The organism is Demetria terragena DSM 11295, from assembly GCF_000376825.1.
In the GTDB taxonomy this organism is placed as follows: Bacteria; Actinomycetota; Actinomycetes; order Actinomycetales; family Dermatophilaceae; genus Demetria; species Demetria terragena.
In genome coordinates, this window is the sequence record NZ_AQXW01000004.1 from 2,400,503 (window position 1) to 2,734,271 (window position 333,769).

311 protein-coding genes, 9 tRNA genes, 3 rRNA genes, 1 pseudogene and 1 riboswitch (1 of these 325 only partly in view) are annotated in these 333,769 nt (G+C 64.7%); of the genes and pseudogenes, 171 read left to right on the forward strand and 153 right to left on the reverse strand.

Features of this window, described 5'->3' with window-relative positions:
- The 4 genes from F562_RS0115830 to F562_RS19600 all read left to right on the forward strand — a co-directional run.
- A protein-coding gene (locus tag F562_RS0115830) for an alpha/beta fold hydrolase (RefSeq protein WP_018157951.1) crosses the window boundary here: on the forward strand, positions 1-799 show its end. The gene continues 881 nt to the left of window position 1, outside the view; the window shows 799 of its 1,680 coding nt (coding positions 882-1,680); its start codon lies off the left edge, out of view; its stop codon occupies positions 797-799.
- Between the two features lie 125 nt (positions 800-924).
- Entirely contained in the window at positions 925-2,622 is a 1,698-nt protein-coding gene (locus F562_RS20405) for an alpha/beta fold hydrolase (protein ID WP_018157952.1), read from the forward strand.
- A 133-nt stretch (positions 2,623-2,755) separates the two neighbouring features.
- Complete coding sequence (locus F562_RS0115840) at positions 2,756-3,505, forward strand: LppX_LprAFG lipoprotein (protein WP_018157953.1); 750 nt, start codon at positions 2,756-2,758, stop codon at positions 3,503-3,505.
- Positions 3,465-5,180: an MFS transporter gene (locus F562_RS19600; RefSeq protein ID WP_040385371.1), complete on the forward strand. Its 1,716-nt coding sequence runs from the start codon at positions 3,465-3,467 to the stop codon at positions 5,178-5,180. The genes F562_RS0115840 and F562_RS19600 overlap by 41 nt, the downstream gene beginning before the upstream one ends.
- On the opposite strand, the gene F562_RS0115850 is transcribed toward F562_RS19600, so the two are convergent.
- Complete coding sequence (locus F562_RS0115850) at positions 5,165-6,637, reverse strand: flavin-containing monooxygenase (protein ID WP_018157955.1); 1,473 nt, start codon at positions 6,635-6,637, stop codon at positions 5,165-5,167. The genes F562_RS19600 and F562_RS0115850 overlap by 16 nt on opposite strands.
- 188 nt (positions 6,638-6,825) lie before the next feature.
- Here F562_RS0115850 and F562_RS19605 point away from each other — a divergent pair, with 188 nt between their 5' ends.
- Complete coding sequence (locus F562_RS19605) at positions 6,826-7,182, forward strand: hypothetical protein (RefSeq protein WP_018157956.1); 357 nt, start codon at positions 6,826-6,828, stop codon at positions 7,180-7,182.
- A gap of 126 nt (positions 7,183-7,308) precedes the next feature.
- On the opposite strand, the gene F562_RS0115860 is transcribed toward F562_RS19605, so the two are convergent.
- Positions 7,309-8,097: an exodeoxyribonuclease III gene (locus tag F562_RS0115860; protein WP_018157957.1), complete on the reverse strand. Its 789-nt coding sequence runs from the start codon at positions 8,095-8,097 to the stop codon at positions 7,309-7,311.
- Between the two features lie 57 nt (positions 8,098-8,154).
- On the opposite strand from F562_RS0115860, the gene F562_RS0115865 reads away from it, so the two are divergent.
- Positions 8,155-8,925, forward strand: a complete 771-nt coding sequence (locus F562_RS0115865; RefSeq protein WP_018157958.1) for an SDR family NAD(P)-dependent oxidoreductase — start codon at positions 8,155-8,157, stop codon at positions 8,923-8,925.
- 39 nt (positions 8,926-8,964) lie between these two features.
- Entirely contained in the window at positions 8,965-9,525 is a 561-nt protein-coding gene (gene pyrE, locus F562_RS0115870; protein ID WP_018157959.1) for an orotate phosphoribosyltransferase, read from the forward strand.
- Positions 9,526-9,689: 164 nt separating this feature from the next.
- Here pyrE and F562_RS0115875 read toward each other — a convergent pair whose 3' ends face one another.
- The gene (locus F562_RS0115875) at positions 9,690-10,382 is read right to left on the reverse strand and encodes a DedA family protein (RefSeq protein ID WP_018157960.1); all 693 of its coding nucleotides are present in this window, start codon (positions 10,380-10,382) and stop codon (positions 9,690-9,692) included.
- 37 nt (positions 10,383-10,419) lie between these two features.
- Between F562_RS0115875 and F562_RS19610 the strand changes: the two genes are divergently transcribed.
- The 8 genes from F562_RS19610 (at position 10,420) to F562_RS0115915 (ending at position 17,772) form a co-directional block, all read left to right on the forward strand.
- On the forward strand, positions 10,420-11,367 hold the full coding sequence (locus F562_RS19610) for an ABC transporter substrate-binding protein (protein WP_018157961.1): 948 nt from the start codon (positions 10,420-10,422) through the stop codon (positions 11,365-11,367).
- 30 nt (positions 11,368-11,397) lie between these two features.
- Positions 11,398-12,357, forward strand: coding sequence for a helix-turn-helix transcriptional regulator (locus tag F562_RS19615; protein WP_018157962.1), 960 nt, complete (start codon positions 11,398-11,400; stop codon positions 12,355-12,357).
- Positions 12,354-13,001: a TrmH family RNA methyltransferase gene (locus tag F562_RS0115890; protein ID WP_018157963.1), complete on the forward strand. Its 648-nt coding sequence runs from the start codon at positions 12,354-12,356 to the stop codon at positions 12,999-13,001. Before F562_RS19615 ends, F562_RS0115890 begins: the two co-directional genes overlap by 4 nt.
- A gap of 18 nt (positions 13,002-13,019) precedes the next feature.
- Positions 13,020-14,486: an alanine/glycine:cation symporter family protein gene (locus tag F562_RS0115895; RefSeq protein ID WP_018157964.1), complete on the forward strand. Its 1,467-nt coding sequence runs from the start codon at positions 13,020-13,022 to the stop codon at positions 14,484-14,486.
- A 9-nt stretch (positions 14,487-14,495) separates the two neighbouring features.
- On the forward strand, positions 14,496-15,881 hold the full coding sequence (locus F562_RS0115900) for a DUF2252 domain-containing protein (RefSeq protein ID WP_018157965.1): 1,386 nt from the start codon (positions 14,496-14,498) through the stop codon (positions 15,879-15,881).
- 84 nt (positions 15,882-15,965) lie between these two features.
- Positions 15,966-16,148, forward strand: coding sequence for a hypothetical protein (locus F562_RS0115905; protein ID WP_018157966.1), 183 nt, complete (start codon positions 15,966-15,968; stop codon positions 16,146-16,148).
- Positions 16,145-16,510, forward strand: a complete 366-nt coding sequence (locus tag F562_RS0115910) for a YciI family protein (RefSeq protein ID WP_018157967.1) — start codon at positions 16,145-16,147, stop codon at positions 16,508-16,510. The genes F562_RS0115905 and F562_RS0115910 overlap by 4 nt, the downstream gene beginning before the upstream one ends.
- Positions 16,507-17,772 (forward strand): RNA polymerase sigma factor, encoded by a 1,266-nt coding sequence (locus tag F562_RS0115915; RefSeq protein WP_018157968.1) that lies wholly within the window; start codon positions 16,507-16,509, stop codon positions 17,770-17,772. Before F562_RS0115910 ends, F562_RS0115915 begins: the two co-directional genes overlap by 4 nt.
- A 305-nt stretch (positions 17,773-18,077) precedes the next feature.
- Here the strand turns inward: F562_RS0115915 and F562_RS0115920 are convergent, their stop codons facing one another.
- Positions 18,078-18,659, reverse strand: coding sequence for a CGNR zinc finger domain-containing protein (locus F562_RS0115920; protein ID WP_018157970.1), 582 nt, complete (start codon positions 18,657-18,659; stop codon positions 18,078-18,080).
- 36 nt (positions 18,660-18,695) lie between these two features.
- On the opposite strand from F562_RS0115920, the gene F562_RS19620 reads away from it, so the two are divergent.
- The 3 genes from F562_RS19620 to F562_RS0115935 all read left to right on the forward strand — a co-directional run bounded on the left by F562_RS19620 (position 18,696) and on the right by F562_RS0115935 (position 22,169).
- Positions 18,696-19,895, forward strand: a complete 1,200-nt coding sequence (locus tag F562_RS19620) for an MFS transporter (protein ID WP_245553669.1) — start codon at positions 18,696-18,698, stop codon at positions 19,893-19,895.
- Positions 19,896-20,115: 220 nt separating this feature from the next.
- Complete coding sequence (gene fbaA / locus F562_RS0115930) at positions 20,116-21,144, forward strand: class II fructose-bisphosphate aldolase (RefSeq protein ID WP_018157973.1); 1,029 nt, start codon at positions 20,116-20,118, stop codon at positions 21,142-21,144.
- 2 nt (positions 21,145-21,146) lie between these two features.
- The gene (locus tag F562_RS0115935) at positions 21,147-22,169 is read left to right on the forward strand and encodes a LacI family DNA-binding transcriptional regulator (protein WP_018157974.1); all 1,023 of its coding nucleotides are present in this window, start codon (positions 21,147-21,149) and stop codon (positions 22,167-22,169) included.
- Here the strand turns inward: F562_RS0115935 and F562_RS19625 are convergent.
- Genes F562_RS19625 through F562_RS0115955 form a run of 4 tightly spaced genes read right to left on the reverse strand, consistent with a single transcriptional unit; the run spans position 22,093 to position 26,595 of the window.
- A complete protein-coding gene (locus tag F562_RS19625; RefSeq protein ID WP_018157975.1) occupies positions 22,093-23,361 on the reverse strand; it encodes a glycoside hydrolase family 32 protein in 1,269 nt (422 codons plus the stop codon). The genes F562_RS0115935 and F562_RS19625 overlap by 77 nt on opposite strands.
- A 38-nt stretch (positions 23,362-23,399) precedes the next feature.
- Entirely contained in the window at positions 23,400-24,242 is an 843-nt protein-coding gene (locus tag F562_RS0115945; RefSeq protein WP_018157976.1) for a carbohydrate ABC transporter permease, read from the reverse strand.
- Positions 24,243-24,253: 11 nt separating this feature from the next.
- Positions 24,254-25,201 (reverse strand): carbohydrate ABC transporter permease, encoded by a 948-nt coding sequence (locus F562_RS0115950; protein WP_018157977.1) that lies wholly within the window; start codon positions 25,199-25,201, stop codon positions 24,254-24,256.
- Positions 25,198-26,595 carry an extracellular solute-binding protein gene (locus tag F562_RS0115955; protein ID WP_018157978.1) on the reverse strand — a complete coding sequence of 466 codons (1,398 nt, stop codon included), beginning with the start codon at positions 26,593-26,595 and terminating at the stop codon, positions 25,198-25,200. The genes F562_RS0115950 and F562_RS0115955 overlap by 4 nt, the downstream gene beginning before the upstream one ends.
- Positions 26,596-26,749: 154 nt before the next feature.
- On the opposite strand from F562_RS0115955, the gene F562_RS0115960 reads away from it, so the two are divergent.
- The gene (locus F562_RS0115960; protein ID WP_018157979.1) at positions 26,750-27,160 is read left to right on the forward strand and encodes a DUF3151 domain-containing protein; all 411 of its coding nucleotides are present in this window, start codon (positions 26,750-26,752) and stop codon (positions 27,158-27,160) included.
- 19 nt (positions 27,161-27,179) lie between these two features.
- Here the strand turns inward: F562_RS0115960 and F562_RS0115965 are convergent, their stop codons facing one another.
- From F562_RS0115965 to F562_RS0115990, 6 genes are read right to left on the reverse strand one after another with little or no spacing between them, the layout of a single operon-like run.
- Complete coding sequence (locus F562_RS0115965; RefSeq protein WP_018157980.1) at positions 27,180-28,136, reverse strand: helix-turn-helix domain-containing protein; 957 nt, start codon at positions 28,134-28,136, stop codon at positions 27,180-27,182.
- A 31-nt stretch (positions 28,137-28,167) separates the two neighbouring features.
- Positions 28,168-28,902 carry a GolD/DthD family dehydrogenase gene (locus F562_RS0115970; protein ID WP_018157981.1) on the reverse strand — a complete coding sequence of 245 codons (735 nt, stop codon included), beginning with the start codon at positions 28,900-28,902 and terminating at the stop codon, positions 28,168-28,170.
- Positions 28,895-29,350, reverse strand: coding sequence for a ribose-5-phosphate isomerase (locus tag F562_RS0115975; protein ID WP_018157982.1), 456 nt, complete (start codon positions 29,348-29,350; stop codon positions 28,895-28,897). Before F562_RS0115975 ends, F562_RS0115970 begins: the two co-directional genes overlap by 8 nt.
- Positions 29,347-31,083: a dihydroxyacetone kinase family protein gene (locus F562_RS0115980; RefSeq protein WP_018157983.1), complete on the reverse strand. Its 1,737-nt coding sequence runs from the start codon at positions 31,081-31,083 to the stop codon at positions 29,347-29,349. Before F562_RS0115980 ends, F562_RS0115975 begins: the two co-directional genes overlap by 4 nt.
- 26 nt (positions 31,084-31,109) lie before the next feature.
- On the reverse strand, positions 31,110-32,456 hold the full coding sequence (locus F562_RS0115985) for an RbtT/DalT/CsbX family MFS transporter (protein ID WP_018157984.1): 1,347 nt from the start codon (positions 32,454-32,456) through the stop codon (positions 31,110-31,112).
- Positions 32,453-33,547, reverse strand: coding sequence for an erythritol/L-threitol dehydrogenase (locus F562_RS0115990; protein WP_018157985.1), 1,095 nt, complete (start codon positions 33,545-33,547; stop codon positions 32,453-32,455). The genes F562_RS0115985 and F562_RS0115990 overlap by 4 nt, the downstream gene beginning before the upstream one ends.
- 161 nt (positions 33,548-33,708) lie before the next feature.
- On the opposite strand from F562_RS0115990, the gene F562_RS0115995 reads away from it, so the two are divergent.
- The 6 genes from F562_RS0115995 (at position 33,709) to F562_RS0116020 (ending at position 41,724) form a co-directional block, all read left to right on the forward strand.
- On the forward strand, positions 33,709-34,680 hold the full coding sequence (locus F562_RS0115995) for a sugar-binding transcriptional regulator (protein ID WP_211206467.1): 972 nt from the start codon (positions 33,709-33,711) through the stop codon (positions 34,678-34,680).
- A gap of 75 nt (positions 34,681-34,755) precedes the next feature.
- Entirely contained in the window at positions 34,756-35,964 is a 1,209-nt protein-coding gene (locus F562_RS0116000) for an MFS transporter (RefSeq protein ID WP_018157987.1), read from the forward strand.
- Between the two features lie 110 nt (positions 35,965-36,074).
- On the forward strand, positions 36,075-37,376 hold the full coding sequence (locus F562_RS0116005) for an adenylosuccinate synthase (RefSeq protein ID WP_018157988.1): 1,302 nt from the start codon (positions 36,075-36,077) through the stop codon (positions 37,374-37,376).
- A gap of 175 nt (positions 37,377-37,551) precedes the next feature.
- Positions 37,552-38,949 (forward strand): Gfo/Idh/MocA family protein, encoded by a 1,398-nt coding sequence (locus F562_RS0116010; protein ID WP_018157989.1) that lies wholly within the window; start codon positions 37,552-37,554, stop codon positions 38,947-38,949.
- 56 nt (positions 38,950-39,005) lie between these two features.
- Entirely contained in the window at positions 39,006-39,965 is a 960-nt protein-coding gene (locus F562_RS19630; RefSeq protein WP_018157990.1) for a phosphotransferase family protein, read from the forward strand.
- Entirely contained in the window at positions 39,958-41,724 is a 1,767-nt protein-coding gene (locus F562_RS0116020; protein WP_018157991.1) for a lysine--tRNA ligase, read from the forward strand. Before F562_RS19630 ends, F562_RS0116020 begins: the two co-directional genes overlap by 8 nt.
- Here F562_RS0116020 and F562_RS0116025 read toward each other — a convergent pair.
- On the reverse strand, positions 41,716-42,033 hold the full coding sequence (locus F562_RS0116025; protein ID WP_018157992.1) for a helix-turn-helix domain-containing protein: 318 nt from the start codon (positions 42,031-42,033) through the stop codon (positions 41,716-41,718). The two genes, F562_RS0116020 and F562_RS0116025, sit on opposite strands and share 9 nt — an antisense overlap.
- Positions 42,034-42,423: 390 nt before the next feature.
- On the opposite strand from F562_RS0116025, the gene F562_RS0116030 reads away from it, so the two are divergent.
- On the forward strand, positions 42,424-43,443 hold the full coding sequence (locus tag F562_RS0116030; protein WP_018157993.1) for a DUF2382 domain-containing protein: 1,020 nt from the start codon (positions 42,424-42,426) through the stop codon (positions 43,441-43,443).
- Positions 43,444-43,543: 100 nt separating this feature from the next.
- On the opposite strand, the gene F562_RS0116035 is transcribed toward F562_RS0116030, so the two are convergent.
- On the reverse strand, positions 43,544-43,852 hold the full coding sequence (locus F562_RS0116035; RefSeq protein WP_018157994.1) for a helix-turn-helix domain-containing protein: 309 nt from the start codon (positions 43,850-43,852) through the stop codon (positions 43,544-43,546).
- 41 nt (positions 43,853-43,893) lie between these two features.
- Between F562_RS0116035 and F562_RS20845 the strand changes: the two genes are divergently transcribed.
- Positions 43,894-44,046 (forward strand): hypothetical protein, encoded by a 153-nt coding sequence (locus F562_RS20845; RefSeq protein ID WP_018157995.1) that lies wholly within the window; start codon positions 43,894-43,896, stop codon positions 44,044-44,046.
- Between the two features lie 37 nt (positions 44,047-44,083).
- Here F562_RS20845 and F562_RS0116045 read toward each other — a convergent pair whose 3' ends face one another.
- The 8 genes from F562_RS0116045 to F562_RS19635 form a co-directional block, all read right to left on the reverse strand.
- The gene (locus tag F562_RS0116045; protein WP_018157996.1) at positions 44,084-44,269 is read right to left on the reverse strand and encodes a hypothetical protein; all 186 of its coding nucleotides are present in this window, start codon (positions 44,267-44,269) and stop codon (positions 44,084-44,086) included.
- 20 nt (positions 44,270-44,289) lie between these two features.
- A complete protein-coding gene (locus F562_RS0116050; protein ID WP_026181335.1) occupies positions 44,290-44,682 on the reverse strand; it encodes a VOC family protein in 393 nt (130 codons plus the stop codon).
- Between the two features lie 43 nt (positions 44,683-44,725).
- Positions 44,726-45,481 carry an isocitrate lyase/PEP mutase family protein gene (locus F562_RS0116055; protein WP_018157998.1) on the reverse strand — a complete coding sequence of 252 codons (756 nt, stop codon included), beginning with the start codon at positions 45,479-45,481 and terminating at the stop codon, positions 44,726-44,728.
- A gap of 3 nt (positions 45,482-45,484) precedes the next feature.
- Complete coding sequence (locus tag F562_RS0116060) at positions 45,485-45,919, reverse strand: GNAT family N-acetyltransferase (RefSeq protein WP_018157999.1); 435 nt, start codon at positions 45,917-45,919, stop codon at positions 45,485-45,487.
- Positions 45,919-46,251 carry a chorismate mutase gene (locus F562_RS0116065; protein WP_018158000.1) on the reverse strand — a complete coding sequence of 111 codons (333 nt, stop codon included), beginning with the start codon at positions 46,249-46,251 and terminating at the stop codon, positions 45,919-45,921. The genes F562_RS0116060 and F562_RS0116065 overlap by 1 nt, the downstream gene beginning before the upstream one ends.
- Positions 46,244-48,490, reverse strand: a complete 2,247-nt coding sequence (locus tag F562_RS0116070) for a HelD family protein (protein ID WP_018158001.1) — start codon at positions 48,488-48,490, stop codon at positions 46,244-46,246. Before F562_RS0116070 ends, F562_RS0116065 begins: the two co-directional genes overlap by 8 nt.
- Positions 48,491-48,596: 106 nt before the next feature.
- Positions 48,597-49,646 (reverse strand): LuxR C-terminal-related transcriptional regulator, encoded by a 1,050-nt coding sequence (locus F562_RS20850; protein WP_018158002.1) that lies wholly within the window; start codon positions 49,644-49,646, stop codon positions 48,597-48,599.
- Positions 49,647-49,878: 232 nt separating this feature from the next.
- Positions 49,879-50,322, reverse strand: a complete 444-nt coding sequence (locus F562_RS19635; RefSeq protein ID WP_018158003.1) for a variant leucine-rich repeat-containing protein — start codon at positions 50,320-50,322, stop codon at positions 49,879-49,881.
- A gap of 104 nt (positions 50,323-50,426) precedes the next feature.
- On the opposite strand from F562_RS19635, the gene purD reads away from it, so the two are divergent.
- The 3 genes from purD to F562_RS0116095 are packed head-to-tail and all read left to right on the forward strand — an operon-like array spanning position 50,427 to position 53,409.
- On the forward strand, positions 50,427-51,710 hold the full coding sequence (gene purD, locus F562_RS0116085; RefSeq protein WP_018158004.1) for a phosphoribosylamine--glycine ligase: 1,284 nt from the start codon (positions 50,427-50,429) through the stop codon (positions 51,708-51,710).
- Between the two features lie 19 nt (positions 51,711-51,729).
- Positions 51,730-52,626: a phosphoribosylaminoimidazolesuccinocarboxamide synthase gene (locus F562_RS0116090; RefSeq protein WP_040386113.1), complete on the forward strand. Its 897-nt coding sequence runs from the start codon at positions 51,730-51,732 to the stop codon at positions 52,624-52,626.
- A gap of 21 nt (positions 52,627-52,647) precedes the next feature.
- On the forward strand, positions 52,648-53,409 hold the full coding sequence (locus F562_RS0116095; protein WP_018158006.1) for an ABC transporter permease: 762 nt from the start codon (positions 52,648-52,650) through the stop codon (positions 53,407-53,409).
- Positions 53,410-53,472: 63 nt separating this feature from the next.
- Here F562_RS0116095 and purL read toward each other — a convergent pair whose 3' ends face one another.
- The 3 genes from purL to F562_RS19640 form a co-directional block, all read right to left on the reverse strand.
- Positions 53,473-57,351 (reverse strand): phosphoribosylformylglycinamidine synthase, encoded by a 3,879-nt coding sequence (purL, locus tag F562_RS0116100; protein WP_018158007.1) that lies wholly within the window; start codon positions 57,349-57,351, stop codon positions 53,473-53,475.
- Positions 57,352-57,418: 67 nt separating this feature from the next.
- Entirely contained in the window at positions 57,419-58,219 is an 801-nt protein-coding gene (locus F562_RS0116105; protein ID WP_018158008.1) for a spermidine synthase, read from the reverse strand.
- 10 nt (positions 58,220-58,229) lie between these two features.
- Entirely contained in the window at positions 58,230-59,684 is a 1,455-nt protein-coding gene (locus F562_RS19640) for an aromatic amino acid lyase (protein WP_018158009.1), read from the reverse strand.
- Between the two features lie 107 nt (positions 59,685-59,791).
- Between F562_RS19640 and F562_RS0116115 the strand changes: the two genes are divergently transcribed.
- Entirely contained in the window at positions 59,792-60,163 is a 372-nt protein-coding gene (locus F562_RS0116115; RefSeq protein WP_018158010.1) for a sterol carrier family protein, read from the forward strand.
- A 20-nt stretch (positions 60,164-60,183) separates the two neighbouring features.
- Entirely contained in the window at positions 60,184-61,047 is an 864-nt protein-coding gene (locus F562_RS0116120; protein ID WP_018158011.1) for an LLM class flavin-dependent oxidoreductase, read from the forward strand.
- 19 nt (positions 61,048-61,066) lie between these two features.
- Here F562_RS0116120 and F562_RS0116125 read toward each other — a convergent pair whose 3' ends face one another.
- The 5 genes from F562_RS0116125 to F562_RS0116145 all read right to left on the reverse strand — a co-directional run bounded on the left by F562_RS0116125 (position 61,067) and on the right by F562_RS0116145 (position 67,419).
- Complete coding sequence (locus tag F562_RS0116125) at positions 61,067-62,356, reverse strand: lanthionine synthetase LanC family protein (protein ID WP_018158012.1); 1,290 nt, start codon at positions 62,354-62,356, stop codon at positions 61,067-61,069.
- Positions 62,353-65,268: a lantibiotic dehydratase gene (locus F562_RS0116130; protein WP_083915585.1), complete on the reverse strand. Its 2,916-nt coding sequence runs from the start codon at positions 65,266-65,268 to the stop codon at positions 62,353-62,355. The genes F562_RS0116125 and F562_RS0116130 overlap by 4 nt, the downstream gene beginning before the upstream one ends.
- A gap of 32 nt (positions 65,269-65,300) precedes the next feature.
- Positions 65,301-65,474, reverse strand: a complete 174-nt coding sequence (locus F562_RS20975) for a hypothetical protein (RefSeq protein WP_018158014.1) — start codon at positions 65,472-65,474, stop codon at positions 65,301-65,303.
- Between the two features lie 126 nt (positions 65,475-65,600).
- Positions 65,601-65,774, reverse strand: a complete 174-nt coding sequence (locus tag F562_RS20855) for a hypothetical protein (RefSeq protein ID WP_018158015.1) — start codon at positions 65,772-65,774, stop codon at positions 65,601-65,603.
- Between the two features lie 46 nt (positions 65,775-65,820).
- Positions 65,821-67,419 (reverse strand): sunset domain-containing protein, encoded by a 1,599-nt coding sequence (locus F562_RS0116145; RefSeq protein ID WP_156822690.1) that lies wholly within the window; start codon positions 67,417-67,419, stop codon positions 65,821-65,823.
- A gap of 93 nt (positions 67,420-67,512) precedes the next feature.
- On the opposite strand from F562_RS0116145, the gene F562_RS20860 reads away from it, so the two are divergent.
- From F562_RS20860 to purM, 3 genes are read left to right on the forward strand one after another with little or no spacing between them, the layout of a single operon-like run.
- Complete coding sequence (locus F562_RS20860; protein WP_156822691.1) at positions 67,513-67,764, forward strand: hypothetical protein; 252 nt, start codon at positions 67,513-67,515, stop codon at positions 67,762-67,764.
- 36 nt (positions 67,765-67,800) lie between these two features.
- Complete coding sequence (gene purF, locus F562_RS0116155) at positions 67,801-69,390, forward strand: amidophosphoribosyltransferase (protein WP_018158017.1); 1,590 nt, start codon at positions 67,801-67,803, stop codon at positions 69,388-69,390.
- 51 nt (positions 69,391-69,441) lie between these two features.
- Complete coding sequence (gene purM / locus F562_RS19645; protein WP_018158018.1) at positions 69,442-70,557, forward strand: phosphoribosylformylglycinamidine cyclo-ligase; 1,116 nt, start codon at positions 69,442-69,444, stop codon at positions 70,555-70,557.
- Between the two features lie 67 nt (positions 70,558-70,624).
- Here the strand turns inward: purM and F562_RS0116180 are convergent, their stop codons facing one another.
- From F562_RS0116180 to F562_RS0116205, 6 genes are all read right to left on the reverse strand, one after another.
- Positions 70,625-70,813 carry a DUF3073 domain-containing protein gene (locus tag F562_RS0116180; protein ID WP_018158019.1) on the reverse strand — a complete coding sequence of 63 codons (189 nt, stop codon included), beginning with the start codon at positions 70,811-70,813 and terminating at the stop codon, positions 70,625-70,627.
- Between the two features lie 168 nt (positions 70,814-70,981).
- Positions 70,982-71,632: a copper resistance CopC family protein gene (locus tag F562_RS20410; protein ID WP_018158020.1), complete on the reverse strand. Its 651-nt coding sequence runs from the start codon at positions 71,630-71,632 to the stop codon at positions 70,982-70,984.
- Positions 71,633-71,740: 108 nt separating this feature from the next.
- Positions 71,741-71,816: transfer RNA gene (locus tag F562_RS0116190), tRNA-Phe, on the reverse strand.
- A 55-nt stretch (positions 71,817-71,871) separates the two neighbouring features.
- Positions 71,872-71,948: transfer RNA gene (locus F562_RS0116195), tRNA-Asp, on the reverse strand.
- Between the two features lie 23 nt (positions 71,949-71,971).
- Positions 71,972-72,044: transfer RNA gene (locus tag F562_RS0116200), tRNA-Glu, on the reverse strand.
- A 109-nt stretch (positions 72,045-72,153) separates the two neighbouring features.
- Positions 72,154-73,173 (reverse strand): PHP domain-containing protein, encoded by a 1,020-nt coding sequence (locus F562_RS0116205; protein ID WP_026181340.1) that lies wholly within the window; start codon positions 73,171-73,173, stop codon positions 72,154-72,156.
- A gap of 660 nt (positions 73,174-73,833) precedes the next feature.
- On the opposite strand from F562_RS0116205, the gene F562_RS0116210 reads away from it, so the two are divergent.
- Positions 73,834-74,310, forward strand: a complete 477-nt coding sequence (locus tag F562_RS0116210) for a hypothetical protein (protein ID WP_018158022.1) — start codon at positions 73,834-73,836, stop codon at positions 74,308-74,310.
- Here the strand turns inward: F562_RS0116210 and F562_RS0116215 are convergent.
- The 3 genes from F562_RS0116215 to F562_RS19655 all read right to left on the reverse strand — a co-directional run bounded on the left by F562_RS0116215 (position 74,284) and on the right by F562_RS19655 (position 76,857).
- Complete coding sequence (locus tag F562_RS0116215) at positions 74,284-74,802, reverse strand: hypothetical protein (protein WP_018158023.1); 519 nt, start codon at positions 74,800-74,802, stop codon at positions 74,284-74,286. The genes F562_RS0116210 and F562_RS0116215 overlap by 27 nt on opposite strands.
- Before the next feature lie 4 nt (positions 74,803-74,806).
- The gene (locus F562_RS0116220) at positions 74,807-76,048 is read right to left on the reverse strand and encodes an MFS transporter (RefSeq protein ID WP_018158024.1); all 1,242 of its coding nucleotides are present in this window, start codon (positions 76,046-76,048) and stop codon (positions 74,807-74,809) included.
- Positions 76,049-76,125: 77 nt separating this feature from the next.
- A complete protein-coding gene (locus tag F562_RS19655) occupies positions 76,126-76,857 on the reverse strand; it encodes a DUF305 domain-containing protein (protein ID WP_040385377.1) in 732 nt (243 codons plus the stop codon).
- Between the two features lie 130 nt (positions 76,858-76,987).
- Between F562_RS19655 and F562_RS0116230 the strand changes: the two genes are divergently transcribed.
- The 4 genes from F562_RS0116230 (at position 76,988) to F562_RS19660 (ending at position 84,588) form a co-directional block, all read left to right on the forward strand.
- Positions 76,988-78,469, forward strand: coding sequence for an LVIVD repeat-containing protein (locus F562_RS0116230; RefSeq protein WP_018158026.1), 1,482 nt, complete (start codon positions 76,988-76,990; stop codon positions 78,467-78,469).
- A 290-nt stretch (positions 78,470-78,759) separates the two neighbouring features.
- Positions 78,760-79,794, forward strand: coding sequence for a polysaccharide deacetylase family protein (locus F562_RS0116235; protein ID WP_245553670.1), 1,035 nt, complete (start codon positions 78,760-78,762; stop codon positions 79,792-79,794).
- A gap of 9 nt (positions 79,795-79,803) precedes the next feature.
- Positions 79,804-81,555: an alpha-amylase family glycosyl hydrolase gene (locus F562_RS0116240; protein ID WP_026181341.1), complete on the forward strand. Its 1,752-nt coding sequence runs from the start codon at positions 79,804-79,806 to the stop codon at positions 81,553-81,555.
- Between the two features lie 60 nt (positions 81,556-81,615).
- Positions 81,616-84,588, forward strand: a complete 2,973-nt coding sequence (locus F562_RS19660) for an AfsR/SARP family transcriptional regulator (protein ID WP_156822693.1) — start codon at positions 81,616-81,618, stop codon at positions 84,586-84,588.
- A gap of 36 nt (positions 84,589-84,624) precedes the next feature.
- Here the strand turns inward: F562_RS19660 and F562_RS0116250 are convergent, their stop codons facing one another.
- From F562_RS0116250 to F562_RS0116260, 3 genes are all read right to left on the reverse strand, one after another.
- Positions 84,625-85,488, reverse strand: coding sequence for a phage tail tip lysozyme (locus tag F562_RS0116250; RefSeq protein ID WP_018158030.1), 864 nt, complete (start codon positions 85,486-85,488; stop codon positions 84,625-84,627).
- A gap of 23 nt (positions 85,489-85,511) precedes the next feature.
- A complete protein-coding gene (locus tag F562_RS0116255) occupies positions 85,512-86,342 on the reverse strand; it encodes a hypothetical protein (protein WP_040386125.1) in 831 nt (276 codons plus the stop codon).
- A gap of 93 nt (positions 86,343-86,435) precedes the next feature.
- A complete protein-coding gene (locus tag F562_RS0116260; RefSeq protein ID WP_018158032.1) occupies positions 86,436-87,047 on the reverse strand; it encodes a hypothetical protein in 612 nt (203 codons plus the stop codon).
- A gap of 88 nt (positions 87,048-87,135) precedes the next feature.
- Between F562_RS0116260 and F562_RS19665 the strand changes: the two genes are divergently transcribed.
- Both F562_RS19665 and F562_RS19670 read left to right on the forward strand, forming a co-directional pair.
- Positions 87,136-88,938, forward strand: a complete 1,803-nt coding sequence (locus F562_RS19665; RefSeq protein WP_156822694.1) for an ATP-binding cassette domain-containing protein — start codon at positions 87,136-87,138, stop codon at positions 88,936-88,938.
- Positions 88,935-90,737 (forward strand): ABC transporter ATP-binding protein, encoded by a 1,803-nt coding sequence (locus F562_RS19670; protein ID WP_018158034.1) that lies wholly within the window; start codon positions 88,935-88,937, stop codon positions 90,735-90,737. Before F562_RS19665 ends, F562_RS19670 begins: the two co-directional genes overlap by 4 nt.
- Positions 90,738-90,759: 22 nt before the next feature.
- Here the strand turns inward: F562_RS19670 and gdhA are convergent, their stop codons facing one another.
- A complete protein-coding gene (gene gdhA, locus F562_RS0116275; protein ID WP_245553706.1) occupies positions 90,760-92,100 on the reverse strand; it encodes an NADP-specific glutamate dehydrogenase in 1,341 nt (446 codons plus the stop codon).
- Positions 92,101-92,120: 20 nt separating this feature from the next.
- Entirely contained in the window at positions 92,121-93,362 is a 1,242-nt protein-coding gene (locus tag F562_RS0116280) for a geranylgeranyl reductase family protein (protein ID WP_026181343.1), read from the reverse strand.
- Positions 93,363-93,415: 53 nt separating this feature from the next.
- On the opposite strand from F562_RS0116280, the gene F562_RS19675 reads away from it, so the two are divergent.
- Positions 93,416-94,327 carry a phosphotransferase enzyme family protein gene (locus F562_RS19675; RefSeq protein WP_018158037.1) on the forward strand — a complete coding sequence of 304 codons (912 nt, stop codon included), beginning with the start codon at positions 93,416-93,418 and terminating at the stop codon, positions 94,325-94,327.
- 54 nt (positions 94,328-94,381) lie between these two features.
- On the opposite strand, the gene F562_RS20415 is transcribed toward F562_RS19675, so the two are convergent.
- Positions 94,382-95,827 (reverse strand): HNH endonuclease signature motif containing protein, encoded by a 1,446-nt coding sequence (locus F562_RS20415; protein WP_018158038.1) that lies wholly within the window; start codon positions 95,825-95,827, stop codon positions 94,382-94,384.
- A gap of 298 nt (positions 95,828-96,125) precedes the next feature.
- On the opposite strand from F562_RS20415, the gene F562_RS0116295 reads away from it, so the two are divergent.
- Positions 96,126-97,319 (forward strand): zinc metalloprotease, encoded by a 1,194-nt coding sequence (locus F562_RS0116295; protein ID WP_018158039.1) that lies wholly within the window; start codon positions 96,126-96,128, stop codon positions 97,317-97,319.
- A gap of 62 nt (positions 97,320-97,381) precedes the next feature.
- Here F562_RS0116295 and F562_RS0116300 read toward each other — a convergent pair.
- From F562_RS0116300 to F562_RS0116310, 3 genes are all read right to left on the reverse strand, one after another.
- A tRNA-Lys gene (locus F562_RS0116300) sits at positions 97,382-97,454 on the reverse strand.
- Between the two features lie 70 nt (positions 97,455-97,524).
- Positions 97,525-99,084: an acetolactate synthase large subunit gene (locus F562_RS0116305; protein ID WP_018158040.1), complete on the reverse strand. Its 1,560-nt coding sequence runs from the start codon at positions 99,082-99,084 to the stop codon at positions 97,525-97,527.
- Positions 99,084-99,413: a nuclear transport factor 2 family protein gene (locus F562_RS0116310; protein WP_018158041.1), complete on the reverse strand. Its 330-nt coding sequence runs from the start codon at positions 99,411-99,413 to the stop codon at positions 99,084-99,086. Before F562_RS0116310 ends, F562_RS0116305 begins: the two co-directional genes overlap by 1 nt.
- Positions 99,414-99,490: 77 nt before the next feature.
- Between F562_RS0116310 and F562_RS0116315 the strand changes: the two genes are divergently transcribed.
- The 8 genes from F562_RS0116315 (at position 99,491) to pstB (ending at position 111,116) form a co-directional block, all read left to right on the forward strand.
- Complete coding sequence (locus F562_RS0116315; RefSeq protein ID WP_018158042.1) at positions 99,491-102,031, forward strand: DEAD/DEAH box helicase; 2,541 nt, start codon at positions 99,491-99,493, stop codon at positions 102,029-102,031.
- 17 nt (positions 102,032-102,048) lie between these two features.
- Positions 102,049-104,469 carry a malto-oligosyltrehalose synthase gene (gene treY / locus F562_RS0116320; RefSeq protein ID WP_018158043.1) on the forward strand — a complete coding sequence of 807 codons (2,421 nt, stop codon included), beginning with the start codon at positions 102,049-102,051 and terminating at the stop codon, positions 104,467-104,469.
- Positions 104,466-106,232, forward strand: a complete 1,767-nt coding sequence (gene treZ, locus F562_RS19685; protein ID WP_018158044.1) for a malto-oligosyltrehalose trehalohydrolase — start codon at positions 104,466-104,468, stop codon at positions 106,230-106,232. Before treY ends, treZ begins: the two co-directional genes overlap by 4 nt.
- Positions 106,225-106,857, forward strand: a complete 633-nt coding sequence (locus tag F562_RS0116330) for a hypothetical protein (protein ID WP_018158045.1) — start codon at positions 106,225-106,227, stop codon at positions 106,855-106,857. Before treZ ends, F562_RS0116330 begins: the two co-directional genes overlap by 8 nt.
- Positions 106,858-107,179: 322 nt before the next feature.
- Positions 107,180-108,283, forward strand: coding sequence for a phosphate ABC transporter substrate-binding protein PstS (gene pstS, locus F562_RS0116335; RefSeq protein ID WP_018158046.1), 1,104 nt, complete (start codon positions 107,180-107,182; stop codon positions 108,281-108,283).
- A gap of 80 nt (positions 108,284-108,363) precedes the next feature.
- A complete protein-coding gene (gene pstC, locus F562_RS0116340) occupies positions 108,364-109,365 on the forward strand; it encodes a phosphate ABC transporter permease subunit PstC (RefSeq protein ID WP_018158047.1) in 1,002 nt (333 codons plus the stop codon).
- Complete coding sequence (gene pstA, locus F562_RS0116345; RefSeq protein ID WP_018158048.1) at positions 109,362-110,291, forward strand: phosphate ABC transporter permease PstA; 930 nt, start codon at positions 109,362-109,364, stop codon at positions 110,289-110,291. Before pstC ends, pstA begins: the two co-directional genes overlap by 4 nt.
- A gap of 48 nt (positions 110,292-110,339) precedes the next feature.
- Positions 110,340-111,116 carry a phosphate ABC transporter ATP-binding protein PstB gene (pstB, locus tag F562_RS0116350; protein WP_018158049.1) on the forward strand — a complete coding sequence of 259 codons (777 nt, stop codon included), beginning with the start codon at positions 110,340-110,342 and terminating at the stop codon, positions 111,114-111,116.
- 16 nt (positions 111,117-111,132) lie between these two features.
- Here the strand turns inward: pstB and F562_RS0116355 are convergent, their stop codons facing one another.
- The gene (locus F562_RS0116355) at positions 111,133-111,363 is read right to left on the reverse strand and encodes a hypothetical protein (protein WP_018158050.1); all 231 of its coding nucleotides are present in this window, start codon (positions 111,361-111,363) and stop codon (positions 111,133-111,135) included.
- Positions 111,364-111,609: 246 nt separating this feature from the next.
- On the opposite strand from F562_RS0116355, the gene F562_RS20865 reads away from it, so the two are divergent.
- Positions 111,610-111,873 (forward strand): hypothetical protein, encoded by a 264-nt coding sequence (locus F562_RS20865; protein ID WP_211206469.1) that lies wholly within the window; start codon positions 111,610-111,612, stop codon positions 111,871-111,873.
- Here the strand turns inward: F562_RS20865 and F562_RS0116365 are convergent.
- From F562_RS0116365 to F562_RS19700, 4 genes are all read right to left on the reverse strand, one after another.
- Entirely contained in the window at positions 111,870-112,841 is a 972-nt protein-coding gene (locus tag F562_RS0116365; RefSeq protein ID WP_245553671.1) for an NUDIX hydrolase, read from the reverse strand. The genes F562_RS20865 and F562_RS0116365 overlap by 4 nt on opposite strands.
- On the reverse strand, positions 112,838-115,123 hold the full coding sequence (locus tag F562_RS0116370) for an RNA degradosome polyphosphate kinase (protein ID WP_018158053.1): 2,286 nt from the start codon (positions 115,121-115,123) through the stop codon (positions 112,838-112,840). The genes F562_RS0116365 and F562_RS0116370 overlap by 4 nt, the downstream gene beginning before the upstream one ends.
- A 93-nt stretch (positions 115,124-115,216) precedes the next feature.
- Positions 115,217-116,086 (reverse strand): mycothiol synthase, encoded by an 870-nt coding sequence (gene mshD, locus F562_RS19695; protein ID WP_018158055.1) that lies wholly within the window; start codon positions 116,084-116,086, stop codon positions 115,217-115,219.
- Between the two features lie 6 nt (positions 116,087-116,092).
- The gene (locus F562_RS19700) at positions 116,093-116,803 is read right to left on the reverse strand and encodes a winged helix-turn-helix transcriptional regulator (protein WP_018158056.1); all 711 of its coding nucleotides are present in this window, start codon (positions 116,801-116,803) and stop codon (positions 116,093-116,095) included.
- A gap of 96 nt (positions 116,804-116,899) precedes the next feature.
- Here F562_RS19700 and F562_RS0116390 point away from each other — a divergent pair, with 96 nt between their 5' ends.
- Together F562_RS0116390 and F562_RS0116395 are read left to right on the forward strand one after the other, a co-directional pair.
- Positions 116,900-117,139 (forward strand): MoaD/ThiS family protein, encoded by a 240-nt coding sequence (locus tag F562_RS0116390; RefSeq protein WP_018158057.1) that lies wholly within the window; start codon positions 116,900-116,902, stop codon positions 117,137-117,139.
- Positions 117,140-117,202: 63 nt separating this feature from the next.
- On the forward strand, positions 117,203-117,973 hold the full coding sequence (locus tag F562_RS0116395; protein ID WP_018158058.1) for a hypothetical protein: 771 nt from the start codon (positions 117,203-117,205) through the stop codon (positions 117,971-117,973).
- A gap of 3 nt (positions 117,974-117,976) precedes the next feature.
- Here the strand turns inward: F562_RS0116395 and F562_RS0116400 are convergent, their stop codons facing one another.
- Both F562_RS0116400 and F562_RS21260 read right to left on the reverse strand, forming a co-directional pair.
- Complete coding sequence (locus tag F562_RS0116400; protein WP_018158059.1) at positions 117,977-118,474, reverse strand: heme-binding beta-barrel domain-containing protein; 498 nt, start codon at positions 118,472-118,474, stop codon at positions 117,977-117,979.
- A gap of 9 nt (positions 118,475-118,483) precedes the next feature.
- The gene (locus F562_RS21260) at positions 118,484-118,822 is read right to left on the reverse strand and encodes a hypothetical protein (RefSeq protein ID WP_018158060.1); all 339 of its coding nucleotides are present in this window, start codon (positions 118,820-118,822) and stop codon (positions 118,484-118,486) included.
- A gap of 57 nt (positions 118,823-118,879) precedes the next feature.
- On the opposite strand from F562_RS21260, the gene ygfZ reads away from it, so the two are divergent.
- The 9 genes from ygfZ to manA all read left to right on the forward strand — a co-directional run bounded on the left by ygfZ (position 118,880) and on the right by manA (position 125,391).
- The gene (gene ygfZ / locus F562_RS0116410; protein WP_245553672.1) at positions 118,880-119,929 is read left to right on the forward strand and encodes a CAF17-like 4Fe-4S cluster assembly/insertion protein YgfZ; all 1,050 of its coding nucleotides are present in this window, start codon (positions 118,880-118,882) and stop codon (positions 119,927-119,929) included.
- A gap of 80 nt (positions 119,930-120,009) precedes the next feature.
- Positions 120,010-120,369, forward strand: coding sequence for a helix-turn-helix domain-containing protein (locus F562_RS19705; RefSeq protein WP_018158062.1), 360 nt, complete (start codon positions 120,010-120,012; stop codon positions 120,367-120,369).
- Positions 120,370-120,415: 46 nt separating this feature from the next.
- Positions 120,416-121,219, forward strand: a complete 804-nt coding sequence (locus tag F562_RS20870) for a hypothetical protein (RefSeq protein ID WP_156822696.1) — start codon at positions 120,416-120,418, stop codon at positions 121,217-121,219.
- A 111-nt stretch (positions 121,220-121,330) separates the two neighbouring features.
- Positions 121,331-121,642: a PRC-barrel domain-containing protein gene (locus tag F562_RS19715; protein WP_018158064.1), complete on the forward strand. Its 312-nt coding sequence runs from the start codon at positions 121,331-121,333 to the stop codon at positions 121,640-121,642.
- A 23-nt stretch (positions 121,643-121,665) separates the two neighbouring features.
- On the forward strand, positions 121,666-122,652 hold the full coding sequence (locus tag F562_RS19720; RefSeq protein ID WP_018158065.1) for an asparaginase: 987 nt from the start codon (positions 121,666-121,668) through the stop codon (positions 122,650-122,652).
- A 3-nt stretch (positions 122,653-122,655) separates the two neighbouring features.
- The gene (dtd, locus tag F562_RS0116435) at positions 122,656-123,081 is read left to right on the forward strand and encodes a D-aminoacyl-tRNA deacylase (RefSeq protein WP_018158066.1); all 426 of its coding nucleotides are present in this window, start codon (positions 122,656-122,658) and stop codon (positions 123,079-123,081) included.
- A 21-nt stretch (positions 123,082-123,102) separates the two neighbouring features.
- The gene (locus tag F562_RS0116440) at positions 123,103-123,423 is read left to right on the forward strand and encodes a DUF2516 family protein (protein ID WP_018158067.1); all 321 of its coding nucleotides are present in this window, start codon (positions 123,103-123,105) and stop codon (positions 123,421-123,423) included.
- Entirely contained in the window at positions 123,420-124,247 is an 828-nt protein-coding gene (locus F562_RS0116445) for an alpha/beta fold hydrolase (RefSeq protein WP_156822697.1), read from the forward strand. The genes F562_RS0116440 and F562_RS0116445 overlap by 4 nt, the downstream gene beginning before the upstream one ends.
- A 1-nt stretch (position 124,248) precedes the next feature.
- Positions 124,249-125,391: a mannose-6-phosphate isomerase, class I gene (manA, locus tag F562_RS19725; RefSeq protein WP_018158069.1), complete on the forward strand. Its 1,143-nt coding sequence runs from the start codon at positions 124,249-124,251 to the stop codon at positions 125,389-125,391.
- On the opposite strand, the gene F562_RS0116455 is transcribed toward manA, so the two are convergent.
- Complete coding sequence (locus F562_RS0116455; RefSeq protein WP_018158070.1) at positions 125,388-126,173, reverse strand: hypothetical protein; 786 nt, start codon at positions 126,171-126,173, stop codon at positions 125,388-125,390. The two genes, manA and F562_RS0116455, sit on opposite strands and share 4 nt — an antisense overlap.
- A gap of 56 nt (positions 126,174-126,229) precedes the next feature.
- On the opposite strand from F562_RS0116455, the gene F562_RS0116460 reads away from it, so the two are divergent.
- From F562_RS0116460 to F562_RS0116475, 4 genes are read left to right on the forward strand one after another with little or no spacing between them, the layout of a single operon-like run.
- Positions 126,230-126,751: a DinB family protein gene (locus F562_RS0116460; protein WP_018158071.1), complete on the forward strand. Its 522-nt coding sequence runs from the start codon at positions 126,230-126,232 to the stop codon at positions 126,749-126,751.
- Positions 126,752-126,811: 60 nt separating this feature from the next.
- Positions 126,812-128,086: a D-inositol-3-phosphate glycosyltransferase gene (mshA, locus tag F562_RS0116465; RefSeq protein ID WP_018158072.1), complete on the forward strand. Its 1,275-nt coding sequence runs from the start codon at positions 126,812-126,814 to the stop codon at positions 128,084-128,086.
- A gap of 16 nt (positions 128,087-128,102) precedes the next feature.
- A complete protein-coding gene (locus F562_RS0116470; RefSeq protein ID WP_018158073.1) occupies positions 128,103-128,624 on the forward strand; it encodes a YbjN domain-containing protein in 522 nt (173 codons plus the stop codon).
- 21 nt (positions 128,625-128,645) lie between these two features.
- Positions 128,646-129,389, forward strand: a complete 744-nt coding sequence (locus F562_RS0116475) for a phosphoglyceromutase (protein ID WP_018158074.1) — start codon at positions 128,646-128,648, stop codon at positions 129,387-129,389.
- 57 nt (positions 129,390-129,446) lie between these two features.
- On the opposite strand, the gene F562_RS0116480 is transcribed toward F562_RS0116475, so the two are convergent.
- The 3 genes from F562_RS0116480 to phoU all read right to left on the reverse strand — a co-directional run bounded on the left by F562_RS0116480 (position 129,447) and on the right by phoU (position 136,523).
- Complete coding sequence (locus F562_RS0116480) at positions 129,447-132,428, reverse strand: M36 family metallopeptidase (RefSeq protein ID WP_018158075.1); 2,982 nt, start codon at positions 132,426-132,428, stop codon at positions 129,447-129,449.
- Between the two features lie 253 nt (positions 132,429-132,681).
- Entirely contained in the window at positions 132,682-135,678 is a 2,997-nt protein-coding gene (locus F562_RS0116485; RefSeq protein ID WP_018158076.1) for a M36 family metallopeptidase, read from the reverse strand.
- Positions 135,679-135,842: 164 nt separating this feature from the next.
- Positions 135,843-136,523 (reverse strand): phosphate signaling complex protein PhoU, encoded by a 681-nt coding sequence (gene phoU / locus F562_RS0116490; protein ID WP_018158077.1) that lies wholly within the window; start codon positions 136,521-136,523, stop codon positions 135,843-135,845.
- Positions 136,524-136,713: 190 nt separating this feature from the next.
- Here phoU and F562_RS0116495 point away from each other — a divergent pair, with 190 nt between their 5' ends.
- Positions 136,714-137,901, forward strand: a complete 1,188-nt coding sequence (locus F562_RS0116495; protein WP_018158078.1) for a sensor histidine kinase — start codon at positions 136,714-136,716, stop codon at positions 137,899-137,901.
- Positions 137,898-138,581, forward strand: a complete 684-nt coding sequence (locus tag F562_RS0116500; RefSeq protein ID WP_018158079.1) for a response regulator transcription factor — start codon at positions 137,898-137,900, stop codon at positions 138,579-138,581. Before F562_RS0116495 ends, F562_RS0116500 begins: the two co-directional genes overlap by 4 nt.
- 15 nt (positions 138,582-138,596) lie before the next feature.
- On the opposite strand, the gene F562_RS20425 is transcribed toward F562_RS0116500, so the two are convergent.
- On the reverse strand, positions 138,597-139,145 hold the full coding sequence (locus tag F562_RS20425; protein WP_018158080.1) for a hypothetical protein: 549 nt from the start codon (positions 139,143-139,145) through the stop codon (positions 138,597-138,599).
- Between the two features lie 211 nt (positions 139,146-139,356).
- Here F562_RS20425 and F562_RS0116510 point away from each other — a divergent pair, with 211 nt between their 5' ends.
- From F562_RS0116510 to ispF, 3 genes are read left to right on the forward strand one after another with little or no spacing between them, the layout of a single operon-like run.
- Positions 139,357-139,839, forward strand: coding sequence for a CarD family transcriptional regulator (locus tag F562_RS0116510; protein WP_018158081.1), 483 nt, complete (start codon positions 139,357-139,359; stop codon positions 139,837-139,839).
- 25 nt (positions 139,840-139,864) lie between these two features.
- Entirely contained in the window at positions 139,865-140,545 is a 681-nt protein-coding gene (gene ispD / locus F562_RS0116515) for a 2-C-methyl-D-erythritol 4-phosphate cytidylyltransferase (protein ID WP_018158082.1), read from the forward strand.
- 12 nt (positions 140,546-140,557) lie between these two features.
- Positions 140,558-141,037, forward strand: a complete 480-nt coding sequence (gene ispF / locus F562_RS0116520; protein WP_018158083.1) for a 2-C-methyl-D-erythritol 2,4-cyclodiphosphate synthase — start codon at positions 140,558-140,560, stop codon at positions 141,035-141,037.
- A gap of 81 nt (positions 141,038-141,118) precedes the next feature.
- On the opposite strand, the gene F562_RS19735 is transcribed toward ispF, so the two are convergent.
- On the reverse strand, positions 141,119-141,448 hold the full coding sequence (locus F562_RS19735) for a transcriptional regulator (RefSeq protein ID WP_051080181.1): 330 nt from the start codon (positions 141,446-141,448) through the stop codon (positions 141,119-141,121).
- A 149-nt stretch (positions 141,449-141,597) separates the two neighbouring features.
- Here F562_RS19735 and F562_RS0116530 point away from each other — a divergent pair, with 149 nt between their 5' ends.
- From F562_RS0116530 to F562_RS21090, 5 genes are all read left to right on the forward strand, one after another.
- On the forward strand, positions 141,598-142,686 hold the full coding sequence (locus F562_RS0116530) for an S-(hydroxymethyl)mycothiol dehydrogenase (RefSeq protein WP_018158085.1): 1,089 nt from the start codon (positions 141,598-141,600) through the stop codon (positions 142,684-142,686).
- Positions 142,686-143,336 (forward strand): MBL fold metallo-hydrolase, encoded by a 651-nt coding sequence (locus F562_RS0116535; RefSeq protein WP_018158086.1) that lies wholly within the window; start codon positions 142,686-142,688, stop codon positions 143,334-143,336. Before F562_RS0116530 ends, F562_RS0116535 begins: the two co-directional genes overlap by 1 nt.
- A gap of 144 nt (positions 143,337-143,480) precedes the next feature.
- Positions 143,481-144,902 carry a cysteine--tRNA ligase gene (gene cysS, locus F562_RS0116540; protein ID WP_018158087.1) on the forward strand — a complete coding sequence of 474 codons (1,422 nt, stop codon included), beginning with the start codon at positions 143,481-143,483 and terminating at the stop codon, positions 144,900-144,902.
- A gap of 1 nt (position 144,903) precedes the next feature.
- A complete protein-coding gene (rlmB, locus tag F562_RS0116545; protein WP_018158088.1) occupies positions 144,904-145,869 on the forward strand; it encodes a 23S rRNA (guanosine(2251)-2'-O)-methyltransferase RlmB in 966 nt (321 codons plus the stop codon).
- Positions 145,870-145,921: 52 nt separating this feature from the next.
- Positions 145,922-146,389, forward strand: coding sequence for a hypothetical protein (locus tag F562_RS21090; RefSeq protein WP_211206471.1), 468 nt, complete (start codon positions 145,922-145,924; stop codon positions 146,387-146,389).
- A gap of 69 nt (positions 146,390-146,458) precedes the next feature.
- On the opposite strand, the gene F562_RS0116555 is transcribed toward F562_RS21090, so the two are convergent.
- Positions 146,459-147,121, reverse strand: coding sequence for an RDD family protein (locus F562_RS0116555; RefSeq protein ID WP_018158090.1), 663 nt, complete (start codon positions 147,119-147,121; stop codon positions 146,459-146,461).
- 145 nt (positions 147,122-147,266) lie between these two features.
- Here F562_RS0116555 and F562_RS21095 point away from each other — a divergent pair, with 145 nt between their 5' ends.
- Positions 147,267-147,671, forward strand: a complete 405-nt coding sequence (locus F562_RS21095) for a DUF2752 domain-containing protein (protein WP_211206472.1) — start codon at positions 147,267-147,269, stop codon at positions 147,669-147,671.
- A gap of 78 nt (positions 147,672-147,749) precedes the next feature.
- Here the strand turns inward: F562_RS21095 and F562_RS0116565 are convergent, their stop codons facing one another.
- Together F562_RS0116565 and F562_RS0116570 are read right to left on the reverse strand one after the other, a co-directional pair.
- Entirely contained in the window at positions 147,750-148,448 is a 699-nt protein-coding gene (locus F562_RS0116565) for a DUF7847 domain-containing protein (protein ID WP_018158092.1), read from the reverse strand.
- Positions 148,449-148,778: 330 nt separating this feature from the next.
- Positions 148,779-150,023, reverse strand: coding sequence for a DUF4032 domain-containing protein (locus F562_RS0116570; RefSeq protein WP_018158093.1), 1,245 nt, complete (start codon positions 150,021-150,023; stop codon positions 148,779-148,781).
- A gap of 202 nt (positions 150,024-150,225) precedes the next feature.
- On the opposite strand from F562_RS0116570, the gene F562_RS0116575 reads away from it, so the two are divergent.
- Complete coding sequence (locus tag F562_RS0116575; protein ID WP_018158094.1) at positions 150,226-151,164, forward strand: type IV toxin-antitoxin system AbiEi family antitoxin domain-containing protein; 939 nt, start codon at positions 150,226-150,228, stop codon at positions 151,162-151,164.
- Between the two features lie 110 nt (positions 151,165-151,274).
- Here F562_RS0116575 and F562_RS0116580 read toward each other — a convergent pair whose 3' ends face one another.
- Positions 151,275-152,357 (reverse strand): ABC transporter ATP-binding protein, encoded by a 1,083-nt coding sequence (locus F562_RS0116580; protein ID WP_026181349.1) that lies wholly within the window; start codon positions 152,355-152,357, stop codon positions 151,275-151,277.
- Between the two features lie 223 nt (positions 152,358-152,580).
- Between F562_RS0116580 and F562_RS0116585 the strand changes: the two genes are divergently transcribed.
- The 5 genes from F562_RS0116585 (at position 152,581) to F562_RS19760 (ending at position 158,242) form a co-directional block, all read left to right on the forward strand.
- Positions 152,581-153,009, forward strand: a complete 429-nt coding sequence (locus F562_RS0116585) for a CBS domain-containing protein (RefSeq protein WP_018158096.1) — start codon at positions 152,581-152,583, stop codon at positions 153,007-153,009.
- 78 nt (positions 153,010-153,087) lie between these two features.
- Positions 153,088-154,956, forward strand: a complete 1,869-nt coding sequence (locus F562_RS19750; RefSeq protein ID WP_083915590.1) for a protein kinase domain-containing protein — start codon at positions 153,088-153,090, stop codon at positions 154,954-154,956.
- A 9-nt stretch (positions 154,957-154,965) separates the two neighbouring features.
- Complete coding sequence (locus tag F562_RS0116595) at positions 154,966-156,498, forward strand: threonine/serine exporter family protein (protein WP_018158098.1); 1,533 nt, start codon at positions 154,966-154,968, stop codon at positions 156,496-156,498.
- Positions 156,499-156,654: 156 nt separating this feature from the next.
- Positions 156,655-156,820: riboswitch (cyclic di-AMP (ydaO/yuaA leader) on the forward strand.
- Positions 156,821-156,871: 51 nt separating this feature from the next.
- Entirely contained in the window at positions 156,872-157,546 is a 675-nt protein-coding gene (locus F562_RS21330) for a transglycosylase family protein (protein WP_281164113.1), read from the forward strand.
- Between the two features lie 60 nt (positions 157,547-157,606).
- Positions 157,607-158,242 (forward strand): prepilin peptidase, encoded by a 636-nt coding sequence (locus tag F562_RS19760; RefSeq protein WP_018158100.1) that lies wholly within the window; start codon positions 157,607-157,609, stop codon positions 158,240-158,242.
- Here F562_RS19760 and F562_RS0116610 read toward each other — a convergent pair.
- The 6 genes from F562_RS0116610 to F562_RS0116635 all read right to left on the reverse strand — a co-directional run bounded on the left by F562_RS0116610 (position 158,185) and on the right by F562_RS0116635 (position 163,298).
- Positions 158,185-159,231 (reverse strand): helix-turn-helix domain-containing protein, encoded by a 1,047-nt coding sequence (locus F562_RS0116610; RefSeq protein WP_018158101.1) that lies wholly within the window; start codon positions 159,229-159,231, stop codon positions 158,185-158,187. The genes F562_RS19760 and F562_RS0116610 overlap by 58 nt on opposite strands.
- Before the next feature lie 5 nt (positions 159,232-159,236).
- A complete protein-coding gene (locus F562_RS0116615; RefSeq protein WP_018158102.1) occupies positions 159,237-160,019 on the reverse strand; it encodes a helix-turn-helix domain-containing protein in 783 nt (260 codons plus the stop codon).
- Positions 160,020-160,450: 431 nt separating this feature from the next.
- A tRNA-Thr gene (locus F562_RS0116620) sits at positions 160,451-160,523 on the reverse strand.
- Positions 160,524-160,565: 42 nt separating this feature from the next.
- Positions 160,566-161,255 carry a helix-turn-helix domain-containing protein gene (locus tag F562_RS0116625; RefSeq protein ID WP_018158103.1) on the reverse strand — a complete coding sequence of 230 codons (690 nt, stop codon included), beginning with the start codon at positions 161,253-161,255 and terminating at the stop codon, positions 160,566-160,568.
- A gap of 114 nt (positions 161,256-161,369) precedes the next feature.
- Positions 161,370-162,134, reverse strand: a complete 765-nt coding sequence (locus F562_RS0116630) for an SDR family NAD(P)-dependent oxidoreductase (protein WP_018158104.1) — start codon at positions 162,132-162,134, stop codon at positions 161,370-161,372.
- 12 nt (positions 162,135-162,146) lie between these two features.
- A complete protein-coding gene (locus tag F562_RS0116635) occupies positions 162,147-163,298 on the reverse strand; it encodes an acyl-CoA dehydrogenase family protein (RefSeq protein ID WP_018158105.1) in 1,152 nt (383 codons plus the stop codon).
- A 141-nt stretch (positions 163,299-163,439) separates the two neighbouring features.
- Between F562_RS0116635 and F562_RS0116640 the strand changes: the two genes are divergently transcribed.
- From F562_RS0116640 to F562_RS19775, 13 genes are all read left to right on the forward strand, one after another.
- Positions 163,440-165,563: a DUF6421 family protein gene (locus F562_RS0116640; RefSeq protein ID WP_018158106.1), complete on the forward strand. Its 2,124-nt coding sequence runs from the start codon at positions 163,440-163,442 to the stop codon at positions 165,561-165,563.
- Positions 165,560-166,366, forward strand: coding sequence for an SDR family NAD(P)-dependent oxidoreductase (locus F562_RS0116645; RefSeq protein WP_018158107.1), 807 nt, complete (start codon positions 165,560-165,562; stop codon positions 166,364-166,366). The genes F562_RS0116640 and F562_RS0116645 overlap by 4 nt, the downstream gene beginning before the upstream one ends.
- Positions 166,367-166,518: 152 nt before the next feature.
- Positions 166,519-166,845 carry a hypothetical protein gene (locus F562_RS0116650; protein ID WP_018158108.1) on the forward strand — a complete coding sequence of 109 codons (327 nt, stop codon included), beginning with the start codon at positions 166,519-166,521 and terminating at the stop codon, positions 166,843-166,845.
- A gap of 107 nt (positions 166,846-166,952) precedes the next feature.
- Positions 166,953-167,501, forward strand: coding sequence for a DinB family protein (locus tag F562_RS0116655; protein WP_156822700.1), 549 nt, complete (start codon positions 166,953-166,955; stop codon positions 167,499-167,501).
- Complete coding sequence (locus F562_RS0116660) at positions 167,446-168,579, forward strand: threonine aldolase family protein (RefSeq protein WP_018158110.1); 1,134 nt, start codon at positions 167,446-167,448, stop codon at positions 168,577-168,579. Before F562_RS0116655 ends, F562_RS0116660 begins: the two co-directional genes overlap by 56 nt.
- Position 168,580: 1 nt before the next feature.
- Complete coding sequence (locus F562_RS20435) at positions 168,581-169,036, forward strand: hypothetical protein (protein ID WP_018158111.1); 456 nt, start codon at positions 168,581-168,583, stop codon at positions 169,034-169,036.
- Entirely contained in the window at positions 169,036-169,851 is an 816-nt protein-coding gene (locus tag F562_RS19770) for an HTTM domain-containing protein (protein ID WP_018158112.1), read from the forward strand. The genes F562_RS20435 and F562_RS19770 overlap by 1 nt, the downstream gene beginning before the upstream one ends.
- Positions 169,852-169,931: 80 nt before the next feature.
- Positions 169,932-171,551, forward strand: a complete 1,620-nt coding sequence (locus tag F562_RS0116675) for an ABC transporter substrate-binding protein (protein WP_211206473.1) — start codon at positions 169,932-169,934, stop codon at positions 171,549-171,551.
- Positions 171,551-172,507, forward strand: coding sequence for an ABC transporter permease (locus F562_RS0116680; RefSeq protein ID WP_018158114.1), 957 nt, complete (start codon positions 171,551-171,553; stop codon positions 172,505-172,507). Before F562_RS0116675 ends, F562_RS0116680 begins: the two co-directional genes overlap by 1 nt.
- The gene (locus F562_RS0116685; protein WP_018158115.1) at positions 172,504-173,388 is read left to right on the forward strand and encodes an ABC transporter permease; all 885 of its coding nucleotides are present in this window, start codon (positions 172,504-172,506) and stop codon (positions 173,386-173,388) included. Before F562_RS0116680 ends, F562_RS0116685 begins: the two co-directional genes overlap by 4 nt.
- A gap of 7 nt (positions 173,389-173,395) precedes the next feature.
- Complete coding sequence (locus F562_RS0116690) at positions 173,396-175,204, forward strand: gamma-glutamyltransferase family protein (RefSeq protein WP_018158116.1); 1,809 nt, start codon at positions 173,396-173,398, stop codon at positions 175,202-175,204.
- Positions 175,188-176,855 carry a dipeptide ABC transporter ATP-binding protein gene (locus F562_RS0116695; RefSeq protein ID WP_018158117.1) on the forward strand — a complete coding sequence of 556 codons (1,668 nt, stop codon included), beginning with the start codon at positions 175,188-175,190 and terminating at the stop codon, positions 176,853-176,855. Before F562_RS0116690 ends, F562_RS0116695 begins: the two co-directional genes overlap by 17 nt.
- The gene (locus F562_RS19775) at positions 176,849-177,508 is read left to right on the forward strand and encodes a GntR family transcriptional regulator (protein WP_040385384.1); all 660 of its coding nucleotides are present in this window, start codon (positions 176,849-176,851) and stop codon (positions 177,506-177,508) included. The genes F562_RS0116695 and F562_RS19775 overlap by 7 nt, the downstream gene beginning before the upstream one ends.
- A 49-nt stretch (positions 177,509-177,557) precedes the next feature.
- On the opposite strand, the gene F562_RS0116705 is transcribed toward F562_RS19775, so the two are convergent.
- The 3 genes from F562_RS0116705 to F562_RS0116715 form a co-directional block, all read right to left on the reverse strand.
- Complete coding sequence (locus F562_RS0116705) at positions 177,558-178,847, reverse strand: hydroxyacid-oxoacid transhydrogenase (RefSeq protein ID WP_026181350.1); 1,290 nt, start codon at positions 178,845-178,847, stop codon at positions 177,558-177,560.
- Positions 178,848-178,949: 102 nt separating this feature from the next.
- Entirely contained in the window at positions 178,950-179,738 is a 789-nt protein-coding gene (locus F562_RS0116710; RefSeq protein WP_018158120.1) for an SGNH/GDSL hydrolase family protein, read from the reverse strand.
- Positions 179,735-180,412, reverse strand: coding sequence for a uracil-DNA glycosylase (locus F562_RS0116715; RefSeq protein ID WP_018158121.1), 678 nt, complete (start codon positions 180,410-180,412; stop codon positions 179,735-179,737). Before F562_RS0116715 ends, F562_RS0116710 begins: the two co-directional genes overlap by 4 nt.
- A gap of 32 nt (positions 180,413-180,444) precedes the next feature.
- Here F562_RS0116715 and F562_RS0116720 point away from each other — a divergent pair, with 32 nt between their 5' ends.
- The 3 genes from F562_RS0116720 to zwf all read left to right on the forward strand — a co-directional run bounded on the left by F562_RS0116720 (position 180,445) and on the right by zwf (position 183,897).
- Positions 180,445-181,809 carry a pyridoxal phosphate-dependent decarboxylase family protein gene (locus F562_RS0116720; RefSeq protein WP_018158122.1) on the forward strand — a complete coding sequence of 455 codons (1,365 nt, stop codon included), beginning with the start codon at positions 180,445-180,447 and terminating at the stop codon, positions 181,807-181,809.
- 229 nt (positions 181,810-182,038) lie between these two features.
- Positions 182,039-182,323, forward strand: coding sequence for a DUF3263 domain-containing protein (locus F562_RS0116725; RefSeq protein WP_018158123.1), 285 nt, complete (start codon positions 182,039-182,041; stop codon positions 182,321-182,323).
- 56 nt (positions 182,324-182,379) lie between these two features.
- Positions 182,380-183,897, forward strand: coding sequence for a glucose-6-phosphate dehydrogenase (zwf, locus tag F562_RS0116730; protein ID WP_018158124.1), 1,518 nt, complete (start codon positions 182,380-182,382; stop codon positions 183,895-183,897).
- 161 nt (positions 183,898-184,058) lie between these two features.
- On the opposite strand, the gene F562_RS0116735 is transcribed toward zwf, so the two are convergent.
- Positions 184,059-184,814 carry an SDR family NAD(P)-dependent oxidoreductase gene (locus F562_RS0116735; RefSeq protein WP_018158125.1) on the reverse strand — a complete coding sequence of 252 codons (756 nt, stop codon included), beginning with the start codon at positions 184,812-184,814 and terminating at the stop codon, positions 184,059-184,061.
- An 8-nt stretch (positions 184,815-184,822) separates the two neighbouring features.
- Positions 184,823-185,686 carry a fumarylacetoacetate hydrolase family protein gene (locus F562_RS0116740; RefSeq protein WP_018158126.1) on the reverse strand — a complete coding sequence of 288 codons (864 nt, stop codon included), beginning with the start codon at positions 185,684-185,686 and terminating at the stop codon, positions 184,823-184,825.
- A 209-nt stretch (positions 185,687-185,895) separates the two neighbouring features.
- Between F562_RS0116740 and F562_RS19780 the strand changes: the two genes are divergently transcribed.
- Positions 185,896-186,603, forward strand: coding sequence for a FadR/GntR family transcriptional regulator (locus tag F562_RS19780; RefSeq protein WP_040386149.1), 708 nt, complete (start codon positions 185,896-185,898; stop codon positions 186,601-186,603).
- A gap of 68 nt (positions 186,604-186,671) precedes the next feature.
- Here the strand turns inward: F562_RS19780 and F562_RS0116750 are convergent, their stop codons facing one another.
- From F562_RS0116750 to F562_RS21395, 9 genes and pseudogenes are all read right to left on the reverse strand, one after another.
- Positions 186,672-187,538, reverse strand: a complete 867-nt coding sequence (locus F562_RS0116750) for an endonuclease/exonuclease/phosphatase family protein (protein WP_169333395.1) — start codon at positions 187,536-187,538, stop codon at positions 186,672-186,674.
- Positions 187,531-188,307 (reverse strand): MgtC/SapB family protein, encoded by a 777-nt coding sequence (locus F562_RS19785; protein WP_211206474.1) that lies wholly within the window; start codon positions 188,305-188,307, stop codon positions 187,531-187,533. The genes F562_RS0116750 and F562_RS19785 overlap by 8 nt, the downstream gene beginning before the upstream one ends.
- A gap of 5 nt (positions 188,308-188,312) precedes the next feature.
- Positions 188,313-189,356, reverse strand: a complete 1,044-nt coding sequence (locus F562_RS0116760; RefSeq protein WP_018158130.1) for a LacI family DNA-binding transcriptional regulator — start codon at positions 189,354-189,356, stop codon at positions 188,313-188,315.
- 31 nt (positions 189,357-189,387) lie between these two features.
- A complete protein-coding gene (locus F562_RS0116765) occupies positions 189,388-190,239 on the reverse strand; it encodes an endonuclease/exonuclease/phosphatase family protein (protein WP_018158131.1) in 852 nt (283 codons plus the stop codon).
- Positions 190,236-191,120 carry a hypothetical protein gene (locus F562_RS0116770; protein WP_156822701.1) on the reverse strand — a complete coding sequence of 295 codons (885 nt, stop codon included), beginning with the start codon at positions 191,118-191,120 and terminating at the stop codon, positions 190,236-190,238. The genes F562_RS0116765 and F562_RS0116770 overlap by 4 nt, the downstream gene beginning before the upstream one ends.
- The gene (locus tag F562_RS0116775) at positions 191,117-192,844 is read right to left on the reverse strand and encodes an ABC transporter permease (RefSeq protein ID WP_018158133.1); all 1,728 of its coding nucleotides are present in this window, start codon (positions 192,842-192,844) and stop codon (positions 191,117-191,119) included. The genes F562_RS0116770 and F562_RS0116775 overlap by 4 nt, the downstream gene beginning before the upstream one ends.
- A complete protein-coding gene (locus F562_RS0116780; RefSeq protein WP_026181352.1) occupies positions 192,841-193,830 on the reverse strand; it encodes an ABC transporter ATP-binding protein in 990 nt (329 codons plus the stop codon). Before F562_RS0116780 ends, F562_RS0116775 begins: the two co-directional genes overlap by 4 nt.
- 92 nt (positions 193,831-193,922) lie before the next feature.
- Entirely contained in the window at positions 193,923-194,831 is a 909-nt protein-coding gene (locus F562_RS0116785; protein ID WP_018158135.1) for an extracellular solute-binding protein, read from the reverse strand.
- A 48-nt stretch (positions 194,832-194,879) separates the two neighbouring features.
- Positions 194,880-194,948 (reverse strand): annotated as a pseudogene (locus F562_RS21395) (twin-arginine translocation signal domain-containing protein); the annotation flags it as partial.
- A 278-nt stretch (positions 194,949-195,226) separates the two neighbouring features.
- Between F562_RS21395 and F562_RS0116790 the strand changes: the two are divergent.
- The 3 genes from F562_RS0116790 to F562_RS0116800 are packed head-to-tail and all read left to right on the forward strand — an operon-like array spanning position 195,227 to position 198,334.
- Complete coding sequence (locus tag F562_RS0116790; protein ID WP_018158136.1) at positions 195,227-196,525, forward strand: enolase C-terminal domain-like protein; 1,299 nt, start codon at positions 195,227-195,229, stop codon at positions 196,523-196,525.
- Positions 196,526-196,529: 4 nt separating this feature from the next.
- A complete protein-coding gene (locus tag F562_RS0116795) occupies positions 196,530-197,483 on the forward strand; it encodes an aldo/keto reductase (protein ID WP_018158137.1) in 954 nt (317 codons plus the stop codon).
- Entirely contained in the window at positions 197,483-198,334 is an 852-nt protein-coding gene (locus F562_RS0116800) for an amidohydrolase family protein (protein WP_018158138.1), read from the forward strand. The genes F562_RS0116795 and F562_RS0116800 overlap by 1 nt, the downstream gene beginning before the upstream one ends.
- 173 nt (positions 198,335-198,507) lie before the next feature.
- Here the strand turns inward: F562_RS0116800 and F562_RS0116805 are convergent, their stop codons facing one another.
- From F562_RS0116805 to F562_RS0116825, 5 genes are read right to left on the reverse strand one after another with little or no spacing between them, the layout of a single operon-like run.
- On the reverse strand, positions 198,508-199,401 hold the full coding sequence (locus F562_RS0116805) for a hydroxymethylglutaryl-CoA lyase (protein ID WP_018158139.1): 894 nt from the start codon (positions 199,399-199,401) through the stop codon (positions 198,508-198,510).
- Positions 199,402-200,601, reverse strand: a complete 1,200-nt coding sequence (locus F562_RS0116810; protein WP_018158140.1) for a CaiB/BaiF CoA transferase family protein — start codon at positions 200,599-200,601, stop codon at positions 199,402-199,404.
- Positions 200,598-201,248 (reverse strand): GntR family transcriptional regulator, encoded by a 651-nt coding sequence (locus tag F562_RS0116815; RefSeq protein ID WP_018158141.1) that lies wholly within the window; start codon positions 201,246-201,248, stop codon positions 200,598-200,600. Before F562_RS0116815 ends, F562_RS0116810 begins: the two co-directional genes overlap by 4 nt.
- The gene (locus F562_RS0116820) at positions 201,245-202,783 is read right to left on the reverse strand and encodes a sodium:solute symporter family protein (RefSeq protein WP_018158142.1); all 1,539 of its coding nucleotides are present in this window, start codon (positions 202,781-202,783) and stop codon (positions 201,245-201,247) included. Before F562_RS0116820 ends, F562_RS0116815 begins: the two co-directional genes overlap by 4 nt.
- On the reverse strand, positions 202,783-203,058 hold the full coding sequence (locus F562_RS0116825) for a hypothetical protein (RefSeq protein WP_018158143.1): 276 nt from the start codon (positions 203,056-203,058) through the stop codon (positions 202,783-202,785). The genes F562_RS0116820 and F562_RS0116825 overlap by 1 nt, the downstream gene beginning before the upstream one ends.
- A gap of 292 nt (positions 203,059-203,350) precedes the next feature.
- Here F562_RS0116825 and F562_RS0116830 point away from each other — a divergent pair, with 292 nt between their 5' ends.
- The 3 genes from F562_RS0116830 (at position 203,351) to F562_RS0116840 (ending at position 206,646) form a co-directional block, all read left to right on the forward strand.
- The gene (locus tag F562_RS0116830; protein ID WP_245553673.1) at positions 203,351-204,379 is read left to right on the forward strand and encodes an LLM class F420-dependent oxidoreductase; all 1,029 of its coding nucleotides are present in this window, start codon (positions 203,351-203,353) and stop codon (positions 204,377-204,379) included.
- Between the two features lie 226 nt (positions 204,380-204,605).
- Positions 204,606-206,246, forward strand: coding sequence for a chaperonin GroEL (groL, locus tag F562_RS0116835; RefSeq protein ID WP_018158145.1), 1,641 nt, complete (start codon positions 204,606-204,608; stop codon positions 206,244-206,246).
- A 172-nt stretch (positions 206,247-206,418) separates the two neighbouring features.
- Positions 206,419-206,646 carry a hypothetical protein gene (locus F562_RS0116840; protein WP_018158146.1) on the forward strand — a complete coding sequence of 76 codons (228 nt, stop codon included), beginning with the start codon at positions 206,419-206,421 and terminating at the stop codon, positions 206,644-206,646.
- A gap of 192 nt (positions 206,647-206,838) precedes the next feature.
- Here F562_RS0116840 and F562_RS0116850 read toward each other — a convergent pair whose 3' ends face one another.
- Positions 206,839-208,092, reverse strand: a complete 1,254-nt coding sequence (locus F562_RS0116850) for a helix-turn-helix domain-containing protein (protein WP_018158148.1) — start codon at positions 208,090-208,092, stop codon at positions 206,839-206,841.
- Between the two features lie 106 nt (positions 208,093-208,198).
- Between F562_RS0116850 and F562_RS0116855 the strand changes: the two genes are divergently transcribed.
- Positions 208,199-210,019, forward strand: coding sequence for an NAD(P)/FAD-dependent oxidoreductase (locus F562_RS0116855; RefSeq protein WP_026181355.1), 1,821 nt, complete (start codon positions 208,199-208,201; stop codon positions 210,017-210,019).
- A gap of 29 nt (positions 210,020-210,048) precedes the next feature.
- Here the strand turns inward: F562_RS0116855 and F562_RS0116860 are convergent, their stop codons facing one another.
- Positions 210,049-210,717 (reverse strand): 4a-hydroxytetrahydrobiopterin dehydratase, encoded by a 669-nt coding sequence (locus F562_RS0116860; protein ID WP_018158150.1) that lies wholly within the window; start codon positions 210,715-210,717, stop codon positions 210,049-210,051.
- A gap of 159 nt (positions 210,718-210,876) precedes the next feature.
- On the opposite strand from F562_RS0116860, the gene F562_RS0116865 reads away from it, so the two are divergent.
- Together F562_RS0116865 and F562_RS0116870 are read left to right on the forward strand one after the other, a co-directional pair.
- Positions 210,877-211,422, forward strand: coding sequence for a PadR family transcriptional regulator (locus F562_RS0116865; protein ID WP_018158151.1), 546 nt, complete (start codon positions 210,877-210,879; stop codon positions 211,420-211,422).
- Positions 211,419-213,428: an NADPH-dependent 2,4-dienoyl-CoA reductase gene (locus tag F562_RS0116870; protein WP_018158152.1), complete on the forward strand. Its 2,010-nt coding sequence runs from the start codon at positions 211,419-211,421 to the stop codon at positions 213,426-213,428. The genes F562_RS0116865 and F562_RS0116870 overlap by 4 nt, the downstream gene beginning before the upstream one ends.
- 7 nt (positions 213,429-213,435) lie before the next feature.
- On the opposite strand, the gene F562_RS0116875 is transcribed toward F562_RS0116870, so the two are convergent.
- Entirely contained in the window at positions 213,436-213,759 is a 324-nt protein-coding gene (locus tag F562_RS0116875; RefSeq protein ID WP_018158153.1) for a WXG100 family type VII secretion target, read from the reverse strand.
- 162 nt (positions 213,760-213,921) lie between these two features.
- Here F562_RS0116875 and F562_RS19790 point away from each other — a divergent pair, with 162 nt between their 5' ends.
- Positions 213,922-214,674 carry an ABC transporter ATP-binding protein gene (locus tag F562_RS19790; protein ID WP_040385388.1) on the forward strand — a complete coding sequence of 251 codons (753 nt, stop codon included), beginning with the start codon at positions 213,922-213,924 and terminating at the stop codon, positions 214,672-214,674.
- A 3-nt stretch (positions 214,675-214,677) separates the two neighbouring features.
- A complete protein-coding gene (locus tag F562_RS0116885) occupies positions 214,678-217,221 on the forward strand; it encodes an ABC transporter permease (protein WP_018158155.1) in 2,544 nt (847 codons plus the stop codon).
- Here the strand turns inward: F562_RS0116885 and F562_RS0116890 are convergent.
- The 4 genes from F562_RS0116890 to F562_RS0116905 form a co-directional block, all read right to left on the reverse strand.
- Positions 217,218-219,257 (reverse strand): HelD family protein, encoded by a 2,040-nt coding sequence (locus F562_RS0116890; protein ID WP_040386155.1) that lies wholly within the window; start codon positions 219,255-219,257, stop codon positions 217,218-217,220. The two genes, F562_RS0116885 and F562_RS0116890, sit on opposite strands and share 4 nt — an antisense overlap.
- A 302-nt stretch (positions 219,258-219,559) precedes the next feature.
- Positions 219,560-221,020, reverse strand: coding sequence for a S1C family serine protease (locus F562_RS19795; RefSeq protein ID WP_018158157.1), 1,461 nt, complete (start codon positions 221,018-221,020; stop codon positions 219,560-219,562).
- Between the two features lie 54 nt (positions 221,021-221,074).
- A complete protein-coding gene (locus tag F562_RS19800; RefSeq protein ID WP_018158158.1) occupies positions 221,075-222,547 on the reverse strand; it encodes a sensor histidine kinase in 1,473 nt (490 codons plus the stop codon).
- An 8-nt stretch (positions 222,548-222,555) separates the two neighbouring features.
- The gene (locus F562_RS0116905) at positions 222,556-223,260 is read right to left on the reverse strand and encodes a response regulator transcription factor (protein WP_018158159.1); all 705 of its coding nucleotides are present in this window, start codon (positions 223,258-223,260) and stop codon (positions 222,556-222,558) included.
- Positions 223,261-223,442: 182 nt separating this feature from the next.
- On the opposite strand from F562_RS0116905, the gene F562_RS0116910 reads away from it, so the two are divergent.
- Together F562_RS0116910 and F562_RS0116915 are read left to right on the forward strand one after the other, a co-directional pair.
- Entirely contained in the window at positions 223,443-223,814 is a 372-nt protein-coding gene (locus F562_RS0116910; RefSeq protein ID WP_156822703.1) for a MarR family winged helix-turn-helix transcriptional regulator, read from the forward strand.
- Complete coding sequence (locus tag F562_RS0116915) at positions 223,811-225,094, forward strand: MFS transporter (RefSeq protein ID WP_018158161.1); 1,284 nt, start codon at positions 223,811-223,813, stop codon at positions 225,092-225,094. Before F562_RS0116910 ends, F562_RS0116915 begins: the two co-directional genes overlap by 4 nt.
- 57 nt (positions 225,095-225,151) lie before the next feature.
- Here F562_RS0116915 and pepN read toward each other — a convergent pair whose 3' ends face one another.
- The 4 genes from pepN to F562_RS0116935 all read right to left on the reverse strand — a co-directional run bounded on the left by pepN (position 225,152) and on the right by F562_RS0116935 (position 229,953).
- Positions 225,152-227,791: an aminopeptidase N gene (gene pepN, locus F562_RS0116920; protein ID WP_018158162.1), complete on the reverse strand. Its 2,640-nt coding sequence runs from the start codon at positions 227,789-227,791 to the stop codon at positions 225,152-225,154.
- Between the two features lie 67 nt (positions 227,792-227,858).
- Positions 227,859-228,974 carry a phosphoserine transaminase gene (serC, locus tag F562_RS0116925; RefSeq protein ID WP_040386161.1) on the reverse strand — a complete coding sequence of 372 codons (1,116 nt, stop codon included), beginning with the start codon at positions 228,972-228,974 and terminating at the stop codon, positions 227,859-227,861.
- 74 nt (positions 228,975-229,048) lie between these two features.
- Positions 229,049-229,792 (reverse strand): hypothetical protein, encoded by a 744-nt coding sequence (locus F562_RS20440; protein ID WP_018158164.1) that lies wholly within the window; start codon positions 229,790-229,792, stop codon positions 229,049-229,051.
- Positions 229,789-229,953 (reverse strand): ribbon-helix-helix domain-containing protein, encoded by a 165-nt coding sequence (locus F562_RS0116935; protein WP_018158165.1) that lies wholly within the window; start codon positions 229,951-229,953, stop codon positions 229,789-229,791. Before F562_RS0116935 ends, F562_RS20440 begins: the two co-directional genes overlap by 4 nt.
- 40 nt (positions 229,954-229,993) lie before the next feature.
- Between F562_RS0116935 and pdxH the strand changes: the two genes are divergently transcribed.
- A complete protein-coding gene (gene pdxH, locus F562_RS0116940) occupies positions 229,994-230,674 on the forward strand; it encodes a pyridoxamine 5'-phosphate oxidase (RefSeq protein WP_018158166.1) in 681 nt (226 codons plus the stop codon).
- Positions 230,675-231,119: 445 nt separating this feature from the next.
- On the opposite strand, the gene F562_RS19810 is transcribed toward pdxH, so the two are convergent.
- Both F562_RS19810 and F562_RS19815 read right to left on the reverse strand, forming a co-directional pair.
- On the reverse strand, positions 231,120-231,833 hold the full coding sequence (locus F562_RS19810; RefSeq protein ID WP_018158167.1) for a DUF305 domain-containing protein: 714 nt from the start codon (positions 231,831-231,833) through the stop codon (positions 231,120-231,122).
- Entirely contained in the window at positions 231,830-232,489 is a 660-nt protein-coding gene (locus F562_RS19815; RefSeq protein ID WP_018158168.1) for a thioredoxin-like domain-containing protein, read from the reverse strand. The genes F562_RS19810 and F562_RS19815 overlap by 4 nt, the downstream gene beginning before the upstream one ends.
- A gap of 100 nt (positions 232,490-232,589) precedes the next feature.
- On the opposite strand from F562_RS19815, the gene F562_RS0116955 reads away from it, so the two are divergent.
- Positions 232,590-233,291 carry an iron-dependent transcriptional repressor DtxR gene (locus F562_RS0116955; protein WP_018158169.1) on the forward strand — a complete coding sequence of 234 codons (702 nt, stop codon included), beginning with the start codon at positions 232,590-232,592 and terminating at the stop codon, positions 233,289-233,291.
- A gap of 121 nt (positions 233,292-233,412) precedes the next feature.
- Complete coding sequence (locus F562_RS0116960; protein WP_026181359.1) at positions 233,413-234,147, forward strand: C40 family peptidase; 735 nt, start codon at positions 233,413-233,415, stop codon at positions 234,145-234,147.
- Between the two features lie 10 nt (positions 234,148-234,157).
- Here the strand turns inward: F562_RS0116960 and F562_RS0116965 are convergent, their stop codons facing one another.
- The 4 genes from F562_RS0116965 to F562_RS0116980 all read right to left on the reverse strand — a co-directional run bounded on the left by F562_RS0116965 (position 234,158) and on the right by F562_RS0116980 (position 238,601).
- Complete coding sequence (locus tag F562_RS0116965; protein ID WP_018158171.1) at positions 234,158-234,904, reverse strand: SDR family NAD(P)-dependent oxidoreductase; 747 nt, start codon at positions 234,902-234,904, stop codon at positions 234,158-234,160.
- Positions 234,905-235,023: 119 nt separating this feature from the next.
- A complete protein-coding gene (locus tag F562_RS0116970; RefSeq protein WP_018158172.1) occupies positions 235,024-235,944 on the reverse strand; it encodes a VOC family protein in 921 nt (306 codons plus the stop codon).
- A 7-nt stretch (positions 235,945-235,951) separates the two neighbouring features.
- Positions 235,952-236,809 (reverse strand): fumarylacetoacetate hydrolase family protein, encoded by an 858-nt coding sequence (locus tag F562_RS0116975; protein WP_018158173.1) that lies wholly within the window; start codon positions 236,807-236,809, stop codon positions 235,952-235,954.
- Positions 236,810-236,834: 25 nt separating this feature from the next.
- A complete protein-coding gene (locus F562_RS0116980; RefSeq protein ID WP_018158174.1) occupies positions 236,835-238,601 on the reverse strand; it encodes an FAD-dependent oxidoreductase in 1,767 nt (588 codons plus the stop codon).
- 130 nt (positions 238,602-238,731) lie between these two features.
- On the opposite strand from F562_RS0116980, the gene F562_RS0116985 reads away from it, so the two are divergent.
- The 4 genes from F562_RS0116985 to F562_RS0117000 are packed head-to-tail and all read left to right on the forward strand — an operon-like array spanning position 238,732 to position 240,709.
- On the forward strand, positions 238,732-239,418 hold the full coding sequence (locus F562_RS0116985; RefSeq protein ID WP_026181360.1) for a GntR family transcriptional regulator: 687 nt from the start codon (positions 238,732-238,734) through the stop codon (positions 239,416-239,418).
- A gap of 29 nt (positions 239,419-239,447) precedes the next feature.
- The gene (locus tag F562_RS0116990) at positions 239,448-240,107 is read left to right on the forward strand and encodes an isochorismatase family protein (RefSeq protein ID WP_018158176.1); all 660 of its coding nucleotides are present in this window, start codon (positions 239,448-239,450) and stop codon (positions 240,105-240,107) included.
- Complete coding sequence (locus F562_RS0116995; RefSeq protein ID WP_018158177.1) at positions 240,104-240,406, forward strand: GNAT family N-acetyltransferase; 303 nt, start codon at positions 240,104-240,106, stop codon at positions 240,404-240,406. The genes F562_RS0116990 and F562_RS0116995 overlap by 4 nt, the downstream gene beginning before the upstream one ends.
- A 51-nt stretch (positions 240,407-240,457) precedes the next feature.
- Positions 240,458-240,709 carry a hypothetical protein gene (locus tag F562_RS0117000; RefSeq protein ID WP_018158178.1) on the forward strand — a complete coding sequence of 84 codons (252 nt, stop codon included), beginning with the start codon at positions 240,458-240,460 and terminating at the stop codon, positions 240,707-240,709.
- Positions 240,710-240,805: 96 nt separating this feature from the next.
- Here F562_RS0117000 and F562_RS0117005 read toward each other — a convergent pair.
- Positions 240,806-240,881: transfer RNA gene (locus F562_RS0117005), tRNA-Arg, on the reverse strand.
- A 72-nt stretch (positions 240,882-240,953) separates the two neighbouring features.
- Positions 240,954-242,261: an AI-2E family transporter gene (locus F562_RS0117010; RefSeq protein WP_018158179.1), complete on the reverse strand. Its 1,308-nt coding sequence runs from the start codon at positions 242,259-242,261 to the stop codon at positions 240,954-240,956.
- 171 nt (positions 242,262-242,432) lie between these two features.
- On the opposite strand from F562_RS0117010, the gene F562_RS19820 reads away from it, so the two are divergent.
- Together F562_RS19820 and F562_RS0117020 are read left to right on the forward strand one after the other, a co-directional pair.
- Positions 242,433-246,212 carry an AAA domain-containing protein gene (locus F562_RS19820; RefSeq protein ID WP_018158180.1) on the forward strand — a complete coding sequence of 1,260 codons (3,780 nt, stop codon included), beginning with the start codon at positions 242,433-242,435 and terminating at the stop codon, positions 246,210-246,212.
- The gene (locus tag F562_RS0117020; RefSeq protein WP_018158181.1) at positions 246,209-246,391 is read left to right on the forward strand and encodes a hypothetical protein; all 183 of its coding nucleotides are present in this window, start codon (positions 246,209-246,211) and stop codon (positions 246,389-246,391) included. Before F562_RS19820 ends, F562_RS0117020 begins: the two co-directional genes overlap by 4 nt.
- A gap of 87 nt (positions 246,392-246,478) precedes the next feature.
- Here the strand turns inward: F562_RS0117020 and mscL are convergent, their stop codons facing one another.
- The 6 genes from mscL to F562_RS19830 all read right to left on the reverse strand — a co-directional run bounded on the left by mscL (position 246,479) and on the right by F562_RS19830 (position 251,161).
- A complete protein-coding gene (gene mscL / locus F562_RS0117025; protein WP_018158182.1) occupies positions 246,479-246,868 on the reverse strand; it encodes a large conductance mechanosensitive channel protein MscL in 390 nt (129 codons plus the stop codon).
- Between the two features lie 121 nt (positions 246,869-246,989).
- On the reverse strand, positions 246,990-247,619 hold the full coding sequence (locus F562_RS20445) for an SAF domain-containing protein (protein WP_018158183.1): 630 nt from the start codon (positions 247,617-247,619) through the stop codon (positions 246,990-246,992).
- A complete protein-coding gene (locus F562_RS0117035; protein ID WP_026181361.1) occupies positions 247,616-248,452 on the reverse strand; it encodes an S-methyl-5'-thioadenosine phosphorylase in 837 nt (278 codons plus the stop codon). The genes F562_RS20445 and F562_RS0117035 overlap by 4 nt, the downstream gene beginning before the upstream one ends.
- Positions 248,453-248,563: 111 nt before the next feature.
- The gene (locus tag F562_RS0117040; RefSeq protein WP_026181362.1) at positions 248,564-248,947 is read right to left on the reverse strand and encodes an FmdB family zinc ribbon protein; all 384 of its coding nucleotides are present in this window, start codon (positions 248,945-248,947) and stop codon (positions 248,564-248,566) included.
- A 58-nt stretch (positions 248,948-249,005) separates the two neighbouring features.
- A complete protein-coding gene (locus F562_RS0117045; RefSeq protein WP_018158186.1) occupies positions 249,006-250,535 on the reverse strand; it encodes a potassium/proton antiporter in 1,530 nt (509 codons plus the stop codon).
- A 41-nt stretch (positions 250,536-250,576) separates the two neighbouring features.
- Positions 250,577-251,161 carry a 5-formyltetrahydrofolate cyclo-ligase gene (locus F562_RS19830; RefSeq protein ID WP_018158187.1) on the reverse strand — a complete coding sequence of 195 codons (585 nt, stop codon included), beginning with the start codon at positions 251,159-251,161 and terminating at the stop codon, positions 250,577-250,579.
- Positions 251,162-251,217: 56 nt separating this feature from the next.
- Here F562_RS19830 and galU point away from each other — a divergent pair, with 56 nt between their 5' ends.
- The 6 genes from galU to F562_RS0117080 are packed head-to-tail and all read left to right on the forward strand — an operon-like array spanning position 251,218 to position 256,006.
- Positions 251,218-252,150, forward strand: coding sequence for a UTP--glucose-1-phosphate uridylyltransferase GalU (galU, locus tag F562_RS0117055; protein WP_018158188.1), 933 nt, complete (start codon positions 251,218-251,220; stop codon positions 252,148-252,150).
- 5 nt (positions 252,151-252,155) lie between these two features.
- Positions 252,156-253,361 (forward strand): molybdopterin molybdotransferase MoeA, encoded by a 1,206-nt coding sequence (locus tag F562_RS0117060; protein WP_026181364.1) that lies wholly within the window; start codon positions 252,156-252,158, stop codon positions 253,359-253,361.
- Positions 253,358-253,846, forward strand: a complete 489-nt coding sequence (gene moaC, locus F562_RS0117065) for a cyclic pyranopterin monophosphate synthase MoaC (protein WP_018158190.1) — start codon at positions 253,358-253,360, stop codon at positions 253,844-253,846. The genes F562_RS0117060 and moaC overlap by 4 nt, the downstream gene beginning before the upstream one ends.
- Positions 253,839-254,312 (forward strand): molybdenum cofactor synthesis domain-containing protein, encoded by a 474-nt coding sequence (locus F562_RS0117070; protein ID WP_040385391.1) that lies wholly within the window; start codon positions 253,839-253,841, stop codon positions 254,310-254,312. Before moaC ends, F562_RS0117070 begins: the two co-directional genes overlap by 8 nt.
- A gap of 15 nt (positions 254,313-254,327) precedes the next feature.
- Entirely contained in the window at positions 254,328-254,960 is a 633-nt protein-coding gene (locus F562_RS0117075) for a GNAT family N-acetyltransferase (protein WP_018158192.1), read from the forward strand.
- A 56-nt stretch (positions 254,961-255,016) separates the two neighbouring features.
- A complete protein-coding gene (locus F562_RS0117080; protein ID WP_156822704.1) occupies positions 255,017-256,006 on the forward strand; it encodes a hypothetical protein in 990 nt (329 codons plus the stop codon).
- 8 nt (positions 256,007-256,014) lie between these two features.
- Here F562_RS0117080 and F562_RS0117085 read toward each other — a convergent pair whose 3' ends face one another.
- Both F562_RS0117085 and F562_RS0117090 read right to left on the reverse strand, forming a co-directional pair.
- On the reverse strand, positions 256,015-257,484 hold the full coding sequence (locus F562_RS0117085) for a protein adenylyltransferase SelO (RefSeq protein WP_018158194.1): 1,470 nt from the start codon (positions 257,482-257,484) through the stop codon (positions 256,015-256,017).
- 57 nt (positions 257,485-257,541) lie between these two features.
- Complete coding sequence (locus tag F562_RS0117090; RefSeq protein WP_018158195.1) at positions 257,542-258,468, reverse strand: LysR family transcriptional regulator; 927 nt, start codon at positions 258,466-258,468, stop codon at positions 257,542-257,544.
- Between the two features lie 93 nt (positions 258,469-258,561).
- Here F562_RS0117090 and F562_RS19835 point away from each other — a divergent pair, with 93 nt between their 5' ends.
- Positions 258,562-259,932, forward strand: a complete 1,371-nt coding sequence (locus F562_RS19835) for a TDT family transporter (RefSeq protein WP_018158196.1) — start codon at positions 258,562-258,564, stop codon at positions 259,930-259,932.
- Here F562_RS19835 and F562_RS0117100 read toward each other — a convergent pair.
- The 4 genes from F562_RS0117100 to F562_RS0117115 all read right to left on the reverse strand — a co-directional run bounded on the left by F562_RS0117100 (position 259,907) and on the right by F562_RS0117115 (position 264,264).
- Positions 259,907-260,629 carry a VOC family protein gene (locus F562_RS0117100; RefSeq protein WP_018158197.1) on the reverse strand — a complete coding sequence of 241 codons (723 nt, stop codon included), beginning with the start codon at positions 260,627-260,629 and terminating at the stop codon, positions 259,907-259,909. The genes F562_RS19835 and F562_RS0117100 overlap by 26 nt on opposite strands.
- A 51-nt stretch (positions 260,630-260,680) precedes the next feature.
- Positions 260,681-262,000, reverse strand: coding sequence for a DUF1254 domain-containing protein (locus tag F562_RS0117105; RefSeq protein ID WP_018158198.1), 1,320 nt, complete (start codon positions 261,998-262,000; stop codon positions 260,681-260,683).
- Positions 261,997-263,250 carry a hypothetical protein gene (locus tag F562_RS19840; protein ID WP_018158199.1) on the reverse strand — a complete coding sequence of 418 codons (1,254 nt, stop codon included), beginning with the start codon at positions 263,248-263,250 and terminating at the stop codon, positions 261,997-261,999. The genes F562_RS0117105 and F562_RS19840 overlap by 4 nt, the downstream gene beginning before the upstream one ends.
- Positions 263,251-263,361: 111 nt before the next feature.
- A complete protein-coding gene (locus F562_RS0117115) occupies positions 263,362-264,264 on the reverse strand; it encodes a LysR family transcriptional regulator (RefSeq protein WP_018158200.1) in 903 nt (300 codons plus the stop codon).
- Between the two features lie 157 nt (positions 264,265-264,421).
- On the opposite strand from F562_RS0117115, the gene F562_RS19845 reads away from it, so the two are divergent.
- A complete protein-coding gene (locus F562_RS19845; protein ID WP_018158201.1) occupies positions 264,422-265,801 on the forward strand; it encodes an MFS transporter in 1,380 nt (459 codons plus the stop codon).
- Between the two features lie 107 nt (positions 265,802-265,908).
- The gene (locus F562_RS0117125) at positions 265,909-267,648 is read left to right on the forward strand and encodes an alkyl sulfatase dimerization domain-containing protein (RefSeq protein ID WP_018158202.1); all 1,740 of its coding nucleotides are present in this window, start codon (positions 265,909-265,911) and stop codon (positions 267,646-267,648) included.
- Between the two features lie 66 nt (positions 267,649-267,714).
- On the opposite strand, the gene F562_RS0117130 is transcribed toward F562_RS0117125, so the two are convergent.
- The 6 genes from F562_RS0117130 to F562_RS0117155 all read right to left on the reverse strand — a co-directional run bounded on the left by F562_RS0117130 (position 267,715) and on the right by F562_RS0117155 (position 273,106).
- Positions 267,715-268,179, reverse strand: a complete 465-nt coding sequence (locus tag F562_RS0117130) for an SRPBCC family protein (RefSeq protein WP_018158203.1) — start codon at positions 268,177-268,179, stop codon at positions 267,715-267,717.
- Positions 268,180-268,599: 420 nt separating this feature from the next.
- On the reverse strand, positions 268,600-268,839 hold the full coding sequence (locus F562_RS0117135) for a hypothetical protein (RefSeq protein WP_018158204.1): 240 nt from the start codon (positions 268,837-268,839) through the stop codon (positions 268,600-268,602).
- Positions 268,840-268,865: 26 nt separating this feature from the next.
- Positions 268,866-269,093 carry a hypothetical protein gene (locus F562_RS0117140; protein ID WP_018158205.1) on the reverse strand — a complete coding sequence of 76 codons (228 nt, stop codon included), beginning with the start codon at positions 269,091-269,093 and terminating at the stop codon, positions 268,866-268,868.
- Between the two features lie 234 nt (positions 269,094-269,327).
- Positions 269,328-269,400: transfer RNA gene (locus F562_RS0117145), tRNA-Ala, on the reverse strand.
- A gap of 65 nt (positions 269,401-269,465) precedes the next feature.
- The gene (locus tag F562_RS0117150) at positions 269,466-270,860 is read right to left on the reverse strand and encodes a hypothetical protein (protein ID WP_026181367.1); all 1,395 of its coding nucleotides are present in this window, start codon (positions 270,858-270,860) and stop codon (positions 269,466-269,468) included.
- 110 nt (positions 270,861-270,970) lie between these two features.
- Positions 270,971-273,106, reverse strand: coding sequence for an alkaline phosphatase family protein (locus F562_RS0117155; protein WP_018158206.1), 2,136 nt, complete (start codon positions 273,104-273,106; stop codon positions 270,971-270,973).
- Between the two features lie 67 nt (positions 273,107-273,173).
- On the opposite strand from F562_RS0117155, the gene F562_RS0117160 reads away from it, so the two are divergent.
- Entirely contained in the window at positions 273,174-273,656 is a 483-nt protein-coding gene (locus F562_RS0117160) for a PH domain-containing protein (RefSeq protein ID WP_018158207.1), read from the forward strand.
- Complete coding sequence (locus F562_RS19850; protein WP_018158208.1) at positions 273,653-275,209, forward strand: PH domain-containing protein; 1,557 nt, start codon at positions 273,653-273,655, stop codon at positions 275,207-275,209. Before F562_RS0117160 ends, F562_RS19850 begins: the two co-directional genes overlap by 4 nt.
- Before the next feature lie 23 nt (positions 275,210-275,232).
- Here F562_RS19850 and F562_RS0117170 read toward each other — a convergent pair whose 3' ends face one another.
- Positions 275,233-276,903: a dolichyl-phosphate-mannose--protein mannosyltransferase gene (locus F562_RS0117170; RefSeq protein WP_018158209.1), complete on the reverse strand. Its 1,671-nt coding sequence runs from the start codon at positions 276,901-276,903 to the stop codon at positions 275,233-275,235.
- 155 nt (positions 276,904-277,058) lie between these two features.
- Here F562_RS0117170 and rsmI point away from each other — a divergent pair, with 155 nt between their 5' ends.
- The 6 genes from rsmI to F562_RS0117200 all read left to right on the forward strand — a co-directional run bounded on the left by rsmI (position 277,059) and on the right by F562_RS0117200 (position 282,205).
- Positions 277,059-277,883 carry a 16S rRNA (cytidine(1402)-2'-O)-methyltransferase gene (gene rsmI, locus F562_RS0117175; protein ID WP_018158210.1) on the forward strand — a complete coding sequence of 275 codons (825 nt, stop codon included), beginning with the start codon at positions 277,059-277,061 and terminating at the stop codon, positions 277,881-277,883.
- Positions 277,884-277,967: 84 nt separating this feature from the next.
- Positions 277,968-278,639, forward strand: coding sequence for a hypothetical protein (locus tag F562_RS0117180; protein WP_018158211.1), 672 nt, complete (start codon positions 277,968-277,970; stop codon positions 278,637-278,639).
- 180 nt (positions 278,640-278,819) lie between these two features.
- Entirely contained in the window at positions 278,820-279,830 is a 1,011-nt protein-coding gene (locus tag F562_RS0117185) for a Bug family tripartite tricarboxylate transporter substrate binding protein (protein WP_040385395.1), read from the forward strand.
- On the forward strand, positions 279,827-280,330 hold the full coding sequence (locus F562_RS0117190) for a tripartite tricarboxylate transporter TctB family protein (protein ID WP_018158213.1): 504 nt from the start codon (positions 279,827-279,829) through the stop codon (positions 280,328-280,330). The genes F562_RS0117185 and F562_RS0117190 overlap by 4 nt, the downstream gene beginning before the upstream one ends.
- A gap of 1 nt (position 280,331) precedes the next feature.
- The gene (locus F562_RS0117195; RefSeq protein ID WP_018158214.1) at positions 280,332-281,840 is read left to right on the forward strand and encodes a tripartite tricarboxylate transporter permease; all 1,509 of its coding nucleotides are present in this window, start codon (positions 280,332-280,334) and stop codon (positions 281,838-281,840) included.
- A gap of 2 nt (positions 281,841-281,842) precedes the next feature.
- Positions 281,843-282,205, forward strand: a complete 363-nt coding sequence (locus F562_RS0117200) for a universal stress protein (RefSeq protein WP_018158215.1) — start codon at positions 281,843-281,845, stop codon at positions 282,203-282,205.
- Here F562_RS0117200 and mnhG read toward each other — a convergent pair.
- From mnhG to F562_RS0117240, 8 genes are all read right to left on the reverse strand, one after another.
- Positions 282,200-282,529 carry a monovalent cation/H(+) antiporter subunit G gene (mnhG, locus tag F562_RS0117205; protein ID WP_026181368.1) on the reverse strand — a complete coding sequence of 110 codons (330 nt, stop codon included), beginning with the start codon at positions 282,527-282,529 and terminating at the stop codon, positions 282,200-282,202. The two genes, F562_RS0117200 and mnhG, sit on opposite strands and share 6 nt — an antisense overlap.
- Entirely contained in the window at positions 282,526-282,837 is a 312-nt protein-coding gene (locus tag F562_RS0117210; protein WP_018158217.1) for an MrpF/PhaF family protein, read from the reverse strand. The genes mnhG and F562_RS0117210 overlap by 4 nt, the downstream gene beginning before the upstream one ends.
- Complete coding sequence (locus F562_RS19855) at positions 282,834-283,373, reverse strand: Na+/H+ antiporter subunit E (RefSeq protein ID WP_018158218.1); 540 nt, start codon at positions 283,371-283,373, stop codon at positions 282,834-282,836. Before F562_RS19855 ends, F562_RS0117210 begins: the two co-directional genes overlap by 4 nt.
- On the reverse strand, positions 283,363-284,919 hold the full coding sequence (locus F562_RS0117220; RefSeq protein WP_018158219.1) for a Na+/H+ antiporter subunit D: 1,557 nt from the start codon (positions 284,917-284,919) through the stop codon (positions 283,363-283,365). Before F562_RS0117220 ends, F562_RS19855 begins: the two co-directional genes overlap by 11 nt.
- Positions 284,916-285,440 (reverse strand): Na(+)/H(+) antiporter subunit C, encoded by a 525-nt coding sequence (locus F562_RS19860; RefSeq protein ID WP_018158220.1) that lies wholly within the window; start codon positions 285,438-285,440, stop codon positions 284,916-284,918. Before F562_RS19860 ends, F562_RS0117220 begins: the two co-directional genes overlap by 4 nt.
- Positions 285,437-288,340 (reverse strand): Na+/H+ antiporter subunit A, encoded by a 2,904-nt coding sequence (locus F562_RS0117230; RefSeq protein ID WP_018158221.1) that lies wholly within the window; start codon positions 288,338-288,340, stop codon positions 285,437-285,439. Before F562_RS0117230 ends, F562_RS19860 begins: the two co-directional genes overlap by 4 nt.
- A gap of 134 nt (positions 288,341-288,474) precedes the next feature.
- Positions 288,475-289,074, reverse strand: a complete 600-nt coding sequence (locus F562_RS0117235) for a DUF4126 domain-containing protein (RefSeq protein ID WP_018158222.1) — start codon at positions 289,072-289,074, stop codon at positions 288,475-288,477.
- 21 nt (positions 289,075-289,095) lie between these two features.
- Positions 289,096-289,854, reverse strand: a complete 759-nt coding sequence (locus tag F562_RS0117240) for an alpha/beta hydrolase family protein (protein WP_018158223.1) — start codon at positions 289,852-289,854, stop codon at positions 289,096-289,098.
- A 20-nt stretch (positions 289,855-289,874) separates the two neighbouring features.
- Between F562_RS0117240 and metG the strand changes: the two genes are divergently transcribed.
- The gene (gene metG, locus F562_RS0117245; RefSeq protein WP_018158224.1) at positions 289,875-291,677 is read left to right on the forward strand and encodes a methionine--tRNA ligase; all 1,803 of its coding nucleotides are present in this window, start codon (positions 289,875-289,877) and stop codon (positions 291,675-291,677) included.
- Complete coding sequence (locus tag F562_RS0117250) at positions 291,667-292,521, forward strand: TatD family hydrolase (protein ID WP_026181369.1); 855 nt, start codon at positions 291,667-291,669, stop codon at positions 292,519-292,521. Before metG ends, F562_RS0117250 begins: the two co-directional genes overlap by 11 nt.
- Positions 292,522-292,732: 211 nt before the next feature.
- Here F562_RS0117250 and F562_RS20980 read toward each other — a convergent pair whose 3' ends face one another.
- Positions 292,733-292,915 carry a hypothetical protein gene (locus F562_RS20980; protein ID WP_169333396.1) on the reverse strand — a complete coding sequence of 61 codons (183 nt, stop codon included), beginning with the start codon at positions 292,913-292,915 and terminating at the stop codon, positions 292,733-292,735.
- A gap of 25 nt (positions 292,916-292,940) precedes the next feature.
- Between F562_RS20980 and F562_RS20685 the strand changes: the two genes are divergently transcribed.
- Genes F562_RS20685 through F562_RS0117275 form a run of 4 tightly spaced genes read left to right on the forward strand, consistent with a single transcriptional unit; the run spans position 292,941 to position 297,163 of the window.
- Positions 292,941-293,492, forward strand: coding sequence for a resuscitation-promoting factor (locus F562_RS20685; RefSeq protein ID WP_169333397.1), 552 nt, complete (start codon positions 292,941-292,943; stop codon positions 293,490-293,492).
- A 35-nt stretch (positions 293,493-293,527) separates the two neighbouring features.
- Complete coding sequence (rsmA, locus tag F562_RS0117265) at positions 293,528-294,388, forward strand: 16S rRNA (adenine(1518)-N(6)/adenine(1519)-N(6))-dimethyltransferase RsmA (RefSeq protein ID WP_018158228.1); 861 nt, start codon at positions 293,528-293,530, stop codon at positions 294,386-294,388.
- Positions 294,389-294,397: 9 nt separating this feature from the next.
- Positions 294,398-295,333 (forward strand): 4-(cytidine 5'-diphospho)-2-C-methyl-D-erythritol kinase, encoded by a 936-nt coding sequence (locus tag F562_RS0117270; RefSeq protein ID WP_018158229.1) that lies wholly within the window; start codon positions 294,398-294,400, stop codon positions 295,331-295,333.
- Positions 295,334-295,384: 51 nt separating this feature from the next.
- Entirely contained in the window at positions 295,385-297,163 is a 1,779-nt protein-coding gene (locus tag F562_RS0117275; protein WP_156822706.1) for an ABC-F family ATP-binding cassette domain-containing protein, read from the forward strand.
- Between the two features lie 25 nt (positions 297,164-297,188).
- Here F562_RS0117275 and F562_RS0117280 read toward each other — a convergent pair whose 3' ends face one another.
- The gene (locus F562_RS0117280; protein ID WP_018158231.1) at positions 297,189-297,692 is read right to left on the reverse strand and encodes a MarR family winged helix-turn-helix transcriptional regulator; all 504 of its coding nucleotides are present in this window, start codon (positions 297,690-297,692) and stop codon (positions 297,189-297,191) included.
- A gap of 103 nt (positions 297,693-297,795) precedes the next feature.
- On the opposite strand from F562_RS0117280, the gene F562_RS0117285 reads away from it, so the two are divergent.
- Positions 297,796-298,599 (forward strand): methyltransferase domain-containing protein, encoded by an 804-nt coding sequence (locus tag F562_RS0117285; protein ID WP_018158232.1) that lies wholly within the window; start codon positions 297,796-297,798, stop codon positions 298,597-298,599.
- A complete protein-coding gene (locus F562_RS0117290) occupies positions 298,596-298,955 on the forward strand; it encodes a VOC family protein (protein WP_018158233.1) in 360 nt (119 codons plus the stop codon). Before F562_RS0117285 ends, F562_RS0117290 begins: the two co-directional genes overlap by 4 nt.
- 15 nt (positions 298,956-298,970) lie before the next feature.
- Here the strand turns inward: F562_RS0117290 and F562_RS0117295 are convergent, their stop codons facing one another.
- Positions 298,971-299,606: a TetR/AcrR family transcriptional regulator gene (locus F562_RS0117295; RefSeq protein WP_018158234.1), complete on the reverse strand. Its 636-nt coding sequence runs from the start codon at positions 299,604-299,606 to the stop codon at positions 298,971-298,973.
- 139 nt (positions 299,607-299,745) lie between these two features.
- Here F562_RS0117295 and F562_RS0117300 point away from each other — a divergent pair.
- The 3 genes from F562_RS0117300 (at position 299,746) to F562_RS0117310 (ending at position 302,399) form a co-directional block, all read left to right on the forward strand.
- A tRNA-Gln gene (locus F562_RS0117300) sits at positions 299,746-299,824 on the forward strand.
- 77 nt (positions 299,825-299,901) lie between these two features.
- Positions 299,902-301,419, forward strand: a complete 1,518-nt coding sequence (glmU, locus tag F562_RS19875) for a bifunctional UDP-N-acetylglucosamine diphosphorylase/glucosamine-1-phosphate N-acetyltransferase GlmU (RefSeq protein WP_083915599.1) — start codon at positions 299,902-299,904, stop codon at positions 301,417-301,419.
- A complete protein-coding gene (locus F562_RS0117310) occupies positions 301,416-302,399 on the forward strand; it encodes a ribose-phosphate diphosphokinase (protein WP_018158235.1) in 984 nt (327 codons plus the stop codon). The genes glmU and F562_RS0117310 overlap by 4 nt, the downstream gene beginning before the upstream one ends.
- 11 nt (positions 302,400-302,410) lie before the next feature.
- Here F562_RS0117310 and F562_RS21335 read toward each other — a convergent pair whose 3' ends face one another.
- Both F562_RS21335 and F562_RS19880 read right to left on the reverse strand, forming a co-directional pair.
- Positions 302,411-302,545, reverse strand: coding sequence for a hypothetical protein (locus F562_RS21335; protein WP_281164166.1), 135 nt, complete (start codon positions 302,543-302,545; stop codon positions 302,411-302,413).
- A complete protein-coding gene (locus F562_RS19880; RefSeq protein WP_156822707.1) occupies positions 302,521-303,042 on the reverse strand; it encodes a hypothetical protein in 522 nt (173 codons plus the stop codon). Before F562_RS19880 ends, F562_RS21335 begins: the two co-directional genes overlap by 25 nt.
- A gap of 257 nt (positions 303,043-303,299) precedes the next feature.
- Between F562_RS19880 and F562_RS0117325 the strand changes: the two genes are divergently transcribed.
- From F562_RS0117325 to pth, 3 genes are all read left to right on the forward strand, one after another.
- The gene (locus F562_RS0117325) at positions 303,300-303,992 is read left to right on the forward strand and encodes a 50S ribosomal protein L25/general stress protein Ctc (protein WP_040385398.1); all 693 of its coding nucleotides are present in this window, start codon (positions 303,300-303,302) and stop codon (positions 303,990-303,992) included.
- 75 nt (positions 303,993-304,067) lie between these two features.
- A complete protein-coding gene (locus F562_RS0117330) occupies positions 304,068-304,895 on the forward strand; it encodes a ribokinase (protein WP_018158239.1) in 828 nt (275 codons plus the stop codon).
- A gap of 31 nt (positions 304,896-304,926) precedes the next feature.
- Positions 304,927-305,526: an aminoacyl-tRNA hydrolase gene (gene pth, locus F562_RS0117335; RefSeq protein ID WP_040386197.1), complete on the forward strand. Its 600-nt coding sequence runs from the start codon at positions 304,927-304,929 to the stop codon at positions 305,524-305,526.
- A gap of 42 nt (positions 305,527-305,568) precedes the next feature.
- Here pth and F562_RS0117340 read toward each other — a convergent pair whose 3' ends face one another.
- Positions 305,569-306,993 carry an inorganic phosphate transporter gene (locus F562_RS0117340; RefSeq protein ID WP_018158241.1) on the reverse strand — a complete coding sequence of 475 codons (1,425 nt, stop codon included), beginning with the start codon at positions 306,991-306,993 and terminating at the stop codon, positions 305,569-305,571.
- 143 nt (positions 306,994-307,136) lie between these two features.
- Positions 307,137-308,486, reverse strand: coding sequence for a YibE/F family protein (locus tag F562_RS0117345; RefSeq protein WP_018158242.1), 1,350 nt, complete (start codon positions 308,484-308,486; stop codon positions 307,137-307,139).
- Positions 308,487-308,662: 176 nt separating this feature from the next.
- On the opposite strand from F562_RS0117345, the gene mfd reads away from it, so the two are divergent.
- The 6 genes from mfd to F562_RS19895 all read left to right on the forward strand — a co-directional run bounded on the left by mfd (position 308,663) and on the right by F562_RS19895 (position 316,437).
- Positions 308,663-312,259, forward strand: coding sequence for a transcription-repair coupling factor (mfd, locus tag F562_RS0117350; protein WP_040386199.1), 3,597 nt, complete (start codon positions 308,663-308,665; stop codon positions 312,257-312,259).
- 91 nt (positions 312,260-312,350) lie between these two features.
- Positions 312,351-312,896, forward strand: a complete 546-nt coding sequence (locus F562_RS0117355; RefSeq protein ID WP_018158244.1) for a hypothetical protein — start codon at positions 312,351-312,353, stop codon at positions 312,894-312,896.
- Positions 312,893-313,819, forward strand: a complete 927-nt coding sequence (locus F562_RS19885) for a nucleoside triphosphate pyrophosphohydrolase (RefSeq protein WP_018158245.1) — start codon at positions 312,893-312,895, stop codon at positions 313,817-313,819. Before F562_RS0117355 ends, F562_RS19885 begins: the two co-directional genes overlap by 4 nt.
- A 97-nt stretch (positions 313,820-313,916) precedes the next feature.
- The gene (gene eno / locus F562_RS0117365) at positions 313,917-315,197 is read left to right on the forward strand and encodes a phosphopyruvate hydratase (protein WP_018158246.1); all 1,281 of its coding nucleotides are present in this window, start codon (positions 313,917-313,919) and stop codon (positions 315,195-315,197) included.
- A gap of 179 nt (positions 315,198-315,376) precedes the next feature.
- Positions 315,377-315,757, forward strand: a complete 381-nt coding sequence (locus tag F562_RS19890; RefSeq protein ID WP_018158247.1) for an FtsB family cell division protein — start codon at positions 315,377-315,379, stop codon at positions 315,755-315,757.
- Positions 315,754-316,437, forward strand: coding sequence for a DUF501 domain-containing protein (locus F562_RS19895; protein WP_018158248.1), 684 nt, complete (start codon positions 315,754-315,756; stop codon positions 316,435-316,437). Before F562_RS19890 ends, F562_RS19895 begins: the two co-directional genes overlap by 4 nt.
- Here F562_RS19895 and F562_RS0117380 read toward each other — a convergent pair.
- A complete protein-coding gene (locus F562_RS0117380) occupies positions 316,423-317,163 on the reverse strand; it encodes a class I SAM-dependent DNA methyltransferase (RefSeq protein WP_026181371.1) in 741 nt (246 codons plus the stop codon). The genes F562_RS19895 and F562_RS0117380 overlap by 15 nt on opposite strands.
- A 123-nt stretch (positions 317,164-317,286) precedes the next feature.
- Between F562_RS0117380 and F562_RS0117385 the strand changes: the two genes are divergently transcribed.
- From F562_RS0117385 to F562_RS0117395, 3 genes are all read left to right on the forward strand, one after another.
- On the forward strand, positions 317,287-318,231 hold the full coding sequence (locus F562_RS0117385; protein ID WP_018158250.1) for a Ppx/GppA phosphatase family protein: 945 nt from the start codon (positions 317,287-317,289) through the stop codon (positions 318,229-318,231).
- Positions 318,232-318,348: 117 nt separating this feature from the next.
- Positions 318,349-318,423, forward strand: a tRNA-Leu gene (locus F562_RS0117390).
- A gap of 111 nt (positions 318,424-318,534) precedes the next feature.
- Complete coding sequence (locus F562_RS0117395) at positions 318,535-319,077, forward strand: type II toxin-antitoxin system PemK/MazF family toxin (protein WP_211206476.1); 543 nt, start codon at positions 318,535-318,537, stop codon at positions 319,075-319,077.
- On the opposite strand, the gene F562_RS0117400 is transcribed toward F562_RS0117395, so the two are convergent.
- The 4 genes from F562_RS0117400 to F562_RS0117415 all read right to left on the reverse strand — a co-directional run bounded on the left by F562_RS0117400 (position 319,071) and on the right by F562_RS0117415 (position 322,157).
- Entirely contained in the window at positions 319,071-319,703 is a 633-nt protein-coding gene (locus tag F562_RS0117400; protein ID WP_018158252.1) for an alpha/beta hydrolase, read from the reverse strand. The genes F562_RS0117395 and F562_RS0117400 overlap by 7 nt on opposite strands.
- Before the next feature lie 45 nt (positions 319,704-319,748).
- Positions 319,749-320,984: an RNA polymerase sigma factor gene (locus F562_RS0117405; protein ID WP_018158253.1), complete on the reverse strand. Its 1,236-nt coding sequence runs from the start codon at positions 320,982-320,984 to the stop codon at positions 319,749-319,751.
- Positions 320,984-321,679: an alpha/beta fold hydrolase gene (locus F562_RS0117410; RefSeq protein WP_018158254.1), complete on the reverse strand. Its 696-nt coding sequence runs from the start codon at positions 321,677-321,679 to the stop codon at positions 320,984-320,986. Before F562_RS0117410 ends, F562_RS0117405 begins: the two co-directional genes overlap by 1 nt.
- 106 nt (positions 321,680-321,785) lie before the next feature.
- Positions 321,786-322,157: a YciI family protein gene (locus F562_RS0117415; protein ID WP_026181373.1), complete on the reverse strand. Its 372-nt coding sequence runs from the start codon at positions 322,155-322,157 to the stop codon at positions 321,786-321,788.
- Positions 322,158-322,324: 167 nt separating this feature from the next.
- On the opposite strand from F562_RS0117415, the gene F562_RS19900 reads away from it, so the two are divergent.
- The 3 genes from F562_RS19900 (at position 322,325) to F562_RS0117430 (ending at position 324,195) form a co-directional block, all read left to right on the forward strand.
- On the forward strand, positions 322,325-322,879 hold the full coding sequence (locus tag F562_RS19900) for a mycothiol transferase (RefSeq protein ID WP_018158256.1): 555 nt from the start codon (positions 322,325-322,327) through the stop codon (positions 322,877-322,879).
- 96 nt (positions 322,880-322,975) lie between these two features.
- Positions 322,976-323,902 (forward strand): Bax inhibitor-1/YccA family protein, encoded by a 927-nt coding sequence (locus F562_RS0117425; protein WP_018158257.1) that lies wholly within the window; start codon positions 322,976-322,978, stop codon positions 323,900-323,902.
- A gap of 2 nt (positions 323,903-323,904) precedes the next feature.
- Positions 323,905-324,195 (forward strand): hypothetical protein, encoded by a 291-nt coding sequence (locus F562_RS0117430; protein WP_040385401.1) that lies wholly within the window; start codon positions 323,905-323,907, stop codon positions 324,193-324,195.
- A 13-nt stretch (positions 324,196-324,208) separates the two neighbouring features.
- Here F562_RS0117430 and F562_RS0117435 read toward each other — a convergent pair whose 3' ends face one another.
- Entirely contained in the window at positions 324,209-325,432 is a 1,224-nt protein-coding gene (locus tag F562_RS0117435) for an acetyl-CoA C-acetyltransferase (RefSeq protein WP_018158259.1), read from the reverse strand.
- A gap of 74 nt (positions 325,433-325,506) precedes the next feature.
- Positions 325,507-326,532 (reverse strand): SGNH/GDSL hydrolase family protein, encoded by a 1,026-nt coding sequence (locus F562_RS0117440; protein ID WP_018158260.1) that lies wholly within the window; start codon positions 326,530-326,532, stop codon positions 325,507-325,509.
- Between the two features lie 116 nt (positions 326,533-326,648).
- Between F562_RS0117440 and F562_RS0117445 the strand changes: the two genes are divergently transcribed.
- Positions 326,649-328,025, forward strand: coding sequence for a cystathionine beta-synthase (locus F562_RS0117445; protein WP_026181375.1), 1,377 nt, complete (start codon positions 326,649-326,651; stop codon positions 328,023-328,025).
- A gap of 111 nt (positions 328,026-328,136) precedes the next feature.
- Here the strand turns inward: F562_RS0117445 and F562_RS0117450 are convergent, their stop codons facing one another.
- Positions 328,137-328,319, reverse strand: coding sequence for a hypothetical protein (locus tag F562_RS0117450; protein WP_018158262.1), 183 nt, complete (start codon positions 328,317-328,319; stop codon positions 328,137-328,139).
- 122 nt (positions 328,320-328,441) lie between these two features.
- Between F562_RS0117450 and F562_RS0117455 the strand changes: the two genes are divergently transcribed.
- The 3 genes from F562_RS0117455 (at position 328,442) to rrf (ending at position 333,761) form a co-directional block, all read left to right on the forward strand.
- Positions 328,442-329,969, forward strand: a 16S ribosomal RNA gene (locus F562_RS0117455).
- Positions 329,970-330,388: 419 nt separating this feature from the next.
- A 23S ribosomal RNA gene (locus tag F562_RS0117460) occupies positions 330,389-333,506 on the forward strand.
- A 137-nt stretch (positions 333,507-333,643) separates the two neighbouring features.
- Positions 333,644-333,761: ribosomal RNA gene (gene rrf / locus F562_RS0117465) — 5S ribosomal RNA — on the forward strand.
- The 16S, 23S and 5S rRNA genes sit together here, the layout of an rRNA operon.
- The last annotated feature ends 8 nt before the right edge of the window (positions 333,762-333,769 follow it).

Here is a 333,769-nt window from a genome sequence, read left to right on the forward strand (position 1 = left end):
CACCTTCCTCAAGGCGCAGGCAAAGTCGTCCTCCCCGATCGTGCGCAAGGGCGCGGAGCGTCGCCTCAAGGACCTGTCAAAGTTGACCAGCACCATGACCAAGACCCCGAGCGCTCGCGCCAGAGCGGGCAAGTCGACGGCGGAGGCCTCGACCTTCGTCGACATGTCGTCGATGATCCGGTGTGGCGACGGGCAATACACCCAAGGCGAGGCGTACTGGAAAGCCTGGTACGACAAGGTGGTCCGGGAAATCGGACCGCAGGCAGACAACGGAACCCTGGTGGGCTTCGAGTGCTTGGCCTGGCGGACCCAGAACAAGATGCCCGTAGCCGACCCGAAGACGTATCCCAAGACGATCGTGGTCCACTCGGAATTGGACGCAAACACCGTCTGGGAGCACGGCAGCGCGAGTGGTTTGGGATTGCCCAACACGAAGTTCATTGCGGTGGACAACGAATCGCAGCACGGAGTGTTCCCCTACGGCACCGAAGAAGTTGACCGTCCAGTTCTGAACTTCTTCCTCGAGGGCAAGCTTCCCAAGCCCAATGTGTCCGTGTCTCAGGGCCTCCCACGCTTCGGCGAGACGGAGACCTACGAGTACTGGAAGCCGATCAACAAGAAGGGCAAGCACTACGGCGAGCTTGTCACCGACCCGTGGCAGAAAGCAGGGACGCCGACGATTGTGCCGACCCCGGTGACCGGAGCTGAGATTGTCCGCGAAGGCGAGATCCAGGCTGGCTTCCACAGTTGGGTGCTGCAGAACTACGGCATCGAAGGGTGGAACCTGGTGAAGCGCTGAGGATGCGACCAGGTTGTTGATTGTTCACAGGCGCCGAGACCGACCGACTGGTCGCTCTCGGCGCCTGGTGTCAACGCAGATCGGTGATGGCCTCGCACCAGGCGGGCCCCACGAAAGGAAGCGCGATGAAGAAACCTCGTAAGGTCACCGCAGTCGTTGCGGTCAGTGCAGGGGCGGCTCTTGGTGCTGGCGCATTAGGCCCCGTTGGTCCAGCAACGGCGGCCGACGACGTCCCTAATGTGGCCAAGTTGGCCGGCAAGCTCGCCAAGCAGAAGATCAAGTGGAGCGATTGCACGTGGGAAGATCCTGCGCCTGTCGCCACGGTGCAATGCGCGACCATCTCGGTCCCACGCGACTGGCACGATTCTCAGAACGGTAAGACCCTCAAGGTCGAGATCTCCTATAACAAGATCAATGAGCACGACGAGGATCGCTTCAAGGGCGCCATCATGGGAAATCCCGGTGGTCCGGGCGGGTCCGGCCTGAAGATGGCCGAAACTCTGGCCGAGAGAGCCTTCCCGGATCTGAAGCCCTACTACAACTTCATCGGCTTCGACCCGCGCGGAACAGGAGCCAGCGAGCACGTTTCGTGCGACTACACCGTTGACCCGCAGGACAAGAGCGCGTTCGCGAAGAACAAGGCGATGGGCGAGCAATGCGCCGATGACCCGGATGCAAAAGTCATCACGACCGAGCAGACGACCTATGACATGGACTTCATCCGGCACCTTCTAGGACTGCCCAAACTCAACTACTTCGGCTACTCCTATGGCAGTTGGCTCGGCTCGTGGTACTCCAAGGTCTTCTGGTCCAAGGCAGACCTCATGGTGCTTGACTCCGCTCTCGATGTGACGGAGGCGGCCTACCAGCATGACAAGGAGTTCCAGCCGTGGGCGGGGGCGCGGCAGCAGGACCTCTTCTGGAAGTCGGTCAACAAACGCAAGGCCGAGCCCAGCCCGTCGCGCTCGGGCCAACAGATTGACCAGGGCTCAGTTCCAGCGCCGACAGCGACGACGCAGGCTCAACGCGACTTCTTGAATAAGGCAACCAACTCCCGGTCTGCGCTGGTCCGCAAGACTGCGTCAGCCAAGATCAATCAACTGGACAAACTGACGCGCTCATCTCTGAAGAGGAGCCCCGGCCGAACCGCGACAGCGGATGGGCAGACTCTGACCGATATGGGCACGATGATCCGTTGTGGTGACGGGCAATACACCCAAGGTGAGGGCTTCTGGCAGGCGTGGATTGACAAGCTGGCCCGCGAGTTGAACGACGGCAAGATCACGGCGGGAATGTACCGGGAGCAGGCCGTGCAATGCCTGACCTGGAAGACGCAAAACCAGATGCCGGTGGCCGACCCGAAGACGTACCCGAAGACCATCGTCATCCAGTCCGAGCTCGACGCGCAGACGGTGTGGGAGCATGGACGGGCTAGCGGTCTTGGTCTGCCCAACACGTCTTTCATCGCCGTTGACAACGAGGCTGAGCACGGCCTCTTCCCTTATGGCACCGAGGAAGTCGACCGACCGGTCATCAACTTCTTCCTTCAAGGGAAGTTGCCCAAGGCGGATATCACGGTTGCCCAGGGCCGGCCGTTGGATGGTGAGACCCAGACGTACGAATACTGGAAGCCACTCAACAAGAAGGCCAAGCACTACGGCGAGTTGGTGAGCGACCCGTGGCAGCCGGCCGGTACGCCGACCATTGTCCCCGTACCGGTCAGGGGCGCTGAGATCGTGGAGCAGTCGCAGATCGAGGGTGGATTCGAGGCCTGGGTGCTGGAGAACTACGGCATCAAGGGTTGGAACTACGTCACGCGCTGACGCAGATCATCGAGCGGGTCGCCCTCTGGGTGGCCCGCTCGATTCTGCTCGATGGGGGCGATTCGGATGGAACGCATCAGGTGGCGGGTGCGTCGGACCTATCCACGTCCCGTTGTCCAGATAGGTTCTGCGTATGGTCCACAGTCCTGACTCCACACCGCCGATCTCTCGCCGCGCAGCGCTGGCGGCACTTCCATTCCTGGGCGTCGTCAGCCTCGGCGCATGCAGTTCTGGTGCGGATTCCCGTAAGGACGAGGCCAAGCCCTCCGGCTCGAAGGCGCCAACCCCCAAGCAGCGACTCCAAGCCACGAAGAAGGTAATGGACGCCTCCAGCGGGATGCATCTGACCTTGACGTCAAAGGGCGTCCCGGATTCTGCGACGGGTGTCATCAAGGGTGAGGGAGATGGCGGTCCTGCGCCGGCGTTCAAGGGCACGTTGACCGCAGCAATTGCCGGGACACAGGCCGATGTTCCGGTGGTCGCGGTGGACGGAAAGGTCTGGGCAAAACTCCCGATCTGGCCCGACATGCGCACGGTGCAGCCGAAAGACTACGGAGCACCAGACCCGGCCTTGTTGTTCTCCAGGGAGAAGGGCATCTCGTCGCTTCTCCCGAAGACCAAGAACCCCAAGTTCGGTGCTGAGCGGCGCGACGGCAACGACGTGGTGCGGGTGATCACCGGTGAACTGATCGGCACCGATGTCGTGGCCACCTTCTCCTTGGGAAACCCGGGCCTGAAGTACGACGTCACCTATTTGGTGACCAGCAAGAACGAGTTGCGCTCGGCGGCCCTTCGAGGAGTGTTCTTCAACGACGCCACCACGACGTACACGCTGCGTCTGGATGAGTACGGCAAGAAGATTGACGTCCAACCCCCGGCCTAAGGCGCTCCTGGCCACGGCATCCATTGCGGTCGCGCTCGCGGCCGCAGACACCTACGTCGTGGTGTTGGCGCTGGAAGACATGATGTCCGGCGTCGGCCTCGGACTCAACGCGCTTCAGAAGGCGACGCCGATCGTTTCCGGCTTCCTTCTCGGGTACATCGCCACCCTCCCACTGATCGGGCGGCTCGCTGACCTGGTGTCGCGCCAGCGAGTGCTCCTGGTGTGCCTGGGGCTGTTCGTCCTGGGCTCGGTCATCACGGCGCTCGCGGTCGAATTGCCGATTTTGGTCGGCGGTCGAGTCCTGCAAGGGGTCGGCGGCGGTGGCCTGGTCCCGGCGACGTTGGCGCTGGTCGCGCAACTGTGGCCCGCAGGGGAGCGGGGCACACCCTTAGGTGTGGTTGGTGCCGTCCAAGAGATCGGCAGCGTGCTCGGACCCCTGTTCGGCGCCGCGATTCTCGCGGTGTGGGACTGGCGAATGATCTTCTGGATCAACGCGATTGCCGGAGTGGTGCTTGCGCTGATGGTCCGGATGTTTGGCGGCTCGGGCGAGCGCGCTGATCCTGTGCGGGTGCCATACCCACGCGTGTGGCGCTCGGCGACCGCGGTCGCGTCGGTCGCGACACTGGGTTTGTTGGGGCTCGCGCTGTGGGCGCCAGAACGGCTGACTCAGGACATCACCTGGGGTGAACCGTTCGTTCCCTATGCTGGCCACGAATCACGCCTGATGACTCAGATCGGGTTGTGGGGTGCTATCGCGCTGGCCATCACCCTGGTGCTGCTGGCGCCCCTGATGTGGTCGGCGCTGCGAAAGGTCGACCTGGTTGGTGCCCTGCTGATCACGGTGGCTCTTGGCGCGCTCGTCCTCGCCTTCGCCTCGGCGAACCCCGAGAAGGAAGTGATCGGTCCGCAGGGCGCGGTGCTTCTGCCCATTGCCGCGGTCGCTGCCATCCTTTACCTCATTCGCCATCGGATGGCGGAGCGTCCGCTCATCAACCGCGGTGTCATACGCAAGCGCGTGGCGCCCGCCTTGGTTGCCTCCGGGATGGTGGGGACGGCCCTGGTTGCTGTCGTGGTGGACGTACCCATCTTGGCGCGCCTGACTGTCACCGAAGATCAAACGGCGGCTGCCCTCATCCTGGTGCGCTTCCTGCTCGCGGTCCCTGTCGGAGCCTTGCTCGGTGGGTGGGCGCTGCGCCGCTTTGGGCCCGGCTTGGTCGCGGCGCCGGGGCTCGCGCTCGCTGCGGTTGGCATGCTGGTGATGTCGGGTTGGGGACCCGGCTCGCTTGATGCGGTGTCTTCGACCGTGGTGCTGGCGCTGGTCGGCCTTGGCGTGGGTTTGTCCATTGCGCCGATCAACGACGCGGCGCTCGCCGATGCGCCGGAGAGTGATCACGGGGTCGCGGCGGCACTGGTGGTGGTGGCCCGCATGATTGGCATGGTGGTCGGGCTCGGCGTGCTCACGGCGATTGGTTTGAACCGCTTCTATGCGACCGTGCAGGCGCTGGAGAATCCGACGGTGCAGCAGGTGAAGGACGCCGGTGTGGTGCAGGTCCAGACGGTGTTCTTGGGCGCGGCAGTGGCCTGCGCGTTGGCGGCGGTGGTAGCGCTTGCCCTAGGCGTGAATCGCCTTGACAGGGAAGAGGCTTCAGCCCGCGTGAGTCAGGCGAACACGTAGTCCACGAACTCCGGCTTGGTCGCGCGCTTCTCGTATTCGCGGACGGAGCCCGGCCAGAGGGTTCGATTGTGGCCCTGCGCGTTGAGATACCAACTGGTGCAGCCGGACCGCCATGCGGAGCGCGCGCTACGGCGATCGATGTCGGCCAGGAATCCCGGGACGATCTCGGGGCGTACGGCCACTGAGGTTGCGCCGCGGCGCTCGCGTTCCGCGAGCAGGCTTGTGACGAGCGCGACTTGGGCCTCGACCATGAGCACCTCGGAGCTGTGCCCGAGCAAGGTGTTGGGGCCGAGCAGCATGAACAGGTTGGGAAAGTGTGGGGCGCTCACTCCCAGGTAGGTTTCGGCATCGCGGGCGAACTCTCGCCCGAGAACTCGTCCCCTGAGGCCGGCGATGCTCAGGTCCCGATAGGACCCGACGGGATCGAAACCGGTAGCGAGTACGAGCACGTCCACGTGGTGTCGTTGTCCGGAGGCGGTGACGATGGCATCCGGTTCGATGTGATCGATGGCGTCCGTGACGACCTCGACGGTGTCCCGCATGAGCGCCGGGTAGTAGGCATCGGACATGAGGAATCGCTTGCAGCCCAGCGCATCTGAGGGCGTGAGTTTGGCGCGCAACGCTTTGTCGGCGACCGACTTCTGTAGGTGACGCTTGGCCTGCGCGGTGAGCACTTTGCGGAGGGCTGGCTGGGTCGTCAATGCCAGGCTGCGTGCCTCAAGTTGAGTGCGTTGAATGGCGCGCAGGGCTTGGGCGCTGCTGGGGTGTCGCTCGAATCGGTCTACCTGCTCCTCGGTGTATTCCTCGTTCCCCCGCGGAAGTACCCAGGCTGGTGAGCGCTGGAACACTGAGAGCTGTTCGGCATCCTCCGCCAGTGGTGGAATCACTTGCACCCCACTGGAACCCGTACCGATGACGCCGACCCTCCGGCTGAGCACCGACATGCCCGGGTCCCAGGCGGCGGTGTGTCGAACTTCGCCGGCGAAATCCGGCAGCCCGGGAATCTCGGGAATGACCGGCTCGTGTAGCGCGCCGATTCCGAGGATGAGGGCGTCGGTGGTGACCTGGCGGGTGCTACCCCAGGCGGATGCCACGGTCAGGGTCCAGCGGCCGGTGGCCTCGTTGTAGATCGCCTGCTGCACGGTCGACCCGGTGTGGATGTGCTGCCGCAGGTGGTACTTCTCGACGCAGAACAACAGGTAGTCCTGGATCTCGTCGGACGGTGCATAGGTCTGGGACCAATAGGGATTGGGCTCAAAGGAGTAGGAGTAGAGATGCGCTGGAACATCGCTCGCACACCCGGGGTAGCGGTTGTCGCGCCATACCCCGCCGACCTCGGCCGCCTTCTCCAGCATGACGAACTCCCGGCCCGCGGCCCGAAGCGCGATGCCCATCGCGATCCCGGAGAAACCGGTGCCGACGATGACGGCTTCGTGATGCTCGCTGTCCCAGGCCATGACCCCAGCCTAAGGAGGGAATGGAGTCCGGCGGTCAGGAGAGGGCAACGATGGCGAGCGCGCGTTCGGTCAGACCATCCGTGCGCTGGTGCTCACGGATGGTCTGACCGAAGCTCCAGGCGGACGCTGTGTGGAGAAGAAGGAGGAAGTTGATGGCAGCAGTTATTCTTAACTATGTGCGGTAGCCCGTGAACTCGGTTGCGCTGAACCTCATTCTCATCGGTTTAGTCGTGGGGTTGCTCGCAACGCTGCATGTCCTTTACCACTCGGTGCGGGGAAATGTCTGCCACCGTGACATCGGTGAAAAAATCCCGGAGCGGGTGCGATCCGACCCAGGACTTGCTCGTCGTGCCAATGAGGAAATCGGACGGCACGCGGCCTGGTGCGCAGTGCTGGTCGCCGGGCCAATCGGCTATCTGGGCTGGATGTCGCTGCGTGGCGGAAGTCACGAGGTCCCGATGCACATCCTGGTGGTGCTGGCGGTCTACATCGTCGGGGTTAGCGCGCTCTTCCAGCGGCCCTTTGAGATGTTCAAGCGCTGGTGAGTCCCGGATGTTGAGGAACGTTGGTTGTCTTGCCTGCCACCCGCCACGTTCGATCGGACCGATGGTGCGCTGGAGCGCACCATCGGTCCGATCGAATTGCGCTCAGGAGCGACCCGCTGCGTCGGCTCAGCCCAGGTCGACGATGACCGGTGCGTGGTCGGAGGCGCCTTTGCCCTTGCGCTCTTCGCGGTCGATCTCGGCGCCAGTGACTCGTGCCGCCAGCGCGGGGGAACCGAGGAGGAAGTCGATCCGCATTCCGCGCCGCTTCTGGAAGCTGAGTTGGGTGTAGTCCCAATAGGTGTACGTGCCCGGGCCGGGCGTGTGGGGACGGGCAAGGTCGGCGTACCCGCTGTCGAGGAAGGCGCGGAAGGCCGCCCGCTCCGGGTCGCTCGTATGGGTCTTGTCGGCGTAGTAGTCGACGCTCCACACGTCCTCGTCGGTCGGGGCGATATTCCAGTCGCCGGCGAGCACGACCTCCGCTGCTGAGTCGTCGGCCAGCCAACCGGCTGCCTCATCACGCAACCTGCCTAGCCAGTCGAGCTTGTAGTGATAGTGCTCGTGCTCCAATTCGCGACCGTTGGGGACGTAGAGCGACCAGAATCGCACGCCACCACAGGTCGCTCCGAGTGCGCGCGCCTCAGCGATGGGCGGGTCGCCGTACGTCGGCATATCGGCAAACCCTTGGTGGACAGCCGCCAGGCCGACGCGGGAGATGATGGCCACGCCGTTCCACTGGTTCAGCCCAAAATGTGCGTACTCATAGCCCGCCGATTCGAGGGGCAGCGCAGGGAATTGGTCGTCTCGGCACTTGGTCTCCTGAATCATCAGGACGTCGAGGTCGTGGCGTTCTAGGACACCGACGACGCGGTCGATTCGGCTGCGGATGCTGTTGACGTTCCAGGTTGCGATGCGCACCCGCCGAGCCTAGACGCGACCGGCGTCGCGCCGCCCGCCCATGTCAGACTCGGCACCATGACGACGGCACTGGTGACCGGCGCGACCGCCGGAATCGGCAAGACCTTCAGCGAGCAGCTCGCCCAGCGCGGTGACGATCTGATCTTGGTCGCGCGGGATGAGGCTCGACTGGGCGCGCTCAAGACAACGCTGGAGGACTCGTATGGAATCTCCGTCGAGGTCATTCCAGCTGATCTCGCCGACCGTGCCCAGGTGCAGCGAGTCGCGGACCGCCTTGCTGAGGCATCTCGTCCCGTAGACCTGCTCGTGAACAACGCGGGATTCGGGTTGCGGAAGGCGTTCCTGCGCAATCCGGTGGAGGACGAAGAGCGCATGCTCGCGGTGCTGGTTCAGGCGCCGGTCGTGCTCAGCCACGCGGCCGCCGGCGCGATGCGTGAACGGGGCCACGGCACGATCATCAATGTCGCCTCGGTCGCTGGTCACCTCACCAGCGGGACGTATGCGGCCGCCAAGTCCTATCTCATCGCCTTCTCCCAGGGGCTGGCCTCAGAAGTCGAGAGCAGCGGTGTACTCGTCACGGTGCTGTGCCCAGGCTTCACTCGTACCGAGTTCCATGAGCGTGCTGAGATCAAGGGCGAGGCCATCCCGAAATTCATGTGGCTGCAGGCGGACGCCCTGGTCCGTGACTGCCTGCGTGATGTGGCAAGACGCAAGACCATCTCGGTGCCTGGCGCGCAGTACAAGGCGATCGTGCCGCTGCTACGGATCGCTCCGCGTCGGTTGCTGCGCAACGGCAAGATCGTCGCGAAGCATCGACCCAACAAGTAGTCGGGCGGCGGCAGTTCGACTCTCGTACACTCGCTGACTGTGACTACCAGCACTAGCCCACACGACCGCGAGGCCCTGCAACAGATCATCCGTGACCAGGCCGTGGTGCATGGCAAGGTGACGCTGTCCTCCGGCGCGGAGGGCGACTACTACGTCGATCTGCGCCGAGTGACGCTCTCCGGAGCCGCGGCCCCATTGGTGGGTCGCGTCATGCGGGAGGTCACGGACGGCCTGGAATTCGACGCGGTCGGTGGCCTCACGATGGGTGCCGATCCGGTCGCAACGGCCATCCTGCACGCCTCGGCCGCCGACGGTCACGCACTCGACGCCTTCGTGGTCCGCAAAGCAGGAAAGGCTCACGGCTTGCAGCAGCGAATCGAAGGCCCCTCGATCAAGGGTCGGCGGGTGCTTGTGGTGGAGGACACCTCAACCACGGGCGCGTCCGCGCTGGAGGCTGTTGCGGCCTGCCGCGAAGCCGGGGCTGAGGTGGTCGGCGTCGCCGTCATCGTCGACCGCGACACAGGTGCGCGGGAGCGGGTCGAGCAGGACGTCCCGACCTATGTGTCGGCGTACGGACTCGGCGACCTGGGGCTCGACTGACCGCAAGTTCTATAGCAGGTAAAAAAAGCGCGCTCCCGGTGCAACCGGGGGCGCGCTTCGCGCGTCTATCCGTTGAATGCAGCGCCGCGGGTCTGGGCGTTTCTGGAGGGGGTCCAGGCCCGAGGCTGCGCATCACATCTCATCGATGAGGTTTGGGAGAGTGGTCAGTCGTGCGGGTCGGGGTCGACAACATCATGGGCAGCGTCGCCGACCTCTTCGAGGATCGCCTTCGACTGCCGCCGGTGCTTGAGGTATTCGTAGACCATCGGCAGCACCGACAGGAGCACGATAAGGATGATCAACTTGTCGATGTTCTCCCCGAGCCCGGGGAAGGACTTGCCGAGGAAGTACCCGGCCAACGTTACCGAAAACACCCACAGCACCGCGCCGACGGCCGACCAGGTGAAGAACCGAGCCCGCTCCATCCGGCTGGCGCCGGCCACCACCGTGATGAAGGTGCGCACGATGGGGACAAAACGACCAATGACGAGGGCCTTGTTGCCATGCTTGTCGAAGAACGCCGTCGTCTGATCGAAGTACTTCTTCTTGAGGATCTTGCCGTCTCGTTCGTAGAGCGGTGTCCCGACAGCCCGGCCGATCTCATAGCCCGCGACATTGCCACCGAACGCGGCCAGGGTCAGCAAGGGCAGCGAGGTCCACAGCGGAACACTGAAACCGCTGGTCTCTGCAGTCGCGGTGAACAGGCCGATCGCAAAGAGCAGCGAGTCGCCCGGAAGGATCGGGAACAGCAGACCGCACTCGATGAACACGATGGCGATGGACAGCCAGAAGAAGGCGCCGCCGAACTCGGTCAGCAGATAATTCGGGTCCATCCATTGGGGACCGAGCGTGTGCATCACAATGCGTAAGGGTACGCGGGCTATCGTCGCCTCCATGACCTCGGCTCGACGACTCGCACTGGTGTGCAGCGCCCTCCTCGTGACCGCGACGGGTTGTACGACCTCGAGTAGCAGTACGGGCACATCGCAAGAGAGTTCCTCGTCTGCGGCCCCCTGCAAGGGCCAGGCGATCGACCTGGTGAAGGACGACCGCCTGACCATCGCGACCTATGACCCGGTGTTTGCGCCTTGGTTTGTCAGCAATGACCCGGGGAACGGTCAGGGCTTCGAGTCGGCGCTGGGGTTCCAGGCGGCGAAAAAGATGGGCTTCGACCCACACCGGGTCAAGTGGATCCGGTTGCCCTTCGAAGACATCGCCAAACCCAGCGGCAAGACGTTCGACCTGGCGCTCGCCGAGGTGTCCATCACCCGCGAGCGAGCCAAACAGGTCGACTTCTCCACGCCGTACGCCAGCACTCGCCAGGCGGTCCTGTCGACGGGGGACGGCCCGTTGGCGAAGGCGCGGACGGTCAGCGATATGCGAACCGCCACGTTGGGCGCGTCGGTGCAAACCACCTCGCTCGCGGCGATCGGCAAGGTCCTCAAGCCAGCGACGAAGGCGACCTCATTCCCGACCATCGCCGCAGCCACCCAGGCGTTGAACAACAAGAAGGTCGACGGCGTTGTTGTCGATGTCCCCACCGCTGAGTACCTCGCGGGAACTCAACTCAAAGATGGCCGACTGATCGGCACGCTCCCCGGCACTGACGAACAACTTGGTGCTGTCCTGCCGAAGGGCTCCAAACTCACGCCGTGTCTCAACCGAGCGTTGGCCACGCTGTCCTCTGACGGCACGATCTCGGACCTGAAAAAGGAATGGCTCCCGCGGCGCGGCAAGATTGAAGAACTGCCGCAAGGCAGTCCGAGCACGTCCGCGAAGCCATCCCCGAAGTCGACGTCCGCGCCCAAGCCATCCGCGAAGTCCTCCTCAAAACCGGACTAAAACTGTCCGGGTCGCGCCCACAATGGCGTTATGTCCGACACGACAGCGCGCGTCCTTCAACTTCTTGGCCTGCTGCAATCTCGTCCGGTGTGGACCGGGCCGGAACTCGCCGATCGCTTAGGGGTGACCACCCGCAGCATCCGGCGCGATGTCGACCGGCTGCGCGAACTCGGGTACCCGGTGCTGGCCACGCACGGAACCCATGGCGGCTATCAGTTGGGGGCGGGCAAAGCCCTGCCGCCGCTGCTATTGGACAGTGAAGAGGCCGTCGCGGTCGCCGTATGCCTGCGGTTGGCAGCAGGTGGCACGGTGGCGGGCGTCGGTGAGGCCGCGCTGCGCACCATGACCAAACTCGATCAGGTTCTCCCAGCAACATTGCGGGCCCAGGTCGCCGCGGTTCAGGAGGCGACGGTCACCCTCGACTTCCGCCCGATCGAGGTCGACCCGGACATCCTGCTCGTGCTGGCTCGGGCCGTCCGCGACTCTGTGCAGGCGAGGTTTGCCTACACCGCCCGCGATGGCGTATCCACCGACCGGCGCATCGAGCCCTATCGCCTTGTCGCCACCGGGCGGCGCTGGTACCTCATGGCATACGACCTGGATCGGGACGACTGGCGCACCTTCCGGCTCGACCGGATGAGCGACGCGCGTGCGAGCACCTTCACCTTCAGACCCCGGGAGTCGCCCGACCCAGAGGAATACATCCGGCAGTCGATGGGTGCGTCCTGGCCGATCAGCGCGAGCGTGCTGATTCATGCCCCGCTAGAGGAGGTACGCACCCAGGTCGGCTCGTATGTCGAGGCCGAAGAGGTCGAGGCTTCGGTGACGAGGGTGCTCGCTCGAAGTCACCATCTCCAGGACATCGCCTGGTGGCTGCTTCGCCTGCCCTTCGATCTGGAGGTGGAGAGGCCTACAGAATTGCGCGCGGCGTTTGCCACATTGGGGGAGCGCGCTGCTCACGCGGCGCGCGGTGGGACAGTGGGCGCGTGACTGAACAGATCGGGGTCCCGCCCTGGGAAGGGCCGCGGCCGACGTTGCCGGACGGCACGCCTGACCCGACCTACGACCCGGAGCTGTTGAGCGAGGGCGACCGGCGCAATGTGGCCGACCACTATCGCTACTGGACCCACGAGGCGATCGTGGCCGACTTGGACAGGACTCGCCACCCGCTGCACATCGCGGTGGAGAACTGGCAGCACGATTTCAATATCGGCTCGATCATCCGTACCGCAAATGCCTTCAACGTCAAGGCGTTTCACATTGTCGGCAAGCGGCGATGGAACCGACGCGGTGCGATGGTGACCGACCGCTACCAACACGAACGCCACCACCCCACCGTCCATGATTTGGCGCAGTGGGCGAGCGCTGAGGGGCTTGTTCTCATCGGCATAGATAACGTGCCCGGCTCGGTGTCGCTGGAGACCTATGACCTACCCCGTGGGTGCGTACTGGTCTTCGGGCAGGAAGGCCCAGGCCTGTCAGAAGAAATGCGGGCACAGTGCCGCGACATCCTGCACATCGAGCAGTTCGGGTCGACTCGGTCGATCAACGCCGGAGCCGCGGGGGCCATCGCGATGCATGCGTGGATCCGGCAGCACCATTTCGGCCAGTCTCCGCTCACCGGACCGCGGTGAGCGAGTAGCGTCCCGCCAGTGAACGCAGTCAACGATTTCCTGGCCGATAAAGGCGACCTTTTCTGGACCTGGGCCGTGCTGCCCGTGGTCGTCGTGCTCGGGCTCTATTTCACGGTGCGTACGGGCGTGGTGCAGATTCGGCTACTGCCGTCGATGGTACGTGTTCTGCGGGATCCGACCCCCCGCAATGCCGATGGAGAAGCACAGTCGATTTCAGCCTTCCAAGCCTTCACGGTCTCGGCAGCCTCGCGAGTCGGCGTGGGCAATATTGCCGGTGTCGGGACAGCCATCGTGTTGGGCGGCCCCGGCGCTGTTTTCTGGATGTGGTTGATGGCCATCGTCGGGGGCGCCTCGAGCTTTGTGGAATCTACGCTCGGGCAGTTGTACAAGGTTCGGGACAAGGACGGCTTTCGGGGCGGTCCGGCCTACTACATGCAGCATGGGCTAGGTCGACGCTGGGTGGGCGTGCTGTTTGCGGTCGTACTCATTGTCTGCTTTCCCCTGGCCTTCTCCTCGCTGCAGGCGAACACGATCGTGGCGACTTTGGAGTCGACATCCGGGCACGGTGGCAACGCGATGGCCTGGGGCTTGGGCCTTGCCGTGGCAGGTCTGACCGCCCTGGTGATCTTTGGTGGCATTCGCCGCATTGCGCAGGTCACCGAGTCCGTGGTGCCCCTGATGGCGTTGCTCTATCTCGTGGTCGGCGTGGTGATCGTGGCGCAGAACATCGGGGAGGTCCCGGGCATGATTCAGACCATCGTGAGTGACGCCTTCACTGCTAACTCAGCCACGGGGGCTGCCGTGGGATCGGTCATCTTGGCCGGTGTCAAGCGCGGCATGTTCTCCAACGAGGCCGGGCTGGGTTCGGCCCCGAACGCAGGTGCCTCGGCAGCGGTCACCCACCCGGTGAAGCAGGGATTGGTGCAGACCTTGGGGGTCTACTTCGACACGCTCATCGTGTGCTCGATCACAGCGTTCATCATTCTGGCTTCACAACAGGATTACACCGATGCCGCTAAAGGCATCGACCTGACCTATGGCGCGGTCACTGGCGGGCTTGGGGAGTGGGCCGGCTGGCTGCTTGCCGTCATCATCTTCTTGTTGGCGTTCAGTTCGATCATCGGCAACTACTACTACGGCCAAGCCAACGTAGAGTTCATCAGCGACAATCCGATGGTCCTCACCGGGTTCCGAGCATTGGCGTGCGCAGCCGTGCTCGTCGGTGCGGTGCTGTCGGCGGATGTGGTGTGGACATTCGCCGACGGGATTATGGGCGTGATGGCCCTCATCAACCTGATCTCGATAGCCGTACTGTCCGGGATCGCATTCCGGCTGTTGAAGGACTACCGAGAGCAGAGCGCTCGTGGCGAGGATCCGGTCTTTATCCGCGGAACGGTGGAGGTTCCTGGGCACGTGGAGACCTGGGCCTCCCGCGAGGACGTGGTCGGTCCAGAAACCGCCGCGCGCCGACCACGCGACGATTAGCGTGACCCCATGAACCCGGCCGAGCATGTACCTGTCATTCCGTCCGGGTATGCCCCGCCCGCTGAACTCTTCGAGCGGGGCCGGGCACTCGCGCAGCAGACCCCACCGAGCGCGCACGCCGACCATCCGGTCGTGGCCGACGACCGTCCCGGCGTCGTCGACTTCGTCGAGGAGACCCACGCCGACCGCCTCCCCGAACTGCTCCCGTTGCGGATGGAGCGGATGGCGCAAACGCCGTACTCCTTCTTCCGTGGCGCTGCGGGGATGCAGGCGGCCGACTTGGTCGGTAGCCCGTCGTCCGGTCTGTCGGCCCAGCTATGCGGTGACGCACACGCGGCGAACTTCGGGCTCTACGGAACGTCCGATGGCGATGTCGTGATGGACATCAACGACTTCGACGAGACCGTGCCCGGGCCGTGGGAATGGGACCTCAAGCGCCTGGCCACCAGCCTTGTCTTAGCCGGTCGGGTCGGCGGTGTCTCAGAAAAGAAGAGCCAGAATGCGGCCCAAGATGCGGTGAAGGCGTATCGGCGGACCGTGCGGCGGCTCGCTGGAGCGCCGCATCTGCGGACCTGGACCGCGCTCGCCGATGAGAGCACGCTGGGCGAGCACCAGGTGGAGCACCTCAGCGAGCATTTGTCCACGGCCGTCGACAAAGCGCGACGCAACACCAGTGACCGGGTGGTGTCCAAAGCCGTTCAGCACATTGACGACCACGAGACCGGCATACGCCGCCAGCAGTTTGTCGAAGAACCACCCGTGCTGTGGCACCTGCCCGATGACCATGAGCAGGCGGTGATGGCCGGCGTTCAGGACTACGTCTCCACTCTGCGGGAGTCTCGGGCGCGGCTGCTTGAGCGCTACGCAATGGTCGACGCGGCCTTCCGGGTCGTTGGCACCGGGAGCGTCGGAATGCGTAGTTATGTCGTCTTGCTCGACGGCAACGCAGACGAAAACCTCGTGCTGCACGTGAAGCAGGCGGGGCCGAGTTCGTTGGCGCCCTACCTTCCGGATCTGCCGGAGGCGGCGCATCAAGGGCAGCGCATCGTGCAAGGGGCGCGCCTGGTGCAGGTGTCGACCGACATCCTGCTCGGCTGGACCACGATCGACGGTCGGCCCTACATCGTGCGGCAGTTCCGCAACAGGAAAGGCAGCCTGGACCCGACCGATATGCCTGGCAAGGCCTTGGATGACTACGGCAGATTGTGCGGCGGGCTGTTGGCGCGGGCGCATTGCCGGTCGTTGCGCCCCCGCCTGCTTGAGGGCTACCTCGATGATGACAGCGAGCTCGATAATGCGATCTGCGCTTACGCCGTGAAGTACGCCGACCAGACGGAGGCCGACCACGAGACGTTGGTGAAGGCAATCGCGAGCGGGCGGTTGCCGAAAAGATAGCGCGCGTCTGTCGATGCGGAACCGGCTCGATCGTCATGGGGGTGGGACCGGATACGCGGTCGCCCTGAGACAGAGGAGAACATCGTGACCGAGTACGTCATTCTGCTGACTGGTGACCCAGATCGTTGGTGGCGCCGAATTGCACCACCCGCGGAGGGCCAAACGCATCCCCGGCGGCGGTGGGCCGGTGACCGATGGGCGCTCGCGCAGGTCGGCGACACCGTGACCGTGGTTCCGGTCGTCACCGCCGAGGAACGCCCGTCATGAGGTACGTCATCCTGATCGCGTTCGATCCGCAGACCTGGGACGAGGCAGCCCCGCAGCAGCAGAGTTCTTGGATGGACGATCACGGGCGGTTCGAGGCCTACGTCGCCGAGCACGGTCGATGCATCGCCACCGCACCGCTCTCGGGTGCCGACACCGCCACGACCGTCCGGCACCGCGACGGGAACGTGGTGGTGACCGACGGCCCGTACGTCGAGTTGGTCGAGCAACTCGCTGGGTATTACGACGTGGAGTTACCGGACCTCGACACCGCGATCGAGGCAGCGCAGTTGTTGCCGGCGGCCTTCGCGATCGAGATTCGCCCAGTGGAGCGAGTCGAAGCCGGAGGCGTGTCGATCACGTGACCGACGCGGTGGAGGCCGCCCTCGCGGCAATCGTGCGCGAGGAGTGGGGGCGGCTGACGTCCCTGCTCCTCGCCCGCTTCCGCAGGCTTGACCTGGTCGAGGACGCGCTCGCAGATGCGGTGGAGCGCGCGGCGCAGCGCTGGCCGCGTGACGGGGTGCCGGACAACCCGTCGGCATGGGTACACACCGTCGCCAGACGCCGGGTGCTGGATCGCGTGCGTGCGGAGGCCATGCAGCAGCGCAAGATGCCGCTTTTGGTGGTCGAACGCCACCAGACTGAGCCGGCTGTCCGGGCAGACCCCGGTGACCTGATCGAAGACGATCTGCTCCGACTGGTGCTGATGTGTTCCCACCCGGCGCTCGATCCGGCGGCTGCAAGCGCCCTCACCTTGCGTCTGGTCCTCGGTGTGCGTACGGCCGATGTCGCGCGGTTGTTTCTCGTGACGGAATCGACCATGGCGGCGCGGCTTACCCGCGCGAAGAAGAAGATCATCTCGGCCGGTATCCCGTTCTCGATCCCGATATCCGACGAGATACCGGACCGATTGGCGGTGGTGGCGCAGACCGCCTATCTCGCTTTCACCGCGGGGTATGCACCCGGTAGCGGACCGGACGCGCTACGTGTCGAACTGGCGGGTGAGGCGATCCGGCTGGTACGGGTGGTGTTGGCACTGCGACCGACCGAACCCGTGCTGGTCGCGCTCCTGTCGTTGATGCTCCTGCAGCACTCCAGACGTGACGCGCGGGTCGACGCGGCCGGAAGTATCGTGCTGCTCCCAGACCAGGCTCGAGAGCGATGGCATCACGATGAGATTGCCGAGGCATTGGAGTTGTTGCGCTCGCCGTCGTTGGTTGGACCAATCCCGCGCCAAGCCGCCATCTATGTCGTCCAGGCGCAGATCGCTGCCGAGCACGCCTGTGCCGCAACGGCTTCCGAGACGAATTGGCGCCAAGTGGTTGAGCACTACGACAGACTCCTCGCGTTGCAATCGGGTCCCAGTGCGCGCCTGGCGCGCGCCGTCGCGGTGGGGGAGGCGTTCGGCCCTCCTGCCGGGCTGGACGCCCTCGCTGGTCTGGACGCCGACCTGCCGCACAGTCATCGGGTGCCGACGGTGCGTGCGGTGCTGCTCACCCAGGCAGGCGAGTATGAGGCGGCGCGGATCGCGTACGACCTCGCGATCGAGCGCTGCGACAACGACGCCGAGCGTCATACGCTGCTGCAGCGCCGTGCGGCCCTCGACTCGGCACGCTTGCGATTCTGACGTCGCGTAGGGCAAGGCCGTCGACCGGTTCCAGCAGCGACCAGCCAAGGCGGCAAAGTCGATCGAGCACGGTCGCGATCAGAACGTCCCGCTGCGGCACTCGTGAGCGCCAGCGCGCGGCCGTGCGGTATCTCGGTTTCGGTGCTGACCCGGGCTTATCCGGAGGAGTCGTATGTACCAGGGTGCTCAATCGGGGTTCGTCACCGCAATACGGAGGGTTCCCGTCGTGGGCGACCTCGGGGGCGCTGATGCTTCTCTCGGCTATGCAGAGTTGTCGGGTTTGGCCGTCCCCCTTTGGTGAGGGTCTATTGACGAAGGCGATCCGCACTTCGGGTTCGGCGGTGATGGGCGTTCTTGACACGGTTCTGACACGAGGCCCCACAGAATCGCCGGGTTCCGTTCTTGGAGCGGTCGACGTATACCCGGTCGCACTTAGGGGCTTCGCAGACGCCAAGTCGCCCGGCGTCTGCGCTCCCAATGGCTATCGTCAACGCTGCGGCGCAGCCGGCGACCCAACCTTGCCCGAGGCGGTCGGTCGGCCCGTGGAAGTGCATGTGCCAGGTTCCCTCAAACTGGTCGAGTTGCGGTTGGGGGCGAGTCCAACGCAGCACCTCGTTAGTGCTCGCGGCAGCCAGGTCGAAGTTCTCGTCGGCTACTGCCTCGAATATCGCTCGGGCTGCGTGTGCGAACCGGCGCAGTAGCTCAGCGTCCTCGTCCGCAACGGTCGGCAACTGGCCGTCGCGCACCAGAATCCGACTCAGCGCCTTGCACAGGTCGTTTCCGGTTGGCGGGGTCGACGCACGACCTCCAGCCTCCTCACAGGTCAACAGATTCACTACGTCCGTCGAGACGCGCAAGAGGTCAATGACATGACTGTCAAAACGCATTTGAACAGTGTATGCGCCCCGGCCTACGCTCGCCGCGTGACTATCAAACACAAGATAGACGGTGGAACTAGGCGAGGGTCTGAGGCGCGGTTGCCGCAGCCCGTGAAGGTCCTACTGTTGGCCCGATTCGTCAATCGCCTGGGGGCATTCTCGATGCCGTTCCTAGCCGCCCTGCTCGTGCACGAGCGGGGGGCCAGCGTCACCCTCGCGGGCGCTGTGATGGGGATATTCGGGATCGCAACCATCCCGTCTCGGCTGATCGGCGGTCGGCTCGCAACGCGGGTAGGCACTAAAAACGCAGTGATCCTGGGACTCGCGGGGACGGCTGGATCGCAACTGATCATTGCGTGGGCGCCATCTCTCGCTGTAGCTGTGATTGGCGCGGCCCTGCTCGGTCTCTGTTTCGAGATCTACGAGCCTGCAAGCCAGGGTCTCGTAGCTGACGTGACTCCTGAGAACCTGCTTCCACGCGCCTACGGCCTGTTGGGGGCTGCTCTGTCCGCGGCAGGACTCGCGGCTGGACTGTTCGCGGCGACCATCGGCCGACTTGGGCTGTCCTGGCTCTTCGTCTTCGATGCGGCCACTGCGATCGCCGGCATGGTCGTGGTCGCATTGTTGCTACATCCAGCCCGCCAGCGGGCCAACCTCGAAGAGAACCACGGGCCTGCCCCGTCACCGTGGCGAGACCACAAGCTCTGGTTGCTCATGGTCACTGGCACCGGTTTCGCAATGATCTACCTGGTCGTTCCGATGGTTATGCCACTTGCCCTGGGGCTAGCTGGTTGGCAAGCCTCTGACGCCGGGCTCCTCAACGCGCTGTCAGCCCTTGTTGTCATCGCTGCCCAACCCGTTCTACGCAAGACGGGCAACCTCAGGGTCCGGTCGAGCGCCGGATATGGACTCCTCGCCATCGGTCTCGCAATGGCCGGGTCGATGCCAAATCCGACCGGGTACGTCATCGCTGTAGTTGTCATGGCGCTAGGGGACGTACTACTCCTCGGCTACTCATACGCCCTGGTCGCACGCATCGCACCGACGGGCGCGAAAGCCCAGTACTTCGCGGTGTACGGCATTACCTGGGGAGTCGCACTCACACTTGGCCCGCCACTGATGGGCTTCCTACTCCACATGGGACCGAGCGCAATGTGGTTCACCTGCGCCGGCGCCATGACCGCTACCGGTCTGGCACAGTTACGGATCACCCGGCACATCGCACGCCCCATCGAGAACAACTAGATCGGATGGTTCGCGAGCAGGTCGTCGCCCGATCGGGTGGCAGTTGGCTGATTGCCGGGTGCACGAGGTGCGGAATTGCGGATACTTGCATCGTGTCGAACGGCGAACTGCCACCCGATATGTCCTGACAGCCGTCCGACGTGCGGACCTCGCCCGGTGGCTGCGCGCGTCATGGAAGACTTGACCCGACGTCGCACCCGAGCCATGAGGAAGTCTGACCATGCCGATCGCCACACCCGATGCCTACGCCGAGATGCTCGACCGCGCCAAGAAGGACGGATTCGCCTACCCGGCCATCAACGTCACGAGCAGCCAGACGCTGAATGCAGCCATCCGCGGGTTCGCCGAGGCGCAGAGCGACGGCATCATCCAGGTGTCGACAGGTGGCGCGGAATATTGGTCAGGCCCGACGGTCAAAAACATGGTGACCGGCTCGCTCGCGATGGCGGCTTTCGCCGAGCAGGTGGCCAAGTCCTACGACGTCAATATCGCGCTGCACACCGATCACTGCCCCAAGGACAAGTTGGACGGATTCGTCCGTCCGCTGTTGGACGCCTCGGCCGAGCGGGTCAAAAACGGTGGCTTGCCGTATTTCCAGTCGCACATGTGGGACGGGTCGGCCGTGCCGCTGGACGAGAACCTGCAGATCGCTGAGGAACTGCTTGCCAAGGCGGCTGCCGCAAAGATCATTCTTGAGATCGAAGTGGGTGTCGTGGGCGGCGAAGAAGACGGTGTCGCCAACGAGATCAACGACCAGCTCTACACCACTCCTGAAGACGCCATCGCGACCGTGAAGGCCCTCGGCGCGGGCGAGAACGGGCGTTATTTGACGGCCCTCACCTTCGGCAACGTGCACGGTGTCTACAAGCCGGGCAACGTCAAGCTCCGCCCAGAGATCCTCAAGGCCGCACAGGACGCCGCGGCCAGTGAATTGGGCGGGGAAGCCAGCGCGCGTCCCTTCGACCTGGTCTTCCACGGTGGCTCAGGCTCGACCGCAGAAGAGATCGCCGAAGCCGTGTCCTACGGCGTGATCAAGATGAACGTCGACACCGACACGCAGTATGCCTACACCCGGCCGGTCGCCGACTGGATGCTGGCCAACTACGCCGGGGTCCTCAAGGTCGACGGTGAGGTCGGCAATAAGAAGCAGTACGACCCCCGAGCCTGGGGTAAGGCCGCCGAGGCCGGCCTGACAGCTCGCGTGGTCGAGGCGTGTCAGCACCTAGGCTCCACGGGAACCAAGATCTGACGATGGCGCGGGCGGAGGCCACAGCAGCGGACGTCGCTGCCCGCGCGGGGGTCTCGCGTACCGCCGTGTCCTTTGTGCTCAACGGCAAGGCGTCGGGCAACATCGCTCCTGCGACCCGCGACCGAATCCTCGCCGTGGCAACAGAATTGGGCTACACGCCGCACCCAGTGGCGCGGAGCCTACGGACCCGACGCACTCAGGTGCTCGGGGTGGTCACCAATGCCGTTGCCTCCAGCCCGTTCGCGGGCCGCATCCTCAGCGGCGCAACTGACCGGGCGCACGCGCGGGGTTATCTCCTGACAGTTTTCGATTCTCAGAATCGCCCGGAGTTGGAGCAGCAGGGTGCCGAAGAACTCCACCGGCGGCGAGTTGATGGTCTGCTCTACGCCTCCATGGGCTTGGAGGAAGTCGAGTCGGTGCCGGACGTCGGCCTCCCGATTGCCCTTGCCAATTGCTATCGACCCGACGACCGGTCGCCGGCTGCAATCCCAGACGAGGTTCGTGCCGGACGGGCGGCAGCCGAACACTTGGTCTCCCTCGGCCACCGGGACATCGCGATGATCGTAGGTTCGGCCAATCTGGCAGGTCCGTTGCGGCTCAAGGGTTTTCGTGCGGCGTTAGCGAAGGCCGGAGTGAAGCCCGTGGTCCAAAGAGTCAAGGCCGACTGGACTATTGACGTGGGCTACGCCGCGACCCGTCGAATCATTGACCAGCACCCTCAGATCACCGCGATCTTCTGCGTGACCGACCGCATCGCAACCGGATCCCTGCTCGCCGCCGCGCATCAGGGGCTGTCGGTTCCGGAGGACCTGTCCATCATGGGTTTTGACGACCAGGAGCAACTTGCGGCCAACCTGGTCCCGGCGCTGACAACGATGGCCTTGCCGCATCAGGAGATGGGCCAGACGGCAGTCGACCTCCTGCTCGACGAGATCGAGGGCGTGGAGTTCAGTGGCCCCCGACGGCGACTGCTCGAGGTGCCCCTGGTCGTACGTGACTCGGTGGCTCCACCGCAACGACGGTGACCTCGGCGGACGCGGTCAGGGTCCACAGTTCGGTGCCCGGTTGCCGGAGGGTGTATGGCGAGTCGTCGCGACGATAGACCTCGACCACTTCACCATCGCTCCAAACCTCGAATTCTCCTGTGGGGCACGGAATTTCATGGATGACACCCTGGCCGGTGAGAGTGATTGAAGTGGCTTGGCCGCTGGTTCGGCCGCAGTTTGGCAGAGGCAGTCCGCCCGTGGCCGAACGGCGTACTGCGGGGAAGGTGTCCGCATAGTCGGCAATCCTCGGGTCGGTGACGCTCACCAGGCGATCACCGACCAGGGCAAGCCGGCGCGGAAGGGTCATGCATCCGCTGACCGAGGTGACGGGTGCGTTGGGCTGACTGTCCTGAAGGATCCACCCGAGCAGCCAGGGACCGTCATCGTCGAGCGCGAGTTGCGGTGCGTAGCAGTCCGGTCCGGCGTCCACAGGGCCGTGAGCTGTGGGCGCCAACTGGGGTAGACCATCACGGTCGAGGATGGTGCCGATCAGATACTCCACCGATGACAATCGACCATCCTGCTGGAGCGAAAGCAGCAGCGTCCACTGGCCGTCAACCTCGACGAGTTGCGGGCACTCCCAGATGTCGGCAGGCGTGAGTTCCCTTGCAACCGGGGCATCCCCATTGAGCCACACGCCTTCGTACGTCCATCTGCGAGGGTCGTCACAGGAGTAGAGCAGCACGGCCGGTGTCGCCTCACCGATGCGGGCGCCAAGGAGCGCGAATTGACGCCCACGCCACTCGAAACAGAACGGGTCACGCATCTGGGTGACCTCGGGCGGTGTCTCGGCGGCGACGTACGGATCGGACCAGACATCGAGGGAGTCATCGAGGGCCTCTCGGATGCAGACCGTGCTGGTCAGAGTGTCGTCGACGACTCCGCTGTAGGCCATCGCTGGCCGGTCTAACCAGGGCAGATAGACCCCGCTCCAGCAGCCGGCGCGGTCGGGGCCCACCGGCGTGGGAAAGAAGGCCACTGGATGGTTGTCCCACCTGACCAGGTCGGGAGAACTGGTGTGGCCCCAGGCAATGTGTTCGTGCACCGGCCTCGCCGGGTTGTGCTGAAAGAACACGTGCCACCGGCCGCCATGGCGGACCATGCCGTTCGGGTCGTTCAGCCAGCCCTGCTCGGGGCGAATATGTATCTGCGGCAGGGCGTTTCGCGACACCGGTGGTTCTCCTAGCGTTGGGTATGAGTTGCTCTCGTTCATCGACTGCTGCCCGTCGTGAGGCCCTCGCGGAGCGTGCGTTGGCCGAAGGCGAACACCAGCAGGGCGGGGATCATCGAGAGCACGACTCCGGCAAGCACCGTCGCGACCGAACCGGTGCCCTTGTTTCCCTGCAACGAGACGAGCCCGAGCGGGAGGGTGAAGTTCTCCTCGCTGATCGTCATGATCAGCGGCCTGAAGAACTCGTTCCAGTGAAAGTTGAACGCGAGGATGCCGACGATTGCCAATCCTGGCGCGGCAAGCGGTGCGTAGATCGAGAAGAAGGTGCGAAGCGGCGAGGCGCCGTCGATCGACGCGGCCTCTCCCAGTTCATCCGGCAACGTCATGAAGTGCTGACGCATGAGGAAGGTTCCGAACGCAGTGGGCAATGCAGGAAGGATGAGTGCCAGGAGCGTATCTGACAGGTTCATCCCGCGGATCAGCATGAAGACGGGCACGATCGTCACCTGCATAGGGACCATCATCGTCGCAAGGAGCACGCCGAAGAGGGCGTTGCTGCCACGGAAGGGCACGCGCGCGAAGACATAGCCAGCGAGCCCGGCTGAGATCATCTGCCCGACGGCGATGAGGCCGGTGACCAGGGCGCTATTGATGATGAGCAGCCACATATCGACCTGCTCGAAGACCGCGCGATATGAGTCAAAGGACAGATTGCTGAGGCTGAAATCATTGCCGCTGAGCGCCTGGTCCGGTGGCCGCAGTGACGTCAGGACCGTCCAGAGTACGGGGCCGAGCGTGAGTCCAAGGGCGGCCAACAAGAAGGCGGCCTTGGGCACTGATCGCAGGCGGGGACGAAGAGTCGTCATGGTGACTGTGGTCATGATGGTTCCGCTCAGGAGTAGAAGACGAAGCGACGGGAGAGTCGGAACTGCACTGCGGTCACCGCCATGATGACCAGGGTCAGGACGATTCCCAGCGCCGATGCGCGGCCGAAGTTCAGTTGTTGGAAGGCGTTTTCGTAGATGACCATGACCACCGTGCGCGTCGAGTCGCCGGGCCCACCGCGGGTCAGAACGTACGGCTGGTCAAAGATCTGCAGTGCCGCAATGATCGCCATGACAGAGGCCACCAGAGTGGTGGGTGACAGCAGCGGGAGCGTGATTTGCCGGAACCGACGCCAGCCCGTCGCACCGTCAATGGCTGCAGCCTCATAGACATCGCGGGGGATGGCCGCCAGTCCGCCGAGGAAGAGTAGAAACGAGAAGCCGAAGTTCTGCCAGACATAGACCAGGACGACGACAATCGGGGCAGCCCAGTCGGAGGTCAGCCACGGGACCGATTCAACGCCGATGCCGTTGAGCACCTTGTTGACCAGGCCGAAGTCCTGGTTGAACAGGTAGGCCATGACAATCGACACCGAGGACGCGGACAGCACGAGTGGGAAGAAGAGTGCCGACCGCAGGAACGACCGCAACCAGTTGGGCATCTTGCTCATCACCATGACTGCGAGGGCGAGAGCGACGGCGAGCTGGAGGACGACGGCGATGACGACGAACAGCACCGTGTTGGTGAACGCCACGCGCAGGGTGGGGTCGGAGCCCAGTGAGGCGAAGTTGTCGAGGCCGACGAACTCGGGATCACCGATGACGTCCCATCGGAAGAACGCGAGGAGCAGTGAAGCCACGATGGGTACGACGGTGAATAGGGCGAGACCGATAACGGTTGGAGCTAGAAAGAGTATTTGCAGCCAACGCTTCTGGCGGTGACTGCGGGAGTCTTCTGTCCCCTGGCGGACCGTGGGGAGCGAATCGTGTTGGGCCGGAGGAGTTGTCGTGGTCACGTCGTGCTCCTGAGGGCGCGGTCAAGGTCGGCATCTAGGCGTCGTAACGCCGGCTCGACGCCTTTGGCGGGACCAGTCACGGCGCCCAACGTGTTCTTGATGAGGGCGGTCTCGACGGCTGCCTGCTGAGGTGGGGCGGGGATCGGGCCTGTAGTGGGGAACTTGTCGAGAGTGTCGTAGAAGACCTTCCAATGGGCCGGTCCGGTGCCGCGGTAAAGGGCCTCGTTGACCATCGACCGGCGCACCGGCGTGGTGTTCGGCGTCGGGATCGACAGGCGCAGTCCTTCACGGGAGGCGCAGAACTTGATCCACTCCCACGCCTGGTCCTTGCGCTGCGAGGTTTTCATCATGGCGTAACCCGCCGCGCCAAATTGATGGCGCTGAGTGCGCCACCGAGGGAAGAACTGCACGTCGAAGGCGGACCCAGGCATCTTTGCCTCGTGAAGTCCTTGAACCCAGTAGCCGCCGGCAGGAGTGAATCCGATTTTGCCCGAGGCGAATTGGCCCACCAACTGATTGCCGCCACCTTGCGAAGGGCTGGACCCGAGACCCTCGGCGACGATCCGCCGGAGGAACTCATAGACCTCGGTCACCTTTGGGTCGGTGGCATTAGAACCTCGCCAGCGGTAGCCGCCGCCGCGCTCCTGACCGGACTTAGCGTCGGCGTAGTAACGCGACCACAGCCAGTCGCCGCCAGGAGCTTTCTCCTCCGTGAGGAAGGAGGTGTCGTTGGCATAGAGCCACGGCACAACCCCGCCCCAGAGGCGGTTGTTCCAATAGAACGGAACCTGACCGCCTTTCCCGGACTTCCTCAGGCCGCGCAGCATTCGCACGAAATCTTCGTTGGTCCAGTCCTCTGCAGGTCGTTCGAGCCCTGCACTGCGCAGGGTGTTGAGATTCATGTACATGTTCGCTGCGTTGAAGTCGACCGGCAGTTGATACAGGCTGCCTTCGTACATGAATGACTCGATCAGCGCGGGATGGACGTCGTCGAAGAAGTCCTTCATCTCGACGTCGTCGCGCTTCACGAACCGGTCGAGGGGCTCCGCGAGGCGGCTGGCGAACAACTGGGTTCCCTCGGTCGCGACCATGACGACGTCGGGCGGCGTCCCGGCTGCGACGAGAGTAAGAATCTTGGCGAAGAAGTCGCTCCAGTCAGCACCCTGAATGGCCTGAACTCGGACGGGGATGTCTGGGTGAAGTCGACTGAACGCCGCCACGAGTTTCTGCCGCGCGGCAGCATCCTGTGCCGAGCCGAGAAGTGCGACCTTGAGTTCATCCTTGCCGCGACCGGGGATGTCGCGACCCGTCAGCCGAGGCCAACCTGCCGTGAGAGCGGTCGCTACGGCAAGGCCGCTACCGCCGAGGACGGCACGCCGGGGAAAATCGGACATCTGCTGCTCCGCTGATCTTGGGGGCATCACGCTCACAAACTGGCCGCTGACCTGCTCCGTGGGGAGAGCCCAAACCCAAAGGCTAAATCGAATTAGGTAAGTGAAGCGTGAACTGGGTCACCTGTCAACAAGTCGACCGTGGGCGTCCTGGACAATGGGCATCATGGACAACCTTTTGGGCATCCCGCCTACCGAACTTCCGATCGATCCCGCCGCCGCACGCCTTGCGGAGGGGCACGACCCGAGGCAGGTCGCGGCCGGCCTGCCCGAGTCCTCGCTCGCGTGGGCAACCCTCGCTGAAGACGCCCACGAGGACGGCCTGACGATTGAGGCGTACGCCTTCGCTCGCACCGGCTACCACCGCGGCTTGGACGCGCTGCGTAAATCTGGGTGGCGTGGGCAGGGGCCAGTGCCTTGGGAGCATGAGCCCAACCGCGGATTCCTTCGCGCGCTTGCGGTGCTCTCGAAGGCGGCAGGCGACATCGGCGAGACCGCTGAACAGCGTCGCTGCGCCGACTTTTTGAGGGACTCCTCTGCCACCGGAGCGCGCGAACTCGGACTGTGAGTCCGGTCGCGTCACGACCTCACGTGTCGCCAGGCGATCGTCGATCGGCGATGCGGAGCGCGAGTTGGAAACGCGTGCCGACGCTGTAGTCGTCCATCAAACGCGCCACGCGGCGCCGGACCGTGCGTAGGGAGATGCCGAGCAGCCTGGCGATGGCCTCATCCTTGAGGCCTTGGCGCATGAGCTCCACGAGTTGATCATCGCCATGATCGGACCGGTCGACGGGAGAGCCCGCAGCCCAAAGTCGTTCAAACAGTTCAACGAAGGCGCGCACGGCGACGGGGTCGCGCAGGATGACGTGCTCGTCAGTCGTCTTGCCCCAGCCGGTGCTGGCGAGCGCCGCCTGGGTTCCAAAGCACACAAACGGCGACGGGAATGGGGGTGAAAGTCGTTGTGACTCACCGGAATCAGCCCACGCCTGGACGTAATCAGACGCATCCTGAGCAACGTCGCCGAGGAAGACACCGCGCTGTTCGCGACCTTCCTCAAGCAGTCGGCGGACAACAGGCAGGTCCTCCGGCAGCAAGCCGTCGGCGTGATGCGCGACCAGGATCGGACCGTCGGTGCTCACCGCGAGTTGCTCGTGGACGGTGGCCAAGGACGCGGGGTCAATACGCTCACGTGCTGGCTCATCCGCGGCGGCTCCCTGCTGTCCGACACGATGGTCTGCGGCATATCCGTCGATGGCGTCCCGGAGCCGGGCGAGGTCCTGGCGGCGGGTGGCGAGCTGAGCTTCCTCGGCGCTGACGACGCGCTCCAGCGCCGCGCGAGGGTGATCGACTCGGACCTCGCCTAGGTCGTTTGCGCGCACCAGCCGCCGCCGGCGGAGTTGTTCGAGAGCGCGGTCGGCCTCAGCGTCAGACCACCCCAAGCGATTGGCGTACGTCGTGAGGAGAAGACCCGGGGAGCGCAGCACCTGGCGGTAGAGGGTCTCTCCTTCTGGTCCGATCCCAAGGACGTGCAGCCGGTTGATCACACACCCAGGGTAGGTGTTGGTGCAGACCAGTTCAGACGGCTGTGAAACCTCCGTCGACGCGGAGGTCGGCGCCGTTGACCATTGCTGCCTCCGGTGAGCACAGGTAGAGCACGGAGGCGGCGATCTCGTGCGGTTCGGCGAAGCGGCCGGTCGGGATCTGCTCGCGGTGTGCCTCCCCAGCGGGGTTGTCCCACGCGGCGCGGCCTAGCTCGGTGAGCACGACCGTCGGCGAGACGGTGTTGACCGTGATTCCGTCACGTCCCCACTCCAGAGCCAGAGCGCGAGTCAGTCCGAGGACGCCCGCCTTGGAAGCGCAGTATGCGGCGTGCTGATCGAGTCCGACGTGTGCCGCCTGCGAAGCGAGCGTGACGATGCGTCCACCGCGCTGCGCCAGCAGCGGATATGCCGCCTGGGCTACGAGGAACGCTCCCGTCAGGTTGACTTCTAGCGTGGCGCGAAATGTCTCGGCGGACAACGATTTTGCCTCGTCCAGGAGGGCGATTCCGGCGCTGTTCACGACGATGTCTAGACGCTCCAGCCCACCAACGGCTGAATGCACCTGCGCGGCGTCGACGACGTCGAGGCTGAGGGCTCGAGCGTCGGGGAGGCGGGCAGCCTGGGCCTGGGCGGCCTCGTTGTCTCGGTCGGCGACGACCACGTGAATGCCTGCGGCGCAGAGCGCCTCGGCCACGGCGGCGCCGATGCCGTTGGCGCCGCCGGTCACCAACGCGACCCGACTCTCTTCGGTTCGGATGTGCTCAGCCATAGCTCTTGATCGCCTCCACCTTGTCAGCCGAGCGACCTTCGCTGTCGAAGGTGTAGCTGAGCCACTCGCTGGCGAGCCGTCGCGCCAGCTCGACCCCGATGACCCGTTGCCCCATGCACAGAATCTGGGCGTCGTTGGAGAGCACGGACCGCTCGACTGAGAAGGAGTCGTGTGCCGTCACCGCCCGGATGCCGTTGACCTTGTTTGCGCTGATGGCTACACCGAGGCCGGTGCCGCAGATCAGGATGGCGCGATCGGCGCTGCCGGCGGCGACCAACTGAGCGGCGCGTACGGCTACGTGGGGATAAGCCTCGTGCCCATCAGACCGGACGCCGACGTCAGTCACCTTGGCGACTCGGTTGTCTTCCTCGAGGTCCTTCTTGATGATCTCCTTGTAGTCGAATCCGGCGTCGTCGCTGCCGACGACAAGATGCAACGGGCTGCTCACGATGTCTCCTCGGTGGTGGTGAGCCAGTCGCCGAGCTCGGTGACCAGCAGGGCGAAGGACGTGGCACCCGCATCGGGGTGCCCAAGACTCTTCTCGGCAAGCGGACGAGCGCGTCCGACTTTGGGTCGAAGATCCGCGGTCGCTGTGGCCGCTTGGGTTGATTCGGCGGCCGCCTCGACCCAGGCCGGGGCCAATCCGACTTCGCCAACTCGCTTCTTCAGGGTCGACACGAATGGCGTCATGGAGTCGAGCATCGTTTTGTCACCGACCTCCGCCCGTCCGAGCTCGCTGATCGCGTCGGTGAAGGCTGCGATGGAGTCGGCAATATCGTTGTCGGAGTGCGACTCTCGGTCGTCTGTGAGTGACCGTCCCATTGCCTCAAGTGCGCTGCCCCAGAGCACACCGGAGGTGCCCCCGGCGCGCTCGGCCCACGCCCTACCGGCGCTCGATAGCACCCTGGCCGCGCCGCTGCCATCGGGAAGCGCGCAGGCCGCCTCGACAGCTGCGCGAATTCCCTTGACCATGCCGCGGCCGTGGTCGCCGTCTCCCGCGATGGCATCAATCCTGGCCAGTTCGTCCTCATGCTCGACGAGCGTGCTCTGCATGCGCTGGAGGCCGGTTCGTACTCGAGCTCCGAGCGCGATGGCGGCGTCTGTGGCGAGGTACTCGGCGTCATCTGCGGTCGCGACCTGAGCGTTGTCTTTGCTTGCCGCGCGCAGGCCTGCCGTCGCAGCGGAGACCTTGCGATAGGCGGGGGTATAGGCATCCGCCCGCCAGTAGCGCTCAAGTTCCTCGTCCAACCACATCAGCGTCAAGGAACATCCACCCATGTCCAGGCTGGTGACGAGTTCGCCGACCTCCGGCTCGATAAGCTCGAAGCCGGCGTCCAACAGCCGACGCGAGACGTGCGCCCACAGCAAGAAGAGCTCTTCATATTTCGTGGTTCCGAGACCGTTGAGAATGGGTGCGACACGTTTCCCCACCGGCTTGCCGCCCAGCACCGTGGGCGCGCTATCCAGCAACCGATCGACCAGGAGTTCCGCAAGCTCGTCTGCTGGCAAGAGCGGTACGTCCTTGATGCCAGGCTCTCCGTGGATGCCCAAGCCGAGACCGAGGTGGCCCTCGGGAACGCTGAACAACGGGTCCGTCGAACCTGGCATGGTGCATCCGGAGAACGCGACACCAAGGCTGCGCGTCGCGTCGTTGGCCAGGTTTCCCGCACGCTCGACAGCGTCGAGATCCTGGCCCTCCGCGGACGCTGCGCCCATCACCTTGAAGACCGTGAAATCGCCTGCGATTCCTCGACGTTTGCTGACCTCGTCGGCCGATGCCACGTCGTCGGTCACCACGACGATGCGAGTATCGATGCCTTCATCGCGAAGGCGCTGCGCGGCGAGCCCGAAATTCATGTTGTCGCCGGCATAGTTGCCAAACGAGAACACGACACCCTTGCCTTGGTTGGCGGCTTTGGCCACCGAGTAGGCCTGTGCGGTCGATGGCGAAGTGAAGATGTTGCCGACGACTGCACCGGTGGCAAAACCGGGTCCGACGGTGCCGCAGAACGCGGGGTAGTGCCCGGAGCCTCCCCCGATCACCACGCCGACTTGGTCGGTGTCGGTGCGGTGGCTCACCACTCCGCCGGGGACCGCGCGCAGACGATCGGAATACAGCGAGACGAAGCCCTCGAGTTGGTCCTCGGCGAAGCTTGCTGGATCGTTGAAGATCTTGGTCATGAGATGTCCTCTGTGGTCGTGGTGAGTCAGCGGGCCGCTGCGGCACGGGCGCGGCGGTCGGCGGTCTTCTTCTCGTCTTCAGGTACGCGCAGTTGGCCGACCATGACGAACGCGACGCTGTAGAGCGCGACAAAGGTCCACACGACGGCGCTATTGGCGGCGAAGCTTGACGCGTCGAAGAGGTCAGCAATGTTGAGCACGATGGCGACCACGGCCGACCCGAGGAAGGTCGCACCGCCAGCGGCGGTGGTGTACATCGCCATGGCAGCGCCTTTGTGGTCCGGGGCGAGCGCCGGCATGATCGCGCCCATCGGAACGAATCCGGCAAGCATGATGCCGAAGGTGACGCCGGCCATGACCGAGACCACGAATCCCCATGTCGAGCCCGCCGGAACCAGGTGCGGTACGTACCACCACAGCAGGAGGCCAACCGCAGAGCCGGCGACACCCATCCAGCGGACGGTCTGGCGCCACCCGAATCGATCTCCGACTCCGCCGAAGAAGGCGTTGAACAGGATGTTGCCGGCGTACACGCATACGGTCATCGTCAGCCAGCGCGACTGGCCCCACTCGAGCTCGGTCGCGATGACCGTCGGAAGGATGATGAACATTCCGAACTCGGGCGCCGTATTGATCAGACGGACCAGGAAACCCATGAGCACCTTGGGATTGCGTGCCGTCAGTCGCAGACCGGCGGTGATGACTTCGACGTCGGTCTCACCCGCTGGGGCGATGCGTCCGTAGCCATTGCGGGCGCGAACTCCCCACCAGGCACAGGCGAATCCGGCGGTGACCAGGATCAGCGAGGTCCACATGGCACCGGTCTCGCCGCCGGTTCCGCCGCCGAAGGCCGGGATGGCGCCGATCGCCCACAGCGAGCCGAGTGTCGGCAGGCCGCCGGTGAACATGACGTAGAACCATCCAACGGCGGTCGCGCGCCGTTCGACCGGCGCGGTGATGTTGATCCATACCAAGAAGGAGAAGGCAAAGAACGGGAATCCGAACCCGCGCAGGAAGTAAGCCACGGCGGCCAGCGGCACGCTGCCCATTCCCAGCGCTAGAAGGAACAGGACCTCGAAGACCATCCAGATCACGAACCCCATCAGCATCACGCGACGGGGGCCCCACAGATCTGCGAGGGCTCCCGACAGATAGCTCGCGACGAGGACTGCGCCACTGTAGAAAGCGACGATGACCGACACGGTGGATGCCGTGCTATCGAGCACGCTTTCCAAGTGCGGGGCAAGGAAGTTGGACTCCACGCCTGTCCCGGTCATGAACAACAAGACTCCGAGGAATCCCCACCGCAGGACATAAGGGATGCCGAGCCGGTCGAGTTTTGTCTCGGTGGCGTCCACCGCTGCGGCGCTCACTTGTTGCCGCCCGGAAGGATGGACACCTTCACCGAACCGCCGGCCGAGTCGCCGACCAGGTCGAGGGCGGCCTGGAAGTCAGCGAGTTCGAATTGATGGGTGCAGATCTCGTCCATCGGAAGGGCGCCGCTCTCCAGCAACTTGATAGCGGCCGGCCAGCAGTGCGGTCCGAGATGGGCTCCCAGGACGTCGAGCTCCTTGTCGTCGGAAATGATCGACCAGTCGACGGTGACGTTGTCCTTGAAGACTGAGTACTCCACGAATCGGCCGAGCTTGCGTAGCAGGTTGATGCCCTGCGAGACCGCGGACGGGTGCCCGGTGGCTTCGATATAGACGTCGGCGCCGTATCCGTCGGTCATGTCCTTGATCTGCTGGACGGCATCACCCGCAGTGATGTTGATGACCTCGTCGGCACCGCATTTCTTGGCGAGCTCAAGTTTGGAATCCACTGCGTCCAGGGCAACGATCTTCAGCGGGTTCTTTTGGCGGGCGCCGGCGATGGCGCCCAGTCCGATCGGTCCGGCTCCGGCGATGACGACCACATCGTTGAAGGTGATCTGTGCGCGCTCGACGGCATGGAACGAGCACGACAGCGGCTCGGCGAAGGCCGCGTGCTGCGGCGGCAAGTCCTTGCTGACCTTGTGGGGCAACGCGCGGGCCGGGACGATCATGTATTCGGCCATGGCACCGCTGAAGTTGCGGAAGCCAAACATGTCGTGCGGTCCACACATCCAGTACGCGCCCATCTTGCAGTAGCGGCACTCCCAGCACGGAACGATCTGTTCGACGGCAATCCGGTCTCCGAGCGCGAGGCCGTGGCGGGTGGACGCCTCTTCGTCGGTGGCGACAATCTCGCCCACGATCTCGTGACCAGGGGAGACGCCGGTCTGGGCCCAGGACGGTCGGTTCTCGTCGCCCCAGAATTTGGCGGCGCCGTGGTAGCACTTCAGATCGCTGGCGCAGACGCCGACGGCCTCCACGCGCATCAGCATGTCGCCTGGGCCCGGGGTGGGAACCTCGATGGTCTCGAGGCGGTAGTCCTCAGGGCCGTGGACCACCACGGCCTGCATCTGCGTCGGCAGCGTCGTCATCGCACTTCTCCTTGATGTGTTGTCGGTCACAGAACATCAATGTGCCGCAGCAAGGAACATCTGTCAAGAACGAATGTTCAGCATGAGAACTTATGTTCTGCGCGTTGGTTGGGATAGATTCGCCGCAGGCCGATGCTGCTAATAGAGGAGGTGAGGTGGCCGTGTCAACGCCAGAACCAACTGGTCCGGGTCGTTTCGACCCGCTGACGGCATACCGCGCCGCTCGCCTTTATTACGGCGACAATGCGACCCAGGCTGACATCGCCAAAGCGCTCTCCGTGTCGCGTCCGACGGTGAGTCGCCTGCTGGCCGAGGCGCGGCGAATTGGCTTGGTGAGCATAGACATTCGCCATCCGGACGAGGTGCGTGCAGCGGAGACAGGGGTGCAGGGCGAGTTGCAGGAGCGGCTTGGACTGCGACAGGTCTACATCGCACCCAGAACCCAGGGTGGCGCCGAGATTGAAGGCTTGCGGTATTCGGTTGAGCAGGCATTGGCGGACGCCAGTCTGCGTCCCGGGGATGCCTTGCTTGTGGCTTCGGGGGAGACGACCTACAAACTCACGCGTAGTGGGCTTGGCGTCCCGCCTGGCCTGGACATCGTTCCGACAGTCGGGGGCGTCGCGGAACCAGAGGCCTGGCATCAGGCAAACGAAACGGTGCGGTCGTTCGCCGAGTTGGCCTACGGCCGGGCCCGCCCGATTTTTGCGACGGCGATGCCGACCGAGGCCATGATTCGCACGCTTCGTGAGGACCCTGGCTTCCGCTCGATCACAGCGCTCTGGGACGCAGCGACGGTAGCCCTGGTCGGAGTGGGCGCGCCTCCAGGGGCGCGGTCGTCGATTTCGACGTATGTCCCGACGCACGCTGATGAGTTGCGGCGATCGGTTGGCGACGTGTGCCTCAACTTCTTCGACGTTGACGGGCAGGCCATCGAGTTCGAGGGCAGTGACCGCATGGTGCGGATCAGTGCCGATCAGTTGCGGGCGGTCCCGACCACGATCGCTGCGGCAGTTGGCGCCGCAAAGGCGGTCAGCATCATCGGAGCTGCCAAGGCGGGGTTGCTCGACGTGCTCGTGACTGACTCGGCCACCGCGAGCGCCATCTCTGAGCAACTGGACCGCTGGAGCCGGTGACTTCAAGGGGCCGATAGTTGGGTGGCAGACTGGACACGTCGAGCCGACCCTCCCCGTTCATAGGCGCTCCTTTTCATGTCTGCACTCGCGAATACCGCGACCCCCGACGCGGTACGCCGCGCCAAGTACGCCGTCTTCGCGGCATTCGTCTCAAGCGGCGGACTGTTCGCGACGTGGGCCTCCCGCATCCCTGAATCCATCAGAGAACTCGACGTCAGTACGTCGCGCTTCGGCGTGCTGTTGTTGTTCATGTCGATCGGTGCGCTCGCCGCGATGCCGTTGCTGGGATGGATCGTCGCCCAGGTGGGTGTCGTCCGCGCGATCGCCGGCGCGGCCGTGGTCGGCGCCGCGGGCATCATCCTGGCCGGAATCGGCGTCAGCGTATTGGCCGAGCAGTGGGTCGTCGGCCTGGGTTTGATGGTGGGCGGTCTCGGCGTCGGGACATGGGATGCGGCGATGAATCTCGCGGGTGCCGAAGTGGAGCAGCAACTGGGCACCACTGTCATGCCGCATTTCCACGCGGCATTTAGTGGCGGCACCGTCGTGTCTGCGCTCATCGGTGCCGGCGCATCGGCGGCCGGGGTTTCTATCGCGCTGCACCTCACGGTGATGTCAGCGCTCATGGCTCTCGCCGTCCTGGTGACCGTCCGCCCCATTGGGTCCGTCACGCAACATTCCGCACCGACGTCGGAAGCGCCGCAACCCAAGAAAACTGCACGCTCGGCGTGGGGCGAACGCCGCACGCTGCTCATCGGCGTGGTCACGATGGTCGCGGCGTTCACCGAAGGCACGGCGAACGACTGGATTGCCGAAGCGTTTGTCTCCGGGCATGACGTTCCGGTCTGGGCGGGCACCCTCGCCTTTGCGATGTTCCTGAGTTTCATGACCGCTGGGCGACTGATCGGCACCTCGTTGCTGGACAGGTACGGGCGGGTTCCGGTGCTGCGCATCGCCTTTGGCGGTGCGGTCGTGGGCTCGCTGATGGTGGTATTTGGGACGACGGCGATTGCGTACGCCGGAGTTGCGGTGTGGGGAGTCGGTGTTTCGTTGGGATTCCCGGTCGGGATGAGTGCCGCCGCCGACGATCCGGAGCGCGCGCCAGCGCGAGTGGCGGTGGTCTCCACGATTGGCTACACGGCGTTCCTCGCAGGGCCGCCGCTCCTGGGCTTCCTGGGCGACCACTACGGCATTCTGCGGGCCCTGCTCGTGGTGGGCGCGGCCGTTCTCCTGGCGCTGGTTTGCCTTCCCGCCGTGCGCGAGCCCGAGCGGAACGAACTGCGTTAGGTGCCCTTGACTGGGAAATTTCCCAGTCAAGGGCACCTAACGCAGTAAGGGACCGGAGTGGTCTGCGAGACTGTCGCCGGTTCTTCACCGCCAAGACAAAGGAACGACGGATGCCAGCGATCGTGCTCGTGGGGGCCCAATGGGGCGATGAGGGCAAGGGTAAGGCGACCGATCTGCTCGGCGACCGCGTCGACTATGTCGTCAAGTTCAACGGCGGTAACAACGCTGGTCACACGGTCGTCATCGGCAGCGGTGACAACGCTGAGAAGTATGCGCTGCACCTGCTGCCGAGCGGAATCCTGAGTCCCGACGTCATCCCGGTCATCGGCAATGGCGTCGTCGTCGATATCGGGGTGCTCTTCGAGGAGCTGGACGGGCTAGAAGCTCGCGGCGTCGATACCTCGAAGTTGCGGTTGAGCGCCAGCGCTCACGTCATCACGAGCTATCACACCACCATGGACAAGGTGACCGAGCGGTTCCTGGGCAATCGCAAGATCGGTACGACGGGTCGCGGGATCGGGCCTGCGTACTCGGACAAGATGAATCGGGTTGGCATCCGTATTCAGGACCTCTACGACGAGTCCATCCTGCGGCAGAAGGTCGAGGCCGCGCTCGACGTGAAAAACCAGATGCTGCTCAAGATGTATAACCGTCGCGCGATTGATGCCGACGACATCGTGCAGGAGTTGCTGGGCTATGCCGAGCGGCTGCGCCCGATGGTGGCCGACACGTCCCTTGAACTGGGCAAGGCACTCGATGACGACAAGGTCGTGCTGTTCGAGGCCGGCCAGGCAACCTTGCTCGACGTCGATCACGGCACCTATCCCTATGTCACCTCCTCGAACGCCACCGCAGGCGGGGCCTGCACTGGTTCTGGGGTCCCACCGACCCGGATCGATCGGGTCATCACGATCCTGAAGGCGTATTCCACCCGCGTGGGTGAGGGGCCGTTCCCGACCGAGCTCAATGACGACAAGGGTGAGTTCCTGCGCAAGACCGGCGCCGAGTTCGGTGTCACGACCGGCCGTCCGCGTCGATGCGGCTGGTTGGACACCGTCGTCGGGCGGTACGCGACCCGCATCAACGGCACGACCGACTACGTGCTCACCAAACTGGACATCCTGGGTGGACTCGACAAGGTGCCGGTGTGTGTGGCGTACGACATCGACGGCGTTCGGTACGACGAAATGCCCGTCAATCAATCTGATTACCACCACGCCAGCCCGATCTATGAAGAGCTCGATGGCTGGTGGGAGGACATTTCAGAATGCCGGACCTACGACGACCTGCCCGAAAACGCCCGTCGCTACGTCGAGTTCGTCGAGCAGCAGATCGGTGCGCGGATCTCGGTGATCGGAGTCGGCCCCGGCCGGGCCGAAGTGATCGTGAGGCATGACCTGCTGAACGGCTGAGGGGACAACAGCGACGCTCAAGCGCGCCCGCACGGCTCACGCCGTGCGGGCGCGCTCTGCTGTTCCGGGCTGATCAGAAATTCTTCACCTCGTCACGCCCAAACATGATCAATTGTTAGTGATACTGAGCAGGTTCGATCATCCCTGAATCGCCTCGTGGCGAAGGAGTCAGCACATGGACAGCACGCAACAGCACGTCGGGACCGCCTCACGACGGACCCTGCTGGGAGGAGCGGCAGCCGCAGGAGCCGCGTTCACCTTTGCCCGGCGCGCCGAGGCCGACGAGAGTGAAGGGCCCTCGCGGCGAAAGGGTCAACGCTCGATGATTGGGGTGCCGTATGAGCGCCACGACGCGGTACGCGTCGGCGTCATCGGACTGGGAAACCGCGGTGCCTCGATGGCGCCGCTCTGGGCCGCAGTCCCGGGCTGCACCGTGACCGCGGTGTGCGACATCCGTAAAGATCGCAGCCGCAAGGTCGCCGCAGCGCTGGAGAAGGAGGGGCACAAGCGTCCGGCGGTGCTGGGCGGAAGCCAGGCTTCCTATCTCAACCTGGTCAAGCGGGACGACGTCGACTTCGTCTACATCGCCAGCCCTTGGGAGTTCCACTTCGAGCAGGCGCGTGCGGGCCTTGAGCACGGCAAGCACGTTGGTGTCGAATTGCCGATCGCCACCGAGTTGCATGAACTGTGGTCATTGGTCGATATCTCCGAGCGGACGAAGAAACACCTGCTCCTGATGGAGAACTGCAACTACGACCGCAACGAGACCGCGATGATCCGGATGGCGCACGCCGGTTTGCTCGGCGATATCACCAGTGGCGCGGGCGGCTACCTCCACGACCTGCGCGAACTGCTTTTCAGCGACACGTACTACACCGATTCGTGGCGCCGCCTCTGGCACACCCGGTCCACGGCATCGTTCTACGCGATGCACGGCCTGGCGCCGATCTCCAACTGTATGGACATCAACCGCGGCGACCGTTACCTCACGCTCGAGGCCACGGCGAGCCCGGCCAAAGGCCTGGCCGAATATCGTGAACGCCACGTGCCGAAGGGGCACAAGAGTTGGAATGAGAACTACATCAATGGCGATCGCATCACCTGCATGATCAACACGCAGCAGGGCAAGATGATCCGGGCCGAGCACGCGGTGTCCTCCCCGATGCCGTACAGCCGGATCAACACGCTGGAGGGCAGCCTCGGGATCATCGAGGACTATCCGAGCCGGGTTTACCTCGAGCCGGAGCACTCCGGGCACGCGTGGAAGGACTTCAAGCCGTTCGGCGAAAAGTGGGAGCACTGGTTGTGGCGCAAGGTGGGCGACGACGCCGCAGCGAACGGTGGCCATGGCGGCATGGACTACATCATGTGCTGGCGCATCGTGCAGCAGATGCGTACGGGGCAGGTGCCTGACTGGGATGTGTATGACTCCGCGGCGTGGTGCTCACCGGTGCCGTTGTCGGTGCAGTCGCTGAAGAAGCAGAAGGCCGTCAAGGTGCCGGACTTCACTCGTGGCGAGTGGAAGAAGGCTCGCCCAGGAGTGGACTCGACCGAGACGGACATGCCTGCGTGACGAGAACGCGCGAATCTCGATGGAGTTCGGGCGGGCCGACATCTAGCGTCTGAACCATGCGTATCGCGCCCGCTGACTTGCCGGAAGACCTCGTCTTCCGGCAAGTCCGTGCGGCGTGGGGGTTCGACATTCACCGGGTCGAGCACCTGCCGTGGGGATTTGGCGCGTGGCACTGGGGCGCTGAGGACTCCGGGGGCATCCGGCGGTGGTTCATTACGGCGGATCGGTTGGAGTCTGCGGACCGGCTCGCCGAGCTGGAGCGGGTGTATGCCATCGCCCGTGGTTTGAGTGAGACGCACCCCGTCGTGGCTTGCCTCCCGAATCGATCTGGGCACATGTGTTGGCGGACAGGAGAATTCGCGCTCTCAGTGACTTCGTGGACGGACGGTAGTAGGCCGGGCGGTGACAGTCTCGACAGCGACACTGCCGTGTCGACTGCTCGCTTCCTCGCCGACCTGCACGCCGTGCCCATTCCGCCGGGCTTGCCGGTATGGGATCCCAACTATCCGTCCCATCGCGTGCTGGACGATCTCCCGGACTTGGTCGCGAGCCGCTGGGACGGCGGGCCATACGGAGAGGAAGTACGCGCCCTCGTCCGGACGCATCTGGATGACCTGACGAACTGGCGACAGCGCTACGCGAAGTGCGCGGATCACGCGATGGCCCATCGAAACGAGTGGGTGCTCACCCATGGTGAGCCAGGCCCGCACAACCAACTGCTCACGTCGAAGGGGCGCCGCTGGGTCGATTGGGAGTCGGCGCGGACTGCGCCTCGTGAGCGTGATCTGATGGACCTTGCCTCGAGAACAGATCAGCGGCGGCAACGTTTCTATCCCCATGCGCTGGACCCCATCAATCAGGAACTGTTCGATCTTGCCTGGCGACTCGATGAGATCGGGCAATACACCGACCGGTTTCGAGACTCACATGCCGGTACCGCGGACGACCGCATCGCGCTCGATGGTCTGCGGCAGGAGTTCACCCGGCCGGACCGTAGAATCGACTCCCGTGACTGAAGTGCAGCTGGATGACTGGGTAGCGCGCCTTGCCGATGACGTGATCGCAGAAGCGAAACGGCGTGGGACAAAACCGGTGTGCGCCTCCGGCATCAGCCCGTCGGGGCCGATCCACCTTGGCAACCTGCGGGAGGTGATGGTCCCGCACCTGGTGTGCGACGAGATCCGGCGCCGCGGACACGACGCCGAGCACCTCATCTCCTGGGACGACTTCGACCGTTTTCGCAAAGTTCCCAAGGGAATTGAGGGGGTCGACGAGTCCTGGGAGCAGCACATCGGCAAGCCGTTGACGTCGGTTCCGCCGCCCAGCGGTTCGGCCGCGACGTCCTGGGCCGAGCATTTCCGCAGCGAGCTCGAAGTCGCGCTCGACGACCTTGGGGTGGAGTACCGCGGCATTAGCCAGACCGAGAAGTACACCGCCGGCGACTATGTCGACCAGGTGCTGTTTGCAATGGGCCACCGCGGTCAGATCGACAAGGTGCTGGACCAGTACCGCACCCTCGCCAAGGCGCAGCCCAAGAAAGATCAGAAGCTCGACGCCGACCAGCAGGCGGCCGCTGAAGCCGCAGCCGAAGGTTCGGGCGCGGCTGGGGAAGACGACGGTTCAGGAGACGGTAACTACTACCCGTACAAGCCCTACTGCAGCCAATGCGGCACCGACTTCACGACGGTCACTGGTTACGACGACGATTCGACGGAGCTGACCTATACCTGCCGTTGCGGGCATACCGAAACGGTGCTGTTGCGCGACTTCCACCACGGCAAGTTGGTGTGGAAGGTCGACTGGCCGATGCGCTGGGCCTACGAGCAGGTGGTGTTCGAGCCGTCCGGCGTCGATCACCAAAGCCCGGGCAGCTCATTCGTGGTCGGCAAGGAGATCGTCCCGCTGTTTGGATGGGAACGGCCGCTCGGTCCGATGTACGCCTTCGTGGGCATTCGGGGCATGGCCAAGATGTCCTCATCTAAGGGTGGCGTGCCGACCCCAAGCATGGCGTTGCGCTACATGGAACCGCCGCTGCTGCGCTGGTTGTATGCCCGCAAGAAGCCCAACCAGGCGTTCGACGTCGCCCTCGACTCCGAGATTCAGCGGATGTACGACGAGTGGGATGGCTTGCTGCGCAAGGTTTCTGGCGAAAAGGGTCAACCGGGCGACATCGCCGCGCTGGCCCGGGCCACCTCAACCGCCGCCGGGGAACTGCCGCAGACACCTGTGACATTGCCCTACCGCACGATTGCCTCGGTTCTCGACATCACCACGGGTGACGATGCTCAGGCGCAGCGAATCCTGACTGAGGTCGACCCGAGAACCCCCGTGAGCGGCCTGGAGGTGCTGCGTCCACGGCTAGATCGGGCTCAGGCCTGGGTGGCCGAGCAGATGCCCGAAGATGATCGTACGGTCGTTCGTGCGGAGCCGAATCGTGCAGCGCTGCAAGGACTTTCGGACGAATCGTCGCATGCGTTAACCCTGCTTCTCGACGGCAACAGCGATGATCTGACGCGGATCGAGGACGCGTGGTCGATCGATGGTCTGAGCCATCAGGTCTATGGCGTACCGAAGGTGCTGCAAGGTAAGGCCGCCGACTTTCGGCCCGACCGCAAGGCCGACCCAGAGACGGCTGCCGCTCTCGGAGCACGGCAGCGCGAGTTCTTTAAGCTGCTGTACACGTTGCTCATCGACAAGGAGACCGGGCCGCGGTTGCCGACCCTGCTTCTTGCCATTGGGCCAGAGCGCCTTCGAGGGCTGCTCTCGCTACGGTGACGAGTGGTCCGGTCGACGTGCGGCCGGGGTGGCAGGGCTCTGCTCGGCCGTGCTCGCCGCATGCTCCTCGAGGGCAGCGATGCTCTCGACCGCACGAAACATCTTGGGTGCGAGTTCCTCGGCCTCGGGCGTGAGCAGTTGGTCCGGCCGCTTCCGGTCGACCAGTGTGACTCGTAGTTGATGCTCCAAGTCGCGTACATGCGCGCGCACCGTCGAGGGGGAGTAGTGCAACCGCCGGGCCGCTCGGTGGATCGATCCAGCCCGTACGAGCGTGACGAAACTGCGGAGCGTCTGGAGGTTTGTCAGCATCGAGGCGTCCCCTGGCGGTCGGCGAATGGTGATGGGCTCGGTGAATGCTCAGGAGACGATGATGCCCCATATAGGCAAACTTTCACCAAAACACGCGCCGAGGGGAAAAGGCAAGAGTGTGCGCGAAAGTCGCGCACACTCGTCGCCAGGAAGTCTTCGACCGCGGAGCCTTGCCATTGCTCGCTGAAGGCGAGGCTGGTCAAAATTCCTTGCAAATAGGGGGATCTGCGACCTACGCGCAGCCGTGAGGTGCGGGCTTTCGACGCTTGACAGGCGAGATATGCCCCAGATCGTCGCCATCGACCCGTAATAGCGTTTAGTCATGGCCGCAGACTGTGGCCGCGTGCGATCTTCGGACCGTGCTGTACAGATGAGAAGGGAACGGACACCATGACGCTTGATGTTGCCTCGTTGCACGGCGCTGACCTGATTGACCAGGACGGCAGCAAGATCGGTTCGATTGGCCAGGTTTACTTGGACGACCGCACCAATGAGCCCACTTTTGCAACGGTCAAGACGGGACTGTTCGGGACCAAAGAGACTTTTGTGCCACTGGGCGCAGCGCGTTCAGGAGCTGACGGAGTTCAGGTTCCCTACACCAAGGACTACGTCAAGGATGCCCCGAGCATTGACGCCGAGGGTCACCTGGAAGAGAACCAGCAGGACGAGATCTATCGCTACTACCAGTTGGATGGCTCCGCCACGGGCCAGGGCGCGGGCGGAGCGCCCGGTCACTCCGACGAGGCCGGCCTAGCCGCGGGGGACCGCCGTGACGGCGACGCTGACCGGAACGCGACTGTCGGGACCGATGGCACCGCAGATGCCGCTGGTACCCCTGGTGCCGTCGGCACCCCTGGTGACTCCGCTGCCCTTGGTGCGGACGACCGCGCACGTGAGGGCGCCGTCGGTGACGACGCTGCTGGTCGGGGCCAGACCGCCGGAACCGCTGCGCCTGGTGCGGCCGATGACCGCAGCGGCGTTGCTGGCCAGGCCACCCGCGAAGGCGCTGGCGATGATGCCTCCGTGACGCTTCGTGGCGAGGAATTGAAGGTAGGCAAGGAGCGCGTTCAAACCGGTCAGGCACGCCTGCGCAAGTACGTCGTGACCGAGCACCAGACGATCACTGTTCCGGTGGAGCGGGAAGAGGTCGAGGTGATTCGTGAGCCGATCGAAGGTCACCACGTCACCGACGGTGAGCTCGGCGAGGAAGAAGTGTCCGTCACCCTCAGCGAGGAGCGGGCCGTGGTGGAGAAGGAGGTCGTCGACCGGGAGCGTGTCGGTCTGCGGACCACGACCGTCACTGGCGAGCAGGCCGTCGAGGCCGACGTACGCCACGAGGAGGTTGACGTCGACCAGCAGCCCTCAGACGCTGAGGGCCGCCGAGACGGCGACACCCCGCGCACGACCTGATAAGTAGTTCTGACACCGAGCGGGCTTGTGGAGGGAACCTTCCGCGGGCCCGCTCGGCGTTCGGCCACCGACTCGGCTGCTTGCCACCGGCCTAGAACGGCTACGCGCGCCGCTCGTGGCGGCGCCAGGAGGTCGGCGACAGGCCAGCGAATCGTCGCCATTCACGGGTGAGGTGAGCTTGGTCGCTATAGCCGTGTGCGGCGGCCACGGCGGCCAGTGGACGTGCGGCACGCACCTCTTCGACGGTGGATGAAAATCGCTTGAGAGACAAGAGCATTCGAGGGGAGTGCCCGAGTTCTTTGTGCAATTCGCCGTGCAGGCGACGCTGCGACCACCCAGTGCCGACTTCGAGGTCGGTCACGCGGGAGGCCGCGCCGGCCATGACGTTGTCCCAGGCCGTGAGCCCCACCGAATCAGGGCGATGTTGGGAAGTCGTCGGAGCAGCCAAGCGTGGAGAAGCGCCCGACGATCTTCATCGCCCGCTTCCACCATTTGTTCACGGAGGCGGAGCGCCTCAGTGCCACCCAGACCGTCGAACTCGACGACTTGGCCGGCGAGTCCGGCCTCGGGGAGCCCGAGGAGGACGCGGGCACCCAGCGGTGAGAGATACAGCATCACTCCGTGTGCAACCCGGCGACGCTCACCCCGAATCGCGTCGGGCCGCGTTGCCCAACCCACTCACTCGCACACAGTCGGCGAGGTCAATCACGACCACCACAGTCGGTCCCGGCAGGCCAATGTGGTCATACTTCGGTACGCCCTCGGCTCGGTAACCGAAGCACTCAGTGACATAAGACGCGAGCGCCTGCGGCAGCGGACGGATCACATCCTCACGGTACGCCCGGATTAGCCCGCGTACGTGCCGAACGAGATGCTGTGGCCTTCTGGGGTGCGCAGGCTGAAACCACGCGATTCATAGGACGAGGCGTTCTCGAGCGGACGGGTGATTTCGGCGCCGATCGCCAGGGCGCGCGCGTGCACCGCCTCGACGTCTCGGAGCACGACATAACACCCGGCCTGCCCTGGGGGCTTGAGGTGGCCATTCGTGTCGGCGGCAGTGCACACCATGAGCCGACCACCATCGGGCCAGAGCATCTCCGAGTGCATCACCGAGTCTTCCTGGTCGCCGGGGACGCAGACGCCCTCTTCGAACCCCAGGCCGGCTAGCCACGCTCGTAGCGCCAGGGCATCGGACGAGGTGAGTAGGGGCCAGATGTTGGTGTCAGCGCGTTGACTCATGGGTTCAGCCTGAACCATCGATCGGATGGCCGTCTTGAACGAATCAGCGCCAGGGCCTAACCAGGTCGGTGAGCCGGGGAGCCAGTTGCTTCATCAGGAGCGGTCCAAAGGTCACCCGGCGCACACCCATCGCGCCGAGGTCCTGGAGGGAGCCGGCCGCGGAACCGTCGACCGGGTCGGCAATGACGTTGACCGGCAGCGTGACCTCGGCCAGCAGCGATTGCAGGCTGTTCGCATCGGGGATGCCGACCGGGTAGAGACACCGGGCGCCCGCGTCTTGGCACGCCCGCATCCGCTCGATTCCCTCAGCGAGTGGGTCAGCCACGTCGTGCTTGAGGAAGACGTCGGTGCGGGCATTGACGACCACGTCGACCCCGGCTTTGTCAGCCGCCGCGCGCAGCCCGCCAATATAGTCGGCGTGTTCCGCCACCGAGCGCAGTCGTCCGCCCTCAGAGTGGACCGTGTCCTCGACATTAAGCCCGACGCCGCCAGCCTCCAGCAGCCGATCAATGAGCTCGGAAGGTGTTGCGCCATAACCGCTTTCGAGATCGGCGGTCACTGGCACATCCACCGCACCGCAGATCCGGCGGACGCCATCCATCGCGTCGTCCAGCGTCATCGCTTCGCCGTCGCCCTGGCCACGGGAGTCCGCAAGCGGGTGGCTACCGATGGAGAGAGCGGGAAAGCCGGCGGCGGCGACAACGGTGGCTGACCAGGCGTCCCAGACATTGGGGAGGACCACCGGCGCGTCGCGGTGGTGCAGGTCGAGGAGGGTGGTGGCCTTGGCTGAGAGGGTCATGGGTCAAGTGTGACCCAAACGTAGGCTCATGCCCTCGGTTGGTGTGGAGCGTACGAAGCCGTGGCGCAGGTATAAGCCTTGACCAGGGGGATCGGCCATCAGGCTGATGTAGGCCCCGCTCGGTGCCTTGGCGCGTAGTTCGCCCATCAGCGCCGTCAGGATCGCATCGCCTAGGCCCCGGCGCTGGTGCGCGGGGTCGACCGCCATGTCGGTCACATGAAACGCGGTGCCGCCATCACCGAGGACTCGGCCCATCGCCACCGTCGTGGTGGACTCGGTGTGCAGCACGTGGACGGCATACCAGGCTCCGTTGATGCCGAGCTCGGCTTGCTCCCTGCTGGGTGGAGTGAGCCCAGCATCACGACGCAATCGGATGAAGTCGTCGACGGTCGGCGGCCCAGCATGCAGCGTGTAGCCGGGAGGCAGATCCGCGCCCACTAGGCCTCGTCGCGGATCTGCTCGTGGTGGTGGATCACTTCGTCAATCACGAAGCGCAGGAACTTCTCGCTGAACTCCGGGTCGAGCTGAGATGCCGTCGCCAACTGCCGCAGCCGCTCGATCTGCCGGTCCTCCCGCGCCGGATCGGCGGGCGGGAGGTCGTGCTCGGCCTTGTAGCGTCCAACGGCTTGGGTGACCTTGAAGCGCTCGGCCAACAGGTGAATCAACGCCGCGTCGATGTTGTCGATCGACTGCCGGAACGCGAGGAGTTGAGCGTCGACTTCGCCTGAGGTCGGCTCGGGACTGGCGTGGGCGTTGGATGGTTCACTCATGGTGGGCAACCTCAATCACAGACATGCGGTGTGCGGCTCGGGTGAGCGCGACGTACAGAACGCGGATGCCACCGGGCGATTCACGGGTGATCTCAGCGGGGTCGACAATCACGGTCGCGTCATATTCAAGACCCTTGGTCGACATGGGATCAATGACGAGAAGCCGCCCGGGGGCGAGTTCAGTCAGAGACTCAAGGGCCGCCCGCCACTTCTCGGGTGCGACCACGGCCAGCGCGCCGTTGACCTCGTCGAGCAGCGCCTTGCTGGTTGTCCTGGCTGCCTGCACCACGTCCGCCGCGGGCGTCTCGATAACCTCTGGCTCGTGGCCGGTTTCGCGGACCGCTGCGGGGATATCGGCGTCGGGCACCTCGCGTCGGACCACCTCTGCGGCGTAGTCGAAGATCTCGCGGGCATTCCGATAGTTGGTGTCCATGTGGAAGTGCTGGCGTTTCTTGCTTCCGAACGCCTCCTCTCGGGCGGCGTTGGCCTCCTCGGGATCCGGCCAGGATGCCTGGGCGGCGTCGCCGACCACGGTCCAGGAGCCGTAGCGCCCACGTCGGCCGATCATCCGCCATTGCATCGGGGAGAGGTCTTGAGCTTCGTCGACCAGGACGTGCGCGTATTCGGATCGTCGGTCGATCCGCCCGGCAAGGAGACGCGCTCGAGCGTCCGCGGGATTGCGCTCGTAGGACGGGCTGACCGCGCTGCTGCGCTCGCGCGCGACCTGAACGTCGGTCACGCCATACTCCGCAAGGCTGTCGAGCTCTTCGACCTGGTAGAACGAGGCTTCCCGGACCTGCTCCGGCACCAGCCCCAGCCGCGCGGACAAGTCATCGATCAGCGCGGCATCTGCGGCACTCCAGGTGCCCGTACGCAGCGCCTCGGCCATGGAGTCGCGCAGGACGTCGGCCTGTTCAGGGGTCAGCACGCCCGCGGTGTAGGCGGCGCATCGATCGGCATCCGCACACCACAACAGCACCTCGCGCGGGTCTAGCGGCCGCCACCACGCGCGCACGAAGGAGTCGACCTCCAGGTGATCGTGGAAGCGATCCAGGAAGTCCGATTTTTCCATCGTGCCGATGTGCGGTCGGACCTGCTTCCACGCCGCCTCGGCGAGCAGGTCTGCTGCCTTGGCCGCGGCGCGGTTGTGTTGCTGGTGCCGAAGGACTTGGCGGCGGATCGTGCCCAAGGTGTCGCCCGTGAGGTGCACCGGATGGCCAGCCACCATGGTGCGCAGAACGGTCGGCGCCTCCGGCGGCACGTCGCGCGCCGCAGCTGCCAGGACCCGGCGAATCTTCACGCTGCCCTTGATCCGCGCCGCGGGCGGTGGGTCGAGCCGCATCGCCGTGATGCCTTCCACCACGTCGCCCAGCGAGCGCAGGGTCACGCTGTCTTCGCCGAGGCTGGGCAGCACCCGTTCGATGTAGGCGGTATAGGCCGCCGACGGGCCGACCACCAGGATGCCGCCAGATTCATAGCGCCGGCGGTCGCTGTAGAGCAGGTACGCCGCGCGGTGCAGTGCCACCACCGTCTTGCCGGTTCCTGGTCCACCGGTGATCTCGGTGACGCCACGCGAATCGGCGCGGATGGCCTCGTCCTGATGGCGCTGAATCGTGGCAACGATGTCGCGCATCTGACCCCCGCGACTGCGCGTCAACGCCGCCATGAGGGCGCCGTCGCCGACCACCACCATGCCGTCGGGAGGTTCAGCGACCATGAGGTCGTCTTCGACCCCAAGGACGGTGGTGTCGCGCGAGCGCAGCACGCGGCGGCGTACGACATCCATCGGCTCGACCGGAGTGGCCTGATAAAAAGCAGACGCAGCAGGGGCGCGCCAATCGATGACGAGCGGTTCGTAGTCGTCGTCCCGCACTCCGAGCCGTCCGACATAGCGCACTTCGTGCTGGTCTTTGGGTCCATGGCCGCCGGACCCGGAATGATCGAGATCGAGGCGCCCGAAGACGAGGCCTTCGTATTGCTGGTCCAGGGTGGCGCGGCGGCGTCCCGCGCTGTACAACAAGGCATCCCGCATAAACAGCCCGGCTGCTGCTTCATCCTGCTGGATATCGCCGGTCCGTTCGTGGCGACCGTGCTGCTGGCCCTCGGCTTCGACGGCGTGAGTGCGCGCGCTTGCCTTGGCTAATTCGGCATGTACGAGGTCGACATGCGCCTGCTCCTGAGCGACCTCGGCCGCGACATCCGGTGGGGGAGATGCGGCAGCGGTGGGTGAACCAGTCACGTGAGTGTTTTCTCCCGAGATTCGGTGAGACAGAGGAGCAAAAGTCTACCGAGCCCGGCGGCGTCGCGTTGCCGTGTTCCGCCGGGCGCTCCGTGTGATGTTGCGCTCAGATCCAACCGCGCCGACCGGCGAGCACGCCGGCTTGGAATCGGGTGGTGGCATGAAGCCGTTCTAGAAGTCTGCGTACGCGTCGTTCGACGGTGCGTTGCGAGATGCCGACCTGCCGGGCAATGGCTGCATCGGTGGCGCCGCTGACCAGCAGGGTGAGGATCTTCTCGTCGCGGGTATCGAGCACGCCCGAGTCGCCTTGGCTGGTCGATCGGGAGCCAGCCCACGTCCAACCGTGGACCCAGGCCGACTCGATGACGGTACGGATCGCGGCGCTGACGTCGGGGTGAGTTATCCGAACGCCGACCGCTTTAGTTCGCTCATTTTGGAGGTCCATCACCGTGATGCCGGTGTCAGAGGTTGTCGCGGTGAACGGGATGTTGTTGCTGAATCGAAGTTCGTCGACACGAGCCCGATGCATGATGGCCGGCGGTAGCGCGCCATCTTCAAGCAGACTGGTGTCGAACGTCACGCGCAGGTTCAACGGATCTCCGACGCTATTCCGCACAGGCTCGGGGGACGGGTCGGAGCCTTGCATCATCCAGCGCACCCTGGGCGAATCGGTGCGCATCGACACCACAGCCTTGCGGGCGCTGGCAAACATCTCTGCCATGGCGACGTTGACCTCTTCCAGGCTGTCGAGCAACTCGACACCCACATCGCGGTCGCCGTTGTGCTCTGAGGCGCGCGCCTCATAGAACGACCGGGCCAAGCCCGGTGTTGCAGCGCGGATGGTTGCGGCCTGCTCCTCCAGTCGGGTCGCCTGATCCGACAGTGCCTGGTCCGGCGGGTGGGTAAGCCAAGTGTCCTCATCGAGGCGCGCTACCAATCCCCGTGCGGTGAGCACCTCTAGCGCATTCCGAATCTTCTCCTCGGACGCGGCGATGGTGTCCAAATCCTCGATTGTGAAGCGGGTGAACCGGGCGCACTGCAGATAGACAGAAGTGACCAGATGCTGCCGAAACAGCGCCTGCATCGCGCGCTCGGAGTACTCAGGAGTGAAGGCGCCATCCTGGTCCGCGGCGCCGGCTGACTCTGTCGATGGCATGACGATCCCTCCCGCGTGGCCTCCGCGAAAAATGGCGGACTTCCGACGTTGACTCTATTCCGACATATTGAAGTCGCCAAGAGCACGCAATGTATTGCAGTATTGAACTTGTCAGCCCTTGCGGGTTGGCCGAGCACCTCGAAGAGTCGTCGACCCCCCTTGATTGACCTCGGTGTTCGAGAGCGGGTCCTCCGGGTGACCCTCCCCCCTGACTCCCGGAGGCCCCGCTCACTTATGTCCGCGGCCAGTCGCGGGCCCAACTCACGACCTGGCGCACCGTCGGATCCGAATCCTCTGCCAGCCTTGAGAGCAGGTCGACGCTGACATTGGGGTTGCTGGCCACCCAGGCTCGCACCTGGGGGATCGGGTCGTTGGCCAGCTCAGCCAACACCTCGCCAGGAGCGCCGGGTGTGCGAGCGACGCAACCACGGACGCCAATCTGGGCATCCTGGGCTAACTCGGCTAAGACGTCCGGTGGGCAGTGCGCATTGAGCGCGGCACTCTCGCGAATGCGCGGGTCGTCGCTGCGCGCCAGCGCGCGGATGCGACGCAACTTGCCCTCAGTCACCGGCGGCGGCGGGTGCAGCGCCTGAGACTCCTCCGGGGTGATCCGCTCGCCCGCCGAACTGCGGAGCGCGGCGCGCTGGTTGTCACTGAGGAAGCTGACGCACGACATCGGACTCTCCTAGGGCTACTTGCGGGACCACCAACGTACGAGCCGGCACCGACAGCCCGTGAACGGGGCTCGGCCCTGGGGGAGCGCCGCACTACGCTGAGCGGGTGAAAATTCTCGTCATCGGAACCGGCGGGCGCGAGCACGCTATCGTCCGAGCCCTGCTGGCCGATCCTGACGTCGACACGGTCATCGCGGCCCCGGGAAACCCGGGAATCGACCTCGTCGCAGACTGTCGAGCGCTGCCTGGCGGAATCCTCGATGGGGTCGGCATCGCCGACCTCGCGGAAGAGGTCAGCGCCGACTTGGTCGTCGTCGGACCCGAAGCGCCGCTGGTTGCGGGGGTTGCCGACGTCGTCCGTGAGCGCGGCATCGCCTGCTTCGGGCCCTCGCAACAGGCTGCGCAACTCGAGGGCTCCAAGGCCTTCGCCAAAGAAGTCATGGCGCAGGCCGATGTTCCCACCGCGCGAGCCTATGTCTGCGACCACGAAGAACAGTTGCGCGAAGCCCTCGACGCCACGAGCGCGCCCTATGTCGTCAAGGACGATGGACTCGCGGCGGGCAAGGGCGTCGTGGTCACCGAGGATCTGGATGAAGCCATCGCGCACGGCGTGGGGTGTTTCGGGGCCGGCGCATCCGTTGTGGTTGAGGAATATCTCAACGGCCCAGAGTTTTCCGTGTTCTGCCTGACCGACGGTGTGACCGTCGTGCCGTTGACTCCGGCCCAGGACTTCAAGCGGGCACATGACGGGGGTGAAGGGCCGAATACCGGTGGCATGGGGGCATATTCGCCACTACCGTGGGCGTCCGACGACATTCTTGACGCGGTGGTCGATCGCATCGCGCAGCCGACGATCGACGTGATGCTCAGGCGTGGAACGCCGTTCGTTGGCGTCCTCTACGTCGGTCTTGCGCTCACGAGCCAAGGCCCGCGTGTCGTCGAGTTCAATGCTCGTTTCGGGGACCCAGACATCCAGCCGGTTCTTGCGCGGCTCATGACGCCGCTCGGGTCGCTTCTCCTCGCCGCAGCCAAGGGCGAGCTCGACGAGGTCGAGTCGCTGGCGTGGCGGTCAGAGGCCGCGGTCTCTGTTGTGCTTGCCGCCCAGGGATACCCGGGTACGCCCCGAAAGGGTGATCCCATCAGCGGTGTGCAGGACGCGGAGTCCGATCACAGTTACGTCCTGCACGCTGGCACGGCCCGCGATCAGGACGGTGCACTAGTCACCTCTGGCGGCCGGGTGCTCTCCGTCGTTGCGCTTGGCGACGACCTGGGCTCGGCGCGCGGGCGCGCGTACGATGCTCTTGGCAGGATTGATGTGCCCGACGCGCACTTCCGCACTGACATCGCGCTCGCGGCTCACCGCGGCGAGGTGTCCATTCCGACTGATTGACAGACAGGATCCGGTGTCCATGACCGAACGCCCGCTGGAGTTGCCCGGGTTCGCCCACCTCTATTCGGGGAAGGTCCGAGACCTCTACTCCCCGCTGGGGAGCGATGGTCAACCTCGTCAGGACCAGGTGCTGCTGGTCGCCTCAGATCGCTTGTCCGCCTTTGACTTCGTGTTGCAGACGCCAATCCCGGACAAAGGCGCCGTGCTTACCCAACTGTCGCTGTGGTGGTTCGAGCGTCTCGAGGATCTGATTCCGCACCACGTGGTGTCCACTGAGGTTCCGGACGCTGTGGCTGGCCGCGCGGTGCTGGTTGAACGACTCGACATGCTGCCGGTCGAATGCGTGGCCCGGGCCTATCTCACCGGCGGGGGCCTGCGCGAATACCAAACCGACGGATTGGTCTCTGGCGTACGACTGCCGGACGGGTTGGTGGACGGTTCCCGCCTTCCTGAGCCAGTGTTCACCCCGTCCACCAAGGCGCCCGGCGGAGAACACGACCAGCCGATGTCCTACGAACAGGTGGTCGCGGAGATTGGCGCCGACCGAGCGGCGGATGTCGCCGACCTCACTCGTCGAATTCTGCAGCGCGGCAACGACATTGCGGTAGATCGCGGCGTCATCATCGCCGATACTAAGGTCGAGTTCGGGATGCGAGCTGACGGTCATGTAGTCCTCGCCGACGAAGTCCTGACGCCTGATTCCTCACGTTTCTGGCCTGCCGATCAATGGCAGCCCGGCCGGACGCAGCCCTCCTTCGACAAGGAGTTCGTCCGTGAGTGGTTGACGTCCTCGGAAAGCGGTTGGGACAAGGCTTCCGGGCAGGAGCCTCCGGCGCTGCCCGAGCACGTGGTCGAGAAGACGCGCGCGAAGTATGTCGAAGCGTACGAAAGGCTCACCGGTCGCTCGTTCGGCTGAGCGAGGTGAGGTGGCGACCCGGTGACGATCGAGCCCTCCTGGCGGGTGGGTCTCGCGCTGGCGATTCTGCTCTGCCTCGGATTGCTGGTTCACCGTAGGGCTCATACCGGGCTGGCCCGAGATGCCCTGGTCGCCTCTCTGCGGGCGATCGCGCAGCTGAGTTTCGCCGCGCTGGTCATCGCCGTGGCGCTGGAGTATTTGTGGAGTTCGCTGCTGGTCATTGCCGTGATGTTCGCGATGGCGGCGGTGACGACCACACGGCGCATTGGCGTGCCGCTTGGCTCGGCTGGATGGTCGGCATTCGCGCTCGGCTGTGGTCTCTTGCCGGTGTTGGCGGTGCTTCTGATCTCCGGAGCCGTCCCACTCAAGGGGATCGCGTTGATCCCGGTCACTGGCATCTTGCTCGGCAACACGATGACTGCGCACACACTGTTCGGCCGCCGTGCGTTCGCGGCACTGACCGAAGAACGCGGTGCCTATGAGGCCATGCTGGCGTTGGGTATGCCGCCCGACGCCGCGGTGACTGAGGTGATCCACAGATACCTGCCGGAAGGACTGGTTGCCGGGCTCGATCAGATTCGCACGGCCGGGGTTGTCACCCTTCCGGGTGCTTTCATCGGAGTGATGTTGGGTGGAGGTAGTCCGGTCCAAGCGGCGACCGCACAGGTCCTGGTGTTGCTGGGGTTGCAGCTTGCTCAGTCTGTTGCAGTCGTCGCACAGGCCAGATTGATCGCGTCCCGCCGCGTGCTGACTGCGCGCCTGCGCGCAGACCTGGCAACGTAATTCGCGCTGACCATAGCCGAACTCGGGAGCGTGTGACCGAGACCCGGTGGCTAGGCTGGTGGGTCAGCCCAACCAAACCCGAGTGTTGCGGAACATGCGCAGCCACGGGCTCTCTTGCTCCACCGGGCCGTCGGTCCAGGACAGTTGCGCATTGCGCTGCACACGCTCCGGGTGCGGCATCATCGCGGTGAACCGACCGTCTGCGGTGGTCACTGCGGTGAGTCCGTCCGGTGAACCGTTGGGATTGGCTGGATATGTCGATGCGGCCTTGCCGGCCGTATCGACGAAGCGCATTGAGCGATGGACCGTGGCCAGGTCGCCCTGCTCCGAAAAATCGGCGTAACCCTCGCCGTGCGCGACCGCAATGGGGAGAAGACTTCCGGCCATGTCCGAGAAGAAGACGGATGGGCTACGAAGCACCTCGACGAGGGACAGACGCGCTTCGTACTGCTCGGACTGGTTGCGCGTGAACCGTGGCCAGGCCTCGGCGCCCGGAATCATCGTCGCCAGGGCACCAAACATCTGGCACCCGTTGCAGATGCCAAGGCCGAACGTGCTTGGCCTGCCGAAGAACTCGGCGAATTGGTCGGTCAGGCGTGAGTCGAACTGCACCGACCGCGCCCAGCCTTCGCCGGCGCCCAAGGTATCGCCATACGAAAACCCTCCTGCTGCAACCAATCCCGCGAAATCGGCCAAGGACGTTCGCCCTGATTGCAGGTCGGTCATGTGCACGTCGTAGGAGTCGAAGCCTGCCTGGTGGAAGGCCCAGGCCGTCTCAATGTGGGAGTTGACGCCCTGCTCGCGCAGGATGGCGACGCGAGGGCGGACCATCCCGCTCAGATATGGCGCAGCAATGTCGTCGGTCGGGTCAAATGTCGGACGTACCGTCAACACGGGCCGTTCGGCCCCTACGGCAGCATGCTCCTCATCTGCCGTTTCCGGATTGTCGCGCAGACGGCTAATGCGCCAGGAGACGTCGTCCCATGCCTGCGCGAGGTCAACGACAGATTCGTCGATAGTCTGCTGGCCCGCGATGTCGACCGTGACGCGCCGCTCAACGCTTGGGCGGCCTACGACACGCGAGACCTCACCGAGGCCGGCAGACGACAGAACCGACAGGACGCCCTCGACCCGGCTGGCCGGGATCTCGAGCACAACGCCTAACTCTTCGCTGAAGAGGTCTGCAACTGAGGCACATTCGATCGCCGCACCACAGCCGCCGGCAAAGGCCATCTCGCACACCGCAGCCCACAGGCCACCGTCGGAACGATCGTGAAAAGCTCTCAAGATCCCGCGGTCGCGCAGCCGGTTCACTGCTGACACCATCGCGACCAGGCGCGTCGGATCATCCAGATCGGGGACCGAGCCACCGAAGCTATCGAGGGTCTGAGCGAATATCGACCCGCCCAGCCGGTTGGCTCCCGCGCCCAGGTCGATCAGCACCAGAGCGGTGTCGTCATGCGGGTGAAGCTGTGGGGTGCTCGTGCGGCGCACATCAGGTAGCGAGGCGAACGCCGTGACCACCAACGAGACTGGCGAAATGACTTCGCGTTCCTCACGATCCGACGTCCACCGGGTGCGCATCGACAGTGAGTCCTTGCCGACAGGGACACTCACGCCGAGGGCTGGACAGAGTTCCATTGCGACGGCTTGCACGGTGTCGAACAGCGCTGCGTCCTCGCCTTCCTCACCACATGCCGCCATCCAGTTACAGGACAGCTTGACTCCGGACAGCGTAATCGGCGCCGCGAGCAGGTTGGTGATCGCTTCGCCTACGGCCATGCGTCCCGATGCGGGTGCATCGATCGCGGCAATCGGCATCCGTTCACCTGAGGACATGGCCTGCCCGGCAAGGCCATCCAGGTCCGAAAGGGTGACGGCGACATCCGCCACCGGGACCTGCCATGGGCCGACCATCTGGTCGCGGTGGGTGAGTCCGCCGACCGTACGATCGGCGATCGTCACCAAGAACCGTTTGCTGGCCACCGTGGGGTGACGTAGCACTGCGTAGGCCGCCTCGCGGATGTCGACCTGGTCGGTGTCGAACAGCTCCGCGGAGCGCTCAACGCGGGTGACGTCGCGCGTCATCCGAGGAGGCTTGCCAAGCAACACCTCCATCGGCATATCGACGGCCTGCGTCTCATCCGAAAGCTCTTCGCCAAGGGAAAGGTGGCCGTCGGCCTTGGCGACGCCGACGACGTTGAAGGGGCACCGCTCCCGGTCCGCTAGTGCAGCAAAGGAATCCAGCGAATGCGGTGCGATAGCCAACACGTAGCGTTCCTGGCTCTCGTTGCACCAGATCTCCTTGGGTGCCAGCCCCGACTCCTCCAACGGCACTCGCGAAAGGTCGAAGGCGGCACCGAGACCGGCATCATCAACCAACTCGGGAAAGGCGTTGGAAAGACCACCCGCACCAACGTCATGGATCGCCAAGACTGGGTTAGCGGCGCCAAGACTCCAGCAGTGGTTGATCAACTCCTGCGCGCGGCGTTCCATTTCGGGGTTGCCACGCTGGACCGAGTCGAAGTCGAGTTCAGCGGCGTTAGCACCCGACGCCATGGACGAGGCGGCGCTGCCGCCCATACCGATGCGCATGCCCGGGCCACCGATCTGCACCAGCAGTGTCCCGTCGGGAAAGAGCACCTTCTCCGTCTGGCTGGCGTCGATGCTGCCAACGCCGCCCGCGCTCATGATTGGCTTGTGGTAACCCCGGCGCACGCCGTCGACGGTTTGCTCATAGACGCGGAAGAACCCACCGAGACCGGGGCGTCCGAACTCGTTGTTGAAGGCCGCCGCGCCGATCGGCCCATCAACCATGATCTCCAACGGGGAGGCGATGTGATCGGGGCGGCCGTACTGTTCCTGCTCCCAAGGTTCTTGAGTATCAGGCAGATTCAGGTTCGAGACCACGAACCCCGTCAGGCCAGCCTTTGGCTGAGAGCCTCGCCCGGTCGCCCCCTCGTCACGAATCTCGCCACCGGCACCGGTGGCAGCGCCGGGGAATGGGCTGATCGCCGTCGGGTGGTTGTGAGTCTCGACCTTCATCAGCACGTGCGCATCAGTGCGGCGAGGCACGTAGCGGTTTGGGCCGTCGGGCGACTCGGGCAGGAAGCGGGTGATCGGACCACCTGCCATGATCGAGGCGTTGTCCTTGTAGGCCACGATGGTGCCTTCGCCCGCGACCTTTTCCGTATGCCGGATCATCCCGAACAGGCTGGAAGTCTGGGCCTCTCCGTCGATGACGAAGTCCGCATTGAAGATCTTGTGCCGGCAATGCTCAGAGTTGGCCTGAGCAAACATCATGAGTTCGACGTCTGTCGGATTGCGTTGCAGCGACGAGAAATTCGCGGCGAGATAGTCGATTTCATCGTCTGAGAGAGCGAGTCCAAACTCAGCGTTGGCCGACACCAAAGCACCGCGACCTTCGCCCAAGAGGTCGACGTACGCCATGGGCTCAGGTTCGCGCGTGTCAAAGAGGTGACGAGCATCATCCGGCGAGGGCAGCACAGATTCGGTCATCCGGTCGTGCAATAGGCCCGCGACGGCAGCGGTCTCTTCGGTCGTCAGCGGTGCGTCGTCAGGATGCGCGACGGTGTACTCCGTCACTCGCTCGACACGATGTAGGTCCACCCCGCAGTTGCGCAGGATGTCGGTCGCCTTGGAAGCCCAAGGCGAGATCGTGCCCAACCGTGGTCCCACCACGACGGAGGTGCCTTGCGGCATGCGCGCTGCTGGCGGGCCGTAGGTCAACAACCGCCGAATGCGCTCGTCCGCAGCGCCATCCAGCGAGGTTTCCGTCGCCACCCAGTGGACATAGCGTGCGGTGACGTCAGTGATCTGCGGTGCGACGGTCTGAATCCGCGCCAGAAGTGCTCGGACGCGGAACGCGGACAACGCGGAGCCGCCCAAATGAGCGGTCAGCACGAGAGCGTGCGATGGCATGCAGTGGACTCCGAGGGAGGCGGTGAGTAGGGCGTGTCCAGGATACCGAGGCTGGGCGGGCCTGCGCTCAGCGCAGCCGCCAGCGCCCGGGGTCTGGCGGAACCGGGCTGGGGTCGCCGATCTCGTCGAAGGGTCGGGCCGTGCGAGTCAACGCGGCAAGCGCGTCAGCGCCTCGCACGCCGGTGGGTATCGCCGCACTGGCCGCCCGGCGACGGAGCTCGCGCTCGTCCAAGGGCTGCCTGCTGGCGAGCAGCACCAGGTTGCCGTAGCGCTTGCCCTTCAGCACTTCATGCGTTGAGATCAGCGCGGTGTGCGGCAGCGACTGGCGCACGGTAGCCGCAACGCGCGCAAGGTGGTGGAGCCCGGGCTCATCGGCAAGGTTCAGCAGGAGCAAGCCGCTGCCCAGAACGCGGGCATAGTCAGCACATGCCCGTGATCCCACGAGGTCTCCTGGGACCTGACCGCCGTCATAGGCGTCCACCACGATGGCTTCAGCACTATCGTCTTTAAGCCCGCTGATCCCGCCCGCGCCATCGATGGCGCGAACCCTGATGCGATGGCCCCTAGGCAGCGGCAGTTCGCGGCGGATTCGCTCGGTCAACGCGGCATCTGGTTCGAGCACGATCTGTGGTGAGCCGGGGCGGGTGTGATGGACGTATCGGGCAAGAGTGAGCCCCGCGCCGCCGATGTGAGTGACGCCAATTCGTCCTGGCGGCAACAGGTCTAAGCCGATCGCGAGATGTTGGACGTACTCGAACACCAACAACTCGGGGTCCTCGAGATCGACGTACGACTGTGGGTGACCGTCGCGGAGCACCGTCGCGCCGCCACGCTCGTCCACGCGTATCTCGATCTGGTCGCTCGGCATCGCTTCGAGGTTACTCGGGCGCCCGCGGTGCAGGCGGTGCTGGCTCCTGCACATCAAGCGGTGCGAGGTTCAGGAGTCGCTCGGCGGCGCGTACCTCGTTGGTCAATGGCCGGTCGGCAAGCGATGCCAGGAGGGGCGTGCCTCGCAGGTAACCGGCGAGTGGGGTGTCAGCGGGGATCTTGTCCGGACCCGTGGTGACCGCACGGTGCGCGGCGAGCAGCTCGCAGGCCAGGACGGTCCGCGCTTCGTTGGTGGCTGCCACGGCCTGCTCTACTGCCGTCGAGGCGAAACTCGCATGTTCCTCAGCGCCGCGGGAAACCACCGTGAGTCCCAAACTGGCGGGGGATGCCTGCCCGCGCAAGCGGGAGAGCGCAGCAGCGGCGACGTACTCCAAGACCATCACACCGCTGCTTCCCGGTTCGCTGTCGGAGAGGAAAGGCTCGGCTCCCGACATCGTCGGATCGCACATGCTGCTCAGCCGCAACAGCGACAGTTGAGCTGCCCCGGCCAGCGCTATCGCGACCTGGTCAGCGGCAAGCGAGAGTACGTGCGCGTGGAAGTTGCCATGGTGGAATATCTCTCCGGTCGCCGCGTCATAGAGCGGGTTCTCCGGAGTGGAATTGATCTCGGTCTCCACGACCGTCCGCAGGTGATCGACCGTAGACCGCAGTGGCGCGACGACCTGCGGCATGGTCCGCAAACCGAAGGAGTCCTGGACGCGAGCAGAGGTGACATTGACACCCTCCAGGGCGGCGCGTACCGCCGAGGCGACGTCGTGCTGGCCCGCGTGTGGGCGGGCATCCTGGACTTGCGGTGCGTAGGCCTCGCGGTTGCCGTTCAGGGCGACAAGCGAGGCGGCGGTGACGAAGGCATAGTGATCGAGCCAGCGGTCGAGGGCGACTACGGCGAACGCTGCCTGGGCCAGCGTGAGTGCGTTGCTGGAGATGAATGGGAGTGCGTCTCCGCCCAAGGGATGCCATTGCTGCTGTGTCCGGCCGCTCTGTCGGGGGCTTTCGCCGGTGAGCGCGAGGCCGGCTTCGGCGAGCGCGCTGAGGTCGCCGGTCCCGATGGAGCCGTACGCGTGTACCCGCGGCAGGTCGCCTTGATGGAGGCATTCGGTGATGGCGCGTGCGGCGGCCGCGCCGAGCCCGGAGCCGCCGCCTGTCATCTGTTGGCGACGGACGAGCAACATGGCGCGCACGATGTGCGCGGGGAGTTCGAGACCGGAAGCGGACGCGTGACTGCGCAACAGCCGCATGTCCTGGTCGCGGCGCCGCTCGGGATAGATCGTCACCGACCTGTTGGCGCCGACGCCTGTGGTGCGGCCATAGACGGCGCGCTGCTCTGCGATGGCGTTGACGGCGTCCCTGGAGTCGTCCATGCGCTGGATCGCTTCCGGGTCGAGATCGGGAGTGATCGCCTCCCACGACTGGTGGATGAGATCTTCGATGGTCAGGCGGGTCACCAAGCCTCCTTGAGCGTGGCCGGACGGTCTGATCCGAACGTTAGACCTGGTTTCTTTCGAGAGGTACCGGCGCGCACGCGGGGACGCCACCGCGCGATGATGTGCCTATGCCAGCGCGTCGACGCATTGATCCCGCCCAAGGGCGAGCGGCGGTCGTGGCGTGGCATACCGATCCGGCTGTGGTTGACCGCGCAACGATCGCGACGGCGGTTCGCTACACCCTGGAGGAACTCGGTCAGTTGGCTCCGGGGCGTTCGGTGGAGGTTCGGGTGCCGCCGTTTGGGGCCGTGCAGGTCATTGAGGGTCCCCGGCATACGCGCGGAACACCCACGAATGTGGTGGAAATGGAGCCGGCGACCTGGCTGCTACTGGCGACTGGGTCGATGGCGTGGGCGGCTGCCGAGGAGAGCGGTGCGGTACGCGCATCAGGGCAACGTGCCGACCTTGCCGGTTATCTGCCGTTAGTGCCGTTGTCGTAGCGCGACCCTAGGATCGCGGCATGCGCTTCGGCATCACGATTCTTCCCGAGTTCGGCTGGTCAGAGGCAGCGCCGTTGTGGCGTGGGGCCGAGGAAATGGGTTTCGACCACGCGTGGACGTACGACCACCTGGTGTGGGCGGGCCTGCCCGATGCGCCGTGGTTCGGCACCACTCCGACCCTGATCGCGGCGGCGATGGTGACCTCGAAGATTGGGCTGGGGACCTTCGTGACGTCGCCGAACTTCCGCCACCCGGTGACATTCATGCGCGAGGTGCTGAGCCTGGACGATGTGTCCGGCGGGCGCTTTCTGTGTGCGGCTGGGTCCGGGGGCAACCTGGATTCGAATCTGCTGGGCGGCGAAGAGCTGTCGATGAAGCAGCGCATGGACCGTTTCGTGGAGTGGAGCGAGCTGCTCGATCGCCTGCTGCGGGAGGACCACGTCACCGCCTCCGGGACGTATTTCGAGGCTCGTGATGCACGGACGCTCCCCGGCCCGATCCGTGACCGCGTTCCGTACCTTGTCGCGGCCAACGGACGCCGAGGTATGCGCCTCGCGGCCAGGCTCGGCGATGGCTGGGTCACCATGGGGCAGGGCAGCGCTGAGGAGGAGCGGTGGGCGAGTCTGCCGGCGCTTGTCGAACAACTTGAGGTGGCTCTTCAGGCCGCCGGGCGCGACCCGGACACCTTCCCGCGCTACCTCAGCATCGATGCATCTGGCTATGCCTTGCGCAGCGTGGACTTCTTCGAGGACCGGGTGGGCCGCGCGGCCGAACTCGGCTTCACGGACGTGGTGACCCACTGGCCGCGCCCGAGCGACCCATACGCCGGGGATCGTGCGACCGTGGAGCGAGTCGCGTCCGAGGTTCTCCCGCGCTGGCGCTGACGCGAGTGGTCGTGATGCGTTAGCGCAGCAAGAGCAGGGTGTCCCAGTCGGTGGCGGGCGGGCAGTCCCGTCCGTACATCAGAAGCGCGAGGGCTACTCCGGCTGCTCCCTCAAGCAGCCCGGGTAGGTCGAGAGTTGCCCCTGACTCCGGATGTGGCATCTGCACACCGAATTGGGTTGACGGATCGACCTGGCGAAGAGTGTTCTGGGCCGCGTGCCTCAGGGCTGCCTCAACGTCCGCCTCGTGGGGGTCGAGCACACCCCGATGGGCCAGGGTTGTGAGGAGCACGAGGTGGCTCGCCCAGCCGTGACATAAGCCGACATCTTGGATTCCCCACTCCGGAGCAGGCCGGGCCAGTTGAGCTAACGCGACGTCGCGGGCTCGTGCTCTCCACGTCGGTTGCGCGTGTGCGCGACCCACCTGGTCGAGGACCTGAGCGATTCCTAGCGAGCCATAACACCAGGAGGCCCGGGCGGGGTCAGGCGACGGGGTGGCATCGGGATGGGCGATTCGCGTGAGAGGCAGGTAGGGCGTCCAGAACGGTCCGTGCTGATCGTGCTGGCGCCACGACCACAGTTCGTCGGCGAGAGACAACGTCGCCGCGTCAGTCTCAGCGGACTGAATTCCCTGTTCGTGCGCGAGGGCCAGGAACATCAGCGGTCCGGCGATGCCATGTGCGAGCCCGAAGCACAGGCGCCCATCCTGGAATTCGGGCGCCACGACTGTGCGTTCAGTTGGAGCCGACCACCAGCCAGGAACAACCACACCGCGGACGCTGAGCGGACGGGCGAGAGTCGCTAGGGCTGTGGCCACGTCAGCAGCGCCCGGATGACCACGTGCCAGCAGGTGCCTGCCCTCTCCCGCCAGGCCGCCAAGGGTGTCAATCGTTCCGACATAGGCAGGCTCGCCGCGGCCGAGTTGAGCGTCCAGGGCCGTGCCCAGCCAGCGGGCATGCTCGGCGATGCGGGCGTCGAGGCGTGCCTGGACTTCGTCGGAGGCATTGACACAGCGCGCGAGAGAGGCGAGTGCTCCGAGACCACCGAAGGGGCCGTTGACCGCCGAGTGAGAGGTTGCCGACGCAGTGAGCCGCCAGGCGGTCGACAGCGTGGCGGCACTTCGTTCGCGGCCGTCTTCGGCCGCGAGGAGGGCGAGGGCCGCGGGTCCGCGCGTCAGCGAACTGGGGTCCCAGGCTGCGGGTCCATTTGACGGGATGGATGCCGTACGTCGACCGACTTCGAGGGGGTCGCTGAGCCGGTCTGCCATGAGCGCGGCCGCTTCGCGCGCACGGCGGCGAAGTTCTTCGCTCACGATGTTGCTTGTCGTCGGCTACTTCGCGCGCTCACGGCGCTCCGCAGAAGGCCGTAGGCCAGGTGCTCCTGTGCCTGCGAAAGTCCGAGATAACGGTTGCAGTGCAGATGCATCAGACTGATGGCGGCGCTGTGGCCAGTGCCAGTAATCGGTCCGGCTAACCTCCCGTGCGCGGTCGCTGCATGCCGTCGGGCCTGGACCAAGTCGGCTCCGTCCTTGCCGACGAGTTCGGCGAAGTCGGCCAGGACATGGCGATGCGCTGCCCGGCGAGTTTGGGTGGGCACCGCGTGCGACAGGCCAACCGGTAGGACGGCAAGGATCCAGTCGGTTACGTCGGTCTCAGCGAATGATTGGAGCAAGTCGAGACAGCTAGCAGCGGCGATAACCGCGCGCTCGCTGCCGAGTTTCGTCTCGGGCGTTGTTGCCAGTAGGTGGCGCGCAAGCGCGGTGTCCTTTGCGAACACCGTCTCAGCGGCAGGCATTGCGTCAGCACCGCCGTAGCGGTCGATTTCTGGTGCGTATTCGTCGATGGCGACGGTACGGATGAGATGAGAGGCGGTGGCCGCGTTGGACCACGTGTTCACAGTCTTCAGAACCGTGGCATGCGAGTCATCGGCGACGGGTATGCGCACTCGGATGTGCGGGTCGGGGTCGGCGTAGCGCAGGACATACGTGGCATCGGAGATCTGCTCCAGCAGTCCGTCGAGGCCGGTTGAGATGAGTCGGTCATGAGCGTTGGCATCGGCGTAAACCTTTGCGGATAGCCACGACCCGCCGGGCAGGTGCCGCACAGTGGTCGTCGAAAGTGATGACCAAGGGACGGCTACGGGGCCGAGCCTATCGGCGTGGCCCGGCGTCAGAATGGGGAACACGACCTCAGCCGCGTGACCGTCCATAAGCCCGTGCGGTTCCGTCACGCCGTGCGCCGCGCACCAGCCGTCAGGCGCCTCTTCGAGAACGGATTCTGGATGGCGTCGTAGATGTTCTCGAAGAAGCGCTCGATGCAGCGGATGGTCCAGGTCGAGGTCGAGGCGTTGATCGCCCGTAGCAACTCGGACGTTTGGCGGCACCTCGTACGTGCCGCACCAGCGTTCAACGGCCTGGTCGAAGGTTCGGCTATTCGCGTGGTCGAGGAGTGAGGTTGGCGGGCGCCACTGCCGACCCGCGAGGATGACTTTCCCGACGCGTACCCGCGGCCGAGAAGGCAGCACGGCCAGCCGCCCCCAATCCCATGGACTCCACATTTTGCGACCGCCTAGGGACAGCGCGCTGAGGAACCGGGTGACGTGGGGCAACGCGGTTGACGGGTTGACCATGTTGAGACGCGCCAGGTCGATAACCCGCCGCTGGTGCATGTCCACGGCGTAGAGAGCATGGCCATCGGAGCCAATAGCGATGTCACGTAAGGCAATTCGATCCACGGGTTCGACTTCGGACGACAGGCCCAACTCGACTACCGCGTCGAGTGCTGCTACCTGCGACACGACATTGCCCTGTCGGGGCGTCGTCGTGGGAGAGCGAAGCTCCGCCGTGACGTCAGCCTGTCCGCGGTCGACGAGCGCGCGCAGGTCTGAGTGGACTCCAAGAAGGTCCGCGAACCGACCAATGGTGGCTCCTGCGCTGACCGATCCGTTCGTGCAGGCCAGGAGATAGTCACCACGGGCCAGGGCGTCAGCGTTGTCTGCGTGGAGCGACACTCCCAGGTCGAATGTCCGTGGCGGTCGGCGCTCGCTCCCGATCGTGAGTGACTCGACGGCCTCCTGGTCGAGGTTGAGCTCGGGTGCGCCGGCGGCGACTAGGTCGGCAAGGAGGTTGTCTCGCTCGATGGGGTGACTGGGCGAAGGCGCCGCGCCGCCAGTGCGAGTTGGGTGGGCATCCTGGTAGCCATCTGGCAGGCCAAGCCCGCGATGGCTATCCAGCAGATCGAGAACCGGGACGAGTTGGGCGCTGCCATAGCGGTGCAAGAACCGCTGGTGGTAGGCGTCGAGGGGCTTCGAGGCGGGCTCATCTGGAGCGAGTTTCCACAGCACCTCGGCGGCGGTCGCTACCTCACGGGCGACGGTGGTGGGCAGTGTCAGCCGTGCGTCCATCACGAGGTTCACCAGGAGCGGGGTGCGGTTCGTGTCCGCGACGCGATCGCAGGCAGCGTCCCACCGCTCGCGTCGATCTGTGGGTGGGGCGTCCAGATACTCCGTGATGGCCTCCGGAAGCCCGCCGACGGTGGTCACCGAGGTCGACGGGCGCTCGCCGTCGAGCAGAAATTCTTCGACGCGGAGTGCGTCGAGGTAGGTGTGAGCGTTGGAAAGTGTCGCCTGTGGGAGCAGCGTGCAGACCAGCGCGGCGAGGTCGTCGACGGAGACTGGGTGCGCAGCGCGGTCGATCACGGCCTGGAGAATGGGCGACATCGCCACGGATTTCTCTTGGTGGGCGACCGCGAGATTGACCAGGCGGTTGCCGCGGGTCGTCAGGAGCGGCTGAGCGACCAACAACGTGCTCGGAGATTCTCGCCGAAGTCGGTCGACGACGCCGCGGTCTAGCCGCACATGACGGCGGTGGTCAGTACCCACGGCGGCCTCGACATGAGATCCGAGACGTGCGGTGCTGACTCCGGCGAAGGTGCCAAAAGGAGTGGGCCGAAGGTGGAGGCGAAGGGCGTAACGCAGCGTCGCCAGAAGGGCGCGGCGCACTTTGGCGTGGTCAACCGGCTCCTTGCCAGCACAGATCGCATCGATCTGTGCACTTAAGGAGGGAGAGGAAATCGCGATGGCCTCGCGTAGTTGAGGATCAGCGGTAAGTCGCTCTATTGCGTGCGAAAGGGCCGTCGCCTCGTCCTGGTCCGGATCTACTTGGGGGACAGTTCTGAGGCCCGCGGCTGGTGCAGCCGCGAGCCTCAGAAGGAGTGGACCCGACACCCGAAAAATGGGCTGGGTCCATGCGCGCTCCGTCAGCAGCAGGGGATGCAGGCGCCGATGCCTACTGCATAGGTGTTGACGGTTCCCGGCGTCAGAGCCTGCTTCTCGTCGGCGCGACGGGCCTCTTCTGGGGAGGCGAACTCCGTCAGCGTGGAGTCCGTTGCCGGAATGGTCTCGACGTCAAGCTCAAGAACTGCAGGTGTCACGGTGACATCCTTCCGATTCGTCAATTTCAGGTCTGGTTGACCTGCGATTTTAGTCAAGCACCACGCCTTCGCTCGGTGGGAAATCTGCGGGGGTCAATCCAAAGCGCCTCAGACGGGGACCGTGGCTCAGGGGCGCACGGAACGTAAGGGAAGCGCCACCGTGACAGCCCACCCGAGCGCACCGATCACCGCTGCGCCCAGGCCGCCGACCAGCATGGCAGCCGACGGGTCGCGCGCCTGACGAGTCATGTCGTCAATGAGGAGGATGTATGGCACTGCAGCCAGGGGCAAGGAGCCCATCACCGCGCATTTTCTGAGACGTCGTCACCACGGTGCGCCTTGGGATCTACTCGGAGGGCTGGAAGCCAGCGCTCGCTGCTTCTTCAGCGGTACTGAAGTACACCTCTGCTTCGACGCTGGCATAGCCCGCGGCGTTCGGCGCATGGAACAGCATCGTGTCCGCATTGCCCTTGACCCAACCTGCTGGCCCGGAGCCATCGGAAGCGGGCAGGACTGATCCCGCGAACGGGCCGTCGTCGAATCCGTCGGCTGAACCGGACTCACCTGACGGGGCCGGTGCTGCGGTGGCATCCTCGGGTGCACTATCGGGCTCGGCTGCCTCAGTGACCTCAGGCGTTGGGCTCTGCGGGCCATCAAGATCATCGATCGGTAGCGGGGGAGTGGCCCAGTCGTCGCCGCTGGAGGCGGCGGGTTCCGGTGTGTCCGCGGGTGCCGCCTTGGGCTCTGACGCGGCATTGGTGGGTTCTGTCTCTCCTTGGGGTGCTTCGTCAGCGGGTGTCTCGGTGGCCGCTTCATCGGTGATCGCGTCGTCGGCTGCGGGCGTTGCGGCGGGCGCAGCGTCGAGGGGTGGTGGGGGTGTGCCCCAGTCATCGTCGCTGGAGGCGGCGGGTTCCGGTGTGTCCGCGGGTGCCGCCTTGGGTTCGGACGCGGCCGTGGGTGCTTCGTCAGCGGCTGTCTCGGTGGCCGCTTCATCGGTGATCGCGTCGCCGGCTGCGGGCGTTGCGGCGGGTGCGGTGTCGAGGGGTGGTGGGGGTGTGCCCCAGTCATCGCCGCTGGAGGCAGCCGGCGCGGCGGCTTCTGGTTCAGCAGGCGCGGCGGAGGCCTCACCGGTGGACTCGTCGGTGGATTCTTCGGGCGCCGAGTCGTCGGCTTCTGGAGCTGCGGCAGGCGCTTCGTCCAGTGCCGGTGGGGGCGCGTCCCAGTCGTCGCCGCTGGATGTGGCTGGTGCTGGGGCTTCTTCGGTTGCCTTGGGTTCGGCAGCTGCTTCGTCCAGTGGGGGTGGCGCGGCGTCCCAGTCGTCCCCGCTCGATGCTGCCGCCGCGGGCGCTTCGTCGGCTGGATTGGCCTCAGTGCTGCTTTCTGGGGTGGCGGTGTCGTCGCCATCGAGTGCGGGCGGCGCGGCGTCCCAGTCGTCGTCGCCGCTAGGCGTCGCTGATTCGTCGGGTGCTGAGCTGTCCTCAACTGCTGGGGGTGCGGCGTCCCAGTCGTCTTCTGCTGAGGCTTCGTCAACCGCCGCAGGTGCGGCGTCCCAGTCGTCCCCTGTATCTGTCGCCGCGGCGGTATCCGCGGGCTCGTCGTCATCACTCGTGCTCGCAGCGACTGCCGCGCCGCCCGCTACGGCTGCACCAGCAGCGCCGGCCGCCGCACCCTTGGCCACGCCAGAAGGCTCGTCCTGGTGCTCGGGTTCACCGGCCGCGGGCTTGTCACTTGCTGGCTTTTCGGGCTCGCTCGCGTCCGCTGGCTCGGCTTCGACCTCAGCCTCAGCGGGGCTCTCTTCAGGACTCTCGGCGGGGGCAACCCGGCCGCTTCGATCGACGCCCTGAGTGCCGACGGTGCCGCCGACGCCCTTCTTCGGGTCGCGGACATACCACCACGCGACCAGCGCGAGCACGAGCAGAACGAGGATGAGAACAAGCCACTTCATGGCCATGACCCTAGTGATCCGCGCACGCAGGAGCCACATGGGCAGGAGTACGCCGATGACCTCCTGCTCATCTCCACCACTTACCGTGTCGTTGTGCCAGATCCGTCATCCGACCCAAGCCCACGCGTAGGACGCCGGGTCCGTCGCGCGCCAAAGTTCCCCGTTTTTATGGTGGGCGGCGGAGTGATCGGGCTCATCTTCGGCATTGTGATGGCGCTGCGAGGCGAGTCTGGCGGCTACTCAGACGCGGCAACCCTGGGCCTCTTCGCCCTGACGTTTACCTGTGTAGGAGTCCTCATCGGCACCGCGGTCGCGCTGTTCTTCGACCGTCGATCGTTGCGCTGAATTCGGCGTACGCGCCGCACGTGTCAGACTGGGACTGTGTCTGGTGATGGACGGCTCTCGCACGACCTCTTACCCGGGGAGAAGGCACCCCAAGACGCCTGCGGCGTCTTCGGTGTCTGGGCTCCCGGAGAAGACGTCGCCAAACTGACCTACTTCGGCCTCTATGCGCTGCAACACCGCGGCCAGGAATCAGCCGGAATCGCGACCAGCGACGGACGCAGCATCCTGGTCTACAAGGACATGGGCCTGGTCAGCCAGGTCTTCGATGAATCCAGCCTCAACTCCCTCCGCGGTCACCTCGCCGTGGGCCACACGCGCTACTCGACCACCGGTGGCAGCACCTGGGAGAACGCCCAGCCCACTCTCGGCGGGCACGAAGGCGGCACCGTCGCGCTGACCCACAACGGCAACCTCGTCAACACCGTCGAACTGCGCGAGTTGGTCAACGAACGCACCGACCCCAGGCGTCGCGGGGAGCTGGGCCGTGGGAACACCAGCGACACCGCGCTGATTACGGCGCTCCTGACCGCCAACCCGGACCAAACGGTCACCGACGCGGCCATGGAAATCCTTCCCAAGGTGCGCGGCGCGTACTGCTTGGCGTTCATGGACGAAAGCACGCTGTATGCCGCGCGCGACCCGCAAGGCGTCCGTCCGCTCGCGCTTGGCCGGCTCGAACGAGGCTGGGCTGTCGCCTCAGAGACCGCGGCACTGCAGACCATCGGCGCCAGTGTCGTTCGTGAGGTCGAACCCGGCGAACTCATCTGCATCGATGAGGACGGGCTGCGGAGCTACAAATTCGCCGAACCGCAGCCAAAGGGTTGCGTCTTCGAATACGTCTACCTCGCCCGACCCGATGCCGTCATCCGCGGTCGAGTCGTGCACGAGGCCCGCGTCGACATGGGGCGCCAACTCGCCCGCGAGCACCCCGTCGAAGCCGACATGGTCATCGGTGTCCCAGAGTCTGGTGTCCCCGCCGCGACCGGGTATGCCCAAGAAAGCGGCCTCCCGTTTGGTCAGGGCTTCGTGAAGAACGCCTACGTCGGTCGTACCTTCATTCAGCCCAGCCAGACACTTCGACAACTCGGCATCCGGTTGAAGCTCAACCCGCTTGAGCACGCCATCAAGGGCAAACGGCTTGTCGTGATTGATGACTCAATTGTCCGAGGCAACACCCAGCGCGCCCAGATCCGGATGCTTCGCGAGGCAGGTGCGGCCGAGGTGCACGTACGCATCTCCTCACCGCCGGTGAAGTGGCCCTGCTTCTACGGCATCGACTTCGCGACCCGTGCCGAGCTCGTTGCCAACGGTCTCGACACCGACGCGATCTGCGCCTCGATCGGTGCTGACTCCCTGGGATACATCTCCGAGGAGGGCATGATCGAGGCGACCGACCAGCCCGCGGAAACCCTCTGCGCCGCGTGCTTTAACGGGACCTACCCCATTGGTCTGCCCGAGGAGAGCGCCATCGGCAAGCACGTGCTCGAGACCCTGCCGATGGACGTTCAGACCGGGCACGACCGGTCAATCCAGCACCGACCGGAGGATTCCGTCTCGCGCGCGGACGCCGAAGGTGTCTCCACGGGAGTGGGCGCCGGCGCGTCAAACGCCCTTCTTCACCCCTGAAACCAAGCGCGACAAAGCCCCCAGCACGACACATAGGAGCCCGCACATCCCATGAGCCAGACGCCGATCACGTACGCATCCGCCGGAGTCGACGTCGAGGCGGGCGACAAGGCTGTGGAGCTCATGAAAGACGCGGTACGCCGCGCCCAGCGCCCCGAGGTGCTCGGCGGGCTTGGCGGTTTCGCGGGCCTATTCGACGCCTCCGCGCTCGCCAAGATGTCCCAGCCGGTGCTCGCGACCTCGACCGACGGGGTGGGCACCAAGGTGGCCATCGCTCAAGCGATGGACCGGCACGACACCATCGGGTACGACCTCGTAGGCATGGTCGTTGACGACATCGTGTGTTGCGGCGCCGAACCGCTGTTCATGACCGACTACATCGCCACCGGCAAGGTCGTCCCCGAGCGCATCGCCGCCATCGTGTCCGGCATCGCTGCCGCCTGTGAACAGGCAGGGGTCGCCTTGATCGGCGGAGAGACGGCCGAGCACCCCGGGCTCCTGGAGCCGGAAGAATACGACGTCGCAGGCGCCGCCACGGGCGTTGTAGAGCGGGCAGACCTGCTCACGGCCGACCGCGTCCAGGTCGGGGACGCTGTCTTGGCGCTGGGCTCATCCGGCCTGCATTCCAACGGTTACAGCCTCGTACGGCGGGTATTCGCCGCCGCCGGATGGGCGCTGGATCGGGACGTACCCGAACTGGGCGGCACCTTGGGCGACGCGCTCATGACACCCACCACGGTCTACACCAGCGACCTGCTCAACCTCATCCGTACCGATGGGGTCGACATTCACGCACTGTCACACGTCACAGGCGGAGGGTTGGCTGCCAACCTGGCGCGCGTCCTGCCGGAGGGTGTTCTCGCCCGAGTTGATCGCAGCACTTGGGCGCCTGCGCCGATCTTTGACCTCGTGCAGCGACTAGGCAACGTGCCACAGTCCGATATCGAGCGCACGCTCAACCAGGGCGTCGGGTTCTGTGTCGTGCTCCCGTCCGACCAGGCCGACCGCGCCGCCGACATCGCACGGCAGCGCGGACTTGAGGCATGGGTGATGGGAGAAGTCCTGGATCGCTCAGCTGGTGACGGCGCACAGGACCGCGGCGAGATCGTCGCCGGCGCTAAGGGTGCTGCTGGCGGCGCCTGCCAACTCGTGGGCTCTCATTCGTGAGACAAGCATCAGCGCATCGAGCCCGAAGGCTCGATGCGGTGAAAGCTCACATCAGGAGTGGCGACCGTTAGCGGTCGCCTGCGGTCCATTTTTCATAGTCGTCACCCTCATCGCTCTGGGTGTCACGGGGCTCTTCAGCCCTAGGTGACGAAGCGCGAAGCTCGCGCTCGAGAGCGTTCAGGTCGGTATCGGGGGAGAAATACTTCAACTCCCGAGCAACCTTGGTCTGTTTTGCCTTGGCCCGGCCGCGCCCCATGGCGAGACCCCCTCTGTGTGTTGCCCAGAGCGGTTGCAATACCGGCACTACGCAGTGCCAGCATCACTCACGGCTCCTGGGGATCCTGAGTTCCTGTCGTAGCACAAACCGTACATCAGTCCGTGCCGTGACCTGACATCGGACTCACCGACCGGCCGCCGCCCGAAACTACTCGTCGTCGCGGAGGCGCCGCCGCGCGAACATCCCAGCGCCCACTAGGCCCAACGCGGCGACTACAGCGAGACCAATGACGATGACAGGGCGGTTGCTGGTCGCGTCGGTATCGACGGTGGTGGTGGGTGCCATCGTCGGCTCGGAGGTGCCTTCTGAGGCCGCATTGTCCGAAGCGCTAGGAGTCTCTGCGCCGCCTCCGACGCCACCGGAGGACTTCTCCGCTGCTGAACTGGCCGTGGACGGTGCGGCGCTGCTCGTGGCGGAACTCGTGGTGCTTTTCCCGCGCACCGTAAAGGACAAGGTGCCTGAGATGGGGTGTCCGTCGCTGGAGGTGACCCGCCAGGTGACGGCGTACTTTCCCGGGCTTGAGGCATCCAGCGCCTGGACGACCTTGGCGCCATCGGCCTTGGGCTCACCCGAGGAAGCGGGGGAACCATCGGGCCCCTTGACCTCGACCCTCGACCCAGTAGGCAAGATCTCTGCGCTGTAGGTCAGCGTGAGGTTCTTCGGCGCCGACACGGTGGCGCCGTCCGCCGGGTCGGAGGAGAGGAGTCGGTCATGCGCGGCGGCGGTGCCCGCCATCGCGAACGAGAGGCCGCAGGTGGCCAGAACCAGGACGATGAGGGCGCGGATATGTTTCAGCACGACGTCATTGTGGCTGGTTGACCTGGGAGGAGACTCTTGGGCCCATGCGGACCGTCCGGGCAAAGACGAGCGGCTCGCAACCTGTGGGCTGCGAGCCGCTCGTGTGGGTGGTGGCCAGGGACGGGGTCGAACCGCCGACCTAACGATTTTCAGTCGTTCGCTCTACCAACTGAGCTACCTGGCCAGGTGGTGCCCTTCGGCGCGCCCTTCGCAAGCTTAAGGCTTGCTCAGGACGGCGCTGGCGACCCCGACGGGACTCGAACCCGCGACCTCCGCCGTGACAGGGCGGCGCGCTAACCAACTGCGCTACGGGGCCTTGCGTGCAAGGCCGTTCTTGCGTATCCCCAACGGGATTCGAACCCGTGCTACCGCCGTGAAAGGGCGGGGTCCTAGGCCGCTAGACGATGGGGACCTTGTCCAACTTCGGTCCCAATCCGCCAAGCCGGGCCTGGTTCCGTCGAGGACTTGCGAAAGCATACGGGGTAGTTTGCCCAACCGCCAAAACGGCTCCTACGGCCCTGTTATGACGCCTTTGCCCACGCGAGAAGTTGGTCCCTCTCCCACGTGTTGATGATGCGGTCGATGGGTACGCCGAGCCGCTCAGCCCGCTCGCAGCCGTACTGCAGGAAGTCCAGTTGTCCGGGGGCGTGGGCGTCGCTGTCGATGCTGAAAAGGCAACCGCTCTCGATGGCCAATGACAGCAGGTCATCGGGCGGGTCGCAGCGTTCCGGGCGGCTGTTGATCTCGACGGCCGTGTGGTGCTCAGCGCACGCCGCAAACACCGCACTGGCATCAAATTGCGACTGCGGACGGGTCCCGCGTTCTCCGGTGACGAGGCGACCGGTGCAGTGGCCAAGGATGTTGACGCGCGGGTTTGATGCCGCTGCGACCATTCGCTGAGTCATGGCAGCGGGGCCCATCTTGAGTTTGGAATGCACAGAGGCGACCCGCACGTCCAGCCGGTCCAACATGGCGTCGCTCTGGTCCAGGTCACCTTCGTCGAGGATGTCGACCTCAATCCCCTTGAGGAGAGTGAAGTTGTCGCCCAGGTGCTCGTTGATCCGGTCGATCACGCCGAGTTGGCGAGTTAACCGCTCCTTCGAGAGCCCATTGGCGACCCGAAGTCGAGGCGAGTGGTCGGTGAGCACGAGATAGTCGTGCCCCAACTCCATTGCGGTAGCAACCATTTCCTCGATCGGAGATCCACCATCGCTCCAGTCGGAGTGCGAATGGCAGTCCCCGCGCAGCGCCTCGTGGTACGCCTCGCCGCCCTCGACAAGACGACCGAGGTTCTTTGCCTCCAGGTCGGACAGATAACTCGGGATGTCTCCGGCAAGCGCCTGCCGAACGACGGACTCGGTCGACTTCCCGATGCCGGGCAGTTCGGACAGAGTGTTGTTCGCCGCGCGGGCCTCCAAGTCGGGCCGGGGCGTACGTACGACCGTGTCCGCCGCAGACCGGAAGGCTTTGACCCGATAGGACCCGGCGCGAGATCGCTCCAGCAGAAAAGCGATCCGACGAAGCGCATCCAGAGGTTCCATGCCGTCGAGCCTCCCACGTCGGTCGAGCGTTGAAACGTCGGTCGAGCGTTGAAACGTCGGTCGAGCGTTGAAACGCCGGTCGAGCGTTGAAACGCCGGTCGAGCTTGTCGAGACCCCATACCCCCGCGCTCCGCCGGGAATACGAGCGCGACGCAACCATCCGCCCTCCTCGGCTAGCGCCTCGGCGGGCTCCCGCCAGACCCAGCCAGCGCCGCGCTCGTCCTCCCGCCTCCGCGCTCGTGCGCCCCCAACGCCGGTCGAGCAGGTGGGAACGCAGTGATCCACCGTGTCGAGACCACTCACCGGGGGTCTCGACACGGCTCGCGCTAGGGCGCTCGCCTGCTCGACCGGCGTTGGGTGGGTCTCGACACGGCTCGCGCTAGGGCGCTCGCCTGCTCGACCGGCGTTGGGTGGGTCTCGACACGGCTCGCGCTAGGGCGCTCGCCTGCTCGACCGGCGTTGGGTGGGTCTCGACACGGCTCGACCGGCGTGAGTTGGCGCTCGCCTGCTCGACCGGCGTTGGGGGTCTCGACACGGCTCGCGCTAGGGCGCTCGCCTGCTCGACCAGCGTTGGGTTGGTCTCGACGCGGCTCGACCGGCGGGGGTTGGTCTCGACCAGCGGGGAGAGGGCGACACTCGACGCGGCTAGAGTCGGGCAGCATGCGAACCTGGTTGGCACCTCTCGTGATGGTGCTCGTGCTGCTGTGGGTGTGGTGGATGCGCCGGCAGTTGCGCACTGCCTACCTCGGTCGGCTCGTGGCCGCAGCCCGTGGACGCGAGGGGCGGGCGCGACGAATCACCACCCTTTGGCAACTTTCGGTCGCCGGAGTGGGTGCGGTCCTCATCGTCTTGGCCGGGCTTGCTGAGTGGGTTTGGGAAATGCCCGTATTGCGAATTGTGCTGGCGCTGTTCGTGATTGCGGTCGTAGTTCCGTTGGGGAGCATCGTCGCTGGGCGCGACGACTCACAGGGGCGACAGCGCAAGGTGCGCGTACGCCGCAGTGCCCAAGAGCGTCTAGCCGAGGTTGGAGCGAGTCGCGAGGTCGCGCTCGCCGTGGTGCACGCGAGTCGGCCGTTTGCCTACGTCAGTTTTGTCATGGGCATGGTCGCCTCAGTGGTGCTGGTCTGGCACGACTGAGCGCTTGGCCGGCTTCTGTTCGGCTTCCTGAAGCTCGGCGACCTTGCGCTCGGCGGCCTTGGTGATGCGGTCGGTGACTGCTCCGATGACCACCACGACACCGGCGGCGCCAAGGGCCATGACAAGCCGCGGCCGACCGACTCCGCGGCGGGTCAAGGACTTCTCGACCCGGCGGTCGAGTTTGAGGGCCGGCTTTGAGGTGAGGAGAGTCGCGCTGCTGGCCACCGAGGCCAGCAGGAGTGCGGTGTCACCCAACGAATCGGACTTGGCCCCCGCGCGGTGCGCCAGCGGGGCTGGTTGCTTGCCGCTCGCGGGCGTCCGGCTGGAGCCCACCAACATGGCGGCGGCGGAGCCGCCGGTGTTGGTGGCGAGCAGCACCCGGCGCAGCGTACGGGGCACCCTGGCCGGCTTGAGATAGACGACCGCGCCCGCGATGGCGGCGGACGACAGGTGTTGAACGATCGGGGAACTCAACAGATTGCGGCTCGTCATGTGATCACTCTACGAGCGCGCTGTCCGGTGCTGCGCTCGCCGTCGCGGGCGGCTCGCGTAGTGCGTGCCGCCAGATCAGAACGGTGCCGAGCATGAGAACTCCGGCGCCCACCGTGACAGCAAAGGCAGGGGTATGCCCGCCCCAGTCCGCGAGCCGCCCGGCCAGCGCGGCGCCGACGGCGTAGCCCAACCCGGTAGCCCCCGCGAGCAAGGTCATTGCCGCGCCGGTACGCCCCATCGGCGTCAGTTTCTCTGCCAGCGTGAAGGTCGTGATCATGTATGGCGCAACGGTCAGTCCAAGGATGAAAAGGACCGGCGCGAGGGCGGCGAGCGACCCGACCGCCAGCAAGGGCAGCGAGAGTAAAAGGAAGGCCAGCGCGAACCATCGGAGTCGGGAGGCGAGCGACCAGCGCGTCGGCAGGTAGGCCAGCGAGAGACCAGCGATGACACTGCCGACCCCGAGGAGTGCGTGAAACAAACCGGTCAGGCCCGGTTGCCCGACGGCGGTCGCCAGCACGTTCGTCCCGTTCTGAATTGATCCGAAAACCGAGCCAATCGCGAACTGCGCAAAGCTTAGCGTGATGATCGCGGGGGTCCACAGCGACGCGGTGCTGGCGGTGCTGCGTTCCCGCGCCGCGAAGGCCGTACGCGCGGTCGGGTGTAGCGCGAACCAACTGCCGAACACGGCCAGCAGCACGCCGGCGGCGCATACGCTGACGGTCGAGTTGGCCGTAGCGGCGATGACGCCGACGATTGCTGGGCCGAGGACGAAGCTGGCCTCGTCGGCGGCCCCTTCATAGGAGAACGCGACATCCATCAAGGTGTCCGACTCGCCCACTCCGGAGGTCACGGGCCGCCAGCGCGCGCGAGCCAGCGGCCCGACCTGGGGGATGAAGAGTCCGGCGCCCGCGGCGACTGCGGCAGCCCATCCCCACGCGAGGTCGGTATGGACGATGAAAACGACAGCGAGCAGTCCGGACCCGGCAATCAGTGACTGAACGAGCACGACGGTGCGTTGCCCGAGGCGGTCGGCCAGATTCCCCCAGAACATCGCACCGATGGCGTTCGCAATGGCGAGCGCGCCAGCAGTGGCACCACCTGCTCCGTAACTGCCGGTGTCCTCAGCGACGAGCAACAGCACGCCCAATTGGCTCATCGCGAGCGGGATTCGGGCCAGGAAGGCCACGAAAATGTACGCAGGGCCCGTGAGGCCGAACAAAGCGCGGTAACGACGCAGGGGGGACATGCACACTCCGGGCAGGAAACAGCGGTGGCGTGTCCACCCACCTCCAGGAGACGCCGAAGCCCTTTGCGTGCTCCAGTCTACGGCGTGCTGACCGGCGCGCCACCGAGCCGCTTGCGCATGGCCGCCATGCTCTTGATCTGTGCTGTCTGTCCAGCCCCAATGTCGTTGGCGAGCCTGCCGGTCTCGATGTCTGTGCCGCCCGCCTTGTATCGGTCGTCGATCATGGTCAGCGCGCCACCGTGATGGGTGATCATCAGACCGAGGAAGGTGATGTCCTTTTGTTTGCCCTTGGCCTTGCTGAGCTTTTTCAACTCGGCGGCGGATGCCATGCCGGGCATGTCGGAATGGTCGGTCTTTCCGGTGGCGGAGTGCGTGCCGCCGTGGTCGTGGCCGGAAGATTTCGAGCCTGCGTTGTCTTTGAGCCACTTTTTCATATAGGTGATCTCGGGTGTTTGCTCTGCCTTGATCCGCGAGGCCATTCGCTTCACCTCGGGGTCGGTGAGTTTTCCGTCCACCATGTTGACCATCACGACAGCCTGGGCATGGTGATGAATCATGTCGCTCATGAAGGTCACGTCGGCCTGAGTCGCCGGCGTGGAACTCGGCGACAACGCCGGTCCCGTCAGCGTCTTGTTGGGCTCGCCGGGGCGGCCGGGCTGCAAGACCGGAACAGAGTCGGTCGGTGCCGGTGTTCCAGTCGCCCCGCTGCGGTCGGCGCTGGAGTCGTCAGAGCAGCCGGTCAGGAGTGCGCCGCTGAGGGCCAGGATCGTGCAGAGGGCTGGCATACGGAATCGGGAAGACGCGGGCATAGGACGCATCATGACATTGCCCAAAACCTGATGGGTGCAAACGCCCACGTTACTGATCAGTCTGCGCCACACTGAGCAGGCTAAGGGAGAAAGCCCCGGAAACACCGGGCACTGCAATGGAGGTCCGACGATGGGTTCGAGGCGGTCGCGCTCGAAGGTAGCGCTGCTCACCACGGGGTTACTGACCACCACGATGGGCGTGGGCGTGGGCAGTGCACTCGCCGATCCCGGTGATGGCTCGGGTGCTGTAGGAAACGACAAAGTAGTCAATCGAGGTCTGGCCAAGACGCCGAGCAGTAACAAGTCGGAGATCGGTCGCTCTGGTACGGACCTGGGCCCCGGCGAGATCGGCCGAAGCAAAAACATGAAGCACTTGGCCAACGTGCGACCAGACGGTCCGCTGGCCACCGACACTGGAACTGACATTGCGTTCCAGGACGACAAGGCCTTCGTTGGCAACTACTCAGGCTTCTCGATCTGGGACATCAAAACCCCGAGTAAGCCCCGCAAGATTGCGCAGGTCTCCTGCCCCGGATCGCAAAATGACATCTCAGTGTCAGGCGACCGCCTTTACCTCTCCACGGACGTGGCGCGTAGCGACGACTCGTGTGCATCCACGGGCGGTTCCGGCACCGATAAGGCGAGTTGGGAGGGAATCAAAATCTTCGATATCAGCGACCTGAAGAAGCCGCGCTACGTTCAGGCTGTTGAGACGGCGTGTGGTTCCCACACCCACACCCTCGTTCCTGGCGGCAAGTCGAAGGAGTACCTCTACGTCTCGAGTTATAGCCCGTCTAAGTCGTTGCCCGACTGCCAGCCGCCGCACGACTCCATCTCGATCATTGAGGTGCCCAAGAAGCGGCCTGCGGCAGCGAAGGTCGTCGCCGAGCCCAACCTGTTCCCCGATGGCGGGACAGAGAGTCCTGACCTGCTCGCGGGTGGCACCAGCGGCTGCCACGACATCACGGTCTACCCGGCGAAAAACCTGGCGGCCGGGGCATGCATGGGCGACGGCATCATCATGAGCATCGCCGACCCGAAGAACCCGAAGGTGATTGAGCGGGTCTCTGACCGCAACTTCGATTTCTGGCACTCGGCCACGTTCACCAATGACGGAAGCAAGGTGCTGTTCACCGACGAGTTGGGTGGCGGTAACACCGCGACCTGCGATGAGACGACCGCGCCGTTCCGTGGCGCCAACGCCATCTATAACCTCAACGGCCGAAACAAGTTGAAGTTCCAGTCGTACTTCAAGATTGACCGCCACCAGCACCCATCAGAGAACTGTGTGTCGCACAACGGGTCGCTGATTCCGGTCAAGGGCAAGAACATCATGGTTCAGTCCTGGTACATGGGCGGCACCAATGTGTGGGACTTCACCAACCCGACCAAGCCTCGGGAAATCGGCTACTTCGAGCGTGGCCCGGAGAAGGTCAAGGGTGACGGCGGCGGAACCTGGTCGTCCTACTACTACAACGGGCACATCTACTCTTCTGACCTGGGCATGGGCCTCGATGTCTTGAAGATCACCGGCAAGGATTTCAAGAGCGCCGCGAAGGTGAAGATGGGCGAGTTCAACCCGCAGTCTCAGCCGTTCATTCAGAACCGGTAAGCACGCGAGTTCACCGAAGTGGCCCGTAGGGGATCCCTACGGGCCACTTCACGTGTGTGGGGTTTTCCTCAGGCCCGCCGTGCGGCATCCTGAAAGACGACGGATGTGTTGAAGCGGTGGGTGGTGTGGCACAGATAAGTCGACGGACGGCAGTTGGTGGCGCACTAGCGGGGGCGATGGGTGCCGCGTCGGGTTGTGCGTTTGACGGGTCTGATGAGAAGTCATCGTCCTCGAGTACGTCGGCGAAGTCGTCGAAAACCCGGCATGCACGGCCCATCGGCGACGGGTCGATGTCCGATTCCGGCCCGCAACCGAAGCAGCGTCGCTGGCGCCGACTGAAGCCCGGTCAGGAGCCGCCGCAGTTCGTGGTGATCTCGTGGGACGGGGGCGGCGAGTCGAGCCTGAAGCTCAACAGCCATTTCCAGCGGGTAGCCCGTGAATGCGGTGCGTCGATGACGATCTTCCTCACGGGGATCTATTTCGTACCGGAAAGCAAGCGCACGATTTATCACCCCCCTGGTCGGGAGCCGGGAGAGTCCGATCTCGGTTTTTATCCGGAGCGATTCGTGCGGGACACGATCGAACAGACGGGAAAGGCGTGGTGGGGAGGCCACGAGATCGGTACGCACTTCAACGGTCACTTCTGCGGGCCCAAAGGTGTCTCGACCTGGACGCCGGAGCAGTGGAAGGACGAAATTTCCCAAGCCCACACGTTTGTGGCGTCCTGGAAGACCACGACCGGGTTCACCGACCTTCCCGCCCTACCCTTCGACTATCGGAAGGAACTGGTCGGCGGGCGCACCCCGTGCCTGGAGGGCACCGACAACCTGCGCAAGGCGGCTGCCGATCTCGGCTGGCGGTATGACTCCAGCGGCGCCCGCTACGCCACCTGGCCGCACAAAGTCGAGGGCCTGTGGGATCTGTCGATGCAGTCCGTGCCCTACCCCGGCTCACGATCGGGGATCGTCGCGATGGACTACAACTTCCTCTACCAACAATCCGCGGGCAAGGTCAACGGCGACCCGGGTCAGCGCACTCAATGGCTGCGGCAAACCGTCGACTCGTTGATGGCGGGCTTCCGGCAAGCACGCGACGGCAACCGGGCGCCGTTCGTCATCGGCAATCACTTCGAGCACTGGAACGGCGGGATCTATATGAAGGCGGTCGAAGAGGTGATGCGCAACCTGTCGGGAGAGCCCGATACTCACATGGTCTCCTTTCGGCAGTTATGCGATTGGTTGGACGCCCAGGATCCAGAGGTCTTGGGACGACTTCAGCGCTTGGGCAGCGCGCCGCAGAAGGGCTGGGCGAGGTACCTCGCCTAGGGTCGGGTCATGTCGGACAGGTATCAGATGGGCGCGACCGTCCATGACGGTGGAGTGTCATTTCGGGTGTGGGCGCCCTTCGCGCAGCAGGTTGCGGTCGTCGGTGACTTCAATGACTGGGATGCCAGCGCGCATCCACTGCAACGGACGCGCAACGGGCGATGGTCAGGCGAGGTGCCGGGCGCCGGCGTCGGGCAGGAATACCGCTTCCATCTCGTCGCCTCAGACGGCAGCGAGCTGTCGCGGATTGACCCGTACGCCCGCCAGGTCACCAACTCGGTCGGGAACGGCGTCATCTACGACCACGGTGATTTCGACTGGCAGGGCGATGACTATGGGTGCCCGCCCCGAGATGACCTGGTGATCTACGAACTGCACATCGGGTCCTTCTACGCCGAGGATCCCAGCCGTCCTGGCACCTTCGAGATGGCGTACAGCCGCCTCGACCACCTGGTGGCGCTCGGCATCAACGCGATCGAGATTATGCCGGTGATGGAGTTCGCGGGAGACCGCTCATGGGGGTATAACCCAGCGCACCCGTTTGCCGTGGAGTCGGTCTATGGCGGTCCGGACGCGCTGAAGACGCTGGTGCGGGAAGCGCACCGGCGTGGCCTGGCCGTGATTGTCGACGTCGTCTACAACCACTTTGGGCCCAGCGACCTCGATCTGTGGCAGTTCGACGGCTGGAGCGAAAACGGCAAGGGCGGAATCTACTTCTACAACGACGACCGGTCGCAGACCCCATGGGGTGACACCCGCCCCGATTACGGTCGGCCCGAGGTGCGGCAATACATCTATGACAACGCGGTGTCGTGGCTGCGCGACTTTCATGCCGACGGGTTGCGCTGGGATATGACGCCGTACGTCCGCAGTGTCGATGGCGGCGGGCAGAACCTCCCCGACGGCTGGTCCCTGATGCAGGAGGTCAACGAACACCTGAGCGCCGACTGGCCCGATGTGGTGCTCCTCGCCGAGGACATGCAGGGCAAGCCAGAGATCACCTCGGTGGCGAAGTTCCATGCGCAGTGGGATGGTGCGTTCGTGCACCCGGTTCGTGCGGCGATGATCGCGATGGATGACGGTTCGCGCTCGATGCCAGCGCTCGCGCAGGCGGTCGCCACGCGCTACAACGACGATGCCTTCCAGCGGGTGGTCTACACCGAATCGCACGACGAGGTGGCCAATGGTCGCGCTCGCCTCCCCGAGGAGATCGATGGCGAGAATCCGCGAGCGTGGCACGCCCGGAAGCGTTCGATGCTGGGCGCCGCGATCACCCTCACCAGTCCCGGGATCCCCATGCTCTTCCAGGGCCAGGAGTTCTTGGAGGACGAGTGGTTCCGTGACGATGTGCCGTTGGAATGGCACCTGTCTGAGGAGTTCCATGGTGTGGTGCGGGCGTACGCCGACCTGATCCAGTTGCGCCGCAACGTGTCTGGCGGGATCCCAGGTTTGCGCGGACAGCACGTCGGCGTCACTCACGTTGATGACCAGGCCAAGGTGCTCGCCTATGTGCGCAGCAGCGCGCCGAGCGCTGCGCCGGGTGATGCGCTGGTCGTCGTCAACGCTTCCCATCAGGAGTATCGGGACTATTACCTCGGGACATCCGTTCCGGGGCGGTGGGAACTGGTCTTCAACGGCGACGCGCGTGCGTACTCGGATGACTTTGGTGATGTCAGTTCCGGCGACCTGTATGCCGGCCCGGACGCCCGCGGTGCGATCACGATTGCGCCCTACACGGCGCAGGTTTTCCGCCTGGCTTAATCCGGGGCTGAAGTTCGCCGTCGCGTAACCCCGTCGAGTGGCACCAGACCAACTAGCGTCGTGATTCAACGGCATGTTCGGTGGATGGTGCGGGAGGGCACGGTGCTGCGGATCCGAGTTCTCGGAACGCTAGAGGTCTTTGACGGAGCGGGCTGGGCCACAGTCAGTGCGGGAAAGCCGCGTGCGCTGCTGGCGGTGTTGATCGCCCAGGCGCCAGGAACCGTGTCAGTCGACGCCCTGATCGACGAGGTCTGGGGCGAACGACCCCCGAAATCGGCGCAGACCCAGATCCACGGATATGTGATGCGGCTGCGGCGGCTACTCCACGATGAAGCTGGCGACTTCCTCGTCACCAGCCCGCCGGGGTATCGACTGGCCCTAGAGCCGGGGGATCTCGATTCTGACGAAGCCGAACGACGGCTTGCGCAGGCCAGCGAAGCGCAGCGAGCTGGGCATCCCGACCAGGCCGCGACGGCCGCCGAGGATGCGATTCGATGCTGGCGGGGCGAGGCCTTCGCCGACGTCGAACTCACGACGTTGATCGGTCCGCGTGCCGAACGGCTCCGTGAGTTGCGACTGACGGCCAGGGAGGAGTTGATCACGGCCGACCTGGCGCGGGCACATTTCGACTCGGCGATCAGCCACGCCCGCGAGCACCTCGCGCGACATCCGCTGCGCGAGAACGTTTGGCAGCAGTTGATGATCGCGCTGTGGTCGTCTGGTCGCCAGGCCGAAGCGTTGGCGGCGTATCGCCAATTGCGGGAGCAGTTAGCAGATGACCTCGGGGTGGATCCCTGCGTAGAGGCCCGGGACCTGCATGCGCGGATTCTGGCCGGCGAGCCGCCTCCAGTAGCCGAAGCACTGCGTGCGCCTGTCCCGGAATCTGCCGACGACGAGTCTGCGGTCGCTGTCCCGGGGCCTGTGGCTCAGTTGCCGGCGGATATTTCGGATTTCACCGGGCGGGATGCTGAGATCGAGCGGATCCTCGCGGCGGTCACCGCTGCGGGGGAAGACCAGCCACCGAGCTTGGTGGTGGTCCACGGTCCGCCGGGTGCGGGGAAATCCAGTGTCGCCCTACACGCGGCACGGCAACTGGGGGAGCGATTTCCCGACGGCCAGTTGTACCTCGATGCCGCGGGCACCTCGGAGTCAGCGAGAGAACCGAGGGACCTGGTAGCGGAGGCCCTGATGGCTCTCGGTATCAGTAGTCGGGACCTGCCCGAGGAGCTTGCTGCGCGTGCTGCGCTGCTTCGTTCGGTGCTCGCCGCTCGCCGAATCTTGATCCTGGTCGACGACGCTGGGTCCTCTGACCAAGTCCGCGCGCTGCTTCCACCCAATGCCCGCAGCGCGATCATCGTCAGCAGCAGACGGCTACTCACCGACCTTTCGGGAAGCGTCCATGTCGAACTTGGGCCGCTCGGTCCGCAGGAGGCATACGACCTGCTCGCCAGGATCGTCGGAACGGCCCGTGTAAGTGCGGAATCGGCTGTGGCACACCAGATCACGCGTGCCTGCGGGATGCTGCCCCTCTCGATTCGAATCGCTGGGGGAAAGTTGCTCGGCCGCCCCAGTTGGTCGCTGCAGGTGCTGCTGTCCAGGTTGGAGGACGAGGGTCGTCGGCTGAGCGAGCTGCGCCTCGGTGATCTGGATGTGCGTTCGAGCGTTGACCTTTCGCTGGGCTCCCTTGAGCCGGAGACGCGGCGGGCGTTCGGGCTGATGGGTCTACTTGGCGCCCAGGACCTACCGGGGTGGGTGGTCGGACCGCTCCTGGATCGACGGGATGCTGACGGCGTGCTGGACAGCCTGGTCGACGCCAGTCTGGTGGCGTTGTCGGGTTCCGGCACAGATGGACAACCGCGTTATCGCATCCATGACTTGCTCCGGGTGCAGGCCGTCGAAAGCTGTCAATCCATACCTGTCGAAGAGCAGCGCGCCGCCGTCGCCCGGGTCCTGGCATCGTGGCTTGATGTCGTCGAAAACGTCACACGGCGACTGCCGCCCAACCCGTTGCAGCCACCGCGCGGCGAGGCGCCACGTCGCCCGTTGCCTGACTACCAGACGCGGCCTGCACTCTCTGAACCATTCGCCTGGTTCGACGCGCAGCGGACCGCGCTGGTCGGCGCTGTGCGTCTTGCCGCCGAGTGGGAACTCCCGGCGTTGTGCTGGGAACTTGCCGCCGCACTCGGCCCCTACTTCGACGATCGTGCGAGATTCGATGATTGGCGACGTACGCACGAACTTGCGCTCACTCTGCCCGTGGGTGATCTGGGACAGGCGGTGCTCCTGCGTGGCTTGGCCCAGGTTCATGTCTATGGCAGCGACCTTGAGGGAGCCGAGGAACTGGCCAAGCGCTCGCTGAGCCTGTTTCGCCTGGTGGGTCACCAGCACGGGGAAGTGACGGCGCTGTCAGCGCTGGTGACCTGCGACAGGTTGTCGGAACGATGGGAATTGGCCCTCGAAAAGGTCCACCACGCACTCAAACTGGTGACGGCGCTGGAGAACAGAACGTTCGAGGCGCAGCTGAGATGCTCCGCTGGCATCATTCTGGTCGCGCAGCGACGGCCGCAGGAGGCGCACGTCTGGTTCCGCCAGTCGCTGCGCCTCGCCCGGGAAAGCGGCGACGCGCACCGCGAGGCTGTCGTGCTGCGCGAGCTCAGCCAGCTTCAGCTTCAGGTGGGTGACCCGCAAGCAGCGCTCGTCGGACTCCGTCGGGCTGAGGAGATTCTGGCCACTCTTCAGGACGAACGGTGCATCGCCTTCACGCTGACCCGGCGGGCAGAGCTGCACCGGGACGCCGGTGACTTTGATGCCGCTCGGACGGCGTGGTCCAAGGCAGCGGCCACCTTCCGAAACAACGGCACACTGGCCGATGAAGCCATGTGTTATCGCGCCCTGGCCGAGTTGGAGGTGCAGCGGGGCCATCCGGCCGACGCCGGTGAGTACCTGCACCGCGCGAAGACCTTGTGGAAGGCCGTTGGACACGACGACAAAGCCGACGCGTTGGAGTCCGTGCTCCTCGGACTGCCCGCCTAAGCCAGGCCCCGTCAGGCAGGCAGTCCGTGGCGCGGATCAGCCGTATTGGTTGAAGACCTGGTTGGCGTAGGAAACCCGAGTCTCGGTGTGGCAGGTGCCGCAGCCTTCGTACTTGTCCTGGAAGGCGATGGTGGCCGCTCGGACGGTCGTGGCCGCCTTCAGCGAAGACTTGCCGTAGTAGCTGAACGTGTTCAGTTCATAGGTGACGAACTTGAGTTGCAGGTTGAGTGACCAGCGGTCCTGGCCCTGCTGGCCGGCATACCAGACGACGTTGTCTTTAGAGTCCTTGTCCCAGCGACCGCCGACACTCCACTGTGCGATCCCGCGACCGAGGCCTGGGCTCTGAACTGCGTTGGGGTTGACGCTAATACCGGACTCCTGCATGAGGTTGCCCACGATGCCGGCCGCCTGCTGCTTGGTATAGCCGGCGTTAACGAAGAAGGTGAACGCTGCCTTCTGGTTGTTGCTGCCCTGGTTACCACCGCCGATGGAGTGGGAGGCGTTGTTGTTGTAGACCGCGCTGTTGAGTTGGGCCTTCTGGCCGGGTTCGATCTTCTGAAAGGCGCCACCGTAGTTGCTGTTGAAATAGACGAAGACCGCTTTGCTTGACCGGTTCCAGGCAGACGCGGCGTTGTTCTTGATGCACTGGCCCTTCCCGTTGCCCGGGCCCTTGAACTCATAGCAGTCGGGTTGCTTGGTTTCATAGTTGCCGACGGACTTGGTGAAGTCGGAGACCGAGCCCTTTTGGTCGGAGTTGAAGTAGTAGCAGAACTCGCCGGTGTCGCAGACACCGTTGCGGTCTGCGGCCTGGGCGGCGGGGATGGTGGTGACGACAATTCCGGCACTGAGGGTCGCGGCGGACGCCACGGCGTAAAGGGCACGTCGGTTGATGCGAGGCATGGTGATTCCTTGAAGGTAGTGAGTCAGGAAGTGCTGCGTAGGTGTTCTTCCCAGGTGCCTTTCGTGACCTGAGGTCCGTCGTCAGGGGCCTTGTTGGCGAGGCCATTTCGGCCGAGGTAGTAGTCGCCGACCTGGTTCTGTGCGGTGACGTGCAGATCGAGGTCGTTGATCGCGATGCCGTGGATGTGCAGCGGCCAATCCGCTTGGTCAGGAGTGCGCAGCCACGCTGCAAAACCGACTTGCCGCATGGCGCGGACGAGCCGGGTGGCCTCCTCGCCCGAGAGCTCTTCGGCGTCCAGGTCGACCGCGCCACCGCCGTCATGCGTACCGGCGGACGTCGGGTCGACGCCAGCGGAGTAGGAACCCTGCTCGACGGCAGGCGACACGTCCGCGAGGGTGAAGGCAGCCTTCAGCATCATCACGGTGCGTGAGTTGAAGGGGAAGCCTTGGAGTTTTGTGCGGTCGCCGACGGACACGGGGCGCGTGAGAGTGAACTGCCCCTTGCCAAGCGCTGTCAGTGAGGACTTGCCGGGGAGGCCGTTGGCTGCGAGTCCAGAATGCCCCAGCGAACGTTGCCAGGCGGCGTACGCATCCTTGGTGGCAGTGCCGAAGTGGCCATCGACATGCCGCTCGGCGAGGAGTGCCTTGGCGGCGAGGGCTCGCTCCACGAGCAGGACGCTGGCCTTGGCGCCCGCAGTGATGCCGGTGCCGGTTTTGACGGGGTCCAGTTGGGCAGCCAGGACGAGCAATTCCATGTTGACCGAGTCGGCACCGGAGGCCCGCGGAATCGCGGTGGCGGTGGCGGTAGCGGCTAGGCCGGTGGCGAGGACGGTGCGCCGGCTGGGGTGCGTCATGAGTGCTCCGTAGGTCACGGGATGGAATGACCTCACCGTGACGGCAGCCGCTACATCGGTGCTATGTCCTTGCTATATCGGTGTCGCGCATGCTCACTCTTGGCGCGGAACCATGGCGAGATTGACTATGAAGGGCCGGGTGCCCACAGTTGCCGGGTCACTGGCGTCAAGGAGCCGATCACGCAACTCGAACAGCTCCTCCTGGAACGCTTCTGCCTGGGCTCTCGTGAGGTGTACATCACCGAGCCCCCACTGCACTGCGAGGATCTTCTTGGCTACCTGTAAGTCGGAGATGCGGTCGACCGTGGCATTGCCGTTGATGCTGGGCGACACGGTCAGGTCATGCTGCTGAATCTCACCCGCCGCCGCCAGCGCGCTGGTCACCTCGGCGCTGATCTGGCTCATTGTCCGCTCAAAGTGATTCACCGGGACCAGGTGTGCGGGAACGCGAAAGTGACTCGCAATGGCTCGATAGTGCTTGATGGGTCGCCCCGCGCGCGGCACTTCGGTGGTGATCTCAAGCAGCCCGGCATCGTAGAGTCGGCGCACCCAGTAGTGCACCCGGCCGATGGGCTTGCGCATCTGGCCGGCAACCTCGCGAATGGACCGCTCCCGCTCTAGGAAAGGGCCAAGGTAGTGGGGGGCATCGCGATGAGTGAGCAGGCTCGCCATCGCCGGATCCGACACGACGAGCTCCCTGGCCATTCCTTCAGCCTAGGGCGGTAGGAGCGTTGGCGCACCTACTCAGAAATCTGGCTTGTTGTGAGAGTAGGGGCCTTCCTATCGTCGCGGCGTGCAGATCATCAGGGGGAACGCGCTTCGGCGCGAGAGGACCTTCTGGCGTCATATGTGGCGGGCCAGCAGGGCGGCAACCGTGAGCGCGCCGTTGCTCATCGTGCTTTCGGCGGGGGCATCGTGGCTCACGATGAATGCGACTGGCCGAGTGGTCACTGGGGCGATTGATCGTGATGATGCTGTCTGGCGCTGGTTGGTGCTTGCGTTCGTCGGCCTCGTTGGTCAACCGCTGGCGCTCGCTGCCGTGGATGCCGTGAGTGCCATGCACCAGGCCAGGATGACCGCTCAACGCCACCGGATGCTGGCCGAAGCCGCGCTGGCGCCTCATGGAGTTGGGCATCTCGAGGATCCAAAGACGGCTGGCGCCTATGCCGCGGTGTCCGAGCATGCACGAACTGCGCTGGGACTGAACGAGATTCCGGCAGTGTGGAAGGTGATCTCGACCCGGGCGTTGGGGCTTGCCGCACTCAGCGTGGTCTGGTCGTGGTCGTGGTGGGCTGCCCTACTTCTTGTGTTTCTCAATGGGCTAACTGGTGTTGCCTTCTCGCACTACCTCAGGACCGTACTGTCCGAGCTGTTTTCTGGACAGTCAATCGAACGGCGCCGCGCGCGTTATCTCCTCGGGTTGCTGGTCACGCGGCAGCCGGCCAAAGAAGTACGTCTGTTTGGTCTGACTCCACGCCTCGTGGACTCCTTCGCCCAGGTCATGCAACGAGCAATGACCACGACCGCAGCGCGTCGACGGGCCCACCTGCGGCCTAGCCTGGCTGCTGCTGCGCTGTTCGCCGTGGGTTTGAGTGTGGTCATGGGACTACTGGTCCGCGACGTGTGGGTGGGTGCGGTGGGCGCCGGGCTCATAGTGACGGTGGCCCAGGGGATCAAGAGCATGGCTGCACTCGGCCCACTGGGAGACAAGAGTGTGGATGCTGCACGTGCTCGCGCCACGGAAATGCGGCTGGATGACTTGATTTCCGCCAGGGCCGAACGCTTTTCCGACGTTGACGGATCCGATGCACAGCCACGCAGGGTGTCGACGCGGGGCGCTGCGGAGATTGAATTTCGAGATGTCTCTTTCACCTATCCGTCGCGGTCTAAGCCCACGTTGCGCGAGCTGAACCTGCACGTTCAAGCGGGCCAGTCCGTTGCGGTTGTCGGGGTCAACGGGGTGGGAAAGTCGACTCTCATCAAGTTGCTGTGCGGTCTGTATCCCCCCGATTCCGGCGAGGTTCGGGTGGACGGAGGCGACCCGGCGGTCGATGATGGCGTGCGTCGCCGTGTTGCGGTGATCTTCCAGGATTTCGTCCGCTATCAACTCTCGCTACGAGACAACATTGCGATGGCGGGGAAACACTCGGACGAAGAGGTGACGAACGCACTTGTCGACGCGGCCGGGACCGATGTCCTCACGCGCGTGGAGGGCGACCTGTCGGTGATGCTCGATCCCGGATATGTCGGTGGCACAGACCTATCCGGCGGTCAGTGGCAGCGAGTTGCGCTGGCCCGGGCGCTGGCAGCAGTGCGCCGCGGCGCTGGCGTCCTGGTGCTGGACGAACCAACCGCTGCACTCGACGTCCGAGCCGAAGCCGAGATTTTCGACCGTTTTCTCGACGTGACGCAAGGGGTGACCACGATCCTGGTGAGCCATCGCCTGTCGAGCGTGCGGCACGCGGAGCGCATTGTCGTGCTGGGGCCTGAAGGAGTGGTCGAGGACGGCACTCACGCAGAACTTTTGAGCGCGGGTGGCGAATATTCCGAAATGTTCAGGCTCCAGGCGTCGCGCTTTGAGGCGGCTGGGGGATGAGCACCACCCGTGAGGGATTCGCCTCTGCGGCCCTGATCGCGCGCGCTGTCTGGGCGCAAGGGAGCGGGCACGGCGCCCTTGCCTTGATGGAGATGACTGGCCGGGTCCTGGAGTATCTGCTGCCGCTGTTTGCCGGGCTCATCGTCAGCGGGGTGACAGATCGCAATCTGTCGCTAGCAGTCATAGGAGGTGTCGGCCTATCCCTCTCACAGGGCTTCACATTTGTTCTCACGCTCGTCGGTGTCGAGTCTCGGCTGGAGTTACAGGAGCGAGTCGGACATCACTTTGACCAGCGCACCGGAACACTCTCGGGCGAGTCGCCAACACTTGATCACCTCGAGCATCCTGGCCACCAGGACCAGATGCAGGCGCTCGGAGAGCGACTTGGCGTCCTTGGCAACGCGTACAACATGCTGGTCAATGTCCTGAACAATCTCGCGGGTCCGATTGTCACGCTGATCATCGCGGTGTACGTCGACTGGCGGCTTTTGCTCCTGATGCTGATCGCGCTCCCGACCATCTTTGTCACCCGCGCATCGATCCGATGGGAGGGCCAGGCGGAGCAGGTCGGAGCCGCCGCGGGACGACGTAGCGCCCACCTCATGAAGATCGCCATATCGCCAGTTCCTGCGTCCGAGCTCCGCGTGCTTGGTGCGCGCGCGTGGGCCACGAATCAGCTAGTGGCGCAGGTGGTTAAGTGGCGGCAGCCGCATATCGGTAGCGAAGTGCGCACCACCATCTGGTCAAGTGTGGTGTCGGTGGTCTACCTCGGCTGCGCGGCAGGCCTGCTGGTCTCGATGGTTCGGGACACTTTTGCCGGTCGTCTCGACCCCGGCAAACTCGTCACCAGCGTCCTGGTCATCACCCAGATCCAAGAAGCGGTACTACAACTTCAGTATGCGCTGCGTGGCCTGGCCGAGGCGCTGCGTGCCGTCGGGCGGTATCGCTGGTTAGAGCAATACACCAACGAGGTCGCGGCGTCGCACACCGGAACAGAAAGCGCGCCGAAACGTCTGAGCCAGGGAATTCGACTGGAAGGTGTGCGTTTTCGCTATCCCGGTGCAGAGCGAGATGCACTCGGTCCGGTCGACGTGGAGTTGCCGGCGGGTGCCGTCGTCGCGGTAGTGGGGGAGAACGGCGCTGGAAAGTCCACGTTGATCAAAGCTCTCACCGGGATGTACGACCTCGACGAAGGCCGGGTGCTGGTCGACGGCCAAGATCTGCGCGAGCTCGATCTAGCGCAATGGCGTTCTCGATGTTCCGGCGCGTTCCAAGATCATGCCCGGCTTGAGGTCACCGCCAGGGAAGCTGTCGCGCTGGGTGAGCCTGACATTCTGCGCGAGGCTACGACAGTCGATCAACGGGTGCACACAGCGCTCGAAAGCGCGTCGGCGAGCGACCTGATGACTTCTTTGCCCGACGGGCTCGACACGATGCTCGGCCCAAGTTGGCCCGGTGGTGTCGATCTGTCAGGTGGGCAATGGCAGCGGCTGGCCGTCGCGCGCGGGATGGTGCGTGAGAACCCGTTGCTCCTCGTGCTTGATGAGCCGACCTCCGCGCTTGACCCCGCTACCGAGCACGCGCTGTTTGAACGCTATGCCGCCGCCGCGCACTCAACAGGCCGACGCGGCGGAGTGACACTCCTGGTCACCCACCGGTTCTCGACGGTTGCCGCAGCCGATCTGGTCGTGGTGCTCGCTGAAGGCAAGGTTGTCGAGGTCGGAACCCACACCGAACTCTCCGCCGCTGGCGGTCGGTATGCCGAGTTGTATGCCTTGCAGGCCGCGGGGTACCGCTGACGCCAGGTCAGATCACACGCGGTCAGATCACACCCTGGGCGAGCATCGCGTCGGCGACCTGGATGAACCCGGAGATATTGGCGCCGGCGACGTAGTTGCCGGGCGAGCCGTATTCGTCGGCGGTTTCCAAGCAGCGCTGGTGAATGTGGCTCATGATCTCGGCGAGGCGTTCTTCGGTGTGCTGGAAGGTCCAGGAGTCGCGCGAGGCATTTTGCTGCATCTCCAAGGCACTGGTCGCGACTCCACCGGCGTTGGCGGCCTTGCCGGGGGCGAAAGTGATGCCCGCGTCAGCGAGCGTGCGAATAGCGTCCGGGGTGCAGGGCATGTTGGCGCCTTCGGAGACCACCGAACAACCATTGCTGGCAAGCGTTTTCGCGTCGCTTCCGTTGAGTTCGTTCTGAGTCGCGCAGGGGAGAGCGATGTCGCATTTCACGTCCCAGACCGACCCCCGGGTGCCCATCTGAGCAGAGGCGCCCCGGGTTTCGACGTAGTCGGTGATGCGGCCCCGACGTTCGAGTTTGACCTGCTTCAGCAGCTCGAGGTCGATGCCTTTCTCGTCGACGATGTACCCGCTGGAGTCGGAGCAGGCGATCACTTTGCCGCCAAGCTCGTGGACCTTCTCGATGGCGTAGATCGCGACATTGCCCGACCCGGAGACCACGACCGTGCGCCCATCGAGGGATTCGCCGCGGGCGCGCAAGATCTCCTCGGTGAAGAAGACGGTGCCGTAGCCGGTCGCCTCGGTGCGTACCTGAGAGCCGCCCCACGACAGACCCTTGCCGGTGAGAACGCCGGACTCGTAGCGGTTGGTGATGCGCTTGTATTGGCCGAAGAGATAGCCCAACTCGCGTCCGCCGACACCGATGTCGCCGGCTGGGACGTCGGTGTATTCGCCGATGTGCCGGTACAACTCGGTCATGAACGCCTGACAGAAACGCATGATTTCCGCGTCCGAGCGGCCCTTGGGGTCGAAGTCGGACCCGCCCTTGCCGCCACCGATCGGCAGGCCGGTGAGGGAGTTCTTGAAGATCTGCTCGAAGCCGAGGAACTTCACGATCCCCAGATAGACCGAGGGGTGAAAGCGCAGCCCGCCCTTGAACGGTCCGAGCGCGGAGTTGAACTCGACGCGGAACCCTCGGTTGATCTCGACATTGCCATCGTCGTCGACCCAAGGAACCCGGAAGATGATCTGCCGCTCCGGCTCGCACATGCGGCGGATGATCGCGCGGTCGGTGTATTCCGGGTGTTTGGCCACCACCGGCCCGAGACTGTCGAGTACCTCCAACACCGCCTGATGAAACTCGGTCTCACCGGGATTGCGGGCCAGCACTTCGTCGTACGTCTCGTGCAGTTGCTCGTCCAGTCGTGTCACAGAGTGTCTCCTTAGGTGAATGGCGGGCGCGCGTCGACCTTGATGGATCGTTGGCCTGCCCAGCGCCAGACTCTCGCGGCGCGGTCGCGGTCTTCGTCGGTGACCAAGTTGCCCATCCAGCGCAGCGCAAGGGTCATCAACCAGTCGGTACGCATCCCCACCGGCCCGAGCGCTGACAGCACCTTGGGAACCACCGCAACACCAGCGAGACGGCGCGCGATCGAGAACGCCTCGCCGTAATGCTCGGACAGGATGGCTTGCCACCGGGTGGAGAGGTCGACCTCAGGGTCGCTGTGCAGCAGCTCCGCAATGAACCGACCGGATTCCAGGCCGTAGTCGATGCCTTCACCGTTGAGTGGATTGACGCAGGCCGCAGCGTCACCGATGAGGGCCCAATTCCGGCCGGCCACGTTGGAAACCGCGCCGCCCATCGGCAAGAGCGCCGAGGTGGGGAGGCGCAATTCGTCGCCGAGCCCAAACTCCGCGCGTCGCTGCTTGGCGTAGTGCGCCATCAGCGGCTTCACCGCAATGTCGGCCGGACGCTTAGAGGTGGCGAGGGTTCCGACGCCGAGATTGATCTCACCGGAGCCAGCTCCGAGCGGGAAAATCCAGCCGTAGCCGGACAGAATCTTGTCGTCCTCGTCGCGCAACTCCAGGTGGGAACTGATCCACGGGTCGTCGGCTTTGGTCGACGTGAGGTACGAGCGGCCTGCGACGGCATACACGGTGTCACGGTGCCACTCACGGCCGAGCTTCTTGCCCAAGGTAGAGCGCACCCCATCGGCGACGATGAGAGTGCGGCACTCGATTTCGCGTCCGTCCTTGAAGATGACGGCGCTCACCCGGTCGCCGTCCATGCGTACGTCGGTGGCGCGTGCGCCGTCGATCGCGGTAGCGCCCGCCTTGATTGCGGTGGTGCGCAGGTGGTCGTCCAGCTCGGTACGCGGAACGGCGCTGCCCCAGTCGGGAAGGGTTCCGCCGGGCCACGGCAGCTGGAGCGTTTGGCCAAAACCGTGCGCCCGCAGGCCTTGACTGGTGGTGTGGGCGCGCAGCCAGTCCTCCAGGCCGAGCGCCTGCAGTTCGCCGATCGCGCGAGGAGTCAATCCATCGCCGCAGGTCTTGTCGCGGGGAAAGACCGCAGCGTCGGCGAGGATGACCTCAAGGCCCAAGCGTGCCGCCCAGGCTGCCGCCGCTGATCCGGCGGGGCCTGCGCCGATGACCAGGATGTCGGTACGCATGGGGGTTTCACTCACCCCGGCATTCTGCCAAGCCGGTGCTCCGGACCTGATTGGGGTTGGATTGCGAGATGGAACCGGAGATGTTGTGGGAGGACGCCGAGCCGAAGAGCGCGTTGACGGAGCGCTTTGGCTTTGCGTCCGCAAGGGACGCGACGCGTTGGGCGCAGGGGCTGCTCGCGATGGGCTATGGGCTGGAGCTTCGGTCCGCGGAGCGGCTGGTGATCAGTCAGCACAACCTCATGGTGTGGGTGACGACGAGCGGCGGCGCGCGGCTGATCGTCAAGATCTGTGGCGAGCTCTCCCAACACGCCAGTCTGTATGCCAGCGGCGGCCTCGTGCGTTGGCTTGCCGACCGCGGACAGCCCGTGGCCGCACCCGTGCTCGCCCACGGCGAGCATCAGGTTGAGCGCGACGGCTTCTCGGTTGGCGTGCATCCGGTGTTGCCCGGTCGATTGCTCGACGCGAGCGATCCGGCGCAGGTGCGGGCTGCAGGGAAGGCGCTCGCCTCACTCCACCTGATGCTTGCGCAATGGACCGACACGGAGGCTTTCCGGACCGCTGGTGCGCAGCGGCCGATAACGTTCGCGGTTCCGGACCAGGTGGCGCAGGCTAAACCCGACCTGGTCGCACGGGTACGTGACCTGAGCGCCGACGTGCCCGACCTTCCGAAGCAGCTGGTACACGGCGACTTCCGTGCCGCGAACCTCTTGGTCGAGGGCGGCCAGATCAGTGGGATTCTCGACTTCGAGGACGCCCGACTCGATGCCGCAGCGGTCGACCTCGCCCAGTCGATGTGCACCATCGGGACGTGGTTTCACGACTGGGCGCCGGTTCCTCAGGACGTGCGAGTTGCGTATCTGCAGGCCTATGAGTCGGTACGCCCACTCACCGACGCCGAACGCCAGTGGCTGACGCCGTTGGTCGGCTGGATGATGCTCGGTCTTGGCTGGCCAGATGAGGCGGCGATCGTGATGGCGTAGAAAACGGTCGCGTGCTGCGCCAGTCGGATAGCACGTGACGAGACCGGTTCTTGGCTAGGCGGCGTGGGTGTCGCGGGTGGTTTTGGTCATTTGGCTGGGGGTGAGGTTCCAGGTGATGTGGGTGTTGTTGTTGGTCGCGGTGTAGCCGTTGCGGTGGACGATGGTGTGGTGTCGGGGACAGAGCAGGGCCGAGTTGTGGAGTGATGTTTTTCCGCCGGCGTGCCAGGGTGTGAGGTGGTGGACTTGGCACCAGGTGGGTGGCCGATCACATCCGGGGAAGGTGCAATGTTGGTCGCGTTGGATGACGGCGGCGCGTTGGCCGGGGGTGACTAGTCGGCGTTCTCGGCCGAGGTCCAGGGGTTGGCTTTCGGATCCCAGGATCATGGGCAGGATGGTCGCGTCGCACGCGATTTGTCGGATGGTGTGCGCTTCCAGGGCCTGACCGGTGTGGGTGGTGCCGAATCCTTGGAGTGTTCCGGCGAGTTCGTCATATCCGATGGTGATGGTCAGGCGGGTGGTGCCGCTGGTGGGCACGGTCGGGTCGGTGTCGATGAGTTCTGTTGCGCGGGTGATGAGCAGCATGAGGGCGTCCGCGCGGCGTTTGGCTGGGGTCCGGTGATCGGGGGTCCTGGTTGTTTCGCTGGTGTGGCGGTGGTGCACGTTGTCGCAGCAGGTGTTCCCCGGGGCTGGTGCGGACAGCGCGTCGATCGCGTGCCGGACTTGTGCGGCGTGCAGCGGGGTGAGGTCAGCGGTCAGGCGGGTCATGCCGTGGGGCAGGTGACTCCAGGTCACGGTTTCGACTGATTCCAGCCGTTCGTCCGCCTCGCGTAGGAACGTTTCATCGGCGTAGGTCGCGATGACACGGGTGGTGAGTTCGCGGATGTGGCGGGCCCCGGCACCAGGGTCCAGGGCCAGGAAGTGTTCGAACACCTCATCGCGGGTGCCGGCGGGCAGCACCGGCATGATTTTGTCGATTTCCCGGAGTGCGGTCCGCGCGGCGGGAACGCCGACTCTGCCGGTCATCAATGCTTCGGCCAGGACGGTGTTGCGTGGTTGGGTGCAGGCGGTCGCAACGGTAGCGATCCGGCTGGCGTGTGTGGGTTCCAGACCCGGCACGGCAGGGCGAGGACCCTGCTCACCACTGGTGGCCACGGCCATCTCAGTGCCCGTGGTGTCCACGTCGGGTTCATCGAATGGCGTCAGCGGGCCGGATCGCTGCCGAGCCTGGCCTAAGAGAGCTCCGACGGGTTCACCGGCGGCCAGACGCGAAACCCATTGAGTGGGGTTGCCAGCGGTGGATTCATTGATCAGACCGCGGGTGAGTGCGTCAGCGACCGCAGCAATGACCGCGGCCTCGCACAGTTGCATCGTCGCTAACAGGTCACGGACCAGCGAGGTTAACTCTGGGCCGTGGAGTTGATGAACATGCTCGGGAAGGGCCGCGACATCGGGCAACACCCGAGCAAGATCAGCAGCGACCGCGTGCGCGTCATGGACCATTCCCAACCACCCCCTATTCTCGCCCTCTCAGGACCTCCACCGGATACTCACATCGTACACCTGTTCGAATGCGAATGACAGGGGTTGTGGATAATCGAGCCCCCGAATCAATGCGGCGACAGTGCTGGCGTATATCCGCCATGTCATATTTCCGCCGCGTTCGATCCGCGCGTGACCGCGACGGATGGCCCTAATTTTCAAGAGTCCACGACGTCCGGGAACGTCCATGGCTTCCGGCGTCTCGGTGCCGGCCCCACGCAGGGGCAGGCCCCGTCCTTTAATCGGTGAGGAGATCACCATGAAGACCCGGATCTATAGTGCGGCGGCCGTGAGTTTGCTGGCCGCAGCGGCGTTGAGCACCACGAATTTGACGGCGAGCGCGGGTGAGCGGGCAGCGATCACGCCAGTCTCATCCAGCGCCGTCGAAGTCGACACCGACGGAGACAGCCTTCCAGACAGTTGGGAGACCAACGGCTACGACGCGGACGGTGACGGCGACATCGACGTCGATCTGCCCGCGATGGGCGCGACTCCAGATAAGAAGGACCTCTTCGTCGAAATGGACTACATGTCCGGTCTCCTCGCCAGCACTAACGCGCTGGACCGCATCGTGACCTCGTTCGCTGAGGCACCGGTCGCTAACCCCGACGGCACCACGGGCGTACGCATCCACCTCGACGCAGGCAGCGCGCGGGGCGAGGCATATGACCTTGGTGGCGGCAACGAAGTGCCCTACGACAGTGTGTTGAGCCCGTACGCGACGGAGACTGCGGCTATCAAGGCCAAGCACTTTGACCCGAAGCGTAAGCCGATCTTCCACTACATGATCTGGGCGGATTCCTACCAGTTCGTGAGCGACTGCTCGAGTGGTGTTTCTTTCGGCATTCCCGCTGACACCTTCCTGGTGACCGTCGGGCCGAAGTGCGGCTGGAAGGCCAACGACAACATTAATGCGGGGACCTTCGTCCATGAGTTGGGGCACAACCTCGGCCTGACTCACGGCGGCACGTCTAATGAGAACTACAAGCCGAACTACCTCAGCGTCATGAACTACCGATTCCAATTCACTGGGGTTCCCAGGGCTGATGGCAACGCGCACTGGGGCTATTCGACCGTGGCCCCAGCACCACTGAACGAGTCGCAACTGAACGAGCGAGCTGGCATGGGAGCCGAGGCGGCGGACTTCAAGACGCAATGGGCCTGCCCCAACGGCACAGTGCGGACCACCGCAGGTGCCGCAAGCGGTCCGATCGACTGGAACTGTGATGGCGACGTCGCTGACACCAGCTCAGTGGACACGAATGCGGACCGCAGGCGGTCCGTTCTGACATCGCAGGACAACTGGGAGAACGTGGTGTTTGGCGGCGGCGCCGTTGGTCAGTCATCGGCAGCCGAACGAAACCGGACGAGGACCGCAACGCCCCCAGAGGAACTGACGGTGCACGACTGGCGTGAGATGCAGAAGGATCACGATCACGATCACCAGCACTGAAGACAGAGGTGGTGGTGTGAGCGCGTTGTATGGAGCTCGCTCACACCACCACTTTCACAAAGTGGGCCCCGTGGGACTCGAACCCACAACCTACGGATTAAAAGTCCGCAGCTCTGCCAATTGAGCTAGGGGCCCAGATTGGTGCGGCGCCCACTGTATCCGCGCGAGCGGCTGCCGACCCAACCGGTCCGGGTTGAGCGCCGGATCAGAGGACCGCCTCAATGAGGTGCGGGCCCGGCTCCGCTAGTGCGCGTTCGAGCTCAGTGGTGAATTCCTCTGCGGTCGTAGGGCGTACGGCGGGCACGCCAAACCCCTGTGCGATCGAGACGAAGTCGAGGTCAGGCCGACTCAGATCGAGTTGGGAGAGTGCCTTCGGGCCAGACCCATCAGCACCGACGCGCTGCAGCTCCATGTTGAGGATGGCGTAGGACCGGTTGTTGAAGATCACCGTGACGACGTCGAGCTCTTCGCGGGCCATGGTCCATAGCGCTTGAATCGTGTAAAGGGCCGATCCGTCGGCCTGCAACGCCAACACCTTTCGATCAGGACAGGCCACGGCCGCGCCCACCGCAACAGGCAGACCCTGTCCGATGGCGCCGCCGGTCAGGGTGAGCCAGTCGTGCCGCGGGGCGCCGACGGTCATCTGGGGCAGTCCGAAGCCCGCCGTATTTGCTTCGTCCGACACGATCGCGTTTTTCGGGAGCAACGCCCCGATCGCCTGGGACACCGATTCGGCCGTCAGATCGCCGCTTGGGCGCTCGGGACGAGACGCCTCCTGAGCGGTGTAGGTCTCCGGCGCCTCGATGGCGTCCACCACTGAGGTGAGCGCGGCGACCGCGTCGGCGTCCGGCGGCGCGAGGTGATGAACGGTGCAGCCCTCAGACACTAGGTCGCTGGGCAGGTCTGGGTAGGCAAAGAACGACGCCGGGTGCGGGGCATCCACGAGCACGAGGTGGCGCACCTCGGCGAGCGCACCGGCAGCCGCCTCAGCGAGGTACGGCAACCGCCCGACCGCAGGCAACCCCGCGCCCCGGGCGATCCGGGTGGGGAACGTCTGGGCCAACAGGCGCGCACCGGTCGCCTCGCGGAGGCGACCGGCGAGGATGAGTGGCGCCTCGAGCGTCGCGGTGCCACCTAGCAAGAACATTGTCGGCTCGCCTGAGCGCAGCGCCGCGGCAACCGCGTCAACCACTCTCGAGTCGGGCGCGGCAGCGTTCGTGGGCTCCTTCGGCGGGGCAGGCGTGCCGCCCTCGGTCCAGGACACATCGGCGGGCAGGATCAGGGTCGCCACCTGACCGGGCGGGCCCGACGCAGCAGCGACGGCCTCAGCGGCGTCCGTGCACAGTTCGGCGGTCGAAGCGCTTGTACGCACCCAGGGCGACACATTCGCCGCGACCGTCTCGATGTCGGACTGCAGCGGGGCGTTGTACTGCCGGTGGTAGGTCGCGTGGTCGCCGACGATGTTGACGACGGGGGACTGTCCCTTGCGCGCGTTGTGCAGGTTGGCCAGGCCGTTCCCGAGGCCAGGCCCGAGGTGCAACAGGGTGGCGGCGGGCTTCCCGGCCATCCGGGCATACCCATCGGCGGCGCCGGTGGCCACGCCTTCAAAGAGGGCCAACACCGCACGCATCTCGGGCGCGGAGTCGAGGGCGGCGACGAAGTGCATCTCCGAGGTCCCCGGGTTGCTGAAGCAGGTCGTGACTCCGGAGTCGACCAAGGTGCGCATCAAGGCCTGCGCCCCATTCAGGTCCTCACCTGTGCCCATTAGCCCTCCCGAATCGTCATGCGGGCGATCTTGCCCTCGTCGATGCGGAAGGTGAACGCCGATCGCCCGTTGGCGTGTGTGCTGCGCCAGTCACCGATCACCGTGACCTCGACACCGTTGTCGGTGACTTCCTCGGGGGTGAGAGTTCCGGTCGCGCCGATGAACTCGCCGTCGCTCCAGCCCTTAATGGCCTCACGCCCCGAAAAGACCCGCCCCCAGTCGTCCACGGCGCCGCGGTCGGTGAAGGCGTCAAGGAAGCCTTGTTCGTCATGGCGGTTGACCGTCTCAATGAACGACAACACCGGCTCAGGGATGGTCAGGTCGGCCACAGCAACTCCTCAGGTGAAATGCACCATGTCTGGACGATCAGTCCATCACGGGACAGGTGCGAGACAATGGGCGGGCCATGACCTCACTTGCTGCCCGGATCCCCAGCCCGCCCGATGCCGATTCCCTCTATGAGGCTTTCGGAGAATGGGCCGCTGACACGGGCCTGACGTTGTACCCGCATCAGGACGACGCGATCATCGAACTGGTCGGCGGCGCGAACGTCATTCTGGCCACACCGACGGGCAGCGGGAAGTCGCTGGTGGCGACGGCCGCACACTTCGCGGCGCTCGCCCACGACACCGTGTCGTTCTACACCGCGCCTATCAAGGCGTTGGTCAGTGAGAAATTCTTCGCCCTGTGCGAACAGTTCGGTGCCGACAACGTCGGAATGCTCACCGGCGACGCTGCCGTCAACGCCGATGCACCGATCATCTGTTGTACGGCCGAGGTCCTGGCCAATATTGCCCTCCGCGAGGGACGGTCGGCCGATATTGGGCTGGTCGTCATGGACGAGTTCCACTTCTACTCCGAGCCCGACCGTGGGTGGGCCTGGCAGGTGCCGCTGCTGGAACTACCGCAGGCGCAGTTCTTGCTGATGTCAGCGACACTCGGCGACGTCAAGAGGTTCGAGGAAGACCTCACCCGGCGCACCGGCCGCCCCACTGCGACGGTGGCAACCGCCGAACGTCCGGTCCCGCTGTCTTTCACCTACGCGATGACACCGCTGCACGAGACGCTGGAAGAGTTGCTCACCACCCACCAGGCGCCAGTCTACGTCGTCCACTTCACCCAGGCCGCCGCGCTGGAACGCGCCCAAGCACTGATGAGCCTCAACGTGACCTCGAAGGACGAAAAGGCGAAGATCGCTGAGCTGATCTCCGAGTTCCGATTCTCTGCCGGCTTTGGCAAGACCCTCAATCGCTTGGTACGACACGGGATTGGCGTCCATCACGCGGGAATGCTGCCCAAATACAGACGCCTGGTCGAGACCCTCGCGCAAGCCGGGCTGCTCAAGGTGGTGTGCGGTACGGACACCCTGGGCGTCGGCATCAACGTGCCGATCCGCACGGTGGTGTTCACCGGGCTCACGAAGTTCGACGGATCACGCCAGCGTCTACTCAAGGCGCGCGAGTTTCACCAGATTGCGGGTCGGGCGGGGCGAGCTGGCTACGACACCAGCGGTTCGGTCGTGGTGCAGGCGCCCGAATACGCCATCGAAAACGCCCGCGCGTTGGCCAAGGCGGGCGACGACCCGAAGAAGCAGCGCAAGGTGCAACGCAAGAAGGCACCCGAAGGCTTCGTGAACTGGTCCGAGGACACCTTCGAGAGGTTGGTCTCCGCTCAGCCTGAGGCGCTGCAGTCACGCATGCGAGTAACGCACTCCATTTTGCTCAATGTCATTGCCCGCGAAGGCGATCCATTCGCTGCGATGCGCAGTCTCCTCCGCGACAACCATGAGGACGCCCGCCGTCAGGCGCGACTCGCGCGCAAGGCGATCACCCTGTTCCGCGAACTGCTGGCTGCGGGCGTGGTGGAGAAATTGCCGGTGCCCGAAGCCAACGGACGACAGATCCGCCTGACGGTCGACCTGCAGGACAACTTCGCGCTAAACCAGCCACTCGCCCCCTTTGCCTTGGCCGTTCTCGATGTCCTTGACCCGGAGTCGGAGACTTTTGCTAGGGACGTGGTCTCGGTGATCGAAGCAATCCTCGATGACCCGCGCCCTGTTCTCATGGCGCAGCGACACAAGGCCCGTGGTATCGCCATCGGTGAGATGAAGACCGACGGGATGGAGTACGAGGACCGGATGGAGGCCCTCGAAGAAATCACCTGGCCGCAGCCTTTGGCTGAGTTGCTCGAGGCGACCTTCGAGACCTACCGCAGCGGGCAGCCGTGGGTGGCTGACAACGATCTTTCGCCCAAGACCGTCGTCCGCGAGATGTATGAAAACGCTTGGACCTTCGGCGATCTCATCAAACAGTACGAGTTGGCCCGCTCTGAGGGCATTGTTCTGCGCTATCTCACGGATGCGTACCGCACGCTGCGGCAGACCGTGCCAGATCGCCACCGCACCGAAGAACTCGACGACCTCATCGAATGGCTAGGGGAAACCGTTCGACAGACTGACTCCAGCTTGCTCGATGAGTGGGAGGCGCTGTCCCACCCTGGCGAAGCTGACGACCAGACGCGGATCGAGCCGAAGAAGGGACCCGCGTACAGCTCGACCGCCGGATTCCGAGTTCAGGTGCGCAACGCCATGTTTCGCCGGGTCCAGTTGGCGGCACGCCACGACATCCACGAACTCGCAGCGCTCGATCGATCGGCCGCGACAGCGACGGATCCGCCCACCGAGATCGTCATGGACGAGTCTGCCTGGCATGAAGACATTTCCGCTTACGAAGCCGAGCACGACGAGATGGGTACGGGATCCTCGGCCCGTGGCCCAGCGCTGTTGCGCATCGACAAGAAACCCGACGTGTGGGAGATCCGACAAGTCATCGAGGACCCCGAAGGCGATGGCGACTGGGGCATCGATGCTCAAGTTCCCCTGGCCGCTAGCGACGAGGTCGGCACCGCCATCGTGGTGGTGCTGGGCCTCAACCGACTCGACGCCTGACGTGATGAGGTAGACGAATGAACTTCGCGAGCACCTACCGCCTGCAACTGCATGGTGGCTTTACCTTCGCGGACGCCCAAGCACAGGTGCCCTACCTCGCCGACCTCGGAGCGAGCCATCTCTACCTCTCGCCCATTTTGCAGGCCGTGCCTGGATCGCAGCATTGCTATGACGTGCTCGACCACACGCGCATCAATGAGGAGCTCGGCGGCGAGGTCGGATTCCGGGCACTGGTCGCGGCGGCTCGGCAGCACGATCTGGGCGTTGTGGTGGACGTCGTACCCAACCACATGGCGTTCGTTGCCCCCGAGTCAGGCAATCGGCAGGTATGGGAGGTGCTGCGCGACGGACGAGACGCCTCGACCGCGACCTGGTTCGACATTGACTGGAAGGCCGGTGGCGGACGAATTGGCCTGCCCGTGCTGGGAGAACCACTGGCTGACGTTTTGGCTCAAGGGCAGATCACCCGAGGCGAGCTTGATGGTGAGCCCGTCGTGCGGTATTTCGATCACGTCTTTCCCCTGGCGCTCGGAAGCGAGTCCACGACGGAGATCTCTGAGATTCTCAACCGGCAGCACTATCGGCTGACCTCGTGGCGTGAGAAGGATGACGTTCTCAACTACCGGCGCTTCTTCGAGGTCGATGGTCTGATCGCCGTCCGCGTAGAGCGTCCCGAGGTCTTCGAGCAGACGCACGCCCTCCTGCTCGCGCTCCACCGCGAAGGTCTGATCGATGGTTTCCGCATCGATCACCCCGACGGTTTGGCTGACCCGACGGGCTACTTGGAGCAACTCACGGCCGCGTGCGAGCCAGAGACGCCGATCTGGGTTGAGAAGATTCTGGAAGGTCAGGAGCGACTACCCCGTCGCTGGCAGACCAGCGGGACGACCGGATACGACGCTCTCCGAGTCGTTCAAGCGGCCCTCACCGATCCAGAGAGCGCAGACGTCTTGGATGAGACCTGGGCTGCTACCGGTGGCGAGCCCGACTTCTCGGTGGTGGTGGCCGAGGCCAAACGGCAGGTCGTCGAACAGTCACTGGCGCCAGAAGTCGAACGGTTGACCCGTCGTGCACGCGAAGCACTTCCTGACCTCGACCCGGAGCGGTTGCACGACGCGGTGGTCGAGGTGCTCCTCGGAGGCGAGGTCTATCGGGCGTACGTACGCCCGGAGCACCATGTCGGAGCGACCGCGCGCAAACGTCTGGCAGAAGCGTTTGGCGCGGCTTTTGACTCCCGTCCGGACCTCATCGCGGAGATCGACGCGCTCCTCCCGCTGGCGATCATGGCCGAGGACGCGGACCAAGTCGATGGGGGTGAGGCTGCGGCCACCGACTTCGGCATTCGTATGCAGCAGACGTGGGGACCGGTCATGGCCAAGGGAATTGAGGACACCTCGTTCTATCGCTGGCATCGACTGACCGCGCTCAACGAAGTCGGAAGCGACCCGACCGTGGTGGCTGACGCCTCACCGAATCTCATGCATGACTGGGCCCGTGCCAATGCCGAGTCCTGGCCGCGCACGATGACCACACTGTCAACCCACGACACCAAACGCAGTGAGGATGTGCGCGCCCGCATCCTTGCCCTTGCCGGCGATCCGCAGGCGTGGCAACGAGTTTCACAGGTTGCGCGAGAGCAGGCAATGGAGGCGGGTGTCGACCTACCCACCGCGCATCTGATCTGGCAGACCCTCGCCGGTGTCGGACCGATCGACGAGGAGCGACTGCGTACCTATCTTGAGAAGGCCTTGCGCGAAGCGAAGCAGCACACCGCGTGGGTCGATGGTGACTCGGACTATGAGCGCAGCGTCATTGATTTTGCGGTGCAGCACTCGGGTAGCGGCCCGCTTCGAGATGTGATCGACGAGGCAATACTTAATAATCACAGCGAGATTCGAGCGTTCACATTGGCAGCCAAAGCGCTGCAACTCACCCTGCCCGGGGTGCCGGACAACTATCAAGGCACCGAGTCAGAGGTGCTGGCGCTGGTCGATCCCGACAACCGACGACCCGTTGACTATGGGCGGCTGCGGGAGTCGCTCGACGCGGGCGGCGACACTCTCGCCGATGAAAAACTGCGGTTGACGACCACCATCCTGCAGTTGCGGCAGAACCGGCCTGATGTTTTTGGCGAGGGCGGCGCCTACACCCCCTGGGATACCGGCTCCGACCACGTAGCGGGCTTCTTCCGTGGCAGGCCAGCTGGGAGGGTGGCCGGGGCGCTCGGCCGAGGTGCGTCGACTGACATCGCCGTGGCCGCTATCCGCGCACCCGGACGCCTCCGACGAGCTGGCGGCTGGGGTGGCTCATCAGTGCCACTTCCTGCTGGCGAATGGCGTGATGTGTTGAGCGCACGAACCCTCCACGTTGAGGGAACGGTCGCGTGCGAAACCTTGTTCGAGCATGGCCCAGTCGTCGTTTTGGAGCAGCAGTCGTGACAGAGAATTTTCACGTGTGGGCACCTATCGCGGAGGAGGGTGTCGACCTCATTCTTGACGGCGGCCGCCACCCCATGACGTCGACACCTGGCGGGTGGTGGGTGAGTGATCAGAAGGCTCAACCCGGAGCCCGATACGCCTTCTCCGTAGATGGGGGCGAGCCCCGACCTGACCCACGGTCCCTCGCCCAACCAGATGGGCCGCACGCCGCCAGCGCGGTTGTCGACCGCGCGGCGCATGTCTGGGGCGACGCGGGTTGGCCAGGAGTGGATCTCGAGCGGACGGTCATCTACGAACTCCACATAGGCACCTTCACCCCGGAGGGGACCTTCGAGGCCGCTGCTCAACACCTCGATCACCTGGTCGACCTAGGCATCACCATGGTCGAGGTCATGCCCGTTGCCGCCTTTCCAGGCGAACGAGGGTGGGGCTATGACGGAGTGAATCTCTTTGCCACGCATGGGTCTTACGGAGGCCTAAGCGGCTTCCAGGCGTTTGTCGATGCCTGTCATCAGCGCGGCCTGGCGGTATGCCTCGACGTGGTCTACAACCACCTCGGGCCAGACGGAAACTACCTGGCTGAGTTCGCGCCGTACTTCACCGACAGGCACCACACCCCCTGGGGGTGGGCCGTCAATCTCGACGGCCCAGGAAGCGATGAGGTTCGCCGCTATCTGCTCGACAACGCCGCGATGTGGTTCCGGGACGTCCATCTTGATGCCCTGCGGCTCGATGCGGTTCATGCCCTGATCGACGATCGAGCGGTGCACTTCCTAGAGGAGCTGGCGGCCGAAACCGATTCGCTGGCAGGCGAACTCGGGCGCCCACTACACCTCATCGCGGAGTCTGATCGCAACGACCCGGCGACGGTGACGCGCCGAGACGTGGCTGGCGGCGGTGGGCTTGGCCTGCACGCACAGTGGGTCGACGATGTCCACCACACGCTTCATGTGCTGCTCACGGGCGAGACGCAGGGCTACTACGCCGACTTCGCTGACCCTGCGGCAGTGAGCAAGGCCTTGGGAGTGACGCCGTTCTTCCACGACGGCACCCAGTCGACTTTCCGCGGTCGTGTCCACGGTCGCCCCATCGACCCGGCGCAGACTCCAGGACACCGCTTCGTTGCGTCCCTGCAAACTCACGATCAGGTCGGCAATCGTGCTGTGGGAGAACGTCTCTCGCAGTTGGTCAGTCCCGGACGTCTCGCGGCCGGTGCGGCGCTCTTGCTCACCGCGCCCTACATCCCCATGCTGTTTATGGGCGAGGAGTGGGCCGCGAGCACGCCATGGCAGTACTTCACCGATCACCAAGACGCTGACCTCGCGGTGGCGGTCTCGCAGGGCAGGCAACACGAGTTCGCCGAACACGGCTGGGGCGACAAGGTCCCCGACCCACAGGATCCGTCGACGGCCCAGGCTTCGACGTTGCGGTGGGACGAGGTCGGTGAGCCAGGCCATCGACGCATGCTGGAGTGGTACCGCCTGCTTCTCAAACTGCGATACCTGGAACCGGACCTCAGAGAGGGCTCTCTTGGGCAGGCGTCCGTCCACCGGGAGAGCGATGTCATCTGGGTGCGACGGGGAGGGTTCCGGCTGGTCGTGAACCTTGGAACCGAGAGCTATGAGGAGTCCGCCGCGGGCGCCACCATGGAGGCAGGTTGGGACGCCGAGATCGACGAAGATGACGACATTCTTCGCCTCGGACCCGACGGCACCGCATTGTTGAGGTTGCCGATCGCTGACCAGGGGTCACGCCGTGGCTGACCACCGGCCACGGCGCCCGCAGTTCCGTTCTCCTGCCGAGATGGAAGCGTCGGCGGGTTCCATTGCAGGGCCGGCCGAAACCAGCGAGGCTGCTCACGAGACGGCAGCGGTGCTCGTCGGCCGCGGCCGGGCTAGCCAGGACCCGCAGGTCCGAGAACGGTTGGTTCGTCTCGTCGATGAGGTGGGCGTCGCGACCGTGGCCGAACTGTGGTCCGAGCAACCCGCCAACTCTCTGCCTGGCGCGCTCTGGAGGATCTACCTGATTCGGGAGTGGGTGCAACGCGATCCAGCAGGGGTCTCGGCCGACTACACAGAAGGCGTTCGCCATGCCGATGTCGCGCACGCGGTCGCCGGTGCCGCTGAACCGCCGGGGCCGGAGGAGATCCGTGAGTTGGGCGATGCCATTGTGCGCGGCGTCTATGGGGGCGACCTCGCTGTCGCTCTCGAACGCGCGGCCGCGTTCTGTCAGGTGGTCTCGGTTGGTCGGGCCCACCGCGCAGACGACCGGGACGGACACGACGACCTGGGTGCTGCGTACGCCACCCGCACCGCAGGGTCGCTAGTAACTACTGCCGGAGACCTCCGGCGGGCCGCCGGTCTGTGGCGCCAGGGCAAACTCACCTAGTCGGTGGGGAATGAACGATCGACGGTCTGTCGTTACGCTGTAGCGTGCGTCGGGCCGCGGTAGCCCCGGGTCCCAATATTCGCCGCCACGAGCGGCCGTGCGCCGTGAGGCGCTTCCCGGTCCGGCGCACCCCATCTGTCACGACTGCTCGTCGTGTTCACCAGCCGCTTCCTTCCCGGCTACCGACCTGTAGACACTTTCTCGCCAGGCGTTCACGCGCAGTTCACCCGCGGAGAGACGGTAAGTCACCCACGTTCCCTACCGTCCTCGACGGTGGCACCCGCCGCCGGATCAGTGAACTCATTCCCGAGAGGTATCTGACGTGAATTTCACGCGTAAGGGCCGTGTGTCCAGCATCGCCCTGGTTGGAGCGCTCGCGTTGTCCGCCTGCGGCTCCGATAACAATGCCGGCGGCACCGGAGGGGACACCGCCGCCAGCGACGCCGACTGCGGATCGACGGCACTCAAAGCCGAAGGCTCGTCGGCACAGGACAACGCGATTCAGGACGCGATTGCCAACTTCAAGGAACAGTGCCCAGAGCAGACCGTCACGTACAACGCGACCGGGTCAGGCTCAGGAATCAAGAATTTCATCGCTGGTCAGGTCAACTTCGCCGGCTCCGACTCGGCGCTGAAGACAGAGGACGGCGAGACCGAGCAGGCCGACGCCGACAAGAAGTGCGGGTCACCCGCCTGGAACCTGCCGATGGTGACCGGCCCCATCGCAGTGTCCTACAACCTGAAGGGTGTCGATGACCTGGTGCTGACGCCGAGCGTCATCGCCGGGATCTTCCAGGGCAAGATCGCCAAGTGGAACGACCCCAAGATCGCCAAGATCAACGATGGTGTCGACCTTCCCGCCACGCAGATCAAGCCGTTCTTCCGCTCTGACGAGTCGGGAACGACCGAGAACTTCACCAGTTACCTCAAGCAGTCTGCACCCAAGGACTGGACGGCTGAGCCCTCCAAGAAGTGGCCGGGCAAGGGCCAGGGCAAGGCCAAGACCGCGGGTGTCGCGGCGGCCGTACAGCAGACGGACGGCGGAATCACCTACGCCGAGTGGTCGGGAGCCAAGGACAACAAACTCGGTATCGCCAAGGTTGACAACGGCGCTGGTCCGGTCGAGTTGACCGGCGAAAGCGCCGGTAAGGCCGTGTCGGCAGCGAAGTCCGTCGGCAAGGGCAACAACCTCAAGCTTGAGCTCGACTACGCGACCAAGACCAAGGGCGCCTACCCGATCATTCTGGTGACCTACGAAGTGGTGTGCTCGGAATACTCCGACCCCGCGGTCGGCAAGAGCGTGAAGTCGTTCCTGAAGTACTTCGGGTCGAAGGAGCAGCAGAAGAACCTTGAGGAGATTGGGTACGCCCCGCTTCCCAGCGAGGTTCAGAGCAACGTAGAGACTGCTATCAGCGCGATCAAGTGATCCACTGGGGTGGTGGAACCTTTGGTAGGACTGGGTTCCACCACCCCTTCACCCCGTTAGCACGCAGGAACAGGTAACTCATGGCGTCCATCAGCGGAGTCTCGACGAGCGACGAGACACCCCCATCTGACGACCCGATCGGTGGGTCAGAGCCGAAGGGTCAGCTCGGCGATCGCCTGTTCGGGGGAGCGGCCATGGGGGCCGGGATCGTGGTGATCGCCCTGGTGACGCTGATTGGCGTCTTCCTGGTCATCACCGCGCTCCCGGCGCTGACCCAAAATGACGCGAACTTCTTCACCTCCACCGAGTGGCAGGTCTCCGGAGACACGCTCTCCTTCGGTATTGCTCGGCTGCTCTGGGTGACCGTCATCTCCTCGCTGCTGGCCTTGGGCATCGCCGTTCCACTGGCCGTGGCCATCGCGCTGTTCTTGACGCATTACGCGCCCCGGCCGGTGGCTAAGCCAGCGGCAGCGTTGGTGGATTTGTTGGCCGCAGTGCCCTCCATCGTCTACGGCCTGTGGGGCGGATATATCGTCGGGCAGCACTTCGAGCCGGTCAACGACGCGATCACCGCCACGCTGGGGTGGTTCCCGCTCTTCAAGGACGAGGGGTCCAGTCCGGGGAGCACGATCCTGTTCGTATCGATCATCTTGGCGATCATGATCCTGCCGATCATCACGGCGCTGTCGCGTGAGGTGTTTGCACAGACGCCGACGACGCACATGGAAGGCGCCCTGGCCCTGGGCGCGACCAAGTGGGAGATGATCCGCACCGCCGTCCTGCCCTTCGGTAAGCCGGGTGTGATCTCAGCGGCGATGCTCGGCTTGGGCCGCGCACTCGGCGAAACGGTCGCGGTCATGATCATCGTGTCGGCGCTCTTCGAAGGCGCGCCGTGGTCCTGGTCGGTCCTGTACGGCGGCGAGACCTTCGCCTCCAAGATCGCAAACAACGCCGGTGAGATGGACACGGCGACCAAGACGGGGGCGTACATCGCCGCCGGTCTGGTGTTGTTCTTGCTGACGTTCATCGTCAACGCGATTGCCCGCATCATCATCGAGCGGCGGAAGGCCTTCACCGAATGAGCGCCAGCACCACGAACGCGCCTCCGCAGGCGCCGCACAACTCACGCCCGGCGATCGGACTGCCCGAGGGCAAGTCGGGATCCCGCGCGTTCAAGAACTCGCTCGCTACCGTCTTGGTGTGGATGGCGTTCTTCATCGCGATGATCCCGCTGGTCTGGATCCTCTTCACCGTCATCAGCAAGGGCGGTCAGGCCATGCTGGATTCGCAGTGGTGGACGCACAGCCAAAGCGGGGTGAATCCCCGCGAGGATGGTGGCGGCGCCGCGCACGCCATCCAAGGAACGTTGATCCAAGGTTTGGTGACCTCGCTCATCGCGGTGCCGATCGGCGTCCTGACCGCGATCTACCTGGTCGAATACGGTCGCGGGAAACTTGCCCGCGTCGTCAGTTTCATGGTCGACATCCTGACCGGCGTGCCCTCGATCGTGGCCGCGTTGTTTGTCTTTGCGATCTGGGTGACGACGTTCGGTTGGCAGAAAGTGCCGTTCGCGGTGTGCCTGGCTCTCGTGCTGCTCATGATCCCGGTGATCGTGCGCTCGACCGAGGAGATGCTCAAGTTGGTGCCGAACGAGTTGCGTGAGGCATCGTTGGCGCTGGGGGTGCCCAAGTGGAAGACCGTGCTGAAGGTGGTGCTGCCCACCGCGTTCTCCGGGATCGTCACCGGTGTGCTGCTCGGTTTGGCGCGGGTCATGGGCGAGACGGCTCCGCTGATCATTCTCGGCCCGTACTTCAAGTCCATGTCCGGTGACCTTTTCACCGGCCTGATGGGCACCCTGCCGACCATGATGAACTCGGGGCGGGACACCATGGCTGTCGGGCCGAACGCGGCCCGCGTGTGGGGTGCTGCGTGCACCTTGATCGCCCTAATCTTGCTCCTCAACCTGTTGGGTCGCCTCATCGGACGCCTCAACAAGGTCTCGAAATAATCGCTGACTTCACCCTCGACATACTCTGAGAATCAAGGAACCCCTGACATGGCCAAGCGGATCGACGTTCAGGACCTGAACGTCTACTACAGCGACTTCAAGGCCGTTGAAGACGTGTCGATGACGGTGGAGCCGCGCTCCGTGACGGCGTTCATCGGCCCGTCCGGATGTGGAAAGTCCACCTTCCTGCGGACGTTGAACCGCATGCACGAGGTGATTCCTGGAGGGCGCGTCGAGGGCAAGGTGTTGCTCGACGATCAGGACCTGTACGCCTCGGGCGTCGACCCGGTGGGCGTACGCCGCACGGTGGGCATGGTCTTTCAGCGACCTAACCCGTTCCCGACCATGACGGTGCGTGACAACGTCATCGCCGGACTCAGGCTCAACGGCGTCAAGAGCAAGAGCAAACTCGATGAAGTCGCCGAGGAGTCGTTGCGCGGCGCCAACCTCTGGAATGAGGTCAAGGACCGGCTGGATAAGCCCGGCGCGGGTCTGTCCGGCGGTCAGCAGCAGCGGCTGTGCATCGCGCGGGCGATCGCCGTCGAACCACAGGTTCTCCTGATGGATGAGCCGTGCTCGGCCTTGGACCCCATCTCGACCCTGGCGATTGAAGACCTGATTTCCGAGCTCAAACAGCAGTTCACGATCGTGATCGTGACGCACAACATGCAGCAGGCGGCCCGCGTCTCGGATCGCACGGCCTTCTTCAATCTCGCAGCCACCGGCAAGCCGGGGCGGCTGATCGAGATGGATAACACCCAGAAGATGTTCAGTAACCCCGTCGAGAAGGCCACGGAGGACTACATCTCTGGTCGCTTCGGCTGATCTCGGGCAGCCGGCGTTACGACCGCGCGTCCTCACGGCTCGAATCTTCGGAGCCGCTTGACTCCCACGGGTTCGTGAACCGCAGAGCGACCATCGCGGCCAAGGCGATCGGCACCAGCATCAGGAGGCGCAGAACAAGAGGTGCGTCGGAGATCGCCGGGAATACGCTTCCTAACACCGGAAGCGCCACGAGCATCGTGGGAATGAGAAGCGCGTACCACGCTTGACGTTTAAATTCGTGACTCATGATGCTTGAACCTGCCTATTGGCTCGGCTGTGTGACTCCTGAACGGTTTCCGATAAGTTAACTCTCTCCGAGCGGAGTACCCCTCACCCAGTGCGCTGGGTCACCGGTGCCTGGGAGGCCGGTCACTGCAGATTGGTGACCCGCATGTGACACGTGCGAGCCGTGCGGTGTGGTACCCGAGTGCGCCGTCCTGGCGTCGTCGGGCGCCACTGGCGCGGCTGGCCGCGCAAGGCGCACAATGGTGCGATGGGCGAGCGGCGCAAAGTGCGGGAGCGGCTGAAGAAGCTCAGCCACAAGGAACTCAAGGCGCAGGTGCCGCGGGAGGAGCCCGATACTGGCGACACCCGCGAGAAGGGCAGTTTTGCCTACGGGTACTGCAAAAAGTGTGACTGGGAGGGCACCGGAAGGCGCGCTCGAGATAAGGCCCGGCGGGACGCCCTAGAGCACACCGAACTCTGCTCGGGCAAGCACAAGCCGCGTATCGCGACGACAGACGTCAAGAAGAGTTAGCCCACGCCTGGCTGGTGGCGTTCGACCGCCACCACGCGTGCGTCCTCGCCCACGCCAGACATGTGGCAGACCAGCACTTCGCCCTTGTCCAGGGGTGAGGCCCCGACCTTCTCGAGCGCCTTGACCGCGACGGAGTCGGCGCGTTTCTCCAGGTGCTGAAGCATGGCCGGCACCAACGGGCGGTGCGTGCACAGAGCAGTCGGTATGCCGCGCTGCAGTGCGCGGTCGGTGTGCTTGATGACCTTGTCTGGCTCCTCGGCGTAGCGCTCCTCAGAAAGACCTTTTTTGGAGTCAATGCGCACCCGGCGGTGCCGGACGTACGGCTCCATGGTCTCCAGGCATCGCGTCGAGGGCGAACTGATAATCCGCTCGACGCCGTATGAGCCGAGCAGCGGCACCAGCCATTCGGCCTGGCGTGAGCCATCGTCGTCAAGCGGACGCAACCAGTCATCGAGCTGCCATTGTGAGCGCGCGACGCTGTGGCCATGACGCACGACCAGCAAGGGCCACGTGGCCAGGGCCTTGCGTTCGTGCGCGTCGGTGAGAGCCTGCACTTGGAGCACGTCGCGAGGGTGCGTGAGTCGGCGACGTGCCGCCCCTGGTGTAAGCCAGGCGACCTCGTCGACCTCGTGCAAAAGGGCGCCGTCGCCACCGGTCACGGAGGCTGCCCAATAGCGGACCTCCTTGAGGTCGCCGCGCGGCATCGCATACAGCGAGCGCGGCAACGGTGGACCCAGGCGCACCTCCAGCCCGGTCTCTTCGGCGACCTCTCGCACCGCGGTTGCCGGTGCCTGCTCGCCCGGGTCGATCTTGCCTTTGGGCCAGGACCAGTCGTCGTAACGCGGACGGTGGATGAGCGCGACTTCGATCTTGCGTCCACGCAGGCGCCACACCAATGCTCCCGCGGTCAGGAGCGGCCGATCGGTGGGCATCAGGACATTGCTCGGTGCGGGCTTTGTCCCGCTCATGGGCGCCGCGCCTTCCGTCCGCGCTTGCTATGCACTGCAATCAACTCGGCTTGAGCATCCTTCAGAGGTTCACCATCCTTACCCAGATGATGTCGAGCCCACGATCCGTCGGATTCCAAGTGCCACGAAGAGGTTTCGTCGCTCATGCCAAGATCCATCAACTCGGTCATCGACCGAACATGGCGCGGGTCGGTGAGACGAACTAGCGCCTCCACCCGACGATCCAAGTTGCGGTGCATAAGGTCGGCACTGCCCATGTAGCACACCGTGTCCTTGCCTTCGACCTCGAACAAGAACAGCCGGGAGTGTTCCAGATAGCGTCCCAGCACCGAGCGGACCCGGATGTTCTCCGAGAGATCCGGCACCCCTGGCTTGAGGCTGCAGATACCGCGGACCCAAACATCGACCTTTGCTCCGGCCTGAGAAGCGCGGTACAGCGCATCGATGGTCTGCTCATCAACCAACGAGTTGGCCTTGACCGCGATGCGCACCTCTTTGCCGTTCCGGGCCGCGTTGGCCGCGCGTTCCACCTGTTCTAGCAAACCGGTCCGGACCGTACGCGGCGCCACCAGCAATCTCTTGAACTTCGAGCGCGGGGCCATCCCCGACAGTTGGTTGAACAGTCGAGTGAGATCCTCGCCCACCTCTGGGTCGGTGGTAAGGAGACCGAAATCCTCGTAGAGGCGGGCGGTCTTGGGGTTGTAGTTCCCGGTTCCCACATGGCCGTAGCGACGCATTTTGCCGTCTTCCTCGCGGACGACAAGGCACAGTTTGGCGTGGGTTTTCAGGCCGACCATGCCATAGACAACGTGCACCCCGGCGCGCTCCAACTTTCGCGCCCAGGTGATGTTGTTTTCCTCATCGAAGCGGGCCTTAATTTCGACGACGGCCAGCACTTGCTTACCCGCCTCGGCGGCGTCGATGAGGGCATCAATGATCGGGCTGTCACCGCTAGTGCGGTAGAGCGTTTGCTTGATGGCGAGAACGTTGGGGTCCTCGGCGGCCTGCTCGATGAACGACACGAACGAGGTCGAGAACGAGTCGTACGGGTGATGCAAGAGGATGTCGCGCTCGCGCATCGCTTCGAGGATGTTGGCCCGCCCGGCGCGTTCGACAGGGGCCAGATCAGGATGGGTGCGCGAGGCATAGGCCGGCCAGCGCATCTCCGAACGGTCAAGATCTGCAACGATATTCAGGCCCGTAAGGTCGAGCGGCTCGGGAAGCGCATAGACCTCATCCGGCCGAACGCGCAACTCCTGCCGGAGCATGTCCAAGACGTGCGGGTCAATGGTGTCGGCGACTTCTAGCCGGACGGGTGGTCCGAATCGGCGACGGGTGAGTTCTTTTTCCAACGCCGTGAGGATGTTCTCGGCGTCGTCTTCCTCCACCTCGAGGTCTTCGTTGCGGGTGACCCGGAAGGAGAAGTGCTCGCGCACGTCCATGCCCGGGAACAGGTGCTGCAGATGCTCGGCGATGATGTCTTCGAGCGGGACGAACCGGTGGTCATAGAGCTCGTCGGCGTCCGGTGGTGCGGGCAGCGTCACCAAGCGCGGCAGCGATGGCGGCACCTTGACTCGCGCGAAATGCTCCCGCCCTGTCTTGGGGTTGACCAGCAGCACCGCCAGGTTGAGGGAGAGCCCAGAGATATACGGGAACGGGTGCGCAGGGTCGACCGCCAGTGGCGTGAGCACCGGATAGACCGACTCTCGGAAGAAGGTGTCGAGGAAAGCTCGGTCTTCGCCCGTGAGTTGGTCCGCACGAACGATGCGAATGCCTTCTTCTTCCAACGCCGGCCGGATGTGGTTCTGGAAGACACGGGCATGCACGTTCATCAGTTCGTGCGCACTCTGCGAGATCTCATCGAGCACCTCGCGCGGCTCGAGCCCGGAGGCTGCGCGTACTGCGATGCCGGTGGCGATGCGGCGCTTGAGGCCAGCGACCCGGACCATGAAGAACTCGTCGAGGTTGCTGGCAAAGATCGCCAGGAAGCGGGCTTGCTCCAGCAGGGGGACCGAGTCGTCGCTGGCGAGCTGCAGCACCCGCTCGTTGAACTGCAGCCATGACATTTCGCGGTCGAGGAATCGACCGGAGGGCAGCTCGCCGGGGGCCGGGTCGGCTTCCTCCTCGGCCACTCGGATGAACCGTCCGTTGGCTGCGCGCGGTCGCGGCTGACGTTGTTTCAGCCGGACGACGGACTCACCATCGGCAACCTTCTGGATCGCCGCTTCGACCTCATCCTCAGACTGAGTCGGGACGTCGGGGCGGGTGTCGATGACGCTCATGGACATATCGTTCCACTTTTGGGTGAACGGACCACTGCTGCGTTCTGAAATCGGACGACGAGGTGCGGGCGAAAAGATCGAAAAGATAGAGATCTAGGCGCTCGTCGGGGCAAACATCGCGTCCACGGCGGCCGGCTCAAACCCGATTTTTCGGTATGTCGCGACCGCAGGGTCGTTGTCCGCTTCGACATAGAGCTCGACGGTGCTGACTCCGCGACCGGCGAGGTGAGCCAGGCCCAATGCCGTGAGTGGTCTCGCCAAGCCCCGGCCTTGAAAGTCCGGGTCGACGGCCACGACATACACCTCGCCAGTCGCGGGTGAATCGGCCGGAATCTTGGTCCAGTGCGATGCCGCGAGGGACCCGGTGGCGGCATCCTCGATCAGGATGAGCCCGTCCGGGTCGAACCAGTCCTCGCCCATACGCGCCTCCAGGTCGGCCCGGTTCATCCGGCCTTGTTCGGGGTGGTTCACGAAGGCCCGCGCGTTGACCCGCAACCACGCGTCTTCGTCCTGTCCGGCCTGAAACGCGCGCGCCACGAATCCGGTGGGTAGGGCTGGCTCTGCGTTGAATCCGGCCGCGAGTGGCCGCTCCATCCGCCAGAGCTCGCGTACGACCTCCAGTCCGGCACCCTCGGCTAATGACTGTGCGGCGGGGAGTTTGCCGTGTGCCCAGAATCGCGCGGCTGGTCGCTCTTGCAGAATCTCGCGGACCAGCGAGCCACCGAAACCCTGCCGGCGGTGATCCGGATGGACGGCGACCTCCACACTGTCCGGGTCGTCGTCTGGCCAGATCGCGGCGGCCACGAGCACTGCATCGGTCGACCGCGTACGCATGACCGCTTCGGGGTGGTCGAGGTTGCGGCGCAACGCCAACAGTGGTTGTTCTCCGAAGGCGGCGACTCCGTCGACGGCGTGGACCGCGGCGGCCAGTGCTTCGACCTGCTGGGGGAGCGTGTCAGACATGGGTCATCATCCTGCCTCGGAGGGTTCGGGGCTCTCGGCGGTTTCGCGGGGCCCGCTGACAAATCGGTAGCCGACATTGCGGACGGTGCCGATCATGGTTTCGTGCTCGGGACCGAGCTTGGCACGCAACCGACGCACGTGAACGTCCACGGTTCGCGTACCGCCGAAGTAGTCGTAGCCCCACACTTCCTGCAGCAGTTGCGCGCGGGAGAAAACGCGTCCGGGATGCTGCGCGAGGTACTTCAGGAGCTCGAACTCCTTGTAGGTCAGGTCGAGTTGCTCCCGGTGAAGTTTGACCGAGTACGCCTCCTCGTCAATCTCCAGCCCGCCCGCGTTGATCGTGCTCGGCCCGTCGTCCTGCTCGGCTCCAGCGCGCTGGGTGGCCAACTGGATGCGCGCCTGGACTTCGGCAGGTCCGGCCGTATTGAGAACGACGTCGTCAACCTGCCACTCCCCGGTCAAGGCGACCAGCCCACCCTCGGTGAAGATTGCGAGCAGTGGCATTGAGATCCCAGTGGATCGCAGCATCCGCGACAGGCTCTTAGCGCCCACCAGATCGCGCGTCGCGTCCACGAGCACGACGTCGACCTCGGGCGGGTGTACGAGAGCGCTCGGCTCAGGTGGGAGCACCTTGACTCGGTGGGACAGCAGACCCAGCGCAGGCAGCAACTCGACACTCGCGCCGGGCGAGTCAGTGAGCAGGAGCAGCCGGGCCATTCACCCGAGGATAGAAGGCAAAGGGGAACCTCGCGTGCGTTGTTCACCGCTAAGGGCCTTACTGTGGGCCGCGCCACATCGATTCGGGAGGTTCCCATGACGACCGTGACCGTGCGCTACTGGGCTGGTGCCCGCGCTGCCGCGGGGATTGATCACGAGCGGGTCGAGGCCGATTCCGTGGTGGCTCTCCGCGAGGCCATCATGCGGGAGCACCCTGCCATGACTTCGGTGCTCGACGTGGCATCGGTGCTTATTGATGGCCGCGCCGTGCAGGGTGATGCACCACTGGCAGATGCCGAGACCGTCGAGATCTTGCCGCCCTTCGCTGGCGGATAGTCGGACAGCAGGTGTCGGCTCGTCGACGAGCAGGGAACCTGCCGGACGTGGAAGGATCGCGGGGTGCCTGACGTCCAACAGCGAGCCCTCAGCCCGTGGTGTCTGCTGGCGACCGCACTTGCTGGCGCGGCACTGGCCGGGGCCACCTTCGCCGGTGAGGTTGCGACGGCCATGGTTCTGGCGCTCACGGGCTTGGTGGCGGCTTATGGCTGGCCCAGGATTCTAGACCTCCCCAGCCCTCGGGGAGTTCAGGCGGTCCTGGCCTTCGCCGCGGTGGCCGGTGCGGGGGCCGCGCTGATTGGGGATGGACGCGACTTGCGGTGGCTGGCCGTTGCTCTCGCCGCCACCCTGGTGGGGTCGTTCATGCACCAACTCCTGCGCAAGGACGGGCGTGCACGGCTGGTCTCCACCCTGGGTGGCACGGTGCTAGGCGCCGGTCTCATCGCGAGCGGAGCCTGTTTTATCGGGGCGAGAAACCAAGACGACGGAGCACTGCTGGCCACCGCGGCCTTGGTAGGCGTGGTCGTCTTGACTCTCGTCGACGGCCTTCTAGCGCCGCGCCGTGGCGTGGAATGGGTGCTTCCGCTCGCCGCGGGAGTGTCCTCGGCCATCTCGGCGGGAGCCATGGTGCTTGCCGACGGCCCAGTCCTGGGCGCGTTCGCCGTGTCCTTCGCGGCATGCGTGGTCGCCCACGCATGCCGTCGCCTCCTGACCGTGTCGCCGACCGCGTCGCGTGCGGTGGCTCAGGCCGCGATCGGTGCGGTAACCGTCCTCAGTGTCGGCGCCGTGCCGTATGTCGGTGCCTGGCTGGTGGAGTGGTTCACCGCGCGGTGAACCTCAGCCCGTGCGCTTGAGCTCGGCGGACATGTGGCTTTGCATCTCGTGGCCCTCGGCGGCCATGTCGAGAACCCACATCAGATTGCCGCCGACCAGGCCATACATACGCTGCGCGGCGCTGTAGTCCGAGGCGTCCGGGCTGCGGACCACGGCGTCGGTGTGGAGCTCGATCTTGGCGGGTTCGGTGGAGCCGACGTACATCTCCAACAGTCCCGTGGGGTGGGCGAGGAGGAGTTCGACGGTGTTCTCCGCGGCGGGGCGCCAGAAGCCAGACTCCGTGGCGAGAGGCTCGGTCTTTTCCCCGTCGTCGTTGAGGACCCAGGTGCGGCTCTGCCAGTTGAGATATGGCCGACCGTCATGCCAGCACTCGACCTCCTGGCCGAAGTTGGCGGACTCCATGGTCGGGTAGCCGACGACTCCGGCACCTTCCCACGTGCCAACGAGCCAGGCGAGGGGTGCGAGTTCGGGGGGCAGATTCGGATCAAGTTCGAAGGGCACGAAACCAGCCTAGTTTGCTTCGGTGGACGGCGGCGCGGGTGCCGGGCGATGCAGGATGGCGTGGGTGGCGACGATGTGCACATCGTCGCCGTCGACCTCCGCCGTGCCATCGACGAGAAGGGTGAGGCCGGGGGATTCGGTGGGGGGAAAGATCACCGTCACAGTGGCGTTGGCGCCGACGTTGGCCAGCGTGCCCGGACCAGGTTGGTGGACGCGCAGGCTCCCCTCCGTGGCGACCGGGGAGACCGCAATGACCTTGACGGCGCCGTCGGTCGTCGTGAGGAGATATCCGCTGCCATAGGTCGCCACCGTGCGGGCGAGGTCGTCGAGGGCCACATCGATGCTCATCTGGTCACCGTAGACCTGGAGTGCGGGGTCCGGGTGGTTGCGACGTACGCTCGTAGCGTGACTGAGATTTCGGCTCCTGTGCAGCGATCGCCCTTGCTGGAACGCGCTGGCGCGGTGGCGGGCGATGGCATCGATGCTGGCGTCGCAGCCCACTACGGAGACCCGATGCGCGAACAGCGTCGATTGGTGGCGGGGGAAGCCGTGGTGGACCTGAGCCATCGCGGAGTCGTGCGCCTCAGCGGCCCAGATCGGTTGTCCTGGCTGCACTCCATCTCAACCGCACAGTTGACAAACCTGCCGCCACTCACCTCAACGGAGACGCTGATTCTCAGCCCTAAGGGGCGTATCGAGCACGACCTCCACCTGGTCGACGATGGCGAGCATCTCTGGGTCACGGTCGAGCCGGGGACTGCTCCGGCGCTGACGGCGTGGTTGAACTCGATGAAGTTCATGCTGCGCGTCGAGATCGTTGACGTGAGCGAGACCTATGCCGTGGTCGGTGAACCTGTGGTTCATGAATGGACGACCGAAGACGCGCCGGCCGTCATGGCCTGGGTCGATCAGTGGCCACGACTCGGCGAAGACTCCGTGTCCTACAGCGGTACGGGCGCCCACCCCGCTGAAGGTCGAGCCTGGCGCGAAGTCATCGTGCCGCGCGAAGAACTTCTCGCCTACGTTGGTGAGCGGGCCCTCTCGGGTACCTGGGCTGCCGAGGCGGAGCGAGTGGCCGCCTGGCGTCCCCGACTTGGCGTTGACACCGACCACAAGAGCATTGCGCACGAACTCGATTGGCTGCGTACGGCCGTTCACTTGCACAAGGGTTGCTATCGCGGGCAGGAGACCATTGCGCGCGTGCACAACCTGGGTCGACCGCCGCGGCGACTGGTGTTCCTGCATCTCGACGGCTCGGGGCACGCGCTTCCAGAGCCGGGTGCCTCGATTGAAGTTCCGGGACAGCCACGCCCGGTCGGGCAGCTCACCTCGGTCGCACGTCACTACGTCGATGGGCCGATCGGTTTGGCTGTGATCAAGCGCAATACCCCTACCGACATTGATCTTTCGGTGGGCGGAATCTCCGCTGCACAGACGGTCGTCGTCGAGCCGTAGAGCTCCTCCCAGGAGCGTGTGATCAGGCTCACGCTGCCCTCGGCTTGCAATTTGCTAACTACAGCAAGCATGATGGGGGCATGAGTTCGCGACTACCCGTACCGGAGCTGCCCGACCTGGGCGCATACCTTCGCGAGCAGCGCCAGTCCGCTCAGTTGTCCTTGCGCCAACTGGCCGACCGTACGGGCATCAGCAACCCCTATCTCTCCCAGATCGAGCGTGGACTCAAGAAGCCGAGCGCAGAGATTCTGCAGTCTCTTGCGAAGGGTCTGCAGATCTCAGCGGAACAGCTCTACGTCCACGCTGGCTTCCTCGATGCCGACACACAGCCGGTCACCCCGGATGTGCGAGTCGCAATCAACGCCGACTCGAGACTGACGCCGAAGCAGCGCAAGGTGCTGCTGGACGTCTACGCCTCACTCGTCGGTGACAACGACTGATCACCCGATCAACCAGACCTCGTACGACTACATGAAAGGCATTGCCATGAGCACGCTTCAGGACATCCGCAAGAACGTCATCTACCCCACCCCGTTCTACGCATGGGTTGGCTTGGTCGACAAGGCTGTTGACCAGGTTCGCGTCGCCACCGATGAGGCCAGCAAGAAGGTTGGCGAACTGCGCGAGCAGCTCAGCGCCGAGTCCATCGTCGGCCGCACCCAAGAGGTTGCGACCGAGCGTGTAGAGCGCGTTCAGCAGCTTCCGAAGCGCGTTGAGGAGTCGAGCAAGGCCGCTTTCGCCCAGGCAGAGCAGTCCTACGCCGGCCTCAGCAAGCGCGGCGCGGCCGTAATCGCCGAGCTGCGCAAGCAGCAGGACGCCCAGGCCCAGCAGGTCATCAACCAGGGCAAGGCATCAGCTGCCTCGGCTCGTAAGGTCGCCGAAGACGCTCAGGCGCTCGCCGCCAAGGCCGTGCTGACGGGTCGTAAGGAAGCCGCCAAGCAGGTGGAGGCCGTCGCCGGCACCGTCGAGACCGCCGCCGACAAGCTCGGTGACGAGGCGCGTACCGAGGTTCGCTCCACCGCCGCTCGGGTCGGCTCGGTCGACAAGGCCACGCCGAAGGCAAAGCCCGCCGCGAAGAAGCCGGCCGTCAAGAAGCCCGCTGCGAAGAAGGCCCCGGCCAAGCGCCCAGCCGCCAAGCCGGCCGCTAAGAAGACCGCGCCCAAGACGGCAGCGGCCAAGTCGTCCGCGCCGAAGACCACCGCTCCGAAGACCACCGAGGTGAAGTCCACCGCGCCGAAGGCGACCGAGGCGAAGACCACCGAGGCGAAGACCACGAGCCCCAAGGCCTGATCGTTCGACCATGATCATGCGGCGCGTCTCCCATTGGGGGGCGCGCCGCAGTCATGGGTGTGCCTACCTACGCTGGGGCCGACCGGGCCCACCACGACGAAGGACATCAGAGTGCTCACCCCCGACCAGATCCCCGATCTGCGGCGCGCCACCGCGCGAGACCAGGACGGCCACCGATTCGGGCGCGTGGTCGAGGTTTTCGTCGATGACGACTCCGACCAGGTGACCTGGGTGACGGTGTCGACCGGGCTCTTTGGCACGTCGCATTCGTTCGTGCCCGTCAAGGATGCCGACTTGGCCGATGGTGACCTCGTGGTCCCGTTCGGTCAAAACCTGGTCAAGAACTCACCCTCCGTCGATGCCGAAGACCATCTCGATGCCGATCACGAACAGCGTCTGTATGTCCACTACGGCCTCGCCTAGGGTCTGACCTACCCTCGGACACTGTGACTACCTCACGTGCTGCCCTGTCCGATGCTCCCGTTCTTGCCTGCGTGGAGCGCTCCGGTTTCGTCGAATCCGTTCATCGCGCCGTAGCGGTCGAGGTGGACCAAGACGGTGCGGTGACTCAGGCCTACGGCGCCGTCGACGCTCCGCACTTTCCGCGCTCGTCCAATAAACCCATGCAAGCCCTCGGTATGGTCCGTGCCGGACTCGACCTACCACCCGACCTGCTCGCGCTCGGGTGCGCCAGCCACTCAGGTGAGGACATTCATCTTGACGGTGTGCGCCGCATCCTGGCCGGCGTTGGTCTGAGCGAGTCCGACCTGCAGAACACCCCTGACCTTCCGTATGACGACGTCGAACGGCGGGCGTGGCTCCGCGCTGGATCTGCCGAGAGCTCCATCGCACAGAACTGTTCCGGCAAGCACGCCGCCATGCTGGCGACCTGCGTGGCGAATGACTGGGACCGCAGCACGTACCTGGACCAGGCGCATCCCCTGCAGCGCGCCATTGCCGACAGCCTTGCGGATCTGGCGGGCGAACCGATCTCAGCGACCGGTGTCGACGGATGCGGCGCCCCGGTCATGGCGATCAGTCTGGCTGGGCTCGCGCGCGCGTTCGGACGGATCGCCTCCGCAGCCCCTGCAACGCCAGAAGGCTTGGTACGAGGCGCCATTCGGTCCCACCCTGAGATGCTCGGCGGGTCGCGGCGCGATGTCACGGCGCTCATCCGCGGAGTGGATGGGTTGATTGCCAAAGATGGCGCGGAAGCGGTTTATGCGGTCGGTTTGTCCGATGGTCGAGGGTTTGCCCTCAAGGTGGCCGATGGTGCGCAGCGAGCGCGTACGCCCATCATGGCCGCGTTGCTTCGCCGGGGTGGTGTCGAGGCTCCGGTACTCGAGGAACTCGCGGACGTGCCGATTCTTGGGCACGGCAAGGTCGTCGGGCAGGTTGTCGCTCACTTGCCTGACGCTGCGCCAGAGCGCTGATCGATGCGAGCGGTCCTTCAGCGCGCAACCCGGGCCAGTGTGACGGTCGAAGGCGAGGTCGTCGGCCGTATTGACCGGCCAGGGCTCGTAGCGCTCGTGGCGGCGACCCACGACGATGGTCCCGATCAGGTGGCGCGGATGGCACGAAAGATCAGCGAGCAGCGCATCCTTCGCGATGAACGATCTGTCCTCGATGAGGCTGCCCCGGTGTTGGTGATCTCGCAGTTCACCTTGTACGGCGACACCCGCAAAGGTCGACGTCCGTCCTGGTCCGCCGCGGCGCCTGGCGCAATAGCCGAACCACTGGTGGATGCCGTGGTGGAAGCGTTGCGCGCCATGGGAATAGAGGTCGCCACCGGTCGGTTCGGGGCGATGATGTCGGTCGAGTTGGTGAACGACGGACCCTTCACCGTGATCGTGGACGTCTAGCACCGCATTACGCTGGGCATCATGGACGCCTTCTTCAAGGTCCAGGGCGGCATCGCGCTCATCCTGAGTATCGGGGTTATCGCGGTTGTGCTCGTGGCCTTTCTCGACTCCCTGCGCCACCGGGTGGATGCCTTTCCCGCCGCGGGCAAACTCACCAAGCCCATCTGGTGCGGCATCCTCGGTGTTGGAGTGTTGCTCTCGCTGTTGACCTTCGGGAATCCGCTCAACATCTTCACCTTGCTGGTCGTTGTGGCCTCCGCGGTCTACCTCGCAGACGTGCGTCCAGCGCTGCAGCGGGTCGTTGGTGGCGGTCGGTCGAATGGCCCGTACGGCCCGTGGTGACCGCACGCCCTACGTCCCGTACCTCGCTCCTCGCGACCCGTCAGGGTGGGATTGAATACCTCCTCACGGGATCCGGCTCGCCGGCCACCGTTTTCGCCCACGGTCTGGCCGGTTCGATTGACACGACGCGCCCATTCGGTGGCGGCGTGCCCGGGACCAAGGCTTTTTTCCATTTCCGCGGACACGGCGCATCAGCCTCTCCCGAAACGGATTGGACCTACACGGCGCTCGCGGGCGAACTCGACGCCGTGGCACGGCATGTGGGGGCGACTCGGGCGCTCGGGGTCAGTATGGGCGCCGGGGCGATTTGTCGTTTGCTCGAGGATGACCCCGATCGTTTTGAGCGCATCGTTCTGGTGATTCCGGCGGTGCTTGACTCACCGCGGAAGGACGCCGCGATGCAGCGCATGAGGCACCTAGCCCAGCTCGCCGAGGAACGTGATGTCGACGCGGTCCAGGAGGCACTCCTGCGTGACCAGCCGAGCGGGGTGCGCACGCGGCCCGACGTGGTGGCGTGGTGCCAGCGGCAGGCGCAAGTGGTGGTCGCGACCGACGTACGCCGCGCGCTGCGAACCATTCCGCGCGCGACGTCAATGTCGGACCGCACTGCCTTGCAACGGGTCTCGGCACCCATTCTCGTGATTGCCCAGGAAGCTGACCCGGGGCATCCGGTGTCGGTGGCCCACGAGATCGGAGCACAGGCCCCGCACGCCCGCGTCGAGATTCTGCCGCCGGGCGGAGTTCTCTGGGAGCACCGCGACCGGGTACGTCGTCTCATCGGCGAGTTCCTGGATCCAGCTGACACGGGCGTAGACAAGGATTGATATGTGGCGCCTGACACCTCGGATTCAGCACTATGCGTGGGGATCGCGCGAGGCCATCGCCCAGATCACCGGCAGACCGTTTCCTACCGACCAACCCGAAGCTGAGCTCTGGATGGGCGCGCACCCGGCCGCGCCAAGCGCGGTCCCGACAGCCGCAGGCGAACGAGCGCTGAGCGAATTCTTCGCCGACGACCCCATCGACACTCTGGGCTCCGTGGTGGCACGTGAGTTCGAGGGGCGACTGCCTTTCCTGCTCAAGGTGCTCGCACCAGTGCAGGCGCTTTCGATCCAGGTGCATCCCAGCCTGGCGCAGGTGAGGGACGCAGCGCCAGGGACCTATGCGGACGACTGGCCCAAACCTGAAGCCTTCTATGCGCTCACTGACTTCCAGGTCTTTGCCGGTGCGCGTCCGTTTGTGGAGACGGCCCAGGTCTGCGCCGAGTTGGGCCTTCCGGAGCTCGATGAGCTCCTTGACGATGCCGCGGCGGAGGAGCACCCAACCCGTGCGCTCCTTGAGTCGCTGTTACATCTCGAAAGCAGCGCGCAGGCAGCGCTAGCGGACCAGGTGGTGGCGGCCTGCTCGAACAGTTCGGATCCGTCCTTGGCAGCCATCGTCCGGGTAGCCCAGCACCACCCGCGCGACATCGGGCTGGTCGTCCTCCTCGCAATGCGCTACCAGGTCGTCCCGCCGGGTGGGTATGCCTTTCTGCCCGCCGGGGTTCTGCACGCCTACGTCGAGGGTGTCGCGATCGAGATCATGGCGAACTCGGACAACGTCGTCCGCGCGGGCTTGACCGCGAAGACCATCGACGTCGATGAACTGATGCGGATCGTGGACCTTGAGCCGGCCGTGACCCCGCAGCACGGTTCCGTGCTCGACGGGTGGACTGAGTTCCCGGCAGAGTCGCCATATTTCGAGCTGAGATGCGCGTCGGTGTCCGGCGCGTTGACCGTCCCGGGCGACGGGCTCCCACGGATCCTGCTGGCGGTGCACGGCAGCATCGAGGTCTCAGACAGCAGCGATTCGGTGCGCCTGCAGCCGGGGGAATCCTGCTTCCTGTCCGCCCGCGACACCGCAATCACGGTGCGTGGTGACGCGACGGTGTTTCTTGCTTCACCTGGCTCGATTGACGCGCAGGCTTAGCGCGCTGGAGCCACAGCACTCCAGTCGACAGTGGCTTCGCCAAGGCGCCAGCGGCGGGCGTCGTCCAGGAGCGGCCAACCATCCGCGCGTAGTGCCTGCGCCGACGCGATAAAGCGCTGGCGGGCGCCATACGAGGCCAGCGGGTTGGCACGCCGCCAGGCGACCTGCCACGCCTGTAGGTATTGGTGGATGGGTTCGCCAGGAATGTTGCGATGGATCAGGGCTTTGGGAAGACGCTCGGCCACCGTGGCGGGGTCTTCCAGGGACCCCAGATGAAACGCCATGGTCAGGGATCGTGGACCGGACCGGTCGAGAGCGACCCAGGAGGCGAGTCGGCCAATCTCATCGCAGGTGCCGTCCACAACCAGACCTTGCGGGCTGATTCGGCTGGTGAGTCGGGCCCACGCGTCAGCGACCTGACCTTCGTCGTACTGCCGCAAGACGTTGAATGCCCGGATGATGGTGGCGTCGTCGCCTCCAAGCGGCACCTCGAATCCTCCGCGCTTGAACCGAACTCCTTCTCGTTCAAAGGGTTTGCCGGCCGCAACGCGCTCGGGTGAGATCTCGATACCGACGACCTGCACGTCGCTGCGCACCCGGTGGAGGCGGTCGTGAAGTTCGAGCGCGGTGATGGGCGATGCGCCATATCCGAGGTCGACGGCGATGGGGCGGGGACACGCGCGCAGACGCCAGCCTTGGGTGCCGGCGATCCACCGGTCGCATCGACGAAGCCGGTTCGGTGCCGTCGTTCCTCGGGTGATGTTCCCGACTGGCTTGTCCACCACGACCAGAAACGTTAGCCCCGAGCCATCTGGTGTTCGCGAGTAGTGTCGGGCCTGTGCGCACTGACCCCACACCTACCGCCGATGAGATCACGACCCTCCGGGGCTTCTTGGACTTTCATCGGGACACCCTTCGGCTGAAGTGCGAGGGTCTTAACGCCACGCAGCTCGCGACGACGCACCCGCCGTCGGCACTGACGCTCGGCGGCCTGCTCAAGCACCTCGCGCTCGTGGAGTCGCACTGGCTGCGTTGGGTATGGGCGGAGCGCCCGCTGCATCCGCCCTTTGATACTGCGCCGTGGGATGACGACGAAGACTGGGAACTCCACTCTGCTCGGCACGATTCGCCGGAAGAACTGCGCGCCATATTCGATGCCTGTGCTGCCGATTCCGACGCCATCATTGAGCAGTCCTATGCCGTGACCGGCCTTGAAGGTCGCTCGGCTCGTCCGGATCGGGAGACCGGCGATCCATTTAACCTCCGGTGGATCCTGGTTCACCTCATTGAGGAGTACGCCCGGCACAACGGCCATGCCGACATCATCCGGGAGTCTCTCGACGGCGTCACCGGAGAGTGAACAACGTGCTGATGGAGTTCGGCTGACCACGTCCCAACGGGCGCGTGTCAGACTGCCGGAGTGAACGTCAATGACGCTGCTGAGTGCATCGTGCGCCGGGTCGCGATGGTCAGCGTGCACACCTCACCTCTGGATCAGCCCGGACAGGGTGACGCCGGAGGGATGAACGTCTACGTGCTGGAAACGGCGCGCGAGCTCGCCCGCCAGGGCGTCGAGATTGAGATCTTCACCCGACGCACGTCCTCCGCCCAGCCGGACGTCGTCCAGGCTGCGCCGGGGGTGCTCGTACGCCACATCGACGCTGGACCCTATGAGGGTCTGGGCAAGGACGACTTGCCCGGGCAGTTGTGTGCCTTCACTGCTGGGGTCATGCAGCTCATCGCCGGTCTTCCAGAGGGCTACTTCGATCTGGTGCATTCTCACTATTGGCTATCTGGACAGGTGGCCTGGCTCATCGCAAACCGCTGGCAGATCCCGGTCGTGCACTCTATGCACACGATGGCAAAGGTGAAGAATCAGTATCTCGCGCAAGGGGATTCGCCGGAGCCGCAGGGACGAATCATCGGTGAAGAACAAGTCGTCCGAGCCGCTTCCTTCCTCGTCGCGAATACCGAACAGGAGCGCCAGGAGCTGCTGGATCTCTACGCCGCAGACAGCGATCGTGTGCACGTTGTCACCCCAGGCGTCGACCTTGAGACCTTCACGCCGGGTGACCGCGCCAAGGCTCGTTCGAGGGTAGGTCTAGATCCGGACGATCAGGTCATGCTCTTCGTCGGTCGGATCCAGGCCCTGAAGGCGCCAGATGTGCTGCTGCGCGCAGCGGCCCGGATGCTCGATGAACAACCCTCCCGGCGCGACCACCTCGTCATCGCCATCCTCGGAGCCCCGAGCGGCTCGGGTGTTCACCGGCCCCGGTGGCTCACCGATCTCATTCGGGATCTAGGCCTGGCCGATGTGGTGCGCATCGTGCCTCCCGTGGAGCGGAAGGTGCTCGCGGACTGGATGCGTACAGCCGACCTGCTGACGGTGCCGTCGTACAGCGAGTCATTCGGTCTGGTCGCGTTGGAGGGCGAAGCGTGTGGCACCCCGGTGGTGGCCGCTCGGGTCGGTGGGCTTCCGGACGCCGTGGGCGATGGTGGTGTCCTGGTCGAAGGGCACGACCCCACGGTGTGGGCAGCCACTCTGATCGAGTTGATCGATGATCCGCTTCGCCGTAAGACGTTGGGGGAGAACGGCATTCGACATGCACAGTGCTTTGCCTGGAAAAAGACCGCAGCACGATTGCTCGAGCTATACCGCACGGCTTGCCGTGAAGCAGCCGTCGGACTGCGCTGAAACCGGAGGTTCCGCGATGCCGTTAGACGAAGCCGTTCGCGTCCTGGAGGCGACCCTTGAGGATGCCGAACTGGACTGGGAGGCGGGGGCCAAAAAACGTGAATACGTCGTGACGCTTCCGGGTGACAAGAAACTCCGAACGGTCGCGTCGCTGCTTCTGCGCGAGCGCGGAATGTCGGTATCCGCATTCGTGATTCGGGCGCCCGACGAAAACCACGACCAGTTCTATCGACATCTCCTCCGACGCAACCTGCGCCTTCCTGGAATGGCCTACGCGATCGATCACCTGGGCGACGTCTATGTCATGGGCGAGGTGCCTGCCGAAGCGGTGACGGAGCACTATCTCGACCAACTCTTCGGAGTCCTCCTGGAGGCGTGCGACCAACCGTTCAACGATCTGTTGCTCTTGGGGTTTCGGACCTCGATGCAGAAGGAATGGGACTGGCGGGTCGATCGTGGCGAATCGCTGCGCAATCTGGAGGCCTTTCGTTCGGTACTTCAGCGTTCAGACGGCGAGAAGGCACCGCCAGCCGAGTAGGCGTCTCTTTACACTGGCGGTATGACCTACACGCTTGTCCTGCTGCGTCACGGCGAGTCCGACTGGAACGCCAAAAACCTCTTCACCGGATGGGTCGATGTCGACCTCACCGACAAGGGGCGGGCCGAAGCCGCCCGCGGAGGTGAACTGATCCGCGACGCCGGTCTTGAGCCCGATGTGTTGCATACCAGTTTGCTACGCCGAGCCATCAGCACGGCCAACCTCGCCCTCGATGCTGCCGACCGACACTGGATCCCGGTGAAGCGCCACTGGCGCCTCAACGAACGCCACTACGGCGCCCTTCAGGGGAAGAACAAGAAGGAGACCCTCGACCAATACGGCGAGGAGCAGTTCATGACGTGGCGGCGTTCGTACGACACCCCGCCGCCGGAGATCGAGCTCGGCACCGAATGGAGCCAGGATGGCGACCCGCGCTACGCCGACTTGGGCGGCGACATGCCGCGCACCGAGTGCCTCAAAGACGTCATCGAACGATTCCTGCCGTATTGGGAGGACGAGATCGTGCCCGACCTTACGGCGGGAAAGACGGTGCTGGTCGCGGCACACGGCAACTCACTGCGAGCCATGGTGAAACATCTGGACGGCATCTCTGATGAAGACATCGTGGGCTTGAACATTCCCACCGGCATGCCGTTGGTCTACGAATTGGACGACGACTTCAAGCCGACCGTGGCCGGGGGCACTTACCTCGACCCGGAGGCCGCGGCCGAGGCTGCAGCCGCTGTCGCCAACCAGGGCCGCTGACACGATCGTCCCCGCCCGCTGACCGCGGACGGGGACGATGCCTCCGTGGAATCTTCGCTACTTCGTGAAGACCTGTACTTCGGCGATGCCGTGCGACTTGGCGTTGAAATACGCCGTGGTGCAGTCGGTGTCGTTCTCTGGGTCGTTGTCTTGCTCTCCGGCGTAGCGCGGATTGCCCGTGCAGTGACTTTCCACGGTCTGAACCTTCACGTGCGTGGCGTTCACCTTGGGGAAGGAGAACGACCGCATGGTCATGTTCGGTGCGATGGGCCAGAGGGTGCCGCCGGGGAAGGCATCTTGCGGCGAGGTGTAAACCTTCCGGAAGTCGCGGTCCTCGGTGCAGGTGACCTTGCCGCGCGCGTCACAGGTCCAGATCGCAAACTGGCGCAACGACTCATAGAGGCCGGAGTCGAGCGCACTGACTTGGGCCCTCCCGATCGACTGGCGACCGCCAGCAAGGTCGATGACATACGACGGCTTGACGCCTTCGTCGTCGGCGGATGCCCGGTTCGCGGTTCCTTCATCCTCGTCGATGACCGATCCGGCTCTGCTGCCCGGACCATCGATCGAAGCCCCTGCCGTGGCGCTGGCCAGGTTGGGAGTCGGCTTGACCCGCAGGTCCTTTGACTTGCCCTCGACCAGGGTGCCCGCCATTTCCTTCTGGCCATAACCGGGCGCGGTCACCTGATAGGTGAACTGGCCCGGCACCGTCGTGTATGTGTCGCCCAACGGAGTCGTGGGATCGGTGTCGGCAACGGGCCGGGTGCGAGCGGTGTAGTCGCCGACATAAAGTCGGGCGCCCTCGATCAACCGACCGTCGGCATCAAGGGGGCTGAACCGCACCGTCGCGTTCTTGGCGCGCGGCGAGTCGAAGCCAGGAGTCGGCTTCTCATCGTCCGTTGAGGTGACCGATGCCGATTCTCCGAATCCGCGGGCGGCAAACGCGTCCCAGAGGATCTTCTGGTTGGCGCCGCCGAAGCGGAGCAGGTCGGCGGCGAGCATGGCGTCCCGCATGTCCAGCATGGACACGTCGCCGGTTGGCTTGAGCAGCCAGGAGTCGAAGATGAGTTGCATCCATTGGCGGTTGCCCGGGCATTCCTCGACCTTGGTTGCGCCGGTCGCGCAGGAGCGCTGCGTTGCCGCGTTCCCCTTCCCATGAGTCTTCATCATCGCCGTGCGGATGTCCCACATGGTGGCCGACCAGATCTCACCGTCGGAGTGCACGCCTGTCCCGAAGATGTCGTATCCCACGTTGGAGAAGTTCAGCGGCGAGTCGTTGAAGTTGTAGTTGCGAATGCCACGCACGGGGTCGCCACTCACGAAAGCTCCCATGGGGGTCGATTCGCTGCCCACAGGTGCGTAGCCCCACTCCTGGGCGTATTCGGTGGCCATGAGGTCTGACCAACTCTCGCCCATCGCGCCTCCATGGAAGGAGTCCAGACTGTTGTCGGGTCCGCCGATCATGCGGTTGCTGATGGCGTGGCCGTATTCGTGGCCGATGACCGACATGTCGAAGGAGCCGTCGGCGCACTGGGGATAGCCGGCTCCCGCGAGCGGCTGCCAGAGATACATGTTGGTGTAGACGTCGCCGCCGTCGGCGCTGGCGAACTGACCCGCGTTGTTGCGCCAGCCGCTCTTGGCTTTGTCTTGTGCGTAGCCGGCTTCGGCATCGTTGCCTAGGCCGCCTTTGTCGCCGTTGTCTTTTTGCATGTTCCAGGCGGTCTCGGTGAATCCGAGTTGGTAGGACCAGTCGTGCATCCGGTTGTGCATCGCGAACAGGTTGCCCGTGGCGGCGTCGGCGTCGTGTTTGGTCGGTGAGTCGAATCCAGCCGGGTCGCACTTGCTCTTGGCCCATTGGTTGGTGAACTCGTATGTGTAGTTGCGGTCGGAGCGCTTCTCAGCGGGGACCTCTGGGTCCCCTTCGCCCCAGGAATAGACCGTCGTGGCGTTGTTGCCATCGGTGGTGCCGGTGGGCTTCTTGGTGGCAGGGTCAATGTCCCAGGCATTAGGTGAGATTCCGGATTGGGTTTCATCGCAGCCGGCCCTCTCGGTCCAGCACCACAGGCTGCGTTCTCCTGGGTCGTCTCCGGCTTTGGGCGTCGAGGGGTAGACCTTCCAGGTCGGGTTGTCCGAATCGGCGTGCATCAGGTTGGTCCGTGCGATGGCTTCGCCGGTCGTTGCGTCGATATAGACGGCGTAGCCGCCTTCGTCGCCGGGCAGGATGGTCTCGACGTGGTAGGCGACTTGGGGGGCTTTGCCCGGAATCGGAATGACGACTTTGGTCACGCGTTGGTCCCGCTTGGACAGGCCGGTCGCAGAGAACCGTTTCCACGCGGTGACGCCTTCAACGGCCTGTGCCCGTTTGGCGGTCGCGCCGATCGAGCGTTCGGTGACTTTGCCGGCCTTGTGGCCCACGTTTTTGGCGGCGGCCGTCAGCGCATCGGCGGCGTCGAGGGTGGCGCCGGCGGGCGTGCGCCGCGCAGCCGCGGAGTCGGTGGGAGCCAGGGAAGATCCGGCGTAGAGAACCTTTCCGTTATGGATCCCGATGGTGGCCATACCGTCCAGGCCCGCTGGGATTCCGTTGAAGGTTTGACGCAGCAGGACGACGCTGACTTTTCCGACCTTGTTGATGCTGACCAGTTCCATGGTCTTCACGGCGGCGGCGTTGAGCCCGTAGGTGTCTGCTTCCTGGGTGAGGTAGGCGCGAGCTGCTTTCTCCGGGTTTGTGCTGAGGCCACTCGCGAGGGTTTTTCCGTTGGCGGCAACGACGGCGGCGGGAGTTCCGAACCGGCTGGTCCGGGCTGCTAGGGCTGATTTAGCGGTGACCGATCGTGCCTTTGAGGCGCGCGCTGACGAGGGCTTCGCTGTGGGGCGGCTGTCGAAGTTGGGCAGCCCATGGTCGTGTTTGTGGCTGGCCGCGGACGGTTTGGATTCCTGGGGCGCAGCGTCGGCGGTGAGCTGGGGCAGGCCCAGGGTCGCTGCGAGGCTGGCCGAACTGACGCCTACGAGGGCGCCGCGAACGACGCGGGATCTTTTCATGGCAGGTTCCTCCTTTGTGGCTTCGTCGCGTTGACGGAGTCAATGCCTGAGTGAAGCGCTTAGGAGGCAGGAATAAGTAGCGTCTTTACCAAAGCCGAACCAAACACAAACGTTTCTATTCGGTAAGTTTTGTTACCTATGTCACATCGCGGGGTATGGGGAACTCCGGGGCTCAAGGGGTCAGGTCTGAACGCAGGTCGTCCCCGTCAGCGCATGTGCTGACGGGGACGACGTGTGGAGTTCGTGCGTGGGCTTACTTAGTGAAGAGTTGCACCTCCGTGAGCAAGTGGTTCCCCGCGCTGGGGGATGCCGTCTCACAGTCGGTGTCGTTCTCTGGGTCGTTGTCCTGCTCACCGGCGTAGAGCGGGTTGCCTGTGCACTGGCTCTCCAAGACGTCGACCTTCACGTGCGTTGCGTTGACCTTCGAGAAGGAGAACGACCGCAGGTTCAGTTCGGGAGCGACCGGACGGAAAGCGCCTCCCGGGAAGGCGTTTTTCGGGGACGTGTACACCTTCCGGAAGTCCGCCGGTTCAGAGCACGTGATCTTGCCTCTGGCGTCGCACGTCGAGATGGCGAACTGCCGAGGGGCTTCGTAGCGGTGGACTGGAGCTCCCGGCCTGTCTGCGAGGCCGCTCAGTTGAGCACGGCTCACCGCTTGGCGGCCGCCTGCGAGGTCGATGACGAAGGACGGCCTGGATGCTCCGTCGGTCGTCACCATGCTCCACGTGGCCTCGCTATCGTCGATCAGTGCCTCAGGCTTGTCACCCGGACCATCTATCGCAGCCCCCGCAGCGGCGCTAGACAGGTTGCGTGGGAGGCGAACGTTGAGGTCTCGGGTCTGGCCCGCCTTGATGGTCGAACTGGACTCGTGCTGGCCGTACCCGGGGGCGACCACCTGATACGTCACCTCACCCGGAGCAGCGGTATAGGTGTCACCGAGTGCTGTCTTCGGGTCGGTGTCAGCAACCGGCGTGGTGCGCGCGGTGTAGTCGCCGACAAAGAGTTGCGCGCCTTCGATCAGGCGACCATCAGAGTCCAGCGGACTGAAGCGCAGGGTCGCGTTCTTGGCGTGCGGTGAGTCGAAGCCGGGACGTGGCTGGTCATCATCCGTGTTGGCCACCGATGCGGACTCCCCAAAACCTCTCGCCGCGAAGGCGGTCCAGAGCAACTTCTGGTTTGCTCCACCGAAGCGGAGCATGTCAGCTGCCAGCATGGCGTCCCTCATGTCCAGCATGGACACGTCGCCGGTTGGCTTGAGCAGCCAGGCGTCGAAGATGAGTTGCATCCACTGGCGGTTTCCCGGGCATTCCTCGACCTTGGTTGCGCCCGTCGCGCAGGAGCGCTGCGTCGTCGCGTTCCCCGTGCCGTGAGCCTTCATCATCGCGGTGCGGATATCCCACATCGTCGCCGACCAGATCTCGCCGTCGGAGTGGGTACTCACACCCGCGAGGTCATAGCCGATATTGGAGAAGTTCAGCGGAGACTTGCTGAAGTTGTAGTTGCGGATGCCGCGCTGAGCGTTGTTGGTCACGAACGACCCCATCGGGGTGGAGGCCGATCCCAACTTCGAGTAGCCGAATTCCTGGAGGTATTCGGTGGCCATCAGGTCAGACCAACTCTCGCCCATCATGCTCCCGTGCAGCGAGGACAGCCCCTCGTTTGGTCCGCCAATCATGCGGTTGCTGATGGCGTGTCCATATTCGTGGCCGATGACCGACATGTCATAGGAACCGTCCGAGCACTTGGAGTAGGACACTCCGGCAATCGGCTGCCACATGTACATGTTCGACCCTGGCGATCCGCCGTCAGCGCCGGTGCCCTGGTTTGCGTTATTCCGCAAGCCAGACTTGGCGCCAGCTTGCGCGACTCCGCCCTCCGGGTCGCCGCCAAGGCCGCCCTTGTCGCCGTTGTCCTTTTGCATGTTCCACGCGGTCTCGGTAAAGCCCAACTTGTAGGACCAGTCGTGCATCCGGTTGTGCATGGCGAAGAGGTTGCCTGCGGCGGCGTCCTTGTCGTGCTTGGTGGGACTGTCATAACCCGCTGGGTCGCATTTGCTCTTGGTCCACTGGTTGGTGAACTCATAGGTGTAGTTCCGGTCGGACCGCTTCTCGGCTGGCCCTACCTCCGAGTCGCCGCCCCAGTCGACTTCCGTTTCGGCGTTGTTCCCCATGGTGGTGCTGGTCGACTTTCCGGTCGCGGGGTCAACGTCCCAGGCCTCGGGTGAGATGCCCGACTGAGTCTCGTCACACCCTTCCTTTTCGGTCCAACACCAGAGTTTGCGTTCGCCAGCGTCATCGCCCGTGTTCGGAGTTCCGGTGAACACCTTCCACGTCGGGTTATCGGAGTCAGAGCTGACGAGATTGTCCCGTGCGATCGCCTCACCGGTGACAGCGTCGATGTAGACGGCGTACCCGCCTTCGTCGCCGGGAAGGCTTGTCTCAACGTGATACGCCATCCGGGGGGCCTGGCCGGGCACCGGGATGGCGACCTTGGCGACGCGCTGGTCGCGTGCTGAGAGTTTCTTAGCGCTGAAGTGCTTCCAGGTGGTGACTCCAGGTTTGGCCTGTGCTCGTGTGGCGGCTGCGCCCACAGAGCGCTCAGTGACCTTGCCGGCAGCGTGACCGACATTCTTGGCTGCCGCGGCCAGCGCATCAGCATGCGACAGACTTGCGGCGGCGGGGGCGCGCTTGGCCTTCGTAGAGTCCGTAGGAGCAAGAGTCGAGCCGACATACACCACGCTGCCGTCGCGAACGCCGACCGTGACCATTCCATCGCGTCCGGCAGGAACCCCGTCAAAGGTCTGTCGAAGGAGGACGACCTTGGTGTCGCCGACCGGGTTGATATTGACCAGTTCCATGGTCTCGACGTCGGACGCGCGCAGGCCGTACGTGTCTGCTGCCTTGGTCAGGTAGGCCCGGGCGGCTTTCTCCGGGTTGGCGCTCAGACCACTGGCGAGAGACTTTCCGCTGGGGGCGACCACGGCGGCGGGAGTTCCGAATCGGCTCCACCGGGCGTCCAGGGCTGATTTGGCGGTGACTGACCGCGCCTGCGCTGTGCGGGCAGCGGACGGTTTGACCGTGGGGCGCTTGTCGAAGTTGGGCAGCCCATGGTCGTGCTCATGGCTGGCCTTAGCTGGCTTGGACTCCGGCGGGGCAGCGTCGGCGGTGAGCTGTGGCAGGCCCAACGTCGCGACGAGACTGGCCGAACTGGCGCCCACGAGGGCACCGCGAACGACGCGGGATCTCTTCATGGCAACTTCCTCCCTTTGGGTTCCATCGCGATAACGGAACCTGTGGGCTGAGTGAAGCGCTCAGGAGGAAGAGTTGAGATCTCTATTTACCAAACCCGAACCAAGTAAAAACGTTTCTTTTCGGTAGGTTTGGATATCTATATCGCCCCGTTGGGCGTCGGAGGTCAGACTCGTTTGGGGTTGCTGACGACGCCCTCGTCCTCGGTGCCGTAGCGCCCAGTGACGAGGTAGACGACTCGGTTCGCGATGGCTACGGCATGGTCGCCGAAGCGCTCGAAGTAGCGCGACAGCAAGGTGGCGTCAACCGCTGCGGCCGTGGAGTCAGCCCAACTGGGATCGAGGAGTGTCGCGAAGACTTGACGGTGCAACTCATCCATCCGGTCATCGGTCGTCTCGATATCCGCAGCCGCCCGAATGTCCTTGTTGGCAATGGCTTTTCCGGTTTTGATGGCGAGTTCTTCGGCGACGAGCTCCATCTCCTGCACGATGGGCCGAAGCTGCTCCGGTACGGCATTGTCCGGGTACCGCCGTCTGGCGGCCTTGGCGATGTGCCGAGCCAAGTCACCCATCCGCTCGATGTCCGATGCCATGTGCATCGCGGTGACGACCATCCGCAAGTCTGTTGCCACCGGTTGCTGCAGGGCGAGGAGATCAACGGCCCTGTCGTCAACAGAGCGGCGGATTTCATCGATGTCGTCATCCCCGGCAATCACGCTCTCGGCCAGGCTCAGATCGGCGTGGAGCAGTGCGGACGTGGCGCGGGCCATGGCCTGTTGCACCAGAGCGGTCATGTGGACCAGTTCGTCGGAGATCCGGTCGAGATCCTCGTGGAACGCATCGCGCATGTCGGGTGTCTTCCCTCAAAGTTTGCACCCTGGGCGGGCGCACGTGAGTCGGGCGAGGCTACGCCCAACGGTCGGAGGTTCGCAGCATGCCGTAAACGCGCGCCAGACTCCAGGTGAACACTCAGCATTAGGGGCCGCAGAGGCGCCTCCTGGCTCGGAGCATTGAGGTGACGGCCGTACATTGGACGCCGTGTCAGACCTCGTTCTCGCCTTCCTGTGCGTGCTGTTGGGCCTGGCCGTCGGTGTCGGCATCACCTGGGGGGTGCTGCGAACCCGTCAGGCGGCTGCATCCGACGAATTTGACCGCGGTGGCTTGCGCCCCGGCGCCGAAGACGTCATCCACGCCTTGAAGTCCATGACGATCGTGCTCAACCCGTCCGACCTGGTCCTTGTCGCTTCAACCTCGGTGCAGGCTCTTGGTCTGGTGCGTGGCCAGCACGTGGCGCATGAGGAACTGCGCTATCTCGTGCGCGAGGTGCGTCGCGATCGGGTCGTACGCGAGGTCGAACTCGAACTTCGCCGTGGGCCGATGGGACAGGGCCGGCTGACCCTGGCCGTTCGCGTGGCGGCGCTGCCGGGCGACATGGTGCTGATGCTCATCGAGGACCGTACTCATGCGCGCCGCGTCGAGGAGACCAGGCGTGACTTCGTGGTCAACGTGAGTCACGAACTCAAGACGCCGGTGGGTGGCCTCGCGCTCTTGGCTGAGGCAGTCGAGGGCGCCCGTGACGACCCAGAAGCCGTCCGGCGTTTCGCGAGTCGGATGCACATCGAGGCTGACCGACTCGGACGGCTTGTGCAGGAGATCGTTGAACTGTCCCGCCTTCAGGTCGCCGACACACTCCACGCGCCGTCCCTGGTGGACGTGAACGCCTGCATCACCGACGCCATTGACTATGTCGGCGTGGTGGCCTCTGACCGGGGCATCGACGTGGTCCCGGCACTGGCTGAAGGATCTCCTCAGGTCTACGGCGACGCCGAACTGCTCACCACTGCGGTACGCAATCTGGTGTCCAATGCCGTCAACTACTCCGAGCCGCGTACCCGAGTCTCGGTGACGGCGCACCACAGCGATGAGGTCGTGGAGATTAAAGTCTCCGACCAGGGCCTGGGAATTCCGGCGGCTGAGCAAGAGCGGATCTTCGAACGGTTCTACCGTGTCGACGCAGCCCGCTCCCGCGCAACCGGCGGCACCGGCCTTGGCCTGGCTATCGTCAAGCATGTGTGCCTCAACCATGGCGGCGAAGTGAGTGTGTGGAGCGAGGAGGGCCTCGGTTCGACCTTCACCATGCGCCTGCCGCTCGCCGTCCCAGACGACGCTGATCTGGCGTCCATCGACCCCCCGCTGAGCAACACCCCCCGGAAGGACATGTCATGACCCGCATCTTGGTCGTCGAGGACGAGGAGTCCTACAGCGACCCGTTGTCCTATCTCCTCCAAAAGGAGGGCTACGACGTCATCGTCGCCGAGACGGGGCCGGACGCCTTGACGGCGTTCGATCAAAATGGAGCCGATCTCGTGCTTCTCGATCTCATGCTCCCCGGTATGCCCGGCGTCGAGGTGTGCCGCAATCTCCGCCAACGCTCCAACGTCCCGGTGATCATGCTGACGGCGAAGGATAGCGAGGTCGACAAGGTCGTGGGCCTGGAGTTGGGAGCCGATGACTACATCACCAAGCCGTACTCCACGCGGGAGCTTTTGGCGCGGGTCAAGGCTGTCCTGCGGCGCGGCCAGGAGGCCGACGAGTTGATGCCCGTGACTCTGGAGAGTGGGCCCGTACGCATGGACGTCGAGCGGCACACCGTGTCGGTTGCAGGAGAGCCAGTTTCGATGCCGCTCAAGGAGTTTGAGCTGCTCGAGACCCTGCTACGCAACTCAGGAATCGTCATGACGCGGATGCAGCTGATCGACCGCGTTTGGGGAAGCGACTACGTCGGTGACACCAAGACCTTGGACGTCCACGTCAAGCGCCTGCGCGCAAAGATCGAACCCGATCCGGGCGCACCGAAGTACATCGTCACGGTGCGTGGACTGGGCTACAAGTTTGAGGCGGCCTAGGCCGCGGGCTGTGGCCTAGTGGCCGCCGGCCCCCTCCTCGCCCTCGGCATGGTCGTGCTTGGCCGTATGCGTGCCGTAGGGGAATTGGTTCAGGAGCACCGGGGTGTTCACCACTATCTGTCCAGCGGACGGGGTGGTGAAGGCTAGGCCGGCGGATTCGCCCGGCTCGCCGCTGATCTTGGGGAACGTGATGGCCTTGATCCGGTCGCTTGATGGACCGCCGGCCTTGCCGTCGAGTCGCACCGTGCTGCGGGCCGGAACGGTGAATGCTGTTCCACCTTCGGCGCTGGTGCCGACCGTGATCTTGACCGGCTTGCCGGTGGGGTTTGCGGCCAGGCCCGCGAGTTTCGCGGGCTCCTTGCCATCCTCGGACGCGATGAGCAGGACGTCTTGGAGCAGCACACCGCCGACCTTCGCAGAGACTCCGTCGGCGGGTTCGTAGGCCAGGTCGGTGGTCTGCTCCGACAATTCGGCGCAGCCACTGAGGCCGATGGCGACGGCGGTCGCGGCGATGGCAGCACCCGTCCGGGTGGCAGAGGTCGAGATGGCTGGTCGGCGGATCACGAGCGTCAGAGTATCGCGGACAGTGCGGGCGGTTGTGTCGTGTCTCCGAATTCGCTTAGCCACCAAGGCGAGCGCTCGTGTCGATGCACGCGATGGTGGTCATTGTCAACCTCTCGAGGCATGCGCGTTCATGGCTCTGACCTGCGCAGACATGACTGTGGCCTGGGCCACGCCGTGGTATTCTTGGGGTCGCGAAAGGGGCTTTACACATATGGCATTCAAGGTCGGCGAAACCGTGGTCTATCCGCACCACGGCGCGGCACTCATCGAAGAGATCAACGTCCGAAAGGTCAAGGGGGAGGACAAGCAATACCTCAAGCTCAAGGTTGCTCAGGGTGATCTGACGATTGAAGTTCCTGCAGAGAACTGCGACCTGGTAGGGGTACGCGACGTCGTGGGCAAGGAAGGCCTCGACAAGGTCTTCGCTGTCCTTCGGGCTGAATATGTTGAGGAGCCGACCAACTGGTCGCGCCGCTACAAGGCCAACCTCGAGAAGCTCGCTTCGGGCGACGTGATCAAGGTCGCCGAGGTCGTCCGCGACCTGTGGCGTCGGGACCAGGACCGGGGCCTGTCCGCGGGCGAGAAGCGCATGCTCGCCAAGGCGCGCCAGATCCTCGTCTCTGAACTGGCACTAGCCGAGCACACCAATGAGGACAAGGCCGAAGCCACCCTCGACGAGGTTCTCGCGTCTTGACGCCTGACCGCAGTTAGACATCTTTATGACCGACGCCCGTGACAGCCATGTCACGGGCGTCGTCGTCGTTGCGGGGGGAATGGGCACTCGCCTAGGCGCCGACCGACCTAAGGCGCTCGTTGAGGCCGGCGGCGAAGCGTTGGTGGTGCATGCCGTACGTCGGGCTCAAGCGGTCCGAGGCGTGCAGCAGATCGTGGTCGTGGCCCCACGGACCCAGCTCGATGAGTTTGCGCGTCTCCTCAGTGACTCCGCAGAGGTCGTTGCTGGCGGCGCGGAGCGTACCGACTCCGTTGCCGCGGGACTGCGGCGCCTTCGACCCGAAGTCGAGATTGTTCTCGTGCATGACGCCGCCCGCGCCTTGGCGCCACCCGAGTTGTTTGAGCGGGTCGCGGCCGCCGTCGCCGAAGGATTCGACGCCGTGGTGCCCGGGGTCGCGGTAACCGACACGATCAAACAGGTCGGCCCCGATGGCGAGGTCGTCGCAACTCTCGACCGAGCCGCGCTGCGTGCGGTGCAGACACCGCAAGGTTTCGCGCGCGAGGCCTTGGTGCGTGCCCATGCGCTCGGCGTGCAAGCGACCGACGACGCGGCCTTGGTCGAGCGTTTGGGTGGCCGAGTGCGCGTTGTGGAAGGTGACCCGATGGCGTTGAAGGTGACCACACCGTCCGACCTGGCTCAGGTCGTGAGGCTGCTCGCTTCCGGATGACATCATGAACGTATGACTCTGCCGCGCACCGGAATTGGCGTTGATGTCCATGGCTATGCCAGCGACGACCGCATGTTGCACCTCGCCGGTCTGGAGTGGCCGGGCGAGCGGGGCATCGAGGGCCATTCAGATGGGGATGTCGTCGCGCACGCGATGTGCGATGCGTTGTTCTCCGCCGCCGGCTTAGGAGACCTGGGTCAACACTTCGGTACCGATCGGCCCGAGCTCGCGCGAGCCAGCGGCGCACGGCTGCTGAAGGAGGCACGCGAGATCCTCGACGGTGCCGGTTTCACGATCGGAAACGTGGCCGTACAAGTCGTGGGCAATCGGCCCAAACTCGGCCCTCGGCGCGAGGAGGCTCAAGCAGCGTTGAGCGAAGCTCTCGGTGGAGTACCCGTCTCGGTCAGTGCGACGACGACGGAGGGATTGGGGCTGACAGGCCGGGGTGAGGGTGTCGCGGCACTTGCGACGGCCCTCGTCGTGGCCCGTTGATGGTGTAACCCGCGTCGATCGGCGGCGAATACCTAGTGTCGGGGTGACCGGACCCCTCATATGCCGCCGGTCGATGGCCTGTCAGGTGGTGATGTGCGGAAAGCGCCGCTCGGACCCGCGTACGACCCTTGCCATGCGTTGGATCTCACTCACGTGTCCGCACAAGGCTTCGCGCCCAGCAGGGGTCAGTGCGACCCGGGTGTGGACGTGCCCGTCCTTGGTCTGTTTGGTGAGCCGGACGTAGTCGGCCTCGGCCAAGGCGCGGAGGTGCTTGCTCAGGGTGGGAGCGGTCAGCGCCAGAACTTCTTGAAGCCGGCCGTAGTCCATCTCGGGCATGGGCGTCAGGATGGTGCAGATTTTCAGCCGGGTCGGCTCATGCACCAGCGGGTCGAACTGTGGTCGGGGGCTCACCTGCTCAGGGTACGACTGGCTTGCCGCTGCGGAAACCGGGCCACACGCGCCCTTGCCGTGTTTGGCTGAGGTATGGGCCCAAACCACTTGCCGAAAGCCGCTGTGACGGGTTGGCTTTGGGGGTCGTACCGCACCATCAAGGAGAACCCATGCCACAAACCGTCAAGGGCGTTATCGCTCGCGCCAAAGGCGAGCCCGTCGAGCTCACCGACATCGTCATTCCCGACCCCGGGCCCGGCGAGGCGGTCGTCAAGATCGACGCCTGCGGGGTGTGTCACACCGACTTGCATTACCGCGAGGGTGGAATCAACGACGAGTTCCCGTTCCTCTTGGGCCACGAGGCCGCCGGAACGGTTGAGGCGGTGGGTGACGGCGTCACCGACGTCGCACCCGGTGACTTCGTCATCCTCAACTGGCGGGCCGTGTGCGGCCAGTGCCGCGCGTGCGCAAAAGGCAAGCCGTGGTACTGCTTCGCCACGCACAACGCCACACAGAAAATGACGCTCACGGATGGCACTGAGCTGTCCCCGGCGCTGGGCATCGGCGCCTTCGCCGAGAAGACGCTGGTCGCCGCAGGCCAATGCACGAAGGTCGACCCGGACGCTGAGGCCGCGGCGGTGGGTCTCCTCGGATGCGGGGTGATGGCAGGCTTCGGAGCCTCGGTCAACACCGGCGGCGTCGGTCGGGGTGACTCGGTCGCCGTGATCGGGTGTGGCGGTGTCGGTAACGCTGCGATCGCCGGAGCCGCGATCGCAGGCGCCACGACAGTCATTGCGGTGGATGTTGACGACCGCAAACTCGAAGGTGCGAAGAAGTTCGGCGCGACGCATACGGTCAACAGCAAGAACGTTGACCCGATCGAGGCGATCCGTGAGCTCACCGGTGGCAACGGCGCGGACGTCGTCGTCGAGGCCGTCGGTCGCCCAGAGACCTACGAACAGGCTTTCTACGCAAGGGATCTCGCCGGTACGGTCGTGCTGGTCGGAGTGCCAACTCCCGACTTGAAGGTGCCCGAGTTGCCGTTGATTGAGGTCTTCGGTCGCGGCGGCGCACTCAAGTCGAGTTGGTACGGCGATTGCTTGCCTAGCCGCGACTTCCCGATGCTGGTCGACCTCTACCGTCAGGGCCGGTTCGACCTCGATGCCTTCGTCACCGAGAAGATCGGTATCGGCGACGTCGAGGCTGCCTTCGATGCGATGCACGGTGGCGACGTGCTGCGTTCAGTGGTGGTCCTCTGATGGCGGAGACGGTGCGTGAGCAGGATGGCGTTCGGGTCGACCGTGTCGTGACCTCGGGGACGTTCAGCCTCGATGGTGGGACCTGGGAGGTCGACAACAACGTCTGGGTGATCGGCAACGACACCGAGTGCCTGGTGATCGATGCGGCGCACGACGCCGAGGCGATCATGGCCGCTGTCGGAGACCGATCGTTGGTCGCGGTGGTGTGCACCCATGCCCACGACGACCACATCAACCAGGTGGGAGCGCTGAAGGAAGCCGCAGGAGCGCCGACGTACCTCCACCCCGAAGACCGGGTGCTGTGGGACCAGTTCTATGCCGAGGCGGCACCCGACCAGGATCTGTCCGACGGGCAGGAGATCGAGGTCGCGGGCACCCGCCTGCGCGTGTTGCACACACCCGGACACGCTCCGGGCGCCTGCTGCCTGTATGCGCCCGACCTCGGCGCGGTCTTCACCGGCGACACCCTGTTCCAGGGCGGGCCAGGTGCGACCGGGCGGTCCTTTAGCGACTACCCGACGATCGTCGACTCCATTGACGCGAAGTTGTTGGCACTCCCGGAGGAGACCGTGGTTTTCACCGGCCACGGCGATGCCACCAGCATTGGCGCCGAGGCTGCCGGTCGTGCCGGATGGAGCGCCCCGGATTAGCCGCCACGCCGAGTCAGCGGACGGTCAACGACGGTCTACTGACTCGTGGCTGCTGGAACAGAGGTCGTCGTCGACCGACGCGGCTAGTGCGCAAGCCGGTGTGCATGGTGGGGCGCGACCCTTATCGCCGGTAAACTCGGGCGAGTGAGTCTGCAGATCTATGACACCGCCACCCGCGAGTTGCGTGAGTTCGTCCCCCAGCAGGAGGGGCGCGTCGGGATCTACATCTGTGGGCTGACGACGCAGGGCTCGCCCCACATTGGGCACCTGCGCTTCGCGGTCGCCTTCGACATCTTGCGGCGGTGGTTCACTGAAGGCCACGGTTATGACGTACGTCTCGTGCGTAACGTCACCGATATCGACGACAAGATTCTTGCCAAATCCGCTGAAGCACAAGCGGATTGGGCCGCATGGTCCTACCGGCATGAGCGCGAGACTTCAGATGCGCTGGACATTCTTGGGGTGCTGCGACCGACGTACGAACCGCGCGCCACCGGCCACGTGCCAGACATGGTCGAGTTGATGAACGTGCTGATCGAACGCGGACATGCCTATCCGGCCCCGGACGGCAGTGGCGATGTCTACTTCGACGTGAGGTCCTTCCCGGACTACGGGCGCCTCACGCGGCAGGGCCTGGAGGACATGGAGCCTGCCGCCGACGCAGACCCGCGCGGTAAGCGTGATCCGCGCGACTTTGCGCTCTGGAAGGGCCGTAAAGACCACGAGCCTGAGTCGGCGAGTTGGACGACGCCGTACGGTGCGGGTCGCCCCGGATGGCACCTGGAGTGCTCGGCGATGGCTCGGCGCTGGTTGGGCGACAGCTTCGATATCCATGGCGGCGGGCTTGACCTGCGGTTCCCGCACCACGAGAACGAGCAGGCGCAGTCGCGCGCAGCGGGATTGGGCTTCGCCGAGTATTGGATGCATAACGGCCTGCTCACGTATGACGGCGACAAAATGAGCAAGTCGCTCGGCAACGTGCTGACCGTCGGTGACCTGACCAAGACCGTTCGGCCACTCGTCCTGCGCTACTACCTCGGATCCGTGCACTACCGGTCACGGATGGACTATCACGAAGGCTCGCTGGATGAAGCCGCGGCAGCGGTCGAGCGCATCGAGAGCTTTGTGCAGCGCGCGGGTGCGACCGGCGAGGGGGATGTGCCCTTCCCCGAGGCATTCTGCGCCGCAATGGATGACGACATCAATGTGTCCGGCGCGCTTGCTGTGGTCTTCGACACGATTCGCGAAGGCAACACCGCGCTGGATGACGGCTCGGCGGAGCGGGCGCGCCACCTGGGCGAACAGGTGGTCCTGATGACGTCTGTCCTGGGTGTGAACCCGCTTGACCCGCAATGGGATTCGAGTGAGGGTGGCCGAGCGATGGGCGCGGTCGGCGCATTGGTGGCAACTCTCATTGAGCAGCGCAAACAGGCTCGTGCAGACAAGGACTTCGCGACGGCCGACCGGCTTCGCGATCAACTCGTGGCCGCGGGCATCCACGTGGAGGACACCGCTGACGGTGCCCGCTGGAGCCTGACGACTTCAACCTCGACGGACGGTAACTGACATGGCTAAGGCACGGCGACCGGGCGTACGCAAGCCCGGCTCTAAGAAGGGTGCCGTCGTCGGCAGCGGTGGGCAGCGCCGGCGCGGACTCGAAGGCAAAGGCCCGACGCCCAAGGCCGCCAGTCGGCCCAATCACAAGGCCTACAAGTCCGCCAAGGCTGGAGAGAAGGCCGGTGGGGCGGCCCCGTCCAAGCCGTCGCCACGCCGTGGTGGCGGCAAGGCGACCTTCGAGGTGATTGCCGGGCGCAATGCCGTTCTGGAGGCGCTGCGCGCTGGCGTTCCAGCCACGCACCTCTATGTCGTGGGGCGTCTCGACAGCGACGACCGGGTTCGCGAGACCCTCAAGATCGCCGCCGATGAGGGCATCCCGATCTTGGAGGCAACCCGGACCGACTTGGAGACTCTCGCGGATGGCACCGCCCACCAGGGTGTCGCACTGCAGGTGCCGCCGTACGAATACGCACACCCGGGCGACCTCATGGACCCGGAGGCGCCTGGCGCGCCGCTGATCGTGGCGCTCGACGGCATCACCGATCCACGCAACCTGGGTGCCATCGTGCGCTCAGTCGCGGCCTTCGGCGGACACGGGGTAGTCGTGACCGAGCGGCGTTCAGCCGGGATGACCGCAGCGGCCTGGAAGACGTCGGCTGGTGCGGCGGCTCGGGTACCTGTCGCGCAGGCCACTAACCTCACTCGAGCGCTCCAGGACTACCGCAAGGCCGGGTTCTTCGTGCTCGGCCTCGACATGGACGGCGATGTGCTCTTGCCACAGCTCACTCTCGCCGCAGAACCGTTGGTCATCGTGGTGGGCTCGGAGGGCAAGGGCCTCTCGCGCCTCGTGGGGGAGACCTGCGATCAGATCGTGTCTGTTCCCATGAGCTCGGCGGTCGAGTCCCTCAACGCCGGGATCGCGACGTCGGTGACGCTCTATGAGATCGCGCGCCAGCGGGGCCTCGGATTGTCCTGACCCGATCCACCCCGACAACTAGGCTGCGGGTACATCACGCCGAGGGGAATCCATGTCGAACGATCAGCCAGAAGGTAAAGAACCTACCCAGCCGCTGCCGCCTCCGGGACCGGACGCGAGTGGCTATGCCCCAGGTCCGTACCAACCGCCGCCGTCAGGGCAGCCTGGATACGGCCCGCCGCCTGGGTATGGCCCGCAGCCTGGGTGCGGTCCACCGCCTGGGTATGGCCCGCCGCCTGGGTACGGCCCGCAGATTTCGTACGGCTACGGCCCGCCTGCCGTTCCACGCAAGGAGCCTGCGCTCAGCCTGATCCTTTCGTTCTTCATCCCAGGCGTCGGCACGATGATTAACGGTGAAGTCGGTAAAGGAATCGGCATCCTGATCGGCTACTTCGTGAGCTGGATCCTCATCATCGTCCTGATCGGGATCGTCGGCGTCTTTGGCTTCTGGATCTGGGGGATGGTCGACGCCTACCAAGGTGCAGTGGCGTACAACAGGCGGCACGGCTATCCCGGCTGATCGGCTACACCACAAGGCGCCCCGGACCAGGAGGTCGGGGGCGCCTTCAGATGGCGGACGTCATCAACCTCAACGTGGCCCGGTAGGTGGAGTGCCCTGCACGACGATGGTGCTCATGACCTTGTCGGAGAACGTCTGACGCTTGTCGTCCCACAACGGCCAGAGGAAGCCGATGTAGCAGGGAAAACTATCCAGGAAGTGTGCAATGTCGCGGATAAAGGCGCTCATGCCGCCGATGGGTTGACGGGTGGCCTCGCCAAGCAGCGTGATACCCAGGGCCTTCTTCCCGATGGTCTGGCCTTGCCCGCCTTTGTAGCAGCGGTTCCATATTTGGATAGCAACGGTGAGGGCAAATCCGACGAGGAGCAGGATAAGGCCTATCGCGCTGACGCCCGCTTCGGCGCCGGGGTCGTACTCGCCAGTCGTGGCGTTGTACGTCGAGCCCTCGAACGCTTCGTTGGCGACCAGGGCATATCCGACCAAGAGCGCGATCCATGCGGGCACCAGGACCAACTGATCAATGAGGTAGGCGCCCACGCGCTGCCCCCAGTTCGCCAGCGGTGGCATTCCGGCGCCGTACGGACCGGGGTGCCCTGGCATCTGGCCATAGGACGGCGGTTGGCCGCCAACGCCATACTGCGGCGGCTGGCCATACTGCGGCGGCTGACCGCCAACGCCATACTGCGGCGGTTGGCCACCGGGCGGTGGCGGGCCGTACGGATTGTTGCTCAATGTGTGCCCCTCAAATGGTCTGTGTGTAATTCCTGCGGGGACTCTAATGGCTGGGCTCCTTCTGCGCACTCAACGGAGACCGGCGTGACGGATCCTCCACCTACTTCCCATAGAGGCTGCGCGACCGAGGCGGCATGATGGACACGTGAGTGTCCTTGAACCAGTCCGCCCTCGTCACGATGGGAGATCCCGGCCGCATGCTGCCCTAGGGGTTGGACTGGCCAGCGCACTTCTGCTCGCATTGCTGCTCCCCACGGGGCGAATCGAATCAGGGCCGGTGCTGTGCCCGTTCCGCTTGATGACCGGACTTCCCTGTCCCGCCTGCGGATTGACGCGCGCCTGGGTATACACCGCGCACGGTGATGTGGGTAGTGCTTTCACCGCTCACCCGGTTGGGCCGTTGGTGTTGGCGCTTGCGGTCCTCACCTTTGGCTGGCTGGTTGCGACGAAGATGCGAGGGGCTTACCCCACGTGGCTGCGGCGGCTCTCGCTCATGACGGCGCTCTTGACGCTCGGTGTAGGTCTAGTCCGACTTGCGGTGCTTCTCTGACTTCGGGAGTTTTGACGACGAGAATGCCCCCGGACCGCGCTGGTCCGGGGGCATTCATCTGCGTGCAGTCGACCTAGTTCAGGGTGCGACCGGCTCGCCCTGGAGGTGACGGTATGTGTAGGCCATGCCGATGTAGACAACCGGGTAGGCCACGAGAAGGCCGATCCCGCACAGCAGTGCGCCGACGATAAAGGCCACCAGGCTGAGAAGGGCAAAGATGACGACTGATCCGAGGTTGTTCTTGACCAGCGAAACGCTCGCCTTGATGGCGTCGATGGGACTCATGCCCTTGTCGATGACGAAGTGCAAGGAGAACATCGTCAAGACCGCCGCGATCAGACCCGGAATAACGCACAGGACCAGACCGATGGTGATCATGACTGTCGTCAGAATGGACGTGATCAGGACCGCGCCGATGTTTTTCAGGTTGAACACCGTTGACATTTCAACGGGACGCCCACGGGTGATCTCAAGAGTGGCTCGAATGATTCCGGCCGTGATCACCAGGCTGAACAACACGGCGAGCAGGCTGAAGACCAATGAGCCTAGTGACCCCGTGACGTTGAAACTCGTGCTGACGGAACCGTCGGCTTTGGTGGTCGTCGAAGAACCGCTGCCAAACAGCGCGAAGCCGATTCCGTTGATGATGACCGAGCCCAAGATTGCGACCAACGTCGCGAGCACGATAGGCCCCAGGTTGGCAACGAACTTCTTCCAGCCGTAACTGAACGCGTCGCCGACGCTGTAGGGCTGCTGATAGCCGCCACCGCCAGGCATGGGCGCCTGCGAATATCCAGGCGGGCCCTGAGGTGGGCCGTACCCGGGTGGGCCGCCGGGGGAAGATCCCTGCGGTGGGCCACCACCGGGCGGTCCCTGGGGAGGCGGTCCCTGCTGGTGTGGAGGCTGGCCTTGGCCGCCCTGGTGGGGCGGCTGGTTGCCGGGCGGGGGAGGTCCGTACGGATTGTCGCTCAACTGTCGTCCTCTGAAGTCGGTGACGGAAGTGGTGCGGCTGGGTTCAAGTCCCCACCTAGTCATTCCCTGACGTCGGCAAGTTTAGAACATGACGGCGCCAGGTGACGGCCTTCAGCAGGGTGTTGTGATGACGATTTAGTCCCGTCGAGCGCGTACCGGCACCTCGTCGGTGTCGACGCCGACGACGGCATCTTCGTCCGGACGGTTCGGCAAGACGTTGGCGAGAAAGTCCCGTAGCGCCTCTGGCGTCTGGACGTCGCGACCCGCGCGCTCGGACAGGTACCACCGGTGTTCAAGGACCTCGTGGAAGAGTTCGGCTGGCTCCAGCTTGCCGCGCAACTCGAGCGGGATCGCTCGGGTGGTGGGCTCGTAGTGCTGCGACAGCCAGTCGTGGGCCACCATCGATTCATCGTCGTTCTGACGATCGGTCGCGGCCCGAAAGGAATCCAGGTCATTGAGTAGCCGCCGGGCTTGGTTGTCCTCAACGTCCAGGCCGGTGAGATGCATGAGGCGCCGGCAGTAGTGCCCCGGGTCGACCACCTTGGGCTGGATGTGGATCTCACGGCCGCCGACGTCTGTGGTGATGTCCAGCTCGCCGACATCGAAGCCCAACTCGTTGAGCCGGCGGATGCGGGCGTCTACTCGCCACCGCTCGCCGGTGTCGAAGGACTCTCCGTCGGTCAACTCCGACCACAGTGTCCGGTAGCGGGTCATGATCGACTCGCTGGTCTCAAGTGGGTCTGCCTCGGGGTCAAAGAATCCGCCAGCCTGCAGATCCATGAGCTCACCCGCAATGTTGACCCGCGCGATTTCGAGGTCATGTTCGCGCTGACCGTTGCTGAGCTTGTTCCGAAGTTCACCGGTCTCGGCATCGACGAGATAGGCCGCGAATTCCCCTGCATTTCGTTTGAATAGCGTGTTCGACAAGGAAACGTCACCCCACCAGAAACCGGTGAGATGTAGGCGTACGAGTAGCACCGCCAAGGCATCAATCAACCGACTGGCGGTGTCGGGCTGGAGCGTCTGGCTGAGCATGGCGCGGTAGGGAAGAGAAAACTGCAGGTGACGCGTGAGGAGGCAGGCGTCCAGCGGAGTGCCATCCTCTGTCGTCCGTCCGCTGACCACGCCGACCGGCTCGACGGTCGGTTCCCCGAGGCGTACCAGGTCACGCAGGAGGGAGTACTCCCGGCGGGCGATGTCGGCCTTGATCTCTTTGACGGCGATGACTTGGCCGTCGACGCGTACGAACCGCACGACGTGCCGGGATATCCCGCGGGGGAGCGCGGCGAGGATCTCCTCCGGCCATTCCTCCAGCGGACTATGCCAAGGCAGGTCCAACAACGCCGGGTACGGCCGCGCCGCCGTGAGTTCTAGAGCCACGTTCCAACTATCTCACCGACCCACCCCGCCCTAACTGCGTTAGGTGCCCTTGACTGGGAAATTTCCCGGTCACGAGGCACGTAACGCAGTAAGTGCTAGGTGGGTTTGGGCGTTATCCACAAGCGCGGCCGGGCAGGGAGCGCTACCCACAGGACCTCGGCCGCGGGTGTTGCCGTGCTGCCGCTGCCGTCACGCTCCGCCTATGACCTTCGACATGGAACTACTGGCCGTCGTCACGCGCCGCAGCGACCTGTTCACGGCCAGGGAAGCGTACGCAACGGGTACCTCACCGAAGATGCTTCACCGTGCCCATCGCGCTGGTCAGTGCCGGCAGGTCCTTCGAGGGATTTACAGCACCATGCCTGAGCCAGGCCGTCGGGAGGAACGCCTTCGCGAACTGACGATGGCGATGATGCTGAGCAACGACAACGCAGCGGCAACTGGACGGAGCGCTGCAGCGATGTATGAATGGCCCTTGTTTGGAGTGAACTTCAAGCGCGCGCAGGGTGTGTGGCTCAACGACAACGCGACCAGGTCGAACTCCTCGCTCATCATTCGTCGGCCACTCGTCCCCATGGGTGTCGACGATGTCGATGGCTGGCCGGTTGCCCGGCCCGAGTGGGCGCTCATCGACCTTGCTCGCGATGCGGGAATCGTCCCGGGAGTCGTCGCCATGGATGCAGCCCTCCATGCAGGCATGGTGACGTGCGCTGCCGTGGAGGAATCACTCGATCAACTTCGAGGTAGCCATCGCCTTAATCGAGCACGTCGGATGATCGACCTGGCCGACAGTGCACGAGAGTCCGCTGGGGAGTCGCGGCTCGGAATCATCCTTCAACAGGCTGGCTTCGAGGTGGAGTCGCAGTTCGCGCTGCACAGATTCTGGTCCGGTCGGCGCGCGTTCGCCGACTTCCGGATCAACGGAACCCGCGTGCTGATCGAGTTCGATGGGCTCACCAAGTATCGCGGCGATGAGGGTGCAGAGGCGCTCGCGCAAGAAAAGGCGCGAGAAGACGAATTACGCAGTCAGGGCTGGGTATTCGTACGGGTGGTGTGGTCCGACCTAGCCCACCCTCAGGACATCATCGGCCGGGTACGCCGGGCCCTTGAGATGGCGCACCGCACACCGAGTGCACTCTGAGCCCCGCCCCCTGCCCTGGGAACTAACCGAGTTAGGTGCCCTTGACCGGGAAATTTCCCAGTCAAGGGCACCTAACGCAGTTAAGGCCGGGGTATGTGCGCGGGCGCTGCTCAGTCGCCGATGCGTTCGCCGGACCCGGCACTGAACAGGTGCACGTGGCCCTGCTTCGGCGTGAACCACACGTGCGCGCCCTTTTCCGGTGGCGTACGGCCATCGACGCGGGCGACGACGGTCTGGTCGTTGCCCTCGATGTTGGTGCGCCCGTGTACGTAGGCGTCCGCGCCAAGTTCCTCCACGACGTCGACCTCGACCGGGATGCCCTTCCCCTCGTCGTTCAGGGCGAGGTCCTCAGGGCGTACGCCAAGTGTGACCTTGCTGTCGTCAGCCTGTTGGATCGCCGAGCGCTCGACCGGGTGGACGTAGTCGCCGATCTTTACGCCGTTGTCGGCCACCGGAAGGTTGAGGAGGTTCATCGCCGGTGAGCCAATGAATCCGGCCACGAACACGTTGTCGGGGTGGTCGTACATGCGACGAGGCGTGTCGCACTGCTGGAGCAGACCGTCCTTCAGGACCGCGACTCGATCGCCCATCGTCATCGCCTCGGTCTGGTCGTGGGTGACATACACCGTGGTCACGCCGAGTCGGCGCTGCAGCGACGCAATCTGCGCGCGGGTCTGCACGCGAAGCTTGGCGTCAAGGTTGGACAGCGGCTCGTCCATGAGGAAGACCTGCGGGGAGCGCACAATCGCACGACCCATCGCCACGCGCTGACGCTGACCACCAGAGAGCGCCTTGGGCTTGCGGTCGAGGAACTCCGAGAGGTCGAGGATTTTGGCGGCTTCCTCGACGCGAGAACGGATTTCGGACTTGTCGACCCCGGCGATCTTGAGTGCGAAGCCCATGTTGTCGGCGACGGACATGTGCGGGTAGAGCGCGTAGTTCTGGAACACCATCGCCACGTCGCGGTCCTTGGGCGACAGGTTGGTGACGTCCTTGTCGCCGATCAAGATCCGGCCGCCATTGACCTCTTCTAGGCCCGCGAGCATGCGCAGCGAGGTGGATTTTCCGCATCCAGAGGGACCGACCAAGACGAGGAACTCGCCGTCCTGGATTTCGATGTTCAGGGAGTCCACCGAGGGCTTGTCAGCTCCGGGGTAAACGCGAGTTGCGCTGTCGTATGTGACTGTTGCCATGACTGTGTTGCCTTCCCACCGGCAGGCACGTGCCGGACGATCCGTTGTGAGAAACCTCACCCGCAGAGTGCGGGCGGGCTGAATCTAACCCGTGTGGCTCGCACCCGCAATGGCATGTCCACCGCCGATTGGCTGACGGATAGCAACCGCGGCACATTAACTGTGTGCCAGACCGTGATGTGTGAACGATGACGCGACCCCCGGTGTGGCGATAGCCTGAAATATGCGTATCAAAGAGGTGCTCCGCCACAAGGGAAGTGACGTCGTCACGATCCGCCCAGACGCGACAGTTGGCGAGCTCGTTCGGTTGCTGGCGCAGCACCGCATTGGTGCTGTTGTGGTGCTTGGCGAGGCGTCGGCTCCGGCCGGAATCGTGAGTGAGCGAGACATCGTGCGCCATCTGCACGATGCTGGCGCTGACTATCTGAGTTCACCGGTGAGCGGGATTATGACCGCTGAGGTCTATACCTGCGATCCCGAAGATGAGATTGAGTCGGTCGCCGAGTCGTTGACCGAGCAACGGATTCGGCACCTTCCGGTCGTGGTTGATGGTGCGCTCGTTGGCATCGTCAGCATCGGCGACGTGGTCAAGCAGCGAATGGACGAACTGCGGGTCGAGCGGGATCACCTGACGAACTACCTGCAGAGCTGAACCTCGGGGTCGTGTTCCTCACAGCCTCCACCGGGACGCCTCCCAGGAACTGTCAGATTCTCGGCCTACGGTAGGAGCATGGCCTCTGATGCGCGCTCGACGGGACCGCTACCCGAGCCTGCCACGGAGACTTCGGTTACTCGAGGGCACCGGCTCCCCGCATCCGGCGCGGTGCTCGGCGGGCGCTCGGGCTCCGCGGGTGCAGTCCGCGCGGACCCGACCCGTGAAGACCCGACCGAAGATCTCACGCCCGGCGCCGAGATGCTCGGGCCGTATCTCCTGATGGAGCAGGTCGGTCAGGGGGGTATGGGCGTCGTCTACCGGGCAGTCGACCGCGACGGCGCCGAGGTTGCCGTCAAGGTGCTGCGCCCGCATATCGCCCACGATGACGGCGCCCGCGACCGGCTCCGGCGTGAGGTGAGCACCTTGTCGCGCGTGCGCGATGACCGGGTGGCGCCGGTTCTCGATGCTGACATCGATGGGCCGACTCCCTACCTGGTGACCCGATTTGTCCCGGGTTCACCACTGGACGACGTGGTTGCTGAGCGGGGCGCGTTGTCGCCCGATCAACTCGTACGACTAGGCCGTGGCCTCGCGGAGGCCCTGGGTGCAATCCACGCGGCGGGTGTCGTCCATCGCGATCTCAAGCCGGGCAACGTCTTGATGGTCGGCGACGAGCCGGTTCTCATCGACTTTGGCATCGCGCACGTCGCCGACGACATCAGGCTCACCATGACCGGAATGGTCATGGGAACTCCCGGCTATCTCTCGCCCGAGGTGGTCGATGGCGGCTCAGTGACCGAGGCGACCGACTGGTGGGGATGGGCGGCGACACTGGCGTACGCCGCGTCCGGCCAGGCTCCCTTTGGTCGTGGTCCGATGCCCGTTGTCCTCGACCGGGTGGGCCGTGGCCAGTCTGACCTTTCGGGCGTCGACGAGCGGTTGCGACCGTTGCTCGAAAGCGCGCTCTCGCCGGTCCCGGGCCAGCGCCCCTCGGCGACGACGGTCCTGAGTGAGATGGAGCAGTACGCCGCCGGTCGGCATACGACGAGTGTGCCGCTTCGAAGTCCTAGCGGCGCGACCCCGTCGACGCAATCATGGGTGGCTCAGCCGACATCGGGCGTCGAGGCGACCCCGCAGACCCGAGCGCAACCGGTGCAGCAAGCAGATCCGACGGCACATCTCCCGGCCGCGCATGCGACGTCAGTTCAGCCCGTTTCCCCTCAGCCGGTCGCGCCTGAGCCAGACCCCTACGCTCGGGGCCCGCAACTCCAGCCACCCCCGCCGCGCAACCAGCCGCCGCAGCAATGGCAGTCAGGACAGCCCGATCCGCGCATCGGGCGACCGGCGCGTACCTGGTCGCTGGCCATGTTGCTCGTGGCGCTGCTGGGGCTGACTGCGCTGGCGCCGGCTGTGGCGCTGATGGTGCTGATGGTGTGGTCGCTGACCGCGCGATGGGTCGATCGGGCGATGACGGCGATGGTTTTCCGGCGCTACAACCAGGGCGTTCGCCGCTCCGATGGTGTGGTGGCAGTGCTGTCTTCGCCATGGCACGGCATCCGAGCGTTAGTGGCAGCGGTGTTCACGGCGCTCCTGCCCGCTTTCCTCGGCGCCATCACTGCGGTCACGGTCGCCTTGTTGGGGTCGTTGGTGAATGGCTCGTCGCCACAACTCGACGTGGCGCCGCCATGGATGGCAGGCACTGTGGTGGCGGCGTTGGTCATGTGGTGGGGGCCCGGCGGGACGTCCATGCGCCGAGGTTCGCGGAGCATGGTGCGCGGTGCCTTGCGGACGCAGCCGGTCACCGTGATCGGGTTGGCGGTGTGCGCGATGGTTGGCCTCGGGGGCCTCCTCATTTCCCTGCAAAACGGCTTCACCGTGGACTGGTGGCCAATGAACGCTGATTCCAGTTGGTTGCGTGGGGACTGGATCCCCTCGCTGTCCTAGTAGCCCTGAGTGACCGACTCCGAGGTGCCCAAGCGGCCGGCCAGTCCGACCTCATGGCGGCGCGTGCTGCCCGTCAAGGCTCCGCGCAAACTGACGGCACAGAACATCCTGCAGGGCGAACCGGTCACCGATCCGATGCCGGTCCGGGATTCGTTACGCCATTCGCCCTACCGTCACCACACGGTGCGGGACGAGCCGAGCGAGGCCGCTGAACGACGCCGCCGCCTGGAGTTGTCTGTCCGTGCCGGCGAATTGTTGATGCGGTGCGGTGCGAGCACCCGGGACGTCGAACACGCCATTGTCGCGGTGGCTGCGACGGTCGGTCTGCGCCGTCTCGAAGTCGATGTCACAGCTCAGTCGTTGTTGTTGCAGAGCCCCGCGCCGAACGGCGAACCCCTGACGGTGCTGCGGGTCGTACGCTCCTCCACCCGAGATTTCGCCCGATTGGCATCGGTGCACGAGGCGATTGAGCGGGTGGTGTCGGGAGAGACCAACATCGATGAGTTCTCCCACGACCTCAAAGAACTGCAGCGCAGGCCCCGTCTCTATCCGCGGTGGTTGGTCACCGCTGGCCATGGCGCGCTCGCCGGTTCGGTGGCCGCGCTGCTCGGCGCGGGCCTGGTCGCTGTCGTGGTCAGCGTTTTCTCGGCGATTCTCATTGATCGGGTCGGGCGACGACTAGCCCGGATCGGCATCCCGCATTTCTATCTCGCGGCGATCGGAGGCGGCATCTCCACCGTGCTCACCTGGGGTGCGCTCAACCTCAGTCGAGTCGGCGATACGAGTTGGGCGATGACGACAGCAGACTTCGCGTACGCCGTCGCGGGTGGGATCGTCGTCCAGTTGCCAGGTCGCGCGATGACCTCGGCGGTCGAAGACGCCATCACGGGGTATCCCGTGACGGGCGCCGCCCGAATGTTGACCGCGGCCTTGGACGGCGTCGGCATCATCATCGGGGTCGCCGCGGGGCTTTCTTTGACGCTGCGCGTGGGTGCTGCACTCGATCTCGACCTGACCTCGCCAGGTGCGCTGAGGTTTAGCGACAACCCGACGCTGCTATGGCTTGTTCTGCTGTGCGGCGGTATCGGTGCAGTGGGGTCGGCGATCACGATGCGTAGTCGGCCGCGGTTCCTCTTTGCTACCGGCGCGCTCGGCCTCCTCGGCGTGCTGGTGTGGCAGGTGCTGATTCGCTACTTCGGTATCGGTGAAACCTCTGCCGTAGCGGTCTCGGCGATCACGGTGGGCCTGCTGGGTCGGGTCGTCGGGTTGCGGCTTGGCGCGCCAGGCATGGTCCTGGTGATGCCTGCCGTGACACCGATGCTTCCAGGTCTGCGGATCTTCCGGGGAATGTACGAAACCATCGCCGGAACAGTGGTCGGTGAGGCCACTACCCTGTCCGATGCAGGCGTTGCGACCTTGCTGGGCGCGGCCGGCGTCGCGCTAGCGATCAGCACTGGATTGGTGTTGGGCGACTTGCTCTCAACACCACTCGACCGGTCGGCGAGCCGGCGGAGCGCCCGTCGTCGGGCGCGGAGGCGCTAACCGGCCCAATGTCATCAAAATCGGGAGTGTTCGGCGTGTCCCCTTGCGTTCGGACCTTTCGTAGTGGCTCGAGATGCCGTAGTGTTCCTGGCGGCCCACTGGGGCGGAAGTGACAATTGAATAGTTCTGATGCGCGCGCCCGAACGCCGAACCTCGTCATAAAGGGCGCTACAACCTGGACCGTCCAGGGCGCAGACGAGGGCGGGGAACCCACCGCGGTGCGACAGATACGCATCGCCGGGGTGAAGCCAGGTCCCACCTGGCCGAGCACCTGACAGCTCGAACCCGACAGCTAACTTCGTAGGCGTTGGTCAGGAAGGAAATGACCTTGCGTTCAACTCCCAAACACGCGGCACCTCGTGTCGCGTCCCCTGTGAAGCGCCGCGCGGCTGGGGTCGTCGTGCTGTCTGCTGCCACGATCGGTGCTGGCTTGGCCACCTCCGGCAGCGCTGAAGCTCACGACGTTCGCGGCGTCTGGGATGACGTCGCCGATTGTGAGTCTGGCGAAAACTGGTCCATCAACACAGGCAACGGCTACTACGGCGGCCTGCAGTTCTCCGCCAGCACATGGAGTGGCTTTGGCGGCAAGACGTACGGCACCACGGCGAATAAGGCCACTCGCTCCGAGCAGATCATCATCGCCAAGAAGGTCCTCGAGAAGCAGGGCCCGGGCGCGTGGCCGACCTGCTCCAAGCGCGCGGGCTTGACTCGCGAAAATGGCGCGGCTGCGCACGCGCACACTGGTTCAGATTCCGACACAGGTAACTCCACACCGAGCGCTGGCAAGTTGGCGGTGGATGGTTCATTCGGCCCGCTCACCGTCAAGGGTGTGCAGAAGTGGGTCGGGACGACCCAGGACGGTTCGTTCGGACCGGGCACCAAGAAGGCACTGCAACGCAAGGTTGGCGTTGCACAGGACGGCGACATCGGTCCGGCCACGGTCGCCGCACTGCAGACCAAGGTGGGGATTAGCCGGGATGGCGCCGCGTCTCTGAACTCGCGCACCGTGCGCGGACTGCAGACCTATCTGAACGCCAACGTCCTCTAGCCGCCGTGGTTGTCCACAGGGCCGCTCACGCGACGGCTCTGTGGACAGCACAATGGGCTCATGCTCATCATGGCGGCGGTCGCTGGCGCGCTAGCCGGGTGGGCTGTACGCCGCTGGGTTGAGCGCGGCACGTGGCGCCTCCCCGGTGAGCAGAAACCTATGGTGTTGCCACCCTGGTGGGCGCCCATCGCTGTTGCGGGCATGTGGCCATTGCTCTTGGCGCGGCTGGACGCTGTCGATCATCGCGCCGCGTGGCCGGCAGTGGCGGTGCTCGCGGTGGTCGCTGTGGCGCTCACCGATATTGATGTGGTCGTGCACCGGCTGCCTGACCCATTGACCCTGGGTTCGTTGCCCGCGGTCGGTCTTTTGCTGGTGATGGCGTCCGCAGTGGAGGGCGACTGGAGCGGGTGGTTGACCGCAGCCTGGGCGGTCGGCGTCGGTGCGCCGGTCCTGCTGATCTTGGGGCTCGGCGGACTCGGCCTCGGCGACGTAAAACTCGGGGTCCTGCTGTCAATGGCCCTGGGATGGTTCGGAATCGGCCCTGCATTCCTCGGCATCATGCTCGGCTTCGTTCTCGGCGGCCTCTGGGCCGCGGTGCTCATGGTGAGCAGGCGGGCGACCCGGGCGACGAGGTTTGCTTACGGCCCGTGGATGATGTTGGGCGCCTTCGCCGCGTTGGTCATCACGCCGACTTGAGGAGCGGCAGCCTGTCGCTCGGACTGGGCCCTGCGGCGGTAGTCGGTGGGGGTCAGTCCCTCGGACTCGCGGAAGCGTCGCGCGAATGTTGATGCGTCGGCAAAGCCGCACGAGGTGGCGATATCAATGATCTTGTTGACGTCGTAGGCCGGGTCTTGGAGGCGACTCCTCGCGCGCTCCAACCTCAGGTCTCGCATGCGTTGGGCCACGGTCGTTCCTGTTTCGGCCATGAGCGCACTGGCATATCGGGGGCTCATCGCCGCCTCGTGGGCGACGGAGGCGACGCTGGCATCGGTACGGTGAAGTTGATTCAACATGGCTTGGACGAGCCGGGTATGCGCGGTGTCGGCATGGGCCTGCAGAGTGGGAGTGGTAGCGGTGACCTGGCTAAATGCCATCGCCGCTAAGTCGAGCGCAACGTCCTGCATGCGCCAACTTTGGTTCTGGGCAAGCTGATCGGTGTCGGCAGCGGCCAGGGCGCGAAGGTGCCTGACGAGCATGGTGCCGATGCGGTCATCCTGACGGATGACCGCGCCGCTTAATCGACCCAGGGAGCCCACTCGCTGGGTCAGTAACTCCACCGGCACGGCAAAACCCATGGCCTTGGCGTGAGTGGAGAAGTACAGATCGAAGGGATATCGCGTGTCTTCGACGTAGAGATCCCCCGGCCCGACCGTCACCGTGTTGCCGTGCTGGACGAAGGAGAATGTTCCCCGCAGCGGTGTCACGATGTAGATGATGTCGCTGTCGCCGCGGAGGATGTCCTTGCGTGAGCGCTCAAGTCGGCCAGCGTTCATTTCGAGCGTGGTGAGCCCGCTCTCGCCGACGGGCGCGAAGGTGCCTTCTACGAAGAACGCCGAGCGGTCCAGCACATGCCCTCGGGTGAGGAGGTTGGTGATGTGGGGGCAGTACGCGTCCGCCCCCTTGTCTAAGAAGCGGGCAACCGCATCAGCCGGGGATAACCCCGCGGTGCTGAACGTCGTTTTCATCGGATTTACCTTGTCTCCTGGCGGTGGCAGATGGTGGTGCGGTGCTGCAGGGGGGTCTTGCCGTACTGCGCTTTGAATGTCGAGGAGAACCGGCCCATGTGCCGGAATCCCCAGGACTGCGCGATGTCTGAGATCGAGCGCACTTCGTTGATGGGCTGGGAGAAGTCATGAGCGACGCGGTCGATGCGCCGCTTGGTCAGCTCGCGGATGAGTGAGGTGTCGCGTTCGGCCAGGATGGTGTTGGCCCGTCGGACGCTGAGTCCAGCGTCGGCGGCGATCAGCCCGGCGGTGGTGTCGCCATCGCGTAGGTGTCGGTCGATCGCCTGCTCGATACGAAGGAGCGCGGCAGTTTTTGGTGGGATGGGCAGCGACACCTGAACCATGGCTTCGTTGAGCGCTTGCACCAGGAGGTCAATGGCGATTCGGACGAGGTCCGTCTCCAGGGTGCCTTCCGCCGGCTGATCGAGCCCCGTCAGGTAACACACCGCCACTTGGGTGCCAATCAGGTGGCGTGGCAACACCACGCCCTCGAGGTCCATGACTGGGCCGACCCGATCCTCAAGGGGCTCGCGGGGGAGGGATCTGGTCCAAATTCCCACGTCACCAGGGTTGGTACTGCACGGTTCTTGGTGATCGTCGAAGGACAGATCGCCGTTACTGAGGACGCTGGTTCGGTGGGAGATTTTGTCGCCGGTGCCAATGACCACCGTGGGGTCTACGCAATCGGGAGTGATTTGTGGCGCGGCGGTGGCAGCGCGAGCCGAGTTGGTGCCGCCGCTGCTCCACATCCGACCGACCTTGACCCCTCTCCTCAGATGGGTGACGTCAAGGCGCACCGACCTGTGATCCCACACTAGCGCGCGGATCTCGCCGTTCAACGGAAAGCGCGGAAACAGTCGGGCGGCTTGTCAAGCGATCCTGTCGTATTCGGCTAATTTCGGATAGGAACTGTACGCAAATGGGGGAGCCGAAATCGGACAATCATCCTGCCGTTATGTCCGAGAACCTCAACGGTGGGTGTTTTAATCTTTTCGAGAAGCGTCGTTGACGGGCAGGTGAACGGCCTTCGCACCACTGATCCGGGCGTCAGGTTTTGACTCCTTTCCCCCTGATGATCGGATCGAGGTCGTGGTGCGCTTCGCAGGCTCGGTAACGCCCTGGATCGAGCACGCGGAGCGCGCCACGCCTACCTCGCCGTGACGGTTGAGCGGCTCCAAGGAGCCGGTGACAGGAGTCGAACCCGCGACATCTTCATTACAAGTGAAGCGCTCTACCAACTGAGCTACACCGGCGTCGCGCCCGCCGAGATCGGTCTCAGCGAGCGCCGGTTAAGGCTACACCGACTCGCCGTTAAGGATCATCGCCGCCTCCTGGCGGTTCTGTGCGCCGACCAGCTCGACGATGGCAGCGACTTCACGTTCGACGGTGCGCACTGAGGCGCCGAGCCTGCGGGCGGTGGCGACATCCTTGTCGCGGCGGGCGAGGCCTCGAGCAACCTCAAGTTGCCGAGTGGTTGGCGCCGCGAACAGCGCGTCGATGTCATCGCTCATGGCGAGCAAGTCGTCGCGGAGGTCGCGCAGCGGTCGCACGACGTCATCCGACGTCGAAGCAAACAGCACTGGGACGCCGTCCTGATTGGCCGGGCCCTCGATCATCGCGACATGGTCATCGACCAACGTCACGTCAAAAGGTACTGGTGCCAACCGAATTCCCAACTCAGGGGCAGCGAGTAGTGGGCAGCGGCGTACAGCGTTCTCCGGGACCACCACGTGCCGTTGTATGGCAACCGGACGGTCGGGTCGCGGCGGCGGGAGACGCCATCCTGTCTGCAACTGGGAGACGCTGGCACGAGCCATGGTCTCGATGAGTCCTGCCTGATGACGCATGGCCGCTCGACCGGCTGCGACGGGACGCAGTCGGTGGTCGGAACTGTCGAGCGCCATAGCAAACAGGCGGGAGCGCATGGCGTGGCCATGACGGCGGAGCTGAATCTCCGCGGGCGGTATCGACTGAATAGTGGTCACGAGACGTCCTTCCGTTGTCCTCGTGACCTCAGACGTCAGCCGCGCCCGTTTCGGTTCCGCGCTTCCTCAACCCGCCTGGTTCGTATCGCCTTCCTAGACCGGCCTGGCTGTTGCCTAGCGGGGCGGCATCCGAAGTGAGCCGTCGAGGCGGATGGCCTCGCCGTTCAACATCGGGTTATCCACGATGTGCGCGGCGAGGTCGGCGAACTCCGCCGGGCGGCCCAGCCGAGCAGGGTGCGGTGTCTGCGCTTCCAGCACGGTGCGCGCCTCTTCGGGGAGGCCTGCCAGCATCGGGGTCTCAAAGGTTCCCGGTGCGATGGTCATCACGCGAATCTTCTTGTCTGCCAAGTCCCTTGCCGAGGAAAGGGTCAAACCGACAACGCCGCTCTTGGAGGATGCGTAGGCCGCTTGGCCGATCTGGCCATCGAAGGCCGCGACCGAGGCGGTCAGGATGACCACGCCGCGCTCGCCTTCAACGGGCTCGAGGCCGGTCATGGCCAGGGCCGCAAGCCGCATCACGTTGAACGTCCCGATCAGATTGATCTCGACCACCTGGCGGAAGGTCTCAAGTTCGAGGACGCCGCGCTTGCCGATAATGCGCCCAGGTGTCCCGATTCCGGCGCAGCACACCGCGATTCGGAGCTCGCCCAGCTCGCCCGCGGCGTCAACAGCAGCCTGGACCTGAGTCTCATCGCGTACGTCGGCCGCGACAAAGCGCGCGCGGTCCCCGAGGTCCTCGGCCACGGCAGCACCCCGTGAACCCTCCAAATCGAGGATGACGATGGCGGCGCCGGCGGCGTGAAGGCGGCGGGCGGTGGCCTCACCGAGACCGGAGCCACCGCCGGTCACGACGGCGACAGTCTTGTCAGATATCTGCACGAGTTGAACCTCTCAGGAAGGGGAGCGAAGCAGCTGGCGTGAGATCACCAGCCGCTGAATCTGGTTGGTGCCTTCGAAGATCTGGGTGACTTTCGCGTCACGGAAATAGCGCTCGGCCGGGAAGTCCTTGGTATATCCAGCGCCACCGAGCACTTGCACGGCGTCTGTCGTCACCTTCATGGCCGCGTCGGTTGCGACGAGCTTGGCTGTTGCGGCTTCCTTGCTAAACGGTCGGCCCGCGTCGCGCAGCCTGGCGGCGTAGAGGTAGGCACTGCGCGCTGAGGATGTTGCGGCTTCGAGGTCGGCCAGGATGAAGGCCAAGCCCTGGTTGTCGGCAATAGCTCGCCCGAACTGCCGCCGCTCCTGGGCATAAGAGACGGCTAGGTCGAGCGCTGCCTGCGCGAGGCCGGTGGCGGCAGCGGCGATGCCGAGGCGTCCGGAGTCCAACGCGGCGAGCGCAAGGGACATCCCTTGCCCTTCCTCGCCGATGAGTCGACCAGCGTCGACGAGGGCATCATCGAAGATGACCTCTCGCACGGGGTCGCTGGCCAGGCCCATCTTGTTCTCCGGAGCGGCGAATGACAGCCCGTCCGTCTCGGCAGGAATGAGGAAGCACGAAAGACCTTTGGTGGGGTGGTCGCCGGTCCGCACGAAGGTTGTGTAGAAATCGGCGTGACCGGCGTTGGAAATCCACGCCTTGCGTCCACGGATGCGGTAGCCGCCATCGGTCTGCATCGCGCGCGTAGAAATCGCCGAGACATCTGAGCCAGCACCCTGCTCCGACAGGCAGTACGCACCCAGAAGGTCGCCGCCCAACATGTCCGGCAAGAACTGAGCCCGCTGTTCGGACGAACCCGCCGTGCTGAGCGCATAACAACTCAGGCTGTGGACCGACGTCCCGACGGCGACACTCATCCAGGTCGAGGCAATTTCCTCGACGACCTGGAGGTAGACCTCGTAGGGCTGGCCCGCGCCGCCGTAGTCCTCGTCATAGGGCAGGGACAGCAAACCCGCGCGGCCCAGGGTGCGGTAGACCTCGCGAGGCATCTCGGCCGCGGACTCGGCCGCGTCAACGGCCGGAGCGAGCGTGCCTCGGCACACCTCACGTGTCAGGTCGATGAGATCTTCCGACTCTGGCGTGGGCATCAGGCGATCGACGGGCATAGCCCTGAGGCTAACGGCTCTGTCGCGAGAGGGCGTCTGGGTGGTGGGTCCAAAGAGGTGGGGCGCCATGAGTGGACGACGTGAGAATCTGTCGCGTACGCTCGACATCAACGCAAAATTTGCAGTCGAAAGGGGTTTTTCATGGGTGTCTTCCCGAACGTGCTGGTCGATCAGGCGCACAGCAGCGCGTGGTCGCTCCACCGTGAGGTTGCGGCCAGGATGAACCCGGCCAACCCTGCGGATGCCAGCCTGGCCCGCTCAGCAGAGATTCTGCGGGCGGCCGGCTTCGCCGTCCTCGGGCATGCCGATGGTCCGTTGACCCCTGCGGCATTGGAAGTTGCCGACGTCTTCGTGTTGGCGCATCCGGCCGAAGCCAGGTCCGAGCGAGTGGTGGGCGACCTGCCGCCGGTCCTCACCGGATCAGAGATCGATGCGCTGGAGGGATTCGTCCGGTCCGGTGGCGGGCTTGTTGTCCTGGGGGAGTGTGACCAGGAGACATACGGCAACAGCGTCAACGAACTTCTCTTGCGCTTTGGCCTTGCGGTACGCAGCACTCTGGTTCACGAGTCAGCCGACGGCGGACGTCGCCATCAAGGCAACGCCACGTGGGTGCGCGGCGAAGGGATCAGCGGCGCGGGTCAGGGCCTCCTCGCGGGCGTTGACGACGTCGCCTTCTATCGCGCGGGGACTGTCGATGTGTCCAGGGCCCCCGACGCGCTGGTGCTGCAGAGCACCAGTCGTTCGGCAGACCCGGCAGGAGAGCCGCTGGCCGTGGCCTTGCCATACGGCGCAGGTCGAGTCGTTGTCCTTGCCGACTCAGACCTGGTCGGGGACGACTCGATCGAGGAACTCGACAACGCGCGATTCTGGTCGAACCTGGTGACCTGGGCCAGCGGCGGTAAGAATGCCGCGACCGTCGTCGCCGAATCATCGGCGCTAGCCAATCTTCCTGAGTGGCTCCGACTGAAGGCCGCTGTCAGCGAACTGCGCGTGATGCAAGCCAAGGACGGCTCGATCGATGGCGCCGAGCACGACCATCAGCGTGCCCGCGAACTCGTCGCCACGATGTCGACCGAGATTGCGGCGCTCGCACCACATTTTCCGCACGACGAGGCATACCTGCAGGCACTGCCGCTGGACTTGAACGCGTGGGTTGAATCGGGTTTCGGCACACCGGATTTCCTCGACTCGCTCATGGCATTTCGACCAGATGAGTGCCGCGAGGATGGCATCGAGCATCTGGTGGTGTTCCCGATGTACACCCAGAACGGAAACCCCAACCGGGTTTTTGAAGCGCTTCTGATCTCGGTGCAGTGGCCGGACTGGCTCGCCGAGGTGGAGGCGACCTACGACAACCCGATGTTCCTCGCCGTCAATTTCATCGACTTCACTGACGGCTACGACACCAACTCGGCGGTGCTCTTCCCGGAAACCGTTGCGGTGCGGGAGGTTCCGAAGTTCAGCTGGGGTGCGATCTTCTGTGACCGCGAGGGCGCACGCTTCCGTCGCGTCGTGTCCTCCGCGGCTGAGTTGTTGCGTCTGCAGTTGCCGCCGGACGCCGAACGGCTCGTGGGCTCCCAGGGGCTTGCTCAGTCGACCTTCGCGATGTGGGACCTCATTCACGACCGCACACACAGCCACGGCGACCTGCCGTTCGATCCCTTCATGATCAAACAGCGGATGCCGTTCTGGATGTATGCCCTCGAAGAGTTGCGGTGCGATCTCAACACCTTCCGCCAGGCGGTTGAGTTGGAGAAGGCTGGCCAGCCCTATGCGAAGTTCGTTCAATACGCGATCCTGTTCGACCGACTGTTCCGTTTCCCGATCACTGGTGATCGGGTGCGCAACTACGACGGGCTCGGGGGCCAGTTGCTCTTCGCCTACCTGCACAAGCACGACGCGCTGCGCTGGACGGACAACAAGCTCTCCTTCGATTGGCGGCGCGTGCCGGACGTGGTGGTGGCGCTCTGCGATGACGTCGAAGTGCTGTACCGCTCCGGAATTGACCGCTCCCGAGTGGGTCACTGGCTGGCGTCCTATGAGTTCGTGACCCGGTATGTGAACCCGCACCCCGCCTCGACGTGGGCCAAGGGCGCTGAGGCTCTGCCGCTGGATGGTCCTGTCAAGGACCTCACCAATCTGGTACAACCGGACGAGTTCCCGCTCAACGTGTTCTATGAGGCGCTGCGCAAAAAGCTTGCGGATGTGATTGCCTCGACGTCGGGAATTACCGCGACATCAGGTGATCATCTGGAGGCTGCATGAGTGACCCACTGCACGGAGCTGTCGTGGTGGTGACCGGCGCGACCGGCGCGGCTGGTCCGGCAACCGTTGAGGCGCTGGCGAAGGCGGGCGCGACGGTGGTCGTCGCCGGTCGCGACCAAGCGCGGCTAGATCATCTCGCCGACAACGCCGGTCGAATAGGCGACAACGCCGCTCGAGAACTAGACAACGATGGTCGAGAACTAGACAACGATGGTCGAGTAGGCGAGCGCCCCAGCGCGAGCCGTATCGAGACCACTGTCGTCGACCTTCTCGATGAGGACGCGACCAGAACCTGGGGCGCCGGGCTGGTGGAGACGTACGGCCGCGTCGATGGCCTGATCCACCTTGTCGGCGGCTGGCGGGGTGGGCAGGGAATCGTCGAGGCCGACCTGGCCGACTACGCCTGGTTGCACGACAACCTGGTCCGCACCCTCCAGCACACGACCCGCGCCCTGCACGACGCGATCGTGGCGTCACCGGTAGGACGAGTTGCGATCGTGTCGACGACGATGTTGGAGCGTCCCACTGCCAAGAACGCGGCGTACCTGACCTCTAAGGCAGCGGCCGAGACTTGGATGCGCGCACTGGGCCATTCTTTCGAGGCGGCCGACGCCGATGCGGCTTCGGTGATTCTGCGGATCAAGGCGCTCCTGACGCCCCAGATGCGCGCCGATAAGCCTGAGGCGAAGTTCGCCGGCTTTACCCCGGTCGACCTGATTGCCGAGGAGGTCGTGAGCCTCTTCGACCAGCCGGTGCAAGAGATCAACCGCGAGATCCTGGACGTGCTCCCTGCCCCGTCGTAGGGAGGGCCTTCCCAACGATGGTCGAGTAGGTCGGAACGCGGTGATCCGCCGTATCGAGACCTGGGGTATAGGGGAAATTTAGGGGCAACTACTCATGGTGCTGCGGGTGTTCTACGGATTCGCGGGGGCCCCGACTTGGCGAGGGTGGTGCCATGGAAACCAACACCAACACCAACTCAGCCCCGACCAAGCTCACCTCGACGATCGCCGATCAGCCGGGCTCCGCCATAGGGCGTCTGATCGGTCAAGTCCTTGGTGCGTTGCTCCTGGTCGCGCTCTGGTCGGCCACCCCCATGGTGTACTTCATGCTCGGGCTGATCGGTGCGTACGACGTGCCGGATGCTCCGTACGCACCAGTAGTCATCGGCATGCCCATGTGGGTCGGGTTCCTGATCTGGAGCACGTGGCGCTTCATACGGGCCTGCGAAAAGACTTCACGTCCCCCAACCCAGGATCGACTTGGGACAAAGTGTGGGTGAGTCGACGTCCACACCCGCAGATTTTCCCCACTCGATGCGGGCCGCCGCCGAAACTGCCGCAGGTGAATTCGCTTGCGCGCAGAGACGAGACGGGCTGAGGTAGGCGCATGACACGTGCGCACCCCGACATGTGGGTCGACCCCGAGGACGACCCACGAGACAGTGGCGAAACGACCCGCGGTGAGCAGGCGTGCGTCCTGGACTACCTGCAGGCCTATCGCCTCACAATCGAGCTCAAGTGCCAGGACCTGACGGTCGAGCAGATGGCTGCGCGGTCCGTACCGCCCTCGACGATGTCACTCCTGGGCATGATTCGGCACCTAGCCAGGGTCGAGCACCATTGGGCGCGAAGGGTTCTCGAAGGTCACGCTGAATTGCCGCGGCTGTATCGAACCGACGAACAGCCAGACCTCGACTTTGACGGTGTCCAGGCTGACTCTGCCCAGATTCAGGACGCTTGGGAGTCCTGGAAGCGGGAGGTCGCCCACGCCGAGGACGTTGCCTCACGCCTGACTGATTGGTCGGTCTTGGTGCGTTCGGGCAGCGATGAGATCGAGATTCGGGACGTCTATGTCCACCTTGTGGAGGAGTATGCGCGTCATGCCGGGCACGCGGACCTCCTACGGGAGTGCATCGACGGCCGCACCGGGCAGTGATGAGCGGGCTGGCGTAGGGCACGATGGCCTGGTGACTGTGCACGACACCGAGAGCCGCGGCTTCGCGAGCGATAACTACGCCGGAATCCACCCCGAGATCCTGACTGCTATTGAGCGCGCCAACGGTGGCCACCAGGTCGCCTATGGCGGCGATGACTACACCGCCGCACTGCAGGACGTGATCCGTTCGCACTTTGGCGAGGCCGCCCAAGCGTTCCCGGTCTTCAACGGCACCGGTGCGAATGTGGTGGCGCTGCAGGCGGTTACGGATCGCTGGGATGGCGTGGTCTGCACGACCGCAGCGCACATCAATGTCGACGAATGTGCCGCCCCGGAGCGAATGGGCGGGCTCAAGTTGCTCCAGGTCGAGACCAGCGATGGCAAGCTCCGGCCTGACCAGCTCGACGCCTTCGCGCTCAAGCACGACGACGAGCACGCGGCGCAGGCCCGCGTGGTCTCCATCACCCAGACGACCGAACTGGGCACCTGCTATTCCGTCGAGGAGATCGCCGCCGTGTCCCGGCGCGCGCATGACCTCGGGATGGTGGTCCACGTCGACGGGTCCCGCCTGTCCAATGCCGCGGCCTCGCTCGGGGTCGGCTTCCGCGAGATGGTGACCGATACCGGGGTCGACCTTCTCTCCTTCGGGGGTACCAAGAACGGGCTGATGGTCGGCGAGGCCGTCATCGTGCTCAACCCCGATGCGGTGCGCGGGATGAAGTTCCTGCGCAAGCAGACGATGCAACTCGCCTCCAAGATGCGGTTCATCTCGGCGCAACTCATGGCGCTCCTCAGCGACGATCTTTACCTGCGCAACGCATCCCATGCGAATGCGATGGCTCAGCGGCTGGCCGAGGGCGTACGCGACCTGCCGGGAGTCTCGATCGCCCGCCCGGTCCAGTCGAACTCAGTGTTTCCCGTTCTGCCGCACGAGGTTTCGCGGCGCTTGATGGAATCCTTCCTGTTCTATTTCTGGGACGAGACCGCTGGCGAGGTTCGGTGGATGTGTGCCTTCGACACCACCGAGGCCGACGTGGATGCCTTCGTCGCGGCCGTCCGCCAGGAGATCGACTGCTGACGTGACGCGGTTCGGTCGGGCCTGGCGGGTGTGCGTCGTGCTGCTGGTTGCTGCGGGAATCACGGCGGGAACACTCGGGGAGGACGATCGGACCTGGCCCTTCGCCCCGATGGTGCAGTTCGCTTTCAAGGTCGACATCAACGGCGAGATCCATTCGCTCGGCCTCGAAGGAGTCGACACGCAGGGTCGGCGAGTGGACATCCCGTTGGGTTACGGCGGGATTGGTCTGGAGCGTGCCGAGATCGAAGGTCAGCGTGAGCGGATCGTCCGCGAGCCGAATCGATTACAGGCGGTCGCGGTGATGTGGGCTGCGTACGCTCCCGACCGGCCACGCCTCGCCCGAGTCGACATGGTCGACACCGTGAGTACCTTGCGGGATTCGCGGGTTGCGGGCAGGCAGCGAGTGACTGTTGCGACGTGGTCTGTGCCTGACCCGGCGAATCCCGGGGAGCGCTAATGGTGTGGTTTTTTCCGCGGATTGCGATGGCCCGGGTCGCGTGGCTGCGGGTCTTCGTGTACGCCGTCGTCATCCTGGACGTCCTCGTGTTCACTGCCTTCCCCATTGGCCACGGCGGAGTTCCACACGACCTTTATCAACCGCTGCCGTTCCGCGAGATTTTGTATCTCCCGCAGCCATCTCCAACCTATGTGCAGGTGCTGCGGATCGTCATCATTGCCTCAGCGCTGGTTGCGATGAGTGGACGCGCACCTCGGCTAGCCGGATTCGTCTGCGCCGCAGGGATGCTCGACTGGCTCAGTAACGCGTTCTCCTACTCCAAGATCAACCATGACCACTTCGCGTTGATCGTCGCGCTGTGTGTTTTGCCGCTGGTGGGTCACGCGCTGTTCGGCGACAAGAGCAAGAGCGAAGAGGCGGGTTGGGCGCTACGGGTGATCCAGGTCGCGGTCATCTCGACGTACTTCCTCGCAGCGGTCGCGAAGGTTCTCGACGCAGGGTGGGGTTGGGCCTCGTCCGCTGTCTTGGTCTGGGCGATGTCGCGCCGCGGAACCTTCCTCTCTGACTGGCTTGTCGGGGTGCCCTGGTTGACGTACGTCATGCAGTGGGTGGTGTTCATCGCCGAGCTTCTTTCACCCGTCATGCTGTGGCTGCGCGGGCGAGTGCTCTATCTGTCCGTTGCCTTCTGGATCGGCTTCCATGCGGTGACCTACCTGCTGCTGTCGATCCATTTCGTCCCGACTGCAGTGTGCCTGCTGGCCTTTCTTCCCCTGGAACGACTTTCTCGCCGAAGGAAAGTGCCGAGAACCTCTTGACGAGTGGGTCGGCGCATGTCAACCTATCGCCATTCGGGAAATTGTATACAAACTGAAGGTGTGGCTTCGTGGCGAACTGCGTGCGCAGGCTCGTAGCACTACGCGCTGGAACCACCGCCGTGACGGTCGCCATGCTGTTGGTCGCGTGCTCGCCGGTGCAACAGCGTTCCGAGCCGCCTGATCGAGCCGACCTCACGGAGGTTTCCGCCGACGGCGTCTCGGTTCGCAAGGGCGGCGATCTAGCGATTGCTCTCGCCGGTGATGCGGACGTCCTCGACCCGACAACCTCGAGCTCGCTTAATACCCGAAACATCATGAGTTCGTTCTGCGAAAAGCTCTACGACATCGATGCCAAGGGCCGGATTGTTCCTCAGCTCGCGACCGCACTCCCCGCGATGTCTGAGCAGGGGCGCGTCCTGCGGATATCGCTACGCAAGGGCGTGAAGTTCGCGGATGGCACAACGTTCAACGCGCAGGCCGTACGCACGTCGCTGAACCGGCATCTCACCAAGAAGGACTCGGCGCGTGCCGGCGAGATCGGGCCGGTGACGTCCGTAAAGGTCGTGAATACCCACACCATCGAGATGCGCTTCGAGAAGCCGTTTGCGCCGACGGTCGCGGCGCTCGCGGACCGGGCCGGAATGATCATGAGCCCCAAAGCACTGGCCCGCCTTGGCGACAACTTTGGAGACGCTCCGGTGTGCGTCGGCGCGTTCAAATTCAAGAAGCGCGTCCCGGCGACCTCGGTGGTCGTCACCAAGGACCCGAACTATTACGCGGCCGACCAGATCCACCTCGACTCCATTACCTATCGCGTGATGGTGGACGCCAACATCCGCGCGGCGAACCTGCAATCGGGCGACGTGCAGGTGGTCGACACCACCTCGACGGCCTCCGTGGACTGGCTCCGCAAGCGACCCGGGACCGGACTCCTGCAGGTGGGATCGCTCGGATATCAGTCGGTGATCCTCAACTCCGCCAGTAAGAAGCCGGCGTACGCCAAATCTCCCTTACGCGACTCCAGAGTGCGCCAAGCGTTGGAGCTGAGCTTGGACCGAAAGGCCTTGGTCAACTCGGTCTTTGACAACTGGTACGAGCCGGCCTGCTCGCCGATATCCCCAGATTCTCCGTACGCCACCCCTGCGAGCAACGCTTGTTCCACCCCCGACCCGAAGAAGTCGCGAGCGCTCTTGAAAGACGCTGGATTCAAGACCCCTGTCAAGGTGTCCATGAAGGTCACCAATAGTCCAGATGTCCTACGCCTGGCCCAGGCGATTCAGGGCAGCGTCTCCAAGGGAGGCTTCGAGCTCACGATTGAGCCGGTCGAGTTCACGACCCTGTTGGATGACACCTCCACCGGAAACTTCGAGATCGCTCAACTTGGGTGGTCCGGGCGCGTCGATCCACACGGCAACATGGCCGCATTCTTGACGACGAAAGCGCCGAATAACTATGGCAGTTATAGCAATAAGGACGTCGATGCGCTGATGGTGAAGGCTGCGCAGGCCACCACCACGAGCAAGAGGTCGAAAATCTATGGACGGATCGTGCAGCAGGTTCAGAAAGACGATCCGCTGATCTACCTCTACCGACAGCGGAGCCTGACGACCTACTCGACCAAGGTGGTCGGAATCCGCGCCTATGCCGATGGAGTTATCCGGCTGGATCGAGCCGGATACCGGGCAGGAGCGGCGGACTAATGGGCCGGTATGTGCTCAGTCGGCTGGGCCAAGCCCTGGTCACCCTGGTCCTCGCCTCGATCATCGTCTTCCTCGGCGTACGGGCGTTGCCTGGCGATCCCGCGCTAGCGCTTGCGGGCGAGCAGGCCGACCCCGAAACCCTGGCCGCGGTGCGGGCCGACCTTGGCCTCGATCAACCTGTGCCAGTGCAGTATTGGGCCTTCGTCAAAAGCCTGGCTCAAGGCGATCTAGGAACCTCGATCGCTACCGGGCTTCCGGTATCCGACCTCATTACGACCACTCTTCCGGTGACCCTCTGGCTCAGCCTGTACGCCCTCTTGGTGGCGGTCATCATTGGCATCGGTGCGGGTGTGGTCGCAGCGGTCTACCGCGGTCGTTGGCCGGAGTGGATCGCCAACGGATTTACGTTGGTCGCGCTATCAGTCCCGAGCTTCTGGTTGGGACTGCTTGCCATCGTCTATCTGGCGATCGGGCTGAACTGGTTCCCCGCCTCTGGGTACGTGCCTGTCACCGAAGAACCGCTGCGCGCTCTCTACTACCTCACGCTTCCCGCAGTCGTTCTCGGCACTGGATTAGCGGCGGTCATCATGCGGCAGACCCGATCATCGATGCTCGATACGTTGTCGGCGGATTACGTACGGACCGCGCGGGCCAAGGGGTTGCCCAATCGGCAGGTCATCGGTCGGTTCGCTTTGCGCAACTCGTTGATCGTGGTGGTCACCATCATCGGGTTGCAACTAGGTGGGCTGATTTCGGGCGCCGTCGTGACCGAGCGGATCTTCGGACTGCCGGGCTTCGGCAAACTCACGCTCGACAGTGTCTTTACTCGTGACTACCCGGTGATCCAGGCGGTTGTCATCATCACCACCTTTGGATACATCTTTATCAACTTGGCGATCGACTTGCTCTACTCGCTCATCGATCCCCGAATCCGCGTTTCGGGGAGTAGCCAATGACGACCTCAAGTCCGGCTGAGCACAACCTCCCAGAGGTCAAGCGTTCAGGACGCAGCGCGCTGAGGCAGCTGATGCGCAATCCGATGGGTGCTGTGGGTGGTGGGCTGCTTCTTGTCCTCGTGACGGTGGCGATCTTCGCACCTCTGATTGCGCCGTACGCGCCCGAGACAGTTCACTTCGATACGCCATTCCAACGACCATTCACTGAGGGATTCCCCCTCGGCACTGACGACCTCGGCCGGGATGTGCTGTCCCGCATCGTGTTTGGGATCCGGGTATCGCTTCTGGTCGGCGCGATGTCGGTACTGTTCGCCATCGTGGTGGGGACCCCGTTGGGTCTGGTGGCGGGGTACATCCGGTGGGTCGACGTGATTGTGTCCCGGCTGACCGACGTCACCCTGGCGTTCCCGTTCTTGATCATCGCGGTTGGTCTCGCGGCCATCAACGGCCCGAGCGTCACCAATGCCGCTGTCGCTCTGGGAATTGCCCAGACACCCAACGTTATTCGTGTCATCCGTGCCGAAACGCTGCGGCTCAAGAGCCTGGACTTCGTCCTCGCGGCGCGCAGCCTGGATGCTGGAACCTTGCGGATCCTGACCCACCACATCTTGCCGAACACGTTGTCTGCGTTGATTGTTCAGGCGACCGTGATCATGCCTGTTGCCGTCATCGGCGAGGCACTCCTCTCTTTCCTTGGTCTAGGGATCCAGCCCCCAACTCCAAGCCTGGGCATCATGCTGTCCGATGCCCAGCAGTACATCTTCCGAGCGCCGAGCGCTGCCGTCATTCCCGGTCTTGCGATTGCGGCGATCTGTTTGGCCTTCAACCTTTTCGGAGACGCCCTCCGGGATGCCCTCGACCCCACGAGCAGGAAGCGCTGACTCTCTGATGTCCACCTTTGTTCCACCTACCGAGACCACCACGCGCCCCACGCTGCGAGGGCACTTTGGAATGTCGGCCTCAACGCACTGGATCGCCAGCGCGACCATGCAAGCGGTGCTCGAGCGGGACGGCAATGCCTTTGATGCCGCCGTCGCTGGTGCGTTCGTCTTGCACGTCGTCGAGCCACATCTGAACGGCATCGGCGGAGATATGACGGGCCTGTTCGCAACGGCTGAGGACCCCACACCACGTGTCCTGGTGGGACAAGGGCCGGCGCCCGTCGGCGCGACGATCGAGCACTACGTGTCAGAAGGCCTCGACCAGGTACCAGGCTCAGGAGCGTTGGCCGCCGCCGTACCAGGGTCGTTTGACGCGTGGATGTTGTTGCTGCGCGACCACGGCACGTGGGAACTCGCCGACGTGTTGAGCTTCGCTATCGACTACGCCGAGCGTGGTCACCAGATCATTGGGCGGGCGGCAGCGACGATCGCGCAGATGGCGGACACGTTCCGAGAGCACTGGCCTTCTTCAGCCGCTGTCTGGATGCCGGACGGGAAGGCCCCTGCCGAGGGTGAGGTCCTGCGTTTGCCCGCCTACGCCAAAACGTTGCGTCGCCTGCTGGACGCTGGTGACAGCGCCTCCGACCGGGTGGGGCGGATCGACGCGGCACGCGATGAGTGGGCCAGCGGCTTCGTTGCTTCGGCTATAGAGAAGTTCGTACGCACCCCACACCGGCACTCCACTGGCGCCGACCATGCCGGCGTGATCACCGTGTCCGACATGGCGAATTGGCGCGCAGGATATGAGGATCCGGTCACGGTAGACCTCTTCGGTGTCACTGTGTGCAAGACCGGCGCTTGGGGCCAGGGGCCGGTGCTGTTGCAAGCACTGTCGATCCTTGCTGAATTCGAGCCACATGAGATCGACCCCGCCACGGCTGACGGCGCCCACCGTATCCTGGAGGCGCTCAAGCTCGCGCTCGCCGACCGGGATACCTACTACGGAGATCCTGGGGGCGAAGCCTCGGCGGTGCCCATCTCGACGCTGTTGTCCCAGGACTACGCCGCGTCCCGGTGCGCCATGATTGGTGAGACCGCCTCGCATGAGTTCCGCCCCGGGCAGATCGACGGCGCGGAGCGGCACCTCCCCCCGCTGGAGTTGGAGGACGCGGATCAGGTTGAGGGTGCAGGCGCCGGTGAGCCGACGGTGTCGGTATCGGGACGCACGCGGGGCGACACCTGCCACCTCGACGTTGTGGATCGGTGGGGCAACATGATCGCGGCCACGCCATCAGGCGGCTGGCTGCAGTCCAACCCGGTGATTCCCGAGCTTGGCTTCTGTCTGGGCACGCGGCTACAGATGACGTGGCTCGATGAACGGTCACCGTCCGCACTGCGACCCGGGCAGCGTCCGCGGACCACCCTGTCGCCCACACTGCTCCTCAAGGACGGGGTCCCGTGGTGCGCGATGGGGACACCCGGCGGAGACCAGCAGGATCAGTGGCAACTCAGCACCATGTTGCGTCTGCTCGTAGGGGGTTATACCCCGCAGCAAGCGATCGACGCGCCGTCTCTGCATACGACGTCAATGCCCGGATCGTTCTGGCCGAGGACCTGGACCCCCGGAGGCGCGGTGGTGGAGGACCGGATAGGCGAGGACGTCATCGCTGACTTGGAAAGGCGTGGTCACGTGGTGACCCGTGCGGGGGACTGGGCGCTGGGGCGCGTGTCGATCGTGACCCGCGACGCCGAGACCGGGCTCATGGCGGCCGCCGCCAACCCCAGAGGGGCGCAAGGGTATGCCGTCGGACGCTGAACCGGTTGCCGCGCCATTGCTGCGCCTCACCGATCTTGAGGTGAGTTATCACCAGAAGCGGGTGGTCCACGGCGTCAGCCTGACCATAGCGCCGGGTGAGCGCGTTGCCGTCGTGGGCGAGTCCGGTTCAGGCAAGTCGACGATGGCCGCCTCAATCATGAATGTGCTGCCTGCCGGCGGTGCAGTGACGAGCGGGGTGATCGAGTACGACGGCGAAGACATCACACACCCGACCAAGCGCAGGCTGCTGCACCTTCGCGGACGCCAGGTTGGCCTTGTCCCTCAGGACCCGATGTCCAACCTGAATCCGTCGGCGCGGGTGGGTCGTCAAGTCGCCGAAACGTTGGAGGCCCACGGGCTGGCTTCCGGGCGGCGGGCCAAGGAACGGGCCATCGAGTTGCTTGCGGAGACCGGCATCCCGGATGCGCCGCGACGCAGCAGGCAGTATCCCCACGAGTTCTCGGGCGGCATGCGTCAACGAGTCCTCATCGCGATGGCGCTCGCCTGCGAACCGCAGCTCCTGATCGCGGATGAGCCGACCTCGGCGCTCGACGTCACCATGCAGCGCCGCGTTCTGGATCTACTGGAGACCCTGCGGAGCCGCAAGGGAATGGCCATGCTGCTGGTCACTCACGACCTTGGACTTGCGGCAGACCGCGCCGATCGGGTGGTGGTCATGTGGAAGGGACGCATTGTCGAGGACGGGCCAGCTCGAGAGGTGCTGCGCGATCCCCAGCACGAATACACGCAACGGCTCGTGGCTGCAGCGCCGTCGGTGGCGGTCACCGTGGCGCGATCCACCGGCCTGGAAATGGCCGACCGCGAACGTGACGACGCAGCCGAGCCCGAAACCGGGGCCGACGACGAACCGATCCTGGTCGCCAACCACCTCACCAAGGTCTTTTCTGGACGCGGGCGGAAGGGCCCGGTCACTGCGGTTGATGATGTGTCGTTCGAGGTCCATCGCGGCAGGACGACGGCGGTCGTGGGTGAGTCGGGCTCGGGCAAGACCACCGTGGCCAGGATGGCGCTCGGTCTCGAGGTCCCGACTGAAGGCTCCGTGCGGGTGTGTGGGGACGCGGTTGCACAGGCCAAAGGCACTCAGCGCCGGGCGATCCGGCGCGCGATGCAGCCGGTGTTCCAGGATCCGTACGCGTCGTTGAATCCCATGTTCAGCATCGAGCGGATCATCGATGAACCGCTGCGTGTCTTCAAGGTTGGCGATCGTCAGAGCCGCAAGGCGAGGGTTGCGGAGCTGCTCGATCAGGTGGCGCTACCGCAAGAAGTCGCCGACCGCTATCCGAGCCAGCTGTCGGGCGGGCAGCGCCAGCGGGTCGCCATCGCGCGCGCTTTGGCGCTGGATCCGCGACTGGTGATTTGTGACGAGGCGGTGTCGGCCCTGGATGTCCTGGTTCAGGACCAGATCCTTCAGTTGCTTGGCAACCTGCAGCGCGACCTTGGGCTGTCCCTGCTGTTCATTACGCACGACCTCGCTGTCGTGCGTTTGATTGCCCACGATGTCGTGGTCATGCAGAACGGAAAAGTCGTCGAAACCGGTTCAGTTGATGAGGTATTCGCTCAACCGGATGCCGAGTACACCCGAGAATTGCTGAGCGCCATCCCCGGTACGGCGGCGAGCGCTGCATGGTGAGACGCGCGGATCAGGTCCTTATGGCCCTGCGCGGCGACATCATGAGCGGCGTCCACCCGCCGGGAACGCGCATCACCGAATCTGCGCTGTGCGAGACCTATGAGGTATCGCGGGTGCCGATTCGTGAAGCGCTCAAGCAACTGGAAGTTGAGGGTTTCGTGACCAGCGTGGCGTACGCGGGGATGCGGGTTGCGTCGCTGGACCGGACGGAGGCGGCAGACCTTTTCGCCGTTCGACGGACGATGGAGGAACTGACGACGCGACGAAGCGCAGAGCGCTTTCAGAGGAACCCTGACGATCCGACCGTGATGGCCTTTGGTGAGCAGTTAGACCGGCTGGTGCGCACAGGCCAAGGTCTCTTGGACGAGCCAAGTCGTGCTGACCTACCGCCGCTCAACACCCAGTTTCATTTGGGCATAGCGGAGTTCAGCGAGAGTGTCTCCCTGCACCGGCTCTTGCGACAGATCTCAGGAAAAGTCGAGTGGCTTTACCGGATGGACGTCCGCGCGCGAGGCGAGCACTCGTGGGGTGAGCATGCGCAGATTGCTCGAGCTGTCCGGTCAGGCGATCCTGACCTGGCCGCCGACCTGATGGGTCGGCATGTGCAGAACTCGCTGGAGGGCTATCTGCGCCGGCATGCTCGTCCGGTCTAGAGGATGAGTCGGGTATGCGCAGTCACTCGACAGTTTCAGTAGCACTGCATCACCAAAGGCTCATCGAATCGGCAAGCACACGACGTACGGCCGCCCTGTCGATGGGAAGAGGTGCTGTCGTCAGGAGCCGTTCCTGTTTCAGGGTGCCCTCGGTGAGTGCGTCAAGGTCGGTGTCAGTAAACCCCACTCCACTGAGGCCGTTGGGGATTCCAATGTCCTGGAAAAGTCGGACGAGGATAGACGGCAACTGATTTGCGGGGTCGCTCGTGCGAGGTGCCTGCGCGTCTAGGAGTTGTGCCGCACGAAGGTGGCGTTCAGGTGCGGCAGCATACGTGAGGCGGAAAGCCGCTGGGGCCGTAAGGGATACGGCCATTCCGTGGGGAACCATAGCCTCGTCGCCAGGGTAACCTTCGGGGTGAAAACCCTTGACCTGACCCGCAATCGGGTACGCGTTGGCGTGCGGAAGGTGGACTCCGGCATTGCCGAAGCCCATGCCTGCAAAGGTTGCGGCCATGGCCATGTCACCGCGTGCGCTGCGGTCCGAGCCGTCGGCGACCGCCCTGCGGAAACTGCCCGCCATGAGCTGGAGAGCTTTTTCGCTCCACATGTCGGCGATCGGGTTTGAGCCGCAGTAGGGCACTCGTTCGTGTGCTTGTTTGTGCTCGTAGGACGTGTAGGGCCGAGCGGTGTAGCTCTCCAGCGCATGGCACAGGATGTCCATCCCGGCGCAGGCGGTCACCATCGCTGGTTGGGACATCGTCAGGTCTGGGTCGATGACAGCCATCGTCGGGCGTAGCCACGCGTGGCTGATCCCGCTTTTGACGTGCTGGTCAAGCACGTCCAGGACACAGATGGTGGTGCTTTCTGAACCGGTGCCCGTTGTCGTCGGGACGGCGATGAGTGGCTTGAGTGGCACAGAGGGAGCCTTGCCGCCACCGACGGGGGCATTGACGTAGTCCAGGAGCGCTCCGTCGTTGGTCATCAGCAGATTGATGGCCTTTGCGGTGTCGATGCTCGACCCGCCGCCCACCGCCACATAGGCGTCGAACGGTCCGTGTTCGCGGGCGAACGCGATCGCATCGTCCAGAGAGGCGTCAGTTGGCTCGACCCGGCTGCCGTCGAAAATGACTGTCTCAATGTCGAACTCGCGCATCTGGTCGGCAACCTGAGCCGGTCCACCCGAGGCCGCGATGCCTGCGTCGGTGACGATCAGGGCGCGGCGGGCACCCGTGCGGCTGAGGTCGTACCCGATCTCCGCGCTGGCACCGGGTCCGAACTTCAACTGCGGCGTGCCATAGGTGTAGACCTGCTCGGGGTGCCTGGGTGTGGGGTGGCTCATGGGTCGATCCTCTCGCATCGGGTGGTCTCGATACGGCAGATCACTGCGTTCCTGCCTACTCGACCAGCGTTGGTGGTCGGCCAACGCCGGTCGAGACCCCGCCTACTGAACCGGCGTAACGGTCGGGCGCTTTGCGGTCACCGTGTCGCCGGAGCTGCGTCCTTGGATGCGTCGCTGGACCCACGGAGCCAGGTGAGTACGTGCCCAGGCCGCGTGTTTTTGCGTGCTGGTCCAGCGGCCGAGTTGGGGTGCAGGTGGCAGGGGCGTCTGCCAGTCCTCATCTGGTGTGAGGCCGAGTGTCCAGGCGGCCTGAGCGGCGACCCGCTGATGGCCGATCGTCGACAGGTGAATGCGGTCAGTGGCCCACATCGCCGGGTGGCGTAAGGCGCGCAAAGACCATTGGTCGATGACGAAACAGTCATGACGCTGCGCAATGCCCCACACGTTGGCGGTATGCGCCGCGAACCGGGACTGAAGTCGCCGGAACAAGGGAGCCCAACCGGGGTGTGCGGTTGTTGCCATGAGCACGTCGGCGCCAGTGGCACGAATGCGGGCTACGGCATCCTCGAGTTGCTGCGCGACGTGGTCCAGGTCGACTTTCGGCCGAAGACAATCGTTGGCGCCACCGACGATGCTGACGAGGTCAGGTGTCAGTACGAGCGCCTCGTCGACCTGACGACTGGTGATGTCGGCCACGAGTCTGCCGCGGATGGCCAGGTTGGCGTACCCGAACTCCACGCCGTCGGCGGCATTGCGCGCCGCGAGGCTCGCTGCGAGCCGATCCGCCCAGCCGACAAAGGAATTCGGGTCGCCAGGGGAAGGGTCGCTCATGCCCTCGGTGAAGGAATCGCCGAGCGCGACGTACCGCCGCCAGTGTCGTTGTTCGCTCATGTCAGGCTCCAATCGATTGGTGCCGAACCTTGTTCTTCGAGAAGCGCGTTGACCCGGCTAAATGGGCGCGACCCGAAGAACCCCGCTCGTGCAGAGAGTGGCGAGGGGTGCGAGCTTTCGACATAGGGAACCGCGCCCAAGTGCGGCGCAAGGCTGCGCGCGTCTCGGCCCCACAGGATCGCGACCAAGGGGCCTCCGCGGGCGACCAGTCCCTGAATTGCCGCGGCCGTAACGTGCTCCCATCCGTGCTGGCGGTGGCTCCCAGGAGAGCCAGCGCGAACGGTGAGGACTCGGTTCAGCAGAAGCACGCCCTGATCGACCCACGGGCTCAGGTCGCCTGAGTCGGGTTTCATCAGACCGAGGTCGGACTCCAGCTCGGCGTAGATGTTCTGCAGGCTGCGTGGCACCGGACGGACCTCGGGAGCGACCGAGAAGCACAATCCGACGGCGTGACCCGGTGTCGGGTAGGGATCCTGGCCGACGATGAGGACTCGTACGTCCGGTAGCGGCATCTGGAAGGCCCGTAATACGTGGTCGGCCGCGGGGAGATAGCCACGCCCCTCGGCGAGTTCGGTCCGCAGAAAATCTCCGGCCTCGGTCAGGTGTTCTCGGGCGGGGTCCAGCACCGGCACCCAACTGGCATGGACGAGCTCTTCAAGCGGTCGCGCGGGCATACCGCCAACCTATCGAGCCGGATCTAGACTCAATGACTGTGCACCAGTTCACCGATGAAACCCAAGCCCTGGCCGCTGAGATCCTGCGCTACTCCGAGGAGCGCCTGCGGATGGACCCGGTGCCGTTGGACAGCCCCCTGACCCGCGCTGAGCTGGATGACGTGGCGGGCGCAGCGATTCAGTCTGAGGGCCGTGGCGGGCTCGCCGCGCTTGACCTTTTCGCGCAGAAGTTGGCCCCTGCGTGCCTGTCGATCGACCACCCGCGCTATCTCTCGTTCATTCCGTGCGCGCCCACGCGGGAGGCGGCCATGTTCGACCTGGTGGTCGGGGCGTCCTCGATCTATGCCGGATCGTGGCTGGAGGGCTCCGGCGCGGTCTACGCCGAAAACCAGGCACTGCGCTGGATTGCTGACCTCGCTGGGCTTCCAGCAGAGGCGGGCGGCTCGTTTGTCCAGGGCGGCACCATCGGCAATCTCTCCGCGCTCGTGGCTGCGCGCACCACCGCGCGCGAAGTCGCCGAGCGCGCGGGGACCGGGGCTCGGCCATACCGCATTGCCGCCACGGTCGGCTCGCACTCCTCGATCGCAACCGCCTGCCGGGTGATGGACGCTGACGAGGTGCAGGTGCCGGTCAACGACCGAATGCAGTTGACGGGGGAGCGGCTACGGGAGGTCCTCCTCGAAAACGGCCCCGAGACCTTCTTCGCGGTGGTGGCGACCGCAGGCAGCACCAACTTCGGCATCATCGACGATCTGGAGTCGATAGCCGACGTGTGTGAAGAGTTTGGGATCTGGTTCCACGTCGACGGGGCGTACGGCGGCGCGGGCCTGGCCGCACCCAGCGTCCGGGAGAAATATGTGGGCGTGGAGCGAGCTGATTCCTTCATCGTCGACCCGCACAAGTGGCTGTTTGCGCCGTTTGACTGTTGCGCGCTGCTCTATCGCGACCCCAACCTGGCGCGGGTCGCGCATACCCAGCACGCCACCTATCTCGACGTGCTCAATGACTCCCCGGAGTGGAATCCCACCGACTATTCGGTGGGCCTGACGCGGCGCGCGCGCGGATTGCCGTTCTGGTTCTCCTTGGTAGCCAACGGAACTGACGCGTATACCCAGGCCATCGAGCACACCCTCGATGTGACGCGGTTCGCGCAGGCAGAGGTCGAGCGCCGTGACTACGTCGAGGTCGTACGCGACGCTGACCTGAGCGTGTTGGTGTTTCGTCGCCTCGGGTGGAAGTCCGAGGACTACCACGCGTGGTCCGACCAGTTGCTCGCTGACCAAACCGGGTTCGTCGTGCCGACCTCCCACGACGGGGAGACCCTCGCGCGGTTTGCGATCGTCAACCCGCTGACCACCGAGGACGACATCCGGATCCTGCTCGATTCGATGGCCTAACCCGTCGGAACTAACTGCGTTAGGTGCCCTTGACTGGGAAATTTCCCAGTCAAGGGCACCTAACGCAGTTAGGGCGCGGGGCGCGGCCCCGAGGCGCGTCACATCAACCCCGTTCGTCACAGGTGTCACACGCGTCAACTCGCCACGCCGTTCGGAATGACACTGGTGTAGTTCCGGCATAGGATTGGGCCTGTACGCCAGCACCTCACGTCCCGGAGGGAACCACCGCATGAGCGCCGCCGAGCAGGCCCAACAGCAGGTCACGTCGTTGAGTGACCGCGATCGGGACATCTTGGCGTTTGAACGTCAGTGGTGGAAGTTTGCTGGATCCAAGGAGCAAATGATCCGTGAGCGCTTCGACATGGGATCGACGCGCTACTACCAGGTTCTCAATGCGCTCATCGACACCCAAGTAGCGCTGGAGCACGACCCCATGCTGGTCAAGCGCCTGCGTCGGCTCCGTGCCTCGCGTATGAAGCAGCGCTCAGCGCGTCGCCTCGGTTTCGACACCTGAGGCGATTCCTGGCCGAAGGTCTTCCGTCTCGGCGCGCGCATGGAAGTATCGGGGGCGTGACTGGCACACCCAACGCGGACTCTTCGCGTACTGACCCACAGACCATTGCCTATCCCAGCGCGCATGGGCAGCCGCGCGCTCGACGCCTCACCGCGGATGATGCGCCGCATGTGATCGTCCTCTTCGGCGCGACCGGCGACCTGGCACGGCGCAAGTTGCTCTCCGGCATGGCGCATTTGGCCTTGTCCGGACTGACGCCCGACATCCGGATCGTGGGGTCGAGTCTGGATGAGATGACCGACGAGGAGTTCCGCGCGTTCGCGCGAAAGTCCATCGAAGAAGTCGGCGTGCGCAAGTTGAGCGCGAAGGAGTGGGAGAAGTTCGAGCCGCTGCTGTCTTTCGTTCCGACGTCGGCTGGTCCTAAAGCCCTGGCTGACAAAGTCGCGGAAGAGCGTGCCGAACTCGGCGAGGGTTCCCGCATCCTGCACTACCTGAGTGTGCCGCCCAAGGCCGCGACCAAGGTGATCGAGACCCTGCGCGAAGCCGAACTCGTCGAAGACTCGCGGGTCGTGATGGAGAAGCCGTTCGGTGAAGATCTTGAGTCGGCGCTCGCGCTGAATGCCGAAGTGCACGAGACCTACCGCGAGGACCAGATCTTCCGGATCGACCACTTCCTGGGCAAGGAAGCGGCCCAGAACATCTTGGCCTTCCGCTTCGCCAACGGTCTATTCGAGCCGATCTGGAACCGCAACTTCATTGACCATATTCAGATCGACATCCCCGAGTCGCTCGGACTCGATGCACGGGCGGCGTTCTACGAGCCGACGGGTGCCTACAAAGACATGGTCGTCACGCACCTGTTCCAGGTGATGGCGTTCGTCGCGATGGAACCCCCAACCGCACTCGAACCGCGGGCGATCTCGGAAGAGAAGAACAAGGTCTTCCGATCGCTGGAGCCGGTACGCCCCGCTGACGTCGTGCGCGGCCAGTACGTCGGCTACCGCGCTGAGGAAGGCGTACACCCCGAATCCGACACCGAGACCTTCATCGCGCTGCGGGCTTCCATCGACAACTGGCGGTGGGCAGGGGTGCCGTTCTACCTGCGGACCGGCAAGAAGATGGCCGAGGGCCAGCGGATCATCTCGATCGCCTTCAAGGAAGCGCCGAAGTCGATGTTCCCGGCCGGTTCAGGGATCGGGGCGCACGGGCCCGACCACCTCACCTTCGATCTTGCCGATGAGTCAAAGGTCTCGCTGTCCTACTACGGCAAGCGGCCCGGCCCCGGTATGCGTCTGGAAAAGCTCTCGATGCAGTTCTCCACGGAGGAGATGGCGCAGAAGGGCGACGTGCTGGAGGCATACGAGCGCCTCATCCTGGACGCCATGCACGGCGACCACACGTTGTTCACGACGGCCGAAGGCATCGAATCGCTCTGGGAGCGCTCGGAGCCGCTGCTGAACGACCCGCCGCCGGTGAAGTCCTACCCGCCGGGTACGTGGGGACCGAACTCCATCCACCAACTGATCGCGCCTAACGCGTGGCGGCTGCCCTTCGAGCGTCAGTGGCGCGCATAGGCGCGAATCAGTCGCGCGTATCGCGGTCGAAGGTTTATGCGCGTTGGTCGGCCGGGAAGCGGCCAGCGCGGTGGACTAGCCCGGCGAGAAGATAGACCAGATCGCTCGGTAGCGATGTTGCCGGTCGCGTTGTCGTCAAGATCGTGCGCCGCAAACTGCGCCTACCGGCGTGCCACAACGTTGTCCATGCCGCCATCGACTGCGAGACACACTCCGTTGGTTGACCCCGCCTCGGGCGAAGCGAGGTACGTGGCGGCGGCGGCCACCTCGTCGGCGGTGACAAGACGTCCGTGAGGCTGACGAGCATCGAGGGCGGCGCGTTCAGCCGCGGGGTCGTCGGCACGGTCTAGGAGTCGCCCGACCCAGGGTGTGTCTGCGGTCCCGGGCGCTACGGCGTTGACTCGGATTCCATCGGCCAGATGGTCGCAGGCCATGGCGCGGGTGAGTGCGTGCACGGCACCCTTAGCGGCGGAATACGCCGCGCGCTGCGGGAGTCCTTGGGTGGCGGCGATCGAACCAATGTTGACGACGGCGGCGTGCTCGGAGCGGCGAAGGTGCGGAAGAGCGGCCCTGGTCACTCGGACGACCCCAAGGACGTTGACGTCGTAAACGCGCAACCACTCGTCTGTGCTGTTATCGGCGATGGATCCCTGCGCCCCTATGCCAGCACTGTTGATCACGACATCGATGCCGCCGAATCGCTCCGCCGTGTGCGCGACCGCAGCGACCACCGAGTCGTCGTCGGCAACATTGCAACGAGTGCCTGCCAGACGTGCGCCCTCAGTCACCGGCACGGGGTTAATGTCGAGAATAGCGACCGCGGCACCCTGATCATGTAGTCGGTCGGCGATGGCGGCGCCGAGGCCAGAAGCGCCGCCGGTCACGAGTGCGGTAAGCCCATTGAATGGGGGATTCACGGTTGCTCCTACAGTCCGTCGCGGGTTGTGGTGCCGGAGGTGAGGCGGTGCCTGGCTCGGCCCAGCCCCTCGATCTCGACCTCGCAGACATCGCCAGCTGTGAGGTAGGGGAACCGTCCTGAGAGTGCGACTCCCTCGGGTGTGCCGGTCAGGACCAGGTCGCCAGGTTCCAGGACGAGATATTGGCTCAGGTGGTGGATGATAGTGCCAACATCGAAGATCATGTCGGCGGTGGAGGAGTCCTGCCGCGGTTCGCCATTGATCCAACTCCGCAATCTAAGATCGGATGATTCGATCTCATCGGCGGTCGCCAACCATGGGCCGACCGGGCTGAAGCCAGCGCAGCACTTGCCCTTACTCCACTGTCCACCAGAGTCCTTAAGTTGGAAGTCGCGCTCAGAAAGGTCGTTCGCCGTGACATACCCGGCCACGTGCTGCATCGCTTGCTCTGGTGAGTCGAGGTAGGCGGCTCGCCGACCGATCACTACGCCCAACTCGACTTCCCAGTCGGTTTTTGTGCTGCCGCGCGGGATCTCGACATCGTCGTTAGGACCTACGACTGTGTTTGGCAATTTTAGAAATATGGGCGGGAGCTCTGGTGGGGCTGAGTTAGATTCGGCAGCATGTGCGGCGTAGTTCATGCCGATGCAGATCACAGCGCTTGGCCGCGCGAACGGCGCGCCCACCCGGAGGTTGGCGATGTCGGCTAGTTCCGGAAGGCCAGCAACTGCCCGCTCTAAGCGGGACCTGCCGTCCCCGGCAAAGAAGGCTGAGTCGAAGTCCTCGGTGACCGAGCGGGCGTCGCGCCAGACCCCCTCGTGTTCAACGGCGGGCACCTCGCCCCCAGCAGGCCCAAAGCGTGCGAGTCTCACGATTTCCTCCTCTGATAGTTCCTGCGCACATCCTAAACATCCGATGTTTAAGGTGCAACCAAGCGCGTTGCGGCTGGGCTCAACCCGGGACGACTACGCACCTGCGGCCGACCCTGAGCCGCCAACGCCAGGTTTGCTGGATAGCGTGATGACAGACGCGAATGAATGCCTGGCGAGCGCCTGCGCGCCATAACGGAGGAGTGGTGAACGTGGCGGTCACGGACGAGGCCATCAGTGGGATCAAGGACATGATCGCAAGCGGGCAGTTGCGCCCTGGCGGCAAGTTGCCACGCGAGGCGGATCTCGCCGAGCGATTAGGTCTGTCACGCAACAGCCTGCGCGAAGCAGTGCGCGCGCTCTCCCTGATCCACGTGCTCGACGTGCGCCAAGGCGACGGGACATATGTGACGAGCCTTGAGCCATCACTTCTGATGAGTGGGATGCAGTTCGTCGTCGACCTCCACCAGGATGACACCGTGCTGCAGTTCTTCGAGGTGAGGAGTCTGCTCGAACCATCGGCGACGGCGCTCGCCGCGGAGCGGATGAGCGATGAAGCGATATCTGAGTTGCGCGATGTTCTTGACTCGATCCCAGCGAATCCGGGTGTCGAGCAGTTGGTGTCGGCCGATTTGGTCTTCCACCGGCGCATCGCCGAGGGAGCCGAAAATGTTGTGTTGCATTCGATGCTGGAGGGCCTCACCGGCCCGATGCAGCGGGCGAGGGTCTGGCGGGGGCTGACCGAGACGGGAGCGGTGGCCCGCACGATCGCTGAGCATAGAGCGATCTTGGATGCGATTGCCGATCGTCGGCCGGAAGCGGCACGAGCCTGGGCCACGGTGCATATCGCGGGCGTCGAGGGGTGGCTGCTCTCCAACTTGCGGGACGGCGCAGACAGCGTCATCGACCCACTGGAGTGAGTTTGCTGCCGACTAGGGACAGACGATTCGGGCATCTACAGTTCTATGTCTGTGAGATTGCGGGCCACTCACGGTGTCGTCGCCATCGCGGACGGAAGGCGCAGTGGCGGGCAGGTAAATCCCGTGTTTGCAGTTTTCGGAGTCGGTCGTAGGCGCACGGTGGAGTTCACTGGGTAGTGATCCGAGAGCGCTGGGTCTTGGTTGACGACGTTGACGTCCTGGAATGAGCCACGACGAGATTTCAACAAGACATGGTCGATGACACCATGGTCCGGTCTACCCACGATCGTGCTCTGCTGCTGCGGATTGGCGTGAGGAAGGTCCCAAGCGGAGACAAAGCCTTTATGCCGGATTGCCTGAAGTCCAGGAGAGTCGACGTACAGGTTGAGATCGCCTCCAACAAGAACGTTGGGTGTTCTGTCTCGCGACAATGCATTAGCAAGGGTCCAGGCGTGACCTTTGCCTTCGCGGTTGGCAATGTGGGTCGACCACAGCGCGATCGGAACGCCGCGGACCCTAGTTCGCCCTCGGACCGCCGAGGCGGGGTTCCATGCACCCTCGGAATCAAAGTGCACCTCGCATCCCGACGATATCGGTGTGCGGCTAAGAATTACCTTGAACTTGTCGGGGTGGTTTGCTGAGGAGATGGTCCCATTCAGAACGTGGACCATGCCGGCAGACTTCGCGACGCGCAGTGCCCAGTCGCCGTGCGGGACCTCACTGAGGAATGCGACGTCGGCTCGACTGGTGCGCAGGACCTCTCCGACCTGTTCCACACTCGCCATAGATCCGTAGCGGACGTTCCACGTGACGGCGCGGACCGAGACGCTGTGCTGTTTTGCGGAGTCAGAGTCGGACGGTCGCGCACTGGCTCCGATGGCGAGGGCCGATGCGCCAAGCCCGACGACGAGCATTACGGCACTGTGTTTATGCATCATTCTTTCCTTGTGGGAGGGCTTTCGATTGCCTGGGCGGGCGATATCTAACTGAATCCTTAGAGCCCGTAGCAGCTCGATTCACACCTGGCAGTTGAATGAGGTGGTCGAGGAAATCGCTGCGGAGCGCTCCTTGATAGCGGATTCGGAGACTGACCTCGATGTTGGATTGATCGTCTGTGGTATCGAGGCGCTTGGACTCGATCAACTGTGATTCACAATCGTGGTCGAGCAACGTGTTCATAACCTCGCGAAGTGCTCCGTATCCCTCCATATAGTTAACAACGATCGTCTGCTGACTGATTTGATATCGGCGACCCACGCGTCCGCCGAGAAGGGGAAGGACACGAGTCGTAAGAAGGTGCAAGATGGTCGCGAGCACCGCGATAAGGGGCATCTCGGCGGCGGCGAGCATTCCGACTGCGGCCGCGACCCATATTGAGGCGGCGGTCGTTAAGCCCCGCACGGACCCGCGACGCACGAAGATCACTCCCGCACCGATGAAGCCGATTCCGGACACCACCTGTGCGGCGATACGTGACGGGTCCACGATCGCGGTTGCGCTCGCGCTGCTGGCGAATCCGTGAGCTGAGACCAAAGTGAATGCAGCTGACCCGAGGCCTACCAGGGCATGGGTCCGGAGGCCGGCGGTCTGCAGTTTGGTGTGTCGCTCGAGACCGATGATCGCGGACAGCACCACAGCGATGCCAAGCAGCACGCCCTGTGCACTCAAGCCCACAGGGAACCAGTCGAGTCCAGTCAGTCCCACCCTGGTCATGCTGTCCCGTGCACCGTTGTCGCTGTCGTGCTCCGAGAACTAGATTCAGATGACCGCCGGTCAGCGGGCGCCAGGGTGCGTCCTCGGACCAGTTCGCCGCGGAATCGAAGGTGGCGACATGGGTGCCCATCGTCAACGATCCTGGCCACGACTTCGGAAGCCGCGGCGGCAGCCATGGCCTCAATCGGCTGAGCCCACGTGGTGAGTCCAAAGACTGGGCTAGCGAGTTCGCCACGGCCGTCGTAACCGATGAGACTGACGTCCTCCGGCACAGTCAGACCGAGATGAGTTAGCTGCTCCCACACCGAGACCAGCAGAGGGTCGTTTGGACACACGATGACTGTCGCTCCATCCTCGATAGACCGACGGAGCGCAGAGGGGTCCGGGACTTCACCCTCGGGCATGCACGGCACGAGGCGAACTTCGGAACCTGCTCGCCGGTGTGCCTTGGCGGTTTCGCTCGCCCGACGGGACAAGGTGGCTGAGGCGCCAGGCGGAAAGTCGATCACAGCCACGACCCGGTGCCCGAGCTCAGCGGTGAGCGAGGCCAACTGCTTTATGCCCTGGTTATCGTCCGCGACCGAGGTAAGCCCAGGATGATCGGCGTCAGACCCCGCGACGACGACAGGAGCGTCGAGGGAGGCGAATTCCTCGAGATCCACCCGACCCGACGCCACGATCACGCCGGCGGGTCGCAGTCCCATCACCGCGTCGACGGGGCGCGCCTGCGATGCGCTGCCCGCGACGACAACCAGCTCGTACCCGCGTGCATCGAGTTCTCTCTGCACCAGGCTGGCCATCTGACCGTAGTAGGACAACTGGACCGCGCGAACATAGATGACGACGGTCCTGCCGGAGCCCGCTTTGAGGGCATGAGCCCGCAGGTCACGGACGTACCCCAGTTCGCGAGCGACCCGTTGAACTGTGTCACGGGTCGTTTGTGAAACTCCCTCTTGCCCAAGGAGTGCGCGACTCGCAGTGGACCGTGACACAGCTGCCGCCGAGGCCACCTCGTGGATCGAGACCCGTTCCTTTTTCATCGGCCCTCTCCTATCTGTGCGCAGGATTCATTCACGTGGCCAGGCGATAGTCGACTACGACACCGAGATGGTCGCTGGGCCAAGGACCACCGTCGTCGTCGGGTTGACCAACTGTCCAGGCCGCCTCGATTCCGAGGTCGGTACTAGCGAACTGGTAGTCAAGGACGTAGTCCAGGCCGCCGCGTGCTCCCGGCATTGTGGTGTCTCGAATCAGGTCATACACGTGTGGTCCACCCGACACGAGCGGGTTTGAATTCAACACGGTGGCCCTTGAGCCGAGACGTGGCGCGGCCCGCCAGGTGTCGAGCAGACCCCATCCGATTATCTCGCCGTACTCAGGTCCGTTTGGCACGAAGTTGAGGTCTCCACCGAAAATCAGTGGCGTTGGGCATCCGTCGAAGACTGCGCCGAGGTGGTCCAGTTGGGCAAGCCGGATTGCGACGCTCTCTCGCACGTGCTCGTTATCGACGTTCTCGAGGTCTTCGCGCCCCTGAGCAACGCCACGGTAATCGGCGTCTACCCCCATAGTTCCTGCGTCCGGGGTGTGGCGGAGGTGAGCCGATGCTATCCGCACCGTCGATGCTCCGACGGTGACGTCGACGGCCGCCCAGCGTCCGGTCACTGGTAATGCGTGAGCCTGGACATCCGTTGCCCGGTGGCGTGTCAGGATCGCCACGGACCCTCCTTCAGGCTCGATGGGGGGCGATGAGAGCGCTGAGAGTTGATAGCCCGCGCGGGCGGCCAATTCGGCCGCGTTCTTCGGGCCAGTCTCCTGAAGCATCACAATGTCGGCATCGACTTCTTCGAGGCGGCTAGCTATCAGGTCAACGCGCGAGTCGAGGTCACGACGAAGCACGTTCCAGGTGAGTACACGGAGTGTCATTCATTGTCCTTACATTGAGTGTCGGTGACGTGAGTTGGGGACTCGAAGCGGAGGTAACTGCGGTCATCTGGGGCGGAAGCGCCCGGCAGCAGTGGTTTGGCCATCTCGGTAAGCTCCGCGAGCGCGGCGGGATCACAAGCGATCGCCTCGGCCAATGCGGCTTCTGCGTGATCCCAGGACCTCGCCGGGGTGAGGTAGCCGTCGCTCGCAAGGACGACGGTTGAGCCGGCGGGGACGGCCCACCGTTCGATATGTTCGACGGGAATAGGGCCACCGTTTACCACCCCGTACCCGAACCGCCCGGTGGTATTCGCCAGCGCGGGCTGAGCCTCCAGCAGCGAGGCGCACCCGGCCAAGCCGGGGTCTTCACGAATAATGGTGTCGAGGTCGACGCCGCTGGCTAGGTAGGCCTGATTGATAACGGCGCGGCACGCCGCCAGCGCTTCGTCAACAGCCTTGCGCCCCTGGTAGACCTCGTTGCCGATGCGCACGTGGACATCTCCAACTCGCCAAACTTCTTGACGCGATCGTGAGTACATCGCGATCACAGCCCCAGCAGGGCCACGGTGCCCCGGCGACAAATGCGCGACTGCCGCGCTCAGCTCATTGAGCGCATTAGTGGCATCGAGGTGGCCAGGCAGGTCGGTGATGGCGCATGCGAGCGCCGCCGCATAAGAACGACCACTTGCGACCTCTTGGGCCTCCCTCAGAGGACTCGACATGCCGTCGATGACTGCGAGGTAATCCTCCGAGACGACGATGATGTCTTCGGATTGGCGGTCCGGCGACTTTGCCTGAGCGAAAACCTCCCGGAGGTTGCCGGGCACATGCCCCGAGATCAGCATTGCGTCCGGGTCAGTCCCGTTGCAGAGCGCCCTCATCGAGTCTTGACCCGTCGTGCCGCGCCTGTGAGTCTGCGGGACGCAAGAACGCTACATCTATCGGCCCCGAGAATCACCACGAGGGCAATTGCCGTGTTAAGCACAACGTACGCAGTGGCGATCCCGACTAGCCCAGGATCCGGCGCCGCGGCGAGCCCACCCATGACGACGCCGAGAGGTTGGTTGCTGACGTTGTAGAGCATGACCGACACCGTGTATTCATCGAAACTCTGATTAAAGCCCAAGGCTGACACCTGAATTAGGACCGGAAGCAGCGCTGGAAAGGCAACTGTGGTAAACCGTCTCATGGGCGTGGCGCCGAGCGATTTAGCAGCATCCTCCAGGCCTGGATCGATGCTTGAGTAGGTCGCTCTCACGAATCGCACGAACGTGGGGAGAAGAACGACGACGTACGCGAGTGGGAGAATCCAGAAAGATCCGACGAGGACGCTGCCACCTAGGAGCGCGTTCGAGTCTCCGAAAATAATAAGGAAACCCAATGCGATAAGTACTCCAGGGAGAAAATATGGAAGGAACACGCTAAGCTGAAGAACATCTGTGAGGCGGTTTCGACGCTGGTGGGCAAGGTGGGATATAAAAGTACCCAGAACAAGCGTGATTGATATCGCAATCAAAGTCAGAATCAGTGAGTTGACGATCGGTTGACTGGCGTTTGGGTCGCTGAATGCCGTTCGAAAATGTTCAGCTGTAAAACCCCCTGTTACCTTCCCTGCCCGGATGTCCTCCGACGGCGAGAAGGCGAGGAGGCTGATGAGTGCTAACGGTGCGAGGTTGATGAATGCCAGTCCGTAAGCCACCAAATATACTCCAACCCGCATGGCCGGTCGCCTAACCCGGATTGGCTTGAACGGGCGGGCTGATTTATTTACCGCAAAGATGTTGGCTCGACGCTCTACGCGAAGCGCCCAGACCAGGCCGCCGGCTGTCACAATAGCGAGGGACCCGCCCAGCACCGCCGCCATATCGGGACGGCCCAATTGGTTGAGTTCTAGAACCAATGGGCCGACCATTGGCGTGTCTCGACCGCCGAGAATGTTCGGTGCGGCAAACGAACTTAGCGATCCGATGAGGACCATAAAGAGCGAGGCGAAGATCATCGGTCGCATGAGGGGTATGACAACTTGGATCAAGGCTCGTATGACCGGCTGACCTAAGGAGCGTGCTGCCTCTACGACCGAAAAATCCAGATTGCGAATGGCGGGTCGAAGGAAGAGGAAGTGGTAAGAGGTCATTGTGAACGTGTGAACGATTATAATTGCAGGGATGCCAGAAAACCAGTTCGAAGGTATTGACGGGAATATCGCCTGTAGACCTTTTGTAGCGATTCCTTCGTTTCCATAGATCATGACGTATCCAGTGACGGCGGATACCGAACTAAACACCAGTGGAGTTGCGTAGGCAAGAGTAAGTAGCCATTTTCCACGCAATTCGAATGCTTCCAGAATGAATGCCTGCGTGACTCCGACCAACGTAACGGAGACGAGTGATATCGCCGTGACGACGAGTGTGGTGAGGATGGCGCGCTGGACCCGGGCGGACCCCCACACTTCGCCGACCACCTCGAGTGGGCCGCCGAATTCAGAGTTGAGGACAGAGTGGACAACCGCACCGTTCGGCAAGTAAAGGAACGTGAGCAGGAACCACAATGCGAGCACGATTCCGACGCCGGTTACCAGTCGGGATGGCGCGAGACCGAACTTCACGACACAACCTCCATGACGTCGTGTGCACGGATCGTGCAGTAGGTCGTGGCGCCTGCCTTGCGCAGTGGAGTGACGATCGAGGACTGTTCCGTGGCGCGAATAGGGGTGCCCTCGATATCGAGGACGTACTCGGTTGCGTTTCCGCCGAAGGATGACCGGACGATCTGCGCCTTGGATCCCTCGCCGTGATCGTTGAGGATGACGCGCTCGGGACGGACAAACCGCCGAGTATTGGACTCCTTCAGACCGAACTGCGTCGCTAACTGCGTCGTCAACTCGTTTGCGTCACCGACAAACTGGCAAACATATGAGGATTTGGGCTGGTGGTATATCTCGAGGGGGGTGCCGATCTGCTCAATCCGACCATCTTGCATTACAGCAATTCGGTCCGAGATGGCCAGGGCCTCGTCTTGGTCGTGGGTGACGTAGATCGTCGTGATTCCGAGCTCGTCATGCAACTCGCGAACTTGTGCACGCAGCCGGATTCGTAGTCTTGCGTCGAGGTTGCTTAGCGGCTCGTCCATCAAGAGAGCGGTAGGTCGGGTTACAAGCACCCGTGCGATAGCGACGCGCTGCTGCTGGCCGCCGGAAAGTTCGGCCGGCCGCGATTTCGCTAGTCGCGTCAGGTCAGTCATCTCAAGTGCGTCACGCACTCGCGTCTCACGTTCGCTGCGCGGGACGCGCTGGGCCTTAAGACCGAACGCCACATTATCCGCGACGGTGAGGTGTGGAAACAAGGCGTAGTTCTGAAAGACAAAGCCAACCTGGCGACTCTCGGGATCCAAATTTAAGACGTCTCGACCGCTGACTTCTAGCGATCCGGACTCCGGTTTTACGAAGCCACCGATTGTCCTGAGTAATGTTGACTTCCCGCACCCAGACGGCCCGAGAAGAGTTAGGAATTCTCCTTGACTGACGGATAGTGAGAGGTCTTCTACAGCCAGTGTTCCGCCATAGGCGACGCGAAGGTTCTTGATATGGATCATGGTTCCTCATTGGTGATAGTTGAGCAAACGTAGTGGCGCGCCCGCCGTGTCGACATCCGCGTTCGGACCTCGACACAACGCCGCCGCCCCCCTCAGGACAGTTCGAGTTCGATTCGCTGTAGCCACCGCGTCAGATGTGGCGTGATAGTGGTCCAGTCGATAGTTTGGCGGGGGATGTCACGAACGGCCTTAGCCTCGTCGGGAAGTTTGGCTAGCGCACGTGTGTTCAAGGGGGTATCGCTTTTGGTTTCCTTGACGTACTCCGCCTGAAAATCGGCGCTCCCGAACCAATCGACGAACGTACGTGCTTGATCTCCCAGGGGCGTGCCAGTCGTGATTCCGATCCCGGTCTGCACGTACGGCGTACCGTCGCTCGGGCGGACCAGTTCGACGTCGACATCTGCGTCCTGCTCGCCGACCTGGATCCCGCCCAGCCAGTCGGCGACGACAGGAACCTCACCGCTCGCCACTCGACGCCAGTCGAAACGTTGGCCGTCAGGGATCGCGAGAGAGTTCCGCAGGATCCGACCGAGGACGTCCCAGCCCTCGGGGGATACCTGGCCCGTTGCCGGGTCGGTATACCGCCAGAGAATTCCAACCGATGCGGTCTGCGCGGTCTGGCCCCGTGGGTAGAAGAACTTGTTGGCCCATCGCGGGTTCGCGAGGTCCACCCAGTCGGTCGGGCCGGCGCCGTCGAGCCTCCCCGCATTGAAGGTGAGAACGACCGGGGTCTGAGTGAATAGCACGTGGTTGGTCCCAGCTTGGGCGGCTGCTGGCAGTTCGCCGTACCAGTTGGGGCGAAATGGCTCGAATGCTCCATCGGTCGCGAGTCGATTGAGCAGCGGTTCGCCGAGGCCAAGCACGACATCCGCCTGTGGATTGTGTCGTTCAGCTGTGACGCGTGCGGTCAGCGAGTCGGCGCCACCGGAGAGAATCTTCACCGACATGCCGAGATCTTGCCGTGCCCTTTTGCTCACGTAGTCGATGCGCACCTCGCTCATGGGGGCGTAGACCGTGAGGGGTGACGAGTCAGCGCCAACGGGCGATGCGCATCTCGCTGTAGCCATCGCCGCGACGCCAGCAGACGCGGCGCCGAGAAACTGCCTGCGTGTAGTCAAGGAGGTCTCTCTAGGGTTCGAGGATCGTCGGGAACGTTCCCGACAATATGAGCCGCATCACACCGCGTCAAGGTTTTGCTGACGAAACATGGGATGTGTGGAGCGTTGCGACGCCTGGCCTGCCCATGCTCAGCACGGGCGCGCGGGTCGAATGAACCCAGTATTGAGTGCGAAAGCTGGCGATCTGAGCGGCGTGGATGTCGAGCCCCGCTCGGTTGACGGCGACGGAACATCCGATGTTTAATGGAGCTCGCTCAATCTGACCAGTGAGGATGCGCATGTCCACGATCGTCGAAATGTCGACGCACGACGTGAGGTTCCCGACCTCGACCCAGCTGGATGGGTCCGATGCAATGAACCTTGACCCTGACTATTCGGCCGCCTATGTGCGGCTGAGGATGGACGGCTCGGATGGACACGAGGGCCATGGGTTCGTGTTCACCATCGGGCGGGGCACTGATGTCCAGGTCGCGGCGATCGAGGCGCTCCGCCCGTATCTCGTCGGAGTGGAGGTTGAGGCGCTGCTCGACGACATGGGGGAGACGTGGCGACGTCTGGTCCACGACAGCCAGTTGCGCTGGCTGGGCCCCGAGAAAGGTGTCATGCACATGGCGACCGGGGCGGCACTCAACGCGCTCTGGGACCTACGAGCAAAACGCGCCGGACTCCCGCTCTGGCAACTTCTCTCCAGGATGACGCCCGACGAACTGGTTGACTGTGTCGACTTCCGCTATCTCACCGATGCTCTGACGAAAAATGACGCATTGGACATTCTCCGCGAGGCGGAACCGGGGCGTCAGACACGCACGAATCTGCTTCTGGAACAGGGGTATCCGGCATACACCACTAGTCCTGGCTGGTTGGGCTACGACGACGACAAGCTCGTTCGCCTCGCGCGTGATGCAGTACAGGACGGCTTCCAGCAAATTAAGCTCAAGGTCGGCGCCAACGTTGACGATGACCGCCGTCGGCTGGCGCTCGCGCGGTCGGCTGTTGGGCCCGACATTCGGATCGCTGTGGATGCCAACCAGCGGTGGGAGGTAGGGGATGCCACGTCTTGGATCGCTCAGCTCGCCGAGTTCGATCTGGCCTGGGTTGAGGAGCCAACCAGCCCCGACGATGTTCTCGGCCACGCGACGATCGCTCGCGCCATTGCGCCCACGCCGGTCGCAACCGGCGAGCACCTCATGAACAGAGTGTTGGCGAAGCAGTTCCTGCGAGCCAACGCGCTGCAGGTCCTGCAGATTGATGCCACCCGGGTCGGCGGTGTCAATGAGAACCTCGCCATGTTGTTGCTCGCGGCTAGGTTTGGCGTGCCGGTCTGTCCGCACGCCGGGGGAGTCGGGTTGTGCGAGGCGGTGCAGCACATCTCGATGTTTGACTACATCGCGGTCAGTGGCACTGACGAGGGGCGGTGTATCGAATTCGTTGACCACTTGCACGAGCACTTCGTCACTCCCGTGCGTGTCGTTGGAGGTCAATACCTCGCGCCGACCGCACCAGGCGCTGGCACAGAGATGCGCGCCGAGAGTCTGCTTGCGTACGCATACTCACCGCCAGCGACGGCACAGGGGTGACCCGATGGACTTGACACCCGATCGACTGACTCTGGGGGTGGCATGTCTGGGCAACCTGTTCGAGGAGATGTCCGATCGTCAGGCGCAGGCACTGCTAGAGAGCGCCTGGGATGCAGGCATTCGATCGTTCGACACCGCGCCGCACTACGGACTCGGCCTCTCCGAGCGTAGGCTCGGCGACTTCCTGGGCAGCATGCCCGCAGGTGCTGCCCGGGTGTCGACCAAGGTCGGGCGGCTACTGGTCGACAATCCGGATGGTGCGAAGCAGTGGGACGGTGACCTGTTCCGAGTGCGCGCCACCCGGCTGCGCCAGTGGGATTTCACTGCCGATGGAATCCGCCGCAGCCTTGCGGATTCCTTGCGTCGCTTGCGAATTGACCGAGTGGAAACTCTCTATCTGCACGACCCCGAGCAGTCGCCTGACCCCGAGGCTGCAGTGAGCGAAGGAATGGCGGCGCTCTCTGAATTGCGCAGTGACGGGATGACCCAGCACGTCGGCGTCGGTTCCATGGACGTGGCGATGCTGGCCGAGGCAGCCCAAAATTGCGATGTCACCGAGTTGATGGTCGCCGGGCGGCATACGCTGGTCGACGATTCGGCGTCGAAGTCGGTGCTGCCGATGGCGAGGAAGCGGGGTGTGCGGGTGGCCGCCACGGCGGTATTCAACTCGGGCTTGCTGGCGCAGCCTGAACCCGGCGACCTTTTCGACTATGGCCAGGCTTCGGCAGCGCTCGTGGCGCTGGCGCGGCGGATTGCCGACGTCTGCCGGGCGCACGGCACCGATCTGCCGACCGCAGCTTTGCACTATCCGACGCGCGATAACGCGGTCACCTCGGTGGTTGTGGGTATGCGTACGCCTGATCAGGTTCGGCAGAACATCGAGCGAGTGCAGTCGCCGCCGGATTCGGCGCTGTGGCGTGCGCTCGCAGCCGAGGGGCTTCTCCAGGCTGCGGTCTGATGCGGCTCGACGCGCACCTTCACGTGTGGGAGCGGTCTCTCGGCGTCTACCACTGGATCGGCCCGCACCTAGGTAGCCTCGACGACGACTTCACGCCGGTGCAAGCGCAGCGGTTGCTGGAGGCGGCCGACATGACAGGCGCCGTTCTTGTGCAGGCGGCCGACGCTATTGCTGACACCCGGTATCTGCTCGATGCGGCGGCAGCTAACCCGTGGGTAGCCGGAGTGATCGGATGGGTCGATCTTGAGCGGCCCGACGTGCTTGAGGAGTCGCTCGCGGCCTACGACGCACGCGACGTGCTCTGTGGTGTCAGGCAACTCGTCCACGACGATGTTCGGCCCGACATGTTGAGTCTTCCGATGGTGCGTCGCACAGCCCAGCTACTTGTCGAACACGACCTCGCTCTCGATGTTCCGGACGCCTTTCCTAACCAGATCCGCGGCGCCATCGAGATGGCTCAGGCATCGCCCGACCTGACCCTCGTGCTCGACCATCTCGGCAAGCCGCCACGTGGTCGTGGCGGCATGGAATCTTGGGCCGCGCAGGTGCGCGAGCTGGCGAGTCACCCGCAAGTCGTCGCGAAGGTTTCGGGGCTGCAGTGCGCGGAGGCGCCGTTTGGCGCCGTTCCGCTGCGCCAAGTGTGGGAGTTGGCTCTCGAAGTCTTTGGACCGTCTCGGCTGATGTTCGGCAGTGACTGGCCGATGATTGTCGATGGACCGGGGTACGCCGAGGTGACCGATGTCAGCGCTCAGTTGATTGGCGAGTTGTCGGCTGCCGAGCAGGACTGGGTGTGGTGGCGCACGGCCAAGGAGACCTACCGACTTCCTCTCACCAGGGAGGAGTTGTCTTGACCTCGACCGGAGTCGACCTTCCGGGCCCCGTCGGAGGGCCCGGCAAACAAGGTCTTAAGCCTGCCTGCTCGATTGGGAAGTGTTCTTTCGCGGTACCTGCCCACGCCGAGCACGTCACGGCGCCCTGGTAGGTCGGCGGGGTCGACGACGAAGGGGCTGTGCACAAAGATGGTTTATGCGGGCGTGACGGCCGGGAAGCCACCAGCGCGGTGGACTAGCCCCGCGAGTTCCCGACCGAGGATTTCCGACCGCAGCCAGTGCGCCACGTTGATCATGGCGTCCAGGTCGACCCCGTGCGAAACCCCTTCTCGGTCAAGGAGATAGACCAAGTCCTCGGTGGCGATATTGCCGGTCGCGTTGGGCGCGAAAGGGCATCCGCCGAGGCCGGCGACAGACGAGTCCAAGGTCGTGACGCCGTGCTCGAGGGCGGTGGCGGCGTTGGCATACCCGGTGTTGCGGGTGTTGTGCAGGTGCAGGCCGAGGGGCCGGTCGAGGCCGGCGGCGCCCTGGAGTAATGACCGAACCTGGCGCGGCACACCCACGCCGATCGTGTCGGCAAAGCAGATCTCGTCCGCGGCACTGACCTGGCGCGCGTAGTCGAGCACCTTGCCTGGGTCGACTTCGCCCTCAAAGGGACAGCCGAACGACGCCGCGAGCGTCACGCTGATCTGCCTGCCATCGGCGTGGGCGCGCTCGATCATGCGCTGCGTCGCCTGGATGGACTCGGCGACCGAGCACCCCTGGTTTCGTTGGTTGAACGTCTCGGTCACACAGAACGCAGCGTGCACCTCGGTGACCGACGTGGTCAGGAGTCGGTCATAGCCGCGCTCGTTGAGGACCAGTGCCGACCGGATGAGATCAGACGGCGTCTGCGCCAGCACATCGACGAGCTCCGGATCGGACATCTGCGGCACCCGGCGGGGGTTGACGAAACTGCCGATCTCGATGCGGTTCAGCCCGGTGGCGGCCAGCCGGGTGATGAGTTCGGCGCGCGCGGCCGCTGTCAACGTCTCGGGCTCATTCTGCAGCCCGTCTCTCGGGCCGACCTCACAGATGCTGACCTGCACTCAGATCACTCCTTCTCGTGCGAGGCGAGTGCGCTCGCTCTCGTTCAGGCCGAGGACACCGCCGTAAACCTCGTCGTTGTGCTGCCCCAAATCTGGTGCGATCCACTGCAGTTCGCCTGGCGTGGAGGAGAGCCGCGGGGTGACGTTCTGCATGGGCACCTCCCCGAGGCTGCGGTGCATCAGTGTCGTAATCGCTTCGCGTGCAGCGAAATGCGGGTCCTGCAACATGTCCTCCGCGGTGTAGATCAACCCGGCCGGAACACCATCGGCGTGTAGCCGCTCGAGTGCGTCCGCAGCGCTGAGGCTGCGCGTCCAGGTGGAGATCAGGTCGTCCAGTTCGTGCTGGTTGACCCCACGCGCGGCGTGGGAGGCGTACCGCGCGTCCTTGGCCAATTCGGGCCGGTCCATCGCTGTGCACAGCCGGGTAAAGACGGTGTCCCGGTTGGCACCGATGAGGATCTGAGAGTCATCGGCCGTGGGATAGGTATTGCTCGGTGCTACTCCGGGCAAGATCGATCCGGTGCGTTCCCGTCGCTGCCCGGCCAACTGCCACTCCGGGACAAGTGACTCCATGAGAGCGAGCACCGCTTCGTAGATCGCGGTGTCCACGACCTGACCCCGGCCCGTGCGCTCTCGGCCGAGCAGGGCGAGCACCGTGCCGTAGGCCGAGAACATGCCCGCGAGTGAGTCACCCAGGGAGACGCCGGCTCGCGATGGCCGACGATCGGGGTCGCCGGTGATGTAGCGGACACCGCCCATCGCCTCGCCGACGGAACCGAACCCGGCACGGCCCGCGTACGGCCCAGTCTGGCCGTAGCCGGTGATTCGGGTGAGCACCAAACCCGGGTTGTCCTTCGCTAACTCCTCATATCCCAGGCCCCACCGCTCGAGCGTTCCCGGACGGAAGTTCTCAAGCAGGACGTCGGCACTCCCCACGAGTTGGCGCATCAGATCTTGGCCCTCGGCGGTCCGTAGGTTGCACGTCACGGACTTCTTGTTGCGCCCGAGGATCTGCCACTGCAGGTGGTCGCCGCCGACCTCTGCCCCCCAGCCGCGCATCGGATCGCCATGCGTGGGGTCTTCGATCTTGATCACCTCGGCACCGAAATCGCCGAGCAACTGACCACAGAACGGTCCGGCAATCAGTGTCCCGGCCTCGATCACGCGGTATCCGCTCAGTGGGCCGTGGTCGTTCGTCACGACGTCTCCTTCGGTGTGCTGGTGCCTTCTTCGTATGCTCGGCGCGCTCCGCGGATATGCGCCACCATGACTGCCTCGGCCCAGGCGCCGTCCCGGGCGCGGAGGGCGCGGACCAGGTCTCGGTGCTGGGAAAAACTGCGTGCCGTCTCGACGTCGTCGTACGCGCTGAACGTTCGCCGCACGAGCGAGATCGCGATGACGTCCTGAAGTACGCCTGGCAGGAGTGGGTTGTCACTCGCGGCGTGAACGAGCCGATGGAACTCCAGGTTGAGGCGGGTGATCTCGTCGGGGTCACCGCCACCTACCGCGCAAGTCTCCATTGCATCGCACAGGTCGCTCAGGCGGTCCAGGTCGGGGGAGCCTCGCTCCGCCGCGTGACGGGCCGCGAATCCCTCCAGCAGCGCACGCAACTCGAACACCGCGGCAGTGTCGGTCGTGGCCAACTCGCTGACGCGTGCACCGCGGTGGGGCGTGAGCGTCACGAGTCCGTCGCCAGAGAGCCGCCGCAGCGCATCACGCACCGGGGTACGGGAGACACCATGCTGCTCGGCGATTGCGGCCTCGCGCAGCGGGGCATCTGCGAAGAGGGCGCCGGCGAGTATTTCCCCCCGCAGGTGCTGGTAGATGTCGTCCACCGAGACGTTCATGACCGTCCGCCACGGTGATTGGGCGCCGCGAGCGCTTCAGCCGTGACGTAACGGCTGGTGTCGCTCTCGGGATCTTTCTGCTCGTCGCGGTGCGGCACGATCAGAGAGCCCACCACACAGATGGTCGTGTTGAGCGCTAGGCCGAGCAGTCCTCCGGACAGCCCGCCCACGCCATCGACACTGGCGATGGTCATCCATCCCGAGAGGCCAGCTCCCGCGATCATTCCCACCACGACGGGCCATGCGGATAGTCGTCGCCAGTAGAGGCCGAGCATGAACGCCGGCGCGATCTGGGAGATGAGCTCCATCTTGAGCACGAAAATGCTGTAGAGGGTGCCGGGCGGGTTCCACGCCAGCATGAGCAGGGCGAATACGGCGATGACGCCGACCACCTTGCCCACGAGGACCTGACGGGACTCGGGGGAGTCTGGGTTGATGAAGCGCCCATAGACATCACGTGAGATCACCGACGACAAGCTGAGCAGCGCGGAGTCTGCCGTGGACACGATCGCCGCGACGATGCCTCCAAAGAACAGGACCATGAGCACGAAGAAGAACGTGTTGATGTCGGCGACTCTGTTGGCCAGGATCCCGACCAACTGTTCTGACTTCTTCTCCGAGAGCCCGGGCACCAACTGCAGGCCGAGGATGCCGACCACGAAGATGACCCCGGTGGTCACCAGCGGCATCCACGACATGGCCGCGAGGCTGCGCTTGAGGGTGCGTTCGCTCTTCGCGGCGTAGATCCGTTGGATGGCGTGCGGGTACATCGCGGCGCCAAACCCGACAACAACCACGAGTGAGAACCAGTTGAGGGAGGTCTCCAGGTCGGGCGCGCCGATCTTCGCCGGGTCGGTCTCCTGCAGGTGCGACGTCACATCGCTGAGGTTGCTGCCGGTCAGGTAGAGCACGCCGACGAGCATCGCGGCGATGCCCAGCAGGAGCATCACACCTTGCACCGCGTCGGTCACCGCGACCGCTCGCATGCCACCGGACCAGGAGTAGATCAGCATCACGATGACGAAGACCAAAACACCGACCTCGTAGGGCACGGTGTTACCAGTCAGCCCGGAGATGGCGTGGCCCATCGCGACGAACTGCTCCAGGAGATAGTTCGCCAGCCCCCACAACATCAATCCCACCGCCACCAGGACGACAGCATTGGAGTGGAACCGGTGGCGCAGCCAGTCGGCCGGGGTGACGAACTGCTCTTTGCGAGCCACGACATACAGCCGCGGCGCGTAGATCAAGTACGCCCCGATCACCGCCATCATGAACGGCACCGACTGCCACCAGGCAAATCCCATCCGGTAGGCGTTCGGGGCATAGCCGATGATGGTGTTCCCGCTGTACTGCGTCGCGTAGAGCGTGAAGAACAGCGTGACCAGGCCGAGGCCGTTGCCTGCGAGGTAGTAACTCTGGTTGGTTCGCTCCACGTGCTTGCGCCCGGCGAGCCAGCCGATGACGAGCATGAGAACGGCGTACAGCACCAGGACGGCCACGCCGCTGCCGCCAGCGAAGACGAGGTTGTCCATTAGGGGTGCCCTTCCGGCTCGGCTGCCTGAGCGGACTCCTCCGCAGGCTCGGCGAGATTCCACAGCCGCAAGCAGGCGTAACTGAGGGTGGCCGCGAAGGCGATCGATGCCAGAACGGCTATCCAGAACCACAAGGGAAGTCCGAGGACGACCGGTTCAATACCGTCGGTCGGCCAATAGCCCGGGATGCCGACGACGATCGCGAGTCCGAGCACGATCCACAGGCGTGGGTTGCGGATGGGCTCACGCAAGATGGGTGAGGGCCTTGAGGGCATCGCGCCTCCTCCGTGGTGGGTGGTCCTGGTGAGGCCCGTACGGACCTCACCAGGTTGGCAGGAACGTACACAATTCAGAGGGCTAGGTGTGGCTGGTCGTGCAAGATCTCGCGATTTGAACGAATTGTCGACCTTTAACTGTGTACAAAGTGGAAGTTTGGCAACGCAGGTATGTGTGGATAGTGATGGCCAGATCGGCGGACTGGGGTCATTCGCGCACACGCGCCGACCGATCGCGCAGAATGTCCTGGACAGCCCATATGCGAAGCGGAGGCACCAGGTGCGACTAGGAATGCCCTTGAACTACTCAGGCGGCTTCAGTGAGGCCGTTGAGGAGGTGGGTGCGCTGGAGCGCGCCGGCCTCGATGTCATCTTCGTCCCGGAGGCGTACTCCTTCGACGCCGTCAGCCAACTCGGCTTTCTTGCGGCCCGCACGGAGAGCATCCAGATCGCCTCCGGCATCCTGCAGATCTACACCAGGACGCCGACCCTGACGGCAATGACGGCCGCCGGCCTGGACTACGTCTCGGGTGGTCGATTCCTGTTGGGCTTGGGGGCCTCGGGCCCGCAGGTCATCGAGGGATTTCACGGTGTGCCGTACGACGCGCCCCTGGCCCGGACCCGCGAGATCGTCGACATCTGCCGCCAAGTGTGGCGCCGCGAGAAGGTCGAGCACCAAGGGAAGAAGTACCAGATTCCGCTGCCACCGGACCAAGGCACTGGCCTGGGCAAACCGCTGAAGCTGATCAACCATCCGGTGCGGGACCGGATCCCGGTGCTGATCGCGGCGCTGGGCCCGAAGAACGTTGAGATGACCGCTGAGATCGCCGAGGCGTGGGAGCCGATCTTTTATTACCCCGAGAAGGCCGAGCGGGTCTGGGGTGATGCTCTGGCCGCAGGCTTGGCGAAGCGTGACCCAAGCCTCGGGTCACTCGATGTCTGTGTCGGAGCGACGTTGGCGATCGGCGACGATGTCGAGCACGCGCTCGCCGGGCCGCGGGCCACCTTGGCGCTCTATATCGGTGGCATGGGTGCTCGCGGAAAGAACTTCTACTTCACCCTCGCCGAGCGCTACGGCTTCGGCGACGAGGCTGCGACCATTCAGGATCTTTACCTGGCCGGCCGCAAGGACGAGGCTGCGGCTGCTGTCCCCGAAGAGTTGGTTCGCCACACCAACCTCATCGGTGACGAGAGCTTCATTCGCGACCGACTGCGCGCCTATGCCGAAGCCGGAGTCTCGACGCTTGCGGTCAACCCCGTCGCGCCCGACGCCGCAACCCGAGTGGCCCAGGTGGAAGAGCTGAAGTCCCTCCTCGCCTGAACCGCCGGGCAACGGCCGCGCCACCTGGGCCTCCCGTGTTGCGCTCGGGCGCCCGAATCTCCATGATGGGGTTAGCACTCTCTAGGTGAGAGTGATAGAAAGATTGCTAGACAAGGCCGTGAGTCGAGGGACTTTCGGGCGGGTGACGTGAGCCCGTACTGGATGTCTCGTCCGTCGCGGGCGACACGCGGCCGCTTCGCTTGACGTGTGGAGGGAACCACCGCAAATGGCAAAGACCATTGCATTCGACGAAGAGGCGCGCCGCGGTCTCGAACGGGGTATGAACACCCTGGCCGACGCCGTCAAGGTGACGCTTGGCCCCAAGGGCCGCAATGTCGTGCTCGAGAAGAAGTGGGGTGCACCCACGATCACCAACGACGGTGTCAGCATCGCCAAGGAGATCGAGCTCGAGGACCCCTACGAGAAGATCGGCGCCGAGCTGGTCAAGGAGGTCGCGAAGAAGACCGACGACGTCGCCGGTGACGGTACGACCACCGCGACCGTTCTGGCCCAGGCCATGGTCCGCGAGGGCCTGCGCAACGTGGTTGCTGGCGCGAACCCGATGGCGCTGAAGCGCGGCATCGAGCACGCGGTCAACCAGATTTCGGACGCGCTGTTGGCGGCCTCCAAGGAGGTCGACACCAAGGAGCAGATCGCCAATGTGGCGGCTATCTCCGCTGGTGGCGACGAAAACGTCGGCAACCTGATCGCCGAGTCGATGGACAAGGTCGGCAAGGAAGGTGTCATCACCGTCGAGGAGAGCAACACCTTCGGTCTGGAGCTTGAGCTCACCGAGGGTATGCGCTTCGACAAGGGCTACATCTCCGCCTACTTCGTCACCGACACCGAGCGCATGGAAACGGTTCTGGATGACCCGTACATCCTGGTGCTCAACTCCAAGATCTCGAACATCAAGGACCTGCTCCCGTTGCTGGAGAAGGTCATGCAGTCGAGCAAGCCGCTGGTGATCATTGCTGAGGACGTGGAGGGCGAGGCTCTTTCGACCCTGGTCGTCAACAAGATCCGTGGCACCTTCAAGTCTGTTGCCGTGAAGGCTCCAGGCTTCGGCGACCGCCGCAAGGCGATGCTGGCCGACATGGCTGTCCTCACCGGCGGTCAGGTCATCTCCGAGGAGGTTGGCCTCAAGCTGGAAACGGCCGAGCTCGACATGCTCGGAACCGCTCGTCGTGTCGTGGTCACCAAGGACGAGACCACCATCGTTGAGGGTGCTGGCGACGCTGACCAGATCGCTGGTCGGGTCAACCAGATCCGTGCCGAGATCGAGAACAGCGACTCCGACTACGACCGCGAGAAGCTCCAGGAGCGTCTCGCCAAGTTGGCCGGTGGCGTCGCGGTGATCCGCGTCGGCGCAGCGACCGAGGTTGAACTCAAGGAGCGCAAGCACCGCATCGAAGACGCGGTACGCGCGGCCAAGGCCTCCGTCGAAGAAGGTGTGCTCGCCGGTGGTGGCGTCGCGCTGCTGCAGGTTGGTGGCAAGGCTCTGGACACCTCCGACCTCACGGGCGACGAGCAGACCGGTGCGGACATCGTGCGCTTCGCGACCTCCGCTCCGTTGAAGCAGATTGCCGCTAACGCAGGTCTTGAGCCGGGCGTCATCGCCGACAAGGTCCTCGGTATGCCGGTTGGCGAAGGCCTTAACGCGGCCACGGGTGAATACGGCGACATGCTCGCCATGGGCATCCCGGACCCGACCAAGGTGACCCGGTCGGCGCTGCACAACGCAGGCTCGATCGCTGCGCTGTTCCTGACCACCGAGGCAGTCATCGCCGACAAGCCGGAGAAGGCTCCGGCTGGTGGCGGCGACCCAAGCGGTGGCATGGGCGACATGGGCGGTATGGGTTTCTGACCTAGCCCGCTTCGTACACGCCGAAAGGGCGGTTTCCTCGAGGGGAAGCCGCCCTTTCGCGTGATCGAACAAGCGTCATCGGGGTCGGCTTTAGGATGCTGCGTATGACATGTCGGTGGTTCGAGCGCTCGTTGCGGAACGTCGTCGCTGATGTCTACCCCGCCCACTGCGGATGAGTGACCGAATCGTCCGCGATGCGAACGGTGCCGACCGTAGCGCGTGGGTTTCCTTGCGTGCCAGCATGTTTCGCGCGATGGGCGTCGACGAGGTCGATGACCCGGTTTGGCAGGAGTCCGCCGCGACATGGTTCGACCGACGCAGCGAGGACGTACACATCGTGGTGGTCGAGGTCGATAGCGAGGTTGTCGCGGCCACGGGGCGGCGGCGTTCACCGAGTTGATGCGCTGGGTGCGGGAGAAGTCCGGTGCCGAGCGCGCCGAACTCTTCGCAACGGGCGAGGGACAGCCGATGTACGAGCGTGCGGGCTTCGTGGTGCACACCTGGCCCGCGATGCGCTGCGATCTCACCTCGACGCACACATCGACTCGGGGAAAATGACCGGTGTCCTTGCGGCCGTACCCGCATTTTTCCCCTAGTCGATCGGGGCCATGCCGCCCTTTGGTGCATCGCGTTGAGGGCCTCGGATGTCGACCGTGGCTGATGGCGCGAAGCGGTATGGGCGTCCGAGCACAACTCCGGAGAGTTGTTTGCGCAGGCGGGACATTTCGGCGCGCACCGTGACGACTCGCGTCCGGTCGCCGTAAAGATCCTCGGCAAGGTCGGCGGCGGACCGGCCGGCGCGGTGCGCAGCGAGGATGAGCAGGATCTCTGCGTGCCGGGGCGACAGGTCGTGTCGCCAGCGACCGTAATGACCGGCGATCTCTAGGCAGGGAGCGTTGGGATCGTGAATATCAAGTGTCACGGCGGACGCACCGTGGGCGGCGTCGCCCACGACTGGGCGTATCAGCCAGCCGCCTGGCAAGACCTCGATGTCGCAGGTGCCTAATTGCGGCATCCACAACCGTCCTGCGGTGATCTCAGTGGGCAGCGCGACCCGGCGTTGCGCGGGCAGGGAGTCGACCGCGGCGACCCATCCGTCTTGATCGACGGCCAGTGCGGGGGCACCTACCCGAGCGAGGATGGGTGCCGCGACGGCGCGCAACCGATTCAAGGTCTGCTCGTGCTGCTCCCGTAGGCGAGACTCCGCTAGTCGCGCCACAACATCGACCAAAGCGACGGTGGTCGGGTGGACGGTCGCAGCCGGCCCAGATACATCGAGGACGCCGATGACTTCGCCTGTTCTGGGATCTTTGACCGGGGCCCCGGCGCAGGTCCACGGATGGTGGCTGCGCTGGTAATGCTCGGCCGAGAAGACCTGAACGGAGCGCTGAGAAGCCAGCGCGGTGCCAATAGCGTTAGTTCCAACGGCTGACTCACCCCATTGCGCGCCTTCGATAAACCCAAGCCGATCTGCGTGGTCCAGGACGGCCGTTGAACCACTGCGCCACAGCACCCGGCCCTGCGCGTCGGCGATGACCAAAATGTTGTCGCCGTCGGCGATCAGGGACTCCAGACTCCGAGAAACGTCCTCGAGGACATTCACCAGCCCTGATGACTGTCGGGCCGATTCGAGGTCGCTGGACCGCACCAATGGCTCGGCGAGCCGCTCCGGGTCGAGACCGCGCGCCATCATCCGTCGCCACGAATCTTCGATCACTGCTCGGGGCCTGGCCGGTGCGCGGGCGCCAGCCATGGTGGCGTCGTAGACAGCCGACATTAGCCGTGCGTAATGGCGCGGGTCGTCGCCGACCGCGACGGCCGGTTCGGGTGCGAAAAGGTCCTGCATCACTCGTCATTGTGCTCCCCGTCACATCCGAACGCCATGGGCGCGGGGAGGTTGCAACGTTGCGCAACCCTTGTCGGACGCGACTGCTGAGTGTGGGATGGGCCACATGACTGACACCATTGAGCAGCCGACGGCGACCGCACACAGCCCCCAAGCCCGTGTTGATGCCTGGCTCGCGGACTTCGAGGAGGCACTAGCCCGGGAAGACATCGACGGCGCGGTAGCCCTGTTTGCTGTCGACAGTTTCTGGCGAGACCTCGTGGCCTTCACCTGGAACCTCAAGACCGTCGAAGGGCGCGATGCCATCGCAGAACTGCTGACGGCGCGGTTGAAAGACACCAACCCATCGGGTTTCCGCACGCGCGAGGAGCCCACCGCCGATGGTGAGGTCACGACGGCGTTCATCGAGTTCGAAACGGCGGTGGGGCGAGGCAACGGACTGCTGCGCCTTAAAGGCGATCAGTGCTGGACCTTGCTGACAACTCTGCAAGAAATCACGGGCCATGAGGAACCGCTGGGATCCACTCGGGTGCTCGGCGCCGTCCACGGGTCCGACTCGGACACCAGGTCGTGGGCCCAGAAACGGCAGGACGAGGAAGCGTCCTTGGGGTACACCGAACAGCCTTACACCTTGGTGGTCGGCGGCGGCCAAGGTGGCATCGCCCTCGGCGCGCGGCTGCGCCAACTCGGGGTGCCCGCCATCGTGGTCGACAAGCACGAACGCCCGGGCGATCAGTGGCGTCATCGGTACAAGTCGCTATGCCTGCACGACCCGGTTTGGTACGACCACCTGCCCTACATGCCCTTCCCGCAGAACTGGCCGGTCTTCGCGCCTAAGGACAAGATCGGCGACTGGCTGGAGTTTTACACCCGCGTCATGGAGGTGCCGTACTGGTCGAAGACCACGTGCTTGTCCGCGTCGTTCGATGAGGCGGAGAAGACCTGGACCGTCGAGGTTGACCGCGACGGGGAGCGGGTGACGCTACGCCCGACGCACTTGGTGCTGGCAACCGGTATGTCGGGTAAGCCGAGCATTCCTACCGTGCCTGGACAGGATGTCTTCCGAGGCGAGCAACACCACTCCAGCGCCCACCCGGGTCCGGATCAGTACGTCGGGAAGCGGGCTGTCGTCATCGGTTCGAACAACTCCGCGCACGACATCTGCAAGGCGCTTGTCGAGACGGGCGTCGACACCACGATGATTCAACGTTCCTCGACGCACATTGTGAAGTCGGATTCATTGATGGATCTGGGGCTTGGAGATCTCTATTCGGAGCGTGCCGTCGCTGCAGGGATGACGACCGAGAAGGCCGACCTGACGTTCGCGTCGCTGCCGTACCGCATCATGCACGAGTTCCAGATCCCGATCTATGACGCGATTCGGGAGCGAGACAAGGACTATTACCAGCGCCTTGAAGACGCAGGTTTCAAACTCGACTTCGGCGATGACGACTCCGGGTTGTTCATGAAGTATCTGCGCCGCGGCTCGGGTTACTACATCGATGTCGGTGCCTGTGAGCTCGTGGCGAACGGCTCCATCAAACTGGCGCATGGCCAGGTTGATCACCTCACCGAGGATTCGGTGGTGTTATCCGATGGCACCGAACTGCCTGCCGACGTCGTGGTCTACGCAACAGGTTATGGATCAATGAACGGCTGGGCGGCCGACCTCATCGGCCAGGACGTCGCCGACAAGGTCGGCAAGGTGTGGGGCCTTGGAAGCGACACCCTGAAAGATCCGGGACCGTGGGAAGGCGAGCAGCGCAATATGTGGAAGCCCACCCAACAGGAAAATCTCTGGTTCCACGGCGGAAATCTGCATCAGTCACGGCACTATTCGCTGTATCTCGCACTTCAGCTCAAGGCCCGTCACGAAGGGCTGGCCACGCCGGTCTACGGGCTTCAAGAGGTGCACCACTTGAGTTAAGGCGCTGCGTGTAACGGGTCGTCGGCGCCTCAGTCGCGGTCTTGCCAGGTGCAGATGCACGCCTCGTTGCCTTCTGGGTCGGCGAGCACCCAGAACGCGCGCGCTCGCTCATCGCTGAGCAGTCGCCCACCAGCGGCGAGAGCTGCGTCCAGACGCTGCTGCGCTTCGTCGTGTGGGACCACGACGTCGAGGTGGAACCGATTGCGCTCGGTGCGTGGCTCGTCCATCTGCTGGAACCACATGTTGGCGTTGAGTCCGTGCGGGTCGCGGATGGCCCGCACGGTGTCATCGGCGACGCCCGGCTGCTCCTTGACGTACCCGAGTAGTGCGGCCCAGAACGGGCGTACCTGGTCGATGTCCATCACGTCCAGTGCGACCTCGACGATCGAGCACCCGCTCGGGTCCAGGACTGCGCCCCTCTCAGCCGCGAGGTCAGTGACCACCTCCGCCATCGTCAGGTCGCGGTCGGTCACCGCGCCAACGTCGTGGGACGTCAGCACGATCTCGACGTGGCCCGGCCACCGGATCGCCAGGTCGGGGTGATGGTCACGCTCGTCCGCCAGTGCCCCGATGCGGGCGACGAACTCGCCTGCGGCGGTGAAGGTTTCAAACTTGGCGGTGGTCTGAATCTGCTTGAGGAGCAGACGCCAGCCGTCGGGTGCGCGGTCGGAGATCTGCTGCCGGGTGAGAGCGCTCATGGCATGAGTCTGGCACGAGATCACGCGTCGACTTGTGAAGTTCTGTGGGTGCTGAGGTGGCCGGATCAGCAGATTTTCCCGAGTCGATGAACCTGGCGAACCCGCGCGACGTGCGCGCACCTCTTGACTATGCAACAAAGTGCATAGAGGATGGCGGCTATGTCCTTGGAGCACGCGATCGCGGTTTCTCTTGCCGAACAGCCGGCGAGTGGCTACGAGCTCGCGCGCCGATTTGATCGTTCGCTGGGGTTCTTCTGGTCGGCCAGCCACCAACAGATCTATCGAACTCTTGCCCGGATGGAGTCTTCGGGCCTGGTCTCTGCACAGGTTCAGCCGGGGGAGGGCGCACCTGATCGCAAGGTGTTCTCACTCACTACGGACGGCCGCAGTGAGTTGAAGGCGTGGACGCAAAGTCCCTCGGTTGTTCAACGGCCCCGAAGTGCGTTTGCGATCAAGGTCCGGGGGATGCACCACGGTGACCGCGACGCGGTCATCGACGACATTCGACGCCAGCGCGCGGCGCATGCCGAGCAGTTGGCCTACTACGAGCGCAATGCGGAGAAGAACTACCCCGATCCCGGCGCACTCGACCCTGATGAGGTGCCGCTGTACCTCGTGCTGCGCGGCGGCATCCGCACCGAGCGTGCTCAGCGCGACTGGTGCGACGAAATGCTCGAAACCCTGACTGCCCAGGAGAACTCATGACATACGACCACCTGCTCTCGCCCATCACGATCGGCGGGGTGGAGTTGCGCAATCGCCTGGTCATGGGGTCGATGCATACCGGCTTGGAGGATCGTACGAAGCACTTGCCTGAGCTCGCGGCGTACTTCGCCGAACGGGCCAAGGGTGGGACCGCGATGATGATCACGGGGGGATATGCCCCCAACGTCGAAGGCTGGTTGCTTCCCGCTGGATCTTTGATGCAGAGCACCCGGATGGCCGACAAACACCGCCTTGTCACCGATTCCGTCCATGAGCATGACAGCCGAATCCTGTTGCAGGTGCTGCATTCTGGGCGCTACGGCTATCACCCCTTCGTGCGATCAGCGAGCAGTCGCAAGTCACCAATCTCACCGTTTAAGCCGCGCGCGCTGTCGACCCGCGGTGTGGATCGAACCATCGATCACTTCGTACGCGCCGCCCGACTGGCCCAACGCGCTGGCTATGACGGCATCGAGGTGATGGGCTCTGAGGGCTATCTCATTAACCAGTTCCTTGCCGCGCGTACCAATGATCGAACCGATGCCTGGGGAGGCACTGCACAGAAGCGCATGCGCTTCCCCGTCGAGATCATCCGGCGCATTAGGGAGGCTGTGGGCGGCGAATTCATCCTTGACTACCGGATCTCGCTGGTTGACCTGGTCGACGAAGGTCAGGCGTGGGATGAGGTCGTTGAGCTTGCACACCTGCTGGAAGAGACGGGTGTCTCGATGCTCAACACCGGCATCGGCTGGCACGAGGCGCGGGTGCCCACCATCGTCACCTCGGTGCCACGGGCCGCCTTTGCAGACTGGACACGACGCCTGCGCGCCGAGGTCGATGTGCCGGTCATGGTGTCCAATCGCATCAACACCCCCGAGATCGCTGAAGGACTCCTGGCTGATGGCGCGGCCGACCTGGTGTCTATGGCCAGGCCCCTCCTGGCGGATCCAGACTTCCTGGCCAAGACTGCGGCCGGCCGCGCCGACGAGATCAATACCTGCATCGCCTGCAACCAGGCGTGCCTTGACCACACTTTTGCCAATAAGCGCGCGACCTGCCTGGTCAACCCACGTGCTGCTCGAGAAGCCGACTTGGTGTTGTTGCCGGTCCCCAAGGCCCGTCGCAAGCAGGTGGCCGTGGTGGGTGCTGGACCCGCCGGGTTGGCTGCTGCAACGTCCCTTGCCGAGCGTGGCCATCAGGTGACCCTGTTTGAGACACGCTCGGAACTGGGAGGACAGTTCCGTCTGGCGATGCAGATTCCGGGCAAGGAAGAGTTTGCCGAGACCTTGCGCTACTACACGCGACGGCTTGACGTGCTGGAGGTTGACGTACGCCTCGGCGTTCGAGTCAGGGACGCCGACCTCGCCGACTATGACGAGGTGGTGATTGCCTCCGGTGTTCAGCCGCGGATCCCCACGATCCCCGGAATCGAGCACCCCAGCGTGGTGGCCTACGACGCACTGCTACGCGGCGAGGTCGAGGCCGGCCACCGGGTGGCGGTGATCGGAGCGGGCGGTATCGGCTTCGACGTCTCGGAGTTCTTGCTGCACAACTCCCACGAAAAGCTCGCCGACTGGCAAGACCGCTGGGGTGTCACCGATGACCCCGAGGCGCGCAGCGGATTGAAGCCCAAGGTCCGGCACGAGCCACGCCGTCAGGTGTTCCTGCTGCAACGCAAGACCAGTGGACTCGGAAAGGGCCTCGGGAAGACGACGGGTTGGGTGCACCGCCAGACCCTCAAGGATGCTCACGTGGAGTTCATCGGTGGCGTGACCTATGAGCGCATCGACGACGATGGGCTGCACATCACAGTGCGCAAGGACGAGAAGTCCGAGCCGGTCGCACGGGTGCTCGCGGTCGACACCATCGTGTTGTGCACAGGTCAGGAGTCGGTACGCGACCTCGCCGACGACTCCCGGATGGTCGTCGGAGGAGCTGACCTGGCCGCTGAACTCGATGCCAAGCGGGCCATCCGTCAGGCCACCGAAGCGGCGGCCCGCGTGTGAGCTCAGCTCAGACTGGTGTGAAGGTGCTGCGCGCTGTCTGCTCGACCAGACGGTAGTCGTCGGCGGTCTTGCCCAGGGCTCGGCTGATCCGGGCAAGTGAGTCCTTCACGTTGCGCTGCTGGCGTTCCCAGTCTTGGTAGAGGGCCGCGAACTGGTTTGACGCGCTTCCGTGCCACTGACCCTGCAAGCCCTGAAGCTGGCGTTGCATCAGGCCCATCTTGGTCTCGATCTCCCGAGCAATATTGCCTACCGATCCGCCGTGGTTGCTGATCGCGTCGGCATCGACGGTGAACCGGCTGCCGCCACCACCGCTGGGTGTTGCGTTGACCATGTCAGTCTCCTCATGTCGCGCTTCCCATGAGTGGGAAGCAGGTGTGCTTGAACGGTACGCAGATGTGGCAGGCCGCCTCCGAAGTTATCCACAGGGCCGTTCAGGGGAGACTCAGGGGATCACCCCGGTGTGACGCCGCCACCGAGTGCCTAAAGTCAGTACATGACTAGGAACGGGGCGGCGCGGGCCGTGGGGTTGACGAAGTCCTATGGGTCGGGCGCGGCCGAAGTGACCGCACTCGATCAGGTTGATGTCGAGCTCGGCGAGGGCGAGTTCACCGCGATCATGGGCCCATCCGGGTCGGGCAAGAGCACGCTCATGCATTGTCTGGCGGCGCTGGACCACCCCACCAGCGGGCAGGTATTCCTCGGTGATGACGAGATATCGGCTATGAATGACAAGAAGTTGACTGAGGTGCGCAGAGACCGGATCGGCTTCGTCTTCCAGGCGTTCAATCTCGTGCCGACCCTGACCGCCGAAGAGAACATCGTCCTGCCGCTGGCCATCGCGGGGCGTACGCCGGATCGCGCGTGGTTCGATGAAGTCATCGACACCATCGGGCTTCGGAATCGCCTTAAGCACAAGCCATCTGAGCTATCCGGTGGGCAACAGCAGCGTGTCGCGTGCGCACGCGCGCTGGTCAGTCGACCGGCGGTGGTGTTTGCGGATGAGCCGACGGGAAACCTCGATTCCGCATCAAGCGCTGAGGTCCTCGCGTTCCTGCGGCACAGCGTGGATGCCCTTGGTCAAACGGTGGTCATGGTGACCCACGAACCGGTGGCGGCCGGAGGTACCGATCGGGTGGTCTTCCTCGCCGATGGTCGCGTGGTTGACGAGATGCGTGAGCCCTCGGCGCAGCGCGTCCTTGACCGGATGAAGTCGATGGGCCCTCGCCGACCGTCTCTGGGGGACTAGACGATGCTGCGTGCCACGTGGAAATCGTTGTGGTCGCGAAAGATTCGGCTGTTTCTCAGCACATTTGCGATCGTGCTCGGCGTGGCCTTCGTCGCTGGTTCTCTCGTGTTCACCGCGACGCTGGACCGCGCCTTCCAGAGCATCATGACCGGCTCGGTGAGCGACGTGACGGTCCAGACCAAGGGCGCGGCGGCAGATGGTTTCTCGGGCGAGAGTCGGAAGGTTCCCGAGGGGATCCTGGATGACGTGCGTAGCGTCCCCGGAGTCGTACGCGCTGAGCCGGGGGTTGCCTCCTTCTCAAGTTTCGTGGTCGATCGGGACAACAAGGTGGTAGGCGGCGGGGGCGCGCCGGGCATCGGTCTGGCCTATCACGATGCGCCGGCCGCACACGGCATACCTGGACTGCGGATCTCCGAAGGAAAGGCGCCGACCACAGCAGATGAAGTGGTGATGGACCCGCGTACTGCCGAGCGCGCAGACTACCGAGTGGGGGACACCGTCACCGTGGTCACGGCGGGCGAATTGCCCCGCGTACGAGCAAAACTCGTGGGATTGGTCTCCTACTCCAATGGCAGCGGGCTGGCCGGAGCAAGCCTGGTGGCGTGGGACCTGCAGACCGCGCAGCGCCTTTACCTCAGCGGCCGCGGGTATAGCCAGATCTGGGTGGTGATCGACCAAAGCAAAACCCAGGACGAGGTACGCGACGCGGTGGCCAAGGTGCTGCCACGCGGTGTCGAAGCGGTGACTGGGGATCAGTTGGCTGACGAGAGCGGCGACGCGATCAAGGAGGCGCTGTCCTTCATCACGACTTTCCTGCTGATCTTCGCGGGCGTGGCGCTAGTCGTCGGGTCGTTCCTCATCGTCAACACCTTCTCGATTCTGGTCGCCCAGCGCAGCCGCGAGTTGGCGCTGCTGCGGGCGCTGGGCGCCTCGCGTCGGCAGATCACCCGGTCGGTGCTGCTGGAAGCCGTAGTCGTGGGAGTGGTTGGTTCCACCGCGGGGCTGTTTCTCGGAATGTTGCTGGCGCTGGGCATCAAGTCCCTATTCGGGCAGTTTGGCCTCGACCTGTCGGGGACTCCGTTGCAGTTCACCACAACTGCCGTGGTGGCGGCCTATGCCGTCGGCATGATTGTCACCGGGGTGGCCGCCTACCTACCGGCCCGCCGGGCCGCCCAGGTTGCTCCGGTCGCCGCACTTCGCGACGAGGTCGCGCTACCGGAACGGCTGCTGATCCGTCGGGCGCTTGCCGGTGTGTTCCTGATGCTCGTCGGGGCCGGACTTGAGGCGTGGGTGCTCACCGGTGACCGTGCCGGGGAGACAACATTTTTGGGCGCTGGGCTTCTCCTGGTGATCGTGGGCGCAGTGCTCGCCTGCCCGGTGCTTGCCCGGCCGATCATTCGTGGCCTGGGTGCGGCCTTCCGAGCGGTGTTCGGCACTGTCGGCAATCTGGCCGAGCAGAACGCACTTCGCCAGCCACGGCGGACGGCCGCGACCGCCTCCGCCCTGATGATCGGGTTGGCTCTGGTGTCCATGATGTCGGTCTTCGGCGCGTCGGCATCCCGAAGTGTCGACAAGGTGATCGACGAAAACTTCGACGGTGACTATGTCCTGTCCGGCAATTTTGGATCCCCCTTCTCCTCGTCAATCGCGCAAGAGATGGAGAGGGTCGACGGTGTCGAGACCGTCGCGCCGGTTCGGTTTTCCAGCGCGACTATCGACGGGAAGAAGGGCCAACTCCTCGGTGCCGTCGAGCCCAAGTCGATCGTCAAGGTCACCGATATCGAGATCGCGCAGGGATCCCTGACCGACTTCGACGGGCGGTCGGCCCTTATCAATGAAGATCAAGCCAAAACCCTTGGTGTGAAACCTGGTTCGCGAATCACGATCTCCCGCAGTGGCAAGTCGACGCCGCTCACCGTGGCCGCAGTCATGAAGGAGAACGCGGTCCTCCCACCCGTTGTCACCACGCTGGCGACTCACGCCGCACTGAAGGGCTCACCACAGGACAACTACGTTTACCTCACCCGAACGCCCAGTGCTGATGCGAGCGCCGTGCGAACTCAGCTGGAAGCCATCATCGAGCAATCCCCCACGATCACGCTCAAGGATCAAGACCAGTTCAAGACCGAGCAACGGGAGCCTATCGATCAGATGCTGCTCCTGATCTATGCCCTGTTGGGACTTGCGGTGGTCATCGCAATCCTGGGCATCGTGAACACCCTCGCACTCTCAGTCATCGAGCGAACCCGTGAGATTGGATTGTTGCGAGCAGTGGGCCTCAGCCGCCGACAGCTACGCCGAATGATCCGACTCGAGTCGATCATTATTGCGGTGGTAGGTGCCGCGCTCGGCGTGCTCATCGGCACGGGATTCGGCATCGTACTTCAACGTTCGCAACGTGCGGATGGCGTTGCGGTGCTGGCGATTCCGTGGGGCCAGTTGCTGGTCTTCGTTATCCTCGCGGCTCTTGTCGGAGTTCTTGCCGCGTGGTTCCCGGCGCGCAGGGCCGCCCGACTCGACGTGCTGCGAGCCATCGGTTCCGACTAGGTGCGACTGAGTGCCTCCGGCAGAGGCTCGCTGTGTAGTACGACCAACGTCGAGACCGCACGAGTCAGCACCACATAGAGGCGTCGCAGCCCAGTTCGGGCGTCTGGTTCAGCCTCGGCGATGGCTCGCGGCTCAAGGACGAGCACCGTGTCGAACTCCAGACCTTTCGCCACCGAGGCGGGGACGACCTGCACGTCATGGTCTTCCCCATCACCATGGTCCTGGTCGAGCCGTCCAAAGGGAACCTTCGCGGCGGTCAACGACGCGCAGGGCTGCTCAATCTGCGCATCTGGGGCGATGATGCCAATCGAACCAGGCTCGCGCTGAGCGTCGAGCACCCGCCGAACCAGTTCCTGGTGTAGGTCGGCGGTTGACGTCGGCACGATGTCGAGCCGACCAGGGTTGTCTCGCACGGATACTGGCATCCCCAGCCCTGGGGCCATGTGTGGCAACAGTTGCGCGGCGTACTCGATCACCGCGGCGGGCACTCGGAAACCGCGGTCGAGGACCTCAAGGTGGTAATCCGATTTGCCCAGGTGCGCCATGGACTCCTCCCACGAGGTGGTGGACCACGGGGTGGTGCCCTGCGCAATGTCGCCGAGGACGGTGAGTGAGCCTGTCGAACTGCGTCGGCCGACAGCGCGCAGTTGCATAGGCGAGAGATCCTGCGCCTCATCCAGAACGACGTGGCCGAGGCTCGGGGTGCGCTGCACCTGGTCGGTGATCTCGTCAAGGAGTGCCATGTCGGCATCAGTCCAGCGTGCAGCGCCCTTGGTGCGCGGCGCCTTGTCCCAGCGCAGGAGAGCCTGCTTCTCAGGGCTCAGGATCCCGTCGGCGGCCTGGGCCAGTGCTTCCTCGTTGGACCACAACCCGAAGAGCACGGCCTGTGCGTCGATGGCAGGCCAGATCGAGGACACGTATGCCTTCATCGGCGCTGACCGCGCGACGGTGTCTTGCACCCGGTCGTCAGGAGACTCGCCGGAGCGCTCGAGTTTGAGCAAGACGGCGTGCGCGAGGCGCTGCGGGAGCATCGCGCGCGCTGCCTCGTAGCGCACGCCGCGGCTCATCAACTCATCCAGGATTTCCTGCACGTCGTAGGCGGGAATCCGCCATTTGCGGACGCCGCGAGGGACGACCAAGGGCTCGGTGGCGGCGCGTACGTGGGCCCACACCGCGCGGCGGACTACCTCTGCAAGGCGCGAATCACCTTTAAGGACAGCGACTTCAGCAGAGTCCACGGCACGTACGCGGCCGTGCTGGAGAAGGGTCTCGAGGGTGTCATGGCCGACCCGCGCCTCGCCGAGTGCGGGCAGGACGGCGCTCACGTGATCGAGAAAGGCCGCGTTGGGTCCAACGACGAGCACACCAGAACGGTCGAGGCGGTCACGGAAGGAGTAGAGGAGCCATGCAGCGCGGTGTAGTCCCACGGCGGTCTTCCCGGTCCCCGGTGCGCCCTGCACGCAGATGGTGGTTCCGACATCAGCGCGCACAATGATGTCCTGCTCGGGTTGGATGGTCGCGACAATGTCGCGCATCGGGCCACTGCGCGGACGCTCAATCTCTGCAGCGAGAATGTGCGAATTCTTTTGTGGCGCAACGTTCTCGACGAGGTTCTCATCCTCGATCGCGGTGAGAGCGCCGCGGTCGACACCGAACCGGCGGCGTCGTACGACACCCATGGGTGCCGTACGGGATGCTCGGTAGAAGGCCGTCGAGACTGGCGCTCGCCAATCGATGACCACGGGTTCGCCGTGTGCGTCGGAGACGTGCCGCCGTCCGATGTACCAGGCTTCGTCGTCGACGGTGTCGACCCGGCCGAAGAACAACGTCGTTCGGGGGTCGTCCTGGAGCGCGGCGACCCGGCGCGCCAGAGCCTCACCGAGAGCGATGCCTGAGTCTGCATCGCTGGCCTTGCTGGCATCGAGACGTTCGACGGCCGCGCGCATGCGGGCCAGTTGGGCGCGGGCGTGGTCGAGGTAGTGCTGTTCGCGGGCCAACTCACTCGGCCCGCTGGTATCTGGCGGATGATCTGGCATGGACGTTGAGCGGGAAGGCATGAGGGCGTCACCGATCTCGTCGGAGGGGATGTGAGGGGGAGATCCACGATAGGCCATCGTCCGCGCTCATACCTGAATATGGCTGGAGTAACGCCGGTCGAGCTGCGTAACGCCGGTCGAGCTGCGTAACGCCGGTCGAGCTTGTCGAGACATGACAGCGGGGGCCGCGCCGATGGCGCGGCCCCCGCGGGCTCCGGAACTCCGTCACGCGCTCCGGGCCTATCCGTCCGAACCAGTGCTGAGGGAGGAAGGGAGAAAGACCAGCACTGGCCCGGGCTACGTCACGAGCTAGGGGCAGTCCCCAACGTCACCGTGACGTTCTGGCGCTTCCCGTCCCGCACGACGGAAAGCTCCACACGCTGGCCCGGGGTGCGCTCGCGCACCTGCCCGACCAGCGAGGTCGAGGAATCGACGGACTCACCGTCGATCGTCAGAATCACATCGTCCTTCTTGATGCCCGCCTTGTCGGCGCCGCTGTTGTTGACGACGGTGGCGACCTTCGCGCCGCTCACGGTCGCGCCCTCGAACTTGGCCGAACCGTTGGTGGCGGACACGCCAAGCTGGGGGTGCTGCGCCTTACCGTCGGCGATCAGCTGCTTGGTGATGTTCTTGACGACAGTCACAGGGATAGCAAAACCGATCCCGATGTTTCCGCTCTGCGAACTGCCTGAAGATCCGCTGAGCGACGCGATCGAGGAGTTGATTCCGATGAGGTCGCCACCCCCGCTCACTAGCGCACCTCCGCTGTTGCCCGGATTGATTGCCGCGCTGGTCTGGATGGCGTTGGTCACCACCTGCTCACCGCCTTGGCTTTGACCCGGAGCGCCCGGAGCGTTTTCCTCCTCGCCCCCACCTTCCTGCTGGGTGCTCACCGGCCGGTTGAGTGCACTGACAATCCCGGTGGTCACCGTGCCGGCGAGCCCGAGTGGGTTGCCAACGGCCATGACGGGCTGCCCAACGGTGATTTTGTCGTCGTTGCCGAGGGTGACCGGCTTGAGGTTGGCTGGCGGGTTCTTGATGCGGATGACCGCAAGATCCGTGGAGGGGTCGGTGCCGACGACGGAGGCTTCGTACTCTCTCTTGTCGGCCAGCGTGACCTGCAACTTCTGGCTGCCGGCGACGACGTGGTTGTTGGTGACGATGTTGCCCTTGTCATCCAGGATCACCCCTGATCCGCTGCCGCCTCCCGTGGCGTTGGCGGTCGCGATCGCGACCACACTGGGCGTGACCTTGCCGGCCGTCGAAGACCAGTTGACCGAACCCGCATCGGCGTAGTCAGCCGGATCGCCTTGAATCACCGTCGTATTGCCCGCCGCAGTCGGTGAGGAGTCGCTGGTGCTGCCTTGGGTCAGCGCATAGGTGCCACCGCTGGCGAGTACGGCAGCGAGTAGCGCAGCGAGTGGTACCGCGGCGCGGTTGCGGCGCGGCTTCGGCTCAGTCGCGACCGGAGCTGGGGCGTACGGGCCTTGCGGCGGCGCGGCACCAAACGCCTGGGGAGCCTGCTGATGCTGCGGCGCCCACGGGTTCGTACCGGGCTGTCCGCTCTGCTGTGGTCCGCCCGGCTGTTGTCCGCTCTGTGGCTGGGCGCCATAGTGCGGCTGCTGAGAGTGGTGCTGCGGGGGCGCCTGGCCGTCGCCTCCAGACTGGTTCTGCGGGGCCTGATGGCGTGGTAGTGGCGCGGCAAATGGCTGCGTCGATTCAACGTTTTGCGGCCCAGTCTCGTCGGGGCGTTGCTCGTTCATCGTGTGCTCCTCTGTCGCAGTTCACCGTGTTGATCTCGACTGTGCTGCATGCGCCTAGCCGTCATCTTGTGCTGGGCTGTGTGGTTCCTGTGTAAATCTCACCACGAAGGTTGCGCCCCCTCCGGCAGTGTCCTCCACGGTGACATCGCCCCGGTGCGAGGACACGATGGCGTGGACGATCGCCAGTCCGAGCCCGCTTCCGCCAAGAGCGGTATTTCGCGAAGACTCGCCACGATAGAAACGTTCGAAGACTCGGTGTCGCTGGTCGGGCGGAATACCAGGACCGTGGTCGCGTACGGCGAGCACGGGTCCGCTATCGGTCTGTCCGACCAAGACCTCGACCGGTGTGCCTGGTGGGGTATAGCGCATGGCGTTGGTCAGGAAATTGCCCAGAACCTGTCGTAGTTGTGCCTCATCACCGATCACCGACGTGGGCGTGACTGGCCCATTCCAACCCTGAAGCCGTATCTCTCGGTCGGGGTCGCGGGCGCCGGCGTCTTGAACGGCCTCAGCGGCCAGAACGGTGAGGTCAACGAGCTCAGGGATCAACGGCCTATCGGCGGCGAGGTCGCGGCGGTCGATGCGAGTGAGGAGCAGGAGATCCTCCACCAGCGCGCTCATCCGAACGGCTTCGTCCTCAATTCGGCGCATGGCGGAACTCACATCGTCCGGGTCAGTCACGGCGCCCTGGCGGTAGAGCTCGGCGTAACCGCGGACCGTTGCCAGCGGCGTGCGCAATTCGTGTGAGGCGTCTGCGACAAAACGGCGCATCTGATCTTCAGAGGCCGAACGCACGGCGAAAGACTGCTCAATGCGACTCAGCATCATGTTGAGCGACTGCGACAGGCTGGAGATTTCGTCCTGCGTCGAGGTGGGTGGGATCCGTCGAGTGAGGTCGCCAGCAGCGATGGCCTGCGCGGTGTCCTCGATTTGGCGTAGCGGTCGGAAGGCGCGCCGAATAAGGAACCACCCGAGCATGGCGGTGATCGCGGCGGCGAGCAGGCTGATGAAGATGGTCGACCACCGCAACTGGGTGATCGTGGCGTCGGTCGTCGCCAGGGGCGCCGCGACCGTCATGGTCGAATTCGTGGATGGTCCCGGGTAGGCCACCACGATCCAGCGGTCGTCGCCGTCACGGGACGGGACGATGAAGGAACGGTGGTGCACGACGAACTCGTGGGTGGGGCTGATAGCCGGGATGTTTGGCTCATCGGGGCCGGCGCCGCTGGGCGCCTCACCGTTGACCTGGATCGCCACCGAGTAGACGCCGTAGCGCTGGCTGGTGGAGGCGCTCGGGATCTCTTCGAGGCCGTACTTCACTTGTGATTCGATCTGACCAGCAGAATTTTGGAGTTCGGCTGCCTTCTGTCGAATCACAAAGTCCTCGACCCGGAAGGAGGCCGCGAGGCCCGCGATGGCCAAGGCCGTCACCAGGAGGCCCACGGTGACGACGACCAAGCGCAGGCGGAGCGGGACTCCGTGCAGCGCTTCGCTGACGGGCCCGCGGAGCGGATGAGCATCGCTCACGATGTGGGTTAGTCCCGCGGCTCACGCAAGACGTAACCCACTCCGCGCTTGGTGTGAATCAAGGCAGGCCCTTCGGTGTCGACCTTGCGGCGTAGGTAGGAGATGTAGGACTCCACGATGCCGGCCTCGCCGCGGAAGTCGTAGTCCCAGACGTGGTCGAGGATCTGTGCCTTCGAGAGCACTCGGCCCGAGTTGAGCATCAGGTAGCGCAGCAGTTTGAACTCGGTGGGGGAGCACTCGATGACGCGCCCGGCGCGGCGTACCTCGTGCGAGTCTTCATCGAGTTCGAGGTCGGCGACGACCAGTGCAGCGCTTTCGGCGTCTTCTTGGGCTTGAGTGCGACGCAGTACCGCGCGAATGCGCGCCACGACTTCTTCGAGGCTGAACGGCTTGGTGACGTAGTCGTCGCCGCCCACCGTCAGCCCCTTGACCTTGTCATCGACTGAATCCCGCGCGGTGAGGAAGACGATGGGCATGTCGTGACCGTTCGCACGCAACTTGCGGGTGACGGTGAAGCCGTCCATGTCGGGGAGCATCACGTCAAGGACGGCCAGGTCAAGCGGGTGGTCCTCGGCGTTGGCCAGGGCTTCCTTGCCGTCGGCGGCCGTGTGCACCTCGAATCCGGCGAACTTCAGGCTCGTGGCGAGGAGCTCGCGAATATTGGTCTCGTCCTCGACGATGAGCAGACGCGCTTCGGGGGTGGTCGTGGTCATCCCTGCATGTTGCCTGACCATTCTGAACGCCTGCTGTGAATTGACTGTGGGAGATGGCTCGCCGCTATCTGATATGATAGTTACGTTAAGTAACTACTTGGAGGCGAACAATGCCGGAATCGTCGTCGCGGGTCACGCCCGCGGTCCGACGGAAACTCGCGGTCGATCTACGACAGGTCTGCATGAAGATCAGTCGGCGCGCGCGCTTTGAAAGTGCGGATGCCATTGCGCCGCATCAGTTCTCAGTGATGGCGCACGTGGAGAAGGGGCTCGACCGGCCAGGTGCGCTCGCCCGTGAAGAGAGAATCAGCGCCCCATCTCTGACCCGGACCGTCAACGGGCTGGTGGAGCGGGGCCTCGTCGAGAGCAATGCTGACCCGGACGATGGGCGCGCTCGGGTGATCACCCTCACCAACGCCGGGAAGCAAGCCCTCACGGACGTCCGCCGGTCGCGTGACGCGTGGATCATCTCCCGCATCGAGGATCTGACCGACCAGGAGTGCCAGACCCTGCGGGAGGCTCAGGACATCTTGTCCCGGGTGGCGCGCGCATGAGCCCGACGTTCGCCTCCCTTTCCATTCGTAACTACCGCATCTACTTCTTCGGTGGGCTGCTGTCCAACACCGGCACGTGGATGGGGCGAGTGGCCCAGGACTGGCTTGTCCTGGTCGAACTCACCAACCATGATGCGACCGCTCTCGGCATCGTGACGGCCCTCCAGTTCCTGCCCGTTGTGCTGCTCGCGCCCATTGCGGGTGCGCTCGCTGACCGGTTCAAGAAGCGGCGAGTGTTGGCCGTGACGCAGAGCGGACTCGCCGTGACGTCGGCCATCTTGGCGGTGCTCACCCTCACCGGCGCCGTCACGCTGTGGCAGGTCTATGTCTTGGCTCTCCTGCAAGGGATGTTCACGGCGGCCGACAATCCCACGCGCCAGGCGTTCGTGTCGGAGATGGTCCCGCCGGAGCGGCTAGGAAATGCGGTCGGGCTGGGTAGCGCGAGTTTCAACGCCGCTCGGTTGATCGGCCCGGGTGTTGCTGGACTGTTGATCGCCATGGTCGGCACCGGATGGACCTTGGTGGTCAACACTTTCTCGTTCGTCGCGGTGCTCGGTGCCCTGTGGTTGATGCAGGGCTCTGAACTTCGACCAGCACCCCGCGGCAAGGGCAAAGGCGGAATTCGTGAAGGTCTTGCCTATGTCAAGCATCGGCCGGATCTGCAACTGATCATGGTCCTGGTATTCGTGCTGGGGACCTTTGGCATGAACTTCCAAATTACGACGGCGCTCATGGCCACGACCGTCTTCGGCAAAGGTGCGACAGAGTTCGGCCTACTGGGGTCGATTATGGCGATCGGTTCGCTCTCTGCCGCGTTAATGTCCGCGCGACGCTCCGAGCCGCGGCTGCGCGTCCTGCTCATGGCTCTTGCGGGTTTCGTGGTGGCCTCTGCGGGTGCCGCCACGGCCCCGACGTACACGCTGTTTGCGCTGTGGCTCATTCCGGTCGGGCTGATGGCACTCACCGTGCTCCCCACGGCCAACACCATGGTGCAGTTGAGTGTGGCGCCACACATGCGGGGACGCGTGATGGCGCTCTACATGGCCGTTTTCATGGGCGGTACGCCGATTGGTGCACCGCTCATCGGCTGGATCGGTGACGAGTGGGGAGCGCGCTGGACGATCGGTATCGGGAGTGTGGCGACCGGGATCGCGGTGGTGGCTGCAACCATGTACATCATGCGCTCCGACGACCTCCGTATTCGCTACCGCTTCCACGAGCGGCCACACCTACAGGTGCGCCGCAATGACGAGTCCGTCACGCCCGAGCGGGTCGCATGATGTCGCCACGCTTTCGGCGAATCGTTGTCATCGTCGCCCTGGTTGCCCTGCTCGGTGTCAGCGTGCTGGGTGCGCTGATCCCGTTGGTGCCATAGCGAATTCCTGCGCACGCAGGTCCCGCAATAGATCGTCATACCGTTCGCTGACGACGCGGCGAAGAGCTGCAGGAGCATCCTGGTGATCGCGTAGCCAGGATGCGGCGGCGGCCGCAGCCGAGGCTTCCTCCGGCCGTTCTCCGGGCCGAAGCGATCCCTGCGGGAACAGTCCTCGGGCCATGATCGTGGCCATCGTCTGGCTGTGTTGTGACCACCACGTGGTCAACGATGCGTAGTACCGCGGCGCGTAGTCCTCGATAAGTTCAGCGCCGGATGGTTCGGTGAATCCCGCAATGAGCGCTCGGAGTTCGTCATTGGTGACATCCGCGCCGTCGGTGATGCGCTGCCAGGTCTGCTCCTTTGCTTCGACGCTGGGACGAGCAGCCCGGGCTGTGACGCAGGCCGTGTGTCCGCTCATGGATGCGTCGCGACGCAGTTCGTCAGCGAGTTCTTCCGGCGTGGTGGCGTCCTGTGCGGTGAGGCCGGTTAAGAGCATCCAACGCAACTCGCGATCAATGTCGAGGCCCTCGACGACCTGATGGCCCGAGAGCAAGTCGCGGCCACGCGGCACGCCGTTCGGCGAGTGACCCACCATCGCGGCCAGGGCCCGCGCCCAACTCTGCTGAGTGTCGCTGCTTGGCTCGCTTGCGAGCAGGCTCTCGTATGCCGTCGCGAGGTGCCTGTCGTTGGCCTCTTCTCGCTCGGGCTCCGGCACGTAGTGACACGCGGCGTACCGCGCCAGCCTCTCCACGGTGCTGACGATGAATGCCTCCGGCTCGCTGGGGAGCTGGCGCTCGACCACGTCAAGGAACTGCGACGCCGTGAATTGGGCGTCGCGGGTCGAGTTCCACAGATTTGCCCAGGCAATCCCGCGGGCGAGTGGCGAGGTGAGTGTCGAGAGGTGCTGATCGAGCGCGCTCTGTGACGCAGTGTCAAGGGTGGCTTTTGCGTAGGTGAGGTCCTCGTCATTGACGAGGATGAGGTCGGCCCTCTCGCCGTGCGCCTCTGATACCTCGGTGAGTTCATCCTTGGCGTCGAGGGTGAGCAGTCGAGTTCGCTCGAGCCGGTCGTCGACGACTGTGTACAGCCCGACGTTGAGATGATGTGGACGCAGTACGGGAGAACCGGTGCTCGCGTCAATTCCCTTCTGCTGCAGCGCGAGCCGGGTGATCCGCCCCTCACCATCGCGCTCCACCAGCGGGCTGAGCGTGGTGACGCCGGAAGTCTCCAGCCACGCCCTAGACCACGAACGCAACTCACGGCCGGATGACTCTTCAAGACACGTGAGCAGATCGGACAATTCGGTACTTCCGTATGCGTGACGTTCGAAGTACGTCGCGGCCCCGGCGAAGAAGGCGTCCTCGCCGACATAGGCCATGAGTTGCTTAATGACCGAGGCGCCCTTGGCGTAGGTGATGCCATCGAAGTTCTGTCGGGCTGCTTCGAGGTCGCGAATGGTCGCCACGACGGGGTGGGTGCTGGGAAGTTGATCTGCGCGGTAGGCCTTGGCCTTGCTGCCTAGGGCGAACGAGGACCAGGCGATGTCGTACTTCGTGGCAGCTGAGCAGACGTGGTAGCCCATCAGGTCCGCGAACGATTCCTTGAGCCAGAGGCCGTCCCACCAGCGCATGGTCGCAAGATCGCCAAACCACATATGGGCCATCTCGTGCATGATCGTGTTGGTTCGCTGCGCGCGCTGGTGGACGGTGCTGTATCCACGGTGCAGGTACGTCTCGGTGAACGTGACCAGCCCGGGATTCTCCATCGCTCCGAGGTTGTACTCCGGAACGAAGATCTGGTCGTACTTGCCCCAGGGGTAGGGAAATTTGAACTTCTCGTCGTAGTACGAAAGCCCCTGCTTGGTGACCTCAAAGATGTCCGCCGTGTCGAGGTGGGCGGCCATGCTCTGCCGACAGAGCAACATGAGCGGGATGGTGTGGGAACTCCCGTCCGCACGTTCGACCTCCCACTGATCCTGAACCTGGTGGTACGGGCCAGCCACAATCGCGGTGATGTAGGTCGAGAGCGTTGGAGTCGGTGCGAATTTCACTGTCACGCAGCGGTTTCCACGGGCATTGACGATCTCGTCACGCTCAATCTCGGGCTGACCAGAGCGCACGACCCAGCCCACCGGCGCTGTGACCTGCATGGTGAAGTGAGCCTTGAGGTCGGGCTGTTCGAAGTTGGCGAAGACCCGGCGTGCATCGGTGGGTTCGAAGTGGGTGTAGAGGTAGGTCTCCCCATCCTCGGGGTCGGTAAACCGATGCATCCCCTCCCCAGTGCGGCTGTATGCACACTGGGCTACGACGACCAGCTCGTTGCGGTCGGCGAGTCCGGGAACGGGCAAGCGGGCGCCGTCGTAACCGGTCAGGTCGAGGTCTTCACCGTTGAGCGTCGCGCGGTCAACGGTGTCGGCGATGAGGTCGACCCAGGTGTCGGCGCCCGGCGTGGCATCGAAGTAGAGGGTGGTCCTGCTGGGGAAGGTCGTGGTGTCGGGCTGGGACGCGTCCCGCAGATCCACCTCGATGAGGTAGGACTCGGGCGTGACGATCGCAGCGCGCGCCGCGCACTCGTCCTGGCTGAGATTCGCGGTGGAGGTCACGGGAAACAAGTCTGTCATGGGCGGCGGATCCCGGAACCGCCTATATGCATTCTGCCGAAATCAGATACTAAAGGTGCTCCACTACGTAATCGATGCACTGCGTCAGTGCCGTGATGTCGTCGGGGTCGACCGCTGGATACATCCCGATGCGCAATTGGTTGCGGCCGAGTTTCCGGTAGGGGTCCAGGTCGACGACGCCGTTGGCTCGAAGCGCAGCGGTGACGGCCGAGGAGTCGAGGGCGTCATCGAGGTCGATCGTGCCGACGACGAGTGAGCGATCCGCAGGCTCAGGGACGAATGGCGCGGCATACGGCGCGGCGTTGGCCCAGTCGTACAGCCGAGTGCTGCTGTCGGTCGTGCGAGCGACAGTCCAGTCCAGGCCGCCGTGGTCATTCATCCAGCGCACCTGGTCGGCCATCAGTGCGAGCGTGGCCACCGCTGGAGTGTTGACGGTCTGATTCTTGCGTGAGTTGTCAATGGCGGATGGCAAGTCAAAAAATGCTGGGACATAACGGTTTTCGGCGATTCGATGGGCCCGTTCGATGGCGGCGGGGGAGAAGGCCGCTAACCAGAGCCCGCCATCGCTCGCGAAGCCCTTCTGCGGGGCGAAGTAGTAGACATCGGTCTCGGCGATCTCGACTGGAAGGCCACCCGCGCCGGAGGTTGCATCGACCAGGACCAGCGCGTCCGCGCCGCCGACCCGCTGGATCGGCAACATTGTTCCGGTTGATGTTTCGTTGTGCGGCCAGGCGTAGGTGTCGATGCCCGCCCGCTCGACCGGTGCGGAAGTAGAACCGGGATCCGACTCGATGACGTCGGGGTCGGTGAGGAACGGAGCGGATGCAGTCGCCGTCGCGAACTTGCGGGAGAACTCTCCCATCACGAGGTGCTGAGCGCGCTGCTCCACGAGTCCGAACGCGGCGATATCCCAAAAGGCCGAGGCGCCGCCTAGTCCCAGGATGATCTCGTAACCGTCGGGGAGGCCAAACAACGCGCTCAGGCCGGAGCGGATCTCGCCGACGAGTCCCTTGACGGGCGCCTGGCGGTGTGAGGTTCCAAGAACACTGCTGCCACGCTCGGCGAGGTGGGCAAGCTGCTCGGGCCTGATCTTGGAGGGGCCGCTACCAAATCGCCCGTCGCGGGGTAGCAGGTCGGCGGGGATGCGAATGTCCGGTGCGCTCACGGTCACCGAGTGTGCCAGTGCGGTACGCCCCACCGCCGGGGTGTACCGCACTGCAGAACTCAGCACTGCAGAACTCAGACGGGCGCGCTGCGGATCTCTAAGCGTTGGCCATCGGGGTCGACGGTCTCCAGGCGGGTGTCGTGGTCCTCCATGACGATCTCGCCGGGGGCGTACCCGCTGTCGGTGAGTTGTCTCTGCAGTTCCTCGAGCGAGCCACTGGTCGTGAGGCCAAGCGCGATCGACCCTCCAAGTTCACGCCCGGGCATGGCCATGGAGTCGTCGCCATGGTGGAGGCCAAGGACGCCGGCGCCAGCCGAGTACGGGACGTACCACTCGTTGGGCTCGCCGTCCGGGCGCAGGCCGAGTGCTGCGGCGAATGCGACATACGGGCCTTGCGGGTCGGTGAAGCGGCACAGCGATACCTGGATCCGGTGATCTGGCGTGCCCGGCTGGGTGCTGGAGCCGTATCCATCGCCTGGACCGTTGAACAACAGCCGGTCGCCCAGGGGGTCGACGACTTCGACCACGCGCCCGTAGGTCTCGTCCACGATGGTCGGTTGGAAACCTGCGGCGCCGAGCGCACGGTGCAGGTCGTCCGGGTCAGAAGTCAGGCCGGTGAGTTGCGTGCACCCCACGGGGGCGCCTAGGTCGCTCGTGGCCGCGCTGTGGAGCCAGACTTCGCCAGCGCCTGCGCGGAGTACGTCCATGCCGTCGCCCCAGGACGTGGTGGCGGTGAGGCCTACGGTTTCCAAGAACCGACGCATCGCGGGGATGTCGTCGGTGAACCTGATGGCGGCGAGGGTGAGTGTTGAGGTCATCGGGCAGCCTCCTGGCGATCGGCGTATTCGGTGAGCGCCCGCTCTACCAAGGCTGAGAGGCTTTGACCTTCATCGACCGCGAGGTGCTTGATGCGGGTGATGAGGGGGCGGGGGAGATAGACGTTGAACTGGACTTTGGGACTGGTTGGCGGCTCAGGCATGACAGGATGCTAGCAATCTAGTACCGGTTAGGCTAGGGCTGTGAATGAAGTCATCCGCAGCGAGTACGACGGCCATGGGTTGGACGAGGGTGCGATGCCGAGCGCCCCATGGCCGGCCATCCAGGACTGGGTCAACCACGCCAGAGCGGCCCATGATGAGCGGCCGGACGTGCCAGAACCTGATGCCTTGTCGGTGGCGACGGCTGATGCGAGCGGCAGGCCACACGTACGCACCGTCCTGTTGCGCTATCTCGCTGCCGACGGCGTCGGGTTCTATACCAACCTCGAGTCTCGCAAGGGCCGGGATCTCGCCGAGAACGCTGCGGTGGCAGCGTCGCTCACGTGGCCGACGCTCTACCGCGCGATCAGATTCGCTGGGCGCATTGAGCGACTCCCGCACGAGACGACGATGGCGTACTTCCAGAGCCGTCCATGGGGCTCGCGCATCGGGGCGTGGGCCTCGCGTCAGTCGCAACCGGTCGCGTCACGGGCCGAGCTTGAGGCGGCCTACGCGACGGTCGCCGAGCGCTGGCCAGACTGTGGCCACGCCGACGATGTTCCGCTGCCCGACTTCTGGGGTGGCTACCGCATCGTCTGCGACGAAGTGGAGTTCTGGGGTGGGCGGCGGAGTCGGCTGCATGACCGTTTGCTCTACGAGCGAGTAGGCGAGGGCGACCTGGACCGTGCTGGTGCCTGGACCTGTCAGCGGCTCCAACCCTGAGTTTAATTTTCTAGGACTTCTGCGACGACTGGCGTGCGGAACTCGGCGAGCGGGTCTACCGTTAGTCGTATCACCGGATCCTCCCTGACCCGGCGTGGGTTCCGAACAGGAATCCTGGACGTCGTTGAGACGTCGACCGGTTGGCGCGATTCCCCCCTGTCCGCGCCAACCGGTCTTTCCATGCCTACGCCCGAAATTCTCTTGATCTGAACTGGCCTTAAGACCTACCGTTCAAGGACACGAGAGAGGAGGTGGTCCAGGAGTGAATTCTTCAAGGACGCGTGAGGTGGTCGCGCGCTAGCGCGGCTCAAGTCGTCGACCGCCTCCGGGTGATCGACTGGGCGGAAGCGCTGGCAATTTCGGCCGGCCACCGCAGCCCGTGGGAGCACGAATCGTCCATCGTGCGTCCGCCTGACTAGGCGGAGCCCACGGGCTGTTTCATGCGCTAAGGCGCGGGTGGGACGGCGTCCCGCTTGCGCAGCATCGAGATCATCAGGTTGATCTCGGATTTCTGTCCGGCAACCATCTTCTTCGCCAAGTCCACGACATTGGGCTCAGTGCAGGAGCTCACGCAGGCGCTGGCCATATCGACGCCAGCGCGGTGGTGGGGAATCATCAGTTGCAGATAGATGACTTCCGCGTCCTTGCCCCGCGCAGACCGCAGTTGGTCCAGTTGACCGGCCGATGCCATCCCTTGCATCCGGCCGTCAGGTTGAAGCATCGGTTTGCCGCCCGAGTGCTGGTGACCCGACCGCTTCATCCACTCCATGGGGTCTTCGGCCCGAGCCTGGGACAATCCCCAGGTCTCTAACCAGCCGCGCATCTCGCCCCGCTGGTTTTCCTGGGTGGTAGCGATGTCGTACGCCAACGTCTGAACGTCATTCGCCGTCCCAGCGCTGCGCACGATGAGCGACATGTCCACGGCCTGGCCGTGGTGCAACTGCATGTCGCGAGCAAAACCTGCGTCAGTACTGAGATCGCCTGGCCACGTCGGGCGACCGATGAACCACCCGGCGAAGAAGACCGCGACCGCGGCGAGTAGCGCGCCGACCCACATCAGGACCTTGCGAGTGGCAAGCGGCGACGCGGTCTCCCGGAGGTACTCGTCGCTCACGCCCGCCGACTGGCCGGAGCCCTCGGGCGCCTCTTGCTGGCTCACATGCCTCCGGCGACCTGGTCAGTGTTGGGGTCGTACGCTCCGCTGCACGCGGCGCCCGGCTCTGGCGTTTGCGGGCCCTTCCAGTACTTCTTGATGAACGCATCGATGGTGGGATCGCTCGCCGAATCGACCATGAGCTGCTTGCCCCAGGCCGTCAGCGCAATCGGCGACTTCTGCTTGTCGTCGACCGACACGAGCATGTAGTCGCCCTGCTTGCGCGCAGTGGCCTCGAGGGACTGAATTTGCTTCTTGGGCAACGAGGAGTTGTAGGTGATCCAGACCGCCCCATGTTCGAGGGAGTGCACCGCGTGCTGGGGTTTGACTGCCTTGGTGTAGATCCCGCAGTTGGCCCAGGCGGGGTGATGCTTGCCACCGACCGGCGGCTCCTGCTTATAGGTAAAGCCCGAGGTGATGTGGTCCCGGTCCAAGTCCTCATAGGACTTCACCGCTCCGAGGTCGGGCTTCTCCTGGCCGCGCACGTACGCAACGAGGCCACCGCCGATCCCGAGCAGCAATGCGACGGCGACCACCGAGGCAATGACTGCACCCCTGCGGCCATCTCGGCGCTGTTTGCGCTGGACAGGCGCGAGCTTGTCGCGCGCGCTGGCGCGGGCAGATACGCCGTCCTCTGGTGCCGTGTCGTCGTGGTCGCTCATGGACTTCCTTGCCTTGGGTATGGACGTCAGATCGCATTATGGCTGGCCAATCTGTGTCCTCGTGTCTCGGTTGTCAGGTGGAGGTGGCAGGCTGTGCACTGTGAGCGACCTGATCGACACCACTGAGATGTACCTCCGCACCATCTATGACCTTGAGGAGGAGGGCATCGTTCCCCTGCGTGCGCGCATTGCCGAACGCCTCGGGCACTCGGGGCCGACCGTGAGCCAGACTGTTGCGCGCATGGAACGCGATGGGTTGCTCACCCTTGCGGGTGACCGGCACATCGAGCTCAGCGACGAAGGCCGCGTCAAAGCGACTCGGGTCATGCGCAAGCACCGGTTGGCTGAACGCCTGCTGGTTGACGTAATTGGTCTGGAGATCGAATACGTACACGACGAGGCGTGCCGGTGGGAGCACGTCATGAGTGAGCGCGTTGAGCGCAAGATTCTGGCGATGCTCAAGGAACACGGCCTTTCGCCGTACGGCAACCCCATTCCCGGCCTGGACGAACTGGGCGACGACCTTGAGGTCGAGGACTTCCGGGAGGGCGTCGTTCCGCTGACCGATGTCGCTGGGCCCGAGTCGACTCGCGCAGTGGTGCGCCGGATCGGGGAGCCCGCACAGGCAGACACCGACACCTTGGCAGTGTTGACGGGCGCTGGAGTCCGACCGGGTGCGGCTGTCAACGTACGCACCGACGCGGGCCGGGTCATTGTGGTCGCTGAAGGGCGCCCCGATGCCGACGGGGCCTCGCTGCCACCGGACGCCGCGGTCCACGTCTTCGTCACTGCGCCGGAGTAGATCTAGCGCCCTGACGGGCGAAGGCGGCGTGACCTGATCGTGACATTCGCCGAAGGTCTGTGTACGGTATCGATCTAGCTCTGTACGTCGGGGAATGTTCATCATCGAAAGGGTTTGCCACGTGTCCCAGCGCACCCGCGGGCGCCATCGCGCACCGAGTCGGCTGTCGACATCAGTCACCACCACGGCTCGTGTTTCAGCGGCGATGGCGGTGTCGGGCAGCCTGATTGCTGCCGTGAGCGTGCCCGCCAACGCTGGCCCCACCAAGGCCGTCGCCACCGTGGTTGTTCCCGACGAACTCAAATACCCCATGGGCGTCGAGCCCTCGGCCGCGCTGGCCGCCGCTCCCGCTGACATGCAGGCGGGCGTGCCGCCCATGCCAAAGGCTGAAGTCGCCCGCGGCTTCAAGCGCCCGGCGCCTGAGCCCGCACCGCCGGAGGCAGCGGAGGGCTCAAGCAGCACTCCCGCACCGGCCTCCGCGTCGTCCACTGACTCCGCCCCCGCGGATCAGCCGTCGGGGAATACTGCGAGCGCGATCGACGTCGCGAAGAAGTACATCGGAACTCCCTATGTCTTCGGTGGCACGACCTCTGCGGGCTTCGACTGCTCGGGCTTCACCAGCCAAGTGTTCCGGGAGCTCGGCGTCACGCTGCCGCGTACCGCCCGCGCGCAGCAGGCGATGGCAACCCGCGTCAGCGACCCCAAGCCGGGCGACCTGGTGTTTCGCAACTTCCCCGCGACCCACGTCGGTATTTACGTCGGCCCGGGCATGATGATCGATTCGAACCGTCCCGGCACCACCGTGAGCATCCACAAGATGTGGGGCGGCAACTTCAGCTACGGCCGGGTCGGCTGACCCGCACCTTCTAGCGACGGCGCGAGAGTCGCTCTGCGACGGCCGGCCACACTGCCCTCGGCGCTAGCCGTACGAGCCGCATTGGCCGAGCCAGCCGCCCTGGGAAGGCGATGTGGTGGCGCTCGCGCTCGAGTCCATCGCAGACTGCTCGAGCCGCGGTGTCGGGGTCGATCGCCGCCGGCAGACCCGGAAGTGACTGGCCTGCCGACGAGCGAACCCCGGCCGGTGTCGCAGTGGCCACTTTGATGTTGTAGCGGCGAGCGTCAATAGCGAGTGACTCCAACAAGTTTCGCAGTCCCGCCTTGGCCGCGCCAAATGCTTCTTCTGATGGATACCCGCGGAAGGCAGCAGGCGCGATGAACCCGACGATGGTGCCTGATCGGCGTTCGATCATGGACGGAAGGACGGCGCCGATCGCGTTGCTCGCGCCCACCAGGGAAACGTTGACAACATCGGCGAATGCCTGCCGATCCCAGTCAGCGATATCGATCTGTCGAGTCTCCGCCGCGGTGAAAACCAAGATATCCACGGGGCCAAGTTCGTGATGAACGGTCCGCGCGGCCGCGTCAAGCGACTCCGGGTCCGTGACGTCAGCAGGAGCGGCGAGCATCGCCCCGCCAGAGACCTCGTCGAGGGTTTCTCGGCGTCGGGCGGTGATCGCGACCCGTGCGCCACGCGCTTGCATCTCGCGCGCGATGGCGGCGCCGATGCCGGTGGAGGCACCGACGACCCACACCACCTGGTGCTGCAGATCCATGGCTGCTCCTCACGATCCCGGGGCTCTCACGCTATCGGGCAAGTCCCGCTCGGGTTGCACCGGGCGATGAGGTAGGCGCACCAGGCGCTCTTGTCCCAGCCCGTCATCGAGGCCGTTCGTTAGGCCGTGCTGTGCGCTCCCGTCATCAGGCCGGCGAGGTCCTCGGGATGCAGGAACGACGGTGGTGGAGGTGGTCCCCAGTTGAACAGCCCGGCCGCTCCTTCGAGCACCTCCGGTTCCCAGATCTCATCTTCGGGGATGACGTCCATGTCGGAGAAGTACTCCGAGAAGTTGCCGGCTGGATCCTTCAGGTACCAAAAGAAGTTCGAGCCTGCGTGGTGGCGGCCGAGGCCCCAGACGTGGCGCTCGGGACTGCCCTCGAGCATCGCGAACGCGCCGCGACCCACGTCGTCGATGTCGTCGACCTGCCAACTGGTGTGGTGCAGGTAGTTCACCGGCGACTGCAACGCGAGAAAGTTGTGGTGGTCGGTAGAGCAGCGCATGAACGCGCCCTTGTCGCCGATGTAGTCCGAGACCTTGAAGCCGAGGCCTTCGGTGAAGAAGTGCATCGTGCGCTTAAGGTCAGTTGTCCCGGCGACCGCGTGGCCGAGTCGGCGCGGTCTGACCCGGTCAGTACGGACCACTCCAGGCGCACGCCCGCTGCGGTCGATCCGACCGGGGCCGTTGTACGGCGTCGCGACCGATGCGTCTTGAACGAGCCTGGGCAGGACCCGAATTCGCACGGTGAATCCCGAAACCGGCTCCTGTGCGAGGAGTGCCTCGCCATCGAGCTCCGCCCGCAGACCAAGGCGCTGCACGTTCGCGGCGATTCGGGCCAGGTCATCGGTGTCGTCGGCCGCGACACCGAGCTCGATGAGTTGGCGGCGGGGTGCCGAAACGATCTTGAGCTGCTCGCCACCGTCGCGAGTGCTGAGCTTGCCGTCCACTCCGGGCGCTAGGCCGAAGTCGGTGTAGTAGGCGTGCGTGGCCTCGACGTCGGGGACACCCATCGTGACGTGACTGAGTCGGTGCAGGCTCATGGCATTCTCACTTCCCGTCGGCTGCTACGAAATGTTGTCGCAGCTCGCCGACTCCTTCGACCGTACTGACCAGGGTTTGCCCGGCAGCGATGTATTTTTGTGGGTCGCGTCCAAGGCCGACCCCCGCCGGGGTGCCGGTGAAAAGCAGGTCACCGGGGTAGAGCGTGATGATCTTGGAGAGCTCGGCGATGAGGCGCGGTACCGACACAATGAGATTGCTCGTCCGCCCGTCTTGCAGCGTTTCGCCGTCGAGTTCGCAGTGCAGGGCGAGGTCGTCCGGATCCGGCACCTCGTCGGTTGTCACGAGGAATGGACCGGTGGGGCTGAAGCCGGAAAAGGACTTCCCGAGCCCGAATTGCGGTGCGGGCCCAGCAAGTTGCGTGACCCGTTCGGAGAGGTCCTGACCGGCGGTGATCCCAGCGACATGCTCCCAGGCATCGGCCTCGTCGATGTTGTATGTCGTGCTTCCGATCACGGCCACGAGTTCGACCTCCCAGTCGGTATTGCCACCTTCGGGCAGCACTACTTTGGTAACCGGTCCGCTCAGGCTGCTGAGAAACTTCGGGAACACCGGCGGCAATCCCTTCGGGGCCTCGAACCCTGACTCCATGGCATGTTCGGTGTAGTTGAGTCCGATGCCGAGGATCTGGCGCGGGTCCGGCGATGGAGGTCCCAAGGCCGCGGGGTCGTATGCCGCGGCTTCGGTGAGCGGCGCCGCCTGCGCCCAGTCGCGGAAGGCACCCCACTCGGAGAAGAGAGGCGCCGGTTCGGGTCCAAAACGCCCGTCACTGGCCTGGTGCACATCGACCGCGAGGTCGTCTGGTGTGATCAGGACGGCGCGGCCGTCGAGGTTTGCGAGCTTCATCGAGTCTCCAGGTGGGTGAGGTTGGTCAGTCAGTGCGGGCGAGTACGCGGCGAAGCGCGAGCTCTAGATCGCCCGAGGGATCGTTAGTCAGGTGATGGGCGCGCCATGCCACGTGGTGGTCGGGACGTACGAGCAGTGCCCCGGAGTCGCCTATCTCGCGCAGCGCAGCCCATCGGCCGAGCACATCGGCGTGGTCTCCGCCGGCGCCGATCACGTGGCTTGTGACAGGGATGCCGAGGGCCGCAGCCGCCTTCTGTGCGGCATCAGCCCAGGGTTCTCCACCAATCCCGGTCAGCACGGTGAACTCCCCGCGGCCGCCCAGGTCGAGCGTGGATGTCGCGACGCGTTCGTGCTCCACCCAGGCATGCGGAAGGCGGGCACCCGGATGGGTGGTGGGGTGGTCGTACAGCTCCGGATCGCGGGTCGGCTTTGGCCAGGGCGAGCCGTCGTCGATGACGGCCGATGACTCATAGCGTTGGCCGAGTTCGACTCCGAGCGCATTGAATTGGTAGTTCTGCAGGGCAACCGCTTCGGCGAGCTCGCGTCGTCGTCGCTCACCCACGGGGCCAGGGGCGCGTAATCCGTCAAGCGCGGACTGGCCTTCCTCGGCGGTCTGGCCGGGCTCGAAACCGAGCGCCTTGGAGATCGGCCGCATGTCACCGACGCTCTGCATGGCTCGGTCGACGACGCCGCGGCCGACTGGCTGTCGCTCGTCGGTGTAGGTCGCCAGGAGTTCCTCACCTGCCTTGCCCTGGAGCACGAGAGCAAGCTTCCAGGCCAGGTTGAAGGAGTCCTGGATCGAGGTGTTGGTGCCCAGCCCGTTGGCCGGTGGGTGCCGATGGGCCGCGTCGCCTGCCAGGAATACGCGCCCGATCTGGTACTTCTGGGCGATCAGGTGGTTGATCTGCCACAGGCTCGTCGCCTTGATCTTGAGGTCGATGTCGGGGTCGCCGATGGTGGCGCGGGCACGGGCGATGACGGCCTCCTCTGAGAGGTCGGGCTCGCCCTCGGCCGGGTCGTACATGAACAGCAGCACCCATTCGGTCCACGGTTTGACGCAGATCCATGTGCCCGAACCGACCCAATAGTCGTTGCCCGGCTGGCACATCCAGTACAGAGTGCCGGGGCGATAGGCGGCGTACTTCGTGAGGTCGGCCTCTAACCACACGTTGGCCGCGGCGCCGAGGCCCGATTCTCCGTCGAAGGCGAAGTCCAACTGCTCCGCAACCGTGGAGCGGCCACCGTCCGCGCCGACGACGTACCGGGCCCGAATGGTCTGCTTGGTCTGCTCGGTGCCTGAATCGCGCTGTCGCACGACTGCTGTGACCCCGTCGGTGTCCTGAGACACGGAGATGAGTTCGGTTGAGAAACGCAGGTCGGCACCGCGGGCCTCGGCGCCCTCGCGCAGCACCGGTTCGAGGATGTGCTGGGGGATATTGCACATGCTGGTTGGGCTGGCTAGTTCGTAGTCCATCCGTCGCTCCGGGCCGCTGCCCCACGTGAGCAGCCGGGCGATCTCTTCGTCGGCAAAACTGGTCGCCCAGACGTTATTGCCCATCAGTTCGTTGGGGGTGGCCGCGGCCCGTACGTCGTCCTCGAGGTCGAGGTCGCGGAACACCTCCATCGTGCGCTGGTTGGTGATGTGCGCGCGGGGTGAATGGGCCGTGCTGGCGTACTTAGTGACAGTGACGGCATCGACGCCGTACGTCGCCAGCAGCGCCGCCATCGTGAGGCCCGCGGGGCCAGCGCCCACGATCAGGACATCGGTGTGAACCGCGGACGTCATGGTCATCTTGGCCTCCTGAGGTGCCAGGTCAGCGGTCGTGCAGGTGACCGCCCTCACAGTGTGCGACGAAGAGTTTCGAAAAACAAGATATATTCGAATATTTAGTTGATCTTCGTAAACCTGGTATGGTTGTTTCGTGGCCGCCAGACGCACACGAGCGAACATCGAGACCGTGCACGCGGCGCTGCGCGCGGACCTCCTGGGCGGTGTGCACGCGCCCGAGTCCAAGCTGAAGTTTGCGGCGCTATGTGAGAAATACGGCGCCAGCGTGAGTGTGATCCGGGAGGCGCTATCCCGGCTGGCTGAGCAAGGCCTCGTCGAAGCAGAGCCTCGGGTGGGGTTCCGAGTCCGCGCAGTCAGCGTTGAGGATCTGCGCGAACTCACCGCCGCCCGCATCGAGATCGAAACGCTGGCGTTGCGACGCGCTATCGAAGGCGGCGGAGTGGACTGGGAGTCCGAATTGATCGCCGCTCATCACCGGTTGGAACGCGCGCCGCTGCTCACCCAGGACGAACCGCCTCGAGTGTCCGACGACTGGGAAGCGGCCCATGGCCGCTTCCACGCCGCGCTGCTCGACGGCTGCAACAACTCATGGCTGCTTGGGATCACCTGCATGCTGCGCGACGCGTCGGAGTTCTATCGCAGGTGGTCTCAACTGCATGAGCCGGACCGCGACGTAACCGCTGAACACCGCGCGATCCTGGAAGCAGTTCTTGACCGTGATGCCGACACCGCAGCGGAACGACTCAGCTCCCACTACCGCCACACGTCGGACATCGTGGAGCGAGCGCTTCGCCCGCCCCAGGTAGCCGAACCGAACTGACCGTAGAAGCGATCGAAGGAGACGCCTCCATGACCAAAACCGCAGCAGAGCCAATCCGTGATCCGAAAGCCGACCACCTGCTCACGCCAGAGAATTGCGTGGTCGTCCTGATCGACTATCAGCCCGAGCAATACTCAACGATCACCTCCAGCACGGTCGAGGAGATTGACCTGAACGTGCTGGCGCTCGCCAAGTTTGCCCGCATGTATGGCGTGCCGACGATCATCTCGACCGTCGGTGTTGACCTGGGCGTCAACGAAGGAACGAAACAATCAATCCTCGATGAGTTGCCCGGGATTCCGGAGATCGATCGGACTGGGGTCAATGCCTGGGAGGATGACGAGTTCCGCGCAGCCGTCGAGGCGAGTGGGCGGAAGAAGGTCGTGATCGCAGGTCTGTGGACCGAGGTGTGCATGACCTTCCCGACTCTGGACATGCTGGCCGAGGGGTACGAGGTCTACCCGGTCGCCGATGCTGTCGGCGGGATCAGCCCGGCCTCGCATGAGCGCGCGTTCGAGCGGGTCATTGCCGCGGGAGCTCGTCCCATTACCGCAATCTCTTTCGGCAGCGAGTTGATGCGCAACTGGGCTCGCGAGGACTCAGACAATTTGCGCACCGTGATGGGTTGGTACTTTCCCGAGCGCGAGCGCCTCGGGTTCGGACACCGCGCGAAGGAGGGGAACGCATGACCGAAATTCAGGACATTTACTTCGCCCACGCCCCGGATCGCCGCCGTTACGAGATCCGCGACGGCGAGACGGTTGCTGGGTTCACGCAGTACCGCCTGCCCGACGACCAGCACGTCGACTTCGTGCATACCGAGGTCGACGAGGCGTACAACGGACGCGGCCTGGCTTCTGGCCTGGTGAGTTTTGCGCTCGCGGATGTGCGCAAGTCGGGCAAGCGGATCATCCCGCACTGCCCTTACGTCGCGAGCTGGATCACGCGCCACCCCGAGTACAACGACATCACCGACGTGCCAGCGTAGGATCGCGAACTCGCGCGAGCCGTCCGGGTGGTTAAGGGGTAGACCAAGATTATGGTGGCCGATGTGGTCGGGGCCCTGGTTGCAGTGGCCTGCATATCAGTGGTGTTTTTTGCGTCGCGCCTGGCGGCGATAGGACGGTCAGAGTTCAGCGACTCGAGTTTCAGGACATTCGTTTATTTGGCGGCCGGCGGCTTTGCCTACAACTACCCAGTGGGCGAGGACGCCGTGCGATGGATGCTATTCGTGCTGATCGTTGGAGTCGGCCTCGGCTATTTCAGCCGAAAGGTTCGCGAGCCGACGTGACATACATCGAAAGACCGGCCACTTGAGGTGAATGTGGCTGGCGACTGAGCCAAGCGCGGTGTTTCTGTCGCGGTGCGCTGGAGCGGAGAAAACGTGTGGTGCCCTCGGCTGGATTCGAACCAGCGACACCCGCTTTAGGAGAGCGGTGCTCTATCCCCTGAGCTACGAGGGCGGGGACTGGTCGGTGTGATGGCTGTTGGGACACCACACCGACCAGCGGTGACCAAGTGTAGGTGGGGTGTCGCTACGACTTGGGCGTGTGTTGCGCAACGGTCAGTTCGGCGGCAAGTCGTCCTTCTTCGGTCACGAATTCCAACTCACCTGGACCGAAGGTGCCGCTGCGCAGATCGATCTGTTCTTGCAGATAGCGCAGGAAGACCAACAGGAGAGCCGTCGCCGGAACGGCGAGGAATGCGCCGATGATGCCGTACATGTGGCTGCCGACGGTGACGCTCAGGATGACCAGGCCCGCGTGCAGGTTCATCGAGCGCGACTGGATCAAGGGCTGCAGGAGGTTGCCCTCGATCTGCTGCACGATGATCACGATTGCCAACACGATGAGCGCCTTGGTGAATGACGTGGACACCAGGGCGACCAGAACGGCGAGGGCGCCGGCGACGGTGGCGCCGACGATCGGGATGAAGCCAGCAAAGAAGGTGACAGTCGCCAGGGGAAGCCACAGCGGGACCCCGAGAATGGCGAGCCCGGCGCCGATGAACACGGCGTCGATCGCCGACACCAGGGCCTGCCCGCGAATGTAGCCGCCGAGTGTGCCCCACATGCGGGCAAAGACTTCGGTGAGGTGGCCACCAACCTGATCCCCGGCAGCGCGGCGGACCCAGGGCGCGAAGCGCGGCCCGTCCTTGATGAAGAAGAAGGCCAGCAGCAACGCCAGCAGCAAAGTGACGAAGACCTGCAAGGTCGAGGTGATTCCTCCGACCACGCCACCAGCGATCTGCGCGGCGCTCTCGGAGATCTTGTCGGTCAGGGCCTTGAAACCCTGGCTGATGTCGTCTTCCTTGAGGTTGAGCGGGGCTCCTTGGGCCCAGTCCTGAACCTCCGCTACGCCCGCGCTGGCCTGCTTGGCCAAATCCGGAGCCTGCGAGGCGACGGAGGAGCCGATCGCCGTCATCGCGCCCAAGAAGATCACCAGACCGCTGATGACCGATATGGCAGCAGCCGGAGCCGGACCCAAGCCCTTGCTGCGCAACCAGCGCGTCGGCGGCCAGAGAACAGTCGCAAGGACCAAGCCCAGCAGGATCGGGAGGATGGCGATCCACAGTGGGCCGAGGAGTTGCTTCACGATCCACAGCGTCACCAGAATGATGGCGATGCGCAGTGCCCAGATGGACGTCCATCGCACGCCCTCGCCAATCACGGCAGCGCGGTTTGGTCTGGTCCCCGTCGCGCCTGCCACAAGATCAGGGTCAGGCCCAGCCAGGCGCCCAGCGGCCGGGTCTGGTTGGCCCTGGTCCTGAGTCTGCTTTGCGTCCGGAACGTCGACAGCCCCTTCAGGGTCTTTCGGTGTGGGCGCGTCGCGCTCGTCGGCCATCGCTTCGTCTCCTACTTAGTGTGCTGTCCCCGCAGGACGTGATCAGAGACATCTTCCCCCACCCGATCCGGAATCCCCATTCGCAGCGCGGGACCTGTGGAAGATGGCCCGCTTGCCCTGCGTCGGCGAGGCTCTTCGGCACCTACAGGTGTGACCACTAGCCTCGGCGGGGTGACCAGTCCGACCCATGACGCAGCCGACTCGGATCGCGGAACCCGAGTAGCCGAGGCTATGGCGATCTGGCGGGCCCAGCTCACTGAGGTGGGTGGCCCCAACGCGCTGTTGTGGTACCGCGAACTCGCGCTGGGCACGCTGTCATTCACGAGTGCGCACCCTGCCGGTGTCGCCAAGATCCTGGCCGGACGATCCGTGCGCCTGTCCGACGTGGTGCGTTCACCGGAGGCGTACGCAGATGCCTGCCGTCGGGCGCGTGCAATCCGCCGCTCCGCGCACAGGCTGGAGCGAGAGCGCGGCCTTCGGGCCTGCTATCTCGCGATCGGTATGGCCACCTGGGAGGTCCCCGCCACCTACCCTGGTCCGCCCGCGGCACCCGTACTGCTCCGCCGTGCAAACCTGCTTCCAGTTGACGTGAGTGAGACCGACTTCCTGATCGATTTCGAGCCCGGCTATGTGGCAAACCCGGTGCTCTTGAACTACCTGAGATCAACCCGAGGGGTCGACCTCAACCCCGATGACCTGACTGCGGCGGCCAGGAACGGGTCGCCGGAAGGGGCATACAACCTCCTGCGCAGGGCCTGCGAAGGCATCGAGGGATTCCAGGTCCGTCCGAGCCTGGTCGTCTCGACCTTCTCAACGGTGAAGTCCGCGGCCATTAACGACCTTGCTGAGGCACAGGATTTTGCCGCGCATTCGGTCATTGCGGCGCTCGCGGGAGACCCCGAGGCCCTCACCGCGGTCGGTGCGCAGGCACCGCCGCCCGACGACGACCCAGACCTCCACGCCGAGCGCATCGTCGTCGACGCGGACGCCACCCAGCAGGCCGCCGTCGATGCTGTGGCTGCCGGATCCCACCTCGTTATTCATGGGCCGCCCGGAACGGGAAAGAGCCAGACCGCAGTCAACCTCGTGTCGACTCTTGCGGCCCAAGGGCGACGAGTACTGCTGGTGTCCGAGCGCCGCTCCGCGATCGAAACCGTCATCCGGCGGCTCGATGACGTCGGGTTGCGAGACCTGGTGCTGGACCCATGGGAGCCGGACTCGCTGGATCGTCTTCAGCGCACCCTGCAAAACGCGTCGACCTTGGAAGCGACCTGCGACGAAACAGAATTCGTACCGCCAGCACTCGTATCCGCACGAGAACAACTCGTCCAGCATCAGCATGCGATGCACGCTCCTCGGGAGCCTTGGGGGGTGTCCGTGGACGAAGCACAGACGCGGATCAGCGAACTCGCGGCGCTCCCGAGCCCGCCGCATTCACGGGTCCGGCTCGTAGGCACCCACCTGCACGCCATCCCGGCCGAGCGGCTGGAGGAGGTGCGTTCGCGCCTGGTGGCCTTAGCCGAGCAAGGCGCCTGGTCCACAGAACCGGGCGATGATCCTTGGTACCGTGCGCGGGTCGTGGGCGAGGACCAGACCCGACGAGTACGCGTACTGGTGGAGCACCTCGCCGGTGGCGGGTTGGAGGCATACCGCCAGCGGGTGGGTGACCTCGCGGCACAAGTTGGTCTCAAACGCCCACGCACCGTCTTGGATGCCGACCATCAGCTGGATTTGATGGGCCGAGTCTTTAGGACGTTGGAGGTCTTTCGACCGGGGGTCTACGAGACGCCACTGGACCAGCTGGTGGGCGCGACCGCCCGCCGGGGCTCCGAGCGTGACATTCGGATGAGCCTGATGGAGCGTCGCCGACTCCGCGCGCAGGCCAAAGAACTCCTCCGCCCTGGGCCGCCACCACGTGACCTGCACGGAGTGCTGGTCCGCGCGGCCGACCAGAAGCAGCAATGGCGTGAGCGCAGTGGCCCCGGTTCGGTGCCGAGCGCCCCGGCCGACGTGCTCGACGTGGAGCGCGAACACGAAGAGTTCCGCGAGGAAATCGAATGGCTCACCGCGCGGTTGGAGTCCACGCCTGAGGGTGGCGACCTCATTCATACCGACTTTGATGACCTGCAGAAGCGTCTCGAAGGACTCGCGGCCGCGGGGGACCGGCTCACGGCGGCCGCCCGCACGGTGAACGAGTGTGATGCGCTTCGTCGCGAGCACCTGGGGCCGCTCCTCGACGATTTTGCCGACCACCGCCTCCCCGTCGAGCGGGTCCCGCACGAGTTGGACTTCGTCTGGTGGTGCTCGGTTCTGGACGAGATCAAGAGCCGCGACCCTTCCTATGGTGCGCACGACGCTGCGGGTTTGCACCGCGCTCGCGCAACCTTCGAGGAGGCTGACCGGGCGCACCTCGCCGCGACGGCACAACGTGTCGCCGAAGAAACTCAGGCGCGAATCCATCAGGCAGTCAACGATTTTCCCGAGCAGGTGAAAGTTCTTTCCTCGCTGCAGTCAGGCCCAGGTGCTGCCTGGAGGTCGCTTTTGGGTGCCGCTCCCGAGGTCCTGACGATTGCGCGTCCCTGCTGGGTCATGAGCCCATACGAAGTCGCAAGCCTGGTGCCGCCCGGGTTGTGGTTCGACGTCGTGATCTTCGACGAAGGTTCCCAATTGCTGACCGCATCAGCGATTTCGGCGATCTCTCGAGCCGACCAAGTGGTCGTGCTGGGAGACACCAAGCAACAGCCACCAGCGCCATTCCAGGTTTCTGGAGACGAAGCCACTTCCGGGCCGGGCGGGACCTCCCTGCTGGACTCGCTCCTGCCGTTGGTGCCGAACCACACGCTGACCTGGCACTACCGCTCCGCCGATGAGCGGCTCATCGCGTTCGCTAATGCGCAGGCCTACCAGGGCGAGCTGATCACTGTCCCGCAACCGGTGCTGGAGTCGCCGGTCCGGCTTGAGGTTGTTCCGGAGGCGCAGGGGAACGGGCAGACGAGTCCGCAGGAGGTGGGGCGGGTCGTGGCGCTCGTACGCAACCACCTGGCACACGCCCCCGATCAGTCCGTCGCGGTGGTCGCCTTCACCACGCAGCACGCTGAAGCGATCGAGGCGGCGCTGCGAAAGGCTTGCCGAGACGATGAGGCGCTCGCCGCTGCATTCACGGCAGATGAGCCGCTGGAGGTCTGGACGTCCGAGGCCGCTCAGGGTCAGGAACGCGACGCGGTCCTGGTGTCCGTCGGCGCTGGCCGAGACGAACGCGGTGCCGTGACGCACCGGTTCGGGCCGCTGGGGGAGGAATGCGGCGAGCGGCGGTTGACCGTCGCGATCACCAGGGCCAGGAAGCGGCTCACCGTCATTTCGTCGGTCGCCGCGAGCGACCTTGAGCCCAACAAACTGCGCTCGCGGGGCGGGCAGATGCTGCGAGACCTGCTCGTCTACGCGGCTGGTGAGCAAGGCGAGCGGGTGGCAGCCGATCCCAAGGCGGGCGTCTCGCGTGTGGGTGGCCGACGTCGACGGACCGCGTCAACGGGCTCGGTGCTCGACCGCCCCTTGCATCCAGCAGCAGGGGCGCCGGTGTCGCCGGTCGTCGCCGACCTCGCGACCCGACTGCGCAGCAAAGGTCTGGTGGTCCACGAGAACTACGGCCGCTCAGTGCTCCCCGTCGATCTGGTGGTCGCCGATGCCGCCCGCCCGCACGAACCACTGGTGGCCGTCGAGACCGACGGGCCTGGGCTCGGATCAGTACGAGGGGTCCGGGTGCGCGACCGTCTGCGCCCCGCGCGTCTGCGCGAACTGGGCTGGGCGTACGAGCGGGTGTGGACGGTTGATGTCTTCCGCGACCCCGCCCGGGACGTGGCGCGAATCCAGTCGCTAGTCGAGAGGCTGTCCCGCGAACGCGGTCAACGTGAGCATCCGGAGCGATGCGACCCTGCGCCAGAGGACCCAGCATGAGCCCGGCGACGGATCGTCCGCGCCGCGCGGTGCGTCCCGCGACCGGCGGCACCACGCAGCGGGGTGGTGCACCTGAGCAAACATCGGATGACCTCGACGCCGAAGCGACGGCCACAGATCAGCAGGATGAGGACCATGCGCGGTGGCTGCAAGAGCAGCGCCCGCCCCACTGGGAGTGATCTGCACGTGCGAAAGGCCCAGATGACCGGCGACGGTCATCTGGGCCTTTGCGGTGTCACCCGTTCACAAGGACGGGCTCACAGGGTTCAGTTGCGGCGGGTGCGCAGTTCGTCGCGGATCTCGGTGAGGAGCTCGAGCTCGGTCGGCTCGATGACTTCCTCGACACCGGCCTTGCGGCGCTCGTTGATCTTGTTCATGGGAACCACGACGAGGAAGTAGACCACTGCCGCGGTCATGACGAAGACGATGACGGAGTTAATGATCATCGAGAAGTCGACGAAAGTCTTGGCATTGCCGGACCGGATCTCGAATCCGAGTCCCTTGGAGTTAGCGCCACCGAAGCTGTTCAGTAGCGGGGTGATGACGGCGCTGACGAAGGTGTTGACGACAGCGGTGAACGCGGTACCGATAACGACGGCGACCGCGAGGTCGACGATGTTGCCGCGCATAAGGAACTCTTTGAAGCCCTTCAGCATGGTTTCTCCTGGTGTGAGTGACGAACTAGACCGTCGAGAAGGTAACCACATGAATCCCGCCACGTAAATTTGAAACACGGCGCGTCGCCTGCATCGTTCGTGCTATAGGTCGGGTTCCGGTTCAGCGACGAACGGCCAACGCCACCATCAGTGAGCCTGCGCCACCCACTCCAGAGGCCTGTGCCTGCGCGATTGCAGCCGCTTCGCGTCCGTTGACGGCAAGCAGGATGCTCCCGCCGGAAGGGCCCTTCCACGCCGAATCGGACGAAGGTGTGGTCATGCCCACGATTTGGGCGCTTCGAGCGGGCGCGGCGCCCGTGGGGGCCAGGACGTCGACTTGGTCCCCGACGCGAAGAACCTGGGTCAGAGACGGGTCGCTGAGCGGCATGGACACCACCACATCCCCATCGGTCGCGGGAAGGGTGCGTCGCTCGATCAGCCGTGTCGCCGTCACCGGCGCGCCCGACCGAATCGGTCCGAGCGCGCGACGCCCGACCACCTGACGGGTAGATAGCCGGTCCGTCGGAACAGCCAACGTCGGCCACTGGACCCTGGTCAGGTCATCAGACGTGATCTCAGCGCCAGCCGGAAGGTCACGTGCGGCGACCAGCACCTGAACCGTGGCCGGCGCAGCCGGACGCATCGCGGACAACCCGACGACGACCGCCGCGCCGACCAGAACAGCCGCCAGGAGGCGGCGGAGCCGAAGCCGATGCCACTCGGCTTTGCGGACGTTTCGGCCCTGGCTCATGGCAGCGGGAACGGAACAGTGACCCCGTCGAGGGCGCGACGGCACGAGCAGGTGGCGGTGTCGTCAGGCTCCGGAGCAGGCAGGGCACAGATCGTGGTGCGTACGGCAGCCTTCAGTGCGTCGATCGACCGGGCGAACTCGGCAAGGACCGCCTCGTGGCTGACCGGCTCTTGGCCTTCGACACCGGCATCGTGGTCAGTGACCAGGCACGCCGTGGAGTAACAGAGGGCAAGCTCGCGGGCGATGGATGCTTCCGGCATTCCGGTCATACCCACCACGGTGCCGCCGATTGACCGGTGCCAGCGCGACTCAGCCCGAGTGGAGAAGCGGGGCCCATTGATCACGACCAAGGTCCCCTGGGCAACCGCGGACAGCCCAACGCGGCTGGCGCCATCGACCATTGCCGCGCGCGAGGTCGGGCAGTAGGGGTCGGCGAAACCCACGTGGACCGCGGCGCCGGCATCGGCGTAGACCGTGTGAGCGCGTCCCCATGTGCGGTCGATCACCTGATCGGGCACAACCAGCGTGCCGGGTCCGTGCTCCGGAACGAGCGAGCCCACCGCGCACGGCGCCAGCACTTGGCGAACACCGAGGGAGCGCAGCGCCCAGAGGTTGGCGCGATAGGGCACCTCATGGGCGCTGAACCGATGCCCTTGGCCATGTCGGGCCAGGAAGGCCACCCGACGACCGTCGATCTCGCCAACCGCGATGTCGTCACTGGGCGGGCCGTACGGCGTCTCGACGGGATAGCGCTCAACGTCGGTGAGGAAGGAGTAGAAGCCGGAGCCGCCAATCACGGCGATGTCGGCCACGGGCCCGGGTGCGTCAGTCATGGCGGTGACGCTACCGAGTCACCCGGTCAGTCAGAACAGTGCTGGACATCCTGTGGATGATCGGGCACCGCCATCCACGCCTGTGGACGAAGCCTTATCGGGCGGAGACCGCTAGCTCGCAGACGTCGATGCACTACTCGCGGAGGACGACGATGAGGACGACGAGGATGAAGAACTTGTCGAGGACCCGGCGTCTTTCGAGGACCCTGAGTCCTTCGAGGACCCAGCGTCTTTCGAAGACCCGGAATCCTTCGAGGACCCAGCATCTTTCGAAGACCCGGAATCCTTCGAGGAACTGGTCTCGGTCTTGGTGCTCTTGTCTCGGCTGTCGTTGCGGTAGAAGCCCGATCCCTTGAACACCACACCGACCGAGCCCCATACCTTGCGCAGTCGCCCCGAGCACTCCGGGCATTCGGTCAGCGGGTCGTCGCTGAATGACTGTCGGATCTCGAACTGATGGCCGCACTGAGTGCAGGCATAGGGGTAGGTGGGCATGCTCAACCTTCGCAGAGGTAGTTCTTAAGTGCGGCGCCGGATGAGGCGCCGCTACAGATTACCCCTCGCCGGAGGAGTGCCAGCCCGCGAGGCGCCCATCTCGACTTATCGCCTGAATGCGTTTGAGCGCCGCACTGCGGGACTGGGCTGTCGTGACCACCAACATCTGGTCGCCGTGCCGCAGGACGGTACGCCGCTCTGGGACAAAGGAATCCCCGTCACGGACGATCAACGTCACGTCGGCACCAGGCGGGAGGCGCAACTCGAAAACCTCAACCCCATGCAGTTTTGACGCCGGGCCGATCGAGGCCTGCAGGAGGTGGGCGTCCAAGTCATCCAGGGCGGTCGACTCGACATCGACGTCATACGTTGGGGTGCCTTGTTCTAGGCCCAGCACGCGGGTGATCCAGGGCAGGGTCGGCGCCTGCACCAAGGTAAAGATGATGACCAGGACGAACACCAGGTCAAACATCCAGGACGTACCGGGGGTGTCGAGCGTGAGTGGCACTGTGGCCAGGACGACGGGTACCGCACCGCGCAACCCGGACCACGACAGAAACGCCTGCTCGCGGAGGGTGTAGTCGGACCCGGCCAGGCTCGCCAGGACGGACAGCGGTCGGGCCACGAGCAGGAGCACCGTGCCGATCACTAGGGCGGGGATAATTTGATCGACCAAGCGGCCGGGGGAGGCCAGCAAGCCCAGCATCACGAAGAGGCCGATCTGCGCTAGCCACCCGAACGCCTGCGAGATGCCACGAAACGCTTGGCGGTGCGGCAGTTTGAGATTGCCGAGGACCAGCGCGCAAACATAAGTCGCCAGGAAACCGCTGGAATGCAGAAGGTCACCCACGGCGTAGGCGAGCACGGTCACGGCCACGACGGCCAGGGAGAACAGGCCCGATGAGCCCGGAGCGACCCACCGCAGGAGCCGGCCTAGGACCTGGCCGAGAACCAAGCCAATGATGGCGCCGCCCGCGAGCTCCAGCGCCGCCTCGACGCCGACCACCCACCAACCCTGATGCTCAACACCGGGTGTCGCCTGTGAGGCGAGGGCGACCACGAGCAGCACGACTGGCGCGTCGTTGAAGCCCGACTCGGCCTCGAGCACGCCGGACAGTCGTCGTGGCAGGGGCACTCGGCGGAGCACCGAGAACACCGCAGCGGCATCGGTCGAGGCGAGGATGGCGCCCAGGAGAAGGGCGATGGACCAGGGCAAGTCGAGCAGGTAGTAGGCGGCGCCTGCGACGACCGCCACGGAGACCACGACACCGATCGTGGACAACAGGGCAGCCGGCAGGATCGCGCTCTTGATGTCATCCCACTCGGTGGTAAGCCCGCCTTCGCTGAGGATCAACACCAAAGCGCCGAGGCCGATCGAGTGGGCCAACGCCGAGTTTTCAAAGCTAATGCCGAACCCAGCCTCACCCAGCGCCATGCCAATCGCGAGGTACAGCAACAGGGTTGGGAGGCCGGAGCGGGTGGCAAGCCGAACAGCCGCGACCGAAACCAAGAGGACCAGCGCCCCGACAAGGAGCAGATTGGTGAGTTCTTCGGTCAGCCCGACGGTCACGGTAGGGAGACTCAGCATGGGAAGTCTCCTCTCAGGCTGCGGATGGTGCGCCTAGTTTCTCAGGGCGGCCACGGCCATGTCGCGAAGGTACACAGACCGACGCTGGCGGTGACGACCGCATCGACGGGAAGGTCGTGGTTTTCGACCGGGACCGTTGCGGTGAACTCATCGTCGTGAACCAGCGCGATTCTCGGTACTGACGCCGGGACGCGGGGCATCACCCGGTCGTAACACCCGCCGCCTTGACCCAGGCGCAGCCCGTTCTCGGCGACGGCGAGCGCGGGCAGGATGAGCAGGGAGGCGGTGCGTACGGCCTCGATGCCAAGCGGCTCACTGCCGTCCTCGTGGCGCGACCAATCGAGATCGAGGTCGGCAAGGACCACCGGAAGGATGAGATCGAGCCCACGGGAGCGGACCGTCGCATTGAGCACCTCCGTCGGCACTTCGGACGGCCGGGAGACGAACGAGGTGACGACGGCACCCGTCGGGAGCCTGTCCAAGACGGGAGCCAGGTGATCGCGCACGTCCTCGGCATGACGAACTCGTGCGTCGAGCGAGGTTGCCTCAGCTCGGTGTCGCCGGCGCTCGCGAATGAGGCGCCGGGCAGCAGACTTGTCCGGGGGAAGGTGGATGCGCTCTGGCATGGACCTAGTGTGCCCGCGTTGCTCGACGCGGCGGATCGCCCGGTTAGCCTGTTGGCGTGATCACATCAGGACGCCCCCGTGCCCAGAAGGCCGTCATCCCGGCGGCCGGGCTGGGCACCCGCTTCTTGCCCGCGACTAAGGCCATTCCCAAGGAAATGCTGCCGGTCGTAGATAAGCCCGCCATCCAATACGTGGTGGAGGAGGCCGTCCGTGCCGGACTCACCAACCTGTTGACGATTACCGGACGCAACAAGGTGGCCCTGGAGAATCACTTCGACCGGCACTGGGAACTAGAGCAGGCGCTGGAGCAGAAGGGCGACGTCAATCGTCTTCGGCGGGTGCAGAAGTCACAGATGCTCGGCGAGGTGCACTTCGTGCGGCAGGGCGAACCCCGCGGCCTGGGCCATGCGGTCCTGTGCGCCCAGGCGCACGTCGGCCAAGAACCGTTCGCGGTGCTCCTCGGCGATGATCTCATCGACGAGGGCGACCCGCTGCTGGAACCGATGCTTGATGCCCAGCAGCGGCACGGCGGCAACGTCATTGCGCTGATGGAGGTTCCGCCGGAGCAGATCCATCTTTATGGCTGCGCCGCCGTTGAGCCGGTCGACAACGACGGCGACGTCGTCCGGGTGACCGGCCTGGTCGAAAAGCCAGCGCCCGGCGAAGCGCCGAGCAATCTGGCGATCATCGGCCGGTATGTCCTGGACCCGTCCATTTTCGACCTTCTCTCGCGCACGCAGCCTGGCAGGGGCGGCGAAATCCAATTGACTGACGCCTTGGCCGAGTCGACGCGCTCGGGCGAAGTGGGCGTGGTCGGGGTGATCTTCAAGGGACACCGCTATGACACGGGCGATCGCCTCGACTATCTCAAGGCCATGACCAGGCTGGCGGTACGCCATCGTGAGGTCGGCGATGAGTTCCGGGAATGGTTGCTCGAGTGGGTCAATACTCCAGAAGGCCAAGGAACCGAAGGGTCTGCGCCACACTGATGGACATGATCCCGCTGGAGCAACACCGACAAACCATTCTGGATGCGGTGCGGGCGCTGCCTTCGCGCCCATGCGCCTCGGCCGATGCGCTCGGCTTAGTCCTGGCCGAGCCGGTGTGCAGTGCCGTCGATCTTCCGGTTTTCACCAACTCTTCGATGGACGGCTATGCCGTGCACTCCGCGGATGTGGCGACGACACCCACGAGCCTGCCGGTACGGGGCGACATCAGGGCGGGTGACACCACGACGTACGAAGTGCTTCCTGGTGAAACGCGGCGCATCATGACCGGTGCGCCCATGCCCGCGGGCGCGGACGCCGTGGTCCAGGTGGAACACACCGACGGCGGCACCGAAACGGTAGAGATCGAACGCAGTGCCGTCGCGGGCGTCCACGTTCGGGTACAGGGTGAGGACCTGCGCGCAGGCGATCAGGTCGTGGAGGCCGGGATCCGGGTACAACCGCACCAACTGGCCGCGATCGTGGGTGCGGGCGTGGCGACCGTGGCGGTCGTTCCCCGCCCGAGAGTGGCAGTGATCACGACCGGTGATGAACTCGTGCCAACGGGAGAGCCGTTGCAGCACGGGCAGATTCACGAAAGTAATGGGCCTATGTTGGCGGCACTGGCCACGGCCGATGACGCGACGGTTGTGGCGGTCGAACACCTGCGGGATGACGCCGACCTCGCGGCGACAGTCGAGCGACTGGCGCAAGAAGCCGACTTGGTGATGACGTCCGGCGGGGTTAGTGCTGGGGCGTACGAGCCGGTCAAGAACGCCTACGCCGACGGTGGGGCCGTCAGTTTCGTCAAGGTCGCGATGCAGCCCGGGAAGCCGCAGGGCTTTGGGCTGGTGGGCGACGGAGTGCCGCTGCTGGCGCTACCGGGGAATCCGGTTTCGAGTCTGGTGAGTTATCTGTCTTTCGTGCGCCCAGCGCTGCGGGTTCTGGCTGGCCGCTCGCCGCAACAGCCGCGGTTGACGGCGCGGGTCGTCGACGGCTGGAAGTCCGCTCCTGGCCGGATGCAACTCGCGCGGGTGCGTCTAGGCCGCGATGACGATGGCCTGACCATGACCGCGAGCGGGGCGTCCGGAAGCCACGTCCTGGGAGGCCTGGCCACCGCCCACGCGATTGCATATGTGCCGATCGATGTGCTCGAAGTCCGACCGGGCGATGTGCTGGACCTGGAACTTCTTCCCGGGGAGTCCATCCCATGAGCGAGTCTCATTCCGGCACTTCCAAACTCACACATGTCCGAGCCGACGGCTCCGCGCACATGGTCGATGTGAGCGCCAAGGACATCACGGCGCGCGAAGCATCGGCTGCTGGGCGGGTTCTGTTGAATGCGAACGCCATTGCTGCCCTGCGCGATGGAAATGTCCCTAAGGGCGACGCGCTGGCGGTAGCCCGAATCGCTGGCTTGCAGGCCGCCAAACGCACCCCCGAGCTGATCCCGCTCGCGCACCCAGTCGCCGTGCATGCGGTGTCGGTCGACCTTGAAGTACTGGACGACGGAGTCGGCATCGTGGCGACTGTCCGCACGGCCGACCGCACCGGAATCGAGATGGAAGCGCTGACCTGCGTCAGCGTCGCCGCGCTCGCACTCATCGACATGGTCAAGGCCGTCGACAAGCACGGGCGCATCACCGATGTTCGCGTCACGGCCAAATCTGGTGGCAGATCAGGGGACTGGCATGAATAGGGCTGTCGTGATCGTCGCCTCCAACCGGGCGTCTGAAGGTGTCTACGCCGACCGGTCCGGGCCAATCCTCGTCGAGGCGCTGCGCGAGTGGGGGCTCCGCTGCGAAGCACCCGTGGTGGTACCCGACGGAGAGCCGGTGCGGGAGGCGCTGCTCGCGGCCGTCGCCGATGGTGCCGATGTGGTGTTGACCTCGGGAGGCACGGGACTGACTCCAACGGACCAAACCCCCGAGATGACCAAGCCGCTGCTCGACCGTGAGATTCCCGGCATTGCCGACCAGATTCGGGCTGCCGGTGTGGCCAAGGGCGTGCCGTCAGCCATGCTTTCGCGCGGATTGGCAGGCCTCATCAGGCACACGCTGGTGGTCAATCTGCCAGGATCGACAGGAGGAGTCCGCGACGCACTCGAGGTGCTGGAACCGGTGGTGCGCCACGCGCTCGACCAGGTTGCGGGCGGCGATCACTGAGCAGGAGTGGCTCATATGGCGCTGGTATCTGAATGGCCAACTCAGTTGGGGGCGACCTACCACGGTGCGTCGGTACGCCTCCGTCGGCTGCGCCCGCGCGCGGACCGCGATGAGTGGTCTCGGCTCCGACGAGGCAACGCCGATTGGACCGGACCGTGGGACTCGACCTCGCCACATCCGTCGCGACGGATGACGTTCAGGCAGATGGTGCGCGACCAGGACCGCGAGGCACGCGCCGGGCGATTGTTGCCCTTTGCGCTGGAGATTGACGGGCGGCTCGCAGGCCAGGTCCACCTGTTCGGGATCACACGGGGGGCGATGCAGGGTGGCATGGCCGGTTACTGGATCGACCGGCGCTGCGCGGGGCGGGGCTTCATGCCGTTCGCGCTCGCGATGCTCATGGACTATGCGTTCACCGAACTCGGTTTGCACCGGGTGGAGGTCAATATCCGGCCGGACAACGAGGCCAGTCTGCGGGTGGTCCAGAAGTTGCGTATGCGCGATGAGGGAGTGCGTCATGCGTACCTGCACATCGCCGGAGCGTGGCACGACCACCGGAGCTTTGCGTTGACGGTCGAGGACCTCGCGGGCGAGCGGGTCGTGCGGCGGCTCGCGCGATCGTCCCAGGAACCACACCAACCTCTTTAGGCGACACGCGGCGAACTTCCCGGATGCCTCGACGCGTTCGGCCTACCGTCGGGTTCGTGCAGACGAATGGCCTGATTTTCCTTGTGATCGTGGCGATCTGGGCTGTTTATCTGTTGCAGCACTGGGTGCGTCGGCGCGAGAACCTCGCGACTGCTCGCTCGGTTGACCGGTTCTCTGAGGCGATGCGCGTGCTTGAGCGTCGCCGTCACACCCCGCACGTTGCCGACCCGGCGCCGGTGCGGGTGTTGTCCAACGGGCCCGCTGAGCGCCCGACTGCGCCGACCGTCAGTGTGAAGCCGGTGCGCCCGTCCCTGCATGCAGGAGTTGCCATGAACCAGTCCAACCCGTCGTCCAAGCGCTTCGCTGGGTTTGGCCGAAGTTCTGACCCGGCTGCCCGCTCACGCCGACCGGCTCGTGCCGTCGGCGAAACCACGCCTCCGGTGTCGGTGAGTAATAGGTTCTTCAAGGTTGTGGCGGCGATGACACCAGCCAGGATTCGAGCCGGCGCGCTCATCACTGCCGCGGTGATTTTCGTCGCGACCGTGGTGCTGACGCCCCTCAGCGTCGTGCCCTGGTGGTCGCCGCTTTTGGGTTTGGTCCTGCTCGCTGGGGTCGTGGGGTGGCTGCGTAGCCGAGTAATCCGTGGGGCCCGCGATCAGCGCGCTGCTCGCACAGGTGCCGCTCGTCCCAAGGCGCGCGCTAGCCAGCCCCGCGCGGATGCACCGGCGGCGCGTTCCACACCGGCACAAGACACTCCGCTGTACGACGCTGACGCTCCTGTGGTGGAAGCGCCGGCAGCCCTGGCGGCGCAGGAAGCTCCCGTCGAGGCGCCAGGGCCTGGCACCTGGGCTCCAGTCGCGGTGCCGCCTCCTACGTACACCTTGAAGGCTCGCGCCGATCGCCCTGAGCCAGAGCCCGCTGCAACGGTCGAACCCGCCACTCCAGCAGCGAAATACGCCGACACGCCGGTCGAGGACCTGCCCTTCGATGGCATGGCCCTTGATGAGGACCTCGAAGAACTGCCCGCTGTGCATCGCGCCGGCTAACGAACTCCTTAGGTGCCGCAGAACGTCTGGTGGCTCGCGGTAAAACCAGGCGGTGGGGCAGCGGCGTAGCGCTCTGGATGCGGCCGCATGCCATAGGGATCGGTGACCGCATCGATCAGTTCGTGAACGGGTTCGAGGTCGCCCGTTTCGGCTGCGTCAAGTGCCTCTTCGAGAAGATGATTACGCGGGATGCGCGTGGGGTTGACCTGGCGCATTCGGCTCGCCACCGTGGGCCCTTCAAGGCCAGCCACATTCATCGCGTCGCGCCACCGGTCGAGCCAGGCCGTCCACTCCGGCGCGGTCCAGAGGGCGGATTCCGTGTGCGCAGAAGGACGTTCGAGCCAAGTCGCGAGTTCACCGAAGGTGCTGGTGTAGTCGGCGCCGTGCCTGTCAAGGAGTTCGAGCAGTTGTTCCACCAGCGTGGAATCTGCTGTGGTGTCGGGCAATCCAAGTTTGGCGAGCATGCGTGCGCGCCACGCGGCCTGGTAGATCGCCTCGTACTTTGTCACCGACGCGGTCGCCAGAGCGACTCCTTCGTCCGGATCTGAGCTGAGCAGGCGGAGAACGGTCTCGGCGAACCGGCTGAGGTTCCACAGGCCGACCCCTGGCTGATTGGCATAGGCGTATCGGCCGCCATGATCGATGGAGGAGAACACGGCGCCAGGAGTGAATTCGTCGAGGAATGCGCACGGTCCGTAGTCGATGGTCTGTCCGGAGATCGTCATGTTGTCGGTATTCATCACTCCGTGGATGAAGCCGACACTCATCCATTGGGCGATGAGGTCGGCCTGGGCGGCGACGACAGCGTCCAGCAGGCCGAGGTAGGGATTGTCGGAGTCTGCGACCTCGGGGTAGTGGCGGGAAATCGCATGATCGGCGAGCCGCTGAAGAACGTCGGGATCGCTTGCGCGAGCGGCGAGTTCGAAGGTCCCGACGCGGAGGTGGCTGGCTGCGACCCGCACGAGAATCGCGCCGGGCTTGGCGCCTTCCCGGCGCACGGTGTCGCCCGTGCTGATGACCGCGAGGGATCGTGTCGTGGGTAGCCCGAGAGCGTGCATAGCCTCGGCAACGACGTACTCCCGCAGCATCGGACCCAACGCGGCCTTGCCATCGCCGGCCCGGGCGAACGGCGTCGCGCCGGAGCCTTTGAGGTGAATGTCGAGGCGTTTGTCAGTTGCTTCGCCGAGCAACAGGGCTCGCCCGTCGCCGAGGAGAGGGGAGTAGTTGCCGAACTGGTGGCCGGCATAGGCCATGGCGACTGCGCTGCCGTCGCCGCGGAGCAGGTCACGAAGCCCTTCTGGATCCTGCAGTGTCGAGGGGGCGATGCCGACCTCGCTGGCGAGTTCGTGGTTGAGCGTGACGGGGCGCGGCTCCGTGGGGACATCGGCCTGCCAAGGAGTCACCAACTCGGGCAATTCCTCGGCGAAGCGGTGGGACCAGGCGCTGCTGGCCGGGCCCACTCCTGGGTGCTGAGCCATCTTGTTCCTTTCGGGTCCGATCGCTGGGTGGTGCCGAGCCTTACCGGACCTTGTCCGTCATCTTCCAGTATTCCGGCAGGCGATGGCCACGAGGTCGCGGGCTGGGCCGGCCGGTGGTTGCGAGCGCCCGGACCACAGCGCGCGAAATTGCCGACTCACCTCTAGGGTCGTGTCGACTACCGCGAGATATCCGGCCGCGACTTCACGCTCGGCGACGCGTCGACTCAAAAACGCGGGTGCGCTTCCGGCCATGACCGATTCGCGTACGGCAGTGGTCGTGGTGAGTTCGACCACAGACTCATGCATCGACTCGCCCTGCTGACTCAGCGCGTGCTCCACGACGTCGCGAGTCCCCGAGCCACGCTCCCGGCTGGTGAGGGGTAGGCGGGCCACCTCAGCGGCGGTCAACGGGCTCTTCCGTCGGGCGAGGACGTCATCGGCGGCGACGACGAGGACCAACTCATCGTGGGCGACCACGACAGACCGGACATGCCGGGGCCGGGCGACACCCTCGACGAAGCCAAGGTCGGCGTGACCAGTGCGTACGGCATCTTCGACCTGGTGGCTGTTGGCCGCCGTGAGACTGACTGAGGTGAGGCGACTGCTCTCCTGCCGCTGGCGATTGCGGAGCTGGACCAGCCAGCGCGGCATCAGCGCGTCAGCAATCGTCATGCTCGCCCACACCGACAGATCGCGGTTGCGCTCGCCACGCAGGCCGGAAATTGCGGTCTCGACTTCGTCAGTCAGATTGATCAGTTGGGCGGCCCACTCGGTGACGGCCACCCCGGACGGCGTCAGTGCCGAGCCGCGCGGTCCGCGCTGCACGAGAGTCAGTCCGGTCTGTGCTTCGACACTGCGCAACCGCTCCGAGGCCGCTTGCTGCGAGACGCCCGTCGCGCGAGCCGCGCTACCGATGCTGCCGGTGCGCCCGATGGCGACGAGCAGTCGAAGTCCCGCGAGGTCGGGGACGTGGGGTGAGTCCATGGGTGCCAGCCTACGCAACTCACAAGCCGACATTGTGGGTGCACAGGGTTGGCGCCCCTACTGAAAAGTCCACGGGTGGACGATCGTGGGGGTATGGGCCCGTTAGCAGAGTTGACCGTCGACGCGCGAGACCGTGGCGGGCTCCTCTCCGAGAGTGCTGGTCAGCCAGTGTTTGGTTCCGTCGGGCCGAACTGGTTCGCCTCGGTGATGGGTACCGGGATCGTCGCCAACGCCGCCGCCACCCTTCCGGTGGACATTCCGGGGCTCCTCGTCGCGGCTCGGATGATGTGGTTGCTGGCTGTCGTACTGCTCATCTTCGTGGTGGTCGCGACCGCGCTGCAGTGGCGGTACAACCCGACCGTGGCGCGGGGGCACCTCGAGGATCCGGTGATGTCCCACTTCTATGGCGCGCCCGCCATGGCACTGATGACAGTGGGTGCGGGCGCGATGCTCGTGGGGCAACCGTTGATCGGCCCGGCCGCGGCGGTGGGGCTCAATGCCGCCTTGTGGACGTGCGGCACGGTGCTGGGTCTGTGGACTGCGGTGGTGGTGCCGTACAAAACCATGACCTCCCATGAGGTCCGCGGCGACTCGCCCTTCGGTGGGTGGTTGATGCCGGTGGTCCCGCCGATGGTCAGCGCTGCGACGGGGCCACTGCTAATCCCGCACCTACCCGCGGGGCAGTGGCAACTGACGATGCTCGTGGCGTGCGCGGCGATGTTCGGTCTCACCTTGGTGGCCAGCCTGGTTGTGATCGCGCTGATCTGGGGCCGCCTAGTCCGGCATGGAGTTGGCCCTGCCGCGACGGTCCCGACTCTCTGGATCGTGCTCGGACCGCTCGGTCAGTCGATCACTGCAGCCCACACCATCGGCGTGGCTGCGCCGGAGATTCTCGCGGAGCCGTCCGGAACGATCGTGACGGTCGCGGGTGTCGTCTATGGCATTCCGATGTGGGGGTTTGCGATGGTGTGGGCTGCGATTGCCGCGGCGCTCACGGTGCGTACGGCCCGCACCGGTTTGCCCTTCACCCTGACCTGGTGGTCCTTCACCTTCCCGGTGGGAACGGTGGTGACCGGGACATCGGGTCTTGCGGCGGCTACTGGTGCTCACCTGTTCACGGGCGCCGCCGTGGTGTTCTACGCCGGGCTGGTCGGAGCCTGGTGCGTGGTGGCGGCTCGCACCGCGCGCGCCGCATGCAGCGGTTGCGAGAGGTACGTTGGCGGCATGGTGGATCAAAAGACCGGGACCAAGGATTCGGGCGGGACGATGACCACGCTCGTGGCGGTGTTCGCTGCGCTTGTGGTCAACTTCGCGATTGACGGATTGACCGACTGGCCGTGGTACGTCCGCTGGGCTTGCGGGTTGGCTGTGGCCATTGCGGTCACGCTGATGTGGAGTGGATTTCGTCGGCGTCGCGCCGCTGAAAGTCAGGGGACAACTACCGATCGGCCGAGTCGACCGTGAGGTGAAACTCGTTGCCGTCCGGGTCGTAGAGACTGGCCTCGGTGGCGGTCTGGGGACCGCCTTCGCGAGCACCGAGTGACACCAGATGGCCGCACGCCACGGACATGGGATCAGACGTCGTGAGCTCGAGTCGCAGTCGGTCGCGGCCCTTGCGAGGCATGAGTGGTGGTCCGCTCCAGGTGATTTTGGAACCGCCGGCAGGCGACTGAATGGCCGTCTCCTCGTCTTGGTCCCAGACCAAGGGCCACCCCAGTGCAGCGCTCCAGAAGTACCCGAGCGCTTGTGAGCCGTCGCAATTGATCGCTCCGACGACACCGGTATCGGCAAGGAACCTGTTCTCGGGAGGGATGACGCAGAACTCGTTGCCTTCGGGGTCGGCAAGCACCGTGTGTGGCTCATCAGGCGCCTGGCCGATATCGATCTCGGCGCCACCAAGAGCGAGGGAACGCGAAATCATCTGTCGCATGTCCGTGGCCGACTCGGTGGTGACGTCAAAGTGGATCCGGTTCGGGCTGGTTTTCGGAGACTTCACGGGGCACACCGTCAGGGCGTAGGCCGGGGCAGTATGGGGAACGACCGCGACGACGCCATGCGGTCGCTCCTCGCATTCCCAGCCCAGCAACGTTGCCCAGAAGTTCGCTATCCGAGTGACGTCACAGGCGTCGAGGCGAACTCCGACAAGTTTGATCGCGGCCACGACCTGAGGCTATGGCGATGTGTCACCGCGGCGCAATCGCCTTGTTTGTCCTCAGGTTGGGCTCGCGACGCGCTCCACTCCCGGCAGTTGGTAGTCGCCGTCGTGCACCCGAGCATCCGGGAGGTACAGGCGCATGATGAGCCAGAAGGGTCCGGCCGGTGCCGGAAGCCAGTTTGAAGCCCCCGTTGCGGGTTGCTCGTGGGATAGAACGATCTCCAACGAGCCGTCCTGGCCGTACTGCAGGCTCCTGGTGCGATCGCCGATCGCGTACCGGTTGATCGGGTTGTCCACGAGCCGCGCCTGTGGCCAGGCATACATCGTCAGCGACCAGAACGCCTGCACCGGCGGGAGCTGCCCGGCCTCAAACTGCATGCGGTAGCTGCCCGTGCCGTCCAACGGCACCCCGCCGGTGTCGACGAGCGTGTTCGCATAAACCGTCTCCTGCGGGACGTTTCCGGCGTAGCCGTATTTGGCCACCCGGGCACGCTGGAGAAAGTCCGTGCCGTAGGTTCCGACGCCGCTGGTCGGGACCTCCCAGTTGTTGACCAACCGGACCTCTCGGGCCTGACGCGCGATGAGGTCTTTGCCGGTTTCGATGCCCCGGCGCAGGCCGTCGGCCACATCGGAGGCGAGCGAGTCCGGTGCGAAGTCTCGGCCGGGACCGACGTTGATGCGTGCGAAGAGCGCGAAGAGCCCGTCGTCCCGGGCCGGTGGCGGATTCTGGGTCATACCGCGATTCAGCGCAGCGAAAAACGCCAGAGAGTCCACGACCTCTGCGGGGACTCGCGGCTCGGGAGTGGGCGTCGAGTCGTCCGTGGCAGGCCGTTCACCGACGAAGATCGACAGCGGGGTGAGTCGGTACTGGTCCTGCGCTCGATGCAACTCGGCCAGGTCATCGTCTCCATCGAAGAGGGTTCGCCCCTGCAGCCAGCACGAGACCGTCGGTGCGTCGATCCGCGTCGTACCGGCCGGGAGTTTGCCGTCCCATCCCGGAGGGCAGATGACGTAGTCACCACCGACTCCTGCGGTTTCGCGGGTGCCCGGGTTAGCAAACGTCTCGATGTAGAAGTCGGTGAATTGGAAGACGTGGTAGCGCTCGGGCAGTGCGGGGAGACTGAGCACGACCGGTTCTGTGGAGACATCGACCCACGCCAAGGAGTACGGCGTGTCCACGTTGGGCGTCATGTCCGTGAACGCTGGCCGTGCGCCTTCCCGATGGTGGTGGAAGGCGTTGGGTGGCGCGTACCGCTCGAACGTGGGGTCGGTTGCTTCGCTGCGCACGATGAGGTTCTTGACCACTGGGTACCCGTAGACGTACGCCCACGTTCCCAGGGTCTCGGCTTCGACTGAGTCGATTGTCGGCTCGATCATGGCGTCACATCCTGGTCGAGTGCCTCGAACTCTTGTCGTGACATGTAGGTCGCTGTCGGGAGGTAGTCACCCATCGTCGCTTTTTCGTCGCCGACCCAGGGAATCTGGCCGACTGCTTCAGCGAAGTCCGGGTTCGGGACGAGGTTGCGCAGCACGAGCAGGCCGTAGTCGAAGTCGCCGGCACCGTCACCGTTTTGTGGCCACGGCAGGAACGCGACGCCGTTCTCGGCGGTGGCGTTGCGGGGGCGGTCGGTGGTCGTGCTGGTGACGATCGTGAACCAGCCGTTCTCATCGACCGGGACATCCTGATCGCAGAGCACTCCCGTGCCGCGCTGGGTGTAGAACGACTCGTTCTGCGTGATGGACCAGTAGCGGGTCTGTACATCGCCTGGCATCCGTGTCTCGCCGTTTGGTGCTGAGGCCGTGGTGGGCATCTTGCCGCGAAGGACAAGCACCTCGCCGTGCATTCGGCTCACGTGCGCATAGACGTAGCGGGTGTCCCGATTGTCGTTGAAGCCACCGGCGTCTTTCGGCTCCGGCACCGACTCCCCGGTGTAGTCGCTCGCAGGTTGCGGATAACCGATGAAGAGTTGCCAGTGCAGCGGATTCGTCGCGGGAAAGCCGAGCGGAGCTGCCTCTTGGTCGCGGACCGCGAGGTAGTCGGTCAGGCTCGGGAACGGGGTGCGCAGGCGGTACTTGTGACCCGGACCGAGTGCGAGGACCTCGCGCGCCTCGTCGCCGACCAGGACGCGGCCGTCGGCCAGGTGCAACTCCGGCTCGGGGATTCCGACGCCACCGGTGACGTCGCGCCCGTCATCGGGAAGGTAGACCCGATAACAGATCGTCTGGTAGTCCAGGTCGGCCGCCGAGCCGGCATACAAGGTGTCCGGACGGCGGTCACTCGGCTCCGTTGGCACCGGTTCGGCGACGACGTCGATGGTGTAGTTGCGCTCGTCGGCGGCCCGGTCGGCGCCGGCCCGGTAGGGATTATCGGCACCCGGCGCGGGCGTCCACTCGTGATCAGTCAGCATGTCGATGCTGCGCTGCTGCGGGGTGTAGGTCTGGTAACTCGCGTATCGAGCGTGCGGGAAACGGGCGGTCAACCGGAGCGTCGCGCCCTGGGGAATTTGCACCTGACTGAGCCAGTAGCGGCAGTTTGGCTCGGAGTACCAGATGTTCCAGAACGGGTCGCCACCGTGTACGGCGGGCCAGAACCAAGAGTGCAGCGGATGGTCGTGGGCAATGCTCACGAGAGCTCCTTCATCGACGGGACGACCGCGCTGAAGCGCAGTGGGTCCATTGAAAGAGCGTCTCTGGAGGGAAGTCCAAGACCGGCTTGATATCGACGTAGTAGCGCTGGGCTATGCGGGCCGCTCACGGTCCTTCCTGATGACCCGTAACAGCGCCTTGGTGCCGGGGGAGAGCACGCCCCGCCGGTGGATCAGACCGAGGCGGCGCACCAAAGGCGGATCCATGGGGCGAATCACGCAGCCGAGCGCGGCCGCGCTGCGGGCTTCGCCGGCGGGAAGCATGCTGACCCCTGCGCCGGACAGGATTAGGGGGAGCAGCATCTCGCGGGTTTCGGCGACCACCATCAACTTGGCGGCCACCCCAGCCTCACCGAGCCGGTTGACGACGAAGTCGCGCGTCGGTGCGCCGCTCGGGGGTGCGACCCACGCGATGTCGCGAAGCGAGGCCCACCGGGTCGCCTCCTCTGGTAGGTCGGTCCCAGGAGGGCAGACCAGCAGGTACTCGTGCGAACCGATCTCGCGCAGCGTGAGCCCGGAGCGTTCGACCTCATCGTCGGTCGTCGGGTCGGGGTAGAGGAAGCCGAGTTCACACTGCCCTTCGGCGACAAGCGTGATCAGCTCTTGGTTGTTGTGCGGTTCGGAGACGCGCACCGACACCTTCGGATACTGGCGGCGGAAGGCGCCCACCCACCCAGCGAGCGGGTCTACCGCGATGGCCCGCGAGGCGGTGAGAGCGATCGCACCGCCTTCGAGGCCGAGGACACTGCTGACCGCTTCATCCGCGAGCTGGAAGTCGCGGATAATCTGCCGAGCGGGCGGAACGAGTGCTTCGCCTGCGGGAGTGAGCCGGACCCCCTTGGGGTGGCGTACGAACAGCGGTGTTCCGAGTCGCCGTTCCAGGGTCGCGATGGCGTTGGACAGTGACGGCTGGGCGATCTGCAGTGCCAACCCGGCAGCGGTGAACCCGCCCTCGTCGACGACGGCCAAGAAGTATCGAATCTGGCGCAGGTCCATACGGCTCACGATAGGTGAGTTGGCCGTCCCATAGCCGGGGACTATGAAGCGCAGACGTAATCGATGTTGGACGCCGAGCGCGTCGGGCCGCTTTCATCGGACGACGGCCCACGGTGGGAGATCCCCCGGAAGGCCGCACTCAACCGAGGAGAACCCCGTGACCACTCGCCCATCATCGAGCGCCGAAATGTCGGCTTCACCCGCCGCCGGGACGGATCAACCGGCGGGTGGCAGGTCCACGAACCGAGCCTGGGGGGTGACGATCGCCGTCACCGCCTTCATGGCCATCAACTTCGCGGATAAGTCCGTGATCGGGCTTGCGGCAGATCCGCTGCGCGAGGAACTCGACCTCACGGCTAGCCAGTTTGGGCTGGCTGGCAGCGTCTTCTTTTTGCTCTTTGGAGTCTTTGGGATCATCGGTGGATTCATCGGAAATCGGGTGCGGCCGACCCGAATCCTGATGGTCATGGCCGTTGCCTGGGGCGCGGCGCTGCTGCCGCTGGTGTTGTTGCCGAGTTTCGCCACCTTGCTGTTCAGCCGGATTATCCTGGGCGCGGCCGAGGGGCCCGCGCTGCCGCTCGGCATCCACACGGTGCACAAATGGTTCCCCGAGAGTCGCCGCCCGGTGCCGACCTCGATGGTCCTGGTCGGGGCGAGTCTGGGTGTTGGGATCTCGGCGCCGGTCCTGGGGTACGTGATCTCCGCACACGGATGGCGGGCCGCGATCTGGATCCTGGTGGGACTCAGTGTGGTGTGGGCAGCGGTGTGGACTTTCGTCGGCAAGGAAGGCCCGTTCGATACGTACGGCGCGGCCGACGACCTCGACAATGACGACCACGACCATGACGACCACGACACTGAGGCTGTCGCAGCGGAGGAGCTGCACATTCCCTACCGCCGAATCCTGGCGTCCTCAGCCTGGTGGGGATCGTTGCTTTCGATCGGACCGGGATTCTGCGCGTTCGCGTTGTTCAGCGTCTGGGCCCCGAGCTACTTCTCGCAGGGATACGGATTCTCCAGCACACTGGTCGGCGCCGCGGTTGGGGCGACCGCAGTGTGCGCGATCATCTTCCAGCTCGGAACCGGCGTGCTCTCGGCGCGGTTGGTGCGCGACGGGGTCGACACTCGCTGGGCGCGCGGGGGCCTGGCTGGCGCCGCCGTCCTGGCCGGTGGTCTGTGCCTCACCGTCGGCATGCTGCTCGGTTTCTCGCCGGTCGGTGCCGGCTTGCTGGTGCTCGGGGTCGCGCTGTGCAACTCCACCAACCCGATCTCGTTCTTGTCGATCTCGGAGATCTCGCCAGTCAAGCAGCGCAGCGCCATCATGGCGATCTACAACTCGGTGATGACGACTGGCGGGGCGGCCGCACCTTTGGTGGCCGGTCTGTTGGTCGACCGGGCCGCCACCGAGGCGGACGGCTATCGCCAGGCTTTCCTGCTCTTCGGTGTGATCGCCATCGTCGGTGGACTGATTGGTGCCGTGGTGACCAACCCGTCACGAGACGCTCGACGCCTGGGATTGCGTACGAGCGCCACCTGATTTCCGGGATCCGCACCTATCTAGTGCAGCGGCATAGCCCCCAACTATCGGGCGGAGACCAGATCGGTCTTGGACGCCCACGCCGGGTACCGGGTTCGATGAGAGGTATGAGCATTGTGAGCGAGCGAGCGCCGAGGACGACCCCGATTGCCGGACCGAGGGGGGAGGTGGCCAACCCCACTTTGGTTGAGCACTCGGCGACGTTCGAGCCGCGTGTCGAGCAGGTCGCCGACGGCGTGTGGACTTCGATTGGCCACAGCTTGGCCAACGCCACGGTCATTCAGGGCGCCGCCGGCCGGATCGTGATCGACACCGGCGACTGCATCGAGCAGGCGGCACTGCAGGACGCGGATCTGTCTGCTCACGCGACAGGCCCGCTGGCCGCGCTGGTCTACTCCCACAACCACTACGCGCTGGGCGCTCAGCACTATGTGGCCCAGAACGAGGACGTGCGGATCCTGGCCCACCCAAGGCTGCACGCCAACCTCGCGGCCAGCCTCTCCGACATCGGGCCGTTCCTGATCCGTCGCGCGTGCATTCAGTTTGGACTGTTCCTGCCGACTTCCGGGCCGGACGCGATGCCCAACCATGGGATCGGGCCTTTCCTCTATGACCTGGACAGCTATCGCCCGACGGTGGGTTATGTCGCGCCGACTGAGACCGTCGAGGACGGTGCGGAACTCGAGGTCGACGGGGTACGGCTCGTCTTCTACGACGCACCATCGGACACCGACGACACCCTGTTGATGTGGATTCCCGAGAAGCAGACTGTCGTCAACAACATTGTGTGGCCGGCCCTGTTCAACATCTACACCTTGCGCGGCTCGGAGTTTCGGAACCCGTTGGCGTTGCTACGGGGCCTTGACCTCATTCGCGAGTTGCGACCAGAACACCTGGTCGGTGTGCATGGTGCCCCCATCCATGGCCAAGACCGGATCTATGAGCTGGCCACCAGTTATCGCGACGCGATCCAGTACCTCTACGACCAGACGGTGCGGGCCATCAATGCGGGCCAGAGCCCGGACGAGATGGCTCAGCGGATCCGGCTGCCGGAGCACCTCGTGGCGGCCAACCCGCTACTGCGCGAGTTGTATGGCGAGGTGCCGTACGCGATCCGCCAGATCTACTCGGGGCTGGTGGGCTGGTTCGGCAAGGACACGGTCGAGTTGCACCCGCTTCCGGAGCAGGAGCAGGGACGCAGACTGGTCGACCTCATGGGGGGAGCCGACCGCGTGAAAGAAGAGGCACGCCTGGCGTTTGAGGCAGGCGAACTGGAGTGGGCTGCGCAGTTGGCGACGTACGCGCTGCACGCCGACCCAGAGGATGCGACCAGTCGGGCGCAGAAGGCCGAGACGCTTCGTGCACTGGGCCAGTCGAGCACCGCCGCGAACACGAGGTCGTGGTACCTCACGCAGGCGCGGGAGTTGGAGGGGGAGGTGGACACCATGCGACCACCGGTGAAGATGGTCAACGTCAACCAGGTCTTACAGGCGCCACCGACGACCTACCTCAACGCGTTGCGCTACGAGGTCGACCCTGTCGCGGCAGGCGGCGTCGAGGAGGTGGTGGCCTTCCGGTTCACTGACCGTGACACCGTCGTACGCCTTCACCTGCGCCACAGCATCATCGAGGTGCTTGAGGACAACCTCGCGGACCCCACCGAGGAGACGTGCGCCTTGTCGCTCTCCTTTGAGACCTGGGCTCGGTGCGCCGCCGGAGAGACCACTCTCACGGCCGAACTCGCTTCCGGCACGGCGCAGCAGAGCGGGTCGCCGGAGGCAATGGAGCGAGTGCTCGATTGCTTGCCTGTCACCGGGCGCGGGCAGGATGCTCTCGCACGTTCTTGATGTTGCGGTGTAGGTAGCGGAGCCCCCGGTCACACGGGTGACCGGGGCCGCGTCGCACGTGCTAGGTCAGGAAGAAACCGCCTCAGCCAAGTTCGTCAGCGCCGTCTCCAACTGCTCCTCGGAGACCAACGGGAAGGAAATCTTCGACAGCAGGTCCTTATCGGTGACGTTGCTCCAGTCGTAGGTGTGCCGCACCTCGGTGCTGTCTGGACCGAGAGGGGTCAGCTCCCATACCCACTGCCAGCCGGGAGGCTGGGTCCCCGCGGGCGCGGTCTGCCACGCGAGCAACTTGCCCTCGTCATAACCGGTGACGTGGTTGTCGGTCTTGTAGTCACCGCCCATGTGGTCGCCGGTCATATTCATCGTGAACACCTGACCGGATGCGGTGATTCGGTCGCCATGGTCGACCGAGAGCACGAAGCCAGAACCGTCCATGGCGACGTGGTTGTCGGGCAGCGACAGCACGTCGAAGATGTCCTTGCTCGGTGCATCGATAGTGCGGGTGATCGTGACACTCGTGGGTTCGCTCATACCTGCACGTTAGCGAGATGCGCACTGCCGCGCGACGTGCGGCGGCGCTGCGTCTGGCGACCGTTCCGCGGGCGTCGTGTTGAGGACGCCTTTAAAACTCCTCTGGAAGGACGTCGAGTACTGCCGGTCTCGAACGTATAGAGGGTGAACATGCATCCAGTACATGTTGAGCAACGTCACCCCCACTGGCCGCGCCCTTGACCCCAAGGAACTTCAGTAGGTCATCGAGAACGTCTCCGAGGCAACGGGTCTGAAGATCGAGGTTCGGCCCGCTACGAGTTTCGAAGGAAGCGGACGCTATCTGAACCGCGCGAGCCGGCCGCGAGTGTGTCCTGTCAATCGCCAAGCAGTTCGGAATCAGCCGGATGATGGTGTGGGAGAAAACCAACGCGATGTGACGGTCGTACGATGAGGGTTCGACTACGGGAGTAGGTCGAGCATCTGAGGCCGCGCCTTCATCGCGTGGATCACGAGTTCGTTGCCGCTATCGAAGACCAACACGACCGTCTCCAGCATGCGGCCGTGAGTATCGAAGCCGAGACGCAGTTGTCTTGCGGGACTGGTGTCATCGAGGTCTTCGATCCAGGTCGCCCACGTCGCAGCCTGGATCGCATCTTCGGGGTCGATACCCTGCTTGCGAGCAGACGGATGGACTCTCACGCCGAGGCCAAAGCCTCGCGGATCACCTAGGAGCGAGACTTGCCCTCGCGTTCCGCGCGGGCGTCGAGGGCGCCGATCTCGTCCGTGGTGAGACGAGGCGCAACTACCTGCGACGGCTCAGCACCACGGCCAGGTCGTCCACGGCCGCGCTTCTTCAAGCCCGCAACGTCGTACCCGGCCTCAGCCTCGGCCGCCCACGCTGCGATCTGTTCCTCAGTGACGGGAGTCTCGTCTATCGTCTCGCGCTCAGCCATGCCATTAATGTTGATACGAAAAATAAGGCTCGGCGCACCCCAGCGCTTAAGTCGTTAGGCACGATGCGGCTGCCCACCCCGCCGCGTTCCACCAGCACGACAGCGAGCGCCTCACCGACCCAGCCCAGCGGATACTGGCGAAACAAACAGCGAGAGCCCGGCCGATGGCCGAGCTCTCGCTCGTGACACATGTCGCGACTCAGGTGAGACCTATGTCGCGACTCATCACATGGGTGGAGCTGAGGGGAATCGAACCCCTGACCTTCTCATTGCGAACGAGACGCGCTACCAACTGCGCCACAGCCCCGTGGAGCGGAGCAACATTAACATCGGGCGACCGGATGCGCCGAATCGGCGTGTGGGTATGACGACTCAGAGTTCCAGGCGGAAACCGGGGCTGTTGCTGCGGTACACGTCGCCGTAGATCTCGCCGTGATCGCTTCGGATGAGTTCGACGCGTCGAGTGCCGCGCGGCGTGACGACGCGGATCAGGCCGTGCGGTGTGGTCCAGCGGTATGTGCCGGGGCCGAGTTGCTCGACGTGGTAGCCGAGGTGTGTTTTGGCGCGGTGGTGTCTTCGGGTGAGCGGGGCGTCGTTGTGGTCGCTGGTTTGTCCGGGTGGCCCGGTGTCTTGATATGGCGTGGGGTGGTCGTGGTCGACTCGGGCTTCTGGTCGTGCCGCCGAGTGGGGAAACACATCGCCCAGGGTGCGTAGCGCGGTGCGGTTTTTCATGTCGGTGGGGTGTTCGTATCCGTTAACCGATCGTGTTTGGGACAGGTCGATCACGGGGAGAATGGATATCTCGCGGTGGCCGAGAAGCCGGGTGAGTTGGTCGGTCAGCATGGGGCCGAGGTGTTCTAGCCGAGCGATACCGGACTCCTTGTTACCCAGGGTGGTGTCGCTGAGATGCACCACCACGGTGGCCTTGCGACGTGCTGGCCGTGGGTGCCTGCCGTGGTCGTGATTGTCGGTGATGAGTGCGAGGGCGTCGGCGGGGCGGGCGAGCAGGCCGAGGCTTTCGGCGCGGAGTTGGTCCCAGGTGGGTTGCTCGCTGTCGGGGAAGTCGCCGCGCTCGGCGAGTAGTTGCGCGAGGTCTTCGATGGTCTGCTCGAGCTCGAGCGCGTCGGCGTGGTCAAGTCGCCCGAAGACGGTGCGTACCCCGGCGGTGCTGTCGGTGTCGTTGATGTCTGAGCCGGGCGGTGGGGTCGGGAACCACACCCCGCGTTGATGCAGGTTTTCTTGGATGCGTGCCTGGTGTGCGGCCTGGTCGGCCTCGATGATTTTGGCTTCGGCGATCGTCAGCAGGCGGGAGGGGGATTGGTCGATCGCGTCCGCGATCGCCTGGTCCACGAGTCGCGCGGCGGTCCGGTCGAGTTGCCGTGCCATCCGCGCGATTTTGCGGGCGACCCATGTTTCGCAGCGCAGGTTTTGGGTGTGTGCCCAGATCAGGGGCAGGCGGTGGCGTAGGTCGAGGGCGTCGGCCGTGGCATTGCGGGTCGCGACCTCGCTGGCTTGGCGGGCGATCGCCATTTCAGCGAAGCACAGGTCGATGACCTGCGGGGTGCCCTGGCCGCCGATGTTGACGAGTCGCGGGCCGCCGTTGCGGACCGAGCGTGCGCCGGGCTCATCTTGCGGGTCGCCGCTGTGTGAATCCGCCCAGATCAGGAGGAGGTTCAGGTCATCAACATCGGCTTGTCGCCTCACCGTGACGCTTGCTTCGGCGCGCGCGAGGATCTCGCGGCGGTGGCCGATCAGCGACTCGAACATACTCCATGATATCGAACAAATGTTCGAACTGCAACCCTCAAGTTAGCGGCGGTATCGGCGGGATCAAGACACCTCCACCAGCACGCTGGAATGGAACAACCACGTCACGTTCATGAGTCTCGCGACGGGGAGGCATTCGTGCGCAACCCGCACTGTTCCAGCCAGCGCACCAACTGCCGGTGCACGGAATCTGCTCCAGCTAGCACCGGGTCGTCAGGAACGCTCCAATCCATCAGATCCTCATCCACCGACCATTCGCGTGGGTAGACCAGCACCGCGTCGTTCTGCCAACCACCCAGTCCGCCATGGCAGCCCACTAACTCTTCGAAGGCGTGCACCTCACCCGTGCGCGCGTCAACCGTCGAATGCACATACAGGTCAGGGGCATTCGCCATCGTGGTAACCCGCAGAAGGTCGCGTCGAGCGCGCGGTCCGAACGGCGCCAGCGGGTCGACCCCGTCGACCGTGCCGTCCTCCAGGAGGTGAACTCCCCCAGAGCCGATCGCCACAGGTCCGCGCTCACTATCGGCCACGACAAAGCCGACGCCTCGCGCTGCCAACAGGCCCGGAATCAGCGCTGGGAATTGGTTGTCCATATCGTTGAGCTGAGCGCGGCCAGTGATCGCCGGGAACCACAGCAGCCCAATGTTTCCCGAACCCACTGCTACGACATCCTTGGAGGTCGCAGCGTCCTTGGCCCCATCAAATGTACGCGGTCCCACCACCCCTCCAGGCAGCTCGACTGAACTATCCGTCTCGCGCCGTTTTGCCCACCGCGCAGTCGGATTCGTCGCTCCGAGTAGTTCAGTGAGCATGGCGTTGACCGGCCCCCAAGCCTCCACTGACTCAGGATCTGACCTGGCGTCGGCGCTGGCATCCGAGCCCATGAGCTCCAGCGCCATCTCCTCCAGCGTTTGGTCGTGCAACTGGCGAAAAGTGGCCCCTTGGCTTTGACCATGGTCAGACAAGACCACGATCCGGTAGTCCCGCGGCGCGGCCTCGGCCACGCGCTCCAAGGTGCCCAGCACTCGGTCGATGCCCGCGAGCGCGTCGAGCGCTTCGGGCCGGGCCGCCCCCGCATGGTGGGCGATTTCGTCGTAGTCGACGAAGTCCACGAAAATGACTGGCGCACCGGCCATCAGGTGATCGGAAACCAGCGCGACATTGAGATCGCGCAGGATGGCATTGGTCAGTCCGCGCAGCGCCACATACGACCCGCGTCGGGAGACTCGAGGTTCGATGCCGCGAACTCGTTGCTGGTGTCCCTGATAGAGCTCCTTGACCATTTCGCCCACCGTCAGCACAAGCGTGCGCGGCAGCGTAAATGGGCTCGCGAGCAGCCGCATGTATGCCTTCCCTGGTCCCACGCCGCCACTTTGGACCCGGCTAAACACCATCTGGCACGTGGGAGCGTCGCCGCTGAACATGTTCGAGATGCTCACGCCGCCATCGGCGAGCAGCCCGCGTCCGTTGCTTAGCCGCTCCTCGACCAGCGCAGCATCAGCTGGCCGGTTGGTGACCACCAGCCGCCCCAACTCCTTTTCGTACCAACGGAAGGCGGCGATCCCCTCGTTATTGCCGTGAAGCAATCCCGCTTGGCTCGCCGGTGTGGTCGAAGGCAGCCGCGCCCACCAGCGCGCGGGCTCGTGAGTGCCGCTGCGCACCCACCGGCTCAGGGTGGGCAGGGTGCCCGAGGCAAGGCTGAAGTTGAGCAACTCATGGGGCATCCCATCGATTTGCACGATCAGTACGCCTGGCTCCCGCACGGCGTCGGCGATGCCGTGGCCTCGAGCGCGCCGTGCCCGCTCGCCTCGTCGCACCAGATCACCGACGACGTACGCGCTGTCGTTGACATCGATGAGCCAGCCCGCAACGGACGCGACGAGCGCCACGCAGAGCAGGGTGGCGAGGAGGGAGCCGGGACCAGTGATGTCGGCACCGGGCACCACCAGGATCGCCAGATGGACCAGCATGACCTGAACGACAGTGCCGAGCCCGAGAGCGGCGAGGCCGCCGATCCGCCCGGCCAAGATTCGCAGGATGGGCCGTACCAGCGCATCCCCCACCGCAGCGAGGGCGGCGATCAGCACCGCGGTCCAGAACGAGTTGAGGGTGAACCCCGCCAGCAGAGTCCCTGCGACCTGCAGCGCGACGGCAAGCGAGATCAATCCCACCGCTGCATCACGAGCATCTCGGGCCGTCGTGCGAAGCCGCGACCAACCGACAGCGTTCGTGTTCTGGGTCACCTGGCGGATCTTTCCACGTCGACAGCACGCGTGCCGCCGAAGGCGACGACCGTGAGAAGGTCGTGTCATGGAATTGCGCGAGCCTGCGAACTTTGCCGCACCAGCAGCAAAGGCATACTGGCGGTGGAGTGCGGCCGCGTGGTGGGGTGGGCTCGCCATCGCACAGGTCGTCACCATGGTGATCTGGCAGGACATCGCCTGGTGGCGATGGGTATTGGCTGCCCTCACTGTCGTGATCTTGATCATCGACGCGGTGATCTCGCCGCCGATCCGCTATCGGGTGCACCGCTGGGAAGTCACTCCTACCGCCGTCTATACCCAGTCGGGTTGGCTGTCGATTGAACGCCGGGTCGCGCCGATCAGCCGGGTGCAGACCGTGGACACCACGCGCGGGGCCATCATGCGCATGCTTGGCCTCTCGACGGTCACCGTGACGACTGCATCGGCGGCGGGTGAGATGACAATCGAACTCCTGGACTCCCGGGTTGCGGCCGACCTCGTCGAGCACCTCACGGCGGTGGCCGAGTCCAGCGAGGACGACGCGACATGAAGGAGCAGGCGCCAGACAACGACGGCTGGCAGCGCCAGCATCCCCGGATGCTGCTGATCCTGCCCGTCCAACAAATCCTTCGTTATCTGCCCGCTGTGATCGGTCTGGTGATCTTTGGGGCAGCTCGAGACGGTGGTCCGCCATGGTGGGCCGGTCTCTTGGCAGCAGCTGGTGTGGTCGGTCTCGGTGTTCTGACCTGGTTCACCACGCGTTACCGCATCACGGGTGAGCAGTTGCAACTGCGTAAGGGGTTGTTCAACACCAACACGGTGACAACCCCCGTCGATCGGGTACGCACCGTGGACGTCACCGCGTCGGCACTTCACCGTGTCCTTGGACTCGCGGAAGTCAAGATCGGCACCGGCGCCGATGAGAGCAAGTTGGAGTTGGACGGACTGACCGCCACGCGTGCCGCCGCCCTGCGCGCGGAGCTCATTCACCAACGCCATGCCGGGCAGGTATTGCATGACGGTGAGGGCAGCGAGGGCAGCGAGGGCAGCGAGGGCATCGAGGGCATCGAAGGCAGCGAGAGCATCCAGCCGCAGGGCGCCATCGACGACGAGACCGATATCGCGCGCTTCAACCCGGCCTGGATCAAATTTGCGCTGTTCAGCGCCACTGGGATAGCCAGCGCGGCGGCGATCTTTGGCATTGGCTGGCAGATCATCGACCGCTCCGGAGTCGACCTCACCGACTCCGGTGTCGCGCAGCGGGGCGAAGACACGGTGCGCGACCTGGGTGTCGTCGCGGTGGTGGTCATCGGAGTCGCGATCGCTCTGATGGTGATCCTGCTCCTCAGCCTCGCGGGGTACATCCTCAGTTATTGGGGTTACCGATTGACGCGCAACGAACGTGGCGGAACGTTGCAGGTGTCCCGCGGTCTGCTCACCACCCGCACGGTGACCATCGAGGAACGGCGCCTGCGCGGCGTGAAAATGACTGAGACGCTGCCCATGCGCCCCGCGCGCGGCGCCTCCCTGGAGGTCATCACGACCGGTCTCGGGTCCGAGTCAGGCGAAAGCGGCCTACTGGTGCCGCCCGCTCCGGTAGCCATCGTCCGGGAGGTGGCTGATGAGGTCCTGGCCGTCCCGCACACGCTCGACACGGCACTGCAGTCCCACGGACCCGCGGCAGCACGGCGGCGGTGGAGTCGGGCCTTTGTCGCAGGACTGATCCCCGCGGCCATCATCGTCGGCGGCACGTTCGCCTTCGGGTGGGCGCCTGAGCTCGGACTGATCGCCCTGATTCCGATCCTTCCCGCTCCCTGGCTCGCGAAAGACCGGGCCCGCAGCCTGGGTCACGCCTTGACGCCGAGGTATCTCGTCGCTCGCGATGGTTCGGTCATGCGGGACACCGTGGCAGTCGAACGAAGCGGGGTCATCGGCGTCACGATGAGCGAGTCTTTCTTCCAGCGCCGAGCGGGACTCATGACGGTCACGATGACGACCGCTGCCGGATCCGAATCGTACGACGTCCAGGATGTCCCTTCCTCGGATGGCGTCGCACTCGCGACCGAACTGCTCCCAGGGCACATGTCGCCGCTGCTGAAGTAGGGCCCCAGCGCAGTGTGTAGTGGTCAGATCCAGCTGGGGAACCAGTTGTGCAGTTGCCAGAACCCGCGCGGCACGATCTGGGCGGTATAGATCGGCCACCAGAAGACGAAGAACGCCACCGCAAGGACGACGTACGACACCACCACCGTGCGACCAACTCGCAGGCGAGCCGCGCTGGCCGCCGGCGAGCCGAGAACGAGCCCACAGACGTAGGTCACCGCAAGCACCGCGAACGGCGCCATCACCACCGCGTAGAAGGTGAAGATGGTGCGTTCCTGATACATGAACCAGGGCAACCACCCCGCGAGTAGGCCAGCCAAGATGGCACCGGCGCGCCAGTCGCGGCGCAGCGCCCACATGAAGAGCAGCACCGCCAACGCCGCCGTCGCCACCCACCAGATCGACACATTGCCCAGCGAGGTGATGATCTTGGCGCACTCGGTGGACGTGCAGCCCGGCTCACCCTCCTTGGGATATTCGGCGAAGTAGAGCACGGGTCTCGCCTGGATCATCCACGACCAAGGATTCGATTCGTACGCGTGCGGCGAAGTGATGCTCGACGCGGAGTCGAACATCTCGAGGTGGTAGTTCCATAGCGAACGCAAGGAGTCCGGAACCCACCCGAACAACGAACTGTCCGGCGCAATCCCGGTGTCCTTCACGGCGGGGTGCTTGTCGGCCCAGTCGCGGCCGTAGCCACCACTCGAGCGCAGCCACCCCCACCAGCTCGCGAGATAGGTCGCCGCCGCGCTGCCCACGATGATGACCGCCCCAGGTATGGCGTCCTTGATGAAAGTGGCCGACACATAGCGGGTCACGCCGACCGCTCGGCGAGCGCCGAGGTCCCAGAACACGCTGAGTAATCCGAAGGCCGCCAAGAAGAAGCCGCCGGACCATTTGGTGCCGCACGCCAGGCCAAGGCACACGCCCGCGACAAACCGCCACGGGCGGATCCCGAGCCACGGCCCGCCGAGTCGCGCCTTGCCGGTGAACTCGCCAGCGTCCCGCTGCGCCGCGACCAGGGTGGCGAGTCGGCGCCGAGCCGCGTCACGGTCAGCCAGAAGCGCCACAAACCCCGCGACAACCCAGAACGTCAGAATGCCGTCGAGGATGCTGACACGGGAATGAACGAACGCCATGCCTTCGACGGCAATCAAGACCGAGGCGATGGTCGCCAGAAAGGCCGAACGGAACAAGTGCCACGCCGCGCGCCCGACCAGATAGATCAGCAGAGTCCCGGCGATAGCCACGCCGAAGCGCCAGCCGAACGAGTCGTCGATGCCGAAGAGTTGTTCGCCCCAACCGATCACCCACTTGCCGACCGGCGGGTGGACCACCAGATCGGGCTCGGTGCCGTAGACCGTCGCCGCGCCATCATTGGTGAAGAGTCCATCGACACTCTTCTCAGGGACCGACTCCGGTCGCTTGACCTCATACCCATTGAGGACGGTCGACCAACCCTGCTTGACGTAGTAGGTCTCGTCAAAGATCAATTGGTGCGGTCGGCCGAGGTCCCACAGTCGAAGGACCCCACCCACGATCGTGACGATGGCTGGGCCGAGCCAAGCCCACAAGCGTTCTCGAGCCGTCCGGGGTCGGCCGAGAAGCCTGCGCAGCAGGGCGATTCGGGTGCTTGGCGCCTCGGGCGGCAGGGGTGCGTCGGCTGGCGCCGGTCGCTCCGCCGTCGTCGTCATGCGCTTTACCCTTCTATCTCGCGTGCCGTGCCGTGTCGTGCCGTGCCGTGTTTCCGTCCTCCGTCTCCGTGGAGGGTAGTCGAGCCACCTCTGGGAAAGATGTGGAGCCGAAGTGGTGGCGGCACGTGGGTAGCAGCGGCTCCTAGGCTTGCCCTATGTCTGGTCGCCTCGTCCTCGCTGCAACCCCTATCGGTGACCCCAGCGACGCGCCACCGAGGCTCGTACGCGAGCTCGCCACCGCGCAGGTCGTCGCCGCCGAAGACACCCGGCGGTTGCGACGCCTTTGCCAGGCATTGGACGTCGAACCGGCCGGGCAAATCCTGAGCTATCACGAGCACAACGAGGTGGCGCGAACCGAGGAACTCACCCAGCGAGTTGCGCAGGGCGACACCGTTTTGATCGTCACCGACGCGGGGATGCCCTCGATTAGTGATCCCGGATTTCGTGTAGTGACCGCGTGTGCCGAGGCTGACCTGACTGTCACGTGCATTCCTGGGCCGAGCGCCGTACTCACCGCGCTGGCCGTGTCCGGTCTTCCGGTGGATCGGTTCTGCTTCGAAGGCTTCCTGCCGAGGAAGCCAGGGGAGCGACGCAGGGTGTTGACCGACGTCGTGGACGAGCCGCGCACGATGGTGTTTTTTGAGTCGCCGCATCGGATCGCCGACACCCTCGCCACGATGGCTGAGGTCTTGGGCGAGGATCGGAGAGCGGCGGTCTGCCGCGAGCTCACGAAAACGTACGAGCAGGTCAAGCGCGGTGGACTCGCGCACCTTGCGGACTGGGCGGCTCCGGGTGTGCGCGGCGAGATCACCATCGTCGTGGCTGGGGCGCCGCGCAATGTCGATCCGGAGCAGGCCGTGGCCCGAGTGCTGGATCTGACGGAGGGCGGTACCCGGCTGAAGGACGCTTGCCGAATCGTGCGTGCTGAGACTGGAATTCCGACCAAGCAGCTCTACGAGGCGGCGTTGAGCAAACGCTAGAACGAGACTGACGTTTTTAAAAATGAACACTGTTCTCTAGCATGGCGGTCGTACACGCCGTTTCATGTGACATGGGAGCAATTGATGCGAGAACGATCAGCCCTGCCCGAGCCGAGTCGCCGAACGATCGCCAAGGGCGCCGCCTGGGCGGTGCCCGTCCTGGCTGTCGCCAGCACGGCCCCGGCGGCGGCGGCTTCGGAACCCGAGTGTCCGTCAGTGGCCCCGGGAAGCGAATGGCAGACAGTGCGGAGTGGTCGGGCTCGCGCTAACGAGATTGATGACTTCGGGTTCGGCAAAAACACCCTGACCTGGCGGGTGTTTGATGACAACTTCTACGACGCGTCGGACGCCAATAAGGAACTCACCATCCGCCGGGCGCGCACCGTGCTGCAGACGGTCCCTGGGGTGACCTACACCTTTCAAGTCAAGACCATGTGGCAGAACGCCGGGGGCATCAATCAACCCGACAGGTCGGATCAGATGCGCGCCCAGGTGCTGGTCGATGGCGCCTTGATCTTTGATCGCCTGACCGACCAGGCCGTGGCGTCCGATGGTCTCGGCACCACGCCTGGAGACTCAAGCGAGCGCAGTTGGACGCTGACCTTTGTTGCGTCGAAGGCACAGACAACCTTCGAGATGGGTGGGGCTGCCATGATCCGACGCCGGGTGCCGAACACTACCGAATGGAAGACAGCCAACGACGACATCTGGATCACCTTTGAGACGTTCCTGGAGTGCACGCCGGGGAGCGCCTGATCCTTCCGTGGAAGCCGCTCGAGCCAGTTGCTCGAGCGGCTTTCTCATGCCAGCTTCTTCCCTTCCTACATTTCATGCGCTAATGTTCGGAAACGTCTGAAGCGGTCGCTTGAGTTATATCAAAAAGAACGCTATGACCACAAAGAACTAAACGTTTCACAATGCGTGGAAGGAATGTGGATGAGTTCCACGAGACATGATGCCGGGCCACGGCGGAAGTGGTCTGTCGGTATGGCGGTCTACGCCGTTGTTGTCGTGATTGTCGTCGGTCTGGCGGTGTCCCAGTCTTTCATCCGCGCCGGCGCGAGCACCACGATCCGTGACAAGGCGACCTTCATCGCCCCGGCGGGTGCCGGTGGCGGGTGGGACACCTTCATGCGCGAAGCGCAGGCAGCCGCTCGTGATCATGGGCTGGCCAGCACCATCCAGGTGCGCAATGTGCCCGGCGCCAACGGCACGATCGGCCTCCGTCAGCTCAACTCGCTCAAGGGTCGCCCCGATGTCGCCATGGTCGGCGGTTCGGGGATCGTCGCGGGTGAGATCGAGGGCAACACCTCGATCCACCTCACGGACATGACGCCCATTGCCCGGGTCGTGGAGGAGTATGACGTCGTTCTCGTACCGGCGAGTTCGCCATACAAGACCTTGAAGGACTTGATCGCCGCGTGGAAGAAGAACCCCAAGGCGGTGCCGTTCACCGGCGGTGGCAGTTTCGATGAATTGGTCATGGCGCAGTTGGCCAAGGCGGCCGGGATCGACCCCAAAAAGGTTGCTTACATCCCCAAATCCGGTGGTGGAGAGGTTGCCCAAGCGTTGGTGACTAAGACCGCGGCCGCGGCCTTGTCTGGCTACCCCGATGTCGTTGATCAGATCGCCAGCGGTCGGCTCCGGGCGCTGGGCATCGCGGCCAAGGAGCCGCTGCAAGGCGTCAAGATCCCGACCCTGCGTTCGATGGGGTACGACGTGACACTGGCAAACTGGCGCGCCGTGTTCGCGCCGCCGGGAATCTCTGCCGACGAGGCAGGCGAAATCCGCGATGTCTTTAAGAGTGTGACCAAGACTCCAGAATGGTCCGACGCGGTCAAGAACTACAAGTGGAATCCGGTCTGGCTCGAGGGGCCAGCCTTTGAAAAATTCCTCCGCAATGAATACAAAGTCATCGGTGGACTGTATGAGGATCTGGGCAAATGAATAACCTCGCAACGCGCACACCAGAGGCGACGAGATCTGGAACGGTGGCCCTCGCGGTGCCGGCGGTGATGGCCGCATTCACCATCATCACGGCGATCGGGACGGCCCGCATGGAGGTGCCAGAGGAGACCGACTTTCCCGGCCCCACCTTCGTCCCGTGGATCTTGGTCGCGGCCGGTGCCCTTTTGACCGTGCTGCTCGCCGTGGCCGCGGTGCGCCACGGAGATGTGGTCGCCAAGGGAAATACCTACCCGACCTATACCGATTGGAAAGCGGTGAGTTGGGCGGTCGGCGGGTTCCTGGCCTTCGGTGCCCTTCTCGACATTCTCGGCTGGATCATCGCCGCAGCCCTGCTCTTCTGGACCGTGGCGCATGCCTTCGCGAGCAAGCGGCCACTCTTCGACGTCTCCGTCGCGCTGCTCGCCAGCAGTGGGATCTACCTGATCTTCGGAGTCGTCCTCGACGTGCCGCTACCGGCCGGAATTCTGGGAGGGCTCTGACATGGACCAGTTCGGACTACTCATGGAGGGCTTCGGCCAAGCCCTCACTCCCGCCAACCTGCTCTGGGTCATCGTCGGCTGCCTCATCGGCACCGCCGTGGGCGTACTTCCTGGCCTGGGCTCCTCGATGGCCGTCGCGCTCCTGCTGCCGATGACCTTTGCGCTGGACCCGACAGCCGCGTTTATCCTGTTTTCGGCGGTCTACTTCGGTGGTTTGTTCGGTGACTCCACGATGGCGATCTTGATGAATACGCCCGGGCAGTCGTCCTCGATTGCCTCCACGTTCGAGGGCCACAAGATGGCCCAGAACGGGCGTGCGCCGCAAGCCCTCGCGACGGCCGCCATCGGCGCGTTCGTCGGTGGGATGATTTCCTCTGTCATCGTGGTGTTCTTGGCGCCACAGCTCGCCGAGTGGTCGGCCAACTTTGGTGCGCCGGAGTTTGTCGCGCTCACAATTTTGGCCTTCGGTGCTATTTCCTCGGTGGTGTCCGAGTCGCCGGTCAAGGGCCTGGCCTCGCTGGTCCTCGGCCTCATGATCGCTGTGGTCGGTACGGACGCCTTCACCGGCGCCGAGCGCATGACCTTCGGCTCAACCCAACTCTTCGATGGCGTCTCCATCGTTGTCGTTGCCGTGGGCCTGCTCGCGGTGGGGGAACTGTTCAAGGTCATTTCCCGCTTCCACCGCGACCCCAAGCCCAAGCAGTTGGGGGCCAAAGCTGAGCGGGGTTTCCTTTCCTCTGCCGAGATGAAGGAAGCAGCTCCTGCGTGGGCGCGCGGCACCGCGATCGGTCTGCCATTTGGTGTGGTCCCCGTCGGCGGCGCAGAGGTTCCGACCTTTTTGGCGTTCGATGCCGAGCGTCGTCTCGACCGCCGCCGTGATGACCCGCAGTTCGGCTCTGGCGCTATTCGCGGCCTGGCGGCACCCGAGGCCGCTGGCAACTCGACCACGGGAATGTCGATGGGCGCGTTGCTGGCTCTTGGCCTTCCCGTGTCGGCAACGGCTGCGATCATGCTCGCCGCGTTCCGTCAGTACGGCCTGACCCCGGGACCGTTGCTGTTCGAAAAGTCCGGCGACCTGGTGTGGCCGCTCTTGGCCAGCTTTTTCATTGCCATGGTCATGCTGCTGGTAATCAACCTGCCGTTCGCGCAGTTGTGGTCGAAGCTGTTGCTGATCCCCGCGCCGTACCTCTACGGCGGGATCGCGATGTTCTGCGGACTCGGCATCTATGCCACCTCGCCTGGGCCGTTCTTCCTTCTCTTGTTGCTGGCAGTCGGCTTGCTTGGCTGGTGGATGCGTCGATTCGACATCCCGGTCGCTCCGCTGCTGATCGGCATGGTGCTTGGCCCCCTAGCGGAGCGCAGCCTGCGCGACGCGCTCATCGCCTCCAACGGCAGTTATGCCTCGCTCTTTGAGGGACCTATCACCAAGGTGCTCTACGGCCTGTTGGCTCTCGTACTCGTGTTCAAAGCCCGCCAGGTGCTGGCGGCTCGTGTTGGGAAGGACGTCTAACCATGCCCGTGCTTGTTGTTGACCAGGCCACTCCGGAGAGCGCGGCAGCATTTGCTGCGGGACTCGATGAGGCGAGGCGCCGGTCGGAGGATGTTGTCGTCGTCGCCCTCGCAGATGGATCGGGTTTGACCGCAGAAAGTCCCGAGGACGTGAAGGTGACTCACCAGGTCGCCGATGAGCGCGACCGGGATCCCGTTGGTGCGCTGCTCGATGTCGCCGCACAACTCGAGCCGTCCGTCATCGTGATCGGGGTTAAACACCGTTCGCCCACAGGCAAGTTGCTGTTCGGGTCGGTCGCCCAGCAGATCCTGTTAGAGGCGCATTGCCCGGTGCTGTCGGTCAAGGCGCCGCGAAACCAGCTATAAGTCGGGCCGGTCGCCTTCGACATCGTCGGTCTGACCAGTGCGGTATGCCGCCCGGCCGATCATGTGCGAGCCGACCGGCACGGTCAGGAGCTGGAACAGGCTGATCAGGAAGATCATCCCGATGTCGAGCGGTTCGCGCAGTCGCAGTGCCAGGCCAAGCAGGACCAGAAGGGTGCCGAGGACCTGAGGCTTGGTGCCGGAGTGCATCCGGGTCAACAGATCGGGAAAGCGCACCAAGCCGACGGCCGCGGCGAGGCACAGGAGCGACCCGAGTAGCAGCAGAACCAGCCCGATCGCGTCGGACACCGTCGCCCACGTGCTCATCGCCGCCACCTTCTGGTCGTCTGATCGGGTGACGGCGCATCGCGGTCTCGGGCGACGAAGCGGGCCACCGCGACCGATCCGATGAAGCCGATCAAAGACAACGAGATCAGGATGGGCAGCGTGGTGCTGTGGTCGGTAAAGGCGGCCTCAACAGCCAGGACGGACACGATGATCGACACCATCACGTCGGAGGCGACCACCCGGTCCAAGACACTTGGTCCGCGAATGATGCGCGCCAACGTGAGTAGCGCGGCTAACAGCAGCACGACGCCGATGATCCAGGCAACCGTTAACTCGATGGAGTTCATGAGTCCTCCTGCGGGACAATCGAGTTCGCACCGCACGAGGGATCTACGGCCAGGGCGCGAAGCACCCGGTCCTCCTGCGCCAGGATCGAGCGGCGTACCACCTCGGCGCCGGGCTCATCTTCAACGCCGAGGGCGTGGACGAGTAGCATCCGGCTGGCGCTGTTGAGGTCGATCACCACAGTGCCAGGAACAAGCGCCACCATCTCGGCGGTGATCGTCTGAAGCTGCTCGTCAGGCGAGCGCAGTCGTACTGACACCAGGCGCCCATGGGTGCCTGGCCCATGGAAGAACGCGGCGAGCGCCACCTGAGCGCTCGCGACAAACAGATCGCGATGGAACACGCTGATCAGCACGACCAGCGGCCAAGCGCGGACTCGAATCCCGGTGACCAGGCGCGGCAGCGGGAAGATCAGCAAGACCAGCGTGCTGAGTGCCATGCCGCCCAGGGCATTGGCCCACGAGATGTTTCCCCACAGGAGAATCCACACGACGGTGAGCAGGACCAGCGGGACTGGCTGAAGGCGATCACGGATCACCGGTCTCACCACCCAGCACGGTGGAGACGTACGGCGTCCGGTCCAGCAGGTCGACCGCGGCGCGATCGGTGATGCCGAACAATGGGCCGGCTGCGACGGTCAGTGCGCAGGTCGCGACCACCAGCCCGGCGGTCGGCCAGACAACGCCTGGCCCGAGGGGCTGGTCGTTTCCGTGGCGGCTGGCCCCTTCCAGGTGCTCTTCGACGTCCTCGGGTTGGGACTGCCAGAACGCTCGCGTCCACACTCGTCCAAGGGGGTAGAGCGTCAGCAGCGAGGTGATCGCCGATCCGGCCAGCAACAGATAGGCCAGCGGGGTGCCGAGTTCGGCACCGGCTTGCATCAGTCCGACCTTGCCCAAGAAGCCCGAGAAGGGTGGAACCCCAGCCAGGTTCAGGGCCGGGATGAAGTAGAGCACCGCGAGGAAAGGTACGGCGCCGGCCAGCCCGCCGAGCTTGCTCAGAGACGTCGAGCCGCCGTAGCGCTCGATCAATCCGGTGACCAGGAACAGAGCGGTCTGGATGGCGATGTGATGGACGATGTAGAAGATCGCGGCGGAGTACCCTGCGACGCTGGCGACGCCGATCCCGAAGATCATGTAGCCGATGTGGCTGACGAGGGTGAAAGACAACATGCGCTTGATGTCGTTCTGAGCGACGGCACCCAGGATGCCGACGATCATGGTGAGTAGCGCCGCCCAGAGCAGCAAGGTGTCGAGCCTGCCGTCGGTGAACAGCAGGGTCTGGGTGCGAATGATGGCGTAGACGCCGACCTTGGTCAGCAGTCCGGCGAAGACGGCGGTCACCGGCGCCGGTGCCGTGGGGTAGGAGTCCGGAAGCCAACTCGACAACGGGAAGACGGCGGCCTTCACCGAGAAGGCGAGTAGCAGCATCGCGTGCAGGGCGAGCTTGGTGCCATCCGGCAGATCGGGGATGCGCTCGCTGAGCAGGGCGAGATTGACGGTGCCGGTTGCGGCGTAGATGAGCGCGATCGTCGCCAGGAACAAGGTGGAAGACAGCAGCGATACGTACGCATAACTGATCCCGGCACGCACCCGTTCGGCCGTCCCGCCGAGGGTGAGCAACACGAAACTCGCTGCGAGCAGGATCTCGAAGCCGACATAGATGTGGAACAGATCGCCGGAGATGAAGGTCGTGCTCACGCCTGCCGTGAGGACGAGCATGCTCGGGTGGAAGATCGGCAGCGGGGATTCGCCGTCGTCCTGGGTGTCGAAGGACGAACGTCCTTGCCCGATCGAATAGAGCAAGACCGCGAGGATCGTCACCGACGAGACGATCAGCATGAGCGCAGAGAGTCGGTCGACCACGAGTGTGATGCCCTCGGTCGGACCCCAGTTGCCGGCTTGGACTACTTGGGGGCCGGAACTGTCGGCGGCGGCGAGCAGGAGCCCGGCAATGGTCAGGTTGCTGATCAGGACGGCGATGCTGACGATGCGCTGGACGAAGGTGCTGCGCGCGGTTGCCAAGGCGATGCCGGCGCCGATCAGGGGCAGTAGCACGGGCAGCGGTACGAGCATCTCCGCTGTCATCGGTCCGCCTCCTTCTCGTCGGCCGGGGGAGGCTGGTGGCCTGCCGGAGCGTCGTCGTCGGAGGTCTGCTCGTCGTTGCTGTCTGTGGTACGGGCGAGTGAATCATCGTCCAGTGCGGTGGTCTGACCGCTCTCGTGGAAGTCGCTGTCGGACATGTCGTTCTCGACCGCCCGCTGCACGATGCGTACGTCTTCGGTGTCGTCGGCGAGGACGTCGGTGTCAGAGAGTTGCCAGGACCGGTGGGCCAGCGCGAGCATGAAGGCGGTCATACACAGCGAGATCACGATGGCCGTCAGCACCATGGCCTGCGGCACCGGGTCAGCCTGATCGGCCGGGTCGGACGTTCCGATGATGGGGGCACGACCCGCGGGGCCGCTGGCGACCATGAACAGCAGGTTGACGCCGTTGCCGATGAGGAGCAACCCGACCAGGGCGCGGACGACCGAACGGGCGAGCAGGAGATAGACCCCACAACCGAACAGCACGCCGCAGACAATGATGAGTAAGAACGTCGGGGTCATGGACCAACCCCCGCTGAGGTGGCGGGCCGGTCACGCTCGGCCTCGTCCTCCTCGATCACTGCATCGAGGCGAGCGCCGAGTGCGCGCAGTAGGTCGAGCATGAGCCCGATCACGACGAGATACACCCCGATGTCGAACACCAGAGAGCTCACGATGTGGATCTCGCCGAGAAGTGGCGCCGACAGGTCGAAGGACCAACTCTGCAACGGAGCGCCCCCGAAGAGCATTGAGACGAAACCAAATCCAGCGGATAGGAAGAGTCCTGCCCCCATCAGGAGACCGGGCATAACCGGCGCAGCGGCCAGGAGTTCTCGACGGGACCCGGCGAGATACCGCACCGCGAGCGCTAGTCCGGCGACCAAGCCGGCAGCAAATCCGCCTCCGGGGTTGTTGTGCCCGGAGAAGAGGAGGTAGAGCGACCACAGAATGATGACGTGGAAGATCAGGCGGGTGACTACTTCAAATAGCGTCGACCGGCCAGCGGCGGGGAGCTCGCGCGCGGACAGCCAACGACGACCGCCTTCCCTGGTCAATGGCGCGGTCGCGACATAGCGCTTCTCGCGGGAGCCACGTATGAGAGCGCGGGTTGCGTCGACTGCGTCGCTCTTCAAAAAGACCAGCGACGCCACTCCGGTCGCGGCGACGAGCACGACCGACAACTCGCCCATCGTGTCCCAGGCGCGCGTATCGACCAGGATGACGTTGACGATGTTCTTGCCGCCGCCGAATTCCTTAGCGCTCTCCCACAGTCCGGTGGCGGCCGGTTCTTCCGTGCGCACCGTGGCAGCGGTAAGAGCCAGGCCCGACATCGTGACGCCGGCCAGGACGCCCAACAGAGCTCGCCAGCGGCGGATGCGGAGGGGCGCACTGTCGGGGAATCGACCGGTGAACCGGCGCAGGACCAGAATGAACACCACGATCGACACGGTCTCGACTAAGACCTGAGTGAGCGCCAGGTCGGGTGCGCCGTGGAAGAGGAACAACAAAGCGGTGCCTTGGCCCACCACGCCGAGCAACAAGACGGCACGCATCCGTCGTCGCGCGCGGGTAGCGGCCAGGCTCGCGACGATCATGACGACGGCGACGGCTGCCTGCGCTGGTGAGTCCATGAAGCGCAACTCGGTGGGCCAGGTCGCATCGCCGAAGACCAAGATCCCGCCGGGAAAAACGACCAGGATCGTGAGGATCAAACCCAGGGTCACCGGGAGCGATCCTCGCTGCACGGCACCGGTGAGTTCGACTGAGGCGCGGTCGATCTGACCCATGGCGTAGCGGTACAAGGCCTCGGCGGACGGACGCCAGCGGGGGTGGACTTCGACCGCACCGACGCGGCGACGCGCGTAGATGGCGTAGCCGAGCGCCCAGGAGGTGACCGACAACAGGAGGGCGAGGTTGAATCCGTGCCAGCCACCGACATAGACCGTCGGCTCCAGCTGTGGCCACTGTTTGGCGTAGGGCAGGAAGTATGGCTCGAGCCAGGTGGCGGCCACACCGCCGATCAGCCCGGCCACACCGAGGGCAAACGGCACCGAGTGAAGCAGTTGACCGCCGGGCTCGACCGGGGTGATCGGCCGGTCTGCTGAGTGGCCGAATGCCCCGACCAGGAACCAGCCGGTATAGGCGAAGGTGAGCGCCGAGCCGATCAGGATGACGGCCAGGACGGCGATTTCAGCCGGGACGCTGCCGAGTGGGCCGGTGCTGCCTTCGAGACCCTGTAGGTAGGAGCCAAACACGGCTTCCTTGGCGAAGAACCCGAGGAGCAGGGGCAGGCCCGCCATGCTCATACCCGCTAGCACGGCCCCGGCGCGCAACCAGGGCATCTGAGCGCCGATGCCGTTGAGGGTGCGCAGGTCGCGCGATCCGGTGAGGTGGTCAATGGTGCCAACGGTGAGGAACAGGGCCGACTTGAAGAGCGCGTGGGAGAGCACGAGGGCCAGGCCGGCGAGCGCGGCCGCTTGGCTGCCGGTGCCGACGAGCATCGTCATGAAGCCCAGCTGGGACACCGTGCCGTAGGCGAGCACGAGTTTGAGGTCGGTCTGGCGCAGCGCGCGGATCGCGCCGTGGATCATCGTCCAACCGCCTAGAGCCAGCAGGGCGGTTCGCCAGATGGAGTCGTCGGCGAATCCGGGGGCCAGGCGTGCGACGAGATAGATCCCCGCCTTGACCATGGCGGCGGCGTGGAGGTAGGCGCTCACCGGGGTCGGTGCGGCCATGGCACCCGGCAACCAGAAGTGGAATGGCACGAGCGCCGACTTGGAGACCGCGCCGATCAGCACCAGGGCGATTGCGACCTGCGCTGTGGTTCCGGTCGGCGGCTGGGCGACCAGCGCTGAGATCGAGTAGGTTCCCGCCGACTCACCGAGCAGGATCAGCCCGATCAGCATGGTCAGTCCGCCGGCGGTGGTGACGACCAGCGCCTGCATCGCCGCTGCTCGACTCGTCCTGCTGGTCGTGCGGTGCCCGATCAAGAGGAACGACAGGACCGTTGTGAGTTCCCAGAACAAATAGAGCACGAGCGCGTCGTCGGTGAGGATCAAGCCGAGCATGGATCCGGCGAACCCGGTGAGATATCCGGCGAACCGACCGAGGCCCGTGGAGTCGGGACCGAAATAGTGCCGACAGTAGATGAGCACGAGAGCGCCCACGCCGCCGCTGATGAGGGTCAGCAGCCAACTCAGCGTGTCTATCCGGAAGGACAACTCCATGCCGAGCGAGGGAACCCAGTCCCACTGTTCGGTGGGGGCCCGGCCCTCGCGAATAGCGTTGGACTGCAGCAGTGCCCATCCGACCGTTGCCACTGGAGCGGTCGCGAGCACCCAAAACACACGCGGACCGAGGCGTGCCGTGAGCCAGGGCGCCGCGCAGGCCAAGACGCCGTGCAGGGCAAGCAGTGCGATCACGCGGGGCCGGCTCCTATCGGGGTCGGTCGGGCGTTCCTATGTGGCGCGCATCGGGGCGGCGCCGAATGGTACGTAAGGGGACGGGATTCCCCCGCAGTCTACCGGCGCGGGGGCGGGGCAATGACATGCGGTAGTCAGGCGTACGCCCCGGTGCGGCGCCGTCGGCGCAAGCGTGCAATGCGCTGCCAGAGCCAGACCGACGCGACCAGCATGACGATCAGGACGACAATCACCAGCAGTGGGATAAACACCGCAATCACGCTCATGGCGATCGCGGTCGCGTCCTCGGCCACCGACAGGACGGGACCCCCGACACCGGCTGTTCCGACGTTCACTGCGGGCCGGGATGCCGCCTTGGTGGTATGGACGAACCCGGCGATGATCACGCCGCCGATGGCCCCGACCCACGGGTGCGCAGTAAGCAACGAACTCTGATCGATCTGCTCGTCGACGGCGGAGGTCGCGGCGAACACGATGCCGCCGACCGTTGGACGGATGGCCGTACCGATCATGTCGTTCATCGAGTCAATCGCGGGGATCTTGTCGAGGACGACATCCGTGACGAGCAGGAGCGCGGCCGCGCCAATGGCCCAAGGCGACTCGATCCATTCCAGCGAGGTCGGTAAGACGATGATGTCGCTGAAGCGCGCCACGAGGGCAACCATGAGGAACGGGATGTAGGCGTTGAGGCCCGCGGCAGCAGAGAGCCCGGCTCCAGTGAGTGCGGCGAACATGAACGGCTTCCCTCCCGACGGTTACCCCGAGAGGTAGGGGTCCGCCCAGGCGCTGATGACGCGGGCCGCGCGCTCAGCTTGGCCTCGCCTGGTGAGCAGGTGATCCGAGCCCTCCAGCGAGACAAAACTACGCGGGTGGCGGGCAATGTTGAAGATCTCGGCTGCGTTGTCTATCCCGACGGTCTTGTCGGTCGGGGAGTGCAGGATGAGCAATGGATGCCCGAGGTCCTTCACTGAGGCGGTGAGATCGGCGCGGCGGACGTCTTCGATGAAGGCGCGCTTCAGGGTGAGGGCTTTGCCGCCGGCGAGCCATCTCGCCTCGCCGTTTCGGAGCACGTGGTTCACGACATCGTCGTATTGATGCTCGACATGGCTGGGATCGGAGGGGGCAGCGACAGCCGCGACGGCCCTGATGCTGGGAAGTTGATGGCCTGCGGCGATGACGGCGGCGCCTCCCCAGGAGTGACCGACCAACACGTCGACGTGGCGGTCGGTGGAGTTCATGAAGGCCACCGCGGCTTTCACATCGGCCACCTTGTGGGAGAAGGAGCCATCGCCCCAGTCTCCGTCGGAGTCGCCGAGTCCCAGACTGTCGAACCTCAGCATGCCGATGCCTTCGGACGCGAGTTGTTTGCAGATACGCGAAGAAGCGACGAAGTCTTTGCCCAGGGTGAATCCGTGCGCGAAGACCCCCCAGCCACGGACCTCGCCCTCGGGCAGGTCGATGACGCCGCCGAGCGTCGTTCCAGAACTACCGGGGAATCGAACATCTTCAGCCATGCCTCCTAGGATGACTGATCATGAGCCACGTTCTATCTGCTGTCGCTTGGCCGTACACCAACGGTCCGCGCCACATCGGCCACGTCGCCGGTTTTGGTGTGCCCTCTGACGTCTTCAGCCGGTACATGCGGATGGCCGGACACGACGTCCTCATGGTCAGCGGCACCGACGAGCACGGCACGCCGATCCTGGTGCTCGCCGAACAAGAGGGCATGACGCCCCAGCAGGTCGCCGACAAATACAACGAGATCATTGCCACCGATCTCACCGACTTGGGTTTGTCCTACGACCTGTTCACCCGGACCTCCACGCGCAACCATCACGCCGTGGTGCAGGAGATGTTTGAGACCTGCCGCCGTAACGGCTACATGGTTGAGCAGACCACCAACGGAGCGATCAGTCCCTCGACCAGACGGACGCTGCCCGACCGATTTATCGAGGGCACCTGCCCAATCTGCGGCTATGACTCGGCTCGAGGCGACCAGTGCGACAACTGCGGCAACCAACTCGATCCCACCGATCTCATCAATCCGCGAAGCAAGATCAACGGGGAGGCGCCGGAGTTCATTGAGACCCAGCATTTCTTCCTTGATCTACCCGCACTTGCAGACGCCCTCGGCGAGTGGCTAGATGAGCGCGAAGCCAGCGGTGAGTGGCGCCCCAATGTCATCAAGTTCAGCAAGAACATCCTGAACGAGATTCGCCCTCGTGCCATGACCCGGGACATCGACTGGGGAATCGAGGTGCCCGTCGAGGGCTGGGAGACCAAGCGTTTCTACGTGTGGTTCGACGCCGTGATCGGCTACCTGTCGGCCTCGATTGAATGGGCGCGTCGGCGCGGAGAGCCGGATCGTTGGCGTGATTGGTGGAACGCTGCCGACGCCCGCAGTTGCTACTTCATGGGCAAGGACAACATCGTCTTCCACTCCCAGATCTGGCCGGCCGAACTCCTTGCCTATGGCGGCAAGGGCGACCGCGGAGGCGAGCCGGGGCCGTACGGCGAACTCAATCTGCCGACAGAGGTCGTCTCAAGCGAATTCCTCACGATGGAGGGCAAGCAGTTCTCCACCTCGCGCAAACACGTCATCTATGTCCAAGACATGATCGAACGCTACGGCGCAGATCCGTTGCGCTACTTCATCATTGCCGCTGGGCCAGAGAACCAGGACTCCAATTTCACGTGGGATGAGTTCGTTCAGCGCAACAACTCCGAACTGGTAGCCGGGTGGGGCAACCTGGTCAATCGCACGGCGTCGATGATCGCGAAGCAGTTCGGCGAGATCCCGACGCCGAGCGCTCTCGAGGAGGTCGACCAGCAGGTGCTCGACACGGTCGCGAACACCTTCGCGTCGGTCGGAGACAACCTGAGCCGACACCGACAGAAGGCCGCGCTCGTCGACGCCATGCGGGCGGTGGGCGAGGTCAATCGGTATGTCTCCGATACCGAGCCCTTCAAACTCAAGGCTGACGATCAGCGCGAACGGCTATCGACTGTCCTGCACACGCTGGTCCAGTGCGTCAGCGATCTCAACACGATCCTGGCGCCCTTCTTGCCGCATGCCTCGAACCGGGTGCACCTCGTGCTCGGTGGTGGGGGCGAACTCATACCGATGCCGCGCTTGGAGCAGGTCACCGACCTGGACGACCCCAGTCGCAGCTACCCGATCATCACCGGGGACTACTCGGCGACACCTCGCTGGGAGCGCGTCGCGGTCGTGCCCGGCACCCCGATCGCCAAACCCTCGCCGGTGTTCGTGAAGCTCGACCCGTCAGTCATCGAGGAAGAACGCCGACGTCTGCTCGGCGAGGACGATGACACCTGACGTGGATCGCGCCTCGTCGAAACCTGCTGCGCCCCAACCGCTTCCGCTTCCTGTCGTCGACAACCACACTCATCTCGATATCACTCGTGATGGTGGCCCACCGGTTGATATCGGGGCAGCAATCGCCGACGCAACGGCCGTTGGGGTCGACCGGATGGTCCAGATTGGGTGCGACCTGGAGGGTGCGCGATTCACCGAGCGGGTGATCGATGCCTATCCCGCGCTACTCGGCGGAGTGGCGATTCACCCCAATGAGGCGCCCCGGCTGGAGGACGCGGGCCAGACCGATGCCGCGCGGGCCGAGATCGCCCGCATTGCGGAGCATCCACGAATCCGAGTGATTGGTGAGACGGGACTCGACTACTTCCGTACCGGTCCCGAGGGTGTTGCAGCGCAACAGGATTCGTTCCGGTGGCATATCGATCTGGCAAAGCGGCTCGGCAAGGCACTGCAGATCCATGACCGCGACAGCCACGACGATGTTCTGCGAATCCTCCAGGAGGAGGGTGCCCCCGAGCGCACGGTGCTGCACTGTTTCTCTGGGGATATCGAGATGGCGCGGGAGTGCGTACGCCGCGGCTATCTCTTGTCGTTTGCCGGCACGGTGACCTTCAAGAACGCCCGCAGTCTGCGCAACGCGCTGGCGGTGGTCCCGCTCGAGAACCTGCTGGTGGAGACCGACGCCCCCTATTTGACGCCGGTTCCGCACCGAGGCGCCAACAACGCCTCCTATCTCGTGCCACTCACCGTGCGAGCCATGGCAGAGGTGTTGGGTGTCGCGGTCCCCATCCTGTGCGCAGCGCTCGCCGAGACAAGCGAGCGAACGTACGGGCCGTGGTCCTGAGCACTCATAAGTCACATACGCCACACCTGTCACACATCGTTACCAAAATTTGACCTTTGCCTGAACCTCCGGCACGGTAGGCGCGTCCCGTCGGGATGGATCAACACCCACCTATCCGGAGCACCGTGATTTCTTCCGCACAGACCCGTCGTGTCCTTTCCCTGACCGGACTGTCCGCGCTCGCCCTGACTGCGTGCGGTCAGCAAGGGCCTCAGCAGAGTGCGGAGTTGCCCACGATGTCGACGTCCTCGCCGAGCAGCAGCGCGACGCCGTCAAAGACTCCGGCGCCCTCGACGACCTCGAGCAGCGCGAAGGCGACCGGCTCCACGTCGACGTCTACGTTGACGGCCTCGAAGCCCGCGCCGACGTCGACTCGGGCCGCACGGGCCGCCACGCGTCCCACGGTTGTCGTCCGCACCGTGACCGACGAGCGCACGGTGTCCTTCCGGACCGAGCGTCGCTATGACGCCAACGCCCCGCAGGGCAAGGTCACCGTGGTAAGCGAAGGCGCGAACGGCGCGGCGACGGTGACCATCCGACAGAAACTCACTGGCACCCGAGTCATCGCCGCCGACGTGGTGGCCAGCAAGGTCACCAAGCCTGCCGTCAACCGGGTGATCTCCATCGGCACTAAGAAGGCCACGCCCACGCCAGCGGCCGCGCCCAAGACGTCCGCGGCGCCGAGCCCGAAGGCCACCGAAAAGGCCGAGTCCGGCGCGGGACTCAACACCGCCCGCGCGGCGATGTGGGACCGGATCGCACAGTGCGAAAGCACCGGCAACTGGTCGATCAACAACGGGAATGGCTACTACGGCGGCCTCCAGTTCGACATCCGCACCTGGCTGGGCGCGGGCGGTGGCGATTTCGCCCCGCGTGCTGACCTCGCCAGCCGGGCCGAACAGATCACCGTGGCCAACCGGGTCTATGCCCAGCGCGGCCCGCAGCCTTGGGGCTGCCGCCACGCCGCCTGAACTCACATCCCGCGGGGGATGCGAGGCTGCACCCTATGAACGACTCTGAGGCCACCCTGCTCGGCCCTGCACAGATCCGTGCGCTGGCTGATGAGCTGGGCATACGACCCACCAAAAAGTGGGGTCAGAATTTCGTGGTCGACGCCAACACGGTGCGCAAAATCGTGCGGCTGGCGCAGATCGGTCCGGACGACAGTGTGGTGGAGGTCGGGCCTGGCCTGGGCTCCCTCACCCTGCCGCTGGTCGCGGCGGCCGCTCACGTCACGGCGGTCGAAGTGGACCCCGTGCTCGCCGCGCGACTGCCCGCAACGGTGGCGCAGTTCGCCCCGCACCGAGCGAACCGCCTACGCGTCATCGAAGGCAACGCGCTCGAGGTGACCGCGATGCCAGATCCGCAACCCACCGCGCTCGTGGCCAACCTGCCCTACAACGTGTCGGTTCCGGTGGTGCTGTCCTTCCTCGAGCGCTTTCCCACGCTCGAACGGGTGCTGGTGATGGTGCAGTTGGAAGTCGCGCAGCGCCTTGCCGCGGGCCCAGGTACGAAGGTGTACGGCGTACCGAGCGCCAAGGCCGCGTGGTACGCCGACGTCCGGCTGGCCGATCGGGTGGGGCGTAGCGTCTTCTGGCCTGCGCCCAACGTTGACTCTGGCCTGGTGGCGATGACGCGTCGCGAGCCGCCGAGCAGCACCGCCAGCCGGGAAGCCGTATTCCGCTGCATCGACGCTGCTTTCGCCACGCGCCGCAAGACGCTCCGTGCCTCCCTTGCCGGCCTTGCTGGAAGCGCCGCGCGTGCTGAGGAGGCGCTGGTCGCGGCTGGGGTCGATCCGCAGTTGCGCGGCGAGCGACTCGGCATCAGTGAGTACGCCCGAATCGCCGACGAGCTCGGCCGCATCTAGGGTTAGCCCATGACTCGACGCGACGCGCCTGCAGCGGTCGTTCGTGTGCCCGCAAAGGTCAACCTGGAACTCCGGGTAGGGGCGCCTCGTGAAGATGGCTTTCATGGCCTCGCGACGGTCTACCACGCGGTGGACATCTTCGATGAGGTCACCGTTGAGCTCGCGGACGACTGGGGAGTCGAAGTCCACGGTGACCATGCCGACAAGGTGCCGGTCGATGAGACCAACTCGGCGATGCGGGCAGCGCGGCTGCTCGCCCAAAGGCACCAGATTGACCAGCCCGTCCATCTGACCATCGAAAAGTCGATCCCTGTCGCGGGTGGAATGGCCGGTGGCTCGGCCGATGCCGCGGCAGCGCTCCTCGGGTGCGACGCGGTATGGGGCCTGGATCTGTCCCGACCAGACCTGGAGACGGTGGCAGCCAAGGTCGGGAGCGATGTGCCGTTCCTGCTCACGGGCGGCACTGCGTTGGGATCGGGGCGCGGCGAGCACGTCGTGCCCGTTCTGACTCAAGGCACTTTCGACTGGGTGTTTGCCCTGCACCACGAAGGTTTGTCGACCGCGACGGTCTATGCGCGGGTTGATCAACTTCGCGAAGGGTTGAACGTTCCGGAGCCCTCGACATCCGAAGCGCTCATGACGGCATTGCGTGCCGGTGATGTCGATGGTCTGGCCGCCGCGCTGTCCAACGACATGGAAGAAGCCGCGTGCTCGTTGGTGTCCAGGCTGCGTACCACCATGATGGCGGGCCTTGAGCACGGTGCGCTGGCAACGATTGTGAGCGGATCCGGGCCGACCGTGGCATTCCTGGCCCGGGATCGTACGGCCGCTATCGACCTCATGGTCGCGTTGTCCGCCGACGGATTGGGCGACGAGGTCGTGCATGCCCGCGGCCCGGTCGTGGGAGCACAGATCATCCGAGAGCAGGGATTGCGCACCTCGTGATGCCCCATCTCAGGTCGACCGAGCGCTCGTCGCTCACGTAGGAGATACACGTTGGTCGCAACACCCTTGCTAGGCGCAGAATCTCTCCATCTGGAGTACCCGACGCGGATCGTGTTCGATTCGGTGAGCGTTGGTATCGAAGAGGGCGATCGGATTGGCATCGTCGGACGCAACGGCGACGGCAAATCCAGTCTGCTGGGGATGCTCGCCGGAACAGTCGACTACCAGTCCGGGCGGGTCACGCGCCGTGGCGGGGTGCGCTTCGGATTCCTCACGCAGCGTGACGATCTCGCGGACGATGCGACAGTCAGCGAGTGCATCGTCGGTGACATGGCCGAGCACGAGTGGGCCGGCGATGCCCGGATCCGGGACATCATTCAGGGCTTGGCGGCGGATGTTCCCTGGTCCGCGCAAATCGGTGAACTCTCAGGCGGCCAGCGTCGACGTGTCGCCCTGGCGGCACTGCTGATCGGCGATTGGGACCTCATCGCCTTGGATGAGCCGACGAACCACCTTGATGTTGAAGGCATTTCGTGGCTCGCCGCGCATTTGAAGAACCGCTGGTCAAAGAGCTCTGGGGGATTGTTGGTCATCACCCACGACCGGTGGTTCCTCGATGAGGTCTGCACCGAAACCTGGGAGGTACACGACGGCATCGTCGAGCCATTCGACGGTGGGTATGCCGCCTACGTGCTGCAGCGAGTCGAGCGAGACCGCATCAACGCCGCGACTGAGCAGAAGCGCCAAAACTTGCTGCGCAAGGAGCTGGCGTGGTTGCGCCGCGGACCGCCAGCGCGTACCTCAAAGCCGAAGTTCCGGATCGATGCTGCCAACGAACTGATCGCCGACGTTCCTCCAGTCCGCAACCCAATTGAGTTGCAGCGCATGGCTGTTGCGCGTCTAGGCAAGGACGTCATCGACCTTGAAGAAGCGGGCCTGTCGTTCGGCGACCGGGAGATTCTGCGCGATGTCACCTGGCGAATCGCGCCAGGTGAACGCACGGGAATCCTCGGCGCCAATGGGGTCGGCAAGTCGACACTGCTCAACCTCATTTCCGGTGAGCTCGAACCGACCTCGGGACGAGTCAAGCGGGGCAAGACGGTCAAGCTCGGCTTCCTGGACCAGCAGTTCTCCCAGCTCGCTGATATCGGTCAGGATCGGGTGCGGGAGGTGCTGGCGCGTACCAAGACCACCTTCCTGGTGGACGGAAAGGACATGACCCCTGCCCAACTTCTGGAGCGCTTGGGTTTTGCTCGCGAGCACTTGTCGGCGCGCGTCAACGATCTGTCTGGTGGGCAGAAGCGCAGGCTCCAACTCTTGCTGTTGCTGTTGAGTGAGCCCAACGTTATCGCCCTCGATGAGCCGACCAATGATGTCGACTCGGACATGCTTGCGGCGCTAGAAGACTTGCTGGACTCCTGGCCCGGCACGTTGCTGGTGATTTCGCACGACCGCTACCTGCTGGAACGCATCACTGACCAGCAGTACGCCATCCTTGACGGCCGACTGCGCCACGTACCCGGTGGTGTCGATGAATATCTTCGGCTTCGCCAAGAGCAGGCCAAGAGGCCAGTGGCCAAGGCCGCTGAGGCGACCCGCGCGCCGACCTCCAGCGCTGACCATCGCGCCACACAGAAAGAGATCTCCGCTATCGAGCGACGGCTGGCAAAGCTCGACGCACAGGTGCGGACGAAGCACGAACGAATGGCCGCGCATGACCAGACTGACTATGAGGGCCTTCAGGTGATTGGCGCCGAGTTGCGGCAGTTGGAGACCGAGGCCAGCGACCTTGAAGAGCGCTGGTTGGAGTTGTCTGAGGCGCTCGATTAGCGGGTAGTGAACCCCGGCCGTTGTGTCAGGGTTCCTCGACGGCGCTCAACAACCGTCGGAGGCTGCTTGCGAGCCGGTCGCGTTCCCGCGCGGGCAGGGCGTTCAGCAGGAGTTGTTCGCGCGCGAGCAGGTCGGCAAAGGCAGCGTCGACCACTCGGCCTCCCGTCGCGGTCAGTCGTACTAAGACCCCTCGCCGGTCGGCGGTGTCCCGCCGTCGCTCGACGAAGCCGCGTTGCTCCAACCGGTCGACCCGATTCGTCATAGTGCCGCTGGTGACCAGGGTCTCCTGGATGAGTGCGCCGGGGGACAGCTCGTGGGGGGCGGCGGTCCGGCGCAGCGCGGCAAGGACGTCGAACTCCCAGCCGTCCAGGTCGTGTGCGGTGAAGGTGTCGGCCCGGGCCTGCTCAAGGCGGCGGGCCAGGCGGGAGATGCGGGAGAGAACCTGCAGCGGCGTCGCGTCGAGGTCGGGGCGCTCGCGCTCCCATGCCTGGACGATGGTGTCGACCTCGTCGTGCCGTTGGATGGCCATACCTGCCAGGTTACGACGGCGCGTCAAGTTTCTTGACATCGAGATAGTTCAGGAGCACTATTTATCTTGACATCAAGATAAATAGACTGACTTGAGGAGTCCGATGCCGAGCTGGGATCCACACCAATACGAACGTTTCGGCGATCTTCGGACGCGGCCCTTGGCCGACCTCCTGTCGCGGGTTGGCGCCACCGATCCACAGGTCGTGGTCGACCTTGGCTGCGGAAATGGGCCGACGACGCTCATGCTCGCCGATCGGTGGCCGGAGGCGACTGTGGTGGGCGTTGACAGTTCGCCCGATATGTTGCGGCGGGCGCGCGATGTGGCAGGCGGTGACCGGGTGCGCTGGGTCGAGGCCGACCTTTCCGAGTGGCCGGTCGACCTCCACGGCGCACCTGACGTCATCATCACCAATGCCGCCCTGCAATGGGTGCCAGGGCACCAGGAGGCCATCCCGCGTTGGATGAGCGCACTGGCGCCCGGCGGCTGGTTCGCCATGCAAGTTCCCGGCAACTTCGATGCGCCATCCCATCGGATCATCCGCGAGGTCGTCGCCGCCCACCCGGAGGCCGAACGCCTCCTGGCGAACTATCGAACGTCTTCGCCGGTCGACGAACCCGTCGATTACACCCGCCTGCTGGCTGCCCTCGGCGCCGATGTCGACGTTTGGGAGACGACCTATGTGCAGATCCTCGATCCTGAAGGGGCGCAGGCGGATCCGGTAGTGGAGTGGGTCAAGGGCACCGCGCTTCGTCCGCTCCTCGACCAACTCGATTCGGCTGGCCAGGAGGAACTACTCGCGCGGTTGCGCCCAGCGCTTGCGGCGGCATACCCGCGTGCGAGTTACGGTGTGCCCTTTCCTTTCCGGCGCATTTTCGCCGTAGCTCACAAAAAGGAAAACTCATGACTATCAACGGGATTCACCACGTGCAGGTCTCCTGCCCCGCAGGCAGCGAGGACGACCTACGGGCCTTTTACGTGGGCGTACTCGGCATGACCGAATTGCCCAAGCCCCCTGCCCTTGCAGTGCGTGGGGGATGCTGGTTTCGTGCTGGCGCCGCGGAGATCCACTGCGGCGTCGAGGAGAACTTCCGCCCAGCACGCAAGGCGCACCCCTGCTTGCTCGTTGAGGACGTGAACGCCCTCGCAAAACTCATCGAGGCCTCAGGTGGCGACGTGCGCTGGGACACCAATATCGCTGGTGTCACGCGATTCCACACCGACGATGCGGTGGGAAACCGCATCGAGTTGCAGCAGGCTTAGAGCCATGCGAACGGCTTAGCTCGGCGAGCCCGCCACCTCGTCGGTGTCCTCGGCATCCAGCCGCAACTCTGGCCGTCCATGCAGGCGCTCCAACCCATTCCACGCAAAGTTGGATAGGTGCGCCGCCAACTCTTCCTTGGTGAGGTCGGGCTCGTGCTCCAACCACCAATCCGCGGTGTAGGCCACCATGCCGACCAGCATCTGGGAGTAGATCGAGGCGAAACGCGGGTCGAGTCCCGACTTCGTAAAGTCGTCGGCCAGGATCAACTCAACGCGCTCGCCAATGTCGGATAGCAGACTCCCGATGCGGCCAGTGCCGTGCCAGGCGGGGGAGTCGTGGGACAACACGCGGAAGCCATCTGGTCGTTCCTCGACATAGGTGAGCATCGCGAGCGCGGCGCGAGTCAGCAGTGGCCGCCCTTGAACGCCCGACGTCAGCGTTGAGGCAACAGTGTCGACCAGCGTTTGGATTTCGCGGTCGACGACGACCTGGTAGAGGCCCTCCTTGCCGCCGAAATGCTCGTAGACCACCGGTTTGGTGACCCCCGCTTCGGAGGCGATCTGCTCGACGGTGGCATTGCCGACACCGCGCTCGGCGAAGACGTGACGCCCGACCAGAATCAACTGTTCGCGGCGCTGGGTCCCTGTCATCCGTGGTTTCTGCGTTTGGCTCACCTCGCCATTGTGGCGTCTGTGCGGCGTAGGCATGTCACGAGTCGCCGAACCCGCCAGTTCGGTCTGCTCGGCGAACTGTCCTAGGCTTGCCCCTGGCCCAGCTTCGGTTGGCCGTTCCCCGGTTGCTCTGCTGGTAGGGGCCGCCTGACTTTGAATCAGGATTAGCGACGTAGGTTCGATTCCTACCCGGGGAGCGCACGGCGCCGTCCCCAACATTCAGGGCGGTAGCCTGGCGCCCGTCCCAGCCGTGAACCCGGGGAGCACACTCGTCGTGAGCACTACGCGCCCATCTGCCGTCATCGTCCTTGCTGCAGGTGATGGCACCCGGATGAAATCCGATCTCAACAAGGTGCTGCACACCATTGGTGGGCGGTCTCTAGTGAGCCACGCACTGTTGGCTGCGGCCCGTACTCAGGCGCCGCACGTCGCCGTGACCGTCCGGGCAGCGCGCGAGCAGGTCGTTCCGATGGTGCGGAGCACCTGGCCCGAGGCGATCATCGCCGACCAGGACGACATCAAGGGCACCGGTCGCGCGGCCGAATGCGCGCTCGAGCAGCTCCCCACGGATCTGACTGGCACGGTTCTGGTGACCTACGGCGACACCCCGCTGCTGACCACCACCACGCTGGTGGCGCTCACCACGGCGCACGAAGGCGCCGGCAACGCGGTCACCGTGCTCACGGCCCGGGTGCCCGATCCGACGGGGTATGGCCGCATCCTGCGCGACGCGGACGGGGCCGTCGCGGGCATCATCGAGCACAAGGACGCGCTGAAGGCGCAAGCCGAAGGCGGCGAGCACGCCGACGCCGTCCATATCGACGAGATCAACTCGGGCATCTATGCCTTCGACCTTGCGGTGCTGCGTACGTCCCTGGCGCAGGTGACGACCGACAACGCCCAGGGCGAGAAGTACCTCACCGATGTCCTGGCCATCGCGCGCGGCGCTGGCGGCCGGGTCGACAGTTTTTCGGTTGAGGACCCGATGGAGATCGAGGGCATCAACGACAAGACGCAGCTCGCCCGCCTGGGTCGTGAGCTCAACGCCCGGACGCTCGACCGCCTCATGCGCGAAGACGGCGCGATCATTCTTGACCCGGCCACGACGTGGGTCGATGTCGAGGTGAGCATCGGTCGAGACACCGTCGTTCATCCGGGATGTCAACTGCGCGGCGCGACCTCGGTCGGGAGCGGCTGCGAGGTCGGACCCGACACGACTTTGATCGACACTGAGGTCGCCGATGGCGCCAGCGTGGTGCGTACGCACGCGGTCCTGGCCCAGGTCGGCCCCAACGCCACAGTGGGCCCCTACTCCTATCTGCGGCCGGGGACCACACTCGGCGCTCGCGGCAAGATTGGCGGCTTCGTCGAAACCAAGAACGCCACTATTGGTGATGGCGCGAAGGTGCCGCACCTGTCCTATGTCGGTGACGCCGAGATCGGCGAAGGCACCAACATCGGCGCGGGCACGATCTTCGCGAACTATGACGGGGTCAATAAGCACAAGACCGTCATCGGCAAGCACGCCAAGACCGGCTCCAACAACACCTTCGTCGCGCCGGTGGTCATCGGCGACGGAGCCGGAACTGGCGGGGGAACGGTGGTCCGCGGGGAGGTGCCCCCAGGCGCGCTTGGGGTGAGCTCGGGTCCGCTGCGGATCATTGAGGGCTGGGCGCAGCGCAAACGCCCAGGAACCGACCAGGCTCAGGCCGCTGAGACCGCAACGCCAGCGCCGGTCGAGCCGCCAACGCCGGTCGAGCCTGTCGAGACGAACGGAGCCGACCCCGCATGAACATCGCGATGACGCGCACGACCGAAAAGAACCTGATGGTCTTCTCGGGCCGGGCACACACCGCGCTCGCAGAGTCCGTCGCCGAGGAGTTGGGTACGCAACTGGTCCCGACGGAGGCGCGCACCTTTGCCAACTCGGAGATCTACGTGCGCTACGCAGAGTCGGTCCGCGGTTGCGACGCCTTCGTCATCCAGAGCCACACGGCTCCGGTCAACGAATGGATCATGGAGCACCTGATCATGGTCGACGCGCTCAAGCGCGCCTCGGCTAAGCGCATCACGGTCGTCTTGCCCTTCTACGGCTACGCGCGCCAGGACAAGAAGCATCGCGGCCGCGAGCCGATCTCCGCCCGGCTCATGGCCGACCTGTTCAAGACCGCTGGTGCCGATCGACTGATGGCCGTCGACCTGCACACCGACCAGATCCAGGGCTTCTTCGACGGCCCCGTCGACCACTTGATGGCCCTGCCGATCCTGGCCGACTACGTACGCGAGAAGTACGGCACCGAAGACCTCGCAGTCGTCTCGCCGGACGCCGGCCGGATCAAGGTGGCCGAGCACTGGTCGGCCCGCCTCGGAGGGGCGCCGCTGGCGTTCATCCACAAGACCCGCGACATCGATCAGCCCAACGTCAGCCGCGCCAACCGTGTTGTCGGTCAGGTTGAGGGACGTACGTGCGTGCTCGTCGACGACATGATCGACTCCGGTGGCACGATCTGCCACGCCGCCGAGGCGCTGATGAACGATGGCGCCGCCAGTGTCGTCATTGCGGCGACCCACCCCATCTTCTCCGAGCCCGCACGGCAGCGCCTGCGCGATTCGGTTGCTCGGGAGGTCATCGTCATGGACACCCTCCCGATTGCGCCGGAAACCCACTTCGAGAAGCTGACGGTGCTGCCCATCGCGCCGCTGCTGTCCGCTGCGATCCGGGAAGTCTTCGAGGACGGCTCCGTGACCTCGATGTTCGAGGGCCGCGCCTGAGCGAAGGGCTGTCACGGCCGCCACCCGCGTGACCGGAGCATGCGCTCGACCTGGGCCATGAACTCCTGTCGTCTCAGGTGGAAGCCGAGCACCGGAATGCGCAGCACGTCTGTTCCCTCGATCACGACATCGTTCTGCCGGAGCATGTCGTCCGCAGCCTGCGCCGGATGCTCTGTCTGGTCGGCTCGGGAAGTCGGCGTCGCCGACACTCCTGCGCGAAATCGAGCTCGTTCAGCGACTGGACGCCGTCGCTGATCGCGGTGATCACCGCACCCAACAGGCCACGACGAGGGCTCCGTTGTACGTCCGCCCACAGCGCCCTGATCCGCTGAGCGTCCGCGATTCGCTGCTGGGTCGAGAGGCATAAAAGCAATGCCGCCTGTTTGTCGCTGACTGCCCACTGAGCGGCTCGCAGCGCAGCCACCTCGGGAGCAACCGCGGGCAGCCCGCTCGAGGTCGTCACGACCGACCCACGCTCCAACGGGCGGTGCACCACCACACCGGGGGTCGATCGCCGTCCCGGGCGGGAGTCCGCGGCCACTGAAACGTCAATGGACTGCGGGGTGAAGCCGGTCATTCCATGGGCGACTAGTGCGGCGGGCCCATCCAGCGCGGCGCGACCCCACCTTGGGAGTGCCGCCATGGCTCGACCCGCTGGTATCGCTCGGCCTGGCGGGTACGACCTCGACGATTTGAGGCGCCGCCGCGGACCCCGTACGATCAACCGCGTTGCCTCGGCGAGGGACGCCCCATGGGTGTCCGTGATCGACGCGGTTAAGCGAGATGTCGCCCTCTGCTTATCTGCGCCTGATCTGCGCGCGTGACGCGTCCCGCGTCGAGGCCGCTGACCGAGACCGGCCCTGGTCTCGGACCGCCCCGCTCAAGCAGCTAGGAATTCCCATGGCCCAGAACGAACTTCGTATTCCCGCCGAGATCCGTACCGAGTTTGGCAAGGGTGCGGCCCGCCGCATCCGTCGCGCCGACAAGGTCCCCGCTGTCCTTTACGGTCACGGCGAGGCCCCGACCCACCTGAGCCTCCCGTTCCACGAGACCTTCCTCGCGCTGAAGAACGTCAACGCGCTGCTGACGATCGTGATCGACGGAGATGACCAGCTCGCGCTGGCCAAGGACGTTCAGCGTGACCCGCTGAAGCCGATCATCGAGCACGTCGACCTGGTCATCGTGCGTCGCGGCGAGAAGGTCACCGTTGAGGTGCCCGTTCACCTCGAGGGCGAGACCGCCGCCGAAACCTACGCCGTCGTGGAGAACGCGGTGCTTGAGGTCGAGGCCGAGGCAACCCACATCCCCGAGTCGTTCACCGTGTCGGTGGAGGGCCTGGAGGCGGGCTCGCAGATCCTCGCCAAGGACGTCGAACTGCCCTCGGGGACCACCCTGGTGGCCGACGAAGAACTGCTCATCGTCAACGTCGTGCAGCAGATCTCGCAGGACGAGTTGGACGCCGAACTTGCCGAGGCCGAGGAAGAAGCCGGCATCGAGCACGACGAGTCCGACGAGGAAGCTGCCGAGTCCGAAGAGGGCGACGGCGAGTCCAGCGACGGCGAGTCCAGCGAGGACAGCTCAGACGAGAGCTGATTTTTCCCCTTGTCCCCGTCAGCGCGACCGCAAAGTCGCACTGACGGGGACAACGCTGTTTCTGGAGGTCTACACATGAGTGGGCGAGTCATCATCCTGGGATCGCTCAATGTCGACGTCGTGACGCGCGTCGAGCGACTTCCGCGCGCCGGGGAGACGCTGCTCGGTGAGCCGGAAGGTCGGCTCGCTGGGGGCAAAGGCGGCAACCAAGCGATGGCGGCCCGCCGGGCGGGGGCGAGCGTCGTCATGCTGGGTTTGGTGGGGTACGACGGCGACGGGGCGGCCTACCTCGCGAGACTTCAGGACGCGGGGATCGAGGTGCCGCTGCCTGCCGCGCACGACGTACCGACGGGCACGGCCTACATCACCCTTGATGAAGCCGGCGAGAACACCATTGTGGTGGCACCGGGTGCTAACGCGGCGTTGTCAGATGCAGGCCTGGACGCGGTGGACCTGAGGGCCGAGGACGTCCTGTTGGCCAGCCTGGAGGTGCCCCTTCAGGTGGTCGAAAATGCGGTCCGGCGAGCCAAGGATGCCGGTGCGCGAGCATTCATCAACATGGCGCCGTATGCCGCTCTTTCCCCCGATGTCATCGCCATGGCGGACGCCGTCATCGTCAACGAGTCGGAGATGAGACTGCTCGCAGAGTCGGGTCTGATGCCGACCTCGCTGGTTGTCACCTTTGGCAGCGCTGGTGCCCGGTGGGATGGGGCAGAGGTCACGGGCATACCGCTGGACTCGGGGCAGGTCGTCGACACCGCCGGGGCAGGGGATGCCTTCTGTGGTGCCCTCGCGGCGGCGCTCGTTGACGGCGAAGACCAGGAGAGCGCGCTCGCCGCGGCAAACCGGGCCGGCGCCGAGGCCGTGCAATGGTCCGGTGCGCAGCCGGACGCACACCTCTGAGCGCCAGCCGCGCCAGGCATACTGGCTTCTTGTGAGTGAGAGCGACACCTGGCTCGTCGTGGGTCTTGGAAATCCTGGACCGCGCTACGCGGGCAACAGACACAACGTCGGTGCGATGGCTGCAGCGCACCTTGCCGCGGATGCCTCGGCGAGTTTTCGTCAGCACAAGGCCAGGGCGCATGCCGCCGAGGTGCGGATCGGGACGTCGCCCGGCGGCGCTCCCGGCCCCCGAGCGATCGTGGCGGTGCCGATGACCTACATGAACGAGTCAGGTGGCCCGGTTGCCGGCCTCACGAACTTCTTCAAGATTGCCCCTGACCACGTCATCGTCATCCACGACGAACTCGATCTGGACTTCGCGACCTTGCGCCTGAAGCACGGTGGTGGCGAAGGCGGCCACAACGGACTCCGGTCCATCACCCGCTCCCTAGGCACCAAGGACTACCTGCGGATCCGCGTCGGTGTCGGCCGCCCGCCGGGGCGGATGGACGCCGCCGACTATGTGCTCAAAGACTTCAATGCAACGGAGCGCAAGGAACTCGACTTCTTGCTCCCGGACACCGCGGATGCGGTGGAGCGGGTCATACATCAGGGCCTGACCGCTGCGCAGAACGTGGTGCACGCGCGCTAGCGATCAGGCCCCGAGTTGGACCGGTGTGGCGAGCCGACTGGCTCAGAACACCGACCGCAGAATGAGTACGACCACCGCGGCGATCGAGGCGGCAACCGGCAGGGTGATGACCCAGGCCAGCGCAATCGGGCGCATGAGCTTCCAGTTGGTCGCCCGGTTGACCAGTCCGATGCCGAGCACCGCACCAATCAGGATGTGAGTGCTGGAGACCGGCAGGCCCATGAGCGAGGCGCCCATGACGACACCGGCGGCGGCCAACTCGGCGGAGAAGCCCGAGGCCGGGTGCATCGTCGTGAGGTTGGTACCGACGGTCGTGATGACGCGGCGTCCGATGAACCACAGTCCGGCGATCAGCGCGACACCGAAGGCGAGCATGACCGGCGTCGGTACGGCGGCCTCGTCGCTGACTCCGCCGTTGTGCAGGACGTCCAAGATGGCGGCGAACGGGCCGACAGCGTTGGCGATGTCATTGCTGCCGTGGCTGAAGGCGAAGGCGCAGGCCGTGAAGACCTGCATCCAGCTGAAGATCACGAAGGTGGCTCGCGGTAGGTCCTGGCCCTTCAGCGACCGGGCAAAGACGTAGGTGGCCAGCCAGACCAAGGCGCCCACCATGGCCATGACCGCGATGCTCGCGGTGGTGGTCAGACCAAGGTCCAGGTTCTTGAGGCCCTTGAAGAGCAGCATTCCGGTCAACAGCATGCCGCCGACGGCCGCGATGAGCGGGACCCATCCTTCGAGCGTTCGGTGACTGTCCGCGGCGATGGGCTTGTCCTTGTCGCCGGTCGAGCCGCCGAGGAGACGGCGCTTGATGGAGCCGTAGAGCAGGTAGGCGCACGCGCCGCCGAGGACCGGAGACAGGACCCAGGAGATCGCGATCTGTCCGATGCCGTCCCACTGCACCATCTGCAGCGCCTGGTCGCTTCCGACGGTGACCCAACCCACGGCAATGGCCGCGCCGACGATGCCACCAATGATCGAGTGGGTGGTGGAGACCGGGAAGCCGAGTCGGGTCGCGATCAGCAGCCAGCTCGCGGCGGCCAAGAGTGCGGCCATCATGATGAACATGAAGTCGCTGGAGGAGATCGCGACGCCGGACATGTCCACGATGCCGCTGCGTACGGTCTCGGTGACATCGCCGCCGGCGATGACCGCTCCGCTCACTTCGAAGACTGCGGCGACCAGCAGGGCTTGCTTGATGGTCAGCGTCCCAGCACCAACGCTGGTGCCAAAAGAGTTGGCGACGTCGTTGCCGCCGATGTTGAAGGCCATGAACAGGCCGAACGCGATCCCGAGCAGCAGGATGAACCTGCTTGCGTCAGTTCCGACGTAATCCAGGGACCACCAGCCGAAGAGGGCCACGGTGACGGCCATGAGGCCACCAAACGCGAGGTGCCATGTGGTGTCTTCACCCAGGGGCCGCGTGCGCCCGACTTGAGTCGGTGTCGGCGGCTTGAGGTCGGTTGTCAAAGGAGGTCCTCCCGAACGGAACGGCAGGCTGCCGTTCGGCCAAGAGACACGTTCCAGGCTTCAGGTGAACAACAGGCAACGTTCTGGGGTGCGCCAGTAGAACGACAGCGTGAGGTATGTCGCACTGCGCTCAGATGAGCGGTTTAGCGTCCTTCGCGTCGCGCCCGAGCCTCGGCGCGTGAGCGTGGTGGCTCAAGAGGCTCAGCGGGCTCAGCGGGGTCGGCAGGGCTCAACGGCTCGGCGCTATCCGATGCGGATATTGCCTGCGCGCCACGTGGTGCGGCGACCGTGACGGCCGCGATGGCCGTGGTGATGGGCACCGCCAGTACAAGCCCGATAGCGGACGAGATGGTCCGGATGATCTCCTCCGAGAGCGCTTCCTGCTGGATGAGTTCAAGGGCGGGGCGTTCATACAGGCTCATCAACAACAACACGGGGAGCGCGGCGCCGGCGTAGGCAAAGACGATCGTGTAGATCGTGGAGGCAATGTGGTCGCGGCCGATCCGCATTCCTGAGGAGAACAGTTGTGTTCGGGTCAGCAGAGGTGATGCCGCGCGCAGCTCCCAGACGGCCGAAGCCTGCGTGATCGTCACATCGTTGAGGACGCCAAGACCGGCCACGATGATGGCCGCCGTGAGCAATTGGTGGGGGTCAAGGGTGCGTACCACGGAGGCCAGGGCTGCGCCATCGTCATCGGCAATGCCGGTCAGATGCGACGCGCAGATGCCACCGATTCCGATCACTGCGGTGATGGCGACGCCGAGCACTGTGCCGACCAATGCCGCACTCGTACGCAACGAGATGCCGTGCGCGAGATAAAGGACCACGATCATGATCGCGCTGGACCCGACCACCGCGACCCATAGCCCGCTGGAGCCATCCAGCAGCGCCGGGAGCATGAACGACATGATCACGAAGCCGCCGACAACGAGGCCGACGAGGGCCAGGAGTCCGCGCAGGCGCGCGATGGCGGCGACGAGCAGGACGAAGGCGACCGCGAGGACCGCGAGCGGCGTGGACCGTTCGGGATGAATGAAGTTGAACGTCTCGATCCCGCCCGGCTCGTCACCGGGAGGGACTCGCATGATGAGCACGGTGTCGCCTTTGGCCACGCCAGATTTCGTCACCTCGGGCGGCACATTCACCGCGACAGTTCGCCCGCTGTCGAGCTTGGCCCGGATCGCGCCGCAGGTCGGTTCTGGAACGCTCAGATTGCCCTCGGCGTCGGCGCTGGGATCTGCGCCACCCTGCTCGCCACCCTCAGGGCATACAGGCAGCATCTCGACCACGGTGGCCTCGGGGAAGGTGACGCCGGGCTGGGCGTATTGGGCCTGGGCCTTGCTGCGTGCAGCGCCCTCGCCGCTTGGCCACAGCAGGATCAAACCGATGATCGTGGCCACGGTGAGGACCACGACCGTGCCGATGAGTACGGCGCGTGCTCGGCGGGGGACGTGAACCTCAGCAGGCGTGCCGTGTCCGTGGCCAACTCCCATGCCCGAAGTGTGTCAGAGCGCCCGAGCCGGCAGTCGTAGACTGGTGCTCGCACCCCGTGTCCTGCCGGATTCGGGGTTCTTGTGGTGTCTGTGTGCGTGTCCTGCTGCGGCTGCGCGCCGCACCACACGCGAGTTCGCAAGGAGTGAACCTGGTGGCGTCTGATGCCCTTGACCCCATGCTGGATGTGCTGCACGCCGACCCCAAGGTGTCGGAGGTGCTCGCGCACGTCGGCCGTACAAGCAGGCTCGATGTGGCTGCTGCACCCGGGCTGCGCGCACCTTTGACAGCGCTGGTCGCGACCCGTGGCGAGCGCCCGGCTCCGGTCCTCGCGGTGACGGCTACCGGGCGGGAGTCGCAGGATCTTGCCGCTGCGCTGCAGGCCTTCTTGCCAGCAGAAGGTGTCGCCGAGTTGCCTAGTTGGGAGACTCTCCCGCACGAACGCCTGAGCCCGAGGAGCGACACCGTCGGGCGCCGACTCGCGGTTCTTCGTCGCCTTGCCCACCCTTCAACCGATGACCCTGAGCATGGTCCGATCCAGGTTTTGATCGTGTCGGTACGTGCCCTGATGCAGCCGATTGCCAAAGGTCTTGGGGATCTGGAGCCGGTCGCCCTAAGGGTCGGCGAGGAACACCCGCTGGAGCGCGTGGTCGCAGCGTTGGCCGCGGCGGCCTACACCCGCACGGACATGGTGGAGCGGCGTGGCGAGTTCGCCGTACGCGGTGGGATCGTCGACGTCTTTCCACCCACCGAGGAGCACCCGATCCGCGTCGAGTTTTTCGGCGATGAGGTGGAGGAAGTGCGTGCCTTCAAGGTGGCCGACCAGCGCACCCTGCCGGACGGCGATCTCGCGCACGGTCTGTGGGCTCCACCATGCCGGGAGCTCCTGCTCACCGACGAGGTGCGCCTCCGCGCGACGGATCTTGCCGAGCGTCTGCCCGGGGTCGCCGACATGCTGCACAAGGTGTCCGAGGGCATCGCCGTTGAGGGCATGGAGTCCTTGATGCCCGCCTTGTTGGGGACCGAAGACGGGCACGGGATGGAGACCCTGCTGGACGTCCTTCCCGCCAACACCCATGTGGTCCTCAGCGAACCAGAGCGGGTGCGCACTCGTGCGCACGACCTGGTCGCCACGAGCGAGGAGTTCTTGCAGGCGTCCTGGGCCAACGCGGCTGCTGGCAACGCTGTTCCAGTCGACCTGGAGGCCACGTTGGGTACTGCGTCCTACTGGGGCCTTGCCGATCTGCGGGAGCACGCGCTGGCGCGCGACCTGCCCTGGTGGTCGTTGACGAGTTTTGCGAGTGACGACGAACTCACTGACTTTGTCGAAGACGCCACGCCAGGCACGCGAATCACCCTTCCCACTGAGGAGGTGCCGGCCTACCGCGGCAATACCGAGGTAGCGGTGACCGACCTAAGCGCTCATGTCGCAGCCGGGCAGCGCATCTTGGTAGTGACTGAGGGCCATGGCTTAGCGCAGCGCGTACGCGAGATGTTGGCCGAGAACGACGTGCCAGCAAGGGAACTCGACACTCTCGCTCCCGGGATGGTCGAGGTTGCGACCGGCTCTCTTGGGCACGGATTCATCCTGCCGTCCAGCAATCTGGTGGTGCTCACCGAGGGCGATCTCACCGGTGCCGTTGCGGGAACCGCCACCACCAAGGACATGCGGAAGATGCCCTCCCGGCGCCGCAAGGTGGTCGACCCGCTCCAGCTCAATCCCGGCGACCACGTCGTGCACGAACAACACGGTGTGGGTCGCTTCGTGGAGATGGTGCAGCGCACCGTCGCGGGCGCCACCCGCGAATACCTGGTAATCGAGTACGCGAGTCGCAAGCGCGGGCAACCGGGCGACCGACTCTTCGTGCCGACGGACCAACTTGACCAGGTGACCCGCTACGTCGGTGGCGAGGCCCCCACCCTGAACAAGCTGGGCGGATCCGACTGGCAGGCAACGAAATCCAAGGCGCGGCGGCACGTACGCCAGATCGCCGGGCAACTCATCCAGCTCTACTCGGCGCGGATGGCCACGCCGGGCCACGCGTTCCCGCCCGACAGCCCATGGCAGCAGGAGTTGGAAGACGCGTTCGCCTATGTGGAGACGCCCGACCAGTTGTCGAGCATCGATGAGGTCAAGGCAGACATGGAGAAGTCGATCCCGATGGATCGGCTGATCTGCGGTGATGTGGGTTACGGCAAGACGGAGATCGCGGTGCGCGCCGCGTTCAAGGCGATTCAGGATGGCAAACAGGCAGCAGTGCTGGTGCCGACGACCTTGCTGGTGAAGCAACACCAACAGACCTTCGCCGAGCGGTATGCCGGATTCCCCGTCGTGGTGCGCTCACTGTCACGGTTCCAGTCCGACAAGGAGGCCCGCGAAGTCATCGCTGGCCTGGCAGACGGCACGGTCGACCTGGTCATCGGGACGCACCGCTTGCTCTCCAGCGAGATCAAGTTCAAGGACCTTGGACTGGTGGTCGTCGATGAGGAACAGCGCTTCGGTGTCGAGCACAAAGAGCAGCTGAAGCAGATGCGTACGGCCGTGGATGTCCTGGCGATGTCGGCCACTCCCATTCCACGCACCCTGGAGATGGCGGTGACGGGGATCCGGGAGATGTCGACACTGCAGACGCCGCCCGAGGAGCGCCATCCAGTCCTGACCTTCGTGGGCGGATATGAGGAAAAGCAGATCACGGCCGCCATCCGGCGCGAACTCATGCGTGAGGGACAGGTGTTCTTCGTGCACAACCGGGTGCAATCCATCGAGAAGACGGCGTCCCGACTGCGCGAGTTGGTGCCCGAGGCGCGCATCGTCACCGCGCACGGGAAAATGCCCGAGCAACGCCTCGAAGACGTGGTCGTCGACTTCTGGGAGCGACGCTCCGATGTCCTGGTGTGCACCACGATCGTCGAAACTGGTCTCGACATTTCCAACGCCAACACCCTCATCGTGGAGCGGTCCGACCTCATGGGCCTTTCCCAACTACACCAGTTGCGCGGACGCGTGGGCCGAGGGCGCGAGCGGGCCTATGCCTACTTCCTTTTCCCGCCCGAGAAGCCACTGACGGAGACCGCGCACGACCGGCTCGAAACCATCGCCAGTCATACCGACCTCGGGGCGGGAATGCAGGTCGCCATGAAGGACTTGGAGATTCGCGGGGCAGGCAACCTGCTCGGTGGTGAGCAGTCCGGCCACATCGCGGGCGTCGGGTTCGACCTCTACGTGCGCATGGTCGGCGAGGCCGTCACCGAGTTCCGCGGAGATGGCGGGGGAGTGGCGCCCCCGACGGAGGTCAAGATCGAGTTGCCTGTCGATGCGCACCTGCCGCACGAGTATGTGCCCGGCGAAAGGTTGCGGCTAGAGGCATACAAGAAACTTGCGACTGTCGAGAACGAGGAAGCCCTCGACGCGATCGTGGAGGAGCTGCGTGACCGCTACGGCGAGCCGCCGGAGGCTGCGCAGCACCTCATCGAGGTGGCGCGGTTGCGGACGATTGCTCGGCAGGCGGGCATCACCGATGTCGCCGTGCAGGCCAGGAATATCCGGTTCTCTCCGGTCGAACTGCGCGAGAGTCAGCAGCTACGACTCGAACGGCTCTATCGAGGGTCGACGATTCGAGCGGCCCAGCAGCAAATCCTGGTTCCGGCGCCGCGTACCGCCGCGGTGGGCGGTCAGCCTCTGCGCGATACCGACGTGCTGAGGTGGGCCGGCCAACTGATCCAAGGCATCTTGCTGGACGACATCACTGCTGCGGCCGCTGCCTCAGCGGGCTGAGCGCAGCGCGCAGAGTCGACGCCGATAGCGCGAGCGGCTGCATGACCTGGCAAGATGGCCCGCGACCCATCGCAGAGAGGACGAGTCGCTGATGCCCAAGACCCTGATGACCCACCGTGGGGTGCTTGCGACGGCTGCCGCTGGAGCAGCGTTGGCGCTCACCGCCTGCGGCAGTGACGGCGTGATGAACCACGGAAGCACCGCCGCGACCATGGGCAGTTATGCCGTCAGCACCGACGAGGTGCAGGACGCCGTCAGCGATATCACCAAGTACGACAAGAACAGCGGAATCACCGGTCAGCAGGCAGCTGTCCTGATGGTGCTTGAGCCGGAGATCACCAAGGTCGCAGCCCGCAACAACGCCACGGTGTCGCCTTCCCAGGTCCGGGAGGAATATGCGACTCAGATGCCCAAGGGCGCAACGCTCAGCGATCCGGCCGTTCGGACCATCTTGGCCTCCGTTCAGTTGAGAGCCTTGGGCGCTAAAGGCCAAGCGGTCGCCACCCAAACGCAGAAGCTGGTCACGACCGCCGACATCGACCTCAACCCGCGTTACGGGGAGTTCGACAAGGGCAATATGCGGCCGACAGCCGCGAGCTGGATCAAGCCGACAGCACCCACGTCGCCACAGCAGTGAGGCCTCGGCTCACTCTTCTGGTCACCAGTCCGCGGCTTCCCGCGGGCATCCTCACGCGCGATGCCTGGACGGCACTCGATGAGGCTGCGCAGGTGCTGGCCGCGGACCTGGACGATCCAACCCCTGCGGCCCTGGTCACCAACGGCGTTACCGTGCAACAGGTTTCGGAAAGTCGTGGCGCGCTCGCCGCGAGGCTGGTTAGCGCGTGCGCCGAGGGTTCAGTGGTCTGGATTGGGTCACCCGACGCCGACCCGGGCCTGACCGACGCCCTCGCAGAGGAACTCACCAGTTCTCCTGAGCCGCCTGAGGTCGAGATGCTGGTGGGGTCCTGGGACCCGCCCGGTGCGCGACTTCTTGACGTCGCCGCGGTGATGGACACCTTGCGCTCTCCCGGTGGGTGTCCGTGGGATGCCGAGCAGACTCATGAGTCCCTGACGCCGTACCTCGTGGAGGAGTCAGCAGAGGCGGTCGAGGCCGTCGAGAGCGGCGACCGTGAGCACTTGGTCGAAGAACTCGGGGACGTACTCCTGCAGGTTTTCTTCCACGCCCGTATCGCGACCGAACACGAGCAGGAACCTTTCGACATCGATGATGTGGCCCACGGGCTCGTCAGCAAACTCATCCGACGGCACCCGCACGTCTTCGGCGACGGGGAGGCTTCCTCGCCGGAGGATGTCGAGCGCGCCTGGGAACAGATCAAGCGCCAGGAGAAGCCGGGCAGGGACGCTGAGGATCTGTTGGCGGGCATACCGCGTGGCCTTCCGTTGCCGTACGTCATCGCCAAGGTTCGATCGCGAGTCGCCAGGCGCGGCGGTGACGAGGCGCTCGATCAGGCACTGGCGGTGCACGCCGAGCGCGCCATCGCGAACTCTGACCAGGCATGGTCAGACCTGCGCCGCGAGATCGACGACTGGCGCGCCTAGCGTCAGTCTCAGCGCGCGGGTCGGTCCGCAAGCCGGGCGCCTGCCGCGAGTAGCCTGGGCGAGGAAATAGCAGACCAGTCCCGCTGAAGGAGCCCCTGTGGCAGCGATCGAAGCAATCGGCGCACGCGAAATCCTTGATTCTCGCGGCAACCCCACCGTCGAGGTGGAACTCGCCCTGGATGACGGCACGGTGAGCCGCGCCGCAGTCCCCAGTGGTGCGTCGACCGGACAGTTCGAGGCTGTGGAGCGTCGCGACGGCAACGCCAAGCGTTATGGCGGCAAGGGTGTCGAAGACGCCGTCGACGCCGTGATGGAGCAAATTGCCCCCGCGTTGCTGGGCTTCGAGGCCAGCGAGCAGCGACTGATTGACGCCGAGATGATCAACCTCGACGGCACCGACAACAAAGCCACGCTCGGCGCCAACGCGATTTTGGGCGTCTCCCTTGCGGTAGCCAAGGCCGCGGCCGACTCCGCTGACCTGCCGCTGTTCCGCTACCTCGGCGGGCCTAACGCCTACCTGCTGCCGGTCCCGATGATGAACATCCTCAACGGTGGTTCGCACGCGGACTCCAACGTGGACATCCAAGAGTTCATGATCGCGCCGATTGGTGCGGAGAGTTTCCGGGAGGCACTGCGCTGGGGCGCGGAGGTTTACCACGCCCTCAAGAAGGTCCTCAACAAAAAGGGCTTGGCGACCGGGCTCGGCGACGAGGGCGGCTTCGCGCCGAACTTGGAGTCCAACCGGGCAGCGCTCGACCTGATCCTCGAGGCCATCAAGAACGCGGGCTACGAGCCGGGCCGGGATATTGCGCTGGCCCTGGACGTTGCGGCGTCGGAGTTCGCCAAAGATGGCACCTACACCTTTGAGGGCGCCAAGAAGTCTGCTGCGGAGATGGTCGATTACTACGCCGACCTCGTCGCCTCCTACCCGCTGGTCTCGATCGAGGATCCGCTGGACGAAGAGGACTGGGACGGCTGGAAGGCCATGACCGATCGGCTGGGCGATCAGGTGCAGATTGTGGGTGACGACCTTTTCGTGACCAACCCCAAGCGCCTGCAGAAGGGCATTGACAGCGACACCGCGAATTCGCTGCTCGTCAAGGTCAACCAGATCGGCACCCTGAGCGAGACTCTCGACGCAGTGGCGTTGGCTACCCGTTCGGGCTACACCTCGATGATGTCGCACCGCTCCGGTGAGACCGAGGACACCACGATCGCTGACCTCGCCGTCGCGACCAGTTGCGGCCAGATCAAGACCGGTGCACCCGCTCGTTCGGACCGCGTCGCGAAGTACAACCAGTTGCTGCGTATCGAGGATGAACTCGACGACGCTGGACAGTACGCCGGCGCAGCTGCGTTCCCTCGGTTTAAGGCCTGAGGCGAAGACCCTTGGCTGAGCGTCGACGGACCACGCGCCCGGGAGCGCCGCGTCGCCCCGCGCAGGGGCGGCGCACTCCTGCGGCTGGGCGTGGACGCGGTGGCTCGTCGCGTCCACAGGTTCGCCCAGCCTCAGCCGGGGGCGGTCAGTCGGCCCCACCTGCCCGTCGGCCGCAGTCCATGCGCCGAATGGTGATCATGGGCCTGCTGGTCGTGTTCTTGGCCGTGCTGCTCGTCCCGACGTTGCGGGGATATCTCAACCAACGCTCGGAGATCGACACGCTCAACCGCCAGGTGACCGAGCAGCAGTCCACGGTGAAAACCCTTCAGAAGCAACGGGATCGGTGGAATGACCCCGATTACGTTGCCCAGCAGGCCCGGTCACGGCTCGGCTTCGCCAAACCCGGTGAGAAGGCGTACATCATCGTTGATGACCAGGGCGCCAAGCGTGAGGTAGACACGAACTCAGGAGTCCAGAAGGACACCTCCGGCGCCAAGCGACCGTGGTACGGCCATCTGTGGGGCTCGGTGATCTCGGCGGGCGAGGCGCAGGACAAGTGACCAACCCGCCCCCCAACACCGGCACGCCCCCCAACGCCGGTCGAGCCGCCGACACGCCTCCCAACGCCGGTCGAGCCGCCGACACGCCCCTCAACGCCGGTCGAGCCGCCGACACGCCCCTCAACGCCGGTCGAGCCGGCGAGCCCGCTAGGGCGAGCCGTGTCGAGACCCACCCCGACCCCAACGACATCGCCTGGGTCGAACACCAACTCGGCCGACTGCCGCGCGGAATCGTCTCGATCGCGGCCAGGTGTCCCTGTGGTTGCCCGACGGTGGTGCGTACCCTCCCACGCCTTCCCGACGGTGTGCCGTTTCCAACGTCCTTCTATGCCACCTGCCCGCGGCTGACCGGTGCGATCAGCACTCTGGAGTCGCTGGGCATGATGCGGGAGATGTCTGAGCGTCTTGAGCAGGACGAGGATCTCGCCGCCGCCTACCGATCTGCGCACGAGGACTATCTGGCCCGCCGACTCGAGCTCGGCAACGTGCCCGAGATCGACGGGATTAGCGCAGGCGGTATGCCCACCCGGGTGAAGTGCTTGCACGTCCTGGTCGCGCACTCTCTTGCCGCTGGTCCGGGCGTGAACCCGCTCGGCGACGAAGCCCTCGCTGCGCTGCCCGAGTGGTGGTCCGACGGCTGCTGCGACGGCACCACGGGTTTGCGCTCAGGTCAGCGCTGAGCCTTTACGCCAGATCGAGACGTGCGAGTCGCTGGTGGCGACGAATGGCGACCGGCCCCAGTCGGCATACCGAGCCTCGAAGTTCATTCCCGCAAGCTGAGCCATGAGGTCAAGTTCGCTGGGCCAGACATACCGATAGTGGTGCGGCGCAAAGCGATACGACCCATCTGGCTGCTGGTTGTAGTGGTGTGACGTGGCCTGCTGTGTCACGAGGTCGTAGGTATCCAGGCCCACATGTTCCTCGCTGATATCGGACGGAATCGCGGTCTGCCCTGGCGGGAGTCGTTGCAGTTGCGGCACGCCGACTTCGACCACGAAGCTGCCTCCCGGTCGCAAGTGGGCAGCAGCATTGGCGAAGCAGGCGACTTGCTCCGGCTGGGTGCGCAGATTGCCGATCGTGTTGAACACCAAATAGACCAGGGCAAAGTCGTCACCGACGGCTGTGGTGGCCATGTCGCCGATCGTCACGGGAAGGTCGGGGTCCTTGCGGTGCAACTCCTGGACCATCGGCTCAGACAACTCGATCCCGGTGACCGACAGACCGCGTCTGGACAGCGGAATGCCGATACGGCCCGTTCCAATGGCGAACTCACACACCGGTCCGCCGTCGGCGAGCTCGGCCAACAAGTCCACTGCGGGTTTGACCGCATCTGGGGTGGATATTTTCGCCATGGCGTCGTCATAGCGCGCCGCCATCTCGTGGGTCCATAGGTCGCTGCTGGTCATCGTCATACCCTGGGTGCCGGGCACGTGTCACGGCAACCGCATTTCGGCCAACCGTGACTCGACCGGGGTCCTCGAAGCCCGAACCCCCTGCTTTCCCAAGACGCTTCGCGAGAAGGACAGATCATGACCCGTGTGGCCGCCATCGACTGTGGCACCAACTCGATCCGCCTGTTGATTGCCGACCGGGACGGCTCCGGTGGCCTGGTCGATGTGATCCGGCGGACGGAGGTCGTTCGTCTCGGGCAAGGCGTCGACGTGACTGGCCGGATCTCCCCGGAGGCGATGGAGCGGACGCTGGCTCGAGCGCGGGAGTACGCCGCCCTGTGCCGGGAACACCAGGTTGAGGCGGCGCGGTTCGTCGCCACGTCCGCCTCCAGGGATGCCGATAACGCAGAAGAGTTCGTCGCTGGCGTACGTGCCGCCTTCGGCGATCTTGACGTCAGCCCCGAGGTGGTCAGCGGCGCTGAAGAAGCGTCGTTGAGTTTTGCCGGCGCCACTGGTGATCTGGTCGCGGCCGGTACGCCAGCGCCTTACCTGGTGGTCGACCTCGGCGGCGGGTCGACGGAGTTGGTGCGCGGCAGCACGGGAGTGGAACAGCAGCGTTCGGTCGACATCGGGTGCGTGCGCATGACCGAACGGCATCTGCGCTCCGATCCGCCGACAGCGGAAGAAATCTCGGCGGCTACTCGAGACGTAGACGCGGCATTGGACCTGGCCGAGCAGGACGTTGACCTTGCCGGGATTGCGACCCTCGTCGGGCTGGCCGGGTCGGTTACCACCATCACGGCGCACGCGCTGGACCTGTCGACCTATGACCCCGAAGCAATCCACGGCGCACGCCTCGAAGTCGACCAGGTGATCGACTCGTGCACCGCGTTGTTGTCGGCCACCCGTGCGCAGCGCTCGGCCATGCCGTTCATGCACCCGGGACGTGTCGATGTCATCGGCGCCGGGGCGCTGGTCTGGCGCCGCGTCGTCGAGCGGGTTGCGGCCTCAGCCGGGGTCACTGCGACGGTCACTAGCGAAACCGACATCCTCGACGGGATTGCCCTCTCCTGTCCGCCCTGAGTAGCGCCATTAAACGTTGGTTGAGTAGCCGCGAGGGGAGTGGTCCCGAAACGTTGGTTGAGTAGCCGCGAGGGACGAGCGGCGTATCGAAACCACACACCGCGTACCCTTGGCCTCGCCCTCGTGGCCCAATCGGCAGAGGCAGGCGACTTAAAATCGCTACAGGTGCGGGTTCGAGTCCCGTCGGGGGCACCCAAGACCCATTACTCGACTCCGCACGGGCCCATCGACTAGGGAAAAATGTGCGGTTGGCTCGCCCAACGACCCAACATTCTTCACATGTCGATGGGTAGCGTGGTGGCTATGGCTCGTCAAGATCTCGCCCAGCAACTCATGCGTACGGTCGGCAAGGCCGCCAACCGTGGCCTGCGGACGTGGATGCGCGAGCGTCGCCGTCCATCGGGGGCGCCCACATCGTCAAAAGTGCCGACCGCGGCCAGCTCCGACTATCCCGGAGACTTCCAGGGTGTGCCGACGATGACCTACGAACCTCAACCGGATGGCAGGCCGGATCCGGGTGAGATCGTCTGGACCTGGGTGCCCTACGAGGAGGACCACACTCAGGGCAAGGATCGCCCGGTGCTCCTTATCGGGCGCGATGATCGGTGGCTTATCGGTCTGCAGCTCACCAGCAAGGATCACGACCGCGACGCTGGGCAAGAAGCCCGGGCAGGTCGCCATTGGGTCGACATCGGTACCGGTGACTGGGACCGGAAGGGGCGCCCGAGCGAGGTACGCGTCAACCGGCTACTCCGCGTTGACGCCACGGCGATTCGTCGCGAAGGTGCGGTGCTCTCGAAGGAGCGCTTCGAGGAGGTTGCTGAGGGCGTACGCCGCCATCAGTGAAGGTCGAGGACCTCGCGAATTGACTTGCGGGCCAACCTGTTCCAGGAAGTAATGCCCTGGAGTAGATAGTGGCCGCGGTGTCCCATGTCGATGAATTGCGCTTCGGCCACCTCGCTCGCCCGGTCGATGAACGTTCGAGTCGCGCGGAAGGAGGTGATCCGGTCGCGTCGACCATGGGCGGCGATCACCATCTTCCCTGCGAGCGCCTCGACGGGTTCATCGGCTGGAAGCCAGCCGGCGAGCCCGACGACTCCGACGACGTGGGGGTGATCGGCCACGGCTACCGCGGTGCGAGCGCCCATGGAGTGGCCGACAATCACGATGGGCAGCGAACTATCCTGGGCCAGCGTGGACAGCGCCCAGCGCGCGTCACGGACCGGATCTGGTTCATTAGACGGGCTGGCATTCCAGCCCTTCACGCGATAGCGAATGAGATGCACGGCCACGCGGTCCTCGTGCAGTCCGGCAGCGAGCGATTTCGCGAGGAACCGAGCGCGTTGCCACGACAGGCTGCGGTGCGTCACGGGTTGCAGTGACTGTTTCGCTCCACCGTGCAGGACGAGAACGACGGCCGCAGGGTCCTCCACGGTGTCGATCCGGTCGAGTTCGGGCAGCAAGCGGCTCATGAGACGGTCACCCTACCGGCGGGTTTCAGAGCCCCGACCGGGTGGTCAATCGGAGGGATCCTGGGCGCCAGACATCCGGGCTCGCAGGTAGGCCTGCTCGGCCGGGTTTGTCGCTCGGGCCGCGGCGTGGGCGTACGCCTCGCGCGCTGCCTCGAAGGCCCCAGACATCTCTAGCAAGTGGGCCCGGACGGCGTGCACTCGGTGACTGCCGCGCAGTTCACGGGCGTCGGCAATCGCCTCCACTTCGCGCAGCCCGGCCTGCGGGCCGTGCACCATGGCGACCGCGACCGCGCGATTGAGCCGCACGACTGGCCCAGGGCTTGTCGCCGACAGGAGGTCGTACAACACCAGGATCTGCGGCCAGTCGGTGCTCGCTGCAGTAGCGGCGTCGGAATGGACAGCGGCCATCGCAGCCTGAAGGGCGTACGGCCCAGCAGAGCCGCCCGGCAGGGTGGCCTCCAGGATCGCGATGCCTTCGCGGATCTGGTCTTGATCCCAGAGCGTCCGGTCCTGGTCGGTGAGCGCGACGAGGGCGCCGTTCGCGTCGAAGCGCGCTTCTTGACGTGCCTCCGTGAGAAGCATCAGGGCGAGGAGCCCGGCCGTTTCGCGGTCGTGTGGACAGTGCTCCCGCAGCATGCGGGCGAGGCGAATCGCCTCGCGGGTAGCGGATACCTGATCGGCGCTGGTGGTGCTGGGGGAGTGGCCCTCGGTGAAGATGAGGTAGAGAACTTGCTGAACCGCAGCCAGCCGTGAGCCGGGGTCTACTGGCGCGGCAAATCGGGCGCCAGCCTCCCGCAGGCGTGACTTCGCCCGGCTGATGCGTTGGGCGACAGTCGATTCCGAGGTCAGCAGGACCTGACCGATCTGGGCTGTCGTCAGGCCCCCGACGGCGCGCAAAGTGAGCGGTATCTGCGCGGTGCGAGTCAGCGCCGGGTGGCAGCACATCAGCATCAGTGTCAGCGAATCGTCCGTGTCCGGAGTGACGGACGTGGATCCGAACTCAGTTTGATGGCGGTCATCGCGGGCCTCGCGGTCACGTCGAGCCGTCTCACTGCGCCATTGGTCAATGAGACGGCGTGAGGCCACCCGAATCAACCATCCGCGAGGGTCCGCTGGGAGTCCATCTCGCGGCCATTGGACGTGGGCAGCGAGCATGGCCTCCTGCGCTGCGTCCTCGGAGGTCTCGAAGTCGCCGTACCGCCGCACCAGCGCGCTGACCACGTGTGGTGACTGCTCACGCAGAAGACGCTCGACCGCGGGTTCCGGCCACTCCGGCACCATCACGCCTGCGCGACCCCAGCAATGAGGTCCGACAACTCATCGGGCATCGACCACATCGGCCAGTGACCGGTCGGCAGGTCGACATAAGCCAGGTCTGGATAGTCGGACAGGCCTGCCAGGAAGTTCGCACCGTTCGCCGCGAATTCTTGGTATTCCGCCGCGGTCGCTGCGGTGCAGATCATGGTGGCGGGAACCTGCGCACGCGCCGGATTGGTCAGCCGGACAGGTTCGCTGACGGTGCGCCCCGGCTGAGGGACAGCGCGCTCTTTGAAGGTGGCGAGCTGCTCGTCGGTCAGGCCACGCATGCTGCCGCCGGCAAGCTCCTCGTCCCACACCTCCTCCAGCCGGAACGTCGGCTCGGAAAGACTCGCGTTCATCGCGAACCCATCGGCGACGGGTGCGGTGTCGGCATAGACGATGTGGTCAACCAACTCGGGGTGTTGGTCAATCACCATCGTCCCGGGCACCGCGGCCCCGCTGTGCACGACCAGGACGCGCCGATCAGCTTCCTGGTCAAGTGCCGCGATGATCGCGTCGGCATGGTCCTGCGGACCCACATCGGATGGTTCGCCGTCCAGTCCGGGCAGCGTGAGCGCTGCGGCCGCCAGCCCGCGCGTGCGCAGGCGCTCCGCGACGGCGTCCCAGGCCCATGCGCCGAGCCAGAATCCAGGAACTAACACCACTTGAGTCGTCATGAACTCACTATGGCACCGGCCCCCGACACCAGTGCCCCCATCGGTCACTGGTGGTCGGGGGATGGCGCTGGAGGCGTACGAGGGCGCCCCCATCGGCTGCCTGTGGTCACCAAAGCGGACGCAGCTCGACTGTCTCGCCAGGGCCAGAGAATCCGCGGGTGATTTCGATGGCGCGCTCGGCGGATTCCACCTCGAGCAGGAAGAAGCCCGCGAGGTGCTCCTTGGTCTCGGCGTACGGCCCCTCGCTCACCAGCGGCGCCTCGCCCTCCCATCGGAAGAGCGTGGAATGGGCCGGGTCACCTAGGGCCTCGCCGCCCAGCAGTTCGCCCGAGGCGCTGATCTGCTCGAGTAGGCCCTCCCATTCGGCATTGTTGCGCTCTCGCTGGGCGGGGTCCATGGCCTTCGTCTCGGCCACGAACTCACCCGTCGGATGGCCCCACGGCTGGGGGTTGCTGTGGATGAGGATGACGTACTTCATGGGGTACTCCTTGGTTTTGGTGGTGCTGTCGGAGGTACGTCGGAGACGAGCGTCCATTCTCGACATCGACCGCGAACTTCGGCAGAAACCGTCGAACCCCATGATGTCGAGAACTCGTTCTGCGCTCCGACCTTTGGGTATTCCCCACCCACCACTAGGAGCACATCATGACCTCGAACCCGACCCCGCCCCAGACTCAGGCACCGGAGATCAGCGCACTCGGGGCAGCCCTCGGCACACAGCAGCATCACGTACGCGGCATCCTCGACGGACTGGACGAGCCAGCGCTGCGTCGGCGTGAGCTGCCCAGTGGTTGGAGCCCCCTGGGCTTGATGCACCATCTCGGGGCGATGCACCAGTTCTGGTTCCGCGATGTTCTGGGCGATGAGCACCTGCCGCTCCCGTCCGAGGAAGGCACCGACTTCGGCCTCGATCCGGCGCAGTCATCGGCGCGAGTGCTCGCGGTGTTCGACCAGGAAGCAGAGAACGCGCTCGCTGTCCTTCGTTCGCTCGACCTTGATACGCCCCCAGCGTGGTGGCCGGACGACGTGTTTGGCGGCTGGCGCTTGGACAGCCAACGAGAAGTCGTTCTCCATGTCGTCACCGAGCTGTCCACCCATGCTGGCCAGCTGGACGTGGTCCGCGAACTCATCGACGGAAGGACCTGGTCTTACGCCTTGGGTCGAGTGGCAGAAGCGCACGAAAAGGTCGGAATCATGTGACGGTCCACAGGGGGAACTTTTCGGCACTCCCGAGGCTTCTACACTGTGAGACATCACGCGCGCGTGCGCGCACCCACCATGACGCCTGGAGGAGCCATGGCAAGCAACCCGGTATTTGGCCGGATCGAAAAGCAGATGGAGCAGGGCCAGTACGCCGGGTTCGGCAACCAGCCCCAGCAAGGTCAGGCCCAGCCTGGCTATGGGCAGCAGCAGGGCTACCCGCAGCAAGGGTTCCCCCAGCAGGGATATGGCCAGCCGATGCCCGGCCAACAGACGCCGTCGCCCCAGGATCTGGAGCAGATGTACGGCGCCGGCACCGCCGGCCCGGCGCAGACCGGTCGGATGACCGTCGACGACGTCATGATGAAGTCGCTTGGCCTTTTCGCGATCCTGGTGATCGTTGCCGCGGGCGCTTGGGTCTTCACGGACGCATCGCCGGGCCTCGCGATGCCGCTGCTGCTTGGCGGCATCGTCGGGACCTTGGGTCTGGGCCTCTTCATCGCCTTCAAGAAGACGATCTCGGTGCCTCTGATCGTGACGTACGCCGTTCTTGAGGGCGTGCTGGTTGGCACCATCAGCAACGTCTACAACGACATGTTCGGCTCTGGTGGCATGTCCGGCATCGTCGGCCAAGCCATTCTCGCCACGCTCTGCGTGTTTGTCGCGATGTTTACCGGCTGGAAGACCGGCTTCATCAAAGTCACCGCCAAGAGCCGCCGGATCTTCGGCATGATGCTGATGGGCTATTTCCTCTTCGCCATCGTCAACTTTCTCTTCGCGATGTTCATCAGCGATGAGATGTTCGGATTTGGCGGGAACGGCCCGCTCGGCATTGCCATCTCAATCTTCGCCGTCGGCCTGGCGTCCTACTCGCTGGCGATCGACTTCGACTCGATTGACCGCGGCGTGCAGGCTGGCCTGCCCGAGAAGACGTCCTGGCTGATGGCCCACGGCCTGATCGTCACCGTGGTGTGGCTCTACCTGGAGATCCTGCGCCTGCTGGCTCGCCTGCAGAGCGACTGATCGTGCCCGCGGTTTCACCCATCCCTGATGCGGTGGCCGTGGAGCTGGAGCGCGTGGCCCGGCGGTGGCAGCAGCTGCCGCTGGACCACGCGCTTTTGCATGCCCCGCTGCTGCGCGCGCTGACTCAGGACCTTGCCGACGGCATAGCAAACGGGGCCGAGATCATCGATCTCGGCCCCGCGACGGCGTACGACCAACTTGCCGTTCTGGTCTATGACGCCTGCGTCGCCGGTCAGGCTGACGCGTTACATCTCACCGATCGCCTGGCCACGGTGCGCCGCGCGCTGCCGTGACCGGCGAACCGGCTCAGTTGAGGCGCTCGTAGATGATCGCCATGCCCTGGCCGCCACCGACACACATGGTCTCCAGACCAAAGGTGCCGTCGACGGACTCAAGGCCGTTGAGCAACGTCGCGGTGATGCGCGCGCCGGTCATCCCGAACGGGTGGCCCAGCGCAATCGCGCCACCGTGCTTGTTGAGCTTGTCCATGTCGAGGCTGAGCTCGTCAGCCGAAGCGAGCACCTGCGCCGCGAAGGCCTCGTTGATCTCGTAGAGGTCCATGTCGGCGATGGTCAGTCCAGCGCGGGACAGGGCCTGCTTGGAGGCCTCGACCGGCCCGAGGCCCATGACCTCGGGGGACAGGGCGGAGACGCCCGTCGAGACAACCCGAGCAAGCGGCTTGAGGCCGAGTTCCTTGGCCTTGGTGTCGCTCATGACCACGAGCATGGCAGCGCCGTCGTTGAGCGGGCAGCAGTTGGCGGCGGTCACCGTGCCGTTCTCTCGGAAGACCGGCTGCAAGGTGGACACCTTCTCCAGCGTCACGCCCGGCCGGGGGCCATCGTCAGTGCTGACGACCGTGCCGTCGGGCATGGTGACGGGAGTGATCTCGCGCTCGAAGAAGCCGCTGGCGATGGCCTGCTCAGCGCGGTTCTGCGAGGAGACACCCCATTCGTCCTGGCGCTCACGGGAGATGCCACGGGAGGTGGCGACGTTTTCGGCGGTCTGCCCCATCGCGATGTAAATGTCCGGCATGTTGCCGTCTTCGCGCGGGTCGGTCCAGGTCTCGTTGGACGCGGCCGTCGCCTTGGTGCGCTCGCCGGCCTCCGCGAAGGCCGGGTTCTTCCACTCGGCCGGGGACTGTCCGGCGCCGGTGAGGTCGGCGTAGCGGGACACACACTCCACGCCGCCGCTGAGCAGAACGTCAGCCTCGCCAGCCTTGATGGCGTGGGCGGCCATGCGGGTCGTCTGGACCGAGGAGGAACAGAACCGGTTGACGGTCGCGCCGGGCAATTGGTCATAACCTGCCAGCGTCGCGACCACGCGGGCGATGTTGTTGCCCTGCTCGGCCCACGGCTCGGCACAGCCGAGGTAGAGGTCCTCGATCGTGGTGGGGTCGAGGTCCGGCACCTTGGCCAGACAGGCCTCGAGCACCTGCACGGTGAGGTCGTCCGGCCGAATGTCCTTGAGGCTGCCCTTGAAGGCGCGGCCGATAGGGGATCGGGCTACAGAGACGATGACGGCTTCAGGCATGAGGTCCCTCCAACGGGGGTTGGGTGCTGCTGCGTACGTCATCAGCGAGTGTACGCGACGAACTAAGCGCTTGCTTAGTTCGTCGTCGATTCGCCTCGATCGTCGGGCTCGGTGCCCGCTTCCGTGGGGCCGGGAACGGGGTGGCGATGACGACGTCGCAGCACCGCGAACCGCCCCCGCATACCGACGTCGCCAGTGCCGCTGACCTCGGTGCCGGGATCAGCCACCGCGCGTACGGCGGCCACCGCGACCGGGCCGACGCTCTCGCCACGCCGCTCGTCGGGCGCCCGACCGGTATCAATGCTGTGGTGGCCGAGTGCATCCAGAACACTGGGAAGAATGGCCGACGCCGCGCGGGCATACCCCGCGGCCGAGGGATGGAACTGGTCCTTGCTGAACATCACGCCCGGGCGCTCGTGGAACTCTTCGCCCAGCAAGTCTCCGAGGGACACCGTGCGCCCGCCTTGCTCGACGACGGCCACGGTCTGCGCCGCTGCGAGGTCGCGCGACCAACGCTGCATCAGAGCCCGCAATGGCTGAGGAACCGGTCGTACGGCACCGAGGTCGGGGCAGGTACCGACCACCACTTCGGCGCCGTTTTCCCGGAGTCGGTTGACCGCCATCGCGAGGTGCCGGATGGAGACACTGCGGTCAATACGGTGAGTCACATCGTTCGCGCCGACCATGATGATGGCGACGTCCGGTTCGGCGACTTCGTCCTGGGCGACGTCGACTTGGCGGTCCAGATCGGCCGACTCGGCGCCAATGGCGGAGACATTGGTCAGGCGAACAGGCCGACTAGTCAGGGCAGCAACAGCAGACGCGACGATTGCTCCGACGGTCTGCGCGCGGTCGTCGGCACCCATACCGCGCGCTGTCGAATCACCCAGGATCAAGAGCTCGATGGTGTCGCCGAAGCCGCTGCCATAGGTGCCCGTGTCATCCGGAGCCCCTTCGAAAGGACGCCCCACGACCTTGCGCGCAATCCTTGCCTCGGTGGCCAGCAGTCCCCAGGTGGCCAGGCCGAGTGCTCCCGCACCGCCGCCTCCGAAAGCCGCGGCCGCAGCGATCTTGCGCGCTCGCTTGGCTCGTCCCACCATGCCCTCCTGGTCCGCTGTGCGATCCGCCCTTTGAGGTAGATCGTCTCACTGGCGGAATTCGTGCCCTGACCACATGTAATCCTCGTCGATGAAACGATGACGACATGTCAGACACCATGCGCTACGCCGCACATATCTCGGACCTGGTGGGAAACACCCCGTTGGTCCGGCTGAACTCCGTCACCGAGGGCATCGCTTGCACCGTCCTGGCCAAGGTTGAGTACCTCAACCCGGGAGGCTCGGTGAAGGACCGCATCGCCGTGAAGATGATCGAGGCCGCCGAGGCCTCAGGTCAGCTCACACCGGGCGGGACCATCGTGGAGCCGACCTCCGGCAATACCGGGGTGGGGCTGGCCCTCGTGGCCCAGCGCAAGGGCTATCAGTGCATTTTCGTGTGCCCGGACAAGGTCAGTGAGGACAAGCGCAACGTGCTGCGCGCCTATGGCGCAGAGGTGGTCGTGACGCCGACGTCCGTTCCGCCGGACCATCCGGACAGTTACTACTCCGTCTCCGACCGACTCGCTGCCGAGACGCCGGGTGGGTGGAAGCCAGACCAGTACTCCAACCTCAACGGACCGGCTAGTCACTACGAGTCCACCGGACCTGAGGTCTGGAGCGACACGAATGGTGAGCTCACGGCCTTTGTCGCGGGAATAGGCACTGGGGGAACGATCACGGGCACCGGACGGTACCTGCGAGAGGTCTCTGCTGAGCGCGACGGCGGGCGCGTGCAGATCGTCGGTGCTGACCCCGAAGGGTCGGTCTACTCCGGTGGCACCGGACGGCCGTACCTCGTCGAAGGGGTCGGCGAAGACATGTGGCCCGATGCCTATGACCCGGCGGTGGTCGATGAGGTCATTGCAGTCTCAGACGCGGAGTCCTTCGCCATGACCAGGCGCCTGGCGCGCGAAGAGGGCCTCCTAGTCGGCGGGTCCTGTGGCATGGCCGTTGTCGCGGCTCTGCGGTACGCCCGCACCCTGCCGGCTGATGCCACCGTCGTCGTCTTGCTTCCCGACTCGGGGCGCGGCTACCTCTCGAAGTTGTTCGACGACAACTGGCTCGCCTCGTACGGATTTCGCGCCAGCACGACGGAGCAGACCGTCGAGCAACTCCTGCGCGGCAAGGACGGCAGCCTGCCGTCCCTGGTCCACACCCACCCGTCCGAGACAGTGCGCGACGCTATCCAGATCATGCGGGAGTACCAAGTGTCTCAAATGCCTGTGGTCAACGCGGAACCGCCGATCATGGCTGGCGAGGTCGCAGGCGCCGTGAGCGACAAGCAACTACTGGAGGCGCTCTACACCGGGTCCGCGCACCTCGCCGACTCAGTGGAGCAGCACATGGCCGCACCATTCCCCATGATCGGCGCGGCCGAACCTGCCACTGCTGCACGAGACCTGTTGGCCTCGCACGATGCCGTCATGGTGGTCGACGACGGCAAGCCGGCTGGCGTACTCACACGCGCCGATCTTCTTGCAGCTCTCGTGGTCTGATCAGCAAATCCACTGCAGCACAGGCGAATTCGCGAATGTGACGCAGGTCGCAAACGGTTGGGGCCATGCCGATTTGTCATGGACCCAACCCGTGGCCTAATGTTCTCTACGTCAGCCCAACGGGTTGGCAACAGCCAGAAGCGAGACGGTCTTCGGAGCGGTTCGCACTGGCACCTTCTCGGAGCCAAGCGCGCGACAATCGGCGGATTTCGTCGATTTGACGCCCAAGAGTCGAGTAAGGAAGACTTCATCGAAGTCGCCCACCGAGTCCGACAGTTTAATGCGGTCAGTCACGGCGGGTGCATGTTTTTTGAGAACTCAACAGCGTGTCGAGTGATTGATGCCAAATGTTTGTTTGGTTGATCATTGTGAAACTTTTTTTGTTTCCGTTGATTCGGCCGGGTTTTTGATTTTCTTTTTTGGAGAGTTTGATCCTGGCTCAGGACGAACGCTGGCGGCGTGCTTAACACATGCAAGTCGAACGATGATGCGGTACTTGTATCGCGGATTAGTGGCGAACGGGTGAGTAACACGTGAGTAACCTGTCCTTGACTCTGGGATAAGCCTGGGAAACTGGGTCTAATACTGGATATGTCTGCGTGCCGCATGGTGCGTGGTGGAAAGATTTTTTGGTCAAGGGTGGACTCGCGGCCTATCAGCTTGTTGGTGGGGTAGTGGCCTACCAAGGCGATGACGGGTAGCCGGCCTGAGAGGGTGACCGGCCACACTGGGACTGAGACACGGCCCAGACTCCTACGGGAGGCAGCAGTGGGGAATATTGCACAATGGGCGAAAGCCTGATGCAGCGACGCCGCGTGGGGGATGAAGGCCTTCGGGTTGTAAACTCCTTTCGCCATTGACGAAGCCCTTCGGGGTGACGGTAGGTGGAGAAGAAGCACCGGCTAACTACGTGCCAGCAGCCGCGGTAATACGTAGGGTGCGAGCGTTGTCCGGAATTATTGGGCGTAAAGAGCTTGTAGGCGGTTTGTCGCGTCTGCTGTGAAAGCCCGGGGCTTAACTCCGGGTCTGCAGTGGGTACGGGCAGACTAGAGTATGGTAGGGGAGACTGGAATTCCTGGTGTAGCGGTGAAATGCGCAGATATCAGGAAGAACACCGATGGCGAAGGCAGGTCTCTGGGCCATTACTGACGCTGAGAAGCGAAAGCATGGGGAGCGAACAGGATTAGATACCCTGGTAGTCCATGCCGTAAACGTTGGGCGCTAGGTGTGGGATTCAGTCTATGAGTTCCGTGCCGCAGCTAACGCATTAAGCGCCCCGCCTGGGGAGTACGGCCGCAAGGCTAAAACTCAAAGGAATTGACGGGGGCCCGCACAAGCGGCGGAGCATGCGGATTAATTCGATGCAACGCGAAGAACCTTACCAAGGCTTGACATGCACCGGACGATCGCAGAGATGTGGTTTCCTTTTGGGCTGGTGCACAGGTGGTGCATGGTTGTCGTCAGCTCGTGTCGTGAGATGTTGGGTTAAGTCCCGCAACGAGCGCAACCCTCGTTCCATGTTGCCAGCACGTAATGGTGGGGACTCATGGGAGACTGCCGGGGTCAACTCGGAGGAAGGTGGGGATGACGTCAAATCATCATGCCCCTTATGTCTTGGGCTTCACGCATGCTACAATGGCCGGTACAGAGGGATGCGAGACCGTGAGGTGGAGCGAATCCCTTAAAGCTGGTCTCAGTTCGGATTGGGGTCTGCAACTCGACCCCATGAAGTTGGAGTCGCTAGTAATCGCAGATCAGCAACGCTGCGGTGAATACGTTCCCGGGCCTTGTACACACCGCCCGTCAAGTCACGAAAGTTGGTAACACCCGAAGCTCATGGCCTAACCAGTTTTCTGGAGGGAGTGGTCGAAGGTGGGACTGGCGATTGGGACTAAGTCGTAACAAGGTAGCCGTACCGGAAGGTGCGGCTGGATCACCTCCTTTCTAAGGAGCACTCCTCATGTTCGCCTCCGTTGTGGGGGTGGGTGTGGGGTTTGTTGTTTTTGCTCGTGTGGTCATGTCCGGTTGTCGGGTGTGAGCGCGGGCGTGGATAGATCATCAATCATGGTGCCTGGTTGTGGGTGCTGCTGTGGGTGAGTACGCCTGGTCCTGCTGTTGTGGGGTTGGGTTGGAAAGCGTGTGGTGGTGTTCGCTGGTTGGGTGTCGACACGTTGTTGGGTCCTGAGAGAACATGCGGACCAATTCTTTGCGCTTCCCTTGTGTTTTGTGGGGGGTGTGGGGGTTGGTGTGGTGTTTTCTTTGTTGTGCGTTTCGCATGTGTGGCTCATGGTTTGTGGGTTGTGTGTGTGGGGTGTGTGTTGTTTGAGAATTGTATAGTGGACGCGAGCATCTTTGTTTTTTGTGTTCAAGTTTTTAAGAGCACATGGTGGATGCCTTGGCACCAGGAACCGATGAAGGACGTAGGAATCTGCGATAAGCCTCGAGGAGTCGATAACCGGACTGTGATTCGAGGATTTCCGAATGGGGAAACCCAGCACCCGTCATGGGGTGTTACTCGCGCCTGAATATATAGGGCGTGTAGAGGGAACGTGGGGAAGTGAAACATCTCAGTACCCACAGGAAGAGAAAACAACAGTGATTCTGTGAGTAGTGGCGAGCGAAAGCGGATGAGGCTAAACCTGTTTCGTGTGATACCTGTCAGGGGTTGCGGAGTGGGTGTTGTGGGACGTGCATTGCTGGTACTGACATGCCGGCGCGGAGTGATAAATCGTGCGCATAGGTGAAGCGTTTTGAAGGGCGCGGCGTAGAGGGTGTTACCCCCGTAACCGAAATGTGTGTGACTTCGTTTGTGTGTTCCCAAGTAGTACGGGGCTCGTGGAATCCCGTGTGAATCTGGCAGGACCACCTGCTAAGCCTAAATATTCCCTGGTGACCGATAGCGGACTAGTACCGTGAGGGAAAGGTGAAAAGTACCCCGGGAGGGGAGTGAAATAGTACCTGAAACCATGTGCTTACAATCCGTCAGAGCCGGCCCTTGTGGTGGGTGATGGCGTGCCTTTTGAAGAATGAGCCTGCGAGTTAGTGCTCGGTGGCGAGGTTAACCCGTGTGGGGTAGCCGTAGCGAAAGCGAGTCCGAATAGGGCGTTTGAGTCGCCGGGTCTAGACCCGAAGCGGAGTGATCTACCCATGGCCAGGTTGAAGCGCCGGTAAGACGGCGTGGAGGACCGAACCCACTTAGGTTGAAAACTGAGGGGATGAGCTGTGGGTAGGGGTGAAAGGCCAATCAAACTCCGTGATAGCTGGTTCTCCCCGAAATGCATTTAGGTGCAGCGTCACGTGTTTCTTACCGGAGGTAGAGCTACTGGATGGCTGATGGGCCTCACCAGGTTACTGACGTCAGCCAAACTCCGAATGCCGGTAAGTGAGAGCGTGGCAGTGAGACTGCGGGGGATAAGCTTCGTAGTCGAGAGGGAAACAGCCCAGATCATCAGCTAAGGTCCCTAAGCGTGTGCTAAGTGGAAAAGGATGTGGAGTTGCTGTGACAACCAGGAGGTTGGCTTAGAAGCAGCCACCCTTGAAAGAGTGCGTAATAGCTCACTGGTCAAGTGATTCCGCGCCGACAATGTAGCGGGGCTCAAGCACACCACCGAAGCTGTGGCTTCCGCATTTTACCCTAGCCTTCGTGGTTCAGGGGTGCGGTTGGGTAGGGGAGCGTCGTGTAGCGGGTGAAGCAGCAGCGTGAGCTAGTTGTGGATGCTACACGAGTGAGAATGCAGGCATGAGTAGCGAATCACGGGTGAGAAACCCGTGCGCCGATTGACTAAGGGTTCCAGGGTCAAGCTAATCTGCCCTGGGTAAGTCGGGACCTAAGGCGAGGCCGACAGGCGTAGTCGATGGATATCCGGTTGATATTCCGGAACCGGCGAAAGACCGCTCATATTGAACCAGGTGATGCTAACCACCCTAACCCGTGTCTTAGTTCCTTTCGAGGGACGGGGCGTGGGGGTGCGTGGGACCCGATCTTGTAGTAGGTAAGCGATGGAGTGACGCAGGAAGGTAGCCTCCGCGTGGCGATGGTTGTCCACGTCCAAGAGTGCAGCCCGATGCCATAGGTAAATCCGTGGTGTCTTTGGGTCAGGCTTGATGGTGACCACATATGTGGGAAGTAGGGTGATCCTATGCTGTCGAGAAAAGCTTCTAGCGAGGTCTGAGCCGCCCGTACCCTAAACCGACTCAGGTAGTCAAGTAGAGAATACTAAGGCGATCGAGTGAATCGTGGTTAAGGAATTCGGCAAAATGCCCCCGTAACTTCGGGAGAAGGGGGGCCTTCCACCTTGAAACCCTTTACGGGTTAGGGGTGGGGGCCGCAGAGAGCAGGGAGAAGCGACTGTTTACTAAAAACACAGGTCCGTGCGAAGAAGCAATTCGATGTATACGGACTGACGCCTGCCCGGTGCTGGAACGTTAAGGGGACCGGTTAACACCTTCGGGTGTGAAGCTGAGATCTTAAGCGCCAGTAAACGGCGGTGGTAACTATAACCATCCTAAGGTAGCGAAATTCCTTGTCGGGTAAGTTCCGACCTGCACGAATGGCGTAACGACTTCTCCACTGTCTCGACCACGAACTCGGCGAAATTGCATTACGAGTAAAGATGCTCGTTACGCGCAGCAGGACGGAAAGACCCCGGGACCTTCACTATAGCTTGGTATTGGTGTTCGGAACGGCTTGTGTAGGATAGGTGGGAGACGTTGATCCCCTCGCGCCAGCGGGGGCGGGAGTCATTGTTGAAATACCACTCTGGTCGTTTTGGGCTCCTAACTTCGGACCATGATCTGGTTCAGGGACAGTGCCTGGTGGGTAGTTTAACTGGGGCGGTTGCCTCCTAAAAGGTAACGGAGGCGCCCAAAGGTTCCCTCAGCTTGGTTGGCAATCAGGTTTTGAGTGTAAGTGCACAAGGGAGCTTGACTGTGAGACAGACATGTCGAGCAGGGACGAAAGTCGGGACTAGTGACCCGACGGTGGCTTGTGGAAGCGCCGTCGCTCAACGGATAAAAGGTACCCCGGGGATAACAGGCTGATCTTGCCCAAGAGCTCATATCGACGGCATGGTTTGGCACCTCGATGTCGGCTCGTCGCATCCTGGGGCTGGAGTTGGTCCCAAGGGTTGGGCTGTTCGCCCATTAAAGCGGTACGCGAGCTGGGTTTAGAACGTCGTGAGACAGTTCGGTCCCTATCCGCTGCGCGCGGAGGAAACTTGAGAAGACCTGTCCCTAGTACGAGAGGACCGGGATGGACGAACCTCTGGTGTGTCAGTTGTCCTGCCAAGGGCACGGCTGATTGGCTACGTTCGGAAGTGATAACCGCTGAAAGCATCTAAGCGGGAAGCACGCTTCAAGATGAGGTTTCCAACACCCTTTGGGTGGAGAGGCTCCCAGCAGACTACTGGGTTGATAGGCCGGACGTGGAAGCACAGTAATGTGTGTAGCTGACCGGTACTAATAAGCCGATAACTTGACCATAATTAACCATAAGAACAAAACAAAGCATGAATACGCGTCCACTATACAATATCTGAAACAACACACCACAACACCAAACCCCCCGTAAGCGGGAACAAGGGTTTGAGAAGAATGTTGGTGAAACAGTTTCATAGTGTTACGGCGGTTATAGCGGAGCGGGAAACGCCCGGTCACATTCCGAACCCGGAAGCTAAGCCCTCCAGCGCCGATGGTACTGCACTCGGTAGAGTGTGGGAGAGTAGGACACCGCCGGACTACCATTC

Bases quoted from the DNA above. Each gene is read 5' to 3' on its own strand.
- F562_RS21260 (WP_018158060.1), bottom strand. From the start codon at position 118,822: ATGAGCATCGATGTGGCCCTCGACGACCTCGCCCGCACGGTGGCGACC.
- rlmB (WP_018158088.1), top strand. From the start codon at position 144,904: ATGGCTAAGGCACGGCGACCGGGCGTACGCAAGCCCGGCTCTAAGAAG.
- F562_RS21090 (WP_211206471.1), top strand. From the start codon at position 145,922: ATGTCGAACGATCAGCCAGAAGGTAAAGAACCTACCCAGCCGCTGCCG.
- F562_RS0117210 (WP_018158217.1), bottom strand. From the start codon at position 282,837: ATGAACTCCATCGAGTTAACGGTTGCCTGGATCATCGGCGTCGTGCTG.
- mscL (WP_018158182.1), bottom strand. From the start codon at position 246,868: ATGCTGAAGGGCTTCAAAGAGTTCCTTATGCGCGGCAACATCGTCGAC.
- F562_RS0116485 (WP_018158076.1), bottom strand. From the start codon at position 135,678: ATGAAGAGATCCCGCGTCGTTCGCGGTGCCCTCGTGGGCGCCAGTTCG.
- F562_RS0116855 (WP_026181355.1), top strand. From the start codon at position 208,199: ATGACTGACACCATTGAGCAGCCGACGGCGACCGCACACAGCCCCCAA.
- F562_RS0117185 (WP_040385395.1), top strand. From the start codon at position 278,820: ATGAGTTCCACGAGACATGATGCCGGGCCACGGCGGAAGTGGTCTGTC.
- F562_RS0116685 (WP_018158115.1), top strand. From the start codon at position 172,504: ATGACGACCTCAAGTCCGGCTGAGCACAACCTCCCAGAGGTCAAGCGT.
- F562_RS0117190 (WP_018158213.1), top strand. From the start codon at position 279,827: ATGAATAACCTCGCAACGCGCACACCAGAGGCGACGAGATCTGGAACG.
- mnhG (WP_026181368.1), bottom strand. From the start codon at position 282,529: ATGAGCACGTGGGCGACGGTGTCCGACGCGATCGGGCTGGTTCTGCTG.
- dtd (WP_018158066.1), top strand. From the start codon at position 122,656: ATGCGAGCGGTCCTTCAGCGCGCAACCCGGGCCAGTGTGACGGTCGAA.
- F562_RS20870 (WP_156822696.1), top strand. From the start codon at position 120,416: ATGAGCACGCTTCAGGACATCCGCAAGAACGTCATCTACCCCACCCCG.
- F562_RS19835 (WP_018158196.1), top strand. From the start codon at position 258,562: ATGGGCCCGTTAGCAGAGTTGACCGTCGACGCGCGAGACCGTGGCGGG.
- F562_RS0117195 (WP_018158214.1), top strand. From the start codon at position 280,332: ATGGACCAGTTCGGACTACTCATGGAGGGCTTCGGCCAAGCCCTCACT.
- F562_RS0116105 (WP_018158008.1), bottom strand. From the start codon at position 58,219: ATGCCGAGCGACCAGATCGAGATACGCGTGGACGAGCGTGGCGGCGCG.
- F562_RS0116000 (WP_018157987.1), top strand. From the start codon at position 34,756: ATGTCTGCACTCGCGAATACCGCGACCCCCGACGCGGTACGCCGCGCC.
- F562_RS0115920 (WP_018157970.1), bottom strand. From the start codon at position 18,659: ATGCGTTTTGACAGTCATGTCATTGACCTCTTGCGCGTCTCGACGGAC.
- F562_RS0117035 (WP_026181361.1), bottom strand. From the start codon at position 248,452: ATGACTGACGCACCCGGGCCCGTGGCCGACATCGCCGTGATTGGCGGC.
- F562_RS0117160 (WP_018158207.1), top strand. From the start codon at position 273,174: ATGGAATTGCGCGAGCCTGCGAACTTTGCCGCACCAGCAGCAAAGGCA.
- F562_RS0115900 (WP_018157965.1), top strand. From the start codon at position 14,496: ATGAACCCGGCCGAGCATGTACCTGTCATTCCGTCCGGGTATGCCCCG.
- F562_RS0117010 (WP_018158179.1), bottom strand. From the start codon at position 242,261: ATGGCCGACGAGCGCGACGCGCCCACACCGAAAGACCCTGAAGGGGCT.
- F562_RS0117445 (WP_026181375.1), top strand. From the start codon at position 326,649: ATGCGCTACGCCGCACATATCTCGGACCTGGTGGGAAACACCCCGTTG.
- phoU (WP_018158077.1), bottom strand. From the start codon at position 136,523: ATGCGCGATGCGTTCCACGAGGATCTCGACCGGATCTCCGACGAACTG.
- F562_RS0116645 (WP_018158107.1), top strand. From the start codon at position 165,560: ATGAGTGACCCACTGCACGGAGCTGTCGTGGTGGTGACCGGCGCGACC.
- F562_RS19795 (WP_018158157.1), bottom strand. From the start codon at position 221,020: ATGAACGAGCAACGCCCCGACGAGACTGGGCCGCAAAACGTTGAATCG.
- F562_RS0116705 (WP_026181350.1), bottom strand. From the start codon at position 178,847: ATGAGCCACCCCACACCCAGGCACCCCGAGCAGGTCTACACCTATGGC.
- F562_RS0115960 (WP_018157979.1), top strand. From the start codon at position 26,750: ATGGGCATCATGGACAACCTTTTGGGCATCCCGCCTACCGAACTTCCG.
- F562_RS0116970 (WP_018158172.1), bottom strand. From the start codon at position 235,944: ATGAGCCTGCACCGACTCAGTCACGTCACGATGGGTGTCCCCGACGTC.
- F562_RS0116065 (WP_018158000.1), bottom strand. From the start codon at position 46,251: ATGAGTGAACCATCCAACGCCCACGCCAGTCCCGAGCCGACCTCAGGC.
- F562_RS0116875 (WP_018158153.1), bottom strand. From the start codon at position 213,759: ATGGTCAACGCAACACCCAGCGGTGGTGGCGGCAGCCGGTTCACCGTC.
- F562_RS0117240 (WP_018158223.1), bottom strand. From the start codon at position 289,854: ATGGCTGAAGATGTTCGATTCCCCGGTAGTTCTGGAACGACGCTCGGC.
- F562_RS0116315 (WP_018158042.1), top strand. From the start codon at position 99,491: ATGACCTCACTTGCTGCCCGGATCCCCAGCCCGCCCGATGCCGATTCC.
- F562_RS0115955 (WP_018157978.1), bottom strand. From the start codon at position 26,595: ATGTCCGATTTTCCCCGGCGTGCCGTCCTCGGCGGTAGCGGCCTTGCC.
- F562_RS19635 (WP_018158003.1), bottom strand. From the start codon at position 50,322: ATGTCGTGCGTCAGCTTCCTCAGTGACAACCAGCGCGCCGCGCTCCGC.
- F562_RS0116980 (WP_018158174.1), bottom strand. From the start codon at position 238,601: ATGACCATGACGTCCGCGGTTCACACCGATGTCCTGATCGTGGGCGCT.
- F562_RS19750 (WP_083915590.1), top strand. From the start codon at position 153,088: ATGGCCTCTGATGCGCGCTCGACGGGACCGCTACCCGAGCCTGCCACG.
- F562_RS0116390 (WP_018158057.1), top strand. From the start codon at position 116,900: ATGACGACCGTGACCGTGCGCTACTGGGCTGGTGCCCGCGCTGCCGCG.
- F562_RS20415 (WP_018158038.1), bottom strand. From the start codon at position 95,827: ATGGTCCATGACGCGCACGCGGTCGCTGCTGATCTTGCTCGGGTGTTG.
- F562_RS0116695 (WP_018158117.1), top strand. From the start codon at position 175,188: ATGCCGTCGGACGCTGAACCGGTTGCCGCGCCATTGCTGCGCCTCACC.
- F562_RS0116640 (WP_018158106.1), top strand. From the start codon at position 163,440: ATGGGTGTCTTCCCGAACGTGCTGGTCGATCAGGCGCACAGCAGCGCG.
- F562_RS0117150 (WP_026181367.1), bottom strand. From the start codon at position 270,860: ATGTTCGAGTCGCTGATCGGCCACCGCCGCGAGATCCTCGCGCGCGCC.
- F562_RS0117000 (WP_018158178.1), top strand. From the start codon at position 240,458: ATGGTGGCCGATGTGGTCGGGGCCCTGGTTGCAGTGGCCTGCATATCA.
- F562_RS19830 (WP_018158187.1), bottom strand. From the start codon at position 251,161: ATGCCAGAGCGCATCCACCTTCCCCCGGACAAGTCTGCTGCCCGGCGC.
- F562_RS0116050 (WP_026181335.1), bottom strand. From the start codon at position 44,682: ATGAGTCAACGCGCTGACACCAACATCTGGCCCCTACTCACCTCGTCC.
- F562_RS0117295 (WP_018158234.1), bottom strand. From the start codon at position 299,606: ATGACAGGGACCCAGCGCCGCGAACAGTTGATTCTGGTCGGGCGTCAC.
- F562_RS0116295 (WP_018158039.1), top strand. From the start codon at position 96,126: ATGAAGACCCGGATCTATAGTGCGGCGGCCGTGAGTTTGCTGGCCGCA.
- F562_RS0116220 (WP_018158024.1), bottom strand. From the start codon at position 76,048: ATGTCCCCCCTGCGTCGTTACCGCGCTTTGTTCGGCCTCACGGGCCCT.
- F562_RS0116680 (WP_018158114.1), top strand. From the start codon at position 171,551: ATGGGCCGGTATGTGCTCAGTCGGCTGGGCCAAGCCCTGGTCACCCTG.
- F562_RS0116975 (WP_018158173.1), bottom strand. From the start codon at position 236,809: ATGAAGCTCGCAAACCTCGACGGCCGCGCCGTCCTGATCACACCAGAC.
- F562_RS0116480 (WP_018158075.1), bottom strand. From the start codon at position 132,428: ATGAAAAGATCCCGCGTCGTTCGCGGCGCCCTCGTAGGCGTCAGTTCG.
- mfd (WP_040386199.1), top strand. From the start codon at position 308,663: ATGCTGGATGTGCTGCACGCCGACCCCAAGGTGTCGGAGGTGCTCGCG.
- F562_RS0117425 (WP_018158257.1), top strand. From the start codon at position 322,976: ATGGCAAGCAACCCGGTATTTGGCCGGATCGAAAAGCAGATGGAGCAG.
- F562_RS0117140 (WP_018158205.1), bottom strand. From the start codon at position 269,093: ATGGCTGAGCGCGAGACGATAGACGAGACTCCCGTCACTGAGGAACAG.
- mshD (WP_018158055.1), bottom strand. From the start codon at position 116,086: ATGTCTGACACGCTCCCCCAGCAGGTCGAAGCACTGGCCGCCGCGGTC.
- F562_RS0117355 (WP_018158244.1), top strand. From the start codon at position 312,351: ATGCCCAAGACCCTGATGACCCACCGTGGGGTGCTTGCGACGGCTGCC.
- F562_RS21335 (WP_281164166.1), bottom strand. From the start codon at position 302,545: ATGCTCCGGCAGAACGATGTCGTGATCGAGGGAACAGACGTGCTGCGC.
- F562_RS0116215 (WP_018158023.1), bottom strand. From the start codon at position 74,802: ATGACGAGCCGCAATCTGTTGAGTTCCCCGATCGTTCAACACCTGTCG.
- F562_RS0116690 (WP_018158116.1), top strand. From the start codon at position 173,396: ATGTCCACCTTTGTTCCACCTACCGAGACCACCACGCGCCCCACGCTG.
- F562_RS0116760 (WP_018158130.1), bottom strand. From the start codon at position 189,356: ATGAAAAAGGAACGGGTCTCGATCCACGAGGTGGCCTCGGCGGCAGCT.
- F562_RS0116180 (WP_018158019.1), bottom strand. From the start codon at position 70,813: ATGGGGCGCGGCCGGGCCAAGGCAAAACAGACCAAGGTTGCTCGGGAG.
- F562_RS0117280 (WP_018158231.1), bottom strand. From the start codon at position 297,692: ATGGCCATCCAACGGCACGACGAGGTCGACACCATCGTCCAGGCATGG.
- F562_RS0116655 (WP_156822700.1), top strand. From the start codon at position 166,953: ATGACACGTGCGCACCCCGACATGTGGGTCGACCCCGAGGACGACCCA.
- F562_RS0117270 (WP_018158229.1), top strand. From the start codon at position 294,398: ATGACTCGACGCGACGCGCCTGCAGCGGTCGTTCGTGTGCCCGCAAAG.
- F562_RS0116765 (WP_018158131.1), bottom strand. From the start codon at position 190,239: ATGACACTCCGTGTACTCACCTGGAACGTGCTTCGTCGTGACCTCGAC.
- F562_RS0116305 (WP_018158040.1), bottom strand. From the start codon at position 99,084: ATGGGCACAGGTGAGGACCTGAATGGGGCGCAGGCCTTGATGCGCACC.
- F562_RS0116205 (WP_026181340.1), bottom strand. From the start codon at position 73,173: ATGGAACCTCTGGATGCGCTTCGTCGGATCGCTTTTCTGCTGGAGCGA.
- F562_RS0115945 (WP_018157976.1), bottom strand. From the start codon at position 24,242: ATGACCACAGTCACCATGACGACTCTTCGTCCCCGCCTGCGATCAGTG.
- F562_RS0116710 (WP_018158120.1), bottom strand. From the start codon at position 179,738: ATGAGCGAACAACGACACTGGCGGCGGTACGTCGCGCTCGGCGATTCC.
- F562_RS0115850 (WP_018157955.1), bottom strand. From the start codon at position 6,637: ATGGCCTGGGACAGCGAGCATCACGAAGCCGTCATCGTCGGCACCGGT.
- rsmA (WP_018158228.1), top strand. From the start codon at position 293,528: ATGAACGACTCTGAGGCCACCCTGCTCGGCCCTGCACAGATCCGTGCG.
- F562_RS20440 (WP_018158164.1), bottom strand. From the start codon at position 229,792: ATGACCTCAACACTCACCCTCGCCGCCATCAGGTTCACCGACGACATC.
- F562_RS0116935 (WP_018158165.1), bottom strand. From the start codon at position 229,953: ATGCCTGAGCCGCCAACCAGTCCCAAAGTCCAGTTCAACGTCTATCTC.
- F562_RS0116770 (WP_156822701.1), bottom strand. From the start codon at position 191,120: ATGAGGGCGCTCTGCAACGGGACTGACCCGGACGCAATGCTGATCTCG.
- F562_RS0117235 (WP_018158222.1), bottom strand. From the start codon at position 289,074: ATGTTCGCCGCACTCACTGGAGCCGGGCTCTCTGCTGCCGCGGGCCTC.
- F562_RS0117415 (WP_026181373.1), bottom strand. From the start codon at position 322,157: ATGAAGTACGTCATCCTCATCCACAGCAACCCCCAGCCGTGGGGCCAT.
- F562_RS0117115 (WP_018158200.1), bottom strand. From the start codon at position 264,264: ATGGACCTGCGCCAGATTCGATACTTCTTGGCCGTCGTCGACGAGGGC.
- F562_RS0117440 (WP_018158260.1), bottom strand. From the start codon at position 326,532: ATGGTGGGACGAGCCAAGCGAGCGCGCAAGATCGCTGCGGCCGCGGCT.
- F562_RS0117180 (WP_018158211.1), top strand. From the start codon at position 277,968: ATGCGAGAACGATCAGCCCTGCCCGAGCCGAGTCGCCGAACGATCGCC.
- F562_RS0116660 (WP_018158110.1), top strand. From the start codon at position 167,446: ATGCCGGGCACGCGGACCTCCTACGGGAGTGCATCGACGGCCGCACCG.
- F562_RS0116010 (WP_018157989.1), top strand. From the start codon at position 37,552: ATGGACAGCACGCAACAGCACGTCGGGACCGCCTCACGACGGACCCTG.
- F562_RS19890 (WP_018158247.1), top strand. From the start codon at position 315,377: ATGCGCCGAATGGTGATCATGGGCCTGCTGGTCGTGTTCTTGGCCGTG.
- F562_RS0116535 (WP_018158086.1), top strand. From the start codon at position 142,686: ATGGCGGAGACGGTGCGTGAGCAGGATGGCGTTCGGGTCGACCGTGTC.
- purL (WP_018158007.1), bottom strand. From the start codon at position 57,351: ATGCCATCGCACGCTCTCGTGCTGACCGCTCATTTGGGCGGCTCCGCG.
- F562_RS0116800 (WP_018158138.1), top strand. From the start codon at position 197,483: ATGCGGCTCGACGCGCACCTTCACGTGTGGGAGCGGTCTCTCGGCGTC.
- F562_RS0116005 (WP_018157988.1), top strand. From the start codon at position 36,075: ATGCCAGCGATCGTGCTCGTGGGGGCCCAATGGGGCGATGAGGGCAAG.
- F562_RS0116260 (WP_018158032.1), bottom strand. From the start codon at position 87,047: ATGGCCAGGGAGCTCGTCGTGTCGGATCCGGCGATGGCGAGCCTGCTC.
- F562_RS0115980 (WP_018157983.1), bottom strand. From the start codon at position 31,083: ATGACCAAGATCTTCAACGATCCAGCAAGCTTCGCCGAGGACCAACTC.
- F562_RS0116780 (WP_026181352.1), bottom strand. From the start codon at position 193,830: ATGATCCATATCAAGAACCTTCGCGTCGCCTATGGCGGAACACTGGCT.
- F562_RS20850 (WP_018158002.1), bottom strand. From the start codon at position 49,646: ATGCCATCGACAGAGTCAGCCGGCGCCGCGGACCAGGATGGCGCCTTC.
- F562_RS0116030 (WP_018157993.1), top strand. From the start codon at position 42,424: ATGACGCTTGATGTTGCCTCGTTGCACGGCGCTGACCTGATTGACCAG.
- pstA (WP_018158048.1), top strand. From the start codon at position 109,362: ATGAGCGCCAGCACCACGAACGCGCCTCCGCAGGCGCCGCACAACTCA.
- F562_RS0116610 (WP_018158101.1), bottom strand. From the start codon at position 159,231: ATGAAAACGACGTTCAGCACCGCGGGGTTATCCCCGGCTGATGCGGTT.
- F562_RS0117400 (WP_018158252.1), bottom strand. From the start codon at position 319,703: ATGAGCCGCTTGCTGCCCGAACTCGACCGGATCGACACCGTGGAGGAC.
- F562_RS0116235 (WP_245553670.1), top strand. From the start codon at position 78,760: ATGTCCGATTCCGGCCCGCAACCGAAGCAGCGTCGCTGGCGCCGACTG.
- F562_RS0116440 (WP_018158067.1), top strand. From the start codon at position 123,103: ATGGACGCCTTCTTCAAGGTCCAGGGCGGCATCGCGCTCATCCTGAGT.
- F562_RS0116470 (WP_018158073.1), top strand. From the start codon at position 128,103: ATGCCGTTAGACGAAGCCGTTCGCGTCCTGGAGGCGACCCTTGAGGAT.
- F562_RS0117040 (WP_026181362.1), bottom strand. From the start codon at position 248,947: ATGCCCACCTACCCCTATGCCTGCACTCAGTGCGGCCATCAGTTCGAG.
- F562_RS0117220 (WP_018158219.1), bottom strand. From the start codon at position 284,919: ATGACAGCGGAGATGCTCGTACCGCTGCCCGTGCTACTGCCCCTGATC.
- F562_RS0116210 (WP_018158022.1), top strand. From the start codon at position 73,834: ATGCGAACCTGGTTGGCACCTCTCGTGATGGTGCTCGTGCTGCTGTGG.
- F562_RS19630 (WP_018157990.1), top strand. From the start codon at position 39,006: ATGCGTATCGCGCCCGCTGACTTGCCGGAAGACCTCGTCTTCCGGCAA.
- F562_RS19670 (WP_018158034.1), top strand. From the start codon at position 88,935: ATGAGCACCACCCGTGAGGGATTCGCCTCTGCGGCCCTGATCGCGCGC.
- F562_RS0117310 (WP_018158235.1), top strand. From the start codon at position 301,416: ATGAACATCGCGATGACGCGCACGACCGAAAAGAACCTGATGGTCTTC.
- pstC (WP_018158047.1), top strand. From the start codon at position 108,364: ATGGCGTCCATCAGCGGAGTCTCGACGAGCGACGAGACACCCCCATCT.
- F562_RS0116905 (WP_018158159.1), bottom strand. From the start codon at position 223,260: ATGACCACGACCACCCCCGAAGCGCGTCTGCTCATCGTCGAGGACGAG.
- F562_RS0115935 (WP_018157974.1), top strand. From the start codon at position 21,147: ATGGCGCGGGCGGAGGCCACAGCAGCGGACGTCGCTGCCCGCGCGGGG.
- F562_RS0117090 (WP_018158195.1), bottom strand. From the start codon at position 258,468: ATGGACTCACCCCACGTCCCCGACCTCGCGGGACTTCGACTGCTCGTC.
- F562_RS0117395 (WP_211206476.1), top strand. From the start codon at position 318,535: ATGGCTCGTCAAGATCTCGCCCAGCAACTCATGCGTACGGTCGGCAAG.
- F562_RS0116120 (WP_018158011.1), top strand. From the start codon at position 60,184: ATGCGCTTCGGCATCACGATTCTTCCCGAGTTCGGCTGGTCAGAGGCA.
- F562_RS20405 (WP_018157952.1), top strand. From the start codon at position 925: ATGAAGAAACCTCGTAAGGTCACCGCAGTCGTTGCGGTCAGTGCAGGG.
- F562_RS19600 (WP_040385371.1), top strand. From the start codon at position 3,465: ATGAGTACGGCAAGAAGATTGACGTCCAACCCCCGGCCTAAGGCGCTC.
- F562_RS0117345 (WP_018158242.1), bottom strand. From the start codon at position 308,486: ATGGGAGTTGGCCACGGACACGGCACGCCTGCTGAGGTTCACGTCCCC.
- F562_RS0116575 (WP_018158094.1), top strand. From the start codon at position 150,226: ATGACCTTCGACATGGAACTACTGGCCGTCGTCACGCGCCGCAGCGAC.
- F562_RS0117125 (WP_018158202.1), top strand. From the start codon at position 265,909: ATGAGCATTGTGAGCGAGCGAGCGCCGAGGACGACCCCGATTGCCGGA.
- F562_RS0116715 (WP_018158121.1), bottom strand. From the start codon at position 180,412: ATGCCCGCGCGACCGCTTGAAGAGCTCGTCCATGCCAGTTGGGTGCCG.
- F562_RS0116910 (WP_156822703.1), top strand. From the start codon at position 223,443: ATGAAGATCAGTCGGCGCGCGCGCTTTGAAAGTGCGGATGCCATTGCG.
- F562_RS19850 (WP_018158208.1), top strand. From the start codon at position 273,653: ATGAAGGAGCAGGCGCCAGACAACGACGGCTGGCAGCGCCAGCATCCC.
- F562_RS0117060 (WP_026181364.1), top strand. From the start codon at position 252,156: ATGATCCCGCTGGAGCAACACCGACAAACCATTCTGGATGCGGTGCGG.
- F562_RS0116720 (WP_018158122.1), top strand. From the start codon at position 180,445: ATGACTGTGCACCAGTTCACCGATGAAACCCAAGCCCTGGCCGCTGAG.
- F562_RS0117045 (WP_018158186.1), bottom strand. From the start codon at position 250,535: ATGCTGAGTCTCCCTACCGTGACCGTCGGGCTGACCGAAGAACTCACC.
- F562_RS0116255 (WP_040386125.1), bottom strand. From the start codon at position 86,342: ATGACGCACCCCAGCCGGCGCACCGTCCTCGCCACCGGCCTAGCCGCT.
- F562_RS0115875 (WP_018157960.1), bottom strand. From the start codon at position 10,382: ATGCACACGCTCGGTCCCCAATGGATGGACCCGAATTATCTGCTGACC.
- F562_RS0117285 (WP_018158232.1), top strand. From the start codon at position 297,796: ATGCCGAGCTGGGATCCACACCAATACGAACGTTTCGGCGATCTTCGG.
- F562_RS0116145 (WP_156822690.1), bottom strand. From the start codon at position 67,419: ATGAAGTGGCTTGTTCTCATCCTCGTTCTGCTCGTGCTCGCGCTGGTC.
- F562_RS0116090 (WP_040386113.1), top strand. From the start codon at position 51,730: ATGACCGAACGCCCGCTGGAGTTGCCCGGGTTCGCCCACCTCTATTCG.
- F562_RS0116815 (WP_018158141.1), bottom strand. From the start codon at position 201,248: ATGAACGTCTCGGTGGACGACATCTACCAGCACCTGCGGGGGGAAATA.
- F562_RS0117405 (WP_018158253.1), bottom strand. From the start codon at position 320,984: ATGGTGCCGGAGTGGCCGGAACCCGCGGTCGAGCGTCTTCTGCGTGAG.
- F562_RS0116230 (WP_018158026.1), top strand. From the start codon at position 76,988: ATGGGTTCGAGGCGGTCGCGCTCGAAGGTAGCGCTGCTCACCACGGGG.
- fbaA (WP_018157973.1), top strand. From the start codon at position 20,116: ATGCCGATCGCCACACCCGATGCCTACGCCGAGATGCTCGACCGCGCC.
- pstB (WP_018158049.1), top strand. From the start codon at position 110,340: ATGGCCAAGCGGATCGACGTTCAGGACCTGAACGTCTACTACAGCGAC.
- F562_RS0115840 (WP_018157953.1), top strand. From the start codon at position 2,756: ATGGTCCACAGTCCTGACTCCACACCGCCGATCTCTCGCCGCGCAGCG.
- F562_RS0116870 (WP_018158152.1), top strand. From the start codon at position 211,419: ATGACATACGACCACCTGCTCTCGCCCATCACGATCGGCGGGGTGGAG.
- F562_RS0116585 (WP_018158096.1), top strand. From the start codon at position 152,581: ATGCGTATCAAAGAGGTGCTCCGCCACAAGGGAAGTGACGTCGTCACG.
- F562_RS0117385 (WP_018158250.1), top strand. From the start codon at position 317,287: ATGACCCGTGTGGCCGCCATCGACTGTGGCACCAACTCGATCCGCCTG.
- purM (WP_018158018.1), top strand. From the start codon at position 69,442: ATGAGCCAGACGCCGATCACGTACGCATCCGCCGGAGTCGACGTCGAG.
- F562_RS0116565 (WP_018158092.1), bottom strand. From the start codon at position 148,448: ATGCCTGGCGGTGGCGGCTATCAGCAGCCCTACAGCGTCGGCGACGCG.
- F562_RS0116990 (WP_018158176.1), top strand. From the start codon at position 239,448: ATGACCAAAACCGCAGCAGAGCCAATCCGTGATCCGAAAGCCGACCAC.
- F562_RS19615 (WP_018157962.1), top strand. From the start codon at position 11,398: ATGTCCGACACGACAGCGCGCGTCCTTCAACTTCTTGGCCTGCTGCAA.
- F562_RS0117170 (WP_018158209.1), bottom strand. From the start codon at position 276,903: ATGACGACGACGGCGGAGCGACCGGCGCCAGCCGACGCACCCCTGCCG.
- F562_RS0116725 (WP_018158123.1), top strand. From the start codon at position 182,039: ATGAGCGCCGCCGAGCAGGCCCAACAGCAGGTCACGTCGTTGAGTGAC.
- F562_RS0116885 (WP_018158155.1), top strand. From the start codon at position 214,678: ATGCTGCGTGCCACGTGGAAATCGTTGTGGTCGCGAAAGATTCGGCTG.
- groL (WP_018158145.1), top strand. From the start codon at position 204,606: ATGGCAAAGACCATTGCATTCGACGAAGAGGCGCGCCGCGGTCTCGAA.
- F562_RS0116500 (WP_018158079.1), top strand. From the start codon at position 137,898: ATGACCCGCATCTTGGTCGTCGAGGACGAGGAGTCCTACAGCGACCCG.
- F562_RS19775 (WP_040385384.1), top strand. From the start codon at position 176,849: ATGGTGAGACGCGCGGATCAGGTCCTTATGGCCCTGCGCGGCGACATC.
- ispD (WP_018158082.1), top strand. From the start codon at position 139,865: ATGACCGACGCCCGTGACAGCCATGTCACGGGCGTCGTCGTCGTTGCG.
- F562_RS0117290 (WP_018158233.1), top strand. From the start codon at position 298,596: ATGACTATCAACGGGATTCACCACGTGCAGGTCTCCTGCCCCGCAGGC.
- F562_RS19860 (WP_018158220.1), bottom strand. From the start codon at position 285,440: ATGACCCCGACGTTCTTACTCATCATTGTCTGCGGCGTGCTGTTCGGT.
- F562_RS0117435 (WP_018158259.1), bottom strand. From the start codon at position 325,432: ATGCCTGAAGCCGTCATCGTCTCTGTAGCCCGATCCCCTATCGGCCGC.
- F562_RS0116850 (WP_018158148.1), bottom strand. From the start codon at position 208,092: ATGCAGGACCTTTTCGCACCCGAACCGGCCGTCGCGGTCGGCGACGAC.
- F562_RS20865 (WP_211206469.1), top strand. From the start codon at position 111,610: ATGGGCGAGCGGCGCAAAGTGCGGGAGCGGCTGAAGAAGCTCAGCCAC.
- F562_RS0116830 (WP_245553673.1), top strand. From the start codon at position 203,351: ATGCCCTTGAACTACTCAGGCGGCTTCAGTGAGGCCGTTGAGGAGGTG.
- F562_RS0116865 (WP_018158151.1), top strand. From the start codon at position 210,877: ATGTCCTTGGAGCACGCGATCGCGGTTTCTCTTGCCGAACAGCCGGCG.
- F562_RS0116790 (WP_018158136.1), top strand. From the start codon at position 195,227: ATGTCCACGATCGTCGAAATGTCGACGCACGACGTGAGGTTCCCGACC.
- F562_RS0116250 (WP_018158030.1), bottom strand. From the start codon at position 85,488: ATGCCTCGCATCAACCGACGTGCCCTTTACGCCGTGGCGTCCGCCGCG.
- F562_RS0115970 (WP_018157981.1), bottom strand. From the start codon at position 28,902: ATGGCTGAGCACATCCGAACCGAAGAGAGTCGGGTCGCGTTGGTGACC.
- F562_RS0115865 (WP_018157958.1), top strand. From the start codon at position 8,155: ATGACGACGGCACTGGTGACCGGCGCGACCGCCGGAATCGGCAAGACC.
- F562_RS0117380 (WP_026181371.1), bottom strand. From the start codon at position 317,163: ATGACCAGCAGCGACCTATGGACCCACGAGATGGCGGCGCGCTATGAC.
- F562_RS19700 (WP_018158056.1), bottom strand. From the start codon at position 116,803: ATGGCCCGGCTGCTCCTGCTCACTGACTCGCCCGGCGCGAGTGTCGAG.
- ispF (WP_018158083.1), top strand. From the start codon at position 140,558: ATGACTCTGCCGCGCACCGGAATTGGCGTTGATGTCCATGGCTATGCC.
- metG (WP_018158224.1), top strand. From the start codon at position 289,875: ATGAGCCACGTTCTATCTGCTGTCGCTTGGCCGTACACCAACGGTCCG.
- F562_RS0116475 (WP_018158074.1), top strand. From the start codon at position 128,646: ATGACCTACACGCTTGTCCTGCTGCGTCACGGCGAGTCCGACTGGAAC.
- treY (WP_018158043.1), top strand. From the start codon at position 102,049: ATGAACTTCGCGAGCACCTACCGCCTGCAACTGCATGGTGGCTTTACC.
- F562_RS0116795 (WP_018158137.1), top strand. From the start codon at position 196,530: ATGGACTTGACACCCGATCGACTGACTCTGGGGGTGGCATGTCTGGGC.
- F562_RS19880 (WP_156822707.1), bottom strand. From the start codon at position 303,042: ATGGCGGCACTCCCAAGGTGGGGTCGCGCCGCGCTGGATGGGCCCGCC.
- F562_RS0116825 (WP_018158143.1), bottom strand. From the start codon at position 203,058: ATGCCCTCAAGGCCCTCACCCATCTTGCGTGAGCCCATCCGCAACCCA.
- F562_RS0117250 (WP_026181369.1), top strand. From the start codon at position 291,667: ATGACACCTGACGTGGATCGCGCCTCGTCGAAACCTGCTGCGCCCCAA.
- F562_RS0116355 (WP_018158050.1), bottom strand. From the start codon at position 111,363: ATGAGTCACGAATTTAAACGTCAAGCGTGGTACGCGCTTCTCATTCCC.
- F562_RS19675 (WP_018158037.1), top strand. From the start codon at position 93,416: ATGGAACCGGAGATGTTGTGGGAGGACGCCGAGCCGAAGAGCGCGTTG.
- F562_RS0117105 (WP_018158198.1), bottom strand. From the start codon at position 262,000: ATGATCGAGCCGACAATCGACTCAGTCGAAGCCGAGACCCTGGGAACG.
- F562_RS19760 (WP_018158100.1), top strand. From the start codon at position 157,607: ATGCTCATCATGGCGGCGGTCGCTGGCGCGCTAGCCGGGTGGGCTGTA.
- manA (WP_018158069.1), top strand. From the start codon at position 124,249: ATGTGGCGCCTGACACCTCGGATTCAGCACTATGCGTGGGGATCGCGC.
- F562_RS0115910 (WP_018157967.1), top strand. From the start codon at position 16,145: ATGAGGTACGTCATCCTGATCGCGTTCGATCCGCAGACCTGGGACGAG.
- F562_RS0115990 (WP_018157985.1), bottom strand. From the start codon at position 33,547: ATGACGACGCTGCCGACGCAGATGCAGGCCGTGGTGGTCCACGGCCCT.
- F562_RS19790 (WP_040385388.1), top strand. From the start codon at position 213,922: ATGACTAGGAACGGGGCGGCGCGGGCCGTGGGGTTGACGAAGTCCTAT.
- F562_RS0116580 (WP_026181349.1), bottom strand. From the start codon at position 152,357: ATGGCAACAGTCACATACGACAGCGCAACTCGCGTTTACCCCGGAGCT.
- F562_RS0116890 (WP_040386155.1), bottom strand. From the start codon at position 219,257: ATGCCAGATCATCCGCCAGATACCAGCGGGCCGAGTGAGTTGGCCCGC.
- F562_RS20445 (WP_018158183.1), bottom strand. From the start codon at position 247,619: ATGAGCCAGGGCCGAAACGTCCGCAAAGCCGAGTGGCATCGGCTTCGG.
- F562_RS0116240 (WP_026181341.1), top strand. From the start codon at position 79,804: ATGTCGGACAGGTATCAGATGGGCGCGACCGTCCATGACGGTGGAGTG.
- F562_RS0116860 (WP_018158150.1), bottom strand. From the start codon at position 210,717: ATGAGCGCTCTCACCCGGCAGCAGATCTCCGACCGCGCACCCGACGGC.
- F562_RS0116785 (WP_018158135.1), bottom strand. From the start codon at position 194,831: ATGAGCGAGGTGCGCATCGACTACGTGAGCAAAAGGGCACGGCAAGAT.
- F562_RS0116370 (WP_018158053.1), bottom strand. From the start codon at position 115,123: ATGAGCGTCATCGACACCCGCCCCGACGTCCCGACTCAGTCTGAGGAT.
- moaC (WP_018158190.1), top strand. From the start codon at position 253,358: ATGAGCGAGTCTCATTCCGGCACTTCCAAACTCACACATGTCCGAGCC.
- F562_RS0116750 (WP_169333395.1), bottom strand. From the start codon at position 187,538: ATGCATAAACACAGTGCCGTAATGCTCGTCGTCGGGCTTGGCGCATCG.
- F562_RS0117200 (WP_018158215.1), top strand. From the start codon at position 281,843: ATGCCCGTGCTTGTTGTTGACCAGGCCACTCCGGAGAGCGCGGCAGCA.
- F562_RS0116115 (WP_018158010.1), top strand. From the start codon at position 59,792: ATGCCAGCGCGTCGACGCATTGATCCCGCCCAAGGGCGAGCGGCGGTC.
- F562_RS0116820 (WP_018158142.1), bottom strand. From the start codon at position 202,783: ATGGACAACCTCGTCTTCGCTGGCGGCAGCGGCGTGGCCGTCCTGGTG.
- F562_RS19610 (WP_018157961.1), top strand. From the start codon at position 10,420: ATGACCTCGGCTCGACGACTCGCACTGGTGTGCAGCGCCCTCCTCGTG.
- F562_RS19770 (WP_018158112.1), top strand. From the start codon at position 169,036: ATGGTGTGGTTTTTTCCGCGGATTGCGATGGCCCGGGTCGCGTGGCTG.
- F562_RS0117085 (WP_018158194.1), bottom strand. From the start codon at position 257,484: ATGGCTCAGCACCCAGGAGTGGGCCCGGCCAGCAGCGCCTGGTCCCAC.
- F562_RS0116840 (WP_018158146.1), top strand. From the start codon at position 206,419: ATGAGTGACCGAATCGTCCGCGATGCGAACGGTGCCGACCGTAGCGCG.
- F562_RS0117020 (WP_018158181.1), top strand. From the start codon at position 246,209: ATGAGCCCGGCGACGGATCGTCCGCGCCGCGCGGTGCGTCCCGCGACC.
- F562_RS19900 (WP_018158256.1), top strand. From the start codon at position 322,325: ATGACCTCGAACCCGACCCCGCCCCAGACTCAGGCACCGGAGATCAGC.
- F562_RS0116915 (WP_018158161.1), top strand. From the start codon at position 223,811: ATGAGCCCGACGTTCGCCTCCCTTTCCATTCGTAACTACCGCATCTAC.
- F562_RS0116635 (WP_018158105.1), bottom strand. From the start codon at position 163,298: ATGCCCGTCGATCGCCTGATGCCCACGCCAGAGTCGGAAGATCTCATC.
- F562_RS0117410 (WP_018158254.1), bottom strand. From the start codon at position 321,679: ATGACGACTCAAGTGGTGTTAGTTCCTGGATTCTGGCTCGGCGCATGG.
- F562_RS0116055 (WP_018157998.1), bottom strand. From the start codon at position 45,481: ATGACCCTCTCAGCCAAGGCCACCACCCTCCTCGACCTGCACCACCGC.
- F562_RS0117070 (WP_040385391.1), top strand. From the start codon at position 253,839: ATGAATAGGGCTGTCGTGATCGTCGCCTCCAACCGGGCGTCTGAAGGT.
- F562_RS0117075 (WP_018158192.1), top strand. From the start codon at position 254,328: ATGGCGCTGGTATCTGAATGGCCAACTCAGTTGGGGGCGACCTACCAC.
- F562_RS0116365 (WP_245553671.1), bottom strand. From the start codon at position 112,841: ATGAGCGGGACAAAGCCCGCACCGAGCAATGTCCTGATGCCCACCGAT.
- rsmI (WP_018158210.1), top strand. From the start codon at position 277,059: ATGTCTGGTCGCCTCGTCCTCGCTGCAACCCCTATCGGTGACCCCAGC.
- F562_RS20855 (WP_018158015.1), bottom strand. From the start codon at position 65,774: ATGGGCTCCTTGCCCCTGGCTGCAGTGCCATACATCCTCCTCATTGAC.
- F562_RS0117130 (WP_018158203.1), bottom strand. From the start codon at position 268,179: ATGAGCGAACCCACGAGTGTCACGATCACCCGCACTATCGATGCACCG.
- F562_RS0116510 (WP_018158081.1), top strand. From the start codon at position 139,357: ATGGCATTCAAGGTCGGCGAAACCGTGGTCTATCCGCACCACGGCGCG.
- F562_RS0116995 (WP_018158177.1), top strand. From the start codon at position 240,104: ATGACCGAAATTCAGGACATTTACTTCGCCCACGCCCCGGATCGCCGC.
- F562_RS0116650 (WP_018158108.1), top strand. From the start codon at position 166,519: ATGGAAACCAACACCAACACCAACTCAGCCCCGACCAAGCTCACCTCG.
- F562_RS19655 (WP_040385377.1), bottom strand. From the start codon at position 76,857: ATGCCCGCGTCTTCCCGATTCCGTATGCCAGCCCTCTGCACGATCCTG.
- F562_RS0116965 (WP_018158171.1), bottom strand. From the start codon at position 234,904: ATGGATCTGCAGCACCAGGTGGTGTGGGTCGTCGGTGCCTCCACCGGC.
- F562_RS19705 (WP_018158062.1), top strand. From the start codon at position 120,010: ATGAGTTCGCGACTACCCGTACCGGAGCTGCCCGACCTGGGCGCATAC.
- F562_RS0116530 (WP_018158085.1), top strand. From the start codon at position 141,598: ATGCCACAAACCGTCAAGGGCGTTATCGCTCGCGCCAAAGGCGAGCCC.
- F562_RS0116615 (WP_018158102.1), bottom strand. From the start codon at position 160,019: ATGTGGAGCAGCGGCGGCACCAACTCGGCTCGCGCTGCCACCGCCGCG.
- F562_RS0117330 (WP_018158239.1), top strand. From the start codon at position 304,068: ATGAGTGGGCGAGTCATCATCCTGGGATCGCTCAATGTCGACGTCGTG.
- F562_RS0117325 (WP_040385398.1), top strand. From the start codon at position 303,300: ATGGCCCAGAACGAACTTCGTATTCCCGCCGAGATCCGTACCGAGTTT.
- F562_RS19815 (WP_018158168.1), bottom strand. From the start codon at position 232,489: ATGAGCGACCACGACGACACGGCACCAGAGGACGGCGTATCTGCCCGC.
- F562_RS0116025 (WP_018157992.1), bottom strand. From the start codon at position 42,033: ATGCTGACAAACCTCCAGACGCTCCGCAGTTTCGTCACGCTCGTACGG.